This window comes from Photobacterium sp. WH24 (genome assembly GCF_019204055.1).
Classification (GTDB): domain Bacteria; phylum Pseudomonadota; class Gammaproteobacteria; order Enterobacterales; family Vibrionaceae; genus Photobacterium; species Photobacterium arenosum.
In genome coordinates this window covers 173,014-634,386 of record NZ_JAGSOZ010000001.1, presented here as the reverse complement: position 1 = coordinate 634,386, position 461,373 = coordinate 173,014, and the positions used below count along the sequence as shown (strand labels likewise).

Here is a 461,373-nt window from a genome sequence, read left to right as displayed (position 1 = left end):
GCCTTTTCAAGAGCCTGCACAAAGTCCAGCGGATGATAGTAGGAAATGTATTGCAGCGCGTCTGCCACACTGCTGATCACATCTTCTTTACGGATGACGGTCATAGTTGCCCTCGTTGCTTATTGTCGTATACGCGCCTGCAAATTGACGGGCCTGACCCGGACCTTATGCATGGTAGGGTGTCAGAGGCAGACCGAAATCTTGAGCTGAATCATCAATGCACCGGAAAAGTCGCGATGCAGACGTCTTATTTGTTTCTATGATACTCTTGCCCGCAATCTCGCGCTATGCGCCAATCGAACACCTGTCACAAAAAAGAAAATGAAATATTCTGCTGTCTCTCAACTCCAGGTCATGCATCTGGACTATAGCCAGGATGCTGTTCTGGACTGGTTCGAACCTCTTTCTGCCTCCCCTTGGGCTATGCTGCTGCGTTCAGCGGCACAAGGCCACCCTGATAATCGTTATGACATTCTGGTTGCCGGCCCACTGGCGACCATAGAAACCCGCGACGGTGTCAGTGTGATCACCCATGCAAGCGGCCAGCAACACAGCTCAGATCAAGATCCGTTTTCATTATTACACGCGCTGCAGTCGGAATTATTACCGGCCTGTCCGGCCATCGGCGATCTGCCTTTTACCGGCGGCGCTGTGGGGTATTTTGCTTACGATCTGGGCCGGCAGGTGGAAAAGATACCGGCCCTGGCCATTCAGGATATCCAGGCGCCGGATATGGCGGTGGGCTTATATGACTGGGCGTTAATTGCTGACCACCATACCCGGCAGCTCTCGCTGGTGGCGCCGGATACCTCAGCGCGGCTGCAGTGGCTGAAAGCACAGCAGTCAGCTCAGTCTGACCAGAGAGATGCCTTCCGGCTAACCACAGACTGGCAGGCCAATATGACGCTCGACAGCTATATCGGAAAATTTAATCAGGTTCAGGATTACCTGAATGCGGGCGACTGCTATCAGATTAACCTCGCACAGCGTTTCAACGCCGGTTATCAGGGCGATGAATGGCAGGCTTACCAGAAGCTGGAGAGCCATAATGGCGCGCCCTTTTCAGCCTTTATCCGTCTTGATCAGGCCGCGGTGCTATCTGTGTCGCCGGAACGTTTTCTGAAACTCAAAGACAACAAGATTGAAACCAAGCCGATTAAAGGCACCCGCCCCCGCTCTGCCGATCCTGTCACCGATCAGGCCAGTGCAGAAGATCTGAAACACGCAGATAAAGACAGGGCGGAGAATTTGATGATAGTTGATTTGCTGCGCAATGATATCGGCCGCGTAGCATCACCGGGCACGGTGCGTGTCCCCAGCCTGTTTGCCATTGAAAGCTTCCCGGCCGTGCATCACTTAGTCAGCACAGTCACGGCCGACATGGATCCTGCTCACTATTGTGCAACGGATCTGCTTAGAGCTTGTTTTCCTGGCGGTTCTATCACGGGAGCGCCGAAAGTCCGCGCCATGGAAATTATCGAAGAACTGGAGCCGCACAGACGCAGCGTGTACTGCGGCAGTATAGGTTACATCAGTCGCTGCGGTCAGATGGATACCAGCATCACTATCCGAACCCTGATCGCGGTCGACAAGCAGATTTATGCCTGGGCTGGCGGCGGTGTAGTGGCCGATAGCGAAGCTCAGAGCGAATACCAGGAAACGCTGGACAAGCTGAGCAAAATTCTGCCAATCTTATAACATACCCTCAACAAATTGCCGGGAGGGGGCGCCATCGGGAATACCACATGATAGTCCAGCATCACATGCTCAGCCGCTTCCTGCTTGCGCAGCCGGGCCAGTATGATCGCAGCCATCAGAGACGTATCAAGCAGTTGCTGCCCAACAGCAGCCGCTTTAAACCCGCGGCAGTGATGATCCCTCTGGTGGCAAGGCCTGACGGTTACCATGTGATACTGACTAGGCGGGCAAACCACCTGAAACACCATCCGGGTCAGGTCGCATTCCCGGGCGGGCGCTTTGAAAGCGAAGACGTCGAACTTATTAATACCGCCATCCGGGAAACACAGGAAGAGATCGGCATTCTGTGTGATAAAAAAGACATTTTGGGCACATTGCCCGCCCTTCCGACTCTCAGCGGTTATATGGTGACACCGTTTTTAGCGACTGTTGCAGCCAGCTACCGGCCCGTGCTCGATCCCAATGAAGTCGACAGCATATTTGAAGTCCCTGTTACCTTCTTGCTCAATCCCCGCAATATGCGCACCCAGCGTTTTACCTTCAAAGGTAAAGAGCACACCATTTATGCCATCCCTTACCAGGAATATTCCATTTGGGGCGCAACGGCTCAGATAGTCAAAGCCCTGTCACATCAAATCTGGGTAGACAATCGCTGAACCTTTCACCACCTGAGACACAAATGGCCATTCCTTTGGTGATCAAACTCTCATTTCCTTGCAACAAATGTTAAATAGTGAGCGAGTTTTTTCACAGATCATTTTTTCATGCCCTAAATAAGCGAAAATACCCAGATTCCTGTTCCCTATTAAATGTTGGACTAACTTATGCAAACGAAAACTGCATCTGTATCTGCTGCATCCGCTGCTGCCAAAAGCCGCTGGACTGCACAAGATACGACCTGGGTGCTTTCCCTTTTTGGTACGGCAGTTGGTGCCGGTATCCTGTTTCTGCCAATCAATGCGGGTATGAGTGGCTTCTGGCCACTGCTGGCGATGACACTGCTGATTGGCCCGATGACTTACTTCGCTCACCGCGGTCTGGCGCGTTTTGTCCTGTCTTCCGCGAAACCCGGCAGTGACATTACTGAAGTGGTGGAAGAACATTTTGGCGCCCGTGCCGGTAAATTAATCACCCTGCTCTACTTCTTTGCTATTTACCCGATTGTGCTGATTTATGGTGTCGGTATCACCAATACTGTCGATTCCTTCATGGTCAACCAGCTTGGTATGGCATCCATGCCACGGGCTTTACTGTCCATCATTTTGATTCTGGGCATGATGTCCGTCATGATTGCCGGTGAAAAACTGATGCTGAAAGTCACTCAGTTTCTGGTTTATCCTCTGGTAGGTATTTTGCTGTTTATGTCGGTATATCTGATCCCTGAGTGGAATCTGTCTTCCGTCAGCCTGAGCACCATGCCTTCACTGGGTGATTTTGCGGTCACCTTGTGGATTACCATTCCTGTACTGGTATTTTCGTTTAACCACAGTCCTATTATCTCGGCTTTCTCGCAGGCGCAAGCGCGCGAACATGGCGAGCTGGCAGAAGAGAAAGCGTCCCGTATTCTGGCGCGATCTGCCGTTATGCTGCTGGGCTTTGTGATGTTCTTCGTGTTCTCGTGCGTACTGAGCCTGAGCCCTCAGGATCTGGCGCAAGCAAAAGCGGAAAACCTGGCTATTCTGTCTTACCTGGCCAACAAGCATGACAGTCCATTTATTTCATATCTGGGCCCGGTTGTAGCATTTGTAGCTATCGTTTCATCTTTCTTCGGTCATTATCTGGGTGCGCGAGAAGGTCTGAATGGTCTAGTTTCTAAACAATTAAAGTCGGCTGGTAAGCAAGTTAACGAAAAGAATATTGACAAATTTACCGTTGTCTTCATGATTGCTACTATCTGGTTGGTCGCGACAGTTAATCCTAGTATTCTTGGGATGATTGAAACATTAGGCGGCCCGATTATTGCGACAATCTTGTTCCTGATGCCTATGTATGCCGTACATAAAGTACCGGCAATGCAGAAGTACAAGGGCGCGGTAAGCAACGTATTTGTCACACTCATGGGTCTGATCGCGATTTCAGCCATTATGTACGGGCTATTTTTCTAACATCTCGCCCGTACTGCATTACTGACAAAATACGTAAAAGAACCGATACTTAAGAGCAGGGGAGCTTTCAGCACCTGCTCTTTTGTTTTGACTATACTCGCCAAGGAAGGGGCGGGAGTTCATAAAAAGATAACAGTCACGGCCGAGGCAAGATTGCTTCCCCGACTGAGGTACTACGCATGATCAGTATTTTTGATATCTTCAAAATTGGTGTGGGTCCTTCCAGTTCACACACTGTAGGTCCGATGAAAGCAGGTAAAGAGTTTGTCGATAACCTGCGTGAAATGGGCAAAATCAATGATGTGACAAAAGTCACCGTTGATGTGTATGGCTCTCTGTCTCTGACAGGTAAAGGCCACCACACAGACATTGCCATTATCATGGGCCTGGCTGGCAACAGCCCTGAAACTGTTGATATCGACAGCATCCCTGGGTTTATCGCCAGCGTTGGTGAAACCGAGCGTCTTCCAATTGCAGGTAATATTCATACCGTTGATTTCCCACGTGATGGCGGGATGAATTTCCATAACACCAACCTTTCCCTGCACGAGAATGGCATGAGTATTCATGCATGGGCTGGTGAAGACAAAATTTACAGCAAGACCTATTACTCTATCGGTGGCGGCTTCATTGTTGATGAAGAAAACTTCGGTAAAGAAGAAGAGTCTGAAATCAAAGTCCCGTACCCGTTTACCTCGGCACAAGAACTGGTTCAGCACTGCAAAGAAAGCGGTCGCTCAATGAGCTCTATCGTCATGGCAAACCAACGTGCCATGAACACTGAAGACGAAATTAAAGATTACTTCGCCAAAATCTGGAAAACCATGCAGGACTGTATGGACCGTGGCATGAACGAAGAAGGCATTTTGCCTGGCCCACTGCGTGTGCCTCGCCGTGCTGCCGCACTTCGCCAGCAGCTCATCACCTCCGAGCGTACCAACACCGACCCGATGACAGTGGTTGACTGGGTGAACATGTACGCTTTTGCAGTGAATGAAGAAAACGCAGCAGGCGGCCGGGTGGTCACCGCGCCAACTAACGGTGCTTGCGGTATTATCCCGGCAGTACTGGCTTACTATGATAAATTCATTCAGCCGGTCAGCGAAAAAGAATATATCCGTTACTTTGCCGCTTCTGGCGCAATCGGCGGTCTGTATAAGCGTAATGCTTCTATCTCTGGTGCTGAAGTAGGCTGTCAGGGTGAAGTGGGTGTCGCTTGTTCAATGGCCGCTGCCGGTCTGGCTGAGCTGATGGGCGCAAGCCCTGAGCAGGTCTGTATGGCCGCGGAAATCGCCATGGAACATAACCTGGGTCTGACATGCGACCCGGTTGCTGGCCAGGTGCAGGTACCTTGTATCGAACGAAACGGTATCGCAGCAGTTAAATCCATCAATGCTTCACGTATGGCTTTGCGTCGTGCTTCCGAACCTCGGGTCTCGCTGGATAAAGTGATCGAGACCATGCTGGAAACCGGTAAAGACATGAATGCCAAGTATCGCGAAACCTCCCAGGGCGGATTGGCGATTAAAGTGATCTGCTGATCCTAAAGGACAATCAGATTGATACATTAAAGGAGGCTTAAGCCTCCTTTTTTATTCCCTGTTTTCTCGGTCCTCTGCATTCCCTCTCTCAACCTGCCCACTAGCCTGCGTTCTTTAGCTTACAACACATTAAAACTGCCATTATTTCGCCTGCAGCCAGACTAAGGTCTCACCGCAACCGGGCTAACGGCGTCCGGCTTTCTTCATCGCTGCGATGCAACACCAGCCAGCAACCCGCATAAAAAAACCCCGTACCTCACGGCACGGGGTAAGCAGTAAATATAGAATTGAACAAAGTTATGCCGCTGCTTTCAGAGGCTCCACAGCAGCCACTTTACGCTCACCAATTGGCAGAACAGTACGGCCGAACTCATTGTTCAGTACCTGGGCCATCGCAAAATAAATCGCACTCGCGCCACAGATGATGCCTTCAAAACCCGCAATGGTACCAATCAGGGTGCTGCCAGTGAAATCACGTGCAGCCAACAGGAAGAACAACACAGTCAAAGAAGCAAATACGAATTGTTTGGCGCGCGGGTAATTGAGTGAACCAACAAACATAAAGGCAGTAAAGACGCCCCACAGCAGCAGATACCATGCCATGAACTCTGCAGGTGCAGCAGGCAGCCCCATGTACGGCATCACAATCAGACCAACCAGTGTCAGCCAGAACAGACCGTAAGAGGTGAAAGAGGTGGTACCGAATGTATCACCACGCTTAAAACACATCATGCCGACAAGGATCTGAGCCAGACCGCCATAAAAAATCCCCATAGCCAGAATCATAGAGTTCAGTGGAAAAAAGCCTGCATTGTGGATGTTCAGCAAAATGGTGGTCATACCAAAGCCCATCAATCCCAAAGGTGCTGGATTTGCAAAATTCGTAGACATTTTATTCCCCTACAGGAAAACTTAAATAAAAGTGATATTAATTAAAATAATTGCGCAATCTGGCGCGGCGCGAATTCTAATCTATGTCCTGAGGGAAAACAATGTCTCAGCCGTACAAAAACCAACCATCAGACAAAAAAGCATGATTAACCAGAAAAAAGTAAATACGAAAAATATTTCAAAACCCATGAAAGATGTAACATAATACATCAAAAGCTATCAACAGCCTGTAGTCACTGACCATTTTAACAGCGGTTCTATTGTAAATAGCGTATGAATAACGCAGCATAAACTCCTGTTTTTATAGTCAGAATCAGATAGCCTAGCAAAGAGAGTCATGGTGATATCAAACAATCACCGAAGAAATTGTGTACAAAAAAACCGCTGTCGCTGCAGCGGTTTTTTACTCAGATGTAACCGTATGACGAAGGCGCTACTGCATGACGGCAGATCCGGTTTCGCCAGTATCGCTCGGCGGCTCAGTTAAGGTGGCATTGGAGTCGGGTGCTTCGCTCGGCGCCGGTAAAGACACTGAAGGCAGCGTCTCCTTGCTAGCAGACAGTTTAGACTGCAACAGGCTTATCTGACGCTGCTGACTCATTACCAATGCATTAAGGTCGCGGATGTACTTATCTTTATCCTTCAGCACCTCATCTGCCGGCGGCTTGCTGGCTGTGGCCTCCCTTACATTGATAGCACCATCAATGATTAATCTGGCCTGTTCCTGAATGGGTTGATCACGCAAATCTTCCTCTTTCAAAGCTTTGGAGATTCTCAGCAGCTTATTTTCGAAATCCAGAATATAAGACTCGTAATCATCTTTACTTAAATCGCGTAAGCGCTGCACTTCCAGCGAAATATGCTGAGCATGGGCAAGCTCAAACTGTACCGCACTCGCCGCCTGCTGTATGGCATCAAAATCGCGGGGGGTACGCTCAATTAATGCTTTACCGGCTTCGATACGCTGCTCAATCTGTGCGTAGCTGTTTGGCGCATAATCATTCACATCCTGACGACGCAGTTCAATCATCATGGCTTCCAGCGGCGCAATATAGATTTTTTTGATCGTTTTAACTTCCAGGCTGTGGCTGCGAGAAAGAAATTCATCCTGCTCCTCTCTCGCATCACTCAGCTCATCATCTTCTACCAGGGTAAACAAGCTGGCATACAGGCGATGCAAGCGTGTGTACTCGCTTCGGTAGTACTGCCTGGCATCCAGAGAATCCAGATACTGCATCTGGGTTATCGCAGGAGACAGCACATCGTCGGCGACCTTCTGTAGCTGCTTCAATTGATTCAAAGAGACTTCAACCTGATTCAGCTCTAACTGTATCTGCTGTAAATACGTGGTAGAAGAAAATAAAGAGTAACTTTTATACGCCGTCGACGGCGTTGCGGTGATCTCTTGATAAATTTTTTCTGCATTTTCCCAGCTGGTTATCATGAGCTGATAAGCATCCGGTGAATAAATGGCCAGTTCGCTGGTATGTTGCATTGACTGCTGCCAGTGCCGGTAAGCAGACAATACCCGCTGAAATTCTCCCTGTTCAGAGATAGCAGTATCCGACTCACTCATTTCAGGCGTGCTTGAGCAAGCACCCAGTAACACGGCAAAAAACACCATCAGGGCTGAAAGGCCCGTTCTTTTCATAAAAAATTCCGTAATAATTTGATTTTACAGCCAATCCACTCACAATTATGGAAAGCTATGTCTGTAAAGCGGCAGAAGTCCTACCAGTATGAAATGACACTCCCCCAGCATCAGCATGATAAGTACTCGTTTAGGCCACTTTCTTATTAAATTACAAGCAGAAAGTGGCCCTTTATACAAATCGGTAAGGCAAAAATGAGTGAATACTCAAATAGTTTAACTGATGCCTACCTGGTACTAAAGCCTTTACTGGTAAGGAAATCCTTCATAAAGGGCCGGGCTTCTTTGGTTAAAGTCGCGGTAATCTGTTCTGACCAGCTCATATCTTTATTGCCGCCAGTTCGCGACTGGTAATACTGGCGCACTTTTTCGTCATATTCTGCCAGCTGATGGCGATCCAGCTCCTGCTGATAGCTGTTTTGGTGAATAACCAACGACTGCGGCAGACGCGGCTTAGATTCAGGATTTTGATCCGGATAGCCCAGGCACAGTCCAAAAACGGGCATGACATGCTTAGGCATATCAAGCAATGCAGCCACCTCTGCCGGATTATTTCTGATCCCGCCAATATAGACCCCACCCAAACCCAAAGATTCAGCCGCTAACAAACAATTTTGTGCCATGAGCGCAGCATCGACGGCACCAATCAGCGTCTGCTCAGTAAAACCAAGCTGTGCTTCAGGATGAATTTGCAAATGGCGGTGGAAATCCACACAGAACACTAAAAATTCTGCCGCTGAAGCAACATAGGGCTGATCACCGGCCAGATGGGCCATCTGAGTGCGTTTGTCTGTATCAACCACCCGTATCACGCTCACGCATTGGATGAAACTGGAAGACGAGGCTGCAATTGCGCAGTCAAGCAGGGTCGAAAGTACATCCGCCTGAATAGGTTCAGAGGTAAAACGTCGTATAGAACGGTGTGCCAGTATCGTATCAATTGTCTGATTCATTATTCTCTTCATCCTACGGTTCAGCTTGAAAACACCATCATTTGCTTGCCAATAACAAAGATTATCTGGGGCAATTTATGCACTCTATCATAAACAACCAGATGATCTAGATTGCACACTCTGACTGGCCGGTAAGCATGCAAGTGGAGTAATTCATTGATAAATAATGTTTCGCTTTCATCAAAGTGACTTTTGAACAACATTTTTTTGTCATATTCACCTTCTATCCTGCAGCCCATCAAAACAGCAATGAAGCACTTGATACCTACCTAGGGGAAAAAGAAATGAAAAAAACTGTTTTAGCATCGGCATTGATTACTGCTTTTGTTTCTGGCTCAGCTGCTGCTGCAAACGTTTATGACAAGGATGGGGCAACCGTTGATTTGTATGGCCGTGCAGTAGGTATGTACTACAGCTCTGATGACAACAGCGAAAAAGGCGATCAAAGCTACTTCCGCTTTGGTGCCAAAGCGAAGTCTGAAATTAACAGCAACCTTTACGGTGTCGGCCTGTACGAAACTGAAGTGAACGCCTCTTCTAAAGACGAAGGTCTTGAAACACGTAAAGCTTATGCCGGTCTGGGCGGTAACTTCGGTGAAGCCACCTACGGTCGTCAGGAAGGGTCGTTTACCCTGATTTCTGATTACACCGATACCCTGGAAGAATTCGGTGCAGATGCAAGTGGTACAGGTACCGACCGTTTCGGTACAGGTAAGACCAGCTCAGTGCTGAAATATGCTGGCGAATTCAGCGGCCTGACTGTTGAAGCAAGCTACCAGCTGGACAACAACGCCGTTCAGCAAGTAAATGGCGACACCTCAACCTCTTACGGTGTTGCTGCCTCTTACGCACTGCCTGTGGGCGTGAAATTTGGTGCCGGTTATAACTCAGGTGAAGGCCTGGATGGCACTGATGATGCAGAAGTGACTGCACTGTCTGTTGCGTACGACGCCAACAACATCTATGCCGCACTGCTGTATAGCATGGGTGAAAACTGGAAAGACAAGTCAGGCGCAGAAACCGGTACTGACTACGACGGCTACGAAGCCGTAGTGGGCTACAACTTTGGTAATGGCTTCTCTGCTCAGGCTGTCTACAACTATCTGGAAGCCGATACAGGCACCACGTCAGATGTTGAGGACTATTTTGTGCTTGGCGCCTACTACAAGTTCAACAAAAACCTGCGTACCTACGCAGAGTACAAAGCCGATCAAATCGACGGTAACGAAGACGTTCTGGCGATGGCTATTCGCTACGACTTCTAACTTCTTGCTCCACTGCCGCCCAAAGCCAGGTCTGTCCAGCCTGGCTTTTTTCATTGCCGCTACCTCAGACATAACAGGTTTACCGCTGATGTAAATAACGCTAACCATCGAAATTTTCTATTGATGCTACTGATAATTCCGACTTTCACCGCCGACAGACTCACGTTATAGTAGCCCCACAAGACAAAGGAGAAGCTCTATGTTCGTAGTAATTTTTGGTCGCCCTGGCTGCCCTTTCTGTGTTCGTGCAAAAGACTTGGCTGACAAGCTGAAAGAAGAACGTGATGATTTCAACTATCGTTACGTAGATATTCACGCAGAAGGCATTTCCAAGGCTGACCTGGAAAAAACCGTGGGTAAGCCCGTTGAAACGGTGCCACAAATCTTCGTTGATCAACAGCATATCGGTGGCTGCACAGAATTCGAAGCGTACGCAAAAGACAACCTTGGACTGTTTCAATAATCACAGTTCAATTGCGCAAATGTGACTCGTTGACAAAAAGGCTGTTTAATCAGCCTTTTTTTGTGTCGCGCACCTCGAATATCGGTATCGTATAGCAGTAGTTTAAGATAAAATTCCGAACCATATCTTTAGTATATTGCGCTGACTTCGGAAAAATTTGTTGTGAACATCGACATTGCTGACCTGCTTCGCCAGAATGATATTCTGCTCCTCTTTGTAGTTCTCGCTGTGGGTCTTACTGTCGGAAAACTTCGTATCGCCAAGTTGCAGATTGGTAATTCCATTGGCGTACTCCTGACTGCGCTCCTCTTCGGTAACGCCGGTTTTACCTTTGATGCTGAAGCCCTCAATATTGGCTTCATGCTATTCATCTTCTGTGTGGGTATTCAGGCCGGGCCAAACTTCTTCGGTATTTTTTTCCGGGACGGTAAACATTATTTACTGCTGGCTTTAGTGGTGCTCTTATCAGCCATCACGATCACACTGACTATGTCACATTACCTGAATCTGGATCTGGGTCTGGCGACCGGCCTCATGGCGGGCTCTCTTACTGCTACGCCGGTTCTGGTCGGTGCCAAAGATGCATTAAGTGGCGGCTTATCGAATCTGTCTGATCCCATGATTGTTCAAGACCTGATTGACAGCCTGAGTGTCGGATACGCCATGTCTTACCTGATTGGCCTGATCAGCCTGATACTGCTGGCCAAGCTGATGCCCAAGCTGCAAAAGCAAGATCTGGCTGAATCCTCGCAACAGATTGCGAAAGAGCGTGGAATAGGTGGCGCCTCACAACGCAAAGTCTACTTACCTATCATACGTGCGTACCGTGTCGGACCTGAACTGATTGACTGGATCGATGGCCGTAACCTGCGTGAACTGGGCATCTATCGCCAGACGGGCTGCTACATTGAGCGTATCCGGCGCCATGGTATTCTTGCCAACCCGGATGGTGATGCCATCCTGCAGGAAGGCGACGAGATTGCCTTAGTGGGTTACCCCGACAGCCACGCACGACTGGATCCCAGCTTCCGCAACGGAAAAGAAGTGTTTGACCGTGATTTGCTCGATCTGCGCATTGTTGAAGAAGAGATCGTGGTCAAGAACGACAACATTGCCGGTAAGCGCTTATCAGAGCTGAATCTGGCCGAATATGGCTGCTTCCTCAACCGTGTGGTACGTGCTCAGATTGAAATGCCGATGGACCACAGTACCCTGCTCAATAAAGGTGACATACTTCAGGTCAGCGGTGAGAAAAGCCGGGTACTGGGGCTGGCCGAGCGCATTGGCTTTATCTCTATCCACAGTCAGATTGCTGATCTTCTGGCCTTTTGCTGCTTCTTTATTATGGGGCTGCTTTTCGGTTCCATTACCATGACCTTCGGCCAGATTACCTTTGGTCTGGGTAATGCCGCAGGTCTGTTGCTCGCCGGGATCTCCCTGGGTTTCCTGCGTGCCAATCACCCGACGTTCGGCTATGTTCCGCAGGGCGCACTCAATATGGCCAAAGATCTCGGTTTGATGGTGTTTATGGTTGGTATTGGCCTGAGTGCCGGTTCTAACCTGTTTGAATCGATTACGCAAATTGGTCCGAGCGTATTTTTAGTCAGCATGATGGTGAGCGTGATTCCCGTGATGCTTGCCTACCTTTTCGGCGCGTATGTACTGGATATGAACCGTGCACTGCTGTTTGGTGCCATTATCGGCGCCCGTACCTGCGCCCCGGCGATGGACATGATCAATGAGCATGCCCGCAGTACTATTCCTGCTCTGGGTTATGCAGGCACCTACGCCATAGCTAACGTTCTGCTCACAATAGCAGGTACGCTGATTATTATTCTCAGCTAGCACCTCCCCACACGGCTGACACTGGCATTTGGCAGAGTCAGCCGTTATTCAGATGATAGGTGGTATAATCTCTCACAATTAACCGGTGAAAATTGTACCCGCCAGCCCCCTTTGCTATAAAGCGTGCTTTCTGGTATTCGCAACTCTATTCCACAGTTTCAGGTAACTTTATTATGATGCGCATCCTGATAGTCGAAGACGATCCGATCCTGTGCCACCATCTGAAAACTCAGCTCAGTGAGCTGGGCAATCAAGTTCAGTGTGCCAATACGGCCGAAGAAGGCCTGTTCTATGCTGATAACTACCCCAATGATGTCGCTATCGTCGATATAGGTCTGCCCGACCGTGACGGTATCACTCTGATTCGTGAAATCCGTGATAAAGGCTTACGACTGCCAATCCTGATTCTGACAGCACGTTCTAACTGGCAGGATAAAGTCACGGGACTGGAAGCTGGTGCCGATGATTATCTGGTGAAACCTTTCCAGAGAGAAGAGCTGGTGGCCCGGCTGAGTGCGTTGGTTCGCCGTAGTGCAGGGTTTATAAAGCCCGAGATGATCGCCGGAGAAATCCGTGTCGACCTGCTGGCGAAACAGGTTTTTGTCAGTGAAAACCTGCTCGACCTCACCGCTTTTGAGTACGAACTGCTGGAATACCTGATGCGCCACAGCCGCCAGGTGGTCTCCAAGCAGCGACTGCTGGACGTGTTGTATGAAGATCAGGAAGGCGATCCTAATACCATCGAGGTCATGATCAGCCGTCTGCGCAAAAAAATCAGCCAGACCGGACAGGATAACCCCATTTCGACCATTCGCGGTCAGGGATACATCTTTGAGCTTACCGCGCAATGAATCTGGCTATTCTCCCGCGTTTGCGCCATCGGGTAATGATCACATCCATTGCGATCATTGCCCTGATTACCTCGGCCTTGGCCTGGGTGATCAATGAACTCTACAGCCAGAGTTACATGGCTGCCTATTCCACGGATCTTGTTGCACAAATGCCGTTAGTCGTTGCCCAGCTTAACCGGGCAGGATTAATCAAAGACGTTGATAAATGGATTGACTCCTTGGATCCATCCGCTACGGATTACATGTCGGTCCTTTGTGATCGCAATGATAATACGATGTGGTTATCAGATGAGGCAAAAGCCGCGGGGCTGACCAGTATTTGCAGCAGCCTGCCGGATGCAATGCAAACCCCCACCCTGGTCAAGGCTGATAACACAAAGAGCTATATCGCTTACGATATCAGCCGTGACCGCGAGAATGGCAATGCTTACCAGCTGGTTGTCCTGCGCTCAGGTACGGCCTATGAACAGTCCCTGAGCCGGCTTCACAACCGAACCGCTCTGTATCTCGGCTTGTTTGTATTGATCGCCGTTGCCTTTCTCATCGCCGCATTTCACTGGAGCTTTCAGCCGTTGCGAAAACTGGCCACTCAGCTCAATCAGGTCACGGACGCCAAACGCGAGCAGCTGGACAGTGATTTTCCTACCGAGTTGCAGGACGTGACACAGTCACTTAATCGTCTCATCCGGATCAGTAACGACAAGACCGCCCGCTACCGCCACGCGATGGACGATCTGGCACACAGCCTGAAAACCCGTCTGGCCGCCGCCAATGCCTTGCTGGATGATCATTCCCTGCCCCGCTGCGATCTCAATCAGCGCATGCTGGAACAAATCAGTCAGATGGACGATCTGGTTCAGTATCAGTTAAAACGTGCTTTAATGGGACAACAAGGTCTGCAGAAAGATAAGACCCTGCTCAACCCAGTCGTGGAAAGCTTTGAGCGGATGCTGAAGAAGATTTACAGCACCAAACAGGTCACACTGAAACGCCAGTACAGCACGGGCTTATGCCTCCCTCTGAACCGCACCGATTTGATGGAACTGCTGGGAAATCTGCTGGAAAACGCCTTCAGGTTCTGTATCAGTGAAATTCGCCTCAGCGCCGCGCAACAGCAGGGAAAATTGACTATCCGTATTGAGGATGACGGTCCCGGTGTCAGCGATGATATGCGGGAAGCCATTTTCCAACGGGGGATCCGGGCTGATCAGCGCAATCCGGGACAAGGTATTGGCCTGTCTGTGTGCCACGATATTGTTTCCTGTTACGGCGGTCGTATTTACGTGGAAAAAGCCAGCATTGAAGGAGCAGCCTTCGTGATTGAGCTGCCAGAAGACAAGAGCAGTTAACGCCCTTTAATTCATGCGCCGTTTATACGCTGTTTTCGCTGCGCGGAAATCTCAGCCATAAAAAACCGCCAACATCGGCGGTTTTTTATCACAGCTTTTTTGTAATCACCATAAAGTGATCAGACATCCTGAACGTCGAACTCGACCACAGGATTGACTTCTGCATCATAGTCTACGCCATTCAGACCAAAGCCAAACAATTTCATGAACTCGTCTTTGTACATCTGATAATCTGTCACCTCGAACAAATTCTCATTTGTCACCTGTGGCCACAGCGTTGTGCAGTGCTCCTGGATATCTTCACGCAATTCCCAGTCATCCAAACGCAGGCGGTTGTCGCTGTCCAGCTCAGTGGCTGAACCATCGGCTTTATACAGGCGTTGTGAGAACATACGGAAGATTTGCTCCATACAGCCCTCGTGAACACCTTCTTCGCGCATTTTCTTGAAGACCATTGCAATATACAGTGGCATTACAGGAATCGCCGCACTGGCCTGAGTCACAACACTCTTAAGTACAGCAACGTTTGCCGTACCTTTAATAGCAGCCAGTTTACTACTCAGCTCACTGGCAGCACGGTCCAGATCCATCTTGGCTTTACCCAGTGCACCATGCCAGTAGATTGGCCAGGTGATTTCAGTACCAATGTAGCTGTATGCAACCGTCTTACAACCTTCAGCCAGCACGCCGGCATCAGCCAGAGCATTGATCCACAGTTCCCAGTCCTGGCCGCCCATGACTTTCACTGTATCTTCAATTTCCTGCTCGCTGGCAGGCTCAATGCTCGCTTCAATCAGGACATCTTTGTTGGTATCAACTGCTGTCGCTGTGTAGGTCTCGCCCATTGGTTTAAGGCTGGAGCGAATCAGCTCGCCTGAATCCGGCATTTTACGCACTGGGGAAGCCAGTGAGTAGACCACCATGTCAATCTGACCCAGATCTTCTTTGATCAGCTCAATCACTTTCTGCTTCATTTCATGCGAGAAAGCATCACCGTTAAGGCTCTTGGAGTACAGACCTTCTGCTTTGGCGAATTTGTCAAACGCTGCAGAGTTATACCAGCCCGCTGAACCCGGCTTTTTCTCTGTACCTTGCTTTTCCAGGAACACGCCGATAGTCGCAGCGCCGGAGCCAAATGCTGCCGCGATACGAGAAGCCAGACCGTAGCCAGTGGAAGAGCCAACCACCAATACACGCTTAGGGCCATTTTCCAGCTTAGGCTGAGACTGGGTGTATTCGATTTGCTCTTTGACGTTTGCTTCACAACCCACTGGGTGAGTCGTTGTACAAATGAATCCACGAATTTTTGGTTTGATGATCATTTCGTTTTCTTCCTTTGTTCTGTTGCCCGTAGGATAAAAGGTTAGTCACTAATTCGCATCAGTTTTATGTTCGAAACCGCTAAAATCGACCAGTGGTTGGAGGTGTTAAGGCAGATTTTTTGATATTGAGCCATGAGTTGCTGAAGAAAACAGCACCCACAGACAATAAGGATACGTCTTAAAAGCCCAAGCCTCTTCAGGATAGCTGAGCCAGTGAAAAAAATGCCGCGCAAATGCGCGGCATATTTAACCACCAGGTTTATTCTTCATTAAGCAATATCATTGCTTATCAGGCGGCTTTCCCTGGCTGTAAGGCGCCCTTTTTAAACGCTTCGGGTGCGAAGCTGTCCACTTGTATCGCACGCGATCTCAACTGGTCAGCATTATGCACTTTCTCAACCTCAGCTTCTGTGATTACCCCCGCATCCAGGGCAATCTTCAGTTTTTCAGCTAATGGTGCCTTACGAGGCACAGTGCTGGCTTTCACCGCTTTCGCCAGTTTACGCTCAATATCGCGCACACCGTACATGGCAACGAAAGCACGCTCCATGATAGCCACAGGATCATTGTCTTTCTCACCGATATAGCAGTTGGTGGTCAGTCGGTCACGCGCGACCCCTGGAGTCATCAGCAATTTGGAAATCGCCAGTTTCAGCTCATCCTTTGGCGCTTCATAGTGAATTCCCAGCGGGAAGGTCAGTGTGCGCAGTACCCGTCCAACCCCTTTGCGCGGGAAGTTATTGAAGACTTCATCAAACGCAACACCGCACTTGTTCAGACAGTGCTGTAACGCGTAATGAACCAAAGGCAGATCTTCTTGCTGACGCCCTTCCATTTCATAACGCTTCAGCACAGCCGATGCCAGATACAGGTGGCTTAACACATCACCCAGACGGGCAGACACCATTTCACGGCGTTTCAGTTCCCCGCCCAGTGACAACATAGAGAAATCTGCCGCTACAGCCAGAGCACGGCTCATGCGGGACAAGTGACGATAGTAATACGCCGTTTCACCCGATACCGGTGTCCGGTTGAGTTTGGAGCCGGTGAAGGCATTGAGCAAGGCTTTGCTGACATTCCCCACCGCAAAACCAATGTGTTTGAACAGCAGTTGATCGAAGTCTTTCGCTGCCTGGTCTGCATCCGGATTCGCAGCGGCTTCCATTTCTTTCAGTACATAAGGGTGGCAACGGGTCGCCCCCTGACCAAAGATCATCAGGTTACGGGTCAGAATGTTTGCCCCTTCAACGGTGATCGCCACAGGCATACCAATATACTGATTTGCCAGATAATTCATCGGCCCGGACTGAATTCCCCGCCCGGCGTGAATATCCATGGCGTCGTTCAGGATAGTACGGGCAATTTCCGTCATGTGGTACTTGGCAATTGCCGTCACTATGCCCGGTTTTTCTTTCATATCCAGAGAAGTGGTCGTCAGCGTACGGGCCGCTTCCAGCATATAAGTCATGCCGCCAATACGTCCCAGGGCTTCGGCAACACCTTCAAAATGACCAATCGACATACCAAACTGCTTACGCACATAAGAATAGGCCCCGGTGCTGCGAGATGTCAGGTGGCCAATGGCCGTCCCCAACGCTGGCAGTGAGATACCACGGCCAGCTGACAGACATTCCACCAGCATACGCCAGCCACGCCCAGCATAGTCTTGACCGCCGATCACCCACTCCATAGGAATAAACACATCCTGACCACGGGTTGGACCATTCATGAAGGCACCACCCAGCGGGTCATGACGCTCACCAATTTCCACACCATCATGGCTGGTTGGAATCAGGGCACAGGTAATGCCGATATCTTTCTGATCACCAATCAGACCTTGCGGATCACGCAGTTTAAAGGCCAGTCCCAGCACAGTGGCAACAGGTGCCAGGGTAATATATCGCTTGTTCCAGCTTACGCGGATACCCAGTACTTCCTTACCTTCATGCTCGCCATAACAAACTTCACCCATATCCGGGATACCGCCGGCATCAGAGCCCGCCTCCGGGCCGGTCAGTGCAAAACACGGGATATCTGTCCCGTCAGCCAGGCGCGGTAACCAGTAATTCTTCTGTTCTTCTGTACCATAGTGACTCAGTAGCTCACCCGGACCCAAAGAATTAGGTACCATGACAGACACGGCGGCGCTTTGGCTTCGGGTTGCAATACGCGTCACAATGGTCGAGTTGGCATGCGCAGAGAACTCGCGACCGCCATACTCTTTGCCAATGATCAATGAGAAGAATTTTTCTTTTCGCAGGTACTCCCACACCTCAGAAGGCAAATCACGATCTTCACGAACAATCTGGTTGTCATCCAGCATTTTCAGCAGAGTTTCAAGCTCATTGTCAATAAAAGACTGTTCGTCGTCACTCAGCTTAGGCTTGGGATAATTCAGCAGGGTATTCCAGTCCGGCTTACCGGCGAAAAGCTGACCGTCCCACCAGACACTGCCTGCTTCCATGGCTTCCCGTTCGGTATCAGACAGTGGCGGTAACACTTTCTTAAATACCTTGAAAGCAGGATCACTGATGTAGCGTTGTCTCAGACTTTTATTACTCATGGGTCACGTCCTTTTGTCTTTCTGCCACGTCTTGGCGAGAGTTAACTGTTATATTTTTTTTTGCAGGGTTCAGTAAGAGTTCTCTGTCGCAGCTGATACTGGTGCAGGCATCTCTATCGGCGCGGCAACACCCGCAGCAAGATACGGCACCATGCGATCAATCAGATCGGCGGTCGACACAGTACATTTGAAATCATTTTCAGCAATTTCGCGCAGTGCGGTACTGGATGCCATCGTAAAAACGGACGCCCCTAAGGTAAAATGCAAGCGCCAGAACAGGGTTTCCGGATCTAATGACGGATTGGCGCGGCAAACCGCTTTCGTGAACAGGTTTAGCACCGGGTTATAACGCGTTACGATAAACCAGCGTAAGTGGCCCTGAACATCGGTATAACCGCGACCAATCAGGGACATGAAAATAGTGGCACCGCCAGAACGGAAATTGCCGAGCTTCAGCAAAGGTTGCTTGGTACAGCGGAAGACATCTTCCATGCTGAAATCATCTCGGGTCAGCAGCACTTCCAGCTCCTGCTTAAGCGCTGGCATGAATTCTTCCAGGTAGCGGCTCAGCACTGCCCGGATAAGCGTTTTCTTATCACCGTAGTGATAGTTAACAGAGGCCAGGTTGACTCCCGCTTTGCTGGTTATTGTTCGCAGCGACGTTTCTTTGAAGCCATGCTCTGCAAACAAGAGTTCAGCGGCGTCCAGAATGCGGCTTTTTGTATCAGCTTTGACTACCATGTTAAGTCACCCGTATTAAACACATGTTTAAACTCTACACCTTGCTAACAGATTTAACAAGCGATGAACAGTATTGAAACGGAGAAGAAAAGAAAAAAATTTAAATAATGCGAAGTACGGTGGGAACCAAGGCTGAATACCGGAGTCATACATAGTGCCACTGCTTTTTCTTAGAAGATTTTCTTCAAAGCCCGTTTTCGTCTGGAAACGGGTTTCTTTCATTTTCACCAGATGACAGACAACCTTGGCCTGAACGTTTCAGCAAGTGCGCGGTTGTTTAAAAAACGGTTTATTTTGTCTTATAGATATCAATTGGTTAGAAAATATTTCAAAAAAAGCGGTGTGAAATCGGAACTAAGCGATGAGCGCTCGGTCATAACTAGTGACATTAAGATTAACGAAGTGATTGATAACCGGCCGCCAATGAATGGTTCACTGAACAGCTTTAATCGACAATGCCACTGCTGCTAAACTCCTAATTGTGTTAAGGATAAATTCCTCCCGCTGACTTTTCAGCGGGATTTTTTTTATCTGGCACTCGCAACACCGAGCCTACATGGTGAAGCGCTTGGCCCCTCCTCAGAGATCAGGAGCCAGAGTCATTATATCCTCATAACGCCAGTTCAGACCCAGGGCCTCAACGGTTGCGGATGCATTTATCCACTTCCCCTGCTCGCCACCAGGCTGAAACTCAGGCTGGGCTAATCCTGCCAAACGGGCCATTTCCCGATAATATATTTCCCTGCTGGGGTGCTGTGGCACAGACAAATGCAAAGTCGTCATTGTCGGCCAGCATTCTAAGATTGCTATAACGGCTGATATCACATCATCCAGATGCACCAGGTTGACTGGCGCCCCGCCATTGGCAATGCCTTGTCGTCCGGCCAGAAACTTCACAGGATGCCGTTGAGGGCCAATCAGGCCGGCTAAACGCAACACCACAAGATCATCACCCCATGACTGACGGAGTTGCTGTTCCAGATCAGCATGTACCCTGCCAGATTCTGTCGAAGGAGCAGGCTCGGTTGATTCAGTAACTTCTCCTTCGGCATCCCCGTAAACCGAGGTAGTGCTGATAAAAATCAACCTATGACAACCGGCCGCTTTCGCTGCCTCAGATAACGACAGGATTTTTGTGCTGTATTCATCTGCTGACGTTGTCTGTCTCCCGGGCGGCACATTCAGCACCATGACATCTGCCGCTAAAAATGCGTTCAGCGTCGGCGAGTGCGCCTCGAGCAGTAGCGGCAAACGAACCACAACACCTTTGATACCCTGGCGCTCCAATACTTCAGCGCCCTCTTGAGTCTGCTTTGAACCGAATGTTTCATAACCGGAATGATGCAGGCGCTTGGCCAAAGGCAAGCCTAACCAACCGCAGCCACAGACACTGACACGCTTTGCTTTTTCCATCATTACTTCCTTTGAAATTTATTCGTTGTCTTTTTGTTGTACATTTAATTCAAACTGTAAATTAATTCCGGGCATTGAAAATAAATAACACAAAGCAGCTTAATACTCGGCATTTCATTGGTTTTTCCCCGTTAAAATCATTTCAAAACTGAAAGGGAAAGTAGATCGTGATCAAACTATAATAAAAAGGAAAAGTGATTTTCAGAGATTTGCTAGGAGGCCAGAAAAGAAAAGTAGTATAGTTTCATCATATTTGGCAGCGTCCCAACGAACTCGCCTATTTTGAAATTCAGCAACGAATCGCGGTTATCGTATGAATACCCTTGAAAAAATCCAAAACAATTTAGAAAACTTTAGTAAGTCAGAGCGTAAGGTTGCTGAAGTTATCATCGCTTCCCCGCAAACCGCCATTCACTCAAGCATTGCGACGCTGGCCAAAATGGCCGATGTCAGCGAGCCAACGGTCAACCGTTTCTGCCGTCGCCTTGATACCAAAGGTTTCCCGGATTTTAAACTCCATCTTGCTCAAAGCCTGGCGAACGGTACTCCCTATGTAAACCGTAACGTTGAAGAAGACGACAGCGCAGAAGCTTACACAGCCAAAATCTTCGAGTCCACCATGGCTTGTCTGGATGTTGCTAAGAGCAGTCTCGATCCGATGCAAGTTAACAGAGCAGTAGACTTGCTGACTCAGGCAAAACGCATTTCATTCTTTGGCTTGGGCGCATCAGCCTCGGTGGCCCATGATGCCATGAATAAGTTCTTCCGCTTCAACATCCCTATTGTCTGTTTTGATGACGTTGTGATGCAGCGTATGAGTGTGATTAACTGCACTGACAATGATGTTGTGGTACTGATCTCTCACACTGGCCGTACCAAGAATCTGGTAGAAATTGCTGAGATGGCACGTGAAAACGGTGCGACTGTTATTGGTATTACCGCCAAAGACTCGCCGCTGGATCGCGAATGCTCACTGTCTATCTGCCTCGATGTTCCAGAAGATACTGACATCTACATGCCTATGGCCAGCCGTGTGGTACAGATGACGGTCATTGATGTGCTCGCAACCGGCTTTACCTTGCGCCGTGGCCCGGGTTTCAGAGAGAACCTGAAACGCGTAAAAGAGACCATCAAAGATTCACGCATTGCAAAAGAAGGGTTATTTTAAACTCAACGACCTGTTTATGATTCTCAGGGTGGAAAAACATCAAAGCATGGTGATATAGCCATGCTTTTTTATACCCTCAGTATTCCCTCTGCGTTTAAAACGGACAATAATACCCGCTTAGCTGAGAATGAAAACGACCAACACGGACGACAAAGTCGTCAATTCATTGTCCTATGTCGCCTTTTTACTACAAGCACCTGTAATATAATTACAGATAATGCTAACACTATATACCCAAGTTATAACCCATCTCATCGTATCCTTTCGACTATATGGAGAGCTTCATGTCTCAAAGGTTAAGACGTACCAAAATCGTAACTACACTCGGCCCTGCTACCGATCGCGACAACAACCTCGAAGCCATTATTGCGGCCGGCGCCAACGTGGTACGCATGAACTTTTCGCACGGCAGCCCTGACGATCATATTCAACGCACTAAACAAGTCCGTGAAATCGCTGCTAAGCTTGGCCGCCACGTCGCTATACTTGGCGATCTGCAAGGCCCGAAAATCCGAATTTCTACCTTCAAAGACAGCAAAATCAAGCTGGCTATCGGTGACACGTTCACCCTCGACAGCGACTTACCTAAAGGTGAAGGTAATCAGCAAGCGGTTGGTCTGGATTATAAAGAGCTGCCAAAAGATGTCAGTCCTGGCGACTTACTGCTGCTTGATGATGGCCGTGTACAGCTTGAAGTCACGCATGTTGAAGGTAACAAAGTACACACAAAAGTGACTGTTGGTGGCCCGTTATCCAATAATAAAGGCATCAACAAGAAAGGGGGTGGCCTGTCCGCCGAAGCCCTGACTGAAAAAGATAAAGCCGATATCATCACGGCAGCGGCCATGAATGTGGATTATCTGGCGGTTTCATTCCCCCGCAACGGCGAAGACATGCACTATGCGCGCCGTCTGGCAACCGATGCTGGCCTGAATGCCCGTCTGGTGGCGAAAGTAGAGCGTGCTGAAGCGGTTGCCAGCGAAGAAGCCATGGACGATATTATCATGGCCTCAGACGCTGTGATGGTTGCCCGTGGTGACCTGGGTGTGGAAATTGGTGACCCGGAACTGATCGGTGTGCAAAAGAAACTGATCCGCCGCGCTCGCAGCCTGAACCGTACTGTCATTACTGCCACTCAGATGATGGAATCCATGATCACCAGCCCGATGCCAACCCGTGCTGAGGTGATGGACGTGGCTAACGCCGTACTCGACGGTACGGATGCGGTAATGTTATCGGCTGAAACCGCTGCAGGTGATTATCCGGTTGAGACAGTCAAAGCCATGGCCAGCGTGTGTCTGGGTGCCGAGAAAGAGCACAGTGTGAACGTGTCTTCTCACCGCATGGACCGCACCTTTGATACCCCGGAAGAAACCATTGCGATGTCAACCATGTATGCCGCCAACCACATGGTCGGTGTCACTGCCATGATCACCCTGACCGAATCCGGTCGTACACCGCTGATGATGTCGCGTATTTCATCCGGCCTGCCAATCTTTGCGTTGTCGCGCAATGAGCAGACACTCAATCGCGCCGCACTGTATCGTGGTGTCACACCTGTCTTTTTCGACCGTGCCGGTGACGCAGGTCTGGATGTTGCCAAACATGCGATTCACGATCTGAAAGAGCTGAATCTGCTGAAAACAGGCGATCTGGTGATTATCACTCAAGGTGACATCATGGACACGGTCGGCAGTACCAACAACATGCGTATCCTGACTGTCGACTGATAAGTCAGAGCAACACGCTGAAACGAAAAAAGCTTGCGGTACTGAGCATACAGTAAACGCAAGCTTTTTTATTTCCGTTTTACCGGCCCACAGTTAATGCGCCCTGTAAACCGTTACTGCGAAGGTTGCGACCAGTCCGGGTTAATACGGGCCGTCAGTATATGATCTTCCCAGCGCCCATTGATTAACAAGTATTCACGAGCCACACCTTCCTGCTCGAAACCCGCCGATTTCAGTACTGCCGCACTGCGCTTATTGCGCGGTATATAAGCCGCCATCACCCGATGAAACTGCTGCACGTCAAACATCCAGCGTATAGCAGCATTCAACGCCCGCCGCATAATGCCCTTGCCCTGACATTTTTCATCCAGTGAATAACCGACATGGCAGGCGTAAAAAGGGTGGCGCACCAGGTTACTGAAATTAATGACACCGCAGACTTCTTCTGAGCCTTCCATGAAGATAACAAAATAATACGCCAACTGGTGTTTATGAAGTTCTGCCAGTTGTGTCAGACGGCGTTCCCAGCCTTCCACAGTAAAGAAAGCCGGATCCCGAAGCGGTTCCCAAGGCTGGAGAAACTGTTTGTTACGCTGATAATATGACGCTATCTGACGCGCATCTTTATTTGTCACCAGACGCACTGTCAGTTCATCAACTTTTAAGGTTGATGAACGCTGCATGATTGAATGAAACAAGCTGACCTCTGCATACTATACTTTCACTTTAACGCTACCGGCATTTGAGGCGTTCCCCTGTGCCTGGCTGAAGGTAGCCGTTAAGACTCTCTGACCGGTGAAGGCAATTATGTACTATGACCTGATCAACACTGAGCTTGGTCTGATTTATCTGCAGGCCGACGACCAGGGGCTGAAACTGATCACCATTGCCAGTGACGGCTATCAGCCTCCCCCCTGCTGGGTTCATCACCCTAAAAAATTACAAGAGTACACCCTTCAGCTCAAGCAATACCTGGAAGGCCAGCGTCAGCAATTTTCATTGCGTTTAGCGCCCGATGGCACAGCTTTTCAGCATCAGGTCTGGCAGGCTATCCAGGCCATTCCCTATGGCGAAACACGCACCAGTCAGGAACTGGCTGCCCAGCTCGGTAATAAACAAGCTCATCAGGCGGTGGCACTGGCTAAAAATGTGAATCCCATCCCTATACTCATACCCTGTCACCGCGTGATCTGCCAGAATCCGAGAATCAGTTGCCGTTTTGGGCTGGATTTGATCAACCTTTTACGGGCCCTTGAAAATGGCCACATCCAGTCCAAAATCAGGCCACTTTAGCTGAGTGGCCTTCCGGGTGATTGACGTAGCACAGCAGGCAGGTTACGGCTTACTGATGCCATACTCGCGTAATTTATTCGCTACTGCGGTGTGAGACACCCCTAATCGTTTTGCCAATTTACGCGTAGAAGGGTAACTCCGGTACAGGTTTGTCAGGATGCCGGTTTCATAGCGCTTCATAATGTCATCCAACGAGCCATCGAGTGTCTCTTCGTTGATCACGCTGGCCGATTCATTCTCTGGCAGCTGAATATCATCGACCGTCATTTCGGCGCTTTCAAGCTGCGTCATGGCCCGGAACAGAACATTGCGCAGCTGGCGGATATTGCCCGGCCACGCATACTGGCTCAGCATCTGGGACAGTTTATCTGACATCACAGGTTTCGCCTGCTGCAGCTCCTGGGCAAACTGAGACACAAAAAGTTCAGCCAGGGGCACTATATCTGCCGCACGTTCCCGCAACGGCGGAACCACCAGAGATAACACATTCAGGCGGTAGTACAAATCTTCGCGGAATTGCCCCGCGGCAACCAGATCCGGCAATCGTTTCTGTGTGGAGCAAATAACCCGGACATCGACCCGCACTTCTTTCTCTTCGCCGACCCGGCGGAAAGTGCCATCCTGCAGGAAGCGTAACAGTTTCACCTGCAAATGAGAGGACATCTCACCAATCTCATACAGGAACACCGTACCGCCGCTGGCCTGTTCGAAAATGCCTTTCTTACCGGATTCACCACCGGTACCGGCCACCCCGAACAACTCGGTTTCGGCGGCGTTATCCGGCATAGACACGCAATTGACCAGCAGGAATGGTTTTTCCCGCCGCAGTGAACGCTGGTGACAGGCTCTGGCCAGCATTTCTTTACCCGTCCCGGTTTCACCCTGAATCAGCAAAGGTGCATCGAGCAGGGCCAGTTTTTTCGCCTGTGCAATCAAATGCCGGAAACGGGAAGATTGCCCGACCAGATGCTCAAAACCATTGTCACCGCTGATCTTGCGCATCGCCAGCGGCATTTTGGCCTCAGACAGGGACTTCAGCAAAATCACTGCACTGGCCAGCACTTCATTATCAGATTCATCGGCCACGTAGACCGGCATGACTTCCATCAGATAATCCAGGCCGGACAACACCACCATTTCGCTGTAATGCTTGGCGCTGTCTTTCTCCAGCCAGCGATGGAAATTGAAACCCAGCACACTGTGGACGGTTTCTCCCAGCACAGCTTCGCGGGTTTTGCCTAATAACTGCTCTGCCGGCTGATTAGCCAGATCAATTTTTCCCTGCAGATTGACAGAGAAAAAGGGATCCGGCAGTGCTTCCAGCAAGGCTTTCAATTCTTTGTGTTCACGCTCGCTCGGCATGAACTGTATTTTACGCACATCCGTGACTCCGTCTAACTGACGGATTTGAAACATTAACTGACGAAACTCTTCAAATTCGATTTCCGGACAATTGAGATAAATAATACCGCTGCGGTCGATTTCGATTCCCCGCAGATCCAGTTCCCGGCTCGCCAGAATATCCAGCAGTTCACGGGTCATCCCAAGCCGATCGACACAAAAGACTTGTAGTCTCATAGTGGTTGCCTTTTCGCTCCAGACAAAACTGTCAACAATTCGTGACACGAAAAGAAGTGTGCGCGGAAGTCGGTGTGTCGTCAAGACGGCAATGCCCGAAGGTGAGAGCTATATCGTGATGAAATGGCAGCAGAAAATACTTTTTGTTTCTAAACGCCGTTAATCGGATAAAAAACGACCAGTATGTTACGGCTGGTCGTTGTAATTCAGGGCATCAGTCTGCCGGTTTTTCTGCTTTATCCCCGCCCAGTCGGCTGAGTAAGTCACGACGAATATCACTCAATGCCGGGGCTTGTTCCGGTTGCCAGGGTAACGGACGCATCAGATTCATGGCCTTAAGGCCAAGACGGCCCGTCAACAAACCCACACCCAATCCTTGCGCGGCTCTGGCAGACAGTCGACCGGCAAGATGCACAGACAAGATATCCATGCTGCTGTCGGTGATAAGCTCACTGGCACCGGCTATGGCCATATTTTTCAATACCAGCTTGAACAACTGAATACGCGACCAGTAGCCGAGCTCGATACCATAGACTGCCGCTATCTGATCAATCAGACGAAAATTCCGCCAGGCGACCAGCAACACATCAGCAATCGCTAACGGGCTGACCGCGACCATCAGGGCGGCTTCCCGCGCATATTTAACCACCAGCTTTTTGGCTTGCTTATCCTGCTGACTGAGCACCAGCTGGTCATACATGGCCAGCACTTCCGCATCATTATGTGTTGCCGCCAAAGACGCCTGCCAACGGCTGTAACCCGGGTTCTCAGCCGAAATTGCACCTTGCTTGGCCAGGCGGATACAAAATGCTTTCCCCTGCCCGATGCCCTCGGCGGCCAGTAACATTTCAGCCTGCTCGCGTTCTGTCTGGCGATCTTTGAGGCGGCGTAGCCTGAGCCATTCACGGCCAAGCACACCGATACCCGTTGCAGCTACCGAGGCCACCAGCACACTCCAGCCCAGTGACAACCAGTCACCGCTCAGATAGGCGCTGGCAACATAATCAACGCTCTGCCACATCGTCAGTCCGATGCCGCCCAGCAGCAAGGTTTTCAGCCAGCGTCCCCGGGAAGACGATTTTCCCAGCGTTTTCTCCAATTGCGCTTCGGCCTGCGAGTCAGATTCCTCTTCGGCTGCGGCGGGCAAAAAGCTGTCCTGCCCGGCAAATTCCAGCCGACTTTTCAGATCCGGGCCTGGCGGCTCGGCGTCCTTCTCATCAAACACAATTTTGCTTTGATACGGCTTAGTCATCGCAGTTTATCTCCCAGCAAAAACGCCAATGTTTTGTCCATACGAATGTGCGGCAAGGGCTCATCGCTTTGTTGTGGCAGCGGACGGAAACTGACAAAGTCAAACCCCTGCGCCTGCCAGAAAGCATCATCCGGCAGTCTGCGCGGCACTTCGCCAGGAAACACTGTCTGTGCCTGTCCTGACAAGGTATGCCCCCGCAGTGCCGGCACCTGCTTGCCCTGATGATCCACAAAGCCCGGCTCCGTGGCCTGAATGGCAGCCAGACTGGTACAGCTCATGTTAATGCCCTCAAAAGAAGCCGTTTGCCAGGCTTCATTGACCATTTGCTGTAACAGGCTGACCAGATTCGGATGTTGCTCCGGGGTAATGTGATCGGCCTTGGTCGCCGCAAACAGCACTTTATCGATACGAGGCGAAAACAAGCGGCGTAACAAGGAGCTTCTGCCATAATGAAAACTCTGCATCAGTTGATTGAGTGCATGGCGCATATCATTAAACGATTCGCGGCCGGCATTGAGCGGTTGCAGGCAATCGACCAGAATGATCTGTCGGTCGAAACGGGAAAAGTGCTCCCGGTAAAAGCCTTTCACCACGTGCTGCTGATAATACTTGTAGCGGCGTTTCAGCAAGCCGATATTGGTGTCGTCACCCGCTTCATTTAACTGGGCTTCGGTGTATTTTTCCAGCCACATAAACGGGAAAAACTGCAACACCGGTGCCCCTGCCAGTTCACCGGGTAACACAAAACGTCCTGGTTGAACCCAGTGCAACCCGGCTTCTGCTTTACACTTGAACAGATAGTCGGTGAAGGTCGCCGCCAGAAGCGCCAATGCTTGTTCGTCAGCCGGCGCGAAGGGATCCAGTGTCTCGCCTGCAGCAAGCCAGTCACTTGCCAGCTGTTGACGGCGGCCAGTCATCAACCGAGCCTGCTGTTTTGACCAGGCCAGGTAATCCATTTCCAGTAACGGCAGATCCAGCAGCCACTCACCAGGATAATCAATGATATCCAGATACAGAGTGGCGGTATCCTGCAGCAGTTTTAACGGGCCTTTCTGCGGTTTAAAGCGCAGCGCCATACGTATCTGACTGACGTCCCGGGTCGGTTCCGGCCAGTGCGGGGGCGATTGCAGCAAAGCCTGCATGCCTTCTTCGTAACCAAAAGCCGGTACATGCATATCAACCTGAGGGACACGGCGCGCGCCCAGCAGATGACCGTCACTGACGGCCGGAAACAGTGGCAGCCGCGGGTTGGTGCTGACATGCTGCAGTTGATTCACCAGCGAAGTAATAAAGGCCGTTTTACCGGCTCGGGACAATCCTGTCACCGCCAGACGCACATGCCTGTCCAGGCCACGGTTTACCAGTTTGTTGAGCTCTTGCCCCAAATGAATCATATCCTGCCCTTTTGGTTGTTATTGGCTGATACGCAACAGAAAAGCAGGCCACTGCCTGCTTTTCGTAACACTTGACCGATAAATTAAAGCTGTTTGAACGCTTTTTCTACATTGAATGCCGATGAGGTGACATAGGCTTCCATGTCGCGGAGCTTGCCTTCCATCTGATCAAACTCATTTTCAATATTATCCAATAGCTGCGACGGCGACTGTCCCGACTGCCAGGGTTTCTGTTTCACTGTGTGCTCTTTATAAGCATGCTGCTGAATCTGACGCTCTTCCGGCATCTTGTCGAGAAACAGACAAGCTGCGATATAAGCCAGCGTCACAAAGAACCCGATACCCAGCAGAAAGGCAGACACAGTCAGAATACGGACAACCCAGGCCTCCACCCCGAAGTATTCGGCGATCCCGGCGCAAACCCCGCCCAGCTTGCCGTTCTTCGGATCACGGTATAAGGTTTTCGTCATGGCTTCTGCCTCCAGTGTGGCGCTTCCGCATCAAGTATTTTTTCCAGTGTCACAATACGTTGCTGCATTTGCTCAGCACGGACCACCAGCCCTTGTAATTTGTCAGTATCTTCACCTGACAGCCCCTGTGCCGTCTGACGCTTACTGCGGTAGTGTAAAATCAGCCACAGTGGCGCAACAAACACCAGAAAGACAATCAACGGCCCTACAATAAATCCCATGGACATGCACACTCTCCTTTTGAGACGTTATTCTTTGTCTTTCATGCCCGCTTTCAGGCGTTCCAGCTCTTTTTCAATGTCATCCTGCGCCTGCAGGTCTGCAAATTCCTGCTCCAGGCTTTTGCCCTGGCCTATATTATAGCTGTCAGCTTCTGCTTCCATTTCATCAATACGGCGTTCGTACTGCTCGAATTTAGACAAGGCTTCTTCCACTTTACCGGTATCAAGCTGGCGGCGGACTTCACGACGATTATCTGCAGCCTGATGACGCACCACCAGGCTTTGCTGCCGGGCGCGGGTTTCCTGCAGCTTACGCTCCAGTTCAGCCACTTCTGTTGCCAGCTTTTCGATGGTTTCTTCCACCAGCTTATATTCTTCCTGCAGCGTCAGTACCACATCGCTGATTTTCTGTTTTTCAATCAGCGCAGCGCGTGCCAGATCTTCACGGCTCTTCTGCAGTGCCAGTGTAGCTTTGTTCTGCCAGTCTTCAGACTGTGATTGCAGACTGTTAATACGACGATACAGCTCTTTTTTATCTGCCATCGCTTTGGCCGAAGAAGTACGGACTTCCACCAGCGTGTCTTCCATTTCCTGAATGATCAGGCGGATCATTTTTTGCGGATCTTCAGCTTTGTCCAACAGCGAATTCACGTTGGCGTTTACAATGTCCGCAAAACGAGAAAAAATACCCATTATGTCTCTCCTTTCATCGCTGCAACCACACATGTCGGGTTGCAAGCATTGTGATATGTCATTTCACCAGATAGCAATCTGCCTGTAACTCTTATTACAAGAGCCGTGCCAACTTTTAAAAAGCCGTAATTTCAGACATTTACCTTTGCAGATACAGATTCTCGCTGCTATCTTATGAGTGTTTACACCAAGAGTTGGTGAAATTCACCACACCAGTATTGTGCCTCCCGGCAACCTCTCGCCAGTTGGGCATATATTCATTTTCTACACAGTAACGGATAACCTGATGCAAAAAACAGACAATCTGATCGGTGAATCTGAACCCTTTCTGGCAGCCCTGGATCATGCATCCCGTCTGGCTCCGCTTGAACGCCCTTTACTGATTCTTGGTGAACGCGGGACAGGCAAAGAGCTGATTGCCCAGCGTATCCACTATTTATCAAAGCGCTGGGATCAGCCTCTGGTATCGTTAAACTGTGCCGCACTGAGTGACGGCATCATAGACTCTGAATTATTCGGCCATGAAGCCGGCTCCTTTACCGGCGCCAAAGGCCGCCATCAGGGCAGGTTCGAGCGGGCGGAAGGAGGAACGCTGTTTCTGGATGAGCTGGCCACCTCTCCGATGGGCATTCAGGAAAAACTGCTCCGTGTCATTGAATACGGGGAATACGAACGGGTGGGAGGAAGCAAAACCTGCCAGGCAAATGTCCGTTTGATTTGTGCCACCAATGCCGATCTGCCGGCGATGGCCGAAGCCGGCAAGTTCAGAGCGGATCTGTTGGACAGACTCGCCTTCGATATCATACATCTTCCGCCACTTCGTGAACGCCAGGAAGACATTCTGCCACTGGCTGAATACTATGCCGTGCGCATGTGCCGGGAAATGGGATTCAGCTACTTTGCCGGATTCAGTCAACAAGCCCAGCGCACTTTACTGGCTTACCAATGGCCCGGTAACGTCAGAGAGTTGAAAAATACCGTAGAGCGTTCCGTGTTCCGCCAGTCAAATGAGGATCTTCCAATACAGGATATTGTACTGGACCCGTTTCAGTCACCCTGGTCAGCTAATGACTCTGATCAAGAAAACGACGACTCAGAAAACAGTACTCAGTCCGTTAATGCTCTGCCTGTGTTACCGCTGGATTTACGTCAGTATCAGACCGAACAGGAAATTGCGTTAATTAACCATGCTCTGGCGCAAGCCAAGTACAACCAGCGAAAAGCCGCACAACTGTTGGGATTAAGCTACCATCAACTCAGGGGCTTACTGCGTAAACATAATATGGTGGGCAGTAATCTGGAAGAATAGAAAAAGGACCTTCGGATAAAAACACACTGGATATTGAAGGAGATACCTTGGTGCTTGGCACGGAAAGTGGTAAATTTAGCCACTTGTTTTTTCTCGACACCATTTAGATAAGAGCGTTGTTATGAACGCCTGTTTCCGATTGCTGCTCACCTGTGCCGGATTGCTGGGTTTGACGGCCTGTTCACAGCCACAACACGATAACACCATACGCCAATGGGGGTTTATTTATTGTGGTCAGGATACACCCTGGACCTTTAACCCGCAGTTAACCGATGGCGGACATACCGCAGACAGTCTGGCCGCTCAGGTTTTTGACCGTCTGCTCCAGCTTGATCCTATCAGTCATCTGCCGCAACCTGCGCTTGCCAGCAGCTGGAGCGTCAGTGAGGACGGTCTGGAGTACACCTTCACTCTCAGAAAAGATGTCCGCTTTCAGCAGACCGCAAATTTTGCACCTTCCAGGCACTTTAATGCCGAAGACGTGGTATTCAGCTTTAAGCGGGTAATCGACCCCAAGCACCCTTATCATTCTGTCTCTGGCGGTCATTATCCCTGGTTCGAAAGTCAGTCATTCGGCCAGCTGATTGACAGTATTGATAGCCTTGATACCAGCACAGTGAGATTCACTCTCACTCGGCCTGACAATGCCTTTTTATCTACCCTGTCGAGTTCGTACGCGGCCATTCATTCAGCAGAATACGCTGATCAGCTGCTGCGTGAAGGCCATCCTGACTACATTGATACCAAACCGGTAGGCACTGGCCCATTCTATCTGGCTGAATATCATCCGCATGATTTGATCCGGCTGAAACGTAATGCTTTTTACTGGCGTGGTGCGCCTTTCATGAATCAGGTGGTGTTTGATATTTCGTCTCGCGGCACAGGATCACTGGCCAAGCTTCTCAATCATGAGTGTGATGTTCTCTCCTCGCCGGTTGCCAGTCAGTTACCTGTGATTAAAAATAACCCGGACTTCGAACTGATTGCCCAGACAGCCATGAACGTTGCTTTTCTGGCCATCAATAATAATATCCCCGCTTTACAGGATGTTCGGGTACGTCAGGCGCTCAATCTGGCCATTAACCGTGAGAACCTGCTTGATTCTGTCTACTACGGCACGGGTACCAAGGCCAAAACATTGCTGCCGCCCATGTCCTGGGCACATGATGCTCATCTGGCAGACGTCAATTATGACCCGGACACAGCCATGGCATTGCTGAAAGAGGCTGGCTACAGTAATAACCTGCACCTGATCCTTGCCGTTCCAATGGAACCCAGGCCTTACAACCCCAGCCCGCGCAAAACGGCCGAGTTAATCCAGGCTGACTTACGGGCAGTGGGGGTTGATGTCACCTTACTGTTACAGGACAGACCGCTCCGGCCAGGTTCGGTGGCCCAGAAAGGCATAGATCTGACCCTGACTGGCTGGGTGGCGGATAATGGCGATCCGGATAACTTCCTGCGCCCGCTGCTGTCGTGCAGCGCCAAGCAAGCTGGCCTGAATGTCGCTAACTGGTGCAACCTTCAGTTTGATAACCTGCTGGAACTGGCGTCACGCACCACTAAGCTGGATCAACGCATGGACTACTACCAATATGCTCAGGGAATATTACGCGACGAAGTGCCGATTATTCCGCTGGCGCACGGTATTCATTATCAGATCCACCATAAATCTCTGCACGGGCTGCATCTGAGTCCGTTCGGTACTCGCTCATTCTCTAATGTGTACCGGAGCGAATAACTGATGTTTATCTATACCATTCGCCGATTGAATCTGTTTCTGATCACCCTGTTCATACTCACCTTGATCGGCTACAGCATTTTACGTATTGAGCCGTCCAGCTACTGGAATCTTCACGAATTTTGGCCCGGCTGGCTGCTGTATCTCGATAACCTGATGGTGGGTAACCTCGGGCTGAATCAGGAAGGGCAACCTATTCTGTCAGAGATTCTCCAGGTGTTCCCTGCCACACTGGAGCTGTGCTTTTTCGCCTTTATTCTGTCGCTGATTGTTGGCATCCCGCTTGGCACACTGGCAGGCGTCAAGCGTGGCCGTTGGGTGGATACCTGCATTTCATCCCTGACACTGGTGGGTTATTCCCTGCCGTTATTCTGGCTGGCCATGCTGTTTATTATGCTGTTTTCGCTCAAGCTTGGCTGGCTGCCTGTTGCCGGGCGCTATAACTTGCTCTACCAGATTGATTCCGTGACAGGTTTTGCCCTGATCGATGTGTTTCTGTCTGACGTGAGCTATCGTTCAGCCGCACTGATCGATGTCATCCGCCATCTGGTATTACCGACATTAGTGCTGGCCATAGCACCAACGACCGAAGTGATACGTCTGACCCGTGCTTCTGTTGCCGATGTCATGCAGCAAAACTTCATTAGGGTTGCGCAAACCAAAGGGTTGTCAATGTGGGAGATCATCATCCGGCATGCCCTGAAAAATGCCATTCCGCCAATTATCCCCAAACTGGGGATGCAGTTTTCAACCATGATGACCTTCGCCATGTTAACAGAGTCCATTTTCAACTGGCCCGGTATAGGCCGCTGGTTGCTGGACGCCATTGCCACACAAAACTATGTAGCCATTCAGGCCGGTGTGATTACTGTCGGTGGATTCATTCTGTTCGCGAACATTCTTTCTGACCTGGCGGGCGCTATGGTGAACCCACTGACCCGTAAGGAATGGTATGCCATCAAATAATATATATCAGGAACATAAGATTCCGACGCAATGGGAACGGGCCTGGCAAAATTATCAGGCCAATTCTCTGGCGGTGTTTGGATTGTGGTGCCTTGGCTTCCTGCTGCTGATAACAATCTTCGCCCCGTTAATGGTTGCCTACGGGCCGGGAGAGCAAGTGGGCGAGTTTCTGATGCCCCCTTCCTGGGACGCCAGTGGACATGTGGAATTTTTCTTCGGTACTGATGATCTGGGCCGCGATCTCTTCACCCGAATTCTGCTGGGAAGCCAGCTGACCTTTGGCTACGCGCTGCTTGTGGCACTGGCTTCGGCGATCCTGGGCATAATCATAGGCGTACTGGCAGGTATGACTCGCGGGCTGAAGTCCAGTATCCTTAACCACGTACTGGATACTGTGTTGTCGATACCGTCGCTGCTGCTTGCCATTATCATCATTGCCTACATGGGTACCGGCATGACCAGTATTCTGCTGGCAATCTGGCTGGCGCTGATCCCGCGTTTTATCCGTGCGATATACTCTGCTGTCCACGATGAGATGGAAAAAGAGTACATCATTGCAGCGCGGCTAGACGGTGCGAACAGTTTCTACCTGCTGTACTACTCTGTTTTGCCAAATATTCAGCCCGTTATTATCAGTGAGCTGACCCGGGCGATCTCTATCGCCATGATAGATATCGCGGCGCTGGGCTTTCTGGGGCTGGGGGCACAGTCTCCGTCACCGGAATGGGGCGCCATGCTGGGTGATTCCATCGAATTGATCTATCTGGCACCCTGGACAGTGACCCTGCCCGGCCTGGCCATCACCTTCAGCATCTTAGTGGTAAACTTAGTAGGAGAAGGTCTCCGTCAGGCAATTAATGCAGGAGTCGACTGATGCCACTGCTCGATATACGAAACCTCACCATTGAAATTGAAACGCCTCAGGGCATGGTCAAAGCCGTTGAGCGCATGAGCCTGACACTGAATGAAGGTGAAATTCGCGGACTGGTTGGCGAGTCAGGGTCAGGTAAGAGTCTGGTCGCGAAGGCTATCGCCGGTGTCACTAAAGACAACTGGCGGGTCAGTGCCGACCGCTTACGCCTTGGCGATATTGATCTTCAGGCACTGTCTCCGCGCGAACGCCGCAAAGTGGTGGGCCGCGAAATTGCGATGATCTTTCAGGAACCCTCTTCCTGCCTTGATCCCTCTGAGCATGTGGGCCAGCAGTTGGAAGAAGCCATTCCGCGCAGCTCTTTCAATGGTACCTTCTGGCAGCGCTTCCACTGGCGTCAGAAACAGGCGATAGCCCTGCTGCACAAGGTCGGCATAAAAGACCATAAACGCGTTATGAGCAGTTATCCCTATCAGTTGACTGACGGTGAGTGCCAGAAAATCATGATAGCGATGGCCATTGCCAACCGGCCACGGTTATTGATTGCCGATGAGCCCACCAACGATCTGGACCCCATCACACAGGCGCAGATTTTCCGTTTGCTGAGCCGGATGAACCAGCTCAATAACACCACTATACTGCTGGTCAGCCACGACCTGACAACGGTCACCCAGTGGGCCGACCGGATCACAGTGATGTACTGCGGACAGGCGGTTGAATCCGGCAGCCGTAAACAGTTACTGACCACGCCGCACCACCCTTATACGATCGCCTTGCTGCAGGCCATGCCTGATTTCAGCCAGGATATTCCGCATAAGAGTAAACTCACCACGCTGCCCGGCTCGATTCCACCGTTGCAGCATTTGCCTATCGGTTGCCGGCTGGGACCGCGCTGCCCCTATGCACAGCGTAAGTGTGTGGAAATCCCTAAGCGCAAGAAAGTCAAAAACCATAAATACAGCTGCCATTTCCCGCTGAATATGCCGGAGCCTAAATCATGAGTGCCCTATTGGAAGTGACTGACCTGAGAAAAGAATACCACCACCGTTCCGGCTTTTTCCGCCGCCGCAGCTCAGAAGCTGTCAAACCGGTATCTTTCAACCTGGAGGTGGGTGAAACCCTGGCTCTGATCGGTGAAAATGGTTCAGGTAAATCGACTCTGGCTAAGATGCTGGCAGGCGTTGTCGACCCCTCGGGCGGTGAAATCAGGGTCAACGACGAGCCATTGGCTTTCGAGGATTACAAAACCCGCTGTAAGCTGATTCGCATGATATTTCAGGATCCGAATACCTCGCTGAATCCAAGGATTCAAATTGGTCAGCTCCTGGAAGGGCCACTGAAACGTAATACCAGCATGACGCCGCAGGAGCGCGAAAACCGTATCAAGGCCACTTTGCTGCGTGTCGGTTTGCTGCCGGAACATGCCTATTTCTACCCGCAAATGCTGGCAACCGGTCAGAAACAGCGGGTATCACTGGCTCGCGCGCTGATTCTGCAGCCTTGTATTATCGTGGCAGACGAAGCACTCAATGGGCTGGACATGTCAGTACGCTCTCAGATCATTAACCTGCTGCTCGATCTCCAGCAGGAAATGGGGCTGTCGTACATCTATGTTTCTCAGCATATGGGCGTGATTAAGCATTTCAGCGATAAGCTGATGGTGATGCAAAAAGGAGAAGTAGTGGAACAGGGTGCAACGCAGGAGGTGTTCAGTGCGCCACAGCACCCGTTGACTCAGAAGCTGCTGGACAGTCACTTTACGGCGCCGTCGCACGATCGCAGCACCCGGACCAGCAGCCGCTCAGCGAAGATTCATGTTTAACTGAGAGTCAGTAATGTTCAGATCAACAGCCGAATAAATGCCCGCCTGATGACCAATCAGCCCTCGCAGAAAGCCGGCCAATGAACAGGTCCGAATGCACGCTGCCCTTCTGGTTGATTACGGGTTAGCCAGTCATGCTGCAAACCAACGATCACCCCTATCAATATGGCAATCCCAACCAACCGCCAGAGTGGAGATTGCCAGTCCAGCACATGCTCTCTACGGCTTTATTATCTGTACTTACAAGTAAAAGTGTAAGAAACATCCTGAAGTGCTGTAAAAACAACCCCGCCGGAGCGGGGATGACATAGAGAGACAGAGGCAGTATAGGAAGAGAAAATTACGCCAGAAGAGAGCGGTTGATCTCGGCCAGCACTGCTGCCGGATCGTCAGCCTGAGTGATAGGACGACCAATGACCAGATAATCTGACCCTGCTTTCACCGCTTCTGCAGGGGTCATCACACGGCGCTGATCACCCGCGGCACTGCCGGCAGGGCGAATTCCCGGCGTCACCAGTTTAAATTCAGCACCCAGATTTGCCTTCAGCAGACTCGCTTCCTGTGCTGAACATACCACGCCATCCAGCCCACTGTTCTTGGTCAGAGTCGCAAGATTCAGTACGTGTTCTTCTGGTGAGCAGGAGATACCCACCCCGGCCAAGTCCTGTGCTTCCATGCTGGTCAGCACAGTGACGGCAATCAACAGCGGCCTGTCTTTACCGTAAGGCTCCAGAATCTCACGAGAGGCGCTCATCATGCGCTCACCACCACTGGCGTGTACATTCACCATCCACACCCCGAGTTCGGCCGCCGCTTTCACCGCACGGGAACAGGTATTCGGGATATCGTGAAACTTAAGATCCAAAAAGACGGAATGGCCTTTGTCGTGTAACTTACGCACAAAGTCCGGCCCAAACAAAGTAAACATTTCTTTGCCTACTTTCAGTCGGCAACTGCCTGGCTCAATGCGGTCAACAAAGGCCAGTGCCGCATCCTGAGTAGGGTAATCCAGTGCCACTATCACTTTTGGGTCTAACATGCTTTCTCCTAGACTTCTGTTCTGCATTGCTATCTTCAAAAGAAAGGGCCAGCACGCACAGTGATCAGCCCTTTCAAATTTACATTCTCTTTGTCGCCATTACTCCCCATCCAGTCCTCGAATGGGTTTCACTGCCCCCCACCCTTTGCAGGACGGGCATTGCCAGTAAAGTGAATGACTTTCAAAACCGCACTTACCGCAACGATAATGTGGTTTCATTTTCAATTGTTCACCGACCAGGCTGCGCAACGTGGACAAACTGTCCTTGGCGCGGCCTTCTTCTGCTTCATCAAGATGATAATCCATCAACTGATAGAAGCCTTTCATCGTTGGGTTCTTCAGCAGTTGTCGCGTCATAAAGGATTGCGCCATGATAGCGCCTTCATGACGAGCAATCTCATCCGCAAGCATCAGTTCAGCGGTCGCCCCGGCATGGTTGTCAACACAGTGGTGAAGATACTTTATCCAGCCATCCTCATTGTGAGTCGCTTCATAGCATTCCAGCAACATTGGCAGGGTTTCACTAATGTAATCCACATCCTGCTCGGCGACTTTTTCCAGCTGCTGCGCTGCAGATTTATAATTCTTTTCAGCGATAAGAATCCGGGCGGTGCTGATTGAGGCACGTACACAGTGTTTGTCGGCAGACAGTGCTTTCTTCAGCAGTTGCTTGGCTTTTTCTGAATTATGCGCGCTCAGTTCCAGCATGGCCAGCTCACACCAATAATGCGCTATATCATGCCTGAGCTTATTTTTACCCATCTTGACCAACTGACTGGCCATTTCGATCGCTTTATCCCATTCTCGGGTTTGCTGATAAATCGTCAGTAACTGCTGCAACGCCCCTTCTCTGTGATCAGGCTCGTCCAGCAACTGCTCAAAGATTTTTTCTGCGCGATCGAAGAACCCGGCAGCCATATAGTCTTTAGCCAATTGTTGCAATGCCAGGTTACGTTGGTCAATAGTCAGGTTCGGGCGGGCAATCAGGTTTTGGTGAATGCGAATAGCGCGATCAACTTCACCCCGGCTACGGAACAGGTTCCCCAGGGCAAGGTGAGTATCTATCGTTTCACTATCAACCTGTAATAATTCAATAAACAAATCGACAGCTTTATCAGACTGATCAGAGAGCAGCAGGTTCAGGCCTGTCACATATTGGCGTGACAGGTGATGAGACTTTTCCTGCCGCTTATTACTCGCGCTTCTGTTACCCATGTACCAGCCATATGCTGCGGCAATAGGAAGTAACAGAAACAACAGCTCTAGCATGAAGTGATTATTCCTTGGCGGTCTCTACAGAACGCAACTGCTCTAGTTCTTTTTCTTGTTTGGCGACTTTTTTTGTTAAACGATTTTTTGTGAAGCGGGCTTTCAGATACATAGAGCCACAAATCAACCAACCAATTGCAAATCCAATACCGAAGGTCGCACCTAAAAGCGTAGATAGCTGAAATTGTCCTTTGGCTATCAGAAAATCGAAGTCAACCATCACCTGATTCTGCGCACCCAGCGCCAGCGTTAGTAAAAAACACGCTATCAAGATAATAATGCCTACTATTTTCATCGTGAATCCTCTCACTAGATCAAAAACTTGATGATTAGATTATGCAGTAAAACGACTCATCAGACCATGATCAACAGACATAAAAAAACGGCATACTTACAGCATGCCGTTTTTTCGTGCTAAATACGATTATCCTGCATTCGGTGCATTCACGCGGTCACGTAACTCTTTACCAGGTTTAAAGTGAGGAACGTACTTGCCGTCCAATTCCACTTTATCACCGGTTTTCGGGTTACGCCCTACGCGCGGTGCACGGTAATGCAAAGAGAAACTACCAAAGCCACGGATTTCAATACGGTCCCCTTCAGCAAGGGTTGTTGCCATATGCTCAAGGATTTCCTTGATCGCATCTTCTACCTGTTTGGCAGAAAGATGAGTTTGTTGGCTGCACAGCCTTTCGATCAATTCAGACTTTGTCATAATCACCCCGTTTTTAGTATGTTTCTCAATAGTATAACCGTTAAGGGGGAAAATGCTTCCCCCCTTGGGGCAAATTATTCGCCTTTAGCCGCTTTAAACGCGTCAGCCATAGCATTACCGAATGCAGATTCGTCCTGCTGGTTCAGGCTAGCCATTGCTTCTTGCTCTTCGTCTTCGTCTTTCGCACGTACAGACAGGTTGATAACGCGGTTCTTACGGTCAACACCGGTGAACTTCGCTTCAACTGAATCGCCTTCAGACAGAACCAGAGTTGCGTCTTCTACGCGGTCACGAGAAGCTTCAGATGCACGCAGGTAACCTTCTACGCCTTCAGCCAGCTCAATGGTTGCGCCTTTAGCATCAACGGCAAGCACTTTACCGTTTATCAGAGTACCTTTCTTGTTCAGAGCTACGAAGCTGTTGAACGGGTCTTCTTCGATTTGCTTAACGCCCAGAGAGATACGCTCACGCTCAGCATCAACAGCCAGAACAACTGCTGAAATCTCGTCGCCTTTCTTGAAGTCACGAACAGCGTCTTCGCCTGCAACATTCCAAGAAATGTCAGACAGGTGAACCAGACCGTCAATGCCACCGTCCAGACCGATGAAGATACCGAAGTCAGTGATAGACTTGATCTTACCAGTTACACGGTCGCCTTTAGCTTGTGCTTCAGCGAACTGCTGCCAAGGGTTAGCTTTACATTGCTTCAGACCCAGGCTGATACGACGACGTTCTTCGTCGATGTCCAGAACCATAACTTCAACTTCGTCACCCACGTTAACCACTTTAGATGGGTGGATGTTCTTGTTGGTCCAGTCCATTTCAGACACGTGTACCAGACCTTCAACGCCTTCTTCGATTTCAACGAAGCAGCCGTAGTCAGTCAGGTTAGTTACGCGACCAGACAGCTTAGTACCTTCTGGGTAACGCTTAGCGATAGCAACCCATGGATCTTCACCCAGTTGCTTCAGACCCAGAGATACGCGAGTACGCTCACGGTCGAACTTCAGAACTTTAACGTTGATTTCGTCACCAACATTAACGATTTCTGATGGATGCTTAACGCGTTTCCAAGCCATGTCAGTGATGTGCAGCAGGCCGTCAACACCGCCCAGATCTACGAATGCACCGTAGTCAGTCAGGTTCTTAACGATACCTTTAACTTCCATGCCTTCTTGCAGAGAAGCCAGCAGCTCATCACGCTCAACGCTGTTTTCAGATTCGATAACAGCACGACGAGAAACAACAACGTTGTTGCGCTTCTGGTCCAGCTTGATAACTTTGAACTCTAGCTCTTTGCCTTCCAGGTGAGCAGTGTCACGTACTGGACGAACGTCAACCAGAGAACCAGGCAGGAACGCACGGATGCCGTTCAGCTCAACAGTGAAGCCACCTTTAACTTTACCGTTGATGATACCAATAACGGTTTCAGCATCTTCGTAAGCTTTCTCAAGCTGGATCCAAGCTTCGTGACGCTTCGCTTTCTCACGAGAAAGTTGAGTTTCACCGAAACCGTCTTCAATCGCGTCCAGAGCTACGTCAACTTCAACGCCAACTTCGATTTCCAGCTCACCAGCAGCATTTTTGAACTGCTCAGCAGGAATAGCTGACTCAGATTTCAGGCCAGCGTCAACCAGAACGAAACCGTTCTCAATGGCAACTACAGTACCTTTAACGATCGCGCCAGGGCGTGTTTCGATTTCTTTTAGAGACTCTTCAAAGAGTTGAGCAAAAGATTCAGTCATTTAAATAATCTTCAGTATATGAACAACCATGGGTATCCTACCGCATGGGGTTGAAAACAAAGTCAGTTATCATTCCTTGACACCGACATACCATCAGGCCGATTTCTCAGCCGACAATTTTTCTTCAATGTGAGCCAGCGCCAGTTCGGTCACTTGCTCAATCAACAGATGCGTAGAGTCTAGCACTAAAGCATCTGCTGCGGGGCGTAATGGCGCAACAGCACGGTTGCGGTCGCGATCATCACGCTCCTGAATTTCGCTTAAAAGACTGTCAAAGTTAACACTTAAGCCTTTTTGTTGCAACTGGTTCATGCGGCGTTTGGCGCGCTCTTCGGCGCTGGCATCCAGGAAAATTTTTACTTCAGCGTTAGGAAAAACCACTGTACCCATATCACGTCCATCCGCAACCAGGCCAGGCTCTCCGCTAAATGCACGCTGGCGGCGTAACAATGCTTCACGCACCCGAGGCAATGCCGCAACTTTTGACGCTGCATTGCCAACGTCTTCAGTACGTAATGTGGTAGAGACGTCCTCTCCTTCCAGAATCACTTTCACCAGTTCGCCTTCTGCAAGGAACTGCACATCCAGATGCGCAGCCAGTGGAACCAATGCGGCTTCAGAGTCCAGTTCTACACCATGATGAATTGCTGCCAGTGCCAGTACTCGGTAAATAGCACCAGAATCCAGTAAATTCCAGCCCAGCTTATCTGCCAACAGCATGCAAAGTGTTCCTTTACCGGCTCCACTTGGCCCATCAACAGTGATCACTGGTGCGTTTGTAGACATAGAATTCTCCGAATTTGTTAAACCTTCAGCAAACTTGCTGTTTCAACGCGGGCCGTATTATACGGTAAATTTGCCCTTGAGGCACTTCCAGTCGGGAAAAAAATCACCCAGCCTTAAGCTGGGTGACAGGGACAAATCTGAGGAAGTGGATCAATGGCTTAATGCGGCCAGTTTCTCAAAGTAATCCGGGAACGTTTTTGAGGTACACTTGGGATCATTAATCGTCACCGGTGTGTCTTCGCTCAGCGCAACTAACGAAAAACACATCGCCATGCGGTGATCGTCGTAAGTGTCGATGGCAGCATGCTGCAACTGCGCCGGAGGTGTGATGATAATGTAATCTTCGCCTTCCTCGACTGTCGCGCCCACTTTACGCAGCTCAGTTGCCATGGCGGATAAACGATCCGTTTCCTTTACACGCCAGTTATAGACATTACGGATAGCCGTCGTCCCTTCAGCAAACAATGCCGTTGTGGCAATGGTCATGGCCGCATCCGGGATATGGTTAAAATCCATATCCACACCATGAAGCGTGCCGCGACGGGCGATGACATAGTTATCACCCCACTCTATCTCAGCACCCATAGCCGCCAGTGCTTCAGCAAACTGGGTATCGCCCTGGATACTGGATTTACCAATTCCGGTAACTTTCACAGTACCGCCTTTAATGGCTGCGGCAGCAAGAAAATATGAAGCGGAAGAAGCATCTCCTTCTACCATAAAATCACCCGGTGCCTGGTACTGCTGGCCACCTTTTACGATAAAGCGCTGATAGTTGTCGTTCTCGACCTGTACCCCAAATTGCGCCATGATGTGCAGGGTAATATCAATGTAGGGTTTAGAAACCAGCTCACCTTTGATACGGATCACTGTCTCTTCTGACGCCAGAGGTGCGGTCATCAGAAATGCAGTCAGAAACTGGCTGGAAATTGAGCCATCAATCTCTACTTCACCGCCTTTGAGGTCGGCTCCCTTAATGTTCAGCGGCGGGAAACCTTCATTTTCGAGGTAAGTAATATCCGCACCGGCACTGCGCAGTGCGTCGACCAAATGGCCAATCGGGCGCTCTTTCATCCGCGGCTCTCCGGTCAGCACATACTCACCCGAACCTAAACTCAAGGCCGCAGCTAACGGACGCATAGCCGTACCCGCGTTGCCCAGAAACAGCTCGATCGGCTGTTTGGCATGAAATGCCTGACCCAGTCCCTGTACTTCACAGACGGTTTTATCCTCTGAAAGCTGATACGAAACGCCCAGCTTGGTGAGAGCATTGAGCATGTGACGGATATCGTCACTGTCGAGCAGATTCGTCAGACGCGTCGTGCCGTTCGCCAGTGCTGCCAGCAAGAGCGCCCGGTTAGACACACTTTTGGAACCTGGCAGGTTCACTTCCCCGTCAATACGCTGAATTGGCTGTAAAGTTAAACTCTCCATTGGGTGATTTTTCTATCCTGTTGTATTTGCGTTTCCGCAGAGTAACCAATATTTCGAAGTGATGCTAGTCATCCCAGGGCTCAAAACGCGCCATCCCGCGCCAGACAGGGGATAAGCCCTGCTTGCGAAACCTTGTGACAGGGTCATTTACACTGCCTGAATCCCGCTAGTCATCCAGACGACACTGGCTGCCGGCCGAGCCATCAAAATAACATTCCAGCTCAACCCACTGCCCGTCCGAGGAGGCTTTCGTCAGACCGTCATCCAGGTGAACCATTGAGCTCATCAGCAATTCAACGCCATTCACAGACAGCGAGCCATTAACATACTGCGCTGTCCCTTCAATACTGAACCGATCCGTTGCGATCTGAGAAGAAGACTGTTCAAAGTCCACTTCCACGGCGCTCAGCTGACCTTCAGCGGCAATCGCCAGGTATAAACAAACAAGCCGCCTTATCAGGCGGCTTGACGGCAGAGGTTCTTTACTCAGGCATTGTCGCGTTCGAATACCGCCATGAAGTCGACCAGCGCCTGCACGCCTTCAATCGGCATCGCGTTATAAATAGAGGCCCGCATACCGCCAACCACACGGTGGCCAGCCAAAGCTTTCAAACCCGCGGCATCCGCCTGTTGCAAGAAGGCTTTATCCAGTTCCGCATTTTTCAGCTGGAAAGGAACATTCATCAATGAACGGTTAGCCTGATGCACCTCATTGCGATAAAAATCAGACTGATCAATAAAATCATAAAGCAATTTCGCTTTCGCTTCATTGCGCGCCTGCATCACTTCTACGCCACCGATGGCTTTCAGCCACTTGAACACTTCACCAGCCAGATACCAAGCAAAGGTGGGTGGTGTATTAAACATAGATTCTTTCTCTGCCAGCACTTTGTAATCCAGTATGCTTGGCAGGATGTCTTTGGCCAGACCCAGTAAATCATCACGAACAATCACGATTGTCAGGCCAGCAGGGCCGATATTTTTCTGCGCCCCGGCGTAGATCACCCCGTACAGTGACACATCGATTTTGCGCGACAAAATGGTAGAAGACATATCGGCAACAATCGGCTTGTCCGTCTGCGGCAAGTCACGGATCTCAATACCGTCGATAGTCTCATTCGGGCAGAAATGCACATAGGCCGCCTGTTCAGTCAGCGCCCAGTCACTCGCCGGCAGAACCGCTTTTTTGCCATCACGCTCGCAAGTGATATCGATAACATTCGGCTGGCAATATTTCTGGGCTTCGTCAACAGCACTCTGTGCCCAGTAACCGCCATCAATGTAATCCGCCGTGGTGGCATCGCCCAGCAGGTTCATCGGCACGGCAGCAAATTGTGCCCGTGCACCACCGTGGCAGAAAAGAACATGATAGTTGTCAGGAATAGTCAGCAGGTCACGTAAATCGCGCTCAGACTGTTCTGCTACAGCGATAAAGTCTTTACTTCGGTGGCTGATCTCCATGACCGAGGTTCCCAGACCATTCCAGTTCACCAATTCCTGTTGGGCTTTTACCAACACTTCTGCTGGCATCATTGCTGGACCTGCACAAAAGTTATAAACCTTATCCATGATGAGAAACATGCTCCTGCTTTGCGAAAATGTGGTGACCCTGTTATCAACATCATGAATAACCGGATCTGTGTTTTATTTTTTTACACCTTTCATTCGTTGCTGAAAACCTTTTTTGTTGAGTAAACAATAAAAAATACCGATAAACGCCAGCGAAACAAACAAGAGAGGCATTTTGCTAAAAAAATGTTATAAAAAAACGCAGCTCTTGAGCTGCGTTTTTAAGGTTAAGCTAACAATCAGTCTTCGCTGCTGTCTTTGGCTTCATCGCCTTCTTCAGGCAATACCGCATCGGTATCCGTTGTCACTTCCGCCACAACCTCTTCGCCGTCAACTTGCAGCAACTCGTCATCCTCAGGTTCCTCAATACGCTGAAGACCAACAACTTGTTCATCTTCTGCTGTACGGATAAGGGTAACCCCCTGAGTATTTCGACCTACGCGGCTGACTTCTGCGACACGGGTACGTACCAGAGTACCGGCATTGGTGATCATCATGAATTCATCACCCTCCTGTACCTGAACTGCACCGACCACAGAGCCATTACGCTCGGAGACTTTGATGGAAACAACACCCTGAGTTGCACGGCTCTTCGCTGGGTACTCTTCCAGGCTGGTACGCTTACCGTAACCGTTTTCAGTCACAGTCAGCACATCGCCTTCATTGCCAGGTACGATGAGCGACACCACTTTGTCGTCATTGGCCAGCTTGATACCGCGGACACCTGCCGCCGTACGGCCCATGCCACGCACTTGTTCTTCAGAGAAGCGCACCACTTTACCGGCGGCAGAGAACAACATAATGTCATTGCTGCTGTCTGTGATATTCACACCAATCAGTGAGTCACCTTCACGCAGGTTCACGGCAATAATACCGGCGCTGCGAGGACGGCTGAAATCAGTCAGCGGTGTTTTCTTAACCGTACCGTCGGCCGTTGCCATGAAGATAAACTTATCTTCTTCATATTCTTTCACCGGCAGAATCGCGGTAATACGCTCATTCTCTTCCAGCGGCAGAATATTCACAATCGGCTTGCCACGTGCTGTCCGGCTAGCCTGCGGCAACTGATAAACCTTCAGCCAGTACATCCGGCCGCGGCTTGAGAAGCACAGGATAGTATCGTGGGTATTGGCAACCAGCAGACGCTCAATGAAGTCTTCATCCTTCATACGCGTTGCTGCTCGGCCTTTACCACCGCGACGCTGTGCTTCGTAATCAGCCAGCAGCTGATATTTCACATAGCCATGGTGAGACAAAGTCACCACCACGTCTTCCTGAGTGATCAGATCTTCCAGATCGATATCGTGGCTGGCCGCTGTGATTTCGGTACGGCGAACATCATTGAACTGCTCTCGGGCAAGCTCAAGTTCACCACGAATCACTTCCATCAAGCGCTCAGCACTGCTCAGGATCAGCATCAGCTCTTCGATCTGAGTCAACAGACCTTTGTACTCGTCGAGAATCTTCTCGTGTTCCAGACCGGTCAGCTTGTGCAAACGCAGATCCAGAATTGCCTGTGCCTGTTGTTCCGTCAGGTAGTACATACCATCACGAACACCCAGCTCAGCAGCCAGCCACTCAGGGCGAGCCGCATCCACACCGGCACGTTCCAGCATGGCTGCTACGTCACCCAATTGCCATGGACGGGCCAACAGGCCTTCACGGGCAATTTGCGGCGTCGCCGCCTGACGGATCAGATCGATGATTTCATCAATATTGACCAGTGCAATCGCCAGACCTTCCAGAATATGTGCACGCTCACGCGCTTTACGCAGTTCAAAGATGGTACGACGTGTCACAACTTCACGGCGGTGGTTAACAAAGCTTTCCAGCATCTCTTTCAGATTGAAAAGCTTAGGCTGGCCATTTTTATCCAGCGCCACCATGTTGATACCGAACGTAGTCTGCAGCTGAGTCTGTGCATACAGGTTATTCAGTACCACCTCAGCCACAGCGTCACGACGACACTCAATAACAATGCGCATACCGTCTTTATCAGACTCATCACGCAGTGCACTGATGCCCTCAACTTTTTTCTCTTTGACCAGTTCAGCGATTTTTTCAATCAGACGCGCTTTGTTGACCTGATAGGGAATCTCTGTGACAACGATGGTTTCTTTACCATTTTTGTCTGATTCAATATCGGCTTTAGAGCGCATGTAAACTTTACCGCGCCCCGTTTTATAAGCGTCAATAATACCTTTACGACCACTGATCATCGCCGCTGTCGGGAAATCGGGGCCAGGTATATATTCCATCAGCTGGTCGATGGTAATTTGATCGTTGTCCATAAATGCCAGACAGCCGTCAATCACCTCACCCAAATTATGCGGTGGAATATTGGTCGCCATACCTACGGCAATACCGGACGCACCGTTAACCAGCAGGTTAGGAATTTTGGTTGGCAACACAGCAGGAATACGCTCTGTGCCATCGTAGTTGTCAACAAAGTCGACAGTTTCTTTATCCAGGTCGGCCAGCAGTTCGTGAGCAATTTTGCTCATCCGCACTTCGGTATAACGCATTGCTGCGGCTGAGTCGCCATCAATGGAACCGAAGTTACCCTGGCCGTCAACCAGCATATAACGAAGGGAGAAAGGTTGTGCCATACGAACAATGGTGTCGTATACCGCACTATCACCATGAGGGTGATATTTACCGATCACGTCGCCCACAACACGGGCAGATTTTTTGTATGGTTTATTCCAGTCATTACCGAGTACGTTCATCGCGAATAGTACGCGGCGATGTACCGGCTTCAGGCCATCACGCACATCAGGAAGAGCACGACCCACGATGACTGACATCGCGTAGTCGAGGTATGAGCCTTTCAGCTCCTCTTCAATGTTTACCGGCGTGATCTCTTTTGCAAGATCGCTCATGGAGCCACTATCCCTCAGGTAGATTCTGTCGTATTTTTATACGTGCAAGGTGCGGGAATATAGCATATTTCCCACTTAATAGGCACACCTTTCAGTGCCTTTCTTGTGAGTAATTTTGCGAATTGAAAATAAACTCTTGTCCTTCTGTGCAATCCTTGGGCCATCCTCCGACATCAAGTGAAGGTTTTTAATACAGAAAAACAGCGACAGGCCAAAGATGCACCAGCATCACTGTATTTTCTTGCGACAGAGCTAGGTTAGGCAAACAAGCATTTCATGTCAGCCGTCTTTCGCTATAATGCCCGCTCTGACATCAATGGAAATGGCGAGCAATAATGACCAAGCAGTTAAATGTCGATCCGGCAGAAATCAGTAAATTTGAAGAAATGGCATCACGCTGGTGGGATCTGGAAGGCGAGTTTAAGCCTCTGCACCAGATTAACCCACTGCGCTTAAACTATGTGATCGACCATGCCGGCGGACTGTTTGGCAAAAAAATCCTCGATGTGGGCTGCGGCGGCGGCATTCTGGCCGAAAGTATGGCCAGAGAAGGCGCGGATGTTACGGGCCTAGACATGGGTAAAGAGCCATTAACTGTGGCTCGTCTGCATGCTTTGGAAACCGGCACTAAGCTGGACTACATCCAGCAAACGGTTGAAGAACATGCTGAACAGCACCCCGGACTGTACGACGTCGTCACTTGTATGGAAATGCTGGAACATGTGCCGGATCCCGCCTCTGTGATTGCATCCTGTGCCAGATTGGTGAAGCCTGGCGGCCATGTGTTCTTTTCAACCCTGAACCGGAACATGAAATCCTATTTATTTGCGATTGTCGGAGCCGAGCAGGTCATGAAACTGGTCCCAAAAGGTACGCATGATCACAAAAAGTTTATTCGTCCGTCAGAATTGATGGCGATGGTTGATCTGACTGCGCTCGAAGACCGCCATATTACCGGTTTGCACTACAACCCACTTACCGACACCTACAAGCTGGGCCGTAACGTGGACGTGAATTATATCCTGCACACAGTGAAACCAGAATAAGTAACCTGTCTCACCGCAGCCAGGCTGGTCATTCTGGTCTGGCTGACCTCACCTTTCTGCCTCGTTTGATCCAATACCCGGATTATGCCCATAATCCTACGACTTCGCCTTTTTGCTGATATGCTTTAAGCACATTCATTGCACACGTTTTATCAGCCTTTGAGATAAGGACACGGCCTATGTTGGGGTATCGGATTGACGCTGTACTTTTTGACCTGGACGGCACCTTGCTTGATACCGCTCCGGATATGGCAAGAGCGGCTAACAGAGTGCTTGCAGATTATGATGTTCAGCCACTGACCGCAGCGCAAATCCAGGCGAATACCAGTTACGGTGCCAATGGCTTGATAAAAGCGGGATTTGGCACAATACCCGCGCATCTGAACCCCACACACCTCAGACAACAGTTCCTTGATTACTACCATGATGAAATTTGTTTAAAAACATCAATGTATAGTGGAATTGATACACTTTTATCCTATTTGAATAAAAATAAAGTACCATGGGGGATAATGACAAATAAACCTGAGTTTCTCACTCAGCGCCTGCTTCCCTACTTCCCTGTTTTGTCCGAAGCAGAAGTTGTCGTTTGTGGCGACACATTAGACAAAGCCAAGCCACACCCCGATCCGCTCTGGCATGCCTGCCAGCTCCTTAACATCCCACCTGAAAGTTGCCTGTATGTCGGTGACATTGAAAAGGACATGATTGCCGCGCGAGCCGCACGCATGCCAGGTGCTGTCGCAGGATGGGGATACATAGGTGATGAGCATCATCCCGACCTGTGGCAAGCTCAGGCGATCCTACCTGAACCCGCCGCACTCATCCCCATACTGGAACAACATAATCGTAACGAAAGCGCCTTTTTTAACCAATCATGCTGCACGCAAAAATAGAGCGGAAAATCAGGAAAAATCAAGGGAAAAAAAATTTTTCCGGCGGAAAAAACAGGTGCTTTTTGTTTGCATTTTCCTATGACACTGGCAAGTCTGATGAAATAGGTGAGTACGCACTAACTATCCGTTTTACATCCCCATGTTATCCACAAGCGGTCAAAAAATACCAGCTTGCAAATTCGTATCCTCACCACTATCTTGTTTGCCACATGGCTTAACACCCCAACATATAGTGTTTTGGTCTATCATTTTAAGTGTAACGAAGATCACAATCTTCTTTTACTTTTTTAATAAAATTGCAAAAAAGCACTATAGATCAGGGAAAACTGGGAAAACGATTAAAAATGAATCAACAGCTAACTGTAACCAAGCGTGATGGACGCAAAGAACGCATCGATCTGGACAAGATCCACCGTGTCATTACCTGGGCCGCTGAAGGTCTGGAAAATGTGTCAGTGTCGCAGGTTGAGCTGAAATCTCATATCCAGTTCTACGATGGTATCAAAACAGAAGATATTCATGAGACCATCATTAAAGCAGCTGCTGACTTGATTTCGGAAGAGTCGCCAGATTACCAGTATCTGGCTGCCCGCCTTGCTATCTTCCATCTGCGTAAAAAAGCGTATGGTCAGTTCGAGCCACCTACACTGCTCGACCATGTCAGTAAAATGGTCGACAAGGGTAAGTACGACAAGCATCTGCTCGAAGATTATTCTGCCGAAGAAATGGCAGTGATGGATGACTATATCGATCACTGGCGCGACATGAACTTCTCGTATGCTGCAGTGAAGCAGTTAGAAGGTAAGTACCTTGTCCAGAATCGTGTCAGCGGTGAAATCTACGAAAGTGCCCAGTTTCTGTACATTATGATTGCAGCGTGTTTGTTCAGTAAGTATCCGAAAGATACGCGTCTGGACTACATCAAGCGCTTTTATGATGCTGTGTCCCTGTTTAAGGTTTCCCTGCCTACACCTATTATGTCTGGTGTGCGCACGCCAACCCGTCAGTTCAGCTCATGTGTACTGATTGAATGTGATGACAGCCTGGATTCTATCAATGCAACCGCCAGCGCGATTGTTCGCTACGTTTCCCAGCGTGCGGGCATCGGTATCAACGCAGGTCGTATTCGTGCCCTGGGCTCTGAAATCCGTGGCGGCGAAGCGTTCCATACCGGCTGTATTCCGTTCTACAAGTATTTCCAGACTGCGGTAAAATGCTGTTCTCAGGGCGGCGTTCGTGGTGGCGCTGCCACACTGTTCTACCCAATCTGGCACCGCGAAGTTGAATCTCTGCTGGTACTGAAAAACAACCGTGGTGTTGAAGAAAACCGTGTCCGCCACATGGATTACGGTGTTCAAATCAACAAACTGATGTATACCCGTCTGATCAAAGGCGAGACCATTTCTCTGTTCTCACCGTCGGATGTACCTGGGTTATATGATGCATTCTTTGCCGATCAGAAAGAGTTTGAACGCCTGTATGTGAAGTATGAGCAAGACAACAGCATCAAAAAGCAAACAGTAAAAGCCATCGATCTGTTCTCTCTGCTGATGCAAGAGCGTGCGTCTACTGGTCGTATTTATATCCAGAACGTTGACCACTGTAATACTCACAGCCCGTTTGACCCGGCTGTTGCGCCAATTCGCCAGTCTAACCTGTGCCTGGAAATCGCGCTGCCAACCAAACCGCTGAGCAACGTAGAAGATGAAAACGGTGAAATCGCGCTGTGTACTCTGTCTGCGTTCAACCTGGGTGCTATCGAGAACCTGGATGAGCTGGAGGAAATGGCTGAGCTGACTGTCCGCGCTTTGGATGCCCTGCTGGACTACCAGGATTATCCGCTGCCTGCAGCTCGTCGTGCGACCATGAACCGTCGTACTCTGGGTGTTGGTGTGATCAATTTTGCTTACTATCTGGCAAAACACGGTGTGCGTTATTCAGACGGCAGTGCGAACAACCTGACTCACCAGGCGTTTGAGGCCATTCAGTACTACCTGCTGAAAGCTTCTGTTGGCCTGGCCAAAGAGCGCGGCGCTTGCCCGGCGTTCAATGAAACCACCTATTCGAAAGGTATCCTGCCCATTGATACCTATAAGAAAGATTTGGACAAAATCTGTGGTCAGGAACTGCGTTATGACTGGGATGCGCTGCGTCAGGAAATCATGACTCACGGCCTGCGTAACTCGACGCTGTCTGCTCTTATGCCGTCTGAGACATCCTCTCAGATTTCTAACGCGACAAATGGTATTGAGCCGCCTCGTGGTTTCGTCTCCATCAAAGCGTCTAAAGATGGCATCCTGAAGCAGGTGGTTCCTGAATACAATAAGTACAAAGACAACTATGAGTTGCTTTGGAACATTGGCAGCAATGATGGCTACCTGCAACTGGTCGGTATCATGCAGAAGTTCGTCGATCAGGCGATTTCCGCTAATACCAACTACGACCCGAGCATTCAGCCAGGTGGCAAAGTGCCAATGAAACTCTTGCTCAAAGACCTGCTGACAGCGTATAAACTCGGCGTTAAAACTCTGTATTATCACAACACCCGCGATGGTGCTTCTGATGCGCAGGGCGATGTCGCTGCAGACGACTGCACCAGCTGCAAGATTTAATAACTAACAAAAACAAATGGGAGCTTCGGCTCCCCTTTGATGCTGAGGACACAATGGCATACAGTACTTTCTGTAAAACTAACAACAACCCGCTGCATGAACCTATGTTCTTTGGTCAGCCGGTTAACGTTGCACGTTACGACCAGCAAAAGTTCGAGATTTTCGAAAAACTGATTGAAAAACAATTATCTTTCTTCTGGCGTCCGGAAGAAGTTGATGTATCCAGTGATCGCATTAACTTCAACAATCTGCCTGAGCATGAACGCCACATTTTCATCAGTAACCTGAAATACCAAACCCTGCTGGATTCCATTCAGGGACGCAGCCCAAACGTTGCCCTGCTGCCACTGGTTTCTATTCCTGAACTGGAAACCTGGATTGAAACCTGGTCATTCTCAGAGACCATCCATTCGCGTTCCTACACGCACATTATCCGCAATATCGTTAACGATCCTGCTGTGGTATTTAACGATATCGTTGAAAATGAGCACATTATTAAACGCGCGGCGGATATTTCCCGTTACTACGACGAACTGATCCAGGACACCAGCGATTATCACCGTATGGGTGAAGGCGAGCATGTGGTCAACGGGGAAACCGTTGTGGTCAGCCTGCACGAGTTAAAGAAAAAACTGTACCTGTGCATGATGTCGGTCAACGCGCTGGAAGCTATCCGTTTCTACGTCAGCTTTGCCTGCTCTTTCGCCTTCGCTGAACGTGAGCTGATGGAAGGCAACGCCAAAATCATCAAGCTGATCGCTCGTGATGAAGCCCTGCACCTGACAGGCACTCAGCATATCCTTAACCTGATGCGTACCGGTCAGGATGATCCTGAGATGGCTGACATTGCCCGTGAGTGTGAACAGCAGAGCTTCGACATCTTTAAAGATGCCGCTGAGCAGGAAAAAGAATGGGCGGAGTACCTGTTCAAAGATGGGTCTATGATCGGCCTGAACAAAGACATTCTTTGCCAGTACGTTGAATACATCACCAACCTGCGTATGACAGCAGTTGGCCTGAAACCCGCCTACCCTGGCGCCACTCAAAACCCAATTCCATGGATTAACGCCTGGCTGTCCTCTGACAACGTACAAGTTGCACCACAGGAAGCGGAAATCAGTTCTTATCTGGTTGGTCAGATTGATAACGACGTCAGTGCTGACGATCTGGGTGACTTTGAACTATGAGCCGATTGACCATTACGGTTAACGGACAGCAGGTTTATGGTAATAACGATGAACCCTTATTAGTCCAACTGGAACGTGCAGGTTTACAGCCTGAGTACCAGTGCCGCAATGGAATGTGTGGGGCCTGCCGGTGCAAACTGATAGCAGGCCAGGTGGATCAGCGCGAGGCGATGGCCTTTGTCGCACCGGGAGAAATACTTGCCTGCCGGTCCGTACCCACCTCAGATTTGAGTCTGGAGTTTGATTATCAGGTCCAACTCTCTCAATCTGCGGTTAACGAGTAACCCACCTCAGCGCTGAACACAGCTCATGCCTCTGTCAAAAAAAGCCAGCCTGGATTGCCAGGCTGGCTTTTTAGTTTCTTGTGTCCCGTCCTGAGATCAGTTCGGCTCGGCCGGTAAAAACAACTCGCTCAGTCTCTCGAACGATTCATACTGGCCAATCACAGTCTGACCCGTTTGCCACCGGCGCAACATATCCAGCATCAAAGTCGCAACCATTTTACGATGAGGCTTATTGGCATACTGTCGCCTGGTACGCACGTGCTGCGCCCAATCGCCATTTGGTGTAGACAGGGCAATCGCAATACTGTTGTCATACAGCGGGCCACAAACCAGTGCCAGATCAGAGCCAGTTTGCTGCCGGGCGGCGGCGGCCATCGCTAAAGAGGCCCCCATAGGTTCTGCGTCGCTCAAAGAGGGATCGACCTGAGTTGTCAGCAACCATCCCTGACTTAATGCGGTCTGGGTTGTCGGATTATCCTGCAGCCAGTTAAGTACATCACCGCCGGTAAACTGCTCTGCCACCGTTAATGTAAGAGGGGCTTTGGAGAAATGCGTACCTATGGTATCCAGCAAGGTTTCACCGGCACCGACAATGTTCTCACCCAGACGCGTCTGAATTTGCGCTAACACAGCAGCGACCTGAGTATCATCTTTAGGTGCAAACAACTTCACTTCAATAAAAGGCAAGTAAGAGCGGTAACCCAGCTGGAATAACGGCGGTAAGGACAGGGAAGCCAAAGTATCGTTGATGCCTGACTCTGATAATCCGAAACTGTACAGCCGGTGACACTCAAGACTTGCGACATCCGGGTGCAGCGATTTCAGCCTGGGCAGAATCTCGTCTTCTACCATGACTTTAAATTCGCTGGGTACACCCGGAGTGAAGAACAAATGCGCACGGTTCAGCTTCATCATGAAGCCGCATGCGGTACCAACCGGGTTATCCAGTACGTCTGCTCCCTCTGGCAACATGGCCTGCTTCAGGTTTGCCTGCGGCATGTCCCGCCCCAGAGTCCGATACTTCTCGATCATTTGCTCAACCCAGAATTCCGACTGCTCTAAACCGGCTCCTGCTGCAATGGCTGCAGCCTGGGCTGTCAAATCATCGGTGGTCGGTCCCAGACCACCATTTACAATAACGATATCAGCCGTCAGGCTGCACTGTTCTATTTCCGATGCCAGACTTTCAAGCTGATCGCCGACCGTAGTGCGTCGCGACAGCGCGAAGCCGTTCTGAAAAAACAAACGGGACAGCCATGCAGCATTGGTATCAACGATATCTCCATGCAGGACTTCTTCACCGGTACTTATCATGACAACTTGCAACATGTTGTTCCTCTTATTTATTCAGTTGGCACTTCACTGTAACACTTAGTCAACCACGAGAGAATCTTAAGCACTGATAATTGAAAACCCCCTCCGGTGCAATGCATTACACGCACTGCACAATCACTCATGATGTAAACTTACATTTACACAAAAATAAACAAAAGTTGACAGGTCATTTTTCTGCATTTAAAGTGACGGCAGTAAATTACGCCTGCCAATAAGTGTAATTTGCAGACAAAAACACTAATTGTTGTACAAATGTTATGAGTAAGTTTGCCATGAAATTCTATTATCGTCGGCCGCAGTGGTCGAGCGTGTTGTAAAGAAACCTGAACATATCAATTCCTTCCAACCCAGTGCACCATTGTGGCTATATTTTTTCTTCGGAGAGAATCAGCCTTACCGCCCCCCTCTCCCATTAATTAAACCAATAAAAATACAGGGAGTTTTTACTCGATGAGCATGAACAAAACCTTCGGCAGTACTTTAATTATTGCCGGAACAACCATTGGCGCAGGGATGCTGGCTCTGCCGCTGGCATCGGCCGGATTGGGTTTTACAACCGCCACACTAACAATGGTCGGTATCTGGGCGCTGATGGTATACACAGCGCTGCTTATGCTGGAAGTCCATCAACATGCTGATCCTTCGGCCACTCTCCACTCGCTGGCGAAAGAGCTGCTGGGTACAAAAGGACAAGTTGTCGCCAACATTGCGATGATGTTTCTGTTTTACGCATTGTGCGCGGCTTATATTGCCGGTGGCGGTGCCCAGTTAAATGACAAGTTATCCGGCTGGTTTGGACTTGATGTCATGCCTCAGGCTGGCACAGTGTTGTTCACTTTACTGATTGCCACTGTGGTATCGGTCGGGACACACTCGGTAGATTTGGTAAACCGTATCCTGTTCACGCTGAAAATTATTGCGCTGGTTATTATGCTAAGCCTGTTATTGCCGCATATTCAGGGGCAACACCTGGTTGATATGCCAGTCGAAAAAGGTCTGCTCATCTCGGCACTACCAGTGGTATTTACCTCATTTGGCTTCCACGGCAGCATTCCTTCTATCGTCCGCTATGTGGGCATAGACATGAAAGCGCTGCGCAAGGTGATGATAGTGGGTGCCTCTGTGCCTTTAGTCATTTATCTGCTGTGGCAAGTCGCCAGCCAGGGCATTCTCAGCCAGTCTGATCTGATCGCCAATTCCAGCCTGGGCAGCTTTATTGCCGCACTGAGCACGCTGCTAAAAAGCCCTATGGTCAGTAATTCCGTCTCTGTCTTTGCAGACCTTGCGCTGGCGACCTCTTTCCTCGGGGTAAGCCTGGGCTTGTTTGACTTCCTGTCTGATACCTTAAATCAGAAAAATTCAAAATCCGGCAGAGTACAAACGGCTCTGTTTACCTTCGTACCACCGCTGTGCTTTGCTCTGTTTTATCCTCAAGGCTTTATTATGGCGCTGGGTTATGCGGCGATTGCGCTCGTCATTCTGGCTATCTTTCTGCCAGTGGCCATGGTGCATGTTCAACGAGGACAACGACAGACAATCGGTGAGTACCAGGTCAGCGGCGGCAAACCTGCTCTCATAATGGCTACCGGAGCAGGTGTGCTGATCATCACAGCACAGTTCCTCCAGATGGCCGGACTTATTCCTGCCGTCGGGTAAAACACCATAAAAATGCACACTAAGTTTCATAATGAAAAGTGAGTGTGCATTTACTTGTAGAGTAAGAATAACTCTGGGCTTAGCTGTTTAGCTAAGCCCTTTCTCAGAAGTTAACTCATCACTTGTACAGTGCACTACCGAGCCAAAAGACCCACTCCCAGTTCACTATTTGTACTTATTTATCATTAATTTACATTTACGCAACACGCACTTCCTGAATCAAGATCACGCTTTACACCCTGTCGCATGTATGCCACAGGCAATTTAGGCTATCGTTGAGGCATTGCCCCTTTAAAGTCATTCCTTTATCTGGTATGAGCCAATTCTTTACGACCTTTGAATATCTGCAATCCCCGGTATGGGTTTTCGACATTGAAAACAAAGCCATTATCTGGGCGAATTCTGCTGCACTTCCCCTTTGGGAGGCAGAGAGCCTGAGCGAGCTTAGATCACGGGACCTGGGACAGGATATGTCCGACGCGGTAGAAGCAACCCTGAATGACTATTTACAAATGTTCAAACGCGGTGAGTCGCTAAAGCTTTGGTGGAGCTACAGCCCAAAGAGCAAAGTGAAAAATGCATTGTGTCATTTTTCTGGTATTCCGAGCGAAGATGGCAGAATCGCCATGCTGGTTCATGTTATTTCTGAGGAAGCCAGCCTGAGACGAGAACTGGCATTTTCTGATGGCTCAAATCTTGCCCTGCTTTTTTCTTCTGAAGGGCAGCTGCTGAGTGCCAATCGCGCCTTCATTCACGCTTTTGGTGAACAGCTGGACAGCCTCGCAACTTTTGTCGGAGACATCAAATTGGCAGAGAAATGGTTGCATGATGCCAGTGAAGGACAAGTGGTAAACCACAGAAAGCTGTGCTGGACAGGCCGAAACTACGACTGGTTTAGCATTGATGGCAAGTGGCTGGCTGACAAACAACAGCTCTTACTCAGCCTGGTCAATATCAGCCAGGAAAAAGAGCAGTTAAAACAAGCGAAATACCAATCAGAACACGACTACCTGACCGGCCTGCTGAACCGCAGGGGCATGATTACTGCTATCCACGCCTCTCAGCATTCGTCTCAGCCTTATACCTTGCTGTTTCTTGATGTGGACGGGTTTAAGCTCATCAATGACACCTATGGTCATGCCATCGGCGATAAGATGTTGCGGGCTATCGCTATTCGACTCAGCGAAATTGTAAAATTCAATGGCTTACTGGCCCGTTTTGGCGGAGATGAATTCATCATCCAGATTGACCACCGCCAGGTTGAAGATCCGGCCCAGTTTGCGCGAAAACTCATTACCAATCTCAATAAGCCTTTTCACCTGAAAGAGGTAGGTGAGTTATCCATTGGCTGCAGTATCGGGATGGCCAGCTTCCCCAATGACGCAAAGAAAATTGAAACCCTCATCACTCAGGCCGACATGGCAATGCACCGCGCCAAACTGAGGGGGCGTAATCGCTGCCATCATTTCTCTCCTGAGATGGCTGAAGATTTATACCGTAAAATGACATTGCGCCATCACCTGACGCTGGCCATGGATGCTGAAGCCTTTGAACTGTATTACCAGCCCATAGTCGATTTAAAAAACAATCGGTTAGGTGGATTCGAAGCCTTAATTCGCTGGTATGATGAAGATCTCGGCCAGGTGGCACCGTCTGAATTTATTCCGCTTGCTGAAGAAACCGGCCAGATAGTGCCGCTAGGAAAATGGACGCTGAAACAAGCTTGTATGCAGCTTTCACACTGGAATAAAACCTATGGTAAGCGTTTTACTGTCAGTGTGAATCTGTCCCGGGCCCAGCTCCATGCCAGTCTCGCAACTTATATCGGAACATTACTCGAACACTACGACATTAACGCCAGCCAACTGGCATTAGAGCTCACTGAGTCTGCCATGTTGCAGGAGTATGATGACGCCAAGCAATGTCTCGTCGATTTGGCAGAACTGGGCATTGAACTTCACCTTGACGATTTTGGTACCGGTTATTCGTCACTCTCTCAGTTGCAGAACCTGCCCATCACTATGGTGAAATTAGATCAGAGCTTCGTGCAGGCCAATAACCAAAGCAGCCGGGCCATTGTGGAAGCGACCTGTGCAATCTGCGACAAGCTGAACCTGAAACTGGTCGCCGAAGGTGTTGAGACGCTTGAACAGCTGGAATATATCCAGCAATGCGAGTTTGACTATTGTCAGGGATACTATCTGGGCAAACCCATGCCCGCCCATGAGCTGGAACAGCGACAATTTAATCTGTTCAACATCATCCCCAAAGCCAGCTAACCACACCGACCCCATCCAACATCAGAGGCCGCTGCTCTCAGCGGCCTCTGTAATGTTACGTCCACATAGGGCTGAGTCCCTGCCACATGGCCGCCATGCCGGCAAAAGTACACAGCACCAGCAAGGCATATCTGACCCATTCGGTTTTGATTAAATGCTGAACCTTATATGCTAACAAGGTGGTCAATATCGGTGCGGGCAGCACAATCAATGCGTATTTCAGGTGCCACAGACTGAAGTGGCCCGTTGCCGAAAGGGCAACCAGCGATAAAACACAGCTGAAAACAAAATACACAGCCAGATTTGCCCTTAATTTTCCGGCTTCCGCATGCTGCAGCACTAAAGCCATAGGTGGGCCACCAATACTGGTTGTCGTCCCCATCAGGCCCGACGTAAAACCAGCCACAAACAAGGCTTTCGGGGTAGGTTTGAAACGAACCTTAGATAAACTGATCAGAACCGCCAGTAACACACCTACGCCCAGTATCAGAGCCAGATGCTCAGCACTGATGTATACCAAGATCCAGCCGGCAACTATGGTGCCAGGCACACGCCCCACAAACGCCGCGCTCATTCCGGTAAATGAAATCATTCGCCGGTACTGCCACATATTAATCAGCGCCAGTATCAGACCAACAAATGTCACCACACCCGGAACAAAACGTGGTTCATAAAAATACACAATCGGCGCCGCCACAATGGCCATGCCAAAGCCAACGGTACTTTGAACAAAACAACCAGCCGATAAAGCCAGCGCACAGAAAATCAGCGTGCTTGTCTCCATTATTTCTCCAATTGTGCGTGAATAAGAATATTTCTTGGTGTGATGGGTTTATCACAAAATGTGCCTACAGACACCTGATATCCGGCATCTTCCATAAACAGCGCCCTGTCAAAAACCAACCACATTTCAAGGGGTCGGCGAAAAGCCTGACGAACCAGTTCCATGCGCTCTACCTTCCGAAAGCAGGCTTCTCCCTTTTGCTGCCAGTGCGCATAATCAATGTCCTCCGGCAGTTGCAATCCTTTTTGCTGAGCGGCCCACAGACAAAAATCAGCAAAACCATTCTTTAAAAGGGCTTTCTGTACGTTGGGGACAGGCAAATAAGCGTCATTGTGGGTCAGATGTTTCTGCAAAGCATTAAAGCCCAGACGGTAACTGACTTCGACAAATCGCTGCTGTTTCACCCGTTGTCCGGCTGTGACGGTTTCCTGCAACGGCATTCTCAGATCGTGCTTTGATAATCTCAGCTCACTCTTTATTGCCGGTGCCGACAATGGTTGATACGCATCATGACGGATCAGGTGGTAGCAGCAAGGTGAGATACTGACTGCCGCTGTGCGCTTTGCAGCCACCCGCTCCAGCAAACTGACGTGCAGATCGCCGCAGGCATGTAAAGCCACCGCATGCTGACTTGGTCGTATCACACTGGCACTTTCCGGTGCAAAAGCATCCGCCTGAACGAAGGTCATTGGCAACCCTAACTGGTTCGCTGCAGACTGACCGTCTACAGTCAAACTGTGTTGCCATTCAAGGCTGGTGACCCGGGTGTTATGACATGCTGCAAGCACTCGCCCTAAATATCCTTTCCCGGCACACCATTCCAGCCAGGGAAGCTTGTGCGAAGGCAGTACTGCATTGAATGCCAGCACCTGCTGCCATTTCCGGCCCGGAATCCCGACATCTAATCCTCGAGGCAGACGCGGCGAAATCTCTGAGACTGGAGGCAGTACAGGAATATTGGCAAGTTGATGCATTTCAGGCAGAACTGGGAGAAAAACCGCTAATTCACCAATGAGCGCAGCAGTGTCTTCCAATAAGTTCGCCACATCCTGATCGGACAGAGAATCCAGCCAGTCCGACAGCGCAGGCATACTGTGCTGCCAAGGATATTCGTGGCAGGCGAAAGGCATAAACTGCCAGTATGCTCGTTCCTGAGTGAGCAAGGCATCCAACTGACAAAATGTGTCTGAATAGGCAGACATTGACGCCCCTGATACGCTAATTAACTAAAGGGCCGTATTTTATCTCATATCAGGTCGCAAAAGCAGTGAATAGTGAAGAGAGTACAAAAAAGCCGCAGAATGCGGCTTATTGATTACTGCAGGGCTTTAATAACTCAGCGCACCGGCAGTTTAATACTGGCAAACATGGCTTCTATTTCATCATTACTCTTGAGTGCTAATGCCTGATCAACCACGTTCCGGGTCAGATGCGGGGCGAAGCGCTCCATGAAATCGTACATATAGGTACGCAGGAAGGTGCCTTTCTTAAAGCCAATGGTCGTCGTACTGGCTTCAAAAATGTGGCTGGCATCAATGGCAACCAGATCATGATCCGTCTCAGGATCAATCGCCATGCTCGCCATCACACCGACGCCAATTCCCAGACGCACATAGGTCTTGATCACATCAGCATCTGTCGCCGTAAACACAATACGCGGTGTTAACCCGGAGCGGTTAAACGCATTATCCAGTTCAGAACGCCCGGTAAAACCAAATACGTAAGTCACTAAGGGATAAGCCGCCAGATCGTGAATCGTAATATCTTTCTTCTGGGCCAAGGGATGATCCGAGCGCACCACAATTGAGCGATTCCAGTGATAGCACGGCAACATAATCATGTCTTGATATAAATGCAGTGCTTCCGTTGCTATGGCAAAGACAGTGGTGCCCTTGGAAACCGCATCCGCTATCTGGGAAGGTGTTCCCTGATGCATGTGTAATGAAACTTTCGGGTAACGTTCAATAAAGCCCTGAATCACATTCGGTAACGCATAACGCGCCTGTGTGTGTGTCGTCGCGATATGCAGTGTGCCCATTTCCGGGTGCGTATACTCGCCGGCAACCGATTTAATGCTTTCTACTCGCGAAAGAATATCACGAGCAATACGGACAATGTTCTCACCCGCTGGCGTCACTTTGGTCAGGTGCTTACCGCTACGCTCGAAAATTTGAATGCCGAGCTCATCCTCAAGTAAACGTACCTGCTTGCTGATGCCCGGTTGAGAGGTATACAGATTTTCAGCCGTTGAGGACACATTGAGATTATGGTTTACCACCTCAACGATATAGCGTAATTGTTGTAGTTTCATTTTCCCGCCCCAAATATAGTCCGTTACATTCTAACAATGCGACTATCTATTTCACTATGTTATATACAGTATCATAGTGTCTAAAATGCACATGTACAGCAACACAAGGGTTCTGACCACCATAATTTGACAACAGGTGGAAATCTATACTGGCCCGGCGTTAGCGACAGGTCACCGGCGGCCTCTCCCAATGTAAAAATGTGCGCACTGCGAATGTGAGGCTATGAGCAAAATTCTACCCTATGCTATGACCTCATGATCAGATGGTGTATCTTATGGCTTCATTTGTCTGTGGATTATCTGATCGAGTTTTATGAGTATACCTTTAGTGGTCGGTCTTATCGGCCTGTTGTTAGTCCTGGTTGTGGGTTATAACGTTATCATTCAGTACCGGCAGCAGCTGGAGAGCCAGAAGCAGCAGGAATTGGCCAAGCACATTGCCATCATCGACTCCAGTGAAGATCTGATAGGTCATGCTCATCATTTGCCTTACAGCAAAGAACTACTGGTCTGTCTGAATCAACGCATTCTGTCAGCCCTGGAAAGCATGTTCGAGGTTGATCAAAAAGATCGCTCTATGCCCCAGCGTATTAACAACGTCCGGGAGCAGATTCATCAGCTGCAGCAAAATTACACTCCTAACGAAATGTCTGGCTTTAAAGTACCCACCACAGACCGTCAGGCTATTGCTATGCTACAGTTGGTTAAACGCCTGAAACAGGTAGTTAAAAGCGAACACAGTAAAGGCCGTCTAGGCACCCAGGCATTCGTTGCTGAGAATGCGCGTCTGGAAGGGTTACAGCTGCGTATCAACATTGAAAACGTTGTTAAACGTGCCAACGATGCCCGCATGAAACGCCAGATTGGTACTGCCAAACAGCTGTTAAGAAAAGGGCTGGATGCGCTGGCGACCAAAAATCACAATTATGCTAACCAGGCCCGCGAAAAATTGCAGGCCATGCTGGATGAAATTGACAGCTCGCAGAATCAGAGCAATGCGAAACAGCGCCAGGAAATGCTGGAAAAAGAACAGGACGAACTGGATATCCTGTTCCAGCCGAAAAAGAAATGGTAAAGACAGCACATTGCTAATCCAATCAGGCCGCTTTTAAGCGGCCTGATTCGTTTGGGCTGTACCGAACAATTAATTAGCCGACATTGTGATTACGACGTGGTGATTACGATGTGGCGTTTAGGACATGATGTTCACTGAGCACTTTGGCCAGTGTGGAACGTGATAGACGGCCGCACACTTCCCCCTGCTCTCCCAGCACAGGCAAAGCGACATCTGCCTCCAGGGTGACGGGCAACACCTGCTCTAGCAGCTGGTGACGCGAAATCGCAGGCACCGGCAGCAAGGCCGATTCTTCTAACTGTCCATCCGGATCGTCAGTCATGGCCTTTTCAATACTGTGACGGGTCAGCACGCCCAGATACCGCTGCTGCTCATTCAGTACATAAACTTCGTTCAGGCTATGCTGCTCCATGTAGCGATTCGCCTCAGATACCGAACATAACCCAACACAGTGCGCGCCCGGCGACATGACAGCCTCGACTTTCAGCACTCTGGACCGATTCACATCTTTAACAAAGGCTTCGACATAATCGTCAATGGGGTGCAGCAAAATATCCACAGGCCGGCCCTGCTGAATCAGCTCACCGTCGCACAAAATCGCGATCCTGTCTCCCAGCCGCAGTGCTTCGTCCAGATCGTGTGTAATAAAGATGATGGTCTTACCGAGTTTGGACTGCAGGGCCATCAGCTGCTCCTGCATCTCGCTGCGAATCAGCGGGTCCAGTGCCGAAAAGGCCTCATCCATCAGCAGTATATCGGCATCGGTGCAAAGTGCCCTCGCCAGTCCAACCCGCTGCTGCTGCCCGCCGGACAAGCTCGATGGATAGTGTTCGCCATAGCCTGCCAGCCCCACAGTCTCCAGCCAGTAGCTGGCTTTTTCCCGCCACTCACTGTTATCAACGCCTTGTATTTGCAGGCCATAGCCAATGTTTTGCAACACAGTCCGGTGAGGCAGTAAGGCAAAACGCTGAAAGACCATTGCCATCCGCTGTCGCCGGAATGCCTGCAATGCAGAAGCACTCAAAGCGGTGACATCCACCCCGTCAATTTCCACCTGGCCGGCAGACGGCTCAATAAGACGATTAAAATGCCGGATCAAGGTCGACTTGCCTGAACCGGACAAACCCATCACGACAAATATCTCGCCCTGGCATATCGACAGGTTAATCTTGTTCAGGCCGACCGTATGCCCGGTTTCCGCCAGAATGGCAGATTTTGATTTTCCGGCATGCACCTGTTTCAGTACCCGCTCAGATTGGGGGCCGAACACCTTGTACAAATCGCGCACACGGATGAGCGGCGTGGTGCCTGTGTCTTGCGTGTGGATTGAATCAGTCATGTTTTCGCCCCGAAAGATGTTGCTGAGTGCGCCGGGCATAGCTTTGAGAGATACGATCAAAAATGATAGCCAGCGCCACTATGGCCAGCCCGTTGAGCAGACCCAGCGTAAAGTACTGGTTAGTAATCGATTTAAGAACAGGCTGCCCCAAGCCTTTTACGCCAATCATGGACGCTATCACCACCATGGCCAGCGCCATCATAATGGTCTGATTAATCCCCGCCATGATAGTCGGCATCGCCAGCGGTAACTGCACACCAGTCAACCGTTGCCAGCCGCTCGCGCCATACGCTTCTGCCGCTTCGAGCACTTCTTTGTCCACCAGCCGGATACCCAGATTAGTCAGGCGGATCACAGGGGGGATCGCATAAATCACCACAGCAATCAGGCCCGGTATTTTGCCTATGCCCAACAGCATCACAACCGGGATCAGGTACACAAACGCCGGCATGGTTTGCATCACATCCAGCAGCGGGGTGATCACACTTTGCGCCCTGTCTGAACGGGCCATCAGAATCCCTATCGGTAAACCCAGTACTATCGCCAGCAGGGTGGAAGCAATAATGATGCTCATAGTACGCATAGTATCTTCCCACATACCGAAAAGACCAATGAACACAAAAGCAACCACCACACCGCATACCAGCTTCCAGGAACGGCTGGCATAAAAAGCCAGTCCGGCTAATATGGCAATCATCAGCCACCAGGGGGTGTTCAGCAGCAGCTTTTCAAAGCCAATCAGCATAGAGAGCAGCGGGTCAAAAAAAGATTCAATACTGTCGCCGTACTCACGTGAAAACGTACGATATGCGCCATCGAGGGTTTTACGAATCGCGAGAAGTTGATAACGGTCAAGTTGGGGGAAATCGGTAATCCAGGAGAGTTCAGACATATCGGGGTGCCGTAGATCGGTAAAATGAACAGACCCGGCAGCTACCGGGTCTGGCTGGTTCAGCGAGCCGCCAGGGCTTGCTTAATGCGCTGTAACGCTTCCGGCGTTACCCACTGGCTCCACAGTGACACATTATCCGCGAGAAAGTGCTCTGCAGCTATTTCACCGTCGGCCTGGTTGTCTTCCATCCAGGCCAGCATGCTGTTCATTTGCGGATTGGTAAAGGCGCGCTTTGATAAATAGGCCAGCGCGTCAGGCGCTCGTGCCGCAAAACTCTCAGTCACCACAGTATCAACCGGTGACGGCGGATACATGGTCGGTTTGGGGTCCAGACAGTCAGCCTGAGTAATACAAGCCTTATAATGCTCGGCATCTACCCCTGTGCCGAAGTCTACTTTCACCATCTCGTACTTGCCCAGAACCGCGGTGGGCGCCCAGTAGTAACCAAACCAAGGCTCCTGCCGCTCATAGGCTTTTGCAATGGATGCCGCCAGACCAGCGCCTGAACCGGGATCCACCAGCTCAAAACCTGAATCGCCCAATTTGAGTGCGTCAAACAAATGCTCAGAAGTGATCTGGCAGGTCCAGCCAGCAGGACAGCCCATCATGGCGGATTTATCCGGGTCTTCAGGGTGCTTAAACAAACCGGCATTGGCTTTCACCCCAGCCAGGGTTTTCAGGCTTGGCTCTTTGTCCACCATGTAGGCCGGCACCCAAAAGCCTTCTTCACCCCCGTCAGATAACGTCACACCGGCATAGCGCAACCGACCTTCCTTAACACCTTTATCCAGTGCTTCGCGCATGGTATTGCTCCACATTTCTGGGGCAATATCCGGCTCACTTTTTTCAATCATGGACGTTGTGGTTGGAATGCTGTCGCCGGGGACAAGCTCGGCGTCACAGCCGTATCCTTGTTGTAAAATAAACTGATCCAAATGGGCAATAAAGGTGGCGGAATTCCAGTTCATGTCGGCAATGGTGACATGCCCGCACACTTGTTCAGCCTGCGCATTAACACTCAAAGGTAAAGTCACAGCGGCCAGTAACCAGGGGGCAATCCGGGGTAAGTGCATATAAAGTCCTTTTCTGATGTATCTGGATGTCAATAACCGGCAGACCTCCTTCACCAGCCATCGACACATACGTTTTCAGTATAAACACACCAAAATGGAATAACGATGATACAGCCCTATTTTTTAAAGCTAAGTGGTTCATTTTTTTCTTAGTTTCTTCCGGTGAGCCAATATCCGTCATTCTCTGGCCGCTCAGAAAGAGCTTTGTTATAATCCGCCGGTTTTCTTTCCCCTGTTCAACTCAGCAATAAGACCTATTGTGTGGTTTAATGAACCTGGACACAGTCCACTTCCCTATGCCGAGACAGTTTAAACTGTCTCGCTAAAGAGGAAGCGGACAGTAAAAGTGTGCTGTAAAAGTTTAAAATCGGTCCACCCGATACGGAGTCACGTCAAACTCAGGCTCTGTTTTTCGTAACAGACTGATCACCAATTCCGCACTAATTGCAGCTTGAGTCAGCCCCAAATGCTGATTACCAAAGGCAAACAAGAGCTGGGGATGACGCGGATGCCGATCTATCACCGGAAGTGAATCAGACAGCGTCGGCCTATGCCCCATCCATTCACTCACCTGCAACGCCGGATTGTTCAATACCGGCAACAATTGCCGACTGTGATGACGCAGCACATTAAATCGATGAGTGAACGCAGGTAACCGTAAGCCTCCAATTTCTGTTATCCCTACCACCCTTAAACCTGACTCCAAAGGGCTCATCACAAATTTACGTTCCGCAGAACCGATAGGGTGATTGAGTAGTTTAGGCTCTATTTCGGTGGTATCTATTGTCAGGTGATATCCACGCTCTGCTTCAAGTGGAACAAAAATCCCTGTTTGCTCGAGTAGCGGTTTCCCCCAAGCCCCAGTACAAAGCACCACATGTTCAAACCTAGACGGTTGTCTGGTTACAACCTCGACAAAGTCACCTTGAGGAGTAATGTTTTTCACTTCTGTTTGTTCAAAGCATCCACCTCGTTCCTCAAAAACCGCAAATAGATGTTTCGATAACAGGTAAGGATCATTAACTCGGCAAGCATTGGGAAAAAACAGAGCATGGCTAACACTCGCAGCCAGCTCAGGCTCTTTCTCCCTCAGTTGCGCGCCTTGCAATAGAACGTTTTCTATACCCCATTGTGCAAGGTAAGCGGCATGCTCCTTTGCCTCTTCCAACTTTGTTTCTGACTCCCATACCAATAAATACCCAGATGGTACCAGATACTCTTTCGCTCCAATATCAGCCAAGCAACGCTGCCAAGCCGGAACGGCCGCTTGATTGAGTTGGTAGAGGGCGTATCGGCTTTTCTCAACACGTGAAGAAGAAGCAGACCGAATAAAGCGCGCCAACCAGGGAAGTGCTTTCGGTAAATATTGCCAAGGCAGCGCCAGTGGACCTTTCGGGTCTATCCACATTTTAAGTGCCGAAGATAATGTCTTTTTTGTTGCCAGAGGATCAATTAATTCTGTTGCTAAGTAACCAGCATTGCCAAACGAAGCTCCTTCACCCGGCCCTCCTTTATCAAACAGCGTTACTTGATAGCCATGGCGCTGCGCTTCTAGAGCTGTGCACAGTCCAACCACTCCAGCGCCAATCACAGCAACCGTAGTCTTAGCCTCATTAAATGTGTTCATAACGGATTGTGTCATGTCTTACCTATTGGCCTGCTAAAAATCTTTATGGCACTGTTCAGTGGAATCTTCCACTCGCAACGGCGACTGCCTCTTTTACTGTCGTGGCCGCTTCCTCAGCACGCTTTGAGAACCACCCGATCTGTGCATAAAAAATGCCGATAACGGGTGACAGCCAACAAGCAAATGCCAACGGTGCATATAGCAAGGCACTGTAATCTCCGGGAGCAAGAGCAAGCCCTAGCGTCCCCATCACAAATGCTCCTCCCGCATTCCAGGGGATCAGTGGCGAGACTAACGTACCTCCTTCTTCAATCGCTCTGGATAAATTGAGCCTGCTATAGCCCAGCTTGTCATATTGCGGTCCAAACATACGGCCAGGTAATGCAATAGAAAGGTACACATCACCAGATACGGCGTTAGTCGCAATCGAGGTAAGAATGGTATTAGTCTGCAACCTTTTGAAACCTCTAGTGGATTTCATGATTGCATTAACGACAGATTCCAAACAGCCTGTACGCTCAAGCGCGCCACCAAATGCTAAAGCAAACATCATTAAGGTAATAACCCAGGTCATTGAGGTGACGCCGCCACGATTCAGTAAATTATCCAGAGCAGAAGATCCGGTATCTATCTTGTAACCACTATGAGCAAACGTCAGGATGTCATTAAGATTGTAATCATAATTATGCACGGCGACACCAGCGCCTAAAACAAAGCCCGTGAATAAGGCTGGGATTGGCGCTATTTTGTAAAACGCCAACAGCATCACAACCAAGAGTGGCAGTAAAGGCAGTAAACCTAGGCTGAAATGATTCTCTAATCCTGATTGAATAGCAGTAATATCTTGCAACTGCTGCCGGGCACCCGATGTCACATCCTCCATTAACACTCCACCCAGAATAGAGTAGAGCGCTAAAGCAATAAGCATTGCAGGAACAGTCGTCGGCATCATATTTTTAATATGCGCAAACACATTGGTTTCTGTGACTGCGGCGGCAAGATTAGTGGTATCAGATAAAGGTGATATTTTGTCTCCAAAGAAAGCACCCGATACAACCGCTCCCGCTGTCCAGTGTGCAGGGATACCAAAAGCGAAACCAATGCCAACTAAGGCAAGCCCAACAGTACCAACGGTTGTCCAACTAGAGCCAATGGAAAGGGAAACGACAGAACACAGCAACATGGTTGCAGCAAGAAACCACTGAGGTTCGATTAACACTAAACCGTAGTAGATCAGAGTGGGTACCGTACCACTAGCAATCCATGTACTCACCAACATGCCTACAACAATAAGAGTGGCAATCGAAGGCATCGCCACGTGTAAGACACGAAATGCACCAGATTCAATTTCCTTCCACCGCAGTCCTTGATACCAGCCAACCAACGCTGTAATAGCAAAACCAATCGCTAATGCTATATGCGGGGTGAAATCATCATAATAAAAAATCTGTATCGCTAACAATCCCATGGTAAGGATAATTGGTACGATCGCGAGAGCAAGCGGTGGCGGAGCTGTATAGTCTAAATTCTTTTTAATCATAAGTATTTTGCCAAATGAAGTCGCAAAAACCACACCGAAAAAAATGCGCAGCGCATGGAGATCCAGCTGGAAGATAAAATAAAAAGACCGATACAAAGCAAAATAAAAACCAAGTACACTTCGGTCTTATTATTGTTTAAGCACTCTGTACTGACTGATAAGCCAGAATAGCGCCAGCTAGATCTTCGCGAGAATCACCAACCGATTTAAAAAGTGTGATTGCCGCTTCTGGATCGTCAAGGTCTGCACGTCCGGCATGCTGGCCACGACACAAAACCGAGAAGTCAGCTAAAATACTCTCTTCAGTGATCGCTCCATCTCGCATAGGCATGATCAATTCCCCCGTCTCAACAAGCGCTGCTGCTTTGACATCAACGAAAACATTCGCCCGTGTTAGTGCTTCATTATCCGTTTCACGCATCGTCGGGGTAAAGCTCCCTACCAAGTCTAAGTGGGCACCAGGTTTTAACCATTCACCTTTAATAATTGGTACGGTTGACAGCGTTGCACAACTAATCAAATCAGCTTCTCGCGCTATCGCTTCCAACTGGTCATTTGCACATGCCATGGCATCCACTCCTTCATCGCGAAGTTCTGTTGCCAATTGCTCTGCAGCTGATGGATTAATATCCCACACATGAACGGTTTCGATAGGGCGAACACTCAAATGCGCAGGCACTAAACGTCGTGCAACTCTGCCTGCCCCAACCATCAGCATTTTGCTAGCCGTTTCACGCGATAGATAACGAGAAGCCAAAGCAGAAGCAGCAGCGGTTCTACGCGCAGTTAACTCGTTACCATCAATCTGAGCTAACATTTGCCCAGTCTGACCACAACTAAGTAGGTAATGACTGCTTAACCCTGGTTTATTACGAGCAGAATTTCCCGGAAATACATTCACCTGTTTAACGCCCAAATACTCACCTTCAATCCATGCAGGCATTAATAATAAAATCGCACTCGGATCTTGCGGTACATGCATCGTATGATGGTGGCGAATAGGAGCCGTTACATCACGCGTAAAAATATCCTTTAGAGCTTCGACTAGTGGCAGCCAAGGTAGTGCATCGTGTACCTGTTGTTGGTTGAGCTGCATGTCATCCTTCCTTTCATGTTAACTTACTGTTGATGTTCTATTATCATATCCATTAACAGAACTAACATTTGCCTGAGACTCTGTCGTTCTTACCCCAGACTCTGGAACTGAAAAATTTTGGGTAAGGAAAGACTACAGTTGGGAAATTAAGCGGCGCAGTTAAAAGTAGGAAATGTACTGTGAATCAAACCCAGATAAGAAGAAATGTTATCGCCAGACGTCAGGGCCAACACCTGCACAGCTACGCTCAAGTGCTTCTCGGTTGGAGAGGCACAATGGCCTGTGAGTTTGAGAGTGAAAGTCAGCAGATAGGTCACGGAACGGTTGCCGTAGTGCCGGCTAATGCGCCACATTTTTACAATGGCTTAAGTGAAGACAGTGAATTATTAGTCATCGATTTAGCTCCTGCCGATCCTTATATCCAAGCTCTAGAACAAGCGTGCAACCTATCATTAAAAGAGTCGGTATTTCAGCAGCCTTACTTTTTAGACTTAGGAGCAGAAAGCCAGCTGTTGCTAGATTTTGCCGCTCAGAAAGTTAATCAGGATCAGATGTCACCACAGATAAACTGTCAGCTAGTCTCGTTATTTTTGACACAATTAGGTCAAATGTCATCGACGTATACAGCGCCACCCTCCCACCGCCGCCTAGACGCCAACCATTTAAATGCTTATATAGACCAAAACATCACCACTGCCTTATCCAATACCCAACTTGCTCACGCTATGTATTTAAGTGAGAGCCACTTTTATTGTTTATGCCAAAAGCAGTTTGGGGTTACACCGCAAAAGTACGTGATGCAAAGACGCATGCAAAAAGCGCAATTTTTGCTTCTCAACAGCAGTATACCAATGACAGAACTTGCAGCAGATGTTGGTTTTTCCCAACTGTCTAGTTTCTCTCGTGCCTACAAACGCAGCTTTCAACATTCACCGAGTGACGCACGCCGAAAACCGCGCTAACAACAGCTTGCAGGCAGGTCCACGTTGTATATAAATATCAAGTAGCATTCACAGACCATCCGCCCGAGCAAGTACTGCTAAAGATCAAAAGCGAAGCCAAATCGATGGGTTCGCTTTTTGTTAGATAGCTAAATTTTGTTAACTTGTTCCTGCTAGAAGAGCTTTGTTATAATCCGCCGGTTTTCTTTCTCCTGTTCAACTCAGCAATAAGACCCATCCATGACAGACACTCAGAGCATGATCAACGAGCTACTTCTTCCCGTCCGCCGGTTTCTGCATTGCGAAACCCCAGAGAGCTGGCTTGAGGAGGCACGCAAACCGGAAAACCTCAATGCCTTGCTGGTTGATCACTGTAACTGTGAGCTGAAAGCCAGCCAGACCGCTATTTTCCTGATCCGCAAATACGCCGTGGATGAGAAAAGCGGCCAGGCACTGCTTGACTGGGCCAAACCGTACGAAGATTTCGTCTATGGCAGGTCACGCCAAAAAGACGCCTTCCACGGCAGAAAGAATGGCCTGAGTGCTGAACTGACAGCAAGGGCGGATTGTCCTTACGGCCAGGATCTGATTGATAGGATGGTTCGCCTGATCAAAGAAGAATTCCACCACTTTGAACAGGTACTTGAAATCATGGACAAGCGCGGCATCGCTTACTCAAACCTGAGTGCCGGCAACTATGCCCGCGGGCTGATGAAAGCCGTGCGTACTCATGAACCCGCCACCTTGATCGATAAACTGATTGTTGGCGCTTACATTGAAGCTCGCTCCTGCGAGCGTTTCGCCAGACTGGCGCCGTTTCTTGATGATGAACTCAAAAAGTTTTACATCTCGTTACTGCGCTCTGAAGCCCGTCATTATCAGGATTACCTGAATCTGGCCGAGCAAATTGCCGGTAAGGATATCAGTGACCGAATTCTGCACATTGGCCAGCGCGAAGCCGGACTCATCAACACCCCGGATCAATATTTCCGCTTCCACAGCGGCATTCCGGCCACCGCTATGGTGAACTGAATACCACACGGCTGAAATCAATCCAGCCATTCGCCAGCAGTGATACCCCATTGAGATGACTTCGGACATTGAGCTGCTGGCGGTTTTGCCACAAGGGACGATAGATGCCGATGTCCACCAGCCATTGTTCGATCTCCTGAAATTTGTCCAGCCGCTCAGCCAGATTGTCAGACAGAAAGACGGTTTCTAATTCTCGCCGCAACCGTGTCTGCTGCTGAGGCTGCAGGCATACGGCCAGCGCAGTGCTCGCTTTGAGCCATTCCATCCAGCTCAGTTCCACATCTTCGCCAAACACTTCACCGGAAATAATGATATCCGCCTGGGCCAGACGCTCTGTCCGGTTGAAGTCCGGAAATGTTTCCACACAGCAAGTCGCTGGAATACCGGCGGCATTGAGTGCCGCTGCCAGTTGCTCAGCCAGGGCAATATGATCCCGCAACTGATAAGTCAGCACAGAGAGCGGAGCGTCAGGCACTGCCAGGTCTGAGAAATCCACAGCCACCCCGGTGTGGTGACAGGACAGATCAGATTGCAACATGCCTTTCGCAACACGGTAATCTGCCGGTACCATAGCAGCAGGCAGCGGCATCTGACGAACAAAAGCGGATAATCGCTGCCTGTGTGCCGGCACCGCCATCCAGCCAGCACGATTTTCATTCAGCAGCGCATACTCACACCCTTTTTCCCAGCTTTCGAGCTGCGAAAACGGCGCTGTCTGTCCCGGCACCAGCCAGGGATGAACCACATCACTGCTGACCTCAAAATCCATGGCCTGATCACCAATGTTCCAGATCTCCACGGCATCGAGCCAGGGTCGATAGCCATGGTACTGCTCAAATGCACTCAGCCGGGTCAGCCACTCAGTGTGCTCATCAAGACGAAAAGCACCAGCGCCGAGAATGCTCCCATCGCGGGACACTTTCGAGATACCTGCCGCCTTTTGTGTTAACAGGGTCGGTATGAAGCCAGCGGTGGCATTCGTGGTCAGTTTCAGGCGCAGCGGCGCAAGCACCACAACCTCCTCAATACATTCGAACAGCCTGCGGTTACTGCTGTCAGACGCTTGCAAACGGGCAAAATGGGCTTGCACCGCTAAAGCATCCAGGGGCGAACCGTCATGAAACGTCAGTCCTTTTCTGAGTGTGATATGCCAGTCGCAGCCATCACGCTCCCAGTGTGCGGCTAAGTCGCCGTGAATCCGCCCTGAATCAGGATCCCGTTGCAGCAAACCGGCATAAAGGTAGCTGCCGAGATGCACTTCGGTCCGCCGGGAGAGCTGCACGGCATCCAGATCATGAATCCCCCGATAAAACGGGATACGCAGCACATCGCTTTGTTCCTGCTGCGGTATCGAACGGTTACCCGAACGGTTATCCGAACGACGGCAACCAGCCAGATACTCTGCCAGCAACCCCTGCCTTTGTGGCTCGGGCACTAAGGCTGTGGCACGCTCCACCTGATGCTGAGCCAGCAGCGACAATGCTTCCTGCTTAAGAACCGAATCAACCGGTTTTTTCAGACAAATTGTCGGTAAGTTACCGCGACCGACACCCGGCTGCCAGCTTATCCAGCCTTCCTCAACCAGCTTCTTAATCACAATCTGAGCATTGCGCCGGGTACAGGCGAGTCTCTGCGCCAAAGTGTCGAGTGAGATTGACCGGGCTTGTCCGACCGCCAGTTCTTCCCTGAAATACATTAATGCTCGCCAATAGCGCATAAAAGGTGAAATCCCTTGTTATTGTTTACACTTTTTCTTCCACTTTTATCACGGATAATCGTAAATCTCTATGATGTGAAAAGGAATTTATGATGACAACCGTCACCCAACCCCAAACGGGCATTTGGCAAGAGCCGAAGTTTCTCATTCTGCTCTCCAGTGCCTTTTTTGCTGCCTTCGGCGCCAAAATTTACAGTCTGGCGCTGCCACTGCTCGTGTATGAGCTGACAGCATCGTCCGAATGGATGGGCTGGATGCGCGCTGTAGAGTATTTACCGAATCTGTTGCTGGCACTGTTCATCGGGGTTTGGGTCGACCGTGTGAACCGCAAGCACTGGTCACAGGCCATGCTGATTGGCCAGTGTCTTTGCTTGCTCATTGCTTATACCGCCGTAGAATGGCTGGCAGAGCCACTCTGGGCACTCTTTCCGGCCGCTTTCATGATGATGGCTTTCGATTACGGCTACCACAATGCGCGGCTTGGCATGATGAAAACAGCGCTGCCGCAAGCATTGCAAAATACGGCAACCGCACGTTTCAGCACCATGTACAGCTTTCTTGAGACCGTCGGGCCGGTACTGTCCGGTGTGCTGCTACTGATGGCGGCAATCCATCAGGTGTTCCTGCTGCTCATCGTTCTCTACCTGATTGCATTTGTGCAACTTCACCGAATGCCATTTACACCAGCAGCTCCTGTGACTCATCCGCCTGTCCTCACTGCACTCAAAGAAGGCTGGCAGGCGCTGAGTGCAGATAAGACCATGTGCCTGATCACCGTCGCCGTTGTGGTCATTAACACCACAGGGGCTGTGTTTCATGTCCAGGCGATATACTTTGCCAAAGCCACGCTCATGATGACCAACCTGGAAGTCAGTTATCTGATTGCTGCATCGGGGATCGGCGGTATTCTGGGCGGATTAGTCGCCGATAAGATCAGAAAACGTATCGGTCTGGGATTGCTGCTGATTCTTTCCATCGCCTTTGAATCCGTGGGATTTGCCCTGCCGGCCCTGCTGCCCAGTGCGCCGGTGTTAGCCCTGTCCTTCTTTTTGATCAGCAGTATAGGTTTGATGAGTTCTATCTGTATCTGGAGTTACCGGCAGGAAGCCTTCAGCGACACACTGCTCGGACGCGTCGCTGGAATCACCGGCTCACTGTTCAAACTCGGCATGCCTTTTGGTCTGGCGGCATCCGGTTATCTGGTGGTGACACTGGGAACAGAAAGCCTGTTCTTGCTGTGCGGTATCATTCAGTTCATCACTGCGCTGCTGCTTTGCCTGACCCGTGTCCGTCACACGCCATAAATACTCAATTAACTAATACTCAAATACTGGTACTCAAATACTGGCTGGCTTCGGGGCAAACCCGGAGCAGCCGTAGTGCTGATTCACCACAGATTCTCAGCCGTGAACATCAACAACTGGCATATTCATCTGATCTTTCCCGATCGCTTGTGTGGCTATGCAAACTTCGGTAGCTTAAATACTCACCGATACCTAGGTACCCATCATGAATATCATTTTGCTGCTGCGCTGGCTTCTCACCCGGATACCCCTCAGTCGGTAGCAATTCCCCTGCCCGGCTGTGAGTCATGCAGCCAGCCTCCATGCCTCACAGCCTGTTCTCAAACACAAAAAGGAAGTGAGTAATGGAACAAGACCTGGCACCAGGCTCCACCCTGTCGGTTGATAAACAAGGTATTATCTACGCACTTATCGGGACAGTCTTTTTCTCATTAAAGCCTGTGCTGATCAAAATTGCCTATCAGCTCGGCGGTGATGCTGTCACCATCATGAGCCTCAGAGCAGCCAGTTCTCTGCCTTTTTATCTGTTGATACTTTGCTGGCTGCTTCGCGATACCGGGCAGCGACAAAAAACCCTGCGCTATGGCTGGCAGGCTATGCTGATTGGGATACTGGGCTATTACTTTGCTTCACTGTTCGACATTCTGGCGCTGGAGAGCATTTCTGCGCAGCTTGAGCGGTTACTGTTATTTATGTATCCGTCGTTCGTGGTTCTGATCAGCATGCTGGTTCTAAAAGAAACGCCCAAAGCGGGGACTTTCCTTTCCATCCTGCTGGGGTATCTGGGTATTGCGCTGATTGTCGCACATGATATTCAGCATCTGGGTGATGATATCTGGCTCGGCAGCCTGTACGCGCTTCTGTCAGCCATGATTTTTGCCACTTACCTGGTGCTGAGCAAACGGGTGATCAGTCAGCTTGGCAGCCAGTTATTTACCAGTCTCGGCATGACCAGTGCCGGGATTGTCATTCTGCTGCATTTTCAGTGGTCAGGGGCGCAGCTAAGCACTATCTCACTGGATTTGGCCTTGCTGGGCATTGCACTGGGATTTTTCTGCACTGTCTTGCCGTCCTATCTGATTGCAGCCGCGATGGCACGCCTGACCCCTTCGGCAGTCAGCCTGACCAGCAATATCGGCCCGGCCATGACAGCAGTCTTCGCGATCACCATACTTGATGAGTCATTTACAATCTATCACCTGCTCGGGATAACGCTGGTCGTGTTCGCTGTGATTCAGGTCAACCGCAAGCCTAAGGCTGATCGAACACAGCTGACATCATCAGCCAAAGAGAACCTGAGCGGGCAGGACAAAGCCACCTCACCAGCCAAAACCAAAACGGAAGCATAAAAAAACCGCCTTGCGGCGGTTTTTCATTATTTCTCTTTTTTGGCGTTTTTGCGCTTATCGGTAATGAGCCATTTTCCGGCATCGTAGAGTGCGGTATAACCGGTTGGTTTACCGTCTACTTCTGAGCGGACATAGTTCTCTTTAGTCTTGCGGCTAAAACGAACCACTGTCTTCAGGCCATCCGGATCTTCGGTCGGCGCCTCAGTCAGATACTGAAACTTAGGTGACAATCTGTCTTTAAAGCGAACCAGTTCTTCCACCAGAGGTGCACGGGTCTCACGGGATTTAGGGAAGGTGCTGGCCGCCAGGAACAGACCTGATGCACCATCACGCAACACAAAATACGCATCCGGATCCTGAGTACAAGGCAGCTCAGGCAAAAGAACCGGATCTTCTTTTGGTGGCGCTACCTCACCGTTTTTCAGAATTTTCCGCGTGTTCTTACAGGCTTCATTGGTACAGCCCATATATTTGCCGAAACGACCATTTTTCAGTTCCATGTCTGAGCCGCATTTATCGCACTCAACCACAGGGCCTTCATAGCCTTTGAGTTTGAATTCACCTTTTTCAACCTCAAAGCCATCACAGCCCGGGTTATTACCACAGACATGCAGTTTACGGCTTTGGTCGATGAGATAGGCATCCATCGCTGTACCACACTTAGAACAACGTTTCTTAGCCCGTAAAGCAGCGGTTTCCACGTCCTCTTCCAGCACGTTCACCACGCCTTCTTCATCACCCAGGTTAATGGTGGTCTTACAGCGCTCCTTCGGAGGCAGAGCATAACCCGAGCAACCCAGGAAAACCCCGGTAGAGGCGGTACGGATCCCCATAGGACGGGAGCAGGTCGGACACTCAATATCGGTCAGAACGATTTTGTTCGGCTTCATTCCGCCTTCATCTTCATCCTGCTCGGCTTTGACCAGTTCATCGGTAAAATCACTGAAGAATTTGTCGAGCACCGATTTCCAGTTTGCCTGTCCTTCTGCAATCTTATCCAGATTGCCTTCCATGCGGGCGGTGAAATCGTAGTCCATCAGATCTGAAAAACTGTCTTCCAAACGATCAGAGACTATTTCACCCATTTTTTCCGCATAGAATCGACGCTGATCCACTTTGACATAGCCACGATCCTGAATAGTAGAAATGATCGATGCATAAGTCGAAGGACGGCCAATACCTCGCTTTTCCAACTCTTTAACCAGTGCCGCTTCTGTGAAGCGCGCAGGCGGTTTAGTGAAGTGCTGCTTAGGTTCTAAACTGTCCAGCGTCAGAACATCACCCACCTGAACGGTCGGCAGAGTCGTATCTTCATTCTTGCCAGACGGACGCTGCACTTTGGTCCAACCGGCAAAACGTAATGTCCGGCCTTTGGCTTTCAGTGTGAAGTTATCGGCCTGCACGGTAATGGTGCTGGAGTCATATTGAGCCGCTGTCATCTGACAAGCCACAAACTGGCGCCAGATCAGGTCATACAGTTTGACGGCATCCTGATCCATGCCTTCCAGATCAGCTGGCTGGATATCGACACTTGATGGACGAATCGCCTCGTGCGCTTCTTGTGCATTGCCCTTGCTGCCGTACACCACAGGGTTGGCAGGCAGGTAATTTTCACCATATTCAGAGGCAATATAGCCACGCACAGCCTCGACCGCTTCTTTGGACAAGTTAGTCGAGTCAGTACGCATATAGGTAATATAACCCGCTTCGTACAAACGCTGAGCCAGGCCCATAGTGCGCTTGACACCATACCCTAAACGGGTACTGGCCGCTTGTTGCAGCGTTGATGTGATGTAAGGTGCAGTAGGTTTACTGCTGGTCGGTTTATCTTCCCGCTCAGCCACTTTATAGGCGGCTTTTTCCAGCAAAGAAACTGCCGCATCTGTGTCCGCTTTGTTGACCGGTCGAAATGCCTTGCCCGCCTGCTGGGCTACCATCAGACGCAATGCATCTTTGCCACCGGTTACCGTATTGGCGTGAACATCCCAGAACTCTTCCGGAACAAATGCTTTGATCTCACGTTCTCGCTCAACAATCAGCTTTACTGCTACCGACTGAACTCGGCCGGCAGACAGACCCCGGGCGACTTTTTTCCACAACAGAGGGGAAACCATGAAGCCAACAACACGATCAAGGAAACGGCGTGCCTGCTGCGCATTCACACCATCAATATTCAGTTCACCCGGATGTTCGAAAGCCTGCTGAATCGCATTTTTGGTAATTTCATTAAAAACAACACGTTTATAGCGTTCTTCATCACCACCGATGAGCTCACGAAGGTGCCACGCAATAGCTTCTCCCTCGCGATCCAAATCGGTTGCCAGATAGACATAATCTGCATTCTCAGCCAGCTTTTGCAATTCCTGGACGACTTTCTCTTTTCCGGGCAGCACAGCATAATGCGCTTCCCAATCTTTATATGGGTTAACACCCATTTTATTGATCAGCGCTGTATGCTCTTTTTCTTTTTTGATCTGTGCTTTCTCTTCAGCGCTCAGACCTTTCGTAGACGGTGCAGTCGCTTTTTTACCCGTACTGCTACCACCAGTAGACAGGTCTCGAACATGACCAACGCTGGACTTTACGATGAAATCCTTACCAAGGTACTTATTAATCGTTTTTGCCTTGGCCGGGGACTCCACAATAACAAGAGATTTACCCATATGACTCTATTACGTCCTCGTGCTCGCGAAATTTTCAAATAAAAACATATAGTTGCACGCTAAAAGTGACAGTGTACGCACGGCAACGCTATTACAATATTGGGCTACTATACAAGAAGGTCAACCTGTTTTTAAGAAATTCAGGCTAATTGCTCGACCCTTCTGCATATGTAAACACTGTGTTAAGTGTCGCTGTATTATCCGATCAGCCCCCATTTTTCATCTCTCTGAGCCAGTATTCAGACAGGGCGCAGATCATTACCACCTCGACGGAACTTTGACTATTTTCAGCCCTGTTTATTTGTGTCAGCTCACAGAAATATCCGTTTTCTTACTACAAAACGACCCGTTGTGATTATTTTACAACCAATAAAACGATTCAAAGGCGTAATATTCACTCACATTATTTAATACAACGGACAACATGCCAAAAATATAAAAACATTAATCTGTTGTTATTACTTCAGCCAGAAAGATATAACCCGCCTGCTGGCGGGTTATATCTTTACTATTTACATAATCGGCCGCTGTCCCCGGCTAATCCATTTCAGCAGCAAACTGTCGGCGGCTTCACTGCCCGCTCCGGCCAGACGCTCAGCCAGTTTCTTACGCTGAACATAATGCACCTGCAAGACTTCACGGTCTTTACACGCCTTCATAATAAAGTCGTCACTGGTCCCAATACTGTCGACCAGACCCAGCGTAATCGCTTGCTTACCGAACCAGTGCTCTCCGGTAGCCACCGTTTCCAGATCCAGAGACGGACGATGTTCTGCAATAAAATCCTTAAACAAACCATGGGTCGCTTCAATTTCGCTTTGAAACTTCTCACGTGCCTTATCTGTGTTTTCACCAAACATAGTCAGGGTACGTTTAAACTCACCAGCTGTGATTTGTTCGAACTCAATATCATTCTTTTTCAATACCTTGCTGAAATTAGGCAACTGGGCAATAACACCAATTGACCCCACTACAGCAAACGGCGCAGAGATAATCTGATCAGCAACACAGGCCATCATATAACCGCCACTGGCAGCGACTTTATCTACTGCGATGGTCAGCTTAATACCCGCCTGTTTAAGGCGATCAAGCTGCGAAGATGCCAGACCATAGCCATGCACCATACCGCCGCCGGTTTCCAGCCGCAGGAGAACTTCATCGCCGTCAGCAGCCACGGCCAGAATAGCCGAAATTTCTTCGCGTAATCCGGCCACTTCTTTGGCATCAATACTGCCGTGAAAGTCCAGCACAAACAGTCGTGGTTCACGGGTCGCTGACAACTCGCCCGATTTTGCCGCTGCTTTAATTTCACTTTGGCGGGCTTTACCTTTTTCTTTCTCGGCTTTCTTTTCCGCCTTCTCCCTGGCTTTGAGCAAAGGCTTATCGAACAGGTGAGACTCTAAATGATGAACGGTTTCTTTATAGCGTTCAGACAAATCGGTAATTTCCAACGACCCTTTTCGCGTCCCCTGGCGACCACCTACGCTTTTCACAATGACCAAAATACTGACGACAGCAACCACGACTGTGATTATCTTGGCCAGAAAAAGTCCGTAATCAAACAAAAAATCCAAGAGTATTTCCTCATGTTCTGGTTTTACCTGATTGTAATACCAATCCAATCAAGCCTCTAGGCTTGTTAACGTTTCAGGTTTACATTTTGCGCTTTCCAGAGTGATTAATTGCCTGACAGGCACCCGGCACTCGAAAAACACACCATACTGGCAGTTAACCGTCTTAGCAACCTGCTGTTTTTCATTACCGATCTATCCTGCTGGCTTGTCACCCTGAGCGTGAAGCGCCTACAATAGCGGCACAAAGAAATGCCTTACCAAGAAGGAAAGCAAGTGAATTATCAAACTGCCGCTGACTCACTCAAAGACCGTGTCATTCTGGTGACAGGTGCCGGTGACGGTATTGGCCGCCAGGCTGCAATCAGCTACGCCGCACACGGCGCGACAGTCATTCTGCTGGGCCGTACGGTTGCCAAGCTGGAAGCCGTATACGATGAAATAGAGACGTTGGGTTACCCGCAGCCGGCAATCATCCCGCTGGACATGAAAGGCGCTTCAAAACAGAACTATCTGGATATGACAGACACCATTAACGATCAGTTTGGTCGCCTTGACGGTGTGCTGCATAACGCAAGCCTGCTTGGTGTGCTCAGCCCTTTTGACCAACTGGGTGAAGACACATTTGACGAAGTGATGCAGGTCAATGTCAAAGCACAATTCCTGCTCACTCAGGCGATTATGCCTTTGATTAAGAAATCCGAAGACGGCCGTATCATTTTCACTTCCTCCACAGTGGGCCACGATGGCCGGGCTTTTTGGGGTGCGTATGCGATTTCGAAATTTGCTACTGAAGGCATGATGCAAGTGGTGGCTGACGAGCTGAGCGACACCCGCGTTCGGGTGAATGCGATTAACCCGGGCGGTACGCGCACAGGCATGCGTGCTAAGGCCTATCCGGGAGAAAATCCTAAAACGCTGAAAACACCGACAGACATCATGCCGCTGTACCTTTACCTGATGGGGCCTGAGAGCAAGGATGTCAACGGACAGTGCATTGATGCTCAGCCTAAATAAGCGCTGGAACGGCTCTGCCATTAACTGACAGGCACAAAAAAGCCGACCACCATTTACGGGTCGGCTTTTTTACTGTGCGTCACAGCATTCTTGCGAGAACGACGCTTACTTGCGAGTACGCGGCTTCGCAGGTTTGTTCTTCAACGGGTTCCTGCGGTTGGCAGCGTTGCCAGCAGGCTTACGCTTATTGCCAGCAGAGCGCGCCGTCTCTTCAGCAGGCTGGTTTTGAGGTGCCGGGCGACGATTGTCGCGACGACGACCGCGTGAGTCATCGCTGACACGTTCTTCATGACGACGAACGGCACGACGGATCTTACGCACCCCTTTCTTACGCTTCAGACCTTCGACGGTCAGATGCGAACGCGTTTCTTCAGGCAGCTCAACGATTTCACGCAGATAGTTCACTTCCTGCAGCTCAAGCTCCAGCCAGCCACCTCGCGGTAAATCTTTGGTCAGGAAGATGTCGCCATAACGTACACGCTTGAGTCGGCTCACCGTCACACCCTGAGAATCCCACAGGCGACGAACTTCACGGTTACGGCCTTCGGTAATTACCACATAGAAAGTGTGGTTCATCCCTTCGCCACCAGCGTAAACGACATCTTCAAAACGGGCCATGCCGTCTTCAAGCTGTACACCGTGAACCAGGTTTTTCACCATCTGCTCAGTCACTTCACCGAAGACACGCACCATGTACTCACGTTCTACGCTACGGCTGGGATGCATCAGGCGATTAGCCAGTTCACCATCGGTAGTAAACAGCAGCAGGCCGGATGTATTGGCATCCAAACGACCGACAGATACCCAACGGCCTTCGCTCAGTCGTGGCAGGCGGTCAAATACCGTTCTGCGTCCTTCCGGATCGTGTCGGGTACACAACTCACCTTCAGGTTTGTTATAAGCAAGCACACGGCACACTTCTTCAGAAGGCTTGACCAGGTCTACTTTGTGACCATCAATACGCACAAGTACGTCCAGGTTATCCAGACGATCACCCAAGTGGGCAACTTTGCCATCAATACTGACACGCCCTTCCTGGATCATCAGTTCCACTTCACGTCGTGAACCCTGACCGGAACGCGCAAGTACCTTCTGTAATTTTTCACTCATCAGACAAACCTTTGTCGCCTTCACAGGCGTCGAAACATTCTAAAAATCATCGTTCTGTTACTGACGTTTTGTCCGCCAGTAACACAAGATACCCGCCGTTTGCAGTCTTAAGCCGAAACGGCGTCCACCCTATTCAAAGCAGCCGTGAATTATGCCAAATACTGCCGCCTGATACCATATAAAAAGAAGGGAAATGCGCTATTCTTTCTCCGCGCGGCCCCTGTCCGCACAGGCGAACGGCCTTTATTCGAACGGAGTGGTATCACCGGCGCCGTAACGCACAATGTCGATGCTGTCGTTACTGAAATCCACCACTGTCGTTGGTTCTTCCCCTATCACCCCGCCATGGATGATCAAGTCGACGGCGTGATCGAGCGCATTGTGAATGTCCTCAGGATCCGATTCAGCTGTGTCTTTGCCCGGCAGAATTAAACTGGTGGACATCATAGGCTCACCCAGCGCATCCAGCAATGCCAGTGCGATCTCGTTGTTTGGTACCCGGATCCCAATCGTTTTACGCTTCGGATTCATCAGGCGGCGAGGCACTTCTTTTGTCCCTTTGAAAATGAAGGTATACGCACCCGGCGTGTTGTTACGCAACAATCTGAACGCATCATTTTCGACGCGGGCATATAGCGACAATTCAGACAAATCACGGCACAACAGGGTGAAATTATGCTTTTCGTCAAGCTTACGGATCCGACAGATACGTTCCAGCGCCTGCTTATTGGCCAGCTGACAGCCCAGCGCATAGCCTGAGTCGGTTGGATAAACGATAACGCCACCGTTGCGAACAATAGCCACGGCCTGACTGATCAGCCTTGCCTGCGGGTTTTCCGGGTGAACATAAAAAATTTGACTCATCACTCCTCCAGACCTGCGCTTACTCAGGGCGCAGGTTTACAACATTTTATTCCATGCCCCAGTCCTGCCAGACAGGCACTGAAGCTTTGGGTAACCAAAGATTGCGTCCCAACTCTGTCCAGGGTGACGGATAGTGAAAATCCGACCCCTGAGATGACAAAAGACCAAATTGTTCAGCGTACTCCGCCAGTGTGCGGCGCTCATTCTGTGCCTGCTGCGGCTGAGCCACTTCAATGGCATCTCCGGTGGCGGCCACAAAATCGCTGAGCAAACGCTTCAGCCATTTCGCCGTCATATCATACCGGCCCGGGTGGGCCAGAACTGCCTGCCCGCCAGCGGCATGAATAGCCTGAACCGCCTCGGCAATACTGCACCAGTTTGGCGGAACGTAACCTGTATTTCCCCGGGTCAGAAATTTCTTGAACACTGCCTGCATTGTTTTGGCATGCCCTTGTTCTACCAGCCAGCGGGCAAAATGGGCCCGGGTTAAGGTAGCGTCGCCGGCAAGGGCTCTCGCACCTTCATAAGCGCCCTCTATCTGGCTTTTGGCCAAACGCTCCCCCATTAACACAGCACGGGCAGTTCGTCGCTCTGCCTGCTGAGCGATTAAAGACGCTATGTCGGCATGCGCCGGGTCAATGTTCAGGCCAACAATGTGAATATCAAAATTATTCCAAACTGTCGATATTTCAATGCCTTTGACCAGCTTTAAAGCCAGATTTTGTGCATCTATCGCCTGCTGGGCAAATTCAAGGCCTGCGACAGTATCGTGATCGGTGATCGCGAGAACATCCACACGGAAATCGGTCGCCCGTTTCACCAGCTCTGCAGGCGTAAGCCGACCGTCCGAGGCCGTGGTGTGACTGTGAAGATCAAACAACATAAAAATAAAGTCTTGACATAATATCCATGAACTAGTTTACTAGTACGAAGTTACTCGATGAACATTTAATTACTCAGGTTCTGTTTATGTTACAGCAAAAACATCATCCGCTTCGCGCTTTCTTCACTTGGTGGCAGCACAACCTTTAGCGGGTCGTGAGATTTGCTGTGCCGACTGCACAGAATCCAGAACCCGCCTTTCGCGGGTTTTTTTATAGCTGAACAATCTAAAACCAATTCCACATCTGGCTAGCAAGGACAACAACATGATTATCGTACTGAAACCAACAGCCACCGAGAGCCAAGCACAAGACATCCTGAAACGTATCGAAGATGCCGGCCTCAAACCCCTTTATATGCCAGGTGTGGAGCGCATTGTGCTGGGTGCATTGGGCGACGAGCGGGTGCTGCAGAAACTGAATCTGGATGCCAATCCTTGCGTGGAAAACATCAAGCCGATCCTGACCAAATACAAAATGGTCAGCCGTGAAGTGCAGGCACATGATACTGTCGTTCGCTTTGGCAATGCGTCGGTGGGCGACAATCAATTTGCCGTGATTGCCGGCCCTTGCTCGGTGGAATCCGAACAGCAGCTGCTGTCTGTGGCCGAAGTGGTCAAACAGCATGGCGCGGTGGCACTGCGGGGCGGCGCTTACAAACCGCGTACCAGCCCTTATGACTTTCAGGGCATGGGCGTTGAAGGACTGAAACTGCTCAAGCAAGCCAGCGAGATGCTGAACATGCCCACTGTGTCTGAAGTGATGGAAGTGAGCCAGATGGAGACCATGTGTGACTACATCGACTGTCTGCAAATCGGCGCCCGTAACATGCAAAACTATGCTTTGCTTAAAGCAGTGGGTGAGAGCAAAAAGCCTGTTCTGCTAAAGCGCGGCCTGTCTGCCACTATCGAAGAATTGCTGCTGGCGGCGGAATATATCTATGATGCCGGCAATCCGAACATCATCCTGTGCGAGCGTGGTATCCGCACATTCGAAACCGCTACCCGCAATACACTGGATCTCAATGCCGTTGCTTTCCTGAAGCAGAAAACCCATCTGCCCGTTGTTGTTGACCCGAGCCATGGCACGGGTGTCCGTGAGCTGGTGATTCCCTTATCCCGCGCGGCGGCCGCAGTAGGTGCCGACGGCATCATCGTTGAATCTCACCTCAATCCTGGCGAAGCACTGTCTGACGGCCATCAGGCGCTGACCGGCCCCATGTTCCAGCAACTGATGCAGGAACTGAAACCCTTTGTAGAAGCTGCAGGTAAAACACTATGAAAACAACGCCTTTAGCTGTCGGAGAACTGGACGTTCTGAATCTGGACGTTCCTTATGTCTCAGAGCCCACGGAACTGTATTATTCAATCTGTGGCGACCGTCCCCACAATCTGTTACTTGAGTCGGCAGAAATCGATTCCAAGGAAGATCTGAAAAGTTTGATGCTGATTGATGCCGCCGTTCGCATTGTCTGCCGCGGCCGCGAAGTACGCCTGGAAGCCTTAACCAGCAATGGTCAGAACGTGCTGCAGGCCGTGAAAAATCAGATCCCGGCCGATGTTGACCTGGCCGTGGACAACAACACCCTGATACTGACATTTAAGGAAAGTGGCCGTGCGCTGGATGAAGACAGCCGGCTGCGCCAGTCATCACCTTTTGATGCACTGCGCCTGATTCAGCACATTTTTCACCAGCCTGCTCAGTCTCGCGAAGCACTGTTTCTGGGCGGTCTGTTTGCCTACGATCTGGTCGCCAGCTTCGAGCCGCTGCCTGACGCAGAGCAGGGCAACCGCTGTCCGGATTACCTGTTTTACGTGGCAGAAACCCTGCTGGTTATCGACCACCAGCGCCGTAAAGGCAAGCTTCAGGCGACCTTGTTCGGCGGCGACAACTATACGGCGAGCTATTTCGAACTGAGCCGCCGGCTGCAACAGATAAAAGAAATATGCCTGAAACCGGTTGCCCTGCCACCGGCCGAGTTATTGGACACGTGCGAGCCCAGCGTCAGCATCAGTGATGCCGACTTCTGCGCCACCGTCGAGCAGTTAAAGCAATTTGTGGTACGGGGTGATGTTTTTCAGGTGGTGCCGTCCCGTCAGTTCACTCTGCCCTGCCCGTCACCGCTGAACGCCTACAAAGCACTGAAGATAGGTAACCCAAGCCCTTACATGTTCTACCTGAAAGATGCCGACTTCACTTTGTTTGGCGCTTCTCCGGAGAGCGCACTGAAATATTGCACCGACAGCAATCAGGTCGAAATCTACCCCATTGCCGGGACCCGTCCACGCGGTAAAAAACCGGACGGCGGCATAGATCTGGATCTGGATGGCCGTATCGAACTGGAACTGCGCTGCGATAAAAAAGAAAACGCCGAGCACATGATGCTGGTCGACCTGGCCCGAAATGATGTGGCCCGAATCAGCCAGCCAGGTACGCGTTACGTGGCCGATCTGCTGCAGGTTGACCGCTACAGCCATGTGATGCATTTGGTTTCCCGTGTGGTTGGCCAGTTGCGCGATGATCTTGACGCCCTGCACGCCTACCAGGCCTGCATGAACATGGGCACCCTGACAGGGGCACCGAAAATCCGGGCCATGCAGCTCATCCGCGATGTCGAACAGCAACGTCGCGGCAGCTATGGCGGTGCAGTCGGTTACCTGACCGGGCAGGGTGATATGGATACCTGTATCGTCATTCGTTCGGCCTATGTCGAAGACGGTGTTGCAACCGTGCAGGCCGGTGCCGGTGTGGTGTATGACTCCGTACCGCAGGCAGAAGCGGACGAAACCCGTAGCAAAGCACAGGCTGTGATCACCGCCATTCGTCACGCACACAATGTGCAATAAGGAGCCGCTCATGAACAAACATATCGACATCGTTCTGCTGGATAACTTCGACTCCTTTACCTACAACCTGGTCGACCAGTTTCGCTCCATGGGTTATCCGGTCACCATTTTTCGCAACAGCCTGAGCGCAGAACAGGTGGAGCAGGCTCTGGCAGAGAAACAAAATCCGGTACTGGTTTTGTCACCGGGTCCGGGTGCGCCTGCCGAGGCTGGCTGTATGCCGGCACTGATCAAACGGGTAGCCGGCAAGATCCCCATGATAGGTATCTGTCTTGGCCATCAGGCCATTGTTGAAGCCTATGGCGGCAAAGTAGAGGGAGCGGGTGACATAGTCCATGGTAAAGCCGCGCAGATGACCCATAACCAGCATGCCGTTTTTGGTCAGTTATCAAGCCCGCTGACCATCGCCCGTTACCACTCGCTGGTAGCCACCCAGGTGCCGGACTCGCTCAGGGTAGTGGCTGAGGTCGATGGCCTGGTGATGGCGGTCACCCACGAGAAGGACAAAGTCTGCGGATTTCAGTTTCATCCTGAGTCCATTCTGACTGCGCAAGGCGCGCAACTGCTGGCAAATACCCTCGACTGGGTCTCGGGCCAATCCGCCACTGTGACTGAATTTTAAAGCTAAGGGAGAGCCCAGATGAACAGCGCTATTTATCCGATTACCGACAAGTTATACGATCAGCAAACGCTGACAAAAGACGAAAGCCGCACATTATTCGATGCCATTATCAAAGGTGACGTGGAGTCCGCTCTGCTGGCTGCCATTCTGACCGCGCTGAAAATCAAAGGCGAAACACCCGATGAGATTGCCGGCGCCGCCACTGCCTTACTGGAAAATGCAGCGCCCTTCCCTCGTCCTGACTACGACTTTGCCGATATTGTCGGCACAGGCGGTGACGGTGCGAACACCATTAATATTTCCACCACCGCGGCCTTTGTCGCCGCCGCCTGCGGCGTAAAAATTGCCAAGCACGGTAACCGTGGCGTCTCCAGTAAATCAGGCTCTTCAGACCTGCTGGACAAATTTGGCATTAATCTGGCGATGTCGGCACAAGACGCCCGCGCCGCGCTCGATGAGCAAGGTGTCTGTTTCCTGTTTGCGCCTCAGTACCACAGCGGTGTGCGTCATGCGATGCCCGCCCGTCAGGCCATGAAAACCCGCACTATCTTTAACCTGCTCGGTCCGCTGATTAACCCTGCCCGTCCGAGCATTGAGCTGATGGGCGTGTACGATGCCGCTCTGGTTCGCCCGATTGCAGAAACCATGATAGCGCTGGGGATGAAACGCGCCGCCGTGGTGCATGGCAGCGGTCTGGATGAAGTGGCCATTCACGGCCCGACTCTGGTTGCTGAAATCATCAATGGCGATATTCGCGAATATACAGTGACACCGGAAGATTTTGGCTTGCAAACCCATGCATTAGATGCGATTAAAGGGGGCGAACCGGAAGAAAACCGTGCCATTATCACCAACATACTGACGGGCAAAGGCACGGAAGCACAGCAAAGCGCTGTGGCCGTCAATGTCGCTCTGCTGCTTCGTCTGTTTGGTCAGGAAGATTTGAAAGCCAATGCTCAGCAAGCGATGGAAGTCATGCAATCCGGCAAAGCCTACCAACTGGTAGAACAACTGGCCGCACGAGGTTAACCATGGAAACTGTACTCGCCAAAATCGTCGCTGATAAGAAAGTCTGGGTTGAAGCCCGTAAGGCAGTCCAACCGCTGGACAGCTTCATTGCCGATGTCATCCCCAGCGACCGGGACTTTTATCAGGCTCTGCACAGCGAAAGCGCGGTATTCATTCTTGAATGCAAAAAGGCGTCGCCGTCTAAAGGGCTGATCAGGGAAGATTTCGATCTGGATCATATTGCTCAGGTCTACAGCCGTTATGCCAATGCGATTTCCGTACTGACAGATGAAAAATATTTCCAGGGAAACTTTGATTTTCTGCCGCAAGTCCGCCAGCACGTGACCCAGCCCGTATTGTGCAAGGATTTCATGATAGACCCGTATCAGGTCTATCTGGCCCGCTATTATCAGGCCGATGCCATTTTACTGATGCTGTCTGTCCTGAACGACGATCAGTACCGCGAACTGGCAGCCCTGGCCGACACGCTGAATCTGGGGGTGCTGACCGAAGTCAGTAACGAAGAAGAACTGGAACGTGCTATTGCACTGCAAGCCAAAGTGGTAGGGATTAACAACCGTAACCTGCGCGATCTCAGCATTGACCTGAACCGGACCAAAGTGCTGGCTCCGCGTCTGCCTGCAGGTACGCTGGTAATTTCAGAATCCGGTATTTACACCAACCAGCAAATTCGTGATTTATCAGACTACGCCAGTGGCTTTCTGATTGGCAGCTCACTGATGAGTGAAGATAATCTGGAAATGGCTGTACGCACTGTACTGCTGGGCGAACATAAAGTCTGCGGACTGACGCACCCTGATGATGCCTGTGCGGCGTACCAGAGCGGTGCAGTTTATGGCGGGCTGATTTTCGTCGAAGGGTCACCAAGAGCCGTCGACGGTGAGCTGGCCCGACTGGTGATGAGTGGTGCTCCGCTGAAGTACGTCGGCGTATTTCGCAATGCAGATGTCAATGCTGTCGCCGAACTCGCTAAAACTCTGAAACTGGCGGCCGTTCAGTTGCACGGCAACGAGTCATCTGATTATATTTCAGCGCTGAAAACGCTATTACCCGCAGACTGTGAAGTCTGGAAAGCCCATGGTGTCAGTGATGCCCTGCCCGAGCTGGCTGACTGGCCGGCTGACCGACACCTGCTGGATACTCAGGTCGGTAATCAGAGCGGTGGTACAGGTCAGCAATTTGACTGGTCGCTGCTGGATAACTGCGAAGAGAAAAGCCGCATTATGCTGGCTGGCGGTTTGAACCCGGGTAATGCTAAAGACGCCGCCAGCAAAGGCTGTCGTGGCCTTGATTTTAACTCAGGCGTGGAAAGCGAGCCCGGCAAAAAAGACAGACAGAAATTACTCTCGGTATTCAAGGCAGTGAAGCCTTAATCAGGTAAGCGAACAGCTTGCGGGCTTCCGCACTGACACAGATGATAAGAATAGGACAGCAGACACATGAGTAAACTCGACCCGTATTTTGGTGAATTTGGTGGCCAGTTTGTGCCCCAGATTCTGGTTCCGGCCCTGGACCAGCTGGAAGACGCATTTATTGATGCGCAGAAAGACCCGGCTTTTGAAAAAGAATTTATCGGCTTACTGAAAGACTATGCCGGTCGCCCAACGGCACTGACCTTGTGCCAGAATTTAACCAAAGGCACCAACACCAAGCTGTACCTCAAACGCGAAGACCTGCTCCATGGCGGCGCACACAAAACCAATCAGGTTCTGGGCCAGGCCCTGCTGGCCAAACGCATGGGTAAAAGTGAAATCATCGCCGAAACCGGCGCGGGTCAGCATGGCGTTGCCACTGCACTGGCCTGTGCCCTGTTGGGCCTGAAATGCCGTATTTACATGGGTGCCAAAGACGTTGAGCGCCAGAGTCCGAATGTTTTTCGTATGAAACTGATGGGTGCAGAAGTCATTCCGGTTCACTCCGGCTCAGCGACCTTGAAAGATGCCTGTAATGAAGCCATGCGTGACTGGTCAGCCACTTACGACAAGGCTCATTATCTGCTGGGGACCGCAGCAGGCCCGCACCCTTTCCCAACGATAGTCCGTGAATTCCAGCGCATTATCGGAGAAGAAACCAAAGCGCAGATTCTTGATAAAGAAGGCCGCTTGCCGGATGCGGTTATCGCTTGTGTCGGCGGCGGTTCCAACGCTATCGGCATGTTTGCCGATTTTATCGAAGACACCAGCGTGAAACTGATTGGTGTGGAGCCTGCCGGCCTGGGGCTGGATACCCACATGCACGGCGCACCGCTGAAACATGGCAAGCTGGGGATTTTCTTTGGTATGAAAGCCCCGTTAATGCAGGATGAACATGGTCAGGTGGAGGAATCTTACTCTATCTCGGCCGGTTTAGACTTCCCGTCTGTGGGCCCTCAGCATGCTCATCTGAATGCCACCGGCCGCGCGGAATACGGTTCAGTGACCGACGACGAAGCACTGGATGCTTTCCAGGCACTGGCCCGTAATGAAGGCATTATTCCGGCGCTGGAATCGGCACATGCCCTCGCGTATGCACTCAAGCTGATTAAAGATGAACCAGAAAAGGAACAACTCCTGGTGGTTAACTTATCTGGCCGTGGTGACAAAGATATCTTTACCGTACATAAGATTCTGGATGAAAAGGGAGCGCTGTAATGGACCGTTATCAAGCTTTATTCAGCCGTTTAGCGGCCAAACAGGAAGGCGCGTTTGTTCCTTTTGTCACCTTAGGGGATCCGAGTCCGGCCCTCTCTTTGCAAATCATTGATACCCTGGTTGAATCCGGCGCCGATGCCCTTGAGCTGGGTATTCCGTTTTCAGACCCGCTCGCCGACGGGCCAACCATTCAGGGGGCAACTATCCGTGCTCTGGATGCCGGAACCACGCCTGACACCTGTTTTGAGCTGTTAAAACAGGTGCGGGAAAAGTACCCCGAGTTGCCTATTGGCCTGCTGATGTACGCCAACCTGGTGTTTGCAGGCGGCATTGAGCATTTTTACCGTCGTTGCCAGGAAGCGGGTGTTGACTCGGTTCTGGTCGCAGACGTGCCTGTTAATGAATCCGCAGAGTTCCGGCAAGCGGCGGAAAAATACGGAATTCACCCGATTTTCATCGCCCCGCCGAATGCCACAGCAAGTACGCTGAAAACCGTGGCCGAATTGGGTGGTGGTTATACTTACCTGCTGTCACGCGCCGGTGTCACCGGGGCGGAAACCAAAGCAGGTATGCCCATTGACCATCTGCTGGCCTCTCTGGCCGAATATAAAGCGCCCCCCGCACTGCTGGGTTTTGGTATCTCAGAGCCGGCACAAGTGGCTGACGCCATCAAGGCCGGTGCAGCCGGAGCGATATCCGGCTCTGCTGTAGTGAAAATCATCGAGCAGCACAAAGATAATCCGGACGCTTTGCTCCACGCATTAGGACAGTTCATCCACAGTATGAAGCAAGCCACCAGAGGCTGATGGATTCCTCCGCCCTAAAACAGAGCCCTGGCTTCATTAAGCCGGGGCTTATTTTTTAACATTGCTGTTACACCCTTCCTTTTCGGGCATAAAAAACGTAATGCATAAGCCCGCCAGCCTAGTAGAATAAATCGCCCCTAAATCGTAACAGAAGTAGAAAGTAACGAATTTCAACATTGATTATCGCATTATTCTGCTGTAAAACCTTAACCCGCAAAATATTGACTCAAATTAAGCAACATTTGCGAAACATAAGTCTTTCATCAATTAACAAACTTCCACAATAAAGGTGTTCAAGGTGCTAAAACAACAAGGACTACTTGGCAACATTGGAGTACAGGTTGTCATTGCCATGTGCTTGGGTGCACTGGCCGGTGCAATGATGGGGCACTCGGCGAGTATGTTTGCTCCGCTGGGCAGCATTTTCATCCACCTGATTAAAATGCTGGTGATCCCTCTGGTTGCTGTGGCTATCATCTCTGGCGCAGCCGGTCTGGGTAGCAGCCAGTCAGCGGGTAAGATCGGCCTGATTACTCTGGGGTTCTTTGGCCTGACATCAGCAGTTGCCGTTGCACTGGCGCTGTTTATGGGTGAAGTGTTCCAGCCAGGTATGGGTGTCGACCTGACCGGCGTACAGGGCATGTTCGCAAATACCTATGCTGACAAAGGTGACCTGCCTTCGTTCTGGGCAACTATTTTGGGTATGATCCCAACCAACATTTTCCAATCCCTGAATGAAGCAAACATCCTGCAAATTCTGGTGTTCTGCCTGTTCTTCGGTCTCGCCGTTTCTAAACTGGAAAAAGAACGCCGTGACCCGCTGATCAACGGTGTTAATTCCATCGTTGACGCTATGGTCTGGATGATCAACGTAGTCATGAAGATCGCCCCTCTTGGCGTATTCGGCCTGATGGCTGATGCCGTGGGTACGTTTGGCTTTGACGCCCTGATGGTGGTGTTCAAACTGTTCGTTGTCTACATCGCTGCCATTCTGGTATACGGCTTCGTGTTCTACCCGCTGATGATCAAATGCTTCAGCAAGACATCGCCAATCAAGTTCCTGGCTGCAATGAAGAAGCCTCAGGCAGTTGCACTGTCTACCGCCTCTTCCATGGCAACACTGCCTGTCACCATGGAAACCTGCGAAGAAGAGCTGAAAGTGAAAAACAGCACGGCGGCTTTCGTATTGCCGCTTGGTGCGACCATCAATATGAGCGGTAACGCTATCTATTATGGCCTGGTTGCTATCTTCTTTGCCCAGCTGTTCAATGTCGACCTGTCTATGAGCGCGTATGTCGCCATCATAGTGACTTCGACACTGGGCGCCGTGGGTCAGGCCGGTGTACCTGGTCCTTCATTCCTGGTGGTGGCTGTACTGCTGTCGGCAGGTATTCCTATCGAAGGTCTGCCTCTGTTGTTCGCGCTGGACCGTATCTTCGACATGATCCGTACCGCACTTAATATTACAGGTGACGCTGCCTGTGCTGTGATTGTAGACAGCCTGATCACTGACGAGCAAAAAGAAGACGTACGCATGGCAACACAAAACGAAGCCTAATCTAAACTGCGGCTTCTGTAATCTCATAAGGCTGTCAACTGACAGCCTTATTATTTTCTGCCGCTATGAATCCGATTTTCGTTCAAAGTTCCATCAGGCCTGGGTCAGACCAGGTGCTTTCTGCTTGCAAGCCAGCGTAATATTGATGACCATATGAATACATCTTCCCAACACATGATTTATGATGAATTCAGAAAATAATGTCCCACGAGGCCAGTTATTACTTCGCACTTTAGCCATGCCTGCTGACACCAATGCAAATGGCGACATTTTTGGTGGCTGGATAATGTCACAGCTCGATCTGGCCGGTGCGATTCTGGCTAAGGAAATATCTCGCGGTAAAGTGGTTACCGTCTCAGTCGACAACATAGTGTTTAAAGCCCCCGTCGGTGTAGGCGATGTTGTGTGCTGTTATGGCGAATGTAACCGTATTGGTAATACATCGCTCTCTGTCGCCATGGAAGTGTGGGTGAAACCCGTTGGCAATGACGGTATTGGTGAGCGCTACAAAGTCAGTGAAGCCACCTTCAATTATGTCGCCATTGATGCCGATGGCCGCCCTCGTCCGATTAAGAAAGCCTGATTTATCTGCCCTGATCGCTGGTTGGGGCTTTTTCATTCCGCTATGATAACGGCTGCATTCCACCACAAGTACAGGGAGACAGAACGCATGTGGTACGTCATTTTTTCTCAAGATGTTGAAAACAGTCTGGAGCGCCGTCTGAGCGTTCGCGAAAATCACCTGGCTCGCCTCAAAGCCCTGCAGGATGAAGGCCGCCTGCTGGTTGCCGGACCTATGCCCGCCATTGACAGCGATAACCCGGGTGAAGCCGGTTTTACAGGCTCTACCGTCATCGCCGAGTTTGGCTCTCTTGAAGAAGCAAAAGCCTGGGCAGATGCCGATCCTTACATTGATGCCGGTGTCTATGACAAAGTCATTGTGAAGCCATTCAAAAAAGTACTTCCGGCCTGATGGTTATGAATCGAGCATCCATAAAGGCCCTGTTTACCGCCATGATGGCTGCAGTTATTCTCACTGGCTGTGCTAAATCGCAGGATGACCTGACCAACGAGCTTGCGGAGCGCCGGGCAGCTGTCATTAACTCCAAAGCACCTTATCCCAAGATTGATCAGTACCAGATCATGAAAGCGAAGGCGCAGCAGAATATTGTTGAAATTACCATTCTCTACGGTGGTGGCGGTAAAGTTCCTCCCACTCAGGCGGCTCAGGCAGCGGCAGCGAACTTCTGCAGTAATCCTGAACTGACGCCTATGGTCAGCGAAGGTCTGGGCTATCTGATTCAGATCCTGGATATGCGGGGAAGACCCGTGGTGCAGCAGCCGATCAATGCACAATTCTGTGCCCAGATTGTTGCTCCCGGCTCCTGATCTGTTGCCAGACAGAAAACCAGGCAGGCAGGAAGCTAACCCGTTATAAAAATGCCGGAGATATCCTCCGGCATTTTTATTTATCGGGCAAAAATCATGGCCTTCAGCGCACTGTCGTGCTCCAGATCCGCAAACTCAGGCGGATTATCAAGGCGCTCAATAAACCTCAGTTCAGGTGCTTCCTCAGCCATGCCATCGATCAAAAACTGTGGTGACACAGCAGGCGAGTTGACACAGGCCAGCACCTTGCCTTCGGCTGTCAGCATATCCGGCAAACGGCGCAGAATTTTGGCGTAATCTTTCGTGAGTGCAAAACTGCCTTTCTGAAAGGACGGCGGGTCAATGATAATCAGATCATAAGGGCCATACTTTTTCAGTTTGCCCCAGGATTTAAAGATATCGTGCCCTAAAAAACTCACCTTGCTCAGATCGTGCCCGTTCAGCCGGTGATTATCCCGGCCACGCCCCAGAGCCGCTTTGGCCATATCCAGATTAACCACATGCTCTGCGCCGCCCGCAATGGCGGCAACAGAAAATCCACACGTATAGGCAAACAAATTGAGCACTTTGCTGTCTTTCGCCGCGTCTCTTACCCACTGGCGGCCATAACGCATGTCCAGAAACAGACCATTATTTTGCTTCTGACCCAAATCCAGCTGAAACTTAAGGCCATTTTCCGTCACTTGCTGCCAGGTTTGCAGCTCCCCCCAGATCACTTCCATCGGTGAGCCCACCCGGTCACGATGCTGCACCAAAAGCGACACCGCGCCCGAGCGCTGCCAGGCTTGCGTTTGCGTTACGTCTTGAAGTAAAGCCGTCAAAGCAGCCAGAAAGTCAGCATCCTGCTCTTTAAACAGCGATATCAACACCTGGCCGTCAAGCCAGTCGGCCGTCAGTTGCTCCAGTCCGGCCCAGCGCCGGCCCCGGCCATGGAATAGCCGGCGCATTTCATGAGGAGGAGAAGCCAGTTGCGACAGCAAATGTTGATAAAAAAGAGGTAAAGCAGAAGCGTCCATGAATCACCAGTATGGAATAAATAATAAATGAATCTAACCGGATTGCCGCTCTGGCGGCAACGGCGTTAATCAATGCGCGGTTTAACCAGCCCTGAAGGTAGCGAAGGCCATGAAATGTCCCAGGGCGCAGACCACTCGGACAACGCAACCTGCACTTCCTCCACTTGCCATAGCGAGCCTTGTTCAGGCAAACAGACAAAGCGGCTGACTTGTCCCTGAAAGGTAAACTGCAGGGCAAATGCGTGTAAATATCCGCGGTCTGCCTCTTCCTGACCATAAATATCATCACCTGTGATGCCGGCCCCCACACTTTTCAACGCCACCCGGATCTGATGGGTTTTCCCTGTGCAGGGTTTGCACAGGAACAGCCGGCGGCCACCACCGGCGGCCGTTGAAATAAACTGGGTAATAGCCGGATTCTCTCGCGTTGCATCCAGCTTCCAGCTGCGACGACGTGAACGGCTCATATCGCCAATCACTGTGCCCTGCTTCTTTTTGGGTTTCTTGCTGCTGATAGCGAGATAAAACTTCTGCACTTCACGACGGGCAAAACCGCCCGACAACTCGGCGGCGGCTTTCGCGTGACGGCCCAGCAGCAAAATGCCCGATGTCATCTTATCCAGACGGTGGATCAGATACAGCTGTTTATCTCCGGTTGCCGCAGCAACCTCCGCAAGCAGTGGCTGATCATTGTCATCTTTATGCACACTCACGCCAGCATGTTTGCAAATAACGAGGAAGTCCGGGGTTTGATGCAGAAGTGTAAACATGGTTCGCAGTTCGATTAACTCAGGAAAGCGGCAGTATACCCGCTCTGCCGCATGACGCCAGCCTTGTGATGTCATCCGTTACTGGAGGAAAAAGACCAGCAGCATGAGAACCGGACAGACAATACGCACATACCAGGGCCAGATCCGCCAGAACAGGCTCGACGCAACGGCCGGATAACCTTTGCGGATTTCTTGCAATACTTTATTTCTGTGCCAGATCCATCCCACCAGCAGCGCGAAAATCATGCCGATGATCGGCTGTGCGTAGGCTGTGGTCGTGGTCACTACCCGGCCGAACAAGGCGTCAAAATTAAACACAATGATCGCCGAGATGACGCAGATTAACCCGCCTATCCACCAGACGGCGGTACTGCGGCGCTGGTTCAGTTCTTCAATGGCGCAAGAGACGGGCACCTCCAGCATAGAAATGGAAGAGGTAAGCGCCGCAATGATCATCAGCACGAAAAACAAGATGCCGACTATCATGCCCACCGGCCCCATGGTGTCGAACATGGTCGGCAGCACACTAAATACCAGCGTATCGGACGCCAGTAATGCCCCGCTCTCGTCGTAAATCACCACGCCGTTATGCTGGGCCACAAACATAGCAGGCAGAATCAGCAGCCCGGCGATAAAAGCAACGGCAGTATCGAGCAGTGCAACCTGCGCTGCTGTTTTCGGTAGATTCGCCGACTTACTCAGATACGAGCCGTACACCATCATAGTGCACACCCCAAGAGAAAGAGAAAAAAACGCCTGCCCCATCGCGCTGACAATCAGCTTGGGAGACAAATGGCTGAAATCCGGGATCAGGTACAGCTTCAACCCGTTCCAGGCGCCGTCCTGCGTCAATATATACACCACCATAACAACGAACAGCAGCAGCAGAACAGGCATCAGACGGGTGGACCATTTTTCGATCCCATCAGCAACCCCGTTCCTTACTACCATTACGGTCAGCCACATAAAGACCAGCATGAGTATCAGGTTACGGCCGCTGCCAAACGCTTCCAGCCAGTGAGCCAGTGAAACCAACCCCACCACCTCACAAATCGGTGCCAGCAAATACCCCAATAGCCAACCGGCAACAATCGCGTAGAAACTCAATATCAGCGATACAGCTATCATACCCGCCAGCCCGACCAGCCCCATCAGGGCTTTCTGCCGTGGCCAGACTTTACGCAACGAGGTGATGGGATCGGCACTGCCGTAGCGGCCAATGGTCAGCTCAGCCACCAGCAAGGGATAAGCCAGCGCAAACACCATCAGCAAATAAACCATCAGAAATACCGCGCCGCCATTGCTGGCCGCCTGAGTCGGAAAACCCCAGATATTGCCCAGACCGACCGCGGAGCCGGCTGCCGCCAGAATGAAACCAATGCGGGAGCTGAATTGCGCTCTGTTCGCCATACACGATACTCAAATAACAAGGGGCTCTTACAAGATAAGACATTTCTCAGCGTATAACGCCTTCACTATTGATACATACGGCATTATAAAATGTGTCAAGTTTTCGCTTAACCCTATGTTTTACAGCGATTCGGGTGCAAAATAGAGCGCAGGTATGCATATAGAAAGAGACAAGCCGCTTTTATGGATCACGTTTATCAAGTCTTAGCCTGGCTCAGCCTGTTTATCTATTGGGTGGCCATTGCGGCTGTCACTATGCGGGTGGTATTCAAACGTCGTGTTGTGGGCGTGTCGCTGGCATGGCTGATGATTATCTACATCATTCCTATTGGTGGCATCATTGCCTATCTCTTGTTTGGTGAACTCAATCTTGGCAAAAAGCGGGCATTACGTGCCGAAGAAATGTTTGAGCCCTTCGCCAGCTGGTTTAAGCAACTGTATAACTGCCCGGGACACCAGCCTCAGCTGATGAACCTGCATACCAAACCCATTCACGATCTGTGTCAGAACCGCCTCGGCATTCCGGCGTTGGTGGGTAACAGCATGACATTGCAGGACACCCCGCAAACCATTCTGCGCTCGCTGATTTCAGACATACAGCAGGCCCATCGCGCAATTCATTTGGAATTTTATATCTGGCATCCGGGCGGCCTGGCCGACGAAGTGGCAACAGCATTAATTCTTGCCGCTAAACGTGGTGTTAAAGTCAGATTATTGCTGGATTCTGCTGGCAGTATGCGTTTTTTCCGTTCCCACTGGCCGCGTTTAATGAAGCATGCCGGTATCGAATTGACAGAAGCGCTGGCTGTCAGCCCGTTACGTATGTTCCTGCGAAGACTGGATATCCGGCAGCACCGTAAAATTGTTGTCATTGATGCGCAAATTGCCTATACCGGCTCCATGAATCTGGTCGATCCGGCTTTTTTTAAAACAGATGCCGGTGTAGGGCAATGGATTGATGTGATGGTGCGAGTCACCGGTCCGGCCGTGTCGGTGCTCAATTGTATTCAGGCCTGGGATTGGGAAGTCGAAACCGGGCAACGTTATTTGCCCCCCGTTCCTGAATGCGACGCAACCCCGCCTGCTGGCAACATCGATATGATCCAGGTGATTCCGTCCGGGCCGGGTATGCCGGATGAAATCATCCATCAGGTTCTGCTGATCAGTATTTACCAGGCCAGGGAGCGCGTGGTCATCACTACCCCCTATTTTGTACCCAGCGAACACTTGTTACATGCGCTGATCAGTGCCGCGGAACGAGGGACAGAAGTTCACATTGTCATTCCCGCCAAAAACGACTCTGTCATGGTGGAATGGGCCAGCCGCTCGTTTTTTGCCGAACTTCTCAATGCCGGTGTGTTTATTCACCGGTTTAACGGCGGTCTGCTCCATACTAAATCGGTTGTCGTTGATGATACCCACTGCCTGATTGGTACAGTCAACCTGGATATGCGAAGTCTGTGGCTGAATTTTGAAGTGACGTTAGCGGTAGATAATCCGGTTTTTACAGCGCAATTAGCACAATTGCAGCAACAGTATATAAAACAATCCAGCCGGATTGATCCGGCAAAATGGCGTGAACGTTCTTTAGGCCATAAATTTCTTGAACAGTGCTTTTATATGTTCAGCCCGTTACTTTAATTTGCCTGTCATGCCGGCGTGATCAACAGCGCCAATGACTTCAGCAGAGGCACTTTAACTAGGGTTCGCCGGTAATAGCATCAGATGTCTAAAAAAAGACACTTTGGCATCTGATTTCCTTGCGTGACAATAAACTTAAGTTGGAACTTCATATATGCAATCGCCTCCTATGCGCCACTTTTGGAACAAAAGTCACGCAACAAGGCTGTGTGTTTATACTAAAAAGTCCAATGATTGAAAAATATAAAACCACATAAACTGTCATTTCAGACATAACGCCCACATTCAATTCAAATTTGAAATAATCCCTTCACACTCATTCATACGAGAAAAGTATTGCTTTGCGCTTTTATATAGCTATCTTTGTATTTACGCACTAATCGCACACGAAGCTGAGGGATATGTGATTCCCAGGAAGTATATCTCACCACTTTCCAATACCCTCTTGTCAGGCCTGCTATTTGCAGGAGTTATTTTCGTTTTTCCTGTTTTTGCTCTCACACCACCTCCGTTGACACTTAAAGGGCAGTCGGCGGAAAATGCGCCCATAGAAATACGCCTGACACGAGACGATATCGCCAGCCTCCCGCAGGAATCCATCACCACCTCTATGCCTTGGGTCAATGGCAAAGCAACATTTTCCGGTGTTAATCTGCAAGCCTTGTTAGACCACTATCAGCTAAAACCCGGCACCATACATTTTACGGCCCTGAATAAATTTACCGCCGAGTTAAACTGGCAAGATATGGAAACATATCAACCTGTACTGGCGGTACGTCACAATGATGAATGGATGAGAGTACGTGATTACGGCCCCTTCTGGCTTATTTTTTCACTGGATACGTACCCAAACCTCATTGATAAGGGTTTCCTAGAAAAAATGGTCTGGCAAATAAACGAAATTAATGTGGTGCCATGACGTGTTATCTTTGAAATCATTAAAAGTCTTTCACTTAGCCGGGATGCCCTTAATGAAAAAGCTGCTTTTTTTTGCGGCTCCCCTGCTTATTGTGTTTACTTTCGTGTCTGTCAGCTCTTTAGAATCCAATGCTGAGTCTGTCAGTAAAGACCAGAATCTGGCCAGCTGGTTCATGATGCAACTGAGCGATGAATACAGTGAATTTATATACCAGCTTCAGAGCTATGAAGCCGGGCGGGCTGATAATAACGACGTGCTACTCCAGTATGAGATACTGTTAAGCCGCTTTAATTCCATTCAAGTCAACAGCCAGGTGAACCGCCTTCACAGCACCTTTGGCTCATTGCAATCTTTCAATCATCACTATCAAATCGTTAAAGGCTACGAAGCTTCGCTGCAACAGCTCACCAAACAGAACGTGACTGAACTGACCCTGGCGGTCAAAAATAATTACGATCAATTGATGAGTTATGCGTTAAAAACATTTCTTTTCTCCAACAATGTATTGCGCTCAAAACTGGACAGATTTATTTCTCTGCGCTGGTTAATCCATGCCTCCCTGTTTTCCACCTTGCTGATCGGCATCATGATGATTTACTTACTGATGAAAGAGTCGAAAACACACCATCAGCTGGCGATGTATGACTCATTAACCGGCATCCATAACCGACTTTGGCTCAACAGAAAATTAAAAGATCTTGAGAAATCCGGTAACGAGTTTGCGTTTTTCCTGATTGACCTGAACGGGTTCAAAGAAGTGAATGATACACTGGGGCATGGTGCCGGGGATCAGTTGCTAAAAACAATAGCGCGTCGACTTGATAACCTGACACACGATGGCATGTATGTTGCTAGGATGGGAGGTGATGAATTTGCTGTGATCCAGGTTTTCCCTCAGTCGGTCAATCAGGCGTATGTGTCGAACTTTCTGATGAACACGCTGGACCACGTACTCAAAATCCCCATTCAGCTCCTCCATCGCGAATTATCGCTCTCGGCCAGTATCGGCCTGAGCGTTTATACTCCGGGCAGCAAAAGCCTGTCAGAACTGCTGCAGGAGGCAGATTTTGCTATGTATGAAATGAAACAGCAATTTAAAGCAGAGCATCCATACCCAATCACCAACCTGGAACACCCTGCTTCTGATGCCGCACCAGGTTTTACCAAACGTCAGTAACCTGTTACTAATTGGCCGACCAGATATCGCTGGCCATTACATGACCCGTTTCCAGCAAGGTTTTTAAATTACTGATCACCGCGGGCCAGCCTTCACTGACATCCTGATAACTCAGCGAACCCGACTGCAAGTCACTGTGGATAACCGTTATCCGGGTGTCTTCACCAAGGTTTTCCAGCGCAACACTCACCTGAGATGAATGCATCACACCATGGTGCCCTCCGGTTTCCTGCCAGCTCAGCACTAAATGGTGAGGTGGATGAATAAGCAACACTTTTCCCGTCACATCTTCAATTTCAGAGCCGTCAGCCCGAATATGCGCCCACCGGCTGCCCACTTTCCAGTCAGATTCATTCACATGCCCCCAGTATTGCTGGGTCATTTTCGGATCCAGCAAAGCATTCCAGACATCAGTATCTTTTGCCGCGATATAGCTGACATATTTGAATTGTTCCAAGCTCATGGGCATACCTCATCATAGGGGCGGCAAATCTGGCCGGATAGCCAGAATACAGCTCAAGATACCTTGGTATCACTACCAAAGAGGAGAATTCAGTCATTCTTTATTGAGAGTAGCACTGAGTGTCTCTGCAAGCCGAACCGGATAGTTACAATAACTTCTTCATTTGCAGTAAAGTCCAGGGTTCACCATTAAAAACGCGAGTCGCCCGATCAGCCTGATACGTTTCAAACCCCATACCACGATAGCAATTTACTGCACGAAAATTGTGCTCAAACACGGCTAATGATACCACCTCAGCACCGAACTCAGACTCTGCTTTCTCCACCGCCATATCCAGCAGCATCCGGCCATAGCCCTTACCACGGTCCGATTCATTCGCCACTAGTACACGACAAAGTCGGCACTGTTTGGGTGCTGATTGGTATAACTCGACATAGCCTTTTGTCTGGCCTTCGACCTGAAATAAATAGGGATGGACTTCGGGACGGGCAATATGTTTCTCAATCTGTTCTATGGTCAGAGGAAACTGATACACAGGTCCTCCCCAAAGTAAATTAAACTCCTCATCCGTTACCCAATCCATGAGTAATGAATAGTCCTGCGCGGTAAACGGTTTTAGTTGATACCGGGAGCCTGGCCGTTTGATAAGCATGATCTTCCTTGGACAAATTTATACGGTGTTTAAACAGTTGCAACAGTTCGCAGAAATGGAACCTGATAACGCTCGGAGCCATGACGAAGCTCGAAAGCTGGCTTCATTTCTCAATCACAGGATCATCAACACACAAATGCAGTGAGTTCAGTTGCACAAAGCTTTGTAGCATTACTTTAGTAGAGAACCAGATCAAGGATCTAAGCCTGATTGATTGCGCTAACTCTCACTTTTTACAGAAGAAATACAGAAGAGAGGCTTATCCGCGCCCTTTTGGGTATTTTTTATGCTCATCACAAACCGCTAACCAAACGAGCTTATCATTGATATAAATATGTTTTTGCTTGCTGGGAGTAAAAGGCGTATCCAGCAAAGGAAGTGAAAATGTCACCCACTCATGACTGTATTTACCGCTGTCCAGCCACTGTACGCTGGCTCCGCAGTGCTTACAAAACCGACGAATAACGCCGGGGGAGGATGAAAACGCAGTGAGATGCTCTTCACCTTTCAGGCTAAAGTTATCCTTCAAGGTCGCCGCATAAGTGGCATACACAGCACTATGGCTTTTTCTGCACATAGAGCAATGGCAATGTGTAATGGCTTTAATTTCACCAAAGATAGAAAAGGTCACGGCCCCGCATTGACAGGAGCCTTGGTCTTGATTCGACATCAGATGGGTCGTCATGGGGCTATGACTGAAGACGCGCTAGTCTTCGATTTCAAAGATGGAGTCGATGATAATAGGTAAATTGCCACGGACGGACATGGCACCAAAAACGGATCGCGCATGTACACCTTTTTCTCCGAAAATCTCTGCCATCAGATCGGAACAGCCATCAAGTACCTTTGGATGCTGCTCAAAATCTTCAGTTGCATTGACAAATCCCTGGAGTTTCACCACCCGGCTGACTTTATCCAGACTCCCGACCGCCAGCTTAACAGCCGCCAAAATATCCAGACCTGTTATTCGGGCAAACTGATAACCTTCCTCAACATTGTATTCTCGCCCCAGCTTTCCTTTAGGAGCCTCGGCTAAACCGGCAACAGGTCCTTTACCGGATACATACAACAAATTTCCGCTACGAACACAATTGGCATAGCTGCCCTGCGGCTCGCTGGCCAAAGGTAACACCAGACCTAATGCATTAATTTTTGCTTCTACTGACATCTGTCCTCCATGACATGTCAAACGTCCTGCTAACCGTCCAGCGAATTCAGGTCAAGCTCCATGAAAATACTGAGCGGGTGCGCTTGGTACTGACCATAAGGCTCACAAACCCGATAACCCATGGTTTGATATAGGCCAATTGATTCAGGTTGATTCACGCCGGTTTCCAGGCGGGCAATGCCGATACCGTTATGCTTAAGGTACTGGTGCAAAGCCTCCATAATTTGCCGGGATATACCCAGGCCGCGATAGTTATCCAGCACAAACATACGCTTGATTTCACCGTACTGCCCGTCATCATCCATCATTTTCACTGCGCCAATACCGGCTAATGCACCGCGTACAAAAGCGCCGACCAGATGAACATTATCCTTCATGAGGGTTTCCTCACTTTCCAGATTGTTCGTCTCGGGTGGGTACAGACTATACATATAATCATCAGATGCGCTGAGGATCACTCGAACGTCATCACGATTGGGCATAACTCTCTGAATATACATAGTATTAACCAAGCATTAATGTTGTTACTGCTACACAGTCAAATAATAGTGATAATAATTTTCATCGCGCTGAAAACCCAACGACTCATAAAGAGCCTGGGCGGTCAGGTTTCCGTGCGATGTCTCTAACGCGATCCCTCTGGCGCCGGTACGACGGGCAAACAGGATAGCTTTTTGCATTAGCTGACGGCCAATACTCATGCCTCCATACCCTCATCACCAATAAAACCGACCAGCACTCAGGCGCTATAATCGGAATCAGCCTCACATAATAGCAATTTTGAAATCGGAATGAGAGCTTAAAGCGTAAAGTGATAACATTCTGTGCACTCACGCACATAGCCATACACCAAAGCAAACTCAGCCATTGTGCATCCCGATGTTTAGGACAAACTGTTCTGAATTTGCATCAATCTGCGATTCTGGGGGCGCACAGTACTACAAGGCAATCTAAGATGCCATGAGTATTGAGACACCTCAGGAATGAGGTGTCTGGGTGGTAATTTGGCAATCGTCAGTGACGATCAGCTGAGACGTTTCGCCAGTGGCATCAACCGTGATACTGACAGGGAATTGTGCACGACCCATCACCATCCGTGATTGGCCCGAACCACTGACAGAGGAACGCATTCTGTTACCACCTGTAGATTCCACCAAAAGATTGACCTGTTTAGATGAAGTAATAGCCAATGAAACAGACTGCTCACCAGACTGACAATCCAATGTCACTGGCAAATCGGGCTGCAGACCGGCAATTGCAGGAGATGAGAGAAAAGCGGCAAGAAGCACCGCTTTTCTTATCAGAGATTGTATATTCATAATTGTGTGGTAATAAAAGTGTTACCAGATGAGTTCACAATGGTATCTGTCGCAACATCGTTATCTGTCTGTGTGATAATCACGGTGTTGTTGTCTGCTGCCCCCCCCGCCCCCGTAATGCTGACAAAGGCCTGGGAGGTGTTACCCCACTGAGTAATGCCCACGGTATTATTATCCGCCTCGCCCGTCAGCATAACATTAGCAAGATTACCATCTCCCTGCTGCCAAACATTCACAATGTTATTATCCGGGTTGTCAAATGGCGCCCCGGCAATATCAATCATGGCCATATTACTGCTGCCAATCTGAGTCGCACTCAGTATGTTGTCATCACCCGCGGTAACAAAAATTTCTGCTGTATTCAGAGAACCATCCTGAGTCACAGAAGCCTCGTTATTGTCTGCATTATTCAGCATTGAAATATAGGAGCTGTTTGTCGACCCAGCCTGATTGACATCAACCACATTCCAGTCGGAACCAAAATCAGCGATCACTATTGAGGTGTTCGTTGAACCAGCCTGCGCAATAGAAATTGTATTGTTACTTGAACCATTGTCTATATATATATCTGAAAACTGTAATTCACCAACCTGATGAATCGTCGAGGTGTTTGAATCAGAGTTATTATCATGAAAAACACTGGACTCATGTCCCGGACCACCCGAGAATTGATAAACATTAACATAGTTGTCATCACTGCCATTCAGTGATGTATTTGAGGACGTGTTGGTTGCAATTGCACTACCTGACGCTAAAAGTGCAGAAATTGCAAGAGCGAGCTTTTTCATGGTGCTATCCTTTTTCATCGGTTGATTGAGTGCTCATGCCATTACTGCCCGGGTTATTGAATATTTCACCCAAATAACACGAGGTAACTTATCATCTGTTTTTCAGCCACTACATTCATGCTGCCTTTACTCTTATCCTAAATAAGAATAAAAGCGGCGATACTCGCCGCTTTTATTCTTTCACACATCAGAATTGAACTGTTGTAAAACTATTATCTGATGAGTTCACGATAGTATCGACCGCAACATCCAGGTTTGTCTGGGTAATGCTAACGAAGTTATCATCAGCCTCGCCGCCAGCACCAATAATACTGACAACTGCTAGTGATAAATCACCAAGCTGATTCACAAGCACAGTATTGTCATCTGCTTCACCGAGCAAACTCACCACTGAAAGGTTTGTATCACCTTGTTGAAGTACATTGACTAAGTTGTTATCCGGATTATCAAATGGCGCACCTGCAGCTAATACAATGGAGGTGTTCGTTGTGCCGATCTGAGTGGTGTTCAGGATGTTATCATCCCCGGCGACTACAGTAGTAATTGCCGTATTCAAATCGCCAATCTGTGTATGTGATGCAAAGTTGCCATCTGCATTAAGGTTCATTTGAATATCGGAGCTGTTCAGACCACCAGTTTGTGTGACCACTGCACCATTCTGATCAGAATCATTATCAACAACCACATCAGATTCGTTTGAATCACCCTGCTGATTAACAATTGTCCAGTTGTTATTTGAACCATTGTCATAGATGACTTCTGAGTCATGTGTCAAACCAATCTGAGAAACGGTAGTGTTGTTATCATCAGAATTATTATCGTGAAATACAGATGAAACATGACCAGCCGCTGGAGAAAACTGGAATACACTTACCACGTTTCCATCACTACCATTCAGTGCTGTATTGGTTGAAGTATTTGTAGCATAAACACTACCAGATGCTAACAGTACAGAGATTGCTAAAGCTAACTTTTTCATAGTACTTTCCTTCATTGTGTTAATAAAATAAAATATTTCTACTCATGCCATTTAAAATTAATACGGATTCATTACCATTCTGGTTAATATCAAATCCTGAAAAAATAACATGAGGTTTATTTACTACGACCGCTATGTTTTCATCACCACGCTGAGTGATACTATCGCTATGACCTATTCCATTTTGACTTAGGATAGCAATGTTTCCATTTCCATATTGTTCTATACTCCCATCATTTCCAAACCCATGTTGAGAGACAGCAGCATAATTATTATCGCCATCCTGCTCAATATATGAACGGTTATAATGTCCCTCTTGATGAGAGTAAGAAAAATTACCTCGACCGCTCATTTTTATCTTACTTTGATTTCCTCCCCATCCCCCTGATGATTTCTGAACAATGATTGCCGTACTATCAGTGGCACCATATGCTTCAATTGAAGATATATTGCCATCTGACCCCCAAGCATGGTTTAACTCGTTTTCCGCTAATTCCCCCGCATTCGCTCCGCTAACACTGAATACAGAAAAAGTAAGTAAAGTCATATTGAATATATTTAAAAATTTCATTTTCTTGTCCAGAAGAAAATATGCTTGTAAAAATATTATGGCAGCTTAATGTTTTTACACCATAAACTTAATAGTGAAATTATCAATTATGATAATTAAGAAAACGAACATAGAAATTGACTTGTAATCCTGTATTAATCAAATGGTTAGCCCATGTAAGAAAGACAATCTCAATATAAACCATAGGATTATTTTGTTAATTAACACTTAGATTTAATGATTATTGCTATAAATTTTTCAAACAAATCCAATGTTCTAATTCTTGCCGCATACACAAGCGACTTGTGGATGCAGGTAGCGAAAAATGAGTGGATCCCCAGTCACATAACTTAACTATATGATTAGGCCAGGCTGGTGTTTCATTTAGTAAACGCAATCAACACCGCTACAAAGCTTCAAATAGGACAGGTAGAAGAATGACTTTATGAATGGAGTCGAATTTCAGGAGAAATCACTCTCGCCGCTCTCACACCAGAATCATCAGGGCGAGATCACGAGTTAACAAATTGTAAAATCACTACTTAAATAGCATGCGTGGAGCTATAAGAAGAGTGATTTTTAGCCATCTACTACAGGTTCTAAACATATGAGTTGTTCAATAATTGTTCGGATGTTTCGAGAGAATTTATTAGTGAGCAAAAAGTGAGTATACGTGCTCTCACCCTACCAGAATCATACTGTTCCGTACCGCGACGATGTATACGTTACATTTAAGCTGGTAGTACCTGCCCCCAGTTTGTCAAAAATTTCTTCGATAATGTGCGATTCATGTACAGAACCCGAGTTCCTTAATCTAGTGGCATAACGAATTTCGCCACCTAAATAAAAACAGTACCACCCAACACTATGCCCGACACATAGCAAAAAGCCATCACAATGTGATGGCCCATAGCAATAGCTGATTAATGCCAGATAACTAGATGAGAGGCTGTTCTGTAAACATGTATTTTTGAATCACTGGATTTCCTATATCTGAACGATTGGCCAGCTTCCAAAGATTGGTATTGATACCATCGACAATCAACTGAATTACTGCTGCGTCTATAGCAGACATAACAGCTATATTGACAGGCTCATTAGTGGTAATTCCCAGTTCAGCCTCCAGTAAATCTTTGTAGTCGATGAACTTAAAAACGCCGGTTTGAAGCTCTTGCGAGAGTATCGTCTTACTTGTTGTTACACTCAGCAGCACCCGTCCCGTTCGCACATCTATTGCCCTGAGATTCACGGTGACCTGGTCAGTTCTGTACTTAGAAGAGATGCCAATCCCCAGATACCGAGCACCGGAACCTCCGGTTTGAATATTGGTGTCATAGGCAACAATCCCACCTTCAATCACAATATTGGATGACATGAGTGAAGGTAAATGAGAACCGTGGTTGACTGGTATCTCGTGTTTCTGCTGGGCTGCACGGATGATTTTCCGCTCCGTCAACAGATTCTGCAAACCTTCCCGTTCCAATGGGACAAACCACCTTGAATTCAATAACGATGTGGTAAGTAAGGCAGCCCCTCCCTGCGGCACAGCAGTTGAAAAGTTACTGTTCGGCTGCGGTTTATATTGTCCTGTTTGATCTCTGAAATCATAAACAGAGACAAAAATCTGACCTTGAGGCAATGGGAGAGAGACTAAATCTTCATAAATTGCTCCTCTTGGCATCAAAGTAGGCTCTCTATCTGCATCAGGTATTCTCATTGAATTGGAACACGCATTAATTAACAACACAGAGCACAAAATGACGATGTTTTTCATGACAAACTCCCTGTTAGTCAGGCATCAACCCGTTAACTTGAATGGTTGATGATTCTCCCGTTTGCTTATCCGTAATTTGAATCAATAAAACCCCATTATCATCGACAATATTTAAGAGGAAATCATCTGTTGATAACTGACCTGTATTACCATTCCCCACATCAGCAAGTAACTGGCTAATCAATCTTGATTCCAGGTTTGCTGTCAATCTTTCCAGATCAGACTGCTGTTCAAATGGATCACTGGAAGTCGGATCTTTATGATCATTAATCGCATTAGCTACGCCTAAGAGAAAATTGCCATTTAATGGATTACCGCCAAAATTTGGATTTACTGGTGTGTAAATTAACTCTGTTGCTTGGGCGCTCCAACCAATGACACCCATTAACAGCAAAGAATAGGTCTTTCCCTTCATGGTGCTTACTCCTTAAATTTCGTCGTAGTCAATATCGAAGGTATCTTTTAAATACCTTTCTATCCGCCATCTCAATACATAATTTCCCACTGCTGAAACAGCTTGATCTGTTTTTTCTTCAACATTCTGTCGCCCTGGGGACAATGCTGTTCTGTATATAATGTTTTGCCGATGATATATCGTAATAATACTTCCAGATAAAGCGGTCGGTCTTTCTTTTACAAGCAGGTTTTCTTTTAACTCATCAACTTGATCTTCTAACTTTTGTGCAAATAATGAGTAAAAGTCTGCCCCTAATCGAGTCATCGTCCTGTCTATAACAGCACCGCTAATTTCACGAAGACTATCCAGACTTTCTAACCTTCCTTTAGCTTCTAAAGGTTCATCACCCTCTAAACTTTTACCATTTTCAAGTTTCTTACCATTCTCTAGAGGTTGATTTTTCTCTCCCGAATTCTCACTCGCTATGCTTGCCTGCTGTGTTAACATACAAAGAACAAAGACAGAAATAAGATTTAACTTTTTCATGATAATAAACTATTAAATGAATGATTCTTAGCCCACATAAACGCCTGCAGGCGATTCTTGACTTTGATTTTTTTAAACACATTATGAAGATGTGTTTTGACTGTATTTTCACTGACAAATAAAGAGTCAGCGATTTGAGAATTAGATGCACCGGAAACTAAAAGTTGCATAATTTCTTTTTCTCGACTCGTCAACTCCACATTTAATTTTGGTATAGTGATTTCAGTACTCCGGTACTCAGAAATCAGTTCCTGGCATAACTTACGGCTAAACCACAACTCACCACTTTGTATCTTCAGCAACCCTTCAGATAACAGATCAAGTGAATCGCTGGTATAGAAAACCCCCACCAAATTCGGCCATCTCTTAAGCTCATCGACCTTAATATCAGTGCAAACATTAATCAGAACTTCAGAAGGTATTACCTCTTTATCTGCCATGATACTCAGATACTTTTCACTCGATTTCTGCGTGATACTGGCAGAATCTAAAATGAACAATGTCTCTTCTATCTGCTTAGCTGATAACTTGCTGATTTCATCCAGCTTTATACAGTTTATGGAAAATGTAAGCTTCTTTAGCAAGTACTCTTTCAGAATAGAAGACTGAATACTCTCGTCCGACACTAATGCCAATCTAGTGTATGATTTTCTAGACATTCCTACTCGTCCTTTCATTATTATATTAGCGTTTTAATAAAGTTAACTTTAGTTCACGTAAAAAAAATGACAAATAATAAAGCTATCGTGAAGTCATTTAAAGTTAATCATTTAAAAACATAGAGTTACAATTGGTCTTACATTTTAACCTTAATACTTATTTGTCTTATGAAGCTCAATAAAATTATATAAAAAATCACCTTTTTATTTTTAGCACTGGAAGTTTAGTTTGGTAGTAAACTTAAGTATTAAATTTCAATTATTCAGTTAAATTAGATAGTTGATGAAGGCTTTCTACACATAAACATTTTTACCATAAAATCATGTGTCAATATTTTTTACGTTTGTCTTTCTAGGCAGGTTTATTCTGAGATAATTCGGTTCAATATTCATCAGAGAGTATATGGCTGCAGAGTTAAGCTGATTGATGCCTATTGAATATGCAGGATGATGGATGCGAAAGAAATCCGGATGGGGTGTCGCGGTATTTCAACAGGCTTAACGGCCTGATATACATCAGACTAAGTATGGGTTTTCCTGAAGGCAACGTGGTCTCGCTCCGCTCGGCTGAGACTGGCCGTCCGCCCCCTTCTAGGCTTCTTCACCCTATCTCATCTTGCCAAGGTTCAGGCGAAAAAAAACCGCTGATAGTTCAGCGGTCTCTTCGAATGTGGCGGAGAGATAGGGATTTATCGCTCGGCTGAGACTGGCCGTCCGCCCCCTTCCAGGCTTCTTCACCCTATCTCATCCTGCCAAGGTTCAGGCGAAAAAAAACCGCTGATAGTTCAGCGGTTTCTTTAAATGTGGCGGAGAGATAGGGATTTGAACCCTAGATACGCTATTAACGTATGCCGGTTTTCAAGACCGGTGCTTTCAACCACTCAGCCATCTCTCCTGAATGTGGCGGTGAGGGAGGGATTCGAACCCTCGATACGTTGCCGTATACACACTTTCCAGGCGTGCTCCTTCAGCCACTCGGACACCTCACCAAATTGTTGCCAACGCCTGTCGCGTCGACGGCGGCTAATTTACTGACTTGTGCTAATCGGGTCAAGGTTTTTTCCCAATTAGTTGTACTTTCTTATCGTAAGCGATGATCAAAAGATCAAATCGGTTTTTTCTTAGGCCTAACACACGCTTATTTCTACACTTGTAAGATAATTCTTATTTGAGTCTCACCACTTCACTATGCGTAATCTCACCGTATTCGTACTCTCGTTAGTCTTATTGATCACCGCCTTTCCCTGCTACGCCAGTGAAGAGTCAAATTCCGCCACCACCCAGCAAACGTCCGATTACAGTAAAGCACTGGACAAACAGATTGCGTTGGCCAACGAGCTGGAGACAACGCCTGAGAATGAAAAATTACTGGAGAAACTACTTCAGGCTCAGGATCAGCTGCAAAAAACGCAAACCTATAAAACGCAAATCGAAAAGAACCAGCAGTTGCTGGATAACTTCAATGAGCAAACGGAAACCATAAAAACTCAAATCAGTGACTTTAATGCCTCAAACTTTCCAGACTTTAGCCAATGGAGCCAGGATCAGCTTACCCTTGAGATAGCTGAACAGGACAACAAGTTAGAGCAGCTTGAGTTACAGCGACATAACTATCGCAACGAGATTGAAGACATAGAACGCAGTATTGATGCGTTTCCAAAACGGGTCGAACAACTGCGCCAACAGATAGACAATGCAGATAAAGCCCGCAAGCAGGCGGAAAGAGATCGTGATAACCCGCTGTTGCTGGTTCATAACATTGAATATGAGTTTTATGACAACCAGTTGTCTGCCCTCGAAGCCGAACAATTGACGGGTGATAATCGCCGCACGCTCAGCAAGCAAAAGCTCCAGCTGGTCAATGTAGAAATAGAGGCCAGACAAGCATATCGTAACAATCTGCAATTGATGCTGAACCGGCTACTCAGAACCGATGCCGAACAGTCTGCCGTCGATACCGATGAGCTGGTACAAGAGCTGGTCGATCTTCCCCCTGAACTGAAACAGCTCAGTGAAGAAAACCGGCGCTATGCCCGTGTGTTGTCCTCGTTGTCAGATCAACTGGATCAGGTTCAGTTGCAACAGGAAAAAACCGATCAGCAATCAGAACAAGTGGCAAAAACGGCAGAGGATCTGAATAACATGGCCGAGTGGTTGTCCCTCAGCCCTGCTTTCAGTGAAAACATGCGTACGCGGCTCAAGAGACTGCCAGATCCGCCAGATATGTCAGAGCTCGACAATAACATCGCTCAAAATCAGATCCGTAAGTATGAATACCAGCAACGGTTTGAAGATCTGACCGAAAGCGCAAAGTCTGCGCCAGAAAAAAATCTGTCCGAAGATCAGCAAGCACTGCAATCCGAACTCGTTCAGAACAACCTGTCTTTGTTAGAAAAGCTGATAGACAGCAGCGACATCCTGATTTATCAGCAAGCAACCTTGAAAGTCGCCTATGACAAACTGGATTCATCACTGAATAACCTGAAAAACAGAGCGGCACGCTTGCTGTTTCTGGCGCCGGACAGCAACGCTTTCAGTATCAAATTAGCGACCGATACACTGGAAAAATTGCAGTGGTTTTTTTCACCGTCGCACTGGCTGGGCTTACTCAAAGTCCCTTTGGTTGCCGATCCTGTGCTACTGGCTTTCTGTCTGATCATTGTCGCACTGCTGATTATTGCTCTCAGCTGGAGCCGCGCACGCTGGAAGCAATATTTAAAAGAAACCAGTCAGTATATAGGTAAAGTCACCAAAGACAGGTTCAGCTTCAGCACGATCAATGTCATCTGCTCTGGCTTGTTTGCCTGGCCGGCACCACTGGTGGTCGCCGTCGTTGGCGCCCTGTTAAGCGCGCTTTGGCAACTGCCTTTCATCCATCACTTAGGCCAAGCCCTCGCACTGCCATTGCCTCTGGTCATGTACTGTTTCATGAGGGAGCTGGTACGGCCGGACGGCCTGCTCATCAAACATTTTGACTGGCAGCCCAATCTGGTCATGCGCTGCTTCGGCCATTATCGCCGATTGCTCTGGATTTACCTCCCTATGATGGTGATCCAAAACTTTGCCTTCTTCTACAACGATATTGATGTGAACGCCACACTAGGACGACTTGCTTTTATCATCAGCAACATAGCCGTCAGTTACTTTATGTGGAAAATGGCCAATGAGCGTATTCCTATGACCTACCGGGACCTACCTCAAGGCCATTTGCATCTCAGCCATCACTTATTCTGGTGGCTGCTGATTTTATTACCGCAAGCGCTTAACTATTTTGCACTGCTGGGCTATCTGGGCTCGGCGCAAAAACTGATGTCCAAACTCGAATATGCTGCAGTGCTGGGCGTGTTTACCCTCTTGGTGTATTACCTGATCAAACGCCTTATGCTGATTCAGCGACGCAGGCTGGCTTTCGAACGTGCCAAAGCAAAACGTCAGGAAATACTGGCGCAGCGAAGAGCTGAATTACTTGAAGGCAAAGAGGAACCATCAAGCAGTGAACTGCATATTGAAATTGAAGAGCCAGAAGTCGATCTGGATGTCATCAGTGCGCAGTCACTGCGGCTTTTACGCTCGCTGTTGCTGCTGATTTACCTGTTTATTCTGGCGCTCTTGTCGTCAGATTTATATCAGGCCACCAGCTTCCTTGAAGACATTACACTCTGGGACGTCAATGCCAATATCGACGGAATAGAACAACTCAGCCATATCACGCTGAAAAGTGTGCTGCTCGCCATTCTGGCGCTCTGGCTGACTGCCATTCTGGCCCGTGATTTACCCGGTGCAATGGAGCTGCTGGTACTGCAACACATTAGCCTGAGTCCTGGGACCGGCTATGCGATTACTTCCCTGACCCGCTATATGGCCATTTTCTTTGGTATCATTATTGGTTCGGCATTGATAGGTTTTGACTGGTCAAAAATGCAGTGGCTGATTGCAGCACTGGGTGTCGGCCTGGGTTTTGGTCTGCAGGAAATTTTCGCCAATTTTATATCCGGCTTAATCATTTTGTTTGAGAAGCCTATCCGCATTGGAGATACGGTCACCATTCGCGATCTTACCGGGATTGTGGCAAAAATTAATACACGGGCAACCACCATTGTCGACTGGGACAGAAAAGAAGTCATCGTGCCGAACAAAGCCTTTGTCACAGAGCAGTTTGTCAACTGGTCGTTATCGGATTCCATTACCCGGGTAACCATAGCTATCAGTGTGAAATATCTGGCTGATACTGAATTGGTGACCCGGCTGTTATTTGAGGCGGCAGATGAATGCGAACTGGTTCTGGACAATCCTGAACCCGAGGTGTTTTTCCTGAGTATTACTGCAGACGCACAAAATTTTGAAGTGCGGGCCTATGCAGCAGAGACCGGCCACCGGCTCAGTCTGACCCATGATCTCCACAGCCGGATTAAACGTAAGTTCCTGGCACACGATATCAGTATTGCGCACCCTCAACTTGAAATTGCCATCAAGAAGCAGCAACGTCACCCTTTGAGCCGCTAGCGGCAGCGACGAAAAAGGCAGTCCGTTGGACTGCCTCTCAGGAAAGACGTTTTAACTCGCTGTATTAAGCCTGCTGGTAGTAACCCGGTACTCTGAACATACGACGGCAAACTTCAAGAAATTGGCCATAGACGCCACCCAGTACACCGCTTACCAGCGCATTAGTTGCAACCGCTGTCATGATTTGCTCAGGCTCGGCCCCCACAAACCAAAGGATAGCGGCATAAACAGGCGACTGGAATAGCACATAAGCCAGCATATCGGAGACGAATTTCATCCGGCCCAACGAGCTCAATTTTGCGCCCTGGCGGATCATCCAGTCGCGAAAGACGCCGTAAGGCCAGGCAATAGCAATGTTAACCGGAATTGACAATGTTCGGGAAGCCAGCGACTGCTGGAAGGTCATCCCTGAGATAAACACTTCGATCATCATGCCCGTGATAAAGCAGAACACCACCATTGCAAAAGTGTCTGCTGCCGCATTGCGCACATTAAATTGTTCTTTCACTGCCGCTCCGAACCACTAACCAGAGATAAAAGCCAATACAGGCAATTCAAAAAGACTATATGACCAGAATCAACACTCATAACCAGTCATTTGTCATATTAAATCAACTTTCAGGTAAAATATCTCACTGTATTAATATTAATGTTGTCTATTTACAACCAATAATCGTGATCAAAGCCGCATATTTAGCTGGTTGCGCACTACTGACGTGCTACTCAGGTATTTCTTGCCTTCTGTTATCCGGTTTTTCCGCATGTTTCACGGCACAAAAATGGCCGGAAAGCTCAGTTTGTCAGTTGATAAACGCAGCTTATCGCCAAGATCCGGTTTATTTACATGAAACCCCACCCCAAGCTCCGCTTCATTTTGCCTGTGCTATTTTTATATTTTTTTCATAAACTTATGATCGAACAAGCTCGGCTACCTCATCTAGCCTGCAATTAACACTGTTAAGATTGCCAAAAATCGTATGCATAAGGTGCACTTTACTGAGTCATGACTGAAGATCATGCCAAATGAAGATAAAACTGCAGGTTTTTATCGCGGGGATACAGGCACACAAAAGAGATATAACTACATAAGTGAAATTTAATTACATATCATGACCAAGCGCTCAGCAAAGAAAAAAGGGAGCACAAGGCTCCCTTCTGGTTCATAACGTTAAAAACGGCTTAGTAATTCAGGTTCAGTGTCACGCCTGAGAAGTTGCTGTAGCCACGCAGCATCACGTAGTAGGTCTGGCCAGATGAAACGGAAACATTGCAGGTTTCATTATTCCCACCAACATATGGACGACAATCCCATGAGCTCGTGGTGGGCTTGCTGCCTGCTTTCACGTACAAGTCGGCATCGCCAGATCCGCCAGTAATGCTTACAGAAGCACTTGATACTGATGCTGGCACAGTGAATGTGTAGTGAAGCTCACTGCTTCTGTTACCGGAAAGACCACTGATAGGCTTGCCTTTTTCTAGCGTATCACCCGTTGGCGGGGTTACACCACAAGCGGCATTGACACCGACAGTATTGAAGGCATCGACAACATCAGCAGTGTTATAGCCCAGATCCTGGGTTGCTTTAACAACACCACAACCACCCTGGTCAAAGTTGGAGTTGGCAGTCCAGTACAGCTGGTTAGCCACTGCAAAAACTTCGAAACCTTTACGGGCATCCCAACCGGATTTATTGGCTAGCAAGTAATATGCACGGTTGAATACACCGCTTGAATAGTGCACATTCAGGCCCGATGTGTACTGCGAAGCATGATCGATTGAGCGGCCGTCTTTGGATGGCTGATCAAAATAACGTAAGCCACCGGACTGTTTGAAAATATCGCTTCCTACTACCCAGTCCACACTGCCACGCATATAGAATTCAGCCGCTTCACCGGCGATATCAGAGAACGCTTCATTGATACCACCAGACATATTGCGGTATTCCAGACCTGAGTTCTGCTCGGTAAAGCCATGGCTGACTTCATGAGCACTGACATTGATATCTACCAGTGGATAGAAGGTAGAAGAACCGTCACCAAAGGTCATTGCGCTGCCGTCCCAGAAGGCATTTTCATATTGAGAGCCGTAATGCACACGCATTGTCAGCTGGAAGGTTAACGGTGCCGTATTCAGCCAGTCTTTATACATATCAAAGACAACCTGGCCAAAGTAGTGAGCATCATTCAGCGGTGAATAGGCACCATTGACCTGCTTGTGGCTATTGGCGTTGCTGTCAGTCGGACAGTTATAGCTGAAGGCGTTGTAGCCTGAGGTCGCCCCATTGAGATCGACGGTTTTTACTGCACTGGTATTCATGGTACAGGTCGTACCGTTTTTCTCCACCATGAAATTCGGGAAATCCACACCGAACTGATATTGCCCGGTCTTAGTGTTACCACCAGGGCCAGAGCCCGGAGCCTGGATATGGGCGATGCTGTCCCAGGTATCCAGCACATCACCTGTGTTGGCATCAATGAAGAAATAAGGACGTGATGGCTCATCAGAAGGAACAAAGAAACTCACCTGGTACACCAGCTCAGCCAGATTGTTTTCATCCAGACGAACCATCAGTGTCACTTGTTCATTTTCAAGTGGCAGCTCACCGGTTAATTGCGGAGAATGTAAAGAAGCATGGTGTGATTTAGCAATATTCAGTGCCTGTTTTTCATCAATACTTGCCTGAATTAATGGCAGATCTTGCTCTACATTTTGCGCCATTCGGCCATGAACCTGAGTCAGGCCTTTATTACTTGTCGTTGCCACTACGGCAGTATTATAAACGGGTAATCCTTTATAAAGCTGCTGATAGCGAACCTTTTGTTTACCATTTGGCAAAGTGACCGATTTAACAGGTTTAAAACTGTTATTTAATGGTGTCAGTGAACGTGCCATTAACCCTTGTTCCAGAACAGCAGAATCGGTTACGTCAACCATTTCTGCGGCCATGGCCGGCAAGGTGAAAAGTGAACCTAGTGTCAATACAGCCAAAGCTTGTTGTTTGTTTGTTTTCATTACTCATTCCTAGAGATTATAGTGAGCTGTCCTGCGCATCCCAACCAACAAACCATTCATACTGCAAATGTTTTATCGCCTAACTTCTGAGAACTTCTTGTTTCAGCTCCGTTACACATATGTATGCTTTTCAAGAAAGCGATTCAACTTTGGCTCAGCATTTCAATACTTTGCAAACATAACGAACAAAAAACCGACAATGAAACGTACATAAAAGTTAACATTTTAATAACAATTAAAACAATAAATAAGAGCTATTACTCTAATGTCAAGTAAAATCAACACGTTGAATCACCACGGATTGTATATGAAAATTTACAAATTAGTTCTTGCTAATTTACAAATATAATGAGGGTTTGATATTTAATGTAACGAATGAACATAAAATGAATAGTGGCTCGCAAATATTTTCGGCTAATAAAAGCGCTTAACGGCCAAATTAGAAATGAGTATTTCGTGAATAAACCAGTTCGCTGTCATCTAGCATTAACGACGCTATTTTAAATTTTCAATACAAAATAAATAACGATTCATGAATAAAGACTGAGTCAGAAATGAAATAATGAAGGTCAGTTTTAATTTTCTGGCTTATAGGCCATTTGATACAACTCAGAGTCGTTAAATACAAAAAGACCCGCTGATTTCTCAACGGGTCTTTTCTGAATGTGGCGGTGAGGGAGGGATTCGAACCCTCGATACGTTGCCGTATACACACTTTCCAGGCGTGCTCCTTCAGCCACTCGGACACCTCACCTAATTTTGGTCACTGCGCTTACTCAGTAACGGGGCGTAACTATAGTGTTGCCCCCGACTGAGGTCAACCCAAATCACCACATTATCAATCAAGTGGATACTTTTGCAGCATTGTCAGGCTCACACTCCCCTTTTTTCATGTTTCCCCGTTACAAGGCTATGTCTTCTGACTCTGCCTGCTACAATACCGTTATTCTGCTCCCAGGCGCTGGAACAGCGTGCCTGCCCATTTAAAAGAGAAACTGATAATGTCTGCGCAACTTTCGGCAATTTTGCAAGACCCTGAACTTAGTCAGCATTTGCTGTCTGAACATCAAACCCGTGGCTTTGTAACGGCAATGGCGGCGGCCCCTCATTTACTGGATCCGGCTGAATGGCTGGCCTACCTGTGGGGTGGTGATGAAACCTCGCCATTTAACAGTCATGAAGAGTTGGAAAACTATGCCAACGCCATCGTTCAGATATGGAACGAAGCGCGCCAGGCTTTGTTGTCCAATAGCTGGGAATGGCCGGAAGGCTGCGATTTGGATGACAGAGAATTAGTCACGCCAGCCACCCGTGAATTTGCCGAAGGCGTATTACAGGGCTGGCAATTGGCCCGGGATGACTGGGAAACCATCATGCCGGAAAACAGCCAGGACAATGCCCTGCTGGGTGGCGTGCTGCTTTCTGTCAGCCTGCTGTATGATCCGGAAAGTGCAATGGCCGCCTTATCTGAGCAAGGCGCTGAAGGTCTGGCACAATTTGAAGAAGTATTCAAAGCCATCCCTCCCATGCTGTGCGGCCTTACTCAGCGCGCACAACAGCTTACCGAAAACCAGTAATACCAACCGCCGGGCAGCCACTTCTGCCCGGCTGATTACACGGGCTGGAAACAAGCGTCAGTGGATCATTTCCACCTTCTTCCGGCCTAACTTGGTGTTTACCACGACTATCCCGATAACAGCAACTAACGCAGCTAACCTGACCGAGTCATCCATAAACAGCATCATCAGTGCCAATGCCAGCAGTATCACTCTGAACGGCTTATTGAGCGGGTTAATCAAACGTCCCTCAATACCACCCGCAAATGCAATAATCAGCCCTGCCGTTGTCGCAATGCCAATCACAAAATGCAGCGTCTCCCCGTCACCCAGTATGAGCCCGGAGAATGCCATCATAGCAGGGATCAGGAAAAAGCCCTGAGCCAGTTTAAACGCCTGCACCGCAGATCGCATCGGCGATGCATTCGCAATACCGGCACCGGCAAAGGCCGCCAGAGCGATAGGTGGCGTGACATTAGAAGTTTGCGACAGCCAGAATACAATCATGTGGGCAGTCAGAATAGGCAAGCCGAAATCATTCAGCGCCGGTACCGCCATAACGGACAGCACTATGTACGCGGCTGTTACAGGCAAGCCCATGCCCAGCACCACCGCCGCCAGTGCTATCAGAAGGAGTGCCGACCATAAGTGACCACCGGACAGCGCCAGCAGGAACTGGGTGAACTGCAGGCCAATACCGGTTTGTCCGACAACGCCAACAACAATACCGGCCGTTGCACAGGCCACGGAAATCGGCAGGGCCATCAATGCCCCTTCTTTCATGCCTTCCAGTACCTGACTCAGGCTGACACGGCTCGAACGGCGACACAAGGCGGAAACAAGAATAGCGACACATCCCGCAATCCCGACCAGCACCGGCGAGTAACTCATCATCAGCAGCGCAGTGACCAGAATCAATGGCGCAAGAAAGTGCCAGCCTTTATTCAGCACTTCACGCACACCTGCTTTGACATCCATCCCTTCCAGCCCCAGCTTACAGGCCATCAGGTGAACATAAAGCAACGTGCAGGCAAAGTACAAAATCGCAGGTGCGATCGACACCAGCAATATTTCGCTATATGGAATCCCCGTAAACTGCGCCATAACAAACGCGCCCGCCCCCATAACAGGCGGCATAATCTGCCCCCCAGTGGATGCAGCGGCTTCAATGCCGGCAGCTTGCTCGGGTTTGTAGCCCAGCTTTTTCATCATCGGAATCGTTAACGACCCGGTTGTCACCGTGTTGGCGATGGCAGAGCCAGAAATAGAGCCTAGCGCCGCCGACGCGATCACACTGGCTTTTGCCGGGCCACCGCGGTATTTACCGGCAACAGCAAAGGCAATATCGATAAAAAATTGCCCGGCACCGGTCACCTGCAGAAACGCACCAAACAGCACGAAAATAAACACTACCCCTGCCGCAATCGCTAAAGGCGCGCCGTATACCCCGTTGGTGGAAAAAATATGGAATCGAATCAGCTCTTCCAACTCGAATCCTTTGCTGGCGATGCCAGAAGGCAAGGCATCACCAAACAGCGCATAAGTGATAAAGACCGCCGCAATCACCACCATTACCATGCCGACAGAACGCCGGGTCGCTTCCAGTAAGGCAACGATAGTGATCAACCCAGCCAGTTGATCTGCCCCTTTCAGCCCATCCAGTAAAAAACTGATATCGTCATAATCAAACTGAACAATGTGCCAGGTCGCCCAGATGGTGGCAGCCGACAACACAAAATCGACACTACGTGCCGCCAGATATAGTGGAAGAGAATGGCTCTGTTTGATTAATGGCTGAGTGAGAAACACTAATACCAGAATCCAGCTTAAGTGTACCGGACGAAAAACAGGCGCCGCTAATTCTGCCGTCACCCCCTGCCAAATCTGAAAGGCAGACAAAACGATAGCCGCTATAGCGGCTATTTTCATCAGCATATCTGCAAGCTTTTGCCCGTGCCGGGCAGTGGCTGTCGTTGACATAAATACTCCAATTCAGCACAAGGGCTGAGAGACAGACCCGGGTCTGCACTTCCCCGCCCCTGAAAACAACCCATGTTTACTGCGACTGCTCATCCAGATATTGCTGGGCACCAGGATGCAATGGCACACCACCCAGTTTTTTCATATTTTCAATCGTCGTATATTGAGTCACGCTGATCGTTTTACGAATCTTATCCATATTCTCGAAGGCGGTTTTGGTCATTTCATACGCCAGTTTGTTATCCAGATCTTTATTCACCACTAACACATTCCAGATTGCCGGTGCTTTAAAGCTTGCGACATTCTTATAGGTGTCAGCGGGTGCTTCGATCAATTGATAAGAGGGGTTGGCCGCAGTGATTTTCGCCATATCCGCTTCGGTAAACGACAAAATACGGATATTACGGGTCAATGCCAGCTCTGTGATTGCGCCTACACCTAAGCTGCCGACAATGGCTCCGGCATCAATCTGACCATTGGCAATCGCACTGGTGGTCGCGGTGTAATTCAGAGACTGGGCCTGAATATCTTTTTCTTCAACCCCCAAGGCATTCAGAATATTAACGGCGCTGACTCGTGTACCCGAACCCGGTGCGCCAAGCGAAACCTTTTTACCTTTAAGATCAGCAATACTGTGGATATCTGAATCCGCAGGTACCATAAACTGGACAACATTGGGATAGAGAGCAAACAAAACTACCGCGTCCATTTTTCTCGGGAAGGGTTTAGTGCCTTCATAGGCCTGCTCAACCACATTGCCCATCGCAATACCCGCCAACTGCTTATGGGTAGATACTTTGATCACGTTTTCAACCGAAGCAGCAGTCACCTCAGCCCGCATATCAAAGTTATCAATATTCTCACTCCAGATCTTGGCCAGCATGCCGCCTAACGGGTAGTAAGTACCGCTCTGACTGCCTGTTCCTATGGTGTAATTTTCCGCACTCGCCTGAACCGATAAGGTAAGCAATGCTGTAGTCGTGAAGGCCAGCCAGCTTTTTCTGAATTGTGTAAGCATAGTTATGATCCTAGTTTTCAGATATTTAGTAGGGTTGTTTCATTATTATTTATCCTATAAATGTTATTGCCTTGTTGGCATACATGATCAACTAAAAAATGCTGACAATGAGATCTCAGGTGCCACTAAATGTTACAAATTTGATTCATTTTGTTATGTTACGGCGAGTAAAACCTGCTGTTACCGCTTACCGATAATGACTTATACCGGTTTAAGGTCTGTCTATCACAGTCGGATTTCACAACATCTCGCAAAATCCCGCCACACCTTCAACAACACAAAAGTCTTCAGATACAAAAAAAGCGACCATAGGGCCGCTTTTCATCTCGGTGGATCTGGTTTGCCCGTGTCAGGCGTTGCCTTTCACTTGCAACTGCAGCGATGCAGCAAAATCCAGCATACGGTTCAACGGAATAAGAGATTTCACACGAATGGCTTCATCGACAAAGATCTCGTGCTTTTCGCCACCTTCGCGCAAAGCTGCTTCAATGGCTTTCAAGCCGTTCATTGCCATCCAGGGGCAATGCGCACAACTTCGGCAAGTCGCGCCAGCTCCTGCCGTCGGTGCCTCAATCAGTTCTTTTCCTGGCACCATCTGCTGCATTTTGAAGAAAATGCCTTTGTCGGTCGCAACAATCAATTTTTGTTGCGGCAGGCTCTTAGCCGCTTTGATCAACTGGCTGGTAGAGCCTACAGCATCTGCTAAGGCAACCACACTCGCCGGCGATTCAGGGTGGACCAGGATAGCTGCGTCCGGATGCAGGTGCTTCATGTCTTTCAGCGCTTTGGCGGAAAATTCATCATGAACAACACACTCGCCTTGCCATAACAGCATCTCAGCGCCTGTTTTCTTCTGGATATAGCTGCCTAAATGGCGGTCTGGTCCCCAGATGATCGGCTTACCTTCGGCATCCAGATGTTCGACAATCTCCAGCGCTATACTGGACGTCACTACCCAGTCAGCGCGTGCTTTGACCGCTGCAGACGTATTCGCGTACACCACCACAGTGTGATCCGGGTGCGCATCGCAGAATTCACTGAATTCTTTTTCCGGGCAGCCTAAATCCAAAGAGCATTCAGCTTCCAGCGTCGGCATCAACACGTGTTTTTCTGGCGTAAGAATCTTGGCCGATTCCCCCATGAAACGCACACCGCAAACAATCAGGGTTTTCGCAGGATGTTGATTACCAAATCGTGCCATTTCCAGCGAATCGCCCACAAAACCACCGGTTTCTTCGGCCAGTGCCTGGATTTCGGGATCGGTGTAGTAATGCGCGATCAGCACAGCTTCTTTTTCCTGAAGCAGCGCTTTAATTTTCGCTTTGTAATCCACTTGCTCGCTTTGAGTCAGTGGAATAGGTTTGGGTGGAAATGGATACACCATTTCTGAAGGGTCAAATGTCAGGCTCATTACGTCTTGCTCTATCAGCTCGTCCTTACAATCCGCGCATTATACACTGCAATTACGCTGTAATACTAATCTGGATAAGGCATGGAAGGGGCAAACAGACACCGCTAACCCAATTTTGAGAGGTCAGCGGCGAGGAAGAGACTAAGCCCGATATCCTGTTATTTAAGATTCTTGAGGCTTTTTTCGGCTTGTTGAGATGTCGCAGTATTGGGATATTCTGCCACTACCTGCTCGTAGAGTTTTTTTGCCACATCCGCTTTGTTGCCACGCTCGGCTAACACACCCATCTTCAACAGCGCATCAGCGCGCTTATTGGAATCTTTGAAACTGGCAACAGCTTCAAAGTGTGTTTGAGCATCCGCCATCTTGTTCTGGGTAAAATAAAGCTGCCCAAGCCAGTAATGGGCATTGGCCGCATACACAGAGTCAGGATAAGTGGACAAAAATCCGTTGAACGCCGTCACCGCACCATCATAATCCTTTTCTTTCAGAATCAAATTCACGGCACTTTCATAAGCGGTATTTTCATCGGCGCTGGCGGCATAGGTTTCACCGCCGGATACATCCTTTTTCTCTGCTTTGGCTGCAGCGGGTTGCTCACGGCTTAATTTGTCAATTTCACGATAGAGCTCACGCTGACGTTCCAGCATCTGCTTCATATCGTAACTATTGCGTTCAACCATACCACGTAGTTCGCCAACTTCACGGGACAATTCATCAAGTTGACGCTGCATATCCAGTTGCATCTGGCTACGCGCCTCAAACATACGTTCTAAACGTTGCAGACTGCTTTCGCTGCTTGATGAGCTGCCTTTGAGCTCAGAAACAGGAGCAGGTGCGGCGACCACAGGGGTCGCCGCACCAATCAGCAACGTTAATGCGACATAACGCATCATGTTACTGTTCATTTTCATAACCTTAATTAGTAAACCAGAACCGAACGACGGTTCTTAGCGTAATCGGCGTCAGTGTGGCCCAGTACCAGCGGCTTCTCTTCACCGTAGCTTACGATAGAGATCTGGCTTGAAGACACACCCAGTGCCTGCAGGTACTTAGCAACAGCATTGGCACGACGCTCACCCAGTGCAATGTTGTACTCTGGCGTACCGCGCTCATCCGCGTGGCCTTCAACAATAATTTTCACACCACTGTTGTTACGCAGGTATTCAGCATGTGCTTCAAGCATCGCCTGATAGCTGGCCTGAATTTCAGCATTGTCAAACTGGAAGTAAACCGTTTGTTCCTGGCGCAGTTGCTGGTTGCGGACTTCTTGCTCTGACATCGCCGCTGAACCAGAATCTACAGGTGTTACAACTGTGGTTTCTGAGCCAGTTGTACCAGCGCCAGTGTTAGTTTGAGCGGCAGAACTGTCTGTGCTGTCGGTAGAACTACAAGCAGCCAGAGTAAACATTGGCAGCGCAATTGCCAAACCCTTTAAAACTTTATTCAGTTGCATTTTTTTTCCTTATTTATCGCTATATTGCAGTGAACCCTATAAGAACGGTCCCCAAGATGGTGCTCTTACTCGCCCACTGGTAGCTGGTAAACGAGCCTTAAAACGACCATCTATTGATACCAGAGACAACTCGTTGGATTTGTTATTAACCGAGCTGTAGATCACCATGCCACCATTTGGGGCAATGCTTGGAGATTCATCCAAAAATGTTTTCGTCAAAATCTGTACAGCACCTGTTTTCAAATCCTGTTTGGCAATGTTGTAACCCGAATCCGATCGGTTCACCATTACCAAATAACGGCCATCTGGTGTCAGCTGACCACCGAGATTTTGCGATCCTTGCCATGTCAGACGCTCAGTCGAACCGTCAGCTAAATTTACTCGATATATCTGAGGTTTACCACCTCTGTCTGACGTGAAAATCATAGATTGACCGCTTGGATCCCAAAACGCTTCAGTGTTGTTCGCACGCCCGTCTGTCACCTGTTTCATCGCTTTAGTTTGTAAATCCATTACGTAGACTTGCAAACTCCCACTTTTCGACAAGACCATGGCTAGTTTCTTCCCGTCAGGGGAAAAACGCGGTGAACCATTGTGTCTAGGGAATGAGGCGACCATTTCACGGGTACCATTCGTAATGTTCATGATAAAAATCTGGGACTGCTGATTTTCAAAGCTGACATAAGCCAGTTTGTTGCCGTCAGGAGACCAGGAAGGCGACATCAACGGCTGTTTGGATTTCAGGACCAGTTGCTCGTTATAGCCATCATAATCAGCAATGCGAAGCTGGTACGGATAGTCCGAGTTATCGTCGATGACCACGTAAGAGATCCGCGTCAGGAATGCCCCTTTTTCGCCGGTCAGTTTTTCATAGACCACATCCGAGATACGGTGCGCATACTGACGCAGACGGTTGGTTCTGACTGTCGCTCGGTTATTCAGCAAAACGTGATCACTGGTCTGAACCAGCTTTCCGTCTTCCAGACCCCGGCTCTCGCCATTGGTTAACTGGCCGCGCACTACATCTATCAGCTGGTAATTGATGACATAATTACCATCAGCGTTCTTACTGACAGTGCCTGTTACCAGCGCATCCACACCCAATGCTGTCCAGGCGGCATAATTAATGTCTGCTTCGCTGGTAGGCGTTTGCGGCATTGCATTAGGGGCAACAGGACTAAATTTGCCACTGCGACGTAAATCCGAGGCAATAACCGACGCCATATCAACAGGCGCCGCACCACCACCTTCCCACTGAAAGGGAATAATACCGATCGGGCGTGCCGAATCGACACCTTCAGTAATGACCAGTTCCAGTTCAGCATGTGCCAGTTGGCTCATGGTGAGCAGGGCGGCACACAAGCCCAAAATCCAACGTTTCATTTAGCTTTCCCTCTTAACTTACTGGCTTCACGGTTAAGCGAATTGAACGCAGTTTTTCCACCACTGCCGGATCTTCTGGCATGGGAAACTGGCTGACTTTTACAACGGCCGCTTTTGCCGCGCGGCACAAACTTGTATCCCCCCCCACATCCGACACATCCAGCAGCAGGCCGCTCACTGACAGTCGCATTTGCAGGTTGCATTCTTTACCCGAGAAATTTTGATCAAACAGCAAATTTTGCTGGATCATCTGCTTGTAAATTTCGCCGTAACGGGCAGTTTCATCAGCGATAAACTGCCCTTTCGCACTACCTCGTTGCTCAGTTTCTGCTTCCAGGCCGGCAAACATGTCATTAAGAGCCGCTTCCTGCTGCCGCTGCAGTGCTTTTGCTTCTTTCGCTTTACGTTCGGCTTCTTTACGGGCAGCTTCAGCTTTACGTGCTTCTTCTTCCGCTTTCTTCTTCGCCGCTACCTTAGCTTTACGATCAGCTTCTGCCTGGCGAGCCGCTTCTTCGGCACGTTTTTGCTCTTCAATTTTCTGCTGACGCGCAATTTCAGCTTTACGCGTTGCTTCTTCAGCTTCCTGCTTGGCTTTTAACTTAGCCTGACGATCCGCTTCGGCTTTTTTCGCTTCTTCGCGAGCCAGCTTGGCTTGTTCGTCTGCCTGACGCTTTTCTTCTGCTGCTTTTTCTTTTTCACGAGAAATTCGAGCCCTTTCAGCATCTGCTTCGCGCGCTGCTTTCTCGGCCTGGAGCTTATCCGCTCTCAATTTACGAATGCGCTCTTCTTCAGCCTGACGCTGCTGTTCCAGTGCCACAGCCTGACGTTCAAGGCGCTCAAGACGTTCTTGCTCGGCTTTTTTCGCCGCATCTCGCTGCTCGCGAAACTGGCGGGCCTGCTGATTGACCAAAGCGGGATCAACGACAACAGCCTGAATGGTCGAACCCTTTGGCTTAGGGTCAGACATAGTGAAGTCCGTTCCCCAGATCAGCGCAGCAAACAATACAGCATGGAAAAATAACGAAATGATGATGGCAACTGTATAGTTGTTTTTTTTCATTTACTTCCCTACTGCTCCAATGGCTCAGTCATCAGACCCACAGAGCCGACACCTGCCTGATTCAAGGCATCCAGCGTTTCGATAATCGCTGAATAAGGGACTCTGGCGTCTCCGCCCACCATTACGGGCGTTTTCGGATTAAGCTGCAATTCGGCTTTAACGCGCGTCAGCAGCTCAGTCAATTGCAGGCCACGTATCATGTCATCGTTATTGACGCTCAGGCCAAGCTGACCATCTTTGTCCACCTCGACAATGATAGGTGCCCCGCTATCGTTTTCACCGGCCAGCTCTGCCGCCGTTTGCGCTGTATGCGTGGCAGGTAACTCAACGTCTACACCCTGAGTCACAAATGGCGCGGTCACCATGAAGATAATCAGGAGCACCAGCATCACGTCAATGTACGGAACCACATTGATTTCTGCCGTCATCTTGCGCTTTTTCGGTTGATAAACCGCCATGATGTTACTCCTGGTTAGCTGCAAACGCCTGACGGTGCAGGATGCTGGAGAACTCTTCCATAAAGGTGGCGTAGTTATGTTCCAGTTTGGCAACCTTGTTGGTCAGGCGGTTGTAAAACATCACAGCTGGGATTGCTGCAAACAGACCCATCGCCGTTGCAACCAATGCTTCGGCAATACCCGGAGCGACCATCGCCAGTGTTGCCTGCTTCACGGCGCCCAACGCAATAAAGGCATGCATAATGCCCCATACTGTACCGAACAGGCCGATGTAAGGACTGATTGAACCCACAGTGGCCAGAAACGGCAGACTGGTTTCCATTTCTTCCACTTCCCGCGACAGCGATACACGCATCGCACGGCCAGCCCCTTCCATGACAGATTCTGGCGCTTTGCCATTATTACGGTGCAAACGGGCAAACTCTTTAAATCCCGCATAGAAAATCTGTTCCGTTCCGCTCAGATCGTCTTTACGGCTCTGCACTTCCTGAAACAAATGAGATAAATCAATGCCCGACCAGAAACGGTCTTCAAAACGCTCGGCTTTTGAGGCTGCCTGAGACAATATCTGCGAACGTTTCACAATCATCGCCCAGGAGATGACCGACATTCCCAGAAGGATCAGCATGACAATTTTGACCAGCAGGCTCGCCTGCAAAAACAAATCCAGAATAGAAAGTTCAGCACTCACTTAGGCTATCTCCGACAGTATATGTTCTGGTATCACAATGGGTTTCATTGAACGAGGGTCGACACAGGCTACCTGAACAGTAGCTTTACACAAGCACTGGCCCTCATTGTTTACTAAAATCTGACAAAATTCGATGGAGGCTTTACGCACCTTTAACGGCCAGGTACGAACCTTGAGCTGATCGTCTAATCTGGCACCTTTCAGGTAATCAATTTCAAGATGGCGCACCACGAAACTGAAACCTTGCTCTAACATGTCCTGTAAGCTGACTCCAAAGCTTCTGAATAGTTCCGTTCTGCCACGCTCAAAAAACTTAAGATAATTGGCATGATAAACAATGCCGCCAGTGTCTGTGTCTTCAATATAAATAGTGATTGGCCATTCAAAGGCGTTTTCTTCCGTCATCCCAATACCACTAATGATGATGCATAACCAACGCCAAAAAAATGACGTCAGAAGGTAATCCAGCAATAACTATACCGGAGTTAATTTAGAGAATGAAACCCCTGACTTTCCGCATGTATTATTTCCTTTCAATTTTTGACCTTGTCGGTATTTCCGGGAATTACTGCCACATAAAACACAGCCCGCTATTCTCAGCGGGCTGTGTCGTAACATACATGCTTTCAGCTCAGACGGAGCCAAAGAATACCCGCTAATATGGGTAAGGCGGCATAAGGTGTGAATAACAGTTGCCAGTACCACCGCCGAGGCACAAAACCTACCCCGAAGATAACCGCGGCACAGCAAGACCAGATGAGTGCCGGAGAAATAACAGGACCAAAACCTCCTATCTCCTCGGCGAACAAGACTGGGTCCCATATCACGAGACCGCCTGTAACCAGTCCCATGATCAGGGCCAGCACACGTAACACACTGTGCGCCAGCCAGGCATGGCTTGTTCTGACCCAGACGTCGATACGATTACTCACTGTCTGATTGACTGCTGTCATCCATGTTCTCTGTTGTTTCTAACCACAACGCGTTAATGATACCGAACGAGCAGGCTAACAGGACCCCCAGAATCCAGGCGAAATACCACATAGTCAGTCTCCTTAATACAGTGAATTTTTATTGTCTTCGATATATTGCTTATCGAGACGACCAAACATTTTGTAATAACACCAGCAGGTGTAAGCCAGAATGATCGGCACCATGACAAAAGCAACCACTGTCATAATGTTCAGCGTCAGCTCACTGGATGTTGCATCCCAGAGTGTCAGACTGTGGTTCGGAATCTCACTGGACGGCATGATGAATGGGAACATTGCAAAGCCGAAAGTAAGAATAATGCCTGCCATGGTCAAACTGGAGAACAGGAAAGCAAACCCTGCCCGTTCAATACGACATGCCAGAATCGTCAGCAACGGCATCACAATGCCCAGTGCCGGAGCAATCCACAGCAGCGGCTGAGCATTGAAATTCATCATCAGTGCGCCAGTCTGGCGAACCACTTCTTTATTGAGCGGGTTTGACGCCGCATCTTTTACAAGCTCAGACGCGACCACATACCCTTCCAGGTTTTTCGCCCAGAATCCGGCCAGCACAAAAGCAACCAAGGTTATTAACGCTGTGACTGGCGCAATGTTGCGCGCGCGCGCATGCAGCTCGTCTGTGGTTTTCATCTGCAGGTATACCGCACCCTGTGTCACTATCATCGCCAGACTGACAACGCCGCACAGCAAAGCGAAGGGATTCAGCAAGCCGAAAAACGAGCCCTTATAAGTCGGAATCAGCAGATCGCTCAAAACAAAAGGCACGCCTTGCAGCAGGTTGCCAAAAGCCACACCAAAGATCACAGGCGGAACAAAGCTGCCGATGAAAATCGCACGGTCCCACAGGTTACGCCATTTTGGATCTTCAATTTTCGAGCGGTAATCAAACCCCAGAGGACGGAGCCAGAGGGCCGCTACTGTCAGAACCATAGCCAGATAAAACCCGGAAAAAGCCGTCGCATAGACCAGTGGCCAGGCCGCAAATAACGCACCGCCGGCTGTGATTAACCAAACCTGGTTACCGTCCCAGTGCGGTGCGATAGAGTTAATCATGATGCGGCGTTCTGTGTCTGTTTTACCAATAATGTTGGTGAGAACACCGACACCCATATCGAATCCATCCGTCACTGCAAAACCGATGCACAAGACACCAATCAGCAACCACCAGATAAGACGTAACACTTCGTAATCAAACATTTTTAATTCTCCTGTCCGTCTCGGATCACTTCATGACCGGGTTATCAGTTAAGTCATGCGGTGCAACATTCTGTTCAAAATGATAGCGCCCGGTTTTCAGACTGCTTGGACCCAAACGGGCAAATTTCAGCATCAGGTAGACTTCCGCAATGAGGAAACAGGTATACAGAGCGATAATAACGGCCATCGACGTCAGTACATCCGACACGGCCACATTGGACGCCGCCATCGCTGTAGGCAAAATCTCACCCACCGCCCAGGGTTGACGACCGTACTCAGCGACAAACCAGCCGGCTTCAATGGCGATCCAAGGTAGCGGGATGGCGTACAGCGCCGCGCGAAGCACCCATTTTTTCTCAGTGATTTTATGGCGACAGGTTTGAATAAATGCCGCAGCAAACACACCCAGCATAATAAATCCACAGCCCACCATGATGCGGAAGCTCCAGAATAATGGCCAGACGGTAGGCAATGAATCGGCCGCCGCTTGTGCGATGTCCTCATCCGTAGCATCCACGACCCTGTCGGTATAAGGCTTCAGCAACAGCCCATAGCCCAGATCATTTTTCACGGCATCGAACGCGGCGATATTTTCAGGTGATTTTTCACCCGCACGCAGTTTCTCAAGCAGGCCGTAGGCTTCCATACCACTACGGATACGTACTTCGTGCTCATCTTTAAGATCACGTAAACCCGTGACTTCAGTATCAAATGAACGCGTAGCAATAATACCCATCACATAGGGGATTTTAATGGCGTAATCCGTGTGCATGGTTTCCTGATTCGGAATGCCGAATAAGGTGAAAGCCGCCGGGGCTTCTTCGGTGTGCCACTCGGCTTCAATAGCGGCCAGTTTTGCCTTTTGGACATCACCCAGCTCGTAGCCGGATTCATCTCCCAACACGATCACAGACAAGATAGAGGCCATACCGAAAGAAGCCGCAATCGCAAATGAACGACGGGCAAAAGGCAGATCGCGACCTTTGAGGATGTAATAAGAGCTGACACCCAAGATGAACATGGCACCTGTTACATAGCCTGATGCCACAGTGTGGACAAATTTCACCTGTGCAACTGGATTGAGTATCACTTCGGCAAAACTCACCATCTCCATGCGCATGGTTTCGAAATTGAACTCAGCACCAACTGGATTTTGCATCCAGGCATTGGCAATCAGAATCCACAATGCAGAGAAGTTTGAGCCCAGAGCCACCAGCCAGGTCACCGTTAAGTGTTGGCGCTTACTGAGTCGATCCCAGCCAAAAAAGAATAAGCCGACAAAAGTGGATTCAAGGAAAAAAGCTATCAGCGCTTCAATTGCAAGCGGGGCGCCAAAAATGTCGCCGACGTAGTGAGAATAGTAGGCCCAGTTCATACCGAACTGGAATTCCATGGTCAGTCCAGTGGCTACACCCAGTGCAAAGTTAATGGCGAAAAGCTTACCCCAGAACTTGGTCATGTCCTTGTAGATTTGCTTTCCGGTCATCACATACACAGACTCCATGATGGCGAGCAGAAACGCCATGCCCAAAGTCAGCGGGACGAACAAAAAGTGGTACATCGCAGTCATAGCGAACTGTAACCGCGATAGTTCGACGATATCAAACATGATAACTCCTTTAGTCGCCAGTCTCCCGGCAACGTACGACATAGTTGATCGAGCACGCCCAGCAAGTATTCTTCAAGACTACTGTCAATCGGTTAAAACATCAGCAATCATTGATTGATAACCCGACAACGCGTTATCCATCGTTAGGCTACGCAAAACGTCAGCGAGCACGCCTGCCTGTTTTACAACATCATTTCCTGACCAGCGATTTACTCGCCAAACTGGATGTTGCGGACTTGTTTCGAATTATAGATTTTAATGTAAAACCACAGCCAGATAAGCTGAAACTAATACTACTGACTTCGCCACACAGGTTCAAAGGTATTTATAAAAAAGCGCGCTGATTCGCTAAGCAGATTGCGATTTAAATCGTATAGATAAGTTATTTCCATGCGCGAGATCAAACTTCTCGCAATTGCATAGCTTTGTAGCTAACACTTTAAATAAATGTGATTTTTCAATTATAAAGTTACAAAAAATGCAAATTTAATCACCTTGGCAGGTTCTATAGTCACAACAAAAAACGGGTAATTTTTCTCAGTAAAGCTGAAAGGAAAAAACGACTTCGGCGCACAAGATAACATCAATAAACAAGCGTAAAGACAGTGCAATTAATATAAACCTGACCCGACCTTTAGATTATTTTTTCTAATCCAAAAAGACAACAGGACAATGACTGTGCCCTGCAGGTATCACCTTACTGGCAGCCATACCAACTGTGACACTTGTTTGGAGATGAAGATATTCCTATTAACATTTCCCGGTTTGGTTACTGCACCAATATCCAAGTTTTAAACAATCACCGCCAAGCCCAGGCCTGCCAGAAAAATCCGCAACTCCTGGCCAGCCTCAACCATTTGGGCCTTTACCAGCATTAAAGCTATGGCCACCGTCAGGATTTGACCCGTCTGACGCATAAACTCATGCAGGAAATGTTAATGATATTAGATGACTCAGCCGGATTTAGCCGAAAAAAACATGCGTAAAAAGCAAACAAAAACGGAGCCTTGGGCTCCGTTTTTAACATTTGATTATCTGTGATATCAGCTGCTAGGGATATCCAAACCAAAATGCAGATAAGCGCGATGGGTCGCGATCCGTCCCCTGGGTGTGCGCTGCAAAAAGCCTTGCTGAATCAGATAGGGTTCGAGTACATCTTCAATCGTATCCTTTTCCTCTCCGATAGCGGCTGCAAGATTATCCAATCCCACAGGACCACCCATGAATTTGTCAATAATCGCCATCAGCAGTTTTCGATCCATATAATCAAAGCCGCTGCTGTCCACATCCAGCATATCCAGCGCCTGGCTTGCTACCTCTTCACTGATATGACCATCACTCTTCACTTCAGCATAATCCCGTACGCGCCGTAACAACCGGTTCGCGATACGCGGCGTGCCGCGGGCACGTCGTGCAATCTCCAGCGCCCCTTCCGGCACCATAGACAACCCGAGGCACCGGGCGCTGCGCTGAACAATATCTTGCAGATCAGCCACTTTGTAGTACTCAAGCCGCTGGGTAATACCAAAACGATCACGCAGCGGTGAGGTCAGCGAACCGGCACGCGTTGTCGCGCCCACCAGGGTAAACGGGGGCAGATCTATCTTGATAGACCGTGCCGCCGGCCCTTCGCCAATCATGATATCAAGCTGATAATCTTCCATCGCCGGATAGAGCACCTCTTCCACCTGAGGGCTGAGACGATGGATCTCATCAATAAAGAGCACATCATTTTCTTCCAGGTTGGTCAGTAGTGCCGCCAGATCGCCGGCCTTCTCCAGCACAGGGCCTGACGTTGTACGGATACTGACACCCATTTCGTTTGCAACAATGTTAGCCAGTGTCGTTTTACCCAATCCGGGCGGGCCAAAAATCAGCAGATGATCGAGCGCTTCAGTACGCAGTTTCGCAGCCTGAATAAAAATTTCCATCTGGCCACGAACATGATCCTGGCCCTGATAATCCTGCAGTAATTTCGGGCGGATGGCACGGTCAATGACCTCTTCTTCGCGGTTGACCGGATAACTTCCCGACACCAGGCGATCAGCTTCTATCATACAATCTCACTTACACCATGGAGCGCAGGGCTTCACGGATAATCGCTTCACTTGGCATATCATCCTGCGCAACCTGAGCGACCACTTTAGAAGCCTGCTGAGGTTTATAGCCCAGCGCTATCAGGGCGCTCACGGCTTCATCTACCGCCCGGTTCTTATCGGATGCGGCAGACTGTGCCTGGCTGGCTGCAGTATCCAGCGCTGGTGTGAAAAGATCGCCCTCGCCCCAACCTTTCAGGCGGTCTTTCATTTCAACCAGCAGGCGTTCTGCCGTTTTCTTACCCACACCGGGGATCTTCACTAAGGTAGAAATATCTTCATTTTCCACACAAAGCACGAACTGGCTGGCCGTCAACGCAGACAAGATGGCTAAACCCAGTTTCGGGCCAACACCATTGGCTTTGATGACTTCGCGAAACAAATCCCGCTCACTTTTCTTATTGAAACCGTACAGCAGCTGGGCGTCTTCTCTCACCACAAAGTGGGTGGCAATGGTGACTTCCTGCCCCGCTTGCGGCAATTCGTAAAAACAGCTCATCGGCATCTGAACTTCATACCCGATTCCGGCGGCTTCAATCACCACTTCCGGTGGCTGTTTTTCTACTATGATTCCTCGTAATCGGCCAATCACTGCCTTGCCTCTATCTCGCAAATTAAATTGGCTCTAGCATAATAAAGCGCTGGATGGATATCCAGCGCTTTATCAGAATGTCGTAATAAATGACAGACAAGATCAAGCCTGATGGCGTGACACCAGCGCATTGAGGCTATCGGCGAGTCCTTTTAAGGTTTCGACTCTGTTGGCCAGCTCGGCGCCCTGCTGGGCCACCTGATCCGAAACCTGATTAGTCTGCACCACACTGTGTGCCACTTCGGTGCTGACCTGATTAAGCTCTTTCAGTGACTGGACCTGAATACCCAGGGTATCGGCCAGCCGGTTAACATCCTCAGACAGACCAGTGATCTCGGCAATAATACCGCCCAGCTCGGTCGCCGTGGCATGAATGACTTTTTGTCCCTGCTGCACTTCATTTTTACTTTTCTCCAGCAAGCTGCGGATCTCTGTGGCGGAAGCATTACTTTTTGCAGACAGCTTACGGACTTCATCGGCGACCACGGCGAACCCTCGTCCCGATTCCCCGGCTCGCGCGGCTTCAATCGCGGCATTCAATGCCAGCAGATTAGTCTGTTCGGCAACGGCAGTGATCAGCTCAGCGGCCGACATGACTTCATTATTACTGTGCAGGATGCGGGCGATAGCGTCGGTTGAGGCATTCAGTGATGCCGAGCTGTGCTGGGACTGAGTTTCTATGGTTCGGCTGCGCTGGCGCAATTCGGTTACCGAACGGTCTGATTCATCCAGCCCTTCTGTCATCTGCCCGAGTTGCTGGCTCATCTGCTCGGCCGCACTGGCCTGCGACAGGCAGTTCTGATTGAGATCTTTCACCTGATGATGCAACGCATCAGACTGCTGTTCCAGATCATCGGCTAACTGTGCCAGCTGACTGGCACTTTCGCTGGCACGATACATAATGCTGCCCAGCGCCTGCTCACCTTTTTTGGCTTGCTCTGCCAATGTATGGCTGGCCCGTTCAGCCTCTGACGACTTCACCAGCGCGCTTTCTCGCTGACGCACGGTGAAGGCCTGAGCGATACCTATCACTATTAAAGGCAGTAATAAGCCAGACCAGGTTTCCAGCCGTTCTGCTGCCGGCGTCAATACCAGGTGAGGAAAGTCGTGACCGGCCAGAGATTCCTTTATCATCCAGCCAGAAATCACTACGACCAGCGCACTCCAGATCATGGCTGTGACCGGTTTGGCCGCCAGGAAAAACGCCACAATCAGCAGCGGCATCCAGAATGCCTGAGTGGAAACAACAATACCGCCACTTTGATAGACAATGTTCACGGCATGAATCACCATGCCCAGAAAACCCAGATTGATCGCAAGTTCGATCTGTTTAAGCCAGCGTACAACCAACCCGGCCAGTATTTCGCATCCAATGAGTGTAATAGACGTGATAACCAAACTGGTATGGGCATGGCTCGACCATTTTATCCAGCTGTACAAGCCGACGAAAAACGAGATGAGGGTGAAAAATAGCAAGGTATCAACCAAGCGGACTTGCTCTCCCTGCCACTGATGTGAAGAGGGCAAAAACAGGCCGCGCCAAAAAGCGACTGGGGACATTTTGTTATCCTTGTCATTGTTATATATGAACTATCCAACAGCTCCGACCACTATATTCAGTTAACAATGAATTAACAAAGAAAAAAGCAGCACAAGGCTGTTTTTTTTTGATCCGTCCAACAGAACGCATTCCTGACAGGGATATTGATATGGTGACTTAACAGCGTATGACTATCTGTATCGTCCCCGTTTCGAACCCGATGCCTGGCCTGCCATCGCCACCAGGGTTTTGTGGGTATGGGCATGACAGATAGCCACTGCCAAAGCATCTGCCGCATCCGCCTGGGGCTTACCCGGTAATTTCAGCATATGGCAGACCATGTGCTGAACCTGTACTTTATCGGCACTGCCTTTGCCAACCACCGCCTGTTTAATCAATCTGGCCGCATATTCGCTGACGGGGATATGGGCATTCACGGCTGCAACAATTGCACTGCCGCGTGCCTGCCCGAGTTTCAGTGCCGAATTGGCATTTTTGCCCATGAAGACTTCTTCAATGGCAAAATCATCGGGACGAAACTGAGTGATCACTTCGGTAACCCCGGCATAAATCTGATGCAGCCGACCCGGAATATCATCACAGCTGGTACGGATACAACCACTGCCCAGATATTCAAGTTGTCTGCCCACCTGACGGATAACACCGTATCCCGTGATTCTGGAGCCTGGGTCTATCCCTAAAATAATGGCCATTAATATTACAACTGTTCCGCCACTTCGTCGGAAATATCCCCGTTATGGTATACCTCCTGCACATCATCAAGATCATCCAGCGCATCAATCAGACGCAGCAGTTTTGGCGCTGTGTCCGCGTCCAACTCGGCCTTGGTTGACGGCACCAGAGTCACTTCTGCGTTCTGGGCTTCAAATCCGGCAGTGTCCAGTGCGTCTCTCACCGGACCAAAATCCGCCGGTGTGGTGTAGACGTCGATAGAACCATCATCATTGGTTTCAACATCATCAGCCCCCCCTTCCAGTGCTGCTTCCATGACAGCGTCTTCATCCAGCCCCGGCGCGTAGGAAATCACCCCTTTTTTCTCGAACAGGTAATTAACGCTACCGTCTGTGCCCAGATTACCGCCCGCTTTGCTGAACGCATGGCGCACACCGGATACCGTGCGATTGCGGTTGTCCGTCATACATTCAACCATCACAGCAGTGCCGCCAGGACCGTATCCTTCATAAATCACGGTTTCCATGTTGTCGTCACCTTCACCGCCAGCACCACGACTGATAGCACGGTTGATGGTGTCACGCGTCATGTTATTGGACAGCGCTTTATCGACAGCAGCACGCAGGCGCGGGTTGCTTTCCGTTTCAGGACCGCCTTCTTTGGTCGACACCACGATTTCTCGGATTAACTTGGTAAAAATTTTGCCACGCTTAGCGTCTTGCGCCGCTTTGCGGTGTTTGATGTTGGCCCACTTACTATGACCTGCCATAACAATGCTCCGGATTTATAGAGGGTGTTGTCCCAGCTCTGCGTCACTGGGAGGCGCTGATCACTGTTCAGAACACGGCGAGAGATCGTACATCAGATGGTATGAAGCATACTGCAATGTCTTGAAGAGTGATCGGGCTGGCAGAGTTGCCAGCCCGGATAAGCCTGATTAATCAGGCTTCGGTATTTTGTTCGTCTTTCGCGGCCAGCTTCACCGCAATGGCCAGCTCCTCAAGAGCGGCAGGATTAGCCAGGCTTGGCGCATCTGTCATCAGACATGCTGCCGCCGTTGTTTTCGGGAAGGCAATCACGTCACGGATATTCTCAGTACCACACAGCAGCATCACCAGACGATCCAGACCAAACGCCAGGCCTGCATGCGGCGGCGTACCAAATTTCAGTGCGTCCAGCAAGAAGCCGAATTTCAGTTGCTGCTCTTGCGCGTCAATACCCAGAATGTTGAATACTGCCGCCTGCATGTCTGCGTTGTGAATACGCACAGAACCACCGCCCACTTCGTAGCCATTCAGTACCATATCGTAAGCATTGGAAATTGCTGTTGCAGGGTTAGCCGCCAGCTCTTCCGCGGTCATGCCCAGTGGCGAGGTGAACGGGTGGTGCATCGCGTGCAGATTACCTTCCTCATCTTCTTCAAACATTGGGAAGTCAACCACCCATAACGGCGCCCATGCCGATTCGTTGGTCAGATGCAGATCTTTACCCAGCTTCAGACGCAGCGCGCCCATCGCTTCATCAACCACATTTTTACGATCGGCACCAAAGAGCAGAATATCGCCAGATTCGGCCTGAGTGCGCTCCAGCAACTGGGCCACTATGTCTTGGTTCAGGAATTTAGCCACAGGTGACTGCACGCCGTCAAAACCGGCCGCGCGGTCATTGACCTTCATCCATGCCAAGCCTTTTGCACCGTAAATACCGACAAAACTGGTGTACTCGTCAATCTGCTTGCGAGACAGCGCTGCACCACCCGGTACACGCAGAACGGCCACGCGGCCTTTAGGATCATTAGCAGGGCCGGCAAAGACTTTGAAGTCGACGTCTTTCAGGATGTCGGCCACATCCACCAGCTCCAGCGGGTTACGCAGATCGGGCTTGTCCGACCCGTAACGACGCATCGCTTCTTCATACTTCATGACAGGGAAAGTACCCAGGTCAACGTTCAGCAGCTCTTTCCACATATCGGCTACCATGCGCTCAGTCACGGCACGTACCTGATCGGCCGTCATGAACGAGGTTTCAATATCGATCTGGGTAAATTCAGGCTGACGATCTGCACGCAGATCTTCGTCGCGGAAACATTTGACGATTTGATAGTAGCGGTCAAAACCAGACATCATCAGCAACTGCTTAAAGAGCTGCGGTGACTGAGGCAATGCGTAGAAACTGCCTTTGTGCACACGGCTGGGCACCAGATAGTCACGGGCACCTTCCGGTGTCGCTTTAGTCAGGACAGGTGTTTCAATATCCAGGAAGCCGTTTTCATCCAGGAAGCGACGCACGAAGCTGGATGCTTTCGCACGCAGCTTGATACGGTCGCTCATTTCCGGGCGACGCAGGTCCAGATAGCGGAATTTCAGGCGTTGCTCTTCGGTGTTCTTCTGGTTGAAGTCCAGCGGCAGCACATCGGAACGGTTGATGATTTCCAGGCCTTTGGCAATCACTTCCACTTCACCGGTCGCCATGTCTTTGTTGACCTGGCTGTCCGGACGCTGACGGACTTCACCGGTCAGACGGATACAGAATTCATTGCGCAGTTGGTTCGCCACCTCGAAGATATCTTTCATATCCGGGTCAACCACTACCTGAACGATACCTTCACGATCTCGCATATCAATGAAAATAAGACCGCCTAAATCACGACGGCGGTTTACCCAGCCGCAAAGCTCAACGGTTTGTCCCGCATGGGACTTGTTCAGGTGACCACAATATTGGGTGCGCATAAGAATTTCCCGATCTGTTTACTTACAATCCTGTGTGTCCGCCCAAAATGGTATGACAGACACCAACTGTGCCAGTTTCGGCCATCTTCAGTGTCCGGCTGCGGCCTGACTGACGTCCGAAATAAAAATAACGCGGTATTATAAATGAAAAACACCACTGTAGGAAAAACCTCTGGCGTAAATCAAGCAAAATAGCCTGATTCCAGTCGTGAATGTTGACCGAATGGCGGGATATTCTCCACAATGTCAGCCAAGCCCCTTATCCAGACGAATAAAAAGTATTCACTAAGGTTTTTCAATGCCCTTTTCTTCACCCCTAAAGATCGGCATGGCAATGTGGTCACATGCGCCCTGGCAACGTAGCCTCTACGGCCGCGGCTGTCCTTCCACCGAAAGATTAAACCGGTACGCAGAAACTTTCTCCACTGTCGAAGGCAATACCACCTTCTATGCCACGCCCAAGCCGGCCACTGTACAGAACTGGGCTGATGCCACACCGGACGATTTTCGATTCACCTTCAAGCTGCCGAAAACCATCACTCATCAATATAAGCTGATGCACTGCCAGGGCCAGCTCGGTGAATTTTTTCATGTCATGGCGCCTGTGGCAGAAAAAACCGGCATCTGGAAAATTCAATTACCCGCCAGCTTCGGACCGGCAGAGCTGCCTGCACTCTCCGCTTTTCTTAAACAGCTGCCGTCAGATCTGACGGTTGGGGTTGAGGTCCGCCATCCGGCCTTTTTCAGCAAAGGCGCAGAAGAAAAGGCGCTAAACCGGTTGCTTATCGAACATCAGGCCAACCGGATTATCATGGACACTCGCCCGGTTTTTTCGGCCCCCGCCACCAGCGAGGCCGTCATTGATGCCCACCAGAAAAAACCCAGAGTGCCGGTTCACGCCATTGCAACCGCCATGCACCCTGTGGTGCGTTTCATTGGTCACCCGGATCTTGATGCCAACGATCCCTTTTTTGCCAACTGGTTACAACGTCTTCCCTTATGGCTGAGTGAAGGCCGCCAGCCTTATCTGTTCATTCATACGCCCGACAACGACTTTGCCCCGGAACTGGCCGTCCGGCTTCATCGCCAGTTGGCACAACAATTGGCTGACACAGCGTTGCACCTGCCCGAGCTGAAATTGCCGCAAGGTGGTGACCAGGTGTCACTGCTCTGAATCCTACCTGACCTGCCCTGTAAATCCACAAGACAAGTGGCGCTATTTTATCTACAATACGCGCCTTTTCAGCGGGAGAAGGACTCCCCATTGCCATCGCCGTGCGGCGAGGTATGCCGGAAGGAACCGTGCGAGATTCAGATATCAGGTGTGAGGAAGAGATAATGGCTGGCCACGACAATTTGTTCGCCGCCCCGATCGATAAATTGGGTGATTTTACCTTTGACGAACGCGTCGCCGAAGTATTCCCGGATATGATCCAACGTTCTGTGCCGGGATACAGCAATATCATCTCCGCCATTGGCATGCTGGCCGAGCGCTTTGCTATGCCGGATTCCACGATTTATGATCTGGGCTGTTCGCTTGGCGCTGCCACGCTGTCCATGCGTCGTCATATCAAACAGCCCGGTTGTAGAATCATAGGCGTCGACAACTCCCGCGCCATGGTTGAACGCTGCCGTCTGCATATTGACGCTTACCGCTCCGACACACCGGCAGACATTATTGAAGCGGATATCCGGGATGTGGATATTCACAATGCCTCTGTGGTGGTGCTGAATTTCACCCTGCAGTTTCTGGCACCGGAAGATCGCCGCCAGTTGCTGGAAAAAATCTATGCCGGGCTGCGTCCGGGCGGCATACTGATCCTGTCTGAGAAATATGTTTTTGAGAACGGCCAGGCACACGAGTTGCTGATCGATCTGCATCACGATTTCAAACGTGCCAACGGCTACAGCGAGCTGGAAATCAGCCAGAAACGCAGCGCCATCGAACATGTCATGCGCCCGGACAGCATCCCGGCCCACCGTGAGCGTTTGTCCGATATTGGCTTTCGCAGCGTAGAAGTCTGGTTCCAGTGCTTCAACTTCGGCTCTATGTTTGCCATCAAGTAATTAACGAAATTAAGGTAACTTTGACGCTCCATGTTTAGCTTTTCAGAATTCTATCGCTTATTAGCCAATGACGAGCAACTGCGTCCCTGGCTTAACATTTTGCCGCAGCAATTATCCGACTGGGAAACCGCCCAGCACGGCGACATGGCCCGCTGGGTTCGGGCGCTGAAGAAGTTTCCTGCCGATAAGCCGGACTTTATCGACCTGAAAACACAAGTCAGTGTCATGAATGAAGTGCCGGTAGCCGATGGTGAGCAAAAACGCCTGGAAAGCTTACTGCGTCTGCTGCACCCCTGGCGCAAAGGCCCGTACCATATCCACGGTATTCACATCGACACCGAATGGCGTTCCGACTGGAAATGGGATCGCGTTCTGCCGCACATCTCTCCCCTCAAACACCGTAAAGTGCTGGATGTCGGTTGCGGCAACGGCTACCACATGTGGCGTATGCTGGGTGAAGGGGCCGCACTGACGGTCGGGATCGATCCTTCAAACCTGTTCCTGATTCAGTTCGAGGCGATCCGTCGCCTGATGGGCCAGGATGAGCGTGCGTTCCTGCTACCGCTGGGCATCGAACAACTGCCGGAACTGAAAGCGTTTGATACCGTCTTCAGTATGGGTGTGCTCTATCACCGCCGCTCGCCGCTTGATCACTTATTGCAGCTGAAAAACCAGCTGCGCAAAGGCGGTGAACTGGTGCTGGAAACCTTAGTGATTGAAGGCAATGAAAATGCGGTACTGGTTCCAGGTCACCGTTATGCTCAGATGCACAATGTCTACTTTTTCCCCTCTGCCAAAGCCCTGAAAGTCTGGCTGGAGAAAAGCGGTTTTGTCGATGTGCGGATTGTTGATGAAAGTGTCACCACCACCGATGAGCAACGCTCCACCAACTGGATGACAAATAATTCACTGCCGGAATATCTTGATCCGCAAGACCCGTCAAAAACAATAGAAGGCTACCCGGCCCCCCGACGCGCAGTGCTGGTCGCCGTAAATCCTGACTAAGTGTTAACAAAAGGGTGCTACCCGCATCCTTTTTTGTACGCTAAACTACGGCCCCCTAAAGAAAAACTAAGAATTACACTATATCCACTTTTGGGAGTGAGCATGCTTGGCCGCAGCGTAACCTTTATTGCATTGACATTTATTTCCGGCTGCTCAATGCTGAAAACCGAACCCAGCCCGCAGCGGGAAACGAATACACTGACTGCGATTGAAATGATGGAAACCAATGTCCATTTTCGACTTAATCGCATGTCGCAACAAATAAATGAGCAAAATGAAAACATTGCTAAGTTAGAAAAAGAGCTATCATCAATGTCAGAAGAACTGAATAAAGTTGCTTCTGTTTCATCGTCTAAACCTGAAGTCATTGTTGAGAAAAAAATAGTGCCGGTACCACAAAAAACTATTGATATCGATCCTAAAACTGCCCATGGCAAAGTTATCCTGGGTGAAGAAGAGTGGATCTGGCTGGACTCAGTGCAATCCTTTTTTAAAGCACGGGTTGACACGGGTGCGACAACTTCTTCGATCAACGCACTGGATGTCCAGATCTTTGAACGGGATGGCAAACAGTGGGCCAAATTCAATCTCAGCCACAGCGGAGAAGAGAATCAGCCAGCCGACCAAATCGTGGAAGCCCCGATTGTCCGCTGGGTGAAAATTCGCCAGTCTTCCGCCGACGATACCGAGCGGCGTCCGGTGGTTGAAATGTGGCTTAAACTCGGCAAATTGCATGAGAAAGCACAGTTTACCCTGGCAGACCGAACACAGATGACATATCCGGTGTTGCTTGGGCGGGAATTCTTTAAAGACGTCGCACTCGTTGATGTCGGTAAACAATTCATTCAAGGGCGATAACCGTTTTCAGTTTGGGGCATGACAGCTTGTCATAGCCCCATTTTCGTTTTCATCGTTTCGTTTGCTTCAACCAATAAAGGAAAAATTAGAGGTTGTCATGACGTCAAGAATTCCGTTTTATTTTCTCATCACCTTGCTCGTCATTGCCGGGACAGCGCTCAGTCTCTACCGCCATGATATTTACGGTGTGCCTTGGACACCGGGCGAAGAGCGCGCCTTGTGGGAGCTGGAAGCCAGAGTGGAGTTTGATGCCATCGGCAAGCCGGTCAAAGTATCAATGGCCGCACCGGAATCACAGCAGGGCTTCACGCAAATCGACGAAAGCACCTCATCACCTGGCTATGGCGTTGCACTGATCGATACCGATCAGGGACGCCGGGCGGAATGGTCAATTCGTCAGGCATCCGGCAAACAGGTGCTTTATTACAAAACACAGATGCTTGTCGACCCGCTGGCCAGTTTCTCGACCGATAAACCGAGAGGCAAGCCTGAAGCTCCCAGCCTTGATAACCCTCAGGAAACGGCAGCCAAAGCCATGCTGGTTCAGGCTAGAACCCTGTCGGCGGACAATCTGACGCTGACCCGGGAAATACTGAAACAGCTCAATGACAGGAATAACCAAAACGCCTCTTTGCTGCTCAATGCTTTTCCGCGGGAAAATGTGGTGGTTTTCTTACTCTCGATGGAAGGGATAAATGCCCGCATCGTGGGTGGCTTACAGCTCGAAGATGGCCGCCGTCGCCAAAGCATCAGCCCTATGGTGGAAGTCTGGGGCGGCGAGAAATGGCATTTATTTGACCCGCACACAGGACAGGAAGGTAAACCTAACGATGTACTGGTCTGGAATCAGCAAGGTCACTCCCTGCTGGATGTCATAGGCGGCCGTAATTCCAATATCAGCTTCTCGATTATTTCGCAGGATATTACCCCGCAGCAGGCAACCCGCGAAAAAATCCAGGCTGAAGATCTGCTGAACTTCTCCATCCACAGTCTGCCTATTGAGGAGCAGGCGATGTTCAAAACGATCATGCTGGTACCGATAGGCGCGTTGATTGTGGTCTTCCTCAGGGTCATAGTGGGTCTGAAAACCTCAGGCACATTCATGCCGGTGCTGATTGCTGTGGCCTTTGTGCAGACCCAGTTAATTACCGGTGTGCTGGGTTTTCTGCTGATCGTTGGCACAGGTTTAATCATACGCAGCTACCTGTCGCGGCTGAACTTGCTGCTTGTGGCCCGAATATCCGCTGTCATAGTGACTGTGATACTCATTATTTCGATCTTTACCGTGGTGGCCTTCAAAATTGGCCTGGTAGAAGGTCTGACAATCACCTTCTTCCCGATGATCATCCTGTCCTGGACGATTGAGCGTATGTCAATTCTGTGGGAAGAAGAAGGGGCAAAAGAGGTCTTTATTCAGGGTGGTGGCTCGCTGTTAACGGCTATCATAGTGTATCTGGTCATGACCAATGATCTGGTTCGTCACTTAACCTTTAACTTTATCGGCCTGCAACTCATTATAATGGCAATGATCCTGATGCTGGGTAACTACACAGGCTACCGCCTGAGTGAGCTACGACGCTTTAAGCCGTTAGCGGAGGATTAAGCCATGTTTTTATCGCGTTATACTACGCCGTGGCGTCTGCGCGAACGCGGCATCATGGGCATGAACAAGCGCAATCACAGCTATATCGGCCGCTACAACGACCGCAGTCTGTATCCGCTTGTCGATGATAAACTGAAAACCAAGATCATCGCCCAGCGTGCGGGAGCCACCGTGCCTGAACTGATCGGTGTGATAAGAAGCCAGGTTCACGTCAAAGAAATTCACGACATGGTGCGTGACTGGCCGGGCTTTGTTATCAAACCGGCTCAAGGCTCCGGCGGGAAAGGGATTCTTGTCATTATCAAACACGAGAACGGTTTATACACCAAACCGTCAGGGGCTGTGATTAATAAGCAGGATGTTGAAAGACACATCACTAATACCCTGGCCGGGCTTTTTTCGCTCGGCGGCAAGAACGATGTGGCCATGGTCGAAAATCTGATCCAGTTTGATAATGTCTTCGACGGGTTCAGCTTTGAAGGGGTACCGGATATACGGGTGATTGTATTTAAAGGTTACCCTGTCATGGCCATGATGCGTTGTTCAACCGCGGCCTCCGACGGCAAAGCCAACCTTCACCAGGGAGCCGTCGGGGTCGGCATTGATATCGCCTCCGGCAAAGCCGTTCGTGCGGTGCAGTTTAACCTGCCGGTAGAACGTCACCCGGATACTGAAAGATTGCTCAGCGAGCTCACCGTACCCAACTGGCTGAAGTTACTGGAACTGGCAGCCAGTGCCTGGGAAATGACAGGACTGGGCTATCTGGGCACTGACATGGTACTGGATAAAGTCAAAGGTCCTATGGTATTGGAGCTGAATGCCCGGCCTGGCCTTGCGATCCAGACCGCCAATGGCTGCGGGTTGCTGCCGCGACTTCATCACATTGAAAGCCTGGGCACGCCGTCCAAGATGCCCTCTCCGGCTGAACGCGTCGCCTATGCTGCCGAGCAGTTTGGTGCTAAGCCCCTGTTCTGATTACCTCTCAAGCCCCGGTTTTCGGCTGGGGCTTTCTTCTTCAGGCCAATTAGGCGCATAATAGCTGAGTCATCATATTTATTGATTTCAACTGGTTATTGGAGAGCCTATGTCAGAGATCCTGCGTTTATTTGACCAGCCGGTGGATCGCACCAAGAGCAACAGTACAAAGTGGCTGAAGTATCAGGGAAAGGATGTTCTGCCTATGTGGGTGGCAGACAGTGACTTCAGAGTACCGGATGCGATCACACACGCCCTCCACCAGCATGTCGATCACGGCGTCTTTGGCTATGGTTCCGTGCCTGCATCGCTCAGCGAGCTGATCGTTGAGCGCATGGCGACGCTCTATAACTGGCAGATCAAACCGGAGTGGATTGTTTATTTACCCGGTCTGGTCTGTGGTCTCAATCTGGCTGTTCGTGCCTGTACCGAGCAACATCAGGCCGTTGTCAGTCCCAAGCCGGTGTACCCGAAATTTTTTAGTGCGGCAAAATACGCTTCACGCCCTCTGGCCTACTCCCCCGTAACACTGCAGCAAGGCCGCTGGCTGTTGGATTTAGCGGCAACTGAGATCCCGACCGATAGCAAGCTGTTGCTGTTCTGTAACCCCTTAAATCCCGGCGGTACCGTCTACACGCGTCAGGAGTTGGAAGCGCTGCACAGCTTTGCCAAAAAGCATGACCTGTATGTCTGTTCCGATGAAATCCACTGCGATTTGCTCCTCAATGAGAACGCCCGACATATTCCCTTTGCCAGTCTGGATGACGATGCCGCACAGCGATCCATCACCCTGATAGCACCGAGCAAGACCTTTAACATTGCCGGTCTTGGCGCATCAATGGCAATTATTCCGAGTTTCGAGCTACGACGCCGTTTCAACCGGACGCGGGCTGGCATAGTGCCTGAGGTCAATGTGCTGGCCTATACGGCCGCCGAAGCCGCATACCGTGATTGCCAGCCGTGGCTCGACAATCAGCTCCACTATCTGCGTCAGCACAGAGACAGGCTGATGACAGCCATTAACAGTATGCCGGGGCTCACACTGCATCCGATTGAAGCGACCTATCTGGCCTGGATTGATGCCTCCGGCCTGCCTGTGGCAAACCCGCATGCCTTCTTTGAAGCCGCCGGTGTTGGCTTTTCGTCTGGCGCAGATTTTGGCCATTCCGGATTTGTCAGGATGAATTTTGGCTGTACCAGCCAGACTTTAGAGCTGGCGCTATCGCGCATGAAGAACGCCATTGAATCAATCGGTTAATAATTAGCCATCTGATAGACAATCTCGCTAAAGATTTTCACTGACTGTCCGATAGAGATAACACTGGTTTTAATTTCTGTCGGACTCCATGCAAATCCATACCATAGACAAAGCACAGCTTATCAGTGAAGTGCAGCTTGGTAACCAGCTCAACCGCGCGGTTGAGCAGGGGCGCCGATCTGACTTCGCACTGATGCTGGCTATGTTATCGCCGGATTATCTGGAAACCACGCCGACCGAAAAACCGCTGCCCCCTGCGACCACAGAAGAGCAGTTGCGCTCTTATTTCGAATTGCAAGACCCTGCCCCGCTGTCGACATCCGAGTTCTGCTATCCCCGTGGTGCAGAGCAGTCACGAGCGTTCCATTATGGCGGGCTTTCCGCAACCCGCTTACTCAGCTCGTTACAACCCATAGCAATAACGTTCCCCCCCCAGGACACTAAAGGTTTGCCTGAAGAGCTGTACCATAACCTGTCCGGGCATGAGCGCCGCCGCCTGCCTCCCACCCAGCCGGAACCGATCAAAGGGTCCCCGCAGGATCTCTACCTTAACCTTATCCGAGCCAAACGTTCCGCTGAAATGTATGGCGCCGTTGCTAAGGTCTGCTGATCACCATCACCTTTTCTTTTCGTTATTTTTCAGTCAATTAAGCAATTTTTCGCGACATCTCACAAAGTACTAAATTTCGTGACAAGCGTCATATGCCAAACAATTCAATGCCGCTTTACCTGCGTACTTAACTAAGATTTAACATTATCAGGGTGTTATTAGTTTATTGAATAGTGAAGGTGAGGATGGTTAAAGCCGTCATTGCTGTTACGACTTCTAGGTATCCACATATAGGAAGATTGCGCTATGAATATTGCAGACTCAGTTATTCTTATTACTGCTGCAGGCTGCCCATTAGGAAAAGCCGCATCGTTCCATTTCTCTTCATTAGGCGCACGGATAGCCCTGGTAGATACAGACAGTGAACGATTGCACATCAACCATCAGGAATGTTTAGCCAAAGGCAGCGAGTGCTATGCACTTTGTCTTTCCGATAATAAAGAAGCCACTATTGCCAGTGCCATTCATGCGGTACACGAGCAATACGGAAAAATCGATGTACTGATCAACTGTTGGCTGGGTGTCGATATTCCCATGCTCTTAACCCAGACCTCAGTTGAAGAATTCTGCCAGCTCATGACGGAAGGTACATCAGCGTTTCTTTCCTTTGGTAAACAGACCGCAAGCTACATGCGCGAACATCACCAGTCCGGTGTGATTATCAATTTAGCTGCTTGCCGGCCGGATAATCCCATACCTTTGAGCAGCAGTTCCAAAGCCATGCTGGCGGGCTTTACTCAAAGCTGGTCCAAAGAGCTGGCGCAGTACAAAATTCGTGTTGGTGGCGTTTTCCCGCTGATCTTTGATGAGCGGCATGATCTGCCACCCAGCACCCTACTCAGCCTGCCCATGCAGTATGAAATTGCCCGTAGTGCTGAGTACATAGTCTCGAACGACTATTTCAATGGCAGAATGATTGAAGCTGAAGTGGTCTGATCCCCTGTCACTGCAGCGAGTCCCGTCTTTGTCCTCGCAATCTACTAATGCCATAGGCCGTAATCTGCAAATGGTATAAAAAAACCCGCCAGATGGCGGGTTTTTGTTTCACTCAGCGATAGGCTATCAAGCCTTAGCCGCAACCTTCTTGCTTCGGGCCGCAGGAGCAGCCTGAATGACTTCCGCAGGTTTTTGATCTGCATTCTTCTTAATCACAGTCGTGCCTTCAAAGGTTTCGCCTTCGACATACGCCTTTCCGTAATAAGAAGCCAGTAGCACCTCTTTCAGCTCTGCAATCAGCGGATAACGCGGGTTCGCGCCGGTGCACTGATCATCAAAGGCTTCGACAGCCAGTTCATCCAGTTTCGCCAGGAAGTCAGATTCTGATACCCCTGCCGCCTGAATTGACTTAGGAATATCCAAATCGTCTTTCAGTGCATCCAGCCAGCTCAGCAAGCGCTCAATTTTCTGTGCGGTACGGTCACCGGGCTGAGAAAGGCCCAGGTGATCAGCCACTTCGGCATAGCGACGACGAGCTTGCGGGCGGTCGTACTGAGAGAAAGCCGTCTGCTTGGTTGGATTGTCGTTCGCGTTATAGCGCACCACATTCGCAATCAGCAAGGCATTTGCCAGACCATGTGGAATATGGAACTCAGCACCTATCTTGTGTGCCATAGAGTGACAGACGCCCAGGAACGCATTGGCAAAAGCAATACCGGCGATGGTTGCCGCGTTATGGACTTTCTCACGGGCAATCGGGTCTTTCGCACCGTTGGCATAGCTGGAAGGCAGGTATTGCTTGAGCAGTTGCAGTGCCTGCAATGCCTGGCCATCTGAATACTCGTTTGCCAGCACAGACACATAGGCTTCCAACGCATGGGTCACAGCGTCATAACCACCAAACGCAGTCAGTGATTTTGGCATGTTCATTACCAGATTGGCATCAACGATTGCCATCTGAGGTGTCAGCTCATAATCAGCCAGCGGGTATTTCGCGCCTGTTTCATCATCGGTGACGACCGCAAACGGCGTCACTTCAGACCCCGTCCCTGACGTGGTTGTAATACAAACCAACTCTGCTTTTTTACCCATTTTCGGGAATTTGTAGATACGTTTACGGATATCCATAAAGCGCATCGCCAGCTCTTCGAAGTGGGTATCCGGATGTTCATACATCACCCACATGATTTTCGCGGCGTCCATCGGTGAACCGCCACCCAGTGCAATGATCACATCAGGCTGGAAGCTCTTCATGGCTTCCGCACCTTTTTTGACGATCGTCAGTGTTGGATCGGCTTCCACATCGTAGAAAGCATGGACATCTATGCCCTGTGCTTTGAGCAGCGTCATCACTTCATCGGCATAGCCGTTGTTAAACAGGAAACGGTCGGTCACCAGAAAGGCACGTTTCTTATCTTCCAGATCCGTCAGCGCCACAGGCAGGCTGCCACGGCGGAAATAGATCGACTTAGGCAGTTTATGCCACAGCATATTTTCAGCTCGCTTCGCCACTGTTTTCTTGTTAATCAAATGTTTAGGCCCGACGTTTTCAGAGATAGAGTTCCCCCCCCAAGAACCGCAGCCTAAAGTCAAAGATGGTGCTATGTTGAAGTTGTACAGATCACCGATACCGCCGTGGGTGGTTGGGATGTTCACCAGAATACGCGCGGTTTTCAGCTTATCGCCAAAGTACTTAATGCGCTCTTCATTGACATCCTGGTTGGTATATAAACCCGAGGTATGACCAATACCGCCAAGGTCAACCATCTTACAGGCCATATCTACCGCATCTTCAAAGGTTTTGGCACGGAACATCCCCAGGGTTGGCGACAGTTTCTCATGGGCAAACTCTTCATCGATCGTGATGGCCTCGCCTTCACCAATCAGTACCTTGGTATCAGAAGGAACCGACACCCCTGCCATTTCAGCAATTTTTGTAGCAGGCTGGCCCACGATATTGGCGTTCAGATTACCTTCAATCAAAATCACTTTGCGGACTTTGTCGGCCTCTTCTTTGCTCAGCACATACCCTTTGTGGCTGGCAAAACGCGCCTTCACTTCGTCATAGATTTCATCCATTACGATTACGGCCTGCTCTGAGGCACACACCACGCCATTATCAAATGTCTTAGACATCAGCACAGATGCCACCGCACGTTTTACATCGGCCGTTTCGTCAATCACCACAGGCACATTACCTGCGCCGACGCCAATGGCCGGTTTGCCAGACGAGTAAGCCGCTTTCACCATGCCCGGACCACCGGTGGCCAGAATCAGGTTTAGGTCTGGGTGCTTCATCAGGGCATTGGACAACTCAACCGAAGGCTGATCGATCCAGCCAATGATATCTTTAGGTGCGCCAGCCGCGACGGCGGCATCCAATACCAGTTTCGCCGCAGCGTTGGTCGATTCTTTCGCCCGTGGGTGCGGAGAGAAAATAATACCGTTACGGGTTTTGAGTGAAATCAGAGATTTGAAGATAGCGGTTGAAGTTGGGTTTGTCGTCGGCACAATGCCGCAGATGATACCGACAGGCTCTGCGATGGTGATGGTGCCGAACTCATCGTTCTCCTCCAGAATGCCGCAGGTCTTTTCGTCTTTGTATTTGTTGTAAATAAATTCAGAGGCAAAGTGGTTTTTGATCACCTTGTCTTCAACGATCCCCATGCCAGACTCTTGTACGGCTTGCTGGGCCAGAGGAATACGGGCATTGTTTGCCGCCAGAGAGGCGGCACGGAAAATCTTGTCTACTTGCTCCTGCGAGTAGGTGGCAAAAATCTTCTGTGCTGCTTTTACACGGGCAACCATTGCATCGAGTTCTGCCAAATTCGTTACAGGCATAGTCAAACTCCTAACTTTAAGATTGAAAACTTTTTAGTAAGGATACGTCTCTGATTCCTTGCCATGAGAGCGCTTATCGCCGATTGAGCACACTTAGTAAATTGCTTTCAAAACTGATTTTATGACTTCATTGCCAGGTGGGGCTTGATCTGGATCATGCTAAACGCATACATCAGAAAGATGTCACCACTCATCAAAAACAAATAAAATCAATTATTTAAAAAGCAACTCAATTAGAATCATTCACAAAACAAATATTTAGACATGCCGCAACATGAAATTAATTTTCATATCGGTAATTTAATTCCCAAAAGTGACAACAGATTGGCTCCCCAAACGGCTACAGGCTCATACCCCATTCTGGGTAGTATTCACGCCACATAAAGCCTAATCCAGTAACGCTCAGAACGACAATGTCATTGAATGACTTTTTGACCACCAATAAGCATCTGAACACATATCATTGATAAATGAAGCCAGAATAGAAAACAAAAACAGTAAAATAGGTGCAGTAAGTCTTACCTTCCCCCTGCTGCTGTAAACCAAATAAGCTCTTACCGGCAGCAGGTACAAACAGCGCGGAAATGGCTCTGGCAAAGGCAGCAACTCTTAAGTATGCTTTATTTTTCAATCACTCAGATGTTAGTTATGTCCCACTCAACAAGAAAAGAAAGACTCTACATCACCATTTTTGGCACCCACACCCCGGCGGGCAAAGCATTTGATATCACATTAATTCTGACCATACTGGCATCGATTATTGTTCTGATGCTCGGGTCTGTCAGCCCGATAAGCCAGAAGTGGGGACAGCTGTTCTACCTGATGGAATGGGGGTTTACGCTGATCTTTACGCTCGAGTATCTGCTCAGGCTGTACTGCTCACCCAAGCCGGCTGCGTATGCCCGGAGTTTTTACGGCATTGTCGATTTTCTTGCCATCTTACCCACCTATCTGGTGTTTCTTTTTCCGGCCGCGCACTATCTGATGGTCATCCGGTTGCTGAGGGTAATGCGTATATTCCGGATCTTAAAACTGGTTAGGTATTTGCAGGATTCTAATTTACTGCTGAGGTCTTTATTACAATCCAGCCGCAAGATCCTGATCTTTTTCACTACTGTCGCAGTGCTGGTGACTGTATTTGGTTCACTCATGTTTGTGATTGAAGGACCAGAACATGGCTTTACCAGCATTCCTTACAGTATTTACTGGGCCATAGTGACCTTAACGACTGTGGGTTATGGTGACCTGGTACCTCAGACGGATCTCGGTAAAACGCTCGCCTCATTCACTATGCTGATGGGCTATTCCATCATCGCCGTTCCCACCGGCATTATCACTGCGGAGATTGGCCATCAGAGTCAGTTACACCGCACCCTGGTGAAGTGCATGAACTGCTCGCGGCCGGGCCATGAAACCGACGCCGTCTTCTGTAAGCATTGCGGCAGTGAACTCGCACATCCCGATGACAGGATCGTCTCAGCGCCTGCCACTAAATGATCCCAGAAAAACGAACACAATCCGCACGCACAAAAAAGCCCTCGCAAGAGGGCTTTTTCACTCAGCTGTCCAAGTGTCTGATAAACAGCTATTTACGACGCCAGATCGTACCTTGCGGACCATCCTCAAGAATGATTCCCATGGCGGTCAGCGTATCACGTGCGGCATCTGCAGCTGCCCAGTCTTTCGCAGCTCGGGCATCCAGACGTTGCTGGATCAGTGATTCAATCTCAGCCACATCGTCTGCCTTTGCACTGCTTTGCAGGAAGGTTTCAGGATCCTGCGCCAGCAATCCCAGTACTTCAGCCAGTGCGCGCAGTTGAGCGCCAAGTGCAGAAGCCGCCTTCAGATCTTCACCTTTCAGGCGATTAATCTCACGCGCCATATCAAACATCACAGAGTAAGCTTCAGGCGTGTTGAAGTCATCATCCATCGCCGTGGTAAAGCGCTCAATGAAGGCTTCACCACCCTGTGCGGCTACATCCGTATCCAGACCGCGCAGTGCCGTATACAGACGCTCCAGCGCAGAGCGTGCCTGCTTCAGGTTCTCTTCGCTGTAATTGAGCTGGCTGCGATAATGGCCAGACATCAGGAAATAACGAACCGTTTCAGCATCGTAATGCTCCAGCACATCACGAATGGTGAAAAAGTTACCCAGTGATTTGGACATCTTCTCACGATCAACCATCACCATACCGCTGTGCATCCAGGTATTCACATACTGGGTATCATGGGCACAGCAGGATTGCGCAATTTCATTTTCGTGATGCGGGAACTGAAGATCAGAGCCGCCGCCGTGAATGTCAAAATGATCGCCCAGAATGGCCGAGTTCATTGCAGAACATTCAATGTGCCAGCCCGGACGACCAGGTCCCCATGGTGATTCCCAGGTCGGCTCGCCCGGTTTGGACATTTTCCACAGCACGAAATCCAGTGGGCTGCGTTTTGCCGTTTCAATATCAACACGCGCACCGGCCTGCAGCTGTTCCAGATCCTGGCCAGACAACTTACCGTATTCGTCAAACTTACTGACTTCAAACATCACGTCGCCATTGTCTGCCACGTACGCGAAACCGCGTTCGATCAGACGTTCACACAGCGCAACAATTTCCGGAATGAATTTGGTCGCACGAGGCTCAATATCCGGACGCGCCATACCCAAGGCATCAAAATCGGCGTACATTTCGCCGATCAGACGTTCGGTCAGAGAGTCACAGCTTTCACCGTTTTCTGCCGCGCGTTTAATAATTTTATCGTCAATATCTGTGATATTACGGACAAATGTCAGATCATAGCCACTGTAACGCAAGTAGCGTGACACCACGTCGAATGCAACAAAGGTGCGGCCGTGGCCGATGTGACATAAATCGTAAATAGTAACCCCGCAGACGTACATGCCTATTTTGCCAGGCACTATGGGTTTAAATTCCTCTTTTTGTCTTGTCAGTGAGTTATAGATCTTTAACATGTCTGATAATTACTCATTTCGGGGGTTACGATTCAAAGGGCTGATTATACCCAAGTCGCCTCAAGATGCTAGGTTCAGCGCGATTGGCATGGTTAACGGGTGCAGTACCGATTTTACCAATCCCAACCCTCTTCTATAGTTATAGAATTAACTTGGTTCACCTGTATAAACTGTATTGACGCTTTGCCTTAGTTCGTTAGAATTCAGGGTTTAAAGCAATACACTCCAGTTAAGGATAAGCTCATGGTAACGCTTCACACCACTTTTGGTGATATTAAAATCCAGCTCAACACAGAAAAAGCTCCGGAAACCAGTGCGAACTTCCTGCAGTACTGCCGTGACGGTTTCTACAATGGTACGCTGTTTCACCGTGTGATTGACGGCTTCATGGTTCAGGGCGGCGGTATGGCGTCCGGCATGGTTGAAAAAGAAACCCGTGCACCAATCAAGAATGAAGCTAACAATGGTCTGAGCAACAAAACTGGCAGCATCGCGATGGCCCGCACCATGGAACCACATTCCGCAAGCTCTCAATTCTTCATCAACGTGAATGATAACAACTTCCTGGATTTCAAATCTGAAACACCAGATGGTTGGGGATACTGCGTATTTGGTGAAGTGGTTGAAGGTATGGATATCGTCAACAAGATCAAAGCGGTTGCGACAGGTAACTGGGGCTATGTCCATCAGGACGTGCCGGTTGAAGAAGTTGTCATCAATTCTGTTACCATCGAAGAATAATTCCCTGCCAAGGTGGCCGTTCATACCGGCCACCTGTCTCAATACTTATGACCATATGTTTTATAGCTGATTTGCACCTGAGTGCGGATCGCCCTGATATTACCGATTGTTTTCTGCACTTTATGTCAACCGAGGCAACCCAATGCGAAGCACTCTATGTGTTGGGCGATCTGTTTGAAATGTGGATTGGTGATGACGACGACAATGCCTTTCACCGCCAGATCAAATGTGCATTTAAAGCATTGACGGATTCCGGTGTGCCCTGTTTTTTCATTCATGGCAACCGTGATTTCCTGATCGGCAAGCAATTCAGCCGTGAAACGGGCGTCATGTTATTACCAGAGCACACTGTGATTGACCTGTACGGTACGCCAACGCTGATTTTGCATGGTGACACTTTGTGTACCCTGGATGAAAGCTATCAGCGTTACCGGAAAAAAGTCCATAATCCATTTATTCAATGGCTATTTTTGCGCCTACCGCTGGCATGGCGCCAGGCTGTTGGCCGCAAGATGCGCTCTGGCAGCAGTAGCAACAATCAGATGAAGTCCTATGACATCATGGATGTGACGCCACAAGCTGTCACTGATTTAATGTCAGAACACCAAGTGACCCATATGATTCATGGCCATACCCATCGCCCGGCCGTTCATGATTTAACCATTGATGGGCAGCAGGCCACCCGGACCGTGCTGGGTGACTGGTATGATCAGGGTTCCGTTCTGCTCTGCACAGCTGCCGGTTGCCAGCTGCAAATGCGCAGCTTCAGAATGGCTGACCAAAACTAGCGATACATACTCACACTCACACACAACCCGGTGATTCATAACCTGAGGCTGAATTCGGGTCGACACCGGGCATTACTTTTACTTATCAATCTTATCTTTTGGGCTTAAGATCACAAGCCGCGCAATTTCTCAGCGAAAGGTCACAACCAGTGGAAAATTCTACTGCTAATGTTACGCAACGGTGATAATTATTAGTAATATACTGGTTCACTCCTGTCATGCGGACTATTCACCAAAGAGAATCACTGGCAATGCAAGCCCTCGCCAACACAACGATAACCATAAACAGTGCTGATATCATGTATTCTTATCTTGCCCGGCAGCCCGTTTTAGATCGCGAAAAAACGACTATTGGCTACGAATTGCTCTTTCGCGACGGGCCCAAAAATTGTTTCCCGGATGTGCCGCCCGAAGAGGCAACAAATCGCTTGTTACTGAACAATTTCTTCTCTAACGGTTCAAACGATGTATGCAGCGGCAAACTCGCCTTTGTCAACTTTCCTGAAAAAAGCCTGCTTAAAGGTACACCTCTTCTTTTTCCATCCCATACTTTTGTAATTGAAGTGCTGGAAGACTGCACCCCCTCAGATACGCTTCTGGAAACGGTTAAAGACCTTTATCAGCGTGGCTACCAGATAGCACTGGACGATTTTAACCCGAGCGTAGAATGGAACCGGTTTTTGCCTTTCGTCCACATCATTAAATTTGATTTACAACTGACGCCTATTGATAAAGCGCGATTTTTTATTCGCCGCCACAAAGACAAGCCAATTCAGTTTCTGGCTGAAAAAGTGGAAACCTACGCCGAATTCAAAGAAGCCAAAGCGGCGGGATTTCATCTGTTTCAGGGGTATTTCTTCAGCAAGCCCGAAATGATGCAGCAAAAGACACTCAGCCCTTCGGCGCTGACGACGCTGAGGCTCTACCAGCAGATCTGTCAGGATGTGGTGAACTTTGATGAGGCGGAGGAGATCATTGCGACCGATTTGTCCTTATCGTACAAGTTATTACGCCATGTGAATGCCATCACCTCAAACCGTGCTGTGCCCATTTCCTCCTTCAAGCAGGCACTCATTTATCTGGGGGAAGAAAGGCTTCGCCGCTTTATCAGTTTTGTGGCAACCTCACACGTTACCCGTGACAAGCCGTCATCACTCTACTGCCTGTCTTTGCAACGGGCCCATCTGTGCGAACTGCTGGCCGCTGACATTTCCCCGAAATTAAATGGCAACCGTGCTTTTCTGACGGGGCTTTTCTCGATGCTGGATTCACTGCTTGATCAGCCGCTCGATGTGTTGATCCCTATGCTGCCGCTCGATATCAGCATTCAGGACGCCTTGATTCACCGCAGCGGAAAACTGGGATACCTGCTGTCACTGGTGTGCGCCTATGATCATGCCGATTGGGATCAGGTGGATAGCATGTGCTCTAAACTGGGTCTGGAGAGTGAACATGTTGCGAACCGCTACCTGGAATCTTTAGAATGGGTGACCAGCATAGAAGAACTGCAATAAATGATGACAAACACACAATTATGTCCTTGTGGCAGCCAGCAACCTTTATCCAGCTGCTGCCAGCTTGTCCACCAGAATCCATCAATGGCCCTGCATCCTGAACAGCTCATGCGCGCCCGATACAGCGCGCATGTTCTGGGACTGGTCGATTTTGTCGTCGCGACTTACCACCCCAGTTGTCAGGCAGAACAATATCGCGACGCCATCGCAGACTCCATCAATAGTGAATGGCTTGGGCTTGAGGTCGTCAGTAGCCAGATCGCCAGCGATACCCAAGGCTATGTCGAATTCAAAGCCTTTTACCGTGACGAAAACCAAGAATATTGCCTGCACGAAAAGTCACGATTTTTACGTGAAATGATCGGAAACAGCCCACAATGGTTCTATATCGACGGCGAGTATCCGGAAGCAACCGAACCGCTGAAAGTGGGCCGGAATGATCCCTGCACGTGCGGTAGCGGCAAGAAGTTTAAAAAATGCTGTATGTAAGCTAATCCCCGTGTGGCATTCAGCACAAAGAAATTTCCAAAATGTACTAATTAACTATTGCAAAACCGCCGTAGCTTGGTTAGTGTGAATAACAAGTCCACAGTCAATAATGATTTAGACAGAGTACATAATTATGCGTATCCAAATGGTAAACCTACACCACCATCATCATCCTGATTAGTCTTTCAGGAGGATACGCCTCACTCTGGAAGACGACAATTCGCCTCTTCCAGCGGTCGCTACATATAAGCAGCATTCAGACCCCCGGAAGAGAAATCTTCCGGGGGTTTTTCGTTTTAGCACTGAATTTAAAAGATAAATTAAGCATATAGGGAATGTCATCATGCAAACACAACGACTACGCATTGCTATCCAGAAGAAAGGACGACTGAGCACTGAATGTAAAGATCTCCTGAAGCGCTGCGGTGTAAAATTCAATCTGATCGGTGAGCGCCTTGTGGTTCACTGTGAAAACATGCCCATCGACCTGCTGCTGGTTCGTGATGATGACATTCCCGGCCTGATTATGGATGGTGTCGTTGATCTGGGCTTCATTGGTGAAAATGAACTGGAAGAAGTCGGGCTTGAGCGTGCGGCGCGGGGTGAACCCAGCCACTACGAGATGCTGCGTCGCCTGGATTTCGGTGGCTGCCGTCTGTCTATTGCGATTGATAAAGATGAGGAATACCTAGGTCCGCAAGATCTGCAAGGTAAGCGCATTGCCACTACCTATCCACAACTGGTGAAGCGCTACATGACAGAGCAGGGTGTGACATTCAGCACCTGCATGCTCAATGGCTCAGTCGAAGTTGCACCACGTGCCGGTCTGGCCGATGCCATCTGTGACCTGGTTTCCACCGGTGCGACACTCGAGGCCAACGGCCTGAAAGAAGTCGAAGTGATCCTGCAGTCTAAAGCGGTACTGATTCAGCGTTCTGGTGATTTCAGCGCCGACAAACAAGCGTTGATCGAGCGTCTGTTAACCCGTATGCAAGGTGTGATTCAGGCCAAAGAGTCGAAATACATCATGCTGCACGCACCGACTGAGTGCCTGGAACAAGTGACAGCCTTACTGCCTGGCGCGGAAGACCCTACCGTACTGCCGCTGTCTCACGACAAAAGCCGCGTCGCCGTTCACCTTGTCAGCTCAGAAAATCTGTTCTGGGAAACCATGGAACAACTGAAAGCGCTGGGCGCCAGCTCAATTCTCGTTCTGCCAATTGAGAAAATGATGGAGTAAGCACCATGAAGACGGTTGTATGGCAATCTCTGAGTGAACAGCAGCGTGAATCATTACTGCAACGCCCGGCCATCACAGCAGGCGAGAATGTGACGGCAATTGTCAAAGACATCATTACAGATGTTCGCGAACGCGGTGATGAGGCCTTGCTGGAGCTGGCAGAAAAATTCGATAAAGTCCGCCCGGAATCAATCAAAGTCAGCCAGGAAGAGATTCAGGCCGCCGCTGACAGACTGTCTGAGGACATGAAACAGGCACTGCAACAGGCATACGCCAACATCGCCAAGTTCCATAAAGCGCAAAAAACCAAGCCACTGCAGGTTGAAACACAACCCGGTGTTATCTGTGAGCAGGTCACCCGGCCCATTAATGCCGTGGGTCTGTACATTCCGGGAGGCAGCGCCCCCTTACCGTCGACTGTGTTGATGCTGGGCGTGCCGGCACAAATTGCCGGATGCCGGCGTGTGGTGCTTTGTTCGCCCCCGCCTATCGCCGATGAGATTCTGTATGTCGCCCAACTGTGCGGCATTACCGATGTCTACAATGCCGGTGGTGCGCAGGCTGTCGCCGCCATGGCATACGGCACCGAATCAGTATCCAGAGTCGACAAAATTTTCGGCCCCGGTAATGCGTTTGTTACCGAGGCCAAACGTCAGGTCAGCAATGATTTTAATGGCGCCGCCATTGACATGCCTGCCGGCCCGTCTGAAGTCATGGTCATTGCCGACAGTGGCGCTGATCCGGATTTTATCGCTGCTGATTTGCTCAGTCAGGCTGAGCACGGACCAGATTCACAGGTTGTGCTGGTTACCCCTGAGCCAAGTATTGCCGACCGCGTCGCTGACGCCATTGCAAAACAGCTCAGCAGTTTGTCCCGTGCCGATATTGCCCGCCAGGCACTCGGCTCGAGCCTGATGATCATTGCCGACAGCATCACTCAGTGCGTGTCTATCTCAAATCACTACGGACCTGAGCATCTGATTGTTCAGACCCGTAACCCGCGTGATTTAGTGCCTCTGCTGGATAACGCCGGCTCGATTTTCCTGGGGCACTGGTCGCCGGAATCCGTAGGCGATTACGCCTCAGGCACCAACCACGTATTGCCTACTTATGGTTATACCAAAACGTATTCCAGCCTGGGTCTGGCCGACTTTACCAAGCGTATGACGGTGCAGGAGCTCAGTGCCGATGGTCTGCTGGAACTGGCGCCGACGGTGGAAACCATGGCAACCGCAGAAGGTCTGGACGCACACCGCCGTGCCGTCAGCATCCGGGTAGAAAAAATCAAACAATCACGCTCATCGACGTTGAAAGAGGCTTAAGATGAACCCTGAATTACTGGCTCGTAAAACCGTTCGCGAACTCACGCCATACCAGTCTGCCCGCCGCCTTGGCGGCAGTGGTGACATCTGGCTGAATGCCAACGAGTCGCCGTTCGTCAATGAATACAAGATTCAGTGTGACCGCCTGAACCGCTACAGCTCCTGCCAGCCAGAAGCGCTGATTCAGGCCTATGCCGATTATGCGCGTGTCGATAAATCCCAGGTGCTGACTTCGCGTGGGGCTGACGAAGGCATTGAGTTGCTGGTCCGCACTTTCTGTGAGCCTAAGCAAGACAGCATTCTTTACTGCCCGCCGACTTACGGCATGTACAGCATCAGTGCCGAGACCTTTGATGTGGGGGTCAAGCAGGTACCGCTGACCGCTGACTGGCAGCTGGATTTACCTTCGATTGCCGATAACCTGGACGGCGTCAAACTGGTCTTTGTCTGCAGCCCTAACAACCCGACCGGCAACCTCATTCGCCGTGATGACATTATTACGCTGCTGAACATGACGCAAGACAAAGCCCTGGTGGTGATGGACGAAGCCTATATCGATTTCTGTCCGGAAGCTTCCACGGTTGATTTGCTGGCACAGTTCCCGAACCTGGTGATCCTGCGTACCCTGTCTAAAGCCTTTGCCCTGGCTGGCCTGCGTTGTGGCTTCACACTGGCCAACTCAGTGGTGATTGATTTGCTGCTGAAAGTGATAGCGCCTTACCCGGTACCTATCCCTGTGGCGGATATTGCGGTTCAGGCACTGTCGCCCGCCGGTCTGGCCAGAACCAAATTTCAGGTGCTCGATCTGAGCGCAAACCGGGCTTACCTGCAAGCTGGACTGGGTATGTTACCGGGTGTGACGGTATACGACGGCTATGGTAACTATCTGCTGGTACGTTTTCCTGACGGTGATGCCATGTTCAAAGCCCTGTGGGATAACGGCATTATTCTGCGCCGCTCTCCGATCGAGAACTGTATCCGTATCAGTATTGGCAGCCGGGATGAATGCGAGAAGACCCTGGCCTTCATCCGCACTCAGCTGGAAAAGATTTCGTAATTTGGAAGGATTCTATTGTGAGCAAGGAAAAAATTCTCTTTATTGATCGCGACGGCACTTTGATTGCCGAACCGCCGGTAGACTTCCAGGTCGATCGGCTGGACAAACTTGAGCTGGAGCCCTTCGTCATCCCTGCCCTGCTAAAACTGCAGGATGCAGGCTATAAACTGGTCATGGTGACCAATCAGGACGGACTGGGCACAGACAGTTACCCGCAGGCTGACTTTGATGCTCCGCACAATATGATGATGGCCATTTTCGAGTCTCAGGGAGTTCGCTTCGATGATGTGCTGATCTGCCCGCATTTTGAACACGACAACTGCAGTTGCCGCAAGCCCAAGCTCGGCCTGGTCAAAGACTACCTGCAACAAGGCCGTGTCGATTTTGCCACCTCTGCGGTTATCGGCGATCGCCAGACCGATCTGCAACTGGCCGGCAACATGGCTATCCGGGGTATCCAGTACCAGCGTGAAAGCCTGAACTGGCAGCAGATAGTGGCCGATCTCACCACCCGTCCCCGCATTGCCGAAGTGGTCCGCAAGACCAAAGAAACCGACATCAGAGTGAAGGTCAATCTGGATCAGTCCGGCGGCAACGTGATTCAGACCGGTCTGGGCTTTTTCGATCACATGCTGGATCAGATTGCGACTCACGGCGGCTTCCAGCTCATCCTGACAGTGGATGGCGACCTGCACATTGATGACCACCACAGTGTGGAAGACACCGCACTGGCACTGGGCCAGGCGCTGAAAGAAGCGCTGGGCGACAAACGCGGCATCGGCCGCTTTGGCTTCAGTCTGCCAATGGACGAATGCCTGGCTCAGTGTGCGCTGGACTTATCCGGCCGCCCCTATCTGAAATTCGATGCCAAGTTCAGCCGTGAAAACGTCGGTGATCTGTCAACGGAAATGGTCCCGCACTTCTTCCGCTCCCTGACCGATACACTGGCCTGCACGCTGCACCTTTCTTCCGATGGCAACAACGATCACCACATCGTTGAAAGCCTGTTTAAAGCCTTTGGCCGTACCTTGCGCCAGGCCATTAAAGTGGAAGGCAACGAGCTGCCGAGCAGTAAAGGGGTGCTGTAATGACTGATTCAACTCAGAAAGTTGTCATCATTGATACAGGGTGCGCCAACGTGTCATCCGTGCGATTTGCCATTGAGCGTTTGGGTTATCAAGTGACCGTCAGCCGGGATCCTGAGATTGTACTGGCGGCAGATAAACTCTTCCTGCCCGGTGTAGGGACCGCCAGCGAGGCTATGAAAAACCTGGCCGAGCGCGACCTAATCACACTGGTAAGCCAGGTCGACAAACCCTTGCTGGGTATCTGTCTGGGCATGCAGCTGCTGGGTGACTACTCAGAAGAACAAGGCCTGAATGGTACAGAACGCGTGCCCTGTCTGAAGCTTTGTCCGGCACCGGTGCAGAAAATGCGCACCGGTGAGCTGCCCTTACCGCACATGGGATGGAATACCATTACTCCGGAAGAGGGCCACCCATTATTTAACGGCATCCCTGCTGGCAGTTATTTCTATTTCGTCCACAGCTACGCCATGCCGGCGTTTAACACCGAGCAAGGCAGAACGATAGCCAGCTGTGAATACGGCCAGCCATTTACTGCCGCAGTGCAAAGCGGTAATTACTACGGTGTGCAGTTTCACCCTGAACGTTCCGGTAAAACCGGTGCACAACTGATTCAAAACTTTCTCGATATGTAGGACGACAAGGACTGGTTATGATTATTCCCGCACTCGATTTAATAGATGGCCAGGTCGTCCGCCTGTTTCAGGGCGATTACGGTCAGGTAACCGAGTATAAAGTAAACCCCGCAGAACAGTTTGCGCTGTATCATCAGGCAGGGGCTGACTGGCTGCACCTGGTTGATCTGACCGGCGCGAAAGACACCTCTGCTCGCCAGCTCGATTTAATCCGTGCCCTGCTGGCCAGCACGCCTGCCAATATCCAGATTGGAGGCGGCGTTCGCAGCGAGCAAGATGTTGCCGACTTACTGAATGCCGGCGCGCAGCGTGTTGTGATTGGTTCAACCGCGGTTAAACAACCGGAAGTTGTTAAGGCTTGGATGGAAAAATACGGCCCGGAGCGCATCGTACTGGCGCTGGACGTCAACATCGATGACAACGGCCAGCGCAAAGTGGCCGTCTCCGGCTGGCAGGAAGATTCAGGCGTCACCATTGAAGCCCTGATTGAAGACTTCCGCACCGTGGGCCTTAAACATGTTCTGTGTACGGATATCTCCCGCGACGGCACGCTGGCTGGCTCTAATGTCGATTTGTACCGCGACTTATGTGCGCAATACCCAGACGTTCAGTTCCAGTCATCCGGCGGTATCGGATCACTGGATGACATTGCTGCACTGAAAGGCTCAGGCGTTGCCGGCGTGATTGTCGGCCGTGCCCTGCTGGACGGTAAATTTACCGCAGAGCAGGCATTTGCCTGCTGGAACGAGTGACAAGGAGCCTGACATGTTAGCAAAACGCATTATTCCCTGCCTGGATGTCCGTGACGGCCAGGTCGTTAAGGGTGTCCAGTTCCGAAATCACGAAATTATCGGTGACATCGTTCCGCTGGCAAAACGCTACGCGGAAGAAGGGGCCGATGAGTTAGTTTTCTACGATATCACAGCGTCCAGCGATGGCCGTGTCGTTGACAAAAGCTGGGTCGAACGTGTCGCTGAAGTCATCGATATTCCGTTCTGTGTCGCGGGCGGTATTAAATCAGCCGACGATGCCCAGCAAATACTGCAATTTGGCGCGGATAAAATTTCTATCAATTCGCCGGCGTTAGCCAACCCTGCGCTGATCACTGAGCTGGCAGATAAATTCGGTGTGCAGTGTATTGTGGTGGGTATCGATTCTTACTTTGATGCCAAAACCGGTCAGTATCAGGTTTACCAGTTCACCGGTGATGAAAGCCGCACCCAGGTCACCCAGTGGCAAACCGCTGACTGGATTGAGGAAGTGCAGCGCCGCGGGGCAGGTGAAATCGTATTGAACATGATGAACCAGGATGGTGTTCGTCAGGGCTATGATCTGACTCAGCTGAATCTGGTTCGTGACATTTGCAAAGTGCCGCTTATTGCCTCCGGCGGCGCCGGTGAAATGGCGCATTTTGCCGATGCCTTTACTATCGCCGGAGTTGACGGCGCCCTCGCCGCTTCGGTTTTCCACAAGCAAATCATTAACATTGGCGAACTCAAGCAATACCTCAAACAACAACAGGTGGAGATCCGACTATGAGCCTGAGCAGTGAAATTAATTGGGACAAGGTCGACGGTCTGGTCCCCGCCGTAGTGCAGGACAGCCGCAGCGGCCAGGTACTGATGCTGGGCTACATGAATGATGAAGCCCTCAGCAAAACGCTGGATACCCGGCAGGTGACTTTCTGGTCACGCAGCAAACAACGTCTTTGGACTAAAGGCGAGACATCCAGCAATGTGCTGCAACTCAAACAAATTCAGCTCGACTGTGATCAGGACACCCTCCTGGTCAGCGCCGAGCCTGTTGGCCCCACCTGCCATCTCGGTACAACCACCTGTTTCGACAAGGGCAGCACAGACAGCGGAGACACTGCCACCGCCCCCGATCTGGTGTTTCTTCACCGACTGGAGCAAGTGCTGGCAGCCCGCAAAGGCGCCGATCCTGAGTCCTCTTACACCGCCAGCCTTTACGCTCGTGGCACCAAACGGATTTCGCAGAAGGTGGGCGAAGAAGGCGTTGAAGTCGCGCTTGCGGCAACGGCGGGTGACAAAGAGGAGGTAATTTCCGAATCAGCCGACCTGATGTATCACCTGATAGTGTTACTTCAGGATCAGGGTCTGAGCCTGTCTGATGTGATTGCCAAACTGCAGGAAAGGCATAAAGGCTAAAGCCTGCGACAAACCCCATTAAAAAGGAAGCTTCAGCAGCTTCCTTTTTTATTTCATTTCCATTATTACGCTGGCTTTATCAGGCGCTTTTCGCCGCCTGACGAGCTTGACCCATCGCTTCTTTATAATGCTTCCGGCAAACTGATACGTATCTGTCATTACCACCGATTTCAACCTGATCGCCATCCGCAATGGCTTTACCTGACGCATCATGGCGAATCACCATGTTCGCTTTTCGGCCGCAATGACAAACGGTTTTCAGTTCGACCAGTTTATCGGCCCAGGCCAGCAGGTACTGACTACCTTCAAACAGCTCACCACGAAAATCGGTACGCAAGCCATAGCAAAGCACAGGAATATCCAGTTTATCGACCACTTCAGTCAACTGGTGAACCTGATCTTTCGTCAGGAACTGGCATTCATCCATTAACACGCAATCCACTCGTGACAAGCTGTTCATCTGAGACAGCTTATCCCACAGGTTATCTTCCGGGCTATACAGTTCAGCCTCTTCAGACAGACCAATTCTGGAACTGACCTTACCCTGACCAAACCGGTTATCAATGGCTGCGGTAAAAATTACCGGCGACATGCCGCGTTCACGATAGTTAAAAGACGACTGCAACAGCGTCGTCGACTTCCCGGCATTCATCGCCGAGTAATAAAAATACATTTGCGCCATCAGGCTTTCCGCATCACTCTGAATATCGCAAGATGCTACCGAAGAAGAATGCGAATTGGAAGTCTGGCTCCCGGCTTCATGCGGTGAGACCACTTTACGATGAATTACTGTACACAGAGATAAAAAAACCGGCTCAGTGCAGACTAAGCCGGTTCAGTGCCATCTTTCTACGATGGCTAAGCTGCTCTTACGCGCCTTTCAGCGGGCGTTTGGCAATCCAGGCAAGGGATACACAAACCAGTAAGAAAGCGACTGTCGCAGCCACAAAAGACACCGCCAGAGATTCTGTCATCCCTAACACGGTAAAGCCTACCGCAGAAACGAGTGCAACGGACAATGCGTAAGGCAACTGTGTCGACACATGGTCAATGTGATTACAGCGTGCCCCCGTTGAAGACAATATGGTGGTGTCTGAAATAGGTGAACAGTGATCGCCAAAAACAGAACCAGCCAGTACCGCACTGAGCATAGGCAGAATCAGGCTGATGTCAGTTGCCGCAGCCAGATCGCCGGCTATCGGCAACATAATACCAAAGGTGCCCCAGGACGTACCGGTCGAGAAAGCCATAATACCGGCCAGCAGAAACAGAATCACAGGCAACCAGACAGGGTTAATATTGCCCTGAACCAAAGTCGACAGGAATTTACCTGTTGCCATATCGCTGATTATGCTACCGATTGTCCAGGCAAAAAACAGAATAAGAATGGCACCGAACATGGATTTCGCACCAATCCATAAAGCATGCGCAATGTGCTTTACCGGAATAGCCTGGCGTCCAACGGCAACCAGTGCCGATAATAACCCCAGCAGACCGCCGTAACACAAAGAGGCCCCAACATCGGTAGACTCAAATGCGCCAAGAATAGAAAACGGTTTACCGTCAGCCTGCAAACTCTGATTACCGGTGTAGATCATGAAGAATAATGTGGCTGCCACCAGTACCAGAATAGGAATAATGAGATCGCCCACTTTTCCATTTTCACTTTCTTCTATTTCAAGTTCGTCATTCAAATCTTTGGCTTCGGCATGAACTTCTTCATTGTCAAACCCGCGAGCATGACTGGCCTGAACTTCATGCTTCTTCATCAAACCAACATCTAATTGGAACCAGGCAACAACAAATACCATCAGCAGCGCGAACACAGCGTAAAAATTCATAGGTGCCAATTGCATGAAGGCGCTTAACGCAGAATATTCAGTCACACCATGTGAAACCAAAATACCCCCCACCACTGTAATGATATATGCCCCCCAACTGGATGCAGGCATCAGTACACACATAGGTGCGGCAGTGGAGTCCAGAATATAAGCCAGTTTTGAGCGGGAAACATAAAAGCGGTCGGTGACTGGCCGGGAAATCGAACCAACCGCCAAGCTGTTGAAATAATCATCAACAAAAATAAACACGCCAAGAAAAGCCGCTAAAAGTTTTGCACCGCGTTTACTTTTAATCTTAGTTTGCGCCCATTGTGCAAAAGCACGCGTACCACCAGAGAGCGTCAGTAATGCTGTGGTCATGCCTAATAAAAGCAAGAAAGCAACAATACTCATATTCCAGGTATTGATGCTGTCACCATCTATAAACAGCCCTTCAATTTTGTTTCTCAAATAAGAGACAGTATTGAACATACTGAAATCAGTCAGCAATAACGCACCGATCAAAATGCCAATACCCAGCGAGATAAGCACTCGTCGAGTAAGAATAGCAAGGCTTAACGCCACGAGTGGCGGTAAAATGGAAATGGAGGATTGGGAAAAATCTACTAGGTTCATGATCTCTACTACAACCGATCGTGGTTGGAGATCTACTGTTAAACACGGTACCGATGTCAACCGTGATGGGAAGCGATATAGGAAAGAGACTGATGCCCCTCCCGACCCCACAGTAGCGCTCCATAGTTAATTGTAAGTTACTATGGCAGTGTTGTCCCTTTCAGTGACAACCCCAGCAAGGTGATTTGACAGACCAGCCTTACTTCGGCATTAGCTCCTTTCACTGACGTTCCTCGGGGTCACCTCCCGCCAGTTACTGATAGATAATGCACCTCTACCCTTAGTCAAGGAATCGCGTATTCTACTTTTTGTTATCTGATTTGCAACTACAGAAAGCCAATATCTGCTACTTTGAGTTAATACTACTGCACTAATCTTCTGTATTTACTTACATTTGCGCCCAAAACGCACTGTAAATGAATATGAAATTATTAGCATTACAGCAAGTTAAAATATTCGTACTCCCCCATTTTATTAACAAGCAAAAAAACGAATGGTGCCGCCTTTCATTGTTCAAAGATAAAGTTCAAGTATAAAAAACCGCCTGATTAATAATGCAAACTAACAATTTTATTTGGCAGTTGGGTTTAAAAAGTATTACTATTGCAGATATAAAGTGATTCACTAATAATTAGTATAACGCCAACAGGAAATTTGAAATGTCTGATGCAATGAAAGCGCTATTAAACCTTCGTAGTCTTCGTGCACTTGCTCGTGAATATTCACTGGAGCAACTGAAAGAAGCCCTGGAAAAACTTCAGACCGTGGTTGATGAACGTGAAGAATCAGAAGCGGAAGAAATTGCGAAAGAAAAAGAGCGCGAAGAAAAACTGAAGCAATACCGAGATATGCTACTGGCTGATGGTATTGATCCTGAAGAACTGATGGCAAACATTGGTAAAGCAAAAACCAAGCGTGCAGCTCGCCCGCCTAAATACAAGTTCATCGATGAAAACGGTGAAGAGAAAACCTGGACAGGCCAAGGCCGCACGCCAAGCGCTCTTAAAAAAGCACTGGATGAAGGTAAATCTCTGGACGACTTCAAGCTTTGATCAAACAAGGTTGATCAAGACCAGATCAAAAAACCCGGCATTGCTGCCGGGTTTTTTATTATTCGCAATTAATAACGCATATCGTTTTTTGTTCAGCTAAATCCGCAGCTACCGAATACTGTCTGCCAGTGTACTGACGGCTAACGCAAAATAATGCGACCGGTTCCATTTCAGTAATGTTTGGTAATTACCGTACACTAAGTAAGCTCTGCCATGATTATCGTCTGGTTGCACCAGCCATGCATTGATATCTACCTTAGGTAGCGCAGTGCCATTCAAACGGCGCACACCCAGTTGATCCCACTCAGACAACGTTTTCATCTTTTGGGATTCCACACCTTTCAGGGTGTCGCTCAACCTATCAGGAACACGTACCTGGCGTCCCCATGTGTATTTGTCATCCCAACCTGATTTACTCAGGTAGTTGGCCGCAGAAGCAAAAACATCATCTTCCGTTTTCCAGATATCAGCTTTATCGTCGCCATTTCCGTCAACAGCAAAGGTCAGGTATGAGGTCGGCATAAACTGAGGCTGCCCCATGGCACCGGCCCAGGAGCCTTTCATATCCGCTGCAGTAATATGGCCTTGCTGTAAAATAGTTAAAGCCGCCATGACCTGCTCACGGAAGAAGGCTTCACGGCGACCTTCATAAGCAAGCGTCGTCAACGCTTCAATGACATTATACGAGCCGGTTAAGCGACCAAAATTACTTTCCACGCCCCACAATGCCACGATGAACCTGGGCTGAACACCATACTGACGCCCGATTCGCTCCAGTGCCGTTTTATGCTGCTGATAATACTTATTCGCCTGTTCAATTTTCCACTGGGGAACAGCTTTAGGTAAATATTCATCCAGTGTTAACTTCTTTTCTGGCTGATTTTTATCAGCTTTAACTGCACGTTCAATGAATGTGACATCAGCGAAGGCGGACTCAAGAATCGAATCATCTATCCCCTTCTCACGTGCTTCTTGTTTTAGCCCGGAGACATAATTATCAAAACTTTCATCAGCCGATACTATCGGTGATGCAAGGCCTAGTCCTAAGGACACAAAGACAGCTACCCATTGCTTACGCATATCCACCCTTTCATCGTCATGTATTATTTTCTGACTTATTTGCTTTGTATTCGTCTAGAAGGTTAGTCACAGGAGGCGGAATTTGCAGGTAATAACCCTGGGTAGAGAGCAACTCCCGTACCTTATTGATATCCGCCAACGCTAACTTCCTCTCATTACTCAGTTTTAGCACCATAACAAACTGAGGTGTACCAAAAGTGCTCAATAAGGCTTCAGGTACATCTGAAAAATCATCTTTGGTATTGATATATAAATAGGTGTTTTCTTTTTTAGAGCTTTTATAAATTGCACAAAACATGAGCTGACCTGCAGGTTACCAATCACCATTATCTGACCACAAAAAGCAGAAAACATTCCACCCCGAATCAGGATCAGGGTTCCTCTGCGTTCTGCGTTCACCATTGTGGCTATCATTTAAACTTTATACCGAACTCTGACAAGGAGAACTTGCTGAGACCTGCCTGGGAATATAACATGCTATAACCTATGTGATAACGTACCTGAGCGCGAAATTGTCCGCGTAAGATGAATAAGCCATGACAAAAACGGCAGAATTAAAAGGGGGCAGTTACACGCTCTCATCCTTACACTTGGCTGACGGCGGCTTAGAACAGGCAATCAGTTTCCTGAAGGACAAAGTGGAGCAGGCTCCGGCATTCTTTGCCCATGCGCCTCTGGTGATTGATGTCAGCCAGGCTGGCAGGGCACTTGATTTCGAACAACTTCGACAAGGCATTCAGGATGCGGGTATGATCCCCGTCGGGATCAGTGGCTGCAAGCCCTCTCACCTGCAAGCACAGGCGAAATCAGCCGGTTTTGCCATCATGAATGCCGCCAAGCAGGCCCGGGCCACCAGCCCGGTGATGGAGCCAGCAAAAGTGATTCGCACCCCGGTTAGATCGGGGCAACAGATTTATGCAAAAAATTGCGATCTCGTCGTATTGAATCATGTCAGCGCAGGTGCTGAAATTATTGCTGATGGATGTATCCATATTTATGGGTGTTTGCGTGGCCGGGCTATTGCCGGCGCCAGCGGCCAAACTCATGCTCAGATTTTCTGCCATAATTTACAGTCAGAGTTGATATCTATTGCTGGTAATTATTGGCTAAGTGACAAAATTCAAGACGCTTTTTGGGGAAAAAGTGTCGCTATCTCTCTGACTGACAACAATTTAAATATAGAGCATCTGGCTGTATAACTTTGAAAAGGAATAATACAGATGGCACGAATTATCGTGGTGACCTCAGGTAAAGGTGGGGTAGGTAAAACGACCTCCAGTGCGGCCATTGCGTCCGGCCTGGCCTTAAAAGGTAAAAAAACGGCCGTCATTGATTTTGATATCGGCCTGCGGAATCTGGACCTGATTATGGGCTGTGAACGCCGCGTTGTTTATGATTTCGTCAATGTTATCAATGGCGAGGCAAAACTTAATCAGGCGCTGATTAAAGACAAACGTGTAGACAACCTGTTCGTCTTGCCGGCTTCACAAACCCGTGACAAAGATGCCCTAAGTAAAGAAGGTGTCGAAAAAGTCTTGTCTGAATTAGATGCACTGGGTTTCGACTTTATCATCTGTGACTCACCGGCAGGCATAGAGACAGGCGCGCTGATGGCCTTATACTTTGCAGATGAGGCGATAGTCACTACCAACCCTGAAGTGGCCTCTGTGCGTGATTCAGACCGTATCCTTGGTATTCTCGACTCTAAATCCCGTCGAGCCGAAAACAGTGAATCACCGGTCAAGCAACATTTATTGCTGACTCGTTATAATCCTTCGCGTGTGGTTCATGGCGATATGCTCAGCGTCGCGGATGTTGAAGAAATTCTGCACATTCCACTGCTAGGCGTCATACCTGAGAGCCAATCTGTTCTGAATGCATCTAACAAAGGTGAACCCGTTATCCTGGACGCCGATTCAGATGCAGGTCAGGCATACCAGGACACAGTTGCACGCTTACTGGGTGAAGATCGCCCGTTCCGATTCTTAGAGGAAGAGAAAAAAGGCTTCCTGAAACGCATATTTGGAGGCTAACCACACTATGGCTTTGCTAGAGTTCTTCCGCCCCAAAAAACAGTCGACCGCGAGTGTGGCGAAAGAAAGGCTGCAGATCATTGTTGCTGAACGTCGCTCCGCGAGTATGGGTAATCCGAGTTATCTGCCCCAGCTCAAACAGGATATTCTTGAGGTTATCCGCCGTTACGTTGATGTCTCACCTGAGCATGTCACGGTACACCTCGATCAGAAAGAAGAAGACCTGTCGGTACTGGAACTCAATGTCACCCTGCCCGATGAAAAATAAAAAAATCCCCGGTTCGCCGGGGATTTTTTTCAGGTGTTAACTTGGTTTGTTACCGTACAAGCTTTAAGCCTGAACCAAAGGCAACACCCGATGAGCAAAAAGCGCTCTTCGCCAGCCAGACAACATTTCAGGCAACTGATCTTCAGGGCAGCCCTTCTTCCATGCCCAACTCAGCAACTGATTAATTTGCTTCTTCGAGGCAAGAAACTCCGTCGCCAGCCCTGTTTCTTTGGCCACGGCATTTACTTCATCTTTGATGCGTTTAACCATTTGTTTATAGCCGGGCATTTCCATCAAACGAAACAATGGCTGCGGATAATCCAACTGGCTCATTTTTTCAACGTCTTTCACAATGGAAATCAAACGATTACCATGTCTTTGAATCTCACGCTCATCAAAACCTTCCTGAGCCATAACTGCTTTTGAGGTGATCTCATAGCGAGCAATTTTCCAAAGATGCAGCTCTTTGAGCACAAAGTTAAGTGCCAGATCGCGCTTTCTCGCTTCCCGAAGACGCCAGGAAGCCAGCTTCTGTAAGATAGCCAATTGATTAGGGGATAGCTGCCAGGCATTCTTTATGTCTGTGTAAACTTGCTCCGGGTCGGGAACACGGCTGCGCTTTACCAGCATGGTTTCGCATTCCTGCCGCAGGGCATCCATCCACCCTTTCGCTTCCACTTTTGCCAAAAGCTGCTGATACAAAGGCAACAGATAAAAAACATCTGCGGCGGCATAATCAAGTTGCTTGTCACTCAGAGGACGAGCAAGCCAATTCGTTCTGGCTTCCCCTTTTTCCAACTCAACGCCCAGATATTCCTGCACTAAGGCACCAAATCCCGTCGACAAGCCGTGGCCGATAAAGGCCGCCATGATCTGAGTATCCAGCATAGGCGCGGGCATGCAGCCAGCAACAGACTGGAACACCTCCAGATCTTCACCACAGGCATGCAGCACTTTCACAACATCAGGATTTTGCATTAACGCCCATAACGGCGACATATCAGTCAGCTTGAGAGGATCAATCAAAGACAGAAGTTCGCCGTCATAAAGCTGGATCAGCCCCAACTGAGCAAACAGGGTCCGTGTACGAACAAATTCGGTATCCAACATTACCGCCTGTTGTTGACTTGCCTGCTGGCAAACCTCAGCCAGTCTGTCATTCGTGGTTATAATCTCAAATTTCAAAACTCACCTTTTTCAACATAACAAGCAGATACCAGCCTGTTTTCTCTGTGTTCTAACGCCATTCTCAGATGAATACTGGCTGCTGGCATAAAACAAAGTGCCGGCTATGTAAGCCGGCACTGAACCTGGAACAAGTTTATCCTAAAATTCAGGATTATGCTTGCGCTGTCTCTTTTTGCGCTACCTTCTCTGACTCTTCACGCAGTGCACGGCGCAGAATTTTACCGACATTGGTTTTCGGTAATTCATCTCTGAACTCCACCACTTTAGGCACTTTATAACCGGTCAAGTATTGACGGCAATGCGACAACAACTCTTCGCGGGTCAAGCTGGAATCGCGTTTCACAACACAAATCTTCACCACCTCGCCCGAAGCTTCATCCGGCTGACCGATTGCCGCCACTTCCAGCACTTTACTGTGCAAAGCGACAACATCTTCAACTTCATTGGGATACACATTGAAGCCAGAGACCAGGATCATATCTTTCTTACGGTCAACGATATGTAAGAAGCCGTCTTCGTCAAAGCGCACAACATCGCCTGTCGATAACCAGCCATCTTCTGTCAGCACCTCACGCGTTGCTTCAGGGCGCTGCCAGTAGCCTTTCATCACCTGAGGGCCATTGACCTGCAGTTCGCCGGTTTGATCCATGGCCAGAACGTTACCCTCTTCATCCACAATACGAATATCTGTCGAAGACACAGGCAGGCCAATCGAACCATTGTACTCAGTCAGGTTATGCGGATAAGCGGCCACCAACGGCGAACACTCAGTCAGGCCATACCCTTCCAGCAAATAGTTCTTTGTGGTTGCTAACCATTTCTCCGCAACGGCACGCTGTACAGCCATACCACCACCTACAGACAGATGCAGACGGCTGAAGTCCAGTTCAAGAAAATCTTCATTATTGAGCAGCGCATTGAACAGTGTGTTTACACCGGTCAGCGCAGTGAACGGATAGCGCTTCAGCTCTTTGACGAAAGCTGGAATATCCCTGGGATTGGTAATCAGCAGGTTCTGGCCGCCCATTTCAATGAACAGCAGACAGTTCACAGTAAGGGCAAAAACGTGATATAGCGGAAGCGCTGTAACCACCTGCTCACGACCATCATGCAAAATGGGTCCGTAGGCTGCTTTAGCCTGCAGCACATTGGCAATCATATTTCTGTGCGTCAGCACTGCGCCTTTCGCTACGCCGGTAGTCCCTCCGGTGTATTGCAGAAAAGCGATGTCCTCTCCTGAAATGAAAGGCTTCACGTATTGCATTCTGCGCCCGCGCTTCAGCGCATGATTCAGCGAGGTGGCATGCGGCAGGTGGTATTTAGGGACCATCTTTTTAATGTGCTTCACCACAAAATTAACCAGAGTGCCTTTGGGCCGGGAAAGTTGATCCCCCAGACTGGTTAAAATGACATGCTCAACACTGGTTTTTTCGACAATTTTCTCCAGCGTATGAGCGAAGTTCGACACAATCACAATGGCTTTTGCACCAGAGTCATTCAGTTGATGCTCCAGTTCACGAGGTGTGTATAGTGGGTTAACATTAACCACCACACAACCCGCACGGAGAATACCGAACAGCGCGATAGGATACTGAAGCAGGTTTGGCATCATGACAGCCACCCGATCACCCTTTTCGAGCTTCAGGTCATTTTGCAGATAAGCCGCAAATGCACGACTGCGTTCTTCCAGCTTTCTGAAAGTCATCACCTGACCCATATTGATATAGGCCGTTTGATCGGAATATTTCTGGACGGACTGTTCAAACAGTTCAACCAATGACGAGTAAGTATCAGGGTTGATTTCAGCCGGTACATCATCCGGATAGCGGTTAAGCCAAACCTTATCCACCATGCACTCTCCTTATATTTATTAGGGCTTAAAGCGCCAAAAATGGCTGTAGCGGGACATTCAAACACTTGTTCTATACAAGCATTACAGCACAATTAACATTGAATTAACACAACTGATTAGACCAGCTTATTGATTTTTGAACTGAGCAGCAAAATCTGCTCACAAACAAGCTGAGGGCTATCAAGATGACAGTGATGACCACCGGGTACCACTATTTGCCCGGCCTGTTTCAGCCATGACAAGCCAGCATCCGGTTCTTTCAGATAGGAAAAGCCTTTATCACCGATCACTGACAATACCGGACACTCAATTTGCCGCATCAGCGCCTTAACCTGTTCCTTTGTCATCCTGAACAACGAATCGCAACGCAATTTATCGTCATGACGCCAGTACCAGTGTTTGCCGTCGGTATAGGTCGCTCGCTGAACCAGCGGCCTGAGCTGATCGGGTGTCAATCTGTTTACCCGACAACGAACAGATAATGCGGCCTGAAACGAATCCAGTTTAAATTCTGCAGACTGACGCTGCCTGCGCCGCATCCGGCTTTCAATGCCCTGACGCAGCCTTTCAGGCACCCGTTCAGCGCTTTCATGGAGTGGCGCAAGCCCTTCGATCAGCACCAGTCCAGTGACCGATTCGGGAAAGGCCCCAGCATAGGCTGCCGCAACCAGCGCCCCCAAAGAATGGCCAACCAACATAAGGTTTTGAGATGACAGAGACTGTATGATCTGAGCCAGATCGTCGACATAGTCCATGAAATAATAATAATTATCTGTCTGGCGATGTGCAGACAGACCATGCCCGGGCCAGTCGACAGCAACCAGATTGAACCTCACGGCCAGTGGCTCAAACAGCACAGCAAAGCTGGCAGCGTTATCGTGCCAGCCGTGCAGAAACAAGAGCGTAGGACGACGCCTTTCGGCATCGCTTATCGGAATGAGCTTGCCTCGCTGTATACTTTCCCGGCAAGGAGAAAAAGACGTGATTACCGCCAGCTCAGTGTCAGCAAGCGGTAATCGGCTTTCGTACATCATAGTCAGTTTCGCTGTTCAATCAGGCAGGTCGTCGTAACTAAGGAGTAACGCGGTACTGGACATCCAGATTATCTGGCCGTAAACCATAGTGGATATACTGACAGCGGATACCAAGGCAGCGGTAGTAGGCACTCACATCATCAACACGGATCTGCTCTTTGATTTGCCAGATCTGCTGACCTTTAGCAAACACCACAGGATAGGTGTAATCGAAATCACCAATCTTACCCACCTCGCTGCCACGCAGCTGACCGGCAACGGTCACCAGTTTACCCTGAGCGTATTCGATAGGGTCGGCAAAACCATCAACATAAGCAATAAATCGCCCCTGAGGCGACGCTTTCAATTCAGGCTTGCCTGATTCATCTATAGGCAAGCTGGCTATTTCCAGCCGCGTACGTGACGCTTCATTGACCACTGAGGCAATCACGCCTCCCAGGCGCACCTCTTTACCCTGTACACCCTGAGGGTCTTCAATCACTTGGGTTAAGTCAGTTACTGGTGTTTCGGTCGATGTTTGCAGACTGTCTGGCAGTTGACTGCAACCACTCAATACCATCAAGGCAAATGCCAATATAGATTTTTTCACCACAGGATCCTTGTTAAAAAAGAAATTCGCGTCTGATGCTCTGCCGGCATCGAAGCTCAAACGTAGAAATCCACGCCTAACAAATGAGAGTATTCTTCCCTTTTAGCCTGATGCAGCACATCGAGATAAGCCGACAATGCCTGCTTATTTTTCCCCTGCGGGCTGTCGTACTGCACTCTGGCCTGAACCTCTTCAATAAAAGCCGGATCCTTGATCGTTTCCGCCACCGCTTTAGCAACCACAGTCGGCTGAGAAACAGGCGCAGCTGTCTGCTCAGCCTTTCGCTGTTTATCGGTTCGCTTCGGCCGTTGCGGCGCCTGCGTTGCTGTCGGTATACGGGGTATGTTGACCATATTGACCTGTGTGTCTTGTTAGCTGTGAATACGCATTATTCACGGCCGGGCAATTTTTTCCACGTTACTTCATCACGCAGATAGACAGGGCTGGCATGTTCAGCGTCTACGGCTTCACCACGCTGCAGAGCAAATTGAGCCAGCCATGCCATATCCTGGGCTTCAGGGTAAAGCACTGTGCTGGCCTGCTTTTCGACAGCCAAAGCCTGTAATTGTTCCTGATAGGTTTGCCAGCCAGTACCTGCAGTAAACCAACGGGTATCCGGTACAGAGATCAATCGCTGCTCTACCCGTTCAGGACGCAATACGGCTTCTTCACCGAGCACATGCCAGTCACCATCTTGCTGACGCTGATATTGCCCCCAGTAAATTTCGCCCATCCGCGCATCGATAGCAGCCAGGGTATGGCAAGCCTGATGTAAACGGTAGCTTCCCTGAGACATTGCAGCCAGTGTCGACACACCGACCATAGGCAAATCGGCACCAAATGCCAGCCCCTGAGCGATACCTATGCCAATCCGCACACCGGTGAAACTCCCCGGGCCACGACCGAACGCCAGCGCATCTAACTGGGTTAAACGCAAATCCGCTTCGGCGAGGACTTCATCAACCATAGGCAAAATTTTGGTGGTATGTTCACGCGGCGCAAATTCGCAACGCGCAATCACTTCACTGCCCACTAAAAGCGCAACAGAACAATTTTCAGTCGCGGTATCAACCGCTAAAATCTTACTGCTCATTCAAGCCTCTGAATGCTGGCTGTCGGCTGCTTGCTGCTCGGCGTGCAGTCCAGACAGAAATTGTCCGACACCGTCAACATCCCGCGTACGGGGGATCGGCGGCAGACTTCTTAAAAATACAGCGCCATAAGGGCGCGTGACCAAACGATTATCGCAGATAACCAGCACGCCTTTATCCTGCTGGTCACGGATTAACCGGCCTACCCCCTGCTTGAGGGTGATCACCGCATCCGGTATCTGCACTTGCGCGAAGGGGTCCCCGCCACGCAGACGACAATCTTCTATCCGCGCCTTCAATAATGGGTCATCCGGCGCGGTAAAGGGAAGTTTGTCGATAATAACACAGCTCAGCGCCTGCCCTCTAACATCAATACCTTCCCAGAACGCACCTGTTGCAATAAGCAGCGCATTTCCCAATTCCAGATATTCTGAAAGCAGTTTTTGCTTACTGGTTTCTCCCTGAACCAGCACAGGCAAATCCAGGCAGGCGCGAAAGCCTTCAGCAAGATCCCGTACCATCTGGTGCGAGGTACAAAGGAAAAAACACCGCCCCTGGTTGGCCTCAATCACAGGTGCCATCAGAGTCACCAGTTTGGCCGCCAGTCCGTGACTGTTGGGTTCTGGTAAAAAACGGGGAACACACAGCAACGCCTGCTGCTGATAATCAAACGGGCTGGTCAGCGACATCTGTTCCGCAGGCTGCAGCCCTAAACGATGACTGAAATGGCTGAAATCTTCATCAACAGCCAGTGTCGCAGAGGTAAAGATCCAGGCGCCTTTTTGCTTTTCTATCTGCTCATGAAACTTCTCTGCGACCGACAGCGGCGTAATATGCAAAGTAAAATGGCGGGGGGTGCATTCATACCAGTAGGAATAGCCGGTGATCGAGGTATCACACAAGCGTGTCAGTCTGGCTTTAAGCAAGGTGGTTCGTTCAAATGCGGCGTCCAGCAACTCACTGCGGCCAAGTGCCAGTTTGAGCACGTCATGTGCCAGATCCAGTGCATCATTCAGCCTCGTCAGCTCCCGTTGAATGGCCGGGCTGTTCACCGCCTCACGCCAGTTGCCGCGATAGCCGGGTTCGCCCATCACCAATCGCATATCAGCAGCGGCCTGACTCAGCCGGTCTGCGGTTTTTTCCAGCTGACGCATATCTCGTGCTTCAGTGCGATAACCGATAGTAATGTCTTTCGCCAGTTCCTGCAGTTGTCTGCTCGACAGACTTTGGCCGAAATACTGGCTGGCAATATCGGGGATCTGATGGGCTTCATCGAAAATAAACACATCCGCTTCCGGGATCAGCTCGCCAAAGCCTGTTTCTTTAATGGCCAGATCCGCCATGAACAAATGGTGGTTAACCACTACAACATCCGCATCCATGGCTTTTCGCCTGGCTTTCACGACAAAGCAGTCTTCAAAAGACGGGCACTCTCGCCCCAGGCAATTGTCGTTGGTTGAAGTGATAGTCGGAATCACCGGGCTGTCTTCGGCAATGGAATCACATTCGCTGATATCACCGGTTTTGGTAGCTGAAGACCAGCTGCGGATCGTCACCAGCTGGCTCAGCATGCCCTGATCGACAAAGCCACCATGGCTTTCGGTGATCTGACGGCTGAGCCTGTCGAGACAGAGATAATTTGAGCGCCCTTTCAGTAACGCCACTTTCCCTGTATAGCCCAGCGCCTGGGTCATCAAAGGTAAATCCCGGTAGAAAAGCTGTTCCTGCAGGTTTTTCGAGCCTGTGCTGATAATGGTTTTATGGCCCTTGAACAACGCCGGCACCAGATACGCAAAGGTTTTGCCTGTGCCTGTACCCGCTTCTACCACCAGTTGCTGCTGGTGTTTAATTGCCCGCCCGACCGCTTCTGCCATATCAATCTGTGGCTGACGTGCCTGAAAGCCAGGTATCGCCTTTTCCAATGCACCGCCGGGTTGAAAGAATTTTGCAATCATGAAAGCCAATCTATTGGTTATTTATCCAGTATCTTTCGGGATTATGCCAAGATTACCCCGTAACAGCCAGCGGCAGTTGCCAGGAAAAATTATTGAGTCAGATCACAAAATCTTTTGACGTCGAAATCAAAGCCATGTAAAAAATTAATGACACAACTAATACATATATGCACGCAACATAAGGACACCATGGAAAAGAAAACCCTGCTCACCGATTGCCCGGATGCCATGGGATTGATTTCTAAGATCACCAACATCTGCTACAAACACCAGCTCAACATTATCCACAACAAAGAGTTTGTCGATCACCGCCATCGGCAGTTCTTTATGCGTACTGAGCTGGAAGGGGTGTTTAACGATGAAACCTTTCTGTTCGATCTGGATCGCGCCCTGCCTGAAGGCAGCCACCGCCGTCTGGTGAGCTCTGCTCGCAAGAAAGTCGTGATTATGGTGACCAAAGAAGCACACTGCCTGGGCGATATCCTGGTAAAAGCCTATGACGGCACACTGGATATTGACATTGCAGCTGTCGTTGGTAACTACGACAAACTGGCTGGCCTGGTGGAAAAGTTTGATATCCCCTTCCACCATGTCTGCCATGAAGGTTTAAGTCGTGAAGAGCATGAAGCCAAATTACTTGACTGTGTAAACCAGTATTCACCCGATTATGTGGTGCTGGCAAAATACATGCGTATTCTGACGCCTGGTTTTGTCGCTCAGTTTCCGCACCGGATTATCAATATTCATCACAGTTTCCTTCCGGCATTTATTGGCGCGAAACCTTACTTGCAAGCCTATGAACGCGGGGTGAAAATCATTGGTGCCACGGCCCACTTCGTCACCAATGATTTGGATGAAGGCCCTATCATTACCCAGAACGTCATTCCGGTTGATCATAACTACAGTGCAGAAGACATGGCCCGTTCAGGACGTGATGTCGAAAAGTCTGTTCTGAGCAAGGCACTCAGCCTGGTAGTAGAAGACAAGGTGTTTGTTTACGGCAATCGTACCGTGGTGCTGTAAACCTGTGGCGGAAAAGTGTTCATCGCTTCTCCGCCCTGGCTTTATGGCTCAGATCAGCCTTCACTCTCAATCACAGCTTTCAGCGAACACGGGTGCAGCTTAATGCATACCCCGTCCTTCTTAAACGCAAAGGTCGGGTTAGCCAGCCGCTCTTTCTCTCCTGCCGGTGAACTTGCTTTCACATCAATACCGGCTTGCTTCAAGTTGTCCCAGTCCAATCCGGGAAAACGCGCATCCAGAACCACTTTTAATTCCTCTGTGGTGGACGCCTGACAAGGCACCACAAATTCAACATGCTCCCACCCCTGAACCGGGTATGCTTTATCGCCCGGGTAAGGCAGCTCCAGTGCTTCAATCTGCCATTGGCCCGCTTGCACAGGCTGATGAAAACCAATCACAACAATAGGACGACCATTGATCACATTGGTTGACCACTCTTCACCGTATGCCAGCCATGCCTGATGCAATGCCGTCGCTAACGCAGTACTATTTACGCGCAGGGCAATGTGGTCTGCCTGACAGGCTGAAAGATCCAACCCCAGTAGTTCAGCAAGCCTCTCAATTTTACCCATAAATTCAGGTAATTGTGCCAGCATCTGCTCCGGTTGCAGATTTGCCTGCTGTAAATCTTGCATGTGATTTCTCCTCACTGATCTCAGGTCACCCATTATCCACAGAATCTTTGCCAGCAAAAGCCTTGAGCAACAAGCCTTCAGCCAGCCATAGCAATGAGAAAAATTTCAGCTTCTATCGCCTTTTCACCTTGCCAACTGCCCTGTGTTTATGGGTATTATTACGGCTAACTATTTTTAGTATCCATGCAGCCGCCTTTGCAGCCAGCAAGCTCCCGTCAGCACTACCCGGATGACCTTTTTAAAAACATCAGACAGGGTTGTTTTCACCTTTTCTGGTGTATTGCTGACCACGCTTCTGACCGGTTCAGGTGTAAGACGTAACTGCATAGCTTATTGAATACCCAAGACTTTTGCCTGCCTGTCAGGCTACAGACCGATTTAAAGGATAGACGTGTGAACATTCAAGCACTCATTAACGATAAAGTTTCCCTGGCGCTCGAAGCGGCCGGTGCCCCGGCAGGCAGCCCGGCAGCTGTTCGTCAGTCAGCCAAAGCACAGTTCGGTGATTACCAGGCCAACGGTGTGATGGGTGTTGCGAAAAAACTGGGAGCTAACCCGCGCGAGTTTGCACAAAAAGTCATCGATCAACTCGATCTGGGCGATATCGCAGAGAAAGTCGAGATCGCCGGTCCTGGTTTCATTAACATCTTTCTGAATAAAACCTGGCTGGCCGAGCGTGCAGAAGCGGCACTGACTGATGCCCGCCTGGGTGTGGCCACGCAGGAAAAACAAAATATCGTTGTCGACTATTCGGCACCCAATGTCGCCAAAGAAATGCACGTTGGTCACCTGCGCTCCACCATCATTGGTGATGCTGTGGTTCGTACACTGGAGTTTCTGGGACATAACGTCATTCGCGCCAACCACATAGGCGACTGGGGAACTCAGTTCGGCATGTTGATTGCCAACCTGGAACGTGTTCAGCAAGAATCTGGCGAGATTTCTATGGAACTGGCTGATCTGGAAGCTTTTTATCGTGAGTCGAAAAAACTGTACGATGAAGATGAAGCCTTTGCAGAACGCGCCCGTAACTATGTAGTGAAGCTGCAAAGTGGCGATCAGTACTGTGCTGATATGTGGAAGAAACTGGTCGACGTGACCATGGAGCAAAACCAGTATAACTATGATCGTCTGAATGTATCCCTGACCCGTGACAATGTGATGGGCGAGTCCATGTACAACGATATGCTGGCAGGGATTGTCGCCGATCTGAAAGCAAAGGGGCTGGCCGTAGAAGACGATGGCGCTCAGGTTGTTTTCCTGGATGAGTTCAAAAACAAAGATGGTGAGCCTATGGGGGTTATCATCCAGAAACGTGACGGCGGTTTCCTGTACACAACCACGGATATTGCCTGTGCGAAATACCGCTACGAGCATTTCAATGCCAACCGGGTGCTTTACTTTATCGATTCACGCCAGCACCAACACCTGATGCAGGCATGGACGATTGTCCGCAAAGCAGGTTACATCCCTGACGATGTGTCGCTGGAGCACCACGCTTTCGGTATGATGCTGGCTAAAGACGGTCGTCCGTTCAAAACACGCTCTGGCGGTACCGTTCGTCTGGCTGATCTGCTGGATGAAGCAGAATCACGCGCTAAGGTACTGATCGAAGAGAAGAACCCTGAGCTGGATGCGGCTGAGAAAACCAAGATTGCATCGACCGTCGCCATGGCCGCGGTGAAGTATGCTGATCTGTCCAAACACCGTACCACAGATTACGTGTTCGACTGGGAGAACATGCTGGCCTTCGAAGGCAATACAGCACCTTACATGCAATACGCCTACACCCGTGTCATTTCTGTATTTAAACGCGCAGGCCTGAACGAAAGTGAGCTGACACACCCAGTTGTGATCAATGGCGAGAAAGAGCAAGTGCTGCTGTCAAAACTGCTGCAATTTGAAGAAGCCGTGGAAACCGTGGCCCGTGAAGGCCATCCGCACGTTATGTGCAGCTACCTGTTTGAGCTGGCGGGGAATTTCTCCAGCTTCTATGAAGCCTGCCCGATTCTGAATGCCGATGAACCGGTCAAGCACAGCCGTCTGAAACTGGCGCTGCTGACAGCGAAAACCATCAAACAAGGTCTGGATTTACTGGGTATTGACACACTGGAACGTATGTAATCTGGCAGAACATCACATTTATCTAATTAAGCAAAGCTAAACATGCACAGCCTTCTGAGGTATCCTTAGAAGGCTTTTTTTGGCACAAATTTTTGGATACCGGCCTTTTTCTGTTACATGGAATGTTGCAATGAGCCTCAATGACTCACACGAAACCGACGACGGTATGACTGACGAATTTCTCACGTCAACTCAGACCTTGCGTAAAGCCATTCCACTGATGATCAAACATAAAGTCCCGACGACACCGGTGAATTACGCACTGTGGTACAGCTATACCACGAATCAGAATCCGATTCTCACTCAGGCCATAGACCAGAGTTTAGCGCAATACGGGCATTGTCCTCCCAGCCTGAGTGATTCGCTTTACCGAACCCATCTGGCTCATCACCCTGCCAGTGAGCAAGGGCAGGTAAGCCATAGCCTGCAAGCCATCATGGATGAACTTTGCCACACCATGAACGGATCTCAAAAAGAAACGCAGGCATTCCATCAAGCGTTATCCCGGACCTGCCAGCGGCTGAGCCAGAAAGCCGATCAGGGTGTCAACGTGCACGAAGCCAATGATTTGGTACAAGAATTACTGGATGAATCCAGACACATGCATCAATCCAGTACGCTTATGAACCAGCAATTGGAAAACGCTAATAAAGAAATTGAGAACCTGAGAAAAGCTCTGAAAGACAGCCTCAAATGTGCCAACGAAGATCCCTTGACCGGACTACTCAACCGACGCGCCTTTCAGCAAGACCTCAGCAGTTGTATCCAGCACGGCACACCTTTCAGTCTGGTCTTGCTGGATATTGATAACTTTAAAACCTTCAATGATGAATTTGGCCATTTAATGGGCGATAAAGTACTCTGCTCTGTTGCCCGCCACCTTCAATTCTGGTGCGAGCAAGGTATGCAGGCCTATCGCTACGGTGGCGAAGAGTTCGTTATTATCTTACCTGGCACTAACCTGCAACAAAGCAGAGACAAAGCAGAAAAATTACGTAAAACCCTCTCCGGCATTGCCGTGCAGGACAAACAATCGGGAAATACCGTCAGCTCTATTACTGCATCGTTTGGCATTGCAGAACAAACAGGAAAAGAAAACGGTCTGGCAGTGCTGGCCAGAGCCGACAAGTATCTGCTGCAGGCAAAAAATCTTGGCCGGAACCGGGTACTGCCTGTCTTATAACCCATTTACTGCCCGTATCTCGGGCCATGATGCAGATAGCTGATCTCATCTTGTGTCGATAATCTGCCGCAAACGGCATTGCGGTGCGGAAAGCGGCCGAAATCTTTGATGACCTGGAAATGACTGACAGCATACTGATAGAAGTCGTCAAATTCTGGCTTATGCTCTTTCATGACCTCCTGCCGCAATTGGTCAAAACGAAACACACTCTCTTCCTGATCTTCCAATGCTTCTGAGTGCTCTAACGGCAAATAAAAGAACACTCTCTCAATAGGGGCTAACGCACGATCAAAATTCTTCGCCAGCCCGCGTTTACATATGGCCTGTGCCAATGAATCATAGCGGAAAGCGGCTGCCAACCCCCGATAGATGTTACGACTGAACTGATCAAGCAAAATAATCAGCGCCAGCGTCCCCTTAGGCGTTTCTGTCCACGCATTCAATTCACCCCGACCAGCACGGCTGACCAGATCCCTGAAACGTTCGGTGATTTCACAGTCTACTGCATCCCCGCCTTTAAACCACAGTGCCTGTTTATCTAGTTCGGTAACTTCCCCTTTGAGATTTCCGAACCAATAGGTAAGCACTTCCTCACACTCTGCCATGGTTTCCTCCTGCTTGTTCATAACAATAACTCTGAGATAATTAAGCCGCTTTCGTGCTTATACGTTCTAGTTTATCCTAGGGTGAGCTTGCTCGGTGCGATGGCTTTTTGTTGTAGCCTGATAGCTGACTTGTGAAGCACTTAATAGAAAGAAGGAATATTTCCATGAGTTTCACCCTTCATCCGAGACTAAGCGCGGATACTCAGTGGATTGGCGACTTACCGCTTTGCCGTGTGCTGCTGTCAAAAGAAGCCATTGGTCCCTGGTTGATTCTGGTCCCCAGATATGACGCATTACGTGAGATTCACCATATGTCTGCCGTGGATCAACAGCAGCTGATGGTAGAATCCAGCTCAACCGCCCAACTGCTTGAGACCTATTTCAGCCCCGATAAAATCAACATCGGCGCCTTAGGCAATTTAGTGCCGCAGCTTCATGTCCATCATATCGCCCGCTTTACGACAGATATTGCCTGGCCAGGACCTGTCTGGGGAAATACCGACGGCAGCCTGCACAGCGAAGATGAGCAACAACAACTGGTTGAACGATTGCAATTACTGTTCGGCCAAGTAAACGGCTTTACGCCAGCATAAATGGCTCAGCGAACAGCGACCGAGACGTTAATAACTCCAGCACTACACGCACGAGGGCCAGGCCCCATCGGTGCGACACACAGTCTATAAAGTAAAAAAACGCATCAAACGATGCGTTTTTTCTTTGTTACCCCGGCATAACCGCCAGCAGGTTCTGCCGTTCCCGATTCGCCAGTTTACGATAATCGGTCCGGGTTTTATTAGGCACAGGCTCAGCCTGAGGCAGCGGTACCTTCATGGCGTTCACTGCACGTCCGTATTTCAGCAACTCATAATGAAGATGCGGTCCCGTGGAACGTCCGGTATTCCCACTCAGTGCGATTTTGTCACCCATACGGACTTTCTGACCGACTTTTACCAGTATCTTGCTCAGATGAAGGTAGCGGGTTGAGTATTCCCGACCATGCTTGATCATAATGAAATTACCCGCCAAAGCATGTTTTTGCGCTTTAACTACCACGCCATCGCCTGTCGCAACCACAGGTGTGCCGACAGGCGTTGCAAAATCAGTACCGTTATGTGGCGAGACTCTGTGGGTGACGGGATGCTTGCGATGGGGATTAAACGATGAACTGATCCGAAAACGTTTCTGAGTCGGATATCGGTTCAGCGCCCGGTTCAGGCTTCGGCCTTCTTCGTCATAAAACTCACCATCGTCATAACGCATGGCAAACAGTTCCTGATTACGATTCATATAATACAGAGCCTTCACCTCACCCTGACCCACCGCTTTTCCGTCAATAAATTCACGTTCAAGCGTAATCGCAAAGCGGTCGCCCTTGCGGGCTTCTTTACCTAAATCAAACCGCCACTGCAGCGCTTTGACCAGGGTCTGAATTTGCGTCGGTGACAGACCGGCAGAGCGGGCCGACTGATAGAAGCTGCCGGAAACACGTCCGGTTAAACGTACAGGTTTAAACTCACCGGTGCGCTCCACTTCCTTATGCTCATAACCCTTTGAGGTCAGGGTATAAGTATCCGTCAGTTTCGCACTGCGTTCGATGGACAGTTCGCCGATCCGCCCTTCTTCATCCAGCGACCAGCCAATACTTTGTCCGACACGTAGAAACTGGATCGATTTATCTGCCTCAATCAGTTTGTACATATCTGAAATAGGCAGCGCATACTGAGTGAAAATTTCACCTAAGGTTTCACCGGAAGACACTTTGTGGGAATGTGCAACATCAGTGGCTTGATCCAACTGTTGTTCCAGCTCATCTTTGGGAACCTGAAAGTCTGGGTCTTCCGGGTCAAGCACAACACCAAGCGGTTCACTGTTTTGCTCGGACAGTGACAAGAGCTCCTCTGACAGCAGCGGGACTTCACGCCGCTGTTCCGATTCGCTGCGCGAACCGTAAGAGGGAGAGTGGACGACAGAAGGCTGCCACATAAGGGCAGCCGCAACGATAAGTGATGTAGAAGCAAGCGCAATTCGGTGTTGACGGGGGAGCTGATAAAACCGCCGGGCTGCAACCGTAAATATTTTCATTGTTATTTATTTAAGACATTCGGTAAAACTTCGTCCGAGTTCTTGCAGGAATCGAACATAACCTCCCTGGCCAGAGGCAATATCCGTTGCCATGGGATCCAGGGTTCCAATTTTGATGTCACTGCCATTTGTGACACTGTTAATGACCGCAGGTGAGAACTGCGGTTCCCTGAAAATACACTTAACCTGTGACTTTTTTAGCGTATTGCGGATAGCGATCAAGGTTTTTGCACCTGGGCGGCGATCCGGTGAAACCGTAAAGTGTCCCAGATTATGTAACCCAAACGTTTCCTCAAAATAGCCATAGGCATCGTGAAAAACATAGTACCCATTATCACGCACAGGCTGGAGCTGCTCTTTCAGGTTCTGTACAGTTTCATTAACACTGACAATGAACCGGGACAGGTTAGCCTCATATTGCGCACGATTCAACGGATCCAGTTCAATCAATGCAGTGCTGATCACTTTTGCAGCCTGAATTGCCTGATCCGGGCCCAGCCAAAGGTGCGGGTCGATGCCATCATGATGATGTTCATGCTCTTCGTGACCGCCATTACTTTCGTGACTTTCATGACTTTCGTGACCGTCATGATCTTCATGGCCTTCAAAATCCCGGAAAGTAATTGTCTCTTGCGAGGTCAGTGAAAGCGCATTTTCCTGGCCACTGAGTATTTTGGTCAGAAAAGATTCCAGCTCCGGCCCGACCCAAACCACCAAATCCGCGGCTTTCAGCTTTTCCACATCAGATGGACGTAAAGCATAGTCATGGGGAGAGCTGCCGGCAGGCAACAGAGTTTCGCTCTGGCCGACACCTTCGACCAGCTCCTGCACAATCAGGTTCACCGGATGTACAGTGGTCACAACATGCACATTGTTTGCTGAAACCGCAAAGGGTACCAACACCATTGCCGCAAAGTACCAGGCTCGAAAACGCAACATCTACCTACCCTAAAAATATTCAATGAAAAGAAGTTCGATAATGTTATAATATAACACCAACCGATAGCAACGAGATTCACACCCATTTATGGCCAGTACAATGTCCACCAAACCTTTGGTAGAACTTCAGAATGTTACTGTTAACGCTTCAGGCCGCCACATTCTTGATCTGGTTTCACTCCAGCTTGAACGCGGCCAGATCACCACTCTGATAGGTCCGAACGGGGCAGGCAAGTCCACGCTGGTGAAAGTCATTACCGGCTTGCGCAAGCCCACATCTGGCCGAGTCATTCGCTCACCGGGGCTACGCATTGGCTACGTACCACAAAAACTGCAGCTCAATGACACGCTGCCGCTTACCGTTGATCGTTTTATGGCATTAGGCGGGCGTTACAGCGCCCAGCAACGTCTGGATGCGCTGGCGCTGGCGAGCAGCGCGCACCTGATACACAGTAATATGCACAGCCTGTCGGGAGGAGAAACACAAAGAGTGCTACTGTCTCGCGCACTTTTGCAAAATCCAGACTTGCTGGTGCTTGATGAGCCTGTACAGGGCGTCGATGTCAACGGTCAGCTCGAACTCTACAGTTTAATTCAGTCGCTCAGAGATAAGCTGAACTGCGCGATAATGATGGTTTCTCATGATCTTCATCTGGTTATGGCTAAAACCGACCATGTCATCTGCCTGCAGCACCATGTCTGCTGTTCGGGTGAACCAGAGTCGATCACCTGTCACCCTTCTTATGTTGCGCTCTTTGGCACACAGCAAAGTGAGCAACTTGCACTGTATCACCATCACCACAATCACGAACACGATCTGGGCGGTAGCCTGGTAGGTCCATGCCAGCACGGAAAAAACAATGCTTGAATTTATGCTACCCGCCTTTGCCGCCGGCATTGGCATCGCTATGTTAGCCGGGCCTTTGGGCTCCTTTGTTGTCTGGCGTAAAATGGCCTATTTCGGTGATACGCTGTCCCACGCCTCATTACTGGGCATAGCACTGGGCTTCTTGTTTAATATCAACCTCAACCTCGCTTTGGTGATCTGCTGTCTGACTCTGGCGGTCATTCTGGTCAGTTTACAAAAGCAGCGTTATATCGCTACTGACACGTTACTGGGCATTCTCGCTCACAGTGCGCTGTCGTTAGGCTTAGTCGCAATCAGTTTCATGGATCATGTCCGCATTGATTTGATGGCTTATCTTTTTGGTGACTTGCTGGCGGTGACAACCAATGATCTGGTATGGATTTACGGTGGTGGCGCGCTGGTCATGGCCGCTTTGATTGCATTATGGCGTCCGCTGCTATCGATGACAGTCAACGAAGATCTGGCTCAGGTTGAAGGGGTTAACGTCGATCTGATGCGGTTATTACTGATGTTGATGGTCGGTATGGTGATTGCGGTAGCGATGAAATTTGTCGGCGCACTGATTATCACATCTTTGCTTATCATTCCGGCAGCCACAGCGCGCCGCTTTGCACAAAGCCCGGAAAGTATGGCAGTGATTGCCGCCATTCTGGGCTGCATTGCTGTGATGCTGGGGCTGTTACTGTCATGGCATTATGATACCCCGGCGGGCCCATCTGTGGTCGTCTCTGCCGCTTTGTTGTTTTTGCTCAGCCAGACAAAACGCTCAGAGGCCTGATCAGCGTAAGAAAGAACGGAATCTGTCCTGACAGGCCTGCTTGATACTCAATGTGGCTTCAAGCCTGCTCGATTTCGGCATGAATTCGAGCAGGCACTGATAGTATTGTTTGTCTTTGTCGGTCAGCAGAATATTATCCAGATACAGTTCACGACAGGCATTGGTTAGCCAGGTAATTGCCGCCGCTTCCTCAGCGGCAGAAACATACTCCAGTATGCAGTCATTGTACTGTTCGCGCTGTTCAGCGAAGCCCGCAGCCCATACAGGACCGTAACTCAGCCAACAGGCCATGCACCCAACCCTGACCAGGTCATTCATTTCTCATGTCTTCACAGCAGCATCTTGTTAACCGAATCTTCTCTATTAAAGATAGTTGACGCTGACAAGGACAGAGACCCCGCCTCAGAGCATTGCTGCGCTGAAAATAAAAAATCCGGGCGGCTTGCACACACCCGGATTTGTTTTCTGCGAAAGGCTTTACCGTTAGCCTCTGGATTTAAGGCATGGATAAGCACTTTTCATATGTTATCAATTAGATAAAATCACAAGGATGTTGCTCAGCACCACGCGGGGGCTTGTAATGTTGCTTTTTCTGTTCGAGTTGCTGCAATAACACACTTTTATGTGATTCATTCAGCAAAGTCCAATGGCAACCTTCGATCGCTCCTGCAAACATCCACAACAGTTTCTGATCAACATTTTTCCCCTGAGTCTGTTTTACCTGCAGATACGCATCCACCGCCCCCATCTGATGAAAAATATCAACATCATCGATACCGGATTTTTTCATCATCCTTTCGAGGGTCAAACGCAAGTTCGGCAGATCCCGTAACCGCTTGTTACGGGATGCTCCTTTGACTGTTTTTTCCTGCAATGCTATCGCGATTGAGCTTTGAATCAGCTCATTACAGAGCGATAACCGGGATGCATACAGAGGTGAGATATCGTAATAATTCACGACTGCCACCGTACTGCGCTTCACATGCTTGAACTTGTGGCAGCCCAATTCGAGCAGTTGCTGATCCAGCATTTCTCCACCACGAATATAAAGCTTTTCATTCGACAGCAGAGCATACATGGCCCCCTGAACGAAGATACCTGTCCCGCCAAACATGGAACGCTGTTCATTCGGTACAAAGGTATCCAGGTAATTTATGAATGTTTCTTTTGTAATCGACATAACATAAGTCCTAAATTTATTCTTCTTTGTCGATCTAAAACCAACGCCAACTATCATATGCAACAATGTCACACAGAAATTTTAAATTCCACATATGAAACAAAGTACAGATGAAAATGAGATTCAGAGCAAGTTCTTAAGAAAAATTGAATGCAAATTCAGGTAACTATGGGCATTTATCAATAAGTAATAATAAAAAATCCTGTGTCATATCCGCTGCTGATGATCGTTTTACACTGTGATAACGACTAAGGTTAAGAGAGAAAGGGAGAAAGGAATTAAGAGATATGCCTGATATTGCCCTGTTTCCTTCTGCCAGCCATGTGTTACCGGAAGGCAAACTGGAAATTACCATTACCGAACAGCGTTACCAGCGTATGCTGAAAGAGTCGATTGAAGGCCAGCGGGATTTTGCATTATGCATGCGCAGTGAAGAAGAAGAGAACGACGAGACCATTACCCGCATTCCCGCCATCGCAACCAAAGTCCGGGTGGTGGACTTTAACGCGTTAACTAACGGTTTGCTCAGCATAGTCGTGGAAGGTAAAACGAAAATACGGATTTTGTCGGTAAGGCATGAGAGTGATCGCCTGTTGATTGCTGACTACCTGCCATTCAGGGCATGGCCGCCAACACCTTTAACAGACAAACACCAGTGCTTAGTGGACAAACTGAAACTCTTTTTCGCCACTATGCCAGAAATTGGCGCCTTATATCCAATCAGTGAATTCGACGACTTAAGTTGGGTATGTCAACGCTGGATTGAATCACTACCGCTCGAAGTTCACTATAAGCAGCTATTAATTGCTCAGGATTCCCCTGCCCTCACTGCACGTTTTTTGCACAAGCTACTCGATAATAACCAGTTATTTGATGACGATATCAACTAACCCTTACATTGTTCTCAAAAATCACCTGGTCTGGTGTACTCAACTCATCTGACCAAGATAAAATAAGCAAAATCTCATAGGTTAACGTTCCCTCATGCCGCATGTATCTTTTTTCTGGTTAAAACCTGAAAACGACAAAATTTTGACAGGCCTGCAATCAGAGTTTCACGCGTTAGTGAAGGACGCGATCAAAGAAAACCGTCTGAAGCTACCGCCTATTCCTGACGTCCTGACAGAACTGCAGACCTTGTGTAACAGAGACGACTCTACCGTTCGTGATGCAGCCACTTTATTGCTGAATGACCCCGGTATGGCCGCAACTGTGATAAAAACCTCCAATACCATGATGTTTAATCGCCGTAACATTGTCTGCCACGATATTCAAACCGCTGTCAGTCGGCTCGGTATTTTCCGTGTCAGAGATATCATTACAGCAAAAACAGTCTTGGACATTAAACTGCACAGCAGCTTTGATATTGAATGCAAGTCTCTGTTATTAAACAGCGCCACCCGTTCCAGGCAACTGGCAGGTTCTATGGCATTAATTACCCAGAACCTGCTGCAATACCGTCCAGAGTTGAAAATTGAGCCAGAGAAAGCCCTGCTGGCCGGATTATTTGCCGACATTGGTTTATTCAGCCTGATACATGAATACCAAAACTACCTTGATAGCGGGAATTTTCTGGATATCAATTTTGCCAAATACGTCTTTGAACACTGCTGTAACAAATCCAGTCTGGATATCCTGAAACACTGGGGCTTCGACGAAGATTATCTTGAAGTCGCCTGTAATAAGCGTTTTTTTCCTGCTCACAAGAAAGAAGATGACATCACTTATCTGGATGTCGCCCGCATGGCTAATCATTTGTTACTGTTTAAAGACGATGATGACGCCATCGACGAGCATGAAGTTGAACTGGATCTGGCTGGCGCAGAAGTTATGTTTACTTTGACCAATCTGCCCGATGACGAATTTAACAGCCAAATCAACCACGTGTTGCTCAGCAGTGGTTTTTAATCTATCAGTAAGCCCCTTCCAGCCAGATCTCCTCCACTTAAGCGCTGTAGACACACAGCGCTCTATTGACCCTGTCTTCAACAGCCTGATAAGCTTCTGATTTCATTAACAGCCCATTGACAAAAAGGTTCATTGTCAGGACTGCACCAACCATGCAGTATCCGGGTGCTTTTTTTCGCCAGAACAGGCAACGTATTGTAAGGATACTCATGTTTTCAGGAATGCTTTTTATTTTCCTGCCACTTATCGTTGGCTACCTCATACCGGTCAGGAAAGACTCAGTACTTCAGTTTATTCACGCGCAGACATCACGCCTGGTGCTGGTGATTCTGTCACTGATGGGACTGAGCTTGGCCGGTTTGGACAATCTGGGAGAAAATCTCAGCCAGATCCTGTTATACACAATCACCTTCTTCCTCTGCATCAGCGCATCTAACCTGCTGGTACTGCCGCTGCTTGATAAGCGCTATCCATTGAAAACAGAGCATGGCCACCAGCAGCTTCCCAAAGCCAAAATGTTGCTGGAGTCAGCCAAGCTGATATTGGTCGTCGCCGTCGGGCTCATTGCTGGTCTGTTGCTGAACATGGATTTGAGCTGGGTTGACCGGGCAAGTGAAATCATTCTGTTACTGCTGCTGTTTTTAATCGGTATCCAGCTGCGCAACAGTGGCATGACGCTGCGACAGATCCTGCTCAACAAGCAAGGTATGCTGATCGCTTTAGTGATTATTGCGACCTCGTTACCAGGCGGGTTGCTCGCCGCCTGGCTGCTGGGTATTCCGCTGAATCACGGCCTGGCGATGGCCTCAGGATTCGGCTGGTATTCGCTGGCTGGTATTTTGATGGGTGATGGCCTTGGACCTGTATACGGCGGCGCATCATTCTTGAATGAGCTACTGCGGGAGCTGGTTGCGTTAACCATGATACCCGCCGTGATTTCACGCTTCCCTAACACAGCCATCGGCTATGCCGGTGCAACAGCAATGGACTTCACTTTACCTATTATCCAAAACTGTGGCGGTATTCGCTGCGTCCCAATTGCAATAGTCAGCGGATTCATTCTCAGCCTGTTGGTACCAGTGCTGATGCTGTTTTTTCTGTCGCTTTAAACCATAGTAACAATCCGCCGCCATCGGCGGTGGATTAGAAGTGGCAACAAAAAGCCTGGCAACTGCCAGGCTTTAATTATGGTTAAAGAAAAACCGTTACACCGGATTAAGCGTGATTGCGAATCCACTCATCCATTTCTGTACGCAAGTTATCAGACTTAGTCCCGAAGATAGCTTGCACACCGCCAGAGACTACAACCACACCGGCTGCACCCAGGCGTTTCAGTTTGTCCTGATCAACGATATCGGTGTCTGCAACGCTGACACGCAAACGTGTAATACAGGCATCGAGGTTAGTGATGTTGGATTTACCGCCGAAGGCTTCAACCAGCTCACCAGCCAGCTCAGAACCCGTTGCGGTTTCAACATCCGCCGTTTCATCTTCACGACCCGGTGTTTTCAGATTCAGGGTACGGATAACAAAAGTGAATACCACGTAGTACAGTACGGCATAACACAGACCCAGAATCACCAGTGTCCACACGTTCTCTGCACGAGGCATCTGAACAATGAAGTCGATGAAACCGTTCGAGAAGGTATGGCCGTGTACAACACCCAGAGCATTGGTCAGTACATATGCCAGACCAGCCAGCAAAGCGTGAATCCCGTACAAGACTGGCGCGATGAACAGGAATGAGAACTCAATAGGTTCGGTAATGCCGGTCAGGAAAGATGTCAGGGCAGCCGATGCCATGATACCCATTACCTTGGCGCGGTTTTCAGGTTTAGCACAGTGAGCGATAGCAAATGCTGCTGCAGGCAAACCGAACATCTTAAACAGGTAACCACCCGCAAGCTGACCAAAACCGTTACCTGCGGCACGGGAAGCATCATCCGCAGTCAGGAAACAAGTCATGATACCACGTGCTGCTTCACCAGCATTGGTCACACAAGAACCCGCTTCATAGAAGAATGGAACGTTCCAGATGTGGTGCAGGCCAAATGGGATAAGAGAACGCTCAACGACACCGTAGATACCGAACGCCAGTACTGGGTTCTGGTTGGCAGCCCAGTCAGAGAATGTGGCAATCGCTGAACCGATTGGCGGCCAAATGAACGACAGCACAACACCCAACGCAATAGACAGAAAACCTGTGATGATAGGCACTGCACGCTTACCGGCAAAAAAGCCCAGGTATTCCGGTAACTGGATCTTAAAGAAGCGGTTGAACGCCCAGGCCGCCACACCACCGGCCAGGATACCACCCAGCACACCGGTCTCAATCTTGGCGACACCCATGACATCGGCCATCACCTTCAGGGTAGCAACCATGATACCGTAACCGACAATGGCAGACAGACCGGCAACACCGTCGTTTTTCGTAAAGCCCAGAGCCACACCAACGGCAAACAGCAGTGCCATCTGACCGAATACCGAGCCACCGGCCTGTTCCATCAAGTGAGAGACTACGTCAGGTAACCAGCTGAAGTTAGCAGCCCCCACACCTAACAGAATACCCGCTACCGGCAGAACCGATACAGGCAGCATCAGCGCCTTACCGACCTTCTGCAGGTTAGCAAAAAAGTTCTTAAACATATTGTGCTCCTGAGTGAGATGTTTGTTTTGTTTCAGCGGTTTCCAGCGACCTACCCCCGTAGTCATAATGCTAGCACCGCTCATTTTTATTGTTCGGCATAAGTATAAAATGCGGCGCCAAATATAACGTGACATCAATCAATATTGCCAACCGAAGATGAAAGTAAGTTTCAGTTTGACGCATAGATCACAATTAACAATCAACTCAAAAAACACATTAAAATCAAACAAATTAATTATAAATCAAATACTTAATGCAAGCATTTGGCATTACAGCCGAATGTAATTATATTTCACTTTTGTATCCCATGTTTCTTTATGTAACGAACGAAGATTTCATGGAATGACAGGTAAAGATTGGGGGGAGATTGAAAAAGGAGAGAAAAAATAAAATAAATGGATAAAACCTATTGGATTAATTTAAAAAAAGGAGCCTCAGCTCCTTTTTTATCCGTTTTAGCGTTTTGCCTGCGAAAAAAGTCGGAAAAAGTTTTCACTCGACACTCTGGCAACCTCAGCGGCAGAAACCCCTTTCAGCAGGCCTATATACTCTGCAACTTCTTTAACATAAGCAGGCTGATTTTCTTTACCGCGATAAGGGACAGGCGCTAAGTAGGGTGAATCTGTTTCCACCAATAGCCGCTCCAGAGGCAAACGACTCACCACATCTTTCAGCTCAGCAGCTTTATTAAAAGTCACAATTCCGGAAATGGAAATATAAAAGCCCAGCTCAATTGCCGCTTCTGCCATTTCCAGGCTTTCAGTAAAGCAATGGAGTACACCACCACAGCGCTCAGCGCCTTCTTCGCGCAGAATACGAATGGTATCTTCACGCGCCATGCGGGTGTGAATGATCAACGGCTTGTTCAGCTCAACCGCCAAACGGATATGCTGACGGAAAATATCCTGTTGCTGTTCGGCCAGTTCAGGTTGGTAGTGGTAATCCAACCCGGTTTCACCGATAGCGACGACTTTATCATCACTGGCATATTGCCTCAGCAGGCCATAATCAAAGCCAGCTTCAATATCCAGCGGATGCACCCCACAAGATGCAAACACATGATCGAAAGGGGCAATCATCGCCATCATGGCAGGGAAACTGTTCAGGGTGACACCGACGGACAGAAAATACTCTACCCCCCGAGCCTGTGCTTTTGCCAGTACGTCTGCAACATCAGTATGCAGTTCGTTGTAATTCAATTTATCAAGGTGGCAATGGGAATCTACTAGCACCTGAATATCCTCTCGCGTTTCGGTGTATTTATGTTGCACTGATAAAGCCTGACAACCAGTCAGAGATCAACAACTCATCATTCAGACCAGGATGGCTTTCCAGTTCCCGAATCAGGGCATTAAGCCCTTTTATTTGCGCCAGCAATGTGACCGTGGTCAGCTGCCCCGCGATTTGCCTGACCAAAGGTGCTGATTCACAATGAATCAAGTGCTGCTCAGCGCCTTGCTGTACTTTCAGGCAGTCAACCAGAAAATAGCTCAGCCATTTCAGGCTTAAGTGGCCATCTTTCATGCAGCTGTCAGCCACACTGAACAGGCCACTATGGGGGGGAGACAGAAACTGATGAAAGCCGGCCAGCAAATGCTGATGACGGATATCCTGTCCCTGCTCGATAAACGCTAAGGCTGCCAGAGGCGCATTGCCGTTAAGCCGTACAGCCTCCAGTTTGATTGATTGCATCAGTTTATGTTCAACCCAGCGCTTAACATCCTGCTCAGGCGGCAGAGGCAGACGCCACTTGTTACACCGGCTGTTAATCGTTGGCAGTAAGCGATCCAGATCAGTGGCGGTTAAGATGAACTGGCAGTTTGCCGGCGGTTCTTCCAGTGTTTTCAGCAAGGCATTCGCCGCCGCCTCACCCATATGCTCTGACTGCTCAATCAGTACCACACGCTTACCGCCAAGCTGGGAGGTTTCCCACGCCCAGTGGTTACACTGACGAACCATATCAACGCCAATGGCTTTGCCATCCTGCGGACTGATACTGTGACAATCTGGGTGGGTACCGGCTTCAAACAACTGGCAGCTGTGGCAGATCCCACAGGACTCTTCAACACCGTTCTGGCAGAGCACAGTTTTTGCCAGCTGGCGTATCAGCACGTCCCCGGCGCACCCGGCAGGTGAAATCAACAGCATGGCGTGATGCAAACGATCCTGACTCAAAAGCTGCTGCCATTGCTGCCAGACCGTTGTCAGCCAGGGGTAACTCATGCTGACTCCTGCTGAGCCAGCCAGGCATTCAACTGCTGGCGGATATCCGACGTCACAGCTTCCAGTGATTGGGACGCATCAATAATCACCACTTTGCGGTTATTACGTGACAGCGCTAAAAACCGCTCCCGGGTTCGTTCGAAGAAAGACAGATCCATTTTTTCAATGCGATCCAAAGCCCCGCGTCCCCGAGCCCGTGACAAACCAAGCTCTGGGTCAATGTCCATGTAAATGGTCAGATCCGGTTCAAAATCGCCAAGCACCATGGTTTTGATCCCAGACATCAGCTCAGGGTCAAATCCCCTGCCGCCGCCCTGGTAAGCCTGCGACGACATATCATGACGATCGCCCACCACCCAGTGACCTGCACGCAGCGCAGGCTTAATAACATTTTCTACCAGTTGGCTGCGCGCCGCATACAGCAACAACAACTCAGCCATATCTGTTAATGGCTCTTCCGGGTGCCCTTCTTTCACCAGCGCTCGCATTTGTTCTGCCAGGGGAGTCCCGCCTGGTTCGCGGGTAGACTGAATGTCGGTGATCCCCCGTGCCGCGAGCGTGTCCAGCACGGTTGCAATCGCGGTACTTTTACCCGCCCCTTCCAGGCCTTCGATGACGATAAATTTTCCGTTCATTTATTGTTTTAATATCTTCAGATAATGGCGAACAGCACGATTATGCTCGCTTAATGTTGTTGAGAAAGTATGGCCACCTTTTCCGTCGGCCACAAAATAGTAGTAACCTGTCTGGGCAGGTTTCACCGCGGCAATCACAGAGGCCGCGCTTGGCATAGCAATAGGTGTGGGTGGTAAGCCGTCTATGGTATAGGTGTTATAGGGTGTCGGTGTTCGCAAATCTTTTCTGCGAATATTGCCGTCAAATTTCTCCCCTAAGCCATAAATCACCGTCGGATCCGTTTGAAGACGCATCCCTTTGTGCAGACGATTCATAAAGACAGATGACACTTTAGCCCGCTCTTCATCAACCGCCGTTTCTTTCTCGATAATGGAAGCCATAATCAAGACTTCGTATGGATTATTGAGCGGAATCGAATCGTCCCGCTCTTTCCAGGCATTATCAAGCAGCTCCGTCATATGCTTATAAGCGCGCTTGAGCAAAGCCAGATCAGATGTGCCCGCTGTATAGTGATAGGTTTCAGGTAACAGATACCCTTCCAGCTTATCGACATCGGCGCCGATAGCTTTGGCGATATCCTGCTCTGTCATCTGGGAAGTGTCGTTCTTCAGCATTGGGGCATTTTCCAGCTCAGCCAGCCAGTCGGAAAAACGGCCGCCCTCCAGTAAGGTGATCGCAAACTGGTGTTCTTTGCCCGAGGCCACCGTTCTCAGGATATCGCGCAGGGTATGTGCCTGCTCAATGGCATATGTACCCGCTTTAATTTGAGCCAGTTGCGGTTCGATTCGCCCGATCCAGCGCGCCCAGGGAGAGTCGGCGATCATCCCCATCTGAGTCAGCTGGTAAAGTAAGCCTCGGAAAGTGGAGCCCTGTCTGACCGTGAGATATGGCTCAGTATTTTTTAACAGCGGCTGGTCAATACTTGCTCTTACCTGCACATACGTCCAGCCTGCACCGCCTGCCAGGATGGCCCCCAGCAGTACAAACACCAATGCCAGTTTCTTTAGCACGTGTACAACCTCTTCATTATCGCTTTTAACGCACTGTGTTCAGTGTACGTTCTCATTTGGATTTTCGTGACCGGCACCAGGGCCATCAACGCATTAGTAATAAAGACTTCATCAGCGCAAAGCAAGGTGTCGAGCGGGCTTTTGACAAACTCAAGACAATAGCCCAAATCGCTTGCCTGCTGACAGACGTGCGCCCGCATTAAGCCATGCACCCCAGCCAGATCCAAAGCTGGTGTGTATAGCCTATTACCGCAACGCCAGAAAATATTGGAGGCACTGGTTTCCGCCACATGGTCATTCGCATCTAGCACTACAGCATCAAGCCAGCCATTCCGTTCAATTTCCTGCTTCAACAGCACCTGCTCCAAACGGTTCAGGTGCTTTAAGCCGGCTAACATGGGAGAAAGCCCGAGCCGCTGCTGACAAACTCCTAACTCAATACCTTCCTGCTGCCATTTCTCGTAAAAGGCTGGCCAGGTAAAGTCGGAAATAATGACCTGAGTCTGATGGCAGCCTGCAGGGCTGTAGCCTCGGCCTCCGGCACCCCGGCTGATAAGTATTTTTACAACCCCTTTTTCAGGGTATCCCCTGGCAAGAGACATCACCTTATCTGTTAGGGGCGACCAGTCTGGAGCATCAATGTCCAGTCTTTTCAAGGTCGTTTGCAGGCGTTCAAGGTGCAGATGCCAAAGCCTGGGTTCACTGTGTTCAACCAGCACAGTCGTAAAACAACCGTCGCCGTACTGCAAAGCACGAGCAGACACATCAACCGTGTCTTGTTCCACATAACCCTTTGCAACACTGTTGATCCACACCATTGCGACCCCCATAAAAAAACGGCCCGGTTAGATGACCGGGCCGTCTAGCATAACAGAATCGACTTAGATTTTCTTGAACAGCAAGGAGCCATTCGTGCCGCCGAATCCGAAGGAGTTACACAGTGCGTACTCCATCGAAACCTGACGGGCTTCACCCGGGACATAATCCAGGTCGCAACCTTCGTCTGGATTCTCCAGGTTGATAGTTGGCGGTACCGCCTGATCAACCAGAGACATAACAGTAATAATGGATTCCACAGAACCTGCTGCGCCCAGCAAGTGACCAGTCATTGACTTAGTTGAAGACACAAGCACCTTGTCTGCCGCTGCACCCAAGGCACGTTTAATGCCCAGTGTTTCAGCAACGTCACCAGCCGGTGTAGAGGTACCGTGTGCATTCACATAGCCAATCTGATCTTGCGAAATAGCAGCATCACGAATCGCAGCTTCCATAGCCAGGGCACCGCCAGAACCATCAGCACTTGGCGAAGTCATGTGAAAAGCATCACCACTCATACCAAAGCCAACCAGCTCAGCATAAATCTTGGCACCGCGCGCTTTCGCGTGCTCATACTCTTCCAACACCATCATGCCGGCACCGTCACCCAGAACGAAACCGTCACGATCTTTGTCCCAAGGACGAGACGCGCCCTGAGGATCATCGTTACGGGTAGACAGCGCTTTCGCCGCAGCAAAGCCTCCCATACCCAGCGGTGTTGAGGCTTTTTCTGCACCACCAGCCAGCATCATGTCCGCATCTCCGTATACAATCATACGGGCGGCGTGACCAATGTTGTGCAGGCCAGTCGTACAGGCAGTAGAAATTGCAATGTTTGGACCGCGCAGGCCATACATGATAGACAAATGACCGGCAATCATGTTGACAATAGTGGATGGTACAAAGAATGGGCTGATTTTACGCGGACCCTTTTCAAGCATTGCCTGATGGTTGACTTCAATCAGGCCAATACCACCAATACCTGAACCGATAGCAACACCAAAGCGACTGGCGTTGTCTTCGCCGACTTCAATACCAGAGTCTTTCAGCGCCTGAATACCAGCAGCCACGCCATACTGGATGAACAGATCCATTTTGCGGGCATCTTTCTTTGACATGTAATCTTCGCAATTGAAGTCTTTGACCATGCCAGCAAAACGGGTTGCAAAATCACTCGCATCGAAGTGCTCAATATTGCTGATACCACTCTGGCCTGCCAACAAGGCTTTCCATGAAGATTCGACAGTATTGCCAACCGGCGACAGCATACCCATGCCAGTTACAACTACGCGACGCTTAGACACGATTTATTCTCCGGGAACTGAAGTATTAAATAAGGATTTACAAATGAAAATCAGGCGGTCATGGAGACCGCCTGGAAGTGTTCTTGAGATTACTCAGCAGAAGCGCTTACAACGTAGTCGATAGCTGCCTGAACTGTAGTAATTTTCTCAGCTTCTTCATCTGGAATTTCTGTGTCGAATTCTTCTTCCAGAGCCATTACCAGCTCAACAGTATCCAGAGAGTCAGCACCCAGATCGTCAACAAAAGAAGCTTCGTTCTTTACTTCAGACTCATCTACGCCCAGCTGCTCAACGATGATTTTTTTTACGCGTTCTTCGATGTTGCTCATACTAATCTATTTCCTTAACAAGAGTTCGCTATTGCGATTTGCTGTAGTTTATTCATTACTGTAAAAGTTGCAACACTCAGGGTGCTGGTCAAACCACGATTCTGCGTCAAATCTACGTGAGTTTGACCTGCATCCAAAAAGATTTCAACTTTTTTGCTTAAATCATGTACATGCCGCCATTAACGTGCAGGGTTTCGCCTGTAACGTAACCAGCATCGTCAGAGGCTAGAAATGCAACAGCTGCTGCAATTTCACGCGGCTCGCCTAAACGTCCCGCAGGCACAGCAGACAACGTAGAGGCACGTTGCTCATCATTCAGAGCTTTGGTCATATCCGTTTCAATGAAACCAGGTGCCACAGCGTTCACTGTGATACCCCGTGAAGCCACTTCGCGTGCCATGGATTTAGTGAAACCGATCACACCGGCTTTTGCCGCTGAATAGTTTGCCTGACCCGCATTACCCATAGTACCGACCACAGAACCAATGCTGATAATACGCCCATAACGCTTTTTCATCATTGAACGTAGCACAGCTTTAGACAGACGGAAAATCGAGGTCAGGTTAGTGTTGATGATATCCTGCCATTCGTCATCTTTCATTCGCATCAGCAGGTTATCGCGCGTAATACCGGCGTTGTTCACCAGAATATCAACATCACCAAATTCTTCTTTGATCTGCTTCAGTACTGCATCAATAGACTCAGGAGAAGTCACATTCAGTGCCAGACCTTTACCTTTATCACCCAGGTAAGCGCTAATCGCTTCCGCGCCACTTTCAGAAGTGGCAGTGCCGACTACGGTTGCACCACGTTCAACCAGGATTTCTGCGATCGCACGGCCGATGCCACGGCTTGCGCCGGTGACCAGAGCAACTTTACCTTCCAGGCTCATGTTTTTTCCTCTTTATATAGCCTGTCATTGTTTACAGGCTGATTATTCGGTTTGCCGCGTACTGACCAGCAGCTATCGCGACAACGTCAGATTATTTAGCCGCTGCCAGGCTGGCTGGATCATTCACAGCAGCGCCATTGAGCGATTTATCAATGCGCTTAGTCAGACCTGTCAGCACTTTGCCTGGCCCCACTTCCAGCAGCAGTTCGATACCTTCAGCGGCCATACGCTCGACAGATTCTGTCCAGCGCACAGGGCCATAGAGCTGTTTAACCAGCGCCAGCTTGATCGCTGCCGGGTCGGTTTCAGTCGCGACGTCCGCATTGTTAATCACTGGAATAACCGGCGGATTGAAAGTGACTGACTCAAGCGCCACGGCCAGTTTATCGGCAGCTGGTTTCATTAACGCGCAATGAGACGGTACAGACACAGGCAACGGCAGTGCGCGTTTCGCGCCTGCGGCTTTACACAGATCGTTCGCACGTTCCACTGCCGCTTTATGCCCTGCAATAACAACCTGACCCGGTGAATTAAAGTTAACCGGTGCAACCACCTCGCCCTGAGCCGCTTCTTCGCACGCTTTAGCAATAGCGTCATTGTCCAGACCAATGATAGCCGACATAGCACCCACACCGGCTGGTACCGCTTCTTGCATCAGTTGGCCGCGCAGCTCAACCAGCTTAATAGCATCGCTAAAATCCAGCACACCAGCACAAACCAATGCAGAATATTCGCCCAGACTATGGCCGGCCAGAACAGCAGGCTGTGCGCCCCCTTCTTGCTGCCAGACACGCCAGATAGCAACCGAAGCCGCCAAAAGAGCAGGCTGAGTGCGGTGAGTCTGGTTCAGATCTTCGGCCGGGCCATTCTGAATCAGCGCCCACAGGTCATAACCCAGGGCATCAGATGCTTGTGCAAAAGTTTGCTGTACGCTTTCATACTGCTCAGCCAGTTCAGCCAGCATGCCAACAGCCTGAGACCCCTGACCAGGGAAAACAATCGCGAACTTAGACATTCGAGAATCCTTATACAAAGAGAAATGGCATCCAAGATGCCATCAATGATGCGGTAATCAGGCGACTATTGATTAATTCCGCCTGTGCCTCATAGTAAAAAACGTGCGGTTCTATCAGAATTTCACCAGTGCCGAACCCCAGGTGAATCCACCACCAAAGGCTTCCAGCAACAGTGTCTGTCCCCGCTGGATGCGGCCGTCTCGTACGGCTTCATCCAGCGCGGCCGGCACCGTTGCCGCTGACGTGTTCCCTTGCTTATCCAAAGTCACGACAACCTGATCCATCGACATTGACAGCTTTTTCGCCGTCGCCGTAATAATGCGCAAATTGGCCTGATGCGGCACCAGCCAGTCCAAATCGGATTTTTCCATATTATTGGCGGCCAGTGTATCCGTCACCAGATTCGACAGCTGAGTGACGGCCACTTTGAAGACTTCATTGCCTGCCATGTAGAGCCATTTATTACAATCAAATGTCTCACCGTGTTCAGGCACAGCCAAACTGAGCAAACCGCCAAAATGGCCATCTGCATGTAGATGGGTAGAAATGATACCGGCTTCTTCACTGGCGCCCAGCACAACGGCCCCTGCACCATCACCAAATAAAATGATGGTGGAACGGTCTTGCGGGTCGCACTTATGGGACAGCGCATCCGCACCGATAACCAGAACCTTCTTCGCCATACCGGTTTTGATGTGTTGATCCGCCACACTCAAGGCATAGACAAAACCGGAACAGGCCGCCGCAAGATCAAATGCCGGGCACCCTTTGACGCCAAGCATGCCCTGTACCTGACAGGCTGCAGACGGAAAAGCATGGCTGGCTGAGGTTGTCGCAACAATAATTAAATCAATCTCGTCAGCCGCAACACCGGCCATTTCCATCGCACGGCTTGCAGCGTGATACCCCATTACTGCGACTGTTTCCTCTTCTGCCGCGATGCGACGCTCACGAATACCAGTGCGAGCGACAATCCACTCATCGCTGGTATCCACCATTTTCTCCAGATCCGCATTGGTACGAACCTGCTCTGGCAGATAGCTGCCAGTGCCTAATATTCTGCTATACATGAAGACTAAAAATGCCTCTCAAGTAGTACGTGTTCCAAACGGTCACTGATTTTTGCCGGTATCTTCCGCTTGATTTCATGTACTGCTTCACCAATTGCATTGGTAAAAGCAGCAATGTCAGCACTTCCATGGCTTTTAACGACAATACCGCGCAATCCTAACAGACTTGCGCCATTGTACTGGTCGGGGTTCAGGCTTTGTATCTGACGGAACAGGTCACTAAACAGCCACTTAGCGATCAATCGCTTGATAGGATGCTGGCTGACAGCCTGTTTAAAGCTCTCTATAAAGAGATTAGCAACCCCTTCGCTGGTTTTCAGGCTAACATTGCCGACAAAACCATCACAGACAACCACGTCGGCTTTACCGTCATACAGTTCATTGCCTTCAACATAGCCAATGTAATGTACATCCGGCGAACGGCTCAGCATAGATGCACAGCGTTTAACAAGATCGTTGCCTTTTATTTCTTCAGAACCAATATTGAGCAGGGCCACTTTGGGCGGCCTGCCCGTCATTTCCTGCTCCGCCAGTACCGATCCCATCACAGCAAACTGAAACAAAGTATCAGCATCACAAGATACATTGGCACCCAGATCCAGCAGCCATGTTTTGCCACCGCGGCGGCTGGGGATTGCGGACACTAAAGCAGGACGCTCCACGCCGGGTAATTGCTTCAACGTATAGCGAGCCAATGCCATAAGAGCGCCGGTATTCCCTGCACTGACACAGGCATCCGCGTCACCTTCTGCCACAGCATCCAATGCCCGCCGCATAGACGAACCCTGGCTTTGGCGTAATGCTTGAGACGGACGAGTGTGATCAGCGATGGCACGATCGCAATGGACAACAGTCAGACGGGGATGATGAGTAGAATTGAGCGATGAGAGTTGAGCGGTGATTGCACTTTGATCACCGAAGAGGAGCAGATTTAGCGACGGGTATTGTAACAGTGCCTGCACGGCGGCAGGCACTGTTACCTGAGGACCGAAGTCCCCACCCATTGCATCAAGTGCAACGGTTAGACCAGTCAAGGTTCAACCTTATTTGTTGATAACCTTGCGGCCACGGTAAAAACCGTCAGCAGTCACGTGGTGACGCAGATGGGTTTCACCGCTGTTCTGATCGACAGATACAGCAGCGCCAGTCAGTGCATCGTGTGAACGACGCATACCACGTGCTGAACGTGATTTTTTGCTCTTTTGTACGGCCATTAACCCTACTCCTTATTACTTTTACTCAAGTTTTTTAATACTGCAAACGGATTCGGACGCTCATCAGCAACAGGGATCTCACCGAAGCTCATACCTGATGCAGTGACTGAACAGTCAGCTTCATCATGCATTGGCACTTGCGGTAACTCCAGAATCAGCTCATCTTCGATGAGTTGAAGCAGATTGATCTCACCATTTTCGTCGACTTCAGCCGGCTCATAAGCTTCCGGAAACTCATCTGCTTCCTCGGGTCTGAGGAGCGGACTATAACAGAAATCCACACTGTAATGGTGTTGGAATTCTTCCTGACATCGCTGGCAGGTTAACATCACATCAACATCAGCATGCCCACGCATGAATGCGATATGACGCTGGTCAAAGTCAAATGATAAGATGACGTTTGCATCACTTAAAACGCTGGAAGCCGATTCAGCCAGACGCTCTAAAAGCTCGGCTTTGATGATGCCATCATAGTCGAGCTTTTTTTGAGCAGCGCGGACCGGATCTACCGTCAGCGGCAATTTTACCTTTTGCATAGGGCGCGAATATTAGCCTTCTAATTGGTTTGAGTCAAAGGAAATGTGTCCGAAATCCCAGCTTTTGACCATTTCCCCCCAAGGGGTTTTCATTGCCCGTCCAAGTCCATGGTACGGCAGGTATAATAAGGTTGGTTCTGAGTTAAAACTAGCGTAGATTTCAGCTTATTGCTCCCCCAATCTCTGGGGGTAAAAACGCACTGAACACACCTACACACATTGAGTCAAATCATGAAACAACCGCTACTTCTGGCTTCTACTTCTCCCTTCCGTCGCAGTTTGCTGGAGAAGTTCGGTTTACCGTTCGACTGCGCATCACCCAATATTGATGAAACACCGTTTCCTGATGAATCGGCTGAAACACTGGTAAAACGGCTGGCTGAAGCCAAAGCCCGAGCATGCCGGGCAGAACATCCGTCTCATATCATCATCGGCTCGGATCAGGTCTGCGTCATTAACGGCAAGATAGTGGGTAAACCTCATACCGCAGAGCAGGCCTGTGCCCAGCTCGCCGCCGCCAGCGGTCAGACAGTCACTTTTTATACTGGCCTGTGCGTCTATAACGCTCAGACTGATAACAGCGACGTCATCTGTGAACCCTTTCTCGTGCATTTTCGCACTCTGACTCTGGTTGAGATCCAACGTTATATTGAACGTGAACAACCTTTACAGTGCGCCGGCAGCTTCAAAAGCGAAGGCTTAGGTATCGCGTTGTTTGACCGCCTTGAAGGCCGGGATCCCAATACCCTGATCGGTTTGCCCCTCATCAGTTTACGGGAGATGCTGTCCCGACAGGGTATTGACGTCCTTTGAATGCATTAACGCTGGCGAAGCGCCTCCAGCGTTCTGTTGAGCATGGCATCCATGGGCGCATTGATTTCCACTTTCTCACCCGAGTGCGGGTGTTCAAACTGAATATTCGCTGCATGTAAAAAGAGACGATTCAGCCCGGCCGTCTTGGTATACGCATCAAAACGCGGATCACCGTATCTGTCATCCCAGGCAATGGGGTGACCTGTATACTGACAGTGCACACGGATCTGGTGCGTACGACCTGTGACCGGACTGGCCTGCACCAGCGTGGCCTCTGTAAAACTTTCCAGTACTTTAAAACGTGTATCAGACGCTTTACCGTTCGGATTAACCCGAACAATACTGTTGACTTCGTTTTTCAGCAGCGGAGCGGTGACTTTACGGCACTCTTTCGGCCACTGCCCCATGACTAACGCAAAATAATATTTCTGAACCGTTTTCTGCCTGAACTGTTCCTGAAGTTTACGCAGGGCTGAACGTTTCTTTGCTATCAGCAAAATGCCTGAAGTGTCTCTGTCTATCCTGTGTACTAACTCCAGAAAGCGCGCATCCGGGCGCAACGCCCGCAGTGCTTCGATGGCACCAAATTTCAGGCCACTGCCACCGTGTACAGCAGTACCTGACGGTTTATTGAGGATAAGCATGTGCTCATCTTCGTAAATGATGCAATTTTCCAGCTCAGCGACTTTGTCCAGTTTAGTGCTGACAGGTGCCGCTGCTTCTTTCTCTGGCAAGGTCACAGGCGGTACTCTCACCAGATCCCCTTCCTGGAGTTTGTACTCCGGTTTTATCCGTTTTTTGTTTACTCGCACCTCACCCTTACGCAAAATCCGGTAAATCATACTTTTGGGCACGTTTTTCAGTCGGGCACGGAGAAAATTATCAATCCTTTGCCCGGCAAAATCATCAGCAATAGCGATGAATTGCACTTTTGGTTTGTCATCTTTCATAGCCCAAGATTCTATCACGGCTATAAAGCAGATTGCCGCAAAAAAGTCACCCTGCTATGATTGCAGTCTGGAATAGGGGAATTTCCCACTTTCCGTGCCATGACGGTCATATTTTCGTCATGATGAATGTTTTTTATCCTGCTCTGCTTGGCGTCGCTGCAATAGGCGTAAGACGATAAGTCATGCAGAGTCATTATTAGTGTTCCGATTGCAGATTTTTTATCGGTGTTAGAGATACAACCGCGATGACGCGGTGTTACCGGCTGAGTACCGTAGGGTCTTAAAGCCACTTTTAATGGTCTTATACCATCTTTAAGTACAGCTGGCAGATACGTGTAGCCATAGAGCACTCCTGAAACATCCAACCGTGAGGTTGCAACCGTAAATCAGACTTGGGGTCAGGCAGCATCGGTAGAAAATCCAATATTGGCTCACTAAAACAACGACAATAAATGAGTACACAGAATGAAAAGAATGTTGATCAACGCAACTCAGAAGGAAGAGTTGCGCGTCGCATTAGTGGACGGTCAAAAGCTATTCGATCTTGATATCGAAAGCCCAGGACACGAATCTAAGAAAGCAAATATCTACAAAGGCCGCATTACCCGTATCGAACCTAGTCTTGAAGCCGCTTTCGTCGACTATGGTGCCGAGCGTCACGGTTTCCTCCCTCTGAAAGAAATTGCACGCGACTACTTCCCAGCCAACTACACCTATCAGGGTCGTCCTAATATTAAGGAAGTGCTGAAAGAAGGTCAGGAAGTTATCGTTCAAGTGGATAAAGAAGAACGCGGCAACAAAGGGGCTGCGCTGACAACCTTTATCTCTCTGGCGGGAAGTTACCTGGTACTGATGCCAAACAACCCTCGTGCCGGCGGTATATCGCGCCGAATCGAAGGGGAAGAACGCACACAACTGAAAGCCGCACTGAGCACCCTGCAACTACCGGATGGCATGGGCCTGATCGTACGTACTGCTGGCGTGGGCAAATCCGCTGAAGAACTGGAGTGGGATTTAAACGTACTGCTCAATCACTGGAGTGCAGTGAAAGAAGCCGCCGATGCCCACCCTGCTCCTTTCCTGATCCATCAGGAAAGTAACGTGATTGCCCGTGCTATTCGTGACTATCTGCGCCGTGATATTGGCGAGATTTTGATCGACAGCCCGAAAATCTTCGACCGCGCCCGCGATCACATCAAACTGATACGTCCTGATTTTCTGCCTAAAGTAAAACGTTACGAAGGCGAAGTACCGCTGTTCAGCCACTATCAGATTGAAAGCCAGATTGAATCGGCTTTCCAGCGTGAAGTGCGACTGCCTTCCGGTGGTTCTGTGGTTATTGACCCGACAGAAGCTCTGACTTCTATCGATATCAACTCAGCCCGCGCCACGAAAGGCGGTGATATCGAAGAAACCGCGCTGCAGACCAACCTGGAAGCGGCCGACGAGATCGCCCGTCAACTGCGTTTGCGCGACTTAGGCGGCCTGGTGGTTATCGACTTCATCGATATGACCCCGGTTCGTCACCAGCGTGAAGTGGAAAACCGCCTGCGCGAAGCCGTGCGAATGGACCGTGCCCGCGTGCAAATCGGCCGTATCTCCCGCTTCGGCCTGCTGGAAATGTCACGTCAGCGTTTAAGTCCTTCTCTGGCTGAAGCCAGCCACCATGTCTGCCCACGCTGTACAGGTACAGGTGTGGTACGTGATAACGAGTCGCTGTCTCTGTCTATTCTTCGCCTAATTGAAGAAGAAGCACTCAAAGACAACAGCTCTCAGGTACAGGCTATCGTACCGGTTGCTGTCGCGTCCTACCTGCTGAACGAGAAACGTCGCTCTGTACAACACATCGAAAAATATCACGATGTAAGAGTGGTGATCGTTCCTAACGCTGATATTGAAACACCGCATTTTGAAGTGCTGCGTGTACGTACCGGCGAAGAAAAAGACACCTTGTCTTACCACATTCCGCAAGTGCTGGAAGCTACACGTGAGACAGAAGCAGCGGAAGCGGCACCAGAGCGTGCAACCAAAAAGCGTGAAGAGCCCATTCTGCAAGGATTTACTGCGCCAAAAGCACCAGCGCCGGTTGTTAAGCCTGCTCCTGCCACAGTCTCTGAGCCGACGGCCAAAGCAGAAAGCAAGCCTGGTCTGTTCCAGCGACTGTTCAGCGCTCTTGCCAGCTTCTTTAGCAGCACCGCTGAAGAGAAGCCTGCAGAAAAGCCAGAGACTACACCTGCCGTACGCCAGGATAACCGACGTGACAACCGTCGTGATAACCGCCGCGGCAAAGACGGCAGCCGTCAGGGTCAGAGCCGTAACCGTCAGGATGATGATCGCGATTCACGCGACGCGAAAGCTGGCGAAAAAGGTCAGCGTCAGCAGCGTCGTCGCAATGAGCGTCCTAAGCAAGACCGTAACGCCCAGGCTGAAAAGCCAGCGAAAGCGGCGGCACCGCGCACAATAGCTGATGAAGAAATCAAAGAGCAAAAACGCCAACGCCGCGATGAAGTGCAAAAGCAACGCCGTAAAGAAAAGCAGCAACAGGCTGAAACGGCAGAGGTAATTGACACCGTTGAAGCGACCACCGACAACGTTGAGCAACCAAAGACCGAGAAGGTAAAACAACGCCGTCAACGTCGCCAGCTGCATAAGAAGATCCGCCTGGAATCTGCAGAGCTGCAGCCAGCCGGTGACACAGAGCAAGCTCCTGCTGCGGTCAGCGATAAGACGCCAAGCCGTGTTAAGAACGTCGGTATCGAAATGGCCAAAGAAGCCAACTCTGCCGCTGAGCTAGAATCTGCCGATGTGCAGTCGGAAACAGATGCTCAGGAAGGTCAGGAAGGTCAACGCCGTAACCGCCGCTCACCACGACACCTGCGTGCCAGCGGTCAACGTCGTCGCCGCATCCGCGATACGCGTCCTCAACAGGATGAAGACCAGGTCGATCAGGCAGTCTCTGATGCCATTACCCATGCGGTAGAAGAAGTGTCTGACAGCCTGGGCGAAATGGAAAACGTGGTCTCCATTGTTGAGCGTCCTAAGCGTCGTCCAACTACCGGTGTGGCGTCTCCTGAAATGGCAATGGGTAAAGTCTGGCCTCGTCACGACAAGCCAGCTGTCCATGCAGAAGATACCGCCGCAGAAGATAGCGCCGAAGAAACTGAAACCCTTGCAGTAGCAGTACAGGCTGAGCAATCCGCCGAGGCACAGGCTGCATCACTGAGCGGTGTGGCCATGCCGGAACTGGCAATGGGTAAAGTCATGCCACTTCGTCAGACTGCAGCGCAAAGTGAGCCAGTACAAGCCCGCGTTGAGCAAGCCGAAACGGCAGCTGTGGCTGAAGCACCTGAAACCACCCAGGTTTCTGAGAGCGCGGCTCCCGACACTGACGTTTCCGTGCCTCTGGTAGCAGAAACTGTCACTGAAGCCGTCGCAGAAACTGTTGCGGAAAAGCAGGCAGAAGAAGCCAGTCCGCAAGAGACCGTTGAACCGCCTGTTATGGCCCAAGTGACAGCAGCCGTTAAGCAGCAAGTGACGGCAAGCGCACCCCGCGGGATTCACAGCGTGTCTCCGATGACTAAGGCACCTGCTCCGCAGCAAGTGCTGGATACGACACCGGTAGCGATTGCACCATTACGTACCAGTCAGATTCAAGCCCGTCAGGCAGGTAGTCAGACAGCAACTAACGTTGCTTCGGCGCCAATGACCAAAGCAGCCTCAGAGAAACAAGAGTAACTCTGACGCAGCAATAAAGACAAAAAGCCATGCGTTTGCATGGCTTTTTACTTTCTGTGTTTCGGATTAACGTACATCTCCAGTCAGGCCACTTAACTCAGAGCCACTTACAGTGCACGCCAGATCACCTTTGTTTCAGACCAGCAACTATCCTGTCCGCAGCAGCTTCGATTAAATCCAGCACATGCTCGAAACCCTCCTCGCCGCCATAGTACGGGTCCGGTACTTCATCTTCCTCTGCATCCGCAAAGGCCAGTAACAAGGACAGCTTAGAAAGATATTCTGCCGGGCAGATGGTTGTCAGATCAGACAAATTTTGCCTGTCCGCAACCAGAATTAAATCAAACTTTTCGAAATCGCCGACAACTATCTGGCGGGCGCGAATCCCCTCAAAGCTGTATCCTCTGGCTTCCCCGGCAGCACGCGAACGACTGTCCGGCCGTTTTCCTTCGTGATACCCAATCGTACCTGCAGAATCGATCTCAATCTCGACGCCCGCTTTCACTGCCTTAGCACGCAACACAGCTTCTGCGGTTGGCGAGCGGCAAATATTGCCCATGCAGACTAACAGCACGGACGGTTTTCTCTTATCTGGCATCCATTTCCCTCATCACTATCAGGTTATCTTTACGCTTGATTACAGAGTACGCATCCCTGCCAGGTCAATGCAATATCCAAACAAGCACAGCCTATCTGTGTCTTGCCTGTCGTTGTTTGCACTGAGCTGCCACAACCACCACAGCCGCATGACGGATCACAGAGGTCAAACAATCACCACCGCCATAGGCGGTGGTTTAGAGGCGACAAAAAAAGGGAGCGAAATCGCTCCCTTTTTGTCTGAGTCTCTGATGTTCTTTGCGTTATCGGATTAACAGCATAGGAACAGTGGCATCCACCAGAAGCCGGGTGGTATTACTGCCGACAAAGAACTGGCGCAGCTTAGAGTGGCCGTAAGCCCCCATCACTATCATGCCAATCGATTTTTCCTGCTGATATTGCAAAATTGCACTGCCTACTGATCCCGTCAGGCACACTTTAGTAACGTTAATACCTGCGTTGCTCAGGGTCTCGGCCGCAGACTCAAAGGCGTCGCGTTTGTTGTCAGCATCTTCCACCATCACTAAGTGGCACGCCATCCCCTTGAGTAATGGTGTATCAATGGCCTTCTGCACCAGCTTCTGGCTGGTTTCGCTGCCATCAAACGCCAGCAGATACTCAGCCGGTTCACTGAAATCGCCGTTAGCAATCAGAGTGTGGGTCGAAAATGCCCGCACCACACTTTCCAGCTGCGAGCCAATCGCCTTGGCATCCTGCTGATGTAACTCGCCGGATTTACCCAGCACCAGTACCCGAATTTCCGGTTCCAGTTCCAGTAACGTCTCGACAAGATGCCCATGCAGTTGCTGTTTCACCACAGCAGGGACGCCAGTATCAGTGACCAGAGATTCCAGATCATTGAGCAAAGCTTTGCTGTGCTGTATTTCCAGTTTGGAGCGTTTCTCATCCAGCTCGCTGAGCTCTTTCAGTAACGCCTCACGGCTGCCCAGACCAATTGTCCCGGACAACTGAGAATCAGCCTGATAACGGTCTTTATCCAGAACGTGCAGCAGTTTTAGCGGTGTATCCAAACGCTTGGCTGTCCAGGCTGCCAGTTCCACCACGGCTTTCGAGTAATGCTGGCCGTCTATACATGCGGTAATATATTGCGTCATGATATCTCCTTAATGGCCGCCCATCAGTTTTTCAACTTCTTCCGGCTTGTCATGAACACCAAATTTATCAACTATGGTCGCTGTTGCTTCATTCATGCCAATGAGATCCACCTGAGTACCTTCGCGGCGGAACTTAATGACCACTTTATCCAGCGATGAGACGGCTGTGATATCCCAGAAGTGGGCTGATGACAGGTCAATAGTGACACGCTCCAGCACTTCCTTGTAGTCAAAAGAGGCTAAAAATTGATCTGAAGAGGCAAAAAAGACTTGTCCTACAACACGATAAGTTCTTGCTTCGCCATTTTGTTCCAGATCACTCTTCACCACCATAAAGTGGCCGATCTTGTTGGCAAAGAACAAGGCTGCCAACAGAACCCCGACAAAGACACCGATAGCGAGGTTATGTGTTGCCACGACCACAGCAACGGTGGTGACCATCACAATATTGGTAGAAAGCGGATGTGATTTCAGATCTTTAATCGAAGACCAGGAGAAAGTACCAATAGACACCATAATCATGACAGCAACCAGTGCAGCCATTGGGATCTGCTTGATCCAGTCGCTGAGAAAAACCACCATGATCAGCAGGAACAAACCCGCGATAAAAGTTGATAATCTGCCACGGCCACCGGACTTGATGTTGATAATCGACTGACCAATCATGGCACAACCAGCCATACCGCCCAGGAAGCCCGTCGCAATATTTGCAACCCCCTGACCTTTACACTCACGGTTTTTGTCACTGCTGGTGTCAGTGAGATCATCCACAATTGTGGCTGTCATCATGGACTCCAGCAAACCGACTATGGCCAGGCCAGCTGAATATGGCAGGATAATCCATAAGGTTTCCAGGTTCAGCGGAACATCCGGCCACAGGAAAACAGGCAGTGTATCAGGCAATTGCCCCATGTCGCCAACAGTGCGAATATCAATGCCAAAGGTCAATGTGACTGCAGTAATAACAAGAATACACACCAGTGGCGATGGAAGAACTTTGCCGACATAAGGCAAATAAGGGAACAGGTAGATAATACCCAAACCGGCCGCCGTCAGAGCATAAACGTGCCAGGTTACATCAGTCAGTTCAGGTAACTGGGCCATAAAGATCAAAATGGCTAATGCGTTAACAAATCCCGTGACGACCGAACGGGAAACAAATCGCATTAAATCACCCAATTTCAGATACCCGGCCGCGATTTGCAAGATACCGGTTAATACTGTGGCTGCCAGCAGATACTGCAAACCATGCTCTTTGACCAGAGTCACCATCAGCAGCGCCATGGCACCGGTTGCCGCTGAAATCATGCCAGGACGGCCTCCGGTAAACGCAATAATTACCGCGATACTGAATGAGGCATACAGGCCGACTTTCGGGTCAACGCCGGCAATAATGGAAAAAGCAATCGCTTCTGGAATAAGAGCCAGTGCAACTACAAGCCCAGACAATACATCACCACGCACATTGGATAACCAATCGCGCTTTATCGTTTCTATCATAAAATTTCTCAAAAATTTGTGTAAACAAGAGGTTAGAAAGATTAGGGGTGGGTTGTCGGCTAAGGCGGCGTAATTGACATCTGTCTCTCCATGGCGTGTAAAAAGTGTGATCCTATTCACTCCTTTCGACCTAGTCAATAAAAATGCCTTTTTATCCAATCTGTTCGGGATCAGGCGCAACCTGAGTAAACCGAATGAAAAATATCTGCTGCTTCAGTAAATCCCCCTGAAGTGAAGCCATTATGGTTAAATAGCGCCTGAAAACCCACACACTGAAAATACGCCCCATGACAGAACTGAAAACCCTGATGCTGTTTTTATTCACCGCACTGGCAGAAATACTTGGCTGCTACCTTCCCTATTTATGGCTGAGGGAAGGCAAATCCATTTGGCTGTTGTTCCCTGCTGCTATTTGCCTGGCGCTGTTCGCCTGGCTTTTGTCTTTGCACCCCACAGCGTCCGGCCGGGTATACGCTGCCTACGGCGGGGTTTATATCTTCGCTGCCATATTCTGGCTATGGTTGGTTGATGGCATCCGCCCTACGTTTTGGGATTTGCTCGGTGCGTCTGTCGCCATTACGGGCATGTGTATCATCATGTTTGCACCAAGGCATACATAGATATTTTCATCCGGTAAGGCTAATGCATATCTGTCAGTCTTTACTGCCAGTCTTACCTCAAATCGCACTGCAACGACATCAAATAGTGCTTTGCCCTTCGTCATTCACGGCGAATCACCACTACACTTGAACATTGACGTTATTAGCCTGTGTCAGTATTCAAGGAAAAAGTATGAAAAAATTATTAATCATCTTCGGCAGTACCCGGCCTAACCGTGGTGGCTTACCAGTTGCTGAGTGGGTAGTACAAGAAGCAGAAACTGCAGGACAGTTTGAAGTGGCATTTGCTGATCTGAAAACAGTGAACTTGCCCTTACTGGACGAACCTGATCACCCTGCCCAGCAAAAATATACCCAAGCTCATACTAAGCAATGGAGCCAGGCCGTCACTGCTGCGGATACCATTCTCTTTGTGACCCCGGAGTACGACTACTTTCCCCCTGCCGCATTAGTCAACGCCATTCAATTTCTGGCCAAAGAATGGGCTGGAAAGCCAACCGGTATTGTCAGTTATGGCGGGGTGTCCGGCGGGCTGCGTTCAACTCAGGCATTACGGCTGCTGCTGTCTGGCGTCGGTACGCTTACCCTGTCTGCTTCCGTGCCTATTGCCTTTTATAACCAATACATTAATGACCAAGGCGTGCTGGAAGCCAATGACGCAATGAAAAAAGGTCTCACGGGTTTGCTGACAGAATTGCAAAGAATGACCGAGCTTGTCGTGAAGGCATAAACGCTGGCCAGACTCATCCGAAACATCAGACAGGCCACAAGATAATGGCCTGTCCAATTCTACCCGTGCAAGCTAAACCACAGGACTATTTATCGGTGAAGCCTCAGCGCTAAAGAATGGACTACTGAGGCACTACCCGTGCAGTTCTGCCGGTGACATTAATCCGGACTTTCTGCCCCACCCGAAAAAGCATATTAGGATCAACAGCCTGGACGATGGCTATGGTTTCGCCTGAATCGAGTTTAATCGTCAGATTCACACCGTTACTTTCCGACAGATTCTGTGAGGCTTTACTCCCGGCATAACCACCCAGCAAACCACCCCCGATGGCAGCAATGTCTGAGCCGCTGCCGCCACCGATTTTCGATCCCAGTATCCCGCCCACAGCTGCACCGGCTATGGTGCCAACCACATTCTGCTCACCTTCTAAGGTCACAGGATCAATCTGAACAATAGTGCCGTATTTCACTTGCTGGATCTGCTGTGCCTGAGATCGGCCATAAGAATCACCGTAAGGGTTTCTTGCACAGCCACTCACTGCCAGCGACACAATGAAAAAGACGAAAAGGACGAATTTCACAACATCACCTTCCTTACCTGCTAGGGTTCACGCTAAAAGTATAGCAATCCCTATTTTCCTCCATTGGCTAAGGAATGAGAGAGTCAGGTTGTCATTAAACCGCCAATACCACTTGCGTCTTATGCTCTGCTCGAACACAATCATCTCTTTTCTATTCCGCAGGAACGCCAACTTAAAGAGGCAGTTATGGCAGACGAACACAATAAACAGGATCGTTACAAAACCCGGCAGCAAAAAGTCAAAGAAGAAGTCGATGCCCGAGTGGCTGCAGCTCAGACAGAAAAAGGCATCCTGCTGGTCATTACCGGTAACGGTAAAGGTAAATCCACCTCTGGTTTCGGCACTATTGCCCGCGCGGTCGGTCATGGTCAGAAATGCGGTGTCGGTCAGTTTATCAAAGGCACCTGGGATAATGGCGAGCGGAACCTGCTAGAACAACACGACGTCACTTTCGCTGTCATGGGCACAGGATTTACCTGGGACACGCAAGACAAAGAAGCCGATACACTCGCGGCGCAGACCACCTGGACTGAATGCAAAAAAATGCTGACAGACGCCAGCTATGACGTGGTATTGCTCGACGAGCTGACTTACATGCTGACTTACGGCTATCTGGATATCGATGAGGTGCTGGACACTATCGCGCAGCGCCCACCGGAGCAATCCGTGGTGGTAACAGGCCGCGCGGCTCACCGTCGCCTGACTGACATGGCCGATACCGTTTCAGAAGTTCGCAACATCAAACACGCCTTTGAGAGCGGTATTAAAGCCCGCAAAGGCGTAGACTGGTAATCAGGACGACGGCAGCGCCGAATGATGACAGGCCTCAGACGTATGGCAGAGGTCTGCATCAATATCCTGACTGCCCAACAGGCGCAGCCACAAAGAAGGTAAATGTTTTATCCGCACCGCAGGACTGCTCAATTGCACTGGCAGCGGGAATTGCCAGTCTTCATTGTTCTCCCGGCTGGCAAACACAAACCGGAACGGCAGATAATCCACCATGCCCAGACGCAGATCTGTGGCGATGATCTGGCTGCCGTTATCTTCATAGCGAATGAACTGACGGGTAAAACGTTCAAGCGCCTGTAATGTTGAAGGCTTGTCGGTCAGTGGCCAGTGACCGCGGGCTTTATCAAGAAAGTCTACAGTGTCTGATTCATCCAGCAGTGACGACAACCCTTCCCAGTAGCTGTCCTCGCCTAACACCACAATTCGCCATAACACGGTATTAAAAGGCGTTGGCGAAACAAAAAGCGGCTTGCCTTCCAGTGGCGTGCCTGCCACCTGATTTTCTACTCTCTGCTCAATCATGTGCATCGCCACTACTGACCATAACAGGTACAGACTGGACAGGATAACACCGGCTTTGCACAGGCTGGCAATACGATCACGCCACAGCAGCGCTGCCAGCAACGTCACTAACAGCGGCAGGGTATAAAGCGGATCAATAATGAAGATACTGGACACCGCCACGCTGACAGGTAAAGGCCACAAAAGCTGAGTACCGTAAGCGGTAAAGGCATCCAGAATGGGATGGGTGATCAGGCAGGCCGCCACCAGGCCCCACAACCGCAAGAAACTGAATGAGCTGGCTGGCCGCCATCGGTGCCAGCACCACGCCAGTAACAACGAAAGCGGAAACAGCACAAAAAGAGAGTGGCTGAAGCCGCGATGCTTCACCATATCCGATACAGGATCGCCATAATCGATCAACACATCCAGATCCGGCAAGGTTCCCAGCATGGCACCGGCCACCAGCACTTTGGGTGAGGCTTTTCGGCCAGCTATCATGCCGGCAACAGCAGCGCCCAACGCCGCCTGTGTAACTGAATCCAAGGTCACTCTCCATGGTTTTTTGCTGATTGTACCAAACCGCTCAGTCAGAGATAGCCCAACTACATTATCAGTAACAAAATAGCGGCAGGCACTAAAAAGGCCAGCGGTTTACCCGACTGGCCCTGATCTCATTGGTTTGACGCAAACTGCGCGTTAGTTAAACAGTCCTTTCAGCAACTTATCCGTAGCTTCTTTGACTTTATCGTCACCGGCTTTGTCGCCCAGCAATTTATCCAGACCGCGTTGCACTTCCTTGTTGGCCTTTTCTTCCAGTCTGTCGGCTTCTTTTTTGGCTTTTGCTTCCAATTCTTTCGCCCGCTTATCCAGCTCGCTGTTCCGCTTCACCAGCTCTTTAAAGTTGATGGCATAATCTGGCGCCTGCCAGGTCCCGGTAATATCAAGCGGCACTGTGATATCCGCGACTTCGTCTACCGATTTACCGCCCTGTCCTTTACTGGTGGCCACCACAGAGGTGTCAATCTGAAACGCCAGTGACTGCTCGGTCAGATCCGTATTCCCTTTGCCATCGACACGCAGCAGAGGCGAAGCCAGATGCATATTATTGGTCGCCGCTTTGCCGTCCTTCAGTATGAAGGTCGCCGTCAGCGCAGAGAAATCTGTCTTTTTCGGCTCGTCCTGTACAGTATCAGACTGGCCTTTCAGTTTGGCCTTGGCTTCACGGATCATCTTGGGAATATTGATCCCGTTAACCGCACCATCGGCAAAATTGATGGCGATTGTTCCATCCAGATTCTTCTTGAGCCGCGACTCTGCCAGGCCTTTGCCTGCCACTTCGACATCAATGTTACCCGTGCCAGCCAGAATATCATTCTCGGCAACATCGACCAGCAAAGGCTGCACCTGTACACCCTGAATGGTATTGCTGATCTGGTACACCGGCAATGAACCGTTCGCATCCAGTCTGGCTGTGGCGGATATTGTCCCGTCATACAGATCTGCCGCGAATTTGTTGAGAGTAAACACGCCATTTTTAACCGCTATCGCCAGATCAACATTGCTCAGCCTGGCGTTGGCCGCCACAAAGCGCTTAACTTTCACAGTGCCGTCGACATCGAGCTGTTTCAAGACCGACAGATCAGGCTCCTGTTCGCTGACAGGTGCATCGCCAGCCGGTGCAGAAGCCGTGCCTGAGGTGTCTGACGGCTTGGCCTCCTCACTGGCTGCAGCCTCTGCGTCGCCACCGGTCCAGTTGTCGACATTGATCTCCTCACTGCTGAGCGCAAAACGGATCACCGGAATATCGGCCTGTTTGAAAGAGGCATCGCCGTTCAACGCCAGTTCATCCGCCTTCACTGTCAATCCGCTCAGGGTCGCCATAGCGGCTTTGAGATCGTATTCAGCATCGCCAGACATGGCCACTTTCATCGTCGGCCGGGGCAGAGCGGCACCTTCGAGATCTGATTTCAGATCCAGCGCCTGCAGCGAAATGTTCGCCTTATCCTGGCTGACCCTAATCCGGGTTTTACCCTCAGCATTGAAGGCAAGATCAGGGATCTGCCCTTTGGCTGACAGTGTCACATTACTCCACTCGCCCAGATTAAAGGCATCCAGTTTCACCGTGACATTATCCAGCTGAGTGCCGGCTTCTGTCATGCTGGCGGAGAGCTCGGTGTTTTTCAGCGCCGCGTTATCCAGATTTTCCGCCAACTGCAGGCTGGTTTTGCCCTGGGCAGAGAAGCGCATCGCACCGTTTTGACCCGCCAGATCAAAATTCAGATCCGCCCATTCACCCGGTGCAAACTGGCTCAAATTCATGTTCAGCGAGTCCAGCGCAGTGACAGTACCTGCCTGATCGTCCCGCAGGCTGACACTGGCATTTTCAAGCGCTATGCCTGCCAGACTGATCACCCATTTCTCACCGGTTGCTGTTTCGCCTTCGGCCACCACTTCACCCTCACCTGACGCTGTCGGCTGTGCCTCAGTTTCCCGGGAGTCAGACGCCCTGTCTGTGGTCGTTTTATCGCCACCTAAGCCATCCAGATTACTGACGCCATCTTTGCGCGTCTGAATAAACACACGGGCATCTTTGAGCGTGACCTGACCAATTTCCAGCCGGTTGGACAGCAACGGCAGTACAGACACAGACACACCCGCTTCGTTGAACTGAACCAGGTTAGCTTCATCAAAACCTGCCGGATTACGAAACTCGGTCCGGCCTATCGCAAAGCCCACGCTCGGGAAAAAACGCCAGCCGATATCGCCTTCAATAACCAGATCACGGCCCGTGGCCTTTTTCACCTGTTCCGCAATCAAAGGCTTAAATTGGTTCGGGTCGACCAGCGTCACCAGAACGCCAATCGCCACCACCACAACCAGCACGATCGCCAGCAGTACATAGAGAATTTTTTTCATTCTGTCCTCGGAATGTGTGCCATGTTGAACAACATTTATTGACCTGTGACACACTAAAAATGCCAACAAAAAATGTCAAAATACCTGATTTATTAAAGCAAAAAATAAGGCCACCGTTAAGGTGACCTTATCATTCTGACTACAATTTAATGCGCTTCTGACAAAAATCAGCGATGTTTCTTCTCGTCTTCATTGATTCGGCTGGCAACCGCACCCTGCTGATTATGATATTTCGCATTGGCGCGCTTGTTGTAAGGTTTCTCAGCAGAACCTGACAGCACCTCAAAACTCAGAGCACCAATGGGCATGTGCGGACGCAGTGCCAGCGGCAGCCGGCCACTGTTATAAAATTCCAGCACAATCCTGCCAGCCCAGCCCGGGTCGATACGGTGCGCTGTGACGTGTACCATCAAACCCAAACGGGCCAGCGAAGAGCGTCCGTCCAGCCAGCCGACAATGTTATCCGGTAAGGTGACAGATTCATGAGTCACCGCCAGCGCCAGTTGTCCCGGATGCAGGAAAAAGGCATCGCCATCGGCGACTTCAATCTCATCACTCATGACTTTTTCGAGCTGTGCCGCAACATCTTCTTTTTTGCCGGAGAGATCGATAAACGGCGCACCGTGGTCAGTAAAAATACGGAAATTATTACCTAAGGTGACATCGATTGTCAGACCGCTAATCACATCATTTGACGGGCGCGGCTCAATACTGATCTTACCTTCATCAAGATAGGCCTTGATGTCCTTGTCACAAAGTCTCATGTTGCGGGTTATCTCCAGGGCAAAAAATCATAAATACTATCGGAAATGCTTGCCGCCACTATAACGACCTGTTCGCAGCAGGTCTATCTTTGCAGCCGCTTGCGTGACATGTTGTCACGCCTTTTAATACAACACCGAATTCAGGAGACAAAAAAGGCTGACCTGAGCCAGCCGTTGCCATACCTTACGCTTTAAGCAAGCGGGCAATATGCGCTTTTAACACATCGATAGCAATTCGGTTCTTGCCGCCTCGTGGCACAATAATATCGGCATATTGTTTCGACGGTTCAATGAACTGCATAAACATAGGGCGGACGGTTTTCTGATATTGCTGCAGTACCGATGACATTGTCCGGCCGCGTTCTGCCACATCACGCTGCAAACGGCGAAGCAGACAGATATCCAGCGGGGTATCCATAAACACAGTTGCATGCATCAGGTCACGTAAACGGGGATCCGTCAGCAGCAGGATACCTTCCAGAATGATCACCTTCTTTGGAGTCAGCGAGGTGGTTTCCGTCATGCGAGTGTGCTCGCTGTAGCTGTACTGCGGCACTTCCACCGCTTCACCACGCATCAGGGTTTCGAGGTGCTCACAAAGCAAATCATGGTCAAGGGCATTGGGATGGTCATAATTGGTCTTTACCCGTTCATCCATACTCAGGTGACTTTGATCGTTATAGTAACAATCTTCCGTAATAACACCGATCTGTTGATCGCCAACTTTTTCTCTAAGTTCGTTGTAAACCGTTCTGGCAATCAAACTTTTACCGGAAGCAGACGCGCCTGCAATCCCGATAATTACGCATTGGTGTGAATGTTCAGACATATCAGAAAGCACCTGTAAGAATATCTAGCGGGTTATTACCCAAATTCAGTAACCGGCCCCACTCAGCGGCACAGCACTATACTGCAGGTAAAAATTAAACCGCACGATTATAAGGAGTTGACGCCTTGGATACCAGAGCAAATGCGATCTTGCGCTCAAAACATTATGCAAATGCAACGGCAAACAAGGCTGAAACAGTTACATTGACTGCAATTACAGAGTTTTAATACTGATCTGCTCTGCCACAGGTTGCCCATACCAATAGAGTCGGCTGGCTACGCGCCCGGCTAATTCTATATAAGCCTGAGCCTGCTCACTGTCAGGTGATGACGCCACTGTCGGTGTGCCTTCGTCAATATCCTGACGAATCTGAATATGCAGTGGCACCTGAGCCAGCAAAGGAATCGCGTAGTCCCGCGCCATTCTCTCCGCCCCTCCGGTACCAAAAATCGCCTCATGGTGACCGCAGGCGCTGCAGATGTGGTAGCTCATGTTTTCCACCACGCCGAGTACGGGCACATGCACTTTACTGAACATATTTACCCCCTTGATGGCATCAGCCAGGGCCAGATCCTGCGGGGTGGTGATCACCACAGCCCCGGTGACCGGCATTTGCTGCGCCATGGTCAGCTGGATATCTCCCGTGCCAGGCGGCATGTCCACCACCAGATAGTCCAGCTCCGGCCACAGAGTTTCATTCATGATCTGCGACAGAGCTTTCGAAGCCATCGGGCCGCGCCACACAGTCGCATTATCGGCCGGCACCAGGTAGCCGACAGAATTGGTATACAGACCATGAGCCACCACCGGAGCCATCATTTTTCCGTCCGGCGAGGACGGTTTTTCATCTGCCGCGCCCAGCATCATAGGCACAGATGGCCCATAGATATCGGCATCCAGCAGCCCGACTCTGGCGCCCAGCGCCTGTAATCCCAGCGCCAGATTCACGGCTGTCGTCGACTTGCCTACGCCGCCTTTGGCCGAACTGACAACCAGCAGATTCTTAACGCCTTTCAATAGCGGCTTGTCATTGGCGGCCAGCGGCGTAACCCGCACTTTGACACTGACGTTCAGATCAGTGGCAATCTGCTGAGCCTGCTGATCAGCAATCCAGTCTGTTAAAGCATCGGCCACAGACGAAGCGGCAAAAGGCAGCGTGATGTGCACTTCCTGATCACCTTGCCAGTGGACGAGACCGGGAGTATCCGCCCACTCATGTACCAGCCAGGGATGTGTAAACTGATTTAACCAGTCACACAATGCCGCTTTATCGGCAAAAGGACTGTCGGGATTATTCACCATGATAAAGACCTGCTTTGTTCGTTGTAATACGCTGTTTTTATCCTATCACTTTGCGTCTGAAACCGCTCTAATTGTCAGTGATTTCGGCTATGAATCAGGCCTGCCTTGGGGTACTATTCAAGGCTTATTATCTTTTTTACCCATCATGAGCGAATAGAGAAATATGGCTGCAAACCCAAGAAAAATTCTGGTGACCTGCGCCCTGCCGTACGCTAACGGTTCTATCCACCTTGGCCACATGCTTGAGCATATCCAAGCGGATATCTGGGTGCGCTATCAGCGCCTTCGCGGCAACGAAGTTCATTTCATCTGTGCAGACGACGCGCACGGTACGCCAATTATGCTTAAGGCCCAACAGATGGGGATGGAGCCTGAGCAAATGATTGACGAAGTGAGCAAAGAGCACCAGGCGGATTTTGCTGGCTTCGATATCAGCTTTGATAACTACCACAGCACGCACTCTGAAGAGAACCGCGAGCTGTCTTCTTTCATCTATAACGAACTCAAGAAAAACGGTTTTATTACCAGCCGCACTATTTCTCAGCTGTTCGATCCAGAGAAAGAAATGTTTCTGCCGGACCGTTTTGTCAAAGGCACCTGCCCGAAATGTAAAGCAGACGATCAGTACGGTGATAACTGTGACAACTGTGGTGAAACTTACAGCCCGACGGATCTGATCAACCCGAAATCTGCAGTTTCTGGCGCCACGCCTGTAATGAAAGATTCAGTGCACTTCTTCTTTGACCTGCCTCAGTTTGAAAGCATGTTAAAAGCGTGGACCAAGTCCGGCGCACTGCAGGAAGAAACATCCAATAAAATGCAGGAATGGTTCGATGGCGGACTGCAGCAATGGGATATCTCCCGTGATGCGCCTTACTTCGGCTTTGAAATCCCGGGCGAAACCGGCAAGTATTTTTATGTCTGGCTGGACGCGCCTATCGGTTACATGGGTTCATTCAAAAACCTGTGTGACAAGCGTGACGATCTGAACTTTGATGAGTTCTGGAACAAAGACAGCTCCACTGAGCTTTACCATTTCATCGGTAAAGACATAGTGTATTTCCACAGCCTGTTCTGGCCAGCTATGCTGGACGGTGCCGGTCTGCGCAAACCGAGCAATGTCTTTGTTCACGGCTATGTCACAGTCAACGGTGCCAAAATGTCCAAGTCTAAGGGGACATTTGTCAAAGCCAGCACTTATCTGGAACATTTGGATCCTGAGTGCCTGCGATACTACTACGCCGCCAAACTGAACAACCGTATTGATGATCTCGACCTGAATCTGGAAGACTTCTCACAACGCGTCAACAGCGATGTCGTGAACAAGATTGTCAATCTGGCTTCCCGTAACGCAGGTTTCATTACCAAACGCTTCGATGGCAAACTGGCCGACACCTTCGCAGAACCGGCGCTGTACCAGGAATTCGTGGCGGCGTCTGACCGTATTGCCGAGTTATATGAGAACCGTGAATTTGGTCGTGCCATCCGCGAAATTACTGCCCTGGCTGACAAAGCTAACCAGTACGTCGATGAGAAAGCACCTTGGGTTGTAGCGAAAGAAGAAGGCAAAGATGCTGAACTGCAGTCAATCTGCTCTGTCGGTATTAACCTGTTCCGCGTGCTGATGACTTACCTCAAACCTGTGATGCCAAAACTGGCAGAGCGCGTTGAAGGATTCCTCAATGAAACCCTGACCTGGGATGGTATTGCACAGCCGCTGACAGGCCATGAGATTGCCAAGTTCAAAGCCCTGTTCAGCCGAATCGACAGCAAACACATTGAAGCTATGGTTGAGGCGTCTAAAGAAGATGCTGCCGCTGAAAAAGCCGCAACAACCCAGCCCGCCGCGGGCCCATTAGTCGATGAACCAATCGCGGATGAAATCGAGTTCGATGACTTTGCAAAAGTGGATCTGCGTATTGCAAAAATCATCAGTTGTGAGTCTGTGCCAAAAGCGGACAAACTACTGAAATTCCAGCTCGATATCGGCGGCGAAACCCGTCAGGTTTTCTCTGGCATTAAGTCAGCCTATAACCCGGAAGATCTGGTCGGCAAGCTAACGGTTGTCGTGGCTAACCTCAAACCGCGTAAAATGAAGTTTGGTATGTCAGAAGGCATGATCCTGGCTGCCGGTCCTGGCGGCAAAGAGCTATGGCTGCTGGAACCTCATGAAGGTGCCCAGCCTGGCATGCGTGTAATGTAAAGCGGATTCACAGAAAAACACCTGAAAAAAGGAGCAGTCGCTCCTTTTTTTTTTATCCTTATTTCCCCTTGTTCCGCACGTTCACCCGCCGGCGACTCTCTCGCAATCATGCACTTCTCAGCAGCACCTACAGCCTACACACTCAGCTTTTGATTTCATCAAAATCGCAAAGAGCAGACGATATAACCAAAAAATGCTTGCTATATCAGTATATAAAGCAATCAAACGGTTTCTGGTTTGTTAATAAGAATAAGGCTTTATTAACAACAAACCCAATAAAGTGTGATCTCATACAAGCTTTAAATCATGACATTGATTTTACATCGCGGGTTTGTAACTGGAACTGGTAATCTGCTCCGCGCTCTGAGGATCAGTAACAGAGCCACATATAATAAGGAGTGTTCTTTCATGAAAACCCAAAACAAAAAACTGTCCCTGACCGCCCGAGTCATTCTCGGTATGGTGCTGGGTATTTTGACTGGATTTATCATCCGCTCGCTTTTCGCTGACACGGCATTTGTTCAGGACTACATAGTTAACGGCCTGTTCGAAGTAGGCGGCTCAATCTTTATTGCCAGCCTGAAGATGCTGGTTGTGCCACTCGTTTTCGTCTCACTGGTATGCGGTACCAGCACTCTGAGCGATATCAGCACTCTTGGCCGTCTTGGCGGTAAAACACTGGCTTTCTATCTCACCACTACGGCTGTGGCTATTACGCTTGCCCTGACAATGGGCACGCTGTTTAAGCCTGGCGAAGGTGCAGATCTGGCGGCCGCGACCTCATTTGCAGCCAAGGAAGCACCTTCACTGGGTGAAGTGATCATTGGCATGTTCCCGACCAACCCTATCAATTCCATGGCTCAGGGCAATACGCTGCAGATCATCGTATTTGCCATTCTGCTCGGTATTGCCATCAGTGCAGCAGGTAAAGCGGGTGAACGCATTGCCGGCGTCTTTGCCGATCTGAACGAAGTGATCATGAAGCTGGTGGCATTGCTGATGCACATCGCGCCATACGGTGTATTCTTCCTGATGGCAAAACTGTTCACCGGTCTGGGTTTGGATGCTATCTATAACCTGATGGGTTACTTCCTGGTACTGAGTTGTACCCTGATTCTGCATGCCGTGTTCACTTACGGCCTGATGCTGAAAATGTTCTCGGGCCTGAGCCCATTCGTTTTCTTCAAGAAGATGGAAGATGCGATCATGTTCGCCTTCTCAACGGCCTCTTCCAATGCCACCATCCCGGTGACGATGGAAACGGCGACCAAGCGTCTGGGTGTCAGCAATAAAGTGGCCTCATTCACTGTACCATTGGGCGCGACCATCAACATGGATGGCACCGCCATTATGCAAGGTGTGGCCACTGCCTTTATTGCTCAGGCATTCAATATCGACCTGACCATGGGCGATTACATGGCAGTGATCATGACAGCAACGCTGGCCTCAATCGGTACCGCCGGTGTCCCTGGTGTCGGGCTGATCATGCTGGCGATGGTATTGAATCAGGTAGGGTTGCCGGTAGAAGGTATTGCTATCATCATGGGTGTTGACCGCCTGCTGGATATGATTCGCACTGCCGTCAACATCACAGGCGACAGTGTTGTCACCTGTATTGTGGGTAAATCTGAAAATGAGATAGATATCAGCCGCTTTAACGATCCAAAAGCGGGTGAAGCTGACGAAGAAGTGCACCTGCACAAAGCCTGATGCGAAAGCTGGATAGTAACCTCTGAGGCCCCATATCGGGGCCTCTTCTTTTATCTACTCAACCAATTTCTCTCCTTGCCTCATTCTGTGGCATCACAAGTTTTTAAATGCACCAAAACAGTGCAATTAAAGTGTATCAATGACGCTACCTTAAAAATTTTCCAATTTAATCATATAGATAGAAAATGATACCTGCTAAAAAATCTGGCTCGCTTTTTGCGTTATGGCTAGGTCGTTAAGAAACTGCAACTCAGGCTTAAACAAGCTGACCCAGAAACAGAATCAAAACGTCAAAGAGGATCAACAAAGTATTTATGCCATTTACTGGCATTCAGGGAGTCGATATGTGGATTATTCTTGGTTTAACACTGACTGTGCTGGCACTCACTGCTTGGTATTTCTACAACAAACAGCAGCAGGCACAAACTGAAGCACACTTCGATCAGATCCTTGGGCTTCGGCAGCTCATTCAACTGCTGCGCCAGCACAGGCGTCTGTCCCATAGCCATCTTATGAAAAGCCAACTCACAAAAAGTCGAGGCGAAATCCTGCCGGTTTTTCCCGAGCAGAATGCCATCCTGAGTTTGAGTCATACTCTGCTGAGTCAGGCCGGGCTTGAGCAAAAACCCATGTACCGGATTCTGACTCAGCATTTGCAGCAGTTAAGCACTGAGTGGCCGCAGTATTCTATGTCACGTAACCAGGCCAGTCATGGCAAAAACATTCGCCATGTTATGTATCTGATTGATGACCACTTAACTACCAGCCTGCTCATTGCAGACAAAAGCACCCTGTTCGAGCAGTATCAGCAGTTCTGGCCGGTCACACTGAATGCACTGGATACCCTGGCCCAGTTCCGCTCAACAGTGGCGGTGTTTCATCCGGGTAACAGTAAGCAAGAAGTATTACTGCGCAGGCATCTGCATTTGCTGCAACGCCGACTGGGACAAATGAACCTGATGCTCAAAATACCCGGGCCGTCGCTAATGGCAGATCAGCTGGAGAACGACCTGACCACTTTGCTGCAATCGGCCAGTGCAAGCAAAGCATGCCAGCTGGCACTGTATAAGTTCTCACTCAGCTTGTCGGATAACATTTTCTATTTATTTGATGCCAAGTTGACTGAGATTGCTCATTCGCTGGCGATAGACGATTTCCCGCTGGATATCAGCGCCAGTCTGCTTCCCCTGCTGGAACAGGCTGAATCTGAAGCTGCTGGTCAAACCGAACTCAAGCTTCAAGCCTGATAACAATGCCCCCGCTTCTGACGCAGCGGCCAGGACAGGTAGCAGTCAAGGTAACTAGCGGTCAAAGTAGGTAACAAGACATAAAAAAACCCAGCGCAGGCTGGGTTTTTCATTTTGACTGTCATCACAGCGATTAACCGATGTGAGTCAGGCCGCCCATGTACTGACGCAGCACTTCAGGGATCTCAATGCGACCATCAGCCTGCTGATAGTTTTCCAGCACTGCGACCATGGTGCGGCCAACCGCCAGACCCGAGCCATTCAGAGTATGTACCAGCTCAGGCTTCTTCTCGCCTTTACGGCGGAAGCGTGCCTGCATCCGGCGTGCCTGGAAATCACCCACATTGGAGCAGGAAGAGATCTCACGGTAAGTATTCTGCGCCGGCAGCCAGACTTCCAGATCGTACGTCTTCATCGCACCAAAGCCCATATCACCAGTACAGAGAATCACTTTACGGTAAGGCAGTTCCAGCAGTTGCAGTACTTTCTCTGCCTGGCCGGTCAGCTCTTCCAGTGCCGCCATAGAATCTTCCGGACGGGTGATCTGAACCAGTTCCACTTTATCAAACTGGTGCATACGAATCAGGCCGCGGGTATCACGACCATAAGAACCGGCTTCAGAGCGGAAGCAAGGCGTATGCGCCGTCATCTTGATTGGCAGTTCAGCTTCGTCAACTATGGTATCGCGAACCATATTGGTCAGCGGCACTTCCGCGGTCGGGATCAGCGACATACCCACGCCTTCTTCGGTCGCAGGCTTGGTATTGAACAGATCTTCGCCGAATTTCGGCAGCTGGCCCGTACCGTACAGGCTGTCTTGATTGACCAGGTAAGGGACATACATTTCGGTATAGCCATGCTCCTGGGTGTGGAGATCGAGCATGAACTGCGCCAATGCACGGTGCAGACGGGCGAACTGGCCCTTCATTACGATGAAACGGGAGCCAGAGAGTTTTACCGCGCTGGCAAAGTCCAGACCTTCAGCCATCTCGCCCAGATCAACGTGATCTTTCACAGAAAAATCGTAAGTCTTAGGTTCGCCCCAGCGTGAAATTTCGACGTTCTCGTCTTCATCTTTACCGATTGGCGCGGAGTCATCCGCTATATTCGGAATAGACAGCTCAATGTCGCTGAGCTGAGACTGAATCTCAGCCAGCGCTTTTTTAGCGTTATCCAGCTCAGAACCCAGGCCAGCGACCTCTGCCATGACTTTATCGGCTTCTTCGTGCTCGCCCTTGCCTTTCAGCTGACCAATTAACTTCGAGCGGGAATTACGCAAGGACTGCAGTTCTTCCGTTTTCACCTGAATCGACTTACGTTGCTCTTCCAGAGAACGAAGTGTTTCTACATCAAGGGTAAACCCACGGTGCGCTAATTTTTCTGCTGTCGCGTCCAGCTCAGTTCGAAGAAGTTTTGAATCTAGCATGCTAATCCTGTGCTCGTCATAGAATGTTGCACAAAATTTAACCCGTTCGCGGGTTAAATAAGTTGAAATCTGAATACGTTAGAATCACTAACGCAAGTTGATAAACGATACCCAAAAAGCCTGATTATTGATAGCGTTTCTGCGGGCTTTTTGCATCCAAGGAAGCCAGATATTCCAGCTTCTCAGCAATTTTACTCTCTAAACCACGCTCTGAGGGCTGATAGTACTTCCTGCTCTGTAGCTCAGGGGGCAGATAGCACTCCCCTGCCGCATACGCGCCAGGCTCATCATGGGCATACCGATACTCAGCACCGTAACCCAGATCTTTCATCAGTGTGGTTGGTGCATTTCTCAGATGAGGAGGGACGTCGTAGTCGGGCAGATTGGCCGCATCCGCTTTTGCCTGATTAAATGCAGTGTAGACCGCATTACTTTTGGGTGCAGAAGCAAGATACACAATGGCTTGCGCGATCGCCCTTTCACCTTCATAAGCGCCCACCCGGGTGAAACAATCCCAGGCCGCAATCGCGACTTGCATGCCACGCGGGTCGGCATTGCCGACATCTTCAGACGCTATGGCCAGTAATCGGCGGGCGACATAAAGGGGATCGCAACCTGCCTGTAGCATGCGCGCATACCAGTATAAGGCGCCATCCGGACTGGAGCCGCGGATTGACTTGTGGACCGCGGAAATCATGTCGTACCAGAGATCGCCTTTGTTATCAAAACGGGTGATCTTCTCACCGGCGACTTCAGCCAGCAGCGCTAAAGTGATGACTTTACTGCCCTGATGCGCCTCTGCCATATCCGCCAGCAGCTCCAGGTAGTTGAGCGCCATACGCGCATCGCCATTAACCAGTGCCGCCAGGCTTTCTTTCACATCCGGAGCAAAGGTCAGGCTGTCGTCCCTGATGCCGCGCTCTGCATCATCCATCGCCTGATTGATGACTGTCAGTATGTCGTCTGTCGTCAGAGACTTGAGCTTATAGACCCGGGCGCGGGATAACAGTGCATTGTTCAGCTCGAAAGACGGATTTTCAGTGGTCGCGCCAATGAATGTCACAGTGCCATCTTCAATATGCGGCAAAAACGCATCCTGCTGGCTTTTATTGAAACGGTGCACCTCATCGACAAACAAAATGGTGCGCCGGCCGGCGTGCTGATTCTGACGTGCTTTATCTATGGCAGCACGAATATCTTTGACGCCCGAGGTCACCGCCGATACACGCTCTACTTCAGCATTGGCATAGTGAGCCGCAACTTCCGCCAGCGTCGTTTTGCCGGTGCCGGGCGGCCCCCAGAGAATCATGGAGTGTAGATGCCCGGCCTCCAGCGCTCTTCGTAAAGGCTTCCCCTGGCCAAGTATATGTTGCTGGCCAATGTACTCTTCTACCGTACGCGGACGCATGCGCGCAGCCAGGGGGCGAAAATCCGAGGAAAAATTTAAGCTGAGGTTATCCACGCTGACCATCCATCACTGAAAAAGGCGGTATCTCTACCGCCTGAATAATACGCTCTCGTTTTTAACGCAATCAGCGCTTATCGTCCAGCTCTACGCCCGGAGGGGGAGTGAAACTGTATTGCTTACGGTCTTGCTTGCCACGAGCAAACTGGGCAAAGCGAAACTGGCTGAGCTGGCCGTCCTGCTCTTCCACGGAAAACCCGCGAACCTGACCATCCCGGCCGACTGTGACCACAAACTTCCCGGTCACTGCGGCGCTGTCTTTCGGCGTCAGCGTAAACGTATCAGCCGTCTGGGCTACGTTGTATTTCGCCCAATCCTGATTCTGGTTGCGAATCAATAAAACAAAAGGAGTTTGCGCGGTGGCATCGTCCAGTTTCATCGCCGTTACCTGCTCTACCATAGGAGTGTAGTACCAGAGGGTACGGCCATCTGACACCAGCAGATTTTCATCCGGCGTGTCGGCATGCCATCTGAACAAATTCGGGCGCTGAACCGAAACATTCCCCTGACCCTCAACCAGCAAATCCCCTTCAGGGCTGGTGACCTTCTGAGTGAATGTGGCACTGAAGGCATCGACTTTATTCAGACGCTGACTCAACTCCTGCTGGGCACTGGCTAATGCCAGTACTGGAAACAGTGCAGCGGCCAGAATCACGCCCTGAATGGTTTTTGTTATTTGCTGATTTTTCATCATACATCAATCTCCTGCCGGAGCCGGCGCCAGCACTTCGCGGTTACCATTATGGCCCGGAGGACTGACAATACCGTGTGCTTCCAGCTGTTCTACAATACGGGCGGCGCGGTTATAGCCAATTTTGAAACGGCGTTGTACGCCAGAAACGGATCCGCGACGGCTCTCTGCCACGAAGGCAGCGACCTGGTCAAAGAGCTGATCAAGATCATCCTCACCACCGGATGAAGTTTCCCCTGGCAACATGGCTTCCGACCCCTGGTCTGAGTTCAGAATTCCGTCGATATACTGTGGTTTGCCCCGGGCTTTCCAGTCGTTCACCACATTATGGACATCATCATCGGATGCAAAGGCACCGTGAACACGTATGGTGTGACTCTGACCTGCCGGCAGATACAACATATCACCCATGCCCAGCAACGATTCTGCCCCACCCTGATCCAGAATAGTCCGTGAGTCTGTCTTAGTTGAGACGGTAAACGCCATACGGCTTGGTATATTGGCCTTAATCAGACCGGTAATCACATCCACCGACGGACGCTGAGTCGCCAGCACCAGGTGAATACCAGAGGCTCGCGCTTTCTGCGCCAGACGAGCGATCAGCTCTTCCACTTTCTTGCCGACCACCATCATGAGATCGGCAAACTCATCCACTATGACCACAATACTTGGCATTTTCTCCAACAGCGGTGGATGTTCATCCATACTATCGCCAGGTTTCCACAGCGGATCATGGATTGGGTGACCGGCGGCAGCAGCTTCTTTCAGCTTGGCATTATAACCGGCCAGGTTTCGCACCCCTACCGCGGCCATCAGTTTGTAGCGGCGTTCCATTTCCCCCACACACCAGCGAAGCGCATTACCGGCGTCTTTCATGTCAGTGACGACTTCGGTCAGCAGATGCGGAATGCCTTCGTAAATAGACAACTCCAGCATTTTCGGGTCGATCATGATGAAACGGCAATCCTCTGGCTTACATTTGTAAAGCAGGCTGAGAATCATCACGTTGACACCCACAGATTTACCAGAGCCTGTGGTACCGGCCACCAGTAAGTGAGGCATTTTACTCAAATCAGCGGCAACCGCCTCACCGGCAATGTCATAGCCCAGCACGATAGGAAGTGGACCGCGCATGTTCATAAAGCGCTCACTGCCCAGCACTTCAGACATATAAACCGTTTCGCGGCTCTCGTTCGGCAATTCCAGACCGATATAAGGCTTGCCCGGGATCACTTCCACAACGCGCACTGCATAGGCAGACAAAGCACGGGCCAGATCTTTCGCCAGCCCTGAGATGCGGCTCACTTTGACACCGGGTGCCAGATCCAGCTCATAGCGCGTGATCACCGGGCCAGGATAAATCCCAACCACCTTGGCTTTAATTTTGTAATCCGCCAGCTTAGATTCCACCAAACGGGCGGTATTCTTTAATTCTTCTTCACTGGTTGGCTGCACATTTTGTGTTGGCGGCTGCAGGAGATCCAAAGTCGGCATCGGTGAAGTCGGTTTAGGCAAATCGACATCTTTTTTCATCAGGAACGGATTATCCAGCCCCGCTGCGTAGGCTTGCTGCTGTTGTGCTTGCTGCGCTTCGCGAATTTTGCGCTGAAAAGCCTCTTCATCAGATTCTTGGTCATCAGCGTATTCAGCCTCGTCCTCAGTTTCTGAGGCTATGCCAGCACGTTCCAGTTCAGACATACCATCACGGACACCGATCTCAATATCCGTATCGGGCATGGGTTCGTCTTCCCAGGGTATATCGTCATCAGGTTCAGCAACTGCGTACTCCTGCTCCGGCGCAGATTGGTACTCAGACATCACCGGCTCTTCCCCGACCAGGGACAGATCCCCGATAACGGGTTCATCCACCCTGTCATGAGTGGACGGGTCCTGCTGGCTCAGTTGGTCCTGACCCGGCTGTTCATAACTGTCTGTAAGAGTGTCGGCCTGGGCGTTGTCCGACTCGGCGGCATACACGCTGTAATCATCATTTTCAGCCAGCTGGGACTGCAAGTCCGCAATCGTCACGCCAGCGATATCCGGATTGGATCCCAGCGGCTGACTGGCGGAGGCTGCAGCGGGCTTGCTGCGTTCTGGCATCACAATGGCAGGTTCTGACTGCCCAGGCGCATGCGCCGGCTTAACCTCAGGGCGAGCCTGATTGATCTGAGCCGGCTTCTCAACAGCCGTATCCGAAACCCGTGTGTCGGCCAGCGGCGTTGGAGTATAGGCAATACGTTCTGGACGACGCAGTAATACGTCATCCTCGTCAATGTCTGTCTCGTCCTTGTGCGTCAGCCTGGCGGCATAAGCTGTCTGGCTTTCGTCTGGAATATCAGCAGCAAAAGGCGTCAGTGTCTGCGGCTTTTCGCCACGGACTCTGTTGAGCAACCAGCCTAACATCCCTAAGGTTGTCTCACCTATGCCATCCACCACGCGCAGCCAGGAAATGCCGGTCAGCAGGGTAAAACCCACCGCCCATAAAAACATCAGAACCAGTGTCGTGCCAAGCAGGCTAAACAGCGGCAGAGTCAGATTGGCGACGACATCGCCGATAACACCACCGGAGGAGAAGTACCAGATATCATCAAAGTTCAGATCGGCAAGGCCACAACTGGTCAGAAACAGTAACAGCAAGCCTAACAGGCGGGTGCCGTATATCATGTAGTCCGCCGCTTCCCGTTCACCACGACGACGGAACATCACCCAGGTCACTCCCAGCATAACAAGCGGTAAAGGGTACGCCAGCGAGCCAAAAGTGAAAAAGGCGGTGTCGGCCACCATAGCACCGAATGCGCCGGCTTTATTTTGCACCGTACCCTGCCAGGCCGTTTGCGACCAGGACGGATCGGCCGGGTTAAAACTGACCAGGGCAACCATGAGATACACTGCGGCAAGAATACCGATGATCAAAAAACTTTCCAGCAGGCGCTGTCCGCCTGACAGGCGTATAGGCTGAGTTTTGCCTCTAACTTTCCTCAAAAACTCTCTCCGGTCTTGCTAAAACTGACTGTAAGCCGGGGGTAATCAACGTCCTGTGGGTGACCCAGCTGAATTTGCGTTTGATATATCACCCAGGCCGCTTTAAGGGGCTTGGGTGTTGTGGCCTATTTTATACCACTTAACAGGTAATGTTACCTGCCTGAGAAAATGTGGGAGCAAAGTAGGAAAACGATGTGAACAACACAGAATGCACGCCCGTTGACACTTTCACTCACTTTGCGCACTCCCGCAGCACGCTTGGCTCCACCCTACAAGCTGTAATTGTAGTTTGTTGATAACACAAATAATTCATCCCAATGTCAAATAGATGATGGGATGCCGACTTTTTCAGCAATTGAGACACAAAACAGTATAACTGCCACAAAAACGAAACAAGCGGCGCAAGGCCGCTTGGTATTGATTGAAATCAGACTGGCTCCGGGCCAATTAACGCGTTTTGATAACCAGGTTATTGGTCTGTTTCACTTCTTCCATTACAACATATGTACGAGTGTCGTTTACACCCGGTAAGCGCAGCAGGGTTTCACCCAGCAGCTTACGGTATGCAGACATATCCGATACACGTGTTTTTAACAGGTAGTCGAAATCGCCCGACACCAGATGGCACTCTTGAATATCTTCCAGCTCCTGAACCGAACGGTTAAATTGCTCAAAGACATCGGGTGCACCACGATTAAGGGTAATTTCAACGAAAACGAGCAGAGATGCGTCCAGATATTGCGGGTTCAGCAACGCCGTATAGCCGCTGATGTACCCCTGGCGCTCCAGGCGACGTACACGCTCCAGACAAGGAGTTGGAGACAATCCAACACGTTTAGACAACTCAACGTTTGAAATTCGTCCGTCCTTCTGAAGTTCGTTCAGAATGTTGCGGTCGATGCGATCCAACTCCTTGGAGGGTTTCTTTTTGGTATCTACCATTTTTTATTCCACCTATTTACTTCCTTGCAAAAAAATATACTACATCTACTAGTTATTTAGTATCAAATACTCTTTTAGTCAAACTATACTGCCATTAGCTCTGTCATTTCAACCTTGTCCATAGCTAACCCTGCTACATAGATCAAGGAGCACAGCATGATCATCGGTGTGCCTAAAGAAATCAAAGACCACGAATACCGAGTAGGCCTTGTAACCAGCAGCGTCAGAGAACTGGTTTCGCTAGGTCATCAGGTACTGATTGAAACCCAGGCCGGAGCAGGTATAGGGTTGTCCGATGCAGATTATCAATCTGCCGGAGCAACGATTCTTTCGACTGCTTCAGAAGTTTTTACCAGATCAGAGCTAATTATTAAAGTAAAAGAACCCCAGACCGTCGAAAGAGCCATGCTTCGCGAAGGGCAAATTCTATTCACTTATCTACATCTGGCCCCTGATTTTGAGCAGACAAAAGATCTGATTCAGAGCAAATCTATTTGTATTGCTTATGAAACGGTAAAAGACCATAAAGGCCGGCTTCCTTTACTGGCGCCCATGTCTGAGGTAGCCGGCAGGATGTCGGTTCAGGCCGCTGCGCAAACGCTGGAAAATACCCGTGGCGGCAGAGGTTTGCTGCTCAGCGGTGTACCCGGGGTCGAGCCAGCCAAAGTCCTCATTTTAGGCGGTGGTGTTGTGGGTTCGAATGCCGCCCGTCTGGCGGTAGGGATGCGGGCCGATGTCACTGTGCTGGATCGTAACCTGGATACGCTACGGGCGCTGGACTGCGAGTTTCAGGGCAAAGTGAAGCTGCTTTACTCGACGGATGATCTGATTGACCGTCTGGTGCCTGATACCGATGTGATTATCGGCGCGGTGCTCATTCCCGGTGCGGCCGCCCCTAAGCTCATCACGGCCGGGCACGTTAAAGCTATGAAGCACGGTTCATGCCTTGTTGATGTGGCGATTGATCAGGGCGGCTGTTTTGAAACTTCTCATCCGACCACGCATACCAACCCAACCTACATAGTGGACAATGTCGTGCACTACTGTGTCGCCAATATGCCCGGTGCGGTGGCACGAACTTCGGCGTTTGCGCTCAACAATGCCACGCTGCCGTATATCATCAGTCTGGCCGGTAAAGGCTATAAGCAGGCGTTACGGGATGATCCCGGCTTTCTGGCCGGTTTAAATGTCATACACGGTAAAGTGACATATCGCGAAGTCGCTGAAGCCTTTAACCTTCACTATACCGATCCGACGGTTGCCCTGAGCATGCACTAAACTGCGCCTGTTACATTTCGCTGCCCCTAGCGCTGAAAACCTGGTTTCCGGCGCTTTTTCGTTGAGTTTCCTGAACAGCTATGGTCTGCTCTTTCCTTACGCCTGCATTTTCCCTACAATCGATGCCTTATTGATAAGTGACGCTGACTAAGTCTGGAGAAACAATGAGTAACGCAAAACACAGTAAACTACTCATCCTAGGTTCTGGCCCCGCCGGTTATACGGCAGCTGTCTACGCGGCCCGTGCCAATCTCAATCCAGTCATGATTACTGGCATGCAGCAAGGCGGCCAGCTTACCACGACGACAGAAGTTGAAAACTGGCCTGGCGACGCGGAAGGACTGACAGGTCCGGCACTGATGGACCGCATGAAAGAGCATGCTGAAAAATTCAATACTGAGATCATTTTCGATCACATCAACGAAACCGATTTCAGCCAGCGTCCTTTCCATCTGAAAGGCGATAACGGTGAATACACCTGCGACGCATTGATCATTGCAACCGGTGCGTCCGCAAAATATATCGGTCTGGAATCCGAACAAACGTTCCAGGGCCGCGGTGTCTCTGCCTGCGCCACCTGTGACGGATTTTTCTACCGTAACCAGAAAGTTGCTGTGGTCGGCGGTGGTAATACCGCAGTAGAAGAAGCCCTGTATCTGGCCAACATCGCGTCCGAAGTGCATCTGGTACACAGACGTGACACCTTCCGCGCCGAGAAAATTCTTATCGATCGCCTGATGGACAAAGTCCATAACGGCAATATCGTCCTGCACACAGATCGCACCCTGGAAGAAGTGCTGGGTGATGACATGGGCGTGACAGGTGTACGCCTGAAAGCGACCCAGTCTGATAAAACTGAAGATCTGGACGTGATGGGCGTGTTCATTGCTATCGGCCACCAGCCGAACACCGGCATTTTCAGCGGTCAGCTGGCAATGGAAAATGGCTATATCAAAGTCCAGTCCGGCCTGGAAGGCAATGCAACACAAACCAGCGTTGCTGGTGTATTTGCCGCCGGAGATGTCATGGATCACGTCTACCGCCAGGCTATCACCTCTGCTGGCACAGGTTGCATGGCCGCGCTGGATGCGGAACGCTACCTTGACGCATTAAACAGCAAGTAAAAACTGAAACTACGGCCACGGCAATCGACCGCGGCCTTTTTTGCCTTCCCCCTTTGGGAAACCAGAATTTGACCAACCATACAGCGCTACTTTAAAAAATGGATAAACAATTACAGCGCGAATTGACCAAATGGTTAAAATCGCAAAGCAAGCTTGCCAAACCCTGGCTCATGCTGAGTGTCGGCATGGGATTCCTGTCGGGTCTGCTCCTGGTAGCCCAGGCCGGACTGCTCGCCTACATTTTGCAGCAACTGATCATTGAACACACTGACAAGTACCAGCTGATCGCGCATTTTGCCGGCCTGATTGCTGTGGTTGCACTGCGTGCCGCCTGCAGCTGGGGTCGTGAAGTGGCAGGATACCGGTGCGGAGAGCATATCCGCCTGCATATCCGTCAGCTGATCATTCAACGGCTGCATCAGCTTGGCCCGGCGTTTATCAAAGGTCGTCCTGCCGGTTCCTGGGCCAGCCTGATTCTGGAACAGGTTGAAGAAATGCAGGATTTCTTTGCCCGCTATATCCCTCAGATGGCGCTGTCTGTCCTTATCCCGGTTGTCATTCTGGTGGCGGTATTTCCGTTTAACTGGGCGGCCGGCCTGATTTTCCTGATCACTGCGCCGTTAGTTCCCTTGTTCATGGCGCTGGTCGGTATGGGTGCTGCCGATGCAAGCCGACGCAACTTTACAGCCATGCAACGCCTGTCCGGCTACTTTTATGACCGCCTGCAGGGCCTGGCAACACTGCGACTGTTCAACCGTGCAGACGCTGAAGCAGAAAACCTGCACGATGCCGCCGATACACTGCGCAAACGCACTATGGAAGTGCTACGCATGGCCTTTCTGTCATCCGCGGTGCTGGAATTTTTCACGGCCATTTCCATCGCACTGGTCGCGGTATATTTTGGTTTTTCTTTCATTGGCGAACTGGATTTCGGCCATTATGGCCTGCCGATCACTTTGTTCACCGGTTTCTTTATTCTGCTGCTGGCACCTGAGTTCTATCAGCCGCTGAGAGATCTGGGCACCTATTACCACGCCAAAGCACAAGCCATTGGCGCCGCAGAATCCATAGTGACATTCCTCAATACCCAGGCCGACGACATGAGTCAGGGTGAGCAACCGCTGCCTTCACCCGAGACCATCCGCATCAGTCTGACCGACGTCAAAGTGCTCAGCCCGCAAGGACAGGTACTGGCAGGCCCGCTGAGTTTTGAGATTGATGCGAAACAACAAGTGGCTCTGGTTGGCCCCAGCGGTGCCGGTAAAACCAGCCTGTTAAATGCCCTGCTGGGTTTTCTACCCTATGAAGGCAGCATTAAAGTGAATGGCGCAGAACTGCGCGAAATCGCCCCTGCCCAATGGCGCCAGGCTATCAGCTGGGTTGGCCAAAATCCGCTGCTAATCCATGGCAGCATTCGCGATAACATTATGCTGGGTAATCCAAACGCCACTGACGAGCATGTCCGGCAAGTGGCAGACAATGCCTTCGCCAGTGAGTTTATCCGGCATCTGGAACGGGGCTTGGATCACCCGGTCGGTGATCGCTCAGCCGGTCTGTCCGTGGGCCAGGCACAGCGGCTGGCCGTCGCCCGTGCCCTGCTTCAGAACGGCAGTTTCTGGCTTTTAGATGAACCCACCGCCAGCCTGGATGCTAACAGCGAACACCTGGTGCAACAGAGCCTTAACCAGGCTACACAAGGCCAGACCACCCTGATGATCAGCCACCGTCTCGACCAGCTGACCAGTATGGATAAGGTGCTGGTGCTGGAAAACGGCCAGATTGTTCAGCAAGGCCATTTCAGCCAGATTAGCCGCGAAGGCTTATTAGCAGACATGTTGTCACACACAGATAAGAGGGATCTCGATGCGTGATTTAATCCCTTACATTAAACTCTACCGTCGTCATTGGTTTGGCCTGACCCTGGGTATGTTGCTGGGGCTGGCGACCCTGCTTGCTGCCATGAGCCTGCTGACACTGTCTGGCTGGTTCCTTGCCGCCTCTGCCGTTGCGGGTATGACGATTGCCCGTGAAACCTTCAACTACATGTTACCTGCATCGGGTGTGCGTGGTTTTTCCATCGCCCGTACCGCTGGCCGGTGGGGAGAACGTGTTGTCAGCCACAATGCGACCTTTAAGCTACTGGCCGATCTGCGCATTTTCTTCTTCCGTAAGCTCATTCCGCTGATTCCCGGCCGTCAGACCAATCTGCGCGACGCCGATTTGCTAAACCGCCTGGTTGCTGATGTGGATGCCATGGACCACGTTTACCTGCGGCTGATCAGCCCCTTAGTGATTGGGGTGATTGGTATCCTGGCGATCAGTGGCTTTCTGGCCTGGTTTGACCCTGCGCTTGGCCTGGCACTCGGTTGCCTGCTGTTTACCCTGATGCTTTCTCTGCCGGTTGTCTTTTATAAACTGGGCAAGAAGCACGGTGAAACGCTGACGATGGCAAAAGCCGGATTCAGAATACGCCTGCTCGACTGGTTACAAGGCCAGGCCGAGCTCTTACTGTTTAACGCAGAGCCCGCGTACAGAGAGCGGACACTGAGTGAGCAAAGTCAGCTGCTGCTGGCACAGCGCCGCATGGCCAGCCTGACAGGGATGGCGAATGCGATGTTATTGCTGGCCACCGGATGGTCTCTGGTACTCATGCTGTGGTTAGCGGCTGACGGTGTGGGGGGCAGCACGCCCGATCCTATGATTGCGCTCGCTGCTTTTGCCACTATGGCCAGCTTTGAGCTGATGATGCCGGTTGCCGGGGCTTTCCAGTATCTGGGGCAAACACTCTCCTCGGCCAGACGCCTGAATGAAATCATTCATGCCACGCCCGACACACAGTTTGATCCTCAGGGCCATCAAGCCAGTGTTAGGGGCGAGATTAAAATTCAAGACGTCAGCTTTAGCTACTTCGGCAGCGAACAATCCGTGCTCAACCATGTCACTCTTGAGCTCAAAGCCGGTGAAAAACTGGCGCTGCTTGGACGCACAGGCTGTGGTAAATCAACCCTGCTGCAATTGCTGACCCGTAACTGGGATCCGCAGCAAGGTCAGATCACACTGGATGGCACGCCGCTGTGTCAATGGCAGGAAGCGGCACTGCGTGATGCTGTCAGCGTGGTCAGCCAGCGTGTCGATATCTTTAACGGCACAGTTCGCGATAACCTGCAATTAGCCAAACCGGATGCCACCGACAGCGAGCTGACAGCCGTACTGACCAAAGTCGGACTGGAGAAACTGCTGGACGGTAATGGCCTGAATACCTGGCTGGGTGACGGGGGCCGGCAAATTTCCGGGGGCGAACGCCGCCGTATGGGCATCGCCCGTGCGCTGCTTCATGATGCCCCCATTTTACTGCTCGATGAACCAACCGAAGGGCTGGACCGCCGGACTGAACAACAGATCCTGTCTTTGCTGTTCGAGCACATGCCGGATAAAACAGTGGTCTTCATTACCCACCGTCTGGTCGGGCTGGAGCAAATGGATCAGATTTGTCTGATGGATCAGGGCAACATCATAGAACGTGGCAATCACGCTTCTCTGATGGCCCTGAACGGGCGCTACACTGAACTTTGGCGTCGGGTTTAACTCATGCAACAAAAAGGCGCTGGAGCGATTCCAGCGCCTTTCTCTCAGCCTGGCTCACATTTGTTCTGACTCACTTGTTCTGGCTATGGATAAGTGCGGTCAACTCTGACCCCTTCGTCGAAATAGAGAATCCGGACGTTATCGCCTGACTGAAACAGCATATTCGGATCAATGGCCTGAATCACATCCACCAGCTTACCGTCATCGGTTTTTATCAGTAATTCCACCAGCTTGTACTGCCGGATTGACTGACCAATATGCTGATTTTGATAGGCAACTCCAGCGCCCGCCAAAGCGCCAACCGTGGTCGCGACCTCACGGCCATGTCCTCCTCCGAACTGATTACCGATCAAGCCGCCCACCACTGCACCTAATAAAGTCTGCCAACCGTTATGTTCGGAGTTGACCACTTGCTGCTGGGTAATATAACGTACCGTTTCCAGTTGACCGAAAACAACCTGATTGACAGGGCGCGCCTGATTGCGATTATAAGGCGCGGCTTGCGACACGCACGAAAACAGCAAAACGAACCATAACCACTTTCTCATACTGATATTCTCCACCTACATTGTATTTATATGGCTATATATTTGCCTGAGCTCGACTCAGTCGACTTACAGTTTCCCCATCCGAGCACAGCGCTTGATGATCCCAATGGCCTGTTGGCATTTGGTGGTGATCTCAGTGCCCAGCGACTTGTTCATGCTTATCGGCAAGGCATCTTCCCTTGGTACGCTGAAGGTGAGCCCCTGTTATGGTGGAGCCCGTCTCCCAGAGCAATTATCCTGCCAGAGATATTTCAGCCAAGTAAGAGTCTGAAAAAGTTTTACCGCAAATCAGGCTATCAGGTCACTCTGAACCACGCCTGTCATCAAGTCATAGAGAAATGCGCTTACAGCCGCGGGGTTGATGCCACCTGGATCACTTCCGCCATGATTAAAGCCTATCAGCACTTACATAACCAGGGTCACTGCCATTCCGTTGAAGTCTGGCATGACGACCAGCTTGTTGGCGGCTTATATGGCATTAGCGTCGGTACCGTCTTTTGCGGTGAATCCATGTTTTCGCTCGCCGACAATGCCTCAAAGATTGCATTCTGGCACTTCTGCCGGCATTTCAGCGCACATAACGGCAGTCTTATCGACTGTCAGATTATGAACTCGCACCTTGCTTCTCTGGGCGCGCAGGAAGTGCCTCGTGACGCATTTTTGCAAACCTTAGGACAACAAAGATGCGCCATACTTAAATCAGGTTGTTATTCGCCCCAGGTTATTGCGTAGTAGGTTATCATGAGTCTTCCCACTATACGCTTAGGCTTTACTCCGGAAATCAGTTGCAGTTATTTACCTGAGCAAAAAGAGCAGCTTGGCGTAGTCGTTGACCATCGCTGGTTAACGGCTTCTGGCTACGGCGCTCTGCTTGGCTGCGGATATCGTCGCAGCGGTCAGGCCATTTATAAACCTATGTGTGACCAGTGCCATGCCTGTACTCCCCTTCGTGTTGACTGCACTAACTTCACTCCCAGCAAAAGCCAGAAAAGGCAGTTAAAACAGCTCAATGGCTTTCGGGCTGAATTCAAGAACCAGCTTGATGATGACTGGTTCCCTCTCTATGAACGATATATCCGGGAAAGACATGCGCACGGGGCCATGTATCCGGCCAGCAGACAGCAGTTTTTTGAGTTTTGCCAGGCAAACTGGATGGAAACCCGTTTTTTGCACCTCTATCAGGATCAGCAATTACTGGCTGTCGCCGTCACCGATTTTTTTGACCAGGCACTGAGCGCAGTCTATACCTTCTTCGAGCCGAACTACCCGTTATCGCTGGGCACTCTCTGCGTGCTGAAGCAAATCCAGTACTGCCGGGATACCGGACGACGCTGGCTCTACCCCGGTTATCAGATTGATGACTGCCCTGCGATGAACTATAAAACCCGCTTCAGACCTTACCAAAAGCTGATTCAGGGCCAATGGCAATAAGATTATTATTTATCCCCCCTGCTTCTGCCTCATTAAAAGGAACGAAGTTTGCAACAAAAGCTGACAAAGGGCAGCAGCAAGGGTAAAATTGCGGGCCTGAACTTTACACTTAAACAGTTTCAAGGCATTATCCGGCCCAATCAGATGCAAGGCACGGTAGCCTAAGAGGATTCAATGGCAAAAGAAGACGTAATCGAAATGCAAGGTACTGTACTGGATACACTACCTAATACTATGTTCCGCGTTGAGCTGGAAAACGGTCACGTAGTGACTGCACACATTTCTGGCAAAATGCGCAAAAACTACATCCGTATCCTGACCGGCGACAAGGTGACAGTTGAGCTGACTCCTTACGATCTGTCTAAAGGCCGCATCGTCTTCCGTTCACGCTAATTTGCGCCGGGCGGGTGAACATCAGACTGGCCCAGCTGCGAAGCACACCATACTATCGCCTTCATAAGCTAAGGCATAAAAAACGGGACTCTCAAGTCCCGTTTTTGTTAGCTGTCACTGGCTGAAGCCGGCGTTTTAATGCGCGGGTTCCATCTCACTGCTGAAGCGGAAATCCAGTGTACCGTCATCTTTTAAGGTTACACGCACCGAACCACCATTGACCAGCGAGCCGAACAGCAACTCGTTCGCCATAGGTTTTTTCAGATTTTCCTGAATGACCCTGGCCATTGGCCGGGCACCCATAGATTTGTCATAGCCTTTATTTGCCAGCCATTCACGTGCTTCATTTGACACTTCCATTGAGACGCCACGGGCATCCAGCTGGGCCTGCAGCTCAACAATGAATTTATCAACAACCTGATTGATAACATCTTTTTCCAGGTGATTGAACCAAATGATATTATCCAGACGGTTACGAAATTCAGGTGCAAAGACCCGCTTGATTTCCGACATCGCATCATGACTGTGATCCTGCTGAACAAGCCCAATGGATTTACGTACCGTCTCCTGAACACCGGCATTAGTCGTCATCACCAAAATCACGTTGCGGAAATCCGCTTTACGTCCGTTATTATCAGTCAGGGTCCCGTTATCCATTACCTGCAGCAACAGGTTAAAGACGTCCGGGTGCGCTTTCTCTATTTCATCCAGCAGCACAACTGAGTGCGGATGCTTAATGACGGCATCGGTCAGCAAACCACCCTGATCAAAACCAACATAGCCCGGAGGCGCACCAATCAAACGGCTGACAGTATGGCGCTCCATGTACTCAGACATATCAAACCTCAGCAGTTCGATGCCCAGCATTTTCGCCAATTGCACCGTCACCTCGGTTTTACCTACCCCTGTCGGGCCGGCAAACAGGAATGAACCCACGGGTTTATTATCAGCCCCTAACCCGGCACGGCTGAGTTTGATAACTTCGGTCAGCGCTTCTATCGCCTTATCCTGACCAAAGACCAGCATCTTAAGCTTGTTGTCCAGGTTCAGCAGAACCTCTTTATCGCTTGAGGAAACCGATTTTTCAGGGATACGGGCAATACGCGCGATCATGGCTTCAATGTCGCTGACATTGATGGTTTTCTTACGCTTACTGACAGGTGCCAGACGGCAACGCGCACCGGCTTCATCAATGACATCAATTGCCTTATCAGGTAAATGGCGCTCATTGATATACTTAGCAGAAAGCTCAACTGCCGCCCGAATGGCTTTATTGGTGTACCTGACTTCATGGTGGGCTTCGTATTTCGTTTTCAGCCCCATGAGTATTTTCGTGGTATCGTCCAACGAAGGTTCAACAATATCAATCTTTTGGAATCGGCGAGCCAGCGCTCTCTCTTTCTCAAAAATATTGCTGTATTCCTGATAAGTGGTTGACCCCATACAACGGATTTTACCGCTGCTCAGCAAAGGCTTGATCAAATTAGCCGCATCAACCTGTCCACCAGAAGCCGCTCCCGCGCCTATGATGGTATGTATTTCATCGATGAACAGGACGGCTTTCTCTTCTTTCTCAAGCTGCTTCAAAATCGCTTTGAAGCGTTTCTCAAAGTCGCCACGATACTTAGTGCCGGCCAACAGTGAGCCGATATCCAGCGAGTAGATAACACAATCTTTAATAATGTCGGGGACCTGACCTTCAACGATACGCCAGGCAAGGCCTTCCGCGATAGCCGTCTTACCCACCCCGGCCTCACCGACCAGCAAAGGGTTATTTTTACGACGACGGCACAACACCTGAACGGTACGTTCAAGCTCATATTCACGGCCAATTAATGGATCGATAGCACCGGCCCGGGCCAGCTGATTGAGATTTGTGGCAAAGTTTTCCAGACGGTCTTCACCGCCTTCAGCACGAGGATCATCAGGACTGACCTCTGACTGATTCAAATCATCACTGTCACTGTCTTTTACTGTGCCATGAGAAATGAAATTGACCACATCAAGTCGACTGATATCACTTTTCTTAAGCAGATAGGCCGCATGCGATTCCTGTTCACTGAAAATAGCCACCAGCACATTAGCACCGGTCACTTCGCTGCGGCCCGATGACTGTACATGGAAAACCGCGCGTTGTAGTACGCGCTGAAAGCTCAGTGTTGGCTGGGTTTCCCTGCTTTCGTCATCGGCAGGGATTAATGGCGTGGTTTGTTCAATGAAGGCATCCAGTTCTTTTCGAAGGGTGTCCAGATTAGCACGGCACGCTAACAGGGCTTCCTGAGCAGCAGGATTCTCCAATAGCGCCAACAGCAGATGCTCAACCGTCATAAACTCATGGCGTTTTTCCCTTGCCCGCGCGAAGGCACCATTGAGACTGGTTTCAAGTTCTTTATTTAGCATAAGGCACCTCCCCTAAATACCACTTGATTTGGCGTGCCGGAAAAAGTCAGGCTTTTTCCATGGTACACAGTAGCGGATGTTCATGCTCTCTTGCATACATCATGACTTGAGCCACTTTGGTTTCAGCGACTTCGGCAGTAAAAATGCCGCACACTGCCTTCCCCTCATAATGCACAGCCAGCATCAACTGTGTTGCTCTCTCCAAATCCATGGAGAAGAACTTCTGTAACACTTCTATCACAAAATCCATCGGTGTGTAATCATCATTATTTAAAATCACTTTATACATCGATGGCGGCTTAACCTGAGTGTCCTCCTTATTCAGTATGTCTGACTCTGGGCTAATCCTTTCGCTTAACTTACTCATATTCTCATCTTAGTCATTTGTTCAATCGGTTGCTAGATTGCGACGGACAAAAAAGATTTCATCCAAATGTTACAAGTCTTGCTTGACTGTCTAAGTCTTTTTACTAAAGTGTACCTTGTAGTAGATACTAACTGCATCAAAATAGCATTTATATTCAAGTCATGTTAAAACAGTACTGATAAATAAATGCTAAATGGAAATTGAATGCAAAGAGGGATGTAAAAGCATGGCAACAGGTACAGTTAAATGGTTCAACAACGCAAAAGGCTTCGGTTTCATTTGTCCTGAAAACGGTGAAGGCGATATCTTTGCACACTATTCAACTATCCAGATGGAAGGATATCGAACGCTGAAAGCAGGTCAACAAGTTAACTACACCGTTCAAACTGGCCCGAAAGGCTATCACGCCAGTGAAATCGTCCCCATCGATGTTGAAAGCGCCAGTAAATAAACGTAGCTGACACATTTACATCACTTTATCCAGGTGGGCGACTGCTCACCTTTAGCTATTGCCTCTCCCACCCTACTGACAACCTACTCTTCAAGCATTTCATCTCTGGTTATGCTTTTTCATCACCACTTCATTGACAATCAAGTGAATAAACAGTGAATAAATCACAAGAAAACAAGTAATTAACAATTCAGTTAACAACTGGCTATTCAGTCCGCGTTTTCTTATCGTTTTGAACAAGCGCTTGTGGGCTAATTATGACCGATCTCATAGAAACAACACAATGCCAGGGACATGCTTTTCTCAGGCCATGGGATAAATAATCGAGTAAAAACAAAAAGGCCCAGCCGAAGCCGAGCCTTTTTCAAAGCGATTAAACTGACTTACATTTGTTCAATCATATCGCCAGCGAACTCTGAACATTTACGCAGTGTTGCGCCGTCCATCAGACGTTCAAAGTCGTAAGTCACAGTCTTGTTGCGGATTGCCGCTTCCATAGACTTGATGATCAGGTCGGCAGCTTCAGTCCAACCCAGGTGACGCAGCATCATTTCAGCAGACAGAATCAGAGAACCCGGGTTCACTTTATCCTGACCAGCATACTTAGGTGCAGTACCATGTGTAGCTTCAAACAGTGCAACACCATCACCGATGTTGGCACCAGGTGCGATACCGATACCACCTACCTGAGCAGCCAGTGCATCAGAAATGTAGTCACCGTTCAGGTTCATAGTCGCAATCACATCATACTCAGCCGGACGCAGCAGGATCTGCTGCAGGAATGCGTCTGCAATGCTGTCTTTGATGATGATTTCTTTACCTGTGTTAGGGTTTTTCAGCGTCATCCATGGGCCGCCATCCAGCAGCTCAGCACCGAATTCTTTCGCTACTTCGTAACCCCAGTCTTTAAAGGCACCTTCAGTAAACTTCATGATGTTGCCTTTATGAACCAGCGTCAGTGAATCACGGTCATTGTCGATGGTGTACTGTACTGCTGCACGTACCAGGCGCTTAGTACCTTCTTCAGATACTGGCTTGATGCCGATGCCGCAGTCTTTAGAGAAGCGGATCTTAGTCGCGCCCATCTCGTCTTGCAGGAACTTGATAACTTTATCTGCTTCGGCTGTACCCGCTTTGAACTCGATACCTGCATAGATATCTTCTGAGTTTTCACGGTAGATAACCATATCAGTCAGTTCAGGTTGTTTCAGCGGGCTTGGTACGCCTTCAAAATAACGAACCGGGCGAGCACAGATATACAGATCCAGCTCTTGGCGCAGTGCAACGTTCAGAGAACGAATGCCGCCGCCAACAGGTGTAGTCAGTGGACCTTTAATTGCAACTTTGTATTCACGAATAAAATCAAGTGTTTCTTGAGGAAGCCAAGCATCTTCACCGTAAATCTGAGTCGATTTTTCACCGGTGTAGATCTCCATCCAGGAAATTTTACGGTCGCCGCCGTATGCTTTCTGAACTGCCGCATCAACCACTTTGATCATTGCAGGGCTTACATCAACGCCAATACCATCACCTTCAATAAAAGGAATGATCGGGTTGTTAGGAACGACCAGCTTACCATTGGCATCAAGGGCAATTTTCTGACCTTCTGCTGGTACAACTACTTTACTATCCATTAAATTCTCCTAGCGTCCGTTTGTTATCTTTTTGTAAGATGCGGGGGAATCATACTTGAAAATTCACCAGCACGCCATGGGTGGTTTTTTACGTTATAATGGTGCGCTCACAAAATACTTATCCCCTTTACTTTGTATCGCCATGAAAACTCAACGTACCCGACGCACCACCCGGAACGACGATCGTAACCCGTCCCGTCAGCCTGGCGCCAAACCGCGAAAATCACGTACTGCCTCTCAGCCAGGCCGTCACCGTGGTCCGCGGAAGATCATTCTTTTTAACAAGCCCTTCAATGTGTTGACGCAATTTAGCGGAGAGCCGGGAGACAAAACACTCGCTGACTACATCCCGGTAAAAGATGTCTATGCCGCAGGGCGTTTGGACAAAGACAGCGAAGGCCTGCTGGTGCTGACCAATGACGGTATCCTGCAAGCGCGCCTGACACAGCCCAGCTCCAAGCAGCCCAAAACTTACTGGGTGCAGGTCGAAGGCATTCCAGATGAAGAGCAGCTCAAAGCATTACGTACAGGTGTTACATTAAAAGACGGTATGACATTGCCGGCCGATGTCACCGTCATTGAAACACCTGCGGTTTGGGACAGGCATCCGCCGATTCGTGAGCGTAAAAATATCCCGACCACCTGGCTCAGCATAACCTTAAGAGAAGGACGAAACCGGCAAGTGCGCCGTATGACGGCCCACATCGGCCACCCTACCCTCAGATTGATCCGCTATCAAATGGCTGACTGGACTGTCGATGGTCTGGCTCCCGGTGAATGGCGGGAAGTCTCTCTCTGACAACGACAGGCTGGCCGGGGAGATTTACCGGCGCGTTAATTTTGCTAAAACACTACACATTAGCGGAGAGTTACACTATCATTGCCGGCAAATAGCAAACGATTGCGTTAGTGGTGATTAACGAGTGATCGCACAGGCTGACAGCCCAATTTGCCGATAAAAGATGAATAAAGTGTGAAGCGGTTCTCGATCTGTTTCAGTTCGCAGCTTTCTGTTAGAATTACGCCCTTATCACTTATTCAAGATTGAAGAGAAAAATGTCAGATAACAGCCAGAAAAAAGTTATTGTCGGCATGTCCGGCGGCGTCGATTCCTCGGTTTCTGCTTACCTGCTACTTCAACAGGGCTACCAGGTAGAAGGCCTGTTCATGAAGAACTGGGAAGAAGATGACAATGACGAGTACTGCTCAGCGGCAGAAGATCTCGCGGACGCACAGGCTGTGTGCGACAAACTGGGCATTCATCTTCATACGATCAACTTTGCTGCTGAGTACTGGGACAACGTGTTCGAATACTTTCTTGCAGAATATAAAGCTGGCCGTACCCCAAACCCTGACATTCTGTGTAACAAAGAAATCAAATTTAAGGCATTCCTGGAGTTTGCCGATGAAGTGCTGGATGCTGATTATATTGCCATGGGACACTATACCCGTCGCACTTTCCCTACCCAGCCCGGTCAAAAAGCACAGATGTTACGCGGACTGGATAACAACAAAGACCAGAGCTATTTCCTTTATACCCTGAGCCACGATCAGGTAGCACGTAGTCTGTTCCCTGTCGGTGAACTGGAAAAACCGGAAGTACGCCGCATCGCTGAAGAGCAAGGGCTGATCACCGCCAAGAAAAAAGACTCTACCGGTATCTGTTTTATCGGCGAGCGCAAGTTCACCGAATTTCTGGGTAAGTACCTGCCTGCACAACCAGGCGATATTGTGACGGCAGAAGACGGTAAAGTTATCGGACAGCATCAGGGACTGATGTATCACACCCTGGGCCAGCGCAAAGGCCTGCTGATTGGTGGTTTGAAAGACAGCTCAGATGAGCCCTGGTATGTCGTTGATAAAGATATTGAGAAAAACCTGCTGATTGTCGGACAAGGAAAAGATCATCCGCGCCTGCAATCTAACGGTCTGATCGCCGCTCAGCTGCACTGGGTGGATCGCGAACCGGTGCGTGAGCCGGTGAAATGCACAGTGAAGACTCGTTATCGCCAGCAGGATACGCCTTGCACCCTTATTCCTGTTGATGACAACAGCATCAAAGTCATTTTTGATGAGCCGCAAATCGCAGTGACGCCAGGCCAGTCAGCGGTGTTTTATCAGGGTGATATGTGTCTTGGCGGCGGCATCATTGAAGAGCGGATTTAAAGGGACAGTCCATGGCTTATACAATTTATGACAGAACCATTGCGTTTGCAGGTATTTGTCAGGCAGTGAAATTAGTACAGACTGTTGCTCGCACAGGTACTTGTGATAACGATGCTTTCGTCACCTGTTTACGCACCCTGACCTCGACAAACCCAAACAACGTGATTGAAATTTTTGGTGAAGAAGCTGACCTCAGGTTAGGCCTCAGCACCATGATCAATGAAATTGACAATACACCTGCAGGCAGTGAAATTACCCGCTATCTGGTCAGTGTGATGGCGTTGGAGCGTAAGCTGGCCAGTCGTCGCGACAGTATGGCGCAGTTGGGCGACCGGATTGATATGGTGAAACGCCAGCTGGATCATTTCGACCTGCTTGATGACCAGATGATCAGCAACATGGCCAGTGTGTATCTGGATATCATCAGCCCGCTTGGCCCGCGCATTCAGGTCACAGGGACACCGGCTCAGTTGCAACAGCAACAAGTGCAGCACAAGGTACGTGCCCTGTTGCTGGCTGCTGTTCGCAGTGCCGTATTGTGGCGTCAGGTCGGCGGTAAGCGCCGTCATCTGATTTTTGGCCGTAAACAGATGCTTGAACAGGCAAAAATCATTCAGGCCCGAAGCTAAACACTATTCTCAGAGAACGCCTGCTGGGCGTTCTGTAACTCAGCTATAACCCTTTAATCAGGAGAGAGACATCATGGAACTGTCAGCATTGACTGCTGTTTCCCCGGTAGACGGCCGCTACGGTAGCAAAACCAGCGCACTGCGCAGTATCTTCAGTGAATTTGGTCTGCTGAAATACCGTACCATCGTTGAAATTCGCTGGCTGCAAAAACTGGCAGCGACTGACGCTATCGCGGAAGTTCCGGCCTTCAGCGCTGAAGCCAATGCCTTCCTGGATCGTATTGCCGCTGAATTCAGCGAGCAAGATGCACTGCGTATCAAGACCATTGAGCGCACGACCAACCACGATGTGAAAGCCGTAGAGTACTTCCTGAAGGAAAAAGTGGCTGATAATCCTGAGCTGCACGCGGTGAATGAATTCATTCACTTTGCCTGTACGTCTGAAGACATCAACAACCTGTCGCACGCTTTAATGCTAAAAGAAGCGCGTGAGCAAGTCATGCTGCCTGAAGTCCGTAACGTGATTGACGCCATTAAAGCACTGGCAGCGGAGTACCGTGAAGTGCCTCTGTTGTCCCGTACACACGGCCAGCCGGCTTCACCAAGTACCATGGGTAAAGAAATGGCTAACGTGGCGTACCGTATGGAACGTCAGTACCGTCAGATTGAACAGGTAGAACTGCTGGGTAAAATCAACGGCGCTGTCGGTAACTACAATGCCCACCTTTCTGCTTATCCGGATATCGACTGGCACCAGTACAGCGAAGAGTTCGTCACCTCTCTGGGTCTGGACTGGAACCCGTACACCACGCAAATTGAACCACACGATTACATCGCAGAACTGTTCGACGCCTTTGCACGCTTCAACACTATCCTGATCGATTTTGATCGTGATGTCTGGGGCTATATCGCCCTGGGCCACTTCAAGCAGAAGACCATTGCCGGTGAAATCGGTTCTTCCACCATGCCGCACAAAGTCAACCCGATTGACTTTGAAAACTCAGAAGGCAACCTGGGTCTGGCGAATGCTATCTTTGCTCACCTGGCTCAAAAACTGCCGATTTCCCGCTGGCAGCGTGACCTGACCGACTCTACGGTATTGCGTAACCTGGGTGTTGGCTGCGGTTATGCCATCATTGCTTACACTTCTACCCTGAAAGGGATCAGCAAGCTGGAAGTCAACCAGGCTGCACTGGAAGCCGAGCTGGACAAAAACTGGGAAGTGCTGGCCGAACCGGTACAAACAGTGATGCGTCGTTACGGTATCGAAAAGCCGTATGAGAAGCTGAAAGAGCTGACCCGCGGCAAGCGTGTCGACGGCGAGGGTATGCGTCAGTTCATCGATGGTCTGGATTTGCCGGAACACGAGAAAACACGCCTGAAAGCCATGACACCGGCTAACTACATTGGTGATGCCATTAAACTGACTGATCAACTCTGATCGGCTTATTTATTGTGTCTCAAGGCCAGCATAGGATGCTGGCCTTTTTAGTTTCTGCCGGTCTGCCCCCAATCACTGATATAATCGCCCTTAAATTTCTAACCGATGAAGACTATGTATCAATTTACCTTCTCGTTCAGCGAGTTCTTATCGACTTACTGGCAAAAGCAACCCACAGTGATTAAAGGCGGTTTTGCCGATTTCGTTGACCCTATCTCGCCAGATGAACTGGCCGGACTGGCGATGGAAGAAGAAGTCGACTCCCGTTATATTGCACATCAGGGTGAAGACTGGCAGGTCGAACAAGGGCCGCTGAGCTTCGAAAACCTGCCGGATGATCACTGGTCTTTCATGGTGCAGGCAGCCAACCACTGGCACAGCGGCGCGGCCAGGCTGGTCAAACCGTTTCAGGCAATGCCCGGCTGGCTGTTTGATGATCTGATGATCAGCTATTCCACCCCTGGAGGCGGTGTCGGCCCTCATTTCGACCAGTATGATGTCTTCATTATTCAGGGTTCCGGACAACGCCGCTGGCGTGTCGGCCCGCGCAAAGAGAACTACGAAGAGTGCTTCCGTCATCCGAATCTGCGCCAGATCACCGGGTTCGACCCAATCATAGATGAAGTGCTGGAGCCGGGCGACATTCTGTATATTCCTGCCGGATTCCCCCATGACGGTTATGCACTGGAAACCGCAATGAGCTACTCAATGGGGTTCCGTTCACCAAAGCAACAGGAGCTTTTGAGCAGCTTTGCCGATTTCATCATCGAAAATGAACTGGGCGATGAACATTATCACAACCCAGATCTTCCGGCTCGTGACAAGGTCGGCGAACTGCCAGCCAGCGAATGTCAGGATCTGATAGCCATGATGCGCAACCTGATGGAAAAACCGGAAACCATGCATCAGTGGCTGGGTGAATACTTAAGCCTGAGCCGTCATAATATGGATGTGATCGCAGCTGATCCGGCCTGGTCGGGTAATGAAATCGTGGGCGCGCTGATGCAGGGCGAAACGCTGTTTAAGATTGGCGGTCTGCGCGCTTTTTACCATCAGGAGCACCCTCACACTGTCTATATTGATGGCGAGCGCTACCAGTTACCCGCCGGTTGTGAACAGGCCGCCGACTGGCTTTGCAATCAGGACAGTTTCTCTATCGCAGAGGTGGGTGAGCTCATCAATAACTCAGCATTAATTTTACTGCTGACCCAATGGGTTAACATGGGTTACTGGCATCAGGCCGACTAAATCAGGTTCCCGTTAAGGTAGAAAAGCCCGCACTGCGGGCTTTTTTTGGTCACGCTGACAGCGGCGGCGCTGTCACACTTTGAACTGACCTGCTAACTCTTGCTGTTTATGAGACAAGGAGGTTAAACGCTGGCCTATAGTGGCCGAATTTTCAGCCTGACCGAGAATGGTTTCACTCAGCTCGCGGATATTCGATACATTACGGTTCACTTCTCCGGCGACCGCACGCTGCTCACCCGCGGCATGCATAATTTGCTCATTCATAGACTGAATCGCACGGACCGCTTCGGTAATACGCTCCAGACTCGCGACAGCTTCACTGACCTGATGGGCGGTATCACCTGCCAGCTGGTTGCCTTCTTCAATCGCATTCACCACATCACGGGTGCCCTGCTGCAACACCTCAATCACGTTGCGGATCTGGCCGACAGAGTCCTGAGTCCGGCTGGCGAGCTGACGCACCTCGTCCGCGACCACTGCAAACCCACGGCCTTGCTCCCCGGCCCGCGCCGCTTCAATGGCCGCATTCAGGGCCAGCAGGTTTGTCTGTTCTGAAATGCCGGCAATCACCTGCAGAATCTGATTGATATCTTCGCTGTTTCGTTCCAGGTCACGGGCGACAGGGACAGCCGTTTCCATGCGGGAAACCAGATGGTTCATGGATTCTGCTGAGGCATGAATCACACTCTGGCCCTCTACAGCAGCTGAGTCTGCATCCCGGGCAGCACCAACCGCTGTTTCGGTATGACTGACAACCTGCTCGGCCGTCTGTGCCATTTCTTCAGACGCCGTCGCTACCATGTCGACTTCTTTAAACTGCGCCTGGCTGCCGTCACGGGTATGGCTCGCTACCTGTGCGGCCTCATTGGCCGTGGTGCCGACTTCATCAACCGCAATGATCACTTGCGAGATGGTGTGCTGCAATTTATCCAAGAAGCGGTTAAACCAGGTTGCCAGCTCCCCCAGCTCGTCTTGCTGGCCAACATGAAGGCGCTGGGTTAAATCCCCTTCTCCTGAGGCAATATCTTTCAACCTTTCGGCAATCTGACGAATCGGGGCAACCAGACGAGCGGCAGCAAACCACAGCATCAGCAAACCAGCCGCTGCAATCATCAGGCTGGCCATCAACTGAATAGCAGAAGATTCATCTCGCTGTTTTTGAATCGCATTATCCAAGGCCGTTGCTTCCACCAGCACTTTTTCAGCCGGTAACTGAATAACCACACCCCAGGTTGTCTGACCCAGTTCAACCGGATTGTAAGCGGTCAGCCAGCTTTGATCCTGACTCCAGCCCACCACTTGCGTGCCCTGTCTGAGCCAGTCAGTCAGTGTAACAGGAAGGCCATCGCCTGGCATTACCGTGCTGCCCACCCTGTCACTGGCCTGATCCCAGGCAACAACGGTGCCATTCTGACTGACCAGAGAAACCTTACCGCTGGCGTTAAACAGGTTTTCGTCTACGGTATTGATGACACTCTGTAAGGAATCCAGCTTAACATCAATCCCCATCACACCAACGGCTTTGCCCTTTACAATCAGCGGAATAGTAATGGAGCTCAGCAGTACCTTCTGGCCATTATCGGTTGAGAATACCGGATCCTGAACACAGGATTCCCTGCCATTGAGGCTGCAGGTATACCAGGCATTGCTAGCCTTATCGCCAATTATCGCTTCACTGATAATGCGTTGCTCAGCTTCGCCACTGTCGCCGCGGTACCAGTAGGGTGAAAATCGCCCGGTCGCATTGGCTCCGACATAGGCAGCATCGGCGTAGTTGCCATCTTCACCATCCAGAGCGTCCGGCTCAAACACCACAAACGCGCCATGAATGTTGGCAAATTCATTGACAGAACGGCGGAGCAACTCGGTAATTGAGCCGCGAAGTTCTGCGCTGTTGGTGTAATTTTCTTCCGCGTTATATTTCAGAAACAGCACACTCTGAGCCAGCATCTCTGCCCTGTGTGACGCTTCATCAAAAAATTGCTGAACAGAAATCGCCTGTCTTTCAGCCTGTGCTTTTACCAGCTCTTGCGACTGATTCCGCAACGAACTGAATGACTGCTGGCTAACCAGTTGCTGACTTTGTCCCGAGAAGTAAAACGAAAGGCTGGTGAGTACCGCAGCGGTTGCCAGTAAGGCAAACCCCGCCATCAGGGTAATTTTCCACTGAACCGAAAGTGACCGCATATAACCGTCCTTGTAAGTCAAATCAGTCAAAATGTAACTTTTAGTGATAACAACATCAACAGGTTGTTAACAAAACACTCAAAAGTTTGATTTTTATTCAATTTATCAGAGATGTAACAAAAAAAGCGCGGGTTTTACACCGCGCTTAAAGCCTGTCACAGGCTTAAATCAGTGCACATTCAGGCAAGCCACAGCATGCACGTCTCCGCCTTCTAATTGAGGCTTTTTCTGCGCACAGCTGTCGGTTGCCTGCGGGCAGCGTGTTCTGAACACGCAGCCCGAGGGTGGATTCATGGGTGAAGGTAAATCACCTTCAAGCAACTGAATGGTCTTATTGCGCTCTTTCTCCGGATCCGGAATAGGAACAGCCGACATCAGTGCCTTGGTATAAGGGTGCTTAGGTCCGTCAAACAGTGCATCTCCCTCACCGATTTCAACGGCATTACCCAGATACATCACCATGACACGATCCGAGATATGCTTCACCACCGACAGGTCGTGGGCAATAAATATCAGGCTCAGGCCCATCTCTTTCTGAAGTGATTTCAACAGGTTGACCACCTGAGCCTGGATAGACACGTCCAGTGCCGACACTGGCTCATCACAGATAATCAGTTTTGGCCTCAGGATCAACGCACGTGCAATACCGATACGCTGACACTGACCGCCGGAGAACTCATGCGGATAACGATTGATCACGTTAGGTAACAAGCCTACCTTATTCATCATTTCTTTCACCCTGGCCTTGACTTCATCTGTCGTCAGCTCCGGATAAAAGGTTTTCAATGGCTCGGCAATGATATCTCCCACCGTCATACGCGGGTTCAGAGAGGCCAGCGGATCCTGGAAAATCATCTGGATTTCTTTGCGTTTTTCACGCATCGCATTGTGTTCCAGCTTGGTCAGATCCTGCCCCAGCCAGACAACATTGCCTTCTGTAGCTTGCACCAGACCAATGACTGCACGGGCAAAGGTCGACTTACCACAGCCCGACTCACCCACAACGCCCAGAGTTTCTCCTTCGTACAAACGAATTCCGACCCCGTCGACAGCTTTCAGCTTAAGCGGTTTGGTCCAGGGCCAGGCTGACTTGGGTGCAATGTTGAAGTGAACCTTGAGATCTTTAATATCGAGTAAAACTTTCTTTTCTGCTTGCATTACCACGTCCCCACATCAGAAAAACATGCACGTAAACGCCCCTCAGCAAAAGGTTCCAGTGAAGGGGCTTCCTGTGAACAGCGGCTGCTGACACGGTGGCAACGCTCCTGATACGGACAGCCGACAGGCAGGCGCAGTAAGTTTGGCGGATTGCCCGGAATCGTCGGCAGTTCTTCGCCTTCGGTATCCAGACGGGGAATCGCTCTCAGCAGACCTTCGGTGTAAGGGTGAGCAGGTTTATAGAAAATCTCATCGATTTTGCCATATTCCATGGTACGGCCAGCGTACATGACCAGCACTTTGTCACAGCTACCGGCTACTACGCCCAGATCATGGGTGATCATGATAATGGCGGTGTTGAAATCACTTTTCAGCTCGTTCAGCAAATCCATGATTTGTGCCTGTACGGTAACGTCCAGGGCCGTGGTTGGTTCATCGGCAATCAGCAGTTTCGGACGGCACAGCAGCGCCATGGCGATCATCACACGCTGACGCATGCCGCCGGAAAACTCGTGCGGGTACATGGTAATTCGCTTGCGTGCTTCCGGAATTTTCACTGCATCGAGCATGCGCACACTTTCTTCGAAAGCTTCAGCACGTCCCAACCCTTTATGCAGCATCAGCACTTCCATCAGCTGATCGCTGACTTTCATGTAAGGATTCAGCGATGTCATCGGGTCCTGGAAAATCATCGCGATCTGCTCGGCGCGGATCTTATTGAGTTCACGCTCCGGCAAATTCAGGATTTCACGGCCTTCAAATTTCGCGCTGCCGCTAATCTTACCGTTCTTGGCAAGCAAACCCATAATGGAGAACACGGTCTGGCTTTTGCCTGAACCCGACTCACCCACTATCCCCAGGGTTTCCCCCTGGTTAAGAGAAAAATTCAAATCATTCACTGCGGTGACAATACCATCTTGCGTGGTGAACTCTACGCGCAGATCTTTGACATCTAATAAGCTCATATTTCACTTCCTTATCTTGCCGCCGTGCAGTCAGTGTTCCAGCAAGGTAACCTGAACAGCGGCAATGAATATTCCTTGGTTTTATCTGTCTTTCGGATCCAGCGCGTCGCGCAGGCCATCGCCAACATAGTTAAAGCAGAATAAAGTCAGGACCATAAATATCGCAGGGAACAACAGCTGCCAGATGGCAATCTCCATTGTTTGTGCCCCTTCTTGCAGCAGGGCACCCCAGCTGGTCATTGGCTCCTGTACACCCAGGCCAAGGAAACTCAGGAAAGATTCGGTCAAAATCATCTGCGGTACCAGCAGTGTTGAATACACAGCAACAATACCCAGTACGTTAGGAACGATATGACGGGTAATAATATTCCAGCGGCTGACACCAGACACATGGGCAGCTTCGATAAACTCCTTGCTGCGCAGTGACAACGTCTGACCACGTACGATACGGGCCATATCCAGCCAGGAAATCGCACCAATCGCCACGAAGATCAGCATGATATTACGACCAAAGAAGGTCACCAGAACGATCACGAAGAACATAAACGGAATCGAGTACAGAATTTCCAGAATACGCATCATGACACGGTCGGTGCGGCCGCCAAGAAAGCCGGACGTTGCGCCATACAAGGTGCCGATAACAACAGCAACCAGGGCACCGAGAATACCGACCATCAATGAGATACGGCCGCCGATCAGAGTACGCGTATACAAATCACGCCCCAGACTGTCTGTGCCGAACAAGTGACCTTCCGAACCAAGACTTGGTGCGGCATGCAATGCATACCAATCGGTGTCATCAAAGGCGTACTGACTGAACATAGGCCCGAAAATAACAGCCAGGCAGATCAAAGACAGAATAGCCAGGCTGATCATAGCGGCTTTGTTACGTGTAAATCGGGTACGGGCATCCTGCCACAGACTGCGGCCTTCAATTTCCAGCTGCTCTGAAAACTTCTCTACCGCGTTTACGTTTTCTTTTTTAGTTAACATCATCGGTCAGCTTCCTTAGTAGCGGATTTTCGGATCGATATACGCCAGAACAATATCAACAATAGCGTTGAACAGAATGGTAAGCGTACCGATCAGAATAGTAATACCAAGTACCAGTGAATAATCACGGTTGAAGGCTGCATTCACGAAAAGCTTACCAATTCCTGGCAGACCGAAGATGGTTTCAATCACAACAGAACCGGTAATAATACCGACAAATGCAGGGCCCATATATGAGACAACAGGCAACATCGCTGGCTTGAGCGCATGCTTGACAATGATATACGGGTAACTCAGGCCTTTGGCACGGGCAGTACGGATAAAGTTGCTGTTCAGTGTTTCAATCATGCTGCCACGGGTAATTCGGGCAAATGTCGCCACATACAGCAGCGCCATCCCTAACATAGGCAGCAGCATGAATTTCACCGAACCATCCTGCCAGCCACCAGCAGGTAACCATTGCATGTTAATTGAAAAGATATAAATGAGGACAGGTGCCAGAATAAAGGATGGCATCACCACCCCGGCCATGGCCGTAGACATTATCAGGTAATCCAGCCAGGTATTTTGCTTGAGTGCGGCAAGGGTACCGACAGTGACCCCCATCACCAGCGCAAACACAAAAGCAAAAAAACCAATTTTTGCAGAAACCGGCAAGGCATCCTGAACCAGCTCATTCACGCTGAAATCTTTATATTTAAAAGACGGGCCAAAGTCGCCCTGCAGAATATTACCCAGGTAAGTGGTGTACTGTTCGAAAACAGGCTTATCCAGACCATACTTGGCTTCGATATTTGCCATCACTTCCGGCGGAAGTGGACGCTCACTTGAGAACGGATTACCCGGCGCGAAGCGCATCAGGAAAAATGAGATTGTGATCAAAACCAACAGCGTTGGGATCGCCTCAAAAATCCGTTTTGCAACAAATTTAATCATAATTGTTACCGACTAATAGCTGTGACAGAATTGCCGCATCTCCTCACCCTACTGAGGAGGGGATGCGGGCTAGTCTTATATTTTTGATTCTTGCTGTTTATTATTCAGCAATGATGTACATGTCTTTGGTGAACATCTTGTCTTCCGCATTATTACGTGGGTAACCACCCACTTTCGGGTTCACAAGACGTGCTTTCACGTACTGATAGATAGGCGCGATTGGCATATCTTTCGCCAGCAGTTTTTCAGCCTCGACGTACAGTGCTTCACGCTCAGCATCAGACGTTGAGTCAAGAGCTTTTGCCATGATGTCGTCGTACGCTTTGCTGTGATAGCGAGCATCATTTGAAGAGTTGTTGCTTTGCATCAGAGACAGGAAGCTCGATGCTTCATTATAGTCACCACACCAACCGGCACGTGTGACAGAGAAATTACCCTGACGACGGTTGTCCAGGTAGGTCTTCCACTCCTGATTTTCCAGCTCAGCGGTCACACCCAGGCTCTTTTTCCACATTGATGCAATCGCAACGGCAATTTTCTTGTGGTTTTCTGAAGTGTTATAGAGCAGTGTAAAGTTCAGTGGGTTGCTGCTGTCAAAGCCTGCTTCTTTCAGCAATTCTTTGGCTTTCGCCACACGCTCTTTTTGCGTCATACCTGCATATTCTGGCGCAACCGGATCAAAGCCAGCTGTGATTTCCGGTGTCAGGAAGTAAGCCGGTTTCTGGCCCTGGCCCAGCAGTGCTTTAGTGATGATGTCACGGTCAATCGCGAAAGACAGGGCTTTACGCACACGCACATCATCAAACGGTGCTTTCGCGTTGTTAAAGCCGTAGTAGTAAGAACACAGGTTACCCGAGATAGCCACATCTTCAGGGTGCTCTTTTTCCAGGCGACGGAAATGCTCATTGGGCAATTCGTTGGTGATATCAATTTCACCGGCCAGGAAACGGTTCATTTCTGCAACCTGGTTTTCGATTGGCAGGTAAGTCACTTTGTCGATGACAGTGTGCTCGTTATCCCAGTAGTAAGGGTTGCGCTTCATTTCGATGCGTTCATTCACAACCCAGTTGTCCATTACGTAAGCACCGTTACCCACGAAGTTTTCTGGCTTGGTCCAGTCATCACCAAATTTTTCAACCACTTTCTGGTTGACGGGTTTCACTGTGGTGTGGCCCATCATCTTAACGAAGTAAGGAACGGCCTGCTCAAGCTCGATGCGCAGTGTGTTGTCATCTACTGCGAAAACACCCAGCGAGCTAACTTCTTTCTTCCCAGCAATAATATCTGCAGCATTCTTCATGGTCGTCATTTCCAGATACCATGAATAAGGGGAAGCAGTAGCAGGATCTACCGCACGCTTGAAGCTGTATACGAAGTCACCGGCTGTGACAGGATCACCGTTTGACCATTTAGCATCTTTGCGCAGGTGGAAAATAAACGTGCGGTTATCTTTGGTTTCCCAGCTTTCTGCAACACCTGGAACTGTATTTCCGTCACCATCCTGGTTAACCAGACCTTCCAGCAAATCGCGAATTACGTGGGACTCCGGCACACCTTCCGTTTTGTGCGGGTCGATAGAGGCAACTTCAGTACCATTACCACGTACCAGTTCTTGCTTCTCAGCCAGTTTCACACCAGCCGGTACATTTGCGGCCATTGCAGAAAATGAAGCTGCTGCAACAGAAACACCCGCGCCAAGCAGAAGTGCCTGAGTAATTTTGTTCTTAAACATGCATTATCTCCAATACATTATTTCATTGCGTCCATGACTTTCTTCGACCAGGCTAATGATAACCGTTATCATGCATTGTTATTCCAATTAACAATGATGAAACAGCCGAAGAATTGGTTGAAAACTTTAACAGTAACTAACAATATTTGCCATAAAATCATCACAAAACAGCGAACACACCTCATAAAAATGACGAATAAAGACAAAAATTTCGAGTGAAAATACGCAGACAGATAATTTATCCACTTTATTCATCGTTAATAGTCAATACAGCTAAACATACTGATAACATGAATAAATGTGCAATTTAATAACATAACAAGTCACAAAATCATCATTTTATGTGGAATGAATTTAAGTCTTAACAAATATGCAACCTATAACTTTTAGAATCTTGATCGAACGCAACAAAAAAAGCGCCAATATTGGCGCTTTCTAAGACAAAATAATCGTTATTTTCGATCTGATTCAGTTCTTAACTGTTCGTGGCTGTCATCAAACGTCTCACTTTTTCCTTCTCGCTGCATGTCTCGATCATCATGCATCTGATCAGAAAATGGGGCTCTAATGCCAGCATCTTCCAGAATCTGTTTAACTCGTCTGTTCGATACGCGTCTGTGCTTCATACCCCCTCCTTTGCTAAAACAGAAAATCAATGTGTTATTTACTGCAGTAAAATTCCAGGCTGGTAAAAACAATTATGCCTTCACGACTGGCGCAAACACCACCGCGGCCGTTTCCCGCAGATATTAACTATGGCACAAAATTTCATGCTCTGCCGAAGGCGTGTTTTAAGAACAAAAGCGCATAAAAAAAACGCTGTTAGATTTTGTTTTCACATCCCCATTTCAACGCAATTTTCAAGTATCTCAGCCAGATTTTTAGCGCTAATATCACCGATATTGGCAGGGCTATTCTACTGGCAGCAGTGAAGGCAAATGCCAATCAACCTGTTCCTGAATATTTCCGTTAGTGATCGAGAGTGCAACTATGAGACCAGCCGGCGGCGCATCACGCCCCAGCCCTTCACGAGTCCGTCATGGCTACATGCCACCAGCGCGTAAAGTGAAAGAAGAAGAAGAAGGTATTAAGTAAGCATGTAAGAGCAATTATCTACTCTTAATGTGATGAAATAGCCCCAGATTTGGGGCTATTTTTTGTTTTGTACTTTTTTGCTGTAACCTGCTTATAAACATAAACCCGGCACCATGGCACCGGGTTCAAAGGCAGTAGTATTTGCAAGTTACGAACTGCAGTTACGCGGAGGGATTACCAATAAACACGGTAACCGACAGCGAAAGAGTTTTCTGCATCTTTCACGCCGCGAGCAACATTGATGTTAGCTTCATCATTTTTGTAACCAAGAGTTGCACCGTCTGCATACCCGTATTCAGCGTAAACGCGAGACCAGCTGTTCAGATGATAAACACCACCTAAATAGATCACAGTGTAATCATCTGACAGACTATTAGTGCCATCTTCTGCATCAAAGTTAGTAAATTCGTAACCACCGTAAAGGCTTGCATTACTCGCAATACTATAAGAAGTCGCTAACATGAAGCTATCTACGTCAATGGTACGATTAGTGCCGTTTTGTTCAAAAGAACCATTGTTGTAACTCAAGCCGACAAGCGCAGGGCCGAATGAACGTTCAACAGTCGCTTCAAAGTAAGTGCTTTCAATGTCCGCTTTAATATCTTTCTTAACGTCATTGCCAGCCTGATCCTGACCTACAGTCTGAGAACCAACTTTGTAAGATTTATCGTTGTAGTAACCACCACCAGCGTGAACATTAAAACCAGCAACCGTAGTACCTACATACAGCTCACCCAGTTCTGCATTGGTATCATCTTCAGACAAACCGAATGTTGAGTTCACCCAGAAGTTTTCACCTTCAAACTTGTACTTGATCGCTGAATCGTGGCGACCACCTGATAGCTTTTCAGATGTCTGACCTATACCTGTACCACCAAAGAAGTACGAGTAATCTGCGCCCCAGACGTCATCAGTAGAAATCCACTGGCGACCAAAAGTAAAAGTACCGGCCTGTGTTGCAAAGCCTGCAAAATGCAGACGGTTTTTAATATCGTATGAACCTTCAGAATAACCAACACCGAATTCAACAGAACCGACTACATCTAAGTCTTCGTTTACGGCATATTTGGCATTCACACCGGCACGTGAAGAACCCGCGTTCAGGGTAACGTCTTTATCTTCTTTCTTTTCCAACTGAGTACGCAGCTGGCCATAAAAATCAACGAACTTTCCTTCTTCGTTGATCAACTCATAAGCATTCGCTGTGTTGGCAATCAATAAGGTAGGGATTGCTACTGCTAAAAGTGTCTTTTTCATTTTACATTCCTGTAACGATTTTATGTTATTTGGCCCCATCCAAGGACGACAAAAACTTAACATGCACTGAACAGCGGCGCAACAGAACATTTCAACATCAACGCAACATAATAGTATAAAAAACCACCAATTTGCTAAACGTGATCACGATCCTCTGTGAATAAATAACCAGTTAAATGAAATAAAAAACCAAAAAAGAAGGATTGCATTGAATGCAGGGTATCATTTCATTCACAAAGCTGAACCTAAGCTTAATTATTTTTGGTTATAAGGCTTATAAAATTAGAATTAAAAAGATATAAATATTTTTTGAACTTTCTAGATTAGTGGTCTTTTAAGCACAATAAAAAAGTGTCATTTTTCACCCTTTATATTGTTAATACTGTGTTTACAAACATAAGTAGAGCAAAAATTCGCCACCACAATGGGAGACTGGTTTTATACATCGGGTATGCATTTTTTAAGCAAAGGTATGCATTTGATATTAACGTAAAATAACGTTAACAACGAATATGTCAGCTAGAGATCACAGTTCAATGCGGGTTATTAGGATGGTTTCACTGTTGCGGATAGATTAACAGGTGTTTTACTCTAGTCTCAGGGAGACAATAGAAGACACACCTATTAATCAGGTTTAACATTTATTTTTGCCAGCGCTGCCTGGCTTGCTGGTCCGTTTCTCTGGCATCGACCCAGCTGGTTTCACCTTCCCTGACCTCTTTCTTCCAGAAAGGTGCCTCGGTCTTCAGGTAATCCATGATGAATTCACAGGCTTGAAAAGCCGCTCCCCGGTGCGCGCTGGATACCCCGACAAACACTATCTGGTCGCCTGCAGTTAACTGACCAACCCGATGGATGACAGTTGCAGCCAAAACCGGCCAGCGTGACTTCGCTTGTTCAACAATAGATAGCAACGACTTTTCCGTCATGCCAGGATAATGTTCAAGAGTCAGAGTCGACACTGATTCGCCCAGGTTCATATCCCTGACTTTGCCGACGAAAGTCACCACAGCGCCAGCCTGGTTTCCTTCGGCTAAGGCTTGATATTCCTGCGCTAAACTGAAGTCCTCAGCCTGCACGCAAATCTTATCTGTCATCTTTCACCCCCCGGTAACCGGTGGAAAAAAGGCCACTTCATCGCCGTCGTTCAGTTGGATATCCAACGGGCAGATAGTTTGATTGACGGCCACTAACAATTTATCGTTATCCAGTGCCAGCGCCCATTTCTCACCGCGCGATGATAAAAATGCACGTAAGTCTTCAGCTGTTGGATACTCAAACGGTACTTGCAATTTATCTTCACCGATCAATTCGCGCACTTGGGCAAAAAACAGCACAGTAATCATAAGCCCTCTCCCTGGGTATCCGTTGTTACCTGAAAATCGCCGGATTTTCCGCCGCGTTTTTCCAGCAACCTGACAGGGCCGATAACCATGTCTTTCTGTACCGCTTTACACATATCATAGATGGTCAACGCCGCCACCGATGCCGCCGTCAGGGCTTCCATCTCAACGCCGGTTTTCCCTGCCAGCTTACAGGCAGAGACAATACGTACCCGGTTCTGTTCAGGCTGAGCCTCTAACTGAACTTCAACTTTCGATAACAGCAGTGGATGGCAAAGGGGGATCAGATCCCAGGTTTTCTTTGCCGCCTGAATACCTGCAATTCTGGCGGTAGCAAACACATCACCTTTGTGATGCTGGCCGGAGACAATCAATTGCAGAGTTTTATCCGACATGGTGACGAAAGCTTCAGCTTTCGCTTCACGAACGGTTTCCGCTTTTTCCGATACGTCCACCATATTCGCTTCGCCGGACGCATTAATATGAGTCAGTTCTGTCATTCGTTTCTCTTTAATATTGAATCTGGGAAAACTGCGTCAGCCGCCGATAGAAGCCAGATGCGGCGTCATACCCGTAATGCCATCCTGCAGGTAATGACTGACTGATTTTTCTGTCAGTCCCCCCCGGATTCTGGCGATCAGAGCATCATGCTGATTATCGCTTGCCAGTAAATCACGCAGCTCAACACCATGATCACCAAAAAGACAAAGATGCAGCTTACCCCGCGCCGATACTCTCAAACGGTTACAGGTGGTACAAAAGCCTTTTTCATACGGCATGATCAGGCCAATCTCGCCCAGATAATCTGGATGATAGAAAACCTGTGCCGGACCGTCATTCAACCCGCGGGGTTTAAGTAGCCAACCATTGGCTATCAACGTATTACGAATACTGACACCGGACACATGGCGCTGTTTGAACAGCTCATCCATCTCTCCTGTCTGCATCAGTTCAATGAAGCGAAGCTGAATCCGGCGATCTTTTATCCATGCCAGAAACTGCGGTAGCTGCTCGGCATTCATGCCTTTGAGCAGCACAGTATTCACTTTGATCTGCTCGTAGCCGGCTTCAAAGGCTGCATCGACACCCCGCATTACCTGGTGAAACAGATTTTCACCCGTAATGAGATGGAACTGGCGGGGATCCAGGCTATCGACACTGACATTAATATTTGTCAGCCCGGCCTGGCGCCATTGATGAACTTGCTTCTCCATCCGGTATCCATTGGTGGTGGTTGCCACTTTTTCGATACCAGGCTGTGAAGCAACAGTATGGATGATGTCGGTAAAATCCCGCCGCAAGCTCGGTTCACCGCCGGTGATCCTTACTTTGGTGGTGCCGCAGTCAGCAAAGGCCGACGTGACACGGCGAATCTCGTCCAGGGTAAGGAAAGAGGGCTTTTTCCCATGCTCAGGATGATAGCCATCAGGCAGACAGTAAGTACACCTGAAGTTACAGACATCAGTGATTGACAGGCGCAAATAATAGAATTTGCGCTGGTAGTTATCTTCAAATTGTTTCGCCACGGAACACCTTTCCAAATACGGGAGGCCAGCTCATTTCTGAACTCACCCTGAGTGAAACCAGCACAGGCCGGTCACTGGCGACACCCTCTTATCATGGACGATTCCGTTATGCCTTCATGACTTAGAAGAGAGTCGCTCGGAGTTTTGATGGCAGTTATGCGTCAGAATATTTTACAAAGAATTTTCACACTCTTCACAGAAAACACACAACAGCGTTGTAATTTCACATTACCAGAGTTTAGCTCTGATTGACAAATAATTGAGAATTACCTTTTTAAGTCTACCCCTAGCCCACAGAAGCGACAATACTACTAAGGAGTAGTCTCTTTTATCTGAGCGGATGTAGGCAGGGAGGGGTTATGTCGGACATTGTAGAATCTGCAACCGTTGAAGACATTGCTTTGTATCTACAACGGGAAGAAGGGATTGATGCCCATCTTGCCCGCAGTCAGGCCAAGCAGGTCATAGACAGCTTTACCGATATGAGAAGCAAAGGGTTAATCAAGGGCTGGTATTTTGACGAGCAAAATCATTTAGAACTGTTACCCAGTGATGCTGCAATGAAAATCATCGCTAATCATAAGTAGGATCGCCGCAAACAGTTATGCTACCTGTTCATGCAATTTGCAGAGGGATATTTGCAATTTGCAAAGCGATTTGCATTTCAAAACGATGGCAAATTTATGACAGAGCTATACTGCATATGAAAATCCGGCATCCAATTTGCAGTAGGTATGTTAAGCAACGTCGATGAGACCAAAGACCAACTAAAATGAAAAAATTGGAGCCGACAATGAGTGACATGATCCCACTGATATTTCAACAGCGTCACATCCTGCCAGGCGGTCGGATCCCAGTGCGTATCCCGCCGGGCAGCCAGATGGAGACATTCAAAGTTGCCCTGGCATCTGACAATGGCTTCGGCATCTGCATGTTCGATGAGGACGAACATGGTCAGCATTTTTGTTACATAGGTACGCGAGTGACTGTCGAAGATTTTGACATTTCAAGTCAGGATGGCGCTTTGATCGCGACCTTATACGGACACAGTAATTTCCGGATAAAATCGCTAAATCAAGCTGACAATGGCGTGTTTTATGCTGATCCTGAAGACATTCCCCAGTGGCCTGATATGACACTGCGCGATGATCAGCAACCACTGGCTGAAAAACTTCAGGTAATGTTTAACAATCACCCTGAGTTGGACAAGCTGCATCAGACGAAATACCTGAATAATCTCAGTTGGTTATGCCAGCGCTGGCTTGAATTACTGCCACTGCCGGCATTTCAGAAACAGGCCTTACTGACAGCGCCAAATTGCCTGAATACATACGACTATCTTCAGAGCATCATGCAGCAAAACCACTGATCATTGTTCGCCAGCCCGCACTGAAATCAGTGCGGGCTGCACATTTTATTCCACTGCAGCGGAATGCCACTTTCCCACTCGCCCGCCCTTGGGTACACTTTCCATTCAGCACACTATTCAATAACGAGCATTCCTTAACCTATGAGCAGCCATGTATCTCCAACCTCTGCCAGAATTGTCGCTATCGGCGGTGGTCACGGCCTGGGGCGAATTCTGTCTTCCCTTTCCTGCTTTGGTTCTCATGTCACAGGCATAGTGGCGACCACTGACAATGGCGGCTCTACCGGGCGCATCAGGGCATCCATGGGCGGCATTGCCTGGGGAGATACCAGAAACTGTATCAATCAGTTAATCACTGAACCGTCTATTGGCTCAATGTTATTTGAATACAGATTCAGAGGTAATGGCGATCTGAACGGACATAATCTTGGCAATCTCATTCTGACTGCTTTAGACAACTTATGTATTCGTCCACTTGAAGCCATTAACCTGATCCGGGAAATCCTGCACGTGGAGACTCAGATCCTCCCGATGTCAGAACATCCGACGGATTTGGCAGCCTGGTTACCCGACGGCAATATCATTAGCGGTGAAACCAGTATTGATGAGCTGCAACAAATCCCGAAGCGCCTGTTTATCGAGCCTTCCGTGCCCGCGACTAAAGAAGCGTTAATAGCAATAAAAGAAGCGGATCTTGTCTTGCTTGGACCGGGTAGTTTTCTGACCAGTATCATGCCGCCACTGCTGTTAAATGACCTCGCCTATGAACTGAAAATCTGTAATGCACCCGTTTATTTCATAGCCAATCTCGATAAAGAAAAAGGGCCGGCAGGCAGTATGTCACTGGAAACTATGTTGTACTGGTGCGAAAGGGCGATGGGGGGAAGAAAAATTGACGGTGTTTTATCGGACAAACACAGGCCAGAGCTGAACGAAAGCTATGACCAGGTGGTTGGGGAGTTTGCCTCCCGCAACCATGAATGGCGCCATGACCGGCAGAAGCTAAAAAATGCGGTTGAAAGCCTCCTGATCCGACGCTAAATGCCGGTACTGTTGCGCCATGTCGCCCACTAACTGTTGCAGCTCTGGTAAGTGATCGTTGACCCAGGACTCTTGTCCCTGCTTAACTCTCGATTCGCACTCCTGAGCCATTTGGGCTAATTCATCAGCCCCAAAACTGGCGGCGCTGCTTTTTATCGCATGACTAATCTCCCGGATTTGCATCACGCTGGGCTGCTCAGTTAATTGCTGTAAATATTGCTCTAACTCGCCGCTGAAAACTTCAAGCAAGAGTGCAACAGTTTCCTGGCCAACTTCAACAGCCAAGCGTTTTAATGTTGCTTCATTAATAATGGCAGTCATTTATTCTTTCTCCCTTTGACTACTCTCGGCCTCTTGCCAAGCCTGTAATTTTCTATAGATAGTAGATGGGCTGACTTCCAGTAAACCGGCAGCTCTGGGGATATTCCCGTCACAGGCTGCGATTGCTGACTGTATTGTTCGCTTCTCTACCTTCCACAATGGTTCAATCTGACTGGGACTCGCAACGGACAAACTATCCAAACTGTGGATAACCGTTCCAGGTTCCGGTAAAGATGATGTGGACACAGCACTAACTGATGCAATTTCAACGCCAGAAACTTGCCTGAGGGATGGAGGGAGCATCTGAACGAGTACTTCTTCGCCATCATTGAGCACAACAATGTTGCGGATAACGTTTTGCAACTCACGCACATTCCCGGGCCAGGTGTGCTGACGGAAGCGTTCAATTACATCTGGTGAAAAACGGCTAAAGCGCTTCCCTTCTTCCACCGAGATATGCCCCAGCAAAGCATGAGCAATTTCAATAACATCGTCGCTGCGATCACGAAGCGGCGGCAAACTGATAGGAATAACATGCAGGCGGTAATACAGGTCTTCACGAAACCGCCCTTGTTTAACTTCTTCCCAGGGATTGCGGTTGGTGGCGCAAACAAAACGAACATCAACCGAGCTGGTTACGGAAGAACCCACCTTCTGAAACGTGCCAGTCTGAATAAACCGTAGCAATTTGCTTTGCAATTCCAAATCCATTTCGCAAAGCTCGTCCAAAAACAAGGTGCCTTTGTTGGCCAGCTCAACAGCGCCTTGTCTTTCTGTCAGCGCACCGGTAAACGCGCCTTTTACATGGCCGAACAATTCACTTTCAATCAGTTCTTTGGGTATAGCCGCACAGTTCAGTGCAACAAACGGGCAATTGGCGCGCGGACTCGCGGCATGAACGGCTTCAGCACACACTTCTTTGCCTGTGCCACTCTCACCGGTTATAAATACCGTCGCTTTACTCGATGCTGCGGATTCTATAACGCGATACACCGCCTGCATTGGCAGACTGGTCCCGATAAACCCTTGATATTGTGCGCCCTGAGTGACTGACATTGCTTTATTGTCGTTTTTGTCATTTTTCAGGGCATTGTTCACCGTGATGCGCAGCCGATCCGCTTCGCAGGGTTTGATCAGGAAATCTTTAGCGCCATAACGCATCGCTTCCACGGCCACATCAATGGAGCCATGGGCCGTCATGATCACCACGGGCAACTTAGGGTGATGCTTACGTACCTGCTCAAGCACCGTCATGCCTGTCATGTCAGGTAATCGTAAATCTAACAGTACCAGCTCAGGCACCGAGTCTTTCATTGCTGCCAGAGCTTCCGCACCGGTACCGACTATTTTGACGTCTAACCCTAACGGATTAAGGTAGGATTTATACAAGGCCGCAACTGATGCAGTATCTTCTACCATCAGTACTTGTCGTGCTTTCAGCTTGTTATCCATTTATCCTCCGACGCAGTTTCCCTGATCTAATTGTAATCACTGGAAAAAATTACTGCCTGCTGACTTTTGTATTATCGGCCATTTACCATTTCGCATTGCAAATCGGTTTGCAAAATGCAAAAAACTATCTCTAGTATAACTTTTTTGTGCAGACATGGTGACCAGAAATCCCAAATAATCACTTTCCGAGGCACTTTAAAAAGTTGGCACGCTTGCTGCATTAATATAACCGACTCTGATAGAGTCAACCTAGCCAACTGACGTTGTTTGTGGAATATTTCACTTAAACAATGATGCCAACCGAACGATTTACGGTTGGCTTTTTTTTGGCTGCGTTTCAGTGGAAGGGTCGCAGGAAGCCACCCTCAGACTGGGAGGCCCTTTCAGCTGTTAGCGATGAACTGCTCGCGAAGCGAATGAATTTGATCACGTAGCTGTGCCGCTTTCTCAAATTCCAGTTCCTGTGCCATATCATACATTTGCGCTTCCAGTTTCTGGATCTCAGTTTCCAGTTCCTGCGGAGACATCAGGTTATAGCTACCCCGGCGTTCCGCCACTTTATGTAACTGCTCCGCTTTACTGGCTCGGCGTGTACGTCCTTTACCCAGTTCCATGATATCCGCAACTTGCTTATTCAGAGCCTTAGGTTCGATACCTCTTTCCCTGTTATACGCATCCTGCTTTTCCCGGCGCCGTTCGGTTTCAGACATTGCACGCTGCATTGACCCCGTGATGCGGTCGGCATAAAGAATGGCTTTACCCGACAGGTTGCGTGCAGCCCGGCCAATGGTCTGAATCAGTGAACGCTCAGAGCGCAGAAAACCTTCTTTATCGGCATCCAGAATGGCCACCAAAGACACTTCCGGCATATCCAGACCTTCTCGCAGCAGGTTAATCCCGACCAGCACATCAAATTCACCCAAGCGTAAATCACGAATGATCTCGACCCTTTCGACAGTATCTATGTCTGAATGCAGGTATCTGACCCTGACGCCATGCTCATCCAGGTATTCAGTAAGATCCTCGGCCATACGTTTGGTCAGGGTGGTCACCAGCACCCGCTCATTGATCGCTGCACGGAGCCGGATTTCCGACAACAAATCGTCAACCTGCGTAGAAACCGGTCTGACTTCAATGATTGGGTCCAACAATCCTGTCGGACGGACAACCTGCTCCGCAATATCATTACCGGATTTATTTTTTTCATAATCGCCGGGCGTGGCAGAGACATAAATCGTCTGAGGCGCCAAAGACTCGAACTCTTCAAACTTCAAAGGCCGGTTATCAAGGGCGGAAGGAAGGCGGAAACCGTACTCAACAAGATTTTCCTTACGGGAACGGTCTCCTCTGTACATAGCGCCGATCTGGGAGACAGTCACGTGCGACTCATCAATAATCAGTAAGCCGTCAGGCGGCAGATAATCAAAAAGCGTTGGCGGCGGCTCGCCTTCGGCACGGCCGCTGAGATAGCGTGAATAGTTTTCGATACCAGAGCAAAAGCCAAGCTCATGCATCATCTCCAGATCAAACTGCGTGCGCTGAGCAATTCGCTGCTCTTCCACCAGCTTATTATTGTCAATAAGCTGCTGACGACGAATAGCCAGATCGACTTTGATTTTTTCAACCGCCTCAAGGATACGTTCGCGAGGCGTAACATAGTGGGTCTTAGGATAGATAGTCGCCCGCGGCATATCTTTTTGAATGATCGCGCCGGTCAGCGGGTCAAACCGGCTGATGCAATCCACTTCATCATCAAACAGCTCAATACGAATCGCGTCATGATCGGATTCAGCAGGAAAGATATCGATCACCTCGCCTCTTACCCTAAAGTTGCCACGCTCAAAGGCAAGATCATTGCGTGTATACTGCAGTTCCGCCAACCGTCGCAGAATATCTCGCTGATCCAGCATGTCGCCACGCCGCACATGCAACATCATTTTCAGATAAGAGTCTGGATCGCCCAAACCATAGATAGCCGATACAGAGGCAATAATCACCACATCCCGGCGCTCCATTAACGCTTTCGTAGCGGATAAACGCATCTGTTCGATATGCGCATTCACAGAAGAATCTTTTTCTATGAAGGTGTCCGTAGAAGGAACATATGCCTCTGGCTGGTAATAATCGTAGTAAGAGACAAAATACTCAACCGCATTATCAGGAAAGAACTCTTTCATTTCCCCGTAAAGCTGCGCCGCCAAAGTCTTATTAGGTGCAAGTATCAGAGTCGGCCTGTCGGCGCTGGCAATGACATTTGCCATAGTAAATGTTTTCCCTGAGCCAGTGACACCCAGCAGGGTTTGGTGTGCCAGACCGGAATCCAGACCTTCCAATAACTGTTGTATGGCTGTCGGCTGATCCCCGGCCGGGGCAAATGCAGAAGCCAGATTGAAGGATTTACTCATGACACCATCCGAAAAGTTCAGGTAATAGGATCTGATTCCATTGTGAGGCCACCGATATACTTGTCAACCAAGAAAGGTGAAATCAGCTATTGACCCAGACAAAATGTCGACGTAACATCATGCGCCTCAGTGACCTCCCTGCTGACTGATCACTGTCAAAAAAGTGATAGTTGATGTCAAATTTCCAGCTAAATTATACGCACTGCGAATAGATCACCATCCACAGCTTATCCTCAAACAGCATTTTTTCATTCACAGTCTCCTGATTATGAAATCTGATGTAGAGCTAAAAATCTAATTTGATTTTTTCAGCTTTATCGTTTTCTTTCTTGCTCCTCTGAAACAGCAGCTTATCTGCTCACTATGATATCGATTACAAATAGATTACTCAGAAAGGAAGAGCTCCGGTTTGCCGTTTACCCGACCACAATCAACACAGTTATCCACAGTTTCCGTGGATAAGTAGCCCAACCCCTTGTCTCTTCTGGTTTAGCAAAGATCAAGTCATTTTTTCCTGTTCTGACGCGAGACTATTTGGGAGCGATTTACGCCTCAATTCGGCTAAAAGAACAACAAACTTGAAAAACCCTTTGGCTGAGGAGTTGTTATAGCCGTCACAAAGGCAGATAATGTACCGCTCACTGGCAAGCATAAAAAAGTTGGTATGACGGAATACCTGTTACTTCTGATCGGCACCGTACTGGTCAACAACTTCGTTTTGGTCAAATTTCTGGGACTCTGCCCGTTTATGGGGGTGTCTAAAAAACTGGAAACCGCCATTGGTATGGGGCTCGCCACGACGTTTGTTCTCACACTCGCCTCTGTGAGTGCGTATTTGGTCGAAGCTTACATTTTGCAGCCTTTAGGCATTCAGTACCTGCGCACACTCAGCTTTATTCTTGTGATTGCGGTCGTCGTTCAGTTCACAGAAATGGTGGTACACAAAACCAGTCCGACACTGTATCGGTTACTGGGCATTTTTCTGCCCTTAATCACGACCAACTGTGCCGTGCTGGGTGTTGCTCTGCTCAATATCAATGAACGTCATAATTTCATTGAATCCGTGGTGTACGGATTTGGCGCCGCTGTCGGTTTTTCTCTGGTGCTCGTGCTCTTTGCTGCCATGCGTGAACGTATCGCGGCTGCCGATGTCCCCTCACCATTTAAAGGCGCATCCATTGCTATGATAACGGCGGGGCTGATGTCGCTCGCCTTTATGGGCTTCACCGGACTGGTTAAACTGTAATTATGAGCGGAATCTTAATTGCCATTATAGCTATCGCTGTCCTTGCTGCGATTTTTGGCCTGATCCTGGGCTTTGCCGCTGTTCGCTTCAAAGTTGAATCGGATCCAGTTGTTGAACAAATCGATGCCATCCTGCCACAGACCCAATGTGGTCAGTGCGGCTATCCGGGCTGTCGTCCTTATGCCGAGGCGATAGCCAATGGCGATGAAATCAACAAGTGCCCTCCGGGTGGACAGGCGACCATAGAAAAGCTGGCCGATTTAATGGGTGTTGAAGTCAAAGATTCAGCCCATGACGCAGAAAAAAGCATTAAAAAGGTGGCCTTTATTCATGAGGACATGTGTATCGGCTGTACCAAGTGTATCCAGGCCTGTCCGGTTGATGCTATCGCAGGTGCAACAAAAGCCCTGCATACCGTTATCAAAGATGAATGTACTGGCTGTGATCTCTGCGTTGCCCCCTGCCCGACGGATTGCATTGAGATGATCCCGGTTGAATCTACGCCTGAAAGCTGGCGCTGGAATCTGGATCAAATACCCGTGGTCAATCTTCCTGCCACTGAGCACCACGGTAATAAGGTAGAATAACCGTCATGCTGTCTATTATTGAACAACTCAAATTAGGAAAGCTTTGGGATTTTCCGGGTGGTATCCATCCGCCAGAACAAAAAAAACTCTCAAACCAAAGCCCGGTTTCAGCAGCCTTTTTACCGGATGAGCTGGTCATTCCGCTTAAGCAACACCTGGGCGCAGTCGGTAGTCTGTCTGTTGCTGTGGGTGATAAGGTGCTGAAAGGCCAGGCGCTGACGCATACCGATGTCGCTCTGAGCGTACCGGTACATGCACCAACATCGGGTGTCATTGCTGCCATTGAGGCAAGAACCATAGCCCACCCTTCCGGCTTATCTGATCGCTGCATCATCCTCAAACCCGATGGAAAAGACAGTTGGGGCACTAAAAACACCATTACCAACTACCTTGAAAGCGAACCGGCTGATCTGATTGAGCATATCCGCAGCTGTGGTATTTCCGGTATGGGCGGCGCTGGCTTTCCTACCGCGCGCAAGCTGCAAAGCGCGTCAGGTAAAACGGATCTGTTGATCATTAACGCCGCGGAATGTGAGCCTTATATTACAGCCGATGACCGTCTCATGCAGGATTATGCCGATGAGATTGTGGAAGGTATCCGCATCATCAGTTATATCCTCAAACCCAAAATGACCGTCATCGGGATTGAAGATAATAAGCCGGAAGCGATTGCAGCACTGACTCAGTCGGTAAAAGAGCAAGACAGTATACTAATCCGAGTGATCCCGACCAAATACCCGTCGGGTGGTGAAAAACAGCTGATCAAAATTCTGACCGGAAGAGAAGTCCCAACTCAGGGGATCCCGGCGGATATTGGCATTATGATGCAAAATATCGGCACGGCGCACGCGATAAAGAAAGCCGTCATTGACGGCGAACCGCTTATTCAGCGTGTGGTGACGATAACGGGCCAGACCGTCAGTACTCCCTGTAATACCTGGGCTTTACTTGGCACTCCTGTGCAGGCATTGCTCAATCGCTATGGCTATAAAATCGACAAAAAACAGCCTCGCGTAATTATGGGCGGCCCTATGATGGGCTTTACCTTACCGCATACTGAAGTCCCCATCACCAAAACGGCTAACTGCATACTTGCGCCAAGTCGCAAAGAGCTCAGTGCGCCGGGCGATGAAATGTCCTGTATCCGTTGTACTGCCTGTGCAGAAGCTTGCCCGGTTTCCCTGTTACCCCAGCAATTACAGTGGTATGCCAAAGACGGCGATTATGACAAATGTGAAGAATATAATCTGTTCGACTGCATAGAATGCGGGGCTTGCGCCTATGTTTGCCCCAGCGAAATTCCTCTTGTTCACTATTACCGCCAGGCCAAAGCGGAAATCCGCCACAGGAAACAGGATGCATTAAGTGCCGAGCGTGCCAAGCAGCGCTTCGAGGCCAAAAACGCCCGGATGGAACGGGAAAAAGAAGAACGTGAGCAACGCTTCCAGAAAGCGGCTGAGCAACGCCGTAAAGACATGGCAGCCAAAGGAGGCGATGATGCCGTGGCCGCTGCGATTGCTCGGGTAAAAGCGAAAAAAGAAGCGGATGCCGGTACTGAGGTGAAACCTGCCGTGGCCGCCGCGATTGCCAAAGCCAAAGCCAAGCAGGCTGAAGCGCAGGCAAAAGCACAATCAGCTGCACCGGGTGACACGGCCCTGCCAGACAACAGTGAAATGGCAAAACTGCGCGAAGAGCGTAAACGGCAGGCCCGGGAACAGAAAGCGGCCAAAGCCGCGGCTGAAGCTGATGCGCCGGTAGCCGCGCCTGAAGCAGAAGCAGCCAGGCCGTCAGAGGGCGACCCGAAAAAAGCGGCGGTCGCGGCCGCCATTGCCCGCGCTAAAGCCCGTAAAACGGCGCAAGCGGCTGAATCGCAGGCTGAACCACAAACTGATAAACCGGCTGATGCAGTAGCAGACGAGCAGGCAATAACTGACGCTCAGGCCGATCCGAAAAAAGCCGCGGTTGCAGCAGCCATTGCCCGCGCCAAAGCCCGTAAAGCGGCCCAGGCAGCAGAATCGCAGGCTGATAAACCGACTGAAGCTGCGCCAGACGAGCAGGCAACAGCAGACACTCAGGCCGATCCGAAAAAAGCCGCGGTTGCAGCAGCCATTGCCCGCGCCAAAGCCCGTAAAGCGGCCCAGGCAGCAGAATCGCAGGCTGATAAACCGGCTGAAGCCGCGCCAGACGAGCAGGCAACAACTGACGCTCAGGCCGATCCGAAAAAAGCGGCGGTTGCAGCAGCCATTGCCCGCGCCAAAGCCCGTAAAGCGGCGCAAGCGGCTGAGAAAGAAGCCGCTGAGAAGAGTGCGGATAACAACAACAAACCCAACGAGGAAAACAAGTAGTGGCTTTTAATATTGCCAGTTCTCCCCATGCACACAGCCGTCGCAGCACCAATGACATCATGCGAAATGTCATTCTCTGCTGCGGCCTTGGATTTGCCGCTCAGTGGTATTTTTTCGGATGGGGTGTTGTCTTTCAGGTTTTATTCGCAGGATCGCTGGCTGTACTGGCTGAATGCCTTGTCCTGACAATACGTAAACGCCCTCTTCGTCAGGTTCGGGACAACAGCGCGTTATTGACCGGGATTCTGCTGGGTCTGTCCATACCGCCTCTGGCACCGTGGTGGATAGCCGTTATTGGTATTTTCTTTGCCATCATAGTTGCCAAACACCTGTACGGTGGACTGGGGCAGAACCTGTTTAATCCGGCCATGGTCGCTTATGTGGTGCTGTTGATCTCCTTCCCGGTTCCTATGACATCCTGGCTGCCGCCGGCTTCAATCAGTGATCATCCGGTGACTCTGATGGAAAGCCTGCATGTGATCTTTACCGGATTTACTGCAGATGGCTTCAGTGTCCACCAGCTGCGTAACGGTATTGACGGCGTGACTATGGCCACGCCGCTGGATACCCTTAAAACATCAATGAAAGCGGGCTTTACCGCATCAGAAGCAATGGAAAGCCCGGTCTTTGGTGCGCTGGCGGGAATCGGTTGGACCTGGGTCAATCTGGGTTTCTTTCTCGGCGGTTTAGTACTGCTGAAGCTACGGATTATTCAATGGCAGATTCCGGTCGCCATGCTTTCGGCTCTTTTCGTGATCAGCTTTCTGGGGTACATAATCAGTCCGGATGGTGCGGCGTCTCCCTTGATTCACCTGTTTTCAGGGGCGACTATGTTAGGGGCCTTTTTCATAGCCACGGATCCCGTTTCCGCATCCACCACCCTGCGCGGACGCCTTATTTTCGGTGCCATGATTGGTATTCTGACCTACCTGATCCGCACTTTTGGTGGTTTCCCGGATGGCATTGCCTTTAGCGTACTCTTGGCCAATATGTGTGTTCCGCTGATCGATTACTACACCCGTCCGCGGACTTACGGTCATTCCTAGGAGCGCCCATGATACTGAAAAACATGAAAAAAAACGGTGGTATTCTGGCTATTTCAGCTTTGCTTGCCACTGCCCTGGTCGCCCTGACGCATCAGGTCACCGCGTCGCGTATCCAAGAGCAGGAACAAAAGCAACTGCTGCAGGTGCTCAACCAGGTAATCCCGAAAGAGAATCATGACAACGAGCTCTACAAGAGCTGTATTCTGATCAGCGATCCGGCGTACCTTGGCACCAGCGAGCCGATGCCAGCCTATCTGGCGACCAAAGACGGTCAACCGAATGGTGTTGCCATTGAAGCCATCGCGCCGGATGGTTATAGCGGTGCCATTAAGGTGATTGTCGGGCTGGATATGACAGGTACAGTCACCGGGGTACGCGTACTGGCGCACCAGGAAACACCGGGACTGGGCGATAAAATTGACACTCGGATCACTGACTGGATTTACAGCTTTACCGGACGCAAACTTAACGGTGAGAAAGACGCTGCCTGGGCTGTACGTAAAGACGGCGGTGACTTCGATCAGTTTACCGGCGCCACTATTACCCCGCGCGCCGTGGTGAATGCCGTTAAGCGAGTGTCGCTGTATTTTAACCAGCATCAGGATACGCTGTTTACTCAACCGGCTAACTGCGAAGGAGCCTGAGCAAAATGAGTTCAACGCCAAATAACGAACTGATGGCTAACGGGCTGTGGCACAACAACCCGGCTATCGTGCAGCTACTGGGATTATGCCCGCTGCTGGCAGTCTCAGCCACGGTCACCAACGCCCTTGGACTGGGCATTGCCACTACTCTGGTGTTAGTGGGTTCTAACCTGATTGTGTCTCTCATTCGGGAGTGGGTGCCAAACGAAGTCCGCATTCCGATCTTTGTGATGATCATTGCGGCGCTGGTCACCTGTGTCCAGTTGCTGATGAACGCTTACACATACGGTCTGTTTTTGTCCCTGGGGATCTTTATCCCTCTGATAGTGACCAACTGCATCATCATTGGTCGCGCCGAATCATTTGCCTCAAAAAATGCACCTATGCCAGCCGTGATTGACGGGCTCTGGATGGGGCTGGGCATGACATCTGTACTGGTGGTGTTGGGTGCAGGACGTGAGATTCTAGGCAACGGCACCTTGTTTGACGGGGCCGACCGGCTGCTGGGTGACTGGGCGTCGGTGCTGCGGATAGAAGTCTTCAGCACAGAGAACAATTTCCTGCTGGCGATGCTGCCACCGGGCGCCTTTATTGGTGTCGGCTTCCTGATTGCCCTAAAGAACATTATTGACAAAAAGCAGGCAGAGAGAACACAGAGCGCAGAGAAAAAACCCGAGATCGAGCGGGTTCGTATTACCTCTGCGAACTGATTTTTACGAGCCTTTCATTATGATGAAAGCTCAGCAACATTGATCTCGGTAATTGGCATTCCCTACAATTTCTATCTGTGCCAGTAACCTGCCCTGCCGAACTTAGGAAGCGAGCATGAACAATCAGAAACGCGTTCAAATCCTTGAGCGATTGCGGGCTAATAACCCGCACCCGGAAACGGAACTTCACTGGAGCAACCCGTTTGAATTGCTGATAGCCGTATTGCTGTCAGCGCAGGCAACCGATGTCAGCGTCAACAAAGCCACCGCCAGGCTGTATCCTGTTGCCAACACACCGGAAGACATGCTGGCGCTGGGGGTCGAGGGTGTAAAAGAGCACATCAAGACCATAGGTCTGTTTAATTCTAAAGCTGAAAATGTCATCAAAACCTGCCGAATTCTGGTTGAGAAGCATGGCGGTGAAATCCCTGAAAACCGTGAAGCGCTGGAAGCCTTGCCGGGCGTCGGCCGTAAAACCGCCAATGTCGTGCTCAATACCGCTTTTGGCTGGCCGACTATCGCTGTTGATACCCATATCTTCCGTGTGTCCAACCGCACCAAATTCGCCATGGGCAAGAATGTCGACGAAGTCGAACAAAAGCTGCTGAAAGTGGTGCCGAAAGAATTCAAAGTCGATGTCCATCACTGGCTGATCCTGCATGGACGTTACACTTGTGTGGCACGCAAGCCCCGCTGCGGTAGCTGCATTATTGAAGATCTCTGTGAATTCAAAGACAAAGTCTATCCCGCTGAATAAGCTCTACTCTGAGGAGAAAAAAATGGCAAACGGACGCATTCTGCACACCATGTTACGCGTGGGTGATCTTGACCGTTCTATCGCTTTCTACACAGACATCATGGGCATGAAGCTGTTAAGAAAGTCGGATAACGAAGCCTACCAGTACACCCTGGCTTTTGTCGGTTATTCGGATGAATCCGAAGGGGCAGTCATCGAACTCACTTACAACTGGGGCACCACTGAGTACGACATGGGCAACGCTTATGGCCACATCGCCATTGGTGTCGATGATATCTATACCACCTGTGAAGCCATTAAAGCTTCAGGGGGGAACGTTACCCGCGAACCGGGCCCGGTTAAAGGCGGTACAACGCACATTGCCTTTGTTCGCGATCCTGACGGCTATCAGATTGAACTGATTCAGCGCAGCTGATAAACCGGATAACACGAAACGCAAAGAGGGCAGAATAGTTTCTGCCCTCTTGTTACGCACGATCACAGTTACGCACGATAACACCGATGAGTGGCTATTCCACTTTGCCAAAATATTCCGTCACTTCCGCCCGGTAATTTTCTTCCTGATTACCAGTATCTATGACATCCACTGAGTAATACGGCATTTTCGATTCTTTCAGTTTGTCGACCACATTATCAGTCAGATTGTCTGCGCTGATAGAGCTGAACACCTCATAAGTGGTTGACCGATTCAGCCCCATCTCCTCTGCCTGCTCCTTAGTGATGAGCTGAGCCTGAGTCGCTGCCGCCACCTCTTCTTTCATTGTTTCTAAGCCGCTATTCACTATGTCTTTGTCATCCGCAAAGACGGAAGAAGCGGCGATCATTATCACCATAGCCAAGAGTTGCCGTTTCATTTTTTCACCACGCTTTTTCTATTGTTATGTCGGATCAACGATCCTTGCTTCTATCAATCTAGCGTGTTTTGGCTATCTCTCTTCTTCAATAATGAGAACTGGTATAAGTAGATGACTCGCCACTATTGATAATGAGAAACGATCTCATTATTATTTAATAAATACAGGAGGAAACCACATGTCATTTACTTTCCCAGCATTACCCTATCCCTATGATGCGCTCGAACCCTATATTGATGCCAAAACCATGGAAGTGCACCACAGCCGTCATCATAAAACCTACTTTGAAAAATTCATCAGCGCCATTGAAAACACCAATCTCGAACAACTCACCCTTAAAGACATTTTTTCACGGGTTTCCGAATTCAGTCCTGCGGTCAGAAATCACGGCGGGGGCTACTACAACCACAACCTCTACTGGCAGTGCATGTCACCCAATGGTGGCGGACAGCCTGTCGGCCTGCTGGCAGAAGCGATTCGATGCCACTTCGGCAGCTTTGATGAGTTTAAAACCGCCTTTTCAGACGCCGCTGCAGCTCACTTCGGCTCAGGTTTTATCTGGTTGTCTGTCACTGGCGGGCGACTGGAGATTTCCTCAACCTCTAATCAGGACAATCCCCTGATGGATGTGGTGGAAAACCGCGGTACTCCAATCCTGGCACTCGATGTGTGGGAACATGCTTATTACCTGACGTACCAGAATAAGCGTCCCGACTACATCAGTGCCTGGTGGCAGGTGGTTGACTGGGATCAGGTAGAACAACATTACCTGGATGCACTTCATCAATAAGAAGGAAATGTACTCATGAATGTGTCACGGTGGGAAATGCACACCTTGCTGGCAGCAGAAGCAGAGAAAGACCATAAACCCATGATGTCAGTGATCCATTATCAGCTTGCTCTGTCTGAATCGCAGCAATTGGAACCTGTCGATGGGAGTCTGGATGAGCTGGAAGAATTGCTGGCCATTAAAGTGACTGCCTGTCACAACATGGCCAGTTTTTGGCGAAAGCAGGGAGACGGCGACTACGAGCTGAAATATCTGCAACTGGCATCCGAACAGATTATGGCGCTGATTCCACAATGCCCGAACCGTGACTGTGAAGCCTTCATCAGCTCTTTGGGTTGCTGTAAGTCAGCGCTGATCGATTTTCTAAAACGCCACCCTAACCCCAAAGTGGCAAAACAGGTGGCGCATATCACCACCAGCAACCAGTGTGAGCTTATTGCCAGGTTCCGCTTGCAATGAGCACTCTATTCCCTCATTCGCGATCACGTGAATGAGGGAATACCGAATCACATCAGGCTGGAAGTCCGGCCCATGGAAATCACAACACGCCTGTTTTTATTGCGCCCCAGCGGAGTACTGTTATCCGCAATTGGACGTCGCTCACCAAACCCCTGAACTTCTATCCGATCTTTAGGCAGACCCAAAGAGACAAAATACTGCTCCAGCTTTTCTGCACGGCGCTCTGATAAAGACTGGTTGGTATTTTTTCCGCCAGAGGAATCACTGTAAGTCGCGACCAGGATCAGATCGATGTCCTGACTGTACTTAATAAAATCCGCAATTTGCGCCAGACGCTTCTGTGAGGCTTTGTTCAGCTCATCGCTGTTTTTATCGTAATGCAGCACAGTAAAAGAGATATCCTCAAAATTATAAGGCAGCAGATTGGCCAGACAGGTACTGAAAGTCTTATAACCCGCACTGAATGCCACTGCAGACAGGCCGACTTCAATCCTTTCGTTTCTGTGCTGCCAGTCCTGATAACTGAAGGTAGGTATTTTCCCCTCTTCGAGTTCCGACAACATGTTCCATGCCATCTGCCCGCCCACATAACCGTCAAACTGCTTAAAGAATTTCAGTCGCGTCAACGGTTCAGCCGCATCACCGGGCCGCCATCGCGGAGGCATAGACACCAGGCTGACATTACTGGTCTGTCCCAGCGGGCGACGCATTTTCAGTTCAAAATCAAGGTTCATTTTTTTACTGGCACGGGATGTAAACTGCGCCTGACCAAAATTCGGGATGGCATGCTGCAACTGACATTCCAGAGGCGTATCAACCACCATCTCCCAGGTAGATTCCCCGGGCGTCGCAACATAATATTTTCCTGCCCAAGCTGGCGAACAGGCACCCATCAGCGCTAAAGACCAAGCCCCCAGCTTCAATGGCAACGTCATTTTTATCATCCCGGTATAACCTACTTGCAAGTACTGGGTATTGTATCGGATTTTGTCGCAAAATCTTTAGCCGCAGTTTATCTTTCTGACAACCTCCCAGTATCAGTGCCCTGCCGTCATACCTTAGCGGCAAGGGTTTAGCTTCTGAACCAGATCTGACATAATGCTGGCCTCATTTTTATCAGCAACATTATCATGAGCCAAGAAAACACATTAAATACCCTGAAAAGTCGCTTTCGTGGTTTCTTTCCTGTCGTTGTAGATGTAGAGACGGCCGGTTTCAATGCCAACACTGATGCCCTGCTTGAAATTTGTGCTGTCACCCTGACCATGGACGAAGAAGGATGGCTCAAACCTGCCAGCACACTGCATTTTCACATTACGCCTTTTGAGGGTGCGGTTATCCATCAGGAAGCATTGGATTTTAACGGTATCAAAGATCCGTTCAGCCCGTTACGTGGCGCGGTGACGGAAGAAGAAGCCCTGAAAGAAATCTATAAAGTCATACGGAAAGAACAAAAAGAAGAAGGCTGCTCCCGCGCCATCATGGTAGCGCATAATGCGAACTTTGATCACAGCTTCGTCATGGCCGCCTCTGAAAGGGCCAAGCTAAAGCGCATTCCCTTTCATCCTTTTGCCACATTTGATACCGCGGCACTGAGTGGCCTGGCGTTCGGTCAGACGGTGCTGGCTAAAGCCTGTGAAACAGCGAATATTCCATTTTGTAACAAAGAAGCGCATTCAGCTCTCTATGACACCGAACGAACCGCAGAATTATTTTGTGAGATCGTTAACAAATGGAAAAAATTAGGTGGATGGCCAGTCGCGGCACTTCAAACAGAAGAAGAAGCCTAAGGTCAGACCTGAAACACGAACACTCATCAGACCTCCTACCAAAGCCCAGCCATGCTGGGCCTTTTCATAAAAATGAAACAAACGTCCGAAATTAATCAAACATGAGTTTAAAACACAGATAAATAATACACCGTACAAATAGCCTTACTACACCTCAAACGCCCTGTTACATATGGTTAACATTGGCGTAGCGAATCCTTATACTCCGAGTCTACAAGCTGATTCACCATTCTTTCATGGATTGAAGAACGCGAAGCATATCAATAATAAACAACAAGAGAGGCAGCAGAATGTCCAAAAGATTTCATGTAACCGCACTCGCCGTGGCCGCCGCGCTGACATCCCTCCAGGCGCAAAGTGCTGGTTTCCAGGTAGCTGAACACTCCGCCAGCGGTTTAGGCCGGGCTTTCGCCGGTGAAGCCGCGATTGCCGATAACGCCGCAGTGCTGGCCCGTAACCCCGCCGCATCGACCATGTTCAAGCAGCGCGCCCTTTCGGGTGGCTTAAGCATTGTTGACCCGGCAATCGATGTCGACAGCGTTAATCGTGACCAAAAAGCCAATGACATTGCACCTCCGGGCTTTGTTCCTGCCGGTTACTATATTCAGCCGATCAACGACAAGCTGGCGTTTGGTCTGGCCCTGTTTTCTAACTACGGTGTCACCACAGATTACGATCCCTCTTTCCATGCAGGTTCATCTGCGGGCGAGACGTCACTAATTACTGTGAATTTCAACCCAAGTATTGCTTATCGTGTAAACAAGCAACTGAGCCTGGGCGCAGGTGTCAGCGCAATTTATGGTTCAGCCGAGTTGAATCGCTTCTTAGGTGATCTCGCAGTATTTATTCCGGGCGCAGATCCAAGTGATAAGAGCGTCAATATGGAAGGTGATACCTGGGGATTTGGCTGGAACGTGGGAGCATTGTTTGAACTGAACGATAACAACCGCTTTGGCCTCAGCTACCGCTCACAGACCGATATGGACTTTGAAGGTGATTTTACCGACTACACAGGCCGTATCACTGGCTCTCCCAACAACACTGTACCGGGTGACTTAACCGTGGTGCTTCCTGCTATTGCTGAATTTTCCGGTTTCCATCAACTGAACAATCAGTGGGCGGTCCACTATAGCGTGCAATGGACACAATACAGCAAATTTGAAGAGCTGCGCGCAACAGGGGATCAATGCGTACCAGGATACGACGGCAGCGCAGGTCTGTGTTTGCTGAAAGATGAAAAGTATGACGACACCTTCCGTTATGCGATTGGTACAACCTATAACATCAACACAGAATGGACAGTACGCGGTGGCTATGCCTTTGATGAACAGGCTGGTAAACCAACCCTGAGCATTCCCGATACCGACCGTAACTGGTTTACAGCAGGTGCGACGTACAACTACAACGCAAATCTGTCGTTTGATGCCGGCATCGCTTACCTGATCGCCGATGAACTGACTTTCACCGAAGACGGCGACACCTTTGAGTCCAGTGGCGGCGCGATTATCGCTTCCGGCCAGGTGAACTACAGCTTCTAAGCCAATCGCTCTCAGTTGAACAGAATTTAGGGATAAAATATGAACAAAAAATTACTTGCCCTGCTGGTTGCATCCAGCTTCTCACTTTACGGTTGTGGTGACGAACAAGGCCTGAGCGGTACGCCGACTATCGATCCGGATATTAAAAACAGCCTCAATGCCGAAACAAAAATTGCGTTTGATCTGATTTCGGACCCCAACAATCCAGTGATCATCAAGCCAACCTTCCTGGCAATGGATCAAAAAGACGGGACATTGAGTGTCGACGATTCAGCAAGCAACCCTGCTAATCTTGCCGATCCTCAAGTCGCACTGGGCAAAGCTGATGGCTGGAGCACCACACAACCAATTGTGATTGACTTCACCGGAAACGATTTAGATGCCAACACCGCTGCCAACGGATTCGTGCTCATCAAATCAGGCGATCCAACAAACAGCGCCGACAGTACGCAACCCGTTCAACTGTCTGCTGCCGATGGTGACTTCATGGTCCGCGTCTCGGGTAAGACACTAACTGTATTACCATTGAAACCTCTGGATCCGGCCAGTAACTATATGTTCGCTGTAACCAATGATCTAAAGGATGCCAAAGGAAATCCAGTTGGTATGACCAATACGTATGCCGGCCTGAAGTCCAATGGCAGCGTACCATCAGAAAAGTTGGTGCCAGCTCAGGCAATCACCCACGCAGTTGAGCAAACCATTGCAGTAACGACAGGTGTTGCGCAGAACAAAATCATTTACTCCAGCTGGTTCACAACTACATCTGCTGGCGATGTTCTGTTTGCTACCAAAGGTGCCATTGCGCTAGCCGCACAGGCCATTGGTAAAGGCGGTACTGCCAATGCTGTCTGGAAAGGGACGGCGAACCCGAATAATGTCGATACAACGGGAATGTTTACTTTCACAGCCCCAACAGCCCTTGACATCACTGGCCTAGTACCTGCAGCGGTACAGACGCTTTATTCCACTATTGGCCTGACAACCCATGAAGGGACAGTTTCGATCCCCTACTTCCTCAACAAATCAGACGCTAATGATGCCTGGATGACCACTCCGTGGCAGAGCGGCATGCCAAGTCTGGCGAAAATCACCCACGTGCTTAAAAACGGAACAGATGCTGATAAAGCTGCAATAGCCCAACAATTAGCTGCACTGACACCATCAATCTCGACAACTGATCTGGCAATGGTTCGCAGTGATGCAGACATCCAGAAGAAGGTCATTTCCGCTTTAACCGGGGCCAAACTGACCTTAGCTAATGGCAGTCAATTAGACCCTGAGCGTCTCATCACCCAGTACAGTCCGATTCCTCAGCTAAAATCGATGGAGAGTGTGCCTTATACACTGGTCATGCCAGCATTGGCAAACTGTGGCACAGAACTCACGAATCAGACAGGTATCCCAGTCACCATGTACCAACATGGTATTACCGGTAATAAGGATTCTGTTCTGGCATTAGCACCCGGCATTATCGACGATAAGTGCATGGCAATGATTGCGATCGACCATCCATTACATGGCTCACGCGGCATCAAAGACAGTGGCGATAATGTTGTGCATGTAACCAGTCAATCAACACCAGATGTTTACATGAACCTGGCTTATCTGAACGTGGCGCGAGATAACTTCCGCGAATCCATCATTGATACGCTCAGTTTACGTACTGCGCTTGGCTTACAGTTCCAGATGAATCAAGCTGGTTCACCAAACCCGACAGCACCACTCACTTTGCTTTCACCGGTGGATAAAACAGGCAATCTGGTTGGTGTGAGTTACATCGGGCATTCTCTGGGTGCAATGACGGGTATTGGTTTCACGGCCACAGCCAATAAGCCAGTGACCACAGACACCGCTCTGGAAGCTGGCGCGTTTACTGTTAACCGTGCTGAGTATGCAAACCCAGGCGCCGGAATCGCTTATCTGTTGCTGAATTCCGACAGCTTTGGCCCATTGGTGAAAAGTAAACTCTTGGCGAGCAGAAACGAGCTATACAAAACCTATAGTCAGAGTGCCTGCATAACCCCTGAAACAGCACAAACCTGCTTTGATACTTTTGTAACAACTAAGATGAACGAGGCGCAACGCACTGAACTGTTTACTGAAATTGCTCTGTTCGCTTATGCGGCACAGTCTGTTCTAGATACCGTGGACCCGATCAACTTGATTGGTCAGGTTTCGGATGAGACACAGCAGTATATGACTATGGTGGTTGACGACAGCGTGATTCCAAACGGTCTGAATCCACAAACGGATGTTATCTATTCACCGTTTGGCGGTACACTGCCATTGATCAACAGCGGCTTCGAACAGTTTGAAAATACTGTATCAAGTGTCACTAAATCTGCAGGCATCTTTGTCAGCGGCAATCACAGTTCGATTGCAGATCCAGCCGCTGACCCTGCAACCACAACCGAAATGCAAGCGCAGGCAAAAACCTTCCTGACCGAAGGAAACATCACAGTGAGTAACTCCAGCCTGATGACAACCATGCCATAACACCTGCTGTTATCTCTCAAGTTCCAAAGGCCAGCTCCGCTGGCCTTTTTTATCTTTACTGAATTGCCTTTGCATAACAAAAAACCTATCCCGAATCGCTTTGAACAACCTGATCGAGTCAGCATCAGACAGCCGTTCATTTGTATTCTGATTTACCTTCCACTATATCCGGCTAAAAATCCCACCCTGAGCACAGTTTTTTCTCGACATGTAAGAAATTTTCAGCAAACTAGACGGCCTGCACATTGCAGCCTGAATAGCATGATTATTCAGTTATGCAATAACACAACTATCAATGGAAAGTCGTTTTATGAATCCTGTCGTTATTTCCGTCTGCGTCATGCTGGTGCTGGCGCTGATGCGAGTCAACGTCGTGGTCGCACTGACCTTCAGTGCCATCCTCGGCGGACTTGTCGGAGGGCTCTCCCTCACAGATACCATCTCTGCCTTCGAGGGCGGATTGGGTGGCGGTGCTACCACAGCATTGAGCTATGCCATGCTGGGCACCTTCGCCGTTGCCATTTCCCGTTCGGGTATTACGGATGTACTGGCACAAAAAGTCATCAAACGTATCAGCGGCCATCATAATGCGGCAGCGGCGACCGGGGTGAAGTACTCAGTGCTGACCATTCTGCTGCTGCTGTCTATTTCATCGCAGAATGCGATTCCGGTGCACATTGCTTTCATCCCTATTGTGATTCCCCCTTTGCTGCATGTGTTCGCCAAACTTAAGCTGGATCGCCGCCTGATTGCCTGCGTACTGACCTTTGGTCTGGTGACACCTTACATGGTGCTGCCTGTGGGCTTTGGCGGTATTTTCCTCAATAACATTCTGCTGAAAAACCTGCATGACAATGGGCTGAATGTCGCCGCCAGCCAGGTGCCTTATGCCATGATTTTGCCGGCGGCAGGCATGCTGTTTGGCCTGCTGCTGGCCACCTTTGTCAGCTACCGCAAACCACGGGAATATTCTGAAGCGCAAATCCTGGCCAGCGAACCGGAGCACGCTGAGATCAACATGCAGCATGTTTATGTGGCCATGATTGCTATCGCGGCCGCTCTGGGCATTCAGCTGTACAGTGGTTCGATGATCATCGGTGGTCTGGCCGGTTTCATGGTGTTTACCCTTGCCGGTGTGATCAAATGGAAAGATACCCATGACGTGTTCACCAAAGGCGTGCACATGATGGCAATGATAGGTTTCATCATGATTGCGGCTGCCGGTTTTGCGGCAGTCATGAAAGCCACTGGCGGGGTGGAAACCCTGGTCAGTTCGCTGTCTCATGCCATCGGCGACAACAAAGCGCTGGCTGCCCTGCTGATGCTGGTGGTTGGCCTGCTGGTGACTATGGGCATAGGGTCATCGTTCTCGACCATTCCCATCCTGGCGACTATCTATGTGCCATTATGTCTGAGCTTTGGCTTCTCGCCGCTGGCGACTGTGGCGCTGGTCGGTACTGCTGCTGCACTGGGTGATGCCGGATCGCCGGCCTCGGATTCAACCCTGGGCCCGACAGCCGGTCTGAATGCTGACGGCCAGCACGAGCACGTGTGGGACACAGTTGTGCCGACCTTTATTCACTACAACCTGCCGCTGATAGCCTTTGGCTGGCTGGCTTCCATGATGCTGTAAGCCGCTCATTGTTTGGCAGAAACAGAAAGACCCCGCAGTGCGGGGTCTTTTTTTATCAGTACAGCAGCTTTCAGAAATTATTCTGCGGCTTCAGCACTGTCGCGACGCGCTGCGGCTTCTTTGATCAAAGGTTGCAGTTCACCTTTCTGGAACATTTCCAGAATAATGTCACAGCCGCCAACCAGCTCGCCTTCAATCCACAGCTGCGGGAAAGTTGGCCATTGCGCGTAAATTGGCAGTTCAGCACGGATATCCGGGTTTTGCAGGATATCAACGTAAGCAAACTTTTCACCACAAGCCATCAGTGCCTGAGAAGCCTGTGAAGAGAAACCGCAGCTCGGCAGTTTTGGTGATCCTTTCATGTACAGCAGAATTGGGTTTTCTTCGATCTGCTGTTTGATTTTGTCGATGGTTTCCATAGCTTCCTCTAACAACGTTAGCTTTATAGTAAGTGTGATACCCTCATTCTACTTTGTCACGGCAAGGAAAAAAACGCCTAATAAAAGTAAGGTTAAGACTTATACTTGTCTGAACGCTTGCTTACCATCTTCTGCTTGCAGCGACCTTTTTCATTCAGACTACTTTTAATAAAGAAAAAACTTGCTAAAATGATTTGCAAACACGCAAGCCTATCGCTTGTATACAATAACAAACACAGTTTGAAGTGATGCAGGCTGTTGCCTGCTAACGGAAGCAATGTCGTGGGTCTGCCCACACCATCAATATGGAGAATCGAGTAATGGCATTCGAACTACCTGCTCTACCGTACGAGAAAAATGCACTTGAGCCACACATTTCTCAAGAAACGCTGGAATACCACCACGGTAAGCACCACAACACTTATGTTGTGAAACTGAACGGCCTGATCGAAGGTACTGAGTACGCAGACAAATCTCTGGAAGAGATCATCAAGACCTCGACTGGCGGTGTTTTCAACAACGCAGCTCAGATCTGGAACCACACTTTCTACTGGCACTGCCTGAGCCCAAATGGCGGCGGTGAGCCAACTGGCGCAGTGGCGGATGCCATTGTTAAAGCGTTTGGTTCTTTTGACGCATTCAAAGCAAAATTCACTGATTCAGCAATCAACAACTTTGGTTCATCATGGACTTGGTTGGTGAAAAAAGCAGACGGTTCTCTGGACATCGTTAACACGTCTAACGCTGGTACGCCACTAACTGAAGCAGGTGTCACTCCTCTGCTGACTGTTGATCTGTGGGAACACGCTTACTACATCGACTACCGTAACCTGCGTCCCGACTACATGAACGGTTTCTGGGCACTGGTTAACTGGGAATTCGTTGCTAATAACCTGGCAGCTTAATTCTCAAACCTAACGGTTAAGATCGCAAAAGGCCCGCACATTCAGTGCGGGCCTTTTCTTATGGTTCTTTGTTGTTGATTGTTCAGTTGCTGATTTTTCAGCAGGCAGCCCCACTACTTACTGAGCAAAATCATCTGACCTGAATTATCAAACAATCAGGCTTTCTCTGCCAGAATGATACGCAGTGTACGGCGCAGCGGCTCAGCAGCACCCCACAACAGCTGATCACCCACAGTGAACGCATTGAGGAAATCATCGCCCATTGCCAGCTTACGCAGACGGCCCACAGGTACAGACAGAGTGCCTGTTACTTTCGTTGGCGTCAGCTCCTGCATGGTAATATCACGCTCATTCGGGATCACTTTAACCCAGTCATTGTGCGACGCAATAATACCTTCGATTTCATCCAACGGGACGTTCTTCTTCAGTTTCAGCGTCAGCGCCTGGCTGTGACAACGCATCGCACCGATACGCACGCAGGTCCCGTCAATCGCAATCGGGCTGTTGCCGGTTGCCAGAATCTTGTTAGTCTCGACGCCGCCTTTCCACTCTTCTTTGCTCTGCCCGTTTTCACGCTTCACATCGATCCAGGGGATCAGAGAGCCCGCCAACGGCACACCGAACTCAGATGTCGGGAAATCGGCAGAGCGCATGGCTTGCGCCACTTTACGGTCGATATCCAGAATAGACGTGGCCGGATTAGCCAGCTCGCTGGTAACGTTGTCATTAATGACACCCATCTGAGAGATCAACTCACGCATATTCTTGGCACCCGCGCCTGACGCCGCCTGATAAGTCTGGGAGGTCATCCACTCAACCAAACCTGCCTTAAACAGTCCGCCGACCGCCATCAGCATCAGGCTGACAGTGCAGTTACCACCGGCGAATGAACGCACGCCAGAGTGGATACCCTGCTGAATCTGATCAAAGTTAACCGGATCCAGAGTGATGATGGTTTGATCATCCATACGCAGCGTAGACGCCGCATCAATCCAGTAACCTTTCCAGCCTGCCTGACGCAGCGCCGGATACACCTTCTCGGTATAGCTGCCACCCTGGCAGGTAATAATGGCATCAAGCTTCTTCAGTGCATCAATATCAAATGCATCATGAAGTACGCCTGCATCTTTACCGAAGTCAGGCGCAGGAATTCCAACCTGAGAGGTTGAAAAGAAAACAGGTTCAATATGGTCAAAGTCTTTTTCTTCCACCATACGTTGCATAAGCACGGAACCTACCATGCCGCGCCAACCGATCAAACCAACTTTCATCATAGCTTGCTACACTCCATGTTGACGTGATTGGGCACCTCCTAAATTGATTGGAGAAAAGCCACCTCAGTATGCAACAGGTCAAATAAAGACCATCAGTGACACACTGACAGCCGCATACCCATTTCAATCACGTTTTTGAAAACCACATTCATGGCTGTTACGCGCCAGAAATACTCTGCATTATCGCAACGGCCATGAACCGAAGATAGCTAAATACCATAAAGCAAAGCCCCTACCAACGCAACAAAATGCCAAAATTAACTGGTGTCAAAGCTGTAACACAGCGCAGCATGATGAGCGCACCAGTTTTTTTAGAGCATTCAGCTAATTTGATGTCATGGAACAGAGCGATGATGCTAGATTTTCAGGGAATAAATCATGATTTTCCTGCAGAAGCTAAAATACGGTTTTTCACACTCTTTAATTCACTAAAGCGTGTATTCATATATCTTTACATCACTTTATCGCAATCAGAAGGCTGATTTGCTCTCAATAGGCAAAAACCTTAAATAAGGCATCGAGAATGATGGATTCCAAGGCAGAGAAAAGGATCAAAAATAAGCAGATAATCAGGAGTGAAGCGTTGGGACAGCGCAGGCAAACTGGCTCTGAATAATAGATAAGGAATAACACGGATAAAGTGTCCGAAACACTAAAGTTAGATAAGACGTACTGCACAGATTTCCAACTGTACAGTACGACTGTTCAACTGCGTATCAGGTGTCGCTGTTCTGACGTCGCTGAAGCTGATCTTTCAGGTTCGGCGGTGTGCCTTTAATCGTCAGTGTGTCGGTGTCCGGATCGTAGAAAATTCGCTCACCCAGCAGCATGCTGTCAAAGTTGATCGTCAGCCCGCCACCGGAGCCGACAAACTTGGTCAGCTTACGCATGGCAGTCCGATCAGCCGGAAAGGTGTCTTCCAGCTCATAGCCTTGGTTGGAGGTGAACTGGTAGAAGTCGACCCCGGCCTCTGTGGCAGGTAATTCACCCGACAACTCTTTCACCGCAACTTCTTCACCGGACTGCAGCTGACCGTTGCAGTAATCGTAGACCTGCTTGCGGTATTGCTGCTTTTCCTCTTTATCCATACGAGAATCAGCACAGAAATCCTCAACCGCCTGCATCAGCACCTGATTCTGCACTTTGACATCCAGGCCGACTTCCGCCTGCAGGAAATCCAGGAAAAAGTCGGCCACTTTACGACCAACCCGCCCCTTGATAAAGGTCAGGTAGCGATTACATTCGGAATCAGTCTCCCAGGATGACAAGTCTATCCGGGCAACAATTTCCATTTTGCTGACATCCAGATAGTCTGTGGCGCTAATATCAAGTTGATCAGTCACCTTCATGCTGTGGCAGGTTGGCAGAAGACCAATGAAGAGATAATCGGTGGCCAGAGACTGGTATTGCGCCATGACCAGTGTCCCGGCATCAGCAAACGGATACTTCACCAGCTCAGATTGCAGACGTTGTGACGCCTGATTTGAAAAAGTCAGAAAATCCAGTTCTCCCTGGCGGCACTGTTTCAGCCAGTAACCGAATTCACTCTCTTCGGAGAATCGGCCAAAGCCTTTGGTACCCTTGCTGCTGTACACCCGGTGCAGTTCAGCAACCAGTTCAGTGGTGGTATCGGTATGTTCTAGTTCCTGCTCTCTCAACTGAACAGACAGCTCATCTTGTTCGTTTTTGGAGAATTGGTGCAGGATGACGTTGGAAAGCGTGAGACTCATAATGGAAAAGTTTTTCAGTAAATCTAAAGTGTAGGGTATTATAAGTCGCTTTCTTCACCATAAAACAAGACCTGATATGCCAATTACATCAAAATACAGTAATGAAAAAGTGGAACAGATCCTTAATGATGTGTTCGATGTCTTTGAAAAGCACGATACATCTGCTGAATTAGCGCTTATGATTGTAGGTAATGTTGCTACCAATATCATTAATGCCGATGTTCCGGCATCACAACGTCAAGCCATTGCTGATAAATTCGCCCAAGCTCTGCTGACCTCAATCAAGAAAGATTAATCCCAGCACCAGAGAGAAGAAGAACACAGGTATATGGTCTCCAGCGGAAACAACTACAAAGAAACCGTGTCTCAACTGATTAGCTGGGGACACTGGTTCAGTTTTTTCAATATTATCGCCGCCATGCTGTTAGGCACCCGGTACATTATCCATTCGGAGTGGCCGGAAACCCTGATGGGGCAGCTTTATATGGGCCTGAGCTGGGTGGGTCATTTCGGCTTTCTGGTTTTTGGCTTTTACATTCTCATTCTGTTTCCTGCCAGCTTTCTCATCCCTTCGCAGCGTTTGATGCGACTGTTTGCGGTGCTGGTTGGAACCATAGGTCAAACCATACTGATTCTGGACACCCATGCTTATGAAAGCCTGGATCTCCATCTCAGCCCTCTAGTCTGGGATCTGTTACTCAGTGGGGAACGCACCGAACTGAATGCCCGCTGGCAATACTTGTTCATAGTCGTGCCAGCCATTTTCCTGCTCCAGCTGTTCCTGTCTGAATGGCTGTGGCGCAAGCTGCGTAAACTTACACGCAAGCATGTCGGCGTACCAATTGCTTCTGTTTTCGGACTGTGTTTCCTCGCCAGCCATCTGCTCTACATTTGGGCCGATGCCAATCTTTATCGGCCCGTTACGGCGCAGCGATCCAATTTTCCGCTGTCTTATCCAATGACAGCCAAATCCTTTATGGAACGCCATGGCCTGTTAGACAGGCAGGAATATGCCCGTTTGCAGGAAAAGCAGGGCGTTGAAAACAGCGAGAGCATCCGCTATCCGCTCAAGCCGCTGTCATTCAGCGATAAAGGGACCGGCCAGAACCTGTTGGTTATTATGATCGATGGCTTACGCAGTGATATGGTCACAGCTGAAACCATGCCGTATCTGGCTGCCTACGCGCAGCAGAATCTGAACTTTACTGAGCATTACAGTACTGGAAACGACAGTACCCTGGGGACCTTTGGCTTATTTTATGGCCTGCCCGGCGCCTACAATACCAGTATCCGGGCAGAGCACAGCCCACCGGTCTTGCTCGAAACCCTCACTAAACGCGGGTATCGGTTTGGTTTGTTCAGCGGTTCAGGCTTTGCCGATGTCATCTATCCGCAGGCTATCTTCACCAAAGATCAGATAGCTTTAGCCGCGGCCCTGAACCCGGAGACACATAGCGATCAGCAAGCCATTACCAATATGCAAAGCTGGCTGAGCAAACAAACCGCAGGCAAACCCTGGTTTGGCTATCTGGAACTGGTATCAGTCCAGGATTACGAAGATTCTGACAATGCCGTTGCAGCCACATTTTCACCCTCGCTGAAAGACACTCAGCCCGGTGAAGACTCAAGCACAGATCCGGCTGAGCTACTGAAAAACAGTTATCGTAATTCGGCTTACTATGTTGATGAGCAATTGATTGCCATCTTTGATAGCCTGATTAAACGCGACATGCTGGACAATACTGTAGTGATTATCACCGCCAACCACGGTACTGAGTTTAATGAAACCGGCACCAATTCCTGGGGTTCGGGATCCAATTACAGCCAGTATCAGCTGAAAGTACCGCTGATCGTCCATTGGCCAGATAGCCAAACCGCACAGATCAGCCGGGCAACCAGTCACCTTGATATTGTCCCTACTCTGATGGAAACCCTGCTCAGTACCACGACAGCGCCTGAGTTTTACAGCAGTGGCATCAGTCTGTTCGATACCAGCAATAAACGTCGCTGGGTATTGGCTGGCGACCATCAGGACATTGTTGTTGTCCAGCCGGAAGGTACCACAATAGTTGATAAATACGGCAACTACACTGTGTACGACGCTGAATACAGAATGAAAGATAACGGGAAACCGAAACTCTCCACTTTGATGCAGGTAATGCATGAGCTGAAGCGGTTTTATCAGCCGGGGTCTGCGCAATAATCTCTCAACAGGGCAGCCCATATAGCTGCCCTGCTCTTTATGAACATTACCGGCCAGCCAACTAAACTAACTAATGGTAATCAATATTGCTGGCGTAGCATTGCTCATAGCCATCATTCCAGCCATTCGCGTATTTATTCTCTTTCTTCATTCTCTCGGGATCCTGACGAAACCCGTCATAGAAAGTCGTCGCCTGTACTTTTCGGCTGTCACAACCATCCTGATACCCTTCAAGATAATTGCGGGCAAATCCCAGTTCTGCGAGCTGAGCATGCCGTGTTTGGCCACATGCCGACAAAATCAGAGACAGTGATACCCACAATAAAAACACATGTCGTCTTTTCATGTTCTCACCTGACGGTGTAAATAAAGTCAAAATATCCCCGTAAGGTAAAAATAGTGAAACTTGTCAGTTAACTCTGTCTCAATAGTGACACAAGGGCCGTCTGGCTGCTGAGCGACCTACGGCATGTCCAGGCCAGCCCGCCACAAATTGGCAACAAAGCCATCAACAAACACGCATTACCGCCTTCGTGCATCGTCCGCAAAATAAATACCTTCAGGGTGTCAATGCAACAAAACGCACACACACATAATAAATTTGACTACGGCCAGATTTTAACTAATTGCTATATATGTTTATTGAATTTCCCGCGTTAGCACTCTGTTCTCTTTTCATTATTTTTATATCGTAATGTATTAAAAAACATTTCCTTACCCCTCCAGGTCAGTAGCAGCGAGAACGGAATGGATTCCTTCTATCAGGCATACTTTTCACAATGGCAGACAGCAACAGAGAGGCCAGCAGTTATTGATGGGCTGCTTCCTCTGTTTTGCCGCCATTTGGGTGCCTCATCCTGTCGGCTGTTCGTAAAAAAGCACGCTGAGTGGACTCATTTCACGCATTGCACCCCATTCCATAGCTTGCCTATATCACCGCGTGATGAAGAGCTCGAAGGCTGGCTTTGTCAGCCGATGCCATTTCACCGGCAGTCTGCTGAGAAGGCGGTGCTTTGGCTTCCGCTGCAACATCAGGGTACACCTATTGGCTTGCTGGCACTGAGTTATCCGGCAGGTTCGCCATGCACAGACCCTGACTATTTACAGCCTTGTATCCTCCACCTGAGTGCCGAGCTGAAAAATGACATCGCAGCAGAGCAGCCTGCCGGTTCGGGCCCGGTTTTACTGGATATGCTGCAGGGCTTGCACGACATCTCTTTCGCTTTATGGCGTGCTGAAAGTATTGACGATATGCTCTTTCATGCCGTCGAACAGGGAAAGAAAGTGCTGAAGATTGATCGTATCGCTATCTTTCTTCTGACAGGGCATAACCGGATGAAAGGCACTTATGGCACAGATACTGAAGGCAATACGGTAAAAGAAGCCTATTTTGAATCCCCTATCCCGCCTCACTGGTTCATTGACCATCCTCAGGCACAACACGGTTACCTGGCCATTGAAGAGAACACGTCGCTCTATCATGATTTACAGGAAATCGGGTTTGGCTGGAGTGCTTACACGTCACTGTGGGACGGGGATAAACGCGTTGGCTGGATAGCTTACGATAACCTGATCAACGGACGCCCGCTGGCTGACTATCACCCGCAGCTTCTCAAGCAGTTCAGCTTTATTGTCTCTCAGCATCTGGTTCGCAGACAGACAGAAGAACACCTCAGCCAGCTCAATGGCGAACTGGAAAAGCGCGTCACCGAACGGACGCGGGAATTGCAGCAGTTAAACCGGCAACTGGAACACACTTCCCGTCATGATCCCTTAACGCAGGTGCCGAACCGGCGGGTGTTTGATCAAACCCTGCCCTTAGAATGGCGCAGGGCTCAGCGGCACCAGTTACCCGTCTCATTGCTGATTATCGATGTGGATCACTTCAAGTCGTTCAATGACACCTATGGTCACGCGATGGGCGACCGTTGCCTGAGCCTGATTGCCCAGACGCTGGTCTCGGTCGAACGTCGGGCCGGGGCACTGTTTGCCCGTTATGGCGGAGAAGAATTCGTTATCTTGCTGCCGGGTCAAAACGCTCAGGCAGCGATTGTCGCTGCCGAAAACACCTTGAAAGCGGTTCGTTCGTTGCTCATTCCTGTCAACAATCAGGAATACTGCAATGTCACTGTGAGTGTTGGCATCAGTTGTATGGTGCCGGACAAACAGTCGACAGCAGATCAACTGTTTAATCAGGCCGACAGCGCCTTATACAAAGCCAAATCGCTGGGCCGGGATGCCTTTTTTATTTACGACGACTAGCCGCTCTTTTCTGGCCGGTACTTTTCTGACCTGTAGCACCCGAATGTTGCCTGCTCCGCGTACGCCGGTTATAGCCGCCCTTTCCTTTACTGGCCGGAGGAGCAACCGCCTGAAGTGTTCGGAGGCTTGGCGGGACACCACCTGATTTGATCGACCCCATCAGTTGCTCAATCTGCTGTTGCAGCGCTCCCATAAACGGCTGGTAGGCATATTTCCGCTCAGCCATGTCCTGCAGCTGGTGTTCCCAATGTGCCGTCATGTCCGGGTAGGTCGCTTCATCAGGTAAGGCATACACCAGAGCGCGGCCAGCGTCTGAGGCATGAATATTCTTCCCCTGACGGTAGAGTAACTGGCGCTTGAACAAGACTTCCATAATACCGGCCCGGGTTGCTTCCGTACCTAAACCGTCCGTGTCGCGCAGAATCTTCTTCAGAGATTTATCTGCCACAAATCTGGCGATCCCAGTCATCGCCTGAAGCAAAGTTGCTTCGGTAAAATGCTTAGGCGGCTCCGTCACCCTGTCTTTGATTTCTCCGTCCTGGCAGGTCAGCACTGTGCCTTTATCCAAAGGCGGCACTTTATCGGCCAGATCCTGCTCTTTGTCGGCATCGTCTTTACCCTGCAACACTTTCCAGCCCGGCTGCATCAGCTGGCGGCCTCTGGCAATGAACACTCCGCCTGCGATAGCAAATGTCAGCTTAGCTTCCGCGTAAACCGCCGCCGGGTAAAACTGCATCAGATACTGACGGGCAATCAACTGATAAACCTTGGCTTCCTGATCATTCAGGCTGCCGGGCTGCACCGCTTTCGGGGTGGGAATAATGGCATGGTGCGCATCCACTTTACTGTCATTCCAGGCTTTTGAGCGTATTGATAAATCTGCGCCCTTGACCGCCTCAAGCATCTGCGGTGCCGTTGAAGACACAGCTTTCACCACCTCACTGGCCTGATGATAGTGCTCGGCCGGCAGATAGCGGCAGTCAGAACGCGGATAGGTGATGACTTTGTGCTTCTCGTACAACGACTGACAGCACGCCAGTACATCCGCCGCGCTCATGCCAAAGCGACGCGCTGTATCGATCTGCAGTGCCGACAGAGAATAAGGTAAGGGCGGCGATTGGCGGGTTTCTTTTCGCTCCGCATCCGAAACAGTGGCTGGCTGGCCCTTAATGCGCGCCACAACATTTTCACACAGCTTGCGATTAAGCACCCGGCCTTCATCGTCTTGCCAGGGTTCACAGGCCTTGCTCGGCTGCCAACGGGCGCGGATAACGTTGTCCTGATAGGGGATCAATGCATAGACATCATAGAAAGGAACCGGCACGAAATTGGCGATCTCGTCATCCCGGCGAGTCACCAGCCCAAGCACAGGTGTTTGTACCCTGCCGACCGACAGTACGCCTTTATAGCCGCCCCGCTGCCCGAGCAAGGTATAAGCACGAGACATATTCATGCCGTACAGCCAATCCGCCCGGGAGCGGGCCAGGGCTGACACAGACAACGGAATAAAATCGCTATTGTCCCTTAACTGCCCGAGCGCTCTTTTCACTGCTGCCGGGTTAAGATCTGAGATAAGTAAGCGTTTCATGGCTGCTTTTTTCGCGGCGGCCAGCTTAACATAGTCGATCACTTCATCGACCAGCAGCTGACCTTCCCTGTCCGGATCGCCAGCATGTATCACTTCATCTGCCAGTTTAGCTAACTTGCGGACCACACTCAGTTGCTGCTTAGCCGATTTTCTCGGTGCCAGTTGCCACTGCTCAGGAATGATAGGCAAATCATCCAGATTCCATTTCTTATAACGCGGATCATACGCATCCGGCTCGACCTGCTCGAGCAAATGGCCGATACACCAGGTGACAATGTCGCCGTTGGCGACTTCGATGTAGCCTTGATGATTCTTATGCGGACGGGGTAAGACGGCTGCAATAGCACGTCCAAGGCTGGGTTTTTCAGCGATATAAAGACGGGTCATGAAGTCTGTAACTACTGGAAATAACTCTCCGCACTATAAAGAATTCAGCAATAGGTGACAATCATTACTGGATATAAACCCAGTAAAAGTTCACAAAGCCGTCGCAGGATTGAGGAGAGACAGGCAGCAATAAGCTGCCTGAAGAAGCCTGCAGGAAACTATACAGAAAGCTATAAATACTCAACAAATTGCGCCAAATCCCGCTCTGGCGCTTTCGCATCACGGCAATCCGGTGTGCCCAGATACAGAAAACCGACAATCATATCATCACCCTGTACGCCCAGCGCTTCGCGTACCACAGTATGATATGCCCAGCTTCCTGTGCGCCAAAAGCCAGCATAACCCTGAGCAACCGCCGCCATCTGCATCGCCTGAGCCGCACAGCCTGCCGACAGATGTTGTTCAATCACTGGAATTTTATCGCTGGGCTGCACTTTAGCGACAACAGTAATCACCATAGGCGCACGGAAAGGGGCTTTAGAGGCTTTTTCGATCACCGCCTCTTCTGCCTTATCAGCCTGGGCAGCAGAGACCAGAATATCGGCCAGCTTATTCAAACCTTCGCCTTCCGAGACGATAAAACGCCAGGGAGTCAACGCACCGTGATCCGGTGCCCGAAGGCCGGCACGAAGAATATTGTCCAGCACTTCACCCTGAGGGGCCGGGGCGGTCATTTTAGGCAAGGAGCGACGATTAAGCAGCAGCGACAGTGCATCCATAAATTATGTATCCTCGATGATAACAATTCTTGTTAAATACCATACCACATCTGCTCTTCTGAGTAACGGCAACGAAAAGAGGCTCCCTCAGGAGCCTCTTGGTCACAGTAGCCGATACCTGACGATATCTAAAGACGGGCGGCCAGCTCTGTTCCCTGACGGATAACACGCTTGGCATCCACTTCCCCGGCGAATTCAGCACCACCGATAACATGCACTTTGATGCCCAGCGCTTTGAGCGGAGCCGACAACTCTTCCACCGAAGTCTGACCGGCGCACAGCACAATATGATCAACTTCCAGCACGCGCTGCTGTCCTTCCACGCTAATATGCAGACCTTGCTCATCAATCTTCTCGTAGCTGACGCCGGAGAGCATTTCAACACCGCGTTTCAGCAACACCTGCTGGTGGATCCAGCCTGTCGTCTTACCCGGCCCTTTACCCATCTTGCCGGGCCGGCGCTGCATCAGCCACACCTGGCGCTCACTGTGCTCGCTTTGAGGCGTACATAAACCACCAGCATGGGTAATGGTTTTATCAATGCCCCAATCCTGTAACCAGCTGTCCAGAGAACTGTCCTGAGGTTCTGTCAGCATACTTGAGACATCCACCCCGATACCACCAGCACCGATCACAGCCACCCGCTGACCCAGCTGCACTTTATCGCGGATCAGTGTCTGATAATCTATCACCTTATCGCTGGCTTCCAATCCGGGAATGGCGGGAATACGAGGTTTCACCCCGGTCGAGACCACGACATCGTCATAGCCTTTCAGCTCATTGATATCCACCGCCTTGCCCAGTTTCAGGTTCACACCTGTCTGGCTCAAACGGCGGGAGAAATAACGAATCGTTTCCCGGAATTCTTCTTTACCCGGAATTTGCATCGCCAGATTAAACTGCCCGCCGATATACTCGTTCTTCTCGTATAAATCGACCTCGAAGCCGCGTTCTGCAGCAGCCGTTGCGAAAGCCAGCCCAGCAGGACCCGCACCGATAACCGCCACTTTGCGGTGCTGTGCGGCCGGGGTCAGCACTAACTCTGTCTCATAACAGGCCTGAGGGTTAACCAGGCAACTTGCCCGCTTGCCGGCAAAAACATGATCCAGACAGGCCTGATTACAGCCAATACAGGTATTAATGTCGTCGGCACGGTTCTGTTCGGCCTTCAGCACAAAATCAGCGTCAGCCAGGAACGGACGGGCCATGGACACCATATCCGCCTGATCGGCAGCAAGAATGGACTCTGCCACCTCTGGCGTATTAATCCGGTTACAGGTCACCAGCGGGATAGACACTTTACCTTTCAGCTTTTCCGTTACCCAGCTGAACGCTGCCCGGGGAACCTGAGTCGCTATAGTAGGAACTCGCGCCTCATGCCAGCCGATACCGGTATTGAGAATGGTCACACCGGCGGCTTCCAGCGCCTGAGCCAGCTGTACCACTTCATCATAGGTACTGCCCTGCTCCACCAGATCCAGCATCGAAAGACGGAAAATAATAATAAAATCTGTGCCTACCCGGGCACGAACGGCTTTCACCAATTCAATTGGAAAACGGACCCGGTTCTCATAGCTACCGCCCCATTCATCGGTTCGGTGGTTGGAACGCTGACAGATAAACTGATTGATCAGATAACCTTCAGAGCCCATCAGCTCAACGCCGTCATAACCCGCTTCTCTCGCCAGCTCAGAGCTGCGTGCAAAGGCGTCAATGGTCTTGAGGATCTGGCGGCGGCTCATTTCTTTGGGCGTAAATTTAGAGATAGGTGCTTTAATGCCAGAAGCACTGACAGCAAACGGATGCATCGCATAGCGCCCGGCATGCAGAAGCTGAATGGCAATCTTGCCGCCTTCTTTGTGGACAGCATCTGTAATAACCCGGTGTGCCCTTGCCGCTCGTCCGCTGCTGAATTCGGCACTGAGTGGTGTCAAGCGGCCGCGAAAATTGGGTGCAAAGCCGCCAGTTACAATCAAGCCTACTCCACCTCTGGCGCGGGCAGCGTAAAAGGCAGACAGCTTTTTAAATCCATCGTGTGCTTCTTCCAGGCCAGTATGCATAGACCCCATCAACACCCGGTTTTTAAGCTGAGTGAAGCCAAGATCCAAAGGTGCCAGCAAGTGTGGGTAGGTAAGAGTGTCCATAGCTTCCCTATATCTCTTTAATTATTGTAGGTCAGACCAGTTATAGCATAGGGTTAACCTTCACTCAAACACCTGTTTACATAACCTCAACATCCATCACTACTGCGGTACTTTCCAAATACGCAATTTTAGTCGCAATATAGCTATCATTAGGATTTTACGCTGTGTCTCGGTTAGGATAAGCACTGGGATTTATTATCAGGAAAGGCCATGAAAGTACTACTAAAAGGCATTGCCAAAGTGCTGCGCGGATGTTGGAAGCTGTTGAGCTTTACCCGTCAGCTATTTTTTAACCTGTTTTTTATTGCTCTGATTGGGGTCATCATTTTTGCCTTCCAGCAAGGGGCTGAATCGCCGGTTCTGCCAGAAAAGGCCGCTTTGGTACTGGATATTGACGGTCCGATTGTTGAGCAGCGCTCCTACGTCAATCCCTTCGACCAATTTGTCGACAGCGCCATGGGTCAGGTGCCGGTTCAGGAAAATATCCTTTTTGACATCGTCGATACCATTCGGGCTGCCGCCAAGGATGACAGGATCACCGGCCTTATCCTGAATCTGAAAAGCATGCCAGAGACGAACCTGACGAAGCTGCGCTACATTGCCAAGGCCATTGAAGAATTCAAGCAGGCTGGCAAACCTGTCTATGCCACGGGCGATCACTACCGCCAGAGCCAGTACTACCTGGCCAGCTTCGCCGACAAAGTGTTCATGTCTGCCGACGGCGGCGTGATGCTGACAGGTTACGGCAGCTATTCGCTGTACTATAAAACCTTACTGGATAACCTGGATGTCACCACCCATGTCTTCCGCGTCGGGACCTATAAATCATTCGTTGAGCCCTACACCCGTGACAACATGTCAGACGCTGCCCGCGAAGCAAACACAGTCTGGCTCAACCAGATGTGGGACGCTTACACGCAGGATGTCGCACGTAACCGCCACATCCATGCCAGTGTCCTGAACCCTGAAGTCAAAGATCTGGTTGCAGAACTGAAAAGTGTCGAGGGCGATTTCGCACGCCTGAGCCAGAAAATGGGACTGGTAGACGAACTGATCAGCCGTACCCAACTCCGACAGACCTTTATCAAGGAATTTGGCAGCGATGGCGACCATGGCTTTAATCAGATCAGTTATTACGATTATCAGCCTTCGGTCAGTGCACCATTCGAGCCAAGCCGCAATGGTATTGCCATAGTCGTTGCCAGCGGCGCAATTGTCGATGGTCAGCAAGGGCAAGGCAGAGTCGGTGGCGACACAACGGCCGCTTTACTGCGAGAAGCCCGTCTTGATGATGACATTAAAGCGGTGATTCTGCGCGTTGACAGCCCTGGTGGCAGTGCCTTCGCTTCTGAGATTATCCGCAATGAAGTGGATGCATTAAAACTGGCTGGCAAGCCTGTAGTGGTGTCAATGTCCAGCCTGGCGGCATCCGGCGGTTACTGGATCTCGTCCAGCGCCAGTGAAATTATTGCTCAGCCAACCACTATCACAGGTTCTATCGGTATCTTCGGCATGCTGGCTACCTTTGAAAAAGGCCTGGAAAACATCGGGGTGCACAGCGATGGCGTCGGTACTACCCCCTTTGCCGGTATCGGGATAACCCGAGGCTTGCCTGACGATGTCGCTGAAATTTTCCAGCTGGGTATCGAAAACGGCTATCAGCGCTTTATCAGCCTGGTCAGCGAGAATCGCCATATATCACTCGAAGAGACAGACAAAATAGCACAAGGCCGGGTCTGGACGGGTCAGGATGCATTAAAACTGGGTCTGGTTGATCGTCTGGGTGATTTCGATGATGCCATTGTCTCTGCGGCCAAACTGGCAAAACTGGACAACTACGACATTCGCTGGATAGCCTTGCCGCTCAGCCCGATGGAGCAGTTTCTGCAGGATATGACGTCAGAAACCAGCGCGCGCATTGGCATGGCAATATCCGCCCAGCTACCCAATGTGTTCACGCCGGCTTTGCGCCATATTACAGCCGATATCACCAATATGAATAATTTCAATGACCCCAAAGGACAATATGCTTTCTGTCTGAATTGTTCCAGCACAGGAAATTAACTCTTTTCGGATTCACAGTGATGAAACTTGACTTAGCCCGGTATATCCGGGCTTTTTTTCGCCGGTTTTCACCGTATAATGCCTTCACCATCAATAACTATGCTGTACCCGTACTCTAATGACAAAAAAACATATCTATATCGCCTACACAGGCGGAACAATTGGAATGCAGAAGTCAGCTCACGGATATATTCCTGTCGCTGGTTTTATGGAACAGCAACTGCAGAACATGCCTGAGTTTCACCGCTCAGAAATGCCTGCATTCACTATCCATGAATATGCGCCACTGATTGACTCTTCAGATATGACTCCTGAAGATTGGCAACGCATTGCTGATGATATTAAGGCCAACTACGACAAGTTTGATGGATTTGTCATTCTTCATGGTACGGACACCATGGCCTATACCGCTTCTGCTTTATCCTTCATGCTGGAAAATCTGGGCAAGCCTGTGATTGTCACCGGCTCGCAAATCCCACTGGCAGAAATGCGCTCAGACGGTCAGAGCAACCTGCTTAATGCGCTGCATCTCGCGGCTAATTACCCGGTTAATGAAGTGACGGTTTTCTTCAATAACCAGCTTCTGCGCGGCAACCGCAGCACAAAAGCCCATGCCGACGGTTTCAATGCTTTTATTTCACCCAATATGCCAGCGCTGATCGAAGCAGGTATCAACATTCAGGTAAAACCAGCCACAGAGCTGAACAAACAGCCGGCAGGTGAGTTTCGGGTACACCAAATTACCCCGCAACCAATCGGTGTGATAACTATGTACCCCGGCATTTCACCTGAAGTTATCCGCAACACCCTGCGCCAGCCGGTCAACGCCATGATCCTGCTGACATTCGGAGTGGGTAATGCGCCGCAAAACGCTGATCTTCTGGCTCAGCTTAAAGAAGCGGCCGACCGCGGCGTCATAGTGGTTAACCTGACTCAGTGCCTGTCCGGAAAAGTGAACATGGATGGCTACGCAACTGGCTGTGCACTGGCGGATGCCGGCGTACTCAGTGGTTATGATATGACCCGGGAAGCCGCACTGGCGAAACTGCACTTTCTGCTCAGCCAGGCGCTGCCAACAGAAAAAGTGCGTGAGCTGATGCAACAGGACATCCGCGGCGAGTTATCCCGCTAATCAAGTTAATCGGACTCCCCCAATTGAGCCGCACTCGTGCGGCTCTTTTTATATCTCAGCTACACTTATAGCAAATTTCGTCTGTTGACTATGAGCAAGGTTGACTATGATTCTGCACGGCGCCTCCATTTCTCCTTTTGTCAGAAAAATCATGCTGGCCTTATCTTACAAAGGGCTGAATTACAACTTACAACCGCTCAACCCGTACCTGGAAAAAGAGTTGGCGCACAAACGCCATCCAATGGGAAAAGTGCCGGTGCTGGAACATGACAGTCTGACAGTTATCGACTCAACAGTTATTGCCCATTACCTTGACGACATCTACCCGGTTCCTCCGCTGTACCCGGGCGATGCCGGTGAAAGAGCAAAAATCCGGTGGCTGGAAGAATATGCCGATACCCGGCTCAGCGCACTGCTCGCTGGCGTGCTCTTCTATCAGAAAATTCTGAGGGGGCAGATTCTGGAAAAAGACGTTGATCAGGATGCCATTGACGACTGCATTCAGCATCATCTGCCGCCGGTTCTGAACTACCTGGAAGAACAAGTGCCGGCAGAAGGTTATATTACGACCCGTTTTTCGATGGCCGAAATTACGCTATGGAGTATTTTCCGCAGTGGCTGGATGGCTGGCTTAAGATTGAAACCTTACTATCCCAAACTGGCCATGTATCTGGAAGGTATTGAGCAAGAGCCCTGGGTGTCTAGTCTGGTGACGCAGGAAGATCATGAATTGAGTGGGTTTTACTGTGACCCTGTGCCTTTCACTGTGCCCAGGCAGTGATAACTGCAGATGAGCGCACCAGCCTTTACAGGGTCATAGGTGTCAGTTTTGCTGTAAAGAGAAACGGGCAATATCTGCCACAGGGGTTTCACTGTCTTCTATGGCAAAATCACGCTTGAGCTCAGATTTAGACTTAAAGCGAATCTCACCACCGGCTGCCACTGTCATATGCTCGGCCTCTGTATTATGACGAGACTGATACAGCATGACGGCCTGCATGGTGGACTCTTTCTGAGCCTCAGTTAATGGGGTGCCATCAGCCCATTTACCTGTTTCAGCCGCCGCCAGTAACTTTTGGTACACCTCTGGGGTCATGGCAGCCAGAATCTGTTGTACATCCATCCCATCTACTCCTCTTCATGCCCGACTATTTCAGGCCACTTGCAATGGTAGGCTACGATAATGACCTGAGTTTGCCAGTCAAGTAGCGTCTTGGTTTTAGTTTTCTTTTGTTTTCGTGATCACACTGCAGCAATGTCACATTATTCTTTCTCTCAGGTCAGTTTCTGCCGATAGGTATTAGGGTATTCTTGATTCTAGTGAACCCACCTATGAGTAACGTACCGCACATGACTTCTTCTGGCAAAAAAACGCGCAACATTTTGTTTTTTTTATCTGCTGTCGCCTTTCTGCCAGCCTGCCAGGGCGAGTTTAAAACAACCGACAGTCTTTGCTCGGCACATCCCGAGCTATGTAAAGGACTGAATAACAATGACGGCCAGTGCCGTATCCAGCGTACAGATCTCATTTGGCAACGCTATAAACAGCTGAAAACGCCGACTGACATTGAAAAACTGCATACTCTTGAGTTCACCCGCAGCTACCAGTATTGCCTGGAGTATGCCGCAGAAATTGAACCAACCCGCTATAAAGAACGTAAATCAGTGCGGACCGCTGCGCTTATTCACAGCTATGAGGTCATGGAACAGCTAAGCGAAGAGCTGGCTGACTCCAAAGAACCCGAAGTTATTTATGACCGCTGGAGCCAGGGCGAGCACCAGGCTAAGGAAGAATTTCTGAAATTGGAAGGCACAGGCCAGCTTCAGACACCGGAATTGCAACTGGCACTGGCCTCTTTTTATACTGGTGTTGATAAAGCCAAAACTCGCCAGCTTCTGTTAAGAGCTCTGGAGCTTTATCAGGGTAAAGTTAAAGTGAAACCAGACATTATTCTGACACTGGCGACGCAGGCCCATCAGGACAACAACAAAACCGAAGCCTATTTATGGTCAAGAGTAGGTAGCCTGATGGGACTACCCGTGGCCAATTCAGAGACCTTATCGCGCCTGTATCCAATGCCGCAACAAGATAAAAGTCATCTGGATTCCTTAGCAGACAGCATCATACAGAGCATCAGTGCCGGCCATTTTAACCGTGTCTATGTAGAAAAAAATCTGATCTCCCTGCCAAGCCAGCAGCCCGACCAGCCACCTTCCTGACAACGCCATCACGGGCAGCACTGCCGTTACTCTACTTCACTAAATTGCAGTGAGACCGAATTGACACAGTATCGCTGCCCGGTAGAAACCGGCCCATCATCAAATACATGCCCTAAATGACTGTCACACTCAGCGCAGCGAATTTCCGTTCGCTTCATCCCATGACTGGTATCGCTTAAATATCGAATTGAATCAGATTTAACAGGTGCATCAAAACTCGGCCAGCCACATCCCGAATCGTATTTTTGCTCAGAATGAAATAAGGCAATTTGACAACAAGTGCAGTGATATATTCCTGTTTTCTTATTATGCAATAACGTGCCTGAAAAAGGGGCTTCTGTGCCACCTTCCCGACAGACATAATATTGTTCATCTGATAGCAGTTCTTTCCAGTAAGAATTTGTTTTAAAAGCCATTTACCTGCCTGTAAACACAGTTTTCCAAAACCGTACTACTTAAAATTTGCCAATTTTTGCATATATGGCACATACTTTTGCTCGAAAGGTTTTTACATCGAAACAGTGCATTTAAGCATATTCCCCTGTATTTCGGGTACTGAATTAAAACTGAGCTACATCGTTGATTACTTTGCCAGCATTTATAGGTGAACTATTCATCTTTCGGCCAGGATTGTAATAAAAATCCGAAACTTTTTTGATTAAAGACAATTTGAGGTCTGTTTTTGCTTGCAGACCAGCGTTAGATTATGTAATTTTACTACCAGTTATCTTTCATTAGAAATTAAGTTGTGGAGCAACATAATGACTATCAAAGTAGGTATTAACGGTTTTGGCCGCATCGGTCGTTTCGTTTTCCGTGCTTCTGTAGAACGTGATGATATTGAAGTTGTCGGTATCAACGACCTGATCGACGTCGAGTACATGGCTTACATGCTGAAGTACGATTCAACTCACGGCCGTTTCAAAGGCACAGTTGAAGTTAAAGACGGTAACCTGATCGTTAACGGCAAGACTGTACGTGTTACCGCCGAACGCGATCCAGCAAGCCTGAACTGGGGTGCAATCGGTGTTGATGTTGTTGCAGAAGCAACGGGTATCTTCCTGACTGACGAGACTGCACGTAAGCACATCGAAGCGGGTGCAAAGAAAGTGGTTCTGACTGGTCCGTCTAAAGACGACACTCCTATGTTCGTAATGGGTGTGAACCACGAAACTTACCAGGGTCAGGAAATCGTTTCTAACGCGTCTTGTACTACTAACTGTCTGGCACCTATCGCTAAGGTTCTGAACGACAAGTGGGGCATCAAAGACGGTCTGATGACGACTGTTCACGCAACAACTGCTACTCAGAAAACTGTTGACGGTCCTTCTGCGAAAGACTGGCGCGGTGGCCGTGGTGCTTCTCAGAACATCATCCCATCTTCAACTGGTGCGGCTAAAGCTGTAGGTAAAGTCATTCCTGAGCTGAACGGCAAACTGACTGGTATGGCATTCCGCGTTCCAACAGCAGACGTTTCTGTTGTTGACCTGACTGTAAACCTGGAAAAACCTGCTACATACGAAGAAATTAAAGCTGAAATGAAGCGTGCTTCTGAAGCTGAGATGTCTGGCGTACTGGGTTACACAGAAGATGCCGTTGTTTCTCAGGATTTCATCGGTGAAGTACGTACTTCTGTATTCGACGCTGACGCAGGTATCGCTCTGACCGATACTTTCGTTAAGGTTGTTTCCTGGTATGACAACGAGATCGGTTACTCTAATAAAGTACTGGATCTGGTTGCTCACATCTCTAAGTAATACTTAGACGATGATTGAAAAGGCGGCTGATGGCCGCCTTTTTGCTATCTGTCATCCCGGATAGAGTCTCGACGGGCAGAAGTGTCGCCCGCTACCTTCATTGGCTTTTAAAGGAATCACTATGGACTTACGTCAACTCCCGACTTCAACAGTGCTTTCAGAACATATCAGCCTGTGCCGTCTTGATGGTGTGGATATCATTCGAATTCTTCACCCTGAATGCCAGGCAGCTATCTCATTATTTGGTGGTCATCTCTTAAGTTTCCAGCCTCAGGGGCACGAAGATCTGATCTGGATGAGTGAAGCCGCCGACTTCTCGGGTAAGTCAGCTCTTCGTGGCGGCATTCCAGTTTGCTGGCCATGGTTCGGTAAAGTGGCCAGTCCATCGCACGGTTTTGCGCGTTCCAGTGTGTGGGAGCTGGAAAGTTTCAACGATCAGCAAAGCCATGTCACTGTCACGCTCACGTTGCATGACTCCCCCAAGTCCCGGGCTATATGGCCCTACCGCTTCCACAACCGGCTCCACTTTGAGTTCGATAAAACCCTCAAAGTCCAACTGACCAGCACCAATACCGACCAACGTCCGTGGCTTATGTCCGGCGCGCTTCATACCTATCTGGCCGTTGGAGACATAATGCAAACGAAATTGTCCGGATTGGGTAATGAATACCTCGACGGTCTGGCCAATCAGCAACGGCTTCCGACCAATGGTGTTTTACAATTCGATGACGCCGTAGACAGAGTTTACAGCCGGGCTGAGGACACGATTTATCTGGAAGATCCTGCCCTGTTTCGCCGTCTTCGCATGCATAACCATGGTCATGACAGCGCCGTGGTCTGGAACCCATGGCAGTCCGGTGCAGCAGGCATGGCTGACATGACACCGGATGGTTACACCACTATGCTGTGTGTGGAATCAGCACTGGCGGGTCAGGGTATTGTGCTGGAACCCGGGCAATCGCACAATCTCAGTACAGAAATCTGCGTCGAGTAACTGCCAGGCTCAGGAAAACCTGAGCCTGCTTTACCCCTGACTTCAACCTCTGATCTCAGGCCTGCATGGTAATATCCGCTTCAATCAGCACCCAGCCGTTACCATCCGGATCATTGAAAGTCGCGAAACGCCCTCCCATTAAGGTCACAATTTCTGACAGACTGACCCCCCGGTTGGTGAGCTCATCGTATGTCGAGGTAATATCATCAGTATGCACCACCAACCCCTGAACAGAACCTGCCCGCATTCCCCCAAATGGCATAACCAGACTAATGGTCGTCTCTGCGCCCTTAGGTGCCAGCTGTATCCAACGTTTATGGCTATCTGCCTTGTGATCCCTGATCAACTCAAATCCCAGTGCATCCCGGTAAAATAAAAGAGCCTGGCTTTGGTCCGATACAGGAATCGACACAGTATCAACCCGCGAAATCGGCATGTATCTCCTCCCCCTCAAGCTACACTTTTCTAGCTTAAATCAGAGCTGTTGATTTAGCTCAAAAAATAAGCAAGCAGTTTGATGGCGTACTCCGCCTCTGAGCCGGTTTCCCAATGCTGAGACATCGCAGATAGCTGGCTGCCTTCGGTGCCTACCCCTAAAAAACCATCTTCCGCTGACTTTCCCATTACCCGCATCATTTAACGCCAACCCGCACAGCCGAAACCAGATTTCGCACCAGTTCCTACCGTTTGCCCGCTTCAACTCACTTTCCTGAAATAATGCGACTTCAGGCTGGATCTCGGCCCAGGTAAAGTGGCGTTTTTTTGAACAAGATGGCTTGCAGATCCCTGTTGATAGGAGGATAGTACCTCTATGGTAGGTTGTTTTTTGCCCACTATAGTCTGATGTGTCAGCTAAATTTTTCAGCAAAACCAACCACTCACTAAAGCAAATTAATTAGTTAGGTCTAGTCTTAGTTATGAGGGATGTGAAAGATTATTGATTTCGTCCTTTCTAAATGATTGAAGAACGATTCAGGGGGCATACCATGAGTATTTTTGACCACTATCGTCATCGCTATGAAGAAGCCAAGGATGAAGAGCTTTCATTGCAAGAATTCCTTGAGATTTGCCGTAACGATCGCAGTGCTTACGTAAACGCCGCAGAACGTCTTCTGATGGCCATTGGTGAACCGGAAATGGTAGATACCGCGAAAGACCCACGTCTGAGCAGGATATTTTCCAACCGCGTCATGTCACGCTATCCAACGTTTGAAGACTTCTATGGTATGGAAGAGGCCATTGAACAAATTGTTTCTTACCTGAAACATGCCGCTCAGGGCCTGGAAGAACGTAAACAAATCCTCTATCTGCTGGGTCCGGTAGGTGGCGGTAAATCCTCACTGGCTGAAAAGTTAAAAAGTCTGATGCAAAAAGTGCCCATTTATGTGCTGACTGCTAACGGTGAGCGCAGTCCGGTAAATGACCACCCATTCTGCCTGTTCGACCCGCTTGAAGACGGCGAAATTCTGAACAAAGAATTTGGCATCCCTCATCGCTATCTGAATAACATTATGTCGCCATGGGCAGCGAAACGCTTGAAAGAATTTGGTGGTGATATCACCAAATTCAAAGTGGTGAAAGTGCGTCCATCCATTCTGCATCAGGTAGGTATCGCGAAAACAGAGCCTGGTGATGAGAACAACCAGGATATTTCATCTTTGGTCGGTAAAGTGGATATCCGTCAGCTTGAGCATTTTGCCCAGGATGACCCGGATGCCTACAGCTACTCAGGTGCGCTGTGTAAAGCCAATCAGGGCATGATGGAATTCGTGGAGATGTTCAAAGCACCGCTGAAAGTGCTGCACCCACTGCTGACCGCCACCCAGGAAGGTAACTATAACGGTACAGAAGGTCTGTCCGCCCTGCCTTTCGATGGCATTATTCTGGCTCACTCCAACGAATCAGAATGGCAGACATTCCGGAACAACAAAAATAATGAGGCGTTTCTCGATCGTGTTTACATAGTGAAAGTGCCTTATTGTCTGCGTGTGTCGGAAGAAATCAAGATTTACGAAAAACTACTGATGAACAGTGAACTGGCTAACTCGCCATGCTCTCCGAGTACGCTGGATATCCTGGCCCGCTTCTCAGTGCTGTCGCGCCTGAAAGAGCCGGAGAACTCAAGCATGTACTCAAAAATGCGGGTGTATGACGGTGAAACCCTCAAAGACACGGACCCAAAAGCCAAGTCTTACCAGGAATACCGCGATTACGCCGGTGTGGATGAAGGCATGGCTGGTCTGTCGACCCGCTTCGCGTTCAAAATCCTGTCTCGGGTGTTCAACTTCGATCACTCTGAAGTCGCCGCGAACCCGGTTCACCTGTTCTATGTTCTGGAACAACAGATTGAGCGTGAACAGTTCCCGCAGGAAAATGCCGAGAAATACCTGGAGCACCTGAAAGGCTACCTGATTCCCAAATATGTCGAATTCATCGGCAAGGAAATTCAGACCGCTTATCTGGAGTCCTATTCTGAGTACGGCCAGAACATTTTCGACCGTTATGTCAGTTATGCGGACTTCTGGATTCAGGATCAGGAATACCGCGATCCGGAAACAGGTCAGCTGTTCGACCGCGCTGCATTGAACAACGAGCTTGAAAAAATCGAGAAGCCTGCCGGTATCAGTAATCCGAAAGACTTCCGTAACGAGATCGTCAACTTTGTGTTGCGTGCACGTGCCAGCAATGCCGGTAAGAATCCGAACTGGACCAGCTACGAGAAACTGCGCACGGTTATTGAGAAGAAAATGTTCTCAAATACCGAAGAGTTGCTGCCTGTCATCTCGTTCAATGCCAAAACCTCTACGGAGGAGCAGAAGAAGCACGACGATTTTGTCGCCCGTATGATGGAAAAAGGCTATACCCGCAAGCAAGTACGTCTGTTGTCTGAATGGTATCTGCGCGTACGTAAATCATCGTAATTGATGGATGATGATCAAGGGGGAGAGCTTATGGCGCACTTTATCGACCGCAGGCTCAACGGCAAAAATAAGAGCACAGTGAACCGGCAGCGTTTTTTACGCCGGCACAAGCAACAGATCAAAGATTCTATTGCTGATGCCGTCAATAAACGCTCCATCACTGACGTGGAAAGCGGAGAGAGCATTACTATCCCTTCCCGCGATATACGTGAACCCTCGTTCCATCAGGGACGAGGTGGGCAGCGAGAAATCGTCCACCCTGGTAACGATCAGTTCAGCCCTGGTGACCGCATTGAGCGGCCCCAGGGGGGAGCCGGTTCCGGTGGGGCCGGCGAAGGTCAGGCCAGCCCTGATGGCGAGGGACAGGATGACTTTGTCTTTCAAATCTCTAAAGACGAGTATCTGGATCTGTTGTTTGAAGATCTCGAACTCCCTAATCTGAAGAAAAATCAGTTCAACAAACTTGTTGAGTGGAAAACCTTCCGCTCAGGGTTTAAATCTACCGGGGTACCGGCCAATATTGCTATTGTCAGATCCCTACGGAATTCACTTGCCCGTCGTACCGCAATGACGGCAGCAAAACGTCGCCAGTTACGAGAGCTGGAACTTGAACTCGACAGATTACAAAGCACAGAACCGGCACAGCCGTTTGATGAACAACGTGTGAAAGAAGAAATACAGACACTGCGTGATCGCATCAGCAAAGTGCCATTTATCGATACCTTTGACCTGAGATACAAAAACTACGAACGTCGCCCCATGCCCAGTAGTCAGGCAGTGATGTTCTGTCTGATGGACGTATCAGGTTCCATGGATCAGGCGACCAAGGATATGGCGAAACGCTTCTATATCCTGCTTTACCTGTTCCTGACACGAACCTACAAAAATGTGGAGGTGGTTTTTATCCGCCACCATACACAGGCTAAAGAAGTAGACGAACACGAGTTTTTCTATTCCCAGGAAACCGGGGGCACCATAGTATCCAGCGCATTGCGGCTGATGGATGAAATCATTAAGAAGCGGTACTCCCCTTCAGAATGGAACATCTATGCCGCGCAGGCTTCAGATGGCGACAACTGGGCGGATGATTCCCCTGGCTGCCGTGAGTTGCTCGACAAGCATATTCTGCCGGTTTCGCGTTATTACTCATACATTGAAATCACCCGTCGGGCTCATCAGACACTGTGGCGTGAATATGAGTCCCTGTTAGGCAATCATGAAAATTTTGCCATGCAGAACATTCGCAGCGTAGAAGACATCTTCCCGGTATTCCGAGAACTGTTCAAAAAACAAGTCCATTAATCCTAAGGTGCAGGGCGACTTAAAAACTCGCCCATCTGCAATCTACACTTAAGGGACAGCGCTGATTATTGGCCGACGCGCATCAGGGGAGTGGGTTATGGAAACAGAGATCAAACAAAAGGCACTCAGTGATGGTCCGGACTGGACATTTGAACTGCTTGATCAATACCACATGGAAATCAAGCGGGTGGCCAACCATTACCGGTTAGACGCCTACCCTAACCAGATCGAGATCATTACTGCCGAACAAATGATGGATGCCTATTCCAGCATCGGCATGCCGATTAACTACAATCACTGGTCATTCGGAAAGCGCTTTATTGAAACGGAGCGTGGTTACAAGCATGGTCAGATGGGGCTGGCGTATGAAATAGTGATCAACTCAGATCCCTGTATCGCCTACCTGATGGAAGAGAATACTATCACCATGCAGGCCCTGGTCATGGCCCATGCCAGCTATGGCCATAATTCATTCTTTAAAGGCAACTACCTGTTCAAAACCTGGACGGATGCCAGCTCAATTATTGATTACCTGCTGTTTGCTAAGAAATATATCTCTGAATGTGAGGAAAAATACGGTGATGTGGAGGTTGAAAAACTGCTCGACTCCTGTCATGCACTGATGAACTACGGCGTCGATCGTTACAAGCGCCCGCAAAAAATCTCGCTGGTTGAAGAAACCGCCCGTCAGAAAGCACGGGAAGACTACCTGCAAACGCAAGTAAATGCTCTGTGGCGCACTATTCCGGCGCAAGCGGAAAAGGATCTCCATAATGAAGAAATCCGTTTTCCTGCTGATCCACAGGAGAACATTCTGTACTTCATTGAAAAACATGCCCCGCTTCTTGAGCCCTGGCAGAGAGAAATCGTGCGGATTGTGCGCAAGATCAGCCAATATTTTTATCCTCAGAAACAGACCCAGGTCATGAATGAAGGCTGGGCGACGTTCTGGCACTACACCATTCTGAACCACCTCTATGATGAAGGGCTGGTAACTGATCGCTTTATGCTTGAGTTCCTGCACAGCCACACCAATGTAGTTGCACAGCCAACCTACAACAGTCCGTACTATAGCGGCATCAACCCCTATGCCCTCGGGTTTGCCATGTTCCAGGACATACGCCGGATCTGTGAACATCCTACCGAGGAAGATAAGTACTGGTTTCCTGACTTTGCCGGTAAAGACTGGCTGGATACTGTGCATTTTGCAATGGAGAACTTTAAGGACGAGAGTTTCATCAGCCAGTTTTTATCACCCAAACTGATCCGTGATTTTAAATTCTTTGCCGTTGATGACGATGACAGAAACAACTATGTGGAAGTCAATGCTATTCACAATGAAGAAGGGTACAGAGCTATTCGGGAAAAACTGTCGTCACAGTACAATCTGAGTAACAACGAACCGAACTTACAAGTATGGAACGTGGCATTACGTGGCGACAGGTCGCTCACACTAAGGTACGTGCCGCATAACCGGATACCTTTGTCAGACAGCTATAACGAGGTGCTGAAACACCTTCACCGTCTGTGGGGATTTGATGTCATTCTCGAAGAAGAGCTGAGCGATGGCAGAAGTCATATTCTGTCGACCTGCCCTAACAGAAGCAGCAGTTACTCTTCAGAGCTCTGAATTAAAATCTTGCGCAAAAAAAGAGAGGCATTACGCCTCTCTTTTTCATTCACACGGTGGTAAGCAGCAGATTACTGCTCTTCTTCGTGCAGATAGCGTGCAATTTCGATACGGTGACTGTACCAGATAGCTCCGCTGTCGCGACCGTATTTTCGAATACGATCTGCTACCAGCTCTGACTGATGATTATCACAATATGACTTCAGATCGCGATAATATGCCAACGCCAGCTCACACGCTTCACGGTTCATGAAGTAATACCCACCCACTCGGGTGTAAATCTTACGCAGACCGTTGATCGTCAGAACATACAGGATGTTACCTGAGTGGGTAGCCATTCCCTGAAACATGCGGTAATCAAAATAATTGAAGGCACGGGCACGGCAAATCTGCTCACACAGCTCCGGCTGTTCCTTACCATATTTATCCACAATTTTTCTGACTTCCAGCAGCAGCTCAGGCTTTACCTCACAGCTTTCCACGAAAGACTCGAAGCTGCTCGCAGCCAGGAGAGATTCGCAGGAATGGATAACATAATCCAGCAACTGGCTGACTTTTTCGCTGTTAGATTTCACCGCATAGCGCATGTAAACGGTGCTGATATCGGTACGGGCAGCCAGCAAATCTTCCAGAACACGCTGAACATCCTGGCCATCCAGTGTAATAAGGGTATCCAGGATACTCAGTCCTGAAGTATCCATATAATTATTTACCCGGGTTGGCTTACCGTGTTGAATAGTCAGCCATCCATCACGTGCCAAACGCTGCAGCACTTCCCGTAAAGTTGTACGTGTCACACCAATCAGCTCTGATAATTCACGCTCTGCAGGTAAGATTGAACCCTGCGGAAAATGATTATTCCAGATACTCTCAATGATGTATTTCTCAGCAAATGTTGCTGGGCTATCAGCCTTTATAACCATCAGTTAGTATTCCAAACTTGCTTCTTGCTTATCTTTTATAAACTCATCATACCACTAGTTATCGCTGAGTAGAAACCTTGCCTCCGGGAGTTTTGAAGTAAGTTAACAAAGGTGCAATATCCTGCAATCAAACCCTCATCCCAACTTATTGTTCTGGCAGATATATTTCTAACCATTTCTGGTACAATCTCTAAGTCGTAGTCCATGGTTTGGATTTACACTCTATTTTTGTGTTACGAAATATTAACACCTTAACAAACAATTCATACAATCGGTTAAAATTGCGACCCGTAAATAAGGGGAGTCAGCAATGACAATTCCCCGGAAAGGAAGCGATTTGTCATCAAAATATCAGGGATTTCAATGACTCGGAAACATTCTGGGCCAGGGCTGAGGTACGCCTGCTGTTTTGTTAACGCCCATAAATAACACAGAGATCAAAAAAATGGCTATCACGCTAGGGAACGCGTTTATTAAGAACTTTCTGGGTAAAGCGCCCGACTGGTATAAACTCACGATCATTGCCTTCTTGGTGATCAACCCCATCGTTTTTTTCTTCATCGACCCTTTTGTCGCTGGCTGGCTACTGGTTGTTGAGTTTATCTTCACTCTGGCAATGGCACTGAAATGCTACCCGCTCCAGCCTGGTGGCCTGCTGGCCATTGAGGCTGTCGCCATCGGCATGACGACACCTGAACTGGTCAAACATGAACTGGTCGCCAATATTGAAGTCTTGCTGCTGCTTATCTTCATGGTGGCGGGCATTTACTTTATGAAGCAGTTGCTGCTGTTCATTTTCACTAAGATATTGATAGGCATCCGCTCAAAAATTCTGCTGTCACTGTCTTTCTGTGTCATGGCAGCCTTCCTGTCGGCATTTTTGGATGCCCTGACTGTGATTGCCGTTGTGATCAGTGTGACCACAGGTTTCTACAGCATCTACCATAAAGTCGCCTCCGGTCAGGAGCCACATGCGTCTCACGACCACACTTCCGACCATGCCATTCAAGAACTGAGCCGCGATGATCTGGAAAACTACCGGGCCTTCCTGCGTAGCCTGTTGATGCATGCTGGTGTGGGTACCGCTCTGGGTGGTGTCATGACCATGGTCGGTGAACCGCAAAACCTGATCATTGCCAATCAGGCGGGCTGGCAGTTTGGCGAATTCTTCCTGCGTATGGCGCCTGTAACCGTGCCGGTTTTCTTTTGCGGCCTCATCACTTGTGCTCTGGTCGAAAAGTTTGGTTTGTGCGGCTACGGCGCCAAGCTTCCTGAAAACGTACGCAACATTCTGATCGACTACGATAACGAAGAACGTAAGCGTCGTACCAATCTGGATATCGCTAAACTCTGGATTCAAGTCATCATAGCCGTCTGGCTGATTGCCGGTCTGGCCCTGCATTTGGCTGCTGTCGGCTTGATTGGTCTGACCGTGATCATCCTGGCTACTGCGTTTACCGGTATCATTGAAGAGCACTCTTTGGGTAAAGCCTTTGAAGAAGCTCTGCCATTCACCGCTCTGCTGGCCGTTTTCTTTTCAGTCGTGGCAGTGATCATTGAGCAAAAACTGTTCAGCCCTATTATTACTGCCGTACTGGAAATGGATGGCAGTGCGCAAATGGGGATGTTCTACATTGCCAACGGGCTGTTATCCATGGTGTCGGATAACGTTTTTGTCGGTACTGTCTATATCAATGAAGTGAAATCAGCGCTGATCGACGGCATGATTGACCGCGAACGCTTCGACATGTTGGCCGTAGCCATCAACACAGGCACCAACCTGCCATCGGTCGCGACGCCAAACGGTCAGGCTGCTTTCCTGTTTGCACTGACATCGGCATTGGCACCGTTGATCCGACTGTCATACGGACGCATGGTCTATATGGCACTGCCATATACACTGGTCTTGTCTCTGGTTGGTCTCGCAGGTATTGAGCTGACGCTGCTCCCTATGACGGAGTGGTTCTATCAAAACGGTTGGTTGTCCGCCGCCAGTGAAGCCATTCCACAATTGGCACCGGTAACTGGACACTAACGGGAATTTCTGGTTCTCTAGGTTGTCATAGCTTAAGCAAAACACTGAGTAACAAGGGGTTGTCGACTTTTGCGTTTACAGCCCCTTCGCTATATCTGACCGAGAGAATTTCATGCAGATGTTAAAAACCTTCAGCCAACGCCGTCTGTCGTGGCTACTGTTGTTAGTTTTCGCCGTCTTCTTCGAAGGCTGCGCCCTGTTTTTCCAGCACGCGATGAATCTGGCGCCCTGCGTCATGTGTATCTATGAGCGCATTGCGATGTTTGGGATTGGTATTGCAGCTCTGGTTGGCCTGATCGCGCCTGAGGTGAGTGTTGTTCGCTGGTCCGGACTGGCGCTATGGGGATACAGCGCCTGGCGTGGTCTGTCTCTGGCACAAGAACATGTCGGCTATCAGTTTAACCCCTCCCCATTTGCTACCTGTGATCTGTTCGTAAAACTGCCTGCCTGGGCACCACTGAATCAATGGGCACCCTGGTTATTCGAAGCTTACGGTGATTGCAGTAAAGTGGTATGGCAATTTCTGGGACAATCCATGCCGCAATGGCTGGTCATCATTTTCGCGGCTAACCTGATTGTCTGGGCTGTCATCGTGCTAGCTCAGTTTGTTAAATCAACCTCAAGCCGATACTGACAACACAGGAGGCACTATGCCTCCTGTGTTCCGTCACTGCTTTCGGCCACAACACTGCTTAAACTTTTTCCCGCTGCCGCACGGACAAGAGTCGTTGCGGCCAACCCCTTTATATGGGTTGATTGACTGCGCAGAGCTGCCCCCTTGCTGTAACTCATCAGCAGCCATTACCACCTCTGAAATCATAAAAGGCAGATTGGCATACAATGCACTGGGTTCTGGCATACCGCCGACGCCGTCATCTGCCATTTGAGTCAGCGTACCAGCCTCATCAAGAATCAGCATACAGGTCGTCAACAAGGCCGACAGCATTCTGCCGGTGCCATCGGAAATGGTTTTATTTTCCCAGTGCACTGCCACATGCGGCCAAACGGCCAGAAAGCCTTCGGCGAAATGCCCCATGGCCTCTGATACCCCCTGCGCTTCCTGCCACTGCATATCCAAAGGAAGACTGTACTCGCCGGATTTTATGGCCAGGTATTGGTGCTCAAAATGGGCCAGTATGCTGGCTCTGTCTTGCTGACTGATGGTCACTGGCTCATCTTCTGCCAGGCCACCGTTAACCAGCGCGGGCAGCCAGTTATCAGGCTCCATTGCAGCAGGGCTTGCATTTGCAGCAAGTAAAGCGCCTTCAATAAAGGCCGGCGGCATGCCTGCCCAGTCATCAGAGAGCGTGATCAATGTGGTCATGGTGTTTTCCTGTTTGTTGTTACCGGCGAGTATAACGCAAACGGAAAAGGCCGCAAATGTGACGATTTGTTGTTGAAATTTCATTCAAAACAACGCCAAAATGGCCTTAACGCTAACAGCTGTGGGTAACAAAGATGCAAAGAGAGGTCAGCGCTATTATTGCAGGAGCTACCGGCCTGGTGGGCAACGAGCTTCTGCACCTGCTGCTCGGTAACGGCACCATGGAAAAGGTATACGCACTAACCCGTGTCGCATTGCCCTACCGCAGTAAAAACCTGGTGCAGATAGTGCATCCTGAATTACGTATCACAGAATGGGAAGATACCGATCCCGTCCCTGAACTTGGCTTTATTTGCCTGGGCACCACCAAAAAGTCTGCCGGCAGCAAAGCCGGGCTTGAAGCCGTAGATGTAGAGCTGGTCAAGTCGGTGGCGCGCAGTATGTTACAGCTGGGCGTACAGCACCTTGTTGTCATCTCCAGCCTGGGTGCCACGCCCTACTCCCCTTCCTTCTATCTGCGTTGCAAAGCGAAAATGGAGCAGGCACTGAGTGACATGGGCTTCAGCCATTGCATCTTCGTACGTCCGGGGCCGCTGAGCGGTGAGCGCTCAGAATCACGGCAAGATGAAGTGCTGTTGCAAAAGGGCTTGGAACTCGCGCAGCCTTTGCTTATCGGCCCGCTTTCGCACCTTGTCCCCATTCCGGCCGAAGACCTTGCCCTCACCATGCTGAATCTGGCAATCAAGGCGTTAGAGCTACCGCCCACCTCTGCGGAAATTCACAGCGGCAATGCGCTAAGACGACAGGCTGCAGATACTCAGCGCCCTCAAGCCTGACAGATACTGAGCAAAAGGTGACAAGCCAGCTTAACCACACTACAATCTCGCCTCTTTAACTGAACTACAGTAATCTGAGGCTATGAGACTGATACTTGGCCCGATGGAAGGTGTGCTTGACCACCTGATGCGGGAAATGCTCACTGAAATCAATGACTACGATCTGTGCGTGACTGAATTTGTCCGCGTGATCGACCAGCGCCTGCCCAAAAGTGTCTTCTATCGTCTGTGCCCGGAATTACTGCAAGGTGGAAAAACCCTGTCAGGCACACCTGTTCGTGTTCAGTTACTCGGACAAGATCCGGACTGGATGGCCGAAAACGCCCATCTCGCGGCTTCACTGGGCTCTCCCGGTATCGATATCAACTTTGGCTGCCCGGCAAAGTCAGTCAATAAAAGCCGGGGAGGTGCGGTATTACTGCAAGAACCCGAGCTGATGTATCAGATCGTCAAAGCCGTCCGTGATGCGGTTGACCCGCGAGTGCCAGTCTCGGCCAAAGTCCGTTTAGGCTGGGATGATCCGGGTCACTGCTTTGAGATCACCGATGCGGTTTCGCAGGCCAAAGCGGATGAAATCACCATTCATGCCCGCACCAAAACCGATGGCTATAAAGCCGAGGCGATAAAATGGGATTACATACGTCAGGTAAAACAGACAGCACAGCTTTCAATCGTAGCGAACGGTGAAGTCTGGAACCATGCCGACGGGCAAGAGTGTATGAAAGCCACGCAAGCCGATGCTCTGATGGTGTGTCGCGGCGCGCTCAACCTGCCTAACCTGGGCAATGTAGTCAAATATAATCACCCCCACATGGTATGGGAGACGGTGCTGGATCTGCTGCTGAAATATTCCGGTTACGAAATCAAAGGGGATAAAGGCTTGTATTACCCAAACCGTGTCAAACAGTGGTTTGCTTACCTTCGCCACGAATACCCGCAAGCCAAAGCTCTGTTTGCTGATGTCCGCCGCCATAATAAGGCCGCTCCTATTGTCGAAGTGCTGCAATCTGCAAAAACGCAATTGTTACGGCAAGCCTGCTAGTTGCAGCGCAACTGACACAAAAACGTCATAAACAACACTTAGGCTTGAAACATGGAGAGCCTTGAATAAGTGGGACTTAGAATGAAAGTGTTGTTTATCAGCCGTCACAATACTTGCCGAAGTATCCTTGCGGAAGCTGTCGCTAAACGTTTTTTACCTGCTCATTTTCACATCGCCAGTGCAGGCTCTGACCCAAAAGGTGAGTTGCCTGCATTCATACAAACTTACCTCAGCGCAATGGGCCTGAATCCGGCCGATTACCGAAGTAAGTCCTGGGAAGAGTTTTCACGGTTCCATCCTGATATTGTGATTTCTGTCGGCGATAGCCAGCATGGCGAACCTTGTCCGAACTGGCTGGCAGACGGCATACGGGTGAACTGGGATTTACCCAATCCCTTGACGCTCAGCCAAGACCCGGATGAGCAGGAAAAGGCCTGTGAACAAACCGCACTGCTGCTGAAACATCACGTCGATACGCTGAGTACACTGCCGATAGATAGCCTCAGTGCGGAAGAGATAAAGACAAAGCTCAGCCAAACCGCCTTGTAGCGCGTCGAATGTCATTTCGGCGTCAGACTGCAGGCAACGGACACTAGCGATTCGGGTGATTTAAAATGTGGTCCTCCCAGTCGATAACATCAATTTCGTACACGACTGTATCGCGGACCGACTGATTTGCCGCATGCATGGCGTCTTTGGAGCCGGTAATTAACGGGTGCCATTCCGGCAAGGGCTGACCTTCGGCCAGCAGGCGATAGGCGCAGGTGTCCGGCAACCAGCTGAACTCATCAATGCGCTCACGGGTAAGCTTGAGGCACTCTTCGCCCGATTCAAACCGGTTGGCATAGTCTTTACATGAACAGGTTTGGTCATCAAGTAAACTGCAGGCAACATTAGTGTAATAAACTTCATCGGTATCATCGTCGATAAGTTTATGCAGACAGCATTTACCGCAGCCGTCACACAGCGATTCCCACTCTGTATCTGTCATTGCTGTCAGGTCTTTCTCTTGCCAAAATGCTGCCATCACTGTGCCCCAATATCATGCGTTATTCGCCCTCTTATTGTAGGGATAAGAGGAAACAAGGCGGTGTTATAGCTGTCTGCCCGGCAAAGTGCAAGCCTCAGTCCGGATTTCCTTTCTTTGGCAGGCACACAACAGCCGCAAAGGTTGATTCCCGATACTATGGGTGATAATTTGCGCCACCAGCATGAACGGCCAGTGATACTGGCCGGAATCACGAACGTGTTCACGAACGTGTTCACGAACGTGTTCACGACTGTGTCCACGAAGTGTCACTGTTGAATAAGACTGCCAGATAAGTATAGAAGGTTGGAATGGATTGTCGTTTAGGCTGCGGAGCCTGTTGTATTGCCCCGAGTATTTCTTCCCCCATTCCGGGTATGCCTGATGGCAAACCTGCCGGGGTACGCTGTATTCAGCTAAACGACAATAATCTGTGCAAGCTTTTTGGCAAGCCGGAAAGACCGGCAGTATGTCATCACTTCAAACCCTGTCCGGATCTCTGCGGCACCACCAATCAGCAAGCGCTGTTCAACCTGACAGAGCTGGAGCAGATCTCAGACGTTCACTTTGCCGGATAATATTCGCAAGGCTGATTTGGCATGCTCTAATGCCTGATGGCCCGAGCTGGTCAGATAGCCGCCATCGGGTTGAGTGACGAGCCCTTTATCATACAAACGCTGTGCGGCAGAGATCATCTCAGAACTCGCGTCATGATTAACCTTGATCCCCTCCATATCACTGTGCATCGGGAACTTAACCAGCAGATTCAATTCTTGTACTAACTCTGGTGTCAGGGGCATAGCGACCTCTCCTCTTAAGAACTTATCTCCAAGCATAGTGAGAGAAACCCAAAGTCGCTGCGGTTTAGATCAAAACAACAGTAATTATCTGAAAAAAAAGAAAACCGCTTACCCCTCTCCGGGCTAAGCGGTTTATGAAACGCTGAGTTTCTAAGGGTCTTTATACCCAGTCTGTCAGGCTTGAATACCGACAATCAGCCAAGGTGCATTCGGTGCGCTCAGATCACGCTCCAAATGCCAGATATCAGAGATATCTTCTTCTACCCCTTCATGGCTATCTTTGTAGCGTCCTGCAAACTTCACGCTCAGATGAGCGGTATTGGCATTGTAATCAGCACGAACCAGCTCTGCATCAACGTACATCACTTCAGTGTGCTGCTCGCCATCCAGCTTGTTACGCTCTGCTTTTAAGTCTTCAAACAGTGCCGGGCTGACATACTCACGGATGGTTTCCAGCTCATTGTAATTCCAGGCGCCTTGCAGTGTGCGGTAATGCTCACGAGCACCTTGCAAAAAAGTATTCATGTCAAAGCCAGGAGGCAGATTGAACGGCACATCACTATCGGTTGCGCGATACTCAGGCTGTGCACTCGCCGCACCGGTAAATGCATCCGCTTGCTGACGGTGCTGTGCCTGGGGTGAATCACCGGCATACGCCTGCTGATGCCCCATTGCCGTCGGCTTGGTTTTGCGCATGCCTTTGAGGAACTTGAAAATCAGAAAAGCGATCAGGCCAAAAATCAGGATATCCATAAACTGAATACCTTCAAATGCCCCACCGAAGAATGCTGCCAGCAGTCCACCGGCAAGTAATCCGCCCAGCAGTCCGCCCATCAAGCCTTTTTTGCCGGCTGATGCCGTTGGGTTCTGTTTACTGATCGTATCTGTTTGCTGCGGTTGCTGTTTTTGCGCCGGAGCTGTTTTATAGCTCTTGCCCAAAGATTTACTGCCGCCAAACTTTTTCGCTTCTGCGTGCGGAGCAGTGAAAGACACAGCCACCAGTAACGCGAACATGGTTATATAGCGTTTCATCAATCCTTTACCTTTGCCTATAAAATGCAATCCTTATGCATCCTAGCTGGGGGGATGGTAAAGTCAATCAGGTCTGTCGGCCAAATTGTTACCAAATTTAGCAGGATCGCCGAATATGCTCCCTGTAAACCATTACACTTTTCAACAACAAGCTGACATCACTTCATAGTCAACAATGCGATCTTCTACGGCTAAGCTAATGAAATGGCTTGTTACTTTGTGTACATCCCACCTAGTATTAGGCAAGACCTACTTATCTCAATTCGCATACAGTGAGGCAATCACCATGCATGAAGCGACGCATCAGAACACACACAGTAAACTGATAGGTTATTTGCTTTGGATTTTTGGCTTTACCGGTGCCCACCGCTTTTATTACGGCAAACCTGTGACCGGCACACTGTGGTTCTTCACTCTGGGTCTGTTGGGCATTGGCTGGCTGATCGATCTGTTCCTGATCCCCGGCATGGACAAAGAAGCGGATCTTCGTTTCCAAAGTGGCGAACTGGACTATAACATTGCCTGGTTGCTGCTTACCTTTCTGGGTGTCTTCGGCGTGCACCGTATGTACATGGGAAAATGGATAAGCGGACTCTTGTATTTACTGACGTTTGGCTTTTTCCTGATTGGTGTTTTGATTGATTTCTGGACCCTGAATGAGCAGGTTTCGGTCAAAAATGCCGAACGCCGTTAATACAGGTAAATAGAGACATTCTTGACCCGGAAGTTTTGTTGCCCATAGAATATTGAACATTGTTCTATATTCTATACTTTTTATAGCACACGCAGCCTGTGCTATAAGGCAGCCAGCAAACTGTCCGGCCTTTTATTTGTGCTTAGCGCACCATGTAGGGAAGATCATGGCAAGACGAAACGATCACACGCGGGAAGAGCTCATCAGCATGACACTTGAGCAAGTCAAAAAGTTTCTCAGCGAGCACCCCCATCACGAACTCAGTTTACGTAAAGTGGCCGCAATGATTGGCTATGTGCCCAGCACCTTAGTCAATGTGTTTGGCAACTATAACCTGCTGTTACTCCATGCTGTTGCCCAAACCATGGATGAACTGTTTGCTGAGGCTGAAAAGCAGTTGCAGCAGTCAGAGTCTACAACAGACGCACTGCGCAAACTTGCCTACTGCTATCTCAATTTTGCGGTGGATAATCCTTACCGCTGGCAGCTGATTTTCCAGCACACCATGAATGGCGAGGAACTGCCTGAGTGGCAGAATGAACGCATCAACAACATGATCAACATGCTGGAAAGCCTTATCCGCCAGCTCATCCCCGACCAATCAGAAACCGCGGTGATGGAAGCCAGTCGTGTCTTGTGGGCTGGCGTGCATGGCATTACCCTGCTGACCGTTGACGATAAGCTCTTCACCTCAACGCCCGTTGACGGAAAAGCGCTGATCGACAACCTGCTGGACACTTACCTGAACAATTGGCAGGTATGAAGGAGTCCAGCCAGATGAGTCATTCACAATCCGCTTTACTGACCCAACGCCGTTTTCTCCCTTATTTCATTACCCAGGCGCTGGGCGCGTTTAACGACAACATTTATAAAAATGTTCTGCTAATTCTGATCGCTTTTGCAGCGCCGGGCACTTTGCCATTTGAGTCCGATTTCATTATCAACCTGGCCGCCGGTATCTTTATTTTGCCTTTCTTTTTGTTCTCGGCGTCTGCCGGTGTTCTGGCTGATTCCTATGACAAAGCCAGCATCATGCGAAAAGTGAAAATGGCTGAAATCATCATTATGGCTATGGCGGCTGTGGCTTTTGTGGCAGAAAATTATACCGCCTTACTGCTGCTGTTGTTCCTGATGGGCTCGCAATCGGCTTTCTTTGGCCCGGCCAAGTATGCCTTGTTGCCTCAGCACCTGAAAAAGGAAGAACTGGTTTCCGGCAATGCGTTGGTTGAGACAGGGACATTCCTGGCCATACTGATCGGTACCCTGCTTGCGGGGATCATTGCCGATCAGCAAGCAGCGAGAACCATAGCGGCAGTGGCTGTGGTATCGTTCGCTGTCTTAGGCTATGCCAGTTCGCGTTATATCCCTGCAGCCAAGCCCTGCGGTGCAGGTCAGCGGTTTCGCTGGCAGCCGATCAGACAAACCCGCAAAACGCTGTCTATTGCAGCAAAAGATAAAGTGGTGTTGCAGTGCGTGCTGGGGATCAGCTGGTTCTGGTTTCTGGGGGCAAGTTATCTGACCCAGTTTCCCAACTTCGCCAAGTTATACCTTGGCGGTAATGCCGCTTCGGTTTCAGTATTGCTGACCTTGTTTTCCATCGGTATCGCTATCGGCTCACTGCTGTGCGACCGCCTGTCTGGCCATCGTATCGAGCCGGGCATCGTTCCGCTGGGCTCACTCGGCATCACCCTGTTTGGTGCAGACCTGATGTTCGCGACCCCTGATATAGCGCCAGTGTCAGACTCACTGTGGGCCTTTCTGACCCAACCGGATCTGATTCGGGTGTTCTTCTCACTGACCATGCTGGGTGTGTCTGGCGGTATCTATATCGTGCCACTGTATGCCATGATGCAAAACCGCGCCGAGCCGTCGGAGCGGGCGCAGGTGATTGCGGCGAACAATATCTGGAATGCCATTTTCATGGTCGTCAGCTCAGTGACAGCGATCGTTTTCCTGTCAGTACTGTCTTTGTCGATACCGCAGTTCTTCCTCTTCCTGGCGGTTCTCAATCTGCTGGTGCTGGGGTATATCTACCTGCAGGCGCCCGATTTTTTCTGGCGATTTATCATTTGGATTGTCAGCCACACCTTGTACCGGGTAAGCCACCAGCAGTTGGAGAACATTCCGAAGCAGGGCGGTGCATTAATTGTCTGCAACCATGTCAGCTATATGGATGCCTTGCTGCTGGCCGGTGCCTGCCCTCGCCCGATACGCTTTATCATGGATGAGGACATATTCAAACTGCCACTCATTAAAGCCTTCTGCAGCGCCTGTAAAGTCATTCCTATTGCCGCAAAAGACAGGCGATCTATTCAAAAAGCTTTTGAGGAAGTGGAATACTATCTGTCTCAAGGCGAATTAGTGTGTATCTTCCCGGAAGGAAAGCTCACTCATGATGGAGAAGTCGGGCCTTTCATGCGAGGTGTGGATCTCATCCTGAAACGCTCCCCTGCGCCTGTCATTCCGATGGCACTGCAAGGTTTGTGGGGCAGTTACTTCAGCCGTGAAGGCGGTAAAGCCTTGCTGAAGTGGCCGAAACGTTTCTGGTCGCGTGTGACTATTGTCGCCGGGACCCCGGTGAATGCGCAATCAGCCAATAGCGCGGCTTTACGTGAGACCGTTATTGCGCTGCGAGGCGAATCTCGCTAATACACTGACAAAACGGAAAGTGCGTGGTTTTGCGCTTTCCGTTTTTATCCTGCCTTAAAAATTTATACAGAATAATCCACCAACATATAAATCAATAACAATCATTAAAACCAGCCATTATCCAGTGAAGCCGAGATATCATCGGCCTCACACCTCACAGACCACTTTTCACTCTTTTAGTTTATTATTCTGATAAACATTAAAATTACGCCCCTTCACATAATTTTTTCCTGCAAACCCTTTATCAAAAGGTGGCATTTAGTGTAATTTGTGGGAAATGTTCACTTTTTCGCAGGATGACCACATGCACAACATCGGGATGTCTACCAAGCTCAACAATGTTTGTTATGACATAAGGGGTCCCGTTCTTAAACATGCCAAGCGCATGGAAGAAGAAGGCCACAAAATTCTTAAGCTCAACATTGGCAACCCCGCCCCATTCGGTTTTGATGCTCCGGATGAAATCCTGGTGGACGTGATCCGCAATCTGCCAACCTCACAGGGTTACTGCGATTCAAAAGGCATTTACTCGGCACGTAAAGCCGTAGTGCAGCATTACCAGAGACGCGGCCTGCTGGATTTAGATGTCGAAGACGTATATATCGGCAATGGCGTATCCGAACTGATCGTCATGGCGATGCAGGCACTGCTGGATAACACGGATGAAATTCTGGTTCCTGCACCCGATTACCCGCTGTGGACTGCGGCCATATCCTTGTCTGGCGGCAATCCTGTGCACTATATCTGTGATGAAGAATCAGACTGGTATCCGGACCTTGACGACATTCGCAGTAAAATCACCCCGAAAACGCGCGGGATTGTGTTGATCAACCCGAACAACCCAACCGGTGCTGTCTACAGCCGTGACTTTTTGCTGGAAGTGATTGAAATCGCCCGTCAGCACAAACTGATTATCTTTGCCGACGAAATTTACGACAAAATTCTCTATGACGGCGCCCAGCACACTTCTATCGCACCACTGGCAGAAGACGTGTTCTGTGTCACCTTCAATGGTTTGTCTAAGTCTTACCGTGTCTGTGGCTTCCGCGCTGGCTGGATGTTGCTCTCAGGGCCACGCCACGTTGCCAAACGCTACATCGAAGGCCTGGATATGCTGGCCTCAATGCGTCTGTGTGCCAACGTGCCGATGCAGCATGCAGTACAGACAGCTTTAGGTGGCTACCAGAGCATTAACGAGCTTATCCTGCCTGGTGGTCGCTTGCTAGAGCAGAGAAACAAGGCCTACGACATGATTACGCAAATTCCCGGCGTGTCATGCGTGAAACCTAAAGGTGCCTTGTACTTATTCCCTAAACTGGATCAGAAGAAGTTCAACATTGTCGATGATCAGAAAATGGCACTGGACTTCCTACAGCAAGAGAAAGTACTGATAGTCCACGGCACAGGTTTTAACTGGAAAAAGCCGGATCACTTCCGCATAGTGACATTACCCAGGGTTGATGACCTGGAAATGGCCATCGGTCGTTTGGAGCGATTTCTTCACGGTTACCGCCAATAACTGGTTATTGGCAATAAACCCTTCAGTATGTATCGCAAAGCCCCGATTCTCGGGGCTTTTGTTGTTTCCTAGGCTGCAAAAAATCTGTTAGGTTTAAATAGCAGTCTGATCAATGTGGAAACATCATGAAAACCAGCCATTTTTTTGCTCATCTCGCTCGTATGAAACTGATTCAGCGCTGGCCGCTTATGCGCTGCGTGGCAACTGAGAATGTCTCAGAACACAGCCTTCAGGTGGCTTTTGTCGCCCACGCTCTGGCATTGATCAAAAACCGCCACTTCGGTGGGCAGCTAAACCCTGAACGTATCGCCCTGCTGGCCATGTTTCATGATGCCAGTGAAGTACTGACAGGCGACATGCCAACACCGATCAAATACTTCAACCCGACTATTGCAGAAGAGTACAAAAAGATTGAACTGGCCGCCGAGCAAAGGCTGCTTTCTATGCTCCCCGACGAGTTTCAGGCCGACTACGCCCCTTTGCTGGTCAGTGATGCCATCGACCAGCAGGACTACCACATAGTCAAGCAGGCCGATACCTTGTGTGCTTACCTGAAATGTCTGGAAGAGCTCAGTGCCGGCAATCACGAATTCACACAGGCCAAGAAACGTCTCGAAGAAACGCTGGAAGAGCGAAAGACACAGGAAATGAGCTATTTCCTGAAAACCTTCGCCACCAGTTTCAACCTAACTTTGGATGAGATCAGTTAATGCCTTTACCCAGTGACCCAAGCACCGCTCTGTGGCAAGCAAGAAAGAGTCAGGAGCACAAGGAAAGACGCGATGATCACCGTACTGCCTATCAGCGTGATCGCGCCAGAATTCTTCACTCTGCGGCCTTTCGCCGCTTACAGGCCAAAACTCAGGTCCATGGCGCCGGTCACCACGACTTTTACCGCACCCGGCTGACCCACTCGCTGGAAGCTTCCCAAATCGGCACCGGCATCGTGGCTCAGCTGAAAATCAAGCAGCCCGAATTTCGCTCGCTCTTGCCCTCAAACAGCCTGATGGAAAGCCTGTGTCTGGCGCATGACATCGGGCATCCGCCGTTTGGCCATGGTGGTGAGGTAGCGCTCAATTATATGATGCGTGATCATGGTGGCTTTGAAGGCAATGCGCAGACTTTCAGAATTGTCACATTACTTGAGCCCTATACCGAAAAGTTTGGTATGAATTTATCACGCCGCACTTTGCTCGGGCTGCTGAAATACCCGGCTTTTATCCGCGATACAAGAGCCACAGAGCAACCCCCTGAAGTCAGCGACTTCCGGCATTTGCGTGCCAAAGACTGGCAGCCGGCCAAGGGAATTTACCGCGACGACAAAGAGACCTTTGAGTGGGTACTGTCTTCTCTTCCAGAGCAAGACAGGGAGCTGTTCGGTATGATGCGCAGCGAGCGGCATTCTCCCACTCAACACCTCAAAACACGCTTTAAGTCTTTAGACTGTTCCATCATGGAACTTGCCGACGACATTGCGTATGGCGTGCACGATTTGGAAGATGCCATCGTCATGGGCATAGTGACACAGAAACAATGGGAAGAGGCTGCAGCCAGCCAGTTACTGCACTGTGGGGAACCCTGGCTGGCTTCTCGGACGGAGTGGCTGAGTCAGCAGTTGTTTGCCGATCACCATCAGCGCAAAGATGCCATTGGTGCTTTGGTGAATGCCCTTATCACAGCGATTGAGATTGGCCCGACAACCGCCGAAAATGCCCCTGCATTCAGCGAACCACTGCTAAAATGGAACGCCTACCTGTCGGCCCCCATGGAAAGCGCCCTGACAGTACTGAAGCAATTTGTCAGCGAGTACGTGGTCCATAAACCGGAAATTCAGCTGCTTGAGTACAAAGGGCAGCAGATCATCATGGAAATGTTCGAGGCTTTCACCTCTGATCCCGAGCGGTTGCTGCCGGCCAGTACACGCGACCGCTGGCGCACAGCCATCCATCATAGTGAAAATGAACAGCGGATCATTGCTGACTATATTGCCGGGATGACAGACGGGTTCGCCCAACGTCTTTATAGCAACCTGTTTCAACCTGCCAGTGAATGGAAAATAGGGCCTATTGTTTAAGGCTGCTTGCCATAATGCCGTTCGAACAGTCCGGGCGGCATATGGCTAATCTGAAAATCAATCATCTTTTCAAACGCAGTCACTAATGGCAAAAAACGCCGGCTTTCGCCTTCAAGCTGACTCAGGGCGTGAAAGGCCGCTTCAACGGTTGATAATCCTGATTGTTTGGGTGATTTTCGAATCCGGTAATTCCCCGCGGGTACATCATCAAGGCACACGCACGGCAAGGCTTGCAGGTTAGCTGACAAGCGCCACATTTTATACGCCTTCTTCCATGTACCATCCAAGAGTATTAATGTCGTCAGAGGAAGCGAATTTGATGCAGCCCGACGGGAAAGCGGCACAGCCTGCTCATCCGGATAGAGCACCGCAGCATGGCGATCAGGGTCAGCCAGCAGGCTATTAATTTCCTCATGCCGGCTGAAATCTTCACCTACCCATAAGCGCGCGTTTGGCAGCGATAAGGTCAGAATACGGGCCGTACCGAGCGGCCGGCTGACTTCAGACGGGTGTTGCAATATCCAGAGTTCAGTTCTAGCATCAATTTTTTCAATCCACTGGCAAATGCAGGCATTGCCTGCTTTACCGCAATCTTCACAGTATCGGCTCATTGAGGTGCCCTTGTTATCACGATCTCTGCTCCTGTCTCTGCTGGCAACCTGTCTTTTTTGTGTCGCAGCACAGCTTGCACCACTTCATGCACTGCTTGAATGGCAGCGTCCACTCATTGAAGCCGGGCAATGGTGGCGGATCCTAACAGGAAATTTCACCCACACCAATTGGGCCCATCTCGGCATGAATGTTTCAGGTTTGCTGATAATCAGTTATCTGTTCCGGTTTTACCTGACTGCAGGACGCTTCGGGCTGTTACTAGCCTCGTTAAGCTTGATTGTAGGCCTGTCTCTGTTTCTTACCAAGCTGGACGGTTACGCAGGATTGTCCGGCCTGTTACATGGGATTTTCATTTGGGGAGCCTGTCAGGATATTCGCACACAGCGTGCTGGTGGACGGTTATTGCTGATAGCCGGTATCCTAAAAATCAGCTGGGATTTGTATAGCGGAGGGTCCGCTGAAACTGCGTCCATGATTAAAGCACAGATTGCAGTGGAAGCGCATCTTGCAGGCGCTGTCGGTGGCTTCTTGTTAGCCATGCTGCCACCTGCTTTCAGGTTATCAGCATCACCCGTTAAATAATGCAGGTTGCAAGGGGCGCATTGCACCCCTTACAAGATAGTGGCGTTTCAGTCTTCAGCTCATCAGAGCTGAATGCGATCGCGGTTTTTGTCTACAGTAGAGGCGCCAATGCCTTTGACCTTACTCAGATCCTCGATAGTGGCAAATTTCCCATTCTGCTCCCGGTATTCAATAATGCTCTGAGCTTTATCCGGACCAACGCCTAATAGTAGCTTATCCAGTTCCTCAGCATTGGCACTATTGATATTAATTGTTATTTCAATCCCTTCATGCTTATCGGACGCATCCACCACTCCAGGTAAGACAACGCTCGACGCCAGCAAAATTAATGCAAATGTGTTTTTCATTTTTTCTCCTTGGTGTTAATTCAGCACAAGGATAATCATTTTTAATCACACAATAATGCTCGCCAGAATATGACAAGATAAAAAAACGACGGGCCGCACAAAGCGGCCCGTCTATTATAATTATCAATTACATTTAGTTTGCAGATGCATCCAATACCGGATAGGTCACTTCTGCATCAGCGCGCAGAACATCAAGTAAAGCGGCTACATCCTGCTGAGCATTCATCTGAGCAACCTGTTCGGCCAGTTGCCCATTCACGCTGGCCGAATCAATCTCAGGCTCAATCACTTTATCCAGCGCAATCACAACAACATTGCCCTGCTGGTCATGAGTCACACCATAGACCGACTTACCCGCTTCAGGTTTTGCCATCGCAAATGCTTCTTGTGCAATCACAGGATCGCTGCCACGACGACTGATAGTCTGAGGTTCAGAAAAGCTCAGTTCATACTGCTCCAAAATGGCGCTATCACCATTACGCAATGCAGCAAGAATCTCATCAGCCTGCTTCTCAGCCGCTTCTTCACCACGCTGGGCTGCCATTATCTCATGCACCTGAGCAGCAACCTCCTCAAACGGTAGCAGTTGTTCAGGGCGAGACTCATCAACACGCACAACAATGATATGCTCCGAACCCAATTCAATGACTTCAGAATTCAAACCATCTTCACGTACTTCCGCATTACCTAGCGCCTGGACAACAGCAGGTGAAGCCAACACGCCCTGGGCATTGTTAAGTGCGAAGAAGTCAGTCTTCTGTACTTTAGCATTGACCGCTTTAGCCGCATCATCCAATGAATCCGGTATCTCGAAAGCAGATTCCGCCAGTTTGGTCTGCAACTGATAAAACGCTTCAGCCGCTTTTTGTTCACGCAGATCCGCCAACAGACCGCTGCGAACCTCGGCAAGAGGCTTGGCAGTAGGTGCTTTGACCGCTTCCAGCTGAATGATGTGATAGCCAAATGAGGATTTCACTACGCCAGACAGATCGCCTTGGTTTTCCAAAGCAAAAGCCGCTTCTTCAAACGCAGGGTCCATCACACCACGCTCAAACCAGTCCAGCTCACCACCCTGTTTCGCACTAAAAGTGTCATCCGATTTGGAGCTTGCCAGCTCGGAAAAATCCGCTCCCTGGCTCAGCTCGGCAAGAATCGCTTCCGCCTTTGACTGGGCCTCTGCATCGTCACCCTGAATCAGAATGTGGCGAACATGGCGCTGTTCAGGCGTCGAGAACTTAGTCAGGTTATCCTGATAATACGCATTCAGCTCATCATCACTGACATCCATGGTACTTTTCAGTGTATCGCCAGACAGCTCAATATAAGCAACTTTCACTTGCTCCGGACGTGTAAAGGCTTCCGGGTGCTGCTCATAGTAATCTTTGCTGTCGCTTTCTGAGATCTCAGTAGTTGCCTTAAACGTATCTAGGTTCAGGGTCAGACTGCGCACTTCACGCTGTTGTTGCTCCAGTTGCTGCAACTGAGTTAATTCGTTATTCAATGCAAAATCACTGCCCTGAATAGCGCTCAGCAGCTGCTGACGCAGCATGTCGGTACGCATGTACTCGGCAAATTGATCAGGCGTGAAACGCGAGCGACGAAGCAAAGAAGCATACACTTCGTTGTCAAACTTACCGTCACGCTGAAACTCAGGCATTGAACGGATTGCTTGCTTCACCTGATCATCACTGATACGTAAGCCCAGCTCGTTAGCACGTTGCTCAATCAGCGCATCGTTCACCAAACGGTCTAGCACACTGCGACGAAACTGCTGAACATAGCCAGGGTCACCCATCAGCGTAGAGAAATACTCTCCCAGCTGCGACTGCATACGGTTACGTTCGTTCTGGTATGCCTGCTCGAACTGATTCTGGCTGATTTCCTCGCCGTCAATCTTTGCCGCTACAGGCTGATTAGAATTTGCCAGATAACTGCCTACACCGGCAAAGACAAAAGAAAATATGATTAGGGAGAGAATAATCTTCACCCAAATGCTGCTAACGCCTTCGCGCATCCGCTCCATCATAACGTGCCGTATCTCCTAGTTGTTCGAGCTGGCAATAACTGTTGATTACGATTCTGAGGAATCACAATCTGTTCACCCTGATACAATGTAAAAAAAGCGCATCAGATATGATGCGCTCTCGTGTTACGCAATAATGCCACTATATGACAAGAAGCGTAAGGTTTTGTTCATTTCAACTTACTGGCAAAGCCAGAATCAGTTGACAGAATCTTTCAGCGCTTTACCTGGTTTGAAACCTGGTACACGTGCTGCTGCGATTTGGATTTCTTCACCCGTTTGTGGGTTACGGCCGGTACGGGCAGCGCGCTCACGAACAGAGAATGTACCAAAACCAACCAGCGCAACCTGGTCACCTTCCTTCAGAGACTCAGATACTGCCTCAATGAAAGCGTCCAGCGCACGGCCAGCAGATGCTTTAGAAATATCAGCACCTTCGGCAATTTTATCAACCAATTGAGTTTTGTTCACGATTTCTTCCCCTCTATGAACATTGTCTTCCTGACAACAGCATAATCTATGTTTACGCTGTGACGACAAAGGACAATCAAAAACTTGTATCAGGTCTAATTTATCAGCTCATTGTGACACTGAACAGGCTGTAAGCCTTGTTATTATTGAGCTTACAGCAAATTAGACCCCACTTATAGCCAGACAGAAAAAGGCTGACAAGCGATTTCCACCACAGTCAGCCTCTTACATCTGTTAATTTTGCTGCATATCACTGTTTTGAGCATTTACCAGCTCGATCCCTGTCGGATTATTTTCCAGGGCGATGCGTAACACATCATCAATCCAGCGAACCGGGCGGACTTCCAAATCAGCAATAACGTTGTCTGGGATCTCTTCCAGATCACGTTCATTCTCTTTTGGAATCAGCACCGTTTTAATACCACCACGGTGTGCTGCCAGCAGTTTTTCTTTCAAACCACCGATAGGCAGAACCTCACCACGCAGGGTAATTTCACCTGTCATCGCGACATCGCTGCGCACAGGGTTACCTGTCAGGCTCGACACCAGTGCCGTACACATTGCAATACCCGCACTTGGGCCGTCTTTAGGGGTTGCCCCTTCAGGAACATGAACATGGATATCACGCTTCTCATAGAAGTCGTTATTAATACCCAGTTTCTCTGCGCGAGTACGTACCACAGTCATTGCTGCCTGAATAGACTCCTGCATCACATCGCCGAGAGATCCGGTGTAAGACAGCTTGCCTTTGCCCGGCATAGACTCAGTTTCAATGGTCAGCAGATCGCCGCCCACCTCGGTCCACGCCAGCCCGGTGACTTGTCCAATACGGTTGCTTTCTTCTGCTTTTCCGTAGTCGAAGCGCTGCACACCCAAGTACTGCTTCAGGTTCGCCTGATTAATGGTGACCTTTTTCACTTTCGGGTTCAGCAGGATTTCTTTCACCGCTTTACGGCACAATTTGGAAATTTCACGCTCAAGATTACGCACGCCAGCTTCGCGGGTGTAGTAGCGGATGATGCCGATGATGGCAGAATCTTCTATCTCCACTTCGCCTTTTTTCAGGCCGTTACGTTGAATCTGTTTTTCCAGCAAGTGACGTTTGGCGATGTTGAGTTTTTCGTCCTCGGTATAACCAGACAGGCGAATCACTTCCATACGGTCCAGTAACGGGCCAGGAATATTCATCGAGTTCGATGTCGCCACGAACATCACGTCGGACAAATCGTAATCCACTTCCAGATAATGGTCGTTAAACGCATTGTTCTGTTCCGGATCCAGAACTTCCAGCAACGCTGATGCAGGATCGCCACGCATGTCGGAAGACATCTTGTCGATCTCATCCAGCAGGAACAGTGGGTTTTTCACGCCAACTTTGGCCATTTTCTGGATCAGCTTGCCTGGCATTGAGCCGATGTAAGTCCGGCGGTGACCACGGATTTCCGCTTCATCACGCACCCCGCCCAGCGCCATACGCACGTATTTACGGCCAGTGGCAGCAGCAATCGACTGCCCCAGAGACGTTTTACCGACACCAGGAGGGCCAACCAGACACAGGATCGGGCCTTTCAGCTTATTAATACGGCTCTGGACAGCTAAATACTCAAGAATGCGGTCTTTGACGCGTTCCAGACCATAGTGATCGGCATTGAGGATCTCTTCCGCTTTAGCCAGATCTTTCTTGACCTTGGTACGCTTGTGCCAGGGCACACTCAGCATCCAGTCGATATAACCACGAACCACAGTCGCTTCAGCTGACATCGGCGACATCATTTTCAGCTTTTGCAATTCCTGCTCAGTTTTTTCACGTGCTTCGGCTGGCATCTTCGACTCGTCGATTTTTTTCTTCAACGATTCGAATTCGTCCGGTGCATCGTCCAGCTCACCCAGTTCTTTCTGGATGGCTTTCATCTGCTCATTCAGATAGTACTCGCGCTGGCTCTTTTCCATCTGTTTCTTGACGCGGCCACGGATACGTTTCTCTACCTGCAGCAGATCAATTTCAGACTCCATCATGGCCATCAGGAACTCCAGACGTTCCGTGATATCCACAATTTCGAGCACTTTCTGCTTATCTGCCAGTTTCAGTGGCATGTGCGCAGCAATGGTATCGGCAAGGCGAGCGGCCTCATCAATACCATTCAGTGACGTAAGCACTTCAGGCGGGATCTTCTTGTTCAGCTTGATAAAGCCTTCAAACTGATTGATCGCAGTGCGAACCAGCACTTCCTGCTCGCGCTCGTCCATTTCCGGCGTGACCAGAAATTCCGCTTCCGCACTGAAAAATTCGTCGTCAGTCAACTTTTTAACGTTTGCACGCTGCTGACCTTCTACCAACACCTTCACTGTGCCATCAGGCAATTTCAGGAGCTGCAGTATGGTCGCCACTGTGCCGACATCATAGAGATCGTCAACGGTTGGTTCGTCAGTTGCCGCTTCTTTTTGGGCAACCAACAAAATTTGTTTATCGTTATCCATTGCGGTTTCAAGGCAACGAATGGATTTATCCCGGCCTACAAACAATGGAATAACCATATGAGGGTAGACCACCACGTCACGCAGTGGCAGAACGGGAATGGCAAGGCGTTCCGAACGCTCCAGGTTCATATTGTTCTCTCTTTCCGTTCAGTCTCTTTTAGTGAGTATATGGGGGCAGACTGACAAGATTCAACGGTCGATTTGCCAGAAAATCAAAAAGGAGGCCAAAGCCTCCTTTATTTACTCAAACTGTACGTTTTGCAACCACTTACTCGCCGCCTGCAGCTTGATTTTCAGTGTTTTCATAAATCAGCAAAGGTTCAGATTCACCTTTAATAACCGACTCATCAATCACTACTTTACTCACGCCTTCGGCAGAAGGTAGCTCATACATGGTATCCAGCAGCACCGCCTCTACGATAGAGCGAAGGCCACGTGCACCGGTTTTACGTTCCATGGCTTTACGGGCAATTGCCTGCAGCGCATCGTCACGAAATTCCAGTTCAACGTTTTCCAGCTCCAGTAATGCAGCATACTGTTTTGTCAGCGCATTTTTCGGCTCACGCAGAATCTGCACCAGAGCAGATTCATCCAGCTCACTCAAAATCGCAGTGACTGGCAGACGACCGATAAACTCAGGGATCAAACCGTATTTCACCAGATCTTCCGGTTCGACTTTCTCGAACAAATCACTGAGTGTGTTGCGCTGATCTTTAGAGCGGACTTCCGCACCAAAACCAATACCTGAACTGGTTGCCACACGTTGCTCTACCACTTTATCCAGGCCTGCAAATGCACCACCACAAATAAAGAGTATTTTCGATGTATCAACCTGCAGGAACTCCTGCTGAGGATGTTTACGACCGCCCTGTGGAGGCACAGAGGCAACCGTACCCTCGATCAATTTCAGCAGCGCCTGCTGCACACCTTCGCCAGACACGTCACGGGTAATTGATGGGTTGTCAGATTTACGGGAAATCTTGTCAATTTCATCAATATAAACTATTCCGCGCTCAGCTTTAGCGACATCGTAATCACATTTCTGCAGCAACTTCTGGATGATGTTTTCTACATCTTCACCGACATAACCGGCTTCGGTCAGGGTCGTTGCATCCGCCATAGTGAAAGGTACATCCAGCATACGCGCCAGCGTTTCTGCAAGCAGTGTTTTACCACTACCCGTCGGACCTATCAGCAGGATGTTACTTTTACCCAACTCGACACCATCACTTGTGGTGTCGCCATTACGCAAACGCTTGTAATGGTTGTAGACAGCTACAGCCAGTACTTTCTTCGCGTGATCCTGGCCGATGACATAATCATCTAAGTGCGTGCGGATCTCCCTTGGCGTTGGCAGTTCATTACCATCGCGCTTTGGCATAACTTCTTTGATTTCTTCGCGAATGATGTCGTTACACAGATCGACGCACTCATCGCAAATATACACAGAAGGGCCAGCAATCAGCTTGCGAACTTCATGCTGACTTTTACCGCAGAAAGAGCAGTACAGCAGTTTTCCACTACCACTCTCTTTTCGCTTATCTGTCATTCGCTAACCTCATATTGGGTTTCACCCATCCTTGCCTTGTTTTGAGTGTATAACATCTCTCGTCACTTTGCTGTCACCTTGCGCCTTCAGAGCACTGTGCACCATAATGACAGGTTAGTCACGCTTATTCAAAACGGCATCAACCAGTCCATACTCCGCAGCCTGCTCAGCAGACATGAAGTTGTCACGGTCTGTATCTTTTTCAACGATTTCCAATGGTTGGCCGGTATGGTCAGCCAGCAGATTGTTTAATCGCTTCTTAATTGTCAGAATTTCCTGAGCATGAATCTGAATATCAGAAGCCTGTCCCTGGAAACCGCCTAATGGTTGGTGGATCATTACACGGGAATTAGGCAGACAAAAACGTTTACCTTTCGCTCCACCTGCCAGCAGGAATGCACCCATTGAACATGCTTGTCCCATACAGAAGGTACTCACATCCGGTTTGATGTGTTGCATAGTGTCATAGATGGACATACCTGCAGTGACTGAGCCACCAGGGGAGTTAATATACAGGAAAATATCTTTGTCAGGGTTCTCTGACTCCAGGAACAACAGCTGTGCCACAACCAGGTTCGCCATCTGATCTTCAACCTGGCCGGTCAGAAAGATCACACGCTCCTTCAATAGTCGGGAATAGATGTCGTAGGAACGCTCGCCACGAGAGGTCTGCTCGACCACCATAGGAACCAGCGCATTCATAATTGGCGACATGGCGTTATTATCTTGGTAGCTCATAACCTTATTTCCCCAAAAAATTAATGGCCCGAATGATTGACTCATACGGACCATTGTTAGCAGAAGATTTGAAATGAAGTCAAATCTTTACAGTCATTTCAGTCAATTAAGCTGCTGGTTGCTGATTCATCAGCTCATTGAAGCTTACTTCTTTTTCTGAAACCTGTGCTTTAGCCAGTAGAGCATCAATCGCTTGTTCTTCCAGAGCAACATTACGCATGTTGTTCATCAGTTGCTCATTCTTTTCATAGTATGCAACAACTTCCGTTGGATCTTCATAAGCAGATGCCATTTCAGTGATCAGCGCCTTAACTCGCTCGTCATCGGCTTTCAGTTCTTCAGCCTTGATCACTTCACCCAGCAGCAGACCAACTACTACACGACGTTTAGCTTGCTCTTCGAACAGCTCACGTGGCAGCTCTGGTGCATTATCCGCATTATCCGCATTACCGCCGAAACGCTGAACAGCCTGCTGACGCAGGGTGTTAACTTCCTGGTCAATCAGCGCAGAAGGTACAGCAATGTCGTTTTGTTCAATCAGACCATTCAGAACCTGATCCTTGATACGGCCTTTAACCGCTTGCTTCAGCTCGCGCTCCATGTTCTTGCGCACTTCAGCTTTCAGGCCTTCAACAGAACCGTCTTCAACGCCAAACTTCTTCACAAATTCGTCGTTCAGCTCTGGCAGCTCCTGAGCTTCTACTTTGTGCAGTTTGATGGCGAACACAGCCGCTTTACCTTTCAGGTTCTCGGCGTGATAGTCTTCAGGGAAAGTGACTTCAATGCTGAACTCTTCACCCGCTTTCTTACCAACGATACCTTCTTCGAAGCCTGGAATCATACGGCCCTGGCCCATTGCCAGAGGGAAAGCTTCTGCTTTACCGCCGTCGAATTCTTCACCGTCAATAGAACCAGTGAAATCGATAGTCACACGGCTGTCTGCGTCAGCAGCGGTATCAACTTCAGCCCAGTTAGCTTGCTGCTTACGCAGTGTTTCCAGCATCTGAGCAACGTCTTCTTCTTTCACTTCAGCAGCTGGCTTCTCGATAGCAATCTTGTCCAGACCCGTCAGTTCAATTTCAGGGAACACTTCGAAGGTTGCTTTGAAAACCAGATCCTTACCTTCAGCCATGTCGACTGGCGTGAACGTTGGCGCACCGGCTGGGTTAATTTTCTCTTTAACGATAGCTTCAATGTAATGACGCTGCATCACTTCACCCAGTACATCCTGACGTACAGATGCGCCGAACATACGTGCAACCATCTTGATTGGTGCTTTACCAGGACGGAAACCGTCAAAACGACGGGTTTTAGCGATTTTCTGCAACTGGGCAGTTACTGCATCTTCGATGTTTGCAGCAGGTACAGTAATCGTAATTTGGCGTTCTAGGCCTTCAGTGGTTTCAACGGTAACTTGCATTTTCTTAAACCTCAAAACTGACTCAGGTTGACTGAGTTATCTTGCCCGTCAGATCTCTGCTGACGCTGGCATCCTTTCGTGTTACGGCTTGAACACCATAACGCCTGAATTCGGTCAATTTCTGTATCACTAGCCAGTGCCACTGAAACAAAAATTAAAGCGCGGTATTATAACGACCCAGCCCTCTTTCGTCGAGGCATCTGGTGTCACACCAAGTGTAAACCTTCGGACAAGATAGGGTCTGAATTCGCATTTTCAAGAGAAAACACGAAAAAATTGCAGTTTAGCCTCGCTTTTTTGTTCAAATGTCGATTCAGTGCAGGAATTTTAATCAATACTGCATGCTGCTTTGCGCACTGTAACCAAAGATGAAAAATGAAGAAGCGAGTAGAAAAAGAAGGGTGTGACGAAGAAAAGTGGCGCGCCCTGCAGGATTCGAACCTGCGACCACATGCTTAGAAGGCACGTGCTCTATCCAACTGAGCTAAGGGCGCATTGTCTGAGAGTTAGCAATCAGTAGCGTTAACTAACGGGGGTGAATTATACGTCGCTTGAGATCAAGGTCAACGATAAAACGTTAAAATACCTCGCCAAATGCACCAAGCGGTTAAACTTACGGCAAACACCCACCTTTGTTGCCTCAGCGAAACACATCCTTTCTCTGTACAGCTAAGCACTTATTATTTGAAAATCTTTAGATTGCAGTATTTTAGGCAGCAATTACTTCTTTATTAACGCAGGGGTTTTATCTGAAGCCCGCAAAAAGCAAACGTTTGCGCTATAGATTTCCCCCCTTATCTCTGCGACAATATGCCTGCTCAGCTCATTTCTGTACAAAGGAAAATCATGGCCGCTCAAATCATTGATGGAAAACTTATCTCACAAACTGTCAGACAAGAAGTTGCTGCACGTGTTAAGGCTCGCACTGACGCGGGATTACGTGCACCTGGGTTAGCCGTCATTCTGGTAGGTCAGGATCCTGCCTCACAGATTTATGTCGGCAGCAAGCGCAAAGCCTGTGAAGAAGTGGGCTTTATCTCTCGCTCATTCGACCTTCCTGCTGATACTGCAGAAGTCGAACTGCTGGCGCTGATTGATGAACTGAATGCAGATCAGTCCATAGATGGGATACTGGTACAGTTGCCTCTGCCTGCAGGCATTGACTCCACCAAAGTGCTTGAACATATTAATCCCGAGAAAGATGTCGACGGTTTCCACCCCTATAACGTCGGGCGTCTGTGCCAGCGCATCCCGAAACTGCGCTCATGCACACCAAAGGGGATTATCACTTTGCTGGAGCGCTATAATATCCAGGCTCGTGGCAAACACGCGGTTATTGTGGGTGCTTCTAATATCGTTGGCCGCCCTATGACCCTTGAACTGTTGCTTGCCGGCGCCACGACCACAACCTGTCACCGATTCACTCAGGATCTGGAAAGCCATGTTCGTCAGGCTGATATCCTGGTTGTCGCGGTAGGAAAGCCTAATTTTATTCCGGGTAGCTGGATTAAAGAAGGCGCGACTATCATAGATGTCGGTATCAATCGCCTGGACAACGGCACCCTGGTGGGTGATGTGGAATATGATGTCGCGCGCCAAAAGGCCAAACACATTACTCCCGTCCCTGGTGGTGTTGGCCCGATGACGGTTGCCACACTGATCGAAAATACCCTGCTGGCCTGTGAGCAATTCCACGAAAGCTGACAGGTATTTAGTTATTCCAGAAACAAAAAAGCGAGGTAATCAACCTCGCTTTTTTTGTTATTCATCGGTACTGGCCAGCTTTTATAACCTGTTATAACCCGCGTTATTTCTGCAGCGTTTTCAGATAAGCCGCGAAATCATTCCCGAGCACAGGGTGGCGTAAGCCGTATTCTACGAATGCCTGCATATAACCCAGTTTACTGCCGCAATCATGGCTCTTACCAGTCATGTGGAACGCATTAACCTGCTGCTTTTCCATCAACATATCAATTGCGTCTGTCAGCTGAATTTCATCACCTGCACCAATCGGAGTTTTGGCAAGAATTTCCCAGATTTCGGCAGGAAGGATATAACGCCCCACGATGGCCAGGTTAGACGGCGCCTGATCAGCCGCTGGTTTCTCAACAACCTTGGCCATAGAGGCTGAATCGCCTGGCGCAATTTGCTCGCCATTCACATCAGCCACACCATAGTTAGACACTTCCGACATTGGTACTGGCTCTACCATGACCTGGCTAACACCTGTTTCATTGAACAGATTAACCATAGCTGCCATGTTCTCACTACGCAGATCGCTGGCAGCATCATCCAGAATCACATCTGGCAGGACAACGGCAAACGGCTCGTTGCCTACCAGTGGACGGGCACAAAGTACCGCATGGCCCAGGCCTTTTGCCTGGCCCTGACGCACATGCATTATGGTCACATCACTTGGACAGATGTTCTGTACTTCATCCAGCAACTGACGCTTAACCCGCTTTTCAAGCGTTGCTTCCAGCTCAAATGAAGTATCAAAGTGGTTTTCAATAGAGTTTTTAGACGAATGGGTAACCAGCACTATTTCTTTAATACCGGCCGCAACACATTCATTCACGACATATTGAATCAGAGGTTTGTCCACAATAGGCAGCATCTCTTTGGGAATGGCCTTTGTGGCTGGTAACATCCTGGTCCCTAAACCGGCTACCGGAATGACCGCTTTACGAACTGGGGAAGACTTTTGCATTGCTTTTTCCATGTACGTTGTCATTGTCAGTCGCAATATAACAAACTTGCCTTTATGCAGCGAGAGATCTGAGCAATAAGCGTGAGCTGGTGTCCTCAACGACAAAAAGACAAATTACGCAGGACAGAGATGGCGGAATGTTTAAGCCACGACCAGGTTACCCACGGCGGACGATATCTGCGTTATCTATACTGATTTTCACCGGTTTACCGAGCAAGTTTATCAGCATGAATGAGCGCTTTTCACCGTCAGGTTCCTGATAGATGGCTTCAAGGCCCTTAAACTGGCCTTGTTTGAGCTCGAGGCACTCGCCGGGTTTGGGCAGATTAGACAACAGACGTCTGTGTTCTTCGCAATTTTCATTCGTCATTAACTCAAACAGCAGTTCAGGCTGAACTTTTTGCGGGTATGCCCCCTGGCGGATAAAGTCAGCCACACCGCGCGTCGAGCGGACTGTGGTATAGCTGACATATTCAGGGTCAAAACAAACAAACATATAATTAGGGAACAGTGGTTCATTCACAGTGACACGTTTTCCGCGCACCACTTTCTCGACGAGTACCTGAGGGTAATAGCACTCTACGCCCTGACGATCCAGATTGACCACGGCCCGCTCCTGCTCGCTTCGCTTGCAATAAAGTAGGTACCAATCTTTCATATCGTCTCTGCCCGGAAAATGTCTGTCTGAAAGTGATTATATGGTGGGAGGTATAAACCTCAATAGTTTCCCTGTACATTGACGCTAAGCGTTTACTTTTCCAACGTTTTCCAGTTTACTCCTAAAGCTGATAGTGTATTGATTCTCCGCTAAACTTTCGTTTTTGCTTTCACTGCCGGATGGATTTCATGCTCTTTCATGGCGTCCAGTCGCTGAATTGTAATACTGAAATTAGCGGCGCCAATTTTGCTCAAAGACAAGCGTGCGCCTGAATACGGCAGAACATAGGAAGAGGTGAGGTTTTTTCGTGCCCCGTCTCCCAGACTGGTGCCAGCCGGGACTATCATTTCTCCATCGCTGGTTCTCAGCATCGCTTCCGATCCGGTTGACACCACCACCAGGCTTCTGTCACACGCATCAAAAATACCAAACAACCCCTTGATAGGCACAGCGTAACCCGACTGCTTCATCCCGTTTTCAATGGTTTGCAGCATACTGGAAATGTCATTCTCGCTTGCCATACGTTTGCGCAGATAGTCATTGAACAATGCACGTATCAGCAGCACAGTGGCCGCCCCCTGCCGGCCCCCTGACTCAGCATCAAGCAGATAGAAAGCCAGACGACCGTCCATCAACCAAGTGTAGTCGAGCAACACGGGCTGCACATCGGCAGACTGCAAAACGCAGTAGCTCATCTGCCAGTCTCCCTGACGGGACAAGGTGTCCGGCATCAGCCCCACCAGCAGCTCGCGAGCAATCTCCGGATTTGATTCCAGCTCATTGATATGCCACTGCAGTTCTTCATCTACCGTCGAGTCATGCTGCAATAGCTGGCTGGAAAAGTCTGTGTATTCGGTTGTGTTTTCCTGTGCTTTGAGTACCGACATCAGTGCAGCTTTCAGCACCATGATGTTATCCAGCGGTTTGACCAGAAAATCTTTGACGCCATGCCTGAGAGCGGCTGCGACATCGGCCATTTCACCGGTACCGGAAATGACAATGACAGGAATCATGGGGTAATGCAGCGAAACCTCTTCAACAAACTCCATGCCTGTCAATACAGGCATAGCCAGATCGCACAAAAGCACATCAGGGATACCGTCGCGCAGGGCCCGCAGTCCCTGTAAACCGTCTTCAGCTTCCCTGACCTCGCATCCTTGCGATAGCAAAAAGCCTGTTATCATCCGGCGAAACACCGGATCGTCCTCCACAATGAGGATATCTTTACCTTCTAGCAACGATTGTGCCCTCCATGAAACAAGGGGCCAAGAGCACAGAATAATATTCTGCTGAACAGGCACATCCTTCTAATTGAATCTGTGCGAAGTTGGGTAGTCGCGATGAATGTTCTCATTTAGGATAGGCGTAAAACCGCGCTACGTCAGGGCGTCTGCCTGTTCATGAACTTTAGTTTTAGTATTCTGTTAGCCAGTTCAAAATCTTGCCCATTGCGAAACTCGTTTTGGTCCCTGAAGGTCCTATTTTAATAACACTCAATGTTAACCTCTTCACATTGAGTGTTTTGTTATACAATTCCCACTTTCTCATATCCGCTCACGACACGCCTATGAAGCTTGATGATCTAAATTTATTTCGCATTGTGGTTGAGGAAGGCAGCTATACCGCCGCTTCTCGCAAGCATCAGGTGCCTGTTGCCACACTGACCCGCCGTATACAGGCACTGGAAGAAAGCCTGAACCTGCGCCTGCTAAACCGCCATGCTCGCAAGCTGTCGCTGACTGAAGCTGGCCAGCAGTATTACCAGCTGTGTACGCCATTGCTTCAACAGTTACTGGATACCGCAGAAAATATTCGGGAAGAGTCCAGAGGGGCAAGCGGACGACTCAAAATAGCAGCTCCGACCAATCTGAGCAAAGTCATGCTGCAACCTATGCTCAACGCCTTCATGCTTGAACACCCGGCTATCAGTATTGAATTGTTTCTGAGCAACGAACCCGAGCAGTTAGACCCAACTGACTGGGATGTTATCTTTCGTGTCGGTCCGCAACGTGATTCGGCACTGATTGCCCGTAAAATAAACGCGGTGGAAGATATACTGGTTGCCAGCCCAGATTATCTGCAACGTCACCCAACGCTCACTCATGCGCAAGATCTGTCCAAGCACTCCCTGCTCAAAGGCTCTCCTCTGCTGCGCTGGCGGCTCAGCAACAAAGACGGAGAAAACATCACGGTTAATGAGAAGGGACGCTTCGAGTCCAATCAGCTGAATGTGGTCAGGAAAGCTTGTGTGGCCGGGCTGGGAATTACATTAATGCCAGATGCCATGCTGAAAAAATACATTCACAGCGGTGAGCTGGTACGAGTGCTGGATAACTGGTCGGCCAACCCGCGCAATGTCTATCTTCTCTATAACCACAAAGATCACCAACCAGAGAAGCTGAGGCTGTTTATTGAGTTCGTAAGTCACTTCTTCAGCACATCCTGAGCCTGCTCACCTTGCCAACCGGCAGAAGCCCGTCTAAACGTTATATGACAAAGAACACAAAAAGTGCCCGGATATGCACTGACAGTGTTCTGAACAACAACCTGCAATACGTTGTGCGATTTGCACCCTAGATAACGAGGATAGGTTATGATTCTGGGACATTTATTCGGGCTTTACACTCATCCCAAAAAAGAGTGGCACAACATTGATGAGCAGCATGAGGGGATGCAAAGCAGTTTGAGCCACATTATGCTGATCGCCTTGCTTCCGCCTATTTTTGCCTACATTTCCAGTGTGTTTATCGGCTGGCGGGTCGGGGCTGTTGACCCGATTTACCTGACACCGTCCAGTGCGCTGTTCATGTCTGTTGCCATGTACTTTGCCCTGATTGGCGGGGTATTTGCGCTTGCCTACCTGACATACTGGATGAGCCATACCTTTGGCTCAACACCAACCTATACCCAAGCGCTTGAATTGGCAGCTTACACAGCAACGCCGCTGTTTATGATCAGTATTGCCGCCTTGTACCCTCAGTTGTGGTTTCTGATGATGGCCGGACTGGTCGGTATTACCTACTCCGTGTACCTGCTATACACAGGTGTCCCTATTCTGATGCACATTCCGGAAGAGCGCGGCTTTATCTATGCCAGCTCGATTGTAACCTGTGGCCTGGTATTGCTGGTTTCCATCATTGCCGGCTCAGTCATCCTGTGGAACATGGGATTGGGGCCACAGTTCAGCCACTAACCTGTCCCGGCTTCAACACATTAAAAAGGCAAGCTCCGGGAGCTTGCCTTTTTGTGTTCAGACACTGGTACTGACAGTAAACGACGTTACACGCCTTCGTTATACAGTTCCAGGTTTGCCAGTTCCTGCTGAATCTCACGTTGCGTTTTGGCATCCTCGCTGCGCAGCGTTTCCAGGTACTCTAAATACTGTTGATTCACATCGCCCGTGACATAGTTGCCATTAAAGACGGAGGTTTCGAACAGTTTAATGTCAGGGTTGCCTTCTGCAACCGCATCCACCAAATCCTGCAAGTCCTGGAAAATCAGACCGTCTGCACCGATCATCTTGCAGATTTCATCCACTTCACGACCATGAGCAATCAGTTCATTCGCGCTTGGCATATCAATGCCGTATACGTTAGGGAAACGAATTTCCGGCGCCGCAGAAGCCAGGTAGACTTTTTTGGCACCCGCTTCACGCGCCATTTCAATGATTTGCTCAGAGGTGGTCCCACGTACAATCGAATCATCAATCAGGAGGACACTTTTACCCTTGAATTCAGAGCTGATCGCGTTCAGTTTACGACGCACTGACTTACGGCGCAGCTGCTGACCCGGCATAATAAAGGTACGGCCGACATAGCGGTTCTTCACAAAGCCCTGACGGTAAGGTTTATCAAGCGTACGGGCAATTTCCAGTGCACTGTCGCAAGAGGTTTCCGGAATCGGGATAACCACATCAATATCCAGATCATCCCACTCGCGCTTAATCTTCTCACCCAGCTTCTTACCCATATTCAGGCGAGCGCTGTACACAGAAATCTTATCAATGAAAGAGTCTGGACGGGCAAAATACACGAACTCGAACACACATGGGTTCAAAGCCGGATTTTCAGCACACTGCTCAGTGAACAGTTGGCCGTCAAAAGTGATATAGACCGCCTCTCCCGGTGCAACATCACGCATGAAATCAAAACCCACTGCGTCCAGTGCCACCGATTCAGAGGCAACCATGTACTCGACTTTACCTTCAACTTCGCGCTTACCCAGGCACAGAGGGCGGATTCCGTGCGGGTCACGAAATGCCATCAGACCATGCCCGATAACCATAGCCACAACGGCATAAGCACCACGCACCTTTTTATGCACAGCACGAATCGCCGCAAAGATGTCATCTGAAGTTAACGGGTAGTTAGTCGCGCCTTCCAGCTGATGAGCCAGAACATTCAACAGAATTTCCGAGTCGGAAGAAGTGTTAACATGACGGCGAGCCTGCTCAAAGAGCGAATCTCTGATGTCGGCTGCGTTAGTCAGGTTACCATTGTGCGCCAGTGAAATACCGTAAGGAGAGTTCACATAAAAAGGCTGAGCCTCTGAAGCACTTGAGCTGCCCGCAGTAGGGTAACGAACGTGCCCAAGCCCTACGGTCCCCTGCAGACGCTGCATGTGTTTTGCTTCGAATACGTCACGCACCAGGCCATTGGCCTTGCGCAGACGAAAACGATTGCTTTCCAGGGTAACAATACCGGCAGCATCCTGGCCACGGTGCTGCAGCACGGTCAGTGCATCATAAATAGACTGGTTAACCGGGGTGTTTCCCACGATTCCGACAATACCACACATGTCCTAAATCCTCGTCATGGATCATCAATAATTGCATTGAGTAACAATACGTTAGTTCGTTGTCTCCATACGGTTACTCAATGCAATTAATATAAATCCGGCGCTATAACGCGCCGGGAAGAAAACTGGAACTCTCTTTCAGGTAAGAGAAAAACCACTCAATTACCACACCAAACTGCGGGATTAACTGCGACGCCTGCCACCATTCTGCATCAGCAAAACCGGTAAAGGCATCCAGAAAAAACAGCACAGCGGCAATGATAAGCACACCGCGAAGGGCACCAAATACGATACCCAGCACCCTATCGGTACCGGACAAACCGGTTTTCTGCACCAGTTGCCCGATCACATAATTCACTACCGCTCCCACAATCAGTGTGGCAATGAACAATACCGCGATAGCACTGCCATTTCGTATGAGCTCATCCTGAATATTGGTGAAATACACCGCCAGTTCTTTGTAAAAATTGCTGGCAACAAAAAATGCCGCAAACCAAATCACCAGCGACAGCGCTTCCTTCACAAAACCACGGATCAAACTGACCAGTGAAGAAAAGGCAATCACCCCTAAAATGACATAATCAATCCAGATCATCTTCTACTTAATTCTTGTTGTTGGCGCGTATTCTAACAGAAAAAATCAGAACGCAAACGTTTACCTAAGGGTTGAGTGGGTTAAATCTGAGCAATTGCCCGTTAAGCCCGGTAAGTTTACGCAAATCGTCTGCTTTCCCTGACAGTTTATCTTTGTCGATCTCGGGTCCGACGACAACACGGGCCAAATCACCTGGTTTCAGCTGTTTTGGCAGAACGTGCGCCTGATAGCCTTTACTTCTGAGTTTCTCAACCAGTTGATGCGCATTCTCAAAATTACGGAACACCCCCAGCTGAATAACCCAGCCACTGTCTGTGTTGCCCGGTTGCGGTTCGCCGACAGGCTGCGGCTTGACGTTAACAGGCTCGGATACCGACTCGGGTAGTACAGGTTCTCCGGCAATTTGCTCAGTCACTGGCATAGGTGGTAATTCGGCTTCCGCATCCACGGGTTCCGGAATCGCAATCAGGTTGTCTTCATTACCAGTCTGAGGCTGCAAAGGAATACTGGCAAACTGCTCTTGGAAGTGCTGCTTTTTGCCATCAAAAAAATCAGGCAGAAAAATCACACCGATTGCGACCAGTACGATAGTTCCGACCAGACGACTCTGAAATTTACTCGCCACACTTACTCCTGTGTCTTAATGTAGCTGGACACTTCGCCAACTGTGTAAAACGAACCAAAGACAATCACGACATCTTCAGGTTGCGCCAGCATTAATGCCGCCTGATAAGCAAGTTCAGGTGCAGTATACAGATCGCCCTGAAACGTCAGATGCTCAGCAATTTCCTGGGCAGACGCAGCGCGAGGCCCCTTGAGTGATGCCGGATACCAGGCATCCACTACCGCCTTCATCTCAATCAGGGTTGATGGGATGTCTTTATCACGCAGCATACCCACCACGCCGTGAATTTTACCCACCGGGCGGACATTCTTCAGCGCCTTGAGCTGACGGGCCAGATAATTTGCCGAATGCGGATTATGGGCCACATCAAGTAAAATCAGCGGATTATCCGCTACCGTTTCCATCCGGCCGGCAAGGCGCACTTTGGCTAAGCCGGAAACAATGTGCTGATCACTGATCTCCAGTTCAGCGACACCAAGTGCCATCAGCGCAGTGGCCGCGTTAGGTAAAGGTAAAGCAGGCAGAGGCAGCTGTTCCATGTCGAATGCACCGCACTTCCAGTTCCAGGTCTCTCCTGCCTGCTCGTAGGTATACTGATAGCCAACCTGATACAACTCAGCCCCAATACTGTCAGCATGCGCGGCCACGGAAGCAGGGGGATTGGGCTGACCGCAGACGGCTGGCTTCCCGGCACGGAAAATACCGGCCTTCTCATAGCCAATCACTTCAATGTCGTTCCCCAGCCAGTCCACATGATCAATGGCCAGACTGGTAATAACCGAGACATCATGATCCACAATATTGGTCGCATCCAGTCGACCACCCAGTCCCACTTCTAACACCACAACATCTACCTGATGGGTTTTAAAGAGGTTGAGTGCGGCCAGTGTACCGAATTCGAACAGGCTCAGACTGGTGTCCTGCCGGTATGATTCTACCGCCGCAAACGCCTGACTGTGTTCACTGTCATCCAGCTCCTGACCATTAATGCGTACCCGCTCGTTGTAGCGCACCAAATGTGGTGAGCTGTACACACCCACACTGTATCCCGCCTGCTGCAGGATGGCTTCAAGAATGGCGCAGGTCGAACCTTTACCATTGGTGCCCGCAACAGTAATCACTGTCGGTGCCGGTTTGCGTAATCCGGCCCGCTCACCCACGGCCTGCACACGATCCAGCCCCAGCTCGATGGCACTGGTGTGAAGGTTTTCCAGATAAAGCAGCCAGTCATTTAGCGGTGAAGTAGCCGAAGGAACAGATTGCGGCGTTGCAGAGGAATCAGACATGTAACAGTACTAACTAATGTAATTAAGATGATGTCGCTTAATGTAGCATGAAGTACGCAGAATTTAACGGTTGAGAGCCAAACGAAGAAACGAAATGTGGAACAATAACGATATTTGCCTGACTGGCAGACCGCTTTTCACTTCAGCCTGACATTTGTCTGCGCGAAAAAAAACGCCCGGTATACAACCAGGCGCTTTTTCGTCTTAAGCTTTGTCTTCCGCAGACTCGGTATCGCTGTCAGCTTCGACGTCCGCTGACACCTGCGGTTCCCTTTCGACAGGCACCACAAGCGGAGACTCAGCATTCATCATCTTGGCCAGCAGGCCGCCAATACGCTGACGCATTTCACGGCGGTCAACAATCATATCAATCGCGCCGTGCTCCAGCAGGAATTCACTGCGCTGGAAACCTTCAGGTAACTTCTCGCGTACAGTCTGCTCAATCACCCGCTGTCCGGCAAAGCCAATCAGCGCCTTAGGCTCGCCGATGTTGATATCACCCAACATCGCCAGACTGGCAGAAACACCGCCCATTGTCGGATCAGTCAGCACAGAGAAGAAAGGCAAACCTTTCGCCGACAAACGCTCCAGCGCCGCACTTGTTTTCGCCATTTGCATCAGAGACATCAGCGCTTCCTGCATACGGGCACCGCCGCTGGCAGAGAAACAAACCAGACCGCAGTTATTGGCAATCGCTTCATCAACCGCGCGCACAAACTTGGCACCGACAACCGATCCCATAGAGCCCCCCATGAAGGAGAACTCAAAGGCACAGGCAACCACAGGTTGCTGTAACAATGTCCCTTTCATGGCTACCAGCGCATCTTTTTCACCGCTGGCTTTCTGGGCCGCTGTAATACGGTCTTTGTATTTTTTCGAATCACGGAATTTCAGGTGATCTTTAGGCTCCAGCTCCGCAGCAATCTCCACCTGGCCTTCTTCATCGAGGAAGGTTTCCAGACGGCGGCGGGCTTTCATGCGCATGTGGTGATCACACTTCGGGCAAACTTCCAGATTGCGCTCAAGATCAGCGTAATAAAGTACCTGTTCACAAGAGGTACATTTCGTCCATACCCCTTCAGGGATAGATGCTTTACGAGACGTTACAATGTTGCTTTTTGTGAGGATCTTTTCAAGCCAGCTCATGAATGACCTTTCATTTACATCTCCCCCGCCCTGTGGCAAGGGATAATCAATTCGATAATTTCAAGTCCGGAATTAAAACACAAACTCGTCTAAGTGTAGATAAAAAACTGGTTGTACCTTGAGGAAATAGAGTGTTAACGGGATCTTAGCTCAAGAAACTTGACCGACCAGTTAACGTCCGACTGAACCATTACAGCTCAGATTTCACTCAACCTCTGCAGACCTTGCCTGCGCGACAACCAGTCAGCGCGATATTGCGCGTCAAAACAGATCACCTGCTCACAAAAAGAGCGGGCCTGCAGAAACGCAGGGCAAGTCATAGGCTTCAGGATAATCCACTTCAACCAGATATAAGCCTTCCGCTTTTGCGGTCGCACCCGCTAAAGTACGATCTTTCTGCGCCAGCAGCCACTGAATCCATTCAGGTTTTTCTTCGCCCCGCCCCACTTTAATCAGGCTGCCTGTGATATTACGCACCATATGATGAACAAAAGCATTGGCCTTAATATCAATAATGACGTAATGGCCCTGCCGGGTGACATTCAGGTGCATCACATTACGCCACGGGCTGCGGGACTGGCAAAACACCGCCCGGAATGAAGTAAAGTCATTCTCGCCCAGCAGGTACTGTCCGGCCTGATGCATTTTTTCAGCATCCAGCTCACCGTGATAATGGCTGATACCCGAACCAAGGATAGCAGGCCGCAGCGCATGATTGTAAATGACATAGCGATAACGTCTGGCGGTGGCGCTGAAACGGGCATGGAACTCATCCGGTACTTCCTTTGCCCAGCGCACAGCAATGTCTTTGGGCAAATGGGCGTTGGTTCCCATCGTCCAGGCCACCAGCTTGCGCGGTGTATCACAATCAAAGTGCACCACTTGCCCGGTACCGTGCACACCGGCATCGGTACGACCGGCGCATTGCACCTCTATGGTCTGGTTGGCAATTTTGCTCAGCGCTTTTTCCAGTCTGCCCTGCACACTGTCAACGTCACGCTGACGCTGCCAACCAAAATAGCGGCTCCCGTCGTACTCAATTCCTAAGGCAATTCGCATGTCTGCACTCTTACTTATCTGAAAACCCTGCCAGCGTGTCCGCCGGCAAAGCGAAAGCAGGGATTATAAAAAAAGCGCCAAAAGAAAAGAAGTCCGCATACGCGGACTTCCTGTTCAGTCTGATGAAATGATCAGCGATCCATCTTTAATAACAGATTCGCAGCTTCACGGCTGACATCGCCATCACCGTTTTCAGCCACATCCTCCAATAAAAAGTATGCCCCGTCAGTGTCATTCATTTCCAGATAGGCTTTGGCCAAATCGAGTTTGCTGGCGTATTCACCCGCACCGTCGACATCAATATCGCCAATGCCGGCTAACACATCCGGAAACTCATCCAGCCCCACATCCAGCTTCAGCGGTGCTGAATCCAGTTCAGGATCCGACTCCCCTTCCAGCTCTTTCATCAGTTCATCGATACTGATGTAAGACTCATTGTCACTTGCCGAGGCTATCAGCTGGCTCTCTGCCTGAGTATCTGCGACGTCCACAGGCTCGTCAGTCTGTTCAGAGAGCGGCGGCTGCTCCCCCCAGTCCTCACTTTCCAGTTCAGGCTCAGGGATATCCGCTCCCCAGATGGCGTTTTCTTCCGGCGACAGCTCCTGATCATCCAGCTCGGACAGCGGCACACTTTCATGTAGCAGCCACTGTTCATGCTCGAACTCATCGGGATTGTTTTGTTCTGCTCTGGGTTCAGATTCAGGCTGTGGCTCCGGCAAAGATTCAGGCTCAGCCGGAGCGTCGGCATCAGGCAACGCAAGATCAGACAGTTCCCCCCCAGGCTCAGCATCCGCACTGTCTTCGGTGCGCATTGAAGGCAGTGTCTCATCGGATTGAAGCTCATCAAACGCCTGCATAGCTGGCAGTTCAAGCTCAGGTTCTGCCAGCAACGCCGCCATATCCAAGCCTGCGGAGTCGATCATTTCATCGCTCCAGGGTTCATTCAGCTCTGGCTGTGACTCTGGCTCTGGCTCTGGCTCTGGCTGAGGCTGAAGCTGAGGCTGAGGCTGGACAGTCTGTGCTTCATCGCCGTGCTTCAGTTCCTGCTCGTACTGCTCCAGCTCCATCTGCTCTTCAAATGAGGCATTCAATGCATCATCTTCATCAAACTCAGGCAAGGTCGTCGGATCAATCACCGCATATTCATACTGAGGTTTGCCATGCATAGGCACGGCTTGCCCGGCAGTCTCTTGCCCGGAAGAAGCCTCTTGCGACGCAGAATCATCTTGTAATGAAGGAGCATCTTGCGCCGGTACTGCCTGCGCCGGTTCTGCTTCTGTCTCAGCCAGCTCACCGTTTCGCTCAGCAGCCTGCGCGGCCAGCTGTAACTGCTCCGAGACTTTATTGAGCGCGGCCTGGGCATCATCATCAGACCAGTCTTTGTCATCCTCATCGTCTTGCCACGAGACCGCTTCAGGATCGAGCAGCGCAGCTTCTTCGTCGAACTCCGGAAATTCCTCCAGGTTGAACACAGGTTCCTGGCGTCCGGCAACGGCCTCATCCCAGGCAGGATCGAGTGTTGCTTCGGGCTGTTCCGCTGCTGCATCCAGCGCCGAGGTATGTTCATGTACCTGCCCGTCGTCCACAAACTCAGGCTCTGCAGCCTGTGCTTGTGTCTGAGTCTGCTCCTGTGTCTTAACCTGTGCCTCATCGACAGCCTTTTCAGCCAGCTCCGATTTCAGATACGGGTTCTGTTCTATCAACTGGCTGGCTTCATCGCTGTCGTGATGCCACGGCACGGTATCGTGATCTTCAGCCGACTCGGTGTCTGGTGAAGCCGGTGCAGGCTCAGCAACCACATCCTGGGCGTCAGGTGCAGTGTGTTCCGCAACCTGCTGGGCAAACGTTTCTGTTGCTGCCCCTTCATCTGCGTCTTGCTCAGCAGACACACTTTTCTCTGGCTCTGGCTCTGGCTCTGCTTCAGTATCGCCAATCTCAGTTGCAGGTGCTTCGCTGTGTGAAACCGGTTCATTCACAGCGCCTGAATCCTCGGCTTCGATATTGTCGTCCGGGGCCGAATCTGCGCTGTCAGATTCCATAACGACTGAGTCATCCGTCTGGACGTCACTCAACAGGCTATCAATATCATCCTGCTGCGGGTCCGCTTCAACGGTCAGCTCATCCTGGCTGGCTGTCGTTTTTGGCTCAGATACTGGCTCTGATTCTGACTCAAATTCAGATTCAGCGACTGCTTCTGCTTCATCAGTCGCCGCCTGAACTGCGGCTGGTGGTGGCGCTGCATCGGCCACTTTCTCAGCTTCAGGCTCAGCGTCAAAAATACCAGTGTCAGATTCATCAGGGGCAGAGTCTTGGATCTCTGTACCATCTGAAACCGAGTCACCGACATCGGCCATGCCTTGAAGATATTCTTCAGGCGGCTCGCTTTGTGTCTCAGTGTCATCCAGCTCACTTAAGTGCTCATCGACGGTTTTTTTTTCAGAAAAAATCAGATCGTCGATGTCATCCGCACTAACAGTATCCTCTTCTTCCTGAGGGTCTTCCTCATCCAGTGTCAGCAGCTCATCGAAAACATCTTTGTCTTCATCTGTGTTTTCTTCAGCATCCAGCTCAGGATCGATCTGCTCGTTGGGGTTATCTTCATCCAGCAACTCGTCCAGCAGGACCGTACTGTTTTCATCCAGCTCAAAGTCGCTGTCAGCATCACTTTCCTGATCATCAATCAGCTCGTCCAGTAACTCGGTGCTGCTGGCATCCAGGTTGAAGTCACTATTGAGATCGTCCAGTTCCCAATCCGCTTCAGCACTGTCATCCTGAATGCTGTCAGCCGGGGCATTGTTAACCGCAGAGCTGGCGGGCTCATTTTGCACGTCACCTTCACGTTCAAAATCCTGCATCAGTTCATTGAGAATGTCCTGATCCAGCATGCCAAGCTCAATACTGTCGGCTTTATTACCTGTCAGTTCACTGTCAGCAAAGGCATCGAACAGATCGTCATTGCGCTTGTCTTCGACGGGCTTTGCCGGCAATGCGTCCTCGTCTTCCAGTAAACCAACGGCAAGATCAAAGTCCGTTTCTTCGTTATCCTGTGCGCTGAAAGGCTTGTCCCAAATGCCACTCAGACTGTCTTCTTTTTCCTGCGGCGGCGCCTGATCAATCTGATCCAGTGCACGCTCCATATCCTGGAGACCAATGGCCTGATCGTTGTTCTTAACCGAGATATCACTCTTTGGCAATTCATTGCCAAAGGCGTCATCCAGCCCGTCCGTCAGATCCAGCTCATCAAGCTCTGCATCGTTATCATCAAACAGGTTGTCCGAGAAGATCGGATTGTCCTGCGGCGTCTTATCATCAAACAGATCGTCAAGACTGCTGTCTTCACTGTCCAGCCCCAGATGCGGTTCATCATCGTCCAGATCAGTGACTATAGGCTTAGGCGCTTCTTTGCTTACCTCAGCGACAGGGGGAGCTGTGTCTTCCTCTTTACGGCGCCGGCCAACGAAAAATGCCAGTAAGCCTGCAATTAAACTGCCGGGAATCAAAGCAGCACCTGCCAGTGCCCACGGGTTTGCAACCAGTTTATCCAGCCAGTGAACTGGCGGTTGTTCGACCAGCGGCGCGTCAAGCTGGCCTTGCTGCACTTTTTGCTGGGCAATGAATGACTGAATTTCGCCGCGCAGCTCCTCGTCACCCGCCAGCTGTTCTTTCAGCGCACCAATTTCATGCTGCATTTCAGACAAGCGAACACGAAGCAACTGATTACTTTCGCGTAATTTGGTCAGCTCTTCATCTGAAGTGTCAAGCTGCTCCTGAAGCGCAGGCGAAAGGGCACCATTCGCCGTACCTGCGGCAGCGGCGGCAACACCCGCTGCAGGCGCGGTGGATGACACTGCTGGTGCGGCTGGGCGTTCTGGTGTGCTGGCAGGCACTGAAGGAGACTGAGCCTGAACCTGTGGCGCAGGTACGGCCGGTTTCGGTGCTGGCGCCGATCTGGGTGCAGAAGCTGAGCCTGTCCCCGACGTACCTGCTGATGCAGAGGCCGGACGGCTATTATTACCTCCGGTCGTATTGCCCGCGTTACCCGCGCGCGCGCGCGACTGCTCACGGCGCTGAAGATCAGTTTCTACACGATTGCGTATCTGATCGGCATTTTCCGCCTGAATCTGAGCCATGGTCGGCATTCTCAGGCGGCTACCCGGGATCAGGCCATGAATATTGCTGTCAGTGAAGGCATTGGGGTTGGCACGGAAAATTGCCCCGAGGACCTGATAAATAGAAACGTTGTCATTGGGCTTATACCGCGACGCAATGGACCATAAGGTTTCGTTTTCGCCTGTCGGGCCGTAAATACCGACAGAGCGATTGCCGGGAGCCGTCGCTGGACGCGACGTGGCCGCGCGAGGCTGAGTCACAGCGGGTCGGGGCGATGGCGCGGGTGACACCGCAGGCGCCGGTGGTTGTACGGGCTCAGCAACCTGATCGGTCGGCCCCATAATTCGAACAGTGTTCGCTTGAACGGCGACAGGAAGCTGCAAAGCCGCCGATGCGATAACGACCGGTAAGATGGCACGTTTCATTTTATTTGATGAGTCAGACACTGCCTGCTGTCCTCTCTGGCAGAGATAGTAAACTAGGAATTCTTCGGCCTGTAGCCAGAATACTTGAGCGTAAATGCAAAACGACAGGCGTTTGTGAACATTAAAAGTGATTGTTGCCTGCCATGGCTTGATGTCAATCACCATGCCCGGCTTTTACTGTGAAGATCAAGAAATTGGCTAAAGGAACTCAAAGGCGTGCTCATTCGCACGCCTCTGAATCGCCGGGTGTATCCGGCCGCTTGGTGGCCGGAACAACTCGCTTTGTGTCTTACAGGTATTCCTGGATCAGTTTCTCTGCAATCTGCACGCTGTTGGTCGCTGCGCCTTTACGGACGTTATCCGCCACCACCCACATATTCAGACCACAAGGGTGACTGATATCTTCCCGGATACGGCCGACCATGACATGGTTTTTGCCGATAGCGTCCACCACCTGGGTCGGGTACTCGCTGCCGTGGAACACTTCGATGCCATCGGCATTTTCCAGCAGGCTGATCACTTCTTCAATAATCACAGGCTGACAAGTTTCCACATGCACAGCTTCCGCATGGCCGTAGAATACCGGCACACGGACACAAGTCGGGTTCACGCGGATATTGGCATCGCCGAGAATTTTCTGGGTTTCCCACACCATTTTCATTTCTTCTTTGGTGTAGCCGTTATCCATGAACTCGTCGATCTGCGGCAGGCAATTAAAAGCAATCTGCTTAGAGTAGACTTTGTTTTCCACCGGCAAACCGTTCAGCAGCTTGGACGTCTGGCCAGCCAGTTCATTCACGCCACTCTTACCCGAGCCTGAAACAGACTGATAAGTCGCCACGTTAATCCGGTCGATGCCATAAGCATCATGAATCGGCTTCAGGGCCACCAGCATCTGAATCGTCGAACAGTTCGGGTTGGCCACTATGTTGCGATTACGAAAATCGGCCAGCGCTTCCGGGTTCACTTCCGGCACAACCAGTGGGATCTCCGGGTCGTAGCGGAAGCATGAGGTATTATCAATCACCACCACACCCGCGTCGGCGGCAATCGGCGCCCAATGTTCAGAGGCCTCAGAACCGGCAGAAAACAACGCCAGCTGCACCTGCGTCCAGTCGAAGTCTTCGACATTGGTCACACGGGCACTTTTACCCTTAAATCGCAGCGTCTTGCCCGCACCGCGCTCGGAGGCGAGCAGATACAGGTTACGGACAGGAAAATTACGCTCCTCCAGCACCTCAACCATGGCTTCCCCAACGGCACCGGTGGCTCCGAGAATGGCAATATCAAATTCCTGACTCATGGTGTTTCCTCAACAGTAAAACCTAATTTAGCCAGCGACTCTAACCCAAAATGCCCCTGACCTTCTACCGTGACCGCACTGTATTCGCGTCGATCCCAGTAATTTTTTCGCATCTTATCGAATTCCGACGCCATAGCGGCATCATCGACCGCCTGCATCTTACGGCGAAAGAGGGCGTCATCCTTTCTGACATCATAGATCAACTGAATCAAGGTGAAGAGCGTGTCTTCATCCCACTCTCTGCTCAGCCGCACCAAGGGCACAGGCGCAACCGGTAACAATTCTGCCGCTTCTACTCTGTCGTCGCGGCCAAGAAATTCGCAGAAGCTATTGAAAATCATAGTCGTGCCACGGGCTTTGCCTTCCAGGCCGTAACCTGCCACATGGGGGGTGGCAAATGCCAGCAAAGGCAATAGCTCGCGATCAACCAAAGGCTCATGCTCAAACACATCCAGTACCGCCGTCAATGCTTTACCCTGACCGGTTTGCGACTGCTGCAGGGCATGTTTCAGTGCCTGGCTGTCGACTATAGGGCCCCGGGCGGCATTGATCAGAATCCCCCCGTCTTTCAGGCGGGAAAGAAACGCCTGATCCACCAGGTGATGGGTCGGGTAATCGCCCTGCTTTGTCAACGGTGTGTGCAGGGTGATGACATCGCATTGCTTAATCAGAGTGTCCAGCGAGGCAAACTGCCGCGGATCACCCTCCGCTTCTTTGAGGGGATCATTGAGCAAATAGCGGATACCTAAGGCATCCAGACAGCCTGCCAGATACGAGCCGACATTGCCGGCCCCGACAATCCCTACCGTTTTGTCGAAAATCGAAAAACCCTGCTGCTGGCCCAGCACCATCAGGCTGCTTAGCACATATTCAGCCACCCCGACCTTGTTACAGCCCGGCGCGGCTGTGTAGGCAATCCCTTTCGCTTCCACCGCGGCCTGATCAATATGGTCCTGACCGGCGGTTGCCGTGCCAATGAAACGCAGCTTGTCGGCTTTTGCCAGTAAATCGGCATTCACTTTGGTGACCGAACGTATCATGAGACCATCAATATCAACCAGATCTTCGGCTGTCAGTGTGCGGCCAGGCTTGGCGATAACCTCACCTAAACGACTGAACAGTTCAACCGCATAAGGCATGTTTTCATCTACAAGGATTTTCATTGGGGCTCCGAAAAAGTAGCGCGAATCAATTGCGGACTAGCATGGGAAAAAATTGGCTGATGTCAAGAAAAGCTCAGACTGACTAACCATTCTGTAACAACAAAAAAACCCGGTATAAATACCGGGTTAAACATCCAGGATGGGGAAGAACACTCGATAAGTGCCGCGTCTGAATACTGGCGCGATACAGGAAACCCTGAGTATCGCGCCGCCCTGGAAATCAGGGGATACAGACTCTGCATAAAGCATCATCTGTATGCCGGCTTATCAGGCTTCGTATTTCTTGATCACCAGCGTCGCGTTGGTGCCGCCGAAACCAAACGAGTTCGACATCACGGTTTTCATCTTGGCATCACGGGTTTCACGCACAATGTCCAGGCCTTCTGCCGCCGGGTCCAGATTATCAATGTTAATGCTCGGGGCAATAAAGTCATTGTCCAGCATCAGCGTGGAGTAAATGGCTTCATGAACACCGGCAGCACCCAGAGCGTGACCTGTCATGGCTTTGGTGGCTGAAATCGCCGGACTGTTCTGGCCGAACAGTTCCTGAATGGCACCCAGCTCTTTCACATCACCCACAGGCGTTGAGGTGCCGTGTGTGTTGATGTAATCGATAGGTGCATCAAGATCCTGCATCGCCATCTTCATACAACGCACTGCGCCTTCCCCTGAAGGGGCAACCATGTCATAGCCATCCGATGTCGCGCCATAACCGACGATTTCACCGTAAATTTTCGCGCCGCGTGCCAGAGCATGCTCCAGCTCTTCCACGACAACCATGCCGCCGCCGCCGGAAATCACAAAACCGTCGCGATCGGCATCATAGGTACGTGATGCTTTTGATGGATCGTCATTGTACTTGGTTGACAGCGCGCCCATGGCATCGAACATCATGGTCAGTGACCAGTCCAGCTCTTCACCGCCACCGGCGAATACAACGTCTTGTTTGCCCAGTTGAATCAGCTCCAGCGCGTGGCCGATACAGTGCGCAGATGTCGCACAGGCAGAACTCATGGTGTAGTTGACACCACGAATCTTGAATGGGGTTGCCAGACAGGCAGACACGGTGGATGACATAGTACGAGGTACCATGTAAGGACCGACACGCTTCACACCTTTCTCACGCAGAATATCTACGGCTGCAACCTGGTTATACGAGGATGCGCCACCCGAACCGGCCACCAGACCAGTACGTTCATTAGAGACCTGCTCTTCAGTCAGACCTGCATCTTCAATTGCCTGTTCCATAGACAAATACGCGAAGGCTGCGGCATCGCCCATGAAACGCATTTTTTTACGATCGATATGATCAGCCGGGTTCATTTTCAGGTCACCCCAGACATTGCTGCGCAGTTTTGCGTCTGCAAACTGCTGAGAAAAGTTAATGCCTGACTTACCTGTTTTCAGAGAATCCAGTACCTCTTTCACATTGTTACCGATACTGGATACGATACCCATGCCTGTAATTACGGCTCGTTTCATGATGAATTCCTACTGTCATTTAACGCGGTGATGATAACGGGTTTAGTAAGCTTAAGTGGTCAGCTTTCCCCGTGATCGGTTACAATCCGCTACTTATCGTGGTCAGTTGATGATCTTTTACCAAAGTTTGCCTGTAAGACATAGCGGCATTTCACATTTCTTGCTTAAAAAATCATCACGTTATCTTTACTAAGAGGTTTTCTTTTGTCCCATTCGTCGCCTAAACAGATTGAAAATGCCGTTCTGGACTGGAACGAAGCCGGTACGCCAGTTTCTCACGATTTCGACGACGTGTATTTCTCCAATGCCAACGGACTCGAAGAAACACGTTATGTCTTTTTGCAGCAGAATGGGCTGCCGACGCGCTGGGACACCTTTGACCGCCGCCGATTTGTTGTGGCAGAAACCGGCTTTGGCACGGGTCTGAATTTTCTTGCGGTCTGGCAGTGGTTCAAAGCCTTTCGTCAGGCGAACCCGGACGCCAGTGTTAAAGAGCTGCATTTTATCAGTTTCGAAAAATTTCCTGTCACCCGTGAGGATCTGATCAAAGCCCATGAATCCTGGCCTGAGCTGGCCGATCTTGCCCGTCAGCTCCATGCTCATTATCCACCGGCCGTTGCCGACTGCCACCGCCTGGTGCTGGAAGATGGCATGATCACCCTGGACCTGTGGTTTGGTGACATTAAAACCTCTCTTCCTCAAGTATGGACCCCAGCAGGCGGGTTAGTCGACGCCTGGTTTCTCGATGGTTTTGCCCCCAGTAAAAATCCTGAGATGTGGAACCAGGATCTCTTCAACGGCATGGCAGCACTGGCCCGCGAAGCCTGTACCGCCGCCACATTCACCGCCGCCGGTTTTGTCCGCCGCGGACTGAACGATGCCGGTTTTGACATGAAAAAAGTCAAAGGGTTCGGCTACAAGCGAGATATGTTGGCCGGCACCTTGTCTGAACGCCGCCAGGGAGCCAATTTTGCCCCCTGGTATGCCCGCCAGAGCGCTGCAGATTTATCCGATGTGGCTATCATTGGCGGCGGAATAGGATCAGCCGCGACCGCACTGGCACTGGTGCGGCGCGGCGTTCAGGTCAGCCTTTACTGTGCCGACGCCCTGCCCGCAGAAGGAGCATCAGGCAATCGCCAGGGTGCTGTCTACCCGCTGCTGAATGGTTCCAACGATGCGCTCAGTCGTTTCTTTGCCCCGGCTTATCTCTACGCCCGGCAGTTTGTCGAACAGGCTGCTGCAGTCAGTGATTTCAGCCATGACTGGTGCGGCGTCACTCAACTGGCCTGGAATGAGAAAACGGCAGAAAAACTGGATAAGATGCTGAACGGTGGCTTTCCGCAGGATGTCGTTCATGCCCTGGATATCGAACAGACTCAGGCCATCACAGGCGTAACAACCGGTCACCGCAGTGTGCACTACCCGCTTGGTGGCTGGCTGTGCCCGCAAGCGCTGACACGCGCCCTTGTTCAACAGGCACAGGCAACAGGACGTTTGTCGCTGCACACTGATACTGACATCACCAGTCTGAGCCAGAATGACAGCGCTCGGTGGTCGCTGATCAGCCGTGATAACCGGCAATTCATCCATTCAACCGTGGTTGTTGCCAATGGGCATCGCTTTGCAGAATTCGCGCAGACCCGGGATATCCCTGCCTACTCAGTCCGTGGTCAGGTCAGCCATGTGCCCAGCCAGGGTGAACTGGCGCAATTGAAATCGGTTCTGTGTTACGACGGTTATCTGACGCCGGTCAATCCAGACACACAGACGCACTGTATCGGCGCCAGTTATCGCCGCAACAGTACCGATCTGAGTTTCTCGCCAGAAGAACACCAGGATAACCAGACGCGGCTGGCAGAGTGTCTGCCCGCTGTTGACTGGCCAACAGCCATCGATGTCTCCGCACAGGATGCCCGAACCGGTGTTCGCTGCGCCAGCCGGGATCATTTGCCTTTCGTCGGGGATGTCTGCCGCTTTGAGACGCTGCTGAGTCAGTATGCCGAACTGCGGGAGCAGCAAAGCGAAGCCGCGGATGTACCTGTCTATTCCGGACTCTATGCCATGATTGGACTGGGTTCCCGCGGTCTCAGCTCAGCGCCGCTGCTGGGCGAAGTGCTGGCGTCCCAGTTATGCGGAGATCCACTGCCACTGCCTCTGAGTGTCCTTGATGCTCTGCATCCGGGACGGATGTGGGTACGCAAATTACTCAAAGGAAAAGCGGTAGAAAGCTGATTCAGCAATATGCGTCATGCAAAATGTGGTAGCGCTCAACCGTAATGGCTCTCCCCATTTATGTGAGGAGAGCACTCAATACCCGGCAGTGATACCGCTCAGGCGAGGTTCAGACTATTGCTGATTGGTGACCGGCGGCGCAGGGCTATCATCACCGCCGCCGGTGTCCGATAACGCAACACCTATCACCACAGCGGCCACCCCGACAGCAACCACAGTGGCCGTTAAGCCCCCTGCTGATGCCGCAGACGCCGTAGTGATGCCCGCCGCAGACCCTTTAGAGGCAGTTGCCGACGAGGTTGTCGCAGAAGATGTCGTTGCCGAAGAAGGGGTCGTCACTGGGGTTGATGTGGCCTTAGGCACAGCGGGCACTTCTGTTGCCGTTTCTGCCGCACTTACACCCACACTCATCATCATTCCAGCAACTATTACTCCAGCCGCCATTAGCGCAATGACGGGCTTTCGGGAATCGATCCCCGTAAGGATTCTTGCAAGAGTTCTCATAGCAGTCCCTGACCATCTCAAATAACCAAAGAGGTAACTCAAGTATAGACAGGGATGCTAATTTTCTGTGATCTATGTCGAAATCAAACCGCAAGAAAAGTAAGACACTCACTCATTTTGGTCGGAACTCTCTGATTAATCAGCCCCAAACAGATCACGGGTGTAGACTTTCTCAAGCACATCTTCCAGCTCTGGCGTCATTCGGTTCGACACAATGACATCAGACATTGCCTTGAACTCCGCTAAGTCACGAATCACCGCAGAATGAAAGAATTCATCGTCTTTCAGCACAGGTTCGTAAACAACAACATCCACACCTTTGGCTTTAATGCGCTTCATGATGCCCTGAATCGATGATGCCCGGAAATTGTCTGAGCCGCTTTTCATGATCAAGCGGTACACTCCCACCACCCTGGGCTTTTTGCGCAAAATGGATTCAGCAATAAAGTCCTTGCGGGTGGAATTAGCATCAACGATGGCCCGGATCAGGTTATTCGGCACTTCCTGATAGTTTGCCAGCAATTGCTTGGTGTCTTTGGGTAAACAATAACCACCGTAACCAAACGAAGGATTGTTATAGTGGGTGCCAATACGCGGATCCAGCCCCACCCCCTGAATAATCTCACGGCTGTCAAGGCCATGCGCGGCGGCATAACTGTCCAGCTCATTGAAATAAGCCACCCGCATCGCTAAATAAGTATTGGAAAACAGTTTCACCGCTTCCGCTTCGGTCGAATGGGTGAACAGCACCGGAATATCGTCTTTAACCGCGCCTTCGATCAGCAGATTTGCGAAGGTTTCAGCCCGCTGCGATTGCTCACCCACAATAATGCGTGATGGATACAGGTTATCGTACAGCGCCCGGCCTTCACGAAGAAACTCAGGTGAAAACAAAACGTTATCAGTACCGAACTCTTCTTTTACCCGTTGGGTATAACCGACAGGAACCGTGGATTTAATCACCATCACAGCATCAGGGTTGATGGTAATAACATCGCGTATCACCGATTCCACTGATGCAGTATTAAAATAATTGGTCACCGGATCATAGTCGGTTGGCGTTGCTATGATGACGAAATCGGCATTTTCATAAGCGAGGTGTTTATCTGTCGTGGCCGTCAGGTTCAACTCACGGTGTTTGAGGTATTCGCTGATTTCTGTATCAACGATGGGAGAGAGCCTCTGATTAAGCTGATTTACCTTCTCTTCTACAATATCCAGCGCAATAACCTGATGGTTTTGTGCCAGTAATACAGCATTCGACAGGCCTACATAACCTGTTCCCGCTACTGTTATTTTCATTATCTGTCCTCAAACTCTGCCTACTTAACAACAATGATAGCCCCAGCTTAATGGGTTGATATGGAATGCAGATGACAAAGCCCATTAAACGGATTGAATATACTGCTCAGCTATCACTGTGTTATCGCGCAGAATAGAGTATCGAAAGACAGTCCTGATGCAAGCTATGACTTAATCCTGGTTCAGGTTTGCGCAAACTATCACCTTTGCATCCGGTTTGACCTTTTGCAAGCGTCGCGCCAGTGCTTCCTGAGCGGGTCTGTCGCCATGAACCAGACGAATTTCAGCTGGCCCTTTTTCAATGCCCTTCACAAAACGGATCAGATCCCGTTGATCGGCATGGGCTGAATACCCCGTCATAGTGTGCACTCTGGCGTTCACTTCAATGCGGTTATTGTTAATCATCACTTCTTTGGCGCCATTTTGCAGCTCCCGGCCCAGTGTGCCCCTGGCCTGATAGCCAATAAGCAGCAGATCGGTTCTGGAATCAGGCAGCAAAGCCTCCAGATAATTCATGATCCGCCCGCCACTGCACATCCCGCTGGCAGCCACAATAACGGCCGGCTCTCCGCTGGCCTGCAGACGGTTAACCAAGCCGATATGATCGCTGTGTGCATCAATCTGGGTGCACTGATCAAAGTCCAGCGGGTGGCGACCGTTATCCAGCCTTGCCTTGGCTTCTTTGGTCCATAACCGCTTAAAACCCTGATAGGCTTGAGTGATTTTCATGGCTAAGGGGGAATCAAGCACAATCGGCAAATTGAGCCAAGGACTCTCCGCAGAGGGCTGGCTGATTTCATTGTTTACAATGTTTTCCAAATCAAAAAGCAGTTCCTGAGTGCGTCCCAGACTGAACGCCGGTATCAAAATAGCCCCGCCGTCTTTTAACGACTGCTCGACCACGCTTTTTAACGCCTGCTCTCTTGTTGCCACGCCAGGGTGACGCTTATTGCCATAGGTGCTTTCCAGCACCAGTACGTCAGCATGCAGCGGCGGTTCAGGGTCGACCAGCAGCGGGGTATTACTAGGGCCAAGATCGCCGGAGAACACCACTTTCTGGCGATCAGACAGCAGTAACTCGACATAAGCCGAGCCTAAAATGTGGCCTGCCTGGCGAAATGACAGGCTGACATCCTGGCCATCCGGCAGCATGATCTGCGCCCGGCAATCAAATGGCACAGGTTTTAGCTGAGAGCGCACCAACCGGATAAAGGCTTCGCACTTTTCATCGCTCAATCCCAGTTGCAATTTCAGTCCATCTTCGAGCATCAAAGGCAACAAGGCTGCTGTCGCTTCTGTGGCATAAATCGGCCCGCGAAAGCCAGCCGCTAATAACCAGGGAATACGGCCGACATGATCGATATGACAATGAGTCAGAATAAGTGCCCGAATGGGCTCAACAGGAAAGGTAATATCGTTGCTGACTTTGGCTTCCTCGCCCTGAAACACACCGCAATCGATTAGCAGACTGTATCTTCCTAGCTGTAGCTCATGACAAGAACCGGTCACCCCGTCCCTGGCTCCATGGTGTAAAATATTCACCTTATTCCCCTGGTATTAAGAGATTAAATAATTCACCCAGCATGACAAAGTTAATGACAGGTGAAACATTAACAGCAAAATTGCGCGACTGAATTCACGAAAAACTTTCATGCCCAACACAGGTTAATTTCAAATATTCGACGGCATGTCCGTTTAGTCAGGCCGCATCAGGTTCAGTCATCCTTTTGACCTTACTTTTCACCGGGCTTTTGTCCGTTTTTTTACTGGACGCTTGCCCGGCTTTTACCACGCTTTAAGTGCCATTGCGTAATTCGTCACCCGCTCAAAAAACACCCGATGCACAGAACCAAGGCTCTATGGCAGGTATCAAATTGCAGAAGAAACTAATGAAGCAATTCACAGTTTTCATCATTAAAAAATGAAATGCACATTGTATCTGGGATCAAGGCTTTATTTATTCAGCAATTCATTTATAAAGCTTATCGCAATAAATTACTGCGCGAACTGGCCGACAGACTAGCGCACAGATAGCAAGCTCGATTGCAGCCAATAATAAAAGGCACATTGAAAGTAGCCTCAGGCTCTCATATTTATTCAAAGGAAATATCATGAAAAAGTCAGTTTTGGCGACACTTATCATATCCTCGCTGGGATTAACCGCCTGTGGCGGTGGCAGCGGGAGTAATAACGATAGTACAGACTCCAACACTTCACCAACAGAGATCACCACGGCAGGTGTCGTCAATAAAGGGATAGTGAAGTCAGGCCAGGTCGCCGTGTGTGAAGCCACAGTCGCCAATACCAGCCAGCAACGCTGTGTTTCTCCGTTGCTCACGACAACAACAAATGAAAAAGGCCAGTTTTCTCTGACAGGTCTTCCAGCCAATAAAGCCCTGCTGGTTGTTGTGACCAAAGGCACAGGCACCCAAATGAAATGTGACTACGTTGGCTGTCAGGATGCGAGCGGAAATCCGATTGAATTCGGCGAGTGGATGACAGTTCCAGACGAATTCAAACTGCTGGCCGTTATTGCTTCTTCAGGTGAAATCAAAACCGCCAATGTTAACAGCCTGACCAATCTGGCAGCTAAAAAAGCCATTGAACTGACCGGCGCTTTGGATCTAACGACTGACATAGTCAACAACAGCAATGCCATTATCGGGAAAGCGCTCGGCCTGACCAAGCCTATTACGGAAATGGGCTCAGTAGACATTACCGATGCGAGTGCCATTGCCGGTTCAGACAACGAAGATCTGCGCGCTGCCATTCTGTCGGCATCGATAGAACAAAGCCGCAAGAGTGGCAATGTCAATATTGATGACTTAATTGACTATGATGCCAATGGCAAACTGGCCGTGAATAAAAATGTCGTCAGCCAGATCCAGGCGGATACCACTCAGGTGGTCGGTCAGGCAAAAGCCCATTCGAATAATCAGGGCAACACGGGTTCAAAACTGGATAATGCCGAGCAGGATGTTTCAGCCATTAATCCGGATAATATCGAGATTGGTATTGATATTGACAAACCCGTCGCTAACGCCGTCGTGCAGGCCAAAGACTTCATCAAACAAATCCGTACTGTCTATACTGCCGCGTCTGATGGCGGGGATCTGAATACCGGGCTGACAAACTTTGCTGACGAACTGGGCGATATAAGCAGTATCGCGCAGGAAGATACTCATGTACTTTTGGATAATGTCTCACAGGCTGCCATTGCTATCTTTGAAGCTATGCCTTCAAGTGATCCATGGATTCAAGACAAATTCACTGCTTCGAATGGAATCACTGTAACCAGGTCATATGGTTATTTCATTGTTTCCGAAGATAGTGAGGAAGGTAGTATTTACATGAAAGCATCTGGCACCTACTCATTTGACGTTAATGATGAAGAGGCCTCAGATTCTGACTGTCACAACCCCAATCAATATAACTATTATTGCTACACATATGGCAATGAACTCTCGTTTGTAAATATCTACGTTGACGAGCTTAAGGCCCAAAAAGGTGAGACCTCCTTAAACTCTGAAGAAAGTAATATTTACTTCTATGGTTCAGATAATTGGGAAAAACGTTCTTCGGCATCACACAACTTTGTCGAATATAGTTACTTTGGCTCTAGTGATAGAGATTACTTTGAGTCAAAAATATCACAACTTGACTCTGTCGAGCTGAATCTAACAAACGTCAGACTTGTACTCAATGAAAATGACTTGAACAGAAAACAGTTTGAAGGTGCAATTTCATTTGAGCTGAATGAATACAGAAATGAAAAACTTGATTCAGGTAATCATTCAGTTAATCTTGATGAGTTCGGCAGTGACAGAAATGGTTCTACCATTAATGAGAATCAGTTAACAGCCAAAAACTTAGCATTAACGTTCAAGGGGGAGCTGCAAACCGGTAATGATAAGGTGTCTGCTTTGCTGGATATCCGCCTTAATAACCCGAACAACTATATTCATAGTAATTTTTCATACTCCGAGTATTACGAAGCCGATTGTCAGTCTCACCAAGGTATGTATTGGTATTGCCTTGAGGACTACAAACTCTATGGTGATTACGAGTCAGAAGAATCTTCATATGACTTTATCCAGGCTAATGTCAAACTGGAACTTGGTGCCAATATTACAAATTCCAACGGTAAACAAGTTGCTTCTAAGGTCAGCGTTGACATCTCCCGCAACGATTACAACCTGATCGAAGTGGATGCCGGAGTGACTTATAACGGTAAAGACACTTACCTGAGCACCCGCTACAAGCCTGACAATGACACGCCTTATGTCTCGCTGCGCGATGGTAAAGGCCTGGTAGCGACCCTGACCGAAAAAGGGGAAGACGATATTGGCGGCACCATCTATGTGAACGGTAAATCGACCGGGACTATCAGCACGACCAACAATAATCTGTTGCTGATCCGTTATACCGACGGTTCCTTCGAGTCAATGTAAGCGATTTGCCCATTCATTCTTTTAGTCACGAGCCCTGATCTGTCAGGGCTATCTTGTTGTAATTATGATGCTGACGACCTTAACAACCCTTACCGGCCTGAGCCTGCTGCCTCTTGCACCAGGTACAGCGACCGACTCGATCGCCCCATTCGTTCAGATAAACTCGCAAAGCTACGCCGAGAACAACAGTATTTATGCTTTGGTCAAAGGCAAGGAAAGTGATTATCAGGGCTCAAATCACGCCTTCACCTTTAACGAAGCCGCCTTTGGGCTGCGCTATCACAATGTGACGCTCAGCTACCTTTACCGCTATGAATGGTTTCTCAAACATTCCCCGGATGCACTGTTGCTCTATGGGGATTCTCTGAACCGGACAGACATGGTGCCCGGTAAAACCTATCAGGTAGATTTGAATGTGAACCATACCATTCAGCAAGGCATCCGCCTCGGCTGGCGTATGGAGCCGGCTGACAATCTGGCTTTCTATGTCGCAGGCAGCTATCTGAAGGCCACCGACCTAATGGAAGGTCAGCTACATGGCCAGGTTCAGCGCAGTGCCAGCGATGATATCAGCGGCCAGCTAAACCTGGACTATGTCTATGGTGAAGATGTACTGCTGGACCGAATTGCAGACAAACCCACCAGCCGCTACGGCTTCAGTACCGATCTGGGATTTGACTGGCACATTAACCGACACTGGTTTCTGTCGGCCTTTGTGCAGGATGCCTATGGCGAGATCATGTGGGATCGTGCGCCTTACACCACAGCCGTTGCCAACACCGCCACGGCAGAAACCGACGAGAATGGCTACATCAACATCAACCCTATCGCGAGTGGCTTTGAAGGTTACAAAGAATACAAACAGCGGCTAACGCCCAAGTACACAGGCCGCTTAGCCTACCTGTTTGGTGATACCGCATTGTCGGCCAGCCATTTTTATGGCTATGGTGCGCAATTAACGGATCTCGCTGTCAGCCATGGCTGGAGTACGGTCAGCACCCGGCTCTCGTATACCCTGCAGAGTCAGGCCATCGGACTGGCCCTCACCCACAGATACTGGTCGATGCAGGTCGTCAGTGACAATCTGGACTATCAGCAAGCCAGTCAGCTGACCGTGATGCTGTCGGGTCAGATGCCTTTCTGACGGTGCCTTTATTGGTCATGACCTGGGAACAGAAAACGGCTGAAGCAACGCCAGCACTTCAGCCGTTTTCGTTTTCATCAGCGCGGAATCGCCACGGGACTCGACATTCAAACGCAAAACGGGTTCGGTATTTGATGCCCTGAGATTAAAACGCCAGTCAGAAAAACTCAGACTGATCCCGTCTGTCTGATCCAGTGCCAGTGCGTCCGGCTCGTACACAGCTCGGACTGTCGCGATGGCATCGTCAGTGTCAGTGACCGTCAAGTTGATTTCACCGGAGGCCGGATAAGCCCGAACCCTGCCCGCGACCAGCTCCGACAGACGCTGTCCTTTTACAGACAGCAACTGAACCACCAGCAGCCAGGGGATCATGCCACTGTCGCAATAGGCAAAATCGCGAAAATAATGGTGGGCACTCATTTCACCGCCATATAGGGCGTCTTCCTGCCGCATCCTTTCTTTAATAAAAGCATGACCGGTTTTCGACTGAATCGCCTGTCCGCCATTGGCCGTGACGATATCGATCGTATTCCAGGTAAGACGAGGATCATGAATGATTTTGCTCGGCCGGGCGTCCTTCTGATCTGCGGCTTGCTGCAAAAAAGCTTGTGCCAGCAAACCGACAATATAATAGCCTTCGATGAACCGGCCCTGCTCATCGAACAGAAAACAGCGGTCAAAATCGCCGTCCCAGGCAATGCCCATATCGGCCTGATGCGCCCTCACCGCTTGTGAAGTCGCCGCCCGGCACTCTGGCAATAACGGATTGGGAATCCCGTGAGGAAAAGTGCCATCGGGCTCATGGTGGATTTTCACAAACTCAATGGGGATCCGGCGCTGACCAAATTGCGCCTCCAGCGCATCAATCACATGTCCCGCCGCACCATTCCCCGCGTTCACTACCAGCCGCAGCGGTGTAACCTCAGACGGCGTGATATAAGACAACAGGTGGTCAATATAGTCATTCAGCACACACTGGTGACGCAGCTGGCCGAGCTGATCGGGCGCCGCAAAATCATTTCTTTCAGCCAGGATGCGAATATCGTGCAAGCCCGTGTCGCCACTGACAGGTATCGCCCCGGCCCTGACCAGCTTCATGCCATTGTAATTGATCGGATTATGGCTTGCCGTCACTTCTATCCCGTCAACGAGCAGGCTTTGCGCCGCGAAATATACTTCTTCGGTGCCGGTCAGACCGAGATCGATCACATCCACTCCGGCATCCATCAAACCTTGCGCCAGTGCCATTTTCAGTGACGGCGAGGAAAGCCGCACATCGCCGCCAATCGCCACCGTTTCCGGCCGGAAATGCTGGCCGTACGCCCGGCCGATCCGGTAAGCAATGTCCTCGTTCAGCTCCCGCCCCAGTTCACCGCGAATATCGTAGGCTTTGAAACAGGTGAGTCTTTCCATGCCGCCCTCCGTTTACCACTCGTACTTACACCCTTGCTACCCCGTCATTTCCCTGCTACCCCGTCATTTCCCTGCTAATCCGTCATTCCCCTCTAATCCGTCATTCCCCTGTTATTTCATCATTCCTCTGTTATTCAGTCATTCCCGCGGAGGCGGGAATCCAAAAAGCCAGGCACAAACATACCAATAGATTCCCGCCTTCGCGGGAATGACATCCCAAGGTCTGGATTGACATCATGGACTTACCCATAAATTACCGCCGTCGTGCTGAGCACACTCAGCCCCCCTCCCAAAAAGCACCTTTGCGCTATTTCCGGCCGTACCTGTCTTCAAAGCGGACAATATCGTCTTCACCGAGATAACTGCCTGACTGCACTTCAATGATTTCCAGCGGAATTTTGCCCGGGTTCTCCAGCGCATGCACCACGCCGACCGGAATGTAAGTGGACTGATTTTCCGTCAGCAGCCAGGTTTTATCCCCCTGGGTGACTTTGGCCGTCCCCGATACCACCACCCAGTGTTCGGCACGGTGATGATGCATTTGCAGCGATAATTTTTCACCCGGTTTGACCGTGATGTGTTTCACCTGATGACGGCCACCGCTATCAACCTGATCATACTTGCCCCAGGGGCGATACACCTCGCGGTGCAACTCACATTCCGGCCGCTGCGCCGCTTTCAGCTGCGCCACTATCTCTTTGACATCCTGAACTTTATCTTTAGCGGCCACCAGTACCGCATCCTTGGTTTCAATCACCACTACGTTGTCCAGACCGACAGTCGCCACCAGACGGCTGTCGGCCCTGAGGTAACAATGGTGGCTCTGCGCAGTCAGCACATCCCCGATAACCACGTTGCTTGCGGCATCTTTGGGACTGAGCTCCCACAGCGATGACCAGGCGCCGACATCGCTCCAGCCGGCTTCCATCGGCACCATCACCGCTTGGCGGGTTTTCTCCATCACCGCATAATCAATCGACTCGGCAGGACAGTTAGCAAAAGCTAAGCTGTCGATGCGAATGAAATCCCGGTCGCGCTCAGGCGAAGCAACAGACTGACGGCAGGCGGCCAGAATGTCCGGCCGGAACTGAGACAGCTGCTGCAAATAGGCAGAAGCGCGAAACAGGAACATGCCGCTGTTCCAGTAATAGTGACCACTGACCAGATACTCTCTGGCGGTATTGAGATCCGGCTTTTCGACAAATTGTGCCACCTCAAAACCAGTGCCAAACCCCGCACCAAGCGCCGCACCGCGTTTGATATAGCCGTACCCTGTCTCGGGCGACTGAGGGGGAATACCGAAAGTCACCAGCTTACCGCTGTCTGCCAGCGGCAGCGCTGTCCTGACGGCCTGAGTAAAAGCGGCGGTATCCAGAATCAGATGATCGGCCGCCAGCACCAGAAGTAAGGGGTCACTGTCTTCCAAAGACAGACTGTCAGGCGACTCCTGTGCCAGTAGCGCCGCCAGCGCAATGGCAGGCGCGGTATTACGACCCTGAGGCTCAAGCAGAAGGTGACTAGGCTGGCTGGTGCAGGATCTGAGCTGCTCTGCGGCAAGAAAGCGATGCTCTTCCTGACAAATCACTAATGGGGAGCGCGCATCCAGCTCAGCCAGACGGGCAAGGGTTTGCTGCAGCATGCTGGCCGGGAACGATGAAGAGGCAATAGACGGGTTGTCAGCAGGCTGAAGGGCAAGAAATTGTTTGGGATACTGCTCACGCGATAAGGGCCACAAGCGACTGCCTGTCCCCCCAGCCAGAATAACCGGTAAAATCTGCATACGCCTTTCCCCTTCGCAAAAAAGTGCAAGATGCTCGGTACTTCTTTGTCAGGTATTTATACCAATCTACATTAGTCTTTTTTTATCACCTGTTCAGGCAAGTATAGACAAGGGGATTGAAGGCGCGCGGATGAAAAAGTACCAGCCACGACTGTATTGCTGAATGCACTGGCGACTTCCTGCCAGTTCAGCCGATCAACTTGAGATCGTTTTTCCGTTGGGTCTTCAGGTCGGTATAAAAGTTTTCATGCGAACCAAGGCTTAACAGGTAGAGCCTTAATTCGTTATCAACCCAAGAGTAACCAAGCAGCAATTCTTGTTTGTTCACCTTGAACTGATGAACTCGTAAGTGTGATAAATCGCCTTTCTTTTGCTGCCCTATTTCTGGATTGGCAATAATCTTTTCGATCTCATCTTCAACGGTGCTGAGCTGCTTTGTTGGCAGTTTGCTCAGAGCTTTGGTGAAGCGCCTAGCCTCAAAGACCTCAATTTCTCTTTGTTCTTCGCTCATATGGCTTCACCAATCCTTGTTTCACCTCTTCTGTCGCTAATAATGATTCACGGACAAATTCATAAGACAGATCTGGGTTCTCCATCATGATTTTACCGATCTTGGCCCAGTACTCTATTTGCATAGGCACAGAGCGATTCTCCGCGATCCCATAAGCCTTGGCTTCGGAAACAAAGTCATCATTTAACCGGACGCTTGTTGCCATAGTTCAATCTCCTATTTAATAGTGATTTGAGTATAGACACAATGGCGCTAAACGCAATCTTTTGTCGCATTGAGAGCATTTAATCTTCTATCATACTCAGCAGCATCTGCGGATTCAGAGTCTGGGTATCGTCTTGCCCTGAAAGGACTTTTTCTGCCAGATCGCGTTTGTCCCGGTGAAGCTGGACAATTTTTTCTTCCACCGTATTTTCTGTGACCAGACGATAAACTGTCACCGGCCTGCTCTGTCCCATACGGTGCGCCCTGTCGCTGGCCTGATCTTCCACTGCCGGATTCCACCACGGATCCAAATGAATAACAGTATCGGCTTCAGTCAGGTTCAGGCCCGTTCCACCCGCTTTCAGGCTGATGAGAAAGACAGGATGCTTTCCTGCTTTAAACGCCTCAATCGCCGCTTTCCTCTGCTTACTGCTCGACTGCCCGTCCAGATAACTGAACGACAGCGAGGCTTGTTCCAGCTGCGCCGCAAAACGTTTCAACAATTGCACAAACTGGCTGAACACCAAAATCTGATGACCGCCTTCTATCGCTTCTGTCACCAGAGCCAGGGCCTCCCTGAGCTTACTGCTCTCTTCCGCAAAGGAATCAAACACCAGACTGGCGTCACAGCATACCTGCCTTAAACGGGTCAGTGCGGCAAGCACCTCGACCACACCCTTACTGTTTTTGGCTGTTTTCAGGGCATCCTTACGGACGGCTTCATAAGCAGCACTTTCTTTGGCCGATAAATAGACAGTGTGGGTGATCTCGGTTTTGCTGGGCAGCTCAGATAACACCTCACCTTTCATTCGCCGCATAATGAAGGGGCTGATCAAGGCTTTCAGCCGCATCATATCCTCGGCATTACGCGCGGCCTGACCGTATTTTTGCCTGAACTGCTTCAGCGAACCCAGCAGGCCCGGATTCAGGAAAGCAAACTGGCTCCAAAGCTCTGTTAAATGATTTTCAACCGGGGTACCGGTCAGGGTAAAACGCCGCTCTGCCGTTAAGCCAAATACCAGTTTTGCCCGTTTGGTCTGCGGGTTTTTAATCTGCTGCGCTTCGTCCAGCACTATGGTCTGCCAGTCTTTGGCTTGCATCGCTTCCTGACAGCGGGTCAGTAATCCGTAACTAACCAGTACAATGGTCTTTTCACCCACCGCGGCGATGGCTTCATTCCGGTTATCCACCTGTTCCAGATCCACCACTGTCAGTTCCGGTGCAAAGCGCTGACATTCTGCCTGCCAGTTGTGAATCACAGACTTGGGAGCGACAACCAATGCCGCGCCCTCGCACTGATAATGGCGGATCAGACTGATGGCCTGCAAGGTTTTACCCAGCCCCATATCGTCTGCCAGACAGGCGCCAAAGCCGTGGTGTGATAAGTGCGCCGCCCACAGGACACTGGTTTTCTGATAATCCCTCAGCGGGGCCAGAATATGCTCGGCAACCACCGGCTTCTCTGACCATTTTTCTTGCAGCGACTGCCATCCCGCATCGCCCTGATGGCTAAAGGTTTCCAGTACCTGTTGCAGGGGATAGGCCATCTGTACATCGACTTCCATCTCCTCATTGAGCAAACCGTCCAGCATACGTAATTGCTGCTGAAGCTCATCTTCCATCAGCACAACCAGATTGTCGCTATCCTGCTCAATAAATCCCTGGCGGCTATTTGCCAGCAACAGACGCAGGTTCAGCTCCAGATGCTGATCCGTGGACGCCTTGCCTGTGACAGCAAACCAGTTTTTGCGTTTCTCGATATCCAGAGTCAAATCCTGGCGGGTCAGCACCTTTACCTGGCTGCTGCGCTGGCGCCAGTGAACCGGCACGTCCTGCAAATTCTGCACGGCTTTTATCAGCGATAACGCCGCTTCACCAGACAAGGCCCAGCGCCGTTGCTTGTTCGCTTTCAATCCCAGATGCTTGCTCAGTGCCAGCGAATCCGCTTTTTCCTGGCTGAGATCACGCTGATACCATTGCTGATCCGGGCCGCTGATCCATGTCTCTCCCTGTCCCGAAGGCATGCTCATGCGATTTGCCGGCAGCTCACCGGACACATCATTCTGGTGCTCAATGGCCACATCCAGGGTGCCCTGATGCCAGTCCAGCCATAAATGCGGCCTCGCATCCCAGTGACCAGGTTTTATATTGCCTTTGTGCTGGCATGGGCTGTACCAGAGTAAATCCTTCTGCTGTTCCAGCGCCTCTGTCAGTGGCTGCAAATGCTCACTGCCCAGTTGCTCAGGTCTCGATTCGATGACTTCAATGAACTGAGGCGATATCGCTGAGGTATCCAGAAAACACCAGGCATCATCCATCACCTGCCGCAATGTTCCATTTGCCACTCGGGGAAAGACATCGAATGTCACCTGTTCACCGGCTTGCAACACGGCCAGCGGCTTGACACCGTGCAGACTGACGGACTGGCCGTCCTGACTGATGATGTTGTCACACGCCGACAAGGCTTTCAGTACCGGCAACACATCGGAAGCAGGTTGGCCCCAGCGAACCCTGTTCTGACGCTCCAGCTGCTGACAAACATTCCAGTCAGCATCTGACATCAAAGCTTCAGCCGCTGAATACTGGATGGAATACAGTTGAATCACCCGGCCTTTCGTCCAGCCACGTTTCCCCATTGACTGAATCCTTGGCTGAACTTTCAGTGATTTCAGGCACAACTCCCAGACCAGTCGCTGAGCTGCCTGATGCTCTTTATCTGACTGGATGGTCTGCGTCAGCTTTCTTAACCAGATATCCTGGCGGGCAGCCGGAACATAAAAAGGAGCGTCAGATTCGCTGATCTGTCCGGTAAGGTAACGCAGGGCGTGTTTGGCTCTGGCGGCTAACAGGCTTTCAGAGTGACGGGATAAAATCACTTCCGTCAGCGGGTGCGCTTTCACCTGAGCCACCCATTGCTGATACTGTTTCGGGTTCGCTTGCTGCCATTGGCAAAGCATCAGCACATCCAGCAATAATTTCCCCCAGCTCACGTAATCTGCAATCACCATGAGTGAATCAAACCAATCGTCAACACCCGCCAGATATTCCTCTTGCTCACTGTAAGGCGCAATAATGAGGTAAGCCTGCTGTTGCCAGAACTGGTCATACGCGATTTGCTGACTACGGTGAGCATCGAGGCTGTGCTGATAGCTTGCAACGGCTTCGGATTTGTCCAGTAAAGCCACCACAGCCAGATCAGCCAAGGCCGTATAGGAATAGCGTTTTGCCGTCATGGCGGAGAAAGCCGTGCGATGCTGGAAGTACTTGTCATCGAAAGGATCGCACAAGGGGTGGGAAACATTTCCGGCCCTGAGCGCCTGCCAATTATCCTCGGCAGGAGCCCAGACAACCTGCCTTCTGCCGTAATCTGTGATCGTCTTGCTGGCTAACGGCTCCCATGCAATATTCCCCGTCGTGTAAAGCTGATTTAACAGCCAGGCCCATCCCTGCAGACTGTATTTCAGCCTGTCGTCTTCAATCAATGCCAGTAATTCCCACGCATCAGGATGCAGGAATAAATGCATCAGCAACCCTTCCGCCTGCGGAGAAATCGCTGAATAGGCAAACATCCAGCGGGTATTTGACAGCACAGAATAGATTTCCAGTTCCACAGAGATCTCATCAGCGCGGGTCATCACGGCATAAAGGGTTCGCTCCCGGCTAAATCGCAATAAGCTCTGTAGTGCAGACAAAAAACCGTTCAGCGACAAGCTCCAGCTTTGTCTTTTTTTCATCACCAATCCTGCTTCCTGCATCGCAGACAGTGCTGCCTCGATCTCTGGGCCACTATGGCTATTGCTAATCTGCCGACACAGACTTTTGGTGGTGATGCCAGATGTAATGAGAATCTGGGCTAACAGCTCTTCAGTAACAGAAGCTTCAGACTGTAAATATTGCATGGATTTCCCTGCTGGATGATATCAAACCATTTATCAAACATTGTTGCGACGCGAGTGATTGTAGAATATTGATGCTGTTGCAACAAACACTTACAGCTACCTAGCCCAAATCATTGCGATCAGGCTTGCTGGTGTTGGCGCCTAGCTGCACTTGGGACGGAGGGAGCAAAAGTAATAATTTACTTAGTGAATATTTTTTCTTCTCTTCCTAGATAGACAAAATATTGGTAGTCTTTTTGCGTTTTGTATGCCTTCGGATAACAGCATGATAGCCGATTTTTTCTTTGTCTTTTTTTCTTCATTTGCCGCACTTTTTTTACTTCGAAAGGTCGCCAAACGTGTCGGTCTGGTGGATAAACCCAATGCCAGAAAACTGCATCAGGGGGCAGTCCCGCTTGTCGGGGGGTTGGCTATCTGTATTACGCTGGCCCAGTTTCTCTACTACTCGCCGACCATACTGGACGACGCCGGACTTTACGTTTTCTGTATTACCATTCTGACCATCATCGGCGCGCTGGATGATAAATTTGATGTGAGCTTCAAGCTCCGCCTGGCGATCCAAGCCTTGTTATCTGTCTGCATGATGGTTTTTGCCGGTCTGGAACTACATACGCTGGGGAATATGATCGGCTTTGGCACCATTGACCTGGGGATGTTTGGTTATCTAGTGACTGTACTGGCGGTGATAGGCGCTATCAATGCCTTCAACATGGTTGACGGTATTGATGGCCTGCTGGGCGGGTTATCTATAGTGACTTTTGGCGGGCTCGGTATCATGCTGTTCCACGATGGCCAGCAATCGCTGGCGTATCTGTGCGGCATCATCATAGTGGCAATGATCCCTTATATCCTGCTTAACCTAGGTGCATTTGGCCGGCAGCGTAAAGTCTTTATGGGGGATGCAGGCAGTATGCTGATCGGTTTCACTGTGATCTGGTTTTTACTGCTGGCCAGCCAGAATGGCAACCGCCCACCATTGCGGCCAGTAACGGCACTCTGGATAATCGCCGTCCCCTTAATGGACATGACAGCCATCATGATCCGCCGAATCAAGCGCGGTGATTCGCCCTTTAAACCAGACCGCGAGCATTTGCACCATATCTTCCAGCGGCTGGGCCTTAATTCACTACAAACGCTGATCGCTATCTGCACTATTGCGACCTTACTGAGCGCTGTAGGTATTTATGGCGAGATTGCCAATGTGCCCGAGTATGTGATGTTCTGGTTATTCATCCTGAGTTTCCTCATCTACTTCTTCACACTGTCGAAAGTAGAAAAGTACTCGCCTCCGCAAGAAGCCTCTTAACGAAGCAAACAGCCGTATTTTCTGTGCGGCTGTTACTTGTTCACTTCTGTATATGGCTGTTTCAGCCACCTTGCAAATATATTGGACAGCAGTTCCAGTTAATTCATCTTCTCTCTAGTCCATTAAGCATGTACTTAATGGCTGACGCATATTTATATATTCCTTCAGCACTCAGTCATGCGGGACATCTGTACTCGCTCATAGAAAAGCGAAACAACGAGAGTTCAATTACACGCGATGAAATCCCGTACATTACATGCCACCTTGAAGGGTTTAGAACAACTGGTCCAGATAAGTGCTCACTTCATCTTCGTCCTGTTCTGGGAGACTGCAGGCTGGCTCAATCGGCTGGAGCACTACGATAAAGTCGCCAAGCAGATAAGAAGAGAAGACAGGTGTAGCATTAGATTAACGGTAAACAGACAGACTCCAGAAAATTAGTTTAATACATCAGTTTGCATAACATGTTTTTTTGACTTTTTTATCAACTTTGATTCAATAAAATGCCAACTAAATAATGAAAGGGAAAACACAGAAATACTTGCGATGGCAAAACCAACATATAAGTTATCAAATAAGCCATACATGATAACAACCTGTATGACTGGAAAGTGCCATAAATATATACCGTACGAAATGTCGCCAATTTCCTTTCTTATTACAATAGGCTTAATAACAAAAGCGACTATATAAACAAAAGAACCAACAAGCAATGAATACAGTAGATAAAAATCATCCATTAAAAATAACAGCGGAATAATAAAAAGCAAATGACTTTTATTTAAGAATGAAAAGTTATAAAAATTAAAAAACGCGCCTACCATAAAGAATAACATTAGCGATGGAAGCTGATTATTCAAACTAGCATTAAGACCATAAGTCTCAACTAGATGCCCAATGACATAATAAGACAACAAGGAAAAAACAGCAATTACACATGTTAATATACGCTCTTGTAAATATTTATTTAAATAACCATAAATAATAGGAACAGATATATAAAACATCACTTCTACCTTTATCGTCCAAAGAGAACCATTGACAACTGCCATTGCATTATTCTCAAACAATCCTGGTAGAGTGCTAGCTAAGAAGTTAGCAAAAATGTAATTTGATAATAAATACTTCTCTGCACCACCATTCATATAAGCTTCGAATGATTGAGAGTAATTCAAGTAACCAAATACGAAACACACTGAAACCACAATAAAATACAAGGGATATATCCTAAAGAATCTTGACCTATAATAAGAAAAAATTTCAGGATTCCTTATGAAGCTTTTTACAATCAGATAACCACTTATAACAAAAAAACATTTAACTGAAAACTCACCAGGAAGATACGACAATAAATCTATATCAGCCAGTATTCCCATATGCATGTAAAAAACAGTCACCGCAAGAGCTATTCTTAAAAAATCAAAGTTATTATTAGCCATCAAGGCACACCATCAGAGTATAATAATTGGCCTAAGAACTCACTATAAACATTAGTGAGCTATTATTTAAACAAAAAGTCACTGACATCAAAAAGTTTCTTTTTGTAAGGATTTAATTTAAATCACATTAACAACAAAATGAATCAATATAACCATAAATATTAACAAACTCTTTCTATTATTATTTTGATATCATCTTTTCTACTGGCTCCTTTTGAGTTCGTCCAGTCAGCTTGTGTATCCAGGTGGTAATGCGCCAGATATGGCTGATCACGGAAAAATACACACCAAACATAATCATGAAGCTCAGTAACATCAGGGTTTCGTTAATCTGCAACATGTCAGACCAAATGCCGATTCCTGCCATACTGGCTGCCACACCACAGATCACTACCAAGGTAATGAAAGGTGACAAACCAATGCGCTGGCAAATATGGTGCAGGTGTTCGCGATCCGGCTTAAAGGGTGACTGGCCTTTGCGGATTCGGCGAATCATGATAGTGGCCATATCCATTAATGGTAAAGCAATTAACCACAAGGCAGTGACCGGGCGCATAGCACTCAGCTCACCCTTCTGGGTCGCTTCCAGCAATAACCAGATAACAGTAAAACCAATGAAAATACTGCCGGCATCACCCATAAAGACTTTAAACCGGCGCCCCAGAGGAAAACCGAGGTTCAACAGAATGTAAGGAACCATAGCGGTAACTATCATGGTGCAGATAACAAACAATTCCGTGTTACCCGACACATAGAAGACATAACCGAGTGCCGCAAAACTGACCGATGCCAGGCCGCCTAACAGGCCATCAATACCATCAACCATATTGAATGCGTTAATCGCGCCAATAACAGCAAAAATGGTCAGCAGCGTGCTGGCGACTACGGGTAAATCGAGAGGAAAATCCCCCAACATGTAACCCAGATAATGCAGGCTTTTATCGCCGATGAAAATCATCACCAGCGACACACAGGCCTGTACCAGCAAGCGTAATTTAAAACTGATGTCGTATCTGTCATCAATCACGCCGATAACCACCAACACAGTGGCACAGCTTAAATACAACCAGGGGTTCTGCGGAAACAGTTCAAAAAAACTAAAGGCTATCGCCAGAGTAACAAAGATCGACACACCACCCACAAGCGGGATCACACCTTTATGGTGTTTTCGTTCGTTAGGCGCATCGACCAGTCCAACCCATTTCGCCACTTTACGGCAGATAAACAGGCTGCAAAAGGACATCAGGAAAACAAATAAACAAGCAGAAGTCATGATAAATTCATCATCAGAATCAAAGCATATAAAGGTGGGCAAACTCTCAAAAGTCCAATCGTAGTAAAAATAACATTTAGTCAATCAAACTGGATTTATTACTAGTCAAACCATACTTAGTTAATATAAATCTTAATGCGCTCTTAAGATGCCAATAAAAATGTTTTGAAAAAATGCGTCTATTCGCATGCCTAGCTAAATGCAATGCCTTTACATGCGGGTAATATTTAACAGGCGTTCCAGACAATTTACTTCTAAAGCAAATGTCAACATCCTCACAATACATGAAGTATCCTTCATCAAACCCTTTCAGTTTATTATAATGTGACGCATTAAAAGCTAGGAATGACCCGGCAGCCCAATCCACTTTACAAGGATGATCGATTAAAGATTTATCGATAATAGTACCATTACCAAGGCCTAAAAAAGAACTTGCAAATGTCATCAAGGAAGGGAACTGTCTAATGGAATTATCTGATATATTATTCTCAAATGATTTGTAGAGATTTATAGCAACACAAGAATCACCATTTTTCTTCATCTCATTCACAAGCATTTCGATTTGAGATATATCCACATCAACATCAGGATTTAACACAATAAAGATATCATCAGCATTCATACCTAATTTTTTCAGGCAAAAAGAAAAAACCAAGTTATTATTCTCTCCAAAACCTAAAAAATAATCTGAATCAATAAACTCTATATTTTTTGATTTCAAATAATCAATGAGGACTATATCTTGCTTGTTATTTTTAACAACCACTTTGTAAGCATGATTAATCTTTGATAAAACATCAATTTGACTAATTAACTCACCATGCCCATGAGATACAACCGATAAGTAAACAGTCATAGTTTAAACGTCTCTAATTCCTTGAAATCTAGCCCACCTTCATCTTTTTGAGATAAGATTGGCTTACCCGACAAAGGCCAGGCTACATTTACAGTTTCATCATTCCAGCTCAGTGTAACTTCAGCACTCGGATTATAATAATCCGTACATTTATAAACAAACTCTGCTTCATCACTCGTCACATAAAACCCGTGGGCGAAACCTTCTGGCACCCAAAGTTGGAGCTTATTTTCTGCAGAAAGGTAAACACCAACCCATTGCCCGAAGGTTGACGAGTCTTTTCGGACATCTACTGCCACATCATAAACTTCACCCGAAATCACGCGAACTAACTTACCTTGAGTATTTTCTGTTTGATAATGCAGCCCACGTAGGATACCTTTTTTCGACTTAGAGTGGTTATCCTGCACAAAATGGCATGGCTTTCCTGTAACTAGTTCTTCAAATTTTTTTTGCTGCCAGGTTTCCATAAAAAAACCACGTTCATCACCAAATACAGCAGGCTCAATAATTTTCACATCAGGGATTTTTGTATCTATAACTTTCATATTAATATTCTTCAATTCGCTCTAAAGCATTTTCCCAATCGCTTGGATAAATCCCAAATTCATCCTGAATTTTTTCGCAATTTAGCTTGGAATTTGCTGGGCGTTTCGCAGGAGTAGGAAATTCAGTAGTCGTAATTGCATTTAACTGAGGTTTCTTATCGATCACCTGATGTTTTACTGCGGCATCAAAAATGACATTAGCAAACTCAAACCAGCTTACATGGGGCATACCTGAAAAATGATAAACACCATAACTTGTTGGCTGTCCGCTGCTAATATGCAGTGCTATTTGTATTAATGCTTTAGCAATATCACCTGCATAGGTTGGGCCACCATACTGATCATCGACAACACTCAGTTTATCTCGCTCTTTGCCTAAGCGAAGCATGGTTTTCACGAAATTGGCGCCATTTTCATGAAACACCCAGGCGGTACGCAAGATAATATGTTTTGAGCAAAACTTAGCAACTGCATTTTCGCCAGCTAACTTGGATGCACCATAAACGCTTTGCGGGTTGCTCAAGTCTTGCTCGCTGTAACTATCTTGCTTATCTCCAGAAAACACATAATCGGTAGATATGTGTAGCAATGCTGCATTGATGCTTTCCGCGGCTTTTGCCAAATATTCTGGTCCAAGCGCGTTAATTTGATGAGCCAGATCCTGTTCTTGTTCGGCTTTATCTACTGTGGTATATGCAGCCGCATTGATAATTACATCCGGTAAAAAATCATGAATTTGTGCGTTTACATCGACTTCACAGGTAATATTCAATTGCTCGCGTGCCAACGCGAGCAATTCAGCCTTCCCTTGAAGCTTATTGACGAGTGCCTGCCCCACCTGACCATTAGCACCCGTTATCAATATTTTCATGCTGGCTGACAATCCTTATTGATACTTAAATTTTTCGTCAATGAGTCGCTTCAAATATTGACCGTATTCATTCTTAAGCATTGGTCTTGCAATCTCCAGCATTTGTAAGTCATTGAGCCAGTTATTGCGCCAGGCAATTTCTTCCAGGCACGCGACTTTCAGCCCCTGGACATGCTCAATGGTCTGAACAAATGATGAAGCTTCGTGCAGGCTTTCATGTGTTCCTGTGTCCAACCAGGCAAAGCCACGGCCTAACAGTTCGACATTCAGGCTGTCATCTTCCAGATACATCTGATTGATTGAGGTAATTTCCAACTCACCACGCTCGGATGGTTCAACTTTCTTTGCAAAATCAACAACACGGTTGTCATAAAAATACAAGCCAGTCACAGCATAATCAGACTTAGGCTCTTGAGGCTTCTCTTCAATAGAGACAGCTTTCATTTGGTCATCAAACTCAACCACACCGAAGCGTTCTGGGTCTTTAACCTGATAACCAAATACAGTGGCGCCATGCTCTCGCTGTGCAGCATGCTTCAGTGTTTTAGAAAATGACTGACCATAGAAGATATTATCGCCAAGCACCAGACAACAACTGTCTCCGGCAATAAATTCTTCGCCGATTATAAAGGCTTGTGCCAGGCCATCCGGACTTGATTGCACGGCATATTGCAGATTAATCCCAAAATCTGAACCATCACCCAGCAGGCGTTTAAAGGATTCATTATCTTCCGGCGTAGTAATAATCAGGATATCGCGTACCCCTGCCAACATCAGCGTTGAAAGGGGATAATAAATCATCGGTTTATCATAAACAGGTAACAACTGCTTAGACACACCACGAGTGATTGGATATAGACGTGTACCCGAACCGCCAGCTAAAATTATCCCTTTCATGATGCGGTTACTCCCATACGTTCCATGCTGTAAGAACCATCCAGCACACGTTGCCACCAGGTTTTATTATTCAGGTACCACTCAACGGTTTTACGCAAACCCGTTTCAAATGTTTCTTCTGGCGTCCAGCCCAATTCACGCTCTATTTTACTGGCATCAATTGCATAGCGAACATCATGTCCAGGGCGATCAGCCACGTAGGTGATCAACGATTCGTAAGACACTACACCAACAGGTTTCTCTGGAACCAGTTCTTCAAGCAACGCACATAGCGTCTTCACCACTTCGATATTGGCTTTCTCGTTATGACCACCAATATTGTAGGTTTCGCCGATTTCACCTTCAGTGACTACTTTATAAAGTGCTCGTGCATGATCTTCGACAAACAACCAGTCTCGAATCTGCATACCATCACCGTAAACAGGCAGAGGCTTTCCGTCTAATGCATTCAAAATCATCAGCGGGATCAGCTTTTCAGGAAAATGGTAAGGACCATAATTATTGGAACAATTAGTGACTATGGTCGGGAAGCCATAGGTCCGCAGCCAGGCACGAACCAGATGATCGCTTGAAGCCTTAGAGGCAGAATACGGGCTACTTGGTTTGTAAGACGTGGCTTCAGTGAACAGCTCGGTAGTACCTTCTAGATCACCGTACACTTCATCGGTCGAAATATGGTGGAAACGAAAAGCCGTTTTACGTGCATCGTCCAGCTTGTTCCAATAAGCGCGCGACACTTCCAACAGGTTATAGGTGCCCATGATGTTGGTTTCAATAAACGCAGCTGGACCATCAATCGAACGGTCAACATGGCTTTCAGCCGCTAAGTGCATGACTAAATCTGGTTGATATTTTGCAAACACATTTTCCAGAGCCGCTCTATCGCAAATATCGGCTTGCTCGAAGCGATAGCGCTCATTATCAGACACTTCGCTGAGCGATTCCAGATTACCTGCATAAGTCAGCTTATCCAGGTTAATCACACTGTTTTCAGTGTATTGGATAATATGACGAACAACGGCTGACCCTATGAAACCAGCACCACCTGTTATTAGAATTTTCATATTAAAACTTATAAGCTCCTTAGGATTTTGACTGCAATGAAATATAATAATCCAAATGTCTTTCAGCCATGACTTTGGATGTAAAAAAACGCCCATACAAATTATATGACGACTGAGCATAATAATTTAAATTATTTGTAACTGTCGTGATTGCAGAAGTTAGAGATTCAGTATCATCCAAATTAAACAAACCTACATCATCATTGCAAAAAAAACCTTTATAAATATCAAGATTACTACAAACCAATGGTAGTTTGAATGATAAAGCCTCTAACATTGCGAGTCCAAAACCTTCTGAATATGAAGACATGCAATAAATATCAAAATATTTATAATAACTTATTGAGTTGTTGACAAAACCAACAAAAACAACTCGACACTCCAGTCCATTATCAGCAACTAATTTTTTTAGATCATTTAATTCTGGACCATCACCAACAATAATTAATGCATGTTCTTTCAAACTAACCAGAGAGTTTATTATTTGATGAAAACCTTTCCGATTTATTAAATGCCCAACTGCGCCAATTACAGTATACTTACTTGAAATCTCTTCTAATTCACTGTTCTTTAATGAGTTATCAGCACATGCTTTTGATATACCATACGGTATAACAATCTCATTATTTAAATGAAGTGAAGATAAATAATACTCCCTCATTTTCTTAGAGGAAAATATTACACCATCAAACCAACGCAACAAGTATACCCAGACAAATGAAATAGCACCTCCCTTTATGGAGCCATATGTAAAGCACATGTCTTTTTTAATTTCATTATGAATCCCAGTCACAACTTTGGCTCCAGATCTTTTTATTTTAGCTTTATGGAGAATCCCATAAAAATCAGGCCGTAACATTGTTGTATGGATTATATCGTAACATTCAAAATCAAACGGTTCAAAAATTGATATTTTCTTACAGGAACAACCTAAATTTATTGTTTTCTCATCAACATCATCAAAATAATAAACATCAATCCTAGAAGATATTTTACTTAACTCGTCAATTAAGTACTTAGTGAAAACGATTGGACCACGATTAGCTAATGATGGTAATACGAAAGCAATACGCATATAATTCTACCTATTTGAAATCTTTTTATAGAGCGAAATTCGAAAGCGCCTATACAGATATTTAAACTGGAAAGGAGATATTAAAGCAGAAAGTAAAAACAGACAAACACCGATCAACTTACAATTACTATGATAACTTTTACTTCCTTTTTCTAAGGTTTTCCTTGATATTTCGTAAAGCTTTTTTTGAATTACATTATTATCATCACAGTTTAAATCAAAACTTTTTTGTAGTAATATAGAGCTCTTGTAAGCATTACAAACTTTCTCGAAAGATTTTAATTGTTTATATCCATATGTATCAACTGTATTACCCCCTCTAACTCTTACACTATAAAGTGGTTCCGGATAATTATGTAATTTAAAACCTTTACTTATACATCTTAATAAAAAATCATAATCTTCAACTGGAGGAAATCGATACTTCCCAACTTCATCGTATAAGCTTTTTCTACACATCCAAATGTGCAGTACTGGTGTCGCCCAGGTACAAGTGTTAACCAAGTCTGAATGTTTAATCAAAGGCTCATACTGCCCTATGACTTTATTATTCTCATCTATAGTTTTTGTATAGCTTCCTACTAAATCTATATTTGGGTTATCCTGTAAAAAATTATATAACTTTTCAACTCTCTCGCTATCACAGATATCATCAGCATCCATTCTAACTATGAACTCACCAGAAGCTAAATCTAGAGCCCTGTTTAATGTATAAGCTATCCCACTATTAACATCATTTTTAAAAACAAGAATTCTAGAATCATTTTTCTTTAGAGCCATGCATTTCTGATATGTGTCATCAGTTGAGCAATCATCAATAATAATGATTTCAAGATTGGTGTAAGATTGATATATAATACTATTAATTGCATCTTCTATAAATGGAGAAACATTATATGCAGGAATTAAAACACTAATCATATTACCTTACACCAACCCTATCACTCATATTAACCCCTAATCTATTCTCTTTTAAGTGTTTTGCAAGGACCATCATGCAAAAAACATAAGGTATTGCTAATGATGAAGCCGATGATCCAACAAGGAAAATCGGTAATAAAATCATATAAACCTTATTCCGGACAAAAAGACAAAAATACAAAAAGAACGAAGTATATACGAATGCACCGATGAAACCTAACTCGACAACCCATGTTACAAATATATTATGAGTACCCATACCGATTGCATACTCACCATTACCAGCCCCAACACCAATTAAAGCTGTAAAAAAATCGACGTTGCTTAAATAATCAAAGGTTAGAGATATTATCTTAAACTTACTGAGAAAACTATAATCAGACAACAACCACTTTTCTGCCTGCCCAATCAAAAACAACATTGAAATCGGAACAGATATCAATAATAAGTAACGCATCCACTTTGTTTTATAATAAACCATGATTATTTGAAGAAAAATATAACCCGCATAAGCTGCCCGTGAAAAAGTCAAAAAAACAGCTACTGAAGCAAGCAAAAATATATAAAATGAAAACTTGGCATGATTACTTATTACCAACCAATAGTAAAATGCCAAAAATGCAACAACTTGAAGACCAACAGTATTTGAATCAATATACATCAAACTATTGGTTTTATAAATATGAAAAGATAGACCAAGCTCAGCTAGTTTATTTGCATCTACGGAGGTATCAGGATGTAAGACCCTCCAAAAACCATCCAATAAGCAATATAGCAAATTAATTACAATGAAACTAAGTAAAATCTTATCTGTTAAAACAGCTTTTTTTAGATGAAGCATTAATAAAAGGGCATACACGAAGTTAATAATAACCCCCGTGGCTAAAGATGGAGTTGTCAATAGGTATTGATAAAAGAAAGAAACCGATGGAATCAAACAGAATAAAATATACTTTTCACTTAAAATGTAGTTCCGTGTAAACACTGTAATCAAAGTAAAAAACAAAACTAAACTAAAAATGAAATAAATAGGGCTCAATGATGTAACCCCAGCAAGATAAAAACCAGAAAAAAGCAGCAGCATTTTTAAAACAAGCTGATTCATTTTACTTTTTCACCTTAAGTTTTTTGTATATAAACTCTTTCAAGAGAATATACATTTCCCGAATTACTTGTATTTCTGCTTGACCAGCATAACTATGCTTCAAACTTAAGATTTTTTTGACAACCACTGAAGACGGAGGTTCAGAAATAGAGTAACTGTTAGCTAAATGTGGGGAAATGTAATTTTGAAAGTCGGATACCTGAAAATCATATGTGTTTATATGGCATATTGCATTTTCAAGTTCCTCTTGGTTTTTAGCTTCAATCAAAACAATCCCGTCAGGTTTAAATTCATACCCCATATTTTCATTATGAGGATTGTAATAAATAACGGGTCTTCCTAATAATAAGGCTTCATGTATTAACGAACTAAATCTCGTAATTAAAAACTTTGAATTTATAACTTGTTTGTGCACTACACCTGCGTGTGAAGGAATAACATAATTTTCCAACCCCTCTAAATTTGAAAAATCTCTCGGATGTTTCGATATTTTAAATTCTACTCGAGTATTTTTTAATGCATGCGATACAGATTTTATCCAGTCATCCCTCACATCTTCAAATATACCATAAGTAAAATTACAATTAATTAGTGCACCATTGGTATTTCCGTGATGATAAGATAAGCTTTCATATCTTGGGTTACCAGTTATTTCTACATTAGACCGCCTCATGAGTTCTTTCGATATTATCCCTTGAGCGAAAACCATATCTGAAAACAAATATCTATTACTCGTATTGGATAAATCAACGACAGATTCTTGCAAAGCCACACTAACAATATTTAATTTACGTGCTAACTTTATAAGCAATTTAACTTCTGCTCCCCAATCATTCCCAACAATAAAAGCAGCATTTTTATTTTTCAATTTAAAAAAAATCTCCACTGGATTTTTTATACGACTGCTCTTACCTGGAAACAGCTTCAAAAATGCCTCTTTGGCTCCTTCATCTTTAACAATCGGGAATGAAACATAAATATCATTAAGTTCTAACATTTCCAATAAAACATTTTTAAATAGATAAACTAAAGTATCACTTCCTAAATAAAAAACACAGGGCTTATTTACTAACATATGATAATAAACCTAATAAGCTAATAATTGAAAAAGAAATAAATATGTTCTTATACACATAATTAGTACCGACAACTCTAACAGCATAAAAACTAGCCATCGGCAAATAAATAAACAAGTATGCTACAATCATCGAGATAGGAAAGGCATAAATCCCTATCGTCTTATATGATAAAGCGAAAATAATTATCATCGCCAAACCTGTAAAACCATTAGCAGTATGCCAGATGATGTTATTTGTAAGACTATATAATTGAATGTGCATCGCTCCAGTCCGCTCTATAAGAAATGCAATAGTTAATAGTAGCCAGAAAATAGCTGATGGCATCTTAGTGTTAAGCGAAATGACATTATCAACAAATGGAAAAATAAAATATGAAAACAAACATCCAAAAGAAAAAATTAGTATAGCGTATAACTGAGACTTACCAGCTAATGTTATCAATTTCTTCTCAGAATGATTAATATACAACGAAGCCATGATAGGAATCTTTGTATAAAATGGAGCTTGAGAAAAAGTGCTTATAGCTCTTATGATTTGTAATGAAAAAAGATATACGGCAGCATCAGTTGTTGACAAGAAATTAGCAGCACCAATACCGCTGAGGTGTACTAGCCCAACAGACATTAGTATTCCAACTGCACTTTTCCCAGCTGTCATATAGATCTTTTTCTTAACTGATTGAGGGTTATCAATTGAACCTAAAGTAAGATTTTTATGATCCAATTGATATTTCTTAATGTAATTGAAGTTAATAAAGACAGATAACAATGTTGAAATTTGATATACAAAAATCACCCAAAAAATATTTAGTCTCATCAAAACGCATATAGATGCTGCTATAGTCGCCAAGACTGATGATAGCATAATACTACGTTGACTATCAGCAACGTAACCCCAACCTTGTAATATAGCAATAAATTTATTGCCATAAAGTAAAGCCGCAGATGTCATACATAATATTATCCAAGCTGATATTGAATAAGGAATAGAGCTACTATTAGTCATTGGTTTTACAACCAGGAGACTCCCTATGGTCAACATTATTAATAACGATATAAATGAAATTTTCATATATATGTCATTCAGCAAGTTAAATAGTTTATTAAATTCCTTTCTAACTTCAACATTTGTTGCTATTTTTTGATTTTTTATACCAAAAGCAGCTTGTTCAACTTTAGCACCTCCTTTTACATAAGAGACTAATCTAATGAAAGTAGGAGTAAAACCGATATCAAAAAGTAAACAGATACCTAACATTGTAGTAAATGTATACCAAAGCACTATATCTTCTGGCGAGAAATGGGTGAGTATGAGTGGAAGTAATAGTGCTAATCCAAGTGTCTTAGATAACAAGCTCACCCACGTCATAATTGTGGGTGAGTGGTACACCTTGGTGAGAGTATATTTAAATTTAGACAGGATCATGCAATCTAGAGCCAATTCCACCATTTATATCAATGACAGAACCATTTAGGAACTGACAACTATCTGATATTACGAATTTAACCGCTTCAGCTATCTCAGATGGCGTAGCTATTGTTCTTGTTGGGTGAAACCCTTTCAATATTTCAAACGCATCTGGATTTTCTTTAAACCCATCCAGTAACATTTCAGTGGCAGTTGCAGCTGGTTGTATAGCATTCACTCTGATTACATGTCCTGAGTCAACTGCTAACGCTTGAGTTAAACCAAGAAGAGCCGTTTTACTTGTTGCATAAGAGACAAAACCAGGTTTAGTCAATTTTGAATGTATGCTACCAATGTTGACAATAGAGCCTTTAGATGCTTTTAGTTTTGGAAACAATAACTTTCCAAGAATCAATGGGGCATTTAAGTTAGTATCAATAGTTTCAATAAAATCTTCAACTTTAAGCTCTTCAAAACTTGAGAGTATTTGAACGGCAGCGTTATTTATCAGCGCTTTTAACTGATACCCATTTAATTCGTTCTCAAGATTTGATATAAAAATATCTCGGCCACTCGCGTTAACCACAATATCCCTTATATCAAGCTCAATAAAGCCATCTAGACCATTAATATCTGCTTTTCTATCTATCCCGACAACATAATAGCCTGAGTTTTTCAGCATATTACAAATGGCGGTTCCAATTCCACCATTAGAGCCAGTCACAATTACAGCATTCATTTTTTCAACCCGAGGAAATCAACTAACCTATCAATTGCAACTATATTTGTTCTTTCTACAGCATCTGATGTATTTGAGCTGTTATGTGATCCAAAAATACAAAGCGGATGCTCACGTAAATAACTATTCATTGGTAAAGGCTCTACCTCAAAGACATCTAATGCTGCTGAGTGTACCTTACCAGTTTTCAATGCTTGGCATAGTGCCATCTCATCAATTAAAGGTCCCCTAGCAACATTGATTATTCTTACACCATCTTTACATAAGCCCAAAATATCACTATCAAGCATATGGAAATTATGTTTATTTAATGAACATGTAAACAAAATAAAGTCACATTCATTTAAATTTTCTGGCCAGGTGTTTATTTTAATCCTGTCATCTTCTACTTCTTTAATAGCTGGATCATAAACGATAACATTCATTCCTAAAGCCAGAAGACGTTCGGCCGTATTCTTCCCTATATCACCATATCCAACTAAACCTACTGTTTTTTCAGATATTGATATACCTCTATTTTTTGGCCAGTTACCTTTTCTAACTTCTCGATCTATAAAAAATGTTTCTCGTGCCAATGCAATTAAATAGCCAACACCGATGTCAGCAACTTCTTTTCCAAACATGTCCGGAGTATTAATTATTGGGATATTTAGTTCAGTACACGCGTCAAAATCGACATTATCAACACCGATCCCCCACTTAACTGCAGCTTTTAAGTTCCCCTTCTTACCAGCTTCAAATACCTGTTTAGTAGCAGGATCATCTCCTATAATCCAACCATCAAATTCTGGTAGTAATTTAATCAACTCATCTTCGCTAAGTGTTTGTATAACCTCTGCGCATGTCACATCTACGTCAAAACTTTCTAAGTAGGGAAGAAACTGATCTTTCATGCCCAACATTGGTGGGCAAGTTACTAATACTTTCATAATTTTTCCTATTGTTATTTTTTCAATTGTTTTTCTGCTAGCGCTTCTGCTAAGTACCAGTCTTCAGGCTCATCTATATCAACAGATTCTAATTTTGATGTTACGAACTTAAGCGGCGAAACCCCAATCCTTGCATTTGTTGCAGAAAAACTATCTCTTGTAAAAATATATAAACAGGAGTTTTCTTCATACCAAGGTTCTAAATCTTGCGTTCTAATTAATTCTTGAGGATTATGATTAACAGGTACTAGTTCTTCTGTATAAAATCTAGTTTGTACTTTATTTACTGTAAACAAAGAATCTGCATCTTCATTTTTTTCAAATTCATCAATTGCATGTTTAATTGTAGCACTACTTAGAAGTGGATTCGTTGTATGTGTCATTAAATAAATATCAGCATCATTATGCTTAATATCATCTTCTAATATCGCATTCATACTAGTGAAATCACCACATAATTCAGGTTTTCGATCCCGAATTACTACGCGATCGGACTCTTCCAATCCATTTTCAATAAGTATTTCTCGCGCATCAGTATTAATTATTACTTGGTCAATTTCTTTTATTTCAAGCAATGAATCTAATATCCATTGAAATAATGGTTTGTTCGCAAGTAATTTAAAATTCTTACCTTTGACTCGCTCACTGTTTGCTTTCATTGGAAGCAAAGCTACGATTTTCTTTTTTTTCATGAGTAACATCCATACTTGTAATACGAGGATAGAAATATTTTATTTTCATTTCATGAGATAACTGACGATGGATATGATTCCCACAATATGCACCATAATACTGTGCGAATCTAAACCTTATTATTGATGTCAGTTCTGATGATAAAATCCCACGTTTGAATGCTTCTTTGCAGTCTTTCAAAACTGCGACAAAAATGAAAGAAAATAGATCCTTAATACTAAAGTGTAATTCTGGCAATATTTTTTGTAATGCTATAGCTTCTCGTTCATAGCGTATTTTAACCTGCGACCATGTTTCATCATGAATATGGTAAACGGCAGCACCGGATACGTAACCAATTCTTTCATTTTCATCTACTAACTGCTTAGCAAGATACATATCCTCAAGGCCAGTTAAAGTTTCATCAAACTTAAACTTATTCCATATATCTTTTCTTATGGCTGAGTTAGCATTATTACAAAAAAATCCCACTTGAGGAATCTTTGACTTTGCTGGGAAATATTTATCAAACAGTTGCTGCTCACTAAACTTCGTTGTATCGCGACCTAACTGACGTCCATAAGTATAGCTTACGACACCTTCATACAATGGAAGTACCAATTCATGAATCCAATTGTCATTCGCCGGTATACAATGTCCGCTAACGAAAGCAAGATAATCTCCCTGAGCAAATTCACAGCCTATGTTTAGTGACCGACCAAAAGTAAATTCACTTTTTTTGATATATGTAATTCTTGCTTTATAAGCTTTCGCTATATCCAATGTTTTATCTGTTGAGCCAGAATCTACAACTACTATTTCAATATCAAATAAATCAGACTTCTGATTTGATATTGAATTTAGAAGCTCTTCTAAATGCCTTTCTTCATTTAACGTTCGAATTACAACACTTACTAATGGCATCAAATGCTCTCCATATCTATCAAAAATACTGAACCTGATAATGGATACTCATTAATATCGTTTTCTTTTAACCCTGTGGTTGCTGATGTCACATAGATGGTTTTCTCATCTTCAGAAAAGCAACAATTGGTTGGTTGTAAAGCAGGAATATCAATTTTACCAATCAGGGTACCGCTAATATCAAACTTATAAATACCCGAACCTCCCCACATAGCTATATATATTTCATTTTTTGAATTAATATCACCGCCATCCGGAGTAAAACATTCACTACTAAAATCATTCCAAACACATTTTTTTATCACTTCTTTCTTTATAAAATCTATTTCATATCGGTATATTATTTTTTCAAATGAATCAGAAATTAGAAACTCACTTTCAGATATTTGAACAAAACTGTTGGGTATGCCTATATCTTGATCGATTATTTTGACATCTTGTCCATTAGATAGATATAAACTACCATTTAAACCTGTAGGTTTTTTTTCCATACTCCCAAACAGGTATATTCCCTGAGATTGAATGCCATCATTCAACCTCATTGTATGATCCAACCTAAATTCTTTTGTTCTTACCTTCCAGGTGCTATCTAAAAGATTAATATCTACAATTCCACTTTCAGAACCAACAGTAACCCAATTGTCAGATACATCAAAAATGACACTCACCATTTCAGGTAAATGAACTGTTTCAATCTGATTAATTTTGTTTATATTGACAAAATTAATCGCTTTTCTCTCTATATCTAACCAGTAAAGTACTTCATTTTTGAAGTATATCCCTTCACCTAGCAGGTTTTTGCTATTTATTACTCTAATCATTTTGATTCATAACTATAGTTGTAATAACCACCGCTGTAATGCGAACTCGCGGTTCGCAGTACCGCATTGAGAATAAAGCCTTTCACTTCAATGCCATTTTGCTCAAAGCGTTGCTTGGTCACTTCAATCTCTTTCACCGCGTTCTGACCAAAACGGCCGACCAGCAAAGTCGTACCAGCATGGGCACCCACTATAGCCGGATCGGTCACTGCCAGAATTGGCGGGGTATCCACCACCACAATGTCGTAATTGTCCGAGGCCCAGTCTAACAATTTCTTAAATCTTGGGTGCATCAAGAGTTCAGACGGGTTAGGCGGCACTTCGCCGCGGCCGATAAAATCCAGATTGTCCACACCAGGTTGCTTGATAACCTCTTCTATAGCAGCTTTATCAACCAGATAGCTCGACAGTCCCGGTGTGTGAGTGACCGCCATGTTCTTTTCCAGCCGGCCTTTACGCATATCGGCATCGATCAGCAACACACGCTGGCCGGTTTTGGCTATTACCGCGGCCATATTGGATGACACAAACGACTTACCAATGCCCGGGCTGGGGCCGGAGATCATCAGGATATTGTTTTTGGCTTCCATCATGGCAAAATGCAGGCTGGTGCGCAGACTGCGCAGCGCTTCAATCGACAGGTCCGCCGGGTTCGCCACTGCCAATAAACTCTCTTCCACGGTGAGCTGCCGTTTAGTTTTCTGTTTCTTTTCCATATCGCTTTGCCAGTCCGACAGCGGAATACTGGCATAAACAGGTAAACCAATGGCTTCAATTTCATCCGGGTTTTCCACCCCGCGGTGAAACGCTGCGCGTATCAAAACTAACGCCACCGCCAGCATACCGCCCAGCAAAGTCGCTAACACCACGATTAAGGCTTTCTTTGGCTTAATCGCGTTTGTATATGACTGAGCGACATCCAGAATGCGGACATTACCAACCGTACTGGCTTTGAGGATATTGAGTTCCTGCACTTTGTTCAGCAACTGAACGTAGATTTGCTGGTTGACTTCCACATCCCGGGTTAAACGCAACACTTCACGTTGGGTTTTGGGCAGCTTTTGCACCTGGCGGTTGAGTTTCTCGCGCTCGCCAAGTAAAGTTTTACGCTTATCCAGCAGCGCAATATAAGCTGGGTGCTCTTTGGTGAAGCGCTGGGAAATTTCACTTTCTTTAAAGGTCAGCTCATTGAGCTGGGACTCCAGAGTGACCATCACATCCAGGGTCGATTTAGCTTCCAGCCCCAGATCAATCGAATCGTTGGCCTGGCGGAACTGGTTCAGCTCGTCTTCGGCTTTGGTCAGGTGTACTTTGACATCCGGCAGGTGACCGCGTAAAAATTCCAGACTCTTTTCCGCTTCGGCTGAATTACGGGCCACGTTCTGCAGAAAATAGTTCTGGCTGATGTCATTCAAAATCGCGGTATTCTGCGCTTTGTCTGCCCCCGTGAAGGAGAGTTGCAAAATACCGGTTTGCTTACCGCGCTCCGAGACTGACAGGCTCTGCTGAATCCACTGGATGGTATCTAAGCGTGAACGTTTGCTGATACTAAACTCTGTCCCTGCCTGTTCGCTAATCAGCTCCGAGACAAAAAGCTGATACTCACCGGATGTCGCCAACTCGCCGACTTTACCCGATAAAACTTTCTGCTCTTCACTGTCGAACAGGATATAAGTCCCGCTGTCCGGGTCATCCACCACCAGGGTATACACCGGCTCTTCTGTGCCCTGAGGGATATCAAATCGACTGATCGCAATACTGTCTTTATTGCCGGTCAGACGATTTAAGCCCTTACCAATCAAAGGCAACGCAGCAGGTTCTGCCAGTGTAGTCAGGTTGAGTTTGTCCACGGTTTTGCCGAGGATCATGCGCGAGCGAATAATCTCAATTTCGGTACTGGAGGAGGACTCACTCGAAAATAAATCCCCCATCTCGCCCAGAGCAGACAGGCCATTGCTTTTCTCTTCAACCTGCAGCAGGGCATCGGCTTTATAGATGGGCGTCGCTAACAGCGCATAAGCAATGCCTGCAACCGCAAAGGCGAACGTAATGGCGATAATGGTCCAGCGCCTGTCCAGCAAAATGCCAAACAGCTTGCCCAGATCAATCTCGTCGGAGTCGGATTGTTTCACCGACACTTGTTGCGAAACAGTCATAGTGTCTATCTACTCAGGCTACTCATGATGGTGGATGTCATGGTGATCTTCCCTGTCTTAATTACTGTCGCTCAGGGTTCAAACCGACAGTTATTGATCACTCTCTAAGCATCACTCTGTAAACATCAGTCTGTAAAAACTGACGCCAGGTGTTACAGCTTTTGCGCCCAGGCACGGGCGGCTTTGTCGATCAACTGATAGGCATGTTCGTACGCTTCCCGGCTCAGGCGGTAGGGGTCAGGAATGTCCTGCTGACCAATCCATTGCCCAAACAGCATGGTTTTGCCTCTGGCTTCTGGCACTATGGACGCCACTGCATCCAAATGGCTTTTTTCCATCACCAGAATCAAATCGACGTCACGGCACATCGCTGAGGTCAGTTGCTGAGCCTGATGCCCATCAAGGGAAACTCCATTTTCGGCGGCAATGTCGCAGGCCGTGCGATCTGCAGGTTTTCCCTGCAGATTACTTTTCTCTGTGCCTAACCCTGCCGACTGAATATTTTTAGCCGGCAGCAATTGTTTCAGCAGCGCTTCCCCCGACGGAGAGCGGCAAATATTGCCGACGCACACCACAAGAATATTATTGAACATGGCTTACCAATCCCTCACTCGAACTGCCCCTTCGGTCAGCTGATTAAACCCGGTAATGGTTGGCAGCAACTGGCGCACTACACGGTTCCAGCGCGCAATCGGTGCCGAAGTCACATACACCACATCGTAGGGTTCCAGTTCAAACTCTGTCCCAAGCACCAGTGCCGCGGCATCTTTGATATTTAACTGATAAATGTCCGCCAGTTGCGTGTTGTCTGCTGTAGATACAGTATTTGCCTTGTTATTTTTGCGTACGTTACGAATCACAAACACACCGGTCGCGTCCGCTTCCAGCTCGTTAATGCCGCCAACACTGCTCAGTGCTTCCGTCAGCGTCATACCGGCACGGTCAATTTTCAGCAACTGTGGAGCGTTCACTTCACCCATGACAAACACTTTCTGCGCATCGTTTCGCGGCACATGCACTATGTCGCCAGGGCGAAGCAGGCGGTTTTGCGTCAGATCACCACGCTGCATTAAGGCATACAGCGAAATATCCTGTTCTATGCCATTGCGGGTCAGGGTCACATTGCGCCAGTCGGCCTCTTTTGCCAGCCCACCTGCTTTGTTAATAGCATCTAAGAGTGTCATCGGCACATTAGTAATCGCTTGCTGGCCCGGCGTGTTTACTTCGCCGGTCACGTACGCTTTTTGAGAGCGGAAGGCCGCGACATTGACATCCACTTGCGGGCTTTCTATGAAAGCCGCCAGTCGACGGGAGATTTCATCACGGATTTGCGTCACGGTTTTGCCGCCGACCTGAACAATACCGATATACGGATAGAAGATGCTGCCATCAGCATGCACCCAGTTACCAGACTCACTGGAACTGCGGTAAGAACCGGCAGGAATGGTCAGCTCAGGGTGATCCCAGATGGTAATATTCAGAATATCGCCGGGGCCAATATAGTACTCATAGCCCGTGAGTTCGGCATCCAACGCTGGATTGGTTCTGGCTGTCACTTCTGGCCGTTTTGACTGGTAAATAACAGAAGGTGTCAACGGATAGACGTTAACCTGCTCAGACACGTTGAACGCTTCATTGTCTGCTTGTTGTTTATTGTCGGGTAACGACAGATGGGAACCGGGAACAACCGTACAACCTGCTAATAACAATGACGCCACAGCAGTAAAAAGGAGCTTCTTAGAGAAATCCATATCCAATCAACGTTGATAAATAAAAAATTGAATTTTGATCGAAAAACTAATCGCAATACGCAAATTGCAGTTGCCAATAGATAAGTCAGTCGCACATTATGCAAACAGCTGAACACACTAGAGTGATTACAACCGCTTAATTAGATAAACCTGATGGAGTAATGAGCACGAACTGCCACTTAACACCCGGCACAGTGCATAAAGACAGGAATTGAATGCCTGTTAAAAGAGAAACTGCAAGGAATTTTGTATTTCAGCGGCTGCCAATATACAGCCTCTTGACCTTTCAGACACGCTACCGCCCTTAGGTTACAGCTCCCAAACGCCTTCAATAACATCCATGTTTTCTGCAAGGTGCAGGTTATCGTTTTCACATGACACTCGTGTCAGCCGGATGACATTTTATTAGAAAAATGTGATTTAGGTTACACTTGCCTGCGTTTTAAGCAAAACCTGTGAAAACGCCTGTATTACCCCATCACAATCGTTGCAGAGCGTGTAAAAACGCCCTGATTGACTGTCACTTTGGCTGCCGCATTCTACACAATCGCACCCCACTGAGAAACCATTAAATGCAACAGGTCTCAAATTAGAGTAATTAGTCACCGTCAGGTTATTGTTCACATGAAAAAATTCAATTTCCAGTGCATTCAACAGAATGTTCACCGAACCCCATGAACTTACAAATGAATGCAACGCTACTATAATTGTTAGTACAAATATTCTAACTGAGTGTTTTGTTTTAAAAGCGCAGTAATCAGCAATCTTCACATTCTATACATTGCTATCCTTTATATATCGAAATATCATTGAAAAGCGTTTTGCGTTATCAACAAGTCGCAATCTTTCATATTTATCACTTAACACAAATCAATAAGGGAATAGGATGAACAAGGTAATCGTTTCTCTGGCTGCATTGCTAATGGCCAGTTCAGCGTTTGCAGCTACCGGCACCACAGGTACTGCAGCAGCTACTACCTCTACGACCACAGCAACTACAGCTTCAACGGCTGCGGCCGGTACTGCAGCCGGTACTGCGGGTGCAACGGCTGCCGCTGTTGGCGGTATCACAGCTACCACTGTTGCTGTAGGCGCTGCCGTGGCAGTAACAGCAATTGCTGTTGTTGATGCCAACGACAACGACACAGCGACATCAACGTCTGTAAATCGGGGCTAAGCAAACACGCTTTGCTGTCTCTGATTCGATAACCGCACATCTGTGCGGTTATTTTTATTTCTGTCATTGACCAGTGACTACTATTGACCTGTGACTCCCATTGACCTATGACTAGCGGATACCTAATGTTCGACGCCCGTCTTTCTGTAAACAGACGCTTTCTGGTACTCATCACCCTGTTACCGCTTTTTTTATCCGGATGCAGCCAAAAATTTCAGAATGTGTCGGATACCTTTCGTCTTGCTGTCAGCGGTGATGATGACACGGTGAAACCCTCTGCCTGGATTGAACAACTCCCTTACGCCAGTATGTACGCCCGCATCGGAGACGGCCCTCAGGCCTTTATGGTGCTGGCACTGGCAGAGCCTGCTGCGGTTCTGACATCGTCAATCACAGCGACTGAGCCAAAAGCTGCTACTGAGCCAAAAACGGCTACTGAGTCAGAAACTACCGAGCCGGCTATGCAGCTGAAATGGCTGGCCGCCGACAAAGGCATGCTGGTGACGGAACACGGGCGGCTGGTGAAAACCCTGAACCTGCCCCTTGGTAATCTGGTACAAGTTACGGCAAAAACGCCAGACCCGGTCGCACTCGGATTGCAGTTGTCCACTACGCCGACAACCTGGACCCGCCGCATCGACTGGCAGCCCGGCTACCACTTTGGTTATCAGCTCACCTCCCGCTTCGAGGACAAAGGGCTGGTGACTATTAGGATCAACAATATTACTCAGTCTGCACGCTATTTTGTTGAGACGGTCAATGTACCCAGTCTGGATCTGCAGTTTGACAACGCTTTCTGGATTGAGCCCGCCAGTGGTCAGGTACTGAAAAGTCGCCAGCTTATCGCACCCGGCTTACCTGAAGTCGAAACACAATTGCTTAAAGCTTACGGACGATAACGGTTTATGAATCCAGATAATCACTTGCAGCGGATGTTTTCGCCTCGCCAGACATGGCTTTTCGCGCCAGGATCTATGATGAAAGCTTTGATACTAATAGCTTCATCAATTGTATCGCCCGCCATGGCGACGCCTGTTGAAACGGCACCCACCTTCGTCAGGGTACAGCTGAACAACGGCGATAAAGAACTGCAACTGCGCTACCCTGATACCGTCCGCCTGGATCGGGTTCAACAAGACGCCCTGGCCAATGTATACCAGTTAACGACAAAATCAGGCAATACTGCTCAGGCTCTGTACTGGAGCGGTTCCTTTTTATGGAAAGCCGATCACCGTGCTAAGCAGGCCATCGCGCTGCAACAGCAAACCGTAGACAAGCAGATCCGAGCGCTGGCCGATCACTGGCGCTACCGTCGCCCGGCTGCCAGTGAGACTCTGAATCAGCTGGCGCAAAGTCTGGCTTCGCCTATCCCGGGTGAGCGCATTTTTCTTCCGTTAGACAGCGATCGCGTGCGTATTGTGCCGGACAACAACCCTGCGCTGAACGGACCTTTTGTGTTGCGATTCGCCACCCGGCCCAATACCGTTAAGGTGACTGGCGCCCTCAAGCTGCCGGCCGGCAATACGGCTGAAATTTCCCTGCCCTGGCAGGAAAGGCAAGATGCCGCAGGCTATCTGAAACAGATACAAGCGTTAGCGGTTGCCAACCGGGATTACGTCTGGGTGATTCAGCCCGACGGCAAAGCCGAACAACACAGCATCGCGTACTGGAACCGACAACATAAAGATATCGCGCCGGGTGCCATTCTTTATCTTGCGTTTACCGATCTGCCAGCGAGTGCGAAGTCGTTAAATTCTCAAATTATTCATTTGCTTTCACAAAGGCCTTTCTGATGGATCAGCCTGTTATGTCTTCCTGTACCAAGCGCCTGGGTCTTCGTTTTCCGGGTCTCTGTTTTCTGTCAGGGTTATCTCTGGGCGTTATCACTTTTACGGCCCAAGCCGATGAATTCAGTTATCCTGATTTTTCCGTTTCCCAGTCTGATTTTGGTGGCGTAGGCCTAATCCAGATGCCTTCCGGTCGAGTTGCATCGGAAGGCGAATTCACCTTTGGTACCACCTATAATGAAGATTACCTGCATTACAATGTGTCATTGCAGTTGTTCCCCTGGCTGGAAACCACCATACGCTACACGCTGGTTCAGGATGTTCTCTACAGTGAGGACGAGAACTTCAGTGGCGACACCAAATACACAGACAAAGGCATAGACTTTAAGCTTAGGCTATTAGAAGAAAGCTTCTGGATACCAGAAACCTCTGTTGGTATTCGTGATTTTGGCGGTACCGGATTGTTTGACGGCGAATACATTGCAGCCAGCAAACACTGGGGAGCGCTGGATTTTACCCTGGGGCTGGGCTGGGGCTACATTGGCAACGGCGCCAGTCTGTCCGGCGATAAAAGCCTGAGCAGCGACTGCGGCCGAAATACCGAGTATAAAGGCAAAGGCGGCAGTGTCGATTTCGAGCGCTGGTTCTCCGGCTGCATGGCGTTATTTGGCGGAGTCGAATACCAGACGCCCTGGCAGCCTTTGCGACTGAAACTGGAATATGACGGCAACGACTATACCAGTGATTTTCCTGTGACCCGCGCGGACTCGGATATGACTCAGGACAGCCCGATAAACCTGGGGGTGTTATACCGTCTGGGCGACTGGGGCGATCTGCGGATCAGCTATGAGCGCGGCAATACCTGGACTGCCGGTTTTAACCTCAATACCAATTTTAATCAGCTGACCACCTCCTGGCGGGACACACCTGCTGCCACGTATGCGCCCGACAAGCAAAAGCGGACTGCCACCAGTGCAGACTGGCAGAATATTGCCAATCAACTGCATACCAACGCCGGTTATGAAAACCCGACCCTATACGCAGATGACCATACAGTGACTGTAGAGGCGCCGCAGAACAAATACCGGGATCGTGACCAGGGCTATCAGCGTGCGGCAACCCTGCTCAGCAATCAGTTACCAACAGATCCTGACACCGGTCTGCCGCTTTATAGCGAATACCGCCTGATCGAAACCAGCAACAAGCTGCCAGTCAAGGAAACCCGCATTAATGTGAAAGCATTTGATCAGGTCGCCAGTCACAGCTATGTCAATGCCTCTATCGACGATGCCATCACTCATCAGGTACCGGCACAACCACAAGGCCGGCTGATTGCGACAGACACTGACAAATGGGACCTGAGTGTCTCCCCGACCCTTCAGCAGTCTTTTGGTGGCTCAGAAGGTTTTTATCTGTACAACTTAGGGGTGACGGCCGGTGCCAGTTATCACATGACGGACCATTGGGAGCTGGGCGGCAGCGTCTATCTCAATCTGTTCGATAACTATGATAAGTTCCTCTACGATGTGCCGCCCGATGGCACAGATTTAAAACGTGTTCGTACTCTGGTTCGCCAGTACATTGATGGCAATCCGATCCGGGTCAACAATCTTCAGCTGACCTGGATGGATCAACTGGCGGATAACTGGTACGGGCAAGCGTACACAGGTTACCTGGAAATGATGTTTGCCGGTGCGGGCAGTGAAGTGCTTTATCGCCCTATGGGAAAGAACTGGGCGCTGGGTGCTGATATGAACTACGTGATTCAGCGAGACCCGGATACCCAGTTTGGTCTTTTCCATGACGAAGTGCATTTTGATCCCATCACAGGACGTGACTACAAAGTGCAAACTGGCGCGCTAACCGGTCATGCCACTTTCTATTACCAGCCACAGTGGACTTTGTTACCCAATACGCTGATGAAAATCAGCGCCGGGCGCTATCTGACAGAAGATGTGGGTGTCACCTTCGATTTCTCCAAGCAGTTTGACAGCGGGGTGATTGCCGGTGCCTTTGTGACCAAAACCAACCTGTCGGCCGAAGAATTTGGTGAGGGCAGTTACAATAAAGGCTTTTACATCTCGATCCCTTACGATCTGATGACAGTAAAACCAAGTCGCAACCGCGCCAATATTTCCTGGCTTCCTCTGACGCGTGACGGCGGGCAGATGCTCAACCGTAAGTACCAGCTCTACAACATTACCGATGCGCGTTATCCCTGGTACAGCCGGAAAATGATGCAAGCGGAATAAGTATAAGGATCATGGTTTTATAGTCAGGTGACACTGGATGGCCCGCCTCGGCGGGTCAGCTTACTGCTGAGAGCACAACCGCTCCTGCTTTTTTGCCCTCTTCGCTTTTTCTCCTGTTTTTTAGCTTTCTTTATATCCTTTCAACTCTTTTTTGTTGTTCTGTGTGTCTGATTTCGCCAACAATTAACCCTGAACATTAATTGGATTTATTGCACTCGTGCGCTGTGGTTTTACTAAGTCGATCAGCTGAACAGTTGCACCGGGATCCCGTATCGGCAATATAGAAAGTGGCTAAATATTAATCTTCATCAAATACTGTCGCCTTCCTGAACTGATGGAGTGATCTCGTAATCGACGTTTGTGAGGTAGAAATATGTTCAGAAAGTATGCTGTTTTTTCGGTAACATTTCCCGTACTGCATAAAATCAACCTGTTGCTGGCGATCGCGTTTTTTGCCACCTGCTGCTACCAACTGGTGGTTCAGGAAGATATCGTCTTCAGTCTGGGGCTATTGGCCGTCGTGTTCCTGCTGACTCTTTTTGCCGGTTCGTCAAATTACCGGCGTAAATATATCAGCTTCCCCTATTCAGTCGATTAACCCTGACATTCATTGCAAATGAAAGCGAACATCGTAAATCAAAGCAAGAGCCGGGATCGGCATCCCGTGTCTTTAGGCCACGCTTAGCTCATGTTACTTTTTTGTATAAAAAGTAACTTTTAATAGGCCTCGATTATCCGATTTTTTTGTCAGGGATCACGGATAGTAGAAACTTGTTCAATAATTTCCTGCAAGTGGCCTATGGCTGCTTGCTTCCGCTAAGAGCACCCACCTATAATTTGCCTTGTGAGTACATATTTACTTAATTCTAATGCTCTACTGAACGCATTAAGATAAAATTACAAAGATAATTTTTACTTTTCTTCTTTATCGCATCACAAATTGCAGTTATCAATGGAAGTGTCATAGTGACAGATACACACACAAAAGCCGTCCCGTCAGGCCCTCAACTTGTTCATCAATCTAATCAAACTATGCCAACACCAGACAGCACTGATGAAATCGATCTCGTCCAGCTGGTAAGAACACTGTGGCAAGAAAAACTGCTGATAGCGCTGATTACTGTTGTATTCGCCATCGCCGGTGTTGCCTACGCACTGACCGCACAAGAATGGTGGACGGCCAAAGCCAAAGTGATTCAACCTCAGATCACCGACTTTGCTCAGCTGCAACGCGAAATCAGTGCCTTCCAGCCTGCGTTTGATGTCTATCAGGCTGACGGTACCGTACTGGTCAGCACCCAGCTTCAGGATGTGGCTGATGCCGAAGTGTTGTTTAAGCATTTCATCAATGGCTTTAATTCGCTGGAAAACAAAAAAACCTTTTTGACAGACAATAGCGATTTTCAGCAATTTCTGACTGACAATAATGTTGCCTCTGAAGAAAATACCGATAGAGCCCTGGAAAACTGGTTCGATAAAATCACCGCTCAGCAGGCCAGCAAGCAGGAATCCGATACCTTCGTGATTAATCTGCAGGCGACTACCAGCAACAGCAGCTTTGATATGCTGAAACAGTACATCGATTTCGTGTCTGCCAAGGTCTATAACGATACGTTAGCTAACGTGCAGGCGCTGGTGTCAGCCAAAGAGTACGAGCTGAAACAACAACTTAAGGTACTGCGCAGTCAGGCCAGCAGTTATCTGCAGGTTGAAAAAGAGCGTACCCAATACGCCCTGAATATCGCCAGCGCCGCGGATGTCAACCAGCCAGTTCAGAACCTGGGTGATAACGAGATTTTTGCTATCAACTTAGGTGCCAAAGCACTGGCGGCCAAGGTGAGTGCCCTGGAATCAGTTAAGAACCTGAGCGTGGTTGAACCCCGCATTCAGCAGGTAGAAGCGCGTCTGTCTCTACTGCAGGGCACTGAGCTGGATAAAAATATCAAATTCAAAACCTACCGTTTTCTTGAAAACGTAGAAAAGCCGGTGACCAAAGACAAACCTAAACGCTCACTGATTGTGGTTATCGCCACCCTGCTGGGCGGTATGCTGGCTGTGGCCTTTGTACTGATCCGCTCTGCGTTCAGAAATCACGACTGATTGCCAACACAAGCAATCAGAGACGGCATAAACAAAAAGGCCAGTCCGTTACCCGGACTGGCCTTTTTGTATCTATTTGTACTTCTGTTTCAGTTACTGGCAATATGCCTGGATTACGGCAATCTAACCAGAGCGGTTATTCAACCGCCGACTGTTGCAACTGAAGCCACAGTGATTTCACCAGTTGCTGATCGGCAGGGTTCAGCTCAGACTGCGCATTCTTCAGGCTGTCGTTCACAGCCTGGTTCATCGCATCCAAAGACGCAATGCCGCCACGTTCACACTCTGCTGCCGACAACGAAATGTGGCCACGCAGGTAACCGCCTGCAAATAACTCGTCATCCGATGCGGTTTCCACCATCAGGTCAATCAGGGTGAGCAGCTTTTCTTCGTATTGCTGGATCATCTCGTCACTCTTTCGTTTTATCTGAATCTGGCCCTGTGCGGATCAGAATAGGTTTACTCACGCCACTGATACGCATTGCTGTGATGCGAATCAAAGCGGCTCAGGAAAATCGTCTGCGCTGAGCGGTTGGACACCATAATGCTGACGCAACACTTCTGACAGTATGCCTGCTCGCTCCGGTGTATTGCCATTCAGGTAATGCAGCACCTGCTGGCGGACTTTGCGGGTAAATGCTACCCGATCCGGCTCATGATCACCACTCAGGTTGTCGCAGCTGACCTGAAAACGAAAGCCGCAACTGGCCGACAACAGCCACTCTACCGCCTGAGGTTTCACTTCAACCTGCTCAAACACTGCCTGCTGATCAGCGTCCCGCCCGTCTGGCAAATACCAGTAGCCATAATCTTCCAGCAAGCGACGCTCGGGGCCGGCAATACACCAGTGCGCTATCTCGTGCAGTGCAGAGGCGAAGTAACCACGGGCAAACACAATTCTGTGATGCGGGTGCCCAGTATCGGCAGGAAGATAAACCGGCTCATCACCGCCCAGCACCAATTCGGTGTTGAGGCTGGTTAAGAAAGTGCGGTTAAAGAGTGTTATCAGGTCGTTATAATCGTGAGGCATGGACTGTGTGACTTCATTTAACATCTGGGAGGTCAGCACTGATTATCCCAGCCCCTCCCGCAAGAATGCCGCCGATTATAGCGGGTTTGGGATCATAGTGCTAACCACAACACATAAGCCTTACATCACGAGGAGACTCACGCTAGCACTGAAGCCCATGGTATGATGCAGCCTTCCTGAACGCCTAGTAGCAAGATAATGCAAATTATTATCCAAGCATACTGTTGCCCGTAATATCGACATCGCGATTTTCCATGCTCACAGAATCACTCATGCCAAAAACCACTATAAACATCGAAACATTGTTAGACCGTGAACAAGTGCTGCCTCTGACATCGCTCATGTCAAAAAATATTACCGGCAAAACCGTGATGATTACGGGTGCTGGAGGTTCAATTGGTTCAGAGTTATGCAGACAGATCATCCCACTGAAACCCAGAAAATTAGTTCTATTTGAGTTAAATGAATTTAACTTATACCACATTCATCAGGAAATCAGTTTGCAACTCAAAAACCTGGGCCTTGAGATTCCATTGGTCGCAGCTTTAGGTTCTGTTCAAAATCAGCAGAGAACTCAATCGCTGATGGTAAAACATCAGATAGACAACCTTTATCATGCTGCAGCATACAAACACGTCCCTATGCTTGAAGAAGAGCAAAACATCATTGAGGGATTGTATAATAATGTCTTTGGTACTTTGGCATTAGCAAAAGCCGCAATACAGGCTCAAATCAGCCACTTCACCCTGATTTCTACCGATAAAGCCGTACAACCTATTAATATTATGGGTGCCAGCAAACGACTGGCAGAGCTTATAGTGCAATCTCTGGCTCAGTATCAGAACACAACACTATTTACAGCAGTACGATTTGGTAACGTGCTTGATTCTTCCGGTTCGGCCGTACCGTTATTCAGGCAGCAGATCCAGCAAGGCGGACCAGTAACTGTTACGCATCCTGATGCAACTCGCTACTTCATGTCTATTCCAGAAGCTGCGCAATTGGTGATTCAAGCAAATGGAATGAGCGAAAACGGACAGCTGTTCGTTCTTGATATGGGGAAACCGATTAAAGTTTTAACATTGGTTAAACGACTGATTCAGCAATTTCACCCGGTGAATACTCACCAGGCCAGCCCCGAGATAGAAATCATTTTCACCGGGCTTCGGGCTGGAGAAAAGCTCGAGGAAGAGCCGCTTATCACAGACAATGCAAAAAGAACTGTGCATCCCAAAATCATGGTATTAACAGAAGAACCGAGCCCATGGTCTGAAACAGAAGCCTATTTAAACCAACTCAGCCAATATTGTGCTGACACAGATTTAGACGGTATTCGTTCCCTTTTAAGCCACTTTATGTGCCCAAGAGCCGCTGGCGATTGTCTGAAACAGTAACGAACAACAAAAAAAGAGGACGCCCCAACGTCCTCTTTTTGTTTAACTTGCCGCTCTGAATCAGATTATTCTATTTCTTTCAGCTTAGGCGTCGAGGTCATCACATCGGCGTTTTGCGCGCGGTGGCGCAGCAGGTGATCCATCAGGACGATAGCCACCATGGCTTCTGCAATAGGTACGGCGCGGATGCCGACACACGGGTCATGCCGACCACGGGTCACCACTTCAGCGCTTTCGCCCTGCTTGTTGATTGTCTCGCCCGGAACGGTAATGCTGGATGTGGGCTTGAGTGCCAGATGGGCGACGATGTCCTGACCGGAGGAAATCCCGCCTAAGATGCCGCCAGCGTGGTTTGATTTGAAACCTTGCGGTGACATAGCATCGCGGTGTTCGCTGCCGCGCTGTGTCACAACGTCAAAGCCATCGCCAATTTCCACGCCTTTCACTGCGTTGATACCCATAAGCGCATGAGCAATGTCGGCATCCAGACGATCAAACACCGGCTCACCCAGTCCAACCGGGACATTCTCAGCCACGACTGTCAGTTTGGCACCGATGGAATCGCCTTCCTTCTTGAGTTTGCGGATCAGCTCATCCAGCGCGTCGACTTTCGAGGCATCCGGGCAGAAAAACGCATTCTGCTCGATCTGATCCCAATCGACGGTATCAATACTGACGTCGCCCATTTGCGATAAGTAAGCACGCACTTCGATACCGTGAACCTGTTTAAGGTATTTTTTAGCGATTGCGCCAGCCGCCACCCGCATCGCGGTTTCACGGGCAGAAGAACGGCCGCCGCCGCGGTAATCGCGGACACCGTATTTTTGCTCGTAGGTATAATCAGCATGGCCGGGACGGAACAGATCTTTAATCTGGGAGTAGTCTTTTGAGCGTTGATCAGTATTTTCGATCATCAAACCGATAGAAGTACCGGTTGTCTGGCCTTCAAACACGCCGGCCAGGATTTTGACTTCATCCGGCTCACGGCGTTGTGTGGTGTACTTAGAGGTTCCCGGCCGACGACGGTCGAGATCGTGCTGCATGTCGGCTTCTGTCAGTGCCAACCCCGGTGGGCAACCATCAACGATGCAGCCCAGCGCCAGACCATGGCTTTCGCCGAAGGTGGTGACGCGAAAAACTTGTCCAATTGTGTTGCCTGCCATGACTTCCCCTGTAACTTTGCTTCTGGCTTTTTGTAATCATTGAATAGTGCAAAGTTGCGCAGGGGAATGCAAGCAGAATCGGCGTTGAGCCATTACTGGTCTTTCTTAGACTTCCATTTTTTAATGCCGGGCGATGTCGACTCATGACCTGAACGGTCCTGACGACCACCTTTCAGCCCTTTGCCCGCATGTCCGCCGGATTTCTTATCGTGCGGACGCTGCGGCGATTTGCCCGGTTTGCTGCCCGGACGACGACGCTCGACCTCGCCTTTACCTTTATAGGTTTTATATCTGACCGGCGCTTCCTGCTCACTCTGCTGGCGGGCATCGTACAGTTTAGCGTCTGTGGCTTTGCTGATGGCCTGCCCCTGGCTGTCGACCCGCGACGCTTCTTCTGTCTTGCTCGACAGCGCCAGTAAACGGTGAATCTCGGCCATTTCATCCTCGGTCAGATAGCGCCATTTACCGTTTGTCAGACCGTCAATGGTGATATTCATGATGCGGACGCGGCGAAGTTTATACACTTCAAAGCCCAGTGCTTCACACATACGACGGATCTGGCGGTTAAGGCCCTGCGTCAGCACAATACGAAAGGAATAGGTGGTTTCCTTGGTGACTTTACACGGCAGAGTGACGGTATCGAGAATCTCAACACCGGAGGCCATTTTGGCCAGAAACGCCTCAGTCACCGGTTTATCCACCCGAACTACATATTCTTTTTCGTGCGAGTTACCGGCGCGGAGGATCTTGTTGACGATGTCGCCGTCATTGGTCATGAAAATCAGACCATCAGACGCCTTATCCAGCCGGCCGATCGGGAAAATACGTTTGCGGTGGCCAATGAAGTCAACAATATTGCCTTCAACATGCCTTTCCGTGGTGCAGGTGATCCCGGCGGGCTTGTTCAGCGCAATATAGACAGGCTGCTCTTTGCGGCGCAGCGGTTTGTCATCCACCAGTACTTCATCATCCGGGCCGACTTTCACTCCCATTTCTGGCTGCTGGCCGTTAATCAGCACCCGGCCTTGCTCAATCAGTTTGTCGGCTTCCCGGCGCGAGCAGTAACCTGTGTCACTGATAAATTTATTCAGGCGAACCAGACTGGTGTCTGAGGATGGTGCGTCATTACGAGACTGAGGTTTATTTTCTGGCATGATGATCTTCTTCATTGTGCGTTTCACAACGCGTTCGGAAGCAGGGATTTTACCTAATGTCTGTTTAAATAGAAATCTGTGAAGCGGATAAGGGAATGTTGAGCATATACCGAATATGCTACAACCCCCTTATAGAATTCAGAAAAGTGTTGATATTCAATGTTTAAGTTACCCTCCATATTAATGTTGTCCTGTTTACCTCTGACTGTCTTTGCTAATCCGCACGATGTTTCCCCGCTTGTCATCTCTGCAAATCCGACCTTTTACCTTTATGGAGGAACAGGCACGCTGGGATTCGATGCCAAAAAAAGTACTGGGACCAGTATTGATAAACAGCATAATTTTACAGCGGGTATCGGCCATGATTTTTCGCCCTATATTGCTCTGGAAGGTAGTTATCAGTATCTGCTTACTGAAATAGAAACGGCTGAGTTAAGAACCTCACAAGTCGGTCTGAGTCTGATACCTTCGACCGGAGAGCTGGGGAACTCACGGCTGAAGCTGTTTGCCCGTCTTGCAGTCAATTTGACAGATGTCGAGTGTAAAGGATGCTCATCCGATTTCTCGGAAAACGGCCTGACTTTTGATGCTGGCTTGGGGGTTCAGTGGGATATTAATCACCGATTCCAGCTCAGAGGCGAATATATCAGCAGTATCGAACAAAGCTCGCTGAACAAGACATTTAAAGAGTTTGAGCTGGACGGATTCCAGCTCTCGCTCGGTTATCGTTACTGATCAACCATCAAACTGGTTTTGCTCGAACCTATCGGTCGGTCCGGAGCAGAGATTATGGATTCCCGCCTACGCGGGAATCCATAATACATTGATTTATATTCGAATTTTATTTTAAGCTCTTGAGTGGCAAATCACCATGGCTGCGACGTCCGACATAATCATGCTCCAGGGCTTTTTGCAGTTGTGCCGCGACATGGCCCGGTGACTGGGTTTTCGCGCACACCAGGCGATACATGGCCGGGATCACGAACAAAGTCACCAAAGTCGCAAACGCCATGCCGAAGAACACCACAGTACCGACCGAAATACGGCTTTCATAACCTGCGCCAGTCGACAGCAGCAGTGGCAAGGCACCAAACAAGGTAGTGAATGCCGTCATCAGGATTGGGCGTAAACGCCGTGCTGAGGCATCGACAATGGCCTGCTCAAAGGCGATGCCTTTATCCCGGAGCTGGTTGGCAAATTCAACAATCAGAATGCCGTTTTTAGTTACCATACCAATCAGCATGATCATGCCGATCTGACTGTAGATATTCAGACTCTGCCCCATCAGGATCAGTCCCAGCAAGCCGCCGAAGATCCCCAGCGGCACGGTCAGCATCACCACCATAGGGTTAATGAAGCTTTCGAACTGCGCCGCCAACACCAGATAAGCCACCAGCAATGCCAGACCAAAGATCATCGCCATACTGCTCTGGTTCTCGCGGAAATCTTTCGATTCGCCACCATAGTCGATAACAATATCACTCGGCAGCATAGACAAAGCCTGCTCATCCATAAAGTCCAGCGCTTCACCCAAGGTATGGCTGGGCAGCAGGTTGGCAGAAATGGTGATCGACTTCTGCTTCTCGTTATGGCTCAACTTGCGGGCCGCCGCCACTTCTTCGACTTTCGCCACACTGTTGAGCGAAACCAGCTCACCGTTCTTGGCACGGACGTAAATCCGGCTCAGATCCATCGCATTATTAAAACTGTTTTCATCTCCGCGCAAATACACATCGTATTCCTCGCCGCGCTCGACAAACGTGGTTTCACTGCGCCCGCCCAGCATGACTTCCAGCGTTTCTGCGATATCCGACTGCGGAATGCCCAGCTCGGCTGCCCGCGGGCGATCGACCGTCACCACCAGCTCTGGGGTGGTTTCGGCGTAATCTATGTCCACGCCGTCCATCATGCCGCTGCCCTGCGCGACATCTTTGAGTTTGGTGGCCCAGGCAAACAGCTCGTCGTAATCGGCACCATTGAGGATAAACTGCATCGGCTCGGAAGAACCGCCCCGGAATCCCGGCATGAATGGCCAGACACGAATATCCGGAATGCCCTGCAGGGCTTTGCGGATCACCCCGAGCGCCTGAGTCGCGCTGACATCGCGATCTTCCCAGTCTTCCAGCTGCATGATCACAAAACCGGTCTGATCCCCGGCCCGGCCGCCAAAGGCCGGGGTCTGGATGCTGACAGAGCGGATCAGCCCTTTGCCTACCATGGGCAACAAGCGCTGCTCAACCTGCTCGATATTGCCGACCATGCGGTTATAACTGGTCGCTTCCGCGCCGCGGACAAAGGCAAAGATCACCCCTCTGTCTTCAGAGGGCGCAAGCTGGCTCGGCACCATTTTGAACAGCCAGACACTGGCGCCAACCACAGCAACAATCAACAATGGCGCAGCCCAGCGCCAGCGAACGGCCTGAGTGACGGCTTTGCGGTACACAGCCTCCAGTGCAGCAAACTGACGGTCGACAAAGCGGTTAAACGGCCCGGGTTTGACATTGGCTTTGAGCAGCTTACTGCCCAGCACCGGACTTAAGGTCAGTGCCACCAGGGAGGAGAACAACACAGACATCGCCAGCAGCACGGAAAATTCGGTGAACAGCGGTCCTACCATGCCATCCATAAAACCGATAGGCAGGAAGACCATGACCAGTACCAGTGTGGTGGCAATTACGGCAAACCCGACCTCTCTGGTGCCTTTAAAGGCAGCCAGCAAAGGTGGCTCGCCCCTTTCGATATGGTGGTAAATGTTTTCGACCACCACTATGGCATCATCCACCACCAGGCCGATAGCCAGAATCAGCGCCATCAGGGTCAGCAGGTTGATGGAAAAACCGAGATAGTAAGCGGCCATAAAGGCGGAAATCAGCGACACCGGCACAGTGACCGCCGGGATCAGGGTCGCCCTTGCCTGACCGATAAAGACATACAGCACCAGCACCACCAACGCGCCTGTGATCAACAAGGTGTTGTAGACCTCGTTGATCGAGCGTTCAATAAAGATGGTCGAGTCATAATCCACTGCCAGCTGGGTACCGTCCGGCAGAAAACGCTGTAATCGGTCCACTTCTTTTTGTACCGCATCGGCGGCTTGCAGCGGGTTGGCGTCTGACATCGGCACTATACCCAAGCTCAGGCTCGATACACCATTGCTCTTGAAGGTGGCATCTTCGTTTTGCGCACCTATGGCCACATCAGCGACATCTTTGAGGTAAATCGGCGTGCCGTCTTCAGTATGCCGCACCATCAGGTACGAGAAATCTTCTGCGGTGCGGTACAAACGCGCGGTGCGCACCGACATAGTGGTCGCATCGTTACGCACTTCGCCGCCCGGCAGCTCGACGTTTTCATCACGCAGGGCGTCGATAATATCCGTGGTAGTCACGCCGCGTCCTGCCATCTGCTCAGGCAACAGGCGGACATACATGACTTTATACAGCGCGCCGGTCAGTTGCACTGAGCTGACACCATTGATCAGGCTGAACCGGTCGGTTAGCACCCGATCGGCGTAGTCCGTCAGCTGCGAGCGATCCATTTCACTTGAAGTCAGATTGATATAGATAGCCGCTTCGCCTGACCCGTCATCTTTGGAGACAATCGGCTCGTCTGCGCCATCGGGCAGACTGCGCCGGGCACGGGAAACGGCGTCACGTACGTCGCTGACCCCTTCGGTCAGGTTCCAGCCCATTTCGAACTCAACGCTGATCCGCGAGCTGCCGTTACGGGTGGTAGAAGTAATGCTTTCAATGCCGCTGATGCCCGACAGCTCGTCTTCAAGCACAGTGGTGACACGGCTTTCCATGATGGTTGCCGATGCCCCTTCGTACGAAGTACCTATGCTGATCACCGGATTTTCAACGTCGGGCATTTCCCGGACCGGCAGTTTGCTGAATGACACCAGACCAAACACCACCAGCAGCACGCTCAGCACAATTGCAACCACAGGGCGTTTTACTGCAACGTCAGATAACCACATCAGGCATTATCTCCCGCTTGCACTACACTGGCCGCTTTGGTCTCAGACGGGTTGCCAAGACTGACGTCCTGCACGGCCAGACCGTCGCGCATATTGACCAGTCCCTGAACCACAATACGATCACCGATCTGAATACCCGATTCGATCACCACTTCGTTTTTCACTCTGGCGCCCAGCGTCACTTCAGTTCGGTGTGCAATGCCTTTGGCATCAACAAGGTAAACAAAACGCTTGGTGCCGGAATACTCCAGCGCCTGAACCGGAATAATCGCGGCCTGCTGCGGGGTAAAATCCAATGCTGCCGCCATCAGCATGCCGGGTTTGAGCTTGCCGCTGGCATTGTCAAACGAGACGCGCACCCGAATATTGAGTGATTCGGCCTGCACCCGTGAGTCAATGGCCTGAATCGTGCCGTGAAAGGTGTCGTCCGGCCATGCCTGACTTTTCGCCAGTACCGCCATACCAGGTGCCAGTTTCGACAGATATTGCTCAGGCACTTGTACATCAAGGCGCATTTGTGACAGATCATCCAGGGTAAACAGCTCACTGCCTACCGTCACGGTATGACCTGCGCTGAAATCAATCAGGCCAACAGTGCCGGTAAACGGTGCACGAATCTGGTGATCATCCAGCTCTGCTTTGGCCGCATCAAGACGGGCTTTGGCGATACTCACGCTCGCCTGCTGCGCTATCAGTTCGGTCTGGGTCAGCGCCCCGCGCTTCACCAACCGCTGATATTCGATGTATTTCCGCTTTTCGTCGTCATAATAGGCTTTCGCTTCGTCGTAAGCGGCCTTGGGTTTGGCGTTATCGAGCTGAACCAGCAACTGCCCCTGTGTCACTTTCCGCTCGGTATCCACCACGATGCGATCCACCTTGGCGGCCACTTCCGTGGCAATGGTCACTGAACGCTGAGCGGCCAGTTTACCCACCAGAGAGACAGAACTGACCACTTCGTGTGACGTTACTTCGCCTGTCGCCACCGGCACGCTGCGACCAGGCTTGGGCTGGCTGGCGGCTTGGGCAGCATGAGACTGCTGCTGAAAATAGAAATAACCCCCGCCGGCCAGGGATGCCGCTACCACAACGGCCAAAACAACTTTCTTCATGCTTACGCATCCTGTTCTTTGTTATGGGCTAATCATATCTGACCCACAGAATAATCGGGGTAAAGAAATGTAAAGCTAAGCAAGTTTTCCTCACAAAAAAGCACAAACCGCAGACGTAACTTGCAAAACGACGAAAAATCCAGCAAGCAACGATGAATATTCAGAAAAAGGGTTTACAGTCTTCACCTGTTTGCTATTATCCGCACCGCACTTGTGGAGGGGTTCCCGAGTGGCCAAAGGGATCAGACTGTAAATCTGACGGCTCCGCCTTCGAAGGTTCGAATCCTTCCCCCTCCACCATTTTTTTATGAAAGTGGTACGCTGTACGGCTTTCACGGCTGATAAAGCCAGACAATACGTAAAAAATCCCGTGGAGGGATTCCCGAGTGGCCAAAGGGATCAGACTGTAAATCTGACGGCTCCGCCTTCGAAGGTTCGAATCCTTCTCCCTCCACCATCTTTTATGAGAGTGGCGCTTTGCTGCTTTCACGGCTGATAAAGCCAGACAATACGCAAAAATCCCGTGGAGGGATTCCCGAGTGGCCAAAGGGATCAGACTGTAAATCTGACGGCTCCGCCTTCGAAGGTTCGAATCCTTCTCCCTCCACCATCTTTCAAGCCAGTGCATCGCGCTGGCTTTTTTTATTCCTCTCTTTTTCTTTCTCTTCGTCGCAAGCCCTGCACAATTCTCACTTTTGCGACTTTATGCTTTCTTGCCCTCCAATCACCACATAGCACAATTTTTCACCACAAAAACCGACTACACTCAGTCTATCTAAAGTGTGACTGCCGCCACATTTGCATGCAGTTGCATCCTGGTTGCTCTGAGGACATAGGATGGCTACCCGATTGCACACCATGAGCCTTGCTCCCCCGCCCTGGCATAAACTGAAAGTCTTGCTGGTCGACGATCAGCCCAGTGCCCAAAGCCTGATGAAAGGGGTACTGGTGCAGATTGGCCTGCGTCACATTGACACCGCCGCCAACTATCGTGAAGCCATCAAGCATTGCCAGCGTTCGGCCTATCATCTGCTGCTGGTCGATTTTCATTTAGATAACACCCTGACCGGCAGCGAATTGCTGACCCTGCTGCGGAAAAAACAGCTGCTCAGTGCCGATTGCGGGATAGTGATTTTTTCGGCAGACACCAGTGCCCGAGTGGTGCTCAATGCACTGGCGGTTGAACCGGATGCCTTTGTTACTTTGCCGCTGCCGCTCAACACTCTTGAGCAAAAGCTGAGCCACGCATGGCGCAACAGTCAGGCCCGCCAGCCTGTGTATAAGCAATTGAGTGAGCATGGTCTGGATCAGGGGATCCGACACTGTAAACAGCAGTTGCTGCAACATGGTCCGGATTATCAGCTGGAAAGCCTGCTGCTCGATATGCTGATGGAGAAAAAAGACTGGGCGCTGGCCCGTCGTTATATCAGGCTATTTCAGAGCTATCACCCCTCAATCAAAGTCACGCTGGCGGAAGCCAAAGTTGAGCACCAGTGCGGTGACTCAGCCAGAGCCCTGCAACTGCTGACGCACCTGATCGGGAAACACCCTCTGTGCCTTGAGGCGATGGATTTGCTGGCAAACTACCAGGCCGAACAAGGGCAACCGCTGCAGGCACTGGCCACAGCCCAGCGGGCACTGAAACTGTCTCCCTCTGCCAGTCACAGGGCCCTGAAAGTTGCGCAGCTGGCAGCCAAGTGCCAACAACCAGAAGCATTCGCTCAGGCCGGGCTCTCGCTGGCCACCCATTTACCCATTATTGATGTTGGCTGGATTATCTGCCTGGCCGAATTCAGTGCCAGCTTCGAGCAATTGTATTTCAGTCTGGATGATCAGCGCACCCGCCGTCAGCTCCACCAGACGCTGAACCAGATAGCCCAGCGCGCGCATCACAGATTACTGCCCGCTCAGCGCCCTTTTCTTTATTGCTTCAAGCAGTTACTGAGCGCCCGATTGCTGCTGGCGCAAGGCAAACAGCTGAAAGCCAAACGCCGTCTGCTGCTCGGCTTATCCGGCTATTTTGAACGCCTCAATAAGCTGCCGTCAGTGATTCTGGCCGATGCGCTGCCGCTGCTGTTACAACTCGGCGAAACCCGTTTGATTGCGGATATCTGCCAGGTACTCAAACACAGAAACAGCTATGACGGTCACAGCCAGTTAAGGCTGCAGGCATTGCGGGAAAATACTCACGCTTTTGATGCATTGCGCTGGCTGGAGTCCACCTTCAAACGCGCTCAGGCCATTCGCCACTCGCAGCCATCCCAGGCGCTGTTTCATTTTGATGCCATCATTCACGACTATCCGCTCTGCAGCGAAGCGCATCTGGGACGTCTGGATTGCCTGCTCAGGCTTCAGGGGCCGGGTCTGGCAGCCAGTATCCGTCCCAGCCTGCTTGCCGTCAGCATGATGCCTCTGCCTGATGCGCTGGCTCAGTGGCGCGGCGAGATACTGAGCCAAATGCGCGCCGGCAGACAATCCAATCCGGCGACAGGCGGCCTGTCTGTGCCACTGCCTTACTCGGTGAATCGGGACTTGCCGCCGGTCCGCATTGAGGTCTGGGCGCCATTGCTCCATTAGGGGGTTGCGTCAGGACAGCATTAGGAGGTCAGGTTGAATCTGTCCCTGCCGTGCGGTGAGTCCAGATCCAGCTCTGGCCCCTGAGGCACCACGCCGGTTGGATTAATCATCTGATGGCTGAAATAGTAATGGCGTTTGATGTGGTAAAAATCGACCGTATCAGCCACACCCGGCACCTGATACAGTTCTTTCAGGTAGCCCTGTAAATTCGGATAATCAGCAATGCGCTGCTTATTACATTTAAAATGGCCCACGTACACGGCATCAAAACGGATCAGCGTGGTAAACAGCCGCCAGTCGGCCTCCGTCAGCCTGCTTCCGGTTAAATACCTGTGATTGGCGAGATGCGCATCGACTTTATCCAACGCCGCAAACAACTCAGAAAAGGCCGTGCTGTAAGCCTCCTGAGTGGTTGCGAAGCCGCACCTGTACACACCGTTATTGATCGACGGATAAATAAACGCATTCCACAGCTCAATTTCGGCCTGAGCCGATTGGGGGTAGTAATCATCCTGGTTACCGGTGATCTCGTTGAAAGCACTGTTCAGCATGCGGATAATTTCTGAGGATTCATTGCTGACTATGGTTTGGGTTTCTTTGTCCCACAGCACAGGCACTGTTACCCGGCCGGTATAATCGGTTTTGGCTTTGGCATACAGCTGGTGCATAAAGTCAAAGCCATACAGTGGCTCTGGCTGCGCAAACTCCCAGCCATGCTCCAGCATGTCCGGGCTGACCACTGTGACCCCGATATGCGGCTCCAGCCCTTTCAGGGTGCGGAATATCAGGGTCCGGTGCGCCCAGGGGCAGGCCAGTGAGACATAAAGGTGATAGCGGCCGGATTCCGCCTTGAAGCCTTGCTGGCCCTGTGGTCCCTGACTGCCGTCCGCCGTTAACCAGTGACGAAAGCCGGCATCTTCACGCACGAATTCACCGTCGCTTTTATCTGTGTCGTACCACACATCGTGCCACACACCCTTGATCAGTTTGCCCATATTTGCCTCACCGTTGATTTTCACTTGCCTTGATTATAGGTAAGGCAGAGTCACCAGTCGGCGCAGAAAATCCGGTAAAGATCATCAAGATATTCGAACAGCTCAGCGCTGGCCTTACGCTATGACAAGCAACTGTGCTAGGATTGCTTCATTCTAAACCCTGACAATACAGAATCATCAAATGAAAGTTATTTCTTTTAATATCAATGGATTAAGAGCAAGACTCCATCAACTGCAAGCAGTCATCGATAAACACCAGCCGGATGTGATCGGCTTGCAGGAAATCAAAGTGCATGACGAAGCCTTTCCGCTGGAAGACGTAGAAGCCATGGGCTATAAGGTCTACCACCACGGCCAGAAAGCCCATTACGGTGTTGCACTGTTGTGCAAGCAGGAACCGGTTCATGTACGCAAAGGGTTTCCGACCGATGATGATGAAGCCCAGCGCCGGATGATTATGGCCACTTTTGAGCAAGAAGACGGTAAAACCGTGACTGTGCTGAACGGCTACTTCCCTCAGGGTGAGAACATCAATCACGAAACCAAGTTTCCGGCCAAGGAAAAGTTTTATGCTGATCTGATGACCTACCTCAATACCCATCACAGCAGTGATGAAGAACTGGTGGTCATGGGTGATATCAATATCAGCCCCATTGATCTGGACATCGGCATTGGCCCGCAAAATGCTAAGCGCTGGCTGCAAACCGGTAAATGTTCCTTCCAGCCAATTGAGCGCGAATGGCTGAAAACCCTGATGGACTGGGGATTTGTCGATACCTTCCGTCAGCTTCACCCCACCGCGGATGACAAATTCTCGTGGTTTGACTATCGCTCTAAAGGCTTTGATGACAACCGCGGCCTGCGCATTGATGTGGTTCTGGCGACCCCGTCGCTGGCGGCCCGTTGCCAGGAAGCCGGTATTGATTACGAACTGCGCGGTATCGAAAAGCCGTCTGATCACGCACCTATCTGGTCTGTTTTCAAATAATTACCGCCATAAATCCCCTGCCAGCCCCTTTCATCCGGGCTGGGTTTGACGAGGTTTGAATAAATGAAACTCTTTGTTTTCGATCACTGCCCGTATTGCATTAAAGCCATGATGGTGGCCGGGCTGAACAAGGCCAATGTTGAGCTGGTTTTCTTACAAAACCATGATGTGCAGGCGCGTATCGATAAAGTGGGTGCCAACATGGTGCCTATTCTGCAAAAACCTGACGGCAGCTATATGGCAGAAAGCCTGGATATTGCCCGCTATCTTGACGAGCAGGACGGTCAACCTCTGCTGGCGAAGGCCCAGCATGAGGCACGCATTGCCGAATGGTACGACGCTGCCCGGCCTTTCAGCAGCCGTTTAGTGTATCCGCGCTGGCTGATGATTGACCTGCCTGAATTTCAGTGCCAGGAAGCCAAAGACTGGTTTGAAAACAATAAATCAGCCATGATCGAACAAAGCTTTGATGACGCCTTTGCGCAGACCGCTCAGTATCTCAGTGGCATGGAAGCGGTGCTGGCTCAGCTCGACTGGCTGACCCTGCCTTCCGAGCGCGGCAATGTGCTCAGCTATGACGACGTCAATCTGTTCCCGACCCTGAGAAACCTGACTGTGGTCAAAGGGCTGACTTTCCCTTCCCGGGTGCGCCAGTACCTTGATCAAGTGGCCGCCCTAACAGGCATCAGCCTGTACGATGCAGTGGCAGTGTAATTGCTGAGTTCGCCATACGATAAGCTGCCATAAACAACTAAGCCAAGGCATCAGCCTTGGCTTAGTGTTTGAAGCGTGAGGAGATCTTATCAGCTCAGCGCTTTCATGTGGCGCAGGAATCGCCCTTCAAGCTTGCGGAAAGCCCAGATCACAGTGAACGTCAGTACCATGTAACACAATCCAGCAAACAGGTAGGATTCAAAAGGTGCGTAGTAACGGGAGTTCACTATCCGTGCCGCACCGGTCAAATCCACAATGGTCACGATACCAGCGACCGCCGAGCCGTGAATCATGAAGATCACTTCATTACTGTATGCCGGTAAGGCGCGACGCAGCGAGCTTGGCAAAATAATCCGGCTGAATGCCTGCCAGTGACTCATACCATAAGCTTTCGCCGCTTCCACTTCCCCTTTCGGCATACTGTTGATGGAACCCCGAACGATTTCTGCCGTATAAGCCGCGGTATTGAGCACAAAGGATACCAGAGCACAAAACCAGGCTTCTTCCCAGAGCGTGCCTTGTACATTTAACAACTGGCTCATGCCGTAATAAATCAGATACAGCTGTACCAGCAGTGGCGTACCACGGAAGAAGTAAATGTACGCCCAGGCGGGCCCTGAAATCAGCGGATTCTTGCTGTTTCGTGCCACACCGATAGGAATGGAAATCACCAGACCAATGGCAAGTGCCAGCGCTACCATCCACAGTGTGGTGTAAAAACCTTGCAGATACAGCGGCCAGCTATCAGTCAGAATACTAAAGTCCATCTCTTACCTCGTATGGATACTGAACCGACGCTCTGCCCACTTCAGTACCGAAGTGGAAAGCGAGGTAAACACAAGAAACAACACAGCAATTGCCATGTAGAAGGTAAATGGCATCTGAGTCGTACCGGCGGCCAGTGCCCCCTTACGCACCATGTCATCCAGACCAATAATAGAGACCAGAGCTGTGGTTTTCAGCAACACCAGCCAGTTATTACCAAAACCCGGTAAGGCATGGCGGATCATTTGCGGCAACAGGACACGGCGAAACGACATCGCACTGCTCATGCCATAGGCTTTCGCCGCTTCCAGCTCACCTTTGTCCACCGCCATAATGGCACCGCGGAAGGTTTCTGCCATGTAGGCACCGAAGATAAAGCCAATGGTCAGTATACCCGCGACAAATGGGCTGACTTCGATATAGTCAGGCAGATAAGCTGTCCATTCATGGCTGGGATCTGATGACGCAAAATAATTGTTCAGCCACTCATTGATGCCATACAAACTGTTGTTCAGCAGTACCTGACCGCCAAAGAAGATCAGCATCATGAGTACCAGATCAGGAATACCGCGGATGACAGTGGTGTAAGTGGTCGCCGTTAAGCGGGCCAGGCGATAACGTGACAATTTTGCCAGCGCACCTATCATGCCCAATACCATCGCCAGCACCAAAGACAGCAAAGCAACCTGCAAGGTTATCCATGCGCCTTCGATCAACGACCATTCGTATCCTTTTAAATCTAACAAGGGGTCACTCCTTTAAACTGCAAAGAGTCAGCGACAGATAGTAAAAGTGCCGAGCCACCCTCGCCCCGGCACTCTTATTCGTCTCATCACATCGCTCGTACACCGGGAGACATATTGATGTCTCTGAGTCCACTGTCAGCGATTAGTCACCGTATACGTCGTAAGAGAAGTACTTAGATGCCAGTTGCTGATAGACGCCTTTTTCGCGCAGCGACAAGATGGCTTTATCCAGTTTTTCTGTCAGATCTTTATCCTGCTTACGGGTTGCAATCCCGAAGCCTTCACCGAACCACTTAGGATCGGTCAGAGAAGGGCCGATGAACTCATACCCTTCGCCGCCGTCTTTGTTCAGCAGACCTTCTTCCAGCGCCGAAGCATCACCCAGCACGGTGGCGATACGGCCGGCTTTCAGATCCAGATAAGCATCATCAAAAGAACCGTAACGTACGATCTCAACAGCATCACCATAGTTGTCGGTCAGGTATTTATCGTGCGTCGTTGCACGCTGAACACCAATTTTGACGCCTTTCAGACCTTCTTTGCTGAAGTCAATCTGTGTGCCTTTCTTGGCCACATATTTATTGGGGATCAGAGCGTATTTGCCAGTGAAGTCCACTTTCTTTTTACGCTCTTCCGTGATTGACATAGCGGCAATGATTGCATCGTATTTACGTGCCAGCAGAGACGGGATAATACCGTCCCAGTCCTGGGCGACGATCTTACATTTTGCTTGCAGTTCTTCACACAGCGCATTGGCCATGTCGACGTCAAAACCTTTCAGTTCACCGCTTGGTTCGGTCCAGCTGAATGGAGGATAGGCGCCTTCGATACCGAAACGAATTTCTTTCCACTCTTTCGCTTGAACTGAGGTGGCCCCCAGAGCAGAAACGACGGCGGCAGCCAAAATCCATTTTTTCATTGTCTTACTCCTGTTGTATTTGCATCCACCCCTTTGTGAGTCAGAGATGGTTGTAAACCGCTGAAACAGCGAAGTTGTTAATTATCGGGATTGAGTAAAACTCACATCCCTATTTTAGTAAATGGAGGAAATAAATTGTTTTAATCTTTCTGAATCCGGGTTCTGGAACAGCTTTTCAGGATGTCCCTGCTCTTCAACCAGCCCCTGGTGTAAGAACATCACCTGATTCGACACATCGCGGGCAAACGCCATTTCGTGTGTCACCACCAGCATAGTGCGTCCTTCCTGGGCCAGATCCTGCATGACGCCCAATACTTCACCGACCAGCTCAGGGTCAAGGGCGGAGGTAGGTTCGTCAAACAGCATCACTTCGGGGTCTACCGCCAGTGCGCGCGCAATGGCTGCCCGTTGCTGCTGACCACCAGAGAGGTGACCCGGGTAATAATGGCGTCTTTCGTACAAACCCACTTTCTTTAGTAAGGCTTCGGCTTTTTCGATAGCTTCTGCTTTAGGCACACCGAGGACATGAACAGGTGCTTCGATGACATTTCCCAGCACAGTCATGTGCGACCAGAGATTAAAGCCCTGGAAAACCATTGCCAGCCGGGAACGAATACGCTGCACCTGACGATCATCAACAGGCAGGAATTCACCCCGGCGATTGTTCTTCATTTTGATCAGTTCGCCATTGACCCAAATTTCACCCTGAGTTGGCGTTTCCAACAGGTTAATACAGCGAAGAAATGTACTTTTACCTGAACCAGAAGAGCCAATGATAGAGATGACATCCCCGCAATGCGCAGTGAGCGAAATCCCTTTCAATACTTCATTCTGGCCAAAAGATTTATGTAAATCCTTTACTTCAAGCGCTACTGCTTCTGTCATGCGCTTTGTCTCCTGTTGCTTGTCAAACCCAAATACTGCACCTGAAACAAATGATGCAAATGTGGCTGAGTGCGCTGAATACTGTCGGCTAAAGTCTTTATGCATGATAGTGAAAGTTCGTAAAACATCACTATTAACACTAGATCAACATTAGCAGAACGATATTTGTTACCCATTGTTATTCCTGGTAACTCATCACTAATACACGCCACGGATAACTTTATCTTTTTATCAAGCCAGTTAGTGACGCTACCATTCATCCTGCTCCTCTCGGTAATCCGACAGTGAGAAAGTCTGTTTTCGCAGCCCTTTGACGAAGGTATCACCACGAACTTTGCTTGACAACATTTTGTTAACTTTCGGATTTTAGCATTATAAGATGGAAAAATCGCATATTTAATCAATAAAACACTGCAAACGATTATTTAATAAGCGCAATAGATTCTCACTATTTTAGTATAAAAAATCAGTTTCATACATCCGGGAGAATTATCCGCTGCGTGCGATAAAAAGAATAAACATCAGACTCAGCTAAATAAAAGCACGACAGGGAGTCTTCTGAATTTACGGGTGATAAAGGCAACGGTTTGGATTACGCCAGGATGTAATCGATATCGCGCCATTAAGAGAATAATAATCCCGCCGTACCCAATCATTCCTTCTGTTTGCTTCAGCAAAATGAAAGTGGGCAAACATGCAGAATGAGTAACTGATAATGTGCTTTATGCTAAATATAAAATTCGTCATAACATGACGAGGCTTGCAGAAATTGAATTTGTTCATCCCGCGAAAATGGCCGCAGAGGATACGAGCATTGCGTTTTTCTGCGCCGTATCCTGTCCGTTTCCCCCTCCCCTTTACGTCACAAAGATATAAATTTACGTAATAAAATTACAAAAAAAGCCAAAATACCTACTCATATCTCACCGAAAACGGGTTTTTACGTAGTATTTCTTCATACAAGAGGCATGGATGATCAGGATCAACTTTTCCTGGGAATCCGGGGAGTAAACTGTCTTCATTATCAGTAATTGATACCAGAACATAAATCAGCACTGGATTCAGGCCATACCCCCGGTGCAGAACACAAGAATTATAGACTTGTAGAACGAGGCCCTTATGTCATCAAACCTTCATTTCGGTGACGTCCAAATCGATGTGGACTCCGAGCGTTATTCGTCCCATCACAAACCCGCCAGCTGCTTTCCCAGCCGCTCCCGGTATCTTGATCATGAACTTCAGATCCTGAATCCTCGCCGATGGGCACTGAACCTGCCCGGTCGAGATTTCCGTTTTGAGTGGGAAGATCTGGTGCCCGCAATAGCCGGTACTATCGGCATTATTGCGATGTATTCAGCAGTGATGTCCTCTTATGCCGCGGCCTACGGGCTTGGCCCGGATTTCGTGGTTGAGAACGTCAGGGTAGAGATGCTGATATCGGCATCGCTGTTTTGTATTCTGATATCCGGTTTTATGAACCCGCGCGCCAATCTGGCGGGCAACCATGGCCCGATGATCCCCATGATAGGCATGATTGCAGCCGCCGGTGGTCACCCGTTGGCACTGGCTATTTTGCTGGGCGGTTTCGGCCTGGCGCTCAGCCTGTGTAAAGGCGGCTCCCGACTGGTCAAACTCACCAGTGACGGTGTGGCTGGCGGGCTGCTGATTTTCCTTGGTTTTGTCGGCTCCAGCGGGCAGATAAAAAGCCTGCTGAGCTGGGGCAGCGACATCAATATGGGCTATGTCGCCACTTTCATCCTCTTTGTCTCTATTGTGCTTTATGCCTTTCTGGCCCGAATCGGCAAACGCTGGCTGGCGATTCCTGTCTGCGCAGTCACTGCCGGTATCATCGCCGCCATCATGGGTGCCCCGTTCGAGTTCCATACCACACCTGGCCTGCCTAATCTGAACCCGGCCTATTGGTGGGGATCGACTGAAACAGGCTGGAAACTGGGCATGCCGACTGTGGAGCACTTCATTGCGTCGCTGCCGTTTGCCCTGCTGGCCGTTGCCATGTGGTCACCCGACTTTCTTGGTCACCGCATTTTTCAGGAAATGAACTACCCTGAAAAAGCTGAGAAAGCCCTGATGGATGTCGATGACACCATGACAGGCTGCTCGGTTCGCCAGATAGTCGGCGCAGCATTTGGCGGCGGTAATGTCACCTCATCCTGGGGGACTTATATGATCCCAGCCGCCATCGCCAAACGGCCGATTCCTGCTGGTGCTATTTTGCTGGGCAGCATATGCATCGTTGTGGCTATTATCGGCTACCCTATGGATATTGCGATCTGGCCGCCGGTGATGACGATTGCCCTGCTGGCCGGTGTGTTCCTGCCGCTGCTGGAAGCTGGTATGCAGATGGTAAAAGATGCCAGGTCCAGCCAGTCGGCGGGGATCTGTATCTTCGCATCCATGGCGGTGAACCCTGTGTTCGGCTGGGCTGTCACTATGCTGCTGGATAACAACGGTCTTATTGGCGACAAAGAGCGGCCGAATCACCTGACACTGGCTGACCGCATCATCATCCCGGGTCTGACACTGCTTGTGTGCCTGGGAGCCATGCTGGCGGTCGGCATGATTCCTGGTATCCCCGCCCTTCTGGGATAAAGCAGGAAAACAAAACGTTCCGACCTATCAGTGCGGTAAATCAAAAAGCCGCACTGGCAGAAATGATACAAATTGCACAGGCTGCAGACTCATGGCAGCACTTGCAGACATTTTCTACTGACGAAAACAGGTAGGTATAATATGGCAGATCAATTTGCTACGGCTTGGGAAGGCTTCAAGGCCGGTGAATGGCAAAGCGAAGTCAACGTCCGTGACTTCATCCAGAAAAACTACACCCCTTACGAGGGCAATGAAGACTTTCTGGTCAGCGAAGGCACAGCGGCAACCCGGAAGCTCTGGGCTAAAGTGATGGAAGGCATCAAACAGGAAAATGCCACGCACTCTCCTGTTGATTTCGATACGTCAATCATTTCTACCATCACCGCACACGATGCGGGCTATATCGACAAATCACTGGAAACCATAGTCGGTCTGCAAACGGATGCCCCGCTGAAACGGGCTATCATTCCTAACGGCGGCATCCGTATGGTCGAGAGTTCCTGTAAAGCTTACGATCGCGAGCTGGATCCTCAGGTGAAGAAAATCTTCACTGAATACCGCAAAACCCATAATCAGGGTGTGTTCGATATTTATACCCCTGACATCATGAAATGCCGTAAATCAGGCGTGCTGACCGGTCTGCCCGATGCCTACGGCCGTGGCCGTATCATAGGCGACTATCGCCGTGTGGCTCTGTACGGTATTGACTATCTGATGCAGGACAAACTGGCTCAGTTTACCTCGCTGCAAGCGCGTTTCGAGCAAGGCGAAGATCTGCAGATGACCATGCAGCTGCGCGAGGAAATTGCCGATCAACACCATGCACTGGCACAGATGAAAGAAATGGCCGCCAAATACGGCTACGACATTTCGCGTCCTGCCGACACTGCGCAAGAGGCAATTCAGTGGACTTACTTCGGCTATCTGGCGGCGGTGAAATCGCAAAACGGGGCGGCGATGTCTCTGGGTCGTACCTCGACCTTCCTTGACATCTATATGGAGCGGGATCTGGCGGCCGGTAAGATCAGCGAAGAACAAGCGCAGGAAATGATTGACCACTTCGTGATGAAACTGCGTATGGTTCGCTTCCTGCGTACACCTGACTACGATGAACTGTTCTCCGGCGATCCCATCTGGGCGACAGAGTCCATTGGTGGTATGGGGGTTGACGGCCGGACACTGGTATCAAAAACCAGCTTCCGCTTCCTCAATACCCTCTACACCATGGGGCCAAGCCCGGAGCCGAACATCACAGTGCTCTGGTCTGATCGCCTGCCGGAAGGCTTTAAGAAATTCTGCGCCAAAGTGTCTATCGATACCTCGTCTATTCAGTATGAGAACGATGATCTGATGCGTCCGGATTTCAATTCAGACGATTACGCCATTGCCTGCTGTGTCTCACCTATGGTGGTCGGTAAGCATATGCAGTTCTTCGGCGCCCGGGCCAACCTGGCAAAAACCCTGTTGTACTCCATCAACGGCGGTGTGGATGAAAAACTGAAATTGCAGGTCGGCCCGAAAGCGGCTCCGATGACGGATGAGGTGCTGGACTATGACAAAGTGATGGCCAGTCTGGATTCTTTAATGGACTGGCTGGCGACACAGTACGTCACCGCACTGAACGCCATTCACTTCATGCATGACAAATACAGCTACGAAGCCGCGTTGATGGCACTGCACGACAGAGACGTGCGTCGCACCATGGCCTGTGGTATTGCCGGCCTGTCGGTGGCAGCAGATTCTCTGTCTGCCATCAAGTACGCCACAGTGAAACCGGTGCGCGACGAAGACGGCATTGCCACTGACTTTGAAATCGACGGTGACTATCCGAAATTCGGTAATAACGATGCCCGTGTCGATGACATCGCCTGCGATCTGGTCGAACGCTTTATGAATAAGATCCGTAAGCTGAAAACCTATCGCGATGCCATTCCGACTCAGTCTATCCTGACCATCACCTCCAACGTGGTGTACGGTAAGAAAACCGGTAATACCCCGGACGGTCGTCGTGCCGGCCAGCCCTTCGCACCGGGTGCCAACCCTATGCACGGTCGTGATGAGAAAGGGGCGGTGGCCTCGCTGACATCAGTGGGTAAATTGCCGTTCGCACACGCCAAAGACGGTATCTCTTATACCTTCTCTATCGTGCCCAATGCACTGGGTAAATCTGACGATACCCGCCGCGCCAATCTGGCCGGTCTGATGGACGGTTATTTTCACCACGATGCCGGTATTGAAGGCGGCCAGCACCTGAACGTCAATGTGCTGAACCGGGAAACGCTGGAAGATGCCGTGAAGCATCCGGAGAAATACCCGCAGCTCACCATACGGGTATCCGGTTATGCGGTACGCTTCAACTCACTGACGACAGAGCAGCAACAGGACGTGATTGCACGTACCTTTACTGAGTCGCTGTAACCCTTGCCGGGCAGCAACGGCCCGGCACTGCACTTTCCCCGCGGCTTGCAAGAGTCGCGGGGATTATACTTAAACCGCCATGCAATTTTTTATCTGGGAGCGCCACGTTATGACAGTAAAAGGCCGTATTCACTCCTTTGAGTCCTGCGGTACTGTGGATGGCCCGGGCATACGCTTCATCGTGTTTATGCAAGGTTGCCTGCTGCGATGCCAGTACTGCCACAACCGCGATACCTGGGATCTGGAAGGCGGACGTGAAATCACAGTGGATGAGCTGATGAAAGAAGCCCTCTCTTATCGCCATTTCATGACAGCCTCAGGTGGCGGTGTTACCGCATCCGGTGGTGAGGCGATATTACAGCCAGAATTCATTCGCGACTTTTTCCGGGCGGCCAAAGCCGAGAACATCCATACCTGTCTGGATACCAACGGTTATGTCCGTAAGCATACCCCTGTGATTGATGAGCTGCTGGATGCGACGGATCTTGTGATGCTGGATCTCAAACAAATCGACGATGAGATTCACCATGATTTGGTGGGCGTGCCCAATAAGCGCATTCTCGACTTCGCCCGTTATCTGCACAAGACAGGCCAGAAAACCTGGATCCGTCATGTCGTGGTACCCGGTTTTACCGACAATGACACCTCTGCCCATCAGTTGGGAGAATTCATTAAGGATATGGACAATATCGAAAAAATCGAACTGCTCCCCTACCATCAGCTAGGCGCGCACAAATGGGAAGCCATGGGGTATGACTATCCGCTGGAAGGGGTCAAACCGCCGTCAAAAGCTGTGATGGACAGGGTAAAAGCCATCCTGTCGCAATATCATCCCAATGTGATGTATTGATTGCGCTGAGTTCCCGGTAACAGGCCGTACCGGCCATTTTGCCGTGGCTGAGATATAGATTCCCGCCTGCGCGGGAATGACAAATTATCACATATAAATCATACTGTTATGTTTTATTAACAGCATTACTTATCCCGCTGGTAAATATAATCCCGTTCATAAAAGGTTCTCACCCACTCGGGTTTGTACACCACCAGCAAAGTGGTCGACATACCGTTGAGCAGCGCTTCAGGAAACAACAGCAAGGGAATGAGCAATAAATAGTTATCGACGATATATTGCCAGCTGTATTCTCCTTCAAGCCAGATCCAGCTTCCAGTCAGCAGCATATGAACCACTTGCGACAGGGCACCGTTAAAAAATGCTGCGACAAAAATATAAATAAAAAGATGCCGGCTCAGGTAACGGTAACTCAGCAAGAAAACCCAATAACTGATCAGTACGGGTACCACCACGCTGGTCAGATTCACCAGCCCCAGCTCTTGCCAGTCCTGAATACCGAAGGCCACCAGCAGCAAACCAGGCACCGCGGCTATCCATATGGCGATTCGCCAGCCATGGGTCAGGGTTAGTACAGTCAAGGCCAGAAAGTGGACTTTCAGCCCGTCGACCAGTCCGGCCCTCAGGCTCCATAACAAAAAGAGTATCACCACAGTCCCTGAGACCAGGTGCTGATAGTCTTTCTGGTGTTTGAACTTAGGATAGAATTCTCGCGGATAAGAGAAGAACAGCACGGCCAGCCATACGGCCCAGCCAGCCCAGGGAAGCATTGTCATTGCCAGCATCCTTGCATTGTATTCACCCAGTTGAATCACACTTCATTCTGGCCAGTGTAACGCAAATGCAGTCGGTTTTTCTGTAATGTCGGCCGCAAACCCGGCTCAGATCAAAGCCGCTCGACGACTTGCTGCTATGCTGAAACCAGTAAAATCATTGCAGGATACCCTTATGGAAATGACACATGCACAACGTCTCATTTTGGCTAATCAATATCGACTGATGGCACAGCTCGATCCCGAACATGCCGGCAAGTTTCAGCGTCTGCAAACCATAGTAGAGCGCGGATACGGGCTGCAGCTCAGAGAGCTGGATAAAAACTTCGGGGCGATCTCAGAAGATGAATGTAAAGAAATCCTACAAGTGATGGAAATGCACCATGCCATGCAAGAATCCTGCAAACAGTTAAACGCAGCCGAGCAGACCCGGATTGATACTCGCCGTCTGACATTCCTGGGCTTTGATGCCGCCAGTGAGCCCCAGCAAATGCATTATGTTCGTTTCCTGACAATGGTAGAAAATCTTTATCCGCATTTCCTGCCTTCAGAGCACAGCTTTAACAGCCATGTGCCAATGCAGAGTAAATATCGCCGCATGCTGGGCGTGTGGCAACAGTGCCCTCGCCAGTATCATCTCTCCGCCACCGAAATACAGCAGATACTGAGTGCCTGACAAATTAGCCCGGATGACGAACAATGTCTCCCGCATCGCGGCCTTGATTTGATTCGGGCCGCCTTCCACCCCTGAACTATCCCTGTATCCTTCTGAGACAACAGCAAGACGCCGTATTACTGGCATATCTTTTTTACAATTTCCCCATTGGCGAAATCTGCTGTTCTGATAGATTTGCGCGGGCTATCGCAAAGTGACTGATGATTGGGTCACGATTGGCACATTTTATGGCATGGAAAGCACTAAAGAGCTAGCCGACCATAACTTCAGCCATGATAATCGACTTTTTACTGTTCCCTACGGCCCCTTACTTGTATATAAGCGCGTAACGAATATCTCTTCTGTCTGCCATCTGCAAACGACGAGTAAAGGTGGGAAATAAGGAATGAATCAGGCTACGTAAGGAAGGATTCTTTGTCATGTTATACCGGCTTCTGATCTTAGCATTACTGGCGATCTCCCCCCTGCATGCCAGTGAAAAAAAGCAGCTGGTGATTCTGACCACCTTCAACCCTGCCCTGCTGAGCAGCAGCATTGAGATTTTTGAACAACAGCATGCTGGTTTGGATGTCACTATTCTGCAACGCCGGGAAAGTGAAGGACTGGCGTTGCTGGCGCTGCCGGATCATGGCGTGAATGTGGTGCTTTCCTCTTCCCGTCGTCTGTTTCAGCCACTGGCCGACAGCCATTCTCTGGTGCCTGTTGCCGAACTGACCGATGAGCACAGCCAGCTCGATTCAGACTACATTGCCGTTCTGGGGTACTCAGGCTGCGGCATCATATGGAACCAGCGTTATATCGACAGGAATGCACTGCCAGTTCCGTCGCGCTGGGAGTCCCTTATTGCCCCTGTCTACCACAGCCACCTGGTCATGAGCAGTCCCTCCCGTTCTGCGACCACGCACCTGATGGTGGAAAGCCTGCTGCAGCGTTATAGCTGGGATCAAGGCTGGCGCTTGCTTTTACAGCTGGGAGGCAACCTGAATGCCATTTCAGCCAACAGCCAGCGCGCCACCGATCTCGTCGCCAGCGGGCAATCTGGCATCGGTTTGGTTATCGACAGTTATGCCAAAGAGCAGCAAGATCATTTCCCGTTTATTCATTTTCAATATCAACCCAACAGTATTGTCCTGCCGAGCTATATCGCCGCACTGAACAGAAAACAATCCGATCAGCTGGGTATTGAGTTCGTGCGATTTATGCTGTCTGCCTCTTCGCAGGCGCGCATCGAGCAGTCCCCCAATTACAAGCATCGCCGAACGAAGATACCAACCATAGACACAGCGACTTTCACTGTCGATACCGGGTTAATGGAAGAGCGGGCGGTAGCTGTACAGCAACTCTTTGATATCAGCATCAGCCAACAGCAGCCCCTGCTGAACTATGCCTGGCAGCTGATCCATAAAATCCAGTTGCTGCCGGGCCTGACTCCTCAGCAAACCGAGCAACTGGAACGATCCGTTGCGCTGGCTTCAACCACGGTGATCAGCGCCGAGCAAGCCGCGACTGAGGATTTTTTGTCGCTGCAAGACCCTGTGCGTCACCCGGCATCTGCCCGTACCGTCGGGCTCTGGCAAGAACAAATGAGCCAGCAATTACAGCAATCCATCCGTTTATCCCAAGACATACTCATGTCGTACAAGCAGGAGCTGTGATGCTAAAGCGCAAAACGATCGGAAATCGCCTGATTAGCGCCATCAGCCTGATGGCATTCCTGAGTATAGGCGTCAGCCTCATCGCGCTGATTACCTGGGAAAACCTCGATGATCAGATAGATGCCATTGTCAGTAAAAACCTGCCAACGCTCAGATCCAGCTATCACCTGGAACGCAGCACAGCGGCGCTGAAAGACAGACTGCATAATATCGGGGGCAATCAGGACCCGGCCCGACATGCTGAGCTGAAACAACAAATTCAGCTCGAAGCTGAAAGGATCACCCATTCCATTGCGAACACAGCCAGCCTGTCTTCCTATCCGGCGCTGAAAATTGAACACGTCAGCTTGCTCAAAGACATAGAGACATACAGCAATTTGCTGAGCAAGCGGTCGACCTTGCTGCTGGCGTTGGCGCAATCGGAAAGCCGGATCAGCTGGTTGCACCAAAAAGTGGTGGATGAGCTTGCTCCCATTCGCCAGGAAGTGGAATGGCAATTAACGCGTACCACACCCCATCACCTGGACAGTGACACCATACGGGAAACGGTCAATGAATTTTCTCTCATTCAGTCCATCACAGTAAAAGAGAGTGAGCTGTACCAGCTTGTGCAGGAAATGTTTCATCGGGACGATAACCGGGACATCGCCAACGCTTTTCACTACATTGGCTTTAAAACCCAGCAACTGAAAACCATGAGTGATTCCCTCAGCCACTACCCATCGACGCTGGCGTTCCGGCAACAGCTCAACGAGATGATAAGCCAGGTTGAGCCCAATGGCCCGGTGGCAATGCAACTGAGCGTGTTGTCTGCACTGGAAAAAACAATCCGAAGTTATAAAAAGCGCATCAACAACCGTCTGATTTATCAGGAGGATCTGATCCAGACTATGGTTGACCAGGCAGATTCCTCTCTGCTCACTCTCAACGATCACACCCGTCGGTCTGTCATCATCAGCAGCTACATTCTGCTTGGCGTGGTACTGCTGGCCATTACGCTGTCCGTCTTTCTGTCTGTCTATCTGGTCAGCCGCGGGATTGTCGCGCGTTTGAATCAACTCAGCCAGGATCTGTATGCCGTGGCGCACGGCGATCTCAATGCAAAAATTCAGGTTGATGGTGATGATGAAATTGGCCTGCTGGGTGACAGTCTGCGTCAATTCCGCCAGCAAATGCTGGAAATGCAGCGAGCCAATGCACTGAACCTGATCAATAACACTCAGGCCAGTATCATCACCTGTGATTTATCCGGCATCGTAGAATCGGTCAACCCCAGTGCGTTATCGCTGTTTGATGCCGAAGCTATCCCCGCCAATCAGACCATCTGGGCGCTGTTTAACCGCGTCATGGAACCCCGTCTGAAACGGCTGTTTCTGCCCAGCAGCCCTTTGCAGTCCAATGGCGCCTGCAACCTCACCATCAAACAGACACATTCCAGCGAACCGCGCTATCTTCGTCTGGACTTTCGCCTGTTCAAACAGGGGCGGGAAGCCAAAGTCATCATCACTGTGACAGACATTACCGAACAGGAAAGCGCGGCCCGCTGGCTGGAAAACATGGTGCAGGAAAAAACCGAGTCACTGACCAAGCGAAACCGACAGCTGAAAGCCGAAATCGAAGACAGAAAGCGTATTGAGGAAGATTTACGGGCCACACAGGATGAACTGATCCAAGCAGCAAAAATGGCCGTGGTCGGGCAGACCATGACCTCGCTGGCGCACGAGCTGAACCAGCCGCTGTCGGCCATGACAACCCATATCTTTGCCACGCGAATGGCCGTAGATAAGAACAACCTCACTCAGCTTGCAGCCAGCCTGGACAAGATGGACAGCCTGACTGAACGCATGGCCCGTATCATTGCCAGCCTGCGCAACTTCGCGAAAAAACAATCGGCCAACAGAATGCTTCAGGCTGTTGATATTCAAGAGTCGATCAATCACGCCCAGCAACTGATAGAAAGCAGGCTGAAAGTTCAGCAGACCAGTCTGATCAGCGGAATAAACAGCCCGTTTCAGGTCATCGCCGATCCCGTTCAGCTGGAACAGGTGCTGGTTAACCTGTTCATCAATAGCTGTGATGCGGTGGCTGGCTGCGATACCAGAGACATTTACGTAGAACTGCTTAATCACTCTGCTGAACGCCAGACATTCAGTTTAGCCATTTGTGATACAGGCCCGGGTTTTGCGAGAGACATTATTGAAAAACTGTTCACCCCCTTTACCACCACTAAAGATGTGGGCCTGGGACTGGGACTGAACATTTGCCGTTCCATCATGAACCGCTTGAACGGCGATATTTTCCTTGCTTCCACCTTACAAGGAGGCGCAATGGTTGTTTTGGAGTTAAATAAATATGACGATTAGCGATAACATTGAAGTACTGATCATTGATGACGATCAGGATGTTGCCGATGCTTACCAGCACCTGCTGGAAGTAGCTGGTTATCAGACCCGGACAGCCACAGATCCGTTGCAGGCTCTGACCTTGCTTCATAAAGAATGGCCCGGCGTGGTGATTACCGATATGTATATGCCAGGTATGAACGGGAAAGAGGTGCTGCATCGCATTAAATCACTGGATAGCACCCTGCCTGTGATACTAATCACCGGCCATGGCGACATTCCTATGGCAGTAGACGCCTTGCAAAACGGGGCGGCCGACTTTCTGCAAAAGCCATTACAGCCCGCTGAGCTGATCACACTGCTGGACAAGCATCTGCCGAAGCGAAAGCAGCTGATTGAACACCGTAAAAGGCTCAGGCAAACAGCCAGCGACGTGCTGCTGGGTGACAGCCCGCTGATAGTCAAGCTCCGCCATCAGATTGCAGCAGCGGAAAACAATGACAAAGATGCCCTGATTGAAGGAGAAGCCGGAACGGGACGCCACACCTTGGCCCGTTTGCTTCATGCCCACACAAAAATGGGCAAAGGCCCGTTTATTAAATTGTGCGGCAATAAGGTGCAACGCACCTCCGATTTGCAACGGGCAATGCTCAATGCCCGCGAGGGCAGTCTTTGCATCAGTAACCTGCCGGCTATGCCGACCGACGCACAGCACTGGTTATGCCGCTTTCTCCTTGAACAAGAGCGCCTGGCGAAAAGAGAAGTACGTGTATTGGCGCTTGTTGAAGGGACGGCGGAACAAGCGGTCGAAAAAGAAACCTTAGTGCCTGAGCTGTTTTACTTTCTCAGCCAGGCGCGATTTGTCATACCGCCACTAAGGCAAAGGGCAAGCGATATTACACTGCTGTTCCGATACTTTCTGGAGGCCAGTTGCCAGAAACTGAACAAACCCGTCCCTGTGGTGGATAAAGCCTATATCAATACGCTGAACCGGCACACCTGGGAAGGTAACGTTCTGGAATTACGTAACGTGGCAGAGCTCTACGCTATCGGTATCGTCAAACTCACCGGACAAGAACGGACCAAGTCGCTGGATCAAATGAGCAGCCCGCTGGATGATCTGATTGATGACTATGAAAAACAGGTGATTGAAGATGCCCTGTACCTTTTCGGCGGCAGAATTAATGAGGTTTCAACTTACCTGCAGATCCCACGTAAAAAGCTCTATCTGAGAATGAAAAAGCACAATCTGGATAAAGCCGATTACAAGGCAGGATAAATCACCTCAGCGCAGAGACAACAAAGGCCGGAGCAGATCCGGCCTTTTTATTGTCTTTGTTGCGAGCGGCTTAGAACTCGTAACGGATACCCAGTTGATAGAAGTCTTCGTCAGCATCACCGCCGAAATTAACAACTTTACCGTTGCTGGGATTTGTACCGTTTGTACCGTCACGGAATACATAGCTGGTGAACAGAGAAGAACGGCTGGTCAGGTGATACTGAGCTTCCAGCGTAGTGTCTTTCAGCTCCAACTCGTCACCGTCTGTGTTTTCCAGGTTGCGGTAACCAGCACGCAATGTCCAGTCGGTGTTCAGATCATAGATGGCAACCACTTCCCACACTTCATCTTTACTCTTGCTTGGGCCGCCGGCATCAACTTCGTCTTCAGAGTACTCTGCACCTAAAGTGAATGCATTGATGCTGTAGGTGGCACCCACACCCCAGAAGTTATACTCATTACCGTCTTTGTCTTCGCTGTACTGATACGCCAGCACAGGCGCCAGGCGTCCGCCCTGTCCCAGATCCAGCGTATAGCGCAGCGCGGCGTTCATACCGTTATCCAGTGAATTACCGAACGCGTTTTTATCATTGTTACCAAAAATATAGCCAAGAGAGAAATCTAAGCCATTGATACTGTTTTGGTATTGCAGCGTCGCATCCTGACGGAAAACCTGGACAGCGGTACCATCGACCACCTCTGCCTGACGGGCTGCGGCGATATCAGACAAAGCAAACACATCAACGATGTCGGTAAACATGATAAGACCAGAAGCCACACGGCCACCCGTCACTTTACCCATTTCTTTACCGTCGATACCGGCCCAGACATAACGAGGGGACAGGCTGTCATCACCAGAGTTTTCGGCTTCTGCCGCATTAACCTGGTATTCAGCCCAGCCAATCACAGAAAACTGATCATTGATTGGCTGAGAACCACCCAGGCCAAGACGCGCATCAAATTCACCGTTGGTGTCGCCATCATCGGTTGCTTTGTCTGTAATGTTGTAGCCAAGACGGCCGTAAAGATTCACTTCACTACCATCTTCGCCTTGATAGATATTCGCCGCGTAGCTTGCGCCACTGGCAAACACGCTGGAGATAATTGCCGCTGCTAGTGTTTTTTTCATTTTGGTTTCCTTGAGTATGTGTTCTGAGTGACCACAACGCTGATGGCACTCATAAACGCAAAAAGCAGGTAAGTTACTCAGCCAGAAACAGGGAAAAGACAGCCAAATCCTGTTACTGGCGTCAAAAAAATTTCATAATCCAAGCATAGAGCAGAGGTTCACTTTACGCGCAACCAGAGTATCCTTTTTCCCTGAATAAGCCCTTAATAAAACTGGGTATATGGGTTATTGATTAAATAAGATATTTTTCTGTGAAAAAGATCATCTTTTGTCTCAGACTATTGGGCTTATTACTCAGGCCGCCGGATCTTTCCCTGCGCTTCTATGCCATACCCAAACAGGTTACAATCCTTTGTTTTCAGCGTTGGTGCTTTCTTATGTCCTATCAATGTCCCTTATGCCATCAGCCTCTTCATCATCAGCAACATCAATGGCGTTGCCAAAATAATCATCAGTTTGATCAGGCTAAGGAAGGATATGTCAACTTAATGCCTGTTCATCATAAAAGCTCAAAAAATCCCGGTGATAACAAAGAGATGATGCAGGCAAGAAGACAGTTTCTTGAGGCAAATCACTACCGGTTAATGAGAGAAAACATTGTTAAACTTCTGACTGTGCATCTGCCGGAGAACAGCCAGAAAATGCTGGATATCGGGTGTGGTGAAGGCTATTACACCTCATCCTTTACGGCTCTGAGCGCCAGCCACCCCAGCCTGGAAGTGCACGGACTGGACATTTCCAAAGTGGCCGTGCGTTATGCCGCCAAACGCTATCCCGATTGCCACTTCTGCGTGGCATCCAGTCACAGACTGCCGTTCGCCGACCAGAGTCTGGATGCCATGGTGCGCATCTATGCGCCATGCAAAGCAGAAGAAATTGTCCGCACGCTGAAACCCGGTGCGGTTTTATTAACAGTGACACCCGCTCCGCGGCACTTGTATCAATTGAAAGCACTCATTTATGACGACGTCAGGCTGCATGATACTCAGCCTGAAGCTCTGCCGGGTATATCCTTGGTGCAGGAAGAACGGCTGCATTACGCCATGAGCTTAAATGGCAGTGAAGCAACGGCACTGATGCAGATGACACCGTTTGCGTGGAAAACCAGTGACGCTGTCTGGCAGCACCTGGCGCAGCAGCACGCATTCAGCTGCGAGGCAGATTTCACCCTGCGCGTTTACCAAAAATCCGCAACAGTGGATGATTCCGAACAGGATAATTGCAACTAATTCTCATTTCTATTGAGTCTGCCGTCAGTCTTCAATATCATACGGCCCATGACATAACCCCCTGAGGCTATCATACTGATTCTTAATATAAGCTCGGTAAGTATGCTTCAGACAAAGGATGGTATACATGAAGACTGGCTACGCGATGCTATTAGCCGCCCTGCTGAGTGGCTGTGCCACACAGCCAACATCCAGCACGACAACGGCTGCGACTCCTCCAACTCTGTACGATTACACCATTCGATCTCCTTCCGGGGCCGAACTGACAGAACAAGCCCTGGCGAATGCGCTGTCCGATGCGGATATCGTACTGGTGGGTGAATGGCACAGCCATCCGGGCACTCACCTGCTGCAAGCCCGGCTGCTGGCAGCACTGTATGCCAATAGCCCCAGACTGGCTTTGTCCATGGAGCAGTTTACCCGCGACAAACAGCAGGTCGTTGACCAGTTCCTTCACGGCGAAATCGGTGAGCAGGTACTGATCAAGCAGGGCAATGCCTGGCCGAATTATGAATCCGATTACCGTCCCCTTGTCGACTTTGCTCGCCAGCATCAGCTTGATGTGATCGCCGCCAATGCGCCGAAATCCATCGTCCGCTGTGTCGGCCGTTACGGGGCTGAATACCTGAATCGACTTCCAGTTACTGAGCGTAAGTGGGTGGCCCAGTCACTTACACTGAGAAATGACAAATACAAAGAAAAATTCACTGAGTCTATGCATCATGGTGATCCTGCCCAGTCTGAACGACAATTTGCTGCTCAGACCAGTTGGGACGACACCATGGCTGAAAGCATGGTCAACTACCTGCAAGCCCACCCAGACCACCAGATAATGCACGTCGCCGGGCGCTTTCACACCGCAGAAGGATTAGGGACAGCTTCCCGTATTTTGTCGCGCAATCCGGCATTGAAAGTGGTGATGGTCACCCCGGTAACCGCCGACAACCCTATCGCTGCAGATGCACCGGATTTTCAGGTTGAAGTCATGCCTCTGCCGCCCCGTTATATTCAGGAAGCCAATATGAAAGCGGCTTTTGCCCATATCGGCAAGCGCAACAATACACTTCAATGTATTGCTGAATAACACCTTTTTCCTGTCATGGCAGTCTGTACAGACTGCCTTCCTCGAACTTCCCCTTGCTTTGCTCAGAGTCTCACCACACCAGAGAATTGTTCATAATTCATCCAGCCGTGCAGCCGAATTCGCTCCTGCTGAGTCATAGCTCATCATGCTCACAAAAATACCAATAAAAAACATGACTCTGATTTTCACTGACATTGTATATTTTTCAACCTAAAAATCATCTAAAACACAATATAATAGACCATGTATAGAGTATTTAGCAGTTACTTAGCCCCGCTCAATGTTACAGTGTTGTTAATTTTTGGATGTTCTTTCTTTTCTCATTGCGCTAAAACATTATGCCAATGATGGGTGTTTCTGATGGCACAGCTCGCCGGCCCATCTTTGTCATCACACCAGTACAAGGATTGCATACTATGAAGGGAAACAAATTGCTTTCGGCAGCCTGCATCGCTGCGGCGTTAGCCCTAACGGCGACACCAACCTTAGCCGAAATGGCCAAAGTGGCTGTGTCTCAGATCGTTGAACACCCGGCGCTGGACGCCACTCGTCTGGGCCTGCTTGATGGCCTGAAAGCGAAAGGCTACGAAGAAGGCAAGAATCTGGAATTCTCCTATCAGACCGCTCAGGGTAACCCTGCGATTGCGGTGCAAATCGCCAAACAGTTTGTCGGGGAGCAACCGGATGTCCTGGTGGGTATTGCAACACCAACAGCACAGGCACTGGCTGCAGCCACCCGTTCTATTCCCGTCGTTTTTACTGCAGTCACCGATCCTGTTGGCGCTAAACTGGTGCGTAATATTGATCAACCCGAGCGCAACGTCACCGGTCTGTCTGATTTATCCCCTGTCGCACAACACGTCGCACTGGTGAAAGAAATTCTGCCAGATGCCAAACGCATTGGTGTCGTTTACAACCCGGGCGAAGCCAATGCCGTCGCACTGGTTGATTTACTGCGCAAAGCCGCCAAAGAACAAGGCATGGAAGTGGTAGAAGGAACAGCCCTGAAAAGTGCTGATGTGCAGTCAGCAGCGCAAATCGTTGCCTCAAAAGCTGACGCGCTCTACGCACCAACAGATAACACTGTGGCCAGTGCCGTTGAAGGCTTAGTGAATGCCGGCAATCAGGCAGGCATTCCAGTTATCGGCGCCTCTACTACCTACATTGAAAGTGGTGCACTGGCGGCGCTGGGCTTCGACTATTATCAGGTGGGTGTTCAGACCGCAGACTATGTGGATGCGCTGCTCAAAGGCAAGAAAGTCTCTGAACTGCCGGTAAAAGTTGCTGTGGGTTCAGATCTGGCTCTGAACCAGAAAGCTGCCACCAAACTGAACATTACCTTCCCTCAGGCTCTGGTTGACCGCGCGACCTCTATCGCCAAGTAACCTTACCTCTCTATCGGGCACCGGCGTTCCAGCCGGTGCCAGCAAGGAATAAGGAGTTGTAGATGTCTTTCTTTGCTTTGATCGGTACCTTAGAAATCGGCTTGGTTTACGGCTTGGTTGCTCTGGGGGTTTACCTGACATTTCGGGTACTGGACTTTCCTGATCTGTCTGTCGACGGCAGTTTTCCAATGGGCGCAGCCGTTGCGGCAACAGCCATAGTGGCTGGTGTGAATCCGTGGATGGCAACCATGCTGGCAATTCTGGCCGGCGGTATGTGTGGCCTGGTAACAGCCTTTCTGGCAGTACGTTGCGGTATCTTGCACTTACTGGCCAGTATTCTGACCATGATTGCTGCTTTCTCTATCAATATCCGCATTATGGGTCGACCAAACCTGGCCCTGCTGGGTGACGATACTATCCTGACTCCATTCGAAAATTTTGCCTTTGAAACCGGCCTGGATGCGGGCCTGGTACGCCTGGCTGTGGTACTGGCTCTGGTGATATTCAGCGGCTGGTTCGTGACCCGGTTGCTGGCCAGTGACTTCGGCCTCGGACTGCGCGCTACCGGCGTAAACAGCCGTATGGTGAGCGCACAAGGCGGCAGTACGGCACTGTATACCTATTTTGGCCTGGCGCTGTCGAATGCCTTTGTCGGCTTCTCCGGCGCTCTGTTCGCGCAAACCAATAACTTTGCCGATGTCACCTCGGGTGTGGGTACGATTGTGGTGGGTCTGGCAGCGGTTATTCTGGGTCAGACACTGATTCCGGGCCGCAAGATCTGGGTGGCCGTTATCGCTGTGATTCTAGGCTCAGTGCTCTACCGGCTGGCCGTTGCGTTTGCCCTGAGCAGTGGCATGTTTGGCCTGCAGGCTTCGGATCTGAATCTGATCACTGCAGTACTGGTCGCCCTTGCTCTGATTGCGCCTAAGATGAAACGCAATTTTCAGCGAAAAAAGAAGCAAACCGTCGCAGCAAAGAAGCTCGCGTAAGCCGGAAAAGAAGGTAGTAACACTATGATTGAACTCAGTAATATCCGCGTTACCTTCAATGAAGGCACCATTCTGGAAAATCAGGCCCTGCGCGGGGTTAACCTGACAGTGCCGGAACGCCAGTTTGTCACTGTTATCGGCTCAAACGGTGCCGGTAAATCGACCCTGCTCGGTGCTGTCAGCGGTGAAACGCCTATGTCAGACGGCAAGGTGGTCATTAATGGTGTCGACGTGACCAGCAAAGCCGTGCACGAGCGGGCGCAATATGCTGCCCGGGTGTTTCAGGATCCACTGGCTGGCACCTGTGCTTCACTCACGATTGAAGAGAACATGGCGCTAGCTGTCCAGCGTGGCAGCCGCCGTACCTGGAAGCTGGCATTATCTTCCCAGCGCCGTAAGCTGTTTCAGGAACGCATCAGCATTCTGGGGCTGGGACTGGAAGATAGGCTGAGCGACAGCATTGGCCTGCTGTCCGGCGGCCAGCGTCAGGCTGTCAGTCTGGTCATGGCCACACTGGCAGACAGTAAACTCTTGCTGCTGGACGAGCATACCGCCGCGCTCGATCCGCGTATGGCCGCTTTCGTGCTGGAGCTGACCAAACGGGTAGTCGAAGAATTCGACCTGACCGTCCTGATGGTCACCCACTCAATGAAAGATGCGCTGGCATACGGCGATCGTACCGTGATGCTGCACCAGGGCAATATAGTGCTGGATGTGGCAGGACAGGAACGCGCTGATATGGACGTGAAGCACTTGCTCGACATGTTCAGTAAAGTGCGTGGCGAAGAGCTGGCCGATGACAGTCTGCTGCTGGGCTGATCCCGATACCCAGTTTTCGATAAGACCTTCAAAAGGCGGCTCATCCCGCCTTTTTTATTGCTCTTGTTTATTGCTCTGGCCCTGCTTTTTGTAATACCGCCCCTTCATAGCCTCCGAGCTCAATGTAATTCATCGGCTCGCTGGTGGTACCGTCGTAAAAGATCCGGATATAGGTACCCGGCAGGGAGATGCGCATCGGTTTCGCTTCCAGAAAGCGACTCTGACCCGCTTGCTGAACCGCCCGGTAAAGCACCAGCCCATGCTCATAGCGACGGGCAATCACCCCCTCTGAGGGCTGTTTGCCAAACCAGCCAGTGCGGTACAGCCAGAACCAGTGAACAGGCGCGACCTTGTAGCTGCCCAGCACAGAATCGCGACTGTCACCACTGAGCGGCTCAGCCTGCCACCAGACAGGCTTATAACCTTTAGGTGCGGATACCGGCTCGCCGAGATCCACCCTGAGCATGGCAGTCGGCTGATAGACCCAGTTTTTAGGCAGCCCTGGCCGGTACCAGTCCCGCATACTGGTATTGGTACTGTCAACGCTCAGGCTGCCGCTCCAGTTGTGATAGTAAGTCTGGCCCGGCAAATTAAACAGGTAATAGAGTGCAAGCCCGGTTTCGACATCCTGATGCCAGGCCCTTTCATCTCCCGGATGGAGATAGCTGTGGCCATCACGCATCGACACCATCAGCACACTGTTGGCTCCTTCGGTACTCAGCGCAAAATGTTGCCAGCTTTGCTGAATACGGGCCAGCCCCATTGCCGGTGTTAGAAAGCGAGGGCGAACCCAAAAATCAACCTGCGAGCGCAATGGCGCGGAAACCGTCTCATCGGGCCATAACGCCAGTCCGGAAGTTGAAACGCCAAGAAGAGCAGGATCGAGCTGTTGCTTTAACTGACCTAAAAACTCAACCAATTGTGCCAAATACCGCTCTTCTGCTTCCGTGGTGCCGGCCTGTAATGACAATTCCAGGATCTGACCACCGCTCACTACCGGCAGAATATCAGGCCCGAGCAAAGGCCTCAGACGAGGGGTATAACCGCCATCTGCTGCCATCTGCCGCCAGTGATAGCGATACCAGTTGATCAGTTGGGTTCGAACGGCAGAATCAGAGAGGTTAGTCCGAAAGGTGCAGATGCCGCCTTGCAGCTGGCCGGTCAGCAATACCCGGGCCTGATACGCAAACCGAGCGCTGGCCAAGGGGTTCAGCCGCTGCTGATATTCCGCGTCGCTCAGTTGTCCGTTACTGTCTGTGTCGTTCACCGGATCCCAGCCCGGAATGGTCAGGGTATCCGCGGTCCTGCTCAGCCAGGGTTTGGTTTCCAGCAGGCGGTCTAATTGCAGGTTTGTAGCGCTGAGTGACAGCCGGGTATCTTGCGCAAAATGCAGGAATGCACTTTCCGGATCCCGGCCATTTGCGCCGGCCTGCTGCGCCAGCCAGCGCTGTTGCTCATCGGGTTCACAAGACAGGTTTTGAGCGTGAAAAGGTAGCAGTACTGTACCAGCTTCATTCAGCGCGGCCGATTGCCAGTTACCCAGCACCAAATCGGCATGGCGGAACTCCCAGCGCGTCACCGCTTCGGCAGAATCAAACCGTGAGGTAGACAGCGGCTCTTCCCACCCTCCCGGTGTCAGCCAGGCACTGCCTGTCGACGGATACACCTGCGCCCGGGCAACACCGGCCAGCAACAGTAGAACGACAAGGATCAGATTCACTCTCTGCATCTTATTCTCCCAGGATCCTCTCCCTGGTTCAGCTTAAGGATAGTGTGAATCGTGCTGTGAAGTTGGGTTAAAAATTGGACAAAAAAAACCGTGCAGCTTGCACGGTTTGAGGGTTTTACCTGCTGTGATTCGCGGCTACCAGCCCATCCAGTGGCCCACGCCCCACAGGGTGATCATAGCCATAAAACCAGCGAGGATGTCATCGATCATGATACCCAGCCCGCCGTGGACATTTTTATCCAGCCAGCTGATCGGCCAGGGTTTTACCATGTCGAAAAAGCGAAATAAGATAAAACCGCTGACGACCCAGGGCAGACTCATAGGCGGGGCAACAGCCATGGTGATCCAGAAGCCGACGAACTCATCCCACACTATGCTGCCATGGTCATGCACGCCCATATCCTGGGCAGTATTGCGACAAATCAGCACCCCAATCACAGCCGCTGCCAGCGTAATGCCGATATAAGCCGCATATGGTAACTGAGCCAGCAAGTAATAGAGCGGGACAGATGCCAGTGTACCGACAGTTCCCGGAATCACCGGAGACAAACCGCTGCCAAATCCCGTGGCCAGAAAATGCCAGGGATTACTTAATTTGATATAAAGTTTGGGATCTCGCACTACTTACCCCGAAAAATGATCGTATCCACGCAGCTGCCAGTCCAATTGCAGCCCGTTTCGCTCAAGTACAACATTGCTGCCGGGCCGGATCTGGCCAATACAGGTTGCTTTCACCCCGGCATGAGACAGAGCAACATCCAAGGTACCACGGTTATGGGCTGGCACGGTGAAGCACAGCTCGTACTCCTCGCCGCTTGTCAGCGCCATCTTGATGGCCGCATCCCTGTCTCCGCCACAAAATGCCACCAGCTCGGGTGACAATGGCAGGCTGTCTGCATCAATCACCGCCCCCACCTGAGAGCGGTTAAGGATATGGCCCAGATCAGCAATCAGACCATCGGATATATCCAGTGCCGAAGAGGCAATGCCCCGTAATGCCTGACCGGCCAGCACCCGCGGCTGAGGTTGATAGTGGCGATTAAGAAGATGTTCAGCTAATGCAGCATCAATATGCTTTGCCTGCTCCAGCAACACCGCCAGCCCTGCCGCACTGTCGCCAAGACAGCCAGTGACATAAATCCAGTCCCCGGAACCTGCCCCGTGCCGCGTCAGCGCTTGCCCGTGAGGCACAAATCCCTGAATGGTTAGTGTCAGGCTCAGCGGGCCTTTGGTGGTATCCCCGCCAATCAACTGTACCTGGTAGTAATCGGCCATCTCAAAAAAGCCATCACAGAACCGGGCTAACCAGGCTTCGTCTGCTTCTGGCAGGGTCAGCGCCAGAGATACCCAGGCAGGCGTGGCACCCATGGCCGCTAAATCACTTAAGTTCGCAGCCAGGGCTTTTTTAGCCAGCAGCGCGGGATCCATACCGGGCAGGAAATGGTTACCGCAAACCAGTGAGTCCGTGCTGACCGCAAGGTGGCTACCTGCAGGTGCCTCAAGCAAGGCGCAGTCGTCACCGATGGCCAGCACCACATCCCGGCGCTGGACCGGCTGGCGGGCAAAATAACGGGCTATCAAATCAAATTCATTACTAGCCATAAGAGGTCAAGTCGGTTGCTGAAACTCAGAAAAAAGGCCAGCAGAGCTGGCCTCAGTTCGCATCGAAGCGATTATGCTTTTTTACGTAAAACCGGGGCCAGCTTATCCAGCACGCCGTTTACGAATTTATGGCTGTCTTCGGCACCGAAGATTTTCGCCAGCTCAATCGCTTCATTAATCACAACTTTGTACGGTACGTCTTCACGCTTCATGATTTCGTACAAGGCCAGACGCAGTAGCGCCAGTTCCATCTGGTCCAGATCCTGCAAAGGACGTGACAGATAGGGACGCATCTTGCTGTCCAGTTCCTGATAGTTCAGCACCACTCCGGTGAACAAGTCACGGAAGTACTCAACATCAGTGTGCGGTGCTGCCAGTACAGGAGCATCAGCCCGATGAGCTTCTTCTTCAAACTGTTCGCCAGACAGAAAATGCAGCTCGATATCGGCAGCATTTTCTTTGGTGATTTGCCAGGAATAAATGGCCTGGACGGCAAAGTGTCGTGCGTTACGACGTGCGGCTGGTTTCACTCTAACCCCCATTAGGATTCAATTTGGGACAGGACATTTACCATCTCAAGCGCGCTGAGTGCAGCCTCTGCCCCTTTATTACCAGCCTTGGTACCGGCACGCTCGATGGCTTGTTCAATTGTGTCTACAGTCAGAACACCAAATGAAACCGGAGTGTTGTACTCCAGAGCCACCTGAGCCAGACCTTTATTACATTCACCGGCAACATACTCGAAATGCGGAGTACCGCCACGGATCACAGAACCCAGTGCCACGATAGCATCGTAGCGATCGCTTTTAGCAACTTGCTGGGCGACCAGAGGCAGCTCATAAGCACCAGGACAACGAACAACGGTAATGTTGTCGTCGCTTACCTGTCCCTGACGTTTGAGTGCGTCCAGCGCACCCGCCAGCAGGCTGTCATTGATGAAACTGTTGAAGCGACTGATAACAATAGCAATTTTTGCGTTGGGTGCCGCAATGGCGCCTTCGATTACCTTCATGGGCCTTCCTGTGACTATGTCTTTTCTTTCCGGATTGAGAAACCGCGGGAGTCTATCACAATTTATACATGATACCAATTGACTTCACTGTCAAGGCACTCCCGGCAGCGTTATGCGATCTCTATTCCGGATTAGGGATTAATAAAAACAGTGCGTTAGGGTCAACAAACCTTAATCGCAAATATATTCCACCACTTCCAGTCCGAAACCGGACAGTGAGTGATAGCGCTGATTGCTGGACGACAGCAGACGCATTTTGCCAACACCTAAATCCGCCAGGATCTGCGAGCCGACACCCACCTGACGTGACGGGTTCTTCGGATTCAGTTTCACACCAGGCTGACCATCGGCCTGGGCTGCCAGATTCTTCACTTTGGTGATAATGCCTTCCTGGGTTTCATGGCGATTGAGAATCACCATCACCCCGCCTTCCTCAGCGATACGCTGCATGGCCATCGGCAAAGTCCACTGCGACGCCCCGGAATGCAGAATATCTTTGAAGGTGTCCTGCAGGTGAACGCGAACCAGCGTCGGATTCGATGGATTTACGTCCCCTTTACGCAAGGCATGGTGAATTTGGTTGTCGATAGTATCGCGATAGGTGATCAGATCGAAATCGCCAAACTCCGTTGGCAGACTGCATTCGGCCACACGCTCAATCGTGGTTTCGTTATTGTTACGGTATTCGATTAAATCGGCGATCGTCCCCAGCTTTAGGCCGTGCTCGGCGGCGAACACTTCCAGATCCGGGCGTCGTGCCATGGTGCCATCCGGGTTGAGGATCTCAACAATCACACTGGATGGCTCAAGACCTGCCAGACGGGCGATGTCACAACCCGCTTCAGTATGGCCTGCGCGGGCAAGCACCCCGCCTT

General features: G+C 49.5%; 411 protein-coding genes, 7 tRNA genes, 2 riboswitches and 1 other annotated feature (2 of these 421 cut by a window edge). Of the genes, 181 read left to right on the top strand and 237 right to left on the bottom strand.

The annotated features are described in order from the left end of the window. Positions 1 to 104: the start of a fumarate hydratase gene (locus tag KCG43_RS02790; protein ID WP_192015350.1), read on the bottom strand. It extends 1,411 nt beyond the left edge of the window; the window shows 104 of its 1,515 coding nt (coding positions 1–104); it begins with the start codon at positions 102 to 104; its stop codon lies beyond the left edge, outside the window. A gap of 217 nt (positions 105 to 321) precedes the next feature. Here KCG43_RS02790 and pabB point away from each other — a divergent pair, with 217 nt between their 5' ends. The 4 genes from pabB to KCG43_RS02770 all read left to right on the top strand — a co-directional run bounded on the left by pabB (position 322) and on the right by KCG43_RS02770 (position 5,344). Continuing rightward, positions 322 to 1,698, top strand: coding sequence for an aminodeoxychorismate synthase component I (gene pabB / locus KCG43_RS02785; RefSeq protein WP_218383135.1), 1,377 nt, complete (start codon positions 322 to 324; stop codon positions 1,696 to 1,698). A 47-nt stretch (positions 1,699 to 1,745) separates the two neighbouring features. Continuing rightward, positions 1,746 to 2,354, top strand: a complete 609-nt coding sequence (locus KCG43_RS02780; RefSeq protein ID WP_218383134.1) for a CoA pyrophosphatase — start codon at positions 1,746 to 1,748, stop codon at positions 2,352 to 2,354. 168 nt (positions 2,355 to 2,522) lie between these two features. Next, positions 2,523 to 3,803 (top strand): serine/threonine transporter, encoded by a 1,281-nt coding sequence (locus KCG43_RS02775; RefSeq protein ID WP_192015347.1) that lies wholly within the window; start codon positions 2,523 to 2,525, stop codon positions 3,801 to 3,803. Positions 3,804 to 3,982: 179 nt separating this feature from the next. Further along, on the top strand, positions 3,983 to 5,344 hold the full coding sequence (locus KCG43_RS02770) for an L-serine ammonia-lyase (protein WP_120511151.1): 1,362 nt from the start codon (positions 3,983 to 3,985) through the stop codon (positions 5,342 to 5,344). A gap of 297 nt (positions 5,345 to 5,641) precedes the next feature. On the opposite strand, the gene KCG43_RS02765 is transcribed toward KCG43_RS02770, so the two are convergent. The 3 genes from KCG43_RS02765 to nfsA all read right to left on the bottom strand — a co-directional run bounded on the left by KCG43_RS02765 (position 5,642) and on the right by nfsA (position 8,839). Continuing rightward, entirely contained in the window at positions 5,642 to 6,235 is a 594-nt protein-coding gene (locus tag KCG43_RS02765) for an acetate uptake transporter (protein ID WP_192015346.1), read from the bottom strand. A 433-nt stretch (positions 6,236 to 6,668) separates the two neighbouring features. Then, the gene (locus tag KCG43_RS02760; RefSeq protein WP_218383132.1) at positions 6,669 to 7,886 is read right to left on the bottom strand and encodes a hypothetical protein; all 1,218 of its coding nucleotides are present in this window, start codon (positions 7,884 to 7,886) and stop codon (positions 6,669 to 6,671) included. Positions 7,887 to 8,113: 227 nt separating this feature from the next. Further along, entirely contained in the window at positions 8,114 to 8,839 is a 726-nt protein-coding gene (gene nfsA, locus KCG43_RS02755; RefSeq protein WP_218383129.1) for an oxygen-insensitive NADPH nitroreductase, read from the bottom strand. Positions 8,840 to 9,123: 284 nt separating this feature from the next. Here nfsA and KCG43_RS02750 point away from each other — a divergent pair, with 284 nt between their 5' ends. The 5 genes from KCG43_RS02750 to KCG43_RS02730 all read left to right on the top strand — a co-directional run bounded on the left by KCG43_RS02750 (position 9,124) and on the right by KCG43_RS02730 (position 14,612). Continuing rightward, the gene (locus KCG43_RS02750) at positions 9,124 to 10,104 is read left to right on the top strand and encodes a porin (RefSeq protein ID WP_192015343.1); all 981 of its coding nucleotides are present in this window, start codon (positions 9,124 to 9,126) and stop codon (positions 10,102 to 10,104) included. A gap of 199 nt (positions 10,105 to 10,303) precedes the next feature. Further along, positions 10,304 to 10,567, top strand: a complete 264-nt coding sequence (locus KCG43_RS02745; protein ID WP_192015342.1) for a GrxA family glutaredoxin — start codon at positions 10,304 to 10,306, stop codon at positions 10,565 to 10,567. Positions 10,568 to 10,729: 162 nt separating this feature from the next. Then, positions 10,730 to 12,412: an aspartate:alanine antiporter gene (locus KCG43_RS02740; RefSeq protein WP_192015341.1), complete on the top strand. Its 1,683-nt coding sequence runs from the start codon at positions 10,730 to 10,732 to the stop codon at positions 12,410 to 12,412. A gap of 176 nt (positions 12,413 to 12,588) precedes the next feature. Then, positions 12,589 to 13,263 carry a response regulator gene (locus tag KCG43_RS02735; protein WP_192015385.1) on the top strand — a complete coding sequence of 225 codons (675 nt, stop codon included), beginning with the start codon at positions 12,589 to 12,591 and terminating at the stop codon, positions 13,261 to 13,263. Continuing rightward, positions 13,260 to 14,612 carry an ATP-binding protein gene (locus KCG43_RS02730; RefSeq protein WP_192015340.1) on the top strand — a complete coding sequence of 451 codons (1,353 nt, stop codon included), beginning with the start codon at positions 13,260 to 13,262 and terminating at the stop codon, positions 14,610 to 14,612. Before KCG43_RS02735 ends, KCG43_RS02730 begins: the two co-directional genes overlap by 4 nt. A gap of 119 nt (positions 14,613 to 14,731) precedes the next feature. On the opposite strand, the gene fabV is transcribed toward KCG43_RS02730, so the two are convergent. The 4 genes from fabV to KCG43_RS02710 all read right to left on the bottom strand — a co-directional run bounded on the left by fabV (position 14,732) and on the right by KCG43_RS02710 (position 20,654). After that, on the bottom strand, positions 14,732 to 15,934 hold the full coding sequence (gene fabV / locus KCG43_RS02725) for an enoyl-ACP reductase FabV (RefSeq protein ID WP_192015339.1): 1,203 nt from the start codon (positions 15,932 to 15,934) through the stop codon (positions 14,732 to 14,734). A 289-nt stretch (positions 15,935 to 16,223) separates the two neighbouring features. Further along, positions 16,224 to 18,497: an acyl-CoA dehydrogenase gene (locus tag KCG43_RS02720; protein ID WP_192015338.1), complete on the bottom strand. Its 2,274-nt coding sequence runs from the start codon at positions 18,495 to 18,497 to the stop codon at positions 16,224 to 16,226. A gap of 69 nt (positions 18,498 to 18,566) precedes the next feature. Next, on the bottom strand, positions 18,567 to 19,238 hold the full coding sequence (locus KCG43_RS02715; protein WP_192015337.1) for a TetR/AcrR family transcriptional regulator: 672 nt from the start codon (positions 19,236 to 19,238) through the stop codon (positions 18,567 to 18,569). A gap of 579 nt (positions 19,239 to 19,817) precedes the next feature. Then, a complete protein-coding gene (locus KCG43_RS02710; protein WP_255557829.1) occupies positions 19,818 to 20,654 on the bottom strand; it encodes an NAD-dependent epimerase/dehydratase family protein in 837 nt (278 codons plus the stop codon). A 310-nt stretch (positions 20,655 to 20,964) separates the two neighbouring features. On the opposite strand from KCG43_RS02710, the gene KCG43_RS02705 reads away from it, so the two are divergent. Both KCG43_RS02705 and pyk read left to right on the top strand, forming a co-directional pair. After that, entirely contained in the window at positions 20,965 to 21,819 is an 855-nt protein-coding gene (locus tag KCG43_RS02705; protein WP_046219713.1) for a MurR/RpiR family transcriptional regulator, read from the top strand. A 284-nt stretch (positions 21,820 to 22,103) separates the two neighbouring features. Beyond that, the gene (gene pyk / locus KCG43_RS02700; protein ID WP_192015336.1) at positions 22,104 to 23,549 is read left to right on the top strand and encodes a pyruvate kinase; all 1,446 of its coding nucleotides are present in this window, start codon (positions 22,104 to 22,106) and stop codon (positions 23,547 to 23,549) included. 113 nt (positions 23,550 to 23,662) lie between these two features. On the opposite strand, the gene rimJ is transcribed toward pyk, so the two are convergent. Then, entirely contained in the window at positions 23,663 to 24,247 is a 585-nt protein-coding gene (rimJ, locus tag KCG43_RS02695) for a ribosomal protein S5-alanine N-acetyltransferase (RefSeq protein WP_225445108.1), read from the bottom strand. A gap of 109 nt (positions 24,248 to 24,356) precedes the next feature. On the opposite strand from rimJ, the gene KCG43_RS02690 reads away from it, so the two are divergent. Then, entirely contained in the window at positions 24,357 to 24,842 is a 486-nt protein-coding gene (locus KCG43_RS02690; protein WP_192015335.1) for a methylated-DNA--[protein]-cysteine S-methyltransferase, read from the top strand. Between the two features lie 42 nt (positions 24,843 to 24,884). Here KCG43_RS02690 and tyrR read toward each other — a convergent pair whose 3' ends face one another. The 6 genes from tyrR to pspA form a co-directional block, all read right to left on the bottom strand. Further along, positions 24,885 to 26,420, bottom strand: a complete 1,536-nt coding sequence (gene tyrR / locus KCG43_RS02685; RefSeq protein ID WP_192015334.1) for a transcriptional regulator TyrR — start codon at positions 26,418 to 26,420, stop codon at positions 24,885 to 24,887. A 214-nt stretch (positions 26,421 to 26,634) separates the two neighbouring features. Then, on the bottom strand, positions 26,635 to 27,672 hold the full coding sequence (locus tag KCG43_RS02680; protein WP_192015333.1) for a YcjF family protein: 1,038 nt from the start codon (positions 27,670 to 27,672) through the stop codon (positions 26,635 to 26,637). Beyond that, on the bottom strand, positions 27,669 to 29,066 hold the full coding sequence (locus tag KCG43_RS02675; protein ID WP_192015332.1) for a YcjX family protein: 1,398 nt from the start codon (positions 29,064 to 29,066) through the stop codon (positions 27,669 to 27,671). The genes KCG43_RS02680 and KCG43_RS02675 overlap by 4 nt, the downstream gene beginning before the upstream one ends. 83 nt (positions 29,067 to 29,149) lie before the next feature. Then, positions 29,150 to 29,536 carry an envelope stress response membrane protein PspC gene (gene pspC / locus KCG43_RS02670; protein ID WP_192015331.1) on the bottom strand — a complete coding sequence of 129 codons (387 nt, stop codon included), beginning with the start codon at positions 29,534 to 29,536 and terminating at the stop codon, positions 29,150 to 29,152. Continuing rightward, on the bottom strand, positions 29,533 to 29,763 hold the full coding sequence (pspB, locus tag KCG43_RS02665; RefSeq protein WP_027253354.1) for an envelope stress response membrane protein PspB: 231 nt from the start codon (positions 29,761 to 29,763) through the stop codon (positions 29,533 to 29,535). The genes pspC and pspB overlap by 4 nt, the downstream gene beginning before the upstream one ends. A gap of 21 nt (positions 29,764 to 29,784) precedes the next feature. After that, positions 29,785 to 30,450, bottom strand: a complete 666-nt coding sequence (pspA, locus tag KCG43_RS02660) for a phage shock protein PspA (protein WP_218383126.1) — start codon at positions 30,448 to 30,450, stop codon at positions 29,785 to 29,787. A 286-nt stretch (positions 30,451 to 30,736) separates the two neighbouring features. On the opposite strand from pspA, the gene pspF reads away from it, so the two are divergent. The 6 genes from pspF to KCG43_RS02630 all read left to right on the top strand — a co-directional run bounded on the left by pspF (position 30,737) and on the right by KCG43_RS02630 (position 37,159). Continuing rightward, positions 30,737 to 31,759 (top strand): phage shock protein operon transcriptional activator, encoded by a 1,023-nt coding sequence (gene pspF / locus KCG43_RS02655; RefSeq protein WP_218383122.1) that lies wholly within the window; start codon positions 30,737 to 30,739, stop codon positions 31,757 to 31,759. Between the two features lie 121 nt (positions 31,760 to 31,880). Further along, positions 31,881 to 33,500, top strand: coding sequence for an ABC transporter substrate-binding protein SapA (gene sapA / locus KCG43_RS02650; RefSeq protein WP_218383120.1), 1,620 nt, complete (start codon positions 31,881 to 31,883; stop codon positions 33,498 to 33,500). 3 nt (positions 33,501 to 33,503) lie between these two features. Next, positions 33,504 to 34,466: an ABC transporter permease subunit gene (locus tag KCG43_RS02645; protein ID WP_192015327.1), complete on the top strand. Its 963-nt coding sequence runs from the start codon at positions 33,504 to 33,506 to the stop codon at positions 34,464 to 34,466. Continuing rightward, on the top strand, positions 34,453 to 35,340 hold the full coding sequence (gene sapC / locus KCG43_RS02640; RefSeq protein ID WP_192015326.1) for a putrescine export ABC transporter permease SapC: 888 nt from the start codon (positions 34,453 to 34,455) through the stop codon (positions 35,338 to 35,340). Before KCG43_RS02645 ends, sapC begins: the two co-directional genes overlap by 14 nt. After that, on the top strand, positions 35,340 to 36,338 hold the full coding sequence (locus KCG43_RS02635) for an oligopeptide/dipeptide ABC transporter ATP-binding protein (RefSeq protein ID WP_192015325.1): 999 nt from the start codon (positions 35,340 to 35,342) through the stop codon (positions 36,336 to 36,338). Before sapC ends, KCG43_RS02635 begins: the two co-directional genes overlap by 1 nt. After that, a complete protein-coding gene (locus tag KCG43_RS02630) occupies positions 36,335 to 37,159 on the top strand; it encodes an ATP-binding cassette domain-containing protein (protein ID WP_192015324.1) in 825 nt (274 codons plus the stop codon). The genes KCG43_RS02635 and KCG43_RS02630 overlap by 4 nt, the downstream gene beginning before the upstream one ends. A 340-nt stretch (positions 37,160 to 37,499) precedes the next feature. Here the strand turns inward: KCG43_RS02630 and pyrF are convergent, their stop codons facing one another. The 10 genes from pyrF to gyrA form a co-directional block, all read right to left on the bottom strand. Next, positions 37,500 to 38,198: an orotidine-5'-phosphate decarboxylase gene (pyrF, locus tag KCG43_RS02625; protein ID WP_192015323.1), complete on the bottom strand. Its 699-nt coding sequence runs from the start codon at positions 38,196 to 38,198 to the stop codon at positions 37,500 to 37,502. A 99-nt stretch (positions 38,199 to 38,297) separates the two neighbouring features. Next, positions 38,298 to 39,467 (bottom strand): lipopolysaccharide assembly protein LapB, encoded by a 1,170-nt coding sequence (gene lapB / locus KCG43_RS02620; RefSeq protein WP_192015322.1) that lies wholly within the window; start codon positions 39,465 to 39,467, stop codon positions 38,298 to 38,300. A 7-nt stretch (positions 39,468 to 39,474) separates the two neighbouring features. After that, positions 39,475 to 39,762, bottom strand: a complete 288-nt coding sequence (locus KCG43_RS02615) for a LapA family protein (protein ID WP_046219696.1) — start codon at positions 39,760 to 39,762, stop codon at positions 39,475 to 39,477. 129 nt (positions 39,763 to 39,891) lie between these two features. Next, positions 39,892 to 40,182 carry an integration host factor subunit beta gene (ihfB, locus tag KCG43_RS02610; RefSeq protein ID WP_027253366.1) on the bottom strand — a complete coding sequence of 97 codons (291 nt, stop codon included), beginning with the start codon at positions 40,180 to 40,182 and terminating at the stop codon, positions 39,892 to 39,894. A gap of 74 nt (positions 40,183 to 40,256) precedes the next feature. Continuing rightward, on the bottom strand, positions 40,257 to 41,927 hold the full coding sequence (rpsA, locus tag KCG43_RS02605; protein WP_192015321.1) for a 30S ribosomal protein S1: 1,671 nt from the start codon (positions 41,925 to 41,927) through the stop codon (positions 40,257 to 40,259). Positions 41,928 to 42,020: 93 nt separating this feature from the next. Beyond that, positions 42,021 to 42,713 (bottom strand): (d)CMP kinase, encoded by a 693-nt coding sequence (gene cmk / locus KCG43_RS02600; protein ID WP_192015320.1) that lies wholly within the window; start codon positions 42,711 to 42,713, stop codon positions 42,021 to 42,023. Between the two features lie 150 nt (positions 42,714 to 42,863). Beyond that, positions 42,864 to 44,147 (bottom strand): 3-phosphoshikimate 1-carboxyvinyltransferase, encoded by a 1,284-nt coding sequence (gene aroA, locus KCG43_RS02595; RefSeq protein WP_218383118.1) that lies wholly within the window; start codon positions 44,145 to 44,147, stop codon positions 42,864 to 42,866. A 166-nt stretch (positions 44,148 to 44,313) separates the two neighbouring features. Beyond that, entirely contained in the window at positions 44,314 to 44,547 is a 234-nt protein-coding gene (locus KCG43_RS02590) for a hypothetical protein (protein ID WP_218383116.1), read from the bottom strand. 86 nt (positions 44,548 to 44,633) lie between these two features. Further along, complete coding sequence (gene serC / locus KCG43_RS02585) at positions 44,634 to 45,716, bottom strand: 3-phosphoserine/phosphohydroxythreonine transaminase (RefSeq protein ID WP_218383114.1); 1,083 nt, start codon at positions 45,714 to 45,716, stop codon at positions 44,634 to 44,636. Positions 45,717 to 45,955: 239 nt separating this feature from the next. Beyond that, positions 45,956 to 48,598 (bottom strand): DNA topoisomerase (ATP-hydrolyzing) subunit A, encoded by a 2,643-nt coding sequence (gene gyrA, locus KCG43_RS02580; protein WP_218383110.1) that lies wholly within the window; start codon positions 48,596 to 48,598, stop codon positions 45,956 to 45,958. Positions 48,599 to 48,933: 335 nt separating this feature from the next. On the opposite strand from gyrA, the gene ubiG reads away from it, so the two are divergent. The 5 genes from ubiG to KCG43_RS02555 all read left to right on the top strand — a co-directional run bounded on the left by ubiG (position 48,934) and on the right by KCG43_RS02555 (position 54,623). After that, complete coding sequence (gene ubiG, locus KCG43_RS02575) at positions 48,934 to 49,644, top strand: bifunctional 2-polyprenyl-6-hydroxyphenol methylase/3-demethylubiquinol 3-O-methyltransferase UbiG (RefSeq protein WP_192015315.1); 711 nt, start codon at positions 48,934 to 48,936, stop codon at positions 49,642 to 49,644. 179 nt (positions 49,645 to 49,823) lie between these two features. Further along, positions 49,824 to 50,540, top strand: a complete 717-nt coding sequence (locus tag KCG43_RS02570; RefSeq protein WP_225445107.1) for an HAD family hydrolase — start codon at positions 49,824 to 49,826, stop codon at positions 50,538 to 50,540. A 344-nt stretch (positions 50,541 to 50,884) separates the two neighbouring features. Continuing rightward, entirely contained in the window at positions 50,885 to 53,152 is a 2,268-nt protein-coding gene (nrdA, locus tag KCG43_RS02565) for a class 1a ribonucleoside-diphosphate reductase subunit alpha (RefSeq protein WP_218383108.1), read from the top strand. A 53-nt stretch (positions 53,153 to 53,205) separates the two neighbouring features. Then, entirely contained in the window at positions 53,206 to 54,339 is a 1,134-nt protein-coding gene (nrdB, locus tag KCG43_RS02560; RefSeq protein WP_027253377.1) for a class Ia ribonucleoside-diphosphate reductase subunit beta, read from the top strand. Then, the gene (locus KCG43_RS02555) at positions 54,336 to 54,623 is read left to right on the top strand and encodes a 2Fe-2S iron-sulfur cluster-binding protein (RefSeq protein WP_192015313.1); all 288 of its coding nucleotides are present in this window, start codon (positions 54,336 to 54,338) and stop codon (positions 54,621 to 54,623) included. Before nrdB ends, KCG43_RS02555 begins: the two co-directional genes overlap by 4 nt. 96 nt (positions 54,624 to 54,719) lie before the next feature. Here the strand turns inward: KCG43_RS02555 and KCG43_RS02550 are convergent, their stop codons facing one another. Next, a complete protein-coding gene (locus KCG43_RS02550) occupies positions 54,720 to 55,952 on the bottom strand; it encodes a CinA family nicotinamide mononucleotide deamidase-related protein (protein ID WP_218383106.1) in 1,233 nt (410 codons plus the stop codon). A gap of 456 nt (positions 55,953 to 56,408) precedes the next feature. On the opposite strand from KCG43_RS02550, the gene tyrP reads away from it, so the two are divergent. Both tyrP and KCG43_RS02540 read left to right on the top strand, forming a co-directional pair. Beyond that, positions 56,409 to 57,614: a tyrosine transporter TyrP gene (gene tyrP / locus KCG43_RS02545; RefSeq protein WP_192015311.1), complete on the top strand. Its 1,206-nt coding sequence runs from the start codon at positions 56,409 to 56,411 to the stop codon at positions 57,612 to 57,614. A 314-nt stretch (positions 57,615 to 57,928) separates the two neighbouring features. Next, positions 57,929 to 59,893: a bifunctional diguanylate cyclase/phosphodiesterase gene (locus tag KCG43_RS02540; protein WP_218383103.1), complete on the top strand. Its 1,965-nt coding sequence runs from the start codon at positions 57,929 to 57,931 to the stop codon at positions 59,891 to 59,893. A gap of 55 nt (positions 59,894 to 59,948) precedes the next feature. Here KCG43_RS02540 and KCG43_RS02535 read toward each other — a convergent pair whose 3' ends face one another. The 3 genes from KCG43_RS02535 to cysB all read right to left on the bottom strand — a co-directional run bounded on the left by KCG43_RS02535 (position 59,949) and on the right by cysB (position 62,988). Then, positions 59,949 to 60,677, bottom strand: a complete 729-nt coding sequence (locus KCG43_RS02535) for a sulfite exporter TauE/SafE family protein (RefSeq protein WP_192015309.1) — start codon at positions 60,675 to 60,677, stop codon at positions 59,949 to 59,951. Further along, entirely contained in the window at positions 60,677 to 61,879 is a 1,203-nt protein-coding gene (locus KCG43_RS02530) for a methyltransferase (protein WP_218383101.1), read from the bottom strand. Before KCG43_RS02530 ends, KCG43_RS02535 begins: the two co-directional genes overlap by 1 nt. A gap of 134 nt (positions 61,880 to 62,013) precedes the next feature. Further along, positions 62,014 to 62,988 carry an HTH-type transcriptional regulator CysB gene (cysB, locus tag KCG43_RS02525; RefSeq protein WP_192015307.1) on the bottom strand — a complete coding sequence of 325 codons (975 nt, stop codon included), beginning with the start codon at positions 62,986 to 62,988 and terminating at the stop codon, positions 62,014 to 62,016. A 313-nt stretch (positions 62,989 to 63,301) separates the two neighbouring features. Between cysB and KCG43_RS02520 the strand changes: the two genes are divergently transcribed. Continuing rightward, positions 63,302 to 64,063, top strand: a complete 762-nt coding sequence (locus KCG43_RS02520; RefSeq protein WP_027253385.1) for a hypothetical protein — start codon at positions 63,302 to 63,304, stop codon at positions 64,061 to 64,063. 103 nt (positions 64,064 to 64,166) lie between these two features. Here the strand turns inward: KCG43_RS02520 and KCG43_RS02515 are convergent, their stop codons facing one another. From KCG43_RS02515 to KCG43_RS02490, 6 genes are all read right to left on the bottom strand, one after another. Then, the gene (locus KCG43_RS02515; protein WP_218383099.1) at positions 64,167 to 65,402 is read right to left on the bottom strand and encodes a glycine betaine/L-proline ABC transporter ATP-binding protein; all 1,236 of its coding nucleotides are present in this window, start codon (positions 65,400 to 65,402) and stop codon (positions 64,167 to 64,169) included. Next, on the bottom strand, positions 65,395 to 66,294 hold the full coding sequence (locus KCG43_RS02510; RefSeq protein WP_192015305.1) for a proline/glycine betaine ABC transporter permease: 900 nt from the start codon (positions 66,292 to 66,294) through the stop codon (positions 65,395 to 65,397). Before KCG43_RS02510 ends, KCG43_RS02515 begins: the two co-directional genes overlap by 8 nt. A 59-nt stretch (positions 66,295 to 66,353) precedes the next feature. Next, on the bottom strand, positions 66,354 to 67,367 hold the full coding sequence (locus KCG43_RS02505; RefSeq protein ID WP_218383097.1) for an ABC transporter substrate-binding protein: 1,014 nt from the start codon (positions 67,365 to 67,367) through the stop codon (positions 66,354 to 66,356). 361 nt (positions 67,368 to 67,728) lie between these two features. Further along, a complete protein-coding gene (locus tag KCG43_RS02500) occupies positions 67,729 to 69,009 on the bottom strand; it encodes an FAD-binding oxidoreductase (protein ID WP_218383094.1) in 1,281 nt (426 codons plus the stop codon). A 40-nt stretch (positions 69,010 to 69,049) separates the two neighbouring features. Then, complete coding sequence (nhaC, locus tag KCG43_RS02495; protein WP_218383092.1) at positions 69,050 to 70,534, bottom strand: Na+/H+ antiporter NhaC; 1,485 nt, start codon at positions 70,532 to 70,534, stop codon at positions 69,050 to 69,052. Between the two features lie 136 nt (positions 70,535 to 70,670). Continuing rightward, complete coding sequence (locus tag KCG43_RS02490) at positions 70,671 to 71,630, bottom strand: ornithine cyclodeaminase family protein (RefSeq protein WP_218383088.1); 960 nt, start codon at positions 71,628 to 71,630, stop codon at positions 70,671 to 70,673. A 179-nt stretch (positions 71,631 to 71,809) separates the two neighbouring features. Here KCG43_RS02490 and KCG43_RS02485 point away from each other — a divergent pair, with 179 nt between their 5' ends. Beyond that, the gene (locus KCG43_RS02485; RefSeq protein WP_218383085.1) at positions 71,810 to 72,592 is read left to right on the top strand and encodes an AraC family transcriptional regulator; all 783 of its coding nucleotides are present in this window, start codon (positions 71,810 to 71,812) and stop codon (positions 72,590 to 72,592) included. A 219-nt stretch (positions 72,593 to 72,811) separates the two neighbouring features. Then, entirely contained in the window at positions 72,812 to 73,603 is a 792-nt protein-coding gene (gene miaE / locus KCG43_RS02480; RefSeq protein ID WP_218383083.1) for a tRNA isopentenyl-2-thiomethyl-A-37 hydroxylase MiaE, read from the top strand. Here the strand turns inward: miaE and KCG43_RS02475 are convergent. Continuing rightward, positions 73,590 to 75,320, bottom strand: a complete 1,731-nt coding sequence (locus tag KCG43_RS02475; RefSeq protein ID WP_218383082.1) for an SgrR family transcriptional regulator — start codon at positions 75,318 to 75,320, stop codon at positions 73,590 to 73,592. The genes miaE and KCG43_RS02475 overlap by 14 nt on opposite strands. Before the next feature lie 92 nt (positions 75,321 to 75,412). Here KCG43_RS02475 and KCG43_RS02470 point away from each other — a divergent pair, with 92 nt between their 5' ends. Together KCG43_RS02470 and KCG43_RS02465 are read left to right on the top strand one after the other, a co-directional pair. Beyond that, positions 75,413 to 76,624: an MFS transporter gene (locus KCG43_RS02470; protein ID WP_218383310.1), complete on the top strand. Its 1,212-nt coding sequence runs from the start codon at positions 75,413 to 75,415 to the stop codon at positions 76,622 to 76,624. A gap of 344 nt (positions 76,625 to 76,968) precedes the next feature. Then, positions 76,969 to 77,973, top strand: coding sequence for a DMT family transporter (locus KCG43_RS02465; protein ID WP_218383081.1), 1,005 nt, complete (start codon positions 76,969 to 76,971; stop codon positions 77,971 to 77,973). Positions 77,974 to 77,999: 26 nt separating this feature from the next. Here KCG43_RS02465 and topA read toward each other — a convergent pair whose 3' ends face one another. Further along, complete coding sequence (gene topA / locus KCG43_RS02460; protein ID WP_218383080.1) at positions 78,000 to 80,636, bottom strand: type I DNA topoisomerase; 2,637 nt, start codon at positions 80,634 to 80,636, stop codon at positions 78,000 to 78,002. A gap of 512 nt (positions 80,637 to 81,148) precedes the next feature. After that, the gene (gene sohB, locus KCG43_RS02455; RefSeq protein ID WP_192015299.1) at positions 81,149 to 82,210 is read right to left on the bottom strand and encodes a protease SohB; all 1,062 of its coding nucleotides are present in this window, start codon (positions 82,208 to 82,210) and stop codon (positions 81,149 to 81,151) included. A 273-nt stretch (positions 82,211 to 82,483) separates the two neighbouring features. On the opposite strand from sohB, the gene KCG43_RS02450 reads away from it, so the two are divergent. After that, on the top strand, positions 82,484 to 83,224 hold the full coding sequence (locus KCG43_RS02450) for a YciK family oxidoreductase (protein ID WP_192015298.1): 741 nt from the start codon (positions 82,484 to 82,486) through the stop codon (positions 83,222 to 83,224). 105 nt (positions 83,225 to 83,329) lie between these two features. On the opposite strand, the gene rluB is transcribed toward KCG43_RS02450, so the two are convergent. The 3 genes from rluB to KCG43_RS02435 all read right to left on the bottom strand — a co-directional run bounded on the left by rluB (position 83,330) and on the right by KCG43_RS02435 (position 86,081). Beyond that, positions 83,330 to 84,334, bottom strand: coding sequence for a 23S rRNA pseudouridine(2605) synthase RluB (rluB, locus tag KCG43_RS02445; RefSeq protein ID WP_192015297.1), 1,005 nt, complete (start codon positions 84,332 to 84,334; stop codon positions 83,330 to 83,332). Between the two features lie 243 nt (positions 84,335 to 84,577). Continuing rightward, positions 84,578 to 85,198 (bottom strand): L-threonylcarbamoyladenylate synthase, encoded by a 621-nt coding sequence (locus KCG43_RS02440; protein WP_192015296.1) that lies wholly within the window; start codon positions 85,196 to 85,198, stop codon positions 84,578 to 84,580. 46 nt (positions 85,199 to 85,244) lie between these two features. Further along, on the bottom strand, positions 85,245 to 86,081 hold the full coding sequence (locus KCG43_RS02435) for a PHP domain-containing protein (RefSeq protein WP_218383079.1): 837 nt from the start codon (positions 86,079 to 86,081) through the stop codon (positions 85,245 to 85,247). A 265-nt stretch (positions 86,082 to 86,346) separates the two neighbouring features. Here KCG43_RS02435 and KCG43_RS02430 point away from each other — a divergent pair, with 265 nt between their 5' ends. The 11 genes from KCG43_RS02430 to gspS2 all read left to right on the top strand — a co-directional run bounded on the left by KCG43_RS02430 (position 86,347) and on the right by gspS2 (position 96,959). Further along, positions 86,347 to 87,360, top strand: coding sequence for a bifunctional 3-deoxy-7-phosphoheptulonate synthase/chorismate mutase (locus KCG43_RS02430; RefSeq protein ID WP_218383078.1), 1,014 nt, complete (start codon positions 86,347 to 86,349; stop codon positions 87,358 to 87,360). Beyond that, a complete protein-coding gene (locus KCG43_RS02425; RefSeq protein ID WP_218383077.1) occupies positions 87,357 to 88,925 on the top strand; it encodes an anthranilate synthase component 1 in 1,569 nt (522 codons plus the stop codon). Before KCG43_RS02430 ends, KCG43_RS02425 begins: the two co-directional genes overlap by 4 nt. A 10-nt stretch (positions 88,926 to 88,935) precedes the next feature. Then, a complete protein-coding gene (locus tag KCG43_RS02420; protein ID WP_255557828.1) occupies positions 88,936 to 89,547 on the top strand; it encodes an aminodeoxychorismate/anthranilate synthase component II in 612 nt (203 codons plus the stop codon). An 18-nt stretch (positions 89,548 to 89,565) separates the two neighbouring features. Further along, positions 89,566 to 90,576 (top strand): anthranilate phosphoribosyltransferase, encoded by a 1,011-nt coding sequence (gene trpD / locus KCG43_RS02415; protein ID WP_255557827.1) that lies wholly within the window; start codon positions 89,566 to 89,568, stop codon positions 90,574 to 90,576. Positions 90,577 to 90,578: 2 nt separating this feature from the next. Then, complete coding sequence (gene trpCF, locus KCG43_RS02410) at positions 90,579 to 91,949, top strand: bifunctional indole-3-glycerol-phosphate synthase TrpC/phosphoribosylanthranilate isomerase TrpF (protein WP_192015291.1); 1,371 nt, start codon at positions 90,579 to 90,581, stop codon at positions 91,947 to 91,949. Positions 91,950 to 92,015: 66 nt separating this feature from the next. After that, entirely contained in the window at positions 92,016 to 93,206 is a 1,191-nt protein-coding gene (trpB, locus tag KCG43_RS02405) for a tryptophan synthase subunit beta (RefSeq protein WP_027253402.1), read from the top strand. Beyond that, on the top strand, positions 93,206 to 94,012 hold the full coding sequence (gene trpA, locus KCG43_RS02400) for a tryptophan synthase subunit alpha (protein WP_218383072.1): 807 nt from the start codon (positions 93,206 to 93,208) through the stop codon (positions 94,010 to 94,012). Before trpB ends, trpA begins: the two co-directional genes overlap by 1 nt. 289 nt (positions 94,013 to 94,301) lie before the next feature. Further along, positions 94,302 to 95,570 carry a dicarboxylate/amino acid:cation symporter gene (locus KCG43_RS02395; protein WP_303453707.1) on the top strand — a complete coding sequence of 423 codons (1,269 nt, stop codon included), beginning with the start codon at positions 94,302 to 94,304 and terminating at the stop codon, positions 95,568 to 95,570. Between the two features lie 184 nt (positions 95,571 to 95,754). Next, positions 95,755 to 96,153: an acyl-CoA thioester hydrolase YciA gene (yciA, locus tag KCG43_RS02390; RefSeq protein WP_192015378.1), complete on the top strand. Its 399-nt coding sequence runs from the start codon at positions 95,755 to 95,757 to the stop codon at positions 96,151 to 96,153. Between the two features lie 87 nt (positions 96,154 to 96,240). Continuing rightward, positions 96,241 to 96,543: a YciI family protein gene (locus KCG43_RS02385; RefSeq protein WP_027253406.1), complete on the top strand. Its 303-nt coding sequence runs from the start codon at positions 96,241 to 96,243 to the stop codon at positions 96,541 to 96,543. 5 nt (positions 96,544 to 96,548) lie between these two features. Beyond that, complete coding sequence (gene gspS2 / locus KCG43_RS02380) at positions 96,549 to 96,959, top strand: type II secretion system pilot lipoprotein GspS-beta (protein WP_192015288.1); 411 nt, start codon at positions 96,549 to 96,551, stop codon at positions 96,957 to 96,959. Positions 96,960 to 97,039: 80 nt separating this feature from the next. Here gspS2 and KCG43_RS02375 read toward each other — a convergent pair whose 3' ends face one another. From KCG43_RS02375 to KCG43_RS02365, 3 genes are all read right to left on the bottom strand, one after another. Next, positions 97,040 to 97,975, bottom strand: a complete 936-nt coding sequence (locus tag KCG43_RS02375) for a class I SAM-dependent methyltransferase (protein ID WP_192015287.1) — start codon at positions 97,973 to 97,975, stop codon at positions 97,040 to 97,042. Between the two features lie 65 nt (positions 97,976 to 98,040). Further along, positions 98,041 to 98,745, bottom strand: coding sequence for a TIGR01621 family pseudouridine synthase (locus KCG43_RS02370; protein ID WP_218383305.1), 705 nt, complete (start codon positions 98,743 to 98,745; stop codon positions 98,041 to 98,043). A gap of 78 nt (positions 98,746 to 98,823) precedes the next feature. After that, complete coding sequence (locus KCG43_RS02365; RefSeq protein WP_218383069.1) at positions 98,824 to 100,155, bottom strand: sodium-dependent transporter; 1,332 nt, start codon at positions 100,153 to 100,155, stop codon at positions 98,824 to 98,826. 183 nt (positions 100,156 to 100,338) lie between these two features. On the opposite strand from KCG43_RS02365, the gene cls reads away from it, so the two are divergent. The 3 genes from cls to KCG43_RS02350 all read left to right on the top strand — a co-directional run bounded on the left by cls (position 100,339) and on the right by KCG43_RS02350 (position 103,892). Then, positions 100,339 to 101,796, top strand: coding sequence for a cardiolipin synthase (gene cls, locus KCG43_RS02360; protein WP_192015285.1), 1,458 nt, complete (start codon positions 100,339 to 100,341; stop codon positions 101,794 to 101,796). A gap of 403 nt (positions 101,797 to 102,199) precedes the next feature. Beyond that, a complete protein-coding gene (locus KCG43_RS02355; protein ID WP_218383067.1) occupies positions 102,200 to 102,715 on the top strand; it encodes an oxidoreductase in 516 nt (171 codons plus the stop codon). A gap of 52 nt (positions 102,716 to 102,767) precedes the next feature. Then, entirely contained in the window at positions 102,768 to 103,892 is a 1,125-nt protein-coding gene (locus KCG43_RS02350; RefSeq protein ID WP_192015283.1) for a GGDEF domain-containing protein, read from the top strand. 7 nt (positions 103,893 to 103,899) lie between these two features. Here KCG43_RS02350 and KCG43_RS02345 read toward each other — a convergent pair whose 3' ends face one another. The 16 genes from KCG43_RS02345 to KCG43_RS02270 form a co-directional block, all read right to left on the bottom strand. After that, a complete protein-coding gene (locus KCG43_RS02345) occupies positions 103,900 to 104,355 on the bottom strand; it encodes an SRPBCC domain-containing protein (protein ID WP_052729897.1) in 456 nt (151 codons plus the stop codon). Positions 104,356 to 104,500: 145 nt separating this feature from the next. Next, positions 104,501 to 105,007 carry a GNAT family N-acetyltransferase gene (locus KCG43_RS02340; RefSeq protein ID WP_192015282.1) on the bottom strand — a complete coding sequence of 169 codons (507 nt, stop codon included), beginning with the start codon at positions 105,005 to 105,007 and terminating at the stop codon, positions 104,501 to 104,503. Between the two features lie 259 nt (positions 105,008 to 105,266). Then, positions 105,267 to 105,677, bottom strand: coding sequence for a GFA family protein (locus KCG43_RS02335; RefSeq protein WP_218383065.1), 411 nt, complete (start codon positions 105,675 to 105,677; stop codon positions 105,267 to 105,269). 36 nt (positions 105,678 to 105,713) lie between these two features. Continuing rightward, on the bottom strand, positions 105,714 to 106,175 hold the full coding sequence (locus KCG43_RS02330) for a RidA family protein (protein ID WP_218383063.1): 462 nt from the start codon (positions 106,173 to 106,175) through the stop codon (positions 105,714 to 105,716). A gap of 29 nt (positions 106,176 to 106,204) precedes the next feature. Further along, entirely contained in the window at positions 106,205 to 106,606 is a 402-nt protein-coding gene (locus KCG43_RS02325; RefSeq protein WP_225445124.1) for a GNAT family N-acetyltransferase, read from the bottom strand. A gap of 99 nt (positions 106,607 to 106,705) precedes the next feature. Continuing rightward, positions 106,706 to 106,876: an N-acetyltransferase gene (locus tag KCG43_RS02320; protein WP_218383059.1), complete on the bottom strand. Its 171-nt coding sequence runs from the start codon at positions 106,874 to 106,876 to the stop codon at positions 106,706 to 106,708. 276 nt (positions 106,877 to 107,152) lie between these two features. After that, the gene (locus KCG43_RS02315) at positions 107,153 to 107,494 is read right to left on the bottom strand and encodes a hypothetical protein (protein ID WP_192015278.1); all 342 of its coding nucleotides are present in this window, start codon (positions 107,492 to 107,494) and stop codon (positions 107,153 to 107,155) included. Further along, positions 107,491 to 108,282: a hypothetical protein gene (locus tag KCG43_RS02310; protein WP_192015277.1), complete on the bottom strand. Its 792-nt coding sequence runs from the start codon at positions 108,280 to 108,282 to the stop codon at positions 107,491 to 107,493. Before KCG43_RS02310 ends, KCG43_RS02315 begins: the two co-directional genes overlap by 4 nt. 187 nt (positions 108,283 to 108,469) lie before the next feature. Then, complete coding sequence (locus tag KCG43_RS02305) at positions 108,470 to 109,261, bottom strand: hypothetical protein (RefSeq protein WP_192015276.1); 792 nt, start codon at positions 109,259 to 109,261, stop codon at positions 108,470 to 108,472. A 19-nt stretch (positions 109,262 to 109,280) separates the two neighbouring features. Further along, complete coding sequence (locus KCG43_RS02300; RefSeq protein ID WP_218383057.1) at positions 109,281 to 109,832, bottom strand: hypothetical protein; 552 nt, start codon at positions 109,830 to 109,832, stop codon at positions 109,281 to 109,283. 916 nt (positions 109,833 to 110,748) lie between these two features. After that, the gene (locus KCG43_RS02295; RefSeq protein ID WP_192015274.1) at positions 110,749 to 111,585 is read right to left on the bottom strand and encodes a CsgG/HfaB family protein; all 837 of its coding nucleotides are present in this window, start codon (positions 111,583 to 111,585) and stop codon (positions 110,749 to 110,751) included. 13 nt (positions 111,586 to 111,598) lie between these two features. Next, positions 111,599 to 112,000 (bottom strand): curli assembly protein CsgF, encoded by a 402-nt coding sequence (locus tag KCG43_RS02290; RefSeq protein WP_192015273.1) that lies wholly within the window; start codon positions 111,998 to 112,000, stop codon positions 111,599 to 111,601. 12 nt (positions 112,001 to 112,012) lie between these two features. Next, positions 112,013 to 112,528, bottom strand: coding sequence for a curli production assembly/transport protein CsgE (locus KCG43_RS02285; protein WP_255557826.1), 516 nt, complete (start codon positions 112,526 to 112,528; stop codon positions 112,013 to 112,015). After that, entirely contained in the window at positions 112,525 to 113,187 is a 663-nt protein-coding gene (locus KCG43_RS02280; RefSeq protein WP_218383056.1) for a LuxR C-terminal-related transcriptional regulator, read from the bottom strand. Before KCG43_RS02280 ends, KCG43_RS02285 begins: the two co-directional genes overlap by 4 nt. An 804-nt stretch (positions 113,188 to 113,991) precedes the next feature. Further along, positions 113,992 to 114,082: transfer RNA gene (locus KCG43_RS02275), tRNA-Ser, on the bottom strand. 6 nt (positions 114,083 to 114,088) lie between these two features. Beyond that, a tRNA-Ser gene (locus tag KCG43_RS02270) sits at positions 114,089 to 114,176 on the bottom strand. 199 nt (positions 114,177 to 114,375) lie between these two features. Between KCG43_RS02270 and mscM the strand changes: the two genes are divergently transcribed. After that, positions 114,376 to 117,690, top strand: a complete 3,315-nt coding sequence (gene mscM / locus KCG43_RS02265) for a miniconductance mechanosensitive channel MscM (protein ID WP_218383055.1) — start codon at positions 114,376 to 114,378, stop codon at positions 117,688 to 117,690. A 64-nt stretch (positions 117,691 to 117,754) separates the two neighbouring features. Here the strand turns inward: mscM and KCG43_RS02260 are convergent, their stop codons facing one another. The 3 genes from KCG43_RS02260 to KCG43_RS02250 all read right to left on the bottom strand — a co-directional run bounded on the left by KCG43_RS02260 (position 117,755) and on the right by KCG43_RS02250 (position 121,456). Beyond that, complete coding sequence (locus tag KCG43_RS02260) at positions 117,755 to 118,198, bottom strand: L-alanine exporter AlaE (protein ID WP_370630658.1); 444 nt, start codon at positions 118,196 to 118,198, stop codon at positions 117,755 to 117,757. A 671-nt stretch (positions 118,199 to 118,869) separates the two neighbouring features. After that, positions 118,870 to 120,702 carry a M4 family metallopeptidase gene (locus KCG43_RS02255; protein ID WP_192015270.1) on the bottom strand — a complete coding sequence of 611 codons (1,833 nt, stop codon included), beginning with the start codon at positions 120,700 to 120,702 and terminating at the stop codon, positions 118,870 to 118,872. A 666-nt stretch (positions 120,703 to 121,368) separates the two neighbouring features. Then, positions 121,369 to 121,456: transfer RNA gene (locus KCG43_RS02250), tRNA-Ser, on the bottom strand. Positions 121,457 to 121,703: 247 nt separating this feature from the next. Between KCG43_RS02250 and KCG43_RS02245 the strand changes: the two genes are divergently transcribed. Further along, on the top strand, positions 121,704 to 122,279 hold the full coding sequence (locus KCG43_RS02245; protein ID WP_218383054.1) for a UPF0149 family protein: 576 nt from the start codon (positions 121,704 to 121,706) through the stop codon (positions 122,277 to 122,279). Positions 122,280 to 122,336: 57 nt separating this feature from the next. On the opposite strand, the gene KCG43_RS02240 is transcribed toward KCG43_RS02245, so the two are convergent. From KCG43_RS02240 to cydA, 14 genes are all read right to left on the bottom strand, one after another. Next, positions 122,337 to 124,238, bottom strand: coding sequence for a TRAP transporter fused permease subunit (locus tag KCG43_RS02240; RefSeq protein WP_218383053.1), 1,902 nt, complete (start codon positions 124,236 to 124,238; stop codon positions 122,337 to 122,339). 76 nt (positions 124,239 to 124,314) lie between these two features. After that, positions 124,315 to 125,256 carry a TAXI family TRAP transporter solute-binding subunit gene (locus KCG43_RS02235; protein ID WP_192015267.1) on the bottom strand — a complete coding sequence of 314 codons (942 nt, stop codon included), beginning with the start codon at positions 125,254 to 125,256 and terminating at the stop codon, positions 124,315 to 124,317. 349 nt (positions 125,257 to 125,605) lie between these two features. Beyond that, positions 125,606 to 126,667, bottom strand: a complete 1,062-nt coding sequence (gene nadA / locus KCG43_RS02230; protein ID WP_192015266.1) for a quinolinate synthase NadA — start codon at positions 126,665 to 126,667, stop codon at positions 125,606 to 125,608. 158 nt (positions 126,668 to 126,825) lie between these two features. Continuing rightward, a complete protein-coding gene (gene ybgF, locus KCG43_RS02225; RefSeq protein ID WP_192015265.1) occupies positions 126,826 to 127,575 on the bottom strand; it encodes a tol-pal system protein YbgF in 750 nt (249 codons plus the stop codon). 14 nt (positions 127,576 to 127,589) lie between these two features. Further along, complete coding sequence (gene pal, locus KCG43_RS02220) at positions 127,590 to 128,123, bottom strand: peptidoglycan-associated lipoprotein Pal (RefSeq protein WP_192015264.1); 534 nt, start codon at positions 128,121 to 128,123, stop codon at positions 127,590 to 127,592. 36 nt (positions 128,124 to 128,159) lie between these two features. Beyond that, positions 128,160 to 129,506 (bottom strand): Tol-Pal system beta propeller repeat protein TolB, encoded by a 1,347-nt coding sequence (gene tolB, locus KCG43_RS02215; protein ID WP_192015263.1) that lies wholly within the window; start codon positions 129,504 to 129,506, stop codon positions 128,160 to 128,162. A gap of 13 nt (positions 129,507 to 129,519) precedes the next feature. Next, complete coding sequence (tolA, locus tag KCG43_RS02210; protein WP_218383051.1) at positions 129,520 to 130,566, bottom strand: cell envelope integrity protein TolA; 1,047 nt, start codon at positions 130,564 to 130,566, stop codon at positions 129,520 to 129,522. A gap of 8 nt (positions 130,567 to 130,574) precedes the next feature. Then, the gene (gene tolR / locus KCG43_RS02205) at positions 130,575 to 131,024 is read right to left on the bottom strand and encodes a protein TolR (protein ID WP_225445102.1); all 450 of its coding nucleotides are present in this window, start codon (positions 131,022 to 131,024) and stop codon (positions 130,575 to 130,577) included. 4 nt (positions 131,025 to 131,028) lie between these two features. Then, complete coding sequence (tolQ, locus tag KCG43_RS02200) at positions 131,029 to 131,715, bottom strand: protein TolQ (protein WP_192015261.1); 687 nt, start codon at positions 131,713 to 131,715, stop codon at positions 131,029 to 131,031. Beyond that, positions 131,716 to 132,120, bottom strand: a complete 405-nt coding sequence (ybgC, locus tag KCG43_RS02195) for a tol-pal system-associated acyl-CoA thioesterase (protein ID WP_192015260.1) — start codon at positions 132,118 to 132,120, stop codon at positions 131,716 to 131,718. A 221-nt stretch (positions 132,121 to 132,341) separates the two neighbouring features. Next, positions 132,342 to 132,668, bottom strand: a complete 327-nt coding sequence (locus KCG43_RS02190; protein ID WP_218383049.1) for a cyd operon YbgE family protein — start codon at positions 132,666 to 132,668, stop codon at positions 132,342 to 132,344. Next, positions 132,640 to 132,759, bottom strand: a complete 120-nt coding sequence (gene cydX, locus KCG43_RS02185) for a cytochrome bd-I oxidase subunit CydX (protein WP_192015258.1) — start codon at positions 132,757 to 132,759, stop codon at positions 132,640 to 132,642. Before cydX ends, KCG43_RS02190 begins: the two co-directional genes overlap by 29 nt. A gap of 11 nt (positions 132,760 to 132,770) precedes the next feature. Continuing rightward, positions 132,771 to 133,907, bottom strand: coding sequence for a cytochrome d ubiquinol oxidase subunit II (gene cydB / locus KCG43_RS02180; protein WP_218383047.1), 1,137 nt, complete (start codon positions 133,905 to 133,907; stop codon positions 132,771 to 132,773). Between the two features lie 25 nt (positions 133,908 to 133,932). Next, the gene (gene cydA, locus KCG43_RS02175; RefSeq protein WP_192015256.1) at positions 133,933 to 135,516 is read right to left on the bottom strand and encodes a cytochrome ubiquinol oxidase subunit I; all 1,584 of its coding nucleotides are present in this window, start codon (positions 135,514 to 135,516) and stop codon (positions 133,933 to 133,935) included. A 44-nt stretch (positions 135,517 to 135,560) separates the two neighbouring features. Here cydA and KCG43_RS02170 point away from each other — a divergent pair, with 44 nt between their 5' ends. Further along, positions 135,561 to 135,860, top strand: a complete 300-nt coding sequence (locus KCG43_RS02170; protein WP_192015255.1) for a hypothetical protein — start codon at positions 135,561 to 135,563, stop codon at positions 135,858 to 135,860. A 699-nt stretch (positions 135,861 to 136,559) separates the two neighbouring features. On the opposite strand, the gene ruvB is transcribed toward KCG43_RS02170, so the two are convergent. The 6 genes from ruvB to aspS all read right to left on the bottom strand — a co-directional run bounded on the left by ruvB (position 136,560) and on the right by aspS (position 143,166). Further along, on the bottom strand, positions 136,560 to 137,573 hold the full coding sequence (ruvB, locus tag KCG43_RS02165; protein WP_192015254.1) for a Holliday junction branch migration DNA helicase RuvB: 1,014 nt from the start codon (positions 137,571 to 137,573) through the stop codon (positions 136,560 to 136,562). 10 nt (positions 137,574 to 137,583) lie between these two features. Next, the gene (gene ruvA, locus KCG43_RS02160) at positions 137,584 to 138,204 is read right to left on the bottom strand and encodes a Holliday junction branch migration protein RuvA (protein ID WP_218383045.1); all 621 of its coding nucleotides are present in this window, start codon (positions 138,202 to 138,204) and stop codon (positions 137,584 to 137,586) included. A 102-nt stretch (positions 138,205 to 138,306) separates the two neighbouring features. Next, positions 138,307 to 139,764 (bottom strand): methyl-accepting chemotaxis protein, encoded by a 1,458-nt coding sequence (locus KCG43_RS02155; protein WP_218383042.1) that lies wholly within the window; start codon positions 139,762 to 139,764, stop codon positions 138,307 to 138,309. A gap of 171 nt (positions 139,765 to 139,935) precedes the next feature. After that, positions 139,936 to 140,457, bottom strand: coding sequence for a crossover junction endodeoxyribonuclease RuvC (gene ruvC / locus KCG43_RS02150; RefSeq protein ID WP_027253444.1), 522 nt, complete (start codon positions 140,455 to 140,457; stop codon positions 139,936 to 139,938). A 5-nt stretch (positions 140,458 to 140,462) separates the two neighbouring features. Then, on the bottom strand, positions 140,463 to 141,206 hold the full coding sequence (locus tag KCG43_RS02145) for a YebC/PmpR family DNA-binding transcriptional regulator (protein WP_192015251.1): 744 nt from the start codon (positions 141,204 to 141,206) through the stop codon (positions 140,463 to 140,465). Between the two features lie 172 nt (positions 141,207 to 141,378). After that, the gene (aspS, locus tag KCG43_RS02140; protein WP_218383035.1) at positions 141,379 to 143,166 is read right to left on the bottom strand and encodes an aspartate--tRNA ligase; all 1,788 of its coding nucleotides are present in this window, start codon (positions 143,164 to 143,166) and stop codon (positions 141,379 to 141,381) included. Between the two features lie 298 nt (positions 143,167 to 143,464). On the opposite strand from aspS, the gene KCG43_RS02135 reads away from it, so the two are divergent. The 9 genes from KCG43_RS02135 (at position 143,465) to KCG43_RS02095 (ending at position 152,478) form a co-directional block, all read left to right on the top strand. Then, the gene (locus KCG43_RS02135; protein ID WP_225445100.1) at positions 143,465 to 144,340 is read left to right on the top strand and encodes a DUF72 domain-containing protein; all 876 of its coding nucleotides are present in this window, start codon (positions 143,465 to 143,467) and stop codon (positions 144,338 to 144,340) included. 164 nt (positions 144,341 to 144,504) lie between these two features. After that, the gene (gene cmoA, locus KCG43_RS02130) at positions 144,505 to 145,233 is read left to right on the top strand and encodes a carboxy-S-adenosyl-L-methionine synthase CmoA (RefSeq protein ID WP_218383031.1); all 729 of its coding nucleotides are present in this window, start codon (positions 144,505 to 144,507) and stop codon (positions 145,231 to 145,233) included. Positions 145,234 to 145,263: 30 nt separating this feature from the next. After that, positions 145,264 to 146,238: a tRNA 5-methoxyuridine(34)/uridine 5-oxyacetic acid(34) synthase CmoB gene (gene cmoB, locus KCG43_RS02125; RefSeq protein WP_218383029.1), complete on the top strand. Its 975-nt coding sequence runs from the start codon at positions 145,264 to 145,266 to the stop codon at positions 146,236 to 146,238. A 102-nt stretch (positions 146,239 to 146,340) separates the two neighbouring features. Beyond that, positions 146,341 to 147,096 carry an ATP-dependent zinc protease gene (locus tag KCG43_RS02120; RefSeq protein ID WP_218383301.1) on the top strand — a complete coding sequence of 252 codons (756 nt, stop codon included), beginning with the start codon at positions 146,341 to 146,343 and terminating at the stop codon, positions 147,094 to 147,096. A gap of 97 nt (positions 147,097 to 147,193) precedes the next feature. Then, positions 147,194 to 148,699, top strand: a complete 1,506-nt coding sequence (locus KCG43_RS02115) for an inactive transglutaminase family protein (RefSeq protein WP_218383018.1) — start codon at positions 147,194 to 147,196, stop codon at positions 148,697 to 148,699. A 3-nt stretch (positions 148,700 to 148,702) separates the two neighbouring features. After that, entirely contained in the window at positions 148,703 to 149,674 is a 972-nt protein-coding gene (locus tag KCG43_RS02110; RefSeq protein ID WP_192015246.1) for an alpha-L-glutamate ligase-like protein, read from the top strand. 109 nt (positions 149,675 to 149,783) lie between these two features. Beyond that, entirely contained in the window at positions 149,784 to 150,932 is a 1,149-nt protein-coding gene (locus tag KCG43_RS02105) for a MalY/PatB family protein (protein WP_218383017.1), read from the top strand. Between the two features lie 88 nt (positions 150,933 to 151,020). Further along, positions 151,021 to 151,542, top strand: a complete 522-nt coding sequence (locus KCG43_RS02100; protein ID WP_192015244.1) for a VC2046/SO_2500 family protein — start codon at positions 151,021 to 151,023, stop codon at positions 151,540 to 151,542. Positions 151,543 to 151,788: 246 nt separating this feature from the next. Then, positions 151,789 to 152,478, top strand: coding sequence for an SDR family oxidoreductase (locus tag KCG43_RS02095; protein WP_192015243.1), 690 nt, complete (start codon positions 151,789 to 151,791; stop codon positions 152,476 to 152,478). 126 nt (positions 152,479 to 152,604) lie between these two features. Here the strand turns inward: KCG43_RS02095 and adhE are convergent, their stop codons facing one another. Beyond that, entirely contained in the window at positions 152,605 to 155,319 is a 2,715-nt protein-coding gene (gene adhE, locus KCG43_RS02090) for a bifunctional acetaldehyde-CoA/alcohol dehydrogenase (protein ID WP_192015242.1), read from the bottom strand. A 648-nt stretch (positions 155,320 to 155,967) separates the two neighbouring features. Between adhE and KCG43_RS02085 the strand changes: the two genes are divergently transcribed. Then, positions 155,968 to 156,816, top strand: a complete 849-nt coding sequence (locus KCG43_RS02085) for an ion transporter (RefSeq protein WP_192015241.1) — start codon at positions 155,968 to 155,970, stop codon at positions 156,814 to 156,816. 88 nt (positions 156,817 to 156,904) lie between these two features. On the opposite strand, the gene cysS is transcribed toward KCG43_RS02085, so the two are convergent. Next, positions 156,905 to 158,284, bottom strand: coding sequence for a cysteine--tRNA ligase (gene cysS, locus KCG43_RS02080; protein WP_192015240.1), 1,380 nt, complete (start codon positions 158,282 to 158,284; stop codon positions 156,905 to 156,907). Between the two features lie 243 nt (positions 158,285 to 158,527). Here cysS and KCG43_RS02075 point away from each other — a divergent pair, with 243 nt between their 5' ends. From KCG43_RS02075 to hisIE, 12 genes are all read left to right on the top strand, one after another. Beyond that, a complete protein-coding gene (locus tag KCG43_RS02075; protein WP_192015239.1) occupies positions 158,528 to 159,025 on the top strand; it encodes a peptidylprolyl isomerase in 498 nt (165 codons plus the stop codon). A gap of 47 nt (positions 159,026 to 159,072) precedes the next feature. Further along, positions 159,073 to 159,813, top strand: coding sequence for a UDP-2,3-diacylglucosamine diphosphatase (gene lpxH, locus KCG43_RS02070; RefSeq protein WP_192015238.1), 741 nt, complete (start codon positions 159,073 to 159,075; stop codon positions 159,811 to 159,813). A gap of 299 nt (positions 159,814 to 160,112) precedes the next feature. Then, entirely contained in the window at positions 160,113 to 161,327 is a 1,215-nt protein-coding gene (locus KCG43_RS02065; protein ID WP_192015371.1) for an EAL and HDOD domain-containing protein, read from the top strand. Then, complete coding sequence (locus tag KCG43_RS02060) at positions 161,328 to 161,816, top strand: YchJ family protein (RefSeq protein ID WP_218383015.1); 489 nt, start codon at positions 161,328 to 161,330, stop codon at positions 161,814 to 161,816. It begins immediately after the preceding gene. 156 nt (positions 161,817 to 161,972) lie between these two features. Next, positions 161,973 to 162,112: a sequence feature (His leader region), on the top strand. A 47-nt stretch (positions 162,113 to 162,159) separates the two neighbouring features. After that, on the top strand, positions 162,160 to 163,056 hold the full coding sequence (hisG, locus tag KCG43_RS02055) for an ATP phosphoribosyltransferase (protein WP_192015236.1): 897 nt from the start codon (positions 162,160 to 162,162) through the stop codon (positions 163,054 to 163,056). Positions 163,057 to 163,061: 5 nt separating this feature from the next. Next, complete coding sequence (gene hisD, locus KCG43_RS02050) at positions 163,062 to 164,378, top strand: histidinol dehydrogenase (protein ID WP_218383014.1); 1,317 nt, start codon at positions 163,062 to 163,064, stop codon at positions 164,376 to 164,378. Position 164,379: 1 nt separating this feature from the next. Further along, positions 164,380 to 165,435: a histidinol-phosphate transaminase gene (hisC, locus tag KCG43_RS02045; protein WP_192015234.1), complete on the top strand. Its 1,056-nt coding sequence runs from the start codon at positions 164,380 to 164,382 to the stop codon at positions 165,433 to 165,435. Positions 165,436 to 165,452: 17 nt separating this feature from the next. Then, the gene (gene hisB / locus KCG43_RS02040) at positions 165,453 to 166,523 is read left to right on the top strand and encodes a bifunctional histidinol-phosphatase/imidazoleglycerol-phosphate dehydratase HisB (protein WP_370630657.1); all 1,071 of its coding nucleotides are present in this window, start codon (positions 165,453 to 165,455) and stop codon (positions 166,521 to 166,523) included. After that, positions 166,523 to 167,155, top strand: coding sequence for an imidazole glycerol phosphate synthase subunit HisH (hisH, locus tag KCG43_RS02035; protein WP_192015233.1), 633 nt, complete (start codon positions 166,523 to 166,525; stop codon positions 167,153 to 167,155). Before hisB ends, hisH begins: the two co-directional genes overlap by 1 nt. A gap of 17 nt (positions 167,156 to 167,172) precedes the next feature. Continuing rightward, positions 167,173 to 167,907, top strand: a complete 735-nt coding sequence (hisA, locus tag KCG43_RS02030) for a 1-(5-phosphoribosyl)-5-[(5-phosphoribosylamino)methylideneamino]imidazole-4-carboxamide isomerase (RefSeq protein WP_218383013.1) — start codon at positions 167,173 to 167,175, stop codon at positions 167,905 to 167,907. Positions 167,908 to 167,920: 13 nt separating this feature from the next. Then, positions 167,921 to 168,694, top strand: a complete 774-nt coding sequence (gene hisF, locus KCG43_RS02025) for an imidazole glycerol phosphate synthase subunit HisF (protein WP_218383010.1) — start codon at positions 167,921 to 167,923, stop codon at positions 168,692 to 168,694. Next, positions 168,691 to 169,323: a bifunctional phosphoribosyl-AMP cyclohydrolase/phosphoribosyl-ATP diphosphatase HisIE gene (gene hisIE / locus KCG43_RS02020; RefSeq protein WP_218383006.1), complete on the top strand. Its 633-nt coding sequence runs from the start codon at positions 168,691 to 168,693 to the stop codon at positions 169,321 to 169,323. The genes hisF and hisIE overlap by 4 nt, the downstream gene beginning before the upstream one ends. Before the next feature lie 79 nt (positions 169,324 to 169,402). Here hisIE and KCG43_RS02015 read toward each other — a convergent pair whose 3' ends face one another. After that, the gene (locus KCG43_RS02015) at positions 169,403 to 170,005 is read right to left on the bottom strand and encodes a thymidine kinase (protein ID WP_192015229.1); all 603 of its coding nucleotides are present in this window, start codon (positions 170,003 to 170,005) and stop codon (positions 169,403 to 169,405) included. A 187-nt stretch (positions 170,006 to 170,192) separates the two neighbouring features. Continuing rightward, the gene (locus KCG43_RS02010; RefSeq protein WP_218383004.1) at positions 170,193 to 171,779 is read right to left on the bottom strand and encodes a Na+/H+ antiporter NhaC family protein; all 1,587 of its coding nucleotides are present in this window, start codon (positions 171,777 to 171,779) and stop codon (positions 170,193 to 170,195) included. Between the two features lie 105 nt (positions 171,780 to 171,884). Beyond that, positions 171,885 to 172,064, bottom strand: a riboswitch (Lysine riboswitch). A 374-nt stretch (positions 172,065 to 172,438) separates the two neighbouring features. Between KCG43_RS02010 and KCG43_RS02005 the strand changes: the two genes are divergently transcribed. Further along, positions 172,439 to 172,831, top strand: a complete 393-nt coding sequence (locus KCG43_RS02005; protein ID WP_027253473.1) for an H-NS family nucleoid-associated regulatory protein — start codon at positions 172,439 to 172,441, stop codon at positions 172,829 to 172,831. A gap of 108 nt (positions 172,832 to 172,939) precedes the next feature. Here KCG43_RS02005 and KCG43_RS02000 read toward each other — a convergent pair whose 3' ends face one another. Together KCG43_RS02000 and KCG43_RS01995 are read right to left on the bottom strand one after the other, a co-directional pair. Next, complete coding sequence (locus KCG43_RS02000) at positions 172,940 to 173,911, bottom strand: lytic transglycosylase domain-containing protein (RefSeq protein ID WP_218383003.1); 972 nt, start codon at positions 173,909 to 173,911, stop codon at positions 172,940 to 172,942. 16 nt (positions 173,912 to 173,927) lie between these two features. Next, positions 173,928 to 174,209: a YcgL domain-containing protein gene (locus KCG43_RS01995; protein ID WP_192015226.1), complete on the bottom strand. Its 282-nt coding sequence runs from the start codon at positions 174,207 to 174,209 to the stop codon at positions 173,928 to 173,930. Between the two features lie 238 nt (positions 174,210 to 174,447). On the opposite strand from KCG43_RS01995, the gene minC reads away from it, so the two are divergent. The 3 genes from minC to minE are packed head-to-tail and all read left to right on the top strand — an operon-like array spanning position 174,448 to position 176,212. Further along, positions 174,448 to 175,110, top strand: coding sequence for a septum site-determining protein MinC (gene minC / locus KCG43_RS01990; RefSeq protein WP_161446324.1), 663 nt, complete (start codon positions 174,448 to 174,450; stop codon positions 175,108 to 175,110). A gap of 21 nt (positions 175,111 to 175,131) precedes the next feature. Then, positions 175,132 to 175,944, top strand: coding sequence for a septum site-determining protein MinD (gene minD / locus KCG43_RS01985; protein WP_046222509.1), 813 nt, complete (start codon positions 175,132 to 175,134; stop codon positions 175,942 to 175,944). 7 nt (positions 175,945 to 175,951) lie between these two features. Further along, the gene (gene minE / locus KCG43_RS01980) at positions 175,952 to 176,212 is read left to right on the top strand and encodes a cell division topological specificity factor MinE (RefSeq protein WP_027253478.1); all 261 of its coding nucleotides are present in this window, start codon (positions 175,952 to 175,954) and stop codon (positions 176,210 to 176,212) included. Between the two features lie 63 nt (positions 176,213 to 176,275). Here minE and rnd read toward each other — a convergent pair whose 3' ends face one another. The 7 genes from rnd to KCG43_RS01945 form a co-directional block, all read right to left on the bottom strand. Beyond that, positions 176,276 to 177,397, bottom strand: coding sequence for a ribonuclease D (gene rnd, locus KCG43_RS01975; RefSeq protein ID WP_192015225.1), 1,122 nt, complete (start codon positions 177,395 to 177,397; stop codon positions 176,276 to 176,278). Between the two features lie 154 nt (positions 177,398 to 177,551). Further along, positions 177,552 to 179,249 (bottom strand): long-chain-fatty-acid--CoA ligase FadD, encoded by a 1,698-nt coding sequence (fadD, locus tag KCG43_RS01970; protein ID WP_192015369.1) that lies wholly within the window; start codon positions 179,247 to 179,249, stop codon positions 177,552 to 177,554. Positions 179,250 to 179,368: 119 nt separating this feature from the next. Next, on the bottom strand, positions 179,369 to 180,286 hold the full coding sequence (locus KCG43_RS01965) for an alpha/beta fold hydrolase (protein WP_255557824.1): 918 nt from the start codon (positions 180,284 to 180,286) through the stop codon (positions 179,369 to 179,371). Positions 180,287 to 180,323: 37 nt separating this feature from the next. Continuing rightward, positions 180,324 to 180,875, bottom strand: coding sequence for a Slp family lipoprotein (locus tag KCG43_RS01960; protein ID WP_303453540.1), 552 nt, complete (start codon positions 180,873 to 180,875; stop codon positions 180,324 to 180,326). 56 nt (positions 180,876 to 180,931) lie between these two features. Continuing rightward, a complete protein-coding gene (locus tag KCG43_RS01955) occupies positions 180,932 to 181,228 on the bottom strand; it encodes a chromosome partitioning protein ParA (RefSeq protein ID WP_218382999.1) in 297 nt (98 codons plus the stop codon). Between the two features lie 35 nt (positions 181,229 to 181,263). Next, positions 181,264 to 181,968, bottom strand: a complete 705-nt coding sequence (tsaB, locus tag KCG43_RS01950) for a tRNA (adenosine(37)-N6)-threonylcarbamoyltransferase complex dimerization subunit type 1 TsaB (protein WP_218382998.1) — start codon at positions 181,966 to 181,968, stop codon at positions 181,264 to 181,266. Then, positions 181,969 to 183,921: an ATP-dependent DNA helicase gene (locus KCG43_RS01945; protein ID WP_192015222.1), complete on the bottom strand. Its 1,953-nt coding sequence runs from the start codon at positions 183,919 to 183,921 to the stop codon at positions 181,969 to 181,971. A 189-nt stretch (positions 183,922 to 184,110) separates the two neighbouring features. Between KCG43_RS01945 and purU the strand changes: the two genes are divergently transcribed. Further along, entirely contained in the window at positions 184,111 to 184,944 is an 834-nt protein-coding gene (gene purU, locus KCG43_RS01940) for a formyltetrahydrofolate deformylase (RefSeq protein ID WP_192015221.1), read from the top strand. Between the two features lie 53 nt (positions 184,945 to 184,997). Here purU and KCG43_RS01935 read toward each other — a convergent pair whose 3' ends face one another. After that, positions 184,998 to 185,579: a VOC family protein gene (locus KCG43_RS01935; RefSeq protein WP_218382996.1), complete on the bottom strand. Its 582-nt coding sequence runs from the start codon at positions 185,577 to 185,579 to the stop codon at positions 184,998 to 185,000. A 393-nt stretch (positions 185,580 to 185,972) separates the two neighbouring features. Here KCG43_RS01935 and argS point away from each other — a divergent pair, with 393 nt between their 5' ends. After that, complete coding sequence (argS, locus tag KCG43_RS01930) at positions 185,973 to 187,703, top strand: arginine--tRNA ligase (RefSeq protein ID WP_218382993.1); 1,731 nt, start codon at positions 185,973 to 185,975, stop codon at positions 187,701 to 187,703. Positions 187,704 to 187,833: 130 nt separating this feature from the next. Further along, the gene (locus KCG43_RS01925; protein ID WP_192015218.1) at positions 187,834 to 188,886 is read left to right on the top strand and encodes a GGDEF domain-containing protein; all 1,053 of its coding nucleotides are present in this window, start codon (positions 187,834 to 187,836) and stop codon (positions 188,884 to 188,886) included. A 5-nt stretch (positions 188,887 to 188,891) separates the two neighbouring features. Here KCG43_RS01925 and KCG43_RS01920 read toward each other — a convergent pair whose 3' ends face one another. After that, positions 188,892 to 189,491 carry a DUF924 family protein gene (locus KCG43_RS01920; protein ID WP_192015217.1) on the bottom strand — a complete coding sequence of 200 codons (600 nt, stop codon included), beginning with the start codon at positions 189,489 to 189,491 and terminating at the stop codon, positions 188,892 to 188,894. A 164-nt stretch (positions 189,492 to 189,655) separates the two neighbouring features. Between KCG43_RS01920 and KCG43_RS01915 the strand changes: the two genes are divergently transcribed. Beyond that, a complete protein-coding gene (locus KCG43_RS01915) occupies positions 189,656 to 190,084 on the top strand; it encodes an HIT domain-containing protein (protein ID WP_192015216.1) in 429 nt (142 codons plus the stop codon). A gap of 127 nt (positions 190,085 to 190,211) precedes the next feature. Here KCG43_RS01915 and mepM read toward each other — a convergent pair whose 3' ends face one another. Both mepM and znuA read right to left on the bottom strand, forming a co-directional pair. Next, positions 190,212 to 191,573: a murein DD-endopeptidase MepM gene (mepM, locus tag KCG43_RS01910; RefSeq protein WP_192015215.1), complete on the bottom strand. Its 1,362-nt coding sequence runs from the start codon at positions 191,571 to 191,573 to the stop codon at positions 190,212 to 190,214. Between the two features lie 6 nt (positions 191,574 to 191,579). Continuing rightward, positions 191,580 to 192,512: a zinc ABC transporter substrate-binding protein ZnuA gene (znuA, locus tag KCG43_RS01905; protein WP_370630655.1), complete on the bottom strand. Its 933-nt coding sequence runs from the start codon at positions 192,510 to 192,512 to the stop codon at positions 191,580 to 191,582. Between the two features lie 100 nt (positions 192,513 to 192,612). On the opposite strand from znuA, the gene znuC reads away from it, so the two are divergent. Both znuC and znuB read left to right on the top strand, forming a co-directional pair. Next, on the top strand, positions 192,613 to 193,380 hold the full coding sequence (gene znuC, locus KCG43_RS01900) for a zinc ABC transporter ATP-binding protein ZnuC (protein WP_192015213.1): 768 nt from the start codon (positions 192,613 to 192,615) through the stop codon (positions 193,378 to 193,380). Continuing rightward, a complete protein-coding gene (gene znuB / locus KCG43_RS01895) occupies positions 193,373 to 194,158 on the top strand; it encodes a zinc ABC transporter permease subunit ZnuB (protein ID WP_218382991.1) in 786 nt (261 codons plus the stop codon). The genes znuC and znuB overlap by 8 nt, the downstream gene beginning before the upstream one ends. On the opposite strand, the gene KCG43_RS01890 is transcribed toward znuB, so the two are convergent. Then, positions 194,159 to 194,449, bottom strand: coding sequence for a VF_A0006 family four-cysteine protein (locus tag KCG43_RS01890; RefSeq protein WP_218382989.1), 291 nt, complete (start codon positions 194,447 to 194,449; stop codon positions 194,159 to 194,161). Between the two features lie 241 nt (positions 194,450 to 194,690). Further along, on the bottom strand, positions 194,691 to 195,338 hold the full coding sequence (locus KCG43_RS01885; protein WP_218382987.1) for a TfoX/Sxy family DNA transformation protein: 648 nt from the start codon (positions 195,336 to 195,338) through the stop codon (positions 194,691 to 194,693). A 287-nt stretch (positions 195,339 to 195,625) separates the two neighbouring features. Here KCG43_RS01885 and KCG43_RS01880 point away from each other — a divergent pair, with 287 nt between their 5' ends. The 3 genes from KCG43_RS01880 (at position 195,626) to KCG43_RS01870 (ending at position 198,355) form a co-directional block, all read left to right on the top strand. Next, positions 195,626 to 196,228, top strand: coding sequence for an LON peptidase substrate-binding domain-containing protein (locus tag KCG43_RS01880; protein WP_218382984.1), 603 nt, complete (start codon positions 195,626 to 195,628; stop codon positions 196,226 to 196,228). 94 nt (positions 196,229 to 196,322) lie between these two features. After that, entirely contained in the window at positions 196,323 to 197,246 is a 924-nt protein-coding gene (locus tag KCG43_RS01875) for an HDOD domain-containing protein (RefSeq protein WP_192015208.1), read from the top strand. A 209-nt stretch (positions 197,247 to 197,455) separates the two neighbouring features. After that, entirely contained in the window at positions 197,456 to 198,355 is a 900-nt protein-coding gene (locus KCG43_RS01870; protein WP_192015207.1) for a lysine exporter LysO family protein, read from the top strand. A 106-nt stretch (positions 198,356 to 198,461) separates the two neighbouring features. Here the strand turns inward: KCG43_RS01870 and ptsG are convergent, their stop codons facing one another. The 14 genes from ptsG to yceD all read right to left on the bottom strand — a co-directional run bounded on the left by ptsG (position 198,462) and on the right by yceD (position 210,939). Then, on the bottom strand, positions 198,462 to 199,892 hold the full coding sequence (gene ptsG, locus KCG43_RS01865; RefSeq protein WP_192015206.1) for a PTS glucose transporter subunit IIBC: 1,431 nt from the start codon (positions 199,890 to 199,892) through the stop codon (positions 198,462 to 198,464). 456 nt (positions 199,893 to 200,348) lie between these two features. After that, positions 200,349 to 201,125: a TatD family hydrolase gene (locus tag KCG43_RS01860; protein ID WP_192015205.1), complete on the bottom strand. Its 777-nt coding sequence runs from the start codon at positions 201,123 to 201,125 to the stop codon at positions 200,349 to 200,351. 28 nt (positions 201,126 to 201,153) lie between these two features. Continuing rightward, the gene (holB, locus tag KCG43_RS01855; RefSeq protein ID WP_218382983.1) at positions 201,154 to 202,116 is read right to left on the bottom strand and encodes a DNA polymerase III subunit delta'; all 963 of its coding nucleotides are present in this window, start codon (positions 202,114 to 202,116) and stop codon (positions 201,154 to 201,156) included. Continuing rightward, positions 202,113 to 202,751, bottom strand: coding sequence for a dTMP kinase (gene tmk / locus KCG43_RS01850; protein WP_192015203.1), 639 nt, complete (start codon positions 202,749 to 202,751; stop codon positions 202,113 to 202,115). Before tmk ends, holB begins: the two co-directional genes overlap by 4 nt. Beyond that, the gene (gene mltG, locus KCG43_RS01845) at positions 202,752 to 203,762 is read right to left on the bottom strand and encodes an endolytic transglycosylase MltG (RefSeq protein WP_218382977.1); all 1,011 of its coding nucleotides are present in this window, start codon (positions 203,760 to 203,762) and stop codon (positions 202,752 to 202,754) included. It lies immediately after the preceding gene. Continuing rightward, complete coding sequence (gene pabC / locus KCG43_RS01840; protein WP_192015201.1) at positions 203,756 to 204,580, bottom strand: aminodeoxychorismate lyase; 825 nt, start codon at positions 204,578 to 204,580, stop codon at positions 203,756 to 203,758. Before pabC ends, mltG begins: the two co-directional genes overlap by 7 nt. Before the next feature lie 63 nt (positions 204,581 to 204,643). Then, complete coding sequence (fabF, locus tag KCG43_RS01835; protein ID WP_192015200.1) at positions 204,644 to 205,882, bottom strand: beta-ketoacyl-ACP synthase II; 1,239 nt, start codon at positions 205,880 to 205,882, stop codon at positions 204,644 to 204,646. Between the two features lie 89 nt (positions 205,883 to 205,971). Then, a complete protein-coding gene (gene acpP, locus KCG43_RS01830; RefSeq protein ID WP_027253507.1) occupies positions 205,972 to 206,211 on the bottom strand; it encodes an acyl carrier protein in 240 nt (79 codons plus the stop codon). A gap of 157 nt (positions 206,212 to 206,368) precedes the next feature. Further along, positions 206,369 to 207,103, bottom strand: a complete 735-nt coding sequence (gene fabG, locus KCG43_RS01825) for a 3-oxoacyl-ACP reductase FabG (RefSeq protein ID WP_192015199.1) — start codon at positions 207,101 to 207,103, stop codon at positions 206,369 to 206,371. Positions 207,104 to 207,194: 91 nt separating this feature from the next. Further along, positions 207,195 to 208,118 (bottom strand): ACP S-malonyltransferase, encoded by a 924-nt coding sequence (gene fabD, locus KCG43_RS01820; RefSeq protein ID WP_192015198.1) that lies wholly within the window; start codon positions 208,116 to 208,118, stop codon positions 207,195 to 207,197. A 114-nt stretch (positions 208,119 to 208,232) separates the two neighbouring features. Continuing rightward, positions 208,233 to 209,189, bottom strand: coding sequence for a beta-ketoacyl-ACP synthase III (locus tag KCG43_RS01815; RefSeq protein WP_192015197.1), 957 nt, complete (start codon positions 209,187 to 209,189; stop codon positions 208,233 to 208,235). A 5-nt stretch (positions 209,190 to 209,194) separates the two neighbouring features. Beyond that, positions 209,195 to 210,223 (bottom strand): phosphate acyltransferase PlsX, encoded by a 1,029-nt coding sequence (plsX, locus tag KCG43_RS01810; RefSeq protein WP_192015196.1) that lies wholly within the window; start codon positions 210,221 to 210,223, stop codon positions 209,195 to 209,197. Between the two features lie 9 nt (positions 210,224 to 210,232). Next, a complete protein-coding gene (gene rpmF / locus KCG43_RS01805) occupies positions 210,233 to 210,403 on the bottom strand; it encodes a 50S ribosomal protein L32 (RefSeq protein WP_192015195.1) in 171 nt (56 codons plus the stop codon). A gap of 5 nt (positions 210,404 to 210,408) precedes the next feature. Next, positions 210,409 to 210,939 (bottom strand): 23S rRNA accumulation protein YceD, encoded by a 531-nt coding sequence (gene yceD, locus KCG43_RS01800; protein WP_027253513.1) that lies wholly within the window; start codon positions 210,937 to 210,939, stop codon positions 210,409 to 210,411. A 231-nt stretch (positions 210,940 to 211,170) separates the two neighbouring features. Between yceD and KCG43_RS01795 the strand changes: the two genes are divergently transcribed. After that, the gene (locus tag KCG43_RS01795) at positions 211,171 to 211,752 is read left to right on the top strand and encodes a nucleoside triphosphate pyrophosphatase (RefSeq protein ID WP_218382973.1); all 582 of its coding nucleotides are present in this window, start codon (positions 211,171 to 211,173) and stop codon (positions 211,750 to 211,752) included. 5 nt (positions 211,753 to 211,757) lie between these two features. Here KCG43_RS01795 and rluC read toward each other — a convergent pair whose 3' ends face one another. Then, positions 211,758 to 212,702, bottom strand: coding sequence for a 23S rRNA pseudouridine(955/2504/2580) synthase RluC (gene rluC, locus KCG43_RS01790; protein WP_218382971.1), 945 nt, complete (start codon positions 212,700 to 212,702; stop codon positions 211,758 to 211,760). 465 nt (positions 212,703 to 213,167) lie between these two features. On the opposite strand from rluC, the gene rne reads away from it, so the two are divergent. Continuing rightward, complete coding sequence (gene rne, locus KCG43_RS01785; protein ID WP_255557823.1) at positions 213,168 to 216,437, top strand: ribonuclease E; 3,270 nt, start codon at positions 213,168 to 213,170, stop codon at positions 216,435 to 216,437. Positions 216,438 to 216,561: 124 nt separating this feature from the next. Here the strand turns inward: rne and KCG43_RS01780 are convergent, their stop codons facing one another. From KCG43_RS01780 to KCG43_RS01770, 3 genes are all read right to left on the bottom strand, one after another. Continuing rightward, the gene (locus tag KCG43_RS01780; protein ID WP_218382969.1) at positions 216,562 to 217,035 is read right to left on the bottom strand and encodes a low molecular weight protein-tyrosine-phosphatase; all 474 of its coding nucleotides are present in this window, start codon (positions 217,033 to 217,035) and stop codon (positions 216,562 to 216,564) included. A 262-nt stretch (positions 217,036 to 217,297) separates the two neighbouring features. Beyond that, a complete protein-coding gene (locus KCG43_RS01775; RefSeq protein ID WP_218382968.1) occupies positions 217,298 to 218,149 on the bottom strand; it encodes a universal stress protein in 852 nt (283 codons plus the stop codon). 9 nt (positions 218,150 to 218,158) lie between these two features. Beyond that, positions 218,159 to 219,649: a SulP family inorganic anion transporter gene (locus KCG43_RS01770; protein WP_192015189.1), complete on the bottom strand. Its 1,491-nt coding sequence runs from the start codon at positions 219,647 to 219,649 to the stop codon at positions 218,159 to 218,161. 287 nt (positions 219,650 to 219,936) lie between these two features. Between KCG43_RS01770 and KCG43_RS01765 the strand changes: the two genes are divergently transcribed. Continuing rightward, on the top strand, positions 219,937 to 220,269 hold the full coding sequence (locus KCG43_RS01765; RefSeq protein ID WP_192015188.1) for a YnfA family protein: 333 nt from the start codon (positions 219,937 to 219,939) through the stop codon (positions 220,267 to 220,269). Between the two features lie 172 nt (positions 220,270 to 220,441). After that, positions 220,442 to 220,999 (top strand): NADPH-dependent FMN reductase, encoded by a 558-nt coding sequence (locus tag KCG43_RS01760; protein ID WP_218382967.1) that lies wholly within the window; start codon positions 220,442 to 220,444, stop codon positions 220,997 to 220,999. A gap of 121 nt (positions 221,000 to 221,120) precedes the next feature. Here the strand turns inward: KCG43_RS01760 and KCG43_RS01755 are convergent, their stop codons facing one another. Further along, positions 221,121 to 221,579 (bottom strand): glycine zipper 2TM domain-containing protein, encoded by a 459-nt coding sequence (locus tag KCG43_RS01755; protein ID WP_192015186.1) that lies wholly within the window; start codon positions 221,577 to 221,579, stop codon positions 221,121 to 221,123. Positions 221,580 to 221,765: 186 nt separating this feature from the next. Here KCG43_RS01755 and cobO point away from each other — a divergent pair, with 186 nt between their 5' ends. After that, positions 221,766 to 222,371, top strand: a complete 606-nt coding sequence (gene cobO / locus KCG43_RS01750) for a cob(I)yrinic acid a,c-diamide adenosyltransferase (RefSeq protein ID WP_218382966.1) — start codon at positions 221,766 to 221,768, stop codon at positions 222,369 to 222,371. Here the strand turns inward: cobO and KCG43_RS01745 are convergent, their stop codons facing one another. The 5 genes from KCG43_RS01745 to apbC form a co-directional block, all read right to left on the bottom strand. After that, a complete protein-coding gene (locus KCG43_RS01745) occupies positions 222,372 to 223,418 on the bottom strand; it encodes a metal-dependent hydrolase (RefSeq protein ID WP_218382960.1) in 1,047 nt (348 codons plus the stop codon). 153 nt (positions 223,419 to 223,571) lie between these two features. Next, positions 223,572 to 225,791 carry an AsmA family protein gene (locus KCG43_RS01740; protein WP_218382958.1) on the bottom strand — a complete coding sequence of 740 codons (2,220 nt, stop codon included), beginning with the start codon at positions 225,789 to 225,791 and terminating at the stop codon, positions 223,572 to 223,574. 167 nt (positions 225,792 to 225,958) lie between these two features. Then, positions 225,959 to 226,555 (bottom strand): dCTP deaminase, encoded by a 597-nt coding sequence (gene dcd, locus KCG43_RS01735; protein ID WP_192015182.1) that lies wholly within the window; start codon positions 226,553 to 226,555, stop codon positions 225,959 to 225,961. Positions 226,556 to 226,739: 184 nt separating this feature from the next. Next, a complete protein-coding gene (gene udk / locus KCG43_RS01730) occupies positions 226,740 to 227,384 on the bottom strand; it encodes a uridine kinase (protein ID WP_192015181.1) in 645 nt (214 codons plus the stop codon). A 213-nt stretch (positions 227,385 to 227,597) separates the two neighbouring features. Beyond that, complete coding sequence (apbC, locus tag KCG43_RS01725; protein WP_218382957.1) at positions 227,598 to 228,686, bottom strand: iron-sulfur cluster carrier protein ApbC; 1,089 nt, start codon at positions 228,684 to 228,686, stop codon at positions 227,598 to 227,600. A 163-nt stretch (positions 228,687 to 228,849) separates the two neighbouring features. Here apbC and metG point away from each other — a divergent pair, with 163 nt between their 5' ends. From metG to KCG43_RS01710, 3 genes are all read left to right on the top strand, one after another. Next, the gene (gene metG / locus KCG43_RS01720) at positions 228,850 to 230,889 is read left to right on the top strand and encodes a methionine--tRNA ligase (RefSeq protein WP_218382954.1); all 2,040 of its coding nucleotides are present in this window, start codon (positions 228,850 to 228,852) and stop codon (positions 230,887 to 230,889) included. Positions 230,890 to 231,297: 408 nt separating this feature from the next. After that, entirely contained in the window at positions 231,298 to 232,599 is a 1,302-nt protein-coding gene (locus tag KCG43_RS01715) for a dicarboxylate/amino acid:cation symporter (RefSeq protein ID WP_192015178.1), read from the top strand. A 344-nt stretch (positions 232,600 to 232,943) separates the two neighbouring features. Further along, positions 232,944 to 233,846: a hypothetical protein gene (locus KCG43_RS01710; RefSeq protein WP_218382945.1), complete on the top strand. Its 903-nt coding sequence runs from the start codon at positions 232,944 to 232,946 to the stop codon at positions 233,844 to 233,846. A 133-nt stretch (positions 233,847 to 233,979) separates the two neighbouring features. Here KCG43_RS01710 and serS read toward each other — a convergent pair whose 3' ends face one another. The 5 genes from serS to lrp form a co-directional block, all read right to left on the bottom strand. Then, positions 233,980 to 235,272 (bottom strand): serine--tRNA ligase, encoded by a 1,293-nt coding sequence (serS, locus tag KCG43_RS01705; RefSeq protein ID WP_218382944.1) that lies wholly within the window; start codon positions 235,270 to 235,272, stop codon positions 233,980 to 233,982. A gap of 124 nt (positions 235,273 to 235,396) precedes the next feature. Continuing rightward, positions 235,397 to 236,734, bottom strand: a complete 1,338-nt coding sequence (locus KCG43_RS01700) for a replication-associated recombination protein A (RefSeq protein WP_218382939.1) — start codon at positions 236,732 to 236,734, stop codon at positions 235,397 to 235,399. A 70-nt stretch (positions 236,735 to 236,804) separates the two neighbouring features. Continuing rightward, positions 236,805 to 237,401 (bottom strand): outer membrane lipoprotein chaperone LolA, encoded by a 597-nt coding sequence (lolA, locus tag KCG43_RS01695; protein WP_370630661.1) that lies wholly within the window; start codon positions 237,399 to 237,401, stop codon positions 236,805 to 236,807. 33 nt (positions 237,402 to 237,434) lie between these two features. Next, complete coding sequence (locus KCG43_RS01690) at positions 237,435 to 240,410, bottom strand: DNA translocase FtsK (RefSeq protein WP_255557820.1); 2,976 nt, start codon at positions 240,408 to 240,410, stop codon at positions 237,435 to 237,437. 447 nt (positions 240,411 to 240,857) lie between these two features. Continuing rightward, a complete protein-coding gene (gene lrp / locus KCG43_RS01685) occupies positions 240,858 to 241,352 on the bottom strand; it encodes a leucine-responsive transcriptional regulator Lrp (RefSeq protein ID WP_027252761.1) in 495 nt (164 codons plus the stop codon). Between the two features lie 156 nt (positions 241,353 to 241,508). Here lrp and ald point away from each other — a divergent pair, with 156 nt between their 5' ends. From ald to cydC, 4 genes are all read left to right on the top strand, one after another. Then, positions 241,509 to 242,630 carry an alanine dehydrogenase gene (gene ald, locus KCG43_RS01680; protein WP_218382937.1) on the top strand — a complete coding sequence of 374 codons (1,122 nt, stop codon included), beginning with the start codon at positions 241,509 to 241,511 and terminating at the stop codon, positions 242,628 to 242,630. A 164-nt stretch (positions 242,631 to 242,794) separates the two neighbouring features. Further along, on the top strand, positions 242,795 to 243,754 hold the full coding sequence (gene trxB, locus KCG43_RS01675; RefSeq protein ID WP_218382935.1) for a thioredoxin-disulfide reductase: 960 nt from the start codon (positions 242,795 to 242,797) through the stop codon (positions 243,752 to 243,754). Between the two features lie 98 nt (positions 243,755 to 243,852). Then, the gene (gene cydD / locus KCG43_RS01670) at positions 243,853 to 245,625 is read left to right on the top strand and encodes a cysteine/glutathione ABC transporter permease/ATP-binding protein CydD (RefSeq protein WP_218382932.1); all 1,773 of its coding nucleotides are present in this window, start codon (positions 243,853 to 243,855) and stop codon (positions 245,623 to 245,625) included. Next, positions 245,618 to 247,339, top strand: a complete 1,722-nt coding sequence (gene cydC, locus KCG43_RS01665; RefSeq protein ID WP_218382930.1) for a cysteine/glutathione ABC transporter ATP-binding protein/permease CydC — start codon at positions 245,618 to 245,620, stop codon at positions 247,337 to 247,339. Before cydD ends, cydC begins: the two co-directional genes overlap by 8 nt. An 83-nt stretch (positions 247,340 to 247,422) precedes the next feature. Here cydC and KCG43_RS01660 read toward each other — a convergent pair whose 3' ends face one another. Continuing rightward, positions 247,423 to 247,887: a glycine zipper 2TM domain-containing protein gene (locus KCG43_RS01660; RefSeq protein ID WP_218382928.1), complete on the bottom strand. Its 465-nt coding sequence runs from the start codon at positions 247,885 to 247,887 to the stop codon at positions 247,423 to 247,425. A gap of 30 nt (positions 247,888 to 247,917) precedes the next feature. Here KCG43_RS01660 and aat point away from each other — a divergent pair, with 30 nt between their 5' ends. The 3 genes from aat (at position 247,918) to infA (ending at position 249,711) form a co-directional block, all read left to right on the top strand. Further along, the gene (gene aat, locus KCG43_RS01655; protein ID WP_192015170.1) at positions 247,918 to 248,619 is read left to right on the top strand and encodes a leucyl/phenylalanyl-tRNA--protein transferase; all 702 of its coding nucleotides are present in this window, start codon (positions 247,918 to 247,920) and stop codon (positions 248,617 to 248,619) included. A 9-nt stretch (positions 248,620 to 248,628) separates the two neighbouring features. Continuing rightward, a complete protein-coding gene (locus KCG43_RS01650; RefSeq protein WP_218382926.1) occupies positions 248,629 to 249,318 on the top strand; it encodes an arginyltransferase in 690 nt (229 codons plus the stop codon). A gap of 174 nt (positions 249,319 to 249,492) precedes the next feature. Then, on the top strand, positions 249,493 to 249,711 hold the full coding sequence (gene infA, locus KCG43_RS01645; RefSeq protein ID WP_027252769.1) for a translation initiation factor IF-1: 219 nt from the start codon (positions 249,493 to 249,495) through the stop codon (positions 249,709 to 249,711). A gap of 135 nt (positions 249,712 to 249,846) precedes the next feature. Here infA and clpA read toward each other — a convergent pair whose 3' ends face one another. Together clpA and clpS are read right to left on the bottom strand one after the other, a co-directional pair. Further along, on the bottom strand, positions 249,847 to 252,111 hold the full coding sequence (gene clpA, locus KCG43_RS01640; protein ID WP_192015168.1) for an ATP-dependent Clp protease ATP-binding subunit ClpA: 2,265 nt from the start codon (positions 252,109 to 252,111) through the stop codon (positions 249,847 to 249,849). Positions 252,112 to 252,157: 46 nt separating this feature from the next. Beyond that, positions 252,158 to 252,478, bottom strand: coding sequence for an ATP-dependent Clp protease adapter ClpS (clpS, locus tag KCG43_RS01635; protein ID WP_161445786.1), 321 nt, complete (start codon positions 252,476 to 252,478; stop codon positions 252,158 to 252,160). Between the two features lie 226 nt (positions 252,479 to 252,704). On the opposite strand from clpS, the gene cspD reads away from it, so the two are divergent. Next, on the top strand, positions 252,705 to 252,929 hold the full coding sequence (cspD, locus tag KCG43_RS01630) for a cold shock domain-containing protein CspD (RefSeq protein ID WP_027252772.1): 225 nt from the start codon (positions 252,705 to 252,707) through the stop codon (positions 252,927 to 252,929). Between the two features lie 383 nt (positions 252,930 to 253,312). Here the strand turns inward: cspD and icd are convergent, their stop codons facing one another. After that, a complete protein-coding gene (gene icd, locus KCG43_RS01625; protein ID WP_218382925.1) occupies positions 253,313 to 254,563 on the bottom strand; it encodes an NADP-dependent isocitrate dehydrogenase in 1,251 nt (416 codons plus the stop codon). A 142-nt stretch (positions 254,564 to 254,705) separates the two neighbouring features. Here icd and KCG43_RS01620 point away from each other — a divergent pair, with 142 nt between their 5' ends. The 5 genes from KCG43_RS01620 to KCG43_RS01600 all read left to right on the top strand — a co-directional run bounded on the left by KCG43_RS01620 (position 254,706) and on the right by KCG43_RS01600 (position 260,047). Next, positions 254,706 to 255,362 carry a pseudouridine synthase gene (locus KCG43_RS01620; RefSeq protein WP_218382924.1) on the top strand — a complete coding sequence of 219 codons (657 nt, stop codon included), beginning with the start codon at positions 254,706 to 254,708 and terminating at the stop codon, positions 255,360 to 255,362. Between the two features lie 257 nt (positions 255,363 to 255,619). After that, positions 255,620 to 256,729, top strand: coding sequence for a tRNA 2-thiouridine(34) synthase MnmA (mnmA, locus tag KCG43_RS01615; protein WP_218382923.1), 1,110 nt, complete (start codon positions 255,620 to 255,622; stop codon positions 256,727 to 256,729). Positions 256,730 to 256,740: 11 nt separating this feature from the next. Next, positions 256,741 to 257,358, top strand: coding sequence for a high frequency lysogenization protein HflD (gene hflD, locus KCG43_RS01610; RefSeq protein ID WP_218382922.1), 618 nt, complete (start codon positions 256,741 to 256,743; stop codon positions 257,356 to 257,358). Between the two features lie 73 nt (positions 257,359 to 257,431). After that, on the top strand, positions 257,432 to 258,799 hold the full coding sequence (gene purB / locus KCG43_RS01605; RefSeq protein WP_218382921.1) for an adenylosuccinate lyase: 1,368 nt from the start codon (positions 257,432 to 257,434) through the stop codon (positions 258,797 to 258,799). A 114-nt stretch (positions 258,800 to 258,913) separates the two neighbouring features. Further along, positions 258,914 to 260,047, top strand: coding sequence for a cupin domain-containing protein (locus KCG43_RS01600; protein ID WP_218382918.1), 1,134 nt, complete (start codon positions 258,914 to 258,916; stop codon positions 260,045 to 260,047). A 72-nt stretch (positions 260,048 to 260,119) separates the two neighbouring features. On the opposite strand, the gene KCG43_RS01595 is transcribed toward KCG43_RS01600, so the two are convergent. From KCG43_RS01595 to moaA, 12 genes are all read right to left on the bottom strand, one after another. Continuing rightward, entirely contained in the window at positions 260,120 to 262,234 is a 2,115-nt protein-coding gene (locus KCG43_RS01595) for a methyl-accepting chemotaxis protein (protein WP_218382915.1), read from the bottom strand. A gap of 168 nt (positions 262,235 to 262,402) precedes the next feature. Beyond that, positions 262,403 to 263,392, bottom strand: coding sequence for a murein tripeptide/oligopeptide ABC transporter ATP binding protein OppF (oppF, locus tag KCG43_RS01590; protein WP_192015160.1), 990 nt, complete (start codon positions 263,390 to 263,392; stop codon positions 262,403 to 262,405). Beyond that, positions 263,392 to 264,357, bottom strand: coding sequence for an ABC transporter ATP-binding protein (locus KCG43_RS01585; RefSeq protein WP_192015159.1), 966 nt, complete (start codon positions 264,355 to 264,357; stop codon positions 263,392 to 263,394). Before KCG43_RS01585 ends, oppF begins: the two co-directional genes overlap by 1 nt. Before the next feature lie 81 nt (positions 264,358 to 264,438). Next, positions 264,439 to 265,350: an oligopeptide ABC transporter permease OppC gene (oppC, locus tag KCG43_RS01580; RefSeq protein ID WP_218383288.1), complete on the bottom strand. Its 912-nt coding sequence runs from the start codon at positions 265,348 to 265,350 to the stop codon at positions 264,439 to 264,441. A 15-nt stretch (positions 265,351 to 265,365) separates the two neighbouring features. Continuing rightward, complete coding sequence (gene oppB, locus KCG43_RS01575; protein WP_192015158.1) at positions 265,366 to 266,286, bottom strand: oligopeptide ABC transporter permease OppB; 921 nt, start codon at positions 266,284 to 266,286, stop codon at positions 265,366 to 265,368. A 100-nt stretch (positions 266,287 to 266,386) separates the two neighbouring features. Further along, entirely contained in the window at positions 266,387 to 268,018 is a 1,632-nt protein-coding gene (locus KCG43_RS01570) for an ABC transporter substrate-binding protein (protein WP_218382912.1), read from the bottom strand. Positions 268,019 to 268,470: 452 nt separating this feature from the next. Then, positions 268,471 to 268,644, bottom strand: a complete 174-nt coding sequence (locus KCG43_RS01565; RefSeq protein WP_192015156.1) for a hypothetical protein — start codon at positions 268,642 to 268,644, stop codon at positions 268,471 to 268,473. Between the two features lie 643 nt (positions 268,645 to 269,287). Continuing rightward, entirely contained in the window at positions 269,288 to 270,370 is a 1,083-nt protein-coding gene (locus KCG43_RS01560; protein WP_192015155.1) for a porin, read from the bottom strand. 641 nt (positions 270,371 to 271,011) lie between these two features. Then, the gene (moaE, locus tag KCG43_RS01555; protein ID WP_192015154.1) at positions 271,012 to 271,467 is read right to left on the bottom strand and encodes a molybdopterin synthase catalytic subunit MoaE; all 456 of its coding nucleotides are present in this window, start codon (positions 271,465 to 271,467) and stop codon (positions 271,012 to 271,014) included. Between the two features lie 3 nt (positions 271,468 to 271,470). Further along, entirely contained in the window at positions 271,471 to 271,716 is a 246-nt protein-coding gene (moaD, locus tag KCG43_RS01550; protein ID WP_192015153.1) for a molybdopterin synthase sulfur carrier subunit, read from the bottom strand. Further along, positions 271,713 to 272,213, bottom strand: coding sequence for a cyclic pyranopterin monophosphate synthase MoaC (gene moaC, locus KCG43_RS01545; RefSeq protein ID WP_218382909.1), 501 nt, complete (start codon positions 272,211 to 272,213; stop codon positions 271,713 to 271,715). Before moaC ends, moaD begins: the two co-directional genes overlap by 4 nt. 36 nt (positions 272,214 to 272,249) lie before the next feature. Beyond that, on the bottom strand, positions 272,250 to 273,239 hold the full coding sequence (gene moaA / locus KCG43_RS01540; RefSeq protein ID WP_192015151.1) for a GTP 3',8-cyclase MoaA: 990 nt from the start codon (positions 273,237 to 273,239) through the stop codon (positions 272,250 to 272,252). Next, a riboswitch (molybdenum cofactor riboswitch) is annotated at positions 273,228 to 273,394 on the bottom strand. Its footprint overlaps the gene before it by 12 nt. A 204-nt stretch (positions 273,395 to 273,598) precedes the next feature. Here moaA and KCG43_RS01535 point away from each other — a divergent pair. The 3 genes from KCG43_RS01535 to yvcK all read left to right on the top strand — a co-directional run bounded on the left by KCG43_RS01535 (position 273,599) and on the right by yvcK (position 275,649). Next, positions 273,599 to 273,826, top strand: a complete 228-nt coding sequence (locus KCG43_RS01535; protein ID WP_027252790.1) for a hypothetical protein — start codon at positions 273,599 to 273,601, stop codon at positions 273,824 to 273,826. A gap of 206 nt (positions 273,827 to 274,032) precedes the next feature. After that, on the top strand, positions 274,033 to 274,608 hold the full coding sequence (locus KCG43_RS01530; protein ID WP_027252791.1) for an LON peptidase substrate-binding domain-containing protein: 576 nt from the start codon (positions 274,033 to 274,035) through the stop codon (positions 274,606 to 274,608). Between the two features lie 141 nt (positions 274,609 to 274,749). Then, on the top strand, positions 274,750 to 275,649 hold the full coding sequence (gene yvcK / locus KCG43_RS01525; protein ID WP_218382904.1) for a uridine diphosphate-N-acetylglucosamine-binding protein YvcK: 900 nt from the start codon (positions 274,750 to 274,752) through the stop codon (positions 275,647 to 275,649). On the opposite strand, the gene KCG43_RS01520 is transcribed toward yvcK, so the two are convergent. From KCG43_RS01520 to uvrB, 3 genes are all read right to left on the bottom strand, one after another. Beyond that, complete coding sequence (locus KCG43_RS01520; protein ID WP_192015149.1) at positions 275,611 to 275,970, bottom strand: Hpt domain-containing protein; 360 nt, start codon at positions 275,968 to 275,970, stop codon at positions 275,611 to 275,613. The two genes, yvcK and KCG43_RS01520, sit on opposite strands and share 39 nt — an antisense overlap. Then, positions 275,971 to 277,422, bottom strand: a complete 1,452-nt coding sequence (gene luxO / locus KCG43_RS01515) for a quorum-sensing sigma-54 dependent transcriptional regulator LuxO (RefSeq protein ID WP_255557816.1) — start codon at positions 277,420 to 277,422, stop codon at positions 275,971 to 275,973. Between the two features lie 383 nt (positions 277,423 to 277,805). Beyond that, entirely contained in the window at positions 277,806 to 279,827 is a 2,022-nt protein-coding gene (gene uvrB / locus KCG43_RS01510) for an excinuclease ABC subunit UvrB (RefSeq protein WP_192015148.1), read from the bottom strand. Between the two features lie 664 nt (positions 279,828 to 280,491). On the opposite strand from uvrB, the gene rsxA reads away from it, so the two are divergent. From rsxA to gloA, 8 genes are all read left to right on the top strand, one after another. Then, positions 280,492 to 281,073 carry an electron transport complex subunit RsxA gene (gene rsxA, locus KCG43_RS01505; protein WP_120511351.1) on the top strand — a complete coding sequence of 194 codons (582 nt, stop codon included), beginning with the start codon at positions 280,492 to 280,494 and terminating at the stop codon, positions 281,071 to 281,073. A gap of 2 nt (positions 281,074 to 281,075) precedes the next feature. After that, the gene (gene rsxB / locus KCG43_RS01500; RefSeq protein ID WP_027252797.1) at positions 281,076 to 281,660 is read left to right on the top strand and encodes an electron transport complex subunit RsxB; all 585 of its coding nucleotides are present in this window, start codon (positions 281,076 to 281,078) and stop codon (positions 281,658 to 281,660) included. A gap of 5 nt (positions 281,661 to 281,665) precedes the next feature. Further along, entirely contained in the window at positions 281,666 to 284,005 is a 2,340-nt protein-coding gene (gene rsxC, locus KCG43_RS01495) for an electron transport complex subunit RsxC (RefSeq protein WP_218382903.1), read from the top strand. Next, positions 284,005 to 285,051 carry an electron transport complex subunit RsxD gene (gene rsxD / locus KCG43_RS01490; protein ID WP_192015146.1) on the top strand — a complete coding sequence of 349 codons (1,047 nt, stop codon included), beginning with the start codon at positions 284,005 to 284,007 and terminating at the stop codon, positions 285,049 to 285,051. Before rsxC ends, rsxD begins: the two co-directional genes overlap by 1 nt. An 11-nt stretch (positions 285,052 to 285,062) precedes the next feature. Then, a complete protein-coding gene (rsxG, locus tag KCG43_RS01485; RefSeq protein WP_192015362.1) occupies positions 285,063 to 285,695 on the top strand; it encodes an electron transport complex subunit RsxG in 633 nt (210 codons plus the stop codon). 5 nt (positions 285,696 to 285,700) lie between these two features. Further along, the gene (locus KCG43_RS01480) at positions 285,701 to 286,405 is read left to right on the top strand and encodes an electron transport complex subunit E (protein ID WP_192015145.1); all 705 of its coding nucleotides are present in this window, start codon (positions 285,701 to 285,703) and stop codon (positions 286,403 to 286,405) included. Positions 286,406 to 286,520: 115 nt separating this feature from the next. After that, a complete protein-coding gene (gene nth / locus KCG43_RS01475) occupies positions 286,521 to 287,162 on the top strand; it encodes an endonuclease III (RefSeq protein WP_027252801.1) in 642 nt (213 codons plus the stop codon). 22 nt (positions 287,163 to 287,184) lie between these two features. After that, entirely contained in the window at positions 287,185 to 287,577 is a 393-nt protein-coding gene (gene gloA, locus KCG43_RS01470; RefSeq protein ID WP_192015144.1) for a lactoylglutathione lyase, read from the top strand. Between the two features lie 94 nt (positions 287,578 to 287,671). Here gloA and KCG43_RS01465 read toward each other — a convergent pair whose 3' ends face one another. Next, positions 287,672 to 288,016, bottom strand: coding sequence for a hypothetical protein (locus KCG43_RS01465; protein ID WP_192015143.1), 345 nt, complete (start codon positions 288,014 to 288,016; stop codon positions 287,672 to 287,674). A 178-nt stretch (positions 288,017 to 288,194) separates the two neighbouring features. Between KCG43_RS01465 and KCG43_RS01460 the strand changes: the two genes are divergently transcribed. Further along, positions 288,195 to 288,806, top strand: coding sequence for a superoxide dismutase (locus tag KCG43_RS01460; protein ID WP_218382902.1), 612 nt, complete (start codon positions 288,195 to 288,197; stop codon positions 288,804 to 288,806). Between the two features lie 15 nt (positions 288,807 to 288,821). Next, positions 288,822 to 289,265: a DUF2753 family protein gene (locus KCG43_RS01455; RefSeq protein ID WP_161446505.1), complete on the top strand. Its 444-nt coding sequence runs from the start codon at positions 288,822 to 288,824 to the stop codon at positions 289,263 to 289,265. Between the two features lie 47 nt (positions 289,266 to 289,312). Here the strand turns inward: KCG43_RS01455 and KCG43_RS01450 are convergent, their stop codons facing one another. Next, the gene (locus KCG43_RS01450) at positions 289,313 to 290,158 is read right to left on the bottom strand and encodes an OmpA family protein (protein ID WP_225445113.1); all 846 of its coding nucleotides are present in this window, start codon (positions 290,156 to 290,158) and stop codon (positions 289,313 to 289,315) included. 237 nt (positions 290,159 to 290,395) lie between these two features. Here KCG43_RS01450 and rnt point away from each other — a divergent pair, with 237 nt between their 5' ends. The 4 genes from rnt to KCG43_RS01430 all read left to right on the top strand — a co-directional run bounded on the left by rnt (position 290,396) and on the right by KCG43_RS01430 (position 296,725). Further along, a complete protein-coding gene (gene rnt / locus KCG43_RS01445; protein WP_192015140.1) occupies positions 290,396 to 291,055 on the top strand; it encodes a ribonuclease T in 660 nt (219 codons plus the stop codon). A gap of 290 nt (positions 291,056 to 291,345) precedes the next feature. Further along, positions 291,346 to 292,593 (top strand): outer membrane protein transport protein, encoded by a 1,248-nt coding sequence (locus KCG43_RS01440; protein WP_192015139.1) that lies wholly within the window; start codon positions 291,346 to 291,348, stop codon positions 292,591 to 292,593. A gap of 39 nt (positions 292,594 to 292,632) precedes the next feature. Further along, positions 292,633 to 295,092 (top strand): VolA/Pla-1 family phospholipase, encoded by a 2,460-nt coding sequence (locus tag KCG43_RS01435; RefSeq protein WP_218382901.1) that lies wholly within the window; start codon positions 292,633 to 292,635, stop codon positions 295,090 to 295,092. Between the two features lie 310 nt (positions 295,093 to 295,402). Then, entirely contained in the window at positions 295,403 to 296,725 is a 1,323-nt protein-coding gene (locus KCG43_RS01430) for a Na+/H+ antiporter family protein (protein ID WP_218382899.1), read from the top strand. Between the two features lie 77 nt (positions 296,726 to 296,802). Here KCG43_RS01430 and KCG43_RS01425 read toward each other — a convergent pair whose 3' ends face one another. Continuing rightward, positions 296,803 to 297,144, bottom strand: a complete 342-nt coding sequence (locus KCG43_RS01425) for a Grx4 family monothiol glutaredoxin (RefSeq protein WP_027252810.1) — start codon at positions 297,142 to 297,144, stop codon at positions 296,803 to 296,805. Positions 297,145 to 297,464: 320 nt separating this feature from the next. Between KCG43_RS01425 and sodB the strand changes: the two genes are divergently transcribed. Further along, a complete protein-coding gene (gene sodB, locus KCG43_RS01420) occupies positions 297,465 to 298,049 on the top strand; it encodes a superoxide dismutase [Fe] (RefSeq protein ID WP_161455300.1) in 585 nt (194 codons plus the stop codon). Between the two features lie 155 nt (positions 298,050 to 298,204). Here the strand turns inward: sodB and asd are convergent, their stop codons facing one another. After that, a complete protein-coding gene (asd, locus tag KCG43_RS01415) occupies positions 298,205 to 299,320 on the bottom strand; it encodes an aspartate-semialdehyde dehydrogenase (RefSeq protein WP_192015361.1) in 1,116 nt (371 codons plus the stop codon). A 251-nt stretch (positions 299,321 to 299,571) separates the two neighbouring features. Between asd and KCG43_RS01410 the strand changes: the two genes are divergently transcribed. Further along, on the top strand, positions 299,572 to 299,805 hold the full coding sequence (locus KCG43_RS01410) for a hypothetical protein (protein WP_218382897.1): 234 nt from the start codon (positions 299,572 to 299,574) through the stop codon (positions 299,803 to 299,805). A gap of 234 nt (positions 299,806 to 300,039) precedes the next feature. Here KCG43_RS01410 and yejK read toward each other — a convergent pair whose 3' ends face one another. Next, positions 300,040 to 301,053 (bottom strand): nucleoid-associated protein YejK, encoded by a 1,014-nt coding sequence (gene yejK / locus KCG43_RS01405; RefSeq protein ID WP_218382895.1) that lies wholly within the window; start codon positions 301,051 to 301,053, stop codon positions 300,040 to 300,042. 76 nt (positions 301,054 to 301,129) lie between these two features. Between yejK and KCG43_RS01400 the strand changes: the two genes are divergently transcribed. Next, positions 301,130 to 301,348 carry a YejL family protein gene (locus KCG43_RS01400; RefSeq protein WP_027252814.1) on the top strand — a complete coding sequence of 73 codons (219 nt, stop codon included), beginning with the start codon at positions 301,130 to 301,132 and terminating at the stop codon, positions 301,346 to 301,348. Positions 301,349 to 301,381: 33 nt separating this feature from the next. Further along, positions 301,382 to 303,256, top strand: coding sequence for a DUF3413 domain-containing protein (locus tag KCG43_RS01395; protein ID WP_218382893.1), 1,875 nt, complete (start codon positions 301,382 to 301,384; stop codon positions 303,254 to 303,256). A 70-nt stretch (positions 303,257 to 303,326) separates the two neighbouring features. Here the strand turns inward: KCG43_RS01395 and KCG43_RS01390 are convergent, their stop codons facing one another. Then, positions 303,327 to 303,602 (bottom strand): hypothetical protein, encoded by a 276-nt coding sequence (locus KCG43_RS01390; RefSeq protein WP_192015133.1) that lies wholly within the window; start codon positions 303,600 to 303,602, stop codon positions 303,327 to 303,329. A 401-nt stretch (positions 303,603 to 304,003) separates the two neighbouring features. Between KCG43_RS01390 and KCG43_RS01385 the strand changes: the two genes are divergently transcribed. Then, on the top strand, positions 304,004 to 305,518 hold the full coding sequence (locus tag KCG43_RS01385; RefSeq protein ID WP_218382891.1) for a GGDEF domain-containing protein: 1,515 nt from the start codon (positions 304,004 to 304,006) through the stop codon (positions 305,516 to 305,518). Here KCG43_RS01385 and KCG43_RS01380 read toward each other — a convergent pair. The 3 genes from KCG43_RS01380 to KCG43_RS01370 form a co-directional block, all read right to left on the bottom strand. Then, positions 305,502 to 307,493 carry a DNA topoisomerase III gene (locus tag KCG43_RS01380; protein WP_218382889.1) on the bottom strand — a complete coding sequence of 664 codons (1,992 nt, stop codon included), beginning with the start codon at positions 307,491 to 307,493 and terminating at the stop codon, positions 305,502 to 305,504. The genes KCG43_RS01385 and KCG43_RS01380 overlap by 17 nt on opposite strands. Before the next feature lie 170 nt (positions 307,494 to 307,663). After that, positions 307,664 to 308,212 carry an NAD(P)H nitroreductase gene (locus KCG43_RS01375; protein ID WP_218382887.1) on the bottom strand — a complete coding sequence of 183 codons (549 nt, stop codon included), beginning with the start codon at positions 308,210 to 308,212 and terminating at the stop codon, positions 307,664 to 307,666. 128 nt (positions 308,213 to 308,340) lie between these two features. Beyond that, on the bottom strand, positions 308,341 to 310,356 hold the full coding sequence (locus tag KCG43_RS01370) for an NADPH-dependent 2,4-dienoyl-CoA reductase (protein WP_218382884.1): 2,016 nt from the start codon (positions 310,354 to 310,356) through the stop codon (positions 308,341 to 308,343). A 210-nt stretch (positions 310,357 to 310,566) separates the two neighbouring features. Between KCG43_RS01370 and sppA the strand changes: the two genes are divergently transcribed. The 3 genes from sppA (at position 310,567) to KCG43_RS01355 (ending at position 314,333) form a co-directional block, all read left to right on the top strand. Continuing rightward, positions 310,567 to 312,420 carry a signal peptide peptidase SppA gene (gene sppA / locus KCG43_RS01365; protein ID WP_218382883.1) on the top strand — a complete coding sequence of 618 codons (1,854 nt, stop codon included), beginning with the start codon at positions 310,567 to 310,569 and terminating at the stop codon, positions 312,418 to 312,420. Between the two features lie 118 nt (positions 312,421 to 312,538). Next, the gene (gene ansA, locus KCG43_RS01360; RefSeq protein ID WP_192015127.1) at positions 312,539 to 313,552 is read left to right on the top strand and encodes an asparaginase; all 1,014 of its coding nucleotides are present in this window, start codon (positions 312,539 to 312,541) and stop codon (positions 313,550 to 313,552) included. Positions 313,553 to 313,658: 106 nt separating this feature from the next. Further along, the gene (locus KCG43_RS01355) at positions 313,659 to 314,333 is read left to right on the top strand and encodes a glutathione S-transferase family protein (protein WP_192015126.1); all 675 of its coding nucleotides are present in this window, start codon (positions 313,659 to 313,661) and stop codon (positions 314,331 to 314,333) included. A gap of 42 nt (positions 314,334 to 314,375) precedes the next feature. On the opposite strand, the gene KCG43_RS01350 is transcribed toward KCG43_RS01355, so the two are convergent. Continuing rightward, positions 314,376 to 314,675, bottom strand: a complete 300-nt coding sequence (locus KCG43_RS01350; RefSeq protein ID WP_218382882.1) for a YeaC family protein — start codon at positions 314,673 to 314,675, stop codon at positions 314,376 to 314,378. Between the two features lie 209 nt (positions 314,676 to 314,884). On the opposite strand from KCG43_RS01350, the gene KCG43_RS01345 reads away from it, so the two are divergent. Then, the gene (locus KCG43_RS01345; RefSeq protein ID WP_255557814.1) at positions 314,885 to 315,772 is read left to right on the top strand and encodes a DUF2989 domain-containing protein; all 888 of its coding nucleotides are present in this window, start codon (positions 314,885 to 314,887) and stop codon (positions 315,770 to 315,772) included. Positions 315,773 to 315,798: 26 nt separating this feature from the next. On the opposite strand, the gene msrB is transcribed toward KCG43_RS01345, so the two are convergent. After that, the gene (msrB, locus tag KCG43_RS01340) at positions 315,799 to 316,188 is read right to left on the bottom strand and encodes a peptide-methionine (R)-S-oxide reductase MsrB (protein WP_192015124.1); all 390 of its coding nucleotides are present in this window, start codon (positions 316,186 to 316,188) and stop codon (positions 315,799 to 315,801) included. A 345-nt stretch (positions 316,189 to 316,533) separates the two neighbouring features. Here msrB and gap point away from each other — a divergent pair, with 345 nt between their 5' ends. Further along, positions 316,534 to 317,529 (top strand): type I glyceraldehyde-3-phosphate dehydrogenase, encoded by a 996-nt coding sequence (gap, locus tag KCG43_RS01335; RefSeq protein ID WP_027252825.1) that lies wholly within the window; start codon positions 316,534 to 316,536, stop codon positions 317,527 to 317,529. Positions 317,530 to 317,650: 121 nt separating this feature from the next. Continuing rightward, positions 317,651 to 318,523 carry a D-hexose-6-phosphate mutarotase gene (locus KCG43_RS01330; protein ID WP_218382881.1) on the top strand — a complete coding sequence of 291 codons (873 nt, stop codon included), beginning with the start codon at positions 317,651 to 317,653 and terminating at the stop codon, positions 318,521 to 318,523. 55 nt (positions 318,524 to 318,578) lie between these two features. Here the strand turns inward: KCG43_RS01330 and KCG43_RS01325 are convergent, their stop codons facing one another. Together KCG43_RS01325 and KCG43_RS21365 are read right to left on the bottom strand one after the other, a co-directional pair. Continuing rightward, positions 318,579 to 318,959, bottom strand: coding sequence for a VOC family protein (locus KCG43_RS01325; protein WP_027252827.1), 381 nt, complete (start codon positions 318,957 to 318,959; stop codon positions 318,579 to 318,581). Between the two features lie 53 nt (positions 318,960 to 319,012). Then, positions 319,013 to 319,147, bottom strand: a complete 135-nt coding sequence (locus KCG43_RS21365) for a hypothetical protein (RefSeq protein ID WP_255557813.1) — start codon at positions 319,145 to 319,147, stop codon at positions 319,013 to 319,015. Positions 319,148 to 319,509: 362 nt separating this feature from the next. Here KCG43_RS21365 and KCG43_RS01320 point away from each other — a divergent pair, with 362 nt between their 5' ends. The 3 genes from KCG43_RS01320 (at position 319,510) to KCG43_RS01310 (ending at position 324,376) form a co-directional block, all read left to right on the top strand. Continuing rightward, a complete protein-coding gene (locus tag KCG43_RS01320) occupies positions 319,510 to 321,444 on the top strand; it encodes a PrkA family serine protein kinase (protein ID WP_192015122.1) in 1,935 nt (644 codons plus the stop codon). A gap of 30 nt (positions 321,445 to 321,474) precedes the next feature. Next, a complete protein-coding gene (locus KCG43_RS01315) occupies positions 321,475 to 322,746 on the top strand; it encodes a YeaH/YhbH family protein (RefSeq protein ID WP_192015121.1) in 1,272 nt (423 codons plus the stop codon). 97 nt (positions 322,747 to 322,843) lie between these two features. Then, on the top strand, positions 322,844 to 324,376 hold the full coding sequence (locus KCG43_RS01310; protein ID WP_192015120.1) for a SpoVR family protein: 1,533 nt from the start codon (positions 322,844 to 322,846) through the stop codon (positions 324,374 to 324,376). 71 nt (positions 324,377 to 324,447) lie between these two features. On the opposite strand, the gene fadR is transcribed toward KCG43_RS01310, so the two are convergent. After that, on the bottom strand, positions 324,448 to 325,299 hold the full coding sequence (fadR, locus tag KCG43_RS01305; protein ID WP_192015119.1) for a fatty acid metabolism transcriptional regulator FadR: 852 nt from the start codon (positions 325,297 to 325,299) through the stop codon (positions 324,448 to 324,450). Positions 325,300 to 325,744: 445 nt separating this feature from the next. On the opposite strand from fadR, the gene nhaB reads away from it, so the two are divergent. Together nhaB and dsbB are read left to right on the top strand one after the other, a co-directional pair. After that, entirely contained in the window at positions 325,745 to 327,334 is a 1,590-nt protein-coding gene (nhaB, locus tag KCG43_RS01300) for a Na(+)/H(+) antiporter NhaB (RefSeq protein WP_192015118.1), read from the top strand. A 112-nt stretch (positions 327,335 to 327,446) separates the two neighbouring features. After that, positions 327,447 to 327,968 carry a disulfide bond formation protein DsbB gene (dsbB, locus tag KCG43_RS01295; protein ID WP_192015117.1) on the top strand — a complete coding sequence of 174 codons (522 nt, stop codon included), beginning with the start codon at positions 327,447 to 327,449 and terminating at the stop codon, positions 327,966 to 327,968. A gap of 33 nt (positions 327,969 to 328,001) precedes the next feature. Here dsbB and KCG43_RS01290 read toward each other — a convergent pair whose 3' ends face one another. Continuing rightward, positions 328,002 to 328,658, bottom strand: coding sequence for an SEC-C metal-binding domain-containing protein (locus tag KCG43_RS01290; RefSeq protein ID WP_218382879.1), 657 nt, complete (start codon positions 328,656 to 328,658; stop codon positions 328,002 to 328,004). 134 nt (positions 328,659 to 328,792) lie between these two features. Here KCG43_RS01290 and KCG43_RS01285 point away from each other — a divergent pair, with 134 nt between their 5' ends. From KCG43_RS01285 to KCG43_RS01275, 3 genes are all read left to right on the top strand, one after another. Further along, positions 328,793 to 329,494: an NAD-dependent epimerase/dehydratase family protein gene (locus tag KCG43_RS01285; protein WP_218382877.1), complete on the top strand. Its 702-nt coding sequence runs from the start codon at positions 328,793 to 328,795 to the stop codon at positions 329,492 to 329,494. An 82-nt stretch (positions 329,495 to 329,576) separates the two neighbouring features. Further along, positions 329,577 to 330,536 (top strand): tRNA dihydrouridine(16) synthase DusC, encoded by a 960-nt coding sequence (gene dusC / locus KCG43_RS01280; RefSeq protein WP_218382875.1) that lies wholly within the window; start codon positions 329,577 to 329,579, stop codon positions 330,534 to 330,536. Between the two features lie 81 nt (positions 330,537 to 330,617). Further along, a complete protein-coding gene (locus KCG43_RS01275; protein WP_192015113.1) occupies positions 330,618 to 331,085 on the top strand; it encodes an arsenate reductase ArsC in 468 nt (155 codons plus the stop codon). A 43-nt stretch (positions 331,086 to 331,128) separates the two neighbouring features. Here KCG43_RS01275 and KCG43_RS01270 read toward each other — a convergent pair whose 3' ends face one another. Further along, positions 331,129 to 331,563 (bottom strand): YcgN family cysteine cluster protein, encoded by a 435-nt coding sequence (locus KCG43_RS01270; protein WP_192015112.1) that lies wholly within the window; start codon positions 331,561 to 331,563, stop codon positions 331,129 to 331,131. 311 nt (positions 331,564 to 331,874) lie between these two features. On the opposite strand from KCG43_RS01270, the gene KCG43_RS01265 reads away from it, so the two are divergent. Further along, positions 331,875 to 332,141, top strand: a complete 267-nt coding sequence (locus KCG43_RS01265; RefSeq protein WP_027252838.1) for a YkgJ family cysteine cluster protein — start codon at positions 331,875 to 331,877, stop codon at positions 332,139 to 332,141. Here KCG43_RS01265 and KCG43_RS01260 read toward each other — a convergent pair. Then, on the bottom strand, positions 332,118 to 332,363 hold the full coding sequence (locus tag KCG43_RS01260) for a TIGR02647 family protein (protein ID WP_192015111.1): 246 nt from the start codon (positions 332,361 to 332,363) through the stop codon (positions 332,118 to 332,120). The two genes, KCG43_RS01265 and KCG43_RS01260, sit on opposite strands and share 24 nt — an antisense overlap. Positions 332,364 to 332,537: 174 nt before the next feature. Further along, positions 332,538 to 333,395 (bottom strand): Tim44 domain-containing protein, encoded by an 858-nt coding sequence (locus tag KCG43_RS01255; RefSeq protein WP_218382872.1) that lies wholly within the window; start codon positions 333,393 to 333,395, stop codon positions 332,538 to 332,540. A gap of 286 nt (positions 333,396 to 333,681) precedes the next feature. On the opposite strand from KCG43_RS01255, the gene KCG43_RS01250 reads away from it, so the two are divergent. The 6 genes from KCG43_RS01250 to KCG43_RS01225 all read left to right on the top strand — a co-directional run bounded on the left by KCG43_RS01250 (position 333,682) and on the right by KCG43_RS01225 (position 340,331). Then, a complete protein-coding gene (locus KCG43_RS01250; RefSeq protein WP_027252841.1) occupies positions 333,682 to 334,089 on the top strand; it encodes a TM2 domain-containing protein in 408 nt (135 codons plus the stop codon). Positions 334,090 to 334,255: 166 nt separating this feature from the next. Beyond that, a complete protein-coding gene (locus tag KCG43_RS01245; protein WP_161446525.1) occupies positions 334,256 to 334,852 on the top strand; it encodes a TetR/AcrR family transcriptional regulator in 597 nt (198 codons plus the stop codon). Positions 334,853 to 334,866: 14 nt separating this feature from the next. Beyond that, positions 334,867 to 336,738, top strand: coding sequence for an MFS transporter (locus tag KCG43_RS01240; protein ID WP_192015109.1), 1,872 nt, complete (start codon positions 334,867 to 334,869; stop codon positions 336,736 to 336,738). A gap of 304 nt (positions 336,739 to 337,042) precedes the next feature. Then, the gene (locus tag KCG43_RS01235; RefSeq protein WP_192015108.1) at positions 337,043 to 338,257 is read left to right on the top strand and encodes a pyridoxal phosphate-dependent aminotransferase; all 1,215 of its coding nucleotides are present in this window, start codon (positions 337,043 to 337,045) and stop codon (positions 338,255 to 338,257) included. A 125-nt stretch (positions 338,258 to 338,382) separates the two neighbouring features. Then, positions 338,383 to 338,967 (top strand): 5'-deoxynucleotidase, encoded by a 585-nt coding sequence (yfbR, locus tag KCG43_RS01230; protein WP_046218758.1) that lies wholly within the window; start codon positions 338,383 to 338,385, stop codon positions 338,965 to 338,967. After that, the gene (locus KCG43_RS01225; RefSeq protein WP_192015107.1) at positions 338,967 to 340,331 is read left to right on the top strand and encodes an anti-phage deoxyguanosine triphosphatase; all 1,365 of its coding nucleotides are present in this window, start codon (positions 338,967 to 338,969) and stop codon (positions 340,329 to 340,331) included. The genes yfbR and KCG43_RS01225 overlap by 1 nt, the downstream gene beginning before the upstream one ends. On the opposite strand, the gene KCG43_RS01220 is transcribed toward KCG43_RS01225, so the two are convergent. Next, positions 340,328 to 340,942, bottom strand: coding sequence for a tRNA-uridine aminocarboxypropyltransferase (locus KCG43_RS01220; RefSeq protein WP_218382870.1), 615 nt, complete (start codon positions 340,940 to 340,942; stop codon positions 340,328 to 340,330). The genes KCG43_RS01225 and KCG43_RS01220 overlap by 4 nt on opposite strands. 10 nt (positions 340,943 to 340,952) lie before the next feature. On the opposite strand from KCG43_RS01220, the gene rrtA reads away from it, so the two are divergent. Then, positions 340,953 to 341,525 (top strand): rhombosortase, encoded by a 573-nt coding sequence (rrtA, locus tag KCG43_RS01215; RefSeq protein WP_225445091.1) that lies wholly within the window; start codon positions 340,953 to 340,955, stop codon positions 341,523 to 341,525. 62 nt (positions 341,526 to 341,587) lie between these two features. On the opposite strand, the gene KCG43_RS01210 is transcribed toward rrtA, so the two are convergent. From KCG43_RS01210 to KCG43_RS01175, 8 genes are all read right to left on the bottom strand, one after another. Continuing rightward, complete coding sequence (locus tag KCG43_RS01210) at positions 341,588 to 341,872, bottom strand: ComEA family DNA-binding protein (RefSeq protein ID WP_027252848.1); 285 nt, start codon at positions 341,870 to 341,872, stop codon at positions 341,588 to 341,590. Between the two features lie 133 nt (positions 341,873 to 342,005). Then, positions 342,006 to 343,898, bottom strand: a complete 1,893-nt coding sequence (gene ppiD / locus KCG43_RS01205; protein ID WP_218382869.1) for a peptidylprolyl isomerase — start codon at positions 343,896 to 343,898, stop codon at positions 342,006 to 342,008. 195 nt (positions 343,899 to 344,093) lie between these two features. Continuing rightward, on the bottom strand, positions 344,094 to 344,366 hold the full coding sequence (hupB, locus tag KCG43_RS01200; protein WP_027252850.1) for a nucleoid-associated protein HU-beta: 273 nt from the start codon (positions 344,364 to 344,366) through the stop codon (positions 344,094 to 344,096). Between the two features lie 234 nt (positions 344,367 to 344,600). Continuing rightward, positions 344,601 to 346,973 (bottom strand): endopeptidase La, encoded by a 2,373-nt coding sequence (gene lon / locus KCG43_RS01195; protein WP_192015103.1) that lies wholly within the window; start codon positions 346,971 to 346,973, stop codon positions 344,601 to 344,603. A 139-nt stretch (positions 346,974 to 347,112) separates the two neighbouring features. Then, positions 347,113 to 348,393 carry an ATP-dependent protease ATP-binding subunit ClpX gene (gene clpX, locus KCG43_RS01190; RefSeq protein ID WP_027252852.1) on the bottom strand — a complete coding sequence of 427 codons (1,281 nt, stop codon included), beginning with the start codon at positions 348,391 to 348,393 and terminating at the stop codon, positions 347,113 to 347,115. 114 nt (positions 348,394 to 348,507) lie between these two features. Further along, on the bottom strand, positions 348,508 to 349,131 hold the full coding sequence (gene clpP, locus KCG43_RS01185) for an ATP-dependent Clp endopeptidase proteolytic subunit ClpP (protein WP_192015102.1): 624 nt from the start codon (positions 349,129 to 349,131) through the stop codon (positions 348,508 to 348,510). Between the two features lie 106 nt (positions 349,132 to 349,237). After that, positions 349,238 to 350,551 carry a trigger factor gene (gene tig / locus KCG43_RS01180; protein ID WP_218382867.1) on the bottom strand — a complete coding sequence of 438 codons (1,314 nt, stop codon included), beginning with the start codon at positions 350,549 to 350,551 and terminating at the stop codon, positions 349,238 to 349,240. Positions 350,552 to 350,968: 417 nt separating this feature from the next. Further along, positions 350,969 to 351,045, bottom strand: a tRNA-Arg gene (locus KCG43_RS01175). A 352-nt stretch (positions 351,046 to 351,397) separates the two neighbouring features. Between KCG43_RS01175 and folD the strand changes: the two genes are divergently transcribed. Next, positions 351,398 to 352,255: a bifunctional methylenetetrahydrofolate dehydrogenase/methenyltetrahydrofolate cyclohydrolase FolD gene (folD, locus tag KCG43_RS01170; RefSeq protein WP_192015100.1), complete on the top strand. Its 858-nt coding sequence runs from the start codon at positions 351,398 to 351,400 to the stop codon at positions 352,253 to 352,255. A 103-nt stretch (positions 352,256 to 352,358) separates the two neighbouring features. Here folD and galU read toward each other — a convergent pair whose 3' ends face one another. The 3 genes from galU to KCG43_RS01155 form a co-directional block, all read right to left on the bottom strand. Then, the gene (gene galU / locus KCG43_RS01165; protein WP_192015099.1) at positions 352,359 to 353,261 is read right to left on the bottom strand and encodes a UTP--glucose-1-phosphate uridylyltransferase GalU; all 903 of its coding nucleotides are present in this window, start codon (positions 353,259 to 353,261) and stop codon (positions 352,359 to 352,361) included. Positions 353,262 to 353,418: 157 nt separating this feature from the next. Then, positions 353,419 to 353,919 (bottom strand): transcription/translation regulatory transformer protein RfaH, encoded by a 501-nt coding sequence (gene rfaH / locus KCG43_RS01160; RefSeq protein ID WP_192015098.1) that lies wholly within the window; start codon positions 353,917 to 353,919, stop codon positions 353,419 to 353,421. 149 nt (positions 353,920 to 354,068) lie between these two features. Continuing rightward, positions 354,069 to 355,157 (bottom strand): response regulator, encoded by a 1,089-nt coding sequence (locus KCG43_RS01155; RefSeq protein ID WP_218382866.1) that lies wholly within the window; start codon positions 355,155 to 355,157, stop codon positions 354,069 to 354,071. A gap of 329 nt (positions 355,158 to 355,486) precedes the next feature. On the opposite strand from KCG43_RS01155, the gene KCG43_RS01150 reads away from it, so the two are divergent. Beyond that, complete coding sequence (locus KCG43_RS01150) at positions 355,487 to 356,365, top strand: LysR family transcriptional regulator (protein ID WP_192015096.1); 879 nt, start codon at positions 355,487 to 355,489, stop codon at positions 356,363 to 356,365. A 147-nt stretch (positions 356,366 to 356,512) separates the two neighbouring features. Beyond that, positions 356,513 to 357,112 (top strand): Yip1 family protein, encoded by a 600-nt coding sequence (locus tag KCG43_RS01145; protein WP_161444961.1) that lies wholly within the window; start codon positions 356,513 to 356,515, stop codon positions 357,110 to 357,112. 86 nt (positions 357,113 to 357,198) lie between these two features. On the opposite strand, the gene purF is transcribed toward KCG43_RS01145, so the two are convergent. From purF to fabB, 10 genes are all read right to left on the bottom strand, one after another. After that, entirely contained in the window at positions 357,199 to 358,716 is a 1,518-nt protein-coding gene (purF, locus tag KCG43_RS01140; protein WP_027252860.1) for an amidophosphoribosyltransferase, read from the bottom strand. 103 nt (positions 358,717 to 358,819) lie between these two features. Beyond that, positions 358,820 to 359,311: a colicin V production protein gene (cvpA, locus tag KCG43_RS01135; RefSeq protein ID WP_027252861.1), complete on the bottom strand. Its 492-nt coding sequence runs from the start codon at positions 359,309 to 359,311 to the stop codon at positions 358,820 to 358,822. Positions 359,312 to 359,375: 64 nt separating this feature from the next. Beyond that, complete coding sequence (locus tag KCG43_RS01130; protein ID WP_218382865.1) at positions 359,376 to 359,936, bottom strand: SPOR domain-containing protein; 561 nt, start codon at positions 359,934 to 359,936, stop codon at positions 359,376 to 359,378. A 2-nt stretch (positions 359,937 to 359,938) separates the two neighbouring features. Then, the gene (folC, locus tag KCG43_RS01125; protein WP_218382864.1) at positions 359,939 to 361,222 is read right to left on the bottom strand and encodes a bifunctional tetrahydrofolate synthase/dihydrofolate synthase; all 1,284 of its coding nucleotides are present in this window, start codon (positions 361,220 to 361,222) and stop codon (positions 359,939 to 359,941) included. A 204-nt stretch (positions 361,223 to 361,426) separates the two neighbouring features. Further along, the gene (gene accD / locus KCG43_RS01120) at positions 361,427 to 362,368 is read right to left on the bottom strand and encodes an acetyl-CoA carboxylase, carboxyltransferase subunit beta (protein WP_192015093.1); all 942 of its coding nucleotides are present in this window, start codon (positions 362,366 to 362,368) and stop codon (positions 361,427 to 361,429) included. A gap of 279 nt (positions 362,369 to 362,647) precedes the next feature. Further along, positions 362,648 to 363,427, bottom strand: a complete 780-nt coding sequence (truA, locus tag KCG43_RS01115) for a tRNA pseudouridine(38-40) synthase TruA (RefSeq protein ID WP_192015092.1) — start codon at positions 363,425 to 363,427, stop codon at positions 362,648 to 362,650. A 131-nt stretch (positions 363,428 to 363,558) separates the two neighbouring features. Beyond that, on the bottom strand, positions 363,559 to 367,983 hold the full coding sequence (locus tag KCG43_RS01110) for a FimV/HubP family polar landmark protein (protein ID WP_218382863.1): 4,425 nt from the start codon (positions 367,981 to 367,983) through the stop codon (positions 363,559 to 363,561). Between the two features lie 268 nt (positions 367,984 to 368,251). Beyond that, complete coding sequence (locus tag KCG43_RS01105) at positions 368,252 to 369,265, bottom strand: aspartate-semialdehyde dehydrogenase (protein WP_192015090.1); 1,014 nt, start codon at positions 369,263 to 369,265, stop codon at positions 368,252 to 368,254. Next, positions 369,262 to 370,428, bottom strand: a complete 1,167-nt coding sequence (locus KCG43_RS01100) for a 4-phosphoerythronate dehydrogenase (protein WP_218382861.1) — start codon at positions 370,426 to 370,428, stop codon at positions 369,262 to 369,264. Before KCG43_RS01100 ends, KCG43_RS01105 begins: the two co-directional genes overlap by 4 nt. 267 nt (positions 370,429 to 370,695) lie before the next feature. Continuing rightward, entirely contained in the window at positions 370,696 to 371,910 is a 1,215-nt protein-coding gene (fabB, locus tag KCG43_RS01095) for a beta-ketoacyl-ACP synthase I (RefSeq protein WP_192015088.1), read from the bottom strand. Positions 371,911 to 372,114: 204 nt separating this feature from the next. Here fabB and mnmC point away from each other — a divergent pair, with 204 nt between their 5' ends. Further along, positions 372,115 to 374,142, top strand: a complete 2,028-nt coding sequence (gene mnmC, locus KCG43_RS01090) for a bifunctional tRNA (5-methylaminomethyl-2-thiouridine)(34)-methyltransferase MnmD/FAD-dependent 5-carboxymethylaminomethyl-2-thiouridine(34) oxidoreductase MnmC (protein ID WP_218382859.1) — start codon at positions 372,115 to 372,117, stop codon at positions 374,140 to 374,142. A 114-nt stretch (positions 374,143 to 374,256) separates the two neighbouring features. Here mnmC and KCG43_RS01085 read toward each other — a convergent pair whose 3' ends face one another. The 3 genes from KCG43_RS01085 to KCG43_RS01075 form a co-directional block, all read right to left on the bottom strand. Further along, positions 374,257 to 374,646 (bottom strand): hypothetical protein, encoded by a 390-nt coding sequence (locus tag KCG43_RS01085; RefSeq protein WP_237794045.1) that lies wholly within the window; start codon positions 374,644 to 374,646, stop codon positions 374,257 to 374,259. Positions 374,647 to 374,781: 135 nt separating this feature from the next. After that, positions 374,782 to 375,948 carry a nucleotide sugar dehydrogenase gene (locus tag KCG43_RS01080; RefSeq protein ID WP_218382857.1) on the bottom strand — a complete coding sequence of 389 codons (1,167 nt, stop codon included), beginning with the start codon at positions 375,946 to 375,948 and terminating at the stop codon, positions 374,782 to 374,784. A gap of 171 nt (positions 375,949 to 376,119) precedes the next feature. Continuing rightward, on the bottom strand, positions 376,120 to 377,490 hold the full coding sequence (locus tag KCG43_RS01075) for an MBL fold metallo-hydrolase (RefSeq protein WP_218382855.1): 1,371 nt from the start codon (positions 377,488 to 377,490) through the stop codon (positions 376,120 to 376,122). A 569-nt stretch (positions 377,491 to 378,059) separates the two neighbouring features. On the opposite strand from KCG43_RS01075, the gene KCG43_RS01070 reads away from it, so the two are divergent. Both KCG43_RS01070 and KCG43_RS01065 read left to right on the top strand, forming a co-directional pair. Next, a complete protein-coding gene (locus KCG43_RS01070) occupies positions 378,060 to 380,399 on the top strand; it encodes a hypothetical protein (RefSeq protein WP_218382853.1) in 2,340 nt (779 codons plus the stop codon). Positions 380,400 to 380,463: 64 nt separating this feature from the next. After that, positions 380,464 to 381,543 carry a hypothetical protein gene (locus tag KCG43_RS01065; protein ID WP_218382851.1) on the top strand — a complete coding sequence of 360 codons (1,080 nt, stop codon included), beginning with the start codon at positions 380,464 to 380,466 and terminating at the stop codon, positions 381,541 to 381,543. Between the two features lie 15 nt (positions 381,544 to 381,558). Here KCG43_RS01065 and KCG43_RS01060 read toward each other — a convergent pair whose 3' ends face one another. The 5 genes from KCG43_RS01060 to KCG43_RS01040 form a co-directional block, all read right to left on the bottom strand. Further along, positions 381,559 to 382,956: a phosphomannomutase CpsG gene (locus KCG43_RS01060; RefSeq protein ID WP_218382849.1), complete on the bottom strand. Its 1,398-nt coding sequence runs from the start codon at positions 382,954 to 382,956 to the stop codon at positions 381,559 to 381,561. A 307-nt stretch (positions 382,957 to 383,263) separates the two neighbouring features. Beyond that, a complete protein-coding gene (locus KCG43_RS01055) occupies positions 383,264 to 384,736 on the bottom strand; it encodes a mannose-1-phosphate guanylyltransferase/mannose-6-phosphate isomerase (protein WP_218382847.1) in 1,473 nt (490 codons plus the stop codon). 187 nt (positions 384,737 to 384,923) lie between these two features. Beyond that, positions 384,924 to 385,247, bottom strand: coding sequence for a type II toxin-antitoxin system RelE/ParE family toxin (locus tag KCG43_RS01050; RefSeq protein ID WP_218382844.1), 324 nt, complete (start codon positions 385,245 to 385,247; stop codon positions 384,924 to 384,926). Continuing rightward, positions 385,222 to 385,452, bottom strand: coding sequence for a hypothetical protein (locus KCG43_RS01045; protein WP_192015079.1), 231 nt, complete (start codon positions 385,450 to 385,452; stop codon positions 385,222 to 385,224). The genes KCG43_RS01050 and KCG43_RS01045 overlap by 26 nt, the downstream gene beginning before the upstream one ends. A 79-nt stretch (positions 385,453 to 385,531) precedes the next feature. Continuing rightward, positions 385,532 to 389,350, bottom strand: coding sequence for a DEAD/DEAH box helicase (locus KCG43_RS01040; RefSeq protein WP_218382842.1), 3,819 nt, complete (start codon positions 389,348 to 389,350; stop codon positions 385,532 to 385,534). A gap of 265 nt (positions 389,351 to 389,615) precedes the next feature. Between KCG43_RS01040 and wecA (KCG43_RS01035) the strand changes: the two genes are divergently transcribed. Next, positions 389,616 to 390,656: a UDP-N-acetylglucosamine--undecaprenyl-phosphate N-acetylglucosaminephosphotransferase gene (gene wecA / locus KCG43_RS01035; RefSeq protein ID WP_218382840.1), complete on the top strand. Its 1,041-nt coding sequence runs from the start codon at positions 389,616 to 389,618 to the stop codon at positions 390,654 to 390,656. A gap of 437 nt (positions 390,657 to 391,093) precedes the next feature. Here wecA (KCG43_RS01035) and KCG43_RS01030 read toward each other — a convergent pair whose 3' ends face one another. From KCG43_RS01030 to KCG43_RS00935, 20 genes are all read right to left on the bottom strand, one after another. Then, entirely contained in the window at positions 391,094 to 392,095 is a 1,002-nt protein-coding gene (locus tag KCG43_RS01030; RefSeq protein WP_218382838.1) for an acyltransferase, read from the bottom strand. A gap of 181 nt (positions 392,096 to 392,276) precedes the next feature. Then, complete coding sequence (gene wecA / locus KCG43_RS01025) at positions 392,277 to 393,368, bottom strand: UDP-N-acetylglucosamine--undecaprenyl-phosphate N-acetylglucosaminephosphotransferase (RefSeq protein ID WP_218382837.1); 1,092 nt, start codon at positions 393,366 to 393,368, stop codon at positions 392,277 to 392,279. A 76-nt stretch (positions 393,369 to 393,444) separates the two neighbouring features. After that, positions 393,445 to 394,224 carry a glycosyltransferase family 2 protein gene (locus KCG43_RS01020; RefSeq protein WP_218382836.1) on the bottom strand — a complete coding sequence of 260 codons (780 nt, stop codon included), beginning with the start codon at positions 394,222 to 394,224 and terminating at the stop codon, positions 393,445 to 393,447. After that, complete coding sequence (gene rfbC, locus KCG43_RS01015) at positions 394,221 to 394,772, bottom strand: dTDP-4-dehydrorhamnose 3,5-epimerase (RefSeq protein WP_218382835.1); 552 nt, start codon at positions 394,770 to 394,772, stop codon at positions 394,221 to 394,223. Before rfbC ends, KCG43_RS01020 begins: the two co-directional genes overlap by 4 nt. Before the next feature lies 1 nt (position 394,773). After that, entirely contained in the window at positions 394,774 to 395,643 is an 870-nt protein-coding gene (gene rfbD, locus KCG43_RS01010) for a dTDP-4-dehydrorhamnose reductase (RefSeq protein WP_218382834.1), read from the bottom strand. A 15-nt stretch (positions 395,644 to 395,658) separates the two neighbouring features. After that, positions 395,659 to 396,540 carry a glucose-1-phosphate thymidylyltransferase RfbA gene (gene rfbA, locus KCG43_RS01005; protein ID WP_218382833.1) on the bottom strand — a complete coding sequence of 294 codons (882 nt, stop codon included), beginning with the start codon at positions 396,538 to 396,540 and terminating at the stop codon, positions 395,659 to 395,661. Continuing rightward, positions 396,537 to 397,604, bottom strand: coding sequence for a dTDP-glucose 4,6-dehydratase (gene rfbB / locus KCG43_RS01000; protein ID WP_218382832.1), 1,068 nt, complete (start codon positions 397,602 to 397,604; stop codon positions 396,537 to 396,539). Before rfbB ends, rfbA begins: the two co-directional genes overlap by 4 nt. Positions 397,605 to 397,623: 19 nt before the next feature. After that, a complete protein-coding gene (locus KCG43_RS00995; protein ID WP_218382830.1) occupies positions 397,624 to 398,679 on the bottom strand; it encodes a glycosyltransferase family 4 protein in 1,056 nt (351 codons plus the stop codon). A gap of 6 nt (positions 398,680 to 398,685) precedes the next feature. Then, a complete protein-coding gene (locus tag KCG43_RS00990; RefSeq protein WP_218382829.1) occupies positions 398,686 to 399,600 on the bottom strand; it encodes a glycosyltransferase family 2 protein in 915 nt (304 codons plus the stop codon). A 1-nt stretch (position 399,601) separates the two neighbouring features. Beyond that, positions 399,602 to 400,705 carry a hypothetical protein gene (locus KCG43_RS00985; RefSeq protein ID WP_218382828.1) on the bottom strand — a complete coding sequence of 368 codons (1,104 nt, stop codon included), beginning with the start codon at positions 400,703 to 400,705 and terminating at the stop codon, positions 399,602 to 399,604. Between the two features lies 1 nt (position 400,706). Then, positions 400,707 to 401,780 (bottom strand): hypothetical protein, encoded by a 1,074-nt coding sequence (locus KCG43_RS00980; protein ID WP_218382827.1) that lies wholly within the window; start codon positions 401,778 to 401,780, stop codon positions 400,707 to 400,709. Beyond that, on the bottom strand, positions 401,767 to 403,143 hold the full coding sequence (locus KCG43_RS00975; RefSeq protein WP_218382826.1) for a hypothetical protein: 1,377 nt from the start codon (positions 403,141 to 403,143) through the stop codon (positions 401,767 to 401,769). Before KCG43_RS00975 ends, KCG43_RS00980 begins: the two co-directional genes overlap by 14 nt. A 52-nt stretch (positions 403,144 to 403,195) precedes the next feature. Continuing rightward, on the bottom strand, positions 403,196 to 403,930 hold the full coding sequence (locus tag KCG43_RS00970) for an SDR family NAD(P)-dependent oxidoreductase (RefSeq protein WP_218382825.1): 735 nt from the start codon (positions 403,928 to 403,930) through the stop codon (positions 403,196 to 403,198). Then, positions 403,927 to 404,859: a phosphoglycerate dehydrogenase gene (locus tag KCG43_RS00965; protein WP_218382823.1), complete on the bottom strand. Its 933-nt coding sequence runs from the start codon at positions 404,857 to 404,859 to the stop codon at positions 403,927 to 403,929. The genes KCG43_RS00970 and KCG43_RS00965 overlap by 4 nt, the downstream gene beginning before the upstream one ends. A 14-nt stretch (positions 404,860 to 404,873) precedes the next feature. Continuing rightward, positions 404,874 to 405,551, bottom strand: coding sequence for an acylneuraminate cytidylyltransferase family protein (locus KCG43_RS00960; RefSeq protein ID WP_218382822.1), 678 nt, complete (start codon positions 405,549 to 405,551; stop codon positions 404,874 to 404,876). Beyond that, complete coding sequence (locus tag KCG43_RS00955) at positions 405,502 to 406,455, bottom strand: glycosyltransferase family 2 protein (RefSeq protein ID WP_218382821.1); 954 nt, start codon at positions 406,453 to 406,455, stop codon at positions 405,502 to 405,504. The genes KCG43_RS00960 and KCG43_RS00955 overlap by 50 nt, the downstream gene beginning before the upstream one ends. Continuing rightward, the gene (locus KCG43_RS00950) at positions 406,455 to 407,276 is read right to left on the bottom strand and encodes an SMP-30/gluconolactonase/LRE family protein (protein WP_218382820.1); all 822 of its coding nucleotides are present in this window, start codon (positions 407,274 to 407,276) and stop codon (positions 406,455 to 406,457) included. Before KCG43_RS00950 ends, KCG43_RS00955 begins: the two co-directional genes overlap by 1 nt. Further along, a complete protein-coding gene (locus KCG43_RS00945; protein WP_218382819.1) occupies positions 407,273 to 409,432 on the bottom strand; it encodes a polysaccharide biosynthesis tyrosine autokinase in 2,160 nt (719 codons plus the stop codon). Before KCG43_RS00945 ends, KCG43_RS00950 begins: the two co-directional genes overlap by 4 nt. Before the next feature lie 152 nt (positions 409,433 to 409,584). Then, positions 409,585 to 410,025 (bottom strand): low molecular weight phosphotyrosine protein phosphatase, encoded by a 441-nt coding sequence (locus KCG43_RS00940; protein ID WP_218382818.1) that lies wholly within the window; start codon positions 410,023 to 410,025, stop codon positions 409,585 to 409,587. A gap of 3 nt (positions 410,026 to 410,028) precedes the next feature. Continuing rightward, positions 410,029 to 411,183 carry a polysaccharide export protein gene (locus KCG43_RS00935; RefSeq protein WP_218382817.1) on the bottom strand — a complete coding sequence of 385 codons (1,155 nt, stop codon included), beginning with the start codon at positions 411,181 to 411,183 and terminating at the stop codon, positions 410,029 to 410,031. Positions 411,184 to 412,069: 886 nt separating this feature from the next. Between KCG43_RS00935 and KCG43_RS00930 the strand changes: the two genes are divergently transcribed. The 6 genes from KCG43_RS00930 (at position 412,070) to KCG43_RS00905 (ending at position 418,499) form a co-directional block, all read left to right on the top strand. Beyond that, positions 412,070 to 412,360 (top strand): hypothetical protein, encoded by a 291-nt coding sequence (locus KCG43_RS00930; protein WP_218382816.1) that lies wholly within the window; start codon positions 412,070 to 412,072, stop codon positions 412,358 to 412,360. A gap of 125 nt (positions 412,361 to 412,485) precedes the next feature. Beyond that, entirely contained in the window at positions 412,486 to 413,259 is a 774-nt protein-coding gene (locus KCG43_RS00925) for a YjbF family lipoprotein (RefSeq protein ID WP_218382815.1), read from the top strand. Between the two features lie 123 nt (positions 413,260 to 413,382). Beyond that, complete coding sequence (locus KCG43_RS00920) at positions 413,383 to 414,153, top strand: capsule biosynthesis GfcC family protein (RefSeq protein WP_218382814.1); 771 nt, start codon at positions 413,383 to 413,385, stop codon at positions 414,151 to 414,153. Positions 414,154 to 414,167: 14 nt separating this feature from the next. Beyond that, positions 414,168 to 416,399, top strand: coding sequence for a YjbH domain-containing protein (locus KCG43_RS00915; RefSeq protein WP_218383284.1), 2,232 nt, complete (start codon positions 414,168 to 414,170; stop codon positions 416,397 to 416,399). 373 nt (positions 416,400 to 416,772) lie between these two features. Then, the gene (locus KCG43_RS00910) at positions 416,773 to 416,997 is read left to right on the top strand and encodes a hypothetical protein (protein WP_192017041.1); all 225 of its coding nucleotides are present in this window, start codon (positions 416,773 to 416,775) and stop codon (positions 416,995 to 416,997) included. Positions 416,998 to 417,365: 368 nt separating this feature from the next. Further along, the gene (locus KCG43_RS00905; protein WP_192017040.1) at positions 417,366 to 418,499 is read left to right on the top strand and encodes a Wzz/FepE/Etk N-terminal domain-containing protein; all 1,134 of its coding nucleotides are present in this window, start codon (positions 417,366 to 417,368) and stop codon (positions 418,497 to 418,499) included. Positions 418,500 to 418,635: 136 nt separating this feature from the next. Here KCG43_RS00905 and KCG43_RS00900 read toward each other — a convergent pair whose 3' ends face one another. Beyond that, a complete protein-coding gene (locus tag KCG43_RS00900) occupies positions 418,636 to 418,905 on the bottom strand; it encodes a YfcL family protein (protein ID WP_192017039.1) in 270 nt (89 codons plus the stop codon). Between the two features lie 90 nt (positions 418,906 to 418,995). Next, a complete protein-coding gene (locus tag KCG43_RS00895) occupies positions 418,996 to 419,529 on the bottom strand; it encodes an elongation factor P hydroxylase (protein ID WP_192017038.1) in 534 nt (177 codons plus the stop codon). 272 nt (positions 419,530 to 419,801) lie between these two features. Between KCG43_RS00895 and KCG43_RS00890 the strand changes: the two genes are divergently transcribed. After that, a complete protein-coding gene (locus tag KCG43_RS00890) occupies positions 419,802 to 420,923 on the top strand; it encodes a UDP-N-acetylglucosamine 4,6-dehydratase family protein (protein WP_370630651.1) in 1,122 nt (373 codons plus the stop codon). A 65-nt stretch (positions 420,924 to 420,988) separates the two neighbouring features. Here the strand turns inward: KCG43_RS00890 and aroC are convergent, their stop codons facing one another. Together aroC and rluF are read right to left on the bottom strand one after the other, a co-directional pair. Then, entirely contained in the window at positions 420,989 to 422,086 is a 1,098-nt protein-coding gene (gene aroC, locus KCG43_RS00885; RefSeq protein WP_218382812.1) for a chorismate synthase, read from the bottom strand. A 92-nt stretch (positions 422,087 to 422,178) separates the two neighbouring features. After that, entirely contained in the window at positions 422,179 to 423,240 is a 1,062-nt protein-coding gene (gene rluF, locus KCG43_RS00880; RefSeq protein WP_218382811.1) for a 23S rRNA pseudouridine(2604) synthase RluF, read from the bottom strand. 159 nt (positions 423,241 to 423,399) lie between these two features. Here rluF and KCG43_RS00875 point away from each other — a divergent pair, with 159 nt between their 5' ends. Beyond that, positions 423,400 to 423,975 (top strand): porin family protein, encoded by a 576-nt coding sequence (locus KCG43_RS00875; protein WP_218382810.1) that lies wholly within the window; start codon positions 423,400 to 423,402, stop codon positions 423,973 to 423,975. A gap of 106 nt (positions 423,976 to 424,081) precedes the next feature. On the opposite strand, the gene KCG43_RS00870 is transcribed toward KCG43_RS00875, so the two are convergent. Then, a complete protein-coding gene (locus KCG43_RS00870; protein WP_218382809.1) occupies positions 424,082 to 427,219 on the bottom strand; it encodes a multidrug efflux RND transporter permease subunit in 3,138 nt (1,045 codons plus the stop codon). Next, positions 427,219 to 428,328: an efflux RND transporter periplasmic adaptor subunit gene (locus tag KCG43_RS00865; protein WP_218382808.1), complete on the bottom strand. Its 1,110-nt coding sequence runs from the start codon at positions 428,326 to 428,328 to the stop codon at positions 427,219 to 427,221. Before KCG43_RS00865 ends, KCG43_RS00870 begins: the two co-directional genes overlap by 1 nt. A gap of 215 nt (positions 428,329 to 428,543) precedes the next feature. Here KCG43_RS00865 and KCG43_RS00860 point away from each other — a divergent pair. The 4 genes from KCG43_RS00860 to KCG43_RS00845 all read left to right on the top strand — a co-directional run bounded on the left by KCG43_RS00860 (position 428,544) and on the right by KCG43_RS00845 (position 430,905). Beyond that, a tRNA-Tyr gene (locus KCG43_RS00860) sits at positions 428,544 to 428,628 on the top strand. Between the two features lie 72 nt (positions 428,629 to 428,700). Beyond that, a tRNA-Tyr gene (locus tag KCG43_RS00855) sits at positions 428,701 to 428,785 on the top strand. A 68-nt stretch (positions 428,786 to 428,853) separates the two neighbouring features. Beyond that, a tRNA-Tyr gene (locus KCG43_RS00850) sits at positions 428,854 to 428,938 on the top strand. Positions 428,939 to 429,165: 227 nt separating this feature from the next. Beyond that, positions 429,166 to 430,905, top strand: coding sequence for a response regulator (locus KCG43_RS00845; protein ID WP_218382807.1), 1,740 nt, complete (start codon positions 429,166 to 429,168; stop codon positions 430,903 to 430,905). A gap of 20 nt (positions 430,906 to 430,925) precedes the next feature. Here KCG43_RS00845 and KCG43_RS00840 read toward each other — a convergent pair whose 3' ends face one another. Then, positions 430,926 to 431,900, bottom strand: a complete 975-nt coding sequence (locus KCG43_RS00840; protein WP_218382806.1) for a glutathione S-transferase family protein — start codon at positions 431,898 to 431,900, stop codon at positions 430,926 to 430,928. 181 nt (positions 431,901 to 432,081) lie between these two features. Here KCG43_RS00840 and xthA point away from each other — a divergent pair, with 181 nt between their 5' ends. After that, positions 432,082 to 432,888 (top strand): exodeoxyribonuclease III, encoded by an 807-nt coding sequence (xthA, locus tag KCG43_RS00835; RefSeq protein ID WP_218382804.1) that lies wholly within the window; start codon positions 432,082 to 432,084, stop codon positions 432,886 to 432,888. Between the two features lie 63 nt (positions 432,889 to 432,951). Then, complete coding sequence (gene grxB, locus KCG43_RS00830) at positions 432,952 to 433,602, top strand: glutaredoxin 2 (RefSeq protein ID WP_218382801.1); 651 nt, start codon at positions 432,952 to 432,954, stop codon at positions 433,600 to 433,602. An 89-nt stretch (positions 433,603 to 433,691) separates the two neighbouring features. Here grxB and KCG43_RS00825 read toward each other — a convergent pair whose 3' ends face one another. The 4 genes from KCG43_RS00825 to KCG43_RS00810 form a co-directional block, all read right to left on the bottom strand. Further along, positions 433,692 to 434,369: an ABC transporter permease gene (locus KCG43_RS00825; RefSeq protein WP_120511450.1), complete on the bottom strand. Its 678-nt coding sequence runs from the start codon at positions 434,367 to 434,369 to the stop codon at positions 433,692 to 433,694. A 3-nt stretch (positions 434,370 to 434,372) separates the two neighbouring features. Further along, a complete protein-coding gene (locus tag KCG43_RS00820; protein ID WP_192017028.1) occupies positions 434,373 to 435,113 on the bottom strand; it encodes an ABC transporter permease in 741 nt (246 codons plus the stop codon). A gap of 142 nt (positions 435,114 to 435,255) precedes the next feature. Then, positions 435,256 to 436,032, bottom strand: coding sequence for an ABC transporter substrate-binding protein (locus KCG43_RS00815; protein WP_192017027.1), 777 nt, complete (start codon positions 436,030 to 436,032; stop codon positions 435,256 to 435,258). Positions 436,033 to 436,146: 114 nt separating this feature from the next. After that, a complete protein-coding gene (locus KCG43_RS00810) occupies positions 436,147 to 436,917 on the bottom strand; it encodes an ABC transporter ATP-binding protein (protein WP_120511453.1) in 771 nt (256 codons plus the stop codon). Between the two features lie 1,119 nt (positions 436,918 to 438,036). Between KCG43_RS00810 and KCG43_RS00805 the strand changes: the two genes are divergently transcribed. From KCG43_RS00805 to pflA, 3 genes are all read left to right on the top strand, one after another. After that, positions 438,037 to 439,527, top strand: coding sequence for a DUF3360 family protein (locus KCG43_RS00805; protein WP_218382799.1), 1,491 nt, complete (start codon positions 438,037 to 438,039; stop codon positions 439,525 to 439,527). A 141-nt stretch (positions 439,528 to 439,668) separates the two neighbouring features. Continuing rightward, a complete protein-coding gene (pflB, locus tag KCG43_RS00800; protein WP_192017025.1) occupies positions 439,669 to 441,945 on the top strand; it encodes a formate C-acetyltransferase in 2,277 nt (758 codons plus the stop codon). 109 nt (positions 441,946 to 442,054) lie between these two features. Then, entirely contained in the window at positions 442,055 to 442,795 is a 741-nt protein-coding gene (pflA, locus tag KCG43_RS00795) for a pyruvate formate lyase 1-activating protein (RefSeq protein ID WP_192017024.1), read from the top strand. A gap of 125 nt (positions 442,796 to 442,920) precedes the next feature. Here pflA and KCG43_RS00790 read toward each other — a convergent pair whose 3' ends face one another. Beyond that, positions 442,921 to 443,571 (bottom strand): energy-coupling factor ABC transporter permease, encoded by a 651-nt coding sequence (locus tag KCG43_RS00790; RefSeq protein ID WP_311568612.1) that lies wholly within the window; start codon positions 443,569 to 443,571, stop codon positions 442,921 to 442,923. A gap of 172 nt (positions 443,572 to 443,743) precedes the next feature. Between KCG43_RS00790 and KCG43_RS00785 the strand changes: the two genes are divergently transcribed. The 4 genes from KCG43_RS00785 (at position 443,744) to KCG43_RS00770 (ending at position 449,520) form a co-directional block, all read left to right on the top strand. Then, entirely contained in the window at positions 443,744 to 444,244 is a 501-nt protein-coding gene (locus tag KCG43_RS00785) for a YfbU family protein (RefSeq protein WP_192017023.1), read from the top strand. Positions 444,245 to 444,663: 419 nt separating this feature from the next. Continuing rightward, positions 444,664 to 445,899, top strand: a complete 1,236-nt coding sequence (locus KCG43_RS00780) for an ABC transporter substrate-binding protein (RefSeq protein ID WP_218382797.1) — start codon at positions 444,664 to 444,666, stop codon at positions 445,897 to 445,899. Further along, positions 445,899 to 448,262 (top strand): ATP-binding protein, encoded by a 2,364-nt coding sequence (locus KCG43_RS00775; protein WP_192017021.1) that lies wholly within the window; start codon positions 445,899 to 445,901, stop codon positions 448,260 to 448,262. The genes KCG43_RS00780 and KCG43_RS00775 overlap by 1 nt, the downstream gene beginning before the upstream one ends. After that, entirely contained in the window at positions 448,252 to 449,520 is a 1,269-nt protein-coding gene (locus KCG43_RS00770) for a sigma-54 dependent transcriptional regulator (RefSeq protein WP_192017020.1), read from the top strand. The genes KCG43_RS00775 and KCG43_RS00770 overlap by 11 nt, the downstream gene beginning before the upstream one ends. A gap of 70 nt (positions 449,521 to 449,590) precedes the next feature. On the opposite strand, the gene KCG43_RS00765 is transcribed toward KCG43_RS00770, so the two are convergent. Further along, the gene (locus KCG43_RS00765; RefSeq protein WP_218382795.1) at positions 449,591 to 450,649 is read right to left on the bottom strand and encodes a porin; all 1,059 of its coding nucleotides are present in this window, start codon (positions 450,647 to 450,649) and stop codon (positions 449,591 to 449,593) included. Positions 450,650 to 451,026: 377 nt separating this feature from the next. Between KCG43_RS00765 and rlmA the strand changes: the two genes are divergently transcribed. From rlmA to KCG43_RS00740, 5 genes are all read left to right on the top strand, one after another. Beyond that, entirely contained in the window at positions 451,027 to 451,878 is an 852-nt protein-coding gene (gene rlmA, locus KCG43_RS00760) for a 23S rRNA (guanine(745)-N(1))-methyltransferase (RefSeq protein WP_218382793.1), read from the top strand. Between the two features lie 127 nt (positions 451,879 to 452,005). Continuing rightward, the gene (locus KCG43_RS00755) at positions 452,006 to 452,962 is read left to right on the top strand and encodes a ChaN family lipoprotein (protein WP_192017017.1); all 957 of its coding nucleotides are present in this window, start codon (positions 452,006 to 452,008) and stop codon (positions 452,960 to 452,962) included. Between the two features lie 416 nt (positions 452,963 to 453,378). Continuing rightward, a complete protein-coding gene (locus KCG43_RS00750) occupies positions 453,379 to 454,347 on the top strand; it encodes an ABC transporter substrate-binding protein (protein WP_218382790.1) in 969 nt (322 codons plus the stop codon). A 62-nt stretch (positions 454,348 to 454,409) separates the two neighbouring features. Then, positions 454,410 to 455,336, top strand: coding sequence for an ABC transporter permease (locus KCG43_RS00745; RefSeq protein ID WP_218382788.1), 927 nt, complete (start codon positions 454,410 to 454,412; stop codon positions 455,334 to 455,336). A 24-nt stretch (positions 455,337 to 455,360) separates the two neighbouring features. After that, a complete protein-coding gene (locus tag KCG43_RS00740; RefSeq protein ID WP_192017014.1) occupies positions 455,361 to 456,155 on the top strand; it encodes an ABC transporter ATP-binding protein in 795 nt (264 codons plus the stop codon). A gap of 67 nt (positions 456,156 to 456,222) precedes the next feature. On the opposite strand, the gene KCG43_RS00735 is transcribed toward KCG43_RS00740, so the two are convergent. The 6 genes from KCG43_RS00735 to ribBA all read right to left on the bottom strand — a co-directional run. Then, positions 456,223 to 457,884, bottom strand: a complete 1,662-nt coding sequence (locus tag KCG43_RS00735; protein WP_218382786.1) for a hypothetical protein — start codon at positions 457,882 to 457,884, stop codon at positions 456,223 to 456,225. Between the two features lie 135 nt (positions 457,885 to 458,019). Continuing rightward, a complete protein-coding gene (gene pgpA / locus KCG43_RS00730) occupies positions 458,020 to 458,505 on the bottom strand; it encodes a phosphatidylglycerophosphatase A (protein ID WP_192017012.1) in 486 nt (161 codons plus the stop codon). A gap of 3 nt (positions 458,506 to 458,508) precedes the next feature. After that, positions 458,509 to 459,486 (bottom strand): thiamine-phosphate kinase, encoded by a 978-nt coding sequence (thiL, locus tag KCG43_RS00725; RefSeq protein ID WP_192017011.1) that lies wholly within the window; start codon positions 459,484 to 459,486, stop codon positions 458,509 to 458,511. A gap of 71 nt (positions 459,487 to 459,557) precedes the next feature. Next, positions 459,558 to 460,028, bottom strand: a complete 471-nt coding sequence (gene nusB, locus KCG43_RS00720) for a transcription antitermination factor NusB (protein WP_192017010.1) — start codon at positions 460,026 to 460,028, stop codon at positions 459,558 to 459,560. Next, positions 460,028 to 460,498, bottom strand: a complete 471-nt coding sequence (gene ribE, locus KCG43_RS00715) for a 6,7-dimethyl-8-ribityllumazine synthase (RefSeq protein WP_027252929.1) — start codon at positions 460,496 to 460,498, stop codon at positions 460,028 to 460,030. Before ribE ends, nusB begins: the two co-directional genes overlap by 1 nt. Positions 460,499 to 460,669: 171 nt before the next feature. Then, a protein-coding gene (gene ribBA, locus KCG43_RS00710; RefSeq protein ID WP_192017009.1) for a bifunctional 3,4-dihydroxy-2-butanone-4-phosphate synthase/GTP cyclohydrolase II crosses the window boundary here: on the bottom strand, positions 460,670 to 461,373 show its 3' portion. It continues 400 nt past the right edge of the window; only the last 704 of its 1,104 coding nucleotides appear in the window; its start codon lies beyond the right edge, outside the window — the gene reads right to left on this strand; the stop codon is at positions 460,670 to 460,672.

Bases quoted from the DNA above. Each gene is read 5' to 3' on its own strand.
- KCG43_RS01080 (WP_218382857.1), bottom strand. From the start codon at position 375,948: ATGAAAATAACAGTAGCGGGAACAGGTTATGTAGGCCTGTCGAATGCT.
- hflD (WP_218382922.1), top strand. From the start codon at position 256,741: ATGGCTTATACAATTTATGACAGAACCATTGCGTTTGCAGGTATTTGT.
- KCG43_RS00815 (WP_192017027.1), bottom strand. From the start codon at position 436,032: ATGAAAAAATGGATTTTGGCTGCCGCCGTCGTTTCTGCTCTGGGGGCC.
- KCG43_RS01380 (WP_218382889.1), bottom strand. From the start codon at position 307,493: ATGACCCGTCTTTATATCGCTGAAAAACCCAGCCTTGGACGTGCTATT.
- KCG43_RS02770 (WP_120511151.1), top strand. From the start codon at position 3,983: ATGATCAGTATTTTTGATATCTTCAAAATTGGTGTGGGTCCTTCCAGT.
- hisC (WP_192015234.1), top strand. From the start codon at position 164,380: ATGAACCCTGAATTACTGGCTCGTAAAACCGTTCGCGAACTCACGCCA.
- KCG43_RS02015 (WP_192015229.1), bottom strand. From the start codon at position 170,005: ATGGCGCAAATGTATTTTTATTACTCGGCGATGAATGCCGGGAAGTCG.
- fadR (WP_192015119.1), bottom strand. From the start codon at position 325,299: ATGGTTATAAAGGCTGATAGCCCAGCAACATTTGCTGAGAAATACATC.
- sppA (WP_218382883.1), top strand. From the start codon at position 310,567: ATGAAAGTACTACTAAAAGGCATTGCCAAAGTGCTGCGCGGATGTTGG.
- KCG43_RS02105 (WP_218383017.1), top strand. From the start codon at position 149,784: ATGTCAGAGATCCTGCGTTTATTTGACCAGCCGGTGGATCGCACCAAG.
- KCG43_RS02730 (WP_192015340.1), top strand. From the start codon at position 13,260: ATGAATCTGGCTATTCTCCCGCGTTTGCGCCATCGGGTAATGATCACA.
- KCG43_RS02555 (WP_192015313.1), top strand. From the start codon at position 54,336: ATGAGCCGATTGACCATTACGGTTAACGGACAGCAGGTTTATGGTAAT.
- KCG43_RS01560 (WP_192015155.1), bottom strand. From the start codon at position 270,370: ATGAAAAAGACACTTTTAGCAGTAGCAATCCCTACCTTATTGATTGCC.
- KCG43_RS02285 (WP_255557826.1), bottom strand. From the start codon at position 112,528: ATGAAAAAGTTAAATCTTATTTCTGTCTTTGTTCTTTGTATGTTAACA.
- aroA (WP_218383118.1), bottom strand. From the start codon at position 44,147: ATGGAGAGTTTAACTTTACAGCCAATTCAGCGTATTGACGGGGAAGTG.
- aspS (WP_218383035.1), bottom strand. From the start codon at position 143,166: ATGCGCACCCAATATTGTGGTCACCTGAACAAGTCCCATGCGGGACAA.
- hisA (WP_218383013.1), top strand. From the start codon at position 167,173: ATGATTATTCCCGCACTCGATTTAATAGATGGCCAGGTCGTCCGCCTG.
- KCG43_RS02280 (WP_218383056.1), bottom strand. From the start codon at position 113,187: ATGTCTAGAAAATCATACACTAGATTGGCATTAGTGTCGGACGAGAGT.
- nth (WP_027252801.1), top strand. From the start codon at position 286,521: ATGAACAATCAGAAACGCGTTCAAATCCTTGAGCGATTGCGGGCTAAT.
- KCG43_RS01455 (WP_161446505.1), top strand. From the start codon at position 288,822: ATGAATGTGTCACGGTGGGAAATGCACACCTTGCTGGCAGCAGAAGCA.
- holB (WP_218382983.1), bottom strand. From the start codon at position 202,116: ATGAGTTACCCCTGGCTGACAACGGTCTGGCAGCAATGGCAGCAGCTT.
- KCG43_RS02630 (WP_192015324.1), top strand. From the start codon at position 36,335: ATGAGTGCCCTATTGGAAGTGACTGACCTGAGAAAAGAATACCACCAC.
- rsxB (WP_027252797.1), top strand. From the start codon at position 281,076: ATGAGCGGAATCTTAATTGCCATTATAGCTATCGCTGTCCTTGCTGCG.
- KCG43_RS02365 (WP_218383069.1), bottom strand. From the start codon at position 100,155: ATGGCGAACAGAGCGCAATTCAGCTCCCGCATTGGTTTCATTCTGGCG.
- KCG43_RS01245 (WP_161446525.1), top strand. From the start codon at position 334,256: ATGGCAAGACGAAACGATCACACGCGGGAAGAGCTCATCAGCATGACA.
- KCG43_RS02190 (WP_218383049.1), bottom strand. From the start codon at position 132,668: ATGACAGCAGTCAATCAGACAGTGAGTAATCGTATCGACGTCTGGGTC.
- KCG43_RS01265 (WP_027252838.1), top strand. From the start codon at position 331,875: ATGGATTGTCGTTTAGGCTGCGGAGCCTGTTGTATTGCCCCGAGTATT.
- tolR (WP_225445102.1), bottom strand. From the start codon at position 131,024: ATGGCGGTTTATCAACCGAAAAAGCGCAAGATGACGGCAGAAATCAAT.
- aroC (WP_218382812.1), bottom strand. From the start codon at position 422,086: ATGGCAGGCAACACAATTGGACAAGTTTTTCGCGTCACCACCTTCGGC.
- KCG43_RS02515 (WP_218383099.1), bottom strand. From the start codon at position 65,402: ATGACTGATTCAATCCACACGCAAGACACAGGCACCACGCCGCTCATC.
- KCG43_RS00960 (WP_218382822.1), bottom strand. From the start codon at position 405,551: ATGAAAAAAAAGAAAATCGTAGCTTTGCTTCCAATGAAAGCAAACAGT.
- luxO (WP_255557816.1), bottom strand. From the start codon at position 277,422: ATGGATAACAAGCTGAAAGCACGACAAGTACTGATGGTAGAAGATACT.
- cmk (WP_192015320.1), bottom strand. From the start codon at position 42,713: ATGTCTACAAACGCACCAGTGATCACTGTTGATGGGCCAAGTGGAGCC.
- KCG43_RS02780 (WP_218383134.1), top strand. From the start codon at position 1,746: ATGATAGTCCAGCATCACATGCTCAGCCGCTTCCTGCTTGCGCAGCCG.
- clpP (WP_192015102.1), bottom strand. From the start codon at position 349,131: ATGAGCTACCAAGATAATAACGCCATGTCGCCAATTATGAATGCGCTG.
- tolA (WP_218383051.1), bottom strand. From the start codon at position 130,566: ATGAAAAAAAACAACTATACAGTTGCCATCATCATTTCGTTATTTTTC.
- KCG43_RS00950 (WP_218382820.1), bottom strand. From the start codon at position 407,276: ATGATTAGAGTAATAAATAGCAAAAACCTGCTAGGTGAAGGGATATAC.
- KCG43_RS01765 (WP_192015188.1), top strand. From the start codon at position 219,937: ATGACAGAACTGAAAACCCTGATGCTGTTTTTATTCACCGCACTGGCA.
- KCG43_RS02540 (WP_218383103.1), top strand. From the start codon at position 57,929: ATGAGCCAATTCTTTACGACCTTTGAATATCTGCAATCCCCGGTATGG.
- KCG43_RS02420 (WP_255557828.1), top strand. From the start codon at position 88,936: ATGAACAAACATATCGACATCGTTCTGCTGGATAACTTCGACTCCTTT.
- KCG43_RS02680 (WP_192015333.1), bottom strand. From the start codon at position 27,672: ATGACTAAGCCGTATCAAAGCAAAATTGTGTTTGATGAGAAGGACGCC.
- KCG43_RS02490 (WP_218383088.1), bottom strand. From the start codon at position 71,630: ATGCAGCTCAACCAACAACAGGTACACGATGCACTACCTTGGCTGCCA.
- rluC (WP_218382971.1), bottom strand. From the start codon at position 212,702: ATGAAAGATGACAAACCAAAAGTGCAATTCATCGCTATTGCTGATGAT.
- sodB (WP_161455300.1), top strand. From the start codon at position 297,465: ATGGCATTCGAACTACCTGCTCTACCGTACGAGAAAAATGCACTTGAG.
- ruvC (WP_027253444.1), bottom strand. From the start codon at position 140,457: ATGGCCATTATTTTAGGGATAGACCCAGGCTCCAGAATCACGGGATAC.
- moaC (WP_218382909.1), bottom strand. From the start codon at position 272,213: ATGACAGAACTGACTCATATTAATGCGTCCGGCGAAGCGAATATGGTG.
- ribE (WP_027252929.1), bottom strand. From the start codon at position 460,498: ATGAAGGTAATCGAAGGCGCCATTGCGGCACCCAACGCAAAAATTGCT.
- KCG43_RS02295 (WP_192015274.1), bottom strand. From the start codon at position 111,585: ATGAAAAACATCGTCATTTTGTGCTCTGTGTTGTTAATTAATGCGTGT.
- rfbB (WP_218382832.1), bottom strand. From the start codon at position 397,604: ATGAAAATTCTAATAACAGGTGGTGCTGGTTTCATAGGGTCAGCCGTT.
- KCG43_RS01890 (WP_218382989.1), bottom strand. From the start codon at position 194,449: ATGGCCTGTTGGCTGAGTTACGGTCCTGTATGGGCTGCGGGCTTCGCT.
- KCG43_RS01270 (WP_192015112.1), bottom strand. From the start codon at position 331,563: ATGGCAGCATTTTGGCAAGAGAAAGACCTGACAGCAATGACAGATACA.
- KCG43_RS01375 (WP_218382887.1), bottom strand. From the start codon at position 308,212: ATGGATGCACTGTCGCTGCTGCTTAATCGTCGCTCCTTGCCTAAAATG.
- KCG43_RS02245 (WP_218383054.1), top strand. From the start codon at position 121,704: ATGTCTGCGCAACTTTCGGCAATTTTGCAAGACCCTGAACTTAGTCAG.
- KCG43_RS02745 (WP_192015342.1), top strand. From the start codon at position 10,304: ATGTTCGTAGTAATTTTTGGTCGCCCTGGCTGCCCTTTCTGTGTTCGT.
- pspF (WP_218383122.1), top strand. From the start codon at position 30,737: ATGCAAAAAACAGACAATCTGATCGGTGAATCTGAACCCTTTCTGGCA.
- KCG43_RS00780 (WP_218382797.1), top strand. From the start codon at position 444,664: ATGTTATACCGGCTTCTGATCTTAGCATTACTGGCGATCTCCCCCCTG.
- KCG43_RS01055 (WP_218382847.1), bottom strand. From the start codon at position 384,736: ATGCAGATTTTACCGGTTATTCTGGCTGGGGGGACAGGCAGTCGCTTG.
- KCG43_RS02350 (WP_192015283.1), top strand. From the start codon at position 102,768: ATGAAAAAGCTGCTTTTTTTTGCGGCTCCCCTGCTTATTGTGTTTACT.
- icd (WP_218382925.1), bottom strand. From the start codon at position 254,563: ATGGATAGTAAAGTAGTTGTACCAGCAGAAGGTCAGAAAATTGCCCTT.
- KCG43_RS01435 (WP_218382901.1), top strand. From the start codon at position 292,633: ATGAACAAAAAATTACTTGCCCTGCTGGTTGCATCCAGCTTCTCACTT.
- KCG43_RS02500 (WP_218383094.1), bottom strand. From the start codon at position 69,009: ATGACACAATCCGTTATGAACACATTTAATGAGGCTAAGACTACGGTT.
- KCG43_RS21365 (WP_255557813.1), bottom strand. From the start codon at position 319,147: ATGGGAAAGTCAGCGGAAGATGGTTTTTTAGGGGTAGGCACCGAAGGC.
- galU (WP_192015099.1), bottom strand. From the start codon at position 353,261: ATGCAAAAGTCTTCCCCAGTTCGTAAAGCGGTCATTCCGGTAGCCGGT.
- dusC (WP_218382875.1), top strand. From the start codon at position 329,577: ATGAGACTGATACTTGGCCCGATGGAAGGTGTGCTTGACCACCTGATG.
- KCG43_RS01770 (WP_192015189.1), bottom strand. From the start codon at position 219,649: ATGATAGAAACGATAAAGCGCGATTGGTTATCCAATGTGCGTGGTGAT.
- KCG43_RS02345 (WP_052729897.1), bottom strand. From the start codon at position 104,355: ATGAGCTTGGAACAATTCAAATATGTCAGCTATATCGCGGCAAAAGAT.
- KCG43_RS01275 (WP_192015113.1), top strand. From the start codon at position 330,618: ATGAAAGTGTTGTTTATCAGCCGTCACAATACTTGCCGAAGTATCCTT.
- infA (WP_027252769.1), top strand. From the start codon at position 249,493: ATGGCAAAAGAAGACGTAATCGAAATGCAAGGTACTGTACTGGATACA.
- KCG43_RS00980 (WP_218382827.1), bottom strand. From the start codon at position 401,780: ATGTTAGTAAATAAGCCCTGTGTTTTTTATTTAGGAAGTGATACTTTA.
- znuC (WP_192015213.1), top strand. From the start codon at position 192,613: ATGTCCACCAAACCTTTGGTAGAACTTCAGAATGTTACTGTTAACGCT.
- wecA (WP_218382837.1), bottom strand. From the start codon at position 393,368: ATGACTTCTGCTTGTTTATTTGTTTTCCTGATGTCCTTTTGCAGCCTG.
- KCG43_RS00895 (WP_192017038.1), bottom strand. From the start codon at position 419,529: ATGCCTCACGATTATAACGACCTGATAACACTCTTTAACCGCACTTTC.
- dcd (WP_192015182.1), bottom strand. From the start codon at position 226,555: ATGAGACTTTGTGACAAGGACATCAAGGCCTATCTTGATGAAGGTAAG.
- serS (WP_218382944.1), bottom strand. From the start codon at position 235,272: ATGCTAGATTCAAAACTTCTTCGAACTGAGCTGGACGCGACAGCAGAA.
- KCG43_RS02705 (WP_046219713.1), top strand. From the start codon at position 20,965: ATGAATACCCTTGAAAAAATCCAAAACAATTTAGAAAACTTTAGTAAG.
- cydB (WP_218383047.1), bottom strand. From the start codon at position 133,907: ATGTTTGATTACGAAGTGTTACGTCTTATCTGGTGGTTGCTGATTGGT.
- KCG43_RS01620 (WP_218382924.1), top strand. From the start codon at position 254,706: ATGAAAACTCAACGTACCCGACGCACCACCCGGAACGACGATCGTAAC.
- gspS2 (WP_192015288.1), top strand. From the start codon at position 96,549: ATGAATCGAGCATCCATAAAGGCCCTGTTTACCGCCATGATGGCTGCA.
- ppiD (WP_218382869.1), bottom strand. From the start codon at position 343,898: ATGATGGAGCGGATGCGCGAAGGCGTTAGCAGCATTTGGGTGAAGATT.
- KCG43_RS02375 (WP_192015287.1), bottom strand. From the start codon at position 97,975: ATGGACGCTTCTGCTTTACCTCTTTTTTATCAACATTTGCTGTCGCAA.
- cydX (WP_192015258.1), bottom strand. From the start codon at position 132,759: ATGTGGTATTTCGCCTGGATTCTGGGGGTCCTGTTAGCCTGCTCGTTC.
- KCG43_RS02520 (WP_027253385.1), top strand. From the start codon at position 63,302: ATGAGTATACCTTTAGTGGTCGGTCTTATCGGCCTGTTGTTAGTCCTG.
- purB (WP_218382921.1), top strand. From the start codon at position 257,432: ATGGAACTGTCAGCATTGACTGCTGTTTCCCCGGTAGACGGCCGCTAC.
- KCG43_RS00915 (WP_218383284.1), top strand. From the start codon at position 414,168: ATGTCTTCCTGTACCAAGCGCCTGGGTCTTCGTTTTCCGGGTCTCTGT.
- KCG43_RS01965 (WP_255557824.1), bottom strand. From the start codon at position 180,286: ATGATGTACGAAAGCCGATTACCGCTTGCTGACACTGAGCTGGCGGTA.
- KCG43_RS01070 (WP_218382853.1), top strand. From the start codon at position 378,060: ATGAAAAAGTCAGTTTTGGCGACACTTATCATATCCTCGCTGGGATTA.
- cmoA (WP_218383031.1), top strand. From the start codon at position 144,505: ATGGCTGGCCACGACAATTTGTTCGCCGCCCCGATCGATAAATTGGGT.
- KCG43_RS01320 (WP_192015122.1), top strand. From the start codon at position 319,510: ATGAGTATTTTTGACCACTATCGTCATCGCTATGAAGAAGCCAAGGAT.
- KCG43_RS00970 (WP_218382825.1), bottom strand. From the start codon at position 403,930: ATGAATGCTGTAATTGTGACTGGCTCTAATGGTGGAATTGGAACCGCC.
- KCG43_RS01040 (WP_218382842.1), bottom strand. From the start codon at position 389,350: ATGCAATATTTACAGTCTGAAGCTTCTGTTACTGAAGAGCTGTTAGCC.
- asd (WP_192015361.1), bottom strand. From the start codon at position 299,320: ATGAAAGTTGGTTTGATCGGTTGGCGCGGCATGGTAGGTTCCGTGCTT.
- cobO (WP_218382966.1), top strand. From the start codon at position 221,766: ATGGCAGACGAACACAATAAACAGGATCGTTACAAAACCCGGCAGCAA.
- KCG43_RS01395 (WP_218382893.1), top strand. From the start codon at position 301,382: ATGGTCTCCAGCGGAAACAACTACAAAGAAACCGTGTCTCAACTGATT.
- pspC (WP_192015331.1), bottom strand. From the start codon at position 29,536: ATGACGAAAACCTTATACCGTGATCCGAAGAACGGCAAGCTGGGCGGG.
- KCG43_RS02615 (WP_046219696.1), bottom strand. From the start codon at position 39,762: ATGAAAATAGTAGGCATTATTATCTTGATAGCGTGTTTTTTACTAACG.
- nfsA (WP_218383129.1), bottom strand. From the start codon at position 8,839: ATGAATCAGACAATTGATACGATACTGGCACACCGTTCTATACGACGT.
- pflB (WP_192017025.1), top strand. From the start codon at position 439,669: ATGGCAGATCAATTTGCTACGGCTTGGGAAGGCTTCAAGGCCGGTGAA.
- pspA (WP_218383126.1), bottom strand. From the start codon at position 30,450: ATGGGTATTTTTTCTCGTTTTGCGGACATTGTAAACGCCAACGTGAAT.
- KCG43_RS02675 (WP_192015332.1), bottom strand. From the start codon at position 29,066: ATGATTCATTTGGGGCAAGAGCTCAACAAACTGGTAAACCGTGGCCTG.
- trxB (WP_218382935.1), top strand. From the start codon at position 242,795: ATGAGTAACGCAAAACACAGTAAACTACTCATCCTAGGTTCTGGCCCC.
- KCG43_RS01430 (WP_218382899.1), top strand. From the start codon at position 295,403: ATGAATCCTGTCGTTATTTCCGTCTGCGTCATGCTGGTGCTGGCGCTG.
- wecA (WP_218382840.1), top strand. From the start codon at position 389,616: ATGATAGCCGATTTTTTCTTTGTCTTTTTTTCTTCATTTGCCGCACTT.
- rfbC (WP_218382835.1), bottom strand. From the start codon at position 394,772: ATGAAAGTTATAGATACAAAAATCCCTGATGTGAAAATTATTGAGCCT.
- rne (WP_255557823.1), top strand. From the start codon at position 213,168: ATGAAAAGAATGTTGATCAACGCAACTCAGAAGGAAGAGTTGCGCGTC.
- KCG43_RS01530 (WP_027252791.1), top strand. From the start codon at position 274,033: ATGAGTGACATGATCCCACTGATATTTCAACAGCGTCACATCCTGCCA.
- rfaH (WP_192015098.1), bottom strand. From the start codon at position 353,919: ATGAAAGATTGGTACCTACTTTATTGCAAGCGAAGCGAGCAGGAGCGG.
- KCG43_RS00770 (WP_192017020.1), top strand. From the start codon at position 448,252: ATGACGATTAGCGATAACATTGAAGTACTGATCATTGATGACGATCAG.
- moaE (WP_192015154.1), bottom strand. From the start codon at position 271,467: ATGACAGATAAGATTTGCGTGCAGGCTGAGGACTTCAGTTTAGCGCAG.
- KCG43_RS01780 (WP_218382969.1), bottom strand. From the start codon at position 217,035: ATGCCAGATAAGAGAAAACCGTCCGTGCTGTTAGTCTGCATGGGCAAT.
- KCG43_RS02370 (WP_218383305.1), bottom strand. From the start codon at position 98,745: ATGTTTACACTTCTGCATCAAACCCCGGACTTCCTCGTTATTTGCAAA.
- uvrB (WP_192015148.1), bottom strand. From the start codon at position 279,827: ATGAGTAAATCCTTCAATCTGGCTTCTGCATTTGCCCCGGCCGGGGAT.
- KCG43_RS01935 (WP_218382996.1), bottom strand. From the start codon at position 185,579: ATGCAAGATTTACAGCAGGCAAATCTGCAACCGGAGCAGATGCTGGCA.
- rluF (WP_218382811.1), bottom strand. From the start codon at position 423,240: ATGCCAGAAAATAAACCTCAGTCTCGTAATGACGCACCATCCTCAGAC.
- metG (WP_218382954.1), top strand. From the start codon at position 228,850: ATGGCTGCAAACCCAAGAAAAATTCTGGTGACCTGCGCCCTGCCGTAC.
- KCG43_RS01880 (WP_218382984.1), top strand. From the start codon at position 195,626: ATGCCTGATATTGCCCTGTTTCCTTCTGCCAGCCATGTGTTACCGGAA.
- oppC (WP_218383288.1), bottom strand. From the start codon at position 265,350: ATGTTAACTAAAAAAGAAAACGTAAACGCGGTAGAGAAGTTTTCAGAG.
- KCG43_RS00900 (WP_192017039.1), bottom strand. From the start codon at position 418,905: ATGATCCAGCAATACGAAGAAAAGCTGCTCACCCTGATTGACCTGATG.
- purU (WP_192015221.1), top strand. From the start codon at position 184,111: ATGGAAAAGAAAACCCTGCTCACCGATTGCCCGGATGCCATGGGATTG.
- KCG43_RS01030 (WP_218382838.1), bottom strand. From the start codon at position 392,095: ATGGCTAATAATAACTTTGATTTTTTAAGAATAGCTCTTGCGGTGACT.
- pyk (WP_192015336.1), top strand. From the start codon at position 22,104: ATGTCTCAAAGGTTAAGACGTACCAAAATCGTAACTACACTCGGCCCT.
- KCG43_RS02155 (WP_218383042.1), bottom strand. From the start codon at position 139,764: ATGTCCCCAGTCGCTTTTTGGCGCGGCCTGTTTTTGCCCTCTTCACAT.
- hisD (WP_218383014.1), top strand. From the start codon at position 163,062: ATGAAGACGGTTGTATGGCAATCTCTGAGTGAACAGCAGCGTGAATCA.
- fabB (WP_192015088.1), bottom strand. From the start codon at position 371,910: ATGAAACGAGCCGTAATTACAGGCATGGGTATCGTATCCAGTATCGGT.
- minC (WP_161446324.1), top strand. From the start codon at position 174,448: ATGACAAAAACGGCAGAATTAAAAGGGGGCAGTTACACGCTCTCATCC.
- KCG43_RS02335 (WP_218383065.1), bottom strand. From the start codon at position 105,677: ATGTCGAATCAAGACCAAGGCTCCTGTCAATGCGGGGCCGTGACCTTT.
- KCG43_RS02095 (WP_192015243.1), top strand. From the start codon at position 151,789: ATGAATATTGCAGACTCAGTTATTCTTATTACTGCTGCAGGCTGCCCA.
- KCG43_RS02305 (WP_192015276.1), bottom strand. From the start codon at position 109,261: ATGAAAAAGTTAGCTTTAGCAATCTCTGTACTGTTAGCATCTGGTAGT.
- dsbB (WP_192015117.1), top strand. From the start codon at position 327,447: ATGCAGATGTTAAAAACCTTCAGCCAACGCCGTCTGTCGTGGCTACTG.
- tyrP (WP_192015311.1), top strand. From the start codon at position 56,409: ATGAGCATGAACAAAACCTTCGGCAGTACTTTAATTATTGCCGGAACA.
- gloA (WP_192015144.1), top strand. From the start codon at position 287,185: ATGGCAAACGGACGCATTCTGCACACCATGTTACGCGTGGGTGATCTT.
- KCG43_RS01355 (WP_192015126.1), top strand. From the start codon at position 313,659: ATGATTCTGCACGGCGCCTCCATTTCTCCTTTTGTCAGAAAAATCATG.
- lpxH (WP_192015238.1), top strand. From the start codon at position 159,073: ATGACCATATGTTTTATAGCTGATTTGCACCTGAGTGCGGATCGCCCT.
- rfbD (WP_218382834.1), bottom strand. From the start codon at position 395,643: ATGAAAATATTGATAACGGGTGCTAATGGTCAGGTGGGGCAGGCACTC.
- KCG43_RS00890 (WP_370630651.1), top strand. From the start codon at position 419,802: ATGCCAAAAACCACTATAAACATCGAAACATTGTTAGACCGTGAACAA.
- KCG43_RS01210 (WP_027252848.1), bottom strand. From the start codon at position 341,872: ATGAAAAACACATTTGCATTAATTTTGCTGGCGTCGAGCGTTGTCTTA.
- KCG43_RS01660 (WP_218382928.1), bottom strand. From the start codon at position 247,887: ATGAGAAAGTGGTTATGGTTCGTTTTGCTGTTTTCGTGCGTGTCGCAA.
- accD (WP_192015093.1), bottom strand. From the start codon at position 362,368: ATGAGCTGGCTTGAAAAGATCCTCACAAAAAGCAACATTGTAACGTCT.
- KCG43_RS02060 (WP_218383015.1), top strand. From the start codon at position 161,328: ATGATGACAAACACACAATTATGTCCTTGTGGCAGCCAGCAACCTTTA.
- KCG43_RS02085 (WP_192015241.1), top strand. From the start codon at position 155,968: ATGTCCCACTCAACAAGAAAAGAAAGACTCTACATCACCATTTTTGGC.
- KCG43_RS01915 (WP_192015216.1), top strand. From the start codon at position 189,656: ATGAGTTTCACCCTTCATCCGAGACTAAGCGCGGATACTCAGTGGATT.
- KCG43_RS00965 (WP_218382823.1), bottom strand. From the start codon at position 404,859: ATGAAAGTATTAGTAACTTGCCCACCAATGTTGGGCATGAAAGATCAG.
- tyrR (WP_192015334.1), bottom strand. From the start codon at position 26,420: ATGAGACTACAAGTCTTTTGTGTCGATCGGCTTGGGATGACCCGTGAA.
- KCG43_RS01385 (WP_218382891.1), top strand. From the start codon at position 304,004: ATGGATTCCTTCTATCAGGCATACTTTTCACAATGGCAGACAGCAACA.
- serC (WP_218383114.1), bottom strand. From the start codon at position 45,716: ATGGATAAGGTTTATAACTTTTGTGCAGGTCCAGCAATGATGCCAGCA.
- pabB (WP_218383135.1), top strand. From the start codon at position 322: ATGAAATATTCTGCTGTCTCTCAACTCCAGGTCATGCATCTGGACTAT.
- KCG43_RS02765 (WP_192015346.1), bottom strand. From the start codon at position 6,235: ATGTCTACGAATTTTGCAAATCCAGCACCTTTGGGATTGATGGGCTTT.
- KCG43_RS01225 (WP_192015107.1), top strand. From the start codon at position 338,967: ATGCCTTTACCCAGTGACCCAAGCACCGCTCTGTGGCAAGCAAGAAAG.
- rsxC (WP_218382903.1), top strand. From the start codon at position 281,666: ATGCTGTCTATTATTGAACAACTCAAATTAGGAAAGCTTTGGGATTTT.
- nrdB (WP_027253377.1), top strand. From the start codon at position 53,206: ATGGCATACAGTACTTTCTGTAAAACTAACAACAACCCGCTGCATGAA.
- KCG43_RS01585 (WP_192015159.1), bottom strand. From the start codon at position 264,357: ATGAGCTTATTAGATGTCAAAGATCTGCGCGTAGAGTTCACCACGCAA.
- KCG43_RS01050 (WP_218382844.1), bottom strand. From the start codon at position 385,247: ATGAGCGAAGAACAAAGAGAAATTGAGGTCTTTGAGGCTAGGCGCTTC.
- KCG43_RS01310 (WP_192015120.1), top strand. From the start codon at position 322,844: ATGGAAACAGAGATCAAACAAAAGGCACTCAGTGATGGTCCGGACTGG.
- KCG43_RS02010 (WP_218383004.1), bottom strand. From the start codon at position 171,779: ATGAACCTAGTAGATTTTTCCCAATCCTCCATTTCCATTTTACCGCCA.
- apbC (WP_218382957.1), bottom strand. From the start codon at position 228,686: ATGGTGAATAATCCCGACAGTCCTTTTGCCGATAAAGCGGCATTGTGT.
- KCG43_RS01995 (WP_192015226.1), bottom strand. From the start codon at position 174,209: ATGTTTTGTGCAATTTATAAAAGCTCTAAAAAAGAAAACACCTATTTA.
- yfbR (WP_046218758.1), top strand. From the start codon at position 338,383: ATGAAAACCAGCCATTTTTTTGCTCATCTCGCTCGTATGAAACTGATT.
- KCG43_RS01885 (WP_218382987.1), bottom strand. From the start codon at position 195,338: ATGTCGATTACAAAAGAAACATTCATAAATTACCTGGATACCTTTGTA.
- KCG43_RS01345 (WP_255557814.1), top strand. From the start codon at position 314,885: ATGAGTAACGTACCGCACATGACTTCTTCTGGCAAAAAAACGCGCAAC.
- KCG43_RS02330 (WP_218383063.1), bottom strand. From the start codon at position 106,175: ATGTCAGTAGAAGCAAAAATTAATGCATTAGGTCTGGTGTTACCTTTG.
- rpmF (WP_192015195.1), bottom strand. From the start codon at position 210,403: ATGGCCGTACAAAAGAGCAAAAAATCACGTTCAGCACGTGGTATGCGT.
- KCG43_RS00875 (WP_218382810.1), top strand. From the start codon at position 423,400: ATGTTTAAGTTACCCTCCATATTAATGTTGTCCTGTTTACCTCTGACT.
- gap (WP_027252825.1), top strand. From the start codon at position 316,534: ATGACTATCAAAGTAGGTATTAACGGTTTTGGCCGCATCGGTCGTTTC.
- KCG43_RS02145 (WP_192015251.1), bottom strand. From the start codon at position 141,206: ATGGCAGGTCATAGTAAGTGGGCCAACATCAAACACCGCAAAGCGGCG.
- znuB (WP_218382991.1), top strand. From the start codon at position 193,373: ATGCTTGAATTTATGCTACCCGCCTTTGCCGCCGGCATTGGCATCGCT.
- adhE (WP_192015242.1), bottom strand. From the start codon at position 155,319: ATGCCTGTAACGAATTTGGCAGAACTCGATGCAATGGTTGCCCGTGTA.
- KCG43_RS02750 (WP_192015343.1), top strand. From the start codon at position 9,124: ATGAAAAAAACTGTTTTAGCATCGGCATTGATTACTGCTTTTGTTTCT.
- KCG43_RS02440 (WP_192015296.1), bottom strand. From the start codon at position 85,198: ATGAGTCAAATTTTTTATGTTCACCCGGAAAACCCGCAGGCAAGGCTG.
- KCG43_RS02720 (WP_192015338.1), bottom strand. From the start codon at position 18,497: ATGAGTAATAAAAGTCTGAGACAACGCTACATCAGTGATCCTGCTTTC.
- KCG43_RS02300 (WP_218383057.1), bottom strand. From the start codon at position 109,832: ATGAAATTTTTAAATATATTCAATATGACTTTACTTACTTTTTCTGTA.
- KCG43_RS00910 (WP_192017041.1), top strand. From the start codon at position 416,773: ATGTTCAGAAAGTATGCTGTTTTTTCGGTAACATTTCCCGTACTGCAT.
- KCG43_RS01535 (WP_027252790.1), top strand. From the start codon at position 273,599: ATGTCGGACATTGTAGAATCTGCAACCGTTGAAGACATTGCTTTGTAT.
- KCG43_RS02320 (WP_218383059.1), bottom strand. From the start codon at position 106,876: ATGAGTATTGGCCGTCAGCTAATGCAAAAAGCTATCCTGTTTGCCCGT.
- KCG43_RS02110 (WP_192015246.1), top strand. From the start codon at position 148,703: ATGTTTTTATCGCGTTATACTACGCCGTGGCGTCTGCGCGAACGCGGC.
- KCG43_RS00840 (WP_218382806.1), bottom strand. From the start codon at position 431,900: ATGGGCAAACTGATCAAGGGTGTGTGGCACGATGTGTGGTACGACACA.
- KCG43_RS02435 (WP_218383079.1), bottom strand. From the start codon at position 86,081: ATGTTGTTTGATCTTCACAGTCACACCACGGCCTCGGACGGTCGGCTT.
- KCG43_RS02760 (WP_218383132.1), bottom strand. From the start codon at position 7,886: ATGAAAAGAACGGGCCTTTCAGCCCTGATGGTGTTTTTTGCCGTGTTA.
- KCG43_RS02710 (WP_255557829.1), bottom strand. From the start codon at position 20,654: ATGATGGAAAAAGCAAAGCGTGTCAGTGTCTGTGGCTGCGGTTGGTTA.
- yceD (WP_027253513.1), bottom strand. From the start codon at position 210,939: ATGCAAAAGGTAAAATTGCCGCTGACGGTAGATCCGGTCCGCGCTGCT.
- trpA (WP_218383072.1), top strand. From the start codon at position 93,206: ATGGACCGTTATCAAGCTTTATTCAGCCGTTTAGCGGCCAAACAGGAA.
- KCG43_RS01715 (WP_192015178.1), top strand. From the start codon at position 231,298: ATGAAAACCCAAAACAAAAAACTGTCCCTGACCGCCCGAGTCATTCTC.
- nhaB (WP_192015118.1), top strand. From the start codon at position 325,745: ATGGCTATCACGCTAGGGAACGCGTTTATTAAGAACTTTCTGGGTAAA.
- mnmA (WP_218382923.1), top strand. From the start codon at position 255,620: ATGTCAGATAACAGCCAGAAAAAAGTTATTGTCGGCATGTCCGGCGGC.
- KCG43_RS00845 (WP_218382807.1), top strand. From the start codon at position 429,166: ATGGCTACCCGATTGCACACCATGAGCCTTGCTCCCCCGCCCTGGCAT.
- lon (WP_192015103.1), bottom strand. From the start codon at position 346,973: ATGAACCTGGAGCGTTCGGAACGCCTTGCCATTCCCGTTCTGCCACTG.
- ybgF (WP_192015265.1), bottom strand. From the start codon at position 127,575: ATGAACAGTAACATGATGCGTTATGTCGCATTAACGTTGCTGATTGGT.
- rluB (WP_192015297.1), bottom strand. From the start codon at position 84,334: ATGAGTGAAAAATTACAGAAGGTACTTGCGCGTTCCGGTCAGGGTTCA.
- rfbA (WP_218382833.1), bottom strand. From the start codon at position 396,540: ATGAAAGGGATAATTTTAGCTGGCGGTTCGGGTACACGTCTATATCCA.
- cydC (WP_218382930.1), top strand. From the start codon at position 245,618: ATGCGTGATTTAATCCCTTACATTAAACTCTACCGTCGTCATTGGTTT.
- rlmA (WP_218382793.1), top strand. From the start codon at position 451,027: ATGTCCTATCAATGTCCCTTATGCCATCAGCCTCTTCATCATCAGCAA.
- hisH (WP_192015233.1), top strand. From the start codon at position 166,523: ATGACTGATTCAACTCAGAAAGTTGTCATCATTGATACAGGGTGCGCC.
- nhaC (WP_218383092.1), bottom strand. From the start codon at position 70,534: ATGATTAAAAAGAATTTAGACTATACAGCTCCGCCACCGCTTGCTCTC.
- KCG43_RS01220 (WP_218382870.1), bottom strand. From the start codon at position 340,942: ATGAGCCGATACTGTGAAGATTGCGGTAAAGCAGGCAATGCCTGCATT.
- purF (WP_027252860.1), bottom strand. From the start codon at position 358,716: ATGTGTGGTATTGTCGGAATCGTGGGAAACACCCCGGTTAACCAGTCT.
- KCG43_RS02510 (WP_192015305.1), bottom strand. From the start codon at position 66,294: ATGTCTGAACTCTCCTGGATTACCGATTTCCCCCAACTTGACCGTTAT.
- KCG43_RS00810 (WP_120511453.1), bottom strand. From the start codon at position 436,917: ATGACAGAAGCAGTAGCGCTTGAAGTAAAGGATTTACATAAATCTTTT.
- nrdA (WP_218383108.1), top strand. From the start codon at position 50,885: ATGAATCAACAGCTAACTGTAACCAAGCGTGATGGACGCAAAGAACGC.
- KCG43_RS02535 (WP_192015309.1), bottom strand. From the start codon at position 60,677: ATGGAGACAAGCACGCTGATTTTCTGTGCGCTGGCTTTATCGGCTGGT.
- KCG43_RS00955 (WP_218382821.1), bottom strand. From the start codon at position 406,455: ATGCCATTAGTAAGTGTTGTAATTCGAACGTTAAATGAAGAAAGGCAT.
- KCG43_RS02465 (WP_218383081.1), top strand. From the start codon at position 76,969: ATGGAACAAGACCTGGCACCAGGCTCCACCCTGTCGGTTGATAAACAA.
- miaE (WP_218383083.1), top strand. From the start codon at position 72,812: ATGACAGACACTCAGAGCATGATCAACGAGCTACTTCTTCCCGTCCGC.
- ptsG (WP_192015206.1), bottom strand. From the start codon at position 199,892: ATGTTTAAGAACTTTTTTGCTAACCTGCAGAAGGTCGGTAAGGCGCTG.
- KCG43_RS01815 (WP_192015197.1), bottom strand. From the start codon at position 209,189: ATGTATAGCAGAATATTAGGCACTGGCAGCTATCTGCCAGAGCAGGTT.
- ruvB (WP_192015254.1), bottom strand. From the start codon at position 137,573: ATGATAGAAGCTGATCGCCTGGTGTCGGGAAGTTATCCGGTCAACCGC.
- KCG43_RS02425 (WP_218383077.1), top strand. From the start codon at position 87,357: ATGAAAACAACGCCTTTAGCTGTCGGAGAACTGGACGTTCTGAATCTG.
- KCG43_RS01060 (WP_218382849.1), bottom strand. From the start codon at position 382,956: ATGGAAAGACTCACCTGTTTCAAAGCCTACGATATTCGCGGTGAACTG.
- pal (WP_192015264.1), bottom strand. From the start codon at position 128,123: ATGCAACTGAATAAAGTTTTAAAGGGTTTGGCAATTGCGCTGCCAATG.
- KCG43_RS01045 (WP_192015079.1), bottom strand. From the start codon at position 385,452: ATGGCAACAAGCGTCCGGTTAAATGATGACTTTGTTTCCGAAGCCAAG.
- KCG43_RS01925 (WP_192015218.1), top strand. From the start codon at position 187,834: ATGAGCCTCAATGACTCACACGAAACCGACGACGGTATGACTGACGAA.
- KCG43_RS02255 (WP_192015270.1), bottom strand. From the start codon at position 120,702: ATGAAAACAAACAAACAACAAGCTTTGGCTGTATTGACACTAGGTTCA.
- KCG43_RS01325 (WP_027252827.1), bottom strand. From the start codon at position 318,959: ATGCCGATTTCGCGGGTTGATACTGTGTCGATTCCTGTATCGGACCAA.
- cysB (WP_192015307.1), bottom strand. From the start codon at position 62,988: ATGAAACTACAACAATTACGCTATATCGTTGAGGTGGTAAACCATAAT.
- KCG43_RS01955 (WP_218382999.1), bottom strand. From the start codon at position 181,228: ATGGTCAACATACCCCGTATACCGACAGCAACGCAGGCGCCGCAACGG.
- KCG43_RS01875 (WP_192015208.1), top strand. From the start codon at position 196,323: ATGCCGCATGTATCTTTTTTCTGGTTAAAACCTGAAAACGACAAAATT.
- KCG43_RS01285 (WP_218382877.1), top strand. From the start codon at position 328,793: ATGCAAAGAGAGGTCAGCGCTATTATTGCAGGAGCTACCGGCCTGGTG.
- ybgC (WP_192015260.1), bottom strand. From the start codon at position 132,120: ATGACGGAAGAAAACGCCTTTGAATGGCCAATCACTATTTATATTGAA.
- KCG43_RS01465 (WP_192015143.1), bottom strand. From the start codon at position 288,016: ATGAAACGGCAACTCTTGGCTATGGTGATAATGATCGCCGCTTCTTCC.
- KCG43_RS02065 (WP_192015371.1), top strand. From the start codon at position 160,113: ATGTATTCTTATCTTGCCCGGCAGCCCGTTTTAGATCGCGAAAAAACG.
- KCG43_RS02100 (WP_192015244.1), top strand. From the start codon at position 151,021: ATGCAAATCCATACCATAGACAAAGCACAGCTTATCAGTGAAGTGCAG.
- cvpA (WP_027252861.1), bottom strand. From the start codon at position 359,311: ATGATCTGGATTGATTATGTCATTTTAGGGGTGATTGCCTTTTCTTCA.
- KCG43_RS01595 (WP_218382915.1), bottom strand. From the start codon at position 262,234: ATGCGGTCACTTTCGGTTCAGTGGAAAATTACCCTGATGGCGGGGTTT.
- KCG43_RS01105 (WP_192015090.1), bottom strand. From the start codon at position 369,265: ATGAGTCAGGAATTTGATATTGCCATTCTCGGAGCCACCGGTGCCGTT.
- KCG43_RS00870 (WP_218382809.1), bottom strand. From the start codon at position 427,219: ATGTGGTTATCTGACGTTGCAGTAAAACGCCCTGTGGTTGCAATTGTG.
- KCG43_RS01565 (WP_192015156.1), bottom strand. From the start codon at position 268,644: ATGAAGCACAGACGCGTATCGAACAGACGAGTTAAACAGATTCTGGAA.
- cspD (WP_027252772.1), top strand. From the start codon at position 252,705: ATGGCAACAGGTACAGTTAAATGGTTCAACAACGCAAAAGGCTTCGGT.
- nusB (WP_192017010.1), bottom strand. From the start codon at position 460,028: ATGGGGGTTAGAGTGAAACCAGCCGCACGTCGTAACGCACGACACTTT.
- tolB (WP_192015263.1), bottom strand. From the start codon at position 129,506: ATGAAACGTTGGATTTTGGGCTTGTGTGCCGCCCTGCTCACCATGAGC.
- KCG43_RS02570 (WP_225445107.1), top strand. From the start codon at position 49,824: ATGTTGGGGTATCGGATTGACGCTGTACTTTTTGACCTGGACGGCACC.
- lrp (WP_027252761.1), bottom strand. From the start codon at position 241,352: ATGGTAGATACCAAAAAGAAACCCTCCAAGGAGTTGGATCGCATCGAC.
- KCG43_RS00755 (WP_192017017.1), top strand. From the start codon at position 452,006: ATGAAGACTGGCTACGCGATGCTATTAGCCGCCCTGCTGAGTGGCTGT.
- acpP (WP_027253507.1), bottom strand. From the start codon at position 206,211: ATGAGCAACATCGAAGAACGCGTAAAAAAAATCATCGTTGAGCAGCTG.
- KCG43_RS01440 (WP_192015139.1), top strand. From the start codon at position 291,346: ATGTCCAAAAGATTTCATGTAACCGCACTCGCCGTGGCCGCCGCGCTG.
- KCG43_RS01710 (WP_218382945.1), top strand. From the start codon at position 232,944: ATGTGGATTATTCTTGGTTTAACACTGACTGTGCTGGCACTCACTGCT.
- KCG43_RS01330 (WP_218382881.1), top strand. From the start codon at position 317,651: ATGGACTTACGTCAACTCCCGACTTCAACAGTGCTTTCAGAACATATC.
- KCG43_RS01100 (WP_218382861.1), bottom strand. From the start codon at position 370,428: ATGAAAATCCTTGTAGATGAAAACATGCCTTATGCGGTTGAACTGTTC.
- KCG43_RS01945 (WP_192015222.1), bottom strand. From the start codon at position 183,921: ATGATTGCAAAATTCTTTCAACCCGGCGGTGCATTGGAAAAGGCGATA.
- pflA (WP_192017024.1), top strand. From the start codon at position 442,055: ATGACAGTAAAAGGCCGTATTCACTCCTTTGAGTCCTGCGGTACTGTG.
- truA (WP_192015092.1), bottom strand. From the start codon at position 363,427: ATGCGAATTGCCTTAGGAATTGAGTACGACGGGAGCCGCTATTTTGGT.
- cmoB (WP_218383029.1), top strand. From the start codon at position 145,264: ATGTTTAGCTTTTCAGAATTCTATCGCTTATTAGCCAATGACGAGCAA.
- udk (WP_192015181.1), bottom strand. From the start codon at position 227,384: ATGTCTGAACATTCACACCAATGCGTAATTATCGGGATTGCAGGCGCG.
- znuA (WP_370630655.1), bottom strand. From the start codon at position 192,512: ATGTTGCGTTTTCGAGCCTGGTACTTTGCGGCAATGGTGTTGGTACCC.
- mepM (WP_192015215.1), bottom strand. From the start codon at position 191,573: ATGAAAATATTTACGGTTGCAGCCCGGCGGTTTTATCAGCTCCCCCGT.
- trpCF (WP_192015291.1), top strand. From the start codon at position 90,579: ATGGAAACTGTACTCGCCAAAATCGTCGCTGATAAGAAAGTCTGGGTT.
- moaD (WP_192015153.1), bottom strand. From the start codon at position 271,716: ATGATTACTGTGCTGTTTTTTGCCCAAGTGCGCGAATTGATCGGTGAA.
- gyrA (WP_218383110.1), bottom strand. From the start codon at position 48,598: ATGAGCGATCTTGCAAAAGAGATCACGCCGGTAAACATTGAAGAGGAG.
- pyrF (WP_192015323.1), bottom strand. From the start codon at position 38,198: ATGTTAGACCCAAAAGTGATAGTGGCACTGGATTACCCTACTCAGGAT.
- hisIE (WP_218383006.1), top strand. From the start codon at position 168,691: ATGAGCCTGAGCAGTGAAATTAATTGGGACAAGGTCGACGGTCTGGTC.
- tig (WP_218382867.1), bottom strand. From the start codon at position 350,551: ATGCAAGTTACCGTTGAAACCACTGAAGGCCTAGAACGCCAAATTACG.
- pspB (WP_027253354.1), bottom strand. From the start codon at position 29,763: ATGTCCATGGGATTTATTGTAGGGCCGTTGATTGTCTTTCTGGTGTTT.
- KCG43_RS02635 (WP_192015325.1), top strand. From the start codon at position 35,340: ATGCCACTGCTCGATATACGAAACCTCACCATTGAAATTGAAACGCCT.
- cls (WP_192015285.1), top strand. From the start codon at position 100,339: ATGGATCACGTTTATCAAGTCTTAGCCTGGCTCAGCCTGTTTATCTAT.
- KCG43_RS00940 (WP_218382818.1), bottom strand. From the start codon at position 410,025: ATGTTCAATAATATTCTTGTGGTGTGCGTCGGCAATATTTGCCGCTCT.
- KCG43_RS00935 (WP_218382817.1), bottom strand. From the start codon at position 411,183: ATGGATTTCTCTAAGAAGCTCCTTTTTACTGCTGTGGCGTCATTGTTA.
- KCG43_RS01370 (WP_218382884.1), bottom strand. From the start codon at position 310,356: ATGGACACTCTTACCTACCCACACTTGCTGGCACCTTTGGATCTTGGC.
- trpB (WP_027253402.1), top strand. From the start codon at position 92,016: ATGAGTAAACTCGACCCGTATTTTGGTGAATTTGGTGGCCAGTTTGTG.
- grxB (WP_218382801.1), top strand. From the start codon at position 432,952: ATGAAACTCTTTGTTTTCGATCACTGCCCGTATTGCATTAAAGCCATG.
- KCG43_RS02735 (WP_192015385.1), top strand. From the start codon at position 12,589: ATGCGCATCCTGATAGTCGAAGACGATCCGATCCTGTGCCACCATCTG.
- KCG43_RS02385 (WP_027253406.1), top strand. From the start codon at position 96,241: ATGTGGTACGTCATTTTTTCTCAAGATGTTGAAAACAGTCTGGAGCGC.
- KCG43_RS02075 (WP_192015239.1), top strand. From the start codon at position 158,528: ATGGTAACGCTTCACACCACTTTTGGTGATATTAAAATCCAGCTCAAC.
- KCG43_RS01480 (WP_192015145.1), top strand. From the start codon at position 285,701: ATGAGTTCAACGCCAAATAACGAACTGATGGCTAACGGGCTGTGGCAC.
- KCG43_RS01260 (WP_192015111.1), bottom strand. From the start codon at position 332,363: ATGCCCCTGACACCAGAGTTAGTACAAGAATTGAATCTGCTGGTTAAG.
- KCG43_RS00920 (WP_218382814.1), top strand. From the start codon at position 413,383: ATGGCGACGCCTGTTGAAACGGCACCCACCTTCGTCAGGGTACAGCTG.
- KCG43_RS01650 (WP_218382926.1), top strand. From the start codon at position 248,629: ATGAGTCTTCCCACTATACGCTTAGGCTTTACTCCGGAAATCAGTTGC.
- ansA (WP_192015127.1), top strand. From the start codon at position 312,539: ATGACAAAAAAACATATCTATATCGCCTACACAGGCGGAACAATTGGA.
- folC (WP_218382864.1), bottom strand. From the start codon at position 361,222: ATGTCTGATTCCTCTGCAACGCCGCAATCTGTTCCTTCGGCTACTTCA.
- KCG43_RS01760 (WP_218382967.1), top strand. From the start codon at position 220,442: ATGAAAAAATTATTAATCATCTTCGGCAGTACCCGGCCTAACCGTGGT.
- yciA (WP_192015378.1), top strand. From the start codon at position 95,755: ATGAATTCAGAAAATAATGTCCCACGAGGCCAGTTATTACTTCGCACT.
- KCG43_RS01520 (WP_192015149.1), bottom strand. From the start codon at position 275,970: ATGACTGCCATTATTAATGAAGCAACATTAAAACGCTTGGCTGTTGAA.
- KCG43_RS01250 (WP_027252841.1), top strand. From the start codon at position 333,682: ATGCATGAAGCGACGCATCAGAACACACACAGTAAACTGATAGGTTAT.
- KCG43_RS01390 (WP_192015133.1), bottom strand. From the start codon at position 303,602: ATGAAAAGACGACATGTGTTTTTATTGTGGGTATCACTGTCTCTGATT.
- trpD (WP_255557827.1), top strand. From the start codon at position 89,566: ATGAACAGCGCTATTTATCCGATTACCGACAAGTTATACGATCAGCAA.
- cydA (WP_192015256.1), bottom strand. From the start codon at position 135,516: ATGTTTGATATCGTCGAACTATCGCGGTTACAGTTCGCTATGACTGCG.
- cydD (WP_218382932.1), top strand. From the start codon at position 243,853: ATGGATAAACAATTACAGCGCGAATTGACCAAATGGTTAAAATCGCAA.
- KCG43_RS01920 (WP_192015217.1), bottom strand. From the start codon at position 189,491: ATGGCAGAGTGTGAGGAAGTGCTTACCTATTGGTTCGGAAATCTCAAA.
- hisF (WP_218383010.1), top strand. From the start codon at position 167,921: ATGTTAGCAAAACGCATTATTCCCTGCCTGGATGTCCGTGACGGCCAG.
- KCG43_RS02690 (WP_192015335.1), top strand. From the start codon at position 24,357: ATGTACTATGACCTGATCAACACTGAGCTTGGTCTGATTTATCTGCAG.
- fabV (WP_192015339.1), bottom strand. From the start codon at position 15,934: ATGATCATCAAACCAAAAATTCGTGGATTCATTTGTACAACGACTCAC.
- clpS (WP_161445786.1), bottom strand. From the start codon at position 252,478: ATGAGTAAGTTAAGCGAAAGGATTAGCCCAGAGTCAGACATACTGAAT.
- KCG43_RS02290 (WP_192015273.1), bottom strand. From the start codon at position 112,000: ATGAAGGGAAAGACCTATTCTTTGCTGTTAATGGGTGTCATTGGTTGG.
- KCG43_RS01085 (WP_237794045.1), bottom strand. From the start codon at position 374,646: ATGAGAACTCTTGCAAGAATCCTTACGGGGATCGATTCCCGAAAGCCC.
- pabC (WP_192015201.1), bottom strand. From the start codon at position 204,580: ATGGTGTGGATCAACAGTGTTGCAAAGGGTTATGTGGAACAAGACACG.
- KCG43_RS01795 (WP_218382973.1), top strand. From the start codon at position 211,171: ATGAAACAACCGCTACTTCTGGCTTCTACTTCTCCCTTCCGTCGCAGT.
- KCG43_RS01425 (WP_027252810.1), bottom strand. From the start codon at position 297,144: ATGGAAACCATCGACAAAATCAAACAGCAGATCGAAGAAAACCCAATT.
- ald (WP_218382937.1), top strand. From the start codon at position 241,509: ATGATCATCGGTGTGCCTAAAGAAATCAAAGACCACGAATACCGAGTA.
- KCG43_RS00990 (WP_218382829.1), bottom strand. From the start codon at position 399,600: ATGATTAGTGTTTTAATTCCTGCATATAATGTTTCTCCATTTATAGAA.
- ihfB (WP_027253366.1), bottom strand. From the start codon at position 40,182: ATGACAAAGTCTGAATTGATCGAAAGGCTGTGCAGCCAACAAACTCAT.
- KCG43_RS01350 (WP_218382882.1), bottom strand. From the start codon at position 314,675: ATGGATGTACAACAGATTCTGGCTGCCATGACCCCAGAGGTGTACCAA.
- KCG43_RS00825 (WP_120511450.1), bottom strand. From the start codon at position 434,369: ATGGACTTTAGTATTCTGACTGATAGCTGGCCGCTGTATCTGCAAGGT.
- KCG43_RS01315 (WP_192015121.1), top strand. From the start codon at position 321,475: ATGGCGCACTTTATCGACCGCAGGCTCAACGGCAAAAATAAGAGCACA.
- KCG43_RS00745 (WP_218382788.1), top strand. From the start codon at position 454,410: ATGTCTTTCTTTGCTTTGATCGGTACCTTAGAAATCGGCTTGGTTTAC.
- yejK (WP_218382895.1), bottom strand. From the start codon at position 301,053: ATGAGTCTCACGCTTTCCAACGTCATCCTGCACCAATTCTCCAAAAAC.
- KCG43_RS01150 (WP_192015096.1), top strand. From the start codon at position 355,487: ATGAAGCTTGATGATCTAAATTTATTTCGCATTGTGGTTGAGGAAGGC.
- KCG43_RS01065 (WP_218382851.1), top strand. From the start codon at position 380,464: ATGATGCTGACGACCTTAACAACCCTTACCGGCCTGAGCCTGCTGCCT.
- KCG43_RS02135 (WP_225445100.1), top strand. From the start codon at position 143,465: ATGCCCTTTTCTTCACCCCTAAAGATCGGCATGGCAATGTGGTCACAT.
- KCG43_RS01600 (WP_218382918.1), top strand. From the start codon at position 258,914: ATGTATCAATTTACCTTCTCGTTCAGCGAGTTCTTATCGACTTACTGG.
- KCG43_RS02000 (WP_218383003.1), bottom strand. From the start codon at position 173,911: ATGCGTAAGCAATGGGTAGCTGTCTTTGTGTCCTTAGGACTAGGCCTT.
- KCG43_RS01020 (WP_218382836.1), bottom strand. From the start codon at position 394,224: ATGACTGTTTACTTATCGGTTGTATCTCATGGGCATGGTGAGTTAATT.
- KCG43_RS02005 (WP_027253473.1), top strand. From the start codon at position 172,439: ATGTCTGATGCAATGAAAGCGCTATTAAACCTTCGTAGTCTTCGTGCA.
- hisG (WP_192015236.1), top strand. From the start codon at position 162,160: ATGCAAACACAACGACTACGCATTGCTATCCAGAAGAAAGGACGACTG.
- KCG43_RS00930 (WP_218382816.1), top strand. From the start codon at position 412,070: ATGAACAAGGTAATCGTTTCTCTGGCTGCATTGCTAATGGCCAGTTCA.
- KCG43_RS01460 (WP_218382902.1), top strand. From the start codon at position 288,195: ATGTCATTTACTTTCCCAGCATTACCCTATCCCTATGATGCGCTCGAA.
- KCG43_RS01570 (WP_218382912.1), bottom strand. From the start codon at position 268,018: ATGTTTAAGAACAAAATTACTCAGGCACTTCTGCTTGGCGCGGGTGTT.
- KCG43_RS01235 (WP_192015108.1), top strand. From the start codon at position 337,043: ATGCACAACATCGGGATGTCTACCAAGCTCAACAATGTTTGTTATGAC.
- KCG43_RS00865 (WP_218382808.1), bottom strand. From the start codon at position 428,328: ATGAAGAAAGTTGTTTTGGCCGTTGTGGTAGCGGCATCCCTGGCCGGC.
- KCG43_RS01450 (WP_225445113.1), bottom strand. From the start codon at position 290,158: ATGGGTGCCTGTTCGCCAGCTTGGGCAGGAAAATATTATGTTGCGACG.
- tsaB (WP_218382998.1), bottom strand. From the start codon at position 181,968: ATGAGCAGTAAGATTTTAGCGGTTGATACCGCGACTGAAAATTGTTCT.
- minE (WP_027253478.1), top strand. From the start codon at position 175,952: ATGGCTTTGCTAGAGTTCTTCCGCCCCAAAAAACAGTCGACCGCGAGT.
- rpsA (WP_192015321.1), bottom strand. From the start codon at position 41,927: ATGACTGAATCTTTTGCTCAACTCTTTGAAGAGTCTCTAAAAGAAATC.
- cysS (WP_192015240.1), bottom strand. From the start codon at position 158,284: ATGTTAAAGATCTATAACTCACTGACAAGACAAAAAGAGGAATTTAAA.
- KCG43_RS02550 (WP_218383106.1), bottom strand. From the start codon at position 55,952: ATGTTGCAAGTTGTCATGATAAGTACCGGTGAAGAAGTCCTGCATGGA.
- KCG43_RS00785 (WP_192017023.1), top strand. From the start codon at position 443,744: ATGGAAATGACACATGCACAACGTCTCATTTTGGCTAATCAATATCGA.
- KCG43_RS00805 (WP_218382799.1), top strand. From the start codon at position 438,037: ATGTCATCAAACCTTCATTTCGGTGACGTCCAAATCGATGTGGACTCC.
- KCG43_RS01775 (WP_218382968.1), bottom strand. From the start codon at position 218,149: ATGACGCAATATATTACCGCATGTATAGACGGCCAGCATTACTCGAAA.
- KCG43_RS00790 (WP_311568612.1), bottom strand. From the start codon at position 443,571: ATGACAATGCTTCCCTGGGCTGGCTGGGCCGTATGGCTGGCCGTGCTG.
- mscM (WP_218383055.1), top strand. From the start codon at position 114,376: ATGCGTAATCTCACCGTATTCGTACTCTCGTTAGTCTTATTGATCACC.
- msrB (WP_192015124.1), bottom strand. From the start codon at position 316,188: ATGGCTTTTAAAACAAATTCTTACTGGAAAGAACTGCTATCAGATGAA.
- KCG43_RS02475 (WP_218383082.1), bottom strand. From the start codon at position 75,320: ATGCGCTATTGGCGAGCATTAATGTATTTCAGGGAAGAACTGGCGGTC.
- KCG43_RS01290 (WP_218382879.1), bottom strand. From the start codon at position 328,658: ATGACCACATTGATCACGCTCTCTGATGACTGGGCAGGCATGCCGCCG.
- xthA (WP_218382804.1), top strand. From the start codon at position 432,082: ATGAAAGTTATTTCTTTTAATATCAATGGATTAAGAGCAAGACTCCAT.
- KCG43_RS02530 (WP_218383101.1), bottom strand. From the start codon at position 61,879: ATGTCTGCCTATTCAGACACATTTTGTCAGTTGGATGCCTTGCTCACT.
- KCG43_RS02235 (WP_192015267.1), bottom strand. From the start codon at position 125,256: ATGCTTACACAATTCAGAAAAAGCTGGCTGGCCTTCACGACTACAGCA.
- KCG43_RS00740 (WP_192017014.1), top strand. From the start codon at position 455,361: ATGATTGAACTCAGTAATATCCGCGTTACCTTCAATGAAGGCACCATT.
- KCG43_RS01740 (WP_218382958.1), bottom strand. From the start codon at position 225,791: ATGAAAAAAATTCTCTATGTACTGCTGGCGATCGTGCTGGTTGTGGTG.
- KCG43_RS02775 (WP_192015347.1), top strand. From the start codon at position 2,523: ATGCAAACGAAAACTGCATCTGTATCTGCTGCATCCGCTGCTGCCAAA.
- topA (WP_218383080.1), bottom strand. From the start codon at position 80,636: ATGGGTAAATCTCTTGTTATTGTGGAGTCCCCGGCCAAGGCAAAAACG.
- oppF (WP_192015160.1), bottom strand. From the start codon at position 263,392: ATGCAAGCAGAAAAGAAAGTTTTACTCGATATTAAAGATCTCAAGGTT.
- KCG43_RS01255 (WP_218382872.1), bottom strand. From the start codon at position 333,395: ATGAAACGCTATATAACCATGTTCGCGTTACTGGTGGCTGTGTCTTTC.
- ubiG (WP_192015315.1), top strand. From the start codon at position 48,934: ATGACCAAGCAGTTAAATGTCGATCCGGCAGAAATCAGTAAATTTGAA.
- KCG43_RS00775 (WP_192017021.1), top strand. From the start codon at position 445,899: ATGCTAAAGCGCAAAACGATCGGAAATCGCCTGATTAGCGCCATCAGC.
- KCG43_RS00995 (WP_218382830.1), bottom strand. From the start codon at position 398,679: ATGCGTATTGCTTTCGTATTACCATCATTAGCTAATCGTGGTCCAATC.
- KCG43_RS02340 (WP_192015282.1), bottom strand. From the start codon at position 105,007: ATGCTTATCAAACGGCCAGGCTCCCGGTATCAACTAAAACCGTTTACC.
- KCG43_RS02715 (WP_192015337.1), bottom strand. From the start codon at position 19,238: ATGGTAGTCAAAGCTGATACAAAAAGCCGCATTCTGGACGCCGCTGAA.
- oppB (WP_192015158.1), bottom strand. From the start codon at position 266,286: ATGATTAAATTTGTTGCAAAACGGATTTTTGAGGCGATCCCAACGCTG.
- KCG43_RS00925 (WP_218382815.1), top strand. From the start codon at position 412,486: ATGTTCGACGCCCGTCTTTCTGTAAACAGACGCTTTCTGGTACTCATC.
- rsxA (WP_120511351.1), top strand. From the start codon at position 280,492: ATGACGGAATACCTGTTACTTCTGATCGGCACCGTACTGGTCAACAAC.
- KCG43_RS00765 (WP_218382795.1), bottom strand. From the start codon at position 450,649: ATGAAAAAAACACTAGCAGCGGCAATTATCTCCAGCGTGTTTGCCAGT.
- thiL (WP_192017011.1), bottom strand. From the start codon at position 459,486: ATGGCTAGTAATGAATTTGATTTGATAGCCCGTTATTTTGCCCGCCAG.
- sapA (WP_218383120.1), top strand. From the start codon at position 31,881: ATGAACGCCTGTTTCCGATTGCTGCTCACCTGTGCCGGATTGCTGGGT.
- nadA (WP_192015266.1), bottom strand. From the start codon at position 126,667: ATGAGCCTGACATTTGACCCTTCAGAAATGGTGTATCCATTTCCACCC.
- KCG43_RS00735 (WP_218382786.1), bottom strand. From the start codon at position 457,884: ATGCAGAGAGTGAATCTGATCCTTGTCGTTCTACTGTTGCTGGCCGGT.
- KCG43_RS02470 (WP_218383310.1), top strand. From the start codon at position 75,413: ATGACAACCGTCACCCAACCCCAAACGGGCATTTGGCAAGAGCCGAAG.
- KCG43_RS02310 (WP_192015277.1), bottom strand. From the start codon at position 108,282: ATGAAAAAGCTCGCTCTTGCAATTTCTGCACTTTTAGCGTCAGGTAGT.
- KCG43_RS01240 (WP_192015109.1), top strand. From the start codon at position 334,867: ATGAGTCATTCACAATCCGCTTTACTGACCCAACGCCGTTTTCTCCCT.
- sapC (WP_192015326.1), top strand. From the start codon at position 34,453: ATGCCATCAAATAATATATATCAGGAACATAAGATTCCGACGCAATGG.
- KCG43_RS00750 (WP_218382790.1), top strand. From the start codon at position 453,379: ATGAAGGGAAACAAATTGCTTTCGGCAGCCTGCATCGCTGCGGCGTTA.
- KCG43_RS02240 (WP_218383053.1), bottom strand. From the start codon at position 124,238: ATGTCAACGACAGCCACTGCCCGGCACGGGCAAAAGCTTGCAGATATG.
- KCG43_RS01410 (WP_218382897.1), top strand. From the start codon at position 299,572: ATGCCAAAATTAACTGGTGTCAAAGCTGTAACACAGCGCAGCATGATG.
- KCG43_RS02505 (WP_218383097.1), bottom strand. From the start codon at position 67,367: ATGCACTTACCCCGGATTGCCCCCTGGTTACTGGCCGCTGTGACTTTA.
- KCG43_RS02115 (WP_218383018.1), top strand. From the start codon at position 147,194: ATGACGTCAAGAATTCCGTTTTATTTTCTCATCACCTTGCTCGTCATT.
- KCG43_RS01870 (WP_192015207.1), top strand. From the start codon at position 197,456: ATGTTTTCAGGAATGCTTTTTATTTTCCTGCCACTTATCGTTGGCTAC.
- yvcK (WP_218382904.1), top strand. From the start codon at position 274,750: ATGAGCAGCCATGTATCTCCAACCTCTGCCAGAATTGTCGCTATCGGC.
- KCG43_RS00985 (WP_218382828.1), bottom strand. From the start codon at position 400,705: ATGAATCAGCTTGTTTTAAAAATGCTGCTGCTTTTTTCTGGTTTTTAT.
- KCG43_RS02430 (WP_218383078.1), top strand. From the start codon at position 86,347: ATGATTATCGTACTGAAACCAACAGCCACCGAGAGCCAAGCACAAGAC.
- KCG43_RS02315 (WP_192015278.1), bottom strand. From the start codon at position 107,494: ATGAATATACAATCTCTGATAAGAAAAGCGGTGCTTCTTGCCGCTTTT.
- rnt (WP_192015140.1), top strand. From the start codon at position 290,396: ATGAGCCAAGAAAACACATTAAATACCCTGAAAAGTCGCTTTCGTGGT.
- KCG43_RS01145 (WP_161444961.1), top strand. From the start codon at position 356,513: ATGATTCTGGGACATTTATTCGGGCTTTACACTCATCCCAAAAAAGAG.
- aat (WP_192015170.1), top strand. From the start codon at position 247,918: ATGGCTATATATTTGCCTGAGCTCGACTCAGTCGACTTACAGTTTCCC.
- KCG43_RS01400 (WP_027252814.1), top strand. From the start codon at position 301,130: ATGCCAATTACATCAAAATACAGTAATGAAAAAGTGGAACAGATCCTT.
- KCG43_RS02325 (WP_225445124.1), bottom strand. From the start codon at position 106,606: ATGTATAGTCTGTACCCACCCGAGACGAACAATCTGGAAAGTGAGGAA.
- fabD (WP_192015198.1), bottom strand. From the start codon at position 208,118: ATGTCTAAGTTCGCGATTGTTTTCCCTGGTCAGGGGTCTCAGGCTGTT.
- KCG43_RS02120 (WP_218383301.1), top strand. From the start codon at position 146,341: ATGCTTGGCCGCAGCGTAACCTTTATTGCATTGACATTTATTTCCGGC.
- clpX (WP_027252852.1), bottom strand. From the start codon at position 348,393: ATGACAGATAAGCGAAAAGAGAGTGGTAGTGGAAAACTGCTGTACTGC.
- minD (WP_046222509.1), top strand. From the start codon at position 175,132: ATGGCACGAATTATCGTGGTGACCTCAGGTAAAGGTGGGGTAGGTAAA.
- fabG (WP_192015199.1), bottom strand. From the start codon at position 207,103: ATGAGCCTGGAAGGTAAAGTTGCTCTGGTCACCGGCGCAAGCCGTGGC.
- clpA (WP_192015168.1), bottom strand. From the start codon at position 252,111: ATGCTAAATAAAGAACTTGAAACCAGTCTCAATGGTGCCTTCGCGCGG.
- folD (WP_192015100.1), top strand. From the start codon at position 351,398: ATGGCCGCTCAAATCATTGATGGAAAACTTATCTCACAAACTGTCAGA.
- lapB (WP_192015322.1), bottom strand. From the start codon at position 39,467: ATGCTAGAGCTGTTGTTTCTGTTACTTCCTATTGCCGCAGCATATGGC.
- tmk (WP_192015203.1), bottom strand. From the start codon at position 202,751: ATGAACGGAAAATTTATCGTCATCGAAGGCCTGGAAGGGGCGGGTAAA.
- KCG43_RS00945 (WP_218382819.1), bottom strand. From the start codon at position 409,432: ATGACTGTTTCGCAACAAGTGTCGGTGAAACAATCCGACTCCGACGAG.
- KCG43_RS02645 (WP_192015327.1), top strand. From the start codon at position 33,504: ATGTTTATCTATACCATTCGCCGATTGAATCTGTTTCTGATCACCCTG.